Below are 460310 nucleotides of genomic sequence, written 5' to 3'. Positions count from 1 at the left end.
ACATGATCGGCGACAACCACGTGCGCATTGAAGCCAAAGCGCGCAAGGAAGTGTTGCTGTGCAGCGGCGCCATCGGTTCACCGACCGTGCTGCAACGCTCCGGTGTTGGCCCGGCAGAGCTACTGAACAGCCTCGATATTCCTGTGGTGCATGACCTGCCGGGCGTGGGCCAGAACTTGCAGGATCACCTTGAGCTGTACCTGCAATACGCCTGCACTCAGCCGGTGTCGCTGTACCCTTCGCTGCTCTGGTACAACCAGCCTGCAATTGGTGCTGAGTGGTTGTTCCTGGGCAAGGGCATTGGCGCGAGCAACCAGTTCGAAGCCGGTGGTTTTATCCGTACTCGCGAAGAGTTCGAGTGGCCGAACATTCAGTACCACTTCCTGCCCGTTGCGATTAACTACAACGGCAGCAATGGTGTGAAAGAGCACGGTTTTCAGGCGCACATGGGTTCCATGCGCTCGCCAAGCCGTGGCCGGGTCAATGTTGTATCCAGAGACCCGCGTGAGTACCCAAGCATTCTGTTCAACTACATGGCTGCCGAGCAGGACTGGCAGGAGTTTCGTGACGGCATCCGCCTGACCCGCGAAATCATGCAGCAGCCGGCGCTGGACGCTTACCGTGGCCGTGAAATCAGCCCCGGCATCGACAAGCAAACCGATGAAGAGCTCGACACCTTCATTCGCGAGCATGCCGAGACCGCGTTCCACCCATCTTGCTCGTGCAAAATGGGCACCGATGAGATGGCTGTCGTGGATGGCGAAGGCCGTGTTCACGGGATGCAGGGGTTGCGTGTGGTGGATGCCTCGATCATGCCATTGATCACCACCGGCAACCTGAACGCGCCGACAATCATGATCGCCGAGAAAATCGCCGACAAGATCCGTGGTCGCCAACCGCTGCCGCGCAGCACTGCCGACTACTACGTGGCAGGCGATGCACCGGTACGTGGCAAACCGCTGCGTGCTGTGCAATAAGGAACCTGCGTAGCAGTTGACGAGCGGAGCGAGGCTACGTTCGGCGGTGCAGCCGTCGTAAATTCAGCTGACGCGATTCCTCTGATGAATCGCGCTCTCTGGTCTACGGTCGCTTCGCAACCGAACGCAGCCTCGTTCCTTCGGCAGCTGCTACGAATTTTGTGTAATTTTTACTTTCATCTTCCCCTGCTTGCCCCCGCTTGAGCGCAGGCCTAATCTAGTGCCTCGTTTCGCGTAACACCCCCCCGCCCCACCCGACATGCCAGCCTTGCCTGGCCAAGAGGTTTTCTATGTTTGATGTTGTCTCATCCAGCAAATGGCCGACCGGCTTTCTGATTAATCCAAACGCAGAACCTCTCGATCCAAAATGGCTCACCGAATTCAGCAAGATCCCTGCCGCCGCCGTCAGTGACTGTCTGGGCCGCAACGTAGGTGGGCTGGGTCTCAAGCCGTTCCACGGCACGCGCCCGATGTTGGGCAGCGCGCTGACCGTACGGGTTCGCCCCGGCGACAACCTGATGATCCTTAAAGCCATGCAAATGGCTCGCCCCGGCGATGTGCTGGTGATTGACGGCAGTGCCGACCTGACCCGTGCCGTGTTCGGTGGCATCATGCGCGCTATGGCGCTCAAGGCCGGCATTGTCGGTGTGGTGATCAACGGTGCCCTGCGCGACCTCGACGAGTGGCAAACCGGTGAACTGCCGGCCTACGCCATCGGCGGCGTACACCGTGGCCCGAGTACGGATGGTGGCGGTGAAATCAACGTGCCTATTTCGTGTGCAGGCATGTTGGTGATGCCGGGTGACTTGATGATTGGCGACGGTGACGGCGTGGTCGCAGCGTCGCGCAGTGAACTGCCGGAATTGCTCAAGCGCTGCCATGATTTGTTGGCCCGTGAACAGGCGACGCTTAAAGCCATTGAAGCGGGCACGCTGGACCCTGACCGTTTTGACGCGATTTTGCGCGCCAAGGGTTGCCCGGTTTAACTGCAAGCCCCTCACCCCAACCCTCTCCCGGAGGGAGAGGGAGCTGATCAGTGGCGTTGCGCGTTTCTGCTTCCGCATTTAGTCCCTCTCCCTACGGGAGAAGGCTAGGCTGAGGGGGCTTTGATCTGCTTCCGCTTGTAGTCCCCTCTCCCTCTGGGAGAGGGCTAGGGTGAGGGGCTTTTGATCTGCTTCCGCTTGTAGTCCCCTCTCCCTCTGGGAGAGGGCTAGGGTGAGGGGCTTCTGGTTCTAACAAGGAGGTCTGTGCATGTTCGACTTTTACCCTCAGCTCAAACAGCGCTTTGACGCACTGCGCACCCGGGCCGAGTTTTTCTCCCTTCGCTACGTCAGCGAAGCCGGGCAATACCTGTCAGTGCGCAAGAACGTCGCAGAACCTCCCGCCTTCAAGCACGACCAAGGCGCCATGCTGACCGTTCGCCTGCGCGGCATTGAAGCTTATGCCGCCACCAACGACCTGTCCCAAACCGGCCTGCAAGCCGCACTGGATCGCGCCGAAGCGCAGGCGCAACTGATTGCCGCACATGCCCTGCTCAACCTGAGCCAGGAGCCGGTGTCCCATGAGCGCGCCGACTATTTTTCACCCAACCTCGATCAAGCCTTCCCGTCGCTGAACCACTGCTTTGATTTGCTGGCCAGCGAGTCCGCTGCGGTGCCCAAGGATGAGCGTCTGGTGAGCTGGGTCGTATCGCTGGGCCTCAACACCGTCGAGCAGATCTACCTCAACAGCGCGGGCGCCGAGTTGCGTCAGGCGCAGCGTTTCGTTTACCCCGGCATGACAGTCACCGGCTATGACGGACAAGACAGTCAGACACGCAGCTTGGGCCGCGACAACTTTGGCCAGCAAGGCGGCGTAGATGTGATCAGCCGCTGCGGCTTGATCGGCGCTGCCCCGAACGTCGCCGATCAGGCCCTGCAATTGCTATTGGCGCCCAATACGCCAGCGGGCAAACGCGACCTGCTGCTGATGCCCGACCAGATGATTCTGCAAATCCACGAATCCATCGGCCACCCGCTGGAACTGGACCGCATCCTGGGCGACGAGCGCAATTACGCGGGCACCAGTTTTGTCAAAACCAGCGACTTTGGCAGCCTGCAATACGGCTCCAGCCTGCTGAACGTGACCTTCGACCCTGACATCCCGGAGCAACTCGCCAGTTACAGCCATGACGATGACGGCACCCCGGCGCACAAAGAATTCCTGATTCGCCAAGGGGTATTGCTGCGACCATTGGGCAGCGCCCTGTCGCAGTTCCGCTCGGGCCTCGAAGGCGTGGCCAACAGCCGCGCCAGCAGCTGGAACCGACCGCCGATTGACCGCATGGCCAACCTCAACATCGAGCCGGGCGATCAATCGATGGATCAGATGATTGGCGGTATCGAAAACGGCATTTTGATGGCCACCAACCGTTCATGGTCAATTGACGACGCGCGCAACAAATTCCAGTTCGGTTGTGAGTGGGGCCAACTCATCGAAAACGGTGAGCTCAAAGGCGTGGTGAAAAACCCCAACTACCGGGGCATTTCCGAGCAGTTCTGGCGAAACCTCAGCGCCGTGGGCGACGCCAGCACCTTCAAGGTGCTCGGTACGCCGAACTGCGGCAAGGGCGAGCCTAACCAGGTGATCCGTGTGGGGCATGCGTCCCCGGCGTGTGTGTTCAGTCAAATCGACGTATTTGGAGGCGATGCCTGATGAATCCATTAAAGAGTCAGGCCGAGCAGTTCGAGGCGCTGGTGCAGTGGCTACGCGCTGCGATCAAGGCACCAGAGCAGTTCACCTTGAGCTACGACGCCGAGTCGTCGGAATTTATCCGCTTCAACAAGGCCAAGGTGCGGCAAGCCGGTCAGGTGCAGCAGGCCAGTTTGAGCCTCAAGCTGATCAACGAGGGCCGTCATGCTGACGTGACCATCACCCTGGGCGGTAACCCTGCGGTCGATCAACTGCGATTGGCCCAAGCGCTCAAACAACTGCGCGAGACCTTGCCGCTGCTGCCGACCGACCCGTACCTGCTGCTCAACCCTGAACCTTGGCACAGCCACAAGGTTCAGGATCAGCCGCTGCCCGATACCGCTGCCGTGCTGGACGATATTCGTCGCGCCGCTGACGGCGTCGATTTGGTCGGTTTCTATGCCAGCGGACCCATCTGCTATGGCTACGCCAGTTCCGAAGGCGCATTCGGCTGGCATCAGGCCAACAGTTTCAACTTCGACTGGAGCCTGTTCCATAGCAATGGCCAAGCCGTCAAAGCCAGCTACGCCGGCGCCGACTGGGACAGCCAGCGCTTCGCCCAACGCATGCAACTGGCGCGCGAACAGTTGGCGTTTCTGGATCGCCCGGTGAAAGCCTTGGCGCCCGGTGAGTACCGCGCCTACCTGGCCCCGGCGGCGTTGGAAGAGGTGATGAGCCTGCTGAGCTTGGGCAGCTTCTCGGCACAGGCGCTGGCCAGTAAAGCCAGCTCGCTGCAAAAACTCTATGCAGGGGACGCTCAGTTAAGCCCGCTGGTGTCATTCGATGAACAGGTCAGCCAGTCGCTGAGCCCGGCCTTTTCCGGCGAAGGCTATCCGCGTCAGGATTTGTCCCTGGTTAAACACGGTAAGGCCAACCAGCAACTCGTCGGTTCGCGCAGTGCTGCCGAGTACGGCCTGCAAGTCAACGGTGCTCCGGAGGGTGAAGCACCGAGCGCACTGGCGATGGGTGCAGGCACACTGGAACAGGCCGACATTCTCAAGCAATTGGGCACCGGGCTGTACATCAGCAACCTGTGGTACTTGAACTACTCTGACCAGCCCGCGGCACGCCTGACCGGCATGACTCGCTTTGCAACCTTTTGGGTCGAGGACGGCGAGATCAAGGCGCCGGTCAATACCATGCGCTTTGATGACAGCGTCTATAGTCTGCTGGGGTCGCAACTCGAAGCCCTGACGGCCGAACGCGAGTTACTGCTGTCGGCAAGCACCTACGACCAACGCCAGACTGCCTCCAACCTGCTGCCGGGGGCACTGATCAAGAAGCTGACCTTGACGTTGTAATCCGGTCCCGTAGCCGCTGACGAGCGGAGCGAGGCTGCGTTCGATTGCGAAGCGATCGTAAATCCTGAGCACGCGATTGCACCGATACACCGTGCAATCTGGCCCTACGACGGCTACGCCGCCGAACGCAGCCTCGCTCCGCTCCTCAGCGGCTACGACAATCAGGTATTTCCAATAACAAAGAGGTCCTATGCCCGCACGTCCGGTTCTCAGTCCTGAAACCCTTCGCTGGTTGCCTTGGGTGGTCGCCATCGCGTTTTTCATGCAGTCGCTTGACGGCACTATCCTCAATACGGCCCTGCCCGACATGGCCCGCGGTCTCGATGAAAACCCGCTGCGCATGCAAGGCGTCATCGTTGCTTACATGCTCACCGTGGCCTTGCTGATCCCGGCCTCCGGCTGGATCGCCGATCGTTTTGGCACCAAAAAAATCTTTTTCAGCGCCATTTTGCTGTTCAGCCTTGGCTCTTTATTGTGTGCCGTATCCGGCACCCTCAATGAACTGATCGGCGCTCGGGTGATTCAAGGGCTGGGCGGTGCCCTGATGTTACCGGTCGGGCGGCTGGTGGTGCTCAAGGCGTACCCGCGCTCGGAATTGGTGCGCATCATGGGGTTTATCACCATCCCCGGCCTGCTCGGCCCGCTGATCGGGCCGACGATGGGCGGCTGGATGGTGCAGTACCTGAGCTGGCACTGGATTTTCTTGATCAACCTGCCCGTGGGGGCATTCGGGTGCTGGGCGGTGTGGCACTTTATCCCTGACCTGCGCGGCAACGAGCGTACCCGTTTCGATGCGCTGGGCTTTGTGCTGTTTGGCGCGGCGATGGTGTTTATCACCATTGCCATGGAGGGCTTGGGCGAGCTGCATTTACCGCATTTGCGAGTGATGCTGCTGTTGTTCGCCGGTATGGCCTGCCTGGCCGCTTACTGGTTGCGCGCAGGCAATATCAGTAACCCGCTGTTCTCCCCCGTGCTGTTCAAGACCAAAACCTTTGCCGTGGGTATTCTGGGCAATCTGTTCGCCCGTCTCGGCAGCGGCGCCTTGCCGTTTCTGGTGCCGTTGTTGTTGCAGGTGGCGCTGGGCTATTCACCGTCCCAGGCTGGCATGAGCATGTTGCCGCTGGCTGGCGCGGCAATGCTGGCCAAGTGGGTGGCGCGCCCTCTGATTGAGCGGGCGGGGTATCGCACCGTGCTCACCGTCAATACCTTCGCACTGGGCATCATGCTGGCCAGCATGGGGCTGGTCACTGAGCACACACCGTACCCGTTGCTGCTGGGGATGCTGGCGGTACTGGGCGCGATCAACTCCTTGCAGTTCACGGCGATGAACACCGTGACCCTGATCGACCTCGATGACGCCAGCGCCAGCAGTGGCAACAGTTTGCTGTCCGTGGTGGCGCAGCTATCCCTGAGTCTGGGGGTGGCCTGTGCCGGTGCCTTGTTGGGCGGATTCACCGGCGGCGGTGGCGGGGATGGTGTTGACACTGTGCTCGGGGCCTTTCAGCTGACCTTCCTGACCGTAGGGGTCATGGCCATGCTGGCGGCGGCGATTTTCCTGCAACTGTCACCGCAGGACGGACGCAAACCCAAAGCCAACTCAGAGCATGAACTGGAACATTAAGCGGTTTTTTGAAGCGATCTGGATGACATCTCGTCCAGAATCTTCTGGCGAAGGGCACGGGACTGGTACACTGCGCGACATTTTGTTTTGCAGGCCAGTCTCGTGACCACCATTGCCACCGCTTTTAACACTCTGCCTCTGTCCGCCGCCATGCTGGCTAACCTCGACTCCCTCGGTTATGCCCAGATGACGCCGATTCAGGCGCAGAGCTTGCCGGTGATCCTCAAAGGCATGGATCTGATCGCTCAGGCCAAGACCGGCAGCGGCAAGACTGCCGCCTTCGGCATCGGCCTGCTGAACCCGATCAACCCGCGCTTCTTCGGTTGCCAGGCGCTGGTCATCTGCCCGACGCGCGAACTGGCCGACCAGGTCGCCAAAGAAATTCGCCGTCTGGCCCGTGCCGAAGACAACATCAAAGTACTGACCCTGTGTGGTGGTGTGTCGTTCGGCCCGCAAATCGGCTCGCTGGAACACGGCGCGCACATCATTGTCGGCACACCGGGTCGTATCCAGCAGCACTTGCGCAAAGGCTCGCTGGTGCTGGACGGCTTGAACACGCTGGTGCTCGATGAAGCCGACCGCATGCTCGACATGGGTTTCTACGACGCCATCGAAGACATCATCCGTCAAACCCCGGAGCGTCGTCAGACCCTGCTGTTCTCGGCCACTTACCCGGTCGGCATCAAACAGCTGTCGTCCAAGTTCATGCGCAACCCGCAGCAAGTTAAAGCGGAAGCGATGCACACCGACAGCCAGATCGAACAGCGCTTCTACGAGATTTCCCCAGAAGAACGCATGGATGCCGTGACCAAAGTGCTCGCGCATTTCCGTCCGCAATCGTGCGTGGCCTTCTGCTTCACCAAGCAGCAGGTTCAAGAAACGGTCGACCACCTGACCTCCAAAGGCATTTCGGCAGTCGGCCTGCATGGCGATCTGGAACAGCGCGACCGCGATCAGGTGCTGGCAATGTTTGCCAACCGCTCGACATCCGTCCTGGTCGCCACTGACGTGGCGGCACGTGGTCTGGACATCGACGCACTGGACATGGTGATCAACGTCGAACTGGCGCGTGATTCGGAAATCCACATCCACCGTGTTGGCCGTACCGGCCGTGCCGGTGAAAAAGGCATCGCCATCAGCCTGGTTGCACCGTCGGAAGCGCACCGCGCTCAGGCCATTGAACAGCTGCAAAAAGCGCCTCTGAACTGGGAAACGCTGGACACCCTGAAATCTCAGGGTGGCGCGCCGCTGCTGCCTTCCATGAGCACGCTGGTGATTGGTGCCGGTCGTAAAGACAAAGTGCGTCCGGGCGACATTCTCGGTGCTCTGACTGGCGACGCCGGTATCCCCGGCGCTCAGGTCGGCAAAATTGCGATCTTTGATTTCCAGGCCTATGTTGCCGTTGACCGCACCGTGGCCAAACAGGCCGCCCAGCGCTTGAGCGAAGGCAAAATCAAAGGCCGCGTGTTGCGCGTTCGGGTTTTGTAAGACGCTTTAAACGCCCCCTCACCCCAACCCTCTCCCTGAGGGAGAGGGGGCAGATTTATACAACATTCGAAATCACCTCAATCAAGCTACCTCTCCCTTAGGAAGAGGGGGCTGATTTACACAACATTCGAAATCACCTCAATCAAGCTCCCTCTCCCTTAGGGAGAGGGCTGGGGTGAGGGCAGCTTTACCGAGGACATTGCTTTGCGTACCACCGACGTTGTGATTATTGGCGCAGGCGCCGCAGGTTTAATGTGCGCGCTGACCGCCGCCGCACGTGGGCGCTCGGTGATGCTGATCGACCACGCCAACAAGGCCGGGAAAAAAATCCTGATGTCGGGCGGCGGTCGCTGTAACTTCACCAACATGTACACAGAGCCCAACAATTTCCTGTCCCAGAACCCGCACTTCTGCAAGTCGGCCCTGGCCCGCTATACGCAGTGGGACTTTATCGAGATGGTCACCAAGCATGGTGTGCCGTATCACGAGAAGAAACTGGGCCAGCTGTTCTGCGATAACAAATCCAGTGACATCCTTGAGATGCTTCTCGATGAGTGCAAACAGGCGGGCGTCAGCCTGCACCTGGACACCTCGGTTGAGCAGATCGAAAAAACCGACACGGGCTATCGCCTTAACACCACGCTGGGTCAGTTGAATTGCCAGTCACTGGTAATCGCCACCGGCGGTCTATCGATTCCGACCTTGGGCGCGACCGGTTTTGGCTATCAGGTGGCTCGCCAGTTTGGCCACAGCGTGCTGCCCACGCGTGCCGGACTGGTTCCGTTTACCATCACCGACCAGCTCAAAGAGATCTGCACCGAACTCTCCGGCACCTCGGTGGACTGCTTGGTGAGCTGCAACGATCAGAGCTTTCGCGAAAACATCCTGTTCACCCACCGCGGGTTAAGCGGCCCGGCGATTTTGCAAATTTCGTCGTTCTGGAATCCGGGCGATACGGTTGAAATCAACCTGCTGCCGGACCTGGATGCGCTGGAGTGGCTGCACACTCAGCAGGCGGAGCGCCCGAACAGCGAGCTTAAAACCCTGCTGGGTGAAATTTTCACCAAGAAAATGGCCAACCTGTTGGCTGAGCACTGGTTTGTGTCCAAGCCCATGAAGCAGTACACACCGGCTGAACTGGCTGAGGTTGCCGACAAACTGGCGTGCTGGAACGTTGTGCCCGCCGGAACCGAAGGCTACCGCACGGCCGAAGTCACACTGGGCGGGGTCGATACCCGCGAGGTGTCGTCCAAGACCATGGAGTCGCTCAAAAGCCCCGGTTTGTATTTCGTCGGCGAAGTGCTGGATGTGAGTGGGCATCTGGGCGGGTTTAACTTCCAGTGGGCATGGGCCTCGGGCTACGCCGCCGCACAGTTTGTGTAACATCCTGTAATAGCCAAAAATATTTTGCAGCGGATGTGAACAGTGTCATTGCACTGTCGTCATAACTGGCTCAATTTAGCGAATCGACTCGCAAGGCACAGCCACTTCATGTCATCGAAAAGCGTTAGTCACTCCCTGCGCCGCCTGTGGGCGCGGGACAAGTTCAGTTACAGCGTTCGTGTGTTTATCGCTTTGACCGGCAGCATGGCTTTTTGCTGGTATCAAGACGAGATGTCGCTGTTGATCCCACTGTTTCTGGGGATCATCGCCAGCGCGCTTTCCGAGACTGATGACAGCTGGCAAGGCCGCCTGAATGCATTGCTGGTCACGTTGGTGTGTTTCAGTGCTTCGGCGTTTACGGTCGAATTGCTCTTCCCTTATCCACTGCTGATGGTTTGCGCACTCGCGCTGGCCGCCTTTGCCCTGACCATGCTCGGTGCAGTGGGCGAACGCTATGGTGCGATTGCCTCGGCCACCCTGATTCTGGCTGTCTACACCATGATCGGGGTCGATCAGCGCGGTGGGCAAGTCACCGATTTTTGGCACGAGCCGCTGCTGCTGGTGGCAGGGGCCGCCTGGTACGGGCTGCTGTCAGTGCTGTGGCAAGCGCTGTTCTCCAATCAGCCGGTGCAGCAAAGCCTGGCGCGGTTGTTCTGGGAACTGGGCCTGTACCTGAAAATCAAATCCTCGTTGTTTGAGCCCATCCGCAACATGGATATCGAGGCCGGACGACTGGAGCTGGCGCAACAAAACGGCAAAGTCGTGGCTGCGCTCAATACCGCCAAAGAAATCATTTTGCACCGCGTCGGCAACTCGCGGCCGGGCTCCAAGCTGAGCCGTTACCTCAAGCTTTACTTCCTCGCCCAGGACATCCACGAGCGTGCCAGTTCGTCGCATTACCCGTATAACGCGCTGGCCGATGCGTTTTTCCACAGCGATGTGATGTTCCGTTGCCAGCGCCTGCTGCGCCAGCAAGGCGTCGCCTGCCAGCGACTGTCGGAGTCGATCAAGCTGCGCCAGCCCTTCGTCTATGACGACAGCTTTGCCGAAGCCTTGGGCGACTTGCACGCCTCGCTCGAACACTTGCGCATTCAAAGCAACCCGGCCTGGCGCGGGCTGTTGCGTTCGCTGCGGGCGCTGGCCGCAAACCTCGCAACCCTCGACCGGTTGCTCAGCGATGCAAGCAATCCCGACACGTTGGCTGATGCCACCGACAGCAGCCTGCTGGATCGCTCACCGCGTAACCTGAAGGATGTCTGGTCGCGCTTGCGTCAGCACCTGACACCCACCTCACTGATTTTTCGCCACGCGCTGCGTTTGCCACTGGCCCTGAGCATCGGTTTTGCGATGGTGCACTGGATTCACCCCAGCCAGGGCTACTGGATCATCCTGACCACCCTGTTTGTCTGCTCACCCAGCTACGGCGCGACACGGCGCAAGTTCAGCCAGCGCATCATCGGCACCGCCATCGGCCTGGCCGTGGGGTGGGCGCTGTTCGACCTGTTCCCCAACCCGCTGGTGCAGTCAATGTTTGCGGTGGTGGCCGGGGTGGTGTTCTTCATCAACCGCACCACGCGCTACACCTTGAGCACCGCGGCGATCACGCTGATGATTCTGTTTTGCTTCAATCAGGTGGGCGATGGTTACGGCTTGTTTCTGCCAAGGCTGTTCGACACTCTGGTAGGGAGCGTCATTGCCGCAGCCGCCGTGTTCCTGTTCCTGCCCGACTGGCAAGGGCGCCGCTTGAACAAGGTGCTGGCCAATACCTTAAGTTGTAACAGTCAGTATCTGCGTCAGATCATGCATCAATACGCGCAAGGAAAAAGTGACGATCTGGCCTATCGACTGGCTCGACGCAACGCCCACAACGCCGACGCGGCGCTGTCGACCACACTGGCCAATATGCTGATGGAGCCAGGGCACTTCCGTAAGGATGCCGACATGGGCTTTCGCTTTTTAGTGCTCTCGCACACGCTGCTCAATTACCTGTCCGGCCTGGGCGCGCACCGTGACGCCCAGTTGCCAGCGGAGGTTCGCGAGCACCTGATCGAAGGCGCCGGACGTAAAATTGCCGACAGCATCGACCTGATCGCGCACGGCCTGAACACCAAACACCCTGTTGCCGTACAAAGTGATGACGAAGAGGCGTTGGCCAACGAACTTGAGCAAATGCCCGATGACATCGATGAAAACCAGCGTCTGGTGCAAACCCAACTGGCGCTGATTTGCCGCCAGCTTGGCCCCTTACGCACACTTGCAGCGCACTTGATCAAAGCGCCTTAAACCTTGGCGAGAACAAAGATGACGCCTACTATCGCAGTCATCGTTTCTATAACAAGGATAAGACTGTGAAGACCGACTGGCTGTGCAAACACCACAACGACCTGGGCAAAGAGCAGCTCTATGCCATCCTCGAACTGCGTTCAAAAGTCTTTGTGGTTGAACAAAAGTGCGCGTATCAAGACGTTGACGGGCAAGACCTCACAGGCGACACCCTGCATCTGATGGGCTGGCAAGAAGATGAGCTGGTGGCGTATGCACGCCTGCTCGACCCGGAATCACAGGGCGGTGACGTGGTCATTGGCCGCGTGATCGTTGCCCCCGATGGCCGAGGGCAAAAGCTGGGGCATACACTCATGTCCAAAGCACTGGAAAACATCGAAGAGTACTGGCCGGGGATGCCGATTTTCATGTCCGCTCAAACGTACCTGACGCCGTTCTATGAGCGCTACGAATTCGTCACTGCCGGCGATCCCTACCTTGAAGATGGCATTGAGCACATCGGCATGCGCCGTGCCGAGACGATTCAGGGATAACCCAGGACCTGCTTGATCTGGGCGACATGTTCGCCCACCCAGGCCTTGTCAATCGGGCCCCAGCTGCGAATTTGATAGCGTCCGGCATGATTACGGGCGCCATCCTGCTGCTCGAACTCGCAGACCATATCCAGATCGGCCAATGCGGCAATGGTGTCTTGAGCTGTGCGGCGCGGCATACCGGTGACCTCGGTCAGCGCCGGTACACTGCTGGCGATTTGACTATCAATTAACCAGGCCACATACAAACGCCGGTAGAAACTGCTTTTGGTTTTGCTGACGTCCATCACACGCTCCCTATGAATACTATTTGCCTTGCATATCCCGCCACGTGAGATACACCCGCAGGTCAAACTCCAGCTGGTGATAACCCGGCAGCATGTATTCGCACAGTTTATAAAACGCCTTGTTGTGGTCCGACTCTTTGAGATGCGCCAACTCGTGGACAACGATCATCTTTAAAAACTCGGGCGCGGCGTCTTTGAATAACGATGCCACGCGCAGCTCTTTCTTGGATTTGAGTTTGGCACCCTGTACCCGCGAAATGGTGGTGTGCAGCCCCAGCGCGCGATGAGTCAGGTCAAGGCGATTATCGAACAGCACCTTATCGAAAGAGGGCGCGTTACGCAGGTGTTCCTGTTTAAGTTCCAGCGCATAGGCGTACAAGGCTTTGTCGCTTTGCACGGCGTGACGTTGTGGATAACGCTCACTCAAGTAACTGCCCAATTGATCGCGCTCAATTAATTGGCGTACTTGATCCTGTAAGGTCTGGGGATAAGCCTGAAGGTATTTGAGGGCATTCATGAGACGCAACGCTACAGCGTAAAAGGTCGACAGTGTAGCGAATTTGAGATTTAAGTGGTGCCACTACTGTTACTGGCTCCCGCTACGTTTTATAAAGAAGTCCCTTCCAAGCCTTGGTTTAGACCCTTCGAATGGGTTTTATGCCTGTAAGTGCCCATAATTTGAGGCTCGTAATGATCGATTTGGCTACCTGGAATTTAAGCGTTCCTGTCGGCAATCCTCCCGCGACCATCACTACCCCGCAGTTGCTCAACGGTTACAAAAACAACTATTTCCATTCACACACAGGCACCTTGTTTTTCTGGGCTCCCGTGACCGGCAGCAAAACCGAAAATGCCATCTACCCGCGCAGCGAATTACGTGAAACCCGCTCGGACGGCGCCTTGCGTAACTGGCTCTACACCGCCTCCGACAACTTTTTGAATGCCACGCTGACCGTCAATCAGGTGCCCTCCTCGGGCAAAGTGGTTATCGGGCAAATTCATGCCTTCCAGAGCACACAACCCATGCTCAAGCTTGAATACCAATACAAGGCCAGTAAAGGCAGTGGCAGTCTGGTCGCCAAAGTACGCCTTCGTCCCCATGAAAACTCCCGCGTCGTGACCATCGCCGAAAATGTTCCCTTGGGCAAAAGCTTTACCTACGTGATCAACCTCACCCCCAGTGGCACCTTGAAGATAAAGGCCGCCAATAAACTGTGGGCACGGGATATCAGTGCAACCTGGCGTACCAAACCGCTTTACTTCAAGGCAGGCGCTTACGTGCAGGACAACACAGGAAACAGCAGGGAAGGCGCGCAGGTCACGTTCAGCAAACTGGATATTGACCACAACAAACTCTGAGAAACGCGCAGCAAAGTCAGACGTTTATCCTGAAAAAAGCAGGATGCTTCCGAGAAAGTGCGTTCACCTCAAGCTCGGCTTGCGGCATGGAAAGTCACGGGGCTATCTTCTGGAGTCGCCGTGGCCTCTGGCTCAAATGATGATCCCCGTGGAGAACACATGAAAGCTTCCAAGCCAAAACGCCCTCGGCGCGATGATCATAAACACGATGAAGCCACTCGGCGCATTCTGGATGATCTGAGCGCCAATCCTCCTCGCATTGATACGCTCCTACCGACTCAAGCGCAGCCCGTCGGTGTGCAATCACCTTTTGCCGTATTGGCGGATGTCAGTGCTCTGGCGGCCTTGCAGCACATCTCGATCCTGCTTAAAAGCGCCGAAGAAGTGTCCGATGAAATCACCGAGCGGGGCAGCGGTCTGGAGCGCGGGCTGGTGTGGTCGCTGGTGCATTCGGTAGAGATGTCGCGCTCACTGGTGAATGCCTTGCTCCGGGGCAACGGCATAGACCCGCAACAACAGCCCTCACCCTAACCCTGTCCCAGAGGGAGAGGGGACTGATTGGGGGATATTGACGCTTGTTAGCAATAGCTGAATTGGCCACTGAATCCATGTTTGTCATGGATGAACGTTACAACTCGCTGAGTCCCCTCTCCCTCCGGGAGAGGCGTTGTGAGGGGTTTTCTGAAAGCCACAAAAAAACCCGCATCTCTGCGGGTTTTTTTGAAGCGCCAGGTCTTAGTTGACCTTGGCGTTCAGCTCACCTTTGAGGTAACGCTGGTACATGGCTTCGAGGGAGATCGGCTTGATCTTCGAAGCATTGCCTGCGGTGCCGAACGCTTCATAACGAGCGATACACACGTCACGCATGGCAGTCACGGTTGCGCCGAAGAACTTGCGTGGGTCGAACTCGCTTGGGTTGGTGGCCATCAGGCGGCGCATGGCGCCAGTCGATGCCAGACGCAGGTCAGTGTCGATGTTGACCTTACGCACGCCGTGTTTGATGCCTTCCACGATTTCTTCTACCGGCACACCGTAGGTTTCTTTGATGTCGCCGCCGTATTCGTTGATGATCTTCAGCCACTCTTGTGGCACCGAAGACGAACCGTGCATCACCAGGTGAGTGTTCGGAATACGCTTGTGGATTTCTTTGATACGGTCGATGGCCAACACGTCGCCAGTAGGTGGCTTGGTGAACTTGTAAGCGCCGTGCGACGTACCGATGGCAATCGCCAGAGCATCCACTTGGGTGCGCTTGACGAAGTCAGCGGCTTCTTCCGGGTCGGTCAGCATCTGGCTGTGATCCAGAACGCCTTCGGCACCGATACCGTCTTCTTCGCCAGCCATGCCGGTTTCCAGAGAACCCAGGCAACCCAGTTCGCCTTCAACCGATACACCGCAAGCGTGCGCCAGAGCAACAGTTTGCTGCGTCACACGAACGTTGTAGTCATAGTCGGTTGGGGTCTTGCCGTCTTCGCCCAGCGAGCCGTCCATCATCACCGAGCTGAAGCCCAGTTGGATGGAACGCTGGCACACGTCAGGGCTGGTGCCGTGGTCCTGGTGCATGCACACCGGGATATGCGGGAATTCTTCGATGGCAGCCAGGATCAAGTGGCGCAGGAAAGGAGCACCTGCGTACTTGCGCGCACCGGCCGAGGCCTGAACGATCACCGGAGAGTCAGTCTTGTCAGCGGCTTCCATGATGGCGCGCATCTGCTCAAGGTTGTTGACGTTGAAAGCTGGAACGCCGTAACCGAATTCGGCGGCGTGGTCCAACATCTGGCGCATGCTAATAAGTGCCATGGTACGTATCTCTCCCGGACGAGGGTCGTTAATCGTGCAAGCCTGCCGTAGCGGCGGCTGCTATTCAAGTTATTGCAGATCGGGGGTTAGCCGACTGCGGGCATTCATCATCTGTAGCCGCTGCCGAAGGCTGCGATAGGTTCGCAGAACCTTCGCTTTTCAAAAGCGCGAACCCTGCGGGCTCGATCGCAGCCTACGCCAGCGGCTACCGGTATTAAGGCGTTACGGACACCCGCGCTCTTTGGAAGGTTGGGGTGTCTCGTATTTTTCCAGCGCTTCAGGCCCTGATCGCTTATTGACCAGTGGCACGCTCTGCGCCTGCCAGTCTGCCTGGTAGCAGCCGCTCTCTTCGGGCGTAGCCGCTTCGGGCGACGGTTCTGGTGAACCGGCACAACCGGCCAAAAAGCCCGCAATCATTAACAGCGGTAACGCCTTGACCATGTCCATGCTTCCTTTCAGGGCCTGCATCACATTCAACCTTTAGCGCGGCTTTCCAGCACTTCAACAGCAGGCAGCACTTTGCCTTCGACAAACTCAAGGAACGCCCCGCCGCCAGTCGAGATATAGGAGATTTGATCCGCCACACCGTATTTATCGATGGCGGCCAAGGTGTCGCCACCGCCCGCAATAGAGAACGCCGAGCTGTCAGCAATGGCATGGGCCAATACTTTAGTGCCGTTACCGAATTGATCAAACTCGAAAACACCCACCGGGCCGTTCCACAGGATGGTTTTCGAGGATTTCAGCAGTTCGGCGAAGTTGGCTGCAGTTTGCGGGCCAATATCCAGAATCATGTCGTCTTCGGCCACATCAGCGACCAGCTTGACCGTCGCAGCAGCGCTTTCAGCGAACTCCTTGGCGACCACCACGTCAACAGGCAACGGTACGTTGACCTTGGCTGCGATGGCGCGAGCGGTGTCCAGCAAGTCTGGCTCGTACAGCGATTTGCCCACCGGATGACCGGCAGCGGCTAGGAAAGTGTTGGCGATACCGCCGCCCACAATCAGCAAGTCGCAAATCTGGCTCAGGCTGTTCAACACGTCGAGTTTGGTCGACACCTTGGAGCCGGCAACAATAGCAGCCATCGGTTTGGCCGGAGCCCCCAGTGCCTTGCCCAGCGCGTGCAGTTCAGCCGCCAGCAATGGGCCCGCAGCGGCCACCTTGGCAAACTTGGCAACGCCATGGGTCGAACCTTCAGCGCGGTGAGCCGTGCCGAAAGCGTCCATCACAAATACGTCGCACAGGGCGGCGTATTGCTTGGCCAGTTCGTCGGCGTTTTTCTTTTCGCCTTTGTTGAAGCGCACGTTCTCGAACAGCACGATGTCGCCGGGCTTAACGTCTACGCCATTAAGGTAATCGCTCACCAGCGGCACTTCACGGCCCAATGCTTTGCTCAGGTACTCAGCCACTGGCTTGAGGCTGTTTTCAGCTGAGAACTCACCTTCAGTCGGGCGCCCCAAATGCGAGCAGACCATGACCGCCGCGCCTTTTTCCAACGCCAGCTTGATGGTCGGCAGCGAAGCAAGGATGCGCGCATCGCTGGTGACTTCACCGTCCTTGATCGGAACGTTGAGGTCTTCACGGATCAGTACGCGTTTACCTTGCAGATCGAGGTCGGTCATCTTCAACACGGTCATGGGTCGCAATTCCTGAGTTTCTAATGTTATGGAGCAGATTGAGGTTGAGTAACGTGCAGATAGTGCTCTGCCACATCGATCATTCGATTGGCAAAACCCCATTCGTTGTCGAACCAGGCCAGCAAGTTCACCAGCCGGGGGCCGGAAACACGGGTCTGACTGGCATCAACAATCGCCGAATGCGGGTCATGGTTGAAATCACAACTGGCGTGCGGCAATTCGGTATACGCCAACAAGCCTTTGAGCGGGCCGCACGTGGCGGCTTCGCGCAGTACGCGGTTAACTTCTGCGGCGTCAGTGTCGCGCGCCGTGACCAGGGTGATGTCGAGGCACGACACATTCAAGGTCGGCACCCGTACGGCTTTGGCCTGAATTCTGCCAGCAAGTTCCGGCAACAATCGCTCAATACCTTTAGCCAGGCCCGTGGACACCGGAATCACTGACTGAAACGCCGAACGTGTACGACGAAGATCTTCATCATGGTATGCATCAATCACTGGCTGATCGTTCATCGCCGAGTGAATGGTGGTGATCGACACGTATTCCAGACCGAACGCCTGGTCCAGCAAACGCAACAGCGGTACACCGCAGTTGGTGGTGCAGGACGCGTTTGAGATTAGACGCTCTTGGCCGGTCAGGCTTTGCTGGTTCACGCCGAACACGATGGTGGCGTCTACATCCGCCTCACTGCTCATCGGTTGCGAAAACAATACAGCAGGTGCCCCGGCGTCGAGAAAACGCTGACCATCGGTGCGGGTGTTGTATGCGCCGGAGCATTCCAGCACCAGATCAACGCCCAACGAGGCCCAGTCGATCCCTTCAGGAGTGGCACTGCGGAACACTTTCACGCAGTCGCCATTGATATGCAGGCAGTCGCCTTCGATCCGTATCTCGCCCGGAAACCGGCCGTGAGTGGAGTCGAAACGCGTCAAATATTCGAGACTGGCCATATCGGCCAAATCATTGAGTGCAACAATTTCAAACCCGGCAGCAGCCCCTCGCTCAAACAACGCACGCAAGACGCAACGGCCAATCCGGCCATAGCCGTTGAGTGCAACTTTGTAAGGACGCGGTTGAGGCATGGGGTTCTCTTATCAGGGCGGGCAGTCAATGCAAAACCCTGTAGCCGCGGCCGAAGGCTGCGATGGGTTGCGCAGCGACCTTTTTGAAACGAAGGTCGCGCGGCCCTTATCGCAGCCTGCGGCAGCGGCTACAGAGAGACTTACTTAGTCTTCCAGCAGTTCTTCAGCCTGACCCAGGATGTTTTCCAGAGTGAAACCGAACTCTTCGAACAACGCTGGCGCAGGCGCCGACTCACCGTAGGTGGTCATGCCAATCACGCGGCCTTCCAGACCGACGTACTTGTACCAGTAGTCCGCATGGGAAGCTTCGATGGCAATACGGGCACTGACTTGCAGCGGCAGAACCGACTGCTTGTAGCCCGCGTCCTGAGCTTCATAAACGCTGGTGCAAGGCATCGACACAACACGCACCTTACGACCTTGTTCAGTCAACTTTTCCCAAGCCTGAACAGCCAGGCCCACTTCGGAACCCGCCGAGATCAGGATCAGCTCAGGCTCGCCTGCACAGTCCTTCAGCACATAACCACCGCGGTTGATGTCGGCAATTTGACCGGCATCACGGGTTTGGTGGTTAAGGTTCTGACGCGAGAAGATCAGCGCCGAAGGGCCGTCGTTGCGCTCCAGTGCGAATTTCCAGGCCGCTGCGGATTCCACCGCGTCGGCTGGACGCCAGGTGTCCAGGTTCGGCGTCGTACGCAGGCTGGTCAGTTGCTCAACCGGCTGGTGCGTCGGACCGTCTTCACCCAGACCGATGGAGTCGTGGGTGAACACATAGATCACACGCTGCTTCATCAGGGCCGACATGCGGATAGCGTTACGGGCGTATTCCATGAACATCAGGAAGGTTGCGCCGTAAGGCACCAGACCACCGTGAACCGCGACGCCGTTCATGATGGCGCTCATGCCGAACTCACGTACGCCGTAGTACATGTAGTTACCGCTGGCGTCTTGCGCCGAAACGCCTTTGCAGCCTTTCCACAGGGTCAGGTTGGAACCGGCCAGGTCAGCCGAGCCGCCCAACAGCTCTGGCAACAGCGGGCCAAAGGCGTTCAGGGTGTTCTGGCTGGCTTTACGGCTGGCGATGGTCTCGCCTTTGGCCGCAACTTCATTGATGTAGGCAGTGGCCTTGGCATCGAAGTCAGCCGGCAATTTGCCGCTCAGACGGCGGGACAACTCAGCCGCCAGCTCCGGGAACTCGGCCGCGTAGGCAGCAAAACGTTTGTCCCACTCGGATTCAACCGCAGCACCGGCTTGTTTGGCATCCCATTCGGCGTAGATATCAGCCGGGATTTCAAAAGGACCGTGGTTCCAGTTCAGCGCAGTACGGGTCAGGGCGATTTCGTCGTTGCCCAATGGAGCACCGTGGCAATCTTCCTTGCCCTGCTTGTTCGGCGAACCGAAACCGATTGTGGTTTTGCAGCAGATCAGCGTTGGCTTGTCGCTTTTGCGGGCGGTTTCGATGGCCGTTTTGATTTCTTCCGGATCGTGACCGTCAACGTTGCGGATCACTTGCCAGTTGTAGGCTTCAAAACGCTTTGGCGTGTCGTCGGTGAACCAGCCTTCCACTTCGCCGTCGATGGAGATGCCGTTGTCGTCGTAGAACGCGATCAGCTTGCTCAGACCCAACGTGCCGGCAAGTGAGCCAACTTCGTGGGAAATACCTTCCATCATGCAGCCATCACCCATGAACACATAGGTGTGGTGGTCAACGATGTCGTGGCCTGGGCGGTTGAACTGTGCACCCATGACTTTTTCAGCCAGTGCAAAACCCACTGCGTTGGCAAAACCCTGACCCAATGGGCCAGTGGTGGTTTCAACGCCCGGCGTGTAGCCCAGCTCCGGGTGACCCGGGGTACGGCTGTGCAATTGGCGGAAGCTTTTCAGATCGTCGATCGACAGGTCATAGCCGGTCAGGTGCAACAACGAGTAGATCAACATCGAACCGTGACCGTTGGACAGCACAAAGCGGTCACGGTCAGCGAACGACGGGTTGCTCGGGTTGTGCTTCAGATAATCGCGCCACAGTACTTCGGCGATATCCGCCATACCCATAGGGGCACCTGGATGGCCGCTGTTGGCTTTTTGCACGGCATCCATGCTGAGTGCACGAATGGCGTTGGCACGCTCACGACGGCTGGGCATCGCTGTTCTCCTGGGTATTTAATAAATAAAACGAAACGGAAAAAAGGCGAGCATTTTCCCTCACCCACTGCCGCTGGGCAATGACAGATAGTCGCTTGAGGCGTTTTTCCTGTGCTTAACCGTTCCACCTGTTAAGGATCGGACATTTCATTTCGTCATTTCACTCACGTATCCCGACAAACGCACCCTTCACGCATCAATATCAAAAAGTTTTGATATTGAACTTGCGAGCGACGAACCGGGTAACTAGACTGCGGCCCCATGAACCTACGCGTACCTTCAATCCGTCATGACGATTGCGATGAGCTTTCCGCCCTGTGCAAGGCCGGTGGCGACCCGCTGCGACTGAATGTACTGCGTGCTCTGGCCAACGATTCGTTCGGTGTGCTGGAACTGACGCACATTTTTGCAACCGGCCAGTCCGGCATGAGCCACCACCTCAAGGTGTTGTCCCAGGCCGGGCTGGTTGCGACACGGCGTGAAGGCAATGCGATTTTTTATCGTCGCGCCCTGCCCCACACGGATCAACTGGGCGGCAAACTGCACGCGGCCCTGCTCGAAGAAGTCGACAATCTGACCCTGCCCACCGACGTTCTCGCGCGCATCAGTGCCGTACACGGGCAACGGGCAGCGGCCAGTCAGGACTTTTTCTCACGCATCGCTGAAAAATTTCGCGCTCAACAGGATTTGATCGCAGGTTTGCCACAGTACCGGGATAGCGTTCTGGCCTTGTTGGATAAACTGAGCTTCAACCCAGCGGCTACGGCCCTGGAAGTGGGCCCCGGGGATGGCAGTTTCTTACCCGATCTGGCCCGTCGCTTTCATCAGGTCACGGCACTGGACAACAGCCCTGTGATGCTTGAGCTGGCCCGCCAGCTATGTGAACGCGAGTCACTGAAGAACGTCCGGCTGATCCTGGCCGACGCGTTGCAGGATGCACAGATCCACGCCGATTGCGTCGTTGTGAACATGGTCTTGCACCATTTCGCCGCACCGGCCGAAGCACTCAGGCAACTGGCCAACCTGCTGCAACCTGGCGGTAGCCTGTTGGTAACAGAGTTGTGTAGCCATAATCAGGCGTGGGCCCGCGAAGCCTGCGGCGACCTTTGGCTTGGTTTTGAACAAGATGATCTGGCCCGTTGGGCCACCGCTGCGGGACTCGTTCCCGGGGAAAGCCTCTATGTAGGCTTACGTAATGGTTTCCAGATTCAGGTCCGCCACTTTCAGCGGCCAGCTGGCGACACTCACCATCGGTAAATATTAGGAAACCGTCGAGATGAGCGAATACTCCCTTTTCACCTCCGAGTCCGTGTCTGAAGGGCATCCGGACAAAATCGCCGACCAGATTTCTGATGCGGTGCTGGACGCTATCATTGCCGAAGACAAGTTCGCCCGTGTGGCGTGCGAAACTCTGGTGAAAACCGGCGTAGCAATCATCGCCGGCGAAGTGACCACGTCGGCCTGGGTTGACCTGGAACAAATCGTTCGTGACGTGATCACTGACATCGGCTACACCAGTTCCGACGTGGGCTTCGACGGCGCAACCTGCGGCGTGATGAACATCATCGGCAAGCAATCGCCAGACATCAACCAGGGTGTTGACCGTGCCAAGCCTGAAGATCAGGGCGCCGGCGACCAGGGCCTGATGTTCGGCTACGCCAGCAACGAAACCGACGTGCTGATGCCAGCACCGATCACCTTCTCGCACCAACTGGTTCAGCGCCAGGCTGAAGCCCGTAAATCCGGCCTGCTGCCTTGGCTGCGCCCGGATGCCAAGTCGCAAGTCACTTGCCGTTATGAAGGCGGCAAGGTTGTAGCCATCGACGCCATCGTACTGTCGACCCAGCACAACCCGGAAGTCTCCAACAAAGACTTGCGTGAAGGCGTGATGGAACTGATCGTCAAGCACGTGCTGCCCGCTGAACTGCTGCACAAAGACACCCAGTTCCACATCAACCCGACTGGCCAGTTCATCATTGGCGGCCCGGTAGGCGACTGCGGCCTGACCGGTCGCAAGATCATCGTGGACACCTACGGCGGCATGGCCCGTCACGGCGGCGGCGCGTTCTCGGGCAAAGACCCATCGAAGGTTGACCGTTCGGCCGCCTACGCCGGTCGTTACGTGGCCAAGAACATCGTGGCAGCCGGTTTGGCTGAGCGCTGCGAGATTCAGGTTTCCTACGCTATCGGCGTCGCTCAACCGACTTCGATTTCGTTGAACACTTTCGGCACCGGCAAAATCTCTGACGAGAAAATCATCAAGCTGGTACGCGACGTGTTCGACCTGCGTCCATACGCCATCACCACCATGCTGGACCTGCTGCACCCGATGTATCAGGAAACCGCAGCCTACGGCCACTTCGGTCGCACGCCGCAAACCAAGACAGTGGGCAATGACACCTTCACCACGTTCACGTGGGAGCGCACCGACCGCGCTGAAGAGCTGCGTTCTGCGGCTGGCTTGTAAGTAACCCTGCTGCACCCAAAAGCCCCGGACAGGCAACTGTCCGGGGCTTTTTTCATGCCCCCGAAACACGGTGCAATGCACTCCCCGCCTATGCCAAAAACCCTTCACTAGCCTTAAACGTTTACTCCGGGCAAGGACGCTCACCATGTTGGCCAGACTCTCTTCTCTCTGCGGGCTGTTGCTCGCCCTTGTAACCTTTCATACGCAGGCTCAGCCATGCCCCGACGAGGCCACATACCAAACGCTACAACAACAGCTTAAAAATTGGGACGACAGCTATCATCGCCTCGGCATATCTCAGGTCAGCGATGCGATTTACGACGCCTCACGCACGCGGTTTGAACAGTGGCAAACGTGCTTTAAAGATTTACCTGTGGATAACCCGCTGCTCACCGCAGGCGGACCAATGACCCACCCCGTGGTGCAAACCGGCCTGGCCAAACTGGCGGATGACAAGGCAGTGAAAGCCTGGCTCAAAGGCCGACAGGACCTGTGGATTCAACCCAAGGTGGATGGCGTGGCCGTCACGCTGGTCTATCGCCAAGGGCGTTTGCAGCAGGTCATCAGCCGGGGCGATGGCGTTCGGGGTCAAAACTGGGAGCGCTCGGCGCGTACCATCAACGCCATCCCCCAACAGTTGCCGCAGCCTGTGGACATCGTGCTGCAAGGCGAACTGTACTGGCGCTTGCCCGGTCATATTCAGGCGGTTGCAGGCAGCGTCAATGCCCGCAGCACTGTGGCTGGCCTTATGGCACGCCAACATCTGAGCGCCGAACAAGGTCAAGGCATTGGCCTGTTTGTTTGGGACTGGCCCGACGGCCAGGGTACACACGCCGAACGACTGCATCACCTGAGCACGCTGGGCTTTGCTGACAGCCTGGCGTATAGCCAGCCCATCGAACATATCGAACACGCCAAACTCTGGCGCGAACGCTGGTACACCACCGCTCTGCCGTTTGCCAGCGACGGCGTAGTTTTACGCCAGGGCCAACGCCCCCTTGCGCAACGCTGGCAGGCAAAACCACCGAACTGGGCCGCCGCCTGGAAATACCCCCATGCCAAGGCCCTGGGCGAAGTGCGCAACGTCACCTTCAACATCGGCCGTACCGGGCGCATCACGCCAATGCTTGAGCTAACACCGGTGCGACTCGACGACCGCACCATCAGACGTATCAGTGCCGGTTCGCTACAACGCTGGCAGAGCCTGGACATCCGCCCTGGCGATCAAGTGGCCATCAGCCTTGCTGGCCTGACTATTCCCCGGCTGGACAGTGTTGTCATGCGCGCCAGCGAGCGCATTGAAGTGCTGGCGCCCGACCCCAATAATTATCACGCACTGAGCTGCTGGCAAGCTACGCCAGGGTGTGAAAGCCAGTTTGTGGCGCGGTTGAACTGGCTCAGCAGTAAAAAAGGTTTGGCCCTGCCATTTGTCGGACCGGGCACCTGGAACACCTTGATTCAGACAGGCCGAATCACCCACTTGCTGGATTGGTTGACACTCGATGCCGCACAGCTTGCTAACATTGACGGCTTGGGCGAGCGCCGCATTGCCCGCCTGCTAAACAGTTTGCAGCAAGCACGCCAACAACCGTTCGAGCGCTGGGTCAAAGCAATCGGCCTGCCACCCACTGGCGACGTCCCCTTGGGCCAGTCATGGCGAGCGCTGGTGGCTCGCGATGAACAGGCCTGGCAGGCACACCCGGGCATAGGAGGCCAGCGTGCGGCGCAACTGAGTGCATTTTTGCGTGACCCGAACGTACTGGCTTTAAGTGAACAATTACGGGCTGCGGGAATTGCCGGCTTTGACTAGACGCGCATCAACCCGCAGCATTGCCTTTTAAATCGTGTTTATTGTCATCTTTTGTCATGGAGCTCTTTATGAAACTTCTTTCACCCCTCGCCCTGTTTACTGTCTGCGGCCTGCTGGCTGCACCGTTGATGGCTGCCGAACAGGCGCCTGAACTGACTGGTTGTGCGGCCAAGAAGCACGAAATCTCCCAACAACTTGAGCAGGCGCGCGCTCACGGCAACAGTTCTCAAGTGGCGGGTCTGGAAAAAGCCCTGAGCGAAGTGGATGCCCATTGCACCGACGCGAGCCTGAAGAAAGAACGCGAAAACAAGGTGCTGGACGCCAAGCACGAAGTCAGCAAACGCCAGGCAGATCTGGACAAGGCCATGAAAAAAGGCGATCCGGAGAAAATCGACAAGCGCAAAACCAAGCTGGCTGAATCGCGTAAAGAACTGCAGGAAGCGCTGGATCAACTGGATAAGTAAGGCTGTAAAGCCCCTCACCCCAACCCTCTCCCAAAGGGAGAGGGGGCTGATAGGCAGTGATTTCAAGTCAGCGTGCGGTCAGTCCCCTCTCCCTCCGGGAGAGTGGGTTGATAGGCAGTGATTTCAACTCAGCGTGCGGTCAGTCCCCTCTCCCTCTGGGAGAGAGGGTTGATAGGCAGTGATTCAAGTCAGCGTGCGGTCAGTCCCCTCTCCCTCCGGGAGAGGGGGTTGATAGGCAGTGATTTCAACTCAGCGTGCGGTCAGTCCCCTCTCCCTCTGGGAGAGAGGGTTGATAGGCAATGATTTCAAGTCAGCGTGCGGTCAGTCCCCTCTCCCTCTGGGAGAGAGGGTTGATAGGCAGTGATTTCAACTCAGCGTGCGGTCAGTCCCCTCTCCCTCTGGGAGAGGGCTAGGGTGAGGGGGCTTTGGCTTTCAGCTTCATTCAATGATTACGAAATACCTTGTGGCACCCGCTGCACGTGTCTTCAACTTGTTGTACGGCGGGCGACAGGCGACTGATGTCATAAGGCTGCACCCGACTGGCGACCACCAATTCACCGGTAGCCGCTTCCAACTGTCGGGCCAATGCCTGAAAACGTGCCTGATTTTTCCAGACTTCTTCGGTCGCGCTGGTCTGATCAGATTCTTTAACCTCAGGAAAATGCTTCCACGGCTCATGGGCCAACGCATCAAGCTTGACCGCACCTTCGCTAAAACGAGGGCCATCGAACGCAAGACGGCCACGTAACATGCCACCCAGTTCTTCACTGGTGTTGAGCATGTGTTTGAAAATCGCTTTACGCTGGCCCAGTGGCGAATGGGGATCAACCCCACCACACGCCGATAACATCACGCAGGCAAGCACTAGTAGAGACCGTCGTATAAACATCAGAGTGGTTTCACGTCGCAGAAATCGGCCGCCAGTATCCTCTTGCACCCTGCAAACACCAATACCCCTATTGAATATAGGGTTTGCCTTGAAGGGAATTAAACCTCGGCAACCCTTGAAGGAATTTTGCTGATGAACCTATTTTTCAAGCCGTTCGCCTGGGTCTTGCCCACTGCCCTGTTATTGGCCGGCTGCAACGGCACCGACAAAGACACGGTAAAACCAGAACCTCACACCACCTACAGCAAAGCCGACTGGAACGCGTTGCCGCAAGTGACAGGTAATGATCTGCAAAGTGGCTTTGCTTCTTGGCGCAGCGCGTGTACCCGCCTCAAGGCCGATCCTAATTGGGGCAGCGTGTGCAGCGATGCTGCCAACCTGCCGGCCAGCCCGAGCGTGCCTGAAATCAGCAATTTTTTGCAGGCCCATCTGGATGTGTACACCCTGCGCTCCGCAGAAGGCAGCAGCGACGGGTTGATCACCGGTTATTACGAACCGGTTTACCCCGGCAGCCTGAAGCCGACCCAAACCGCTAATGTACCGATCTACAGCGTACCGTCCGATCTGGTAGTGGTTAATCTGGACAGCATCTACCCCGAACTCAAGGGCAAACGACTGCGTGGCCGCCTTGAAGGCCGGGTACTCAAGCCATATGACACGGCTGAAACGATCAATGGCAAAGGCCTGAACGCCCCCGTACTCGCGTGGCTGACAGACCCGATGGACCTGCAATTTCTGCAAATTCAGGGTTCCGGCCGCGTACAACTGGACGATGGCCGCCAACTGCGAATTGGTTATGCCGACCAAAACGGCCATCCGTATAAACCCATAGGACGCTGGCTGGTTGAGCAGGGCGAGCTGAAAAAAGAAGACGTGACCATGGGCACGATTCACGCTTGGGCAATGGCTCATCCAGAACGGGTTCACGAAATGCTGGCCAGCAATCCGAGCTACGTGTTCTTCACCCAAAACCCTGACAGCAACGAAGGGCCCCGCGGCTCACTGAATGTTCCGCTCACGGCGGGCTACAGCGTGGCGGTGGATCGCAAAGTCATCCCGCTGGGCAGTTTGCTCTGGCTGTCAACAACCCAGGCCGACGGCCAGCCCATTGTTCGCCCAGTAGCGGCCCAGGACACAGGGGGCGCCATTGCCGGCGAAGTTCGGGCTGACTTCTTTGTCGGTACGGGCCCTGAAGCCGGGCAAATTGCAGGCGACATGAAGCAGAAAGGTAATATCTGGTTGCTGTGGCCTAAGGGTGCAGCGTTGCCACAGTAATAACAGGGTGTAAACGATGTAGTCGCTGCCTTCGGCAGCGGCTACATATTCATGCATTTACATAGACACAAAGAAGAAGCTGACGATCAGCCCCATGCCGATAAACCACACAATGGAGCGCATCATCGCCCAATCAGCCAGGTAGCAAATGATGTACAGCAGGCGGCTGGTGATAAACAACACGGCCAGTACATCGATAGTCACTGGCTGGGCGTTGCCCACGATGTCAGCAATGATCACTGCAGCGGCAAACGCGGGTGTCACTTCAAAGCTGTTGAGCTGAGCGCTATGGGCGCGCTTGGCGAAACCGTCCAGAGTTTCAAGAAAAGATCGGGGGTCGTGATTTTGCCGAGGCCCGAACTTGCCCCCACTGAATTTCGCAATGCCGGTACATACGTAGGGCAAGCAAAGGGCAATCAGTACACACCAGAAGGCAACCGTCATTGGAATTTCCTTTTTAACGTTTCATAGCGAGTAGTTTTAGCACAGTCCGTAGGACTAATCGCTATAACAGCTGGAAGCTTCCTAGAAAACGCCACTCGCTTGTACCTGTCACAACCGGGGAATAGTCTCGCCGCTTAAATAAATATCGCAACAACCTTGCAGCCACGAACGAACGAGCGAGCGAAATGAATAGAAAAGCTGTCATCGTCTTTAGCGGCGGACAAGATTCAACAACATGCTTATTGCATGCTCTGCCCCGCTTTGAAGAAATCCATTGCATCACGTTTGACTATGGCCAACGCCACCGGGCAGAGATAGAGACCGCATTAGCGTTATCGCGTCAACTGGGTATCACCGCACATACTGTATTGGATGCATCCATTCTCAATGCGTTAACGGTCAGTAGCCTGACCCGCAATGACATACCTGTGCCGGACACAAATCAGTCAGAAGCAAAGGGTTTACCCAATACCTTTGTGCCTGGCCGCAATATTTTATTTCTGACGTTGGCGTCGATTTATGCCTACCAAGTTCAAGCAGAAACAGTGATCACAGGCGTGTGTGAAACGGATTTCTCTGGCTACCCGGACTGCCGGGACGAATTTGTAAAATCGCTTAACCATGCGATCAAATCAGGCATGGAATACAACGTACAGATTGAAACACCTTTGATGTCGTTAAACAAAGCCGAAATATGGGCCCTGGCCGATCATTACAACCAATTGGACTTGATCCGTGAACACACGCTGACGTGCTATAACGGCATTATTGGAAGCGGGTGTGGTAACTGTGCGGCATGCGACCTGAGGGCCAAAGGCTTGCAGTATTTTCTGGAAAACAAACAGACGGTACGCGACAGCTTGCATAAAAAACTAAACATGGCTTGATAAAGATTGAACAGCTATTAACACTCCGTGTGTTGATAGCTCGCCTTGATTGCCTTATCTCGCCCCCTCAGAAAATACATACCGCTTAAAAAGCGCCCTTGCGCCATAAGCAGGCAGGACATTCACAAACGCAAATATGACTTTGATGAGTATTTGAACAACCAGCATACCCACCAAATCATCGGTTTCCATAACACCGTAAAATGCTAAAAAACAAAACAGCACACTGTCTATTATTACCGCGCAGAACGTACTCAAAAACACACGAACATAGAGGTACTTAGAATTGGTCAACTCTTTAATTTTGCACAGGAGGTACGTATTTACGTATTCAGACACAAGAAAAGAGACCAACGAAGCAATTAATACGGCAGAGAGACTTCCAATAACTTGAGTATACGGTTCATCCAATGCCCAACCGGCTAGCCCAGGTAGGCTGGTTGTTGCACTGAGCATCACAATGATCAACCCATTACTGAAAAACGCGAACCCTATGGCTCTTCTTGCCAGCCTTAGCCCATAGAACTCATTCAATATATCGACCACCAAAAAAGTCAGTGGGTAAAGAAACGTACCCGCTGTGACCACAATGCCGGGCCACTCAAGAAAAATAGGTTTAAGGGCTGCTATATTGGTAAATAAATAGAGCGTGAACAGGAGCATGTTTAAAGCAACGTACATCATCCAAGACCTTTCATGGCGGTCTTTGAAGTCATAAGTCGTTACAGCGCCCTGCTGAGAATAGAATTTCTTATGAATCGCTTTGACTTCCGTCGCATTAAGATCGCTCATGACCTCACTGCGCATCAACTCCGACAATTTGATCTTCATCAACTTGCCCGTCGCGACAATCATCACAATCGCTATATTTTTATCATTTTCGAAGCCCAGCAACTTGTAACTGATATTATCGCCCGCACACTTACAGATCATTGAATCGTTCCTCGATAATACGCCCGATCAAACACCTGCCACTTTCTTCATCGCCCAACTCCCTCAGCACACACAACTTAAGTGTTTGGGAATCGTAAGCCAGATTATCGCCCCCTTTTTCGAATACTCCTTTATGAACGATCAACATGTCGCCAGGCTCATTAATTTCCACAAGCGCATGCTTTAGCAACACAGCCAGCACGTTATGACCTCGACCAAAATAGTAAGTGAGTGGATATAACGTGACCAACTCCCCCACTGTTTTGCCCAGGCAATTGATTAGCTGATCTTCCGGAACAATCGGCACTGCTGCCGGATTCATATTGCCTGCAAAAGAAATACTCTGATCAACAGCTTCTTTTTCTTCAAAATCAACCTGCTCAATTTCTTTATAAGAAACGCCGAAAAAATCCGATATTTTGCGCACCGTTGAATGCTGAACGTTTGTAACTCTGCCCTCTAGAATATTGTAAATAGTCGTGCGAGTTAGACCGCTGGCGTTGCACAGTGACAGCTGGGTCTCGCCACGACTTTTAATCAAATAACGAATATTGCTTTTCAGGTGTTCATTTTTTTCTCTGCGGTGCATTTGCAAACCCTCAGTGCCCACGCCTGTACATCCCCTCCCAAGCCCCCCGCACACGCAACAGTATTAAAAACAAAACATCAACCGGATTACTGCACCCGTTAAACCAAAACATTTTATACATCACGCACTACTCATTGCAGCAAGGCATAATCACAAATTAGTGTAGGAATTTTTCCTCACCACTCACCCACCTTACAAAAACAGAATTAATTTTTATAAACTTTTAATTGCTCAAAACAATTAATCATTCTTTTATGCACATGTTTATTTCTTTGATAAATGACAGCATCACTTCAAGCACTTTTGCCGACAGACACTCATACCCAAGGAAGAGCATGCAAAATTTGAAAACAATATCGCCAACGACCGGTACCGAGACTTCCCACGTTGGCCGCCCCTCTATAACGTCAACTGACATTTCGGCTATGACCCATGACGCCTTGTTGCTCGACCGCGACGCCGCCAATCGCGCACTGGACTTCTACCTGTCTGACACGCCACCGTTAGCTAAAATGACATCGGCCATCATTGCGAGCCACGATGGCGTCAAGCTAAAAGCAACGCTCGCTCATGCGTCGCAGGTGTTGCGTCAAGCCGGGGGTACCCTGCATGGCTTACCCAACGAAGAGTTGATTTCGGTGATGCACCTGATTGAGGTGGCCCAGTCGTGTGTCGACACGTCACTCGACAGGTTGATCAGCCGCTAACATCGCTAATTCCCAACGCTCTGCAACCATCCGCCTTCAAGACGGTCAATGATTGCCAGCCATTGCGCCCGTTTGTCACGCCCCTGCGATGTGCCCCTGACGCAGGGGGGTGCATCCAATAAGTGGCCTGACCTGATCAGCCTACCCCTCTCTGCCACTTCCACAGGATCCCGAATGCTTGAACTTGTTGCTGCGTTTATCTGCCTGACTTCACTGCTGACGTATGTGAACTTCCGTTTCATTGGCCTGCCACCCACGATTGGCGTCATGGTCACCGCCCTTATGTTTTCGCTGCTGTTGCAGGGCCTGAGCTTTCTCGGGTATCCGGGCCTTGAAGAGCGCGTGCAAGAGCTGATCGGCCAGATCGACTTTGGCGATTTGCTGATGAACTGGATGCTGTCGTTCCTGCTGTTTGCAGGTGCCTTGCACGTGAACATCAATGATGTGCGCAGTTACCGGTGGCCCATTGGCCTGCTGGCCACTGTCGGTGTGCTGATCGCCACCACGGTGATCGGCAGTTTGGCGTACTGGATTTTCGCCCTGTTCGGCTGGCATGTGAGCTTCTTGTACTGCTTGCTCTTCGGTGCGTTGATTTCCCCGACCGATCCGATCGCAGTGCTCGGTGTGCTGCGAACCGCGAACGCCTCCAAACCGCTTAAAACCACCATCGTGGGCGAATCGCTGTTCAATGACGGCACCGCCGTTGTGGTATTCACCGTGTTGTTGGGCATTGTGCAATTGGGCGAAACCCCGAGTATCAGTGCGACGGCCATGTTGTTCGCCCATGAAGCGATTGGCGGCGTGGTGTTCGGCGGGCTGATCGGTTATCTGGTCTACCGGATGATCAAAAGCATTGAGCAATACCAAATCGAGGTGATGCTGACACTGGCTCTGGTGATTGGCGGCTCGGCCATGGCCAGTGAACTGCATGTGTCGGCACCGATTGCGATGGTTGTAGCCGGTTTGATTATTGGCAATCTGGGCCGCAACAAGGCCATGAACGAAATGACCCGTCGCTACATGGACGGTTTCTGGGAACTGCTGGATGACATGCTCAATGCGCTGCTGTTTGCGTTGATCGGCATGGAACTGTTGCTGTTGCCGTTCTCGTGGCTGCATTTGCTGGCCGCCAGTGTGCTGGCCGTGGCCATTTTGCTTTCTCGCCTGCTCACCGTGGCTCCCGCCATTGTGCTGTTGCGTCGCTGGCGGACAGTGCCGCGCGGCACGATTCGTATTCTGACGTGGGGCGGTTTGCGCGGCGGTGTTTCTGTGGCGCTGGCGCTGGCACTGCCGTTGGGCCCTGAACGCGACCTGATTTTGAGTATCACCTACATCGTGGTGCTGTCGTCGATCCTGTTCCAGGGCCTGACCATCGGCAAGCTGGTCAAGCATGTAACCAAAGATGCGCCGGTTGAGGCGCACAACGACCACGGGCATTAAGTGTCCAGACGCTAGTTCAGCCCCTCCCGCTCATCGTAGCCGCTGCCGAAGGCTGCGATCGAGCGCGCAGCGGTCGCAAAACGGGACACTTGGATGTGCCAGGTTCTAAGGCGGCTTCGCGGCCGATCGCAGCCTTCGTTCCTGGTCAGCGACTAAGATGACTCGTACTCCCCTCTGACCAGCAACAGCCAAAAATCCCTGCTCAGTTTTCCAGACTCACCCACCACTTTTTAGTGTGTTGACTACACTGAATTTCCTGATGCCTTGAGGCATGACATGGAAAGGGGAAAGGGATGAGTACTTCTGCTGTCTATACACCGCCCAGGCGCCACCTTGGTGCCTACATCATGATCGTCGCAGCCTTGGTCGCTCTGGCCATCACCGCTTGGCGATTTTTCACTCCCTTGTCGGGCGTGACAGACTCCGGAGGCGCGATGGTCGCCATGTTTGCCGAGTTTGTGATGTTTCTTTTAGGCGTACTGCTGGTGCAGACCAAACCTGGAGGGTTGCGCTGTTTCTGGCTGTTTTTAAGCTGGGTCGGGGTGATCGGTACGTTCATTGCCGTGTGCCTGCTGCACGGCTGGTTGACGGCCGTGGTACTGGCCATCTGCGCTGTGGGTGTCGTCATCGAAACGTTTGGCGGCAAGCCAACAAGGAGCGCGTGATATGAACAGGATCAAAAAGCATCTGTTGGCCGCCCCGGCGCTGTGTGCGCTGGCAGGACTGTCCAATGCCTACGCACAAGACACCTACACGGTGCCGCCGCCCTTGTTGGCACCCGCCAACATCTCTGCCGAAGAGGCCAAAATCCCGCTGCCTTCAGGCAAAGAGTGGGACAGTTTTCACGGCCAGTTGAGCGCGCAGAAGTACTCCCCCCTGACCCAAATCAACAAGGACAACGTCGGTAAACTGACCAAGGTCTGGCAGTATTTCACCGGTGACATGTCATCGGGCACGGGTAAAATTCCGCCATCGGTGTGGTCCGCCACCCCTATTTTTGCCAACGACACGCTGTACGTCGGCACGCCTTTTTACCGGATCATTGCCCTTGAACCGGAGACCGGCAAAGAGAAATGGACCTACGACACCAAGTCACAGTTGGTCGCTGAAACACAGCCCGCGCTGAAATCTCGCGGTGTTTCTTATTGGCAGGAAAAAAACCCGCAGCCAGGTGTGGCCTGCCAAAAGATGGTTTATCTGGGCAACATGACCGCGCAACTCTATGCGGTAGACGCCGACACCGGTAAGCCTTGCGAAGGCTTCGGCAAAAACGGTGTGGTGGACGTCAACCAATGGAACAAGGTCAACGCCAAATGGCCACTGTCGCAACTGCAACCACCGACTGTCATCGGCGACAAGCTGATTGTCGGCTGGGCCGGTAAAGACTGGGAATACGAAGTCGAATCGCCGGGTTCACTGTTTGCCCTGAATGCCCGTACGGGCGAGCTGGAATGGGAATTCAAACCGATTCCGGACTCGGAAGCAGGCAAAACCGGAACGGCCAACATCTGGACCGCAATGTCCTATGACCCTGCACTGGGCTTGCTGTACATCCCCGTGTCCTCGCCTTCACCCAACTATTGGGGCGGCAATCGTACTCAGCCAATTCCACTAGGTACTTCCACAACCGCACTGGATATCAATACCGGTAAAGTGGTGTGGTCTCGTCAGTGGGTTCACCACGATTTGTGGGACTACGACATCAACTCCGCCCCGACGCTGATGGACATCACCGTCAATGGCAAACCTGTTCCCGCGCTGATGCAAGCGACCAAAATGGGCTTCCTGTTTACGGTTGACCGCCGTACCGGCGAAGACGTGTGGCCGATTGAAGAGCGCCCGGTACCGCAAGGCGATGCGCAAGGCGAGGTGTATTCACCGACCCAACCGTTCCCGACCAAGCCTGCACCGTTGCTCGACCAGTCCAAAAAACCTGCTATCTGGAAAATTGCTGACATCGTCGGTTTTGGCCAGTGCTCGAAAATGTGGGACGGCCTGGAATACAACGGCATGTACTCGCCACCTTCAACAAAAGGCAATGGCGTACTGGCGTATCCAGACAGCGCCGGTGGCGTGCAATGGGGCGGTGTAGCGTTTGACCCGGTCAGCCAGGTAGCCATCGTCAACACCTCGCACATCGTGCAGATGATCAAGCTGTGGGACCGTGCCGCTTACGATGCGCAACCTAAAGAAGCGGGCAACGAGAACGGCTTCTACCCACAAATCGGCGCGCCTTACGGCATGAGCTTGCTCAACGCGCAGAACTGGGCGGGTATGCCGTGCTGGGCACCGCCATTCGGTGAACTGGTGGCACTCGACATGCACACCGGTGATGTGAAATGGCGTCGTCCGATGGGTGCTGTGCAGCAGTGGGGCTGGTACATGCCTGAAGACATGGGTTCACCTACCATTGGTGGCCCTGCTGTGACGGCGGGTGGTGTGGTATTTATCGGAGCATCGATGGACGCCAAAGTGCGCGCCTACTCACTGGAGGACGGCAAAGAACTGTGGTCTGACATAGTCATGGCTCCCGCTGTCGCCAACCCGGCCGTGTATGAATACAAAGGCCGTCAATACGTGGCGTTTGTGGCAGGCGGCAACTCGATCATGAAAGATCAAGTAGGCGATCAAGTGGTGGTGTACGCCTTGCCGAAGTGAGTTAACCCGTAGCCGCAGCGTTCAGCAGCGGCGACACCTCACGCTAAAGCTGCTGCAACTGTTCGCTGGCCCGCTCAGCAAACAGTTGCAGCAACCCCTCAAGGGTATGCGCCGGGGCTTCATCGGCTCGGGTCAGCGCATACAACGTAATTGGCAGCGCCGGGCTCAAGGGCCGAATCAAGGTGCTCGCCCGTGACGCGCCCAACGCGGTAAACGGATCAATCACCGTCAATCCCGCCCCTGCTTCCACCATCGCCCGCGCTAATGAATACGTCTGCACCGCAATGCTGATACGCGGCGGCGGTTCAATGTTCTTGAGGTAGCTGTCCAGATGCGCAAACAGCGGGTCGGCACTGCTCAGGCCAATCAGTGGCGCATCAGCCAGTTGTTCCAGCGCCAGCGGTACTCCCTCACTTTCATCCGGCCAGAACCCGCGTGGTGCCAGCGCCACCAGCACACCGTGGGCCAGTGCCTGCGCCTTGAGGCCGGGATGGTCAGGCAACTTGAAGGTCAGCGCCACGTCCAGTTCGCGCATCAGCAGGTTCTGAATCAGCTCTCGTGTGTGGGCGCTGGCCAACTCACAGCGGATGTCGGGATAGCGCTGCGTCCACTCGCTGATCACCGGAGGCATCAGCGACAAGGCCAAAGCCGGGGTGCTGCCGATGCGCAGGCGGTGCCCCGGCGCTCGGCGCAAACTTTCTGCCAGCCGCTGAACGCCCTGCAGGCTTTCGGTCACTTTGTTGACTTCGCGTTCCAGCAGTAGTGCTTCGGGTGTTGGCTGCAGCTTGCCACGCACCCTTAAAAACAAGGCAAAACCCAATCGCTGCTCGGCGTGCTGCAGCACTTTACTGACGGCAGGCTGCGACACATGCAGTAGCTGCGCCGCGGCACTGACAGAACCGGTTTGGCGAATCGCTTGAAACACTTCGATATGACGCAAGCGCATGGCGGCAGTCCATAACCTTTGTTTATGGGAGAGCCATCTTTATTCATTGTTCGGCGCCTGTCACCTGCCCCTAACCTGAAGCCCGCTCAACAGGGGTAAGGGACAGACATGACACAGCGGGTTTGCATCATAGGCGGCGGCGTAATCGGACTGGCAACAGCGTACGCCTTGGTGCGCGACGGGTTCGAGGTGAGCGTGATAGAAGCTCAACCCACCTTGGGCAGCCAGACCAGCTTCGCCAACGGCGGCCAGTTGTCTTATCGCTATGTCGCCCCTCTGGCCGATGCTGGGGTGCCTTGGCAAGCGATGGGCTGGATGCTGCGCGGTGATTCACCCCTCAAGCTTCGTCCGCGCATGGACCCGGCTCAATGGCGCTGGCTGGCGTCGTTTATGGCGGCGTGCCGAGGGTCGGTCAATCAACGCAATGGCGCACATCTGCTGCGTTTGGCGCTGCTCAGTCAGGCCACGATGCAACAATGGCGTGAGGACGATCATCTGGACGGCTTTGCTTGGCAACGTAACGGCAAGCTGGTGGCATTCCGGGAGCAGGCGAACTTCGACAAAGCCCGCAAAAAAGTCATCCACAGCTCATTTCAGCAGCCCTTAAGCGCCAGTGAGTGCGCCCGCCTGGAGCCCGGCCTGCAAGGCTCCGCGTTTGTCGGGGGTATCTACACCCCCAGCGAAGAAGTAGGTGATTGCCATGCCTTCTGCCAACAACTGACCACCCGTTTACAGGCCAGTGGCCGTTGCACGTTTTTGCTGGGTAAGACCGTGACCCGTATTCACCACGCAAACGGTGCCGTGCAAGCCGTGGAAATGGGCAATGACGTTCTGGCTGTCGACCAACTGGTGCTGGCGGCGGGGCACAACAGCCCGGCTCTGCGCTTGCCGGGCTTGAATCTGGCGCTGTACCCACTCAAAGGCTATAGCCTCACGCTGGCGCGTAGCGACCCGCAAAAAGCACCGCAGGTGAGCATCACCGACTACGATCGAAAAATTGTTTATGCCCGCATTGGCGAGCAATTGCGCATCGCGGCGATGGTGGACATTGTCGGTTTCGATCCCTCCCCGGACCCTAAACGTCTGGCTCAGATGCGCCAATTGGCCGCCAGCACATTCCCCGATGCGGGAAATTATCACGACGCGATCGAATGGGCTGGCATGCGCCCTGCAACCCCTACCGGAGTGCCCATTCTCGGTGCCAGCGGTTACCGCAACCTGTGGCTCAATCTGGGCCACGGTGCCTTGGGCTTCACCCTTGCCTGTGGCAGCGCACGCTTGCTGAGTGAACTGATTGCCCGGACTAAAACATCCATCGACCTACAAGGCTTGGCGCCCTATGCCGCCTGACGATGCCACGCTGAATAAAAAGGAAGGCTCCATGACGATTCAACGTATCAACAGCAATGAGCGGTTGAGCGCAGCCGCAACGTTCGAGGCGCTGGTATTTCTGTCTGGCCAAGTGCCGACACACAGCGAGGACATCACCGCACAGACGCAAGAGGTGCTGAGCAAGATCGACGCCTTGCTGGCTGAAACGGGCAGCGATAAAGACCATATTCTTAACGCCACTATTTATCTGCAAGACATAGGACGCGACTTTGCCGCCATGAATGCCGTCTGGTCGGCCTGGCTATCGGACGGCAAAGCGCCCACCCGCACCACCGTGCAAGCTGAGCTGGCGCGACCTCAGGTATTGGTAGAAATCAGTGTGATTGCTGTTCGTCGTTAATCTTTTTAGGGGGATACAACAATGAAAAAGCTGACTGTGATCAGTTGCACGCTCGGCCTGTTATTCAGCCAGGCCGCTCAGGCCAACGAAGCCCCTTTAGAGGGCACACTGAAAAAGATCGCCGACTCAGGGTCTATTACCTTGGGTTATCGCGATGCGTCAGTGCCGTTTTCGTACGTAGGCGATAACAGTGGCAAACCAATGGGCTACTCCGTGGAACTGGCGAACAAAATCGTCGAGCGCATTCAGCAACAGGTGGGCGGCCAGCCGCTGAAGGTCAAATACAACCTGGTGACCTCCCAGACGCGCATTCCATTGGTGCAAAACGGCACCGTTGACCTTGAATGCGGCTCAACCGGTGTGACCGCCGAGCGACAGAAGCAGGTGGCGTTTTCCTACGGTTTTATTTACGTCAAAGGTCAGCTACTGACCGCCAAAGACAGCGGCATCAAAGGCTTTGATGATTTGCGCGGCAAAAACGTCGTGACCACCGCAGGCACCACCAATGAGCGCTTTATCAAGAGTTACAGCGCAGACAACAAAATGGACATGAACGTCATCAGCGCCAAGGATCACGGCGAAGCGTTCAAGATGCTTGAAACCGGCCGTGCCGCAGCGTTCTACATGGACGACGCGCTGCTCTACGGTGAACGCGCCAAAGCCCGCGACCCACACAACTGGAACGTGGTCGGGGCTGAGCAATCACGTGAAATCTACAGCTGCATGGTGCGCAAAGACGACCCGCAGTTACTGGCCGTGGTCAACAAAACGCTGGCCGATTTGTATCAGTCCGGTGAAATCAACAGTATCTACCAGCGCTGGTTCGAACAGCCCATCCCGCCCAACGGCCTGAACCTGGAGTTTCCGATGACCGCCGAGCTGAAGCAGATCATTGCCAAGCCGGTGAGTGATCCGGTGCAGTAAGGTTCAGACCCAATCGTCGATGCGTAAACCGGGGACGCGCTCAAATTCGCGGGAGTTATTAGTGACCAAGATGAGGCCCTGCGATCTTGCATGTCCGGCAATCATCTGGTCATAGGGACCTATCGGTTTGCCTGAAAGGGCCAACTCGGCGCGAAGTTGGCCCGTATGAACAGCAGCGTCCTGATCGTAATTCAAGACCTCCAGCCGCGCAGCAAAAGATTCAATGACAGTCAGGTTTCGCTGAGGACTGGATGACTTTTCTGCACCGTAGATCAATTCCATCAACGTTACCGTGCTGATGCACAACTGACCGTGATGTGCAGTGAAAGCCCTGCGTACAGACTCGGGACGGTTCTTGATGGTGAAAATACAAATATTGGTATCAAGCATGAATTTGAGCATCAAAAATCTTCCCGATTTTGATCATCGGGCTGTTCGCGATGCACCATAAAGTCATCCGTTACCCCTTCACCTTCAAACCAACTGTCCCACGACTCACCCGCAGGAGTAATGATTCGCGCTCGGCCAATGGCGACAATATCCACGCGTTTGACATCATCGGGCAATGCCGCTGCTTTAGGCAAACGAACGGCCTGGCTGCGATTATTGTGAAACACTGAACCTTGCTCCATGACTCACCTCAGGGATATGTTTCGTGTATATCCCATCGTAGTTTCAGTCACTGACAAGTCAATAGACGCCTACCCGGCCGAAACAACTGAACGACAAACGGGCCTTGAATAAGTAGAAGCCCACTCATGACACCCAAGGTGAAGTGCGAATGATGTCGACAAAGTTCAGCGGTTTAAAGGTCGGGTCCTTATCCACCAGAACATCGGCGTTAACGGTGCCAAAAGTGGTATCGGGACGGTCTTTGAAGCCGTCGGCAAACGCACACAAAATGCATTCCTTGAAGCCCTCGCCACGTGGGTGGGCATGCACCACGGCCTCGCGCTGCTCTGCTGCAAACGCCCCATAGTTGATACCCAGCACGTCCATTTCTACCCCAGCCGTCACCAGCGCCACGTTCGGCCGCAAATGATGTGGCACACCGGGCGTCGTGTGCAAAGCGATAGCCAACCACACCTGCTCGACATCATCGTCACTCAAACCAAATGGCCGCATAAAGGCTTTAGCGCTGTTGGCACTGTCGACTTCGAAGCGTTCGTTCTGCGTGCGATGCCCCTCAACCAGCCCCAAGTCGTGAAACATGGCCCCCACGTAAAGCAGTTCAGGGTCGTAGGCCAGTTGCTTGCGCTGACCGCTCAGTGCGCCGAATAAAAACACCCGGCGCGAGTGGTGATAGAGCAAGTCTGATTCAACGTCGCGGATGTATTCGGTGGTGGCTTTAGCCAAGGCGCTGTCCGGAATGACGATGCCTGCAATGGTATGACTCATGGCGATCTCCTCGATCAAGCGCTAGGGTGGCGCTGGTATCTTCAGTGTGCGCACAGGCCCGGCTGGCAACAATCATACTGAAAGGGCGATTCGTGCCATTCAGGGTGCAGACACGGCCATCTCGCCAGGCACGCTTGCCGGTTACCACCCTCTGCGGTATTTCATCTTCTATCACCCTGACGGCAAACCCGATGACACAGACTGTAGCGTTGATTGTTTTCCCCGGCGTGCAGGCACTGGATGTGACCGGCCCTATGGATGTATTTGCCGAGGCAAATGCCTTTCTGGCCCCGCAAATGCGCTATGAGGTTGAGGTACTGGGATTGCATACCGGCTTGCTGACGTGCTCCAACGGGTTAGTCATCCAGGCTCACCGGCATTTTTCTCAAGCCAGTCCGTCTTATGATCTGGTGTTATGCGCAGGCGGACCCACTTTGCCCACTAAGGATTTCGGCCCGGCATTCAACACATGGCTGCACTCAATATGCCGTCACTCCCGACGCTTTGGTTCGATCTGCAACGGTGCATTTTTACTGGCGCGGGCCGGACTGCTGGAGGGGCGGCGGGTCACTACGCACTGGAGCGATGCGGCTGCCCTCGCCAGCCTGTGCCCCAGTGCACAACTGGATGCGGATCGACTGTTTGTGCAAGACGACAACCTCTACACCTCGGCGGGTGTGACCGCGGGGATTGATCTGTCTCTGTACCTGCTGAGTCAGGATAACGGCCCACATGTAGCGCTCAATGTGGCAAAGCGGCTAGTGGTGTTTACCCAGCGCTCAGGCGGGCAATCACAGTTCAGCCCGTTTCTGACCAACGCTAACGAGGCGGGTTCGCCAGTGGCGAAAGTGCAGCAGCATGTTTTAGCAAACCTGCGCGCAGACCTGAGCATCAACGAGCTGGCTGAAGCGGCCATGATGAGCCCGCGGAATTTTAGCCGGGTGTTCGCCCGAGAGGCCGGAGTCACCCCGGCGCAATTCGTGGAGGGCGCACGGGTGGATGCCGCACGCGTGCGACTCGAAAGCACCTCGATGGCACTTAAAACTGTGGCCTATGAATGCGGGTTTCGCGATGCCCACCACATGCGCAGTGTATTTATGCGCCGCGTGGGCGTTTCGCCACAGCAATTTCGGATGCACTTTTCGGCGATGCTGCCGGCTTAAAAATCACCCCACAGCTGCTGGGCTACCGCCAGGGCCACAACCGGTGCGGTTTCAGTACGCAAGACCCGTGGGCCAAGTCGTGCAGGCTGGAACCCGGCGCCTTGGGCCTGATCAATTTCTTTATCGGTCAGCCCGCCTTCGGGGCCGATCAAAAACGCCAGACGTGCGGGCTTGGCGTGACTGGCCAAAGGCTCGGAAACGGGATGCAACACCAGCTTGAGTTCAGCGTCCGTGGTTTTGATCCAGTCAGCCAGCAATACGGGCGGATGAATGACCGGCACACGCGAACGGCCGCATTGTTCGCAGGCGCTGATCGCCACTTGGCGCCAATGTGCCAGGCGCTTGTCAGCCCGCTCATCCTTAAGCCTGACCTCGCAACGCTCGCTCATGATTGGGGTGATTTCGTTCACGCCCAGTTCGGTGGCTTTCTGAATTGCCCAGTCCATGCGCTCGCCCCGGGACAACCCCTGCCCCAGATGGATTGCCAAAGGTGACTCGACTTGTCCGGCGAAAGTGGCGTCGAGCAGCACGCGGACGCGTTTTTTGCCGACTTCCAGCAAATGCCCTGAGAACTCATGGCCCGAGCCGTCGAACACTTGCAGGGCATCGCCCTCGGCCATGCGCAGGACGCGGCCAATGTAATGCGCCTGTGCTTCAGGCAATTCATGTTCACCGATGCTCAAAGGCGCATCGATAAAAAAGCGGGACAGTCTCATTTAAATTCTCTGAATAGGGCTATGTGTAGCGGCTGCCGAGGGCTGCAACAAAGACCTTAAAGCAGGTCTGCTGCGCCGCCCATCGCAGCCTGCGGCAGCGGCCACAGGGTTTGTGTCTTTAGCCGGGGTCGCGGAAGTCAGGGTGGAAATTCGCCGGCACGGCCACGCTGATGTCGCTACGGGTCGCAATATCAATGCCTTCGCTGGCCACTTCGGCCAGAAAGTCTATCTGTTCCGGGGTGATCACGTAAGGCGGCAAGAAATACACCACGCTGCCCAGCGGCCGCAGCAAAGCGCCTCGTTTCAACGCGTGCTCGAACACCTTCAGACCCCGTCGTTCCTGCCACGGATAAGCCGTTTTAGTGGCCTTGTCCTGAACCATTTCTATGGCCAGCACCATGCCAGTCTGGCGCACTTCCGAAACATGGGCATGGTCCGCCAGATGCGCGGTGGCGCTGGCCATACGTTGAGCCAGGGCCTTGTTGTTCTCGATGACGTTGTCTTCTTCGAAAATATCCAGGGTGGCCAACGCCGCTGCGCACGCCAGCGGGTTACCCGTATAGCTGTGAGAATGCAGGAAGGCGCGCAAGGTCGGGTAGTCGTCGTAGAACGCGCTGTAGACGTCCTCTGTCGTGACGCAGGCGGCCAAGGGCAAATAGCCGCCTGTCAACGCTTTGGACAAACACAGGAAGTCCGGCGTAATGCCTGCCTGCTCACAGGCGAACATCGTTCCGGTACGGCCGAAGCCGACTGCTATTTCGTCAAGAATCAGGTGCACGCCATAACGGTCACAGGCTTCACGCAGCAACGTGAGGTAAACCGGGTGATACATGCGCATGCCACCGGCGCCCTGAATCAGCGGTTCGACAATCACTGCCGCGACACTGTCGTGATGCTCGGCCAGGGTTTGTTCCATCGCCAGAAACATCGTGCGCGAGTGCTCTTCCCAACTCACACCTTCGGGGCGCAAGTAGCAATCCGGGCTAGGCACTTTGATCGTGTCGAGTAGCAACGCTTTGTAGGTTTCGGTGAACAGCGGCACATCACCCACTGCCATCGCCGCCATGGTTTCACCGTGGTAGCTATTGGTCAGGGTCACGAAGCGCTTTTTATTTGGCTGACCGCGATTGAGCCAGTAGTGAAAGCTCATCTTCAATGAGACTTCGATGCACGACGAACCATTGTCGGCATAGAAGCAGCGCGTGAGCCCTTCGGGCGTCATCTTGACCAGTCGCTCGGACAATTCAATCACAGGTTGATGACTGAAACCGGCAAGGATCACGTGCTCCAGTTGATCGACCTGATCCTTGATGCGCTGATTGATACGCGGGTTGGCGTGGCCAAAAACGTTAACCCACCAGGAGCTCACGGCATCCAGATAACGCTTGCCTTCGAAGTCTTCCAGCCACACGCCTTCGCCGCGCTTGATCGGGATTAACGGCAGCTGCTCGTGATCTTTCATTTGGGTGCAGGGGTGCCATAACACGGCAAGGTCGCGCTGCATCCACTGATTATTGAGGCCCATTTTCACTCTCCTGGCGGTGGCTCCCGGCGTGTGCGGGCAAACAAGCTCGCAAGCCTAAGCAATGCGCAGGCTTGTAACAACCCATTACGCTTAAACCCGACTTGGGGTTGTACTTAGAGACGCTCACGGGCATAAAAGAGCGACATAAAAACACTTAACATTTGCTTAACGTTTGACTCTCAGTCTCCAGATCGTATTTATCGATACCTTGCAGCAAAAAAATGCGCTTTCTTTCGATAGGTAAATCATTAGTCTTAGGCTCAAGTTCCCACAGGATGTTGGCAATGCAGCTACGTAACTCTTCTTCTCGCTATGGTGCCGTCAGTATTGTCCTGCACTGGTCTGTTGCATTGGCGGTGTTCGGGTTGTTCGCATTGGGCTTGTGGATGGTCGGCCTGGACTACTACGACCCGTGGCGCAAGGAAGCACCTGACCTGCATAAAAGCATTGGCCTGACGTTACTGGCCGTGATGCTGATCCGCGTTGTATGGCGTTTCATCAGCCCGGCGCCGCCAGCGCTTGAAAGCTACAGTCGTGCGACCCGTATAGGCGCCAAGTTTGGCCACGCGTTTCTGTACCTCAGCTTGTTTGCCCTAATGATTGCGGGATATTTGATCTCAACAGCCGAAGGCGTTGGTATTCCTGTTTTCGGTTTGTTTGAAGTACCGGCACTGATCTCCAACCTGCCCGATCAGGCTGATGTTGCCGGCGTTGTACACCTGTGGCTGGCCTGGACCGTGGTGATTTTCGCCGGTTTGCATGGTCTGGCTGCGTTGAAACACCACTTTATCGATCGTGATGTGACCCTGACCCGCATGCTGGGTCGCAAAGCCTGATGTTCAACCTCAATTCAAAAGGAATGGAACGCATGTTGAAAAAGACGCTCGCTGCACTGGCACTCGGTACTGCACTGCTGACCGCTGGCCAGGTTATGGCCGCTGACTACACCATCGACAAAGAAGGCCAGCACGCCTTTATCGACTGGAAAATCAGCCACCTGGGTTACAGCTTTATACACGGTACATTCAAGGACTGGACCGGTACGTTCTCGTGGGATGCGGCCAAGCCTGCTGACAGCAAAATTGACGTAACCGTGAAAACAGCCAGCCTGTTCTCCAACCACGCTGAGCGTGACAAGCACATCGCCAGCAAGGATTTCCTGAACGTCGACAAATACGCGGACGCCAAGTTTGTGTCGACCAAGGTTGTGCCAACGGGCGAGAAAACAGCTGATGTAACAGGTGATCTGACGTTGCACGGCGTGACCAAACCGGTCACGTTCAAAGCGACATTCAACGGTGAAGGCAAGGATCCGTGGGGCGGCGAGCGTGCAGGCTTCAACGCAACCACTACCCTCAACCTGAATGACTTTGGCATCAAAGGCCCTGGTCCGACTTCTCAGACCCTGGACCTGGACATCTCGCTGGAAGGCGTGAAAGCCAAGTAATAACCCTTTTAGATGGCCCACAAAAAACGCCCCGGCTTGTGAAAGCCGGGGCGTTTTTGTGTGCGGATCAAAAGCCCCTCACCCTAGCCCTCTCCCAAAGGGAGAGGGTTGGGGTGAGGGTGCTTTTCAAGCACTACTCACTCAGCGATTACGAGTCAGCAACGCTGGCTTTTCACCACGTGGACGGTTCGGCAGTTGATCGAGTTGCTCCGGGGTCAGAAAGCGATCGCTCTTGGACTCTTTGTGCATGATCTTCGGCTGATTCTCACGAGGCCCCTTCACCGCTGGCTCTTGACGTGAATCATCGCGGGCCGGACGATTATCGCGACGGGCCTGACCGTCACGCGGAGCGCCGCTACGCGGGCCGCTGCGCTTGGCAGGCGGTGTACCCGTGCTGGCGCCAGTGCCAGTGCGCGGGCCATTCTGGCGGCCTTGCGAAGCGCCACCCGTACGGGCAGGTGCAGAACCCGTAGCCGCTGCCGGAGCGCCTGGACGGCGACCACGGCTCTGATTGTTCTTGTTCTGGTAAGGGCTGACGTAATCAGCGCGGTTACCAAAGTTATCCACGTCGTCATCACGGAACTCGTCCGGCGCACGATTGGCATCTGAACGAGGCGTCGGCTGGCGCTGCTCACGAGCTGGCTGCGCTTCACGAGGCTTTTGCTCACGCGCCGGGCGCTCACCACGGGCTGCGGCAGGCTTTTCTTTGCCTTTGTCCTTGCCTTTGTCTTTACGACCACCACCGCCGCCGTTACCCGGGCCATCACCACGCGGGCCGCGTGGCGCGTTGCGCGGGTTACGCACATCCGGACGCTCACGCACTTCAGGCTTCTCAGCTTCAACAGCGCTTGAGTCAAAACCCATCAGGTCGCCATCGGCGATTTTCTGCTTGGTCATGCGCTCAATGCTTTTAAGCAGTTTTTCTTCGTCCGGAGCAACCAGCGAGATCGCTTCACCGGAACGACCGGCACGGCCCGTACGACCGATACGGTGAACGTAATCTTCGTCAACATTGGGCAGTTCGAAGTTAACCACGTGCGGCAGTTGGTCGATGTCCAGACCGCGCGCTGCAATATCAGTGGCTACCAGAATGCGTACCGAACCTGCTTTAAAGTCGGCCAGTGCTTTGGTACGAGCGTTCTGGCTCTTGTTACCGTGGATGGCCACAGCGCTCAGGCCGTGTTTGTCCAGGTACTCGGCCAAACGGTTTGCGCCGTGCTTGGTACGGGTGAAAACCAGCACCTGTTCCCAGGCACCTGCGGTGATCAAGTGAGCCAACAGGGCGCGCTTGTGAGTGGCCGGCAGGCGGAAAACACGCTGCTCGATACGCTCAACCGTGGTGTTCGGCGGGGTAACTTCAATACGTTCCGGGTTGCGCAGCAACTTGCCGGCCAGGTCGGTGATGTCCTTGGAGAACGTCGCCGAAAACAGCAGGTTTTGGCGTTTGGCAGGCAGACGCGCAAGTACTTTTTTCACGTCATGGACAAAGCCCATGTCGAGCATCCGGTCGGCTTCATCAAGCACCAGAATTTCAACGTGGGACAGGTCAACACTGCCTTGACCGGCCAGGTCGAGCAATCGACCCGGGCAGGCAACCAGTACGTCAACACCGCGCGACAGCGCTTGAACTTGCGGGTTGGTACCCACACCGCCGAAGACGCACGCACTGACGAACTTCAAGTCGCGGGCATAAAGCTTGAAGCTTTCGTGCACTTGGGCGGCGAGTTCGCGAGTCGGGGTCAGGACCAGCACGCGGGGTTGGCGTGGGCCGTGGCGTTGGGATTTGTCGGGGTGGCCGTTGGGAAACAGCTTTTCCAGGATAGGAAGCGCGAAACCGCCTGTCTTGCCTGTACCTGTCTGAGCCGCAACCATCAAATCGCGACCTTGCAACACGGCGGGAATGGCCCGCTGTTGCACCGGAGTAGGCTCGGTGTAGCCCGCAGCTTCAATGGCACGGACTAAAGCCTCGGAGAGACCGAGGGAAGCAAAGGACATGAGAAATCCTGTTCTAGTTAGGGCTTGGCCCAAAGGGATAGTCTTGCCTGGCGTGAATCGCGTTTAAGGTGACGCAATCCCGTCCGGTCCTGCTCCAGTCCTGAAGGCCCATTCATGCCGCTCGCGCTGGCTGTAAGCTGCGCCGTAACGGGAGGTTGAATGCCTTGTACAAGGACGAGCGGCCGGGCGTAAGCCTGGCGGAAAACCCGGAGTATAACAGAGCAATCACGGCGCGCCGATTTCATGCAGCTGAACGGTTTTAATGCCTCAGCCCACAAGCGGTCGCGCAGCCACTTCAGGGGTTGGCGGTCAGGACGGGCCATCATCGCTGGCATCGAGAGAAGATTTGAAGCGCGACGAGCAGGCGTCTGAGCCAAAGGCAAAAGCCGGTGCGCTTCAAATACATGTTCTTGTTCGGGTTACGGATCTGGTGGAGAACAAATGAGTCTTACCATCCTCCAACACGGCAGCCTAAAATCCTAAGAATTTACAGGCAGACAATCACAGAAATATCATCTATGTCGAACGCGTTCTCTGCTTGAAATCTCACAACCACATTATTGTCTGCGTGGTCTGAAAGAATAGGTATCGCCAGTGTATAGACCCCACTTTTATTGATTGCTTGATGAGCGCTGTCGCCCACAGAAACGGTGACATCACCATAAACATTTGAAAGGGTAAAATTAACTTTAACAATGTCTGCTGTATTAAGTGGTCGATCTAGAGTAACGGTCTGTTTGATATGACCCACGCCCGCGATATTCGCTTTGCCATCGACGAACGTAGTAAATCCGTCATAGGTCCAATACTCATCACGGCTTGAAAAATCACCATTTTTGATTACATCCTTCGGCGTGCATACCTTATTCTCAACCTCAAGCCATACGTCATCTAGCACTAAAGAATTAGGGGCTTCGAATTTGAGTGCCAATCGGTCTGAGACCATATCGGCCGGCAGTACGAATGCGATATCGTAATCACCGCCTGAAAGAAAAACTCGATTCCCAACACCTTCTAGAGTGACGGAAAAGGACGCTATCAAATCAGAAACCTTGAACTTAACCCGCACCGCATCGTTTTTTTTGAGCGGAGCTTCTAAAACAACCTCTTGCTCAATATAACCTGGCTTGGATATATATTTAACAGTGGCCGTACGGCCATCAAACGTAGCGCCCAAGTGGGTCCACTTATCACCAAAATCTGTAAATTCACCATTCACAATCAAATTAGACATATCTTCACTCTGGCGGTAGGTAATTATTGAATTTTTGATATTAAATCAACCTTCAAACATTCCTACTCTCAGCAATGATGGTATTTATAACCTGATTGAGTTCAGTTAACTGACAGGTAAATCCAATGACGAGAAGTCTCATGCTGCCTTGAAAGACGCATGAAAAATCCCGCCAAAGAAAGACGCCGCTATTTTTACCGCGGCAGCTTCAGGTTGTTCCAGATCGCCAGGCTCGGCTCGGCCTGGTTCAGGGTGTAGAAGTGCAGCCCCGGTGCGCCGCCATCCAGCAGGCGCTCGCACATCTCGCTGATCACCTGCTCGCCAAACGTCTGAATGCTCTGCACATCATCGCCGTAAGCTTCCAGCTGCTTACGAATCCAACGCGGAATTTCAGCGCCGCACGCGTCAGAGAAACGCGCCAGTTTGCTGTAGTTGGTGATCGGCATGATGCCCGGCACCACAGGAATCGTGACGCCCGCCGCCTGTACACGCTCGACAAAACGGAAGTAGCTGTCGGCGTTGAAGAAATATTGGGTGATCGCACTGTCGGCGCCAGCCTGAGCCTTGCGCACGAAGTTGGTGATGTCGTCTTCGAAATTATGCGCTTGCGGGTGCATTTCAGGGTACGCAGCTACTTCGATGTGGAAGTGCTCGCCGGTCTCTTCACGAATGAAGCTCACCAGGTCGTTGGCGTAACGCAGTTCGCCGCTGGCCATGCCCATACCTGAAGGCAGGTCGCCACGCAGCGCCACGATGCGCTTGATGCCCGCCGCCTTGTACTGGTCCAGCAGGCCACGCAAATCGGCCTTGCTGTCACCCACGCACGACAAATGCGGGGCCGCAGGTACTTTTACTTCGCTCTCCAGTTGCAGCACGGTATTGATCGTGCGGTCACGGGTCGAGCCACCGGCACCGTAGGTGCAGGAGAAAAAATCCGGGTTATAGGTCGCCAGTTGGCGAGCCGTGTTCATCAGTTTTTCATGCCCAGCATCGGTCTTGGTCGGGAAGAACTCGAAGCTGAAACGACGGTCTTGAGACATGGAGATACCCTTGCGTACGCGAAGAGGCAGTGATGGCCCCTGACGCTGAACTCACACACAAAAAAAAGGCGGTCAGTACAAGCCTGGCCGCCTTTCTTTAATCAGTAACGGTAGGTTTCTGGCTTGAACGGACCGTCGACGGTAACGCCGATGTAGTCAGCCTGTTGCTTGGTCAGTTGCGTGACCACGCCACCGAAGCCGCGAACCATTTCCAGGGCTACTTCTTCGTCGAGTTTCTTCGGCAGCACTTCTACGGTCAGACGCTCAGCTTGCAGTTCAGCTGGCAGGTCAGCGTATTTCTGTGCGAACAGGAAAATCTGAGCCAGTACCTGGTTGGCAAACGAGCCATCCATAATGCGGCTTGGGTGACCGGTAGCGTTGCCCAGGTTAACCAGACGGCCTTCAGCCAGCAGGATCAGGTAGTCGTCGTTCTGTGGGTCGAACTCGCCCAGACCAGTACGGTGAACCTTGTGAACCTGTGGCTTCACTTCTTCCCATGCCCAGTTTTTGCGCATGAAAGCGGTGTCGATTTCATTGTCGAAGTGACCGATGTTGCACACCACAGCGCGTTTTTTCAGCGCAGCCAGCATGTTTTTGTCGCACACGTTGACGTTACCGGTGGTGGTCACGATCAGGTCGATCTTGCCCAGCAGCGCAGCGTCGATGCTGGCAGCAGTGCCGTCGTTCTGGCCGTTGATGAACGGCGAAACCACTTCGAAGCCGTCCATGCACGCTTGCATGGCGCAGATTGGGTCAACTTCGGAAACCTTAACGATCATGCCTTCCTGACGCAGCGATTGAGCCGAGCCCTTGCCCACGTCACCGTAGCCAATCACCAGCGCTTGCTTGCCGGACAGCAGGTGGTCAGTACCACGCTTGATCGCATCGTTCAGGCTGTGACGGCAACCGTACTTGTTGTCGTTTTTGCTTTTGGTGACCGAGTCGTTCACGTTGATCGCCGGGATCATCAGCTCGCCTTTGGCCAGCATGTCCAGCAGACGGTGTACACCGGTGGTGGTTTCTTCGGTCACGCCGTGGATCTTTTTCAGCATGGCCGGGTATTTCTTGTGCAGCAGCTCGGTCAAGTCGCCGCCGTCGTCGAGGATCATGTTGGCATCCCACGGCTCGCCATCCTTAAGGATGGTTTGCTCCAGGCACCACTCGTACTCTTCTTCGGTTTCGCCTTTCCAGGCAAATACCGGGATACCGGCAGCAGCGATAGCGGCAGCGGCCTGGTCTTGAGTCGAGAAGATGTTGCACGACGACCAACGCACTTCGGCACCCAGAGCAACCAGGGTTTCGATCAGTACGGCAGTCTGGATGGTCATGTGGATGCAACCCAGAATCTTCGCGCCCTTGAGCGGTTGTTCTGCGGCATACCGACGACGCAGGCCCATCAGGGCTGGCATTTCGGACTCTGCGATAAAGGTTTCGCGGCGGCCCCATTGGGCAAGGGACATATCAGCGACTTTAAAGTCGGCAAAACCAGCAGGCGTGTTTACAGCGCTCATCAAGAGCCTCCATTCGTTTAATCGCGAATGGGCGCCGTTGTGCGTTTAGTGCCTGCCCAGGGAGACCTGAACAAACAACGCCCCATCCGAGCCTGACAGGTTGAACCTGCTGCAGCGCCCCTCGGACAGGTGGCGGGAACGGTACTGGGTAAAAATGACCGTTTTGAAGCGGGGGTGATTATAGCCATCAAGGCAACGGTTCCCAAGGCTTTTTCTTTTGCCTTATCGAGACCATAGTCCAAGCCTAATAGAGCTATGCGCCATGGTCTGACATCATGGTCGCCATCTAAGGCAAGACGGTCAGGAGCGAATATGAATTTCCACACCCGCAAATGGGTTAAACCCGAAGACCTCAACCCAAACGGCACCTTGTTCGGTGGCAGCCTGCTGCGCTGGATCGACGAAGAGGCCGCGATTTACGCCATCGTGCAATTAAGCAACCAGCGCGTGGTGACCAAATACATCTCTGAAATCAACTTTGTCAGCGCCTCGCGTCAGGGCGACATCATTGAGCTGGGCATCACGGCCACCGAGTTCGGCCGCACGTCCATTACCCTGACCTGCGAAGTGCGCAACAAAATCACCCGCAAAAGCATTCTGACCGTCGACAAAATGGTCTTCGTCAACCTGGGCGAAGATGGCTTGCCAGCGCCTCACGGCCGTACCGAGATCAAGTACGTCAAAGACCAGTTCCAGGATGACAATCAGGCGTGATGCTCCCGGTGTAGCCGCTGACGAGGCAGCCCCGCTTGTCGCAGGGTAACGCGAAGGTCCTTCGGCCCTTATCGCAGCCTGCGACAGCGGCTACAGGGCAACAAATGAACAGCTACAGTCCATACGTGTCGTACATTCACACGCTAATGGTTCTGGAGCCTTATGGACGCGCAAAAGTCAGGCAAAACCCCCAACCTGTCGGCTGAAGAAGAGCACGACGTCACCAAAAACCAACCTCCACGGGCCGCCGTTCTGCACGAAATTATTCGCTTGCAGGGCGATCAGGAACTGGAGCGCAGCATCGCTGCCCTGTTCTGGTCAGCACTGGCCGCCGGGCTGACCATGGGCCTGTCGCTTATGGCCATGGGCCTGCTCAACTCACGCTTACCCAGCGGCGAAGCCTTCAAGGTCATCGCCAGCTTCGGCTATTGCGCGGGCTTTCTGGCGGTCATTCTTTCTCGTCAGCAATTGTTTACCGAAAACACCCTGACAGCCGTGTTGCCGATCATGAGCAAACCCACACTCAAGAATGTCGGCCGATTATTCCGGCTATGGACGGTGGTGCTGGTCGGTAACCTCATGGGCACCTTGCTGGTGGCCTACGTGATGCTTCACCTGCCCATCTTTGATACGCAGACCGACAAGGCCTTTTTAGAAATCGGCCACAAAGTGATGGAAAACGACGTCAGTCAGATGTTCGCCAAGGGCATTATTTCAGGCTGGATGATTGCCACCATGGTGTGGATGATCCCGTCTATGGAGAGCGCCAAGATGTGGATCATCATCCTCATCACTTACCTGATGGCACTGGGCGACTTCACTCACATCGTGGTCGGTACGGCCGAAGTGTCGTACCTGGTCTTTGCCGGCGAACTGCCGTGGAAAGACTTCTGGCTGATCTTTGCCGGCCCGACGCTGGCCGGCAACATCATCGGCGGCAGTTTTATCTTCGCCCTGATCAGCCACGCACAGATTCGCAGCGACACCCAAAAACCTGAACCGGACAGTCAGCAGCCCTGAGTCAGATCACGTAATGCGCGATGGCCACAAAATGCAGCAGGCTGCCGGCAATCACGAACAGATGCCAAATGCCGTGGGCATGGCGCAGACGATGATCAAGGGCAAAAAAGATAATCCCCACGGTGTACATCACCCCGCCCGCCGCCAACCAGACAAAGCCGGCGGTGCCTAGCGCTGCGAGCAACGGTTTGACGGCCACCAGCACAATCCAGCCCATCAGTGCGTAGATGACAATGGACAAGATACGCGCTTCGGAGCGCGGCTTGATCTCTTGCAACATGCCAATCACTGCCATGCCCCAGACGATCCCGAACAGCGTCCAACCCCACGGCCCGTGGAGAGTGACCAGACAGAATGGCGTGTAACTACCGGCAATCAACAAGTAAATAGACAGGTGATCGCACTTTTGCATGATCACCTTCGAGCGCCCGCGCACGCTGTGATACACAGTCGACACGGTGTACAGCAACACCAGCGTGACCCCATAGATCGCAACACTGATGATCTTTTGCGGGCTGCCATCCAACGCCGCCATAACCAACAACCAGATACTGCCCGCTGCTGCCAGCACTGCCCCGACCAAATGCGTCCAGGCGTTCAATTTTTCGCCGTGATACATGTGCAACATCCTCAAGAACTGATAGTGCGTCTGTGTCACTTTGTAACTATATAAGGGTCAGGGTTGCGACATCAAAGGGCAATGCGCCGATGGTCGAGGGCAGCGGGCGGCCTTTTCCGCCGTTATAGAAATCCAGCGATGCCCCTCACCTGGCTAATTGGCTGAACGCTCAAGGTCTATGCGCTCATTCCCGAGCTTGAGCCAGCCCGCCACCCATCACCCACCTTTCCAGCGCCTCCAGGTCCGGAATCTTCGCCACATGATCACCGACTTGCACGGCGGCAAGTTCCAACGCGCTGAGGTGCACATCAACAAAACTCAACTGGCTGTCCACTTTGTAAGAGCGCGGAATGCCCTGCACCACTATGGCGATGAATTTGAAGTCGGGATTGCCGCCCAAGGTGTTGAGGATGACGATGCGCGCCCGCTCACCAATCACCAGCGAGCTACCGCACGCAACTTCGAAGCTGATCAGTGGCACGGTGTGGTCACGCCAGTTGATAGTGCGCAGATGCCAGGGCGGGGTATCCCGACTGGGTTCACCGTGCTGCCAGTCAATCAGCTCGGCAATCGCCACGTTGGGCAGCAGCAGGTAGCGGTCCGAAAGCGGCAGCAATAAGCTCGTCAGGCTGCCCACGCGATGATCAAGCATGAAGTGTGCTCCAGTAGGCGATGCGCTCCAGTAACACGCTCTCCTGGTAAGGTTTGCCCAGATAGTCGTTGACGCCGATGGCCATAGCCCGGTTCTGGTGCTTTTGCCCTGTGCGCGAAGTGATCATGATGATCGGCAGGTCTTTAAGGCGCGGATTATTGCGTACACGGGTGGCCACCTCAAAGCCGTCCATGCGCGGCATTTCGATGTCCAGCAGCATCAGGTCAGGGGTGTGTTCTTCGAGCACGCTCATGGCATCGACGCCGTCTTTGGCGGTGATGACGTTAATGCTGTTGCGCTCCAGCAACCGGCTCGTCACTTTGCGTACGGTGACGGAGTCGTCCACCACCAGCACCAGTAACGGGCGCTCGGCGGGAATGAACTCCAATGCTCCAGTAGCCTCCGGTGGCGCACCGACGATGGGTTGCCGCACCTGATGGGCGCGAAGGAAGGCCAGCAAGTCAAGGATCAGCACCACGCGGCCATCGCCCAGAATGGTGGCGCCCGATACACCTTGCACGGCCGTAAATTGCGGGCCGAGGCTTTTCACCACGATTTCCCGTGAACCGGCCAGCGCATCAACGTGCAGGGCCACACGCTGATCCTGAGAGTGCACCAGCAGCACCGGTTGCGCTTCGTTTTCGCCCCCCGTCCGGGGCTTGCCGACGGTTTGCAGCAGCTCGCCCAGATAACGTAATTGATAGGTCTCTCCGCCGTAGTGATACAGCGGCGGGTTGTGCTGGTAATACCCCTCAAGTTCGTTGGGCATGACCCGCACGATGCGCTCGACGCTGTTTTGCGCGATCGCATATTGCTCATCGGCGCACTGCACCATCAACGCGCGATTGAGCGAGACACTGAACGGCAGGCGGATCTGAAAATGCACACCCTGCCCCGCCACCGAGTCGATGGTCATGCTGCCACCCAGTTGACGCACCTCTTCGTGCACCACGTCCATGCCCACACCGCGGCCGGAAATCTGGGTGATCTTTTCAGCCGTTGAAAACCCCGGCTGCATGATGAACTGCAACACCTCGCGATCAGACATCAGGGTGTCGGGGTCGAGCAAGCCACGCAGGATGGCTTTGCGCCGAACCGATTCGAGGGGTATCCCGGCACCGTCGTCATGCATGTCGAACACCACGTCGCCGCCTTCATAGGACAGCTCCAGGGTGATATGCCCCTGCTCAGGTTTGCCACTGGCATGGCGAATGTGAGCAGGCTCCAGGCCGTGGTCAACCGCATTGCGCAGCATGTGTTCGAGGGGCGCGACCATGCGCTCCAACACCGTGCGGTCGACTTCGGCTTCGGCATTGATGACATTGAACTCAACCTGCTTGCCCAGCTCATTGGCGACTTGCCGCACGATACGCTTGAGGCGTGGCAGCACGCGCTCGAACGGCACCATGCGAGTGCCCATCAAGCTTTCTTGAAGCTGGGTGTTCATGCGCGCCTGTTTTTGCAGCAACCCATGCGCGTCCTGAATCCGGGCCGACAGCGTGGCCTTGAGGTCGAGCAAGTCCGACGCCGACTCGGACAAAGCGCGAGACAGCTGTTGCAGCAACGAATGTCGGTCCATTTCCAGCGGATCGAATTCATCGTAAGCCACGCCGTCCGCTTCGGTATGCAGGCGGCTATGCAGCCGGCCCTGGGTCTCACTGTCGAGCCGGCGCAGTTGATCTTGCATGCGCTCAAGCGTGGTTTGCATTTCGTTGAGGGCAACATTGCCGTCGTTGACTTGCTGTTCAACGCGACCGCGAATGGTTGAACTCTCACCCGCCAAATTCAACAGGTCTTCCAGTAACTCAGCCGGCACCTTGACGGTGTCCAGCCCCGTACGCTCGCCCTCAACCTGCGGGGTCGGCGGTGCGGGTTCCGACTTGTTTGCCGGGGCCACCGGCTGGGCTTCATGACTGCTGCGTTCGATTTGGCGGATACGCTCAATCAACGCTTGTGGTGAAGGCATCGGCTGGCCGCTGCGCAAGGCGTCGAGCATTTGCGCCAGTTGATCATGGCAACGCTGCAACAACACAAACAGGTCTGTGCAGGGCACGAGAAAGCCTGCCGAGATTTCTTCAAAGAGGGTTTCCAGTTCGTGGGCAAAATCACCAATGGCACCCACTTCAACCATCCGAGCACCGCCTTTGAGGGTATGCAAGTCGCGCAGCAAGTTTTCGACTTCAAGGTGGTTCTGCGGGTCGGCTTGCCAGCGTAACAACGCCGCCCCCGAGCTCTCCAGAATGTCCACCGCCTCTTCAAGGAAAACCGCCACCATCTCGGGATCGGTATCGATGCTCTGTTCAGCGCCCAACTGCGCCGTAGCCGCACTCAACTCAGTGATGCTAAGCCCGCCATCGCGGCGAATCAGGCCAGTGGCGTCTGGTGCCAGGCCTTCATGCAACAGGTCATGCAAGGTCTGAATCAAGGTCGGTTGCGGCTCGATTTCCTGGCCTGCCGCCAATTGATCCAGCATGTTGATCAGGGCTTCATGGGCCATATTGGCCTCATGAAAGAAACGCTCGCTGACCGCAAGGCTGCTCTCTTCAACCGCGCCATACACGTCGAGCAGGGCTTCACACAGCGCATCAATGGGCTGCAAGTCCAGCAAGTGCGCAGACTCTGCCAGGCTGGTCAGCTGGTCCAGCAGCATATCCAGACCTTGCCGCTCATGGGGATGATCACGCCAATGCAGCAGCAAGTCTTCGGCATCGAACAGAATGTCCATGCTCTCGCCCAGGAATTCGGCGATGCGCTGGGGATCTCGCCGTGTCACCACGTCGCTCACCGGCTTGTCGAGCAAGGTAGCCAGACGCTCGTTAATCAAGTGCTCGGCACGGTCGGCCAACGCACGCGCGCCATCAATCTCGGCCAACGGGTCTGTGTCCAGTTGCTGCAGGCCGCAATGGAGCAAGCGCGCAGCTTCGCGCAGGCAATCTATTTCACTGCGTTCCAGCGCAAGATGGTGGGCCTTGTGCTCACGTACCAGATAATCCAGCGCCGTCGCCAGCCGGGCGATGGGCAACACGCCCGCCATAGACGCGCTACCTTTGAGGGTGTGCATGGCCAGTTGTAAATCATCGCTTGCGTAAACTGGCACTTGTTGGAGAGCTTGATCCAGAAAACGCTCAATGCGGGCAAGGTGGGTGTGCGCTTCCTGACGGAAAATATCCAGCAGTTGCGGGTCGATCTCGGTATTTTGCTGCTCGATCAGCAGAGGCTGAGGCTCACCCCGGGACAGGCTGTGCGCTCGCGCCGCCAGTTGATCAATATCTTCGCGTTGCCGCTGGCGTTGCTCGGCAAACTCCTGAATGAGTTCAGGCAGTATCACCAAGGTGTCATCCAACAGTTGATAGATCCCCGGCCCTGGTGCGACGTTGTGCTCAATCACCCGGTTAAGCAGGTTTTCCACCGCCCAGGCCAGTTCACCCAACACCAACGCGCGCACCATGCGCCCACTGCCTTTGAGGGTGTGAAACCCGCGCCGCAGCTCAGCCAGCGCGGCGCTGTCCGCAGGGTTGGCGACCCATTGCGGCAGGTAGTCATGTAACGTGACCAGCACGTCATTGGCCTCTTCAAGAAAGACCTCCAGCAACTCTTCTTCGATTGCCTCTTCACCCACTGGCGGTGGCAACAGACTCTCGGGGACGTGTTGCGCCTGCGGGTTGAGCGTTGACACAGGACGGGCCAACACATCGGCCAACGTGTGCACCACGTCTGGATCGTCCAGCGCCTGCAGGTCTTGCATGACCAGTAATTCAATGGGACTCAGGCGATCATTGAGCACGGGGACCTGACGCTCTTTAGGCGCGTAACCCAGTTCGATCAGACTGTTTTCAGCACGGTCGAGCACTTGTTCGCTGGCCGCTCCAGGGTCCTGGGCAATACGTTCCAGATAGTACTCAAGGCTGATCAGCACATCGGCGAGATGATCCGACTGCTTCGTCGCAGGCGCTTCAGTGCCAAGCAACAAGTGCTCGCTTACATAATCGCCACAGGCTTGAAGCAGCCCCGCAGCACGACTCAGCGGGATCATGGCCAACGCACCACGAATTTGCGTCAACAACTGCGGCACGGGCTGCAAGAGTTGGCTGTCGAGGCCCGCCTCCAGGTAATCGGTGATCAAGTCTTTAACTTCTTCAAGGCCCACACGGGCTTCCTTGATCACCAACTGATGGATCTGCAACAGGTCGGTAGTAGGCAAACGACTTTCTTCGCGCTGTGAAGGCTCCACATTGCCAACCATGCCGGTCAGGGTGGCTTCGACATAAAGCAGCGCCGCGGCGACATCCATCAACACTGCATCGGTAGGGTCACGCTGGCCTTGAGCGACACTCTGCAACACCGCCAGTTGGTCAATGATGACTTTACGCGGCTGCCCGAAACCCAGCACGGCCAAAGTATCGGCAATCTGGCGCAAGGGTGCCATCAGGCTGCTCAGGTCTGAGACATGTTGGCGGTCGCTGCGCACGAACAGGTCGAGACGCTCTTTGACCCGCACCAGTTCTTCGCACAACGCCGCGACCACTGAACGCATGGCATCACGGTCCGGGCCTGCCAGACGCGCCCGCTCCTCATCGACCATTGCCGCATCCGGCATGGCGTCATCCAGCTCGTAGCGGTTCTTCAGCGCCAGCATTTTGGCCGTCGGCTTTTCAGCTTTGGCGATGTAAAACAGCAAGCTGGTGAGCAGCTCTTCGGGCGCGGGCTGATTCACGCCATCAATGCCTTGCTCCAGCAAGCGCTTAAGCTCTTTGTCGACGTCTTGAAACAGGCTGCGCAAGGCCGGGCTGTTGGGCACCCGACCACGGAGCATGCCGTCAACCAGAGCCGAGGCTATTTGCCACAAAGCATTAAGCGGCGCGTTATGGCAGACGTGCTGAAGCTGGGCGAAAACACCTGCCATCAGCTCAAGGTTGGCTGGCACGTCGTGTTCGTCCTGCACATTCTGCAGCGCGGTGTGCAAGGTGTGGCGCAATACGCGCAACTGACGCGGCCACTGCGCTGGCAGCAAACGGGCCAGTGCGGCCTGGTCCAGTTCAGGCAGTACATGCAAGGGCGGGCTGAACAGATTGGTCTCAGACAGCAGGGTTTCACCGCGAGCCGTGCGTAAATCATTAATCAATGGCAAAACCACGAGCGGCCAGTCCCGACGGGCACTGTGCACACGCTCCAGGTAAACCGGCAACTGACTGAATGCTTGCTGCAACAGGGGCAAGGCCTGGTCAAGCTGGCTGACACGGCCCGCTTGCATCGCGATCACCAACTGCTCCATCTCTTCGGCCAGCAACGCCGCACCGTAGAACTCGACCATCAGCAAGCTGCCATGCACCTGATGGATGCACTCCAGACACTGCGCCAACAGGTCGTCGCCGGGCTGTTGGGCATAGCGGTCCAGCAATGCACGGGCCTGCTTCAAGGTGTCGCAAATTTCGCCTTTAACCCATTCGAGGGCCACGTAATCGTGCCGGTCAACCATAACGACTCCAGTCAGAACTACTGTGGCTCACGGGGCGGGGTAGGCGGCAAGGTGAAGCCCGACACCGAGCGCCGCAATTGGCGGGCCATTTTGGCTAAATTACCAATGCTGTCAGCGGTGGCGGTAGAGCCAGACGAGGTCTGGTTAGTGATTTGCTGAATCACGTTCATGGTCAGGGAGATCTGCGCCGCCGAGCGGGTTTGCTCTTGTGCTGCGTTGGAAATCCTTTGAATCAGGTCCGCGAGGTTCTGCGAAACGCCTTCAATCTCCTCCAGCGCAACGCCCGCGTCATGGGCCAGACGGGCACCGCGCACCACTTCGGTGGTGGTTTGCTCCATGGAAATAACCGCCTCGTTGGTGTCCGCCTGGATCGCCCTGACCAAGGTTTCAATTTGTCGCGTGGCTGCTGACGAGCGCTCGGCCAAACGTTGCACTTCGTCAGCCACAACGGCAAATCCGCGCCCGGCGTCGCCCGCCATAGACGCCTGAATCGCCGCGTTAAGCGCCAAAATATTGGTCTGGTCGGCAATGTCGTCAATCAAGCTGACAATATCGCCGATTTCCTGAGATGACTCACCCAAGCGCTTGATGCGTTTGGCGGTGTCTTGAATCTGCTCACGAATGTTGTCCATACCGTGAATGGTGTTGTGCACCACTTCATTGCCTTTATTGGCAATGGCCACGGAACGCTCAGCCACCGCAGAGGATTCGGAGGCGTTGGCTGACACCTGATCAATGGAGTGGGCCATCTGTTGAACCGCCCCGGATGCTTCGGCAATTTGCTGGGCTTGATGCTCTGAGGCTTCGGCCAGTTGCATTGCGGTGGCCTGGGTTTCCTGCACCGCACCGGCCACTTGGCCAGCGGTCAGGTTAATAGTCGCCACCAGCTCACGCAGTTGGTCAATGGAATAGTTAATCGAGTCCGCAATAGCGCCGGTGAAATCTTCCGTGACCGAAGCGGTTACGGTCAGATCGCCGTCAGCCAAGTCCTCAATCTCATCCAGCAAGCGCATGATCGCGTTTTGGTTGCGCTCGTTTTTCTCGGCGGTTTCACGCAGTTGCCGATTGGTCTCGCGCACCATTACCAGCCCGATGAGGATGATAGACGCCAGCGCCAGCAGCCCCAGAACGTAGCCCCCAATAATGTCCAGATAACGGCTGTTGGCCAGGTTTTCAAACCCATTGGCCAGTACCGAGGCCTCATCGAGCAGGGTCTGCGACAGGTTGAAAATCTGGTCGGCGGCGGCGCGCACATGGGACAGTTGCGGCGACGTTTCCAGAATCTCGTCCACCGAGCCTGAGACGAACTGGAACAGTTCGGCAATCTCCAGCAGGCGGGCGCGAGCATCCTTCTCTTCAACTTCGGAAATCCGCAGCCCCTCATTGCCTTCCAGCATGCCGTTCAACACCTGGCCAAAACGATTGGCGTCCCGCCCAAAGGTACCGGCGGCCTGCGCAGCATTCGCGTCGCCAGCCAGCACGGTATTCACGGCCCCCAGAATTCGCTCGGCCAACAGGGTTTGACGCTGTGCCAGCGCTACTTGACCGGCAGGCGCACCCCGCTGCAAAAGAATTTCTACGACCTTTTCATACTCGACCTGTAACTGCGGGATGGTCTCAGCCAATGTGGCGGCCACTTGATGCAGGGACAACACGGTTTGTTCGCTGGCAAGAATTGCGTTGGTGCTGTCGAGTAAATTTTCCCAGTCACGCTGAACGGCCTGCATCTCTTTGTGAACGGCAGAGGGGGCAGGGGGCAGGCCGGTGGCAGGGTCACCATGCTTCAAATACCCCCAGCGCTGGCTGAAATCGTTGCGCGCATCGCTCAGTAACTTGAAGGCAGCCGCTTTGCCTGCAGCGGCTTCAGTGGCGTTTTTGGCAATGCGCTGCGACAGCACACGCAACTCACCGGCGTGACTGATGTACTGCTTGTCGTAATTGGTCTGGGTATTGAGGTAAGCAAAGTTGGCAAACAACAGCATGATAAAGACGATCAGGGCAACAAACAGCACCATGATCTGCGCACGACTGCGTGAACCTTCCAAGGGTTTGACGCTACGGGTGGTGGTCATCGATCAAGCCCCGAAGGTTGAAACAAAAGGTAAAGCGGGTGGGCCACTCACACGGCTACCGCCCAAAATTGGGGTGCCTGCGCCAAGGCAAACGGGCTGAATACCCACCACGTGGTCTCGCCGGCAAAATGCCCTTTTACATAGGGAGCAAGCAGTGCAGGAGGTAATACCTGCGCAGTGGTATCCAGATCGGCCTGTGCAAAATGCTGCATGCCCAGCACCTCATCAACCTGCAAGCCGACAAACACATCCTTGTATTCCAGCACCAGCACGCGGCGCTGCTTACGGACCTGTGACGAGTCAATGGCAAAAAAGCCGCACAAGTCCATGATCGGCAGTAATTGCCCGCGCAGATTGGCCACTCCCCGAACCCAGGGCTTGACCCCCGGTAGTGCGGTGAAACGCGGCTCATGAAGGATTTCGGCGATTTCAGCGATCGGCGCCACACACGTGTACTCGCCGATGCGAAAACCGATGCCGCTCCAGATATTATCCTGTGCCTGGGCAGGCACCAGGCCAGCGGCCAGTGAGCGGCAGCGCTGGTCTATCTCAAGTAGCAGCTCGTAAGCGGTCAGTGAACCGGGCATAAAGACGCAATCACTCGGTCAGAGATAAAACGCGGTTGACCTCTTTGACCAAGGCCTCTTCTTCGACCGGCTTGGTCAAATAGCCCTTCGCCCCTTGGCGGGTGCCCCACACTTTGTCCGTTTCCTGATCTTTGGTGGTCACCATGATGACCGGGATGTTTTGGGTAGTGGAGTCTTTGGTTAACTGGCGAGTGGCCTGAAAACCATTAAGGCCCGGCATCACGATATCCATCAACACCGCATCCGGTTTTTCCTGTCGCGCCAACGCGACGCCATCGGCACCGTTTTCTGCCTTGAGCACGACATGACCGTGCTTTTCCAGCATGGCGGTCAATTTATACATTTCAGTCGGCGAATCATCGACGATCAGAATGCGAGCCATGGTGTTCCCCATTTATCAGGTGAGCGGCCAACGGCCGAGGGTCATTGCGTGCCTGGAGCGATGTTAAAACCGGGTACGTGGGCCTTGATGGCACTCAGCAGTTCATCCCGACTGAAAGGCTTGGTTAAAAATTGATCAGAGCCCACTATTCGTCCCTTGGCCTTATCAAACAGTCCGTCTTTGGACGACAGCATAATGACCGGCGTCAACTTGAACGCCCGGTTGTTTTTGATCAACGCGCAGGTCTGATAGCCATCCAGACGCGGCATCATGATGTCGACAAAAATGATATGCGGATGATGGTCGAAAATTTTGGCCAGCGCATCGAAACCGTCTATGGCCGTAATGACCTCACAACCGACATTCTTCAGCAGCGTTTCAGCCGTGCGGCGGATGGTTTTCGAGTCGTCAATCACCATCACCTTCAAGATGCTGGAATGTATTTCCATATGTGCTCTACCATCGCCACAGCGACCCAATTCGTTACAACTGTTCGGCTTAAAACCCCAACTCCTTGATGGACAAGGGCTGTAAGCACTGTGCGAGCCTTTTTAGCACAGTCTCTACCGGCAATCCATGAACGCGGCCCGAGCAGGCTGGAGCAGGCGTTTTTTTCTTGACCGAGCCCGCGCTCAGCGCCACTCTGACGCCACTTTTCAAAGCCTTTGCGCCCACTATTTACTTGAGGAATTTGCCATGAGCGTTCGAGTCGGGATTGTCATGGACCCTATTGCGGGCATCTCCTATAAGAAGGACAGCTCGCTGGCCATGCTACTGGCCGCACAGGACCGCGGCTGGACATTGTTCTATATGGAGCAGCAAGACCTCTACCTGAACGAAGGTAAGGCCCGGGCGCGGATGAAGCCGCTTAACGTGTTCGCCAACCCTGAAAAATGGTTTGAGCTGGGTGACGAGACCGACACCGCCCTGAGCGATCTGGACGTCATCCTGATGCGCAAGGACCCGCCCTTCGACATGGAGTTCGTGTACTCCACCTATCTGCTCGAACAGGCTGAGCGCGACGGCGTGCTGATCGTCAACAAACCGCAGAGCCTGCGCGACTGCAACGAAAAACTGTTCGCCACGCAATTCACTCAGTGCACACCACCCACGGTTGTCAGCCGCCGCGCCGATGTCTTGCGTGAATTCGCCGCCTTGCACGGTGACGTGATCCTCAAGCCGCTGGACGGCATGGGCGGCACCTCGATTTTCCGCCACCGGGTCGGCGACCCGAACCTGTCGGTTATCCTTGAAACCCTGACGGCCAACGGCACACAGCAAATCATGGCTCAAGGCTACTTGCCGGCGATCAAAGACGGCGACAAGCGCATCCTGATGATCGACGGCGAACCGGTGGATTACTGCCTGGCGCGCATTCCGGCCCAGGGCGAAACCCGTGGCAACCTGGCGGCAGGCGGTCGTGGAGAAGCCCGGCCATTGAGCGAAAAAGACCGCTGGATCGCCGCACAAGTTGGCCCGACCCTGCGTGAAAAAGGCCTCTTGTTCGTCGGCCTGGACGTAATCGGTGAGCACCTGACCGAAATCAACGTCACCAGCCCGACCTGCATCCGCGAAATCGACAACGCCTTCGGTACCAACATCGGCGCCCTGCTGATGGATGCGATCGAGCGCAAACTCGCCGCACGCTGATCTGCACACGTAAGAACAGGACCAACATTGCGCTATCATGCGCAACCCGTGAACAACGCGATGTTGGTCTTTCTGTTATGACACTCCCCAGCGACCTGCCCCCTGAACTGAGCCAAAGCGGCGTGCGCGCAGCTGACCGACTGGGTTTTACCCTGTTTGTCGCGGCGCTGATTCACATCGCCGTGCTTCTGGGAGTGGGCTTCAGCATGAGCGAGCCTAAACAGATCAGCAAAACCCTGGAAATCACCCTCTCGACCTTTAAGAGCGACAAAGCCCCGGAAAAAGCTGACTTTCTGGCCCAGGACAATCAGCAAGGCAGCGGCACTCTGGACAAGAAAGCGGTACCTAAAACCACCGAAGTTGCGCCGTTCCAGGACAACACCGTGAAAAAGGTTACGCCGCCCCCGGCAGCCAAGCCGGAGCAACCCCAGGCCGCGCCCAAGCCGTCAGTGACCACCGTGGCCCCCAAGCCGAAAAAAGCCGCCAGCGAACCGCACAAGGTCAAAACCGAAGCGGCGCCCAAAGCCAACATTCCCACGTTTGACAGTTCTCAACTGTCCAGCGAGATTTCCAGCCTCGAAGCCGAACTGGCCAATGACCAGCAGCTCTATGCCAAGCGCCCCAAGATTTACCGCATGAGTGCAGCCTCAACCATGCGCGACAAAGGTGCCTGGTACAAAGAGGACTGGCGCAAGAAAATCGAACGTATAGGCAACCTGAACTACCCGGAACAGGCACGTCGCGAGAAAATCTACGGCACCCTGCGGTTGCTGGTGTCGATCAATCGCGACGGCTCGCTGCACGAAGTGCTGGTGCTTGAGTCCTCCGGGCAACCGCTACTGGATCAAGCCGCACAACGCATCGTCAGGCTGGCAGCACCATTTGCGCCGTTCACCGGCGACCTGGCAGACATAGACCGGCTGGAGATTATCCGCACCTGGAAGTTTACCCAGGGCGACCGGTTATCGAGTAATTAGCAGACAAGGCTTTTATCATCCGCCAACTTGTCAGTTCACGCTGCCAGCGCCACACTAAGGCTCATGAAAAACCACGCCCCGACTTACCTCAAGCACCAATTTCTGATCGCCATGCCGCACTTGGACGATCCGGACTTTGCCCAGACCTTGACCTACATCGTCGAGCACACTGCCAATGGGGCGATGGGGCTGGTGATCAACCGGCCTTCAGACCTCACGCTGGCCGATATTCTGGAGCAACTGCGCCCAGACAAAACACCTTCGCCTTTATGCCAGCATGTACCGATCTACGTCGGCGGGCCGGTGATGGTTGATCGGGGCTTTGTACTGCATCCTGCCGGCCAAGCATTTGATGCAACCGTCGAGCTTGAAGACGGACTGGCCCTCAGCACCTCGGCCGATGTGCTGTCCAGCATTGCTGACGGCCACGGCCCGCAACGCAGCCTTATTTGCCTGGGCTATGCCGGGTGGGACGCCGGCCAGCTTGAAGCCGAACTCGCCGACAACGCGTGGCTAACCTGCCCGTACGCGGCGCATATCCTCTTTGAAACACCCTGCGAACTGCGCCTTGACGCTGCCGCCAAACACCTCGGAGTCGATCTCAATTTGTTAACCCGTCAAGCAGGCCACTCCTGATGGCCAGCCTTCGTTTACTGCTGGGTTTTGACTACGGCACACGCTCCATTGGTGTTGCTGTCGGCCAGATGATCACCGGCCAGGCACGCGAGTTGTGCAACCTGAAAGCCGAAAACGGCATTCCCAAATGGGAAGAGATCGAAAAGCTGATCAAAGAGTGGCAACCCGACGCGTTGGTCGTGGGTATGCCCTTGAACATGGACGGCACACCGAGCGAGTTCTGCGCCCGTGCGCAAAAGTTTGCCAACCGCCTCAATGGCCGTTTCAATCTGCCCGTGTTTACCCATGACGAACGCTTGACCACCTTCGAGGCCAAAGGCGAACGCCGGGCCCAGGGCGGCCAGCGAGGCAGTTACCGCGATAACCCCGTCGATGCCATTGCCGCCAAGCTGGTGTTGCAAGGCTGGCTCGACGAGCACCCGGCTGAATCTTGAGCCTGATACTGCGTTTGTAATTATGACGCGATCCATTGTTTGCGCCCGCCGCGGCCGGTTTTGCCGCGCGCAGCGTTTAAGGAGCCACTATGATCCTGCCTGTCCCGACTGAACTGATCGCTCAGATGGCGCTTGATCTCAAAGCCCATCTGGCCCGTCGCAACATCACCGAACCGCGCTTTATCGGCATTCGCACCGGCGGCATCTGGGTGGCTCAAGCGCTGCTGCGCGCCCTGAACAGCGATGCACCACTGGGCACGTTGGACGTGTCGTTTTACCGCGACGACTTCAGCCAGAACGGCCTGCACCCGCAAGTACGTCCCTCCGATCTGCCTTTCGAAATCGACGGCCAGCACCTGGTGTTGATCGACGACGTGCTGATGAGCGGCCGTACCATTCGCGCCGCACTCAACGAATTATTCGACTATGGTCGTCCGGCCAGCGTAACACTTGTCAGCCTGCTGGACCTGGACGCTGCTGAATTGCCGATTCGCCCGGACGTCGTGGGCGCGACATTGCCACTCAAACCGAACGAGCGGATCAAATTGTCCGGCCCCGCGCCGCTGACTCTGGAACTGCAAGATTCATCCGTAAACCCTGCCCAATAAGAGACCATTGCGATGACGCCTACAGACGCCAAGCGCCCGCTGCAGCTCAATGATCAGGGCCAGTTGCGCCACTTTCTGTCGCTCGACGGCCTGTCCCGCGAACTGCTGACAGAAATCCTCGACACTGCCGACTCGTTTCTTGAAGTCGGCGCAAGAGCGGTGAAAAAAGTACCGTTGTTGCGCGGCAAGACCGTGTGCAATGTGTTCTTCGAAAACTCCACGCGCACCCGCACGACCTTTGAGATGGCGGCCCAGCGGCTGTCCGCTGACGTAATCACACTCAATGTGTCCACGTCGTCGGCGAGCAAGGGTGAAACCCTGCTCGACACCCTGCGCAACCTTGAAGCGATGGCTGCCGACATGTTCGTGGTGCGCCACGGCGACTCCGGCGCCGCGCACTTCATTGCAGAACACGTGTGCCCGCAGGTGGCGATCATCAACGGCGGCGACGGACGTCACGCGCACCCGACCCAGGGCATGCTCGACATGCTGACCATTCGTCGTCACAAGGGTGGCTTTGAAAACCTGTCAGTCGCCATCGTCGGCGATATTCTGCACTCGCGTGTGGCGCGCTCGAACATGATTGCGCTCAAGACCCTGGGCTGTAAGGACATTCGCGTCATCGCACCGAAAACCTTGCTACCCATCGGCATCGAGCAATACGGCGTGAAGGTCTACACCGACATGACCGAAGGCCTGAAAGACGTCGACGTGGTGATCATGCTGCGCCTGCAACGCGAGCGCATGTCCGGTGGCCTGCTGCCGAGCGAAGGTGAGTTCTATCGCCTGTTCGGCCTGACCACCGCACGGCTGGCCGGCGCCAAGCCGGACTGCATCGTGATGCACCCCGGCCCGATCAACCGGGGCGTGGAAATTGAATCGGCGGTGGCCGACGGCCCGCACTCGGTCATCCTCAACCAAGTGACCTACGGTATCGCCGTGCGCATGGCGGTCTTGTCAATGACCATGAGCGGGCAAACGGCCCAGCGTCAATTCGAACAGGAGAAAGCACAGTGAAGCTCAGCATTCTCGGCGCCCGCGTCATTGACCCCAGCAGTCAACTGGATCAAGTGACTGACCTGCATCTGGAAGCGGGCAAAATTGTTGCTGTTGGGGCTGCACCAGCCGGTTTCAGCCCAACCCAGACCATCGACGCCAAAGGCCTTGTGGCTGCACCGGGGCTTGTCGACCTGAACGTCGCTTTGCGCGAGCCGGGTTACAGCCGCAAAGGCACCATCGCCAGCGAAACCCGTGCAGCTGCCGCCGGCGGCGTGACCAGCCTGTGCTGCCCCCCTCACACCAAGCCGGTGCTGGATACCTCCGCCGTGGCCGAGCTGATCCTTGACCGCGCCCGTGAGGCCGGTAACTGCAAAGTGTTCCCCATTGGCGCACTGAGCAAAGGGCTGGAAGGTGAGCAACTGGCCGAGTTGATTGCCCTGCGCGATGCGGGTTGCGTAGCGTTTGGCAACGGCCTAAACAGCTTCACCAATGCACGCACCCTGTGCCGGGCATTGGAATACGCGGCCACCTTTGATCTGACGGTGATTTTTCACTCACAGGATCGCGACCTGGCTGAAGGTGGTTTGGCACATGACGGCCCGATGGCGGCTTTCCGTGGTTTGCCGGGCATTCCGGAAACGGCTGAAACCGTGGCGTTGGCGCGTGATTTGTTGCTGGTAGAGCAAAGCGGCGTGCGTGCGCATTTCAGCCAACTGACCAGTGCGCGCGGTGTAGAACTGATTGCTCAGGCTCAGGCGCGTGGGCTGAAAGTCACGGCTGACGTGGCGCTGTATCAATTAATTCTGACGGATGAAGCGCTGGTGGATTTTTCCAGTGTGTACCACGTGCAACCGCCGCTGCGCACTCGTGCAGACCGCGACGGTTTGCGTGAGGCGGTGAAATCGGGAGTGGTGCAAGCCATCTCCAGCCATCATCAGCCGCACGAGCGTGATGCCAAGCTGGCGCCATTCGGTGCAACCGAGCCAGGCATGAGTGGCGTTGAGTTACTGCTGCCACTGGCAATGACCCTGGTGGAAGACGGCTTGCTCGATTTGCCCACCTTGCTGGCACGACTGAGTGCGGGCCCGGCTGATGCGTTGCGTTTGCCTGCGGGTCGGTTGAGCGTAGGTTCACCCGCGGACCTGGTGTTGTTTGACCCGGCGTCGTCGACCGTGGCGGGCGAGAAATGGCTGTCCAAAGGCGAGAATTGCCCGTTCCTGGGCCATTGCCTGCCGAGTGCCGTGCGTTACACGTTGGTCGACGGCCGGATCAGCTACGAAGGCTAAGAGCACCCTCACCCCAACCCTCTCCCAGGGGGAGAGGGAGCTTGATTTGTGGCGTTGCGAAGACCTGCTGTTGCTTTTAGTCCCCCCTCCCTCCGGGAGAGGGGCTTGATCCATGGCGTTGCGAAGATCTGCTGTTGCTTTTAGTCCCCTCTCCCTCCGGGAAAGGGGGCTTGATCCATGGCGTTACGAAGACCTGCTGTTGCTTTTAGTCCCCTCTCCCTCCGGGAGAGGGGCTTGATCCATGGCATTGCGAAGATCTGCTGTAGCTTTTAGTCCCCTCTCCCTCCGGGAGAGGGTTAGGGTGAGGGGCTTTTGACTTTGATCTACCGCCGCTCTGCATTCTTGATCGAAATCTGTTCGTTCAACGTCCAGAAGTCATAAAGAATACCAATCAAGAACAAACCGCCAGTGAACAGGTAGATCAGCCCCGTGATCCACTTGCCCATGTACATGCGGTGCACGCCAAATACCCCGAGAAACGTCAACAGAATCCAGGCAACGCTGTAGTCCGTATCACCAGAGGTAAACCGCAAGTCAGCTTCACGGTCCATGCTCGGGATCAAGAAAAAGTCGATCACCCAGCCGATACCCAGCAAGCCCAATGTAAAAAACCAGATCGTCCCGGTCACCGGCTTGCCGTAATAGAAACGATGTGCCCCCAGAAAACCAAATATCCACAGCAAATAACCCATTACTTTGCTGTGCGTATCTTCTCGATAGCCGCTCATAAATACCCTCTTTGCCGTCGATAGAAAAAAATACTGAAGTTTTTTGTGACTTTTTTACTGTCGCGCAACAGGTAAAAGTGTCTTACAAGATTTGGCGCAAAGCCTTGTCACACCTGACCTGCACAGCAGTTAGGTGACAGTTTGTCACCTCTGTCGCGTTTTTTGACCCCCAAGTCCAATCGACAAACGGACTGAGAAAGGACAAAAAAGCTGTTATAAAGTTTCGCGCTAACCACCATCGAGCCCTGCCGAATGCGTCCTATATTCAAGACATGGCTAACTATTTGCCTATTAATGCCACTGGCCGCCCACGCCACCAATCGTGAGCAACATCTTCCTTCTGGCTTCACTGGCTACACCGCAAAATCATCTGCGAGTGCTGCTTTTGTTGCCACCAACAGCAAGACAACGGTTAAAACCGTAGCACGTCCTGCGTCCAGTAAAGCCCATCGCAAAGCCCCCGGCAAAATAGCGACGGCTTCACTGGCGGCTGCCAACAAGCAAAGCAGCACGGTCCTGAGCCGCGCTGTAAATGTGTTGGGCACCCCGTATCGTTGGGGCGGCAGCAGCCCAAGTAAAGGGTTCGACTGCAGCGGGCTGGTCAAATACGCCTTTAATGATGTAGCTGCGGTTGATCTGCCTCGCACCTCCAGCGAAATGGCCAGCGGCCACGGGCAAAAGGTCGAGCGCAAGGATCTGAAACCTGGTGACTTGCTGTTCTTCAACATCAAAAGCCGCAGGGTCAACCACGTCGCCATCTACCTGGGCAACGACCGCTTTATTCACGCACCCCGCCGTGGCAAATCGGTGACCATCGACACCCTCAAAAAACCGTATTGGCAGAGCCACTACGTAGTTGCAAAGCGCGTCCTGCCGAAAGAAAAAGCCAATTTGCAGGTTGTTCAACGCTAAACCTGCAGTCGCTGCTGAAGGCTGCGACAAGGGCCTGAAGCCCTTCGGCCTGTAGAGGGGGCCGCTACGCGGCCCATCGCAGCCTGCAGCAGCAACTACATACGTTCTACCCACCCCTTCTCTACCAGCCTGTTCAGGCTCATCTCCAGCGTCTGCATGCCAAACGTTGCACCGGTCTGGATGGCTGACACCATCTGCCCTGTCTTGTTTTCCCGAATCAGATTCCGAATCGCCGGCGTCGCCAGCATGATTTCGTGAACCGCCACCCGTCCACCGCCGACTTTCTTGATCAGCGCCTGTGAAATCACGGCCTGCAAGGACTCGGACAACATCGTGCGAATCAGCGCCTTTTCGCCAGCTGGAAACACCTCGACCACTCGATCAACGGTCTTCGCCGCTGACGTCGTGTGCAGGGTGGCGAACACCCAATGCCCGGTTTCTGCGGCGCTCAAGGCCAGCCGGACGGTCTCCAGATCACGCATTTCACCCAGCACAATCACATCGGGGTCTTCGCGCAACGCCGAACGCAGGGCGGCGCTAAAACTGTGGGTATCGCTGTACACCTCGCGCTGGTTAATCAGGGACTGACACGACTCGTGTATAAACTCGATCGGGTCTTCAATGGTCAGGATGTGCTGCTGACGCGTTCGGTTAAGGCAATCGACCATCGCCGCCAAAGTGGTGGATTTGCCCGACCCCGTCGCGCCCGTGACCAGTACCAGGCCGGGCGGCTGCTGACACAACCGCTCGAAAAATGCGTTCAGGCCCAACGATTCAAGGCTTGGTACCGCAGCAGCAATAGCGCGAAATACGGCCGCCGCACCTCGCAACTGTTCAAATGCATTGACTCGAAACCGCCCCAACCCGACTAGCTCGTAGGCAAAATCTGCTTCATTCGTGGCGTCAAAGGCTGTGCGTTGAGCCTGACTCATAACGCTGTGAATCAATGCACGCACCTGATCCGGCTGCAACACCGGCCATTCACTGCGATGCATATCGCCATCAATCCGAAACATCGGCACCACACCCGCTGACAGGTGTATATCCGAAGCCCCCAGTTTGATACCTGACAGCAACAACTCGGCGATATCCATCCGCCCTCCCAATTCCAGTAGAATGCCGCAGACTTTCACAACGGCGGGCTCAAACGAATGTCCACGATAGCTGACAACATTGCCGAAGTTGAGGCTCGCATCCGTGCCGCGGCACTGGCTGTGCAACGTGATGTAACCAGCATTCACTTGCTCGCAGTCAGCAAGACCAAACCCGCGGCTGCGCTACGTGAAGCCTATGCCGCCGGTCTTCGCGACTTTGGCGAGAACTACCTGCAAGAAGCCCGTGCCAAACAGGTCGAATTAGCCGATCTGCCCTTGTGTTGGCACTTCATCGGCCCCATTCAATCGAACAAGACACGTGAGATCGCCGAGCATTTTGCGTGGGTGCATTCCGTAGACCGCTTGAAAATTGCCCAGCGCCTGAGTGAACAGCGCCCGGCAGAACTGCCACCGCTGAACATTTGCATTCAGGTCAATGTGAGCGGTGAAGCCAGCAAATCCGGCTGCACCCCACACGACTTGCCAGCGCTGGCAGCCGCGATCAGTGCACTGCCCCGCTTGAAGTTACGCGGGTTGATGGCGATTCCTGAGCCCACCGAAGACCGGGCGGCACAGGACGCTGCCTTTGCGACCGTTCGCCAACTGCAAGAAAGCCTGAACATGGGGCTCGATACACTTTCCATGGGCATGAGCCACGACCTGGAGTCAGCCATTGCCCAAGGGGCAACATGGGTGCGCATTGGTACTGCATTATTTGGCGCCCGAGATTACGGTCAGGCCTGAGCAGACCGACCTCAATTTTTATAAGGATCTGTAATGAGCAAAACGCGTATTGCCTTTATCGGGGCCGGTAACATGGCTTCCAGCCTGATCGGCGGCCTGCTGGCCAAAGGGTTTGGCACCTCACAGATCTGCGCCAGCGCACCCAGCCCTGAGACGCGCGCCAAAGTAGCGGCTGAGCACGGTATTGAAGCCTTTGCCGATAACGCGCAAGCGATCAAGGACGCTGACGTCATTGTGCTTTCGGTTAAACCCAAGCTCATGAAAGACGTCTGCCAAACCTTGCGTTCAAACCTCAAGCCCGGCCAATTGATCATCTCCGTGGCGGCAGGCATTACGTGCTCCAGCCTGCGTAATTGGGTCGGTGAACAACCGGTAGTTCGTTGCATGCCAAACACACCTTCCCTAGTGGGAAAAGGCGCTAGCGGTCTATATGCCACTACCGATGTCACCGCTGAACAACGCCAGCAGGCTGAACAACTACTGAGCGCCGTCGGTATTGCGCTCTGGGTAGACGAAGAGGTCCAACTGGATGCTGTAACCGCCGTCTCCGGCAGTGGCCCGGCGTACTTCTTCCTGCTGATTGAAGCCATGACCGCAGCCGGCGTGAAGCTTGGCCTGACCCGCGAAATGGCTGAGACGCTGGCCGAACACACCGCCTTGGGCGCTGCACAGATCGCCATTGACAGCGATGTCGATGCCGCAGAATTGCGCCGCCAGGTCGCCTCACCGGGCGGCACGACTGAAGCGGCGATCAAATCATTCCAGGCCGACGGCTTTGCCGCCACGGTCGAAAAAGCATTGAGTGCCGCTGCGCACCGCTCGGCCGAAATGGCCGAACAACTGGGTCAATAAGGAGCACATGATGTCTGGACTTAATGGCGCTGCCATTTTTGTAATTCAAACCCTGGGTAGTCTCTACCTGCTGATCGTTTTGCTGCGCTTCATCCTGCAACTGGTGCGGGCGAACTTTTACAACCCGATCTGCCAGTTCACCGTCAAAGCCACACAGCCGCTGCTTAAGCCGCTGCGCCGCGTGATCCCCAGCATGTTCGGCCTGGACATGTCGTCGCTGGTATTGGCCATCATCGTACAAATGGTGATTTTCGCCGTCGTACTGATGCTCAGCTACATCCCGTTCACCGTGCTGGGCCTGTTTCTGTGGGCCATTATTGGCGTGTTGAAGCTGTTCCTGAACGTGTTCTTCTACGCCATGATCATCAGCGTGATCCTCTCCTGGGTTGCACCCGGCAGCACCAGCCCGGGCGCAGAACTGGTCAACCAGATCACCGAACCTGCACTGGCACCGTTTCGTCGTTTTCTGCCGAGCATGGGCGGCCTGGACATCTCGCCGATCCTGGCGTTCATGGTGATCCAACTGTTCCAGAGCTTTGTCATCCCGCCATTGGCCATGAGCGTCAACATGCCGCTTGAGCTGTTCGGCCTGATCTGATGAGCTATTTCCGTTGGGACGGTGAGGACCTGATTCTCGACTGCCACCTGCAACCCAAAGCCAGCAGCGACGAGTTTGCTGGCCTGCACGGTGACCGTTTGAAGATTCGCCTCACCGCCCCGCCGGTCGAAGGCAAAGCCAACGCCCACCTGATGGCCTTTCTGGCCAAGGCGTTTGGCATCTCCAAAAGTCAGGTGAGCCTGATCAGCGGCGAACTCAATCGCCAGAAGCGCGTGCGCCTTCAAGCCCCGAAAAAGCTGCCTGATTTACCGGATTTGGTAAAACCCCTGCATTCGTAGGAGCTGCCGCAGGCTGCGTCCGGCGGCAAAGCCGTCGTATGCGAAATCATCCCAGACCATTGCTTGCTGCTCTGCCCCCCGCTCATTAGACTTACGCCTCATTTAAATGAGAGCAGGGTCGATGCCAGCTGCCTTTCCCCCCGATTCCGTTGGTCTGGTTGTGCCGCAAATGGCGCACTTCAGCGAACCCCTGGCGCTAGCCTGCGGTCGTTCACTGCCGGCCTATGACCTGATTTACGAAACCTATGGCCAGCTCAATGCTGACGCCACCAATGCCGTACTGATTTGCCACGCGCTTTCGGGCCATCATCATGCCGCTGGTTTTCACAGCGTCGATGATCGCAAGCCCGGCTGGTGGGACAGCTGCATCGGCCCCGGCAAGCCTATCGACACCGACAAGTTCTTCGTCGTCAGCCTGAATAACCTGGGCGGCTGCAATGGCTCAACCGGCCCGAGCAGCATCAACCCTGAAACGGGTCGCCCATTTGGTGCCGACTTCCCAGTGTTGACCGTAGAAGACTGGGTGCACAGCCAGGCCCGTCTGGCCGATCGTCTGGGCATCCACCAATGGGCCGCCATCATCGGCGGCAGTCTGGGCGGGATGCAGGCCTTGCAGTGGAGCATCAGCTACCCGGAGCGCCTTCGCCATTGCCTGGCCATTGCCTCAGCACCCAAGTTGTCTGCGCAAAACATCGCATTCAACGAAGTCGCTCGCCAAGCCATCCTCACCGACCCCGAATTCCACGGCGGTTCGTTCCAGGAAAAAGGCGTGATCCCCAAGCGCGGTCTGATGCTCGCGCGCATGGTCGGCCACATCACTTACCTGTCCGATGACTCGATGGGTGAGAAATTCGGCCGTGGTCTGAAAAACGAAAACCTCAACTACGACTTCCACAGCGTCGAGTTTCAGGTCGAAAGCTACCTGCGTTATCAGGGTGAAGAGTTCTCCGGGCGTTTCGATGCCAATACCTACTTGCTGATGACCAAAGCACTGGACTACTTCGACCCGGCAGCAAACTTTGACGACGACCTGGCCAAAACCTTCGCCAATGCCAAGGCACGCTTTTGCGTGATGTCGTTCACCACCGACTGGCGTTTCTCGCCCGCTCGCTCGCGGGAGCTCGTGGATGCCTTGATGGCCGCCAAGAAAGACGTCTGCTACCTGGAAATCGATGCTCCGCAAGGCCATGACGCCTTCCTGATTCCGATCCCGCGTTACCTGCAAGCCTTCAGCAACTACATGAACCGCATAGAACTGTGAGAACGCCATGAGAGCCGACCTGGAAATCATCCAAGACTGGATCCCCGCCGGCAGCCGCGTGCTCGACCTGGGTTGTGGTGATGGCGAACTGCTGAGCTGGCTGCGCGATAACAAGCAAGTCACCGGCTATGGCCTGGAAAACGACCCGGACAACATCGCCGAGTGCGTCGCCAAAGGCATCAACGTCATCGAGCAAGACCTCGACAAAGGGCTGGGCAACTTCGCCAGCAACAGTTTCGACATCGTGGTCATGACCCAGGCGCTGCAAGCCGTGCACTACCCCGACCGGATTCTCGACGAAATGCTGCGCGTGGGCCGCCAGTGCATCATCACTTTTCCGAACTTCGGCCACTGGCGCTGCCGCTGGTATCTGGCGAGCAAGGGCCGCATGCCGGTGTCCGAGTTTCTGCCGTACACCTGGTACAACACGCCGAACATCCACTTCTGTACGTTCGAAGACTTCGAAGAGCTGTGTCGCGAGCGTGATGCCCAAGTCATCAACCGCCTTGCCATGGATCAACAACACCGACACGGGTGGGCGAGTAAGTTATGGCCTAACCTGTTGGGCGAGATTGGCATTTACCGAGTCAGCAGTCCGGGCCTTCAGGATCACAACATCGCGGTTTAAACGTTTGGTTCAAGGAGAAAGACATGGGTCGTATCGGATTACTGCTGCTGTCGATGTGCTTCACCGTACAAGCACTCGCTGCTGGCGCTGTCGACGTCAGCGGTACGGCGGTTAATTACAACGCCTTCATGTCGAACTTCTTGAGCCCTGCGATCACCGAAAAATACGGGTTGCAGCGCAGCCCACACCTGGGTGCGCTGAATATCAACCTGTCCAGGGCTGAGCAAAAAATAGCCAGCACGGTCAGCGGTACTTACCGTGAGGTTGGCGATAAAAAAGCCAAACCGCTCACGTTCAAACAAGTAATCAATGACAATGGCGCCATTGATTACTTTGCTCAATTTCCAGTCAAACCGTCCCAGGATTATGTTTTTGACATTCAGCTCAAAATCAATGGCGAGACGAAAGACATCGAATTTTCCCAAGAGATCGCTCCAATCCAATGATCAACTTCACGCAACTGGTACTGGCTAGCCACAACGCCGGCAAACTCAAAGAACTTCAGGCCATGCTCGGCGAGTCGGTGCAGTTGCGCTCGATAGGCGAATTCAGCCAGGTCGAACCGGAAGAAACCGGTTTGTCGTTTGTTGAAAATGCCATTCTTAAAGCCCGTAACGCGGCGCGTATTTCGGGCTTGCCAGCGCTGGCCGACGACTCCGGGCTGGCGGTGGACTTTCTCGGTGGCGCACCAGGTATTTACTCCGCGCGTTACGCTGAGGGGCAAGGCGATGCGGCGAACAATGCCAAGCTGCTTGAGGCCCTCAAAGACGTGCCGGAAGCGGAGCGCGGCGCCCAGTTTGTGTGCGTATTGGCGCTGGTGCGCCATGCTGATGATCCTTTGCCGATTATTTGCGAAGGCTTGTGGCACGGGCGCATTCTGCCTGCGGCCAGTGGCGAGCACGGCTTTGGTTACGATCCGTTGTTTTGGGTGCCTGAGCGCAACTGCTCCAGCGCCGAACTCAGCCCGGCCGAAAAAAACCAACTCAGCCACCGCGCCCGCGCCATGGCCTTGCTGCGTCAGCGTCTGGGCTTGAAATGACCCACGATACCCCGCCACAACCGCTCTATCTGAGTGAGGCCGGCTTTACTCAGCAGGCGCCGCGCGCGCCACTGACGCAACTGCCGCCGCTGTCGCTGTACATCCATATTCCGTGGTGCGTGCGCAAATGCCCGTACTGCGACTTCAACTCCCACACCGCAAGCCCCGTACTGCCTGAAGAGGAGTATGTCGACGCGCTGCTGGCGGACCTCGATCAAGACCTGCATGCCGTCTATGGCCGCGAGTTGAGTTCGATTTTCTTTGGCGGCGGCACGCCAAGCCTGTTCAGCGCAAAAGCGCTGGGCCGACTGCTGGAAGGCGTCGAAGCACGCATCCCGTTTGCCACCAATATTGAAATCACCCTCGAAGCCAACCCCGGTACCTTCGAGCAAGAGAAGTTCGTGGCCTACCGGAAGCTGGGCATCAATCGTCTGTCAATTGGCATCCAGAGCTTTCAGCAAGAGAAGCTCAAGGCGCTGGGTCGCATCCATAACGGTGACGAGGCCGTACGTGCCGCCGGCATGGCGCGTCAGGCGGGCTTTGACAACTTCAACCTGGACTTGATGCACGGGTTGCCCGATCAGTCGCTGGACGACGCCCTGAGCGATCTGCGCCAAGCCATCGCGCTCAAGCCGACCCACCTGTCGTGGTATCAGCTGACACTCGAACCCAACACGGTGTTCTGGAACAAGCCGCCTGAACTGCCTGAAGACGACACCCTGTGGGACATTCAAGAAGCTGGGCAAGCGCTGCTCGCCGAGCATGGTTACAGCCAATACGAAGTGTCTGCCTATGCGCAACCCGGCCGAGCAGCGCAGCACAACCTTAACTACTGGAGCTTTGGCGACTTTATCGGTAACGGCGCTGGCGCCCACGGGAAATTGAGCCATCCTGATGGCCGTATCGTGCGCACTTGGAAAACCCGACTGCCTAAGGACTACTTGAATCCAGCCAAAAACTTTCAAGCAGGTGAGAAAACTCTGACTGCCGAAGAGCTGCCATTTGAGTTTCTAATGAACGCCTTGCGCCTGACTGACGGTGTCGACTCATCACTGTACCCAGAGCGCACCGGTTTATCGCTTGAGAGTTTAAGTGCTGGGCGCACAGCGGCAGAACAAAGTGGCCTATTGCAGGTCGAACCGACACGCCTGGCGGCAACCGCTAGAGGCCAGCTGTTTCTCAACGACCTGTTGCAGCATTTTTTGATCTAAGGAACTCGAATGGACTTGGTACTCGACCTGCTTGCCACCGTATCGCGCTGGAGCCGCAGCCACCTCTCGGAGATCTCTCTGGCCCTGATTGGTTGCTTGTTGGTGTTGTTTGGTGCGGACTTCAAAGGGTGGGTCGAGCAGCGTTTGGGCAGTTTCGCAGGCGCGTTGCGCATCCCGGTCATGGCGGCATTGTGCTTGATCGGCAGTGGCGCAGCGCTCATCTATGCCACACCGTGGGTGGAGCGCGGCCTGAGCCAGTTCAACAACTACAGCCTGGCGCCGGTGTTGTTGGTGGTGCTGGTACTGATCGGGGTAGTGGCGGATCGTCGAGGGTAGTTGCTACTACATGTTGTAACAACCGACCTCCAGGCAGGGGGAGGCCGGTCACTGAAAAACCGTTTACGCCAGTTTTTCGAACTTCAAATCCCACACGCCATGCCCAAGACGTTCGCCACGGCGCTCGAACTTGGTCACTGGGCGCTCAGGTGGACGCGGGACGCAACGACCGTCTTCTGCCAGGTTGCGATAACCCGGCGCGACGTTCATGACTTCCAGCATGTATTCCGCGTAGGGTTCCCAGTCGGTGGCCATGTGCAGCACGCCGCCCACTTTAAGCTTGGAGCGCACCAGCTCGGCAAAGGACGCTTGAACGATGCGACGCTTGTGGTGACGGCTTTTGTGCCACGGGTCCGGGAAGAACAGCAGCAGGCGATCAAGGCTGTTATCCGCAACACAACGCGTCAGGACTTCAATCGCATCGCAATCGTAAACCCGCAGGTTGGTCAGGCCTTGGGTCAGCACGCCATTGAGCAGCGCCCCCACACCCGGACGGTGAACCTCTACGCCGATAAAATCCTGCTCAGGTGAAGCTGCGGCCATTTCCAGCAGGGAGTGACCCATGCCAAAGCCGATTTCCAGCGTACGCGGTGCAGAACGACCAAACACCTGATCGAAATCGACCGGCGCATCGGCCAGTGGCAGTACGTACAGCGGAGCACCTTGATCGAGACCGCGTTGCTGGCCTTCAGTCATGCGACCGGCACGCATCACGAAACTTTTGATGCGACGGTGTTGGCGATCGTCGCCTTCTTCCGTGATTGGGGTGTCGAGTGATTCAGTCATCAGTGGCTCTTACTTGATCAGACCATCCAGCGGCGAAGAGGCGCTGGCATAGAGTTTTTTCGGCATGCGCCCGGCCAGATAGGCCAGACGGCCCGCCTCAATGGCGTATTTCATGGCTTGGGCCATGATGATTGGATGCTGGGCATTGGCGATGGCAGAGTTCATCAGCACCGCTTCGCAGCCCATTTCCATGGCGATAGTGGCGTCGGAGGCTGTGCCTACACCCGCATCCACCAGCACCGGAATTTTTGCTTCTTCAAGAATGATGCGCAGGTTGTAGGGGTTGCAGATCCCCAGCCCTGTACCAATCAAGCCGGCCAATGGCATCACGGCGATGCAACCCATAGCCTCCAGTTCGCGAGCGATGATCGGGTCATCACTGGTGTAGACCATGACGTCGAAGCCTTCCTTGACCAGCACTTCGGCCGCCTTGAGGGTCTCGATCACATTCGGGAACAGGGTTTTCTGGTCGGCCAGCACTTCCAGTTTGACCAGGTTGTGACCATCAAGCAGTTCACGGGCCAGACGGCAGGTGCGCACCGCTTCAACCGCGTCGTAGCAACCCGCGGTGTTCGGGAGGATGGTGTAGCGATCGGGTGGCAAAATATCCAGCAGGTTCGGTTCGCCAGGGTTCTGACCGATGTTGGTACGACGCACAGCGACAGTGACAATTTCAGCGCCTGAGGCTTCGATAGCCAAGCGGGTTTCTTCCATGTCACGGTACTTGCCGGTACCCACCAGCAGACGTGACTGGTAAGTACGGCCAGCCAATACAAATGGCTTGTCGCTGCGAACAGTGTTCATCGGGAATCCTCTTCAAATATGTGCGTTGTGGAACAGGTATGAAGCACAAGCCCGACGACTAACCGCCACCGATGGCATGCACCACTTCAACCTTGCTGCCTTCTTTGAGTACGGTCTCGGCATGCTGACTGCGCGGGACAATATCAAGATCAAGTTCGACTGCCACGCGGCGCCCGGTCAGGTCGAGACACGTCAGCAGACCCGCGACGGTTTCACCGTCCGGCAGTTCAAAGGGTTCACCGTTCAACTGAATGAGCATGCGCGACGCTGCCTTCGTTTTAAGGGGCCAGCATTCTAGCCCAGTCGGTCAGGCCGACCCAAGCCATTCATCTTGCGGGCTTAACCCAAGCGCCAGGCGGCAAGCCCCAGGCACAGCCAGCCGGCCAAAAAGGCGGCTCCACCGATGGGCGTAATAATCCCCAGCTTGCTAATGCCGGTCAGGGTCAGCACGTACAGGCTGCCGGAAAACAGCACGATACCCAATGCGAAAAAGGCTCCTGCCCATACCACCAGGCGACCCGGCAAATGAGTCAGTAACAGGGCAACACCAAACAAAGCCAAGGTGTGAACCAGTTGGTAAGTAACACCTGTATGAAAAATAGCCAAATACTGCTCAGTCAGGCGGTTTTTCAGACCATGAGCCGCGAACGCGCCAAGCGCTACACCGGTAAAGCCGAAGAACGCAGCCAGCATCAAAAAAACACGCAACATGGGTACCTCCTGTCTAGATCATCGAATGACGCAGGGTCTGTATAATGGCCCGCTCAACGGGTTCGGCCAAGCCATCTATGCTGCGTATTATCGTTCACCGCTTTCTTAAAGCCCTGCTCTGGTTCGCAGTGGGCAGCGTTGTGTGGGTGCTGATTCTGCGTTGGGTGCCGCCGCCTGGCACCGCGCTGATGGTCGAACGCAAGATTGAGTCCTGGCTTGATGGGCAGCCGATTGACCTGCAGCGCAGCTGGCGGCCATGGGATGAAATATCCAACGAATTGAAAGTTGCGGTCATTGCCGGGGAAGACCAGCATTTTGCCGAGCACTGGGGGTTTGATTTCAGTGCGATACGGGCGGCCTTTGTGCATAACGAAAAAGGTGGCACGCTGCGCGGGGCCAGCACCTTGAGCCAACAAGTGTCGAAGAACCTGTTTTTATGGTCGGGGCGCAGCTGGTTGCGCAAAGGGCTCGAAGCCTGGTTTACGGCACTGATTGAAATACTGTGGCCCAAGCAGCGGATTCTTGAGGTGTACCTCAACAGTGCTGAATGGGATAACGGGGTGTTTGGTGCAGAAGCGGCGGCGCAGCATCATTTCGGCGTGAGTGCGAAAAACCTGTCGCGCCAGCAGGCCAGTCAGCTGGCGGCTGTATTGCCTAATCCGCGTAACTGGAGCGCCAGCCATCCAAGCCCGTATGTCAGCCGACGAGCCAGCTGGATCCGCCAGCAAATTCGCCAATTGGGCGGGGACAGTTACCTCGATACGATCAATGACTCACGCAAGGCGCCTTGGGCGCAGTGACTGGGCAGGTCAAAAGCCCCTCACCCCAACCCTCTCCCAGGGGGAGAGGGGGCAGACCGAGGTGCCTGTGGCTTTAGCGCACTACCTGGAACCCCCATTATTTCCAGTAGCCCCAATCAGCTCCCCCTCCCTCTTGGAAAGGAGGCAGCCCGAGGTGCCTGTGGCTTTAGTGCACTACCTGGAACCCCCCATTATTTCCAGTAGCCCCAATCAGCTCCCCCTCCCTCTTGGAAAGGGGACAGACCGAGGTGTCTGTGGCTTTAGCGCACTGCCTGGAACCCCCATTATTTCCAGTATCCCCAATCAGTCCCCTCTCCCTCTTGGAAAGGGGACAGACCGAGGTGTCTGTGGCTTTAGCGCACTGCCTGGAACCCCCATTATTTCCAGTATCCCCAATCAGTCCCCTCTCCCTCTGGGAGAGGGCTAGGGTGAGGGGCACTTAATTCACCCAAAAAAAAACGCCCCGATCGGGGCGTTTTTTGGTCGGGCCGGTTTAGGCGGCAATCGACAGTTTAAGCTTGTTCATCGCGCTTTTTTCCAGCTGACGAATCCGTTCTGCGGATACGTTGTACTTCTGCGCCAAGTCATGCAGCGTGGCTTTGTCTTCAGCCAGCCAACGCTGATACAAAATGTCGCGACTGCGATCATCGAGCACTTCCAGCGCTTCATGCAGATTGCTGGTGGAGTTGTCAGTCCAGTCAGCATCTTCGAGCTGACGCGCCGGGTCATACCGGTGATCTTCCAGATAGTTGGCCGGCGACTGGAAAGCACTGTCGTCGTCAGCTTCAGCAGCCGGGTCGAACGCCATGTCATGACCGGTCAGGCGGCTTTCCATCTCTCGCACTTCGCGAGGTTCTACACCCAGGCTTTCAGCCACACGATGCACTTCATCGTTGTTCAGCCAAGCCAGACGTTTTTTCTGGCTGCGCAGATTGAAAAACAGTTTGCGCTGGGCTTTGGTGGTCGCGACTTTCACGATGCGCCAGTTGCGCAGGATGAATTCGTGAATCTCAGCCTTGATCCAGTGAACAGCAAACGAAACCAGACGCACGCCCATTTCAGGGTTAAAGCGTTTGACCGCCTTCATGAGGCCGACGTTGCCTTCCTGGATCAGGTCAGCCTGAGCCAAGCCATAGCCCGAATAACTACGGGCAATGTGTACAACAAAACGCAGGTGGGCGAGCACCATCTGCCGAGCCGCCCCAAGATCCTGCTCATAGTAGAGACTCTCGGCCAGTTCACGCTCCTGCTCAGGTGTCAGCAATGGAATGCTGTTCACCGTATTGACATAGGCCTCGAGGTTCGCACCGGGGACCAACGCATACGCAGGTTGCAAAGAAGTGGTCATACGAATAAACCTCCGTCTCACATAACTCGTGCAGTTCAGCACTGCGAAAGTTGACCGGAAACCTGAAAAAAAGTTCCCAAAAAAAGCTGAAAAAGTCAACAGGTGTAAAAGAAACTACTTGGGCGAAAGCTCACGTAAGTGACGCGCGACTGCAATCCATGCACCGATATACCCTAACAGCACCGCGCCAAGCAAGAGAGATAGACCATCGGCCACCGGCACTCCTGCCAAAGCAAAATTACTGCCATACAGCCCAGCCAAACCGACAACCGCGTCGTTAAGCCAGTTCAAGCCAAATGCTAAAACGCCCCAGGAAAGCACCCCAGCGCCAAGGCCGTACAGCGCACCCATATAAAGAAACGGCCTACGAACATAGCTATCAGTGCCACCGACCAGCTTGATCACTTCAATTTCAATACGACGATTCTCGATATGCAGACGAATCGTATTACCGATCACCAGCAGCAAGGCCGAGACCAGCAGCACCGTCAAACCAAACACAAAGCGATCACCCAATTTCAGAATGGCCGCAAGGCGCTCGACCCAGACTAGATCAAGTTGCGCCTGTTGCACCTTAGGCAACTCAGAAAGTCGTGTACGCAAGGCTTCAAGGGCGGCTTTATCGACCTCATCCGGGGTCACCAGAACCACACCCGGCAACGGGTTGTCGGGGAGCTCTTTCAGCGCTTCGCCCAGGCCGGACTGGGCCTGGAACTCTTCGAGGGCTTTGTCCCGGCTGATAAATTCAGCGTCAGCTACCCCAGCCATACCTTTTATCTGATTACTCAGTTGCTCGCCTTGGTCGTTGCTCGCATCCATCTGCAAATACAACGAAATCTGCGCCGCACGCTGCCAGGAACCTCCCAAGCGTTCCACGTTGTTGAGCAATAGCGACAACCCCATGGGCAAGCTCAGTGCAACAGCCATCACCAAACAGGTAAAAAAGCTGCCAATCGGCTGCTTGCCCAAGCGGCGCAGACTGTCCAGCAAACTGGCACGATGGGATTCAATCCAGGCACTGAACAGCATGCTGAAACCGGGACCATCATCCTCGTCATGCTTTTTCTTGGGTGGCTGCGGATCTGCGGCCTTTGGCGCCACGCGCTCGGAAACCTTGGGGCTGCGAGTCGCACTCATTGCGCAGCCTCCCCATCACCGATCAAACGCCCGCGCTGTAACGTCAGCATGCGATGACGCATGCGGGCGATCAGGGCCAAATCGTGACTGGCAATCAGCACGCTGGTGCCCAAACGGTTAATGTCTTCAAAAACGCCCATAATTTCTGCCGCCAAACGTGGGTCCAGGTTGCCGGTGGGTTCATCGGCCAGCAACAATGCTGGACGATGAACGATGGCCCGGGCAATCCCGACACGTTGTTGTTGGCCTGTGGACAAGTCGCCAGGGTACAGATCGGTTTTATCCGACAGCGCTACGCGCTCCAACGCGGAATCAACGCGTTTGGCGATTTCGGGCTTGGACAAGCCGAGAATCTGTAGCGGCAAGGCGACGTTATTGAATACCGTGCGATCAAACAGCAGTTGGTGGTTCTGAAACACCACGCCTATCTGACGACGCAGAAAAGGAATCTGTGCGTTGCTGATCTGGCCAAGATCCTGACCCGCCAACAGCAACTTACCGCTGGTCGGGCGTTCCATCGCCAACAACAGTCGCAGCAACGTACTTTTACCTGCGCCGGAGTGACCGGTCACAAACAGAAATTCACCGCGACGAACCCGGAAACTCAGTTCGTGCAGGCCCACATGTCCATTTGGATAGCGTTTACCGACCTGCTCGAAACGAATCATGGGCGCTCCCGCTCCGCAAACAGAGCCTGGACAAAGGGCTCGGACTCAAAGTCGCGTAGATCATCAATGCCTTCGCCGACACCGATGTAACGAATTGGAATATTGAACTGCTTGGCCAGCGCGAAGATCACCCCGCCTTTGGCCGTACCATCGAGCTTGGTCAGCGCCAGCCCCGTCAGCGCCACGGTCTGGTTGAATTGCTTGGTCTGGCTGATCGCGTTCTGGCCCGTACCGGCGTCAAGCACCAGCAACACCTCGTGCGGCGCGTCTTCATCCAGCTTACCCATGACCCGGCGAACTTTTTTCAGTTCTTCCATCAAGTTGTCTTTGGTATGCAGACGCCCGGCGGTGTCGGCGATCAACACGTCAATGCCGCGAGCTTTGGCGGCCTGCACTGCGTCAAAAATAACGGAGGCCGAGTCAGCACCTGTGTGCTGGGCAATGACCGGGATGTTGTTGCGCTCACCCCATACCTGCAATTGCTCAACGGCCGCAGCACGGAAGGTATCACCCGCCGCCAGCATGACTTTCTTGCCTTCGAGCTGAAGTTTCTTAGCCAGTTTGCCGATGGTGGTGGTTTTACCTGCACCATTGACGCCCACCACCAAAATGACGAACGGTTTGTTCTGCGATGCGATTTTCAGTGGCTGCTCGACCGGCTTGAGCATGGCGGCCAGTTCGTCCTGCAAGGACTTGTACAACGCATCCGCGTCGGTCAATTGCTTGCGGGCAACCTTTTGCGTCAGATTCTTGATGATGACCGATGTGGCCTCAACGCCTACGTCTGCCGTCAGCAGGCGGGTTTCAATCTCGTCCAGCAAGTCGTCATCAATGGTCTTTTTGCCCAGAAACAGGCTGGCCATACCCTCGCCAATGCTGGCGCTGGTTTTCGACAGGCCTTGTTTGAGGCGGGCAAAGAATCCGACTTTGGTTTCAGCAGCCACCTGAGGCACGGGGGCTGGCGACTCGACAACAGGCGCAACCACAACGGGCTCTGGCACCACCACAGGCTCGACTACAGCAACTGGAACAGGAACAGGAACTGGCTCTGGCTCTGGCTCTGGCTCTGGCTCTGGGGCGACAGGCTCAACGAATATCGGCGCCTCCTCAACCACAGGTTCAGGGATTGGCGGCACGATATGCGGCGCCTGCACGTCCTCAACCAGTGCAACAGGCTCTTCAGGCACTGGCAACGGCGGCCACGGCTGTTGCTCGATGGCAGGCGTTGTCACTTCAACCACTTCAGGCGTCGTCTCGACAACCACCTCAGTGGTTTCGATCAACGGCTCAGGCGTGATCTCGGGGGCAGGTACAGGCTGTTCGACGACGGTTTCCTGCGGCTTTCTGCGCAGCCATCCGAACAGGCCTTTTTTCTCACCAGCCGCAGCTGGGTTCTTCTTGTCGTCATTGGAACCAAACATGGAGGACGGCTATCTCATCGTAGCGACGCGCCACTGTGGCGCCCCGGCAAATAATAATGGGTGTGACAAAGACTATTTATTTGTCAGCTTGTTCGCACAAAACAAGTTCAGAGGGGAAAAAACACCTCTGAAATTTCGTTCTAACGCGGATATTCAGGGGGAAAATCGGCAAAAAACCGCAACTTCCCTGCATACCCCCCACAGTTCTGGACAAGCTCCTATACTGCCCGATCAAACATCGCCTGATCGTCAAAAGCTTGATAGGCGTGGCCGCCAGTAAAACGGATCAGTATCCTAGCACCTCCTCACCCGCCGACGCTAAGGCCAAGCGGACAGCCCAACAGGTTTAAAAACGAATGAATGCTCTAGCCCGCCGCGCTGCTGGCCTGTTGTTCAGCACAGTTTTAGTATCGCTTTCGGCCATCGCGGCCGAACCACAGCCGACCCATGAGTTTCGTCTGGACAACGGCCTTAAAGTCATCGTGCGCGAAGACCACCGCGCCCCTGTGGTGGTCTCTCAGGTCTGGTACAAAGTGGGCTCCAGTTATGAGACCCCGGGCAAGACCGGCCTGTCACACGCACTTGAGCACATGATGTTCAAAGGCAGCAACAAGGTCGGCCCCGGTGAGGCCTCGCTGATCCTGCGCGACCTCGGCGCTCAGGAAAACGCCTTCACCAGTGATGACTACACCGCTTACTACCAAGTACTGGCCCGCGACCGACTGGGCGTCGCCTTTGAACTCGAAGCCGACCGCATGGCCAGCCTTCGCTTGCCGCCAGAAGAGTTCAAACGCGAGATCGAAGTGATCAAAGAGGAGCGCCGCCTGCGCACCGACGATCAACCGATGAGCAAAGCCTTTGAGCTGTTTACCGCCATGGCCTTTCCGTCCAGCGGTTATCACACCCCGACCATCGGCTGGATGGTTGACCTGGAGCGCATGAGCGTCGGTGAACTGCGCGCCTGGTATGAAGAATGGTACGCACCGAACAACGCCACACTGGTAGTGGTAGGTGACGTGACGCCGGACGAAGTCAAATCCTTGGCTCAGCGCTACTTCGGCACTGTCCCCAAGCGTGACATCCCTATTGCTAAAATCCCCCTGGAGCTGGCCACCCCCGGCGAGCGCCTGCTCAAGATCCACGTACAGACTCAGCTGCCAAGCCTGATGCTGGGTTTCAACGTACCGAGCATTGCCACCGCCAAAGACCCGGTGAGCGCCAATGCCTTGCGCCTGATTTCGGCGCTACTGGACGGCGGCTACAGTGCCCGCATGCCGACCCAATTGGAGCGCGGCGAAGAACTGGTGTCCGGTGCATCTTCCAATTACAACGCATTCACCCGTGGCGACAGCCTGTTTATGCTTTCGGCAATGCCCAACAGCCAGAAAAAAGTCACCCTGGCCCAAGCTGAAGCCGGCTTGTGGCGCTTGATCGATGACCTCAAGAAAACCCCGCCTACGGCCGAAGAGCTGGAGCGTGTACGTGCCCAGGTCATTGCCGGGCTGGTCTACGAGCGAGACTCGATTAACAGCCAGGCCACTTCGATTGGCCAACTCGAAAGCGTCGGTCTGTCATGGAAGCTCATGGACACCGAACTGCAAGACCTGCAAAAGGTGACGCCAGCCGATATCCAGCAAGCGGCCCGCACTTACTTCACTCGCGAGCGCCTCAGCGTTGCGCATGTACTGCCTGAGGAGAAAACCCATGAGTGAGCGTAAAGGTCCACGCTACGCCCTGCTCGGCCTGAGCGCCGCCATTCTGGTCGGGGTGCTTGGTTATTACTTCGCCAACCCCGGTGAGTCGGTTGCCAGCCAAGCCCTCGATCAAGCCAAAACCGAGCACAAGCTCGAATCTCTGGCTGAACTGGACGGCAAGGCTCCTAGCCATCGCGCCCTGAATGTTCAAACCTGGAAAACCGCCGAAGGCTCTAAAGTGCTGTTCGTTGAAGCGCGGCAACTACCGATGTTCGACGTGCGCCTGACGTTTGCAGCCGGCAGCAGCCAGGACGACAACACGCCCGGTCTGGCTTTGCTGACCAACGCCATGCTCAATGAAGGCGTAGCAGGTAAAGACGTCGGCGCTATCGCTCAAGGTTTTGAAGGCTTGGGCGCCGACTTCAGTAATGGTGCCTACCGCGACATGGCCGTTGCTTCACTGCGCAGCCTGAGCGATGTGGATAAACGCACCCCCGCACTGAACCTGTTTGCTGAAGTGGTTGGCAAGCCCACCTTCCCGGCCGATTCTCTGGCACGGATTAAAAACCAGTTGCTCGCCAGCTTTGAGTACCAAAAGCAGAACCCCGGAAAACTGGCCAGCAACGAGTTGTTCAAGCGTTTATACGGCAACCACCCGTATGCGCACTCCAGTGATGGCAATGCCGAAAGCATCACCTCAATCACCATCGACCAGCTCAAGGCTTTTCATAACAAGGCCTACACCGCCAGTAATGCCGTGATTGCCATCGTGGGTGATTTGTCTCGCGAAGAGGCCGAGGCCATCGCAGCTCAAGTATCTGCCGCACTGCCCAAAGGCCCTGCTGCTGCCAAAACAGCAGAACCGACAGAGCCCAAAGCGGGCCAGACCCATATTGAATTCCCGTCCAAGCAAACCCACTTGCTGCTCTCGCAGTTGGGCATCGACCGTGATGACCCCGACTATGCGGCCCTGTCATTGGGTAACAGCATCCTGGGTGGCGGTGGTTTCGGCACCCGCTTGATGACTGAGGTGCGTGAAAAACGCGGCCTGACCTATGGCGTGTATTCCAGCTTCAACCCCATGCAAGCGCGCGGCCCGTTCATGATCAATCTGCAAACACGTGCCGAATTGAGTGAAGGCACGCTCAAGCTGGTGCAAGACATTCTGTCTGACTACCTGAAAGAAGGTCCGACGCAAAAAGAACTCGACGATGCCAAGCGTGAACTGGCTGGCAGCTTCCCGCTGTCCACCGCCAGCAACGCAGCCATCGTCGGCCAACTGGGCGCAATGGGCTTCTACGATTTGCCTTTGGACTATCTCGAAACCTTCATGAAGCAGTCTCAGGACCTGACGAAAGAGCAGGTCAAGGACGCCATGAACAAGCACCTGAGCGCCGACAAAATGGTCGTAGTGACCGCCGGCCCGACTGTGCCGCAAAAACCACTGCCACCTCCTACCGATAAACCTTCAGAGCAACCTCTTGGGGTTCCGGAGCATTAATGGCAAAGCCAAAAAACACATCGCACTCAGGTGCAGGCCAGTTACGCATCATCGGCGGGGAATGGCGCAGCCGCAAGCTCGACTTCCCCCATGTAGAAGGCCTGCGCCCAACGCCGGACCGTGTACGTGAAACCCTGTTCAACTGGCTGGCCCCCACTATCATTGGCGCCAAGGTTCTGGACGTGTTTGCGGGCAGCGGCGCACTGTTTTTCGAAGCACTGTCACGCGGTGCTGCCAAAGGCGTTGCGCTCGACAGCAGCCGCGATGCGATTTCCAACATTCGCGAAAACATGGGCCTGCTGCGTTGCACCGTAGGCGAGGTTCAGCAAACTGATGCGCTGCGCTTTCTGGACGCAACTCCGAGCGACACATTTGATGTCGTATTCCTTGACCCTCCATTCAACAAGGAACTGCTGAAGCCGGCGTGCGACTTGCTGGAACAACGCGGATGGTTGACGGACAACGCCTGGATTTACACTGAAAGCGAACGCCGTCCGTCTGAGCTGGGCCTGCCTGCCAACTGGCGCCTGCACCGTGAGCAAAAAGCCGGAGGCGTAAACTACGCCCTGTGGCTGCGCGAAGCGCCGCAGTCGCCGATCGCCGAGTAACACCGAAACAACGTGGGAGCTGACCTGAGCAGCTCCCACGCCCTTGTCCATATCCCCTATATATCTACCGCCCCCCGCCTCAAGCGCTGACGCATCCTGCCTGTTCACTATAAACGGACGTGTTTAAACACTTCCTCGAACAACGGAATGTGAAAAATGACGCTATCTACTCCAAATGTGACCTGCGAGTTCACCCTCGATAACGGCTTGAAAGTCATTGTGCGTGAAGACCACCGCACGCCTGCGATCTGCGCAACGCTCTTCCATAAAGCGGGCACCCGTAACGAACAACCGAATCAGCGCGGTGTGGCGTATATCACCGGGGGCGCCGCTTTCAAGGATAAACAACGCCTGCAAAACATCGGGGCGCTAGCCAATGGCTGGCTCGACTACGATGTCAGCACCTACAGCCTCGAAGCGCCTCGCGTCGCCATTCAGCATGTGCTGGAACTGCTGGCGGCCAGAATGCAACCGCCTGTTCTGTCAGAAGATCGCCTGAAGGTCGGTATTCAGAAAACAAAAGAAATGGAGCTGGCTGATCCTTATTTCAGCTCTGACTTATGGATCACGCCCGAATTTGAATCCCTCATTTTCCCCCACGCAGGCCCGGCGTTTAAATTCGGCGATGTCGACGATCTTGAGCAGCTCACGGTGAGCGATGTGTTGCTCTGGCATGAACAGCACTACGCTCCCAACAACTCTGTATTGGTGATTGTGGGCGATACCTCGCTTGAAGAAATCCAACCGCTGGTCCAGCGAGTCTTTGCCAAATCCCCACGCATCGCCCCTCTCACACCAACGAATCCGATACCTGCCCCAGTTTACGAAGGTGAGCGCAAAATCACTCAGTATCTCGATACTCCGTTTCCACGCTTGCAAATGGCGATCAACACACCGAGCCTGGCAACCGCCTCTGAGCCACTCGATATTCCTGCCCTGCAAATCATCAGCGCATTGCTGACCTCGGGCCCAGAGGCCTGGATTCCTCGCCTGCTTATGGAAGACAGTGAAGCACTGAGCAGCGTGGTTTCACGCTTGCCAGCCTATCGCCTTGAAGACGACCTCCTGTTGATTGCCCTGACCACCAGCGAGCACAACGCGGTGCCCCTGCCGCAAATTCAGGAAAACATACAGGCCCTGCTTGAAACGCTGAAAACAACTCAGCTCGATGATCAGACGCTGGAATATGGTCGCGCCCAAGCGCTAGCTCATCTCGAAAGCCTGGACACTCTCGAAATGCAAGGCTCAATCATTGGCAACCTCGAGGTCATCGGCCAACCCTGGCAACTGATTGACACCCAAGCCCAGGCGTTACACAGCGTGACCTCCAAGGATATTCAACGTGTAGCCAATGCCTGGTTTACACCTGAACGCATGAGTGTGGCGCACATATTTGCGCGTAAGGCTTGATCCTGTGCGGCCGTGGTGTACTCGCAGCGGTGGTACAACGTTGGTGCCCGCGATAAACCCCCGGCCAGGCAGGGCTCTCTAATGCAAGCTAAAACGTACATACCACTGGGCAACGCTTGGCCAACACACTAAATTTGGGCGTCGACCACTCTTGTGGCAACTTATTACACAACACCGAATTCGCCGTCCCGATGAGACCCTAAGTGCCCCTATCAGCAACCCCTACATCGCCGCTTGAACCCTTTGCGCCAGCATTTGGCCTCGGAAATCCCCATGTACAAACACTTTGGGGCCCCCTGTGGCGCACCAAACCGACCGTTGAGCATCAACGTGAACGGCTGTGGCTCGAAGATGGCGACTTTCTCGACCTGGACTGGTTAGGCACGCCCACAGCCTATGCGCCAGTGGTACTGGTGCTGCATGGACTCACCGGCTCTTCGGGGTCGCACTATGTAGTGGGCCTGCAAACAGCTCTTGCCAAGCGTGGCTGGACCAGCGCGGCCCTGAACTGGCGCGGCTGCTCCGGCGAACCTAACTTGCTGACCCGAAGCTATCACTCGGGCGCCAGCGAAGATCTGGCTGAAGTCGTGGGGCAATTACGGGCCCGGTATCCGCTGGCACCGCTGTATGCCGTCGGCTATTCATTGGGCGGTAATGTATTGCTCAAATACCTCGGTGAAAGTGGCAGTGACAGCGGCCTGCACGGCGCTGTCGCGGTTTCCGTACCGTTTCGTCTTGATCAGTGTGCCGACCGCATCGGACTGGGGTTTTCCAAGGTCTACCAGGCGCATTTCATGCGCGAGATGCTGGACTACCTGAGAAAAAAACAACGCCAGTTCCACCACGACGCCAAACATGAAGATCTGGCGACCTTGAGCCGCCTGGGAACGCCGCAATCACTCGGCAAGATGCGCACTTTCTGGGAGTTCGATGACCGTGTGACAGCCCCACTTAACGGCTACATCAATGTGGCTGACTACTATCGGCGAGCTTCGAGTCGTTATTATCTGAAGTCGATTGAAACGCCGACCCTGATCATCCATGCCGAAGACGATCCGTTTGTGTTCAAACACAGCATCCCTGACGCTGATGAGCTGTCAGCCTCCAGCTGCCTGGAGCTGCATGCCCAGGGTGGGCATGTGGGCTTTGTTGAAGGCAGCCCACGTAAACCGGTTTACTACCTTGAAAGACGTATTCCGCAATGGCTGGCCGCGCTACAGGCATAGCGCCGCCACACCACAATCACCCCATAAGCGTTCTTAAGCTCCGGTAGCAATCTCTCGCTGCGGGTCGTTGATCCACTCGCTCCACGAGCCGGCATAGAGCTTACCTACCGGATACCCCGCCAACGCCAATGCAAACAGGTTATGGCACGCGGTGACGCCCGAGCCACAGTAGGCCACCAACTCCTCTGGCGAACGCTCACCCAGTTGCTCGGCAAAACGCTGTTTAAGTTGCTCGGCAGGCAAGAAGCACCCGTTGCTGTCGAGATTTTCGCTGAAGGCTGCGCATTGCGCGCCCGGAATATGCCCGGCAACCGGATCGATAGGCTCAACGTCACCACGAAAACGCGCCTCAGCCCGCGCATCAATCAAGGTCAGCCCAGCACTGCCCAGGCGCTCCAGTAATTGCTCGGCACTGATCAACAAACGGTCATCCGGTTTGCCATTGAAGGAGCCACGTGGCCGTGACACGGCGTCAATACTCAAGGGAAAACCAGCGGCATGCCAAGCCTTGAGCCCGCCATCCAGAATAAATACACCGTCGCGCTTGCCCAGCCACATCAATAACCACCACGCCCGAGCAGCAAAAGCGCCGGGGCCGTCATCATAGAGCACCACATCGCTGTCTTCGTTGATGCCCCACGAGCGCAATTGCTCAAGCAAGGTCTGAGCGTCAGGCAGCGGGTGACGGCCTGTGACACCTTTGCTCACAGGACCACTGAAATCACGTTCCAGGTCCGCGTACTGAGCACCTTCAATATGCCCTTCGGCATAGCTGCAACGCCCATAGTCCGGGTCTTCAAGCGCAAAACGGCAATCAAGGATAATCAGGCCGGGCTGCTCCTGACGATCCTTCAGGGCTTGGGGGCTGATCAATTGCGCAATGGGCATGGTGAACTCCTGTGGTGGGTGAAAGGCTGTTAATGATCGTCCAGCGTGTGATTAAGCGGGACGTAAAATTCCTTGATGAGCTCATCGACTTCAGCACGGGCGTGTTCGGTGGTAAATCCTGAAGTCAGCTCGAGCACTTGATACACCCCGCGCTTGAGCGCCTGCTCACTGAGCGAGTCGCTGTTTTCGCGGGTCGCACACAGAAAACCGATCCAGGAGGTGAGAATGATCCAGGCATTGAGGGTCAAGGACTCGACTTGCTGCGAGCTCATTCGCAGGATGCCGGCCTCAACAAAATTATTGTAAATAGCCTGCGCTTGAGCCAGGCACGCCAATGAAAAGCGGCGGTAACTGGCCGCCAACTCAATGTCACTGCGCAGCAAATGCTCAATGTCCCGGTAAATGAAGCGATAGCGCCACATGGCATCCAGCAGTTGCTGCAAATAATCGCGCTTGTCGGAAACGACGACTCTGCGCCCTTTCGGCGGATGTAGAAAGCCCAGCACCAACGCTTCAAATTCAGCGAACAGCACCGAGATAATCGCCTGTTTATTGGGGAAGTGGTAATACAGGTTGCCCGGAGAGATCTCCATATGGGCCGCAATGTGATTGGTGCTCACACTGCGCTCACCCAACTGGTTAAACAGCTCCAGACTGGTCTCGACAATACGCTGGCTGGTTTTGATTCGGGAGGTCATGAGCCGGATCTCAATGAATTACGAAAGGCATCTTACGGCTTAACGAGGGGCACGATAAACCAAAGGCTCCGTCCCGTTTGACAAGTGTGCCAGCACGACCTAAAAGCAATCGAGCCTACTTAAGTCTGGAGCACGCCATGCCTGTCGTCAGCGCCCTCTATCAAGCGCCTGCTACCCCTATAAGCGAACTCCAGACTCTGCTCGACCGACAACGCCTGGCGTATGGCGCTGATCCGTACCCGCCCCTTGAGCATCGCCAGCAATGGTTAAAAAGCCTACGCCAAATATTAAGTGATGAGCGAGAGGTGTTGATTGACGCCATCAGTCAGGATTTCAGCCACCGCAGCCCGGACGAGACCCTGTTCGCCGAGTTGATGCCAAGCTTGCACGGTATTGATCACACCCTCAAACACCTCAAGCGCTGGATGAAGCCTTCACCCCGGCACGTTGGCGTAATGTTCCAGCCCGCCAGCGCCAAAGTGGTGTATCAACCTTTAGGGGTCATCGGCATTATCGTGCCGTGGAACTACCCGCTGTACTTGGCTATTGGCCCTCTGGTGGGAGCGCTGGCGGCAGGTAACCGAGTCATGCTCAAGCTCAGCGAATACACCCCGGCCACCGGGCACTGGCTCAAAGAGTTGCTGGGGCGCATTTTCCCCGAGGACAGGGTGGCTGTGGTGTTGGGCGAAGCCGATGTGGCCGTCGCTTTCTCAGGGCTTGCGTTTGATCATTTGCTGTTCACCGGTTCTACCCATGTGGGCAAACAGGTGATGCGCGCGGCCGCAGAAAACCTGACCCCGGTAACGCTGGAGCTGGGCGGCAAATCCCCCGCCATCGTATCGGCTGACGTACCGCTCAGAGAGGCCGCGCAACGCATTGCCTGGGGCAAAACCCTGAATGCCGGGCAAACCTGCATTGCGCCTGATTATGTGCTGGTGCCACACAACAGAGTCGAAGGCTTTGTCGAGGCCTATCGCACGGCGGTTCATGGTTTTTATCCGACCCTGACAGATAATCCGGACTACACCGCCATCATCAACGAGCGGCAGGTGGCGCGCCTCGAAAGCCTGCAAACGGACGCCGAACGTAAAGGCGCCCGGTTGCTTACGTTGTATGACCACGGCCAGGGACGGCGCATGCCTCATGCGTTATTGCTGGACGTCAGCGACGACATGCAAGTGATGCAGGAAGAAATCTTTGGTCCGCTGCTGCCCATTGTCACGTATCACCGTCTGGACGAAGCGCTGGCCTACATAAATGCCAGACCACGCCCGTTAGCGCTTTATTACTTTGGGTACAACAAGGCGGAACAGGAACACGTCATTCAGCACACCCACTCCGGTGGCGTGTGCATCAACGAGACGCTGCAACACGTGGCCATCGACGACCTGCCATTTGGTGGCGTCGGGCCTTCAGGCATGGGGCATTATCACGGCCATGAAGGCTTTTTAACGTTCAGCAAAGCCAAAGGTGTGTTGATCAAACAGCGGTTGAACAGTTCGATGGCGGCCTACCCACCTTACGACCGACAACGGGTGCGACTGGTCCAGAAGCTGTTTATTCGTTAGGCACAGAATCTCTCGGCAACGGCTCTGGCGGCCCATAAGCCCCCTAAAATCTGCGAAAAAGGAGGCTTTTTGCCACGTCTATAGTGCTTTCTTCTGCGAATGGCGACTTGGCCCACCGGTAAGGCTGCGATACCATCCGACTCCCCAACGGATTCCCGCCAGGACGACGCGATGAACCGAGTGTTGTACCCAGGTACATTTGACCCTATTACCAAGGGCCACGGCGATCTGGTCGAGCGCGCCTCGCGCCTGTTCGATCACGTGATCATTGCTGTCGCTGCCAGCACCAAGAAAAACCCGCTATTCCCTTTGGAACAGCGCGTTGAGCTGGCACGTGAAGTCACCAAGCACCTGCCCAATGTTGAGGTAGTCGGCTTTTCGACACTGCTTGCCCACTTCGCCAAAGAACAGAACGCCAACGTGTTTTTGCGTGGCTTGCGGGCGGTCTCTGACTTTGAATACGAGTTCCAGCTGGCGAACATGAATCGTCAATTGGCGCCGGACGTCGAGAGTCTGTTTCTCACCCCTTCTGAGCGCTATTCGTTTATTTCGTCGACATTGGTTCGTGAAATTGCGGCATTGGGCGGCGATATCAGCAAGTTTGTGCACCCAGTTGTGGCTGACGCCCTGACCGAACGCTTTCGCAAGAAGTAACCGCTGAAGCGGCGCCCGCGTGCACTACGGGCGCCAATGCGGCACAATTGCGCGCATTCGATTTCAGTTGCCCGGGCTGACTGCCCCGGCCGGAGTACCCATGTCCCTGATCATTACCGACGATTGCATTAACTGCGACGTCTGCGAACCCGAGTGTCCGAACGCCGCGATTTCACAAGGTGAAGAGATCTATGTGATCGACCCTAACCTGTGTACTCAATGCGTAGGCCATTACGATGAACCGCAATGCCAGCAGGTGTGCCCGGTAGACTGCATCCCACTGGATGAAGCCCACCCGGAAACCGAAGAGCAATTGATGGCCAAATACCGGGCAATTACCGGTAAAGCCTGACGCAGCCTGCTTTCGTAGCAGCTGCCGAAGGCTGCGTCCGGCGACGAAGTCGTCGTAAATTCGCAGACTTCGATTTATCAGGCACACCGAGAGCTGGGGTTTTACGATCGCTTCGCAATCGGACGCAGCCTGCGGCAGCTGCTACGGGGTGGAATGCTAACGCGGTTACTTTTGGCAACGCGGGCAGAATACGCTGGCGCGCTGACCCAGTTTGACTTCGCGTAACTCCGTGCCGCAAATCTTGCACGGCTCGTAGCCTCGGCCGTACACAAACAGCTCCTGCTGGAAGTATCCCGGCTGGCCGTCACCACCAATGAAGTCGCGCAAGGTGGTACCACCGCGCTCAATGGCCGCGGCCAGAATTCGCTTAATCTCAATCGCCAGCTTCACATAGCGCGCCCTGGAAATGCTCCCCGCCTCGCGACGCGGGTCGATGCCTGCCGCAAACAGCGCTTCAGTCGCGTAGATATTGCCCACGCCTACCACCACTGCGTTGTCCATGATGAACGGTTTGACTGCCATTGAACGCTTGCGCGACATCTGAAACAGCCGGTCCCCCTCAAACAGATCGGTCAGCGGTTCCGGCCCCAGCTTCGCCAGCAATGCGTGGTTGAGCGGGTCAAGACTCCAGAGCATCGCCCCAAAGCGCCGCGGATCGGTGTAGCGCAAAGCCAGCCCAGACTCCAGTTCAATGTCCACATGCTCGTGCTTGGCCGCCGGTAAACCGGCCTCCACCAGACGCAAATTGCCAGACATGCCCAAATGGCTGATCAACGTGCCCACCTCAGCGTTGATCAGCAGGTACTTGGCACGGCGCTCGACCTTGATGATCTTCTGCCCCGACAAACGCACATCCAGATCTTCCGGAATTGGCCAACGCAGGCGTCTTTCACGCACGACCACCCGACTGACCCGCTGCCCTTCAAGATGCGGAGCAATGCCACGGCGGGTTGTTTCGACTTCTGGCAGTTCAGGCATTTAATGCACCCCCAAGTCGCGAATACTTTCTTTCAGGTTGTCAAAGTCATACTCGGACAACCCCACGTAATCCAGTACCAAGTGGCTGATGCTGTTCCACTCATGATCATCACGCTGATTACCCAGCACCTGGTGCGAGGCACAAATATGCTCGGCCATCTTCAACGTAGCCAGCAGGTTTTTTAGCTGGCTTTGGCGTGACGAATCATCACTGAAAATCGCCAGCGCATTGTGGTGATTGGCAATGGCGTGCGTCAGGTGTTCAGGCAAGCGCCAGGACTTGGCCGTGTAGTAACCCACCACGGCATGATTGGTGTTGAAGTGCCTGTTTTCAATGTCCACCACGCGGCTATCGGGCCCGGCATCGGCATAGCCCTGTTCCAGCACACGCATGTAATCGGGGAAGCGCTTGAGCATCAACGGGATGCCGCAATCGTGGAACAAGCCTAATGCATAGGCTTCATCCACCGCCTGGGTGCCCGTGCGCTTGGCCAGCGTCATGCTGGTCATGGCCACATCCTGCGCGGAGTCCCAAAAACGGTTGAGGGTCACGATGGTGTCATCACTCATCTCGCCCTTGATCGACTGCGCATTGATCAAATTGATCACGGTACGGCTGCCCAGCAACGTCACGGCCCGACGAATGGAGGCAATTTTATTGGTCAGGCCGTAATACGGCGAGTTGACGATTTTCATCAGCGCACCGGACAACCCCGGGTCTTGAGCGATCAAACCGGCGATCACCTCCAGATCAGGGTCGGGCATGTATTGCTCCATCTGCAAGTCCACCATGATTTGCGGCTGAGGCGGTACGCTGATGCCTTGCAGGGCAACGCTGATCTGTTCGGATGAAAGCTCGGGAGGCATGGGGACTCACTCTGGAATAGCGGGCGATTCTAGCGGAATTCTCTGACCCCGAGGGCAGGTAATCCGACGCAATACCGCGAATCAACTGAGCTTGAAGGCCGTGTCTAAGGCTATAATCGCGCCCTTTTCAATACCCGGAGCGACGTCATGTCCCTGCCAAGCCTGCGCCTTAAAGCCAATGCCGATCGACGCCTGCGCGCCGGCCACTTGTGGGTCTACAGCAACGAAATTGATGTAGCCGCCACCCCACTTCACGGTTTCAAGGCCGGTGATCAGGCTGTGCTCGAAGCAGCCGGCGGCAAGCCGCTGGGCATCGTGGCCATGAGCCCGAACAACTTGATCTGTGCGCGCTTGTTGTCGCGTGACGCCAAACTGCCTTTGGACAAGTCGCTGTTGGTGCACCGCCTGAACGTGGCCTTGTCCCTGCGCGAGCGTCTGTTCGACAAGCCTTTCTACCGCCTGGTGTACGGCGATTCCGATTTGCTGCCGGGTCTGGTGGTTGATCGTTTCGGCGACATTCTGGTGGTGCAACTGGCTTCTGCCGCGATGGAGCAGCACAAAGCTGACGTGATCGCAGCGCTGGTTCAAGTGCTCAAGCCAAGCGGCATCCTGTTCAAGAACGACTCAGCCGCCCGTGATGCGGAAGGCCTGGAGCGTTATGTTGAAACCGTCTTCGGTCTGGTGCCGGAGTGGGTGGCGCTGGAAGAGAACGGCGTGAAGTTCGAAGCACCGGTGATCGCCGGCCAGAAAACCGGCTGGTTCTACGACCACCGCATGAACCGCGCGCGTCTGGCCCCGTACGTTAAAGGCAAACGTGTTCTGGACTTGTACAGCTACATCGGCGGCTGGGGTATTCAAGCTGCGGCCTTCGGCGCCAGCGAAGTCTTCTGTGTAGACGCTTCGTCGTTTGCACTGGACGGTGTTGAACGCAATGCTGCACTGAACGGCTTTGCCGAGAAAGTGACCTGCATGGAAGGTGACGTGTTTGAAGCCCTAAAAGAGTTGAAAGCCAACGAAGAGCGTTTCGACGTGATCGTGGCCGATCCGCCTGCCTTCATTAAGCGCAAGAAAGACATCAAAAACGGCGAAGGTGCCTATCGCCGCCTGAACGAGCAAGCCATGCGTCTGCTCAACAAGGACGGGATTCTGGTCAGTGCTTCGTGCTCGATGCATTTGCCTGAGGATGACCTGCAAAACATCCTGCTGACCAGCGCTCGCCATCTGGATCGCAACATGCAGTTGCTGGAGCGCGGCGGCCAAGGCCCGGACCACCCGGTGCACCCGGCCATTGCAGAAACCCGTTACATCAAAAGCATCACCTGCCGTTTGCTGCCTAACAGCTAAAGCAAACTCAAACCCGTAGCAGCTGCCGCAGGGGGCGTGCGATTACGCAGCAATCGTAAAGTCTGAGTTCCCGGTTTTCCTGATAAACCAAAGGCTCCGACTTTTCGACGGCTGCGCCGCCGGACGCAGCCTGCGGCAGCTGCTACGGTTATCTCGGGTCGAGTATCTCGTCTTCCACCTGCAACGATTGATAGCGTGGTTTGACCACCTTCACGTCACCCTGACGAATCTTCTCGATCAACGCCTGCGCGTTCTCGACACTGTCATAGCTCCCGGCTCGCTGCCATGAGCCTTGTGCGTCACGCTTGAAAAACTCAGGCACGGCATAGCCTGTACGTTTGGATACCTGCAACACCTCGTCCCGCCCATCCTGATCCAGATCCACCGCCCACAACACACAACCTTCAACGCGACACGCAGGGTTGCTGAGCTTCGGGCTGTCGAATTGTTCGCTGCCTTCAACCTTCGGGCCGATCCACTCTACGACACGTTCACCCGAGCGGCGGGTGCCGGTTTCAGCTTCTTTGAGGCGCTTCAGCAATACCTGCCGCGCCTCCGGTGTCAGCACCTGCCCCTGCTCGGCCTGAGCCAGCAAAGTCTCATACGCCAGCCTTCCGGGCGCTCCCATACGATTTCGCAAGGTATCTGCATCAAAGCTTTCAACCGGGGTTTTGCCCTCAAGCAGCCTCTGCACCTGATTCTTCGCGCTGAACTGTAATGGGCTGAACCAAGGCGTATGAATCACCAGCAACAGCAACACCGTCATCAACGCAATCGCCGGGTTACTGGCACGTAAAGGTTCCAGCCATGGGCGCCGTGGCGCAACCACCGCCCACACCGCCGCCAGACCATGAGCGAACATCACGCCCACCAGCAGCATCGCCAGCAAGCGGCTCGGAGTGAGGCCATATTGTTCGATGCGCAGCCACGTGGAATACCCGGCCAACCCGACGAGCACTGGCAAGCACAACAGGCACAGGTCGACCAAGCGCAGCAGCCAGACCGGATAACCACTGCTCTGTGCGCCGTCTTGAAAGACTCCGTTCAACAGAAACAGATTGGCGGCTACCAGGCATAGCAAGATCGTCGTCGAGTAACCCGTGGCCCAAATTGGCGCCAGCCCGGTAAAGGGCAAAGTGAAGGTGAACACGATGACGATCAACGCACTCAGTGGCAGTAATACGCGACACAGCGTTAGCAAGATGCCGCGCAGCATGCCAATTACCCGATCATTGTCGCGACCCATGTTCACGCCCAGCGCAAACACCATCGCCGATGCGATGTATATGAAGCCGTCGCTTGAAAACAGATTATTGAGCGCAACAATGCCGAGCATCTTGAACAAACTGCCCCATAACAGCAGCAGCGCCCAAAACACCGCGTTCAGCAGCAAGCCCAGCAACACGATAAAAACGGTGTCCCACGCATGGCGGAACAGATCTTCGTAGCGGGGGGCGAGCCCTTCACGGGTGGGCCAGCTCAATATGAAAGCGGTGCAAATGTAGGCAATCACCACTGCAAAACAGGTCCAGCTACCGGGCAGCCAATTACCGGGGCGGCCGGTATCGTCTCCTTCCCAAAACACCCAGGCACTGATCGCCGTCATCACCACGGTCAGCCCTAGCACCAGCCAGCCCGTGCCACGCCGCCGAATGTGGTCGCCCAACAGCAGCAGGTTAATGCCGCCCACCAGCACGGCCGTGACCAAGGCGAACTTCATACCCGGCTCAGCGATAACACTGGCCATCCATAGCAACAAACCTTGTGCCAGACCTATCGATAGCGAGGTTTTGGCAGAACGGTTGAGTGTCAGCATGGTGAATCCTTTTCGAAGAACAGCACCTGCGCACTCTACCCCCATTCCCTCCAGCTATCAGCCGTGTAGAATCGACGCATTCATCGCCAATCATCCCCGGCGGGTTTATGAGCTCAAGCCCAAGCACGCGGCGATCCCGCAGTGTTTACGGCAACTCGCGGATACGTGGTCATTTTCTGTGTGATCCGCCTGTCATTAGAAGCTCACTTCCCTGTTTGTTACCTGATTAGCCGCCCGGAGTTGTTCCATGCCTGACTATCGTTCGAAAACCTCCACCCACGGCCGCAACATGGCCGGTGCCCGCGCTTTGTGGCGCGCCACGGGGATGAAAGATGCCGACTTCAAGAAGCCGATCATCGCCATTGCCAACTCCTTTACCCAGTTCGTACCCGGCCATGTCCACCTCAAAGACATGGGCCAACTGGTGGCCCGCGAGATCGAACGCGCCGGCGGCGTTGCCAAAGAATTCAACACCATTGCCGTCGACGATGGCATCGCAATGGGCCATGACGGCATGTTGTACTCGCTGCCGAGCCGCGAAATCATCGCCGACTCCGTGGAGTACATGGTCAACGCCCACTGCGCTGACGCCATTGTGTGCATCTCCAACTGCGACAAAATCACCCCTGGCATGCTGATGGCCTCGTTGCGCCTCAACATTCCGGTGATTTTCGTGTCGGGCGGGCCGATGGAAGCGGGCAAAACCAAGCTCGCCAGCCACGGCCTCGATCTGGTCGACGCCATGGTCATCGCCGCCGACTCCAGCGCTTCTGACGAGAAGGTTGCCGAGTACGAGCGCAGCGCATGCCCGACCTGTGGCTCATGTTCCGGCATGTTCACCGCCAACTCGATGAACTGCCTGACCGAAGCCCTTGGCCTGGCCTTGCCCGGCAACGGTTCGGCACTGGCTACCCACAGCGACCGTGAACAATTGTTCCTGCAAGCCGGGCGCACCATCGTCGACCTGTGCCGCCAGTACTACGTCGAGAATGACGAATCGGTATTGCCCCGCAACATCGCCAACTTCAAGGCGTTTGAAAACGCCATGACGCTGGACATCGCCATGGGCGGTTCCACCAACACCATCCTGCACTTGCTGGCCGCCGCCCAAGAAGCCGAAATCGACTTCGACCTCAAAGACATCGACCGCCTGTCACGTCATGTACCGCAGCTGTGCAAAGTGGCGCCAAACATCCAGAAGTACCACATGGAAGACGTGCACCGTGCAGGTGGCATCTTCTCTATTCTGGGCTCGCTGGCCCGTGGCGGCCTGCTGCACACCGAACTGCCGACTGTTCACAGCAAGACCATGGCCGAAGGCATCGCCAAGTGGGACATCACCCAGACTGACGATGAGGCCGTGCACACCTTCTTCAAGGCAGGCCCTGCCGGCATCCCGACGCAGACCGCGTTCAGCCAGTCGACCCGCTGGGAAACCCTGGACGACGACCGTGAAAACGGCTGCATCCGCAGTGTTGAGCACGCCTACTCACAAGAAGGCGGCCTGGCCGTGCTGTACGGCAACATCGCGCTGGATGGCTGCGTCGTTAAAACCGCAGGTGTCGACGAGTCGATCCACGTGTTTGAAGGCAACGCCAAAATTTTCGAAAGCCAGGACAGCGCCGTTCGCGGCATTCTGGCTGACGAAGTGCAGGCCGGTGACATCGTGATCATTCGTTACGAAGGCCCGAAAGGCGGCCCGGGCATGCAAGAAATGCTCTACCCGACCTCGTACCTGAAATCCAAAGGTCTGGGCAAAGCGTGTGCCTTGCTCACCGATGGTCGTTTCTCCGGCGGCACCTCAGGCCTGTCTATAGGCCATGCTTCACCGGAAGCCGCTGCGGGCGGTGCGATCGGACTGGTGCAGGACGGTGACAAAGTGCTGATCGACATTCCTAACCGTTCGATCAACCTGCTGATCAGCGACGAAGAAATGGCGGCGCGCCGTGCAGAGCAAGACAAGAAAGGCTGGAAGCCGGTGGAAGTGCGTCCGCGCAAAGTCACCACGGCACTGAAGGCCTACGCCTTGTTGGCGACCAGCGCTGACAAGGGCGCTGTACGTGACAAAGCCTTGCTGGACAAGCTGGTGCCTTAAGACCTCACGCAGCAACAGAATCCCGGCCCCGTGCCGGGATTTTTTATGGCCGTGGTAATCACTTATTCCCAAAACCTAGCTCCCCATTCCACATCGGTATATTTGCCGATATTTCAACCTGTTAGGCTTTCTGGTTCGCAATTGTTGCATCCAAAGACTGGTACAAGTCGCCCCTCGGAGCTTTCATGAATTTCCCGCTGATCCTCAATCTGCTGGTGTTCCTCGCGTTGCTGTTCGGCTTGTCGCTGACCCGCCACACCGCGTGGAGCCTGGCCAAAAAAGTCCTGCTGGCGCTGGTGCTCGGCGTATTGTTCGGCCTGGGCCTGCACCTGATTTACGGGGGCGATAACCCGACCCTGAAAACCTCCATCGGCTGGTTCGATCTGGTCGGCAGTGGCTACGTGCAACTGCTGCAAATGATCGTAATCCCCTTGGTGTTTGCCTCGATCCTCAGTGCGGTCGCCCGCCTGCACAATGCCTCTTCGCTGGGCAAGATCAGCTTTCTGACCATTGGCACCCTGCTGTTCACCACCATGATTGCAGCGCTGGTCGGTATCGGTCTGACCAACCTGTTCGGCCTGACCGCCGAAGGCCTGGTGGCCGGGGCTGCGGAAATGAGCCGCCTGCACATCATCCAGAATGAGTACGCCGGTAAAGTGGCGGATCTGAATGTGCCGCAATTGTTGCTGTCATTTATCCCGCAAAACCCGTTTGCAGACCTGGCTCGCGCCAAGCCGACCTCGATCATCAGCGTGGTGATATTCGCCGCTTTCCTGGGCGTCGCCGCGTTGCAATTGTTCAAGGACGAGCCTGAAAAAGGCAGCAAAGTGCTGAATGCCATCGACACCCTGCAAGCCTGGGTGATGCGCCTTGTACGTCTGGTCATGAAGCTGACCCCATACGGCGTGCTGGCATTGATGACCAAAGTGGTGGCCATGTCCAACCTGCAAGACATCATCAAACTCGGCAGTTTTGTGGTGGTGTCTTACATCGGCCTGGCCGTGATGTTTGTGATTCACGGCGTGATTCTGTCGTTCGCCGGTGTGAACCCGCTGCGCTTCTTCCGCAAAGTATGGCCGGTGCTGACGTTTGCTTTCACCAGTCGTTCAAGTGCGGCAAGTATTCCGCTGAGTATCGAAGCTCAAACCCGTCGCTTGGGGATCCCGTCCTCGATCGCCAGCTTTGCCGCCTCGTTTGGCGCCACCATTGGCCAAAACGGTTGCGCCGGTCTGTACCCGGCCATGTTGGCGGTGATGGTTGCTCCGACCGTGGGCATCAACCCGCTGGATCCGGTGTGGATCGCCACCTTGGTGGCCATTGTGACCTTGAGCTCGGCCGGTGTGGCGGGCGTGGGTGGCGGTGCAACCTTCGCAGCCTTGATCGTACTGCCGGCGATGGGCTTGCCGGTGTCGTTGGTGGCGCTGTTGATTTCGGTCGAACCGTTGATCGACATGGGCCGCACAGCGCTGAACGTTAGCGGTGCAATGGTAGCCGGCACCGTGACCAGCCAGATCATGCACGAGACTGACAAAGCTGTATTGGCAGAAGACGATCACGGCGATTTGGCCCACGCCTAAACGCCTTGCCCTCTCCCGCAGGGAGAGGGCACTGACCGCACGCGGTCATAAAATCACACCAAATAGCCCCCTCTCCCTCTGGGAGAGGGTTGGCCTCTAAAGCGCCAGCAACCGACGCAATTCAGCCAGCGCAGGCGCCGTATCAGGGCGCACACCGCGCCATAGGGTGAACGCTTCGGCGGCTTGTTCAGCCAGCATCCCCAAACCATCCATGACCTTGCCCGCGCCCTGCTCGCCAGCCCAAACACAAAACGGCGTAGGTGCGCTGCCATACATCATGTCGTAGCACAGGGTTTTACCCGACTCGATCAAGCTGCTGGCAATCGGTGGCACTTCACCGGCCAGGCTGGCGGAGGTGGCATTGATGATCAGGTCAACAGGCTCATGCAGCCAGTCAAAACCACTGGCAGCCACCGAGCCCAGATCACTGAACAGTTCGGCCAGCAATTCGGCTTTTTCTACGGTACGGTTGGCAATGGTGACCGCCGCAGGGCTTTCGGCCAGAATCGGCTCCAACGCCCCGCGCACAGCACCACCCGCCCCCAGAATCAGAATACGTTTGCCCTTGAGGCTGAAACCGGCGTTCACGGTTAAATCACGCACCAGGCCTGCACCGTCGGTGTTATCGCCCAGCAAGCGGCCGTCTGCCAACTTGCTCAACGTATTGACCGCCCCTGCCCGCAGCGCCCGTGCGGTCAGCTCATCCGCCATACGGTAAGCGTCTTCTTTGAAAGGCACGGTGACGTTGGCGCCGCGCCCTGTTTCAAAAAAATCCTTGGCGCAACCGGCAAAATCGTCCAGAGGCGCCAGCTGGGTGTCGTACTGCATGGCTTGTGCCGTTTGTTCGGCAAACAAACGGTGGAGCACGGGAGATTTGCTGTGGGCAATCGGGTTGCCGAAAACGACGTAACGGTCCATCACGCTCGCTCCTCAGCCAACCAGTCGCGGTCTTGCAGAAAGTAATCGGTCAGACGCGCCTCTTCGCTGCCCGGCAAGGCTTTCCAGTCATAACCCCAACGCACTTGCGGCGGCAATGACATCAGGATCGATTCGGTACGGCCGCCCGATTGCAGACCAAACAGGGTGCCACGGTCGTACACCAGGTTGAATTCGACGTAGCGGCCACGGCGGTATTCCTGAAACTCACGCTGCTGCGCTGTAAATTCGGTGGCTTTGCGGCGCTGAACAATCGGCAAGTAGGCGTCGATGTAGGCGTCACCAATGGCGCGAATAAAAGCGAAGCAGGTGTCGAAATCCCATTCGTTCAGGTCATCAAAGAACAGGCCGCCAATACCGCGCGGCTCGTTGCGGTGTTTGATGTGGAAGTAGCTGTCGCACCAAGCCTTGTAGCGCGGGTACACGTCAGCGCCAAACGGCGCACAGGCTTGCTCGGCCACGCGGTGCCAGTGCACACAGTCTTCTTCGACGGCGTAGTAAGGCGTCAGGTCAAAGCCGCCGCCAAACCACCAGACCGGTTCTTCGCCCTCTTTTTCTGCGATGAAAAAACGCACGTTGGCGTGAGAGGTCGGCACGTGCGGATTGTGCGGGTGAATCACCAGTGACACGCCCAAAGCCTCAAACCCGCGGCCTGCCAGTTCAGGGCGGTGGGCGCTGGCAGAGGGCGGCAGGCCGCTGCCAAACACGTGGGAAAAATTCACGCCGCCTTTTTCAATCACGTTGCCGTCTGCGATCACGCGGGTACGGCCACCGCCGCCTGCCGGGCGTTCCCAGGCGTCTTCTATGAAATGGGCGCCGCCGTCTTCAGTCTGCATCGCGTTGCAAATGCGGTCCTGAAGGTCGAGCAGGTAGGCTTTAACGGCCTCGGTGCGAGTAGTCATGACATCACCTTAAATCGGGCAAAGCGACGCGGCACGCCGCTCAGAGCGGGGCCGGCGGCGAAGAAACGGGAACAGACCCTAGCATATCACCGCATAAAGCTTCGCCGCAGTTGACGAAGATCACGCCAGAGCGTTGGATAGGGGCTTCGTCAAATCAACGAGGACAGTGCAGATGGCTAAGCGTATCCAGTTTCGGACCCACGGCGGGCCCGAAGTACTTGAGTATGTCGACTTCACACCCGCAGAGCCGGGTCCGCAGCAAGTCCGCGTGAGCAACAAGGCCATCGGTCTGAATTTTATCGACACCTATTTCCGTGGCGGTTTGTACCCACTGCCAGAGCTGCCGTCCGGGCTGGGCAATGAAGCCGCAGGCATCGTCGATGCGGTGGGCAGTGATGTGCACAACGTCAAAGTCGGCGACCGTGTGGCTTACGGCACCGGGCCGCTGGGTGCGTACAGCGAGTTGCACGTATTGCCGGCCGCGAATGTGGTGAAGCTTCCCGACGATATTTCGTTTGAGCAAGCCGCCGCGGTGATGCTCAAAGGGCTGACGGTGCAGTACTTGTTGCGTCAGACCTATGAACTCAAGGGTGGCGAAACCATCTTGTTCCATGCGGCTGCGGGCGGTGTCGGTTCAATTGCCTGCCAATGGGCCAAAGCGCTGGGCGTGAAGTTGATTGGCACAGTCAGCTCGCCTGAGAAGGCGGCGTTGGCGAAAAAGCTGGGGGCATGGGAAACCATCGACTACAGCCATGAAGACGTGGCCAAGCGGGTGCTGGAATTGACCGACGGTAAAAAATGCCCCGTGGTCTATGACGGGGTCGGCAAAGACACGTGGCTGACCTCCCTGGACTGCACCGCACCGCGTGGTTTGGTCGTCAGTTTCGGGAATGCATCCGGGGCCGTGAGCGGGGTGAACCTGGGTATTTTGTCGCAGAAGGGATCGCTGTACGTGACCCGGCCAACATTGGCCAGCTACGCCAATAACGCCGAGAACCTGCAAGCCATGGCGGACGAACTGTTTGAGATGATTCGCAGCGGCAAAGTGACGGTCGATATCAATCAGCGCTTTGCACTCAAGGATGCGGCCCAGGCCCAGACCGAGCTGTCGGCACGACGGACCACCGGTTCGACCATCTTGTTGCCTTGATTCAGCTCTTCGTAGCAGCTGCCGAAGGCTGCGATCGGCGGCGTAGCCGTCGTGAAATCGGATGTCTCGGTCTTTCTGACCGACCGTGGCTTCAGGTTTTACGACGGCTTCGCCGCCGGACGCAGCCTGCGGCAGCTGCTACGGGGGTTACGATCACCTTTACGCCGGGCGCACAACCTTGCCCGTTGCCAGATCACGAATCAGACTCGGGTTTTTACGTCCCCCCAGATTGCCGCCCAATACGTGGTCGATCTGCCCACGAAAATACTGCTCAACCTTGAGCCGCGTCCGTGCCGCCGGCAAACCGGCCGGGTTCGCGGAGGTCGATACAATCGGTCCCACCAGCGAACACAACTCACGCACCAACGGGTGGTCACTCACACGCAAAGCCACCGTGTCATGCACGCCAGTGATCCACTCTGGCAGTAATCCTTGATGCGGCACCAGCCAAGTATTGGGCCCGGGCCAAGTGCTGGCCATGCGGTCGAGCCACTCTTGAGGAAAGTCTTCGAACAGAAAGTCGAACTGGCGAATGTTGTCGGCTATCAGAATCAGGCCTTTATCCACAGGTCGTGATTTGATCGCCAGCAAACGCTCCACCGCCTCTTCATCCCACGGGTCGCAACCCAGTCCCCACACAGCCTCGGTCGGGTAGGCAATCACCGCGCCCGCACGAATTGCTCTTGCTGCTTGCTGGACGCGCCAGGTGCTGATCATCAAATGTCTCCAAAATAGGTGCTGTGCGCAGTGTACTTAGCTGGCGCAAGCAAACCAACGCCCGCCCTCCAGCACCACGCGCCCCTCCAACTCAAGTTCGGTCAAGGCGGCCAATAACCGGGGCAGCTCCCAACCACTGGCGCTGACCAGACCTTCACTGGTGTAAGGCGCCGCTTGCAACAATTGCACGAGCGGATGATAGCTGGGGGTGAACAGGTCCGCTGTGGCTAACGGTAAAGAGCGCCAGCCACGCAGGCCTTCGAGAATATGCTCGACGGTTTCAACCAGCGTTGCGCCGTCGCGAATCAACTGGTGGCACCCGCGTGCTCCCGGATGATGGATGGAGCCGGGAATGGCGTAGACCTCACGCCCTTGTTCGGCGGCCAGCCGGGCCGTGATCAGCGAACCGCTCGCCACGCTGGCTTCGACCACCAGTACGCCGAGTGACAGGCCACTGATGATTCGATTGCGTCGAGGAAAGTTGCCGGGCAGCGGCCCGGTCTCTAACGGGAACTCGGAAACCACTGCGCTGGCGCCGTTAATCATCGCGTCAGCCAAGGCGCGATGGCGCTGTGGATAAAGTTTTTCGAGCCCTGTGCCGAGCACCCCCACGGTGAGGCCGCCGACATCAAGGGCTGCCCGGTGGGCCGCACCGTCGACGCCCAATGCCAACCCACTGGTGATGACAAATCCGGCGCTGGCCAGGCTGCGTGAAAATGCACCGGCGGTATCCAACCCGGGCCGGGAGGCGCGGCGGCTGCCGACGATTGCCAGCTGGGGTTTCTCCAGTATTGAAGGATCGCCGGCCACGAATAACAGGGGCGGGGCATCGCACAACTCGCTCAATAACGCTGGGTAGTTCGCCTGATCATGTAACAAGAGATGCTGGCTTGAGCGCTCAAGCCAGCGCAGTGCAGCGCTGGCACCGTCGCGTATCTGCGGGCTGCGCCGGGCCTGAGCACACGTGGCGGGCAGACCCAGCGCCGACCACGCGCTGGCAGGCGCGCCCAGCGCCGAACTGGCGCAACCAAAGGCACTGAACAGCGTGTAATAACGCTTTGGCCCCATGTCGGGTAACAGGTGCAAACGCAAACGGGCCTCAAGCTCGCAAGGGGAAATATCGGGCAACGGCATGTGATCATCCTTGATCGTTCAGAGCGCTATCAAGACCGGAACAAGCTGTGGATAAGTCTGTGAACAAGTTGTTTGCCAAGCAATGAAAAACCCCAGCTTGAGCACCCGGCTTGCATTTGAAATCGCGCATGGAAACCCAACTTTAGTTGAGGGTTTCAGGCAACCATCGCGCGTTGGTTTCAAACTGCGACAGACCGCGCTGAGCTCATGCCCGATGCAGTCCGGCAGCTAGTCGTTTCATCCGCCGGGGAATCCCTTTATTATGTGCGTTCGCGTGAAACGCTAGAGCCCGAGCGGGCTGTCTTCTGAAGGGGACGTTTTGCACAGGTTGCCCGAAGTCCTCAGGACCACCTGACAACCGTTTTTGAATCTTTCACACAGTGCATCAATCAAACTTATGGCTATTTTAAACATCCTCGAATTCCCAGACTCGCGACTGCGCACCATCGCCAAGCCCGTGGCGGTTGTGGACGACGAAGTGCGCCAGTTGATCGATGACATGTTTGAAACCATGTACGAGGCGCCGGGTATTGGTCTGGCCGCCACGCAAGTCAACGTGCATAAACGCATCGTGGTCATGGACCTGAGCGAAGACCGCAGCGAACCTCTGGTGTTTATCAACCCTGAGTTCGAGGCCCTGACCGACGAGACGGATCAGTATCAGGAAGGCTGCCTGTCTGTTCCGGGTTTCTATGAAAACGTCGATCGACCGCAACGCGTCAAAATCAACGCGCTGGACCGTGACGGCAAGCCCTTTGAAATGATTGCCGAAGGCCTGTTGGCCGTGTGCATTCAGCACGAATGCGACCACCTCAACGGCAAGCTGTTTGTGGATTATCTGTCTAACCTCAAGCGTGACCGGATCAAGAAGAAGCTGGAAAAACTGCACCGCCAGAACGCTTGATCCCAACACCCAACTATTGACGCGGCTCCTGTAGCCGCTGTCGAGGCACGAAGGCTGCGATCGGGCGCGAAGCGGCCTTCATCCACGCTCTACGGATATGCCTGATGTACTCTATCGCCGGGTTTTGCAACTGCTATGCAGCCGTTCGCAGCCTTCGTACCTCGTCATCGGCTACAGGTATTTCGAAGGATTACTCCAGCGCTCCCCCCCATTCCAAGTGAGTAATTCATGACTGAGCCATTGCGCATCGTCTTTGCTGGCACCCCAGAATTCGCCGCTGAACACCTCAAGGCCCTGCTAGACAGCCCTTACGAGATTGTCGCGGTCTACACCCAACCGGATCGTCCGGCAGGGCGCGGGCAAAAGCTGATGCCAAGCCCGGTCAAGCAGTTGGCCCTTGAGCATCACATCCCTGTCCTGCAACCGCCCACGCTGCGTGCCCCCGAAGCCCAAGCCGAACTCGCGGCCTTGAAGCCCGATTTGCTGGTGGTGGTGGCGTACGGCCTGATCCTGCCCCAAGTTGTGCTCGATATTCCGCGCCTGGGCTGCATCAACAGCCATGCTTCGTTGCTGCCACGCTGGCGCGGTGCGGCGCCGATCCAGCGCGCCATCGAGGCAGGCGACAGCGAGAGCGGTGTGACCGTCATGCGCATGGAGGCGGGTCTGGACACCGGCCCCATGCTGCTCAAGTCCGTGACCCCGATCAGCGCCGACGATACGGGCGGCAGCTTGCACGACCGTTTGGCCAATCTCGGGCCGCCAGCAGTGATCGAAGCGATTGCCGGTCTGGCAGCCGGCACGTTGCAAGGTGAAGCGCAGGACGACAGCCTGGCGACCTACGCCCATAAACTCAACAAAGACGAAGCTCGAATTGACTGGGCCCGCCCGGCAGTGGAGCTGGAGCGAGTGATTCGCGCCTTCAATCCTTGGCCCATCTGCCACAGCACACTCAACGGTGAAGCCCTGAAAGTGTTGGCCGCCACTCTGGCTGACGCTCAAGGCGAACCGGGGCAGATTCTCGCCGCCAGCAAGGACGGCCTGATTGTGGGATGTGGCGAAGGCGCGCTGTGCCTGACACGCCTGCAATTGCCCGGCGGCAAGGCGCTGGCGTTCAGCGATTTTTTCAACAGCCGTCGTGAGAAATTCGCCGTCGGTACAGTACTGGGTGCCGCCCAATGAACCCGCGTCTGGCTGCTGCCAAAGCCCTGACCGCCGTCCTGAATGGCAAGGCATCGCTCAACAGTTCGCTGCCGTTACAACTGGATAAGGTCGAGGTGCGTGACCGCGGCCTGACTCAGGATCTGGCCTTCGGTACAGCCCGCTGGCAGCCACGCCTGTCGGCGCTGGCCAACAAACTGCTGCAAAAGCCGTTCAAAGCCGCCGATGCAGACGTAGAAGCGCTGTTGCTGGTGGGCTTGTACCAACTGCTCTACACGCGCATTCCGGCCCACGCAGCCATCGGCGAAACCGTCGGCTGCGCAGACAAACTGAAAAAACCGTGGGCCAAAGGCCTGCTCAATGCCGTCTTGCGCAATGCACAGCGCGAGAGCGAAGCCTTGCTCGCCGAACTGGAACACGACCCAGTGGTGCGTACCGCGCACCCGCGCTGGCTGCAAAAATCGCTGAAAGCCTTCTGGCCACAGCAGTGGGAAGCCATTTGCGCGGCCAATAACGCGCATCCACCGATGATTTTGCGGGTCAATCGTCGTCATCACAGCCGTGATGCCTATCTGCAACTGCTGATCGATGCGGGTATCGAAGCCCAGCCTTGCACCTTCAGCCAGGACGGCATCGTGCTGGCCGAAGCGTGCGATGTGCGCACCTTGCCGGGCTTTGCCGAAGGCTGGATCAGCGTCCAGGACGAGGCCGCGCAATTGGCGGCTGACCTGCTGGATCTGGCTCCCGGCCAGCGCGTGCTTGACGCCTGCTGTGCACCCGGAGGCAAGACCTGCCACATTCTCGAAGTCGAGCCGCAATTGGCCGGCGTGGTCGCAGTGGATCTGGAAGCCAAGCGTCTGGTGCGGGTTCGCGAAAACCTTGAGCGTCTGGGCCTGAGTGCCGAGTTGATTGCCGCTGATGGCCGCGACACCGCCACATGGTGGGACGGCAAACCGTTCCAGCGCATTTTGCTGGACGCCCCTTGCTCGGCAACCGGCGTGATCCGTCGCCACCCCGACATCAAGCTGACGCGCCAGCCCGACGACATTGCCGCCCTCGCCGCCTTGCAAGGCGAGTTGCTTGACGCAATGTGGCCTACGCTGGAGGTCGGTGGCATCTTGCTGTATGCCACCTGTTCGACGTTGCCGACCGAAAACACCGAAGTGATCGAAGCCTTTTTGGCCCGAACCCCCGGTGCGCGGGAGCTGGATATTGCCGGTTCGTTCGGCATCAAGCAGCCGCATGGCCGTCAATTGCTGGCTCAAGAAGGCGGACACGACGGGTTTTATTACGCCAAGTTGATCAAGATCGCTGCCGTTCGCGGCTAAACAGGGACTGACGGCATGAAAATCATCATTCTCGGCGCAGGTCAGGTCGGCGGCACACTGGCCGAACATTTGGCCAGCGAAGCAAACGACATCACCGTGGTCGATACCGATGGCGAACGCCTGCGCGACCTCGGCGACCGGCTCGATATTCGTACGGTGCAAGGCCGCGCTTCGTTGCCCAATGTGCTGCGTCAGGCGGGCGCCGATGACGCTGACATGCTGGTGGCGGTGACCAACAGCGACGAGACCAACATGGTCGCGTGCCAAGTGGCGTACTCGTTGTTTCACACCCCTACCAAAATCGCGCGCGTACGTGAGTCGGCCTACTTGACCCGCGGTGAAGAGCTGTTCGACAACGACGCCATTCCAGTGGACGTGTTGATCAGCCCCGAACAAGTGGTGACCAACTACATCAAACGCCTGATTGAGCACCCCGGCGCCTTGCAGGTGATCGACTTTGCCGACGGCAAAGCCCAATTGGTGGCGGTCAAGGCCTACTACGGTGGGCCGCTGATTGGTCAGCAGCTACGCCAGTTGCGCGAACACATGCCCAATGTCGACACGCGGGTTGCCGCCATTTTCCGCCGTGATCGTCCGATTACACCCCGTGGCGATACCGTGATCGAGGCGGATGACGAAGTGTTTTTCATCGCTGCCAAAGCCAATATCCGCGCGGTGATGAGTGAAATGCGCCGCCTGGATGAAAGCTACAAGCGGATCGTGATTGCGGGCGGCGGGCAGATTGGCGAACGGCTGGCCGAAGCCATTGAAAGCCGCTATCAGGTCAAGATCATCGAGATGAACCCTGCGCGTTGTCGCTACTTGTCCGACACGCTCGACAGCACCGTGGTGTTGCAAGGCAGCGCCTCGGACCGCGATTTGATGCTCGAAGAAAACATTGCCGATGCCGACCTGTTTCTGGCCCTGACCAACGATGACGAAGCCAACATTATGTCGTCGCTGCTAGCCAAGCGTCTGGGCGCGAAAAAGGTGATGACCATCATCAACAACCCCGCCTACGTGGACTTGATTCAGGGCGGCGAGATCGATATCGCCATCAGCCCGCAGCTGGCCACTATCGGCACGCTGCTGGCCCACGTACGCCGTGGTGATATTGTCAGCGTTCACTCATTGCGTCGGGGCGCAGCCGAGGCCATCGAAGCCATTGCCCACGGCGACTCGAAATCGAGCAAGGTGATTGGCCGTCGTATTGGTGAGATTCACTTGCCCCCGGGCACAATCATTGGCGCGATCATTCGCGACGAAGAAGTGCTGATTGCCCACGACGCTACCGTGGTCAATGCAGGCGATCATGTAATCTTGTTCCTTGTGGATAAAAAGCATATTCGCGACGTCGAAAAGCTGTTCCACGTTGGGTTGAGTTTCTTCTAAGGAGATTGGCGTGCTGGAATCACTGGAAAAGATGCTGGCCAAGGGTGTGGATAACGCGTTACTGCGCTTTGGCCTGGGCAAGGGCTATCTCGACCTTGGGGATAACCTCAAAGCCGTTGAGCATTTGCAGGCTTGCGTCACGTTTGACCCCAAATATTCCGCAGCGTGGAAGTTATTGGGCAAGGCGCAATTGGCGGCGGGAAACAGGGACGCCGCACGCACGGTGTGGCAGCAGGGAATAGCGGCAGCGCAGGCCCACGGCGATAAGCAGGCAGAAAAAGAAATGGCCGTGTTCTTGAAGAAGCTCGATAAGCCAAAAACCTGAATGTGCAGGGTGAGAGTGGGCGCCAAAGCCTGACCACCCTCCACCATTCGATATCACGCCTTGGGCTTTTTGCGCGGCTTAAGGTACTTGGTCAAGCCCTGAAACCAGATGACCAACGCCGGGTTGCCTTTAATCTGAATCGACTTGTCTTGAATGCCGGTCATGAAAGCCAATTGCTTGTTCTTGGCTTGCATCGTGGCAAAGCCATAATCAGCGTCTTTGAAGGCAATGGCGAAAGCAGGCTCCGGGTACAGACCCGAATGGCTGGTGATGCGAAGGTTTTTGACTTTGAAGTGACGGGCCACTTTGCCATCGAGGGTTTGCAGCTGGAAAACCAGGTCTTTATCAACCAGTTGCTGTTGGAAAGCAGGGTTTTTACGGCTGGCTCTGCCCATCAGCAAGCCCAGCATCCAGAGCAAAAAACGAAATTTCATGTGCGCGCCTCGGGAAGTAATAACTAGCCGGCGCAGTGTAGCGATTTGAACAAAGAACACCACTTTTCTGCAGTGTTAGACGCAGAATAAGCAGATTTTGCCACTTATAGCCGCACAATCGGCTCAAACATTGTCAAAAATGGGCGCTGTCATACCAGCTCGCCCATTCCTTAAGCCACCTTCAATCGCGGCAATTGCCAGGCTTATGGGTTAACACTGTCTTTAAGAAACTTGCCCGGCTTGAAAGCCACGGTGTTGCTGGCCTTGATTTTCACCGGCTCGCCGGTTTGCGGGTTTTTACCGGTGCGAGCACCGCGATGACGTTGAATAAACGTACCGAAGCCGACCAGCGTGACGCTGTCTTTGCGGTGCAGGGCATTGGTGATTTCTTCGAGTACTGCATTGAGTACGCGGCTGGCTTGCTCTTTAGTGAGGTCAGCCTTGTCAGCGATAGCGGCGGCGAGATCTGGTTTACGCATGATGAAGCCTCTTTGACGGTTTTTTGTTGTTATGTCCGTGCTGCTCTCTAATGGAGCCGCGCTCAGGGCGCCGCAGGCTCTACTCTGCGGCAGACCGGTGTGAGAATGGCACGCGGCCAAATCCTGCGCCAGCCTCTGGCGAGGCTTTGTTGAGACAAGGCAATGTCATAAGCGACATAAACAGCGGTATTTACGCCAAAAGCGCAGGTAGCTCTTTATTGAGTGCCAGTTTTTCGCGAACCGCCTCACCCGTCAGCGCATAACCGAGCAAGTTGCCCTCCGCGTCGCGGCACAAGGCTTTAATGTCAGCACCCTGGCCTTCCACAGTCCACACCCCTTCGTAGCCGCGAGGCACAGGCGACACCACCAGAGGGCAAACCGGGGTTTTGACCGTAATGGGCATCGCGCCGTAGCTCACCGCTGTCGGGTTGCCTGCCAGTGTTTGCGCCAACGCCCGTGCACCGTTCATCAGGGGCATGACGTAGAGCAGGCTCAAGCCTTCCACTTCGGCGCAATCACCCAGCGCGTAAATATTGGCATGAGAGGTTTTGAGATGACGATCAACCTCGATACCGCGATTGACCTGTAGGCCGGCCGCCGCAGCCATATCAATGCGCGGACGCAAACCAATCGCAGAGACCACCACATCACAGGCAATCACGCTGGCGTCTGACAAATGTGCTTGCAGCCCATCGGCGGTGCGTTGCAGGCGGGTCAATACCGGGCCCAGATGCAAACGCGCCCCAAGGCTTTTCAGACCTGCTTGCACGGCCGCCGCAGCAGCAGGATGCAACAGGGTTGGCATGACTTGCTCACACGGGGCCACCATATCGACTTCGAAGCCACCGGCAATCAGGTCATTGGCAAATTCACAGCCAATCAGTCCAGCGCCCAGGATCAGCACACGGCGCTTGCCCGCTGCAGCAGTGCGAAAACGCGCATAGTCTTCCAGGTCGTTGATCGGGAAGATGGCGTCCTGCGCATCGCCTTCTACCGGCACCTGTACGGTTTGCGCACCCCACGCCAGAACCAGATCGCGGTAAGGCACCGCCTCTTCGCCAATCCACAGTTGTTTGTGGCCCGCATCAATACCGCTGATACGGGTGTGGATGCGCACTTGGGCATTAAGCTGCGCGGCCATGGCCTCCGGCGTCGCCATGCTCAGACCGTCAGCCTCTTTATTTTTGCCAAAGCCGGTGGACAGCATGGGCTTGGAATAGGAGCGCCCATCATCTGCCGTGATCAGCAATAACGGGGTCTCGCTGTCCAGCTTGCGAAACTCCCGGGCCAGGTTATAGCCAGCCAGCCCAGTACCCACGATCACGACAGGTGCGTTCATTCCATACTCCAGGGTTGAATCAGGTTGTTAAGGGATCAATCAGTTGATTTCGATCATCTCGAAATCCATTTTGCCGACACCACAGTCCGGGCACAGCCAGTCTTCAGGAACGTCCTGCCACAACGTACCGGGCGCAATGCCGTCATCCGGCCAGCCGTCGGCTTCGTTGTAAATCAGTCCACATACGATGCATTGCCACTTTTTCATGAAATTATTTCCTAGGGTTCAGGCCGCACGAGGCCACAGACTTGTCGAAACCTGCTGCGTTGCTCGTCATTTTCAGGGCGTTTTGTACTGATGACCACTGTGATATGCAAGCACGATTGCTGCCACTAACCGCTCAAGCGCTCATTCAATAGGCAGCGTGCTAAGCTCGCGGGCCTCAATGGCTGCCAATTATGACCTACCGTGTCGCACATGACGTCTCCACTGATCTCCCCTGTCTGGCTTGAACAAAGCCACCTACACACCACCCCTGATGAACAAACACTCGATTGGTTGTTCGACCAGGGCTCATTGACTCGCCGGCTTACCGCGCTTTCAGACGGCGCCTTTAGCGTGCTGCCGCTGCTTGAGGGCTGGCAGACGTTGCGCCAGGACGAGTGCACTGCGCTCGACCTGCCTGAGGGCAGCCGGGGCTGGGTGCGCGAAGTGTATTTGCGCGGGCACCAGCAACCGTGGGTATTTGCCCGCAGCGTCGCGGCACACAGCGCCCTGGAGCAGGGCGGGCTAAATCTGGAAGACCTGGGAACCCGGTCACTGGGGGAGCTGCTTTTTTGCGACCACGCCTTTGAGCGCGGCCCGTTGCAGGTATGCCACTACCCACGCGACTGGCTACCGGTGGCTGATCGGGCCGACCAACTTTGGGCACGCCGCTCACGCTTTGTACGCGACACATTAAGCGTACTGGTGGCCGAAATCTTCTTACCCCCCTTGTGGGCCATCCTGAGTGCCCGGCCGGAGAACAGCTGATGTACGTACGCCTGCTCAAATCGCTCAACCGCCTGAACCCTCGGGCCTGGGACTTTATTCAACTGACCCGTATGGATAAACCCATCGGTATCTACCTGCTGCTGTGGCCAACGCTGTGGGCGCTGTGGGTGGCCGCCAAGGGCGTACCGTCGCTGAGCAACCTGCTGATCTTTGTGCTGGGTGTGATCCTGACCCGAGCCGGCGGCTGTGTGATCAACGACTTTGCTGATCGCAAGGTGGACGGTCACGTCAAACGCACCGAACAACGACCTTTGGTCAGTGGAAAAATCAGCAGCAAAGAAGCGCTGGTGTTTTTTGCCCTGCTCATGGGTGCCAGCTTCCTGCTGGTGCTGTGCACCAATACCCCGACCATCTTGCTCTCATTTGGCGGGCTGGCATTGGCCGCCACTTACCCGTTCATGAAGCGCTACACCTACTACCCGCAAGTGGTATTGGGCGCAGCATTCTCGTGGGGCATGCCGATGGCGTTTACCGCCGAAACCGGAAGCGTGCCGGCGGCAGCGTGGCTGCTCTACATCGCCAACTTGCTGTGGACGGTGGGGTATGACACTTACTACGCCATGACCGACCGCGAAGACGACCTGAAAGTCGGGGTTAAATCCACTGCCATCCTGTTTGGCGATGCAGACCGCGTCATCATCCTCACACTGCAATGTTTGGCATTGGTTTGCCTGCTGTTGGCGGGCTCGCACTTTGAGTTGGGCGGCTGGTTTCATCTGGGCTTATTGGCCGCAGCGGCCTGCTTTGTGTGGGAATTCTGGTACACGCGAGACCGCGATCCCCAACGGTGCTTTAAAGCCTTCTTGCACAACCATTGGGCGGGATTGGCGATCTTTATCGGCATCGTACTCAATTACGCGCTGGGGTAACCCCTGTGCGCCGTGGGGCAGCGGCTCTGTGGTATTGACCACACGATGCTGCTGCACTCACGTTGTGCACTAGGCGGCCGCGAAAGATGAGTGCAACAACCACCCTCCAGTAAGGTGCCGCCCGGGCGTGTCGGATTCAACCCCAAAGTCTCCACCCACCCCGTGGGGTTGGGCAGGTACTGGTAGTTGTTGAGTCCGCCCGTCAGTTTGATCGAGGCGGGGGTCAGGTAGTGGCCGGTGAAGTTTATAGGCTTCCACATTGTTAGAAAGAAAAATTGGGTATTGGAATTTATTATGATGAGTGTGCTTTACCTCAAAGATGCAATCCATTCTTTAAAAAAAATATTTTGTTTACTCGGACAGTTTGTGAGGTTGTCGTCGTCGAAATCAAAAATATTTACCAAATCTGAACGTCTGGCTTGTTCGCCCATTTTTAATTCATACGCCATGAGCCCGGCAGTCATTTGTCTTGTACTTCTGGATGGATGAACATTTATTTTCGATCCTTTACAAAGGAAGTCAATGTCCGGCATCTGTTCACGCAGCTTTGCCAAGCAGGTGTATAGATCGTCTCCAGTCGAGATGAAATCTGAGTTTTTTATTTTCAAATGAATGCAGGGTGGATCTGTTGTATACGAGAGATCAGCTTTTACCAATGTATTATCTATTTTTAATATGATTTCTCGAAAGTCCACTTTTACTTTCCTGCAGGATTAGGGATTGAGTAACCAACGTAACTACCATCGGCATTGACTGGTGTAACCCCTAATATATCTTCTTTGAGAATTTGATTGGGGGATCGCAATTCCCATTTCTTCTGGCAACGGTACTTTGGTACCAAGCTCATGATTTACGTTACGGCCCTGTATTAATTTAAGAATATAGAATTGCCCTGGTTTTGTTCGGTAGGCAGTTCCGAAATCTATGGCTACATCAGCAGATGTAGAAGTACTTATAAAATTACTAGGGGCCGTCGCCGGGTTGACAACTCACCAGACATCATGAGTCTCGGCTCTGTAATTATTTTCAATACGCTCAACAAGCAATGGCGCACTGATAATTCCTTCTGTCGGATACTCCAATTCATTAGGTCTAAGTTCTCTTTCGAGTCGAAAAGACTCTTTACCATCCCACAGCCAAAGGGAACCACCCGCTCCGCCATTCCTGGAGCGAAATGTAGGAAATATTTTTAGCCTATCGGGCACTGAAATATTTTCCACGACGGATAGCAGGCCTTGATTTACCGCACTTTGAACAACTAGGAACGCAGAAAACTGTGGCTCACCCTCAACTAGCGTTGAAAAATCTTTTGGTTGCTTATTGTGAAATCCGGGAAAAACGCGAATTAAAAAACCGAACTCCTGGTGCTTATGAGTAACTTGCGCATATGCAACGCCTTGCGAGGTTAGTACCTGCAAAATGTCGCCAAGCTTTACTTTCTTAGCCATTTAAAATCCTTCATATCCAGCTTTTTTCAGTAGCTCAATACCGCAAATCAAACCCAGTTCATATTTGGTCAGGTTTTTGATAGACGTTATGGAGTTGATTTTATTGATTAGCGTGCCGCCATCTTTACCAAGGCCATGGTAGTGGTCAGTGCCTGCTCAACTGCCCGAGCGTCAGCACGAGATATATTGTCCAGCCCTCTGATTTTTGAAACCACTATCCCTTTTTGTCTGAGGTGAGATTGACCACGCTTAGCTATATCGTAGGCTATTGCAATATAACGAGCCATGCCATCAACAATGCAGTTATAAACACAGGTTTTTCCGCCTATATAGGCAACTTATCCTGGAGCTTTTATACCCGGACAATCCCCCCCCAAGCACTCATCAACTCCTACGGATCCAGCCACCCCATGAATTTAGCCGAGGGGGAGCGGCTAGGATCAAAGATATGTTTCAGAAAGTATGGGCGTTTTTAGTGCTATTCAAACATATTTTTATGTTATCAATAATGGCGGTACTTGGCAGCTTTGATCTTTGTTGCGATTCATTAATTTGTTGACATGCCACTGTTTTAGTAGGGTGTAATTTGGCTTGAGTATTCCCGCACGGGAAAATTTTTAACTGTGAAATTATTTTGATTCTTCAATATTAAATCTGCTCTTAACTATGTTTTGTGCTGCGCGAAGCTTGCTTAGAAGCTCTGTGATCGTATTCGCGGCGAGCAAAATTAATGGTGACTCCCAATGGTGGTCTTCGATTACGCGAACTTGAAATCGTCCATTTATATCGAAAGAAGGATACCAACCCGCATCTATTAACAAGTCATTACCATATTCAACTTGCAGCATATCTTCTTTTAATACAAAGAGGTCGCTTTTAAAGTTTTCACTGTCAATATTTGAAAGTTCGTCGTAGGTGATTTTTCCATCTAAAAAGTCTAATGCAATCATTTTGTAAGCTTCCTGAATTCTTGCTCAGTTATCGGATGCCCGTGAATGGTTTTGGCACTCAGTTCAATACGTATCCACCTACTAGTTTTGCCACCGCTGGCACCGATATCGCTTTCAAACTCCTTAACTTTCCACGGCTTACCATTGGTGCTTGATTTTCCATCCTTAAAAACCCCTCTTTCTAAGCTTTCTATGTCAGTTCCTGGCTTGTATTTTGCCGGGCCAGTTTTAGTGGATTCAATAATTGCTTTCCAAGACATGTTTTTTGACGGGCTATGCTTGTATCCGTGAGCTGTCCAATGGATCTCGTTATGCGCAGGCGCTTCTGGGTCTTCGCCAATATAATTTAGTTTTTGTTCCGGCGTTTCACCATTTTGCTCGGTGATTTTGCGCCCTAAATCCCCCGGACAAGAACTCAACCCCAACGGATCCACCCACCCCGTGGGGTTGGGCACGTACTGGTAGCTGTTGAGTCCACCCGCCAATTTGATCGGGTCGGGGGTCAGGTAGCGGCCGGTGTTGGGATTGTAGTAGCGATGACGGTTGTAGTGTAGTCCGCTTTCTTCGTCGTAATACTGGCCCTGAAAACGCAACGGGTTGCTGATTTCGTTGATGTCGAATTTGACGATGTTGCCGTACGCCCGGTAGTACGCCGACCAGACGATTTTCCCGCCTGAGTCGGTGAGTTCTTGCGGGGTGCCCAAATGGTCGAGCTGGTAGTAATAAACCTCGTTGGTGGTGCCGTGGCCTTTTAGCAGGGCCATCGGTTTGAAGGTGCCGGGTTCGTACACGTAGCTGCGGTACAACGGCCAGCCCTTAACACCTTTTTGGTAGATGTTTTCGGCGATCAGCCGGTCGCCTTGCCAGATAAATTGGGTGGTTTTGCCGTCCATGTCTTTGGCGATACGTCGGCCGAAGGCGTCGTAGCGGTAGGCGACGTCGCTGCCGTCGGGCAGGGTGATGCCGATCAGGCGGTGTTGGCTGTCGTAGCGGTAGTGGCGCACAAGACGTTGGCCGGCGCCGCGTCGTTCGCGCAGGAGGTTGCCGTAGGCGTCGTAGTCGAAGTGGCAGTCGCCTTGCATGAGCAGGCGGTTGCCTTTGATTTTGCCGTAGCTGCGGCCCTGACCGTTGTAGCTTTGGGCGAGGAGGTTGCCCGCCGGGTCGTGGGCGAAGTGTTCGACGTTGTTGGCGTTGCTGAGGACTTCGGTGAGGCGGTCAAGCGGATCGTAGGCGTAGCTTTTTTGGCCTTTGCGGCTGTCGGTGAGCAACCTCAGGTTGCTGTTTGCGTCGTATTGGTAGCTGCGCCGATAGTGGTAGTGGCCGCTGACTTCGCCGTTGTGGTCGAGGGGGTGGACGCGGTGTTCCTTGAGGCGCTGTTGTTCGTCGTAGTGGTATTCGCTGAGCACCGAGCCTTGTTGGCGCATGATCTCGCGCCCGTGTTCAAAGCGGTGGCCGGTGAGGCGCTGGCCGTTGAGGTGGATGGCTTTGAGCGCGCCACCGGGGTGGTAGAGGTAGTCAAGGCCGTTGCCGTCGGGCAGTGTGCAGTGGCTGAGTTGGCCGAGGGCGTCGTAGCGGTAGCGCAGGGTGGCCCAGCCCTGATGCTCGGTAATGAGACGGTCTTGCAGGTCGTATTCGTAGGCGAGTGGCCACTTGCCGTCGTCGACTTCGGTGAGGCGGCCGAGGCTGTCGTAGGTGTAGGTGATTTCACTGCCGTCGGGCAGGGTTTTGACCAGCAGGCGTCCGGCACTGTCGCGCTGGTAGGCGGTTTTCAGCGGTGGGGTGTCGCCGGAGAGGGTGTCGGGGTATTCGGTTTTTTCCAGCAGGTGGCCGTTGAGGTCGTAGGCGTAGGCGGTTTTGCTGCCGTCAAAGCCGATTTCCTGTCGCAGCAGGCCGTTGGGGTGGTAGTCGAGTTGGTAGTGCTCGTTGTGTTCGTTTTCGATGCCGGTGAGCAGCAGGCGGGCGTTGTCGTAGCGGTAGTTGAGCTGGCTGCCGTCGGGGTTGATGCGGCGGCTGATGAGGTGCAGGTGGTCGGCGTATTCGTAGCGGGTGATGTGCCCGCGTTCGTCGCGTTCGGCGGTGACTTTGCCGTAGGCGTTGTAGCTCCAGGCGCGGGTTTTGCCGCCGGGAAGGGTGATTTGGCTCAGGCGGCCTGCGGCGTCCCATTTGTAGTGGGTAAGGGCGCCGTCGGGTTCCTGCTGGGTGGTTTTGCGGCCTTGGGCGTCGTAGGCGTATTGGCGCTGGTTGCCGTCGGGCAGTCGTTCGCCGGTCAGTTGGCCGAGGGTGTTCCAGACCAGCTTGTGGTAGCTGTCGTCGGGGTGCTGAATGAGGGTGATTTTGCCCTGCGGGTTGTAGGTGTAGCGGGTGATGTGGCCGTCGGGGTCGGTCTGGCGGGTGATGTCGCCCTGGGCGTTGCGCTCGTAGTACCACTGCGCCATGCCGCGTCTGATTTTGCGCACGTGGCCGTCGAGGTAGCTGTAGTAGGTGGGTTCGTCCTGGGGCGGGATCAGGGCGGTGAGGAGTCCGCTTTCGTTGTACTGGTATTCGGTCACCGCGCCGAGGGGGTCTTTTTCAGCGATCAGGCGGCCTTGTTCGTCGTAGATTTTTTGATGGGTGGCGCCGTCCGGGTCGGTCTGGCTGACGAGGCGGGCGTTGCTGTCGTGTTCGTAGATTTGTCGGCTGCCGTCCTGATGGTGGACGGTGACGGTGCCGGCGTCGTCCCATTCATAGCGGGCGTGCATCTGCCCGAAGTTGTTCCAGTGGCGGATGCAGCGCGCTTGTTTGCCGCGGTGTTGCCACTCCCAGTAAAACGTCGCGCCACCGGCCAGTTGCCGCTCCTGGATGACGTGGTCGGTGTCGTAGCGGTAGTGCTCGGTTTCTTGCAGGGCGTTGGTGGCGCCGATCAGTTGGCCTGCGTCGTTGTAGCTGTAGGAGACGGGGGTGTGCAGGGTGGTCCAGCGTTCTAAACGCACGCGGTGTTTGGCGTAGTGCTCGTCGGAGCGTTCGATGAATTCGCGGCTGTGGTCGTAGTACTGGTAGTCGACGGCGCACAGTCGGTTGTTGTGGTAGCGCAGCATCAGGGCGCGTTCAAACTTGTCTTCGATGCGGTGCAGGCGACCGTCGCGATGGGTGATGGTCAGGCGGTTGCCGTAGGCGTCGCTGATGGCGATCAGTTTGAAGTCTTGAAAGTGGTAGAAACGGCGGGTTGTGCCCGCTTGGGCGAGGATCAGTTCGCCGTCTTTTTCACCCAGGTAGATCGCGGCGCGGGCCAGGCTGTTGGTGATGGCCGGGCGTTGTGCTGTGGGGCGCGGGAAGCGGGTCTGGCGGTTTTCGTGGTCGGTCCAGAGCAGTTCGTCGCCGTCTTCTTGCAGGCGATGGTTCAGGCTGTGGCTCCAACCGAAACCCAGGCTGCTTTGGCTTTCGACGGCGCTGGTGCGGTACAGGCGTGTCCACTCGAAGGGCAACACGCCGTCGAGCACGGTGTCGGTGAGGGTCAGCAGTTCTTCGCCGGTGACCATCGAGACCGGGCAGCCTTGGGTGCAGGTTTTGTCAGCCGGTTCGGCGGGCTGGTCGTTGAGGTTTTTCGATTGCGCCGGGACGTCGTCGACGTGCTGAACTTGCACGATTTCGGTGTAGCTTTGAGGTTTTGCGCGAACGGCTAATGAGGCGTCTGCGATGGATTCTGTAACCGCTCCACTCTCTGGATGAGTGACCTCAACCAGGCCTTTTTTCGCCGAATTAAAAACGCCTTCACCCTGTAAGAGTATGGGTTTGCTGAATTCAGTGTGGGTCGTCGAGCGGGCTTTGCTGGTGCGCATCAGCATGTCGATAAATGCATCCAGCAACTGCGTGGATTTGGCTGCTTTGCTCACGCCAACTGCAGCTGTTATCGCAGCTGTTATCGCAGCTTTTGCTACCAATCCCAGGCCGCCAGTCAGGATCAAGCAGACGCCAATGTTGATGAATGCTTCGCCGGCCAAGAGCCCGGCTTCGCCGGCCAAGAGCCCGACTATTTCGCTAAGGATGGGTGGCGGCATTAACCTGAGCCACGCAATAAGCGCTGAGAAATACGCCCATAACAGCGGCTCGTCAGTGGCCACCAAGTACAGGGGGTTGAGTGACTCTTTGGTACCGTTTAATAATTTTCCGAGTTGATCAGCACTGAAAAAAGCGCTCAGTCTTTTGAGGTGTTCCTCCGGGTGAGTCACGATGTGGAGCAGCTTGTTGATGTTTTCCCACAACGTCATCAAAGATTTGATAACGCCCTCGATCAGCGCCTCTGCATTGATCCATAGACGGCCTGCGCTACTGGCTTGCTCATACCTCTGCCACAACGGTAAATACTCGGTGTTCCATTGAGTGGTTAGCCAAGTGCCGAGCTCGTTGAGCAAGCCCTGATAGGAATTGAAAAAACGATCGATCTGCTCCGGGCTCGTCTGGGGGAAAAACGTAACGCGGTATTCCTGATTGGGTTTGCAGCCCTCCAGCAGCTTGCGGCCGCTTTCATCAATGAACGTGTTGATTTCCGGCGCATCGATGGCTTCTTCAAAGCCTTTGTTTCTGCCACTGAGGGGGTGAGGACGCAGCGGAGTCAGGCGTACCGGAGTGTTGCCAATCGGTACAAAATGCGCGGACTCAAAGGCGTGAACGAGCGTCAAGGTTCCGTCTATCGCACACTGGGCGTAGTTATTGGACGGGCCACGGCGCTTAACAGGACGGGTGATGGTGCTATCACCGGCACTGAACTTTTGCTCGACATCAAGCATGCCGCCAAAGAGTTTTTCGGTCTGTTTGCGATAGCCCACCAGGCAATCGTTGAATTGCACAAGGATGGTCTGCACATCCGGCAGAATGCTGTTGTGCCCGGTCGGCGTGTTGGCACTCATCGACCGAGTTCCTGCTGTATGTAGGCTATAAATCGCTGGTTATCGTCGTCCTGGGATGCATCCGAAAACGTTACGAAATGCTCAACCTTCTGGCGCAAGACCGACTCGGGCGTGGAGAAATACAGCTCGGCTCGAGTTTCTTTCAGCCACAGCATCAAATTGTTGATCACGTTAGTGAGGTCCTTGTCGGCGAGGGTGTTGAGCAGGTTTTGGGGAACCTCCCACCAGGGAAATGATTGAGCCGGGCGCGCCGCACCCTGGCCTACTGCCACGGGCTGGCCGTTGATCCAATAGCGGTCAAACACCGGTAGAACGTCAGTCGCCGCAGTGCTCAGGTGCTGAAGAATCGGCAGCCAGTGGCGGCCGTCCCAGAACCGAAAAAACACGGCCTCGCCGGCAGGCATCAAGACTTGAGTCAGGCCGCGTAAATGCTCAGTGATCAGTTCTGGGGCAGCGGTAGACACGGCCAGCCAGCCCCAATCGTCAGCGTCGGTTTCAGCTACCCACTGTAGAAACCCGCTGTCAGGCGTCAGGCTCAGTAAATAAGGCATGACAGGCAGCCAATCGGCGTAGGGCGTGTTGGCCCACAGCGCTATCGCTGGCTCGACCCCGCACCGTTTGCGGTAGGCCGCGAGCGGGTCGGCATCACTGGTTGAGCTGATCACCGCGTACAGGCTTTCACCGGGACGCAGCGGGTTTTTGGTCAGCCATTGCTGTGGGTCGAGGGGGTCAGATGTCACACACACTTCCTTCGCACTCTTCGCACAAAGGTGCGTGGCGTTTGGGGCTGTTGATTGGGTTGGGGGTCAGCAAGGCGGGTTGGGGCAGCAGCGCCACCAGATCCAGATCTAATCGGTCACTGACCCGTAGCCAATAAGAGAGGTAGGGCGTACTGATGAGCTGTTCGCCATCAATGGTCAGGTTGAAACGAAACGGGGGCTGTGAGGGTGACATCCTCGATTCCTTACGCTGCGGTCGCCCTGATGTAACAAAACGTCAGGGCCTAATCAGTGCGCAAGTGTGCAAAGGCTGTGTTGGTGCTGTATGTAGGATGGGTCTTATCGCGCTAGGGTTTTGTTTGATTGTTGAGTAGGAGAAATAATTTTGATGACGGCCTCCAGCGACATATTCAACTATACGAATGTCTGGGATCGCGCCTGATTCGCGGCATGTAATTTAATAGCCGTGTTGCACTCGACGGCTGCAACCGACCTACTTCATAACGAGACTTTAAGGGGGTTGCACAACGTTAATGTGCCGTGAAACTTAACAAACAGGGTTATTTGTAGGCTAATTCACACAATATTAAAGCCAACTTCCTACCCAATAAAACATTGTAGATGTCAGTTAGTGTGGACTATAAATGTAATACGTTATTACAAGTTACTTCAGCACTGATGTTTCTTGGCGCCATCCCGTTTTGCCTATCATCTTTAGTTACTGTGCTGACAAGGAGTAAGGATGTTGCGTTCCCTGACCCCTCCCGCCGCAAGTCGACCCTATAGCGAAGTTTGCCAACCCCATGGAGTGCCACAGCCGGCAGGTTCAACTGCTGACTTGGTGTGTGCTCGCATGGATGCAGGCAGGTTGCGTTTCTCCAGTCAGGAAGACCGACACCAAGCCTTTTCCAACGGTGTATTCCTGCTACACATTCCCGATGATCTGGATGTGGGCGCAGCCGATCAATTCGCCAATGAGTTCTATCGAGGGGACGCCAGCCTGTACGGGGGGTTCAAGGCATTAACCTCTACCTCATTTGACGACGCCTTGCTGGGGTTCCATCGCTGGGTCGATCAGATAGAGCAATTCTTGCTCGAACGCAGGTTCTGGGGCAGTCACTACCCCGTCGAGATTGCGCTTATCGGCGAACAAATGACCGCTTTATCCCAACAAATAGTCTGTGCCGCGCTGGAGTTTGCGGGCATCCCGCCTTCAGTCTGGCTAAGGGGGAGCGGCAGCTGTTCTCACGCAGAAGGCGCCTATCATCTGACGTTCAATCATTACCGCGCACAGCTGGACGCCGTGGGTTTGAGTTCGCACAAAGATGATGGCTTTCTGACGATTTTACGAACCACCCGCCAGGGACTTGAAGTGAATCGGTGTGGTCGCTGGGAACGTGTTGACGCCACACAAGATCTGTTCGTGATTAACTTTGGCTTATCAATGGAAATCCTGACGGCCCGCTGCCCGTCGCCGGTATCGGCTATTTTGCATCGGGTCTCGAAACAAACCGAGGATCGAACCAGCTTTGGTCATTTCAGCTCGAGCAACTTTATAGAGCGTGATCAAGGCTGCTTTACGTATTGTCCTGAACAAGGCCTGCAACGGGCACTCGGTAAACCGGCACTGTTACAGGCTCACAGCCGCGAATATTGCTCGCACATTCTTTATTCGGGCTGTTCTCGAGATGAAACAGCCTGATTGGCACCCGCCCAAGGGCAATAACAGCCTACCGCCAGAGTATGCGTGGCGTTTGCCGGGCGGCCTTGGCTCAGGGCTTGCAAAACAGGTTCGACAAAGCTGTTGCTCGCGTTGCAGGTAGCCCCTTCACTGTAAGGCCCGATGTAAGCCAATTTACCGCTGCGGTCCCAGATCGCGATGGCCGGACTGGCGCTCAAATGTTCTGCGCCGTGGACATTGGCCAAAGGTTTGAGGGCACCCAGGCTGATGGGCAGTTGGCCGTGTGTGCCGGGTCTTTGAACGGCATAAAACTCGACACCTTGTGGCGCGTAGTGGGCGACCAGCTCACTCAAGTGCTGGTAGTTGCCCACATTGCACGGGCAACCTGGGTCCCAGAAGTGCACGACGCGAATGGCGCCCGGCCCTGACAATTCGGCAGGTAAACGCAGCGTGTCCCCGGCGAACAGCACTGCTTGATCACTGAACGTGCGAATGTAACGGCCTTGAAACCAGTCGTAGGCCCACCATAACCCCACAGCGCATAACAGCGTCAGCAGACAGGCCAGAAGGTTTTTTAACGTGAACACAGGCATGCCATCGGGTCCTCGAAGGACGCGTAGCTTGCCATGCTTGAGCCGACAGATGAATATCGTCGGTCTATAAAGCCTGTTTGGAAATTGCTATGTCCTCACCCTTTTCTCCCGATGGCTTGCGCGCCAGCTTGCAACCCTTGAGCGCAGGTCAGCCACTTTCGAGCGATGGTTTGGCGTACCAGCATTTTTACGGGCTGGATTTTGCCCAACGACCTGCACCTGTGCGCCGGCAATTGGGACGCTTCAGTGCGGCAGGTTACGATTTGGTCAGCCAAGTCTGGTGGCCCGAACGTGCGGTAGCAACGCTCTTTGTGATCCACGGGTTTTACGACCACATGGGCTTGTACCGGCATGTCATCGAGTGGGGGTTGAACCACGGTTTCGCGGTGATTGCCTGTGACTTGCCAGGGCATGGGTTGTCGAGTGGCGAGCGCGCCAGGATTGATGATTTCGCGCAGTATCAGGCGGTGTTACAGGGTTTGTTTATCGAAGCACAAACACTGGATTTACCTAAGCCCTGGCATCTATGTGGCCAGAGTACGGGGGGCGCCATTGTGCTGGACCATGTCCTGCGCTATGGCGATTCAAGCCCGGCTCAGGGGCAGGTGGTATTGCTGTCGCCATTGGTCAGGCCCAAGGACTGGAACTGGTCGAAATTCAGTTATTACCTGCTTAGGCCTTTCGTCAAAGGAATCGCCCGGCGCTTCAGCGAGAATTCCAATGACCCCGACTTCTTGCCTTTTCTTCAAGCCGATCCCTTGCAGCCATTAAGGCTGCCAACCGCATGGGTAGGGGCGCTCGCACGCTGGATACCCCGTATCGAAAACGCACCGCCTTGCACCCGGCAGCCCATAGTCATTCAGGGCTCGGCCGACAAAACCGTCGATTGGCAACACAACCTTGAAGTGTTGAACGCCAAGTTCAAGCAGCCGCAGGTGCTGGTGTTGCCGAACGCGCGGCATCATCTGGCGAATGAGACGGCTGAGATACGCGAGGAATACTTTGCGTTTCTGGACCGTTTTTTTTGAGCTGAGCCGAGGGTGTAGAACCCTGCTGAGTACCGTGTTTCATAGGTACTCAGCAGAGTCTGCTCAGTCCTTTTTGAGGACTTTGGCCAAGACGATTTTCGGCCCTTTCATCTTCTTGATGATGATGCGCAAGCCTTCCACTTCAAGGGTTTCTTCTTCCTCCGGCACCCGCTTCAAGGTGTCGTAGATGAGCCCCGCAATGGTTTCGGCCTCTACGTGATCCAAGTCAACGCCCAGCAAGCGCTCGATCTTGAACAACGGCGTGTCACCGCGCACCAGCAGTTTGCCCGGCTGGTACGAAAGAATACCGCGCTCAGCCTTGCGATGTTCGTCTTGAATATCGCCGACCAATACTTCCAGCACGTCTTCCATCGTCAGGTAACCGACCACTTTGCCATCGGCTTCTTCAACCAGAGCGAAGTGCGCGCCGCCCTTGCGGAAGCGTTCGAGCAACTGCGACAGCGGCATATGACGCGACACGCGCTCCAGAGGGCGGGTCAGCTCTTCAAGATTGAAGGTCTCGGGCAAGTGATCGAGGTCGGCCAGTTCCAGCAACAGGTCTTTGATGTGCAGCAACCCGAGGAACGTGTTGGTTTCAGCATCGTAGACCGGGTAACGGCTGAATTTGTGACGACGAAACATCGCCAGAATTTCTTTCAGCGGTGCTTTGGAGTCCAGGGTCACCAGGTCTTCACGGGAGTTGGCCCAGTCGACCACTTCCAGCTCACCCATCTCGACCGCCGAGGCCAGTACGCGCATGCCTTGGTCGCTGGGGTCCTGACCACGGCTGGAGTGCAGAATCAGCTTAAGTTCTTCACGGCTGTAAGCGTGGTCATGATGGGCACCCGGCTCGCCCTGCCCTGCAATCCGCAAAATGGCATTGGCACTGGCGTTGAGCAAATAAATGGCCGGGTACATCGCCCAGTAGAAGAGGTACAGCGGCACGGCGGTCCACAGCGACAACGTCTCAGGTTTGCGGATGGCCCAGGATTTTGGCGCCAGCTCGCCCACCACGATATGCAGGTACGAAATGACAAAGAAGGCGGCAAAGAACGACACGCCTTTAATCACTTCGGGCGATTCGACACCGATAGCGCCCAGCAGCGGCTCCAGAATATGGGCGAACGCCGGCTCACCAACCCAACCCAGGCCCAGCGATGCCAGCGTAATACCCAGCTGGCAGGCTGACAGATAGGCGTCGAGCTGATTGTGAACAATGCGCAGGATCCGGCCGCTCCAGCCGTTAACGTCGGCAATGGACTCGACCCGTGTGGCGCGCAATTTGACCATGGAGAATTCAGCGGCAACGAAAAATCCGTTGAGCAGAACCAGGATCAGAGCAAAAAGAATCATGCCGAAATCGGCGAAGAGTGAGGCGAGGGTCAAACCAGGGGAAGGGTCCATGATGGAGTTTTACGGGTTCCGTTATTTCGAGAAAAGAAGGGGTTCAGGTCTGTTAATCAGACAGATGTAACGCAATGTAGCGGCTGATGCGGCCCTTGCCTAGTGGGCAAAAGCCGCAGGTGCTTAGTCATTGGCTGTCGAAAGCGCAGGTCTGGTCACCTGCGAGGCAGCGAAATGGCAGGTAAAGGTGCTGCCATGCCCCAGCACGCTGCTGATTTCCAGACGCGCGCGGTGGCGCAGCAAGACATGTTTGACGATGGCCAGGCCCAATCCGGTGCCACCCGTGCTGGCATTGCGACTGGAGTCCACGCGGTAGAAACGCTCAGTAAGACGCGGCAGGTGCTTGTTGTCGATGCCGACACCGGAGTCCTGAACACTGAGGTGCGCGCCCGATGCATCGGCCCACCAGCGGATCTGAATGCTGCCACCGTCCGGGGTGTATTTGACCGCGTTGAAGATCAGGTTGGAGAACGCACTGCGCAGCTCGGTTTCACTGCCCTTGAGGGCGGCATGACTTTCAACGTCCAGCGTGATGGTCTGGTTGCGCTGCCCGGACAAGGCTTTGGCATCGCCCTTGATCGACTGCAACAAGGCGTCGATGGCCACCGGCTGGTTATCGGACGGGTAGTCCGTGGCCTCAAGCTTGGCCAGTAACAGCAGGTCGTTGAGCAAGGTTTGCATACGTTCGCCCTGTTGCTGCATTTGCGACAGCGGGCGTTTCCAGCGCGGGTTCACATCATCAACGTTATCGAGCAAGGTTTCGAGGTAGCCGCAAATCACCGTCAGCGGTGTGCGCAACTCATGGGAGACATTGGCGATAAAGTCTTTACGCATTTGTTCAAGCTGGTGCAGGCGGGTGACATCACGCACCAGCATCAGGTGTTCATTATTGCCGTAGCGCGTGATGTAGAGCTGGATGTGCAGGTGGTCGTTGACCGGCGAGGGAATATCCAGCGGCTCAACGTAGTTACCCGCCTCAAAATATTCCTTGAAGCGAGGGTGACGCACCAGGTTGCTGACGGGCTGACCGCTGTCCTGAGGGGTCTTGAGCCCCAGCAAGGTTTCAGCGGCACGGTTCCACCATTCAAGGTTGCCATCGCTGTCGAGCATCACCACAGCGTCCTTGAGCGCAGCCGTGGACTCTTGTACCCGATCGATGACCGCCTGCAGACGCCCCCGTGCACGTTGGTCGCGACGTTGCAGGTGGTAGATGCTGTCAAACACTTCCCCCCACAAGCCGTAGCCGTCTGGAGGTGGTTCATCAGGTTTGTGCTGGCGCAACCAGTGGTGCAAGCGCAGTAACTGCTTGAGGGTCCAGCCCAGATAAAGTGCCAGGCCCACAGCCAGGCTCAATCCGTAATAGCCGCTGACAAGCCCGATCAACAGGCAACCGCCGATCAGAAGCACTAAATGACGAATCAGCGTGCTATGCCATTTTTGATTCAAGATCATACGTCCTGTTATGAGCTACTCGTTGCTAGCCTACAGCGCAACCGCATCAGGCTGGGCACTGGCGAAAGGCGGCTGGCAGCTTATGTCAGGCTTTGGTGGAAAACCGGTAACCGGTGCCGCGCACGGTTTGTACCAGATTTTCATACGCCTCGCCGAGCGCCTTGCGCAGGCGGCGGATGTGCACGTCTACCGTACGCTCTTCCACGTACACGTTGCCGCCCCAGACCTGATCAAGTAATTGACCGCGGGTATAGGCGCGTTCCTGATGGGTCATAAAAAACTGCAACAAGCGGTATTCGGTGGGGCCCATTTCGGCCGGAGTGCCGTCAATGGTCACTCGGTGGCTGATGGGGTCGAGCAGCAAACCACCGATTTCGATAGGTGATTCGGTATCGGCCGGGCCGGCACGGCGCAGCACAGCCTTGAGGCGGGCGACGAGTTCACGGGGTGAGAAGGGTTTGGTGATGTAGTCATCAGCCCCCACTTCCAGGCCCTGGATTTTATTGTCCTCTTCGCCTTTGGCCGTCAGCATGATGATCGGAATATCGTTGGTCAGCTCTTCACGCTTGAGGCGGCGGGCCAGTTCGATGCCCGATGTACCACCGGGGAGCATCCAGTCGAGCAGGATCAGATCGGGTTTGCGATCAACGATGATGGCGTGGGCGTCTTGAGCATTGTCGGCTTCAAGGCAGTCATAGCCTGCCATTTCCAGTGCCACCGCGATCATCTCGCGGATGGGTGCCTCGTCATCAACGATCAAAATGCTCCTGCCAGCCATGCCTTAATCCTCTTGTCATTTAACTGTCTTGTGGCGCATTAGATAACGCAATTATTGCAGTTGTGTGACAGGTTTGCCGGTTACAGGACTAGCGACACCAAACTCCCACACTCGGCATTGCCTAAAACGCTATTCTGTAGGGGATTTTTCCCACGCAGAATGTGAACCGCCCCATGCCTAACTGGAACCATTACGTACAGCGCGTCCTTGAATTGATGAAGCGCTATCCAGGGCTGATCGCGGTGTTCGGCTTTTTCTCGGGCGTGGGCAGTTTTATTCTGGTAGACCGTCAGCAAGGCATGGCCCGCTGGATCGCGGTCATCCTGTTGGTGAGCTGGGTTTGGCTCATGCTGGAAAATACCTTTACGCAGTTGTTCACTCGGGTGTTCAAGCGCGAAATCCCGCCCCCCCTGCTGCGCTATGCCACACAGATGATCCATCAGGAGAGTCTGTTTTTCGTCTTGCCGTTTTTCTTCATCACCACGACCTGGAACAGCGGCCAGTTGGTGTTTACCGGACTGCTCGGTGCCAGCGCACTGGTCACCATTACCGACCCTCTGTATTACCGATGGCTGGCCCCCCGGCGCTGGCTGTTTTTGGCGTTGCATACGCTGGCCCTGTTTGCGGCGCTGCTGACAGCCCTGCCCATCATCCTCAACCTGACCACTTCAGAGAGCTACAAGTTGGCACTGGGGGCCGCCGTACTGCTTTCAATCCCAAGCTTGGCCGTCAGCTTGCCCCTTAAAACCTGGCGCGGCTGGTTGGTACTGCCTTTGATCGTATTGGCGCTGGGCAGCACCGGCTGGCTGCTACGCTCCTGGGTGCCGCCCGCCACGCTGTGGATGACCGAAGTGGCCGTAACCACGCAACTGCAAGACCGCACACCGGGTGACAGCATCAAGCAGATCAGCGTGAGTGAGCTACGCAGTCGCGGGTTGTACGCCTACACATCAATCAACGCCCCTCGGGGCCTGAATGAGCGGATTTACCACGTATGGCAGCTCAATGGTCAGGAAGTAGACCGCATTGCGCTGGACATCCATGGCGGGCGCAAAGAAGGCTATCGCGCCTGGACCCACAAGCAGAACTTCCCGCCCAACCCGGTGGGTCGCTGGCAAGTGAGGGTACTGACAGAAGACGGGCAGATGATTGGGGTCTTGCGCTTCAGGGTTAACCCAGATCAATCGCCAGCGCCTGATACTCAGGCAAACTGAGGCACTTTTTCGAGACTGTGCTATTACATAGAGTCTGCGTTTAAGCGTATTGAGCATGGAGCTGACGACCATTACAGCCACGGCGGGCACTGCCCAACTAGACACCTCAAGCAATCCGGCGCGGCTGCGACTCAGCGGCGACTGGACGCTTGCTCATTACACCAACCTCAAACAGCAAACCGAGCAACTCGCTGGCCAATACGACGCCCAGACGTCGATTGATCTGGACGAAGTCTCGAACATCGACACCGCCGGGGCTTCATTGCTGGTTGAGTTGCTGGGTGCTGAGCGCGTCAGTCAATTGACCGAGACCGCACAGACACTTCCCGCTGCCGATCGGGCCCTGCTGCAAACGGTTTACTCGTCCATGCGCGACTTTTGCGTGCCGGTCAAAACGGTTCAGCAGAATGTCATTACTCAGTTGTTGTGCCGAATTGGCAGCGCCGTCTACAAGCTTTGGCAGGACACGCTGCAACTGCTGGGCTTTATCGGTCTGATCCTGCAAACCCTGGCGCGCAATCTGCTTCGGCCCACGCAGTGGCGCATTACCCCCGTGGTTGCGCATATCGAACAAATTGGCCTCAATGCTGCGCCCATCGTCATGTTGCTGACCTTCATGGTGGGCGCCGTGGTGGCCTTTCTGGGGGCTACGGTGCTGGCCAACTTTGGTGCCGGCATTTTTACCGTCGACCTGGTGGCGTTTTCCTTCTTGCGCGAATTTGGCGTATTGCTCACCGCCATCCTGCTGGCAGGCCGCACAGCCAGCGCCTTTACGGCACAAATCGGCTCGATGAAAGCCAATGAAGAAATTGATGCCATCCGCACCCTGGGCCTTGACCCAATGGACCTGCTGGTTTTGCCAAGGGTGCTGGCCCTGTTGATTGTCCTGCCCTTGCTGACCTTTCTGGCAATGATGGCCGGCATCATCGGCGGCGCCGTGGTCTGCGTGGTCTCGCTGGGCATCTCGCCCGACATGTTTATTTCAATGCTGCACTCCGACATCAGCGTCAAAAACTTTCTGGTCGGCATGGTCAAGGCACCGTTTTTCGCCTTTCTGATCGCGGCAGTGGGGTGCCTTGAAGGCTTTAAAGTCAGCGGCAGCGCTGAGTCGGTGGGCGAACACACGACGTCCAGCGTGGTGCAATCGATCTTTATCGTGATTGTGCTCGACGCGGTAGCGGCGCTGTTCTTTATGGAGATGGGCTGGTGAAAAGTCCAACGCGAACGCCCGGCGAGGCGGTCATCGAGGTACGAGACCTGTGCAATCGCTTTGGCACCCAGAGCGTGCACGAGCATCTGGACCTTGATGTGTATAAAGGGGAAATATTGGGCGTAGTCGGCGGCTCGGGTACCGGCAAATCGGTATTGCTGCGCAGTATTGTCGGCCTGCGGCGGCCCAATGAAGGGCAAGTGCGCGTGTTCGGGCAAGACTTGATGAGCCTGCCCGAAGAACAGCGCTCCAAGCTTGAGCGACGTTTCGGCGTGTTATTCCAGATGGGCGCGTTGTTTTCATCGCTGACCGTGACCGAGAACATCGCCCTGCCCTTGATCGAACACGCTGGTTTGAGCCGCCCTGACGCCGAACACCTGGCACTGGTCAAATTGGCGTTGGCCGGGTTGCCGCTGGTGGCGGCCAATAAATACCCGTCCGAACTGTCTGGCGGGATGATCAAGCGTGCGGCACTGGCCCGAGCGCTGGCGCTGGATCCGGACATCCTGTTTCTCGATGAGCCTACGGCCGGCCTGGACCCGATTGGCGCAGCGGCATTTGATCAACTGATTCTAACCCTGCGCGATGCGCTGGGTTTGAGCGTGTTTCTGGTCACTCACGACCTCGATACGCTGTACACCATCACTGACCGGGTGGCGGTGTTGTCACAGAAAAAAGTGTTGGTGGCAGCACCGATCAGCGAGGTCGAGAACTTCGACGACCCTTGGATTCATGAGTATTTCCATGGCCCCCGTGGCCGCGCCGCGTACGAAGCGGCAACCCAGCGCAAGGAGCATTAACATGGAAACCCGCGCCCATCATGTACTGATTGGCTTGTTCACCGTTCTGGTCGTGGTGGGCGGCATGCTGTTTGGCCTGTGGTTGGCCAAATCGAGCATGGACAACACCTTCAAGGACTACGAAGTGGTGTTCAACGAGGCTGTCAGCGGCTTGTCCAAAGGCAGTTCGGTGCAATACAACGGCATCAAGGTAGGCGATGTCATTGAACTGCGCCTCGATGACAAAGACCCGCGTCGGGTTTTGGCATTGATTCGCCTGGCCGCCAACACGCCCGTCAAGGTCGACACCAAGGCCAAACTGGCACTGACCGGTGTAACGGGAACCTCGATCATCCAGCTCAGCGGGGGTGACCCCAACAGCCCACCTCTCAAAGGCAAAGACGGCAAGTTGCCCGTGATTGTTGCCTCGCCCTCGCCCATTGCGCGCTTGCTCACCGATGGCACCGACGTGATTTCCAACGTCAATATGTTGCTGCACAACGCCAACAAACTGTTCTCGCCTGAAAACGTCGACAGCTTTGGTAAAACGCTGAGTAATCTTGAACAGACGACGTCGGCCATTTCGAGCCAGCGTGGCGATATTGCCCAAACGCTCAAACAGCTTTCGCTTGTTGGCAAGCAGGCCACGGCAGCGCTGGAGCAAACCACCACGCTGATGCGCAACGCCAATGGCATTTTGAATACCAAGGGCCAGCAGATGTTCAGCGACGCGGGTCAGGCGATGAAATCGCTGGAGCAGAGCACTCAGACCATCAATACGCTGATCAACAACAACGAGGATTCGCTCAACAATGGCATGCAAGGGCTTAACCAGCTTGGCCCAGCGGTCAATGAACTGCGCGAAACGCTGAGTACGTTGCGCGCCATTTCGCGGCGACTGGAAGCCAATCCAAGCGGTTTCTTGCTGAACCGCGAACAGACCAAGGAATTCACGCCATGATCCGTCCCAATCGCCTTGCTGGTTCAGTGTTTTTGGCTGTAGGCCTGGGCTTGCTCAGCGCTTGTTCGATCTTGCCCAAGCCGCAACTGGTCGACCAGTACATCCTGCCCAGCGCACAAGCCCCCGTGGCCAGCCGCAGCGGTGCAGTCAACTGGTCGCTGCGGCTCGACAAGCCGATGGCCAGCCTGGCGCTGAACAACCAGAACATCGCCGTCGTACCGCAGAGCAATCTGGTCAGCTATTACAAGGGCGCACGCTGGAGCGACCCCGCACCGGCGCTGGTGCGTAACCGACTGCTCGATGCCTTTTTGCAGGATGGCCGAATTAAAGGCCTGAGCACTGATGACAGTAACTTGCAGGCCGACTATGAGTTAGGCGGTGAGCTGTTGGCGTTCCAGACCCATTACAACGGTAACAACCCTGAAGTACTGATCCAGTACAACGCACGGCTGGTGCGCACCAGTGACCAGCGCGTGATCGGCTCCAAACGATTTGATGTTCGCCAGCCGTTGAATGATCCAAAAGTGCCGAGCGTGGTAGCCGGCTTCGGTCAGGCCGCTGATGTGATGTCTGCACAAGTGGTTCAGTGGGTCATACAGCAGGGGCAAGGGCAAAAATCACTAAAACCTTAGTGGGCAAACCCACGCCCTGCCGCCGGATGATTCTCACGGCTGAGTCGAATCCTGCCCCAGCCACTTTGAGACAAAGCGGCCAGACGACCGTCAGCTTTGATGCGCTGCAGAGCCTTGTTCAAGCTGGCCTGGAAGGCGGGATTACCTTTCTGAAACGGGATGCTCAGGTTCACTTGCGACTGCAAGTAGGTGTAGCTGTAGGGTTCGGTGAAGTCGAAGCGAGCCTCATGTTCAGGGGGCAAAGCGGCAGGGACAATGGCCACGTCGTATTTGCCGCTTTCTACACCTGACAGCAGGTCATCGTTGTCCGTGATCAGAAGCGAGGGTTTAACCTCCAGCTCTTTGGCCAATAATTCCCCCAGCTCCACGTCGAATCCCGTTAACCGGCCCTCTTGCTTGAAGCTGAAAGGGGCCAGGTCGGCGCTCAAGGCAACACGCAGTTCGCCACGGTCGTTCACCTCGTCGATCAACTCTGCTTGAGCAAAAGGGCTCGCCAGCGGCAATAAAAGCATAAGTCCCGACAGAAAACGCATGGTCACTCCTTTGAATGTGATGCAGCGATTGGCACTCAGCGTGCGCTTTGCTTTATGTTGTTCGAATGCGGCGTTTGACAGCGTTTTGCCAAAAAGTTGTCTTACCCCCACGCATTTCGCAAAAAACCGGAGAAATAAATGAAAGCTCTACTGTCTCGTGTTGCGCTGGCTTCAATGCTGATGGGCGCCTCGGTCATGGCCACTGCAGCTGGCCTGGAATCCGAGCCGGCTCCAAAAGGTGCCAAGGTGTTTATCATCGAGCCTAAAGACGGTGCGACCGTTGATCAAACCTTCACCGTCAAGTTCGGCATCGAAGGCATGCCTTTGGCACCCATCACCGAAGCCACCCCGCACGCAGGCCATCACCATCTGCTGATCGACGTTGACCAACTGCCCGCTGAAAACGCGCCCATCCCGGCAGATGCCAACCACATCCATTTCGGCAAAGCCCAAACCGAAACGCAAGTGACCCTGCCACCGGGCAAACACACCTTGCAGCTGGTGCTGGGTAACCAGGTTCACGTGCCCTTCAAGCCAAGCATCGTGTCGGAAAAAATCACGGTTAATGTGAAGTAAGGTTTCGCCCATAAAAAAGGGAGACCCGAGGGTCTCCCTTTTTCAATGAAGCGCAATCAGAACAATACGCGGCAACGAATAGTGCCATTGATCTTTTGCAGCTTCTCTTGCGCCAGGTCCGAGGACTCGGCGTCGACGTCGATCACTACGTAGCCAACTTTCTCATTGGTTTGCAGGAACTGGCCGGAGATGTTGATACCGTTTTCGGCGAAGACCTTGTTGATCTCGCTCATCACACCCGGAATGTTTTCGTGGATGTGCAGCAGGCGGTGCTTGCCAGGGTGAGCAGGCAGGGCAACTTCCGGGAAGTTCACCGACGATACGGACGTACCGTTGTCGCTGTACTTGACCAGCTTTTCTGCCACTTCCAGACCGATGTTAGCTTGCGCTTCAGCGGTGGAACCGCCGATGTGCGGAGTCAGGATCACGTTGTCCAGACCACGCAGCGGGCTTTCGAACACGTCGTCGTTGGAACGCGGCTCTACCGGGAACACATCGATTGCCGCGCCGATCAGGTGTTTGTCCTTGATCGCATCGGCCAGCGCGTCCAGTTCAACCACGGTGCCACGTGCCGCATTGATCAGAATGCCGCCCTTTTTAATGGCACGGATTTCTTTCTCGCCGATCATCCACTGAGTCGCTGCGGTTTCTGGCACGTGCAAGGTCACGATATCGGACATGCCCAACAGTTCGTGCAGATTGCCGACCTGTGTCGCGTTGCCCAACGGCAGCTTGGTCACGGTGTCGTAGAAGAACACCTGCATACCCAAACCTTCAGCCAGAACAGACAACTGAGTGCCGATCGAACCGTAGCCGACGATGCCCAGTTTTTTGCCACGGATTTCAAAGGAGTTGGCAGCGCTTTTGATCCAGCCACCACGATGGCAGGATGCGTTCTTCTCAGGGATGCCACGCAGCAACAGGATCGCTTCAGCCAGCACCAACTCAGCCACCGAACGGGTGTTGGAGTAAGGGGCGTTGAAAACAGCGATACCGCGTTCGCGAGCAGCGTTGAGGTCTACCTGGTTGGTGCCAATGCAGAAACAACCAACAGCAACCAATTTCTTGGCGCAGTCGAACACTTCTTCGGTCAGCTGGGTACGAGAACGGATGCCGATAAAATGGGCATCAGCGATCTTTTCCTTCAGCTGGGCTTCAGGCAAGGAGCTGGTGATGTACTCGATACTGGTATAACCAGCCGCTTTAAGTACTTCAACAGCCGATTGGTGGACGCCTTCCAAAAGAAGGAACTTGATCTTGCTCTTATCGAGAGAAGTCTTGCTCATCTGCGTAAACCTGTGTCCCAGAGAAAAATGGCAGGGAATTGGACAGCCTGAGCTGACCTGACCGGCGAGAATCCTGCACCGAGAATCGTCCTACGGCTCGATTCTGCGCGGGGGCCGTATGCTAGCATAAGCGCCCCGCTAAACACCCATTCCTGCGACGTGAAGCGTTCTCAGGATGACCATGAATTGTTCGAGAGTTCTGTTGATGACCCATCCTGCCGTAATTGAAGAGCTAAAGACCCTGGTTGAACCTGGAAAGGTTTTGACCGACGCCGATTCCCTCAATGCATATGGCAAGGACTGGACCAAGCATTTCGCCCCTGCGCCCGTGGCCATTGTGTTCCCCAAAACCACCGAGCAAGTGCAAGCCATCGTGCTCTGGGCCAACACTCATGACGTGGCACTGGTACCTTCGGGCGGGCGCACGGGTTTGTCCGCAGCGGCGGTGGCGGCCAATGGCGAAGTGGTGGTGTCGTTCGATTACATGAACCAAGTGCTGGACATCAACCTGACCGACCGCACGGTGGTTTGCCAGCCAGGCGTCGTGACCCAACACCTGCAAAATCTGGCCGAAGAAAACGGCCTGTACTACCCGGTAGATTTCGCTTCGGCAGGTTCCAGCCAGATTGGCGGCAACATCGGCACCAATGCCGGTGGTATCAAGGTGATTCGCTACGGCATGACCCGCAACTGGGTGGCGGGCATGAAAGTCGTGACCGGTAAGGGCGACGTGCTTGAGCTCAACAAAGACCTGATCAAAAATGCCACGGGCTATGACATGCGCCAGCTGTTTATCGGCGCCGAAGGTACGCTGGGTTTTGTGGTCGAAGCCACCATGCGCCTGGATCGCGCGCCTAAAAATCTGACCGCGATGGTCTTGGGCACGGCGGATTTCGATTCCATCATGCCGGTGTTGCACGCCTTCCAGAACAAGCTTGACCTGACGGCCTTCGAGTTCTTCTCAGACAAGGCGCTGGCCAAGGTCATGGCACGCGGTGATGTACCTTCGCCCTTTGACACTGACTGCCCGTTCTACGCCCTGCTGGAATTTGAAGCGACCACGGAAGAAGTGGCCAATGCGGCGCTGGAAACGTTCGAACACTGCATGGAAGAAGGTTGGGTACTCGATGGCGTGATGAGCCAGAGCGAGACCCAACTGCAAAACCTGTGGAAATTGCGCGAGTACATCTCCGAGACCATTTCCCACTGGACGCCGTACAAAAACGACATTTCGGTGACCGTCTCCAAAGTCCCGGCGTTCTTGAAAGAAATTGACGCCATCGTCGGCGAACATTACCCGGACTTCGAAATCGTCTGGTTTGGTCATATTGGCGACGGCAACCTGCACCTGAACATCCTCAAGCCTGAAAACTTGAGCAAGGACGAGTTTTTCGCCAAATGCGCCACGGTGAACAAATGGGTATTTGAAACCGTCGAGAAGTACAACGGTTCAATCTCGGCTGAACACGGTGTGGGCATGACCAAACGCGACTACCTGACTTACAGCCGTTCGCCGGTAGAAATCGAATACATGAAGGCGCTCAAAGCGGTATTCGACCCTAAGGGCATCATGAACCCCGGCAAGATTTTTGCGGTTTAACCTACAACACTGATCACGTAGCAGCGGCCGCAGGCCGCGTTCGATTGCGCAGCGATCGTACACCCTGAGAACACGGTTAGGCAGGCCACTGCGGTTTTCCCATTTCGACGGCTACGCCGCCGGACGCAGCCTGCGGCAGCTGCTACGAGATCACGTTCAGTCCTTTGAAGCACCCATCAGCGGAGTCGGTCAATGAGCTATCAGCACCAGTATGTCGACGGTACCCGGATTCACTTTCCTATCGGCAAGGTGGTCTGCATCGGGCGTAACTACGCCGAACACGCCAAAGAGCTGGATAACCCGATCCCGACTGAACCCCTGCTTTTTATCAAGCCGGGCAGTTGTGTGGTCGCGCTGGACGGTGGCTTTGCCATTCCTAAAGATCGCGGCTCGGTGCATTACGAAGCCGAGATTGCAGTGCTGATCGGCAAGCCACTGTCGAATAACCCAAGCGCTGAAGAAGTCCTGGACGCCATCTCCGGTTTCGCCCCCGGCCTGGACCTGACCCTGCGCGAAAAGCAGGCCGAGCTCAAAGGCAAAGGCTTGCCGTGGGAAATCGCCAAATCCTTTGACGGCGCCTGTGTGCTCGCACCTTTCGTGCAAAGCAGCACCTTCGCTGACCTCACTGACATTGGTATTCGCCTGACCATCAACGGTGAAGTCGTTCAGGACGGTAACAGCTCCATGATGCTTAACCCGATCGTACCGATGATTCAGCACATGGCGTCGTGCTTCTCGTTGCAAGCCGGTGACGTGATCATGACCGGCACCCCGGCGGGTGTCGGCCCGCTGAATGTGGGCGATAAGTTGATCCTTGAGTTGCCGGGCGCGAGTCGTTTCGAAGGCACCGTGGGTTAATACGGGATTAAAGGCCTCCCCTTTCCATAACGGGAAAGGGTGAGAGCCCTCCTGCCATAAACCTTCCATTTCGTATGGTCTGCTGCGCAAACGCTGGGTTAGACTCCTTGGTCCCTGCCAACCCGCCCAGTGAAGCTTTCCGATGCTCGAACAGTACGTTAAGAAAATCCTCACCTCGCGCGTTTATGACGTTGCCGTAGAAACGCCCCTGCAAGCTGCCAATCAGTTGACTGAGCGTCTGGGCAATCAGATTTTGCTCAAGCGCGAAGACTTGCAGCCGGTTTACTCGTTCAAGATTCGTGGCGCCTATAACAAGCTGATGCACCTGAGCGACGCCGAGCGCGCCTGTGGTGTGGTCACGGCGTCGGCGGGTAACCACGCGCAAGGCCTGGCACTGGCCGCCAAGGTACTGGGAGTCAAAGCCACCATCGTCATGCCTAAAACCACGCCCGAGATCAAGATTGAAGGCGTGCGCTCACGTGGCGGCATCGTGGTGTTGCACGGCGACTCATTCCCCGAGGCATTGGCCTATTCGCTCCAACTGGTCGAACAGGAGGGCTACGTTTACGTTCACCCCTACGATGACCCGCACACCATTGCCGGGCAGGGCACCGTGGCCATGGAAATTCTGCGCCAGCACCCAGCCCCTCTGGACGCGATCTTCGTGCCTGTGGGTGGCGGCGGGCTAATTGCGGGTATTGCGGCGTATGTGAAATACCTGCGGCCTGACATCAAGATCATCGGCGTCGAGCCCGATGACTCCAACTGCCTGCAAGCGGCGATGGCCGCGGGCGAACGTGTGGTGTTGCCGACAGTAGGGATCTTTGCCGACGGCGTGGCCGTGGCGCAGATTGGCCAGCACACCTTCGACATTTGCAAAAACCATGTGGATGAAGTGATCACGGTGAGCACCGATGAGATCTGCGCCGCCATCAAGGATATCTTCGACGATACCCGCTCGATCACCGAACCTGCCGGCGCTTTGGGCGTAGCAGGGATCAAAAAGTACGTTGAGCAACGTGGGGTGCGCGGCCAGACACTGGTGGCTATCGACTCCGGAGCCAACGTCAACTTCGACCGTTTGCGTCATGTAGCAGAACGCGCCGAACTGGGCGAAGGCCGCGAAGCCATCATTGCCGTGACCATTCCTGAAGAACCGGGCAGCTTCAAAGCCTTCTGCCAGGCCATTGGCAAGCGTCAAATCACCGAGTTCAACTACCGGTATCACACGGGCAGTGAAGCGCACATTTTTGTCGGCGTGCAGACGCACCCGGTCACTGACCCACGCAGTGCATTGCTGGGCAGTCTGGCGGAGCAGGGTTTTCCGGTGGTTGATTTGACGGACAACGAGCTGGCCAAGCTGCACATTCGTCACATGGTGGGCGGGCACGCGGCCAAGGTCAGTGACGAGCTGCTGTTCCGCTTTGAGTTCCCTGAGCGGCCGGGTGCGCTGTTCAACTTCCTCAACAAGCTGGGGGGGCGCTGGAATATCTCAATGTTCCATTACCGCAATCATGGCGCAGCAGATGGCCGTGTGATGGCGGGCCTGCAAGTACCGGCAGACGAGCGTCATCTGGTGCCGGCGGCGCTGGCTGATATCGGCTACCCGTATTGGGATGAAAGCGACAATCCGGCGTATCAGCTGTTTCTTGGCCGATAGCCGCTACGCTGAATGAAAGGCTCAAGGAATAACTCGCATGGAAACCTTCACTGCGTTGAAGCTGCTGCACGGCGTCTCGACACTCCTGTTGTTTGTCAGTGCGCTTGCGTTATTGATAGTGATCATTCGGCGCTGGCGGGCGGGCGATAAACATCTCGCGGGCGGTGCCTTGCGGCGTCCGTGGGGGTTTGTATGGGCGTTGATGGGGCTGTGCCTGCTGGCATTGCCTGTCAGCGGCTGGTTTCTGGTGCACATGGCGGGCTGGCCGCTGAGTCAGCTGTGGTTGCTGGCCGGGAGTGTTTTGTACCTGCTGGGCGGCCTGAGCTGGCTGTGGCTGGTGGTGCGGCTTAATCGCCTGCGACTGGGCCGAGTGGCCAAACACCCGGGGTTTAGCGTGGTGCTGGCGGTGTTTTGTGCCCTGTGCTTTATCGCCATTGCTGGGTTGATGGGCGCCAAGCCGGTTTAAAGCCCCTCCCTCACCCCAACCCTCTCCCAAAGGGAGAGGGGGCTGACTCGGTGGCGTTGCGCAAATCTGCTTTCACTTTTAATCCCCTCTCCCTGCGGGAGAGGTGGCTTAAGTCAGTAGCGGTACGCAAATCTGCTTTCGCTTTTAGTCCCCTCTCCCTCTGGGAGAGGGTTAGGGTGAGGGGCTTTTGCAGTTAATCGCGCAAGGAAATCACTGGCCAACCGCGCTTAAGGGCCTCAGCCCGCAAGTTCGGATCAGGATCAACCGCCACCGGATGCGTCACTTGCTCCAGCAACGGCAAATCGTTCAGCGAGTCGCTGTAAAAATAACTGTCATCCAGAGTGTGGCCGTTTTCAGCCATCCAACGCGTAAGGCGAGTCACCTTGCCCTCGCGAAAACACGGCACATCCGTGACCTTGCCGGTGTAACGCCCCTCAATCATTTCGCATTCAGTGGCGATCAAATGTTCCACGCCCAGCTTCTGCGCAATCGGTGCCGTGACCACTCGATTGGTCGCCGTGATGATGACCAGCGTGTCACCCGCCTGGCGGTGCTTATCCAGCAAGGCAATGGCTTTGGGCAACATCAACCCTTCAACCCGGTCACGCATGAAATCACGGTGCCACTGATCCAGTTCAGCCCGATCAGTACGGCCAAAAATAGCCATGCTGAAATTGAGGTAAGCCTCGTTATCGAGCTTGCCGGCCAGGTAATCCTGATAAAACTCGTCGTTACGCGCCTTGTAGGCCGCACCATCGAGAATGCCGCGTTCGCACAGGTAATCGCCCCATGCGTGGTCGCTGTCGCCGCCTAAAAGGGTGTTGTCCAAGTCGAATAAAGCCAGACGCATTGCAATTACCCGCGCACTTGTCAGTAGAAAGCCCACAAGAATACGGTCTTTTCATAAGAGTGCACATAAGGCAGGAAGGCGCGTTGCTGCTTTAACAACCTTTGTGGAACAATGCGGCGACATGCGTTTGCGAGGTTGTTGCCGTGATCGACCCCGATGGTTTCCGCCCTAATGTCGGGATTATTCTGACAAATGATGCTGGTCAGGTACTTTGGGCTCGCCGAATCAATCAAGACGCGTGGCAGTTTCCACAGGGCGGTATCAACCCTGACGAAACGCCGGAAGACGCCTTGTACCGTGAGCTGAACGAAGAAGTTGGCCTTGAACGCGAAGATGTTGAAATACTCGCCTGTACGCGAGGCTGGTTGCGCTATCGTTTGCCGCAACGTCTGGTCCGTACCCACAGCCAACCGCTGTGCATCGGCCAGAAACAGAAGTGGTTTTTGCTGCGCCTGGTCTCTAACGAGCAACGGGTGCGGATGGATTTGACCGGTAAACCGGAATTCGATGGCTGGCGCTGGGTCAGCTATTGGTATCCGTTGGGCCAGGTGGTGACATTCAAGCGCGAGGTGTACCGTCGCGCTCTCAAAGAGCTTGCCCCGCGCCTTTTAACGCGCGCCTGACACGGAGTTCGACCCCGAGCCATGCTCAATACGCTGCGCAAGATCGTCCAGGAAGTTAACTCCGCCAAGGATCTCAAGGCGGCGTTGGGCATTATTGTGCTGCGCGTCAAAGAGGCGATGGGCAGCCAGGTCTGCTCGGTCTACTTGCTTGACCCGGAGACCAATCGCTTCGTTCTGATGGCCACCGAGGGCTTGAACAAGCGTTCGATCGGCAAAGTCAGCATGGCGCCCAACGAAGGCCTTGTCGGCCTGGTGGGCACCCGCGAAGAACCCCTGAACCTCGAAAACGCCGCCGATCACCCACGCTATCGCTACTTTGCTGAAACCGGCGAAGAGCGCTACGCCTCCTTTCTGGGCGCACCGATCATTCACCACCGCCGTGTAGTCGGGGTGTTGGTCATCCAGCAAAAAGAACGCCGTCAGTTCGATGAGGGCGAAGAAGCCTTCCTCGTCACCATGAGCGCGCAGCTGGCCGGGGTGATCGCCCACGCTGAAGCGACGGGATCGATTCGCGGGCTTGGGCGTCAGGGCAAGGGCATACAAGAGGCCAAGTTTGTCGGTGTACCGGGGTCACCCGGCGCAGCAGTGGGTACGGCGGTGGTCATGCTGCCACCCGCCGATCTGGATGTGGTGCCGGATAAAACCATTACCGACATTCCGGCTGAAATCGCCCTGTTTAAAACGGCCCTCGAAGGCGTTCGCAGCGACATGCGCGCGGTGTCGAAAAAACTCGCCACTCAGTTGCGACCCGAAGAACAGGCGCTGTTCGACGTGTACCTGATGATGCTCGACGATGCCTCGCTGGGCAGCGAAGTCAAAAATGTGATCAAGACCGGCCAGTGGGCACAGGGCGCGTTGCGCCAAGTGGTCACGGATCACGTTAACCGTTTTGAATTGATGGACGACGACTACCTGCGTGAGCGGGCGTCGGACGTACGTGACCTCGGGCGCCGTCTGCTGGCCTATTTGCAACATGATCGCCAGCAATCCATGGTCTACCCCGACAACACCATTCTGGTCAGCGAAGAACTGACCGCAACCATGCTCGGCGAAGTGCCTGAAGGCAAGCTGGTCGGTCTGGTCTCCGTATTGGGTTCGGGCAACTCCCACGTGGCGATTCTGGCCCGGGCCATGGGCATTCCAACGGTCATGGGTCTGGTCGACCTGCCGTATTCCCGGGTCGACGGCATTCAGATGATCGTCGACGGCTATCACGGCGAGGTCTACACCAACCCCAGCGACGTGCTGCGCAAGCAATACGCCGAGGTGGTCGAAGAAGAGCGTCAGTTGTCCCAGGGGCTCGACGCCCTGCGCGAGCTGCCCTGCATCACCCCGGACGGCCATCGCATGCCGCTGTGGGTCAACACCGGCCTGCTGGCCGATGTTGCCCGGGCGCAGCAGCGAGGCGCTGAGGGCGTAGGTCTGTACCGCACCGAAGTGCCGTTCATGATCAATCAGCGCTTTCCGAGCGAAAAGGAGCAGTTGGCGATTTATCGCGAACAACTCGCCGCCTTCCATCCGCAACCGGTGACCATGCGCAGTCTGGACATTGGCGGCGACAAGTCACTGTCGTACTTTCCGATCAAGGAAGACAACCCGTTCCTGGGCTGGCGCGGGATCCGCGTGACCCTCGACCACCCCGAAATTTTCCTGGTCCAGGCCCGCGCCATGCTCAAGGCCAGTGAAGGCCTGAACAACCTGCGCATCTTGCTACCGATGATTTCTGGCACCCACGAGCTCGAAGAAGCCCTGCACTTGCTGCACCGTGCCTGGGGCGAAGTGCGTGACGAAGGCACCGATGTACCGATGCCGCCGATTGGCGTGATGATCGAAATCCCGGCAGCGGTGTACCAGACCAAAGAGCTGGCGCGCCAGGTGGATTTCCTGTCGGTGGGCTCCAACGACCTGACCCAATACCTGCTGGCCGTCGATCGCAACAACCCGCGAGTCGCCGATTTGTACGACTACCTGCACCCTGCGGTGTTGCAAGCCTTGCAATCAGTCGTGCGCGACGCCCATGCCGAAGGCAAGCCGGTGAGCATATGTGGCGAAATGGCCGGTGATCCGGCGGCCGCCATTTTGCTCATGGCAATGGGCTTTGACAGCCTGTCGATGAACGCCACCAACTTGCCAAAAGTGAAATGGATGCTGCGTCAGGTCAGTTTGAGCCGGGCGAAAGAATTGCTGGCCGAAGTCATGACCATCGACAACCCGCAGGTCATTCGCAGCACCGTGCAACTGGCCCTGAAAAACATGGGCCTGACCCGCATGATGAACCCGGCAGCCATCAAGCCTTATTGAAACGCGCCCTCTGTATGACAGAGGGCTGCTCTTTCAAGCTTCAAACAGAATGGGGCAGTTCGCAGCGCCTTCCAGCTTTTTCAGTTCCTCCACCACCTGTGGGCGTGCGCCTCGCAAGGTCAAGCTGCGCCCCGTCTCGCGCAGTCGCCTGGCCTCCTGATGCAGCATTTCAACCCCCGAATAATCGATAAAGTTGATGTGCTGCGCTTCAATCACCACCCGCACGCCCTGGGTACGTTGCAGGCGCACTTGCAAGTAATGGCTGGCACCAAAAAAAATCGAACCGCCGACTCGCAATACCTCTTCATCCCCCTCCCGCCAGCGCTGAATGCGAGGCCGTGACGTACGTTTGAGATAGAAAAACAGCGAGGCCAGCACCCCGGCATAAATCGCCGTTTGCAGCTCCAGCAACAAGGTGGCCACACCCGTCAGCGCCATGACCGCGAACTCGGCCCGGCTTACCCGCCACAAAGCACGTATGCCTCGCGTGTCCACCAGCCCCCAACTGATCAACAAAATACCGCCCGCCATGGCCGGAATCGGGATATGGGCAATCAGTTTTGCCCCGGTGACGGCAAACAAAGCCACCCACAGCGCTGAAAACACCCCGGCCAGCGGCGACCGGGCACCGGCCTCAAAGCTCAACCCTGAACGGGTAAAGGAGCCTGAAGACAGGTACCCGGAGAACAGTGCACCGACAACATTGGATAAACCCTGTGCGCGAATTTCCTGATTGGCATCGAGCATTTGTTGCGAACGCGCGGCTAACGAGCGTGCAATCGACAAGCTGGTCACCAGCCCCAGCATCCCCACCGCCACTGCACTGGGCAGCAGGCGCAGTATGGCCTCCAGATCCAGTGGCAACGGGCTGAAGGGCGGCAGGCTTGCGACAAACGACTGCACCAGCCGTACATGCCCAAACACCTGCGGCCAACACCACACCACCAGGCTGGCACTGACCAGCGCAATCATTAAGCCCGGCCAGCGCGGCAGCCAGCGCTTGAACACCACCCCCACCAGCAGTGTTGCCAGCGCCAATCCCAGCGAAGCCGAATCAAACTCGCGCATATGGGCAAGCAGTGTCATCAAGCTGTCGAGGGCGGTTGCCTTACCCGGTATGTCCAGCCCCAGCGCATTGGGTAACTGGCCCAAGGCGATCACCACGGCGGCACCCAACGTGAACCCAAGTACCACTGAGTGCGAGACAAAATTGGCCAACGCGCCAAACTTGAGCAGGCCCATCAGCCACTGAAAAATACCGGCCAAAAACGTCAGCAGCAGGATCAAGCCAATGTAATCCTGCGAGCCGGGCACGGCCATCGGGCTGACGCTGGCGAACAGCACGATCGAGATCGCCGCCGTGGGGCCGCAAATCAAATGCCACGAAGAGCCCCACAGGCAGGCAATGATCACCGGCACAATCGCCGCATACAGCCCGTATTCCGGAGGTAACCCGGCAATCAGCGCATAGGCGATAGATTGCGGCAACGCCAGAATCGCCCCGCTCAGACCTACGACCGCATCACGGCCAACGCTGGCGCGGGTTTGCTTGGGCAACCACGATAAAAATGGCAGGATGTCAGCGCGGTTGGGCCAGGCCATAAGGGTCTCGTTAAACATATTCAGGCAGAACCCTATCATGCGCCAACGCTTGTATGGGTTCACGATCCAGAGGTGAACATGCACCGAATCAAGGGTTACCACGCGCACATCTATTTCGACGCCTCCACCCTCGAACAGGCACGCGCCATGTGCGAAGAGGCCGCGCTGCTCTTTGGCGTCACCCAGGGCCGGGTCCACCAGCGCCCGGTCGGCCCGCACCCGGACTGGAGCTGCCAACTGGCCTTCGGCCCCGAATTGATCACCGTGATGTTGCCGTGGCTGGCGCTGAATCGGCATGGGCTGGTGGTGTTCCTGCACCCTGAAACCGGTCACGATCTACTCGACCACACCGACCATGCCATCTGGATGGGTGCGATTCGGCCGTTGAACCTGTCTATTTTTTAACCAGCCGCACACCCTTTCAAAATTTTTTTCGTCCGGTAAAACGCCCGTCTTTCCCTACCAACCGCAAATCTCTGATAGCCCCAGCCTATAACGGCTGAACGTTGATCATGGCCATGTGTCATACCCTCCCATGAGCTAACGTATTAGACGCGTAGCCGTGGGCAGCGATTAGTTCTAAAAAGCCATTTATGTTTAACTTGAATGCTTGTTCAAGTTAAACCGGTGGTCCGCTGCCCGCTCATAACAGGAGGCTAACCTTTGCCGAATTTGCTCTTTTTGCCCGCGTTTTACCTTTACAAGGTGCACATCCAATGAGTGCCCCAAGCACGTCTGAGACGTCTGTCATACGCATGAACCCGCCGGTGTTTTACTTTGCTGCCGCGTTCATTCTGATCTTCGGTGTGGTGGTGATCTCCATGCCCGCAGCGGCCGGTGAATGGCTGCTGGCTGCACAAAACTGGGCGGCCAATACGGTCGGCTGGTACTACATGCTAGCGATGACCCTGTATCTGATCTTCGTGGTCGTCACCGCCTTGTCCGGCTACGGCAAGATCAAGCTCGGTGCCGACCACGACGAACCTGAGTTCAGTTACCTGTCCTGGGCGGGGATGTTGTTCGCCGCCGGGATCAGCATCACGCTGTTTTTCTTCTGTGTCTCTGAACCTCTGACCCACATGCTCGCCCCGCCCCAAGGGCCAGCCGGTACGTCAGAAGCTGCACGCCAGGGCATGCAGCTTCTGTTCTTGCACTGGGGTCTGCATGGCTGGGGCGTGTTTGCCTTTGTCGGCATGGCGCTGGCGTACTTTGCCTACCGTCATAACCTGCCGTTGGCCCTGCGTTCGGCGCTGTACCCGCTGATTGGCAAACGTATCAACGGCCCCATCGGTTACGCCGTGGACGGCTTTGGCATCATCGCCACGGTGTTCGGGCTGGGCGCGGACATGGGCTTTGGGGTGTTGCACCTCAATTCTGGCCTCGACTACCTGTTTGGTATTCCGCATACCCAATGGATACAGGTCGGCTTAATCACCCTGATGATGGGCGCGGCCATTCTGGTGGCCATTGCCGGCGTCGATAAAGGCGTACGGGTGATGTCCGACATCAACATGCTGCTGGCCTGTGCGCTGCTGCTGTTTGTGTTGTTCGCAGGGCCGACCCAACATTTGCTCAATACCCTGATCCAGAACATCGGCGATTACTTGGGCGCATTGCCCGTGAAGAGTTTCGATGTGTATGCCTATAACAAACCAAGCGATTGGTTGGGCGGCTGGACGGTGTTCTATTGGGCCTGGTGGATTGCATGGTCGCCGTTTGTGGGCCTGTTTATTGCGCGTATTTCCCGTGGCCGCACCATCCGCGAGTTCGTCTTTGGCGTGCTGCTGATTCCGCTGGGCTTTACGTTGGCGTGGATGTCGATCTTCGGCAACAGTGCCATCGATCAAGTGCTCAACCACGGCATGGTTGCCTTGGGCCAGTCGGCCATTGATGACCCGTCGCGCACCCTGTACTTGCTGCTGGAAACCTATCCGTGGAGCAAAACCGTGATCGCCGTGACGGTGTTCATCAGTTTTGTGTTCTTCGTGACCTCGGCCGACTCTGGCACCGTGGTGCTGTCTACCTTGTCGGCGCGTGGCAATAATGCTGACGAAGACGGCCCTAAATGGCTGCGGGTATTCTGGGGCGCAATGACGGCGCTGGTGACCAGTGCACTGTTGTTCTCGGGCAGCATCGACGCGCTTAAGTCGGCGGTCGTGCTGACGTCGCTGCCGTTCTCGTTGATTCTTTTGCTGATGATGTGGGGGCTGCACAAAGCGTTCTACCTTGAGTCGCAGAAGAAAATCGCTCAGACGCACTCATTGGCGCCCGTGTCTCACTCGCGCCGTGGCGGCTGGCGTCAGCGCTTGAGCCAGGCCGTGCACTTCCCGTCACGTGACGAGGTGTACCGCTTTATGGACTCCACCGTGCGCCCGGCCATTGAAGAGGTGAGCGCGGTGTTCCGCGAAAAAGGCTTGAGCGTTGTCACCCAGCCGGACCCGGCCAACGACAATGTCAGTCTGGAGATTGGTCATGGCGAGGAGCACCCGTTCATCTACCAGGTACAGATGCGCGGTTACTTCACACCGTCGTTCGCACGCGGTGGCTTTGGTAAAAAAGAACAACTGCGCAACCGCCGTTATTACCGGGCGGAAGTGCATTTGGCCGAAGGCAGTCAGGACTATGACCTGACGGGCTATACCAAAGAGCAAATCATCAACGACATCCTCGACCAGTACGAGCGGCATATGCAGTTCTTGCACTTGGTGCGTTGAGGTAACGGCTGACCCTCACCCCAACCCTCTCCCAGAGGGAGAGGGGGCTGATCGATGTGTTTTTGGATTCAGCGCATGGGCTTCAGATTGCGGACGGTTTTCACCATTCGCCCATCGAGCCCCCTTTCCCTCACCCCAACCCTCTCCCAGAGGGAGAGGGGGCTGATCGATGTGTTTTGGGATTCAGCGCATGGGCTTCAGATTGCCGACGGTTTTGGCCATTCGCCCATCGAGTCCCCTCTCCCTCTGGGAGTGGGGGCTGATTAGTGGTGTTCTTGTAGCCGCGTGCGGTCTGTCCCCTCTCCCTCTGGGAGAGGGCTAGGGTGAGGGCTGGCGACAGACCCTTCCCTGACTTGTGTGGGACACGGCTCGGCCTGTGTAGGGCCTATTGTGGCGTCAGAGGCGGCCTGCCTATAGTCCGCCGTCGCTGACAATCAGCGATCAGGCGTGCAAGCCTGCACCTACCAATTTCAACTTTCCGTCACGCTTGATAGGCTCTGCGCCTGCAACTTGCGTTATGGCAGTTGTGCGCGGGAGATCCTCGGGTCTGCCGGGTGGGTAGGTAACCGGTCTTGCACACCCGCGCACAACGGCCACCCACTTTCTGCGTGCAAGCTGATTGAAGTGGCTCCTTTTTATTATTAGGAGTTAGACCATGTCGCATTACCTTCCACAAACCGACAACCCCGCCGATTCAAACGTTTTATTGATCGATACCCGTGCCCCGCTTCACGCCCTGCTGGCGTGCGCAGAACAGCGCATTCAGGCGGCCAAGAATCTGCTGCGCTGCCTCTCACACATAAACGCTTACAGCAGCGACCCCCACGATTTAAGCGCCGTGTGCGAGGCCTCCTCACTGTTGTTGCAAGAAGGCTGCGACGTGCTGGGGGTTCTGGTCATGCGAGAAATGTAACGTCAGGCTCAAGCGGTTGCGACAAAAGCCCGGTGCATGTCTGCCAACGTCTCGAAATGATACGTGGGCGCAAACGAACTCAACTCTTCAAAGCTGCCAAAACCGTAGCCCACGGCGGCCGCGTCCATGCCGTTGTCCCGCGCACCGATCAGATCGTGCTTGCGGTCGCCGATCATCAAGGTGTGTGCCGGATCGAGGCCTTCGAGGGTCATCAGGTGCTTGATCAGCTCCACCTTGTTGGTGCGGGTGCCGTCCAGCTCACTGCCGTAAATGACCTTGAAATGCTTGCCAAAGTCGAAATGACGGGCAATTTCACGCGCGTAAATCTGCGGCTTGGAGGTGGCAATAAACAGGTTACGGCCCTGTTCATTCAGCGCTTCAAGCAACGGCGTAATGCCTTCAAACACCTGATTCTCATACAGCCCGGTCACCGCGAAACGCTCGCGGTAATACCCCACCGCTTCCCACGCCTGCGCTTCAGTGAAGGCATAGAATTCCATGAAGGCTTGCAACAGCGGCGGGCCAATAAAGTGCTCCAGCCGGGTCAGATCAGGCTCTTCGATGCCCATTTTGCTCAAGGCAAACTGGATCGAACGGGTGATCCCCTCACGTGGGTCGGTGAGGGTGCCATCGAGGTCGAACAAAACGTTTTGATAGTGCATGCAGGGCTCCAAAAAATGCGTTTAAACCGGCTGGTCGTAGCCTTCGGCCAGATGCTGATCTTTGAGTTTCACGTAATTGCCCGCACTGTAGGTGAAGAAGGCCTTTTCTTTGTCGCTCAGCGCGCGCACCTGTTTGGCCGGGCTGCCTACATACAGAAACCCGCTGACCAGACGCTTGCCCGGTGGCACCAGGCTGCCCGCGCCCACGATCACGTCATCTTCAATCACCGCACCGTCCATCACAATGCTGCCCATGCCGATCAAAATACGGCTGCCGACGGTGCAGCCGTGCAGCATCACTTTGTGGGCGATGGTCACGTCATCGCCGATCCATAACGGGAAACCCTCAGGATTGAAGGGCCCGGCATGGGTGATATGCAACACACAGCCGTCTTGCACACTGGTGCGCGCCCCGATACGGATGCGGTGCATGTCGCCACGAATAACGGTCAGCGGCCAGACCGAACTGTCGCTGCCAATCTCGACGTCGCCTATCACCACGGCCGAGCGGTCAACGAAGACACGCTCACCCAAGGCCGGTGTGTGCTGCTGAAATGGACGAATGGACACAAATAGCTTCCTTCTTTAGCCGTAATAGGGCGTTGCAATGCTGCGTGCAACGACGATTGTAATTAAGATGGCCCAATGTTTCTTCCAGCCAAGGTGCCAACGTGAGCGAGAACAACCCTCTTTTGCAGCCCTATGACCTGCCGCCGTTCTCGGCGATCCGTCCTGAGCACGTACAGCCGGCCATCGAGCAGATCCTCGCCGACAACCGCGCCGGCATTCAAAACATCCTTGCCGACCAAGGCCAAAACCCTACGTGGGCGGGTCTGGTGCTGGCCATGGACGAGCTGAACGACCGTCTGGGCGCTGCCTGGAGCCCGGTTAGCCACCTCAATGCGGTGTGCAACAGCGCAGAACTTCGTGAAGCCTATGAGGCTTGCCTGCCGGCGTTGAGCGCTTACTCCACCGAGATGGGCCAGAACCGCGCGTTGTTCCAAGCCTTTGAAGCGCTGGCCCACAGCCCGCAGGTGGCTGATTTCGATCAGGCCCAACTGACCATCCTTGAGCACTCGCTGCGTGACTTCCGCCTGTCGGGCATTGACCTGCCTGAGGCCGAGCAAAAGCGTTACGCCCAGGTGCAGAGCAAACTGTCCGAACTGGGCAGCAAGTTTTCCAACCAACTGCTGGACGCCACTCAAGCCTGGACCAAGCACATCACGGATGAAGCCGCGCTGGCGGGCCTGACCGATTCGGCCAAGGCACAAATGGCTGCGGCAGCTCAAGCCAAAGGTCTGGATGGCTGGCTGATCACCCTCGAATTCCCAAGCTACTACCCGGTCATGACCTACGCCGAAGACCGCGCCCTGCGCGAAGAAGTCTACGCTGCGTACTGCACCCGTGCGTCGGACCAAGGCCCGAATGCGGGCACGTTCGACAATGGCCCGGTGATGGAAGAAATTCTCGACCTGCGTCAGGAGCTGGCAAAACTGCTGGGCTTCGGCAGTTTTGCTGAATTGAGTCTGGCCACCAAAATGGCCGAGACGCCGGATCAGGTACTGACCTTCCTGCGCGACCTCGCCAAGAAGAGCAAGCCCTTCGCTGCCCGCGACCTTGAACAGTTACAAGCCTACGCCACCGAGCAGGGTTGCCCGGAGCTGAAAAGCTGGGACGTTGGCTTCTATGGCGAGAAGTTGCGCGAGCAGCGTTACAGCGTGTCGCAAGAAACCTTGCGCGCCTACTTCCCGATCGACAAGGTACTGAGCGGCCTGTTTGACATCGTGCATACGCTGTACGGCATCGACATCGTTGAACTCAAGGGCTTTGACAGCTGGCATCCGGACGTTCGCCTCTTCGAAATAAAGGAAAACGGCCAGCACATCGGGCGTTTCTTCTTTGACCTGTATGCCCGCGCCAACAAACGTGGCGGCGCATGGATGGACGGCGCCCGCGACCGCCGTCGCACCGTGGCGGGTGTGTTGCAGAGCCCGGTGGCCAACCTGGTGTGCAACTTCACCCCGGCTGTTGCAGGCAAGCCTGCGCTGCTGACCCACGATGAAGTGACCACCTTGTTCCACGAGTTTGGTCATGGCCTGCACCACATGCTGACCGAAATCGAACACGCGGGCGTGTCGGGTATCAACGGCGTGGCCTGGGATGCGGTCGAGTTGCCAAGCCAGTTCATGGAAAACTGGTGCTGGGAGCCTGAAGGCCTGGCGTTGATCTCCAGCCATTACGAAACCGGCGAAGCACTGCCTAAAGACTTGCTGGACAAGATGCTGGCCGCCAAAAACTTCCAGTCCGGGCTGATGATGGTTCGCCAGCTGGAGTTTTCGCTGTTCGACTTCGAACTGCACGCCACCCACGGTGACGGTCGCAGCGTGGCTCAGGTGCTCGATGGCATCCGCGACGAAGTGTCGGTGATGCGTCCGCCAGCCTATAACCGCTTCCCGAACAGCTTTGCGCACATTTTCGCGGGTGGCTACGCGGCGGGTTACTACAGCTACAAGTGGGCTGAAGTGCTGTCGGCGGATGCGTTTTCGCGCTTTGAAGAAGAAGGTGTGTTCAACCCGCACACGGGCAAGGCTTTCCGCCAGGCCATTCTGGCCCGTGGTGGCTCGAAAGCACCGATGGAATTGTTCAAGGACTTCCGTGGGCGTGAGCCGTCGATTGACGCACTGTTGCGCCACAGCGGCCTGACCGAAGACGCCGCGGTATGAGTGAGGCCCCTGTGAACGTGACTAAAAAGCGCTTTATCGCCGGGGCTGTTTGCCCGGCGTGCAGCGAGCCTGACAAGTTGATGATGTGGAACGAAGACGACGTACCGCACCGCGAATGCGTGGCCTGCGGTTATTCGGATACGTTGAATGAGCAGGGTTTGTCGGTGCCCAAGGAATTGGGTACGCGGGTGAACGTATCGGCATTGAAAAAAACGCCGGACCCGAAGGTGCAAGCAGTGCAGTTTTTTCCGAATCCGAAGCTGAAAAAGCCTTAAACGTTAAAAGCCCCTCACCCTAGCCCTCTCCCGGAGGGAGAGGGGACTAAAGGCAAAAAGCAGATTTGCGCAGCACCCCCTATCAGCTCCCTCTCCCTTTGGGAGAGGGTGCTTTTACTCTTAAGCCTTCTGCCACACCTTTGGCTTGAAGAACAATGTCTCGCCCCGCGTCAGATCGGTCAGGCTGTCATGGTCTTTGACCACTTCCACCTCGATCAGCTCGCTCTGCCCTTCTACCTTCAATGTCACCCGGGTGGTCGCCCCCAATGGGCGAATGTCACGCACCTGCGCAGCATGGTGGTCTTCGAGCTCGTGACGCGACAACGACACTTCATGCGGACGGAACAGCACATGCTGATCCTCACCAATGTGCAGGCGGTTGGAATCACCCAAAAAGTGATACACAAAGTCGCTGGCCGGGTGTTCGTACACCTCGCCCGGTGAGCCGATCTGTTCGATCACGCCTTTGTTCATGACCACGATACGGTCCGCGACTTCCATCGCCTCTTCCTGATCGTGGGTCACGAAGACGGAGGTCAGGTTGATGTCTTCGTGCAAGCGCGCCAACCAGCGACGCAGTTCTTTACGCACCTTGGCATCCAGGGCGCCAAACGGTTCGTCCAGCAGCAAGACCTTGGGCTCGACGGCCAACGCACGGGCCAGGGCAATACGCTGGCGTTGACCGCCAGAAAGCTGCTCGGGATAGCGATCCGACAACCAGTCCAGTTGCACCATGTTGAGCAACTCGTGGACCTTTTCGGCAATGCGGGTTTCGCTCGGACGCTCTTTTTTCGGCTTCATGCGCAAGCCAAACGCCACGTTGTCAAACACCGTCATATGACGGAACAAGGCGTAATGCTGGAAGACAAAACCGACGTTACGATCACGTACGTCGTGACCCGAGACGTCTTCACCGTGGAACACAATGTTGCCTTCGTCCGGGGTTTCGAGGCCGGCGATGATGCGCAACAAGGTGGTCTTGCCGCAGCCCGAAGGGCCGAGCAGCGCCACCAGTTCACCACTGCGGATATCTAAATTGATGCTGTTCAGGGCCTTGAAGGCGTTGAAGTTCTTGCTGACGTTACGGACTTCGATCGACATGGTTTATTCCTCCGCGGCGCTGGCGCGCAGGCGGTTAATACGGGATTCGCTCCACTGCTTGAGCAGCAGGATGAAGAGCGCCAGGATCAGCAACAGAGTGGCCACGGCGAAGGCGGCAACGTGGTTGTATTCGTTGTAGAGGATTTCGACGTGCAGCGGCAGGGTGTTGGTCACCCCGCGAATGTGCCCGGAAACCACCGATACCGCACCGAATTCACCCATCGCCCGCGCTGTACACAGCACCACGCCGTAGATAAGACCCCATTTGATATTGGGCACCGTGACGTGCCAGAACATCTGCCAGCCATTAGCGCCCAGCAGGCGTGCAGCTTCTTCTTCCTGGGTGCCCTGTTCCTGCATGAGCGGGATCAGTTCACGCGCCACAAAGGGCACGGTGACGAAGATGGTGGCCAGCACAATACCCGGCAGGGCGAAAACGATCTGGATGTCATGGTCTTGCAGCCAAGGTCCCAAGAAGCCCTGCGCGCCGAACATCAGCACGTAGACCAGACCGGCAATCACGGGCGAGACCGAAAACGGCAGGTCGATCAGGGTCACCAGGATGCTTTTGCCGCGAAAGCTGTACTTGCTCACGCACCAGGCAGCGCTGACGCCGAATACCACGTTCAGCGGCACCGAAATCACCACGGCGATGATGGTCAGCTTCAGGGCCGACAAGGCATCCGGCTCCAGAATCGCGTCGAAGAAAGCACCAAGGCCGAGCTTAAGCCCCTGGGACACGACGATCAGCAGCGGTAACAGCAGGAAGACAATGAAGAACAACCAGCCAAAGCCGATCAGCAAGCGTCGCGACAGCGGGCTGCCACGGCGGGCGGCGTTGGCCACGGATGAGGCACTCAGAGTTGAATTGGACATGTCAGGCCTCCTTCACGGCTTTTCGATGCGTCGCTGAATCAAGTTGATGATCAGCAGCAAAATGAAGGAAACCACCAGCATCATCACGCCAATGGCGGTGGCGCCGGTGTAGTCGTATTGGTCCAGCTTGACCATGATCAACAGCGGCAAGATTTCGGTTTTGAACGGCATGTTGCCGGCGATAAATATCACCGAGCCGTATTCACCGACACCCCGGGCAAAGGCCAATGCAAAACCGGTTAACCACGCCGGCAACAAGGCAGGTACCAGAATGTAGCGGAAGACCTGTAAAGGATTGGCGCCCAGGCATGCAGCGGCTTCTTCGATTTCACGCGGAATATCCGCCAGCACCGGCTGCACCGTACGCACCACAAACGGCAAAGTGACGAAGGTCAGTGCCAGCGTAATACCCATAGGGGTGTAGGCTATTTTGAAGCCCAGATCAGCCGCGAACTGGCCGATCCAGCCGTTAGGGGCATACAACGCGGTGAGCGCGATACCGGCAACGGCGGTCGGCAATGCAAACGGCAGGTCGATCATGGCGTCGATGACCTTGCGGCCGGGAAAGGTGTAACGCACCAGCACCCAAGCCAGTACCGTGCCGATGACGCCATTGATCAGGGCGGCGACAAAGGCGGTGCCAAAGCTCAATTGCAACGCCGCTAACACTCTGGGAGCGGTAATGATTGCCCAAAACTGTTCCCAGGTCAGTTGCGCGGCATGCACAAACATCGCGGCCAATGGAATAAGCACAATCAGGCTGAGGTACACCAAGGTGTAGCCCAGCGTCAGCCCGAAGCCGGGTATGACGGGGGAAATACGACGTGACATAGAAATCCTTGGTTAACGCACGAAGCCCGCAACGGAGTCGCGGGCTTTATGTTCTAGCTTTCAGCGAGGCTCAACACCCCCCGCTCCACAGGTTATTGCGGCTTGTAAATCTGGTCGAACACGCCACCGTCATTGAAAAATTTGGGTTGCGCAGTTTTCCAGCCACCGAAGTCTTTGTCGATAGTCACAAGGTCCAGCTTCGGAAATTGCTGTGCATATTGGGCAGCCACTTTTTCGTCACGCGGACGGTAGAAGTTCTTTGCCGCGATCTCCTGACCGGCCGGGCTGTACAGATGTTCGAGGTACGCTTTGGCGATTTCGGCATTGCCTTTTTTGTCGGCATTTTTGTCAACGACGGCCACAGGAGGCTCTGCCAAAATCGACAATGAAGGGACGACGATGTCGAATTTGTCGGCGCCGCCGTCTTCTTTCAATGCCAGGAACGCTTCGTTTTCCCACGCCAGCAATACGTCACCCTGACCGTTGTTGACGAAGGTGATCGTTGAGCCGCGAGCGCCGGTGTCCAGCACAGGAACGTGCTTGAACAGTTGGCTGACGTATTCTTTTGCTTTGGCTTCATCACCGCCGTTGGCTTTCAGACCGTAGGCGTAAGCCGCAAGGAAGTTCCAGCGAGCGCCGCCGCTGGTTTTAGGGTTCGGGGTAATGACCGACACGCCATCTTTGATCAGATCACCCCAATCCTTGATGCCTTTAGGGTTGCCCTTGCGCACCAGAAATACGATGGTCGAGGTGTACGGAGTGCTGGCATCCGGCAGGCGGGTTTGCCAGTTTTCTGGCAGCGAACCTTTGTTCAGCTTGCTGATTTCGTCAATGTCACCGGCCAGCGCCAAGGTCACTACATCGGCACGCAAACCGTCAATCACGCCGCGGGCCTGCTTCCCCGAACCGCCGTGCGATTGCTGAATTTTCACCGTATCGCCGGGATGGTTTTGCTTCCAGAACGTGCTGAACTCAGCGTTGTAATCCTGGTACAACTCCCGAGTCGGGTCGTAAGAAACGTTCAACAACTCGTAATCTTTGGCCACAGCGGAGCCGGCAAAAATGGCACTGGCCAGCGCGGCCAAAGCGTAACGGCGTAGGGACATAGGTGAGGCTCCAAAGCACTTTTTAGTTTTTATCAAGCGCACTCAGGTGAATGCGCTTAGGACATGTCAGGTGTTTTTTTGGCCAGGGTTTTGTAAACGGAATTTTTCTTTGCGTTCGATCTGAACCACTTGTGCGTTGTGCACGGTGATTTCCACAGCGCCAAAACGCAGATCTCGCAGCGCACTCTGGATTTCCCGCAGAATGGTGGCTTCGTCCTGACCGTCAACGCTACGCAGAGATGCGCTCATGGTGCTGCTCCTGAAATAAAATGCCGAGGGAATGCTGGCTTGGGAGCAATAGTAGTGAGACGGGATTATTCTTAAAAATACTATTTAAGAATGTTTATATAACTGAAATGACATTTGACGTTGAACACCCTTGCTGCCGCTGGCGCAGGCTGCGATGTGTCGGCTAAATCAGAGGCTTTGCGCACCTTATTACAAGCTTGTGCAGCGACTTCGCAGGTTCGCAGGCGTTATTCAAGACAGTGACTACACTCCAACTGCCTCGCGTGCGCGGGGCAGGCACGACAGGATGCTTTATCTCGCTGGACAGTCAGCGCAAGTGGGATCACCTTAGAGCCACTGTCGTCTTTTCCTGAAAAGCCTGGAGTCTTTATGTCGTTCACCCCTGAGATGGTTGCCGAAATGAAAGTCCTTGCCCTGTTTGACCTGAACAGCACACAGGAGGGCCTAAAAGTCCATCACACCGCCGATCCTGCACTGATTGAAGCCGCAAAGCGTTTGTATGATAAAGATCTGATTACTCAGACAGATGGCGGCTACCTGACCAGCTTGGGTCGTGATTCGGTTGAAAACGTGAAAACACTGCTCTCAATTCTCACCACAGAGACTTTCGTTAAAGTGCCCCTGAAAGAACTTGCCTAAGGGCACGCCATGCCCACGGGATCCAGACACTCAACGATTCCGCGGGCACGCTTTTGGTGCAAGCAAATTTCTGACGCCAAAAAACACATCCACCTAAGCCTTTTGCATCACGAACTGTAAACTTCTGTTACGTTTCCTTTCTTCCTGACGTGGCAAGCTTGTTTGTGTTTGAGATGACACACCTACTTGAAAAACGCCCAACGTTAAAGAGCGCCCGCGACCGGCAGTCTCTTGCGTACCTACGTGAGCGTTTTTTGAGGGTCAATCAAGGACGAATAGCTCGGGCAATGGAAAGCCTGACGCCCAATCAGCAAACCTTCCTTCGCCTGCTGCCATTGTTCTTCCATGTAAACCACCCATCATTGCCAGGTTATGTGTCGGACTGCACCCCTGCCGGGGTATCCGGTTATGAACCCGATGGGTCAGTCATCGCCACAGCTAAACATGTGGCCCGTGAATTTACTTACGCGTCGAGCCCCGAGCGGCGACAGCCCATCCACAGTGTCTTTTTGATGGGCAGCCTCGGCACTCTGGCTCAGACCGATCAAAGCGATATGGACGTGTGGGTTTGTCATAGCCCGCAGTTAACGCAGGCCGAGCGACAAGCCTTGCGGGATAAATGCCGGCGGCTGGAAGTGTGGGCGGCGAGTCAAGGCTTCGAAGCGCATTGCTTTTTAATTGATACGCAGCGCTTCGCTCAGGGCGAGCATGAGGTTCAACTGTGCACCGAAGATGGCGGTAAGACCCAACACCATTTGCTGCTTGATGAGTTTTATCGCACCGCCATCTGGCTTGCAGGGCGCACACCCTTGTGGTGGTACGTGCCTGTGTGCGAAGAATCTCGATACGCTGAATTCACCCATGCCACAGATGACCAGCATGTGATTGGCAGCGATGACCTCATGGATCTTGGTCATCTGGCGCGCATACCCTCGAGCGAGTTTTTGGGAGCCGGGTTATGGCAATTATTCAAAGGCATTGAATCACCCCACAAATCATTGCTCAAAATGTTGCTGATTGAGGTGTACGCCAGTGAGCATCCGCACGTGAGCTGCTTGAGCCTGGACTTCAAGCAGGCGATATACGCCAATCATCTGAACCTCGATGAGCTGGACCCTTACGTGATGGTGTACCGACGTATTGAGCGGTATCTCAAGGCAATGGGCGAAATACCGCGCCTGGAGCGGGTACGCCGCAGCTTGTACCTCAAGGTCAATTGCACGCTGACAGGGCCAGCAGCCCGACGTGGCAGGCCTTGGCAGCGTCAATTGCTGGCACGACTGACCGCCGAATGGGGCTGGGACGAAAGCCTGCTGACTTCGCTCGACAATTGCTCACAGTGGAAGGCCGAAGAGGCCCGTCAGGAGCGTCTGGCGGTGGCCCGCGAACTCAGCCTCAGTTATCGTTTTTTGAGGCAACTTGCCCGCAATAACTCCCGAAACCCAGGCTTTCGGGTAGCGCCGCGAAACTGAGCGCTACCGTCGATAAAGGGCAGGGTTAGAGGTCGAAGTCGCCAGCGGCTTCAGGCTGATATTCAACTTCGAGCAGCTTCAGCTTAAGGGTTTTGCCACCCGGCGCAGGCCAGTTGATGTGCTGAGCCGTCTGCAAGCCCAGCAACGCGCTACCGACAGGCGCAAGAATGGAGATTTTGCCTTCGTCGGCGTTGGCATCTTTCGGATAAACCAGGGTCAGGTGATAGTCCTTGCCGCTGATTTCTTCGCGACAGTGCACGCGAGAGTTCATGGTTACAACGCCTGCTGGCACTTCTTCATGGCCAACCACGGTTTCTGCCCGGTCCAGTTCAGCTTGAAGGGCAACCACTCCCGGCAACGTGTCGTCCAGGCTGTCGATCAGTTTCTCCAGACGCTGAACGTCCAGGCGAGTGAGGATGATTTGAGGTTCTGTACCCATGACCTGGCAGACTCCTTTTTTCTGCACGAAAAAGCAAAACCCCGCCGGGAAATGGCGGGGTTTTGACCAACCTCGGTAGTGCGAGGCGAACCCGGACACTACCACAGCACAATAAATACACAAGCCGTGCAAGGACTCTGTAAACGCTGCCGAAGGCGGCGATTGGAGACTTAGCCCTTTCGTTGCCGGGCCTGCTCACAAATCACCCGCCGACGCTGGTCGTCTGCCGAGCGCCACTCGCGGATGTCTTCGACATGCCGAAAGCAGCCCAGACAAACTTTGTGCTCATCCAGCCGGCACGTGCTGATGCAGGGTGAAGCCACGGCCGGGCTGACGTTGCTGTAGAGCGGTTTTGCGGGTTTAGCAGGAGCAGTCACTATTAAATCTCTTCAAAGTCCAGCTCAGCGCCGGAATGATCCTTTGTCAGGTGAAATACCATTTCGCTGAGCAGTTCGTCGCTTTTATCGCATTTCCATGCACTGAGTTTTTCATCGTAGTCAAAGTGAAAACCGCCACCTGGTGCAGCGAGCCAGAGCTGGTGCAAAGGCTCCTGGCGGCTGAAAATCAGCGATTTACCATTCTCGAACGTGACCGTCAAAACGCCGGCCGAGTTCTGAAGGTCTACATCCAGATCACTATCGTCAAAAATGTCTTCCAGTACTTGCTGGGTTGCATCGACCAGATCGTGGAAACGGGCTTGAGTCAAACTCATGGTGGAACCTCGTAATATCTAGTCATGCTCGGAACTCGCAAGATACGGGCGCTCCAGAGCGATTGCAAACCCTAAGACGACGCGTCTCGACGCAATACTGATTATCCAGACAGGCCGTTTGGCGCGAGCCGTCTACTGCATAGGCAAGCTGCTGGGTGCTCGGTATACTCGGGCGCAATTAATGCTTTTCAAAGGATTTCGCCATGAAGCGCCTGATCTCTTCTATTGCTGCGCTCGTCGCGGTTGCCTGCCTTGTTTCTGCCTGTGGTCAAAAAGGTCCGCTGTATCTGCCCGATGACAGTAAATCTCCCGATGAGCAAGCGAAGTCGTCGCAATCGCAAGCGCACAAGCACCAATAATAAGGGAGCACCATGGACGCTTTTAACTACCGGGATGGTGAACTGTTCGCCGAAGGTGTCGCGCTGACGGCTATCGCCGAGCGTTTTGGCACGCCGACTTACGTTTACTCCCGTGCGCACATCGAGGCGCAATACAACGCTTACGCTCACGCGCTGAATGGCATGCCGCACCTGGTGTGTTTCGCCGTCAAAGCCAACTCCAACCTGGCAGTCCTCAATGTCCTGGCGCGCTTGGGCGCCGGTTTTGACATTGTCTCCCGTGGCGAGCTGGAACGTGTTCTGGCCGCTGGCGGCTCGGCAGACAAAATCGTGTTTTCCGGTGTCGGCAAGACCCGCGACGATATGCGACGTGCGCTGGAAGTGGGTGTGCATTGCTTCAACGTTGAATCCACCGACGAGCTGGAGCGCCTGCAAGTGGTGGCCGCCGAGCTGGGTGTTCGCGCGCCGATTTCGCTGCGAGTCAACCCGGACGTTGATGCGGGCACTCACCCGTACATTTCCACCGGTCTTAAAGAAAACAAATTCGGTATCGCCATCGCGGATGCCGAGGATGTGTATATCCGTGCGGCCCAGTTGCCGAACCTCGAAGTGGTAGGCGTGGATTGCCATATCGGTTCGCAACTGACCACGCTCGAGCCGTTTATCGACGCACTGGACCGCCTTCTGGCGCTGGTCGACCGACTGGGCGATTGCGGCATCTACCTGCGCCACATCGACCTTGGTGGTGGCCTGGGTGTGCGTTATCGCGATGAAGAGCCGCCACTGGCGGGTGACTACATCAAAGCGGTACGTGAGCGTATCGACGGCCGCGATCTGGCGCTGGTGTTTGAACCGGGTCGGTTTATCGTGGCCAATGCCGGCGTGCTGCTGACGCAGGTCGAGTACCTCAAGCACACCGAGCACAAAGACTTCGCCATTGTCGATGCCGCCATGAACGACTTGATTCGCCCGGCGCTGTATCAGGCCTGGATGGATGTGACTGCAGTACGCCCACGCGACACTGAAGCCCGTGCTTATGACATCGTTGGGCCGATCTGTGAAACCGGCGACTTCCTGGCCAAAGACCGCCAGTTGGCGCTGGCTGAAGGCGATTTGTTGGCCGTGCATTCGGCCGGTGCCTACGGTTTTGTGATGAGTTCGAACTACAACACCCGTGGTCGCGCCGCAGAAGTGCTGGTGGATGGCGATCAAGCGTTTGAAGTTCGCCGTCGCGAGACTGTCGCTGAGTTGTTTGCTGGCGAAAGCCTGCTGCCGGAGTAATCCCATGTTGCTGCGTTTTACTAAAATGCATGGCCTGGGCAATGACTTCATGGTGCTCGACCTGGTCAGCCAGCACGCGCACATCCTGCCCAAACACGCGAAGCAATGGGGTGATCGCCATACGGGTGTCGGCTTTGATCAGCTGTTGCTGGTTGAAGCGCCCAGTAACCCGGAAGTGGATTTCCGTTATCGGATCTTTAACTCCGATGGCTCGGAAGTGGAGCAATGCGGCAATGGGGCGCGCTGCTTTGCGCGCTTTGTGCTCGACAAGCGATTGACCACCAAGCGTCAGATCAAGGTTGAAACCAAAAGCGGCATCATTGAGCTGAACATTCGCAGCGATGGGCAAATCAGTGTCGATATGGGCCCACCTCGCTTGCTCCCGCAAGACATCCCGTTTGTAGCCGACGCTCAAGCGTTGAGCTATGAGCTGGATGTGGACGGGCAGAAGGTTGAGTTGGCAGCCGTTTCAATGGGTAACCCACACGCAGTCCTGCGTGTGGATGACATCAATAACGCGCCAGTGCATGAGTTGGGGCCAAAGATCGAACATCACCCGCGCTTTCCGGCCCGGGTCAATGTCGGTTTTCTGCACGTGGTTGATCGCCAGCGCGGGCAATTGCGGGTATGGGAGCGCGGTGCCGGGGAAACTCAGGCATGCGGTACAGGCGCCTGTGCGGCGGCAGTGGCAGCCATCAGCCAAGGCTGGATGGACTCACCCTTGATCCTCGACTTGCCAGGCGGGCGATTGTCGATTGAATGGGCCGGCCCGGGCCATTCGGTGATCATGACCGGCCCTGCCATGCGCGTTTACGAAGGACAAGTCCGTTTATGAGCGAGCGCACACAATGACCGATCAGCCACCGTCTTCAGACCTCGAACTTACTGAGCAAAGCCCCGAAGCTGTCGCGGTGGTCGCCTACCTGGAGGCCCATCCCGACTTCTTCAGCCAGCACGACGAACTGCTGCTGTCGTTGCGCATACCTCATCAGCGTGGCGATACCATTTCGTTGGTAGAGCGCCAGCTGGAATTGTTGCGGGGCCGTAATATCGAAATGCGTCATCGTTTGTCGCAACTGATGGACGTGGCACGCGATAACGACCGCCTGTTTGAAAAAACCCGTCGCCTGAACCTGGCCTTGATGGACGCCACCAGCCTTGAAGAATTGGTGATCGCCGTCGAAGACAGCTTGCGACAGGACTTTAAGGTGCCGTTCGTTAGCCTGGTGCTGTTTGGCGACAATCCAATGCCTGTTGGCCGTTGGGTCAGCAGTGCAGAAGCTCAGCGCGCCCTGGGCGGTTTGCTGGCAGAAGGCAAAGCCGTGAGTGGCAGCTTGCGCGAGCATGAGCTGGACTTCTTGTTCGGCGAAAGTCAGCGCAAGGAAATCGGCTCCACCGCTGTGGTTGCGCTCAATCATCTGGGCTTGCACGGCGTACTGGCGGTGGCCAGCCGCGACCCGCAGCACTACAAAAGCTCGGTGGGTATGTTGTTTCTGAATCACATCGCCGAAGTCTTGGGCCGTGTGTTGCCGCGCTTTACCCACGCACTGCGTTCGGTACGTTAGTTGTGGAACGGCAACTGGACGCTTACTGCACTCACTTGCGCAGTGAGCGCCAAGTGTCGCCCCACACGCTGCAAGCCTATCGCCGCGACCTGAATAAGGTTCTGGCGTTTTGCGACAAAGCGTCCATCGCCAGTTGGGCCGCCCTGGATATACAACGCCTGCGCCAGCTTGTGTCGCGCTTGCACCAGCAAGGTCAATCATCACGCAGCATTGCGCGGCTGTTATCAGCCGTTCGCGGGCTTTACCACTACCTGAACCGTGAAGGCCTGTGCGACCACGACCCGGCCAATGGTCTTGCGCCGCCAAAGGGTGAACGTCGCCTGCCCAAAACCCTTGATACCGATAGAGCCCTTCAGTTACTGGAAGGAGCCGTTGAAGAGGACTTTCTGGCGCAGCGCGATCAAGCCATTCTGGAGCTGTTTTATTCCTCGGGCTTGCGCCTGTCAGAACTGACCGGGCTCAATCTGGAGCAACTGGACTTGGCCGATGGCCTGATTCAGGTGCTCGGCAAAGGCAGCAAGACCCGCGTGTTGCCCGTGGGCAGAAAAGCGCGTGAGGCCTTACAGGCGTGGTTGCCCCTGCGCGCACTGGCTAACCCGCAAGATGATGCCGTTTTTATCAGCCAGCGGGGCCAACGCCTGGGTCCCAGGGCAATTCAGCTACGGGTCAAAGCAGCAGGCGAGCGCGAGCTGGGCCAGAATCTGCATCCACACATGCTTCGCCACTCGTTTGCCAGCCACTTGCTGGAGTCTTCGCAGGACTTGCGTGCAGTGCAAGAGTTGCTGGGTCATGCCGACATCAAAACCACTCAAATCTATACCCACCTGGATTTCCAGCATCTGGCATCGGTTTATGACAGCGCCCACCCACGGGCCAAACGCAGCAAGGACAGTGAATGACGATTGAGCTGATTACCTTCGACCTCGACGACACACTGTGGGACACCGCCCCTGTGATCGTGCATGCAGAAACTCAATTGCGTGACTGGCTGTTGACTCATGCACCAAAAGCGGGCGCTCTTGATGTTGCCGACTTTCAAGCACTTCGCCTGCGGGTTTTAACGGAGCAACCCCAGCTTAAGCACCGAATCAGTGCACTGCGTCGTCGCGTGTTGTTTCACGCGCTTCAAGACACGGGTTACGCCAATGCTCAGCAGTTGGCTGATGAAGCGTTCGAGGTATTTATCGAAGCTCGGCATGCACTAGAGGTTTTCGAGCAGGCGCAACCGACGCTGGAGGCACTGGCCCGGGATTACGCGCTAGGCGTGGTGACCAATGGCAACGCTGATGTGCGGCGCATCGGGCTGGGGCATCATTTCAAATTCGTGCTGTGCGCCGAAGACATCGGAATCGCCAAGCCAGATGCACGGCTGTTTCACGAGGCATTGTTGCGGGGTGCCGTGATGGCAGGCGCAGCGGTGCATGTGGGCGATCATCCGGGTGATGATATTGCCGGTGCACAGCAAGCCGGTTTGCGGGCGGTGTGGTTCAACCCTGGCGGCAAGCACTGGGACGGCGACAAGGCTCCTGATGCCGAGATCGGGTGTTTGAGTGAGTTGCCGACGGTACTTAAGCAATTCAAATAACCACTTTTCGAACCCCACAAAAAAAACCCGCAGCGACGGCGGGTTTTCTTTTCAAGCCCAGTGGCAATCCTTAGATAGGACGGCTGCCGTACTTGTTGTCTGGCTTTTTGGGTGGGTCTGCCACCACATTCGCCTCGACTTCCTGCACCTTGCCACCACGGGAAAGGAACTCTTCCATCGCGCGAGCCAGAGCATCACGCTCTTTGTTTTTGGCTTCTACGCTGGGCAGGTCATCAACCGACACTGCAGCTTTGGATTTGCCTTTGGCCACAGGGACCGGCGTATCTTCGCCATCGTCGTCGGCCACGTCATCGGCAGCGGCTTCAAGACCCTCTTCGGTCTCGTCCTCGTCACCTACTTCGAGGTCATCATTTTCCAGATCGTCGTCGCTCATGTTCTACCTCATGACTTTCGTAAAGCAGATTATTTATATAGACCAGATGCGACAAATGTCGACCTCGGGTGGCGAAAAAGTAGCCCTGGTCAATCCCCGGCTTACGCCTCTTCACCGCGAAGGGTGATGAGGACTTTACAAGCACCGTCATATTCACGCTGCCCGTCCAAAAACACTGTGCCAGCGAGCCTTCTGCCACCGACCTTGCCCTACAGACACGATCTGCAACAGCCCGACTTGCAAAGCATGGAAACGTCAGGAGATTGTCCACGTCTTCATCTTGCACAGGGAGCAGCTTTGCTGCCCTCGGCGCGCATTCTAGCGTGCTCTAGAAAAAAACAAAGCAGCTAATAGTCGAGTTGTGCGGTAAGTGTTCATCCTACAAATTTTACCCGCCGGGATCCTTCTTAAAACTGTAGGAAAAATCATTGTCTTGAAGGGGATAACGCACATTCGAGACAAAAAAATACCCGGCAAGCCGGGTATTTTTAAAAAGTGCTACTTACAAGTTGTAGCCTCTTTCGTTGTGTTGAGCCAGATCCAGACCAACCGCCTCTTCCTCTTCAGTCACTCGAAGGCCCATGACGGCATCCAGCACCTTGAGAATGATGAAGGTCACCACCGCTGTGTAGACGATGGTAAAGGCGACGCCTTTGAACTGAATCCAGACTTGGGCACCAATGTCGGTTACCGCGCCGAAACCACCCACTGCAGGGGCCGCAAACACGCCGGTCAGAATGGCGCCTACGATACCGCCGATGCCGTGAACACCAAACGCATCCAGCGAATCGTCATATCCCAGCTTGCGCTTGAGTGCGGTGGCGCACAGGAAGCAGATCACGCCTGCTGACAGGCCGATCACAATGGAACCCATAGGGCCTACGGTGCCTGCGGCGGGAGTGATAGCCACAAGGCCGGCTACCACGCCTGAGGCGATGCCCAAGGCACTTGGCTTGCCGTGGGTGATCCACTCGGCAAACATCCAGCCCAGTGCAGCAGCGGCCGTGGCAATCTGCGTCACCAGCATGGCCATGCCCGCAGTGCCGTTAGCGGCGGCGGCGGAGCCTGCGTTGAAGCCGAACCAGCCGATCCACAGCATGGCGGCACCGACCAGGGTGTAACCCAGGTTATGGGGAGCCATCGGGGTGGTTGGGTAGCCTTTGCGCTTGCCCAGTACGATGCACGCCACCAGACCTGCGATACCGGCGTTGATGTGCACCACTGTGCCGCCCGCGAAGTCGAGCACACCCCAGTCCCACATCAGACCGCCAGGACCGCTCCAGACCATGTGCGCGATAGGCGCATAAACCAGCGTGAACCACACGCCCATGAAGATCAGCATGGCCGAGAACTTCATGCGTTCAGCAAAGGCGCCTACGATCAGTGCCGGGGTGATGATGGCAAAGGTCATCTGGAAGGTGATGAACACTGCTTCAGGGAACAGTGCCGTGGCCGAGGTGAGGCTGGCCGGCGTCACGCCCACCAGAAATGCCTTGCCGAAACCGCCGATGAACGAGTTGAAGTTGGTGACGCCTTCTTCCATGCCCGTCGTATCAAACGTAATGCTGTAGCCGTAAATGACCCACAGAATGCTGATCAGCCCGGTAATGGCAAAGCACTGCATCATCACGGATAGAATATTTTTGGAGCGCACCATGCCGCCGTAAAACAGCGCAAGGCCGGGAATGGTCATCAACAGCACCAAAGCGGTTGCAGTCAGCATCCAGGCGGTATCGCCGGAGTTCAGGACTGGAGCGGCCACTTCGTCTGCGGCCATGGCCAGGCCAGGCATTACGACAGACAACAGGGCTCCGAGCCCTGCGAATTTACGCAGAGTCATTGTGTTTTCTCCTGGGGCGTTGGGGTTTGGCGGCTTAGATTGCGTCGGTATCGGTTTCGCCGGTACGGATGCGAATAGCCTGTTCCAGATTGACTACAAAAATCTTGCCGTCACCGATTTTGCCGGTGTTGGCAGCCTTGGTTATCGCCTCGATAACCCGGTCAAGATCTTTGTCGTCAATGGCGACATCAATCTTCACCTTTGGCAGAAAATCGACCACATATTCCGCACCGCGATACAGCTCGGTGTGACCTTTCTGACGGCCGAAGCCTTTAACCTCAGTAACGGTAATGCCCTGCACGCCGATTTCAGACAGCGACTCGCGTACGTCGTCTAACTTGAACGGCTTGATAATGGCGGTGACTAGCTTCATGAAACTTCTCCCGAATTGGTGGACTTGCCCCAGGAAAACAAACCCGGCTCAAGTCTAAGCGCAGTGTCTGGCTTTGTAACGCGTCGTTGCCAGTTGCAAGCAACACAACGTGTATCAATCGCTGGTGACGAAAACACTCCCTGAACCACCTGCCGCACTACCATCGTCACAGCAACTGCATCAGTACATGAGTCACTGGCAACTAAGCAGAAACCTTGCCATGTCTGAAAAAACCAATCATTACAGTCAATTATCATGAACAGATGGCATTTTGCTCTTGCGCTGACGGCATTTATGCACCCAAACAGTGCACAGCTTGCGAGCAGCCTGCGCGAAAGCTGTGCGCCGAGCCGTGTACATGGGGCCCAAAGCCTGCGTGCTACACTCGCCACCATCAGTTTTCAGGACCTTACCCATGCTCGCTCCCAAAGACCTTCTCGACGCCCTGAGTGGCCAAGCCTCCCGTTTGTTCAGTGGCGAAACGCCGTTGCCACGTAACGAAATCGAAAGCCAGTTCAAAGCCTTGCTGCAAAGTGGCTTCAGCAAACTGGACCTGGTCAGCCGCGAAGAATTCGACAGCCAAATGGTGGTACTGGCCCGCACCCGCGCTCGTCTCGAAAGCCTGGAAGCCAAAGTCGCGGAGCTTGAAGCCAAGCTGTTGCCGCCCGGCGAATAACGCTCGACGGCGGTGCGTTAGCTCACGATCTTTAGCTCTAAGAGCGGATAGCCGCATCGTCGTACAAACACATCCCGTATCCATTCACGCCCTGCCCTTGGCCTGTGATTCGCGCACCATGCGTCTTTTGCCCGCTCAAGGAATGAGTCATGTCGCTGGCCATCGTTTACAGCCGCGCCCAAGTCGGTGTGGAGGCGCCCGCCGTCACGGTTGAGGTTCATCTGGCGAATGGTTTGCCAGCGCTGACACTGGTCGGGCTGCCCGAAACAGCGGTCAAGGAAAGCAAGGACAGGGTACGAAGCGCCATTCTGAATTCGGGGTTTGATTTCCCCGCCCGACGCATCACCTTGAATCTGGCGCCCGCCGACTTACCCAAAGATGGCGGACGCTTTGATCTGGCGATAGCGCTGGGCATATTGGCTGCCAGTGGGCAAATGCCCGCAGCGGCGCTGGAACAAGTGGAGTGTCTCGGTGAATTGGCGTTATCCGGCGCTATTCGGCCTGTGCAGGGCGTACTCCCGGCCGCACTGGTGGCTCGTGCGGCGGGTCGTGCTCTGGTTGTGCCGATGGCCAATGCAGAAGAAGCCAGCCTGGCTTCAGGTTTGACGGTCATTGCCGCTGAACATTTGCTGCAAGTCGTGGCGCACTTTTCTGCCCGTTCGGTGATTGAACCCTATGTGGCGAGCGGCTTGTTGCACGCCAGCAAACCTTATCCAGACCTCAGCGATGTACAAGGGCAACTCTCAGCCAAGCGTGCACTGTTGATCGCCGCAGCGGGCGGCCACAACTTGCTGTTCACCGGCCCTCCCGGTACGGGCAAAACCCTGTTAGCCAGCCGCCTGCCCGGCTTGCTGCCGCCGCTGAACGAGCAGGAAGCGCTGGAAGTGGCCGCCATTCAATCCGTTGCCAGCCATGTGCCGTTAAGCTGCTGGCCGCAACGCCCTTTTCGTCAGCCGCACCATTCAGCCTCTGGCCCCGCATTGGTGGGGGGCGGCTCTAAACCGCAACCGGGCGAAATCACCTTGGCACATCACGGCGTATTGTTTTTGGATGAACTGCCCGAGTTTGACCGCAAGGTTCTGGAGGTTTTAAGAGAACCGATGGAATCGGGTTTTATCGTGATTGCCCGCGCTCGCGACCGCATGCGCTTTCCGGCTCGGTTTCAACTGGTCGCTGCCATGAATCCCTGTCCGTGTGGCTATCTGGGTGAACCGACGGGACGCTGCCGCTGCACGCCGGAGCAAATCCAGCGATACCGCAACAAACTGTCCGGCCCCTTGCTCGACCGGATCGACCTGCACCTGACCGTGGCGCGCGAAACCACCTCGCTTAATCCTGCGCAGGCCTCAAACGACACCACGGCCAATGCTGCCGAACAGGTGGCGGCTGCCCGTGAGCGGCAATTGCAGCGTCAGGGGTGCGCCAATGCCTTTCTCGACTTGAAGGGCGTACGGACTCACTGCACGCTCAGTGCTGTGGATAACGTTTGGCTGGAAACCGCGTGTGAGCGCATGAGCTTATCGCTGCGCGCAGCCCATCGCTTATTGAAGGTCGCGCGAACATTGGCGGATCTGGAGCAAGTAAAAGAGATAGAGAGGAAGCATTTGGCGGAAGCGTTACAGTATCGGCCGGACAGTCGGTGAATATTATTTACTGTAGGAAATTTCTGCGAGCACACGGGGATTAATCTTTTATTTTTAAAATAACGCCACAATTAGAAGATCACACCTATGAAAACATGCGGTAGAAGGTATAACAATATTCAGTCACTCGTAAATTGTGATCGCCATTGACGATCTCCCAACACCTATAATATTATTTATTACTCGCATCGACCTTGGATTAAATATATGTACTTGAAATTCAGGCTATTGCCAGTTTAAGTTTAGCCCTATTCGGTTCTGCGGACTCTATACAGCCATCATGATGAGCCTAGTAGACTCTTTTGCGGATATCGATCTTGTTCTTTTTAAATCATTAGGCATTGGGTTTTTCTGACACCACTCATGCTTGGACTTATTTACTACACCCCTAAAATGAGTCATATGCTATAGGAATGGCGCACACAAGCAAACTCATATGATTGGCTACATACCATTCACGCATACAACTGCCTCTTCCAGCAACACGACTGGCTTAATTATGAATCAAAATAAACCCTCATGCATCGTGCTTGTACATTATGCGTAAGTACGATTTTATTACTATTTTTAGTGCTTGCCTAACTGTACTCGGAGGGGCAATTTTTTATACTGCCCTCCTGCTTGGAGTAGTGAAGTTTATTTTTGAACTTCAAGGACGACCACCTCTTTTCCTTGTTATCCCTACTTACTGCTTGTTGGTATTACTTGGCTTTCGCTTCCAATTTAGAGCCCTGCTAAAGCTTCTGAGTGGAGGATAAAGAAAACTGTACAAACTTTTAAATTCCCCCCTCGCTGAAATTAGCATATCAGGACAATATGATTTAATTCGCATCCGTAACGGTCGTGTGCAACTTAGATCAATGGGAGGCAGGCCGTTCGAATTCATGTTTACTGGAGTCAGTATACATAGACTCCACCGTAATACTATTAACGACCGACTCAAAAAACAAAGCCAACACTCCCATTTTTTTTATATGCGCGCTCGTAATTCAAAGGATCAGATCTAAACAATTGAAAAGTTTCTGGCTTTCTAACCAACCCAAGGAGACCTCTTAAAGACAATCCTATATCAGCAGCCCCATACATCATATTACCCTCATACTCGCCCCTTGCTATATATTGATAAAATTTTCTGACTGGCCCTTCTGCAGGCGTAGCACCATGACCATTATAAATATTCATGGATGCTTCATAAATATTGTTAACACCATGAGATCCGTACATTATTCCTGCACTCACCGATGCACCACGCGTAGCGACAGTTACTCCAACACTTAAATATATTTGAGTAACCCCACCAGCAAATGTAAACCCATTTCTTCCATAATAAGCCAACTTATCCCTCAACTCCTGCTGCTCATCCCAAAAAACAGCAACGCCTTCAGCCGCACTAATAACGCCCTCTTTCACATCTTCAACCACCTCATCCACAAACGCCGAGACTTCCCCGAGAAAACCCAACCGGGCAACACCGTCATGGATATGCATCGCACCGGCCGCACAGCCCAGTGCAATAAGCTCCTCGGCGGCTTGGTTGAGGTCGTCGAGTGAGCACTGCGCCTCATCTTTCATGAGGAACCTGCCACGTCATGCCCGCGCTGGTACGGGCGGCGATATGTTCGAGGATGATGTCGCCATAGCGAATGGCGACCGTTTCGATCGGTTGCGATTGACCATTTGCACTCGAGGTAGGGACGTGCAGAACAATTTGGGCAATACGGGCTTCTCGCAATTCGATTCTGAAGTACTTCTCTTCGCCTACGGTGGGTGACGCCCGGTAGAGATGAATAATGCAATTCACCTTTTCGCCGTCATCCAATGCTTTAGCCAGAAGTGGCGAAGACTTGTCGATGTATTTGGTGATCACCACAGGGGAGTGATTGGCGTTGCTACCGAACGCGCTGGTGACCTGCCCGGCGAGCAAACCATGGGTCACCGATAACACCATGATCTCGTCCAGATGTGAGGTTTGACATTTATTACCCATGGACTGCGGGGTCGAACACCCCGCGGAGATCAGGCCGTTATTGACACCCTTAATGGTCATGTAACTGTTATTGGCCATGCGCTGCTCACGATCAGGTTTGAAGCCTGCATTTTGAGCGAGTGGCGATACAAGCTTTGTAGGGGCTTTCTGAAGTTTTCAAAAGAACCGCTCAACAAAACCGGCAATGATCAGACTCAGCCCAGCCGTTCCACCTCTGGCAGTTCCATGGCATCCACCTCTTGCAGCAAAAAGTCGCTCAAGCGGCGCAACCGTTCGCCCCCGGGGCGGGTTTTGGGCCATACCAGGTAGTAATTTTCACCGCTGGCCACCGCCGCGCGAAAGGGCAGGCTCAAGCGGCCCTGAGCAACGTCTTCGGCGACCATCAATAAATCGCCCATGGAGACGCCATAACCCCTAGCCGCAGCAATCATGCCCAACTCCAGCGTGTCGAATACCTGGCCGCCTTTAAGGGAGACCCCTGCGGTCAGTCCCATGCAGTCGAGCCAGCGCCGCCAGTCCCGACGGTCAGGCGTAGGGTGAAACAATTCGGTCGCCGCCAGCCGTTCGGCACTCCAGGGCAATTCGTCTTGCACGTTGGGCGCACCCACCGGGATCAGCATCTCGGGAAACAGCAAGGTCGCTTCCCAGTCAGGCGGGAAGTGACCTTCGCCCTGTGCAGGGCGTTCTTCCAGCCGCACTGGTGGCTCGTGCGGCGGGTCGTGCTCTGGTTGTGCCGATGGCCAATGCAGAAGAAGCCAGCCTGGCTTCAGGTTTGACGGTCATTGCCGCTGAACATTTGCTGCAAGTCGTGGCGCACTTTTCTGCCCGTTCGGTGATTGAACCCTATGTGGCGAGCGGCTTGTTGCACGCCAGCAAACCTTATCCAGACCTCAGCGATGTACAAGGGCAACTCTCAGCCAAGCGTGCACTGTTGATCGCCGCAGCGGGCGGCCACAACTTGCTGTTCACCGGCCCTCCCGGTACGGGCAAAACCCTGTTAGCCAGCCGCCTGCCCGGCTTGCTGCCGCCGCTGAACGAGCAGGAAGCGCTGGAAGTGGCCGCCATTCAATCCGTTGCCGGCCATGTGCCGTTAAGCTGCTGGCCGCAACGCCCTTTTCGTCAGCCGCACCATTCAGCCTCTGGCCCCGCATTGGTGGGGGGCGGCTCTAAACCGCAACCGGGCGAAATCACCTTGGCGCATCACGGCGTATTGTTTTTGGATGAACTCAGCCTTAGGCCTCCATGTCAACATGTGTCACCCAGTCATCCCGTTCTGCGGTCCTCGATCCTAGTCTCAAAACAAGGTAAGCTATCAAAATCTAGGAGATTTTTTGATGATTGATGCAGTTGACCTTTTTTGCGGCGCTGGAGGCTTAACAGCGGGTTTGCGTAAAGCTAACGTTAATGTACGCGCTGGTTATGATAACGATGCTAATTGCAAACACGCATATACGGTAAATAACTGTGCGAGTTTTATAAATAAGGATGTGCAAGAAGTTACGGTCGATGAAGTACAACACTGGTATGGCGAAGGAAACATACGACTACTTGCAGGTTGCGCTCCATGCCAACCTTTCTCGACATATAATCAGGGTAAAGACGCTAGCCTAGATAGAAAGTGGCCTTTGCTCTATGCATTTCAGCGGCTTATCAGAGGTGTCGAGCCAGAGCTTGTAACGATGGAAAATGTTCCAGACGTGACCAAGCACGAAGTTTATCATGACTTTGTTGCCTCTCTGGAAGAACAAAACTATCACGTGTGGGCTGGCCGGGTCGCTTGTGCCGACTATGGTTTACCCCAGAAAAGACAACGTCACGTTTTGCTAGCCTCTAAACTAGGTCCAATTAAGCTTATACCCAAGACGCATGATGTCTATGTGACAGTTGAGGATGCATTAAAAAAGTATGCAAGGCTACAAGCCGGCGAGCATCATCCTTCGGACCCACTTCATCGCGCGGCAAGATTATCGCCTATTAATATGGCCCGAATTATTCTTTCGAAGCAAGGTGGAACCTGGAGGGATTGGCCTGAATCTTTAAGGGCAGATTGTCACAAAAAAGCAAGTGGACAAACTTACGCAAGTGTCTATGGGCGTATGAAGTGGTCTGAACCGAGTCCTACAATGACAACATTATGTTATGGATTTGGTAATGGACGATTTGGACATCCCGATCAAAATAGAGCTATATCATTAAGAGAAGCTGCAACGTTGCAGTCATTCCCAGATAGTTATGAGTTTCTACCTGAAGATAAGATTAATTTTAGAACTGTTGGGCGAATGATCGGAAATGCAGTACCTGTCAGGTTGGGTGAAGTAATAGGGCAAAGTCTTAATGCTCACGTCCAAGAATATATGTAATTAGTTATATCGTATCGTTGATTTTTGAATGTAAGCATCAGTTATGATAAATATTGTATCCAAATGAAGCGATGCACGCTGCCATAGATAGGGCAGCGTTTATATCGTACTCAAATCGGTCAAGCGCGCCATGTCTCAATATTAAAAGCGCTCCACTCCTAAGCCTGTGCAACTGCCTCGAAAGGATAGGGGAGACGAGCGTGCTCACCCACTCTAAGAAGGTGCTTGAGAACCCCGTTCCCTTCCCTATTTTTTATTTGGAATTCTCTTAATATCTCCCACCCCGCTAATGAGTGAATTGAGAAAACTACTAGTTCAAAAGCAGAACTAGCAAACATATAAAAGGTTGGGAAGTGGACTGGCATCCAAGTTATACATCCTGGCAGCTGAGAGGCAGTGCTATCTACAATAATAGGTTGCACATGGAAAAAACCATGCTTATCTCCATGGAATCGTTCTGGATGCTCAAACCTGAACCCAAAACTATTTATTACATCCTTTTCGCCAGAGATAAGCAAGCACACTGTTTCAGCGTTAAGTTCTTCACTCTTGGTACCGACAAATCGCATTAGCTTTAACCAGCCACATTTCGAGTCGATGTCTACTATCATATACGATGTACAACTATTTTTCTTTGGTGCCAAGATAAACGCTTTAAGTTGATTTCTTAATGCTTGTTGAGCACCGTCGAAAAAAGAAATATTCGTGCGAGACGCTGCTGCACGCGTCTCTTTGAAAGGTGAGAATTTTTTTAATTTAGGCTGGCTATTCAATGTTTTCAGGTGAGCTGCATGCCCGTTACTCAAGAGTACCGCTAATGAATCCGCTTGTTTATGGTCCATATTAAAAACTCGAATTACATTAGTAGATATGCTTGAGGTTCGTAGCTAACATCATTACCACTACATTGAAGCTCGCCTTCTACCCAACGCTCATTGTCGTACCCAATTAGGTCGCTAGGATAACTAGATGCTTTATCTCTCTCAATAAATCGTGATGTATCCTCACAAAAAACAAAATCGGGGACTTGAGATATATCAAAATCACTGGGAACTGGATAAGCCTCTTTGACTTCCTCGACCCAGAAAGATGGTCTCGAATACATGAAAGCATTTTTTACGGCATATGTTGAAAGCGTTGGGTTAACAACATCTGCGTACCCTATAGTCGACAGCCTCTCCCACGCGGATCGGTCTGTTGGGTTGCTGAGAATCCAAGGGAATCGACTTACGATATGAGGTAAGTCAGCTATAGCTTGCTGATTAGGCAAAACAACTTTTTCTAACCAGTGCGAAATTATGGCACACGAAACCCTAGCTAATTGCTCGGGAGGCATGCACTCAATAATGGGTTTGTCTTTATCTAATATATTAAAAACGCTTAATCCTAAGCTTTTTAAAGCGATATCACGGAATGTTCGAGCTCCACCAGATTTAACGCCTAGGACACCTGCGATATCATATGTAAGATAGTTTTGAGCATCGGTATTTTCTAATTCAAAGCCAAGAGTTTTCATGACGGGCTCGTCAAGATTTTCTTGGATAAATGCTCTGAATTGTTCGATTCGCTCTACTTCGGTTAGTAAATTAGGCCAGTGCCAAGGTCTAAAACCGGTAAAGTCTGAAGACTTCCATAGTCCTTGATCCATTATTTGTATACTTCCCACATCATAGTCGGCGTACGACGATACTGTTCGTTTCATTGTTAAGTCGAAGTTACATGTTCCATACTGATTAACGACAACGATGGGGCCTATACTAGACATTAGCCTCGCAGTATATGCTATTTCGGCACCAGTAGACCAAGCAGCAGATGCTTTTTCGTCTAGCCCTAATAAGTCATAATCTACTATGAGAAGGTTATACTCTTCATATCCTATAGCCGGGGAGTAGTTTCCTGCTCTTGAAGCCAGCCTTGATCTATGCAGTTCTGTAATGAAATTTGAGACTTCATCCTGTTTAAAGACTGTTATGTTCGCATCAACAAATTGAGAGAGCATAACCTTCCAGCTACATGCTCTTTCATACTCATCATCCAGGATTAATATGTTAATTTTGTTCATCGTGATTCCACTCTAATTTAAAGGCTGTATTGAAACCCACTGGAGGGGGCACAAAAGAAACAGTGCAATCTAAAGAGTCAGCGACCATTTTTACGATCGTAAGACCAATGCCCATTCCTCCCAACCCCAAAGCTTTACGCTCTTCCGGAATTTCTAGCCTTCTTATAAATGGCTTAAATAAGTCGATGCTGTCAGATAAACGAACACCTACACCTGTATCTGCAATAATAATGGAGGATACATTTCGCGTAATCTCACCATAAGCAAAAATCAAACGTTTATTTGATCCAAGCATTGCGTTTACAGCGTTTATTAAAACATTTTGAAAAACTGCATTCCATGCTGCAAGTGTCGCGGCAGGCAACATCATTGATTTTGGAAAATCATACTCGACATGGACTTGTCGCAATAATGCCTCGGAGTTCACCACTACGCGGTTTAATACCTTTCCGACATTATATTTATTGCGCTTTTCTCTATCATACTCATGCATAAGCGGGGAGAATAATTTCCGAGCCTTTGCAGTCCTCTCTGCCCAGTTATCTAGAGATTTAATAAGCTTTGGCATGTCCAATATTGCATCATTGTCAGTCAACTGCTTACGCATATCTGTAAGGACAGTGAGTTCTTTGTGCAGCTCATGCTCCATGGCCAGCGCGGCCATGCCGGAGGTTGCTAAGGCCGCAAGAAGTATACGCTCCTCATTAATAGCAGAGCTTCGTTGTTCCTCAAGGTCTTCAAGCTCTTTGAACTTTGCAGATACCGCTTCAACTTCTGCCCCAAGTTTCTCAGGGAGCTTCATCGATAGTTGAAATAACTGGTTTCTTATTTCAGAAACTTTTTCCTCGGTTTTTGGTATTTCTAATCGAGCTGATGCCTTTTCTATATTTCTGCGCTCAAATGAACGCATTGCGTAGAAGTCAATGGCCCATCTAACGCTGTACTGCAGCTCTGCAAAAGCGTCATTGTCAATTAGACGGTCACGTGTAACTTGAACGTTTAGGTATGCTCCTTTATTTAGCTCAGGTGCAGTTGCAGTAGTACGCTCATGCGAAGTGGATATCTTTACGGCACCAAAAATACGTCCATTTGTAGGCAAGTCATTCAAGCCGCTTCGAACTTGTAGATTTGCAGGAAGCAGTTTTGACTTGTTTAGACGATGGGAGTGGTCTATTTCTAGGCCCAACCAGTCCTGCTCATCGCCACCATAGAAAGGGAGTCTAAACTTATTATCATAGATGTGTATGCCACCAAATTTCCTGAAGTAATCCCTGGCTTCATGAACGTTTATGCCTCCTGCTTGTTTTCCAGAAAGCTTAAAAACGTAAATTCTGAAATTTACTTCATCCAACAATCTACTAGTTGGTGGGAAATTAGCTTTGTACTCATCACCATTTTTAAAAGTAACAACCACTTCATTTTGGCCATTCGATTTTCCGGATATTAACTTGCCTTCGATAATGGCAATCCAGTTCTCTAAAGCTCTGTCCATTTGATTGTTGAATGCATCTTTTGCTGCAGCCGTTAGCCCCTTAACTTGGATGTCAAAAACATCATCGGTTTCATTGTCCATTAACTCAAAAGGTGGTTTTAAAAACCAAAGTTCACCGGCCAAGTCGGTAAGATCTTCAACGAGCCATTCATGCTTCAATCCTATAATTTTAACAGACGTACCGTATTCATAGCGGCCGTCAATTTTATTTGTCCCAGGGCTTGGGTAAATATTTGCTCCAGCTTTAACTAGATCATTCGCTTCTCGAGCTTCACCCCAATTTACACTTGCTCGAAATGCCTCTGAACCATCAACATCTTTAGAATGTATTTCTAATTCGTCGCCGAGAAACTGCACCGACAGACGCCCAACTCCTTTTGACCCTGTAACTTGACGAGATCGCCCAGTGAGCTTCTGATTTTGCTTATGAGTTGTACCAACTCTCAACCAGTACGCGATAAATGCGGCACGGCTCATGCCCGTTCCATTATCACTTACAGTGATACTATTTCGCTCAAATGTAACGGTTACTTCGCTCGCATCAGCGTCGTAACTGTTTTTAATAAGTTCTGCTAACGCTACATAGGGTTTGCCAACCAGTCGCTCACCTAGCTCTCGTAAAAGAGCGGCATCAACAGTGAAGGTATGAAATTTCGGCTTAATATCATCATCGACTCGATTTTTTCCTGGCATGGCACCTTGACCTAAATCGTCCTTGAGCAGAGAAATATCAATGCTCGGTAGAAAAACCAACAGCCTCACTAATTCTCAATTATACGGTGATCGCTACGCGTCACTGCTTTCATCATATCGTAGAATCAAGATGAAATCTTAGCATGATCCTACCATTAGTAGCGCAAGGCCATCAATAGCGCTATTCTTAAAAAAATGGAGGGATAAGACATGCCTAAATATGAATATTTAAATGTTTATCGAGATCTTGGTATATCCTCGCCTGAGATAAGGGCGTACGGACACACTGCACGCTCAGTGCTGTGGATAACGTTTGGCTGGAAACCGCGTGTGAGCGCATGAGCTTATCGCTGCGCGCAGCCCATCGTTTATTGAAGGTCGCGAGAACATTGGCGGATCTGGAGCAAGTAAAAGAGATAAAGAGGAAGCATTTGGCGGAAGCGTTGCAGTATCGGCCGGACAGTTGGTGAAGGTTATAAACTGTAGGAGATTTCATTAAACAAATAAGGCTTATTCTATACACTCACCCAGAAACCATCCTCCCAACAAAAAAATCTTTGCCCTCACCTAATTTACTGATTATTATTTGGCCATCCCTACATAAATATATTATTAACTGATGAACTTCATAACAATCAGATATAATTGCGCCGTTGCCTTACCGGTGTTTAGCTGCTTAATTTTCTACACAATGCTTTTCGTTTGGCCATTACAAAAAGCAGGGCTCATCAATGGCAACTTGTTGAAAATCATCTATTATAGAATTGTGCATTTATCTACTTGTTATCTAGGCTTGCGCCTTTATATTCCTAGACTGCGCGAAAAACATGACAAACCACTGCCTCCTAGCCAGCAATACAACCGGGCAATTTATGAATTTAAATAAATTTCTCCATTCATTAAGCTTGTACATACTGGTCATCACATGTGATGTTTTTTATACATCCCTATTGATGTGGGGAATAGAAATGATAATTACGCTTGACCACATGAGTTATTGGGCATTAACGCTAATTGTATTTCTAATAATTTTATTCTTAAGCATCCGATACTCAGTTCCGGAGCTGAGGAAAGTGTGGTAGAGCGTTATCGCAAGTATTGATTTATACTAGTTATTGTAGATAGCGCGAATACTGGCGAGTCTTGAGCATGTCGAGCATAAACATAAAATATTGATGGAATCGTCACACTGCCGGCCGAATAGTCGATAAAGGTATTAGCTGTAAGATATTTCCTCAAGCATTCATCAACCTAAACATGCGAATTAAGCACACCAAGAAATACTAGTCGCCAGAAGTTTTAGCCTGCATCATTTGTTCAACACTAGATTTATAATTATAGCTAAAAGACACTTCATTGAATTAACCACCGCCATCTATTACTTGTACCATTTCAGTAGATGCGCTTGCGTGCCCTACCCCCTATAAAAAAGGAATATAAAGTGCATTTTAAACTACGACTATCAGCATGCGGCTTGTACCTAATAATCATTGCATCATGTGCTTTTTATACTGAGCTCATGGTTTGGGGGGCAGAAAATTTGTTTAGTCTTAGCACAAAATCTATATTCATTTTAAGAGGCTTAGTATTTTCTACGCTGTTCTTTCTAAGCTTTAGATATTGCGTTCCAAAACTACGTAAAATCTGGTAATTCCAAAGACTACAAGCTCACCGGTTATCGGTCTCGCGATTCATTGAATATATCGTTAAGGCGTCCGCTACGCCCTCGAACGACAAGGCTATCTTGCAGGCTTGCTTGTAAGCCATTTCGTAATTAATTGAATCTTGTACAAACAACTGGAGAGATTATTTTTTGCGGATTGCTCGAACAAGACCACCTCCTTAAAGCATAAGATCCACTGCACCATATGCCATATTGCCTTCGTATACACTGTTGCTTCTTTGCTGATACAGATATTTAACTGGGCCTACAACAGAACTCTGATTGTTTGGACCTATAATAATATTCCCCACACCTTCATAAATATTATTGGTTCCATGAGCCACAAGCATGGCCCCAAAAGGAGTCCCGATCCCATATGAGGCACCTGTAATAGCCACTCCTAAGATCAGACTCAGCCCAGCCGTTCCACCTGTGGCAGTTCCATGGCATCCACCTCTTGCAGCAAAAAGTCGCTCAAACGGCGCAACCGTTCGCCCCCGGGCCGGGTTTTGGGCCATACCAGGTAGTAGTTTTCACCGCTGGCCACTGCCGTGCGAAAGGGAAGGCTCAAGCGGCCCTGAGCAACGTCTTCGGCGACCATCAATAAATCGCCCATGGAGACGCCATAACCCCGAGCCGCAGCAATCATGCCCAACTCCAGCGTGTCGAATACCTGGCCGCCTTTAAGGGAGACCTGTGCGGTCAGCCCCATGCAGTCGAGCCAGCGCCGCCAGTCTCGACGGTCAGGCGTGGGGTGCAACAATTCGGTGGCCGCCAGCCGTTCGGCATTCCAGGGCAAATCGTCTTGCACGTTGGGCGCTCCCACCGGGATCAGCATCTCGGGAAACAGCAATGTCGCTTCCCAGTCGGGCGGGAAGTGACCGTTGCTCAACAGCACGGCGCAGTCGAAAGGCTCTTGATTGAAATCCACATGATCAATGTCCATCCACGCGCTGGTCAGTTGCACTTCATTGCCTGCCTGCAAATGGCGAAAGCGGCTCAAGCGCGCCAACAGCCAGCGCATGGTCAGCGTTGAAGGCGCCTTCATTCGAAGAATGTCATCTTCAGCGCGCAAGGTGGTGCACGCGCGCTCCAGCGCGCTAAACCCTTCGCGTACGCCGGGGAGCAACAGCCGGGCGGCCTCGGTCAGTTGCAATGTGCGCCCATTACGCTGGAACAAACGGCAGGCGAAATGAGCTTCAAGGGTTTTGATATGCCGGCTCACTGCGCTTTGGGTGATCGACAACTCTTCGCCCGCACGGGTAAACGAGCTATGGCGGGCAGCGGCTTCAAAAGCGCGTAGGGCATAGAGCGGCGGTAGATTACGAATCATCAGGGTTGTTCCGATAGCGCAAGGCGATGAGTAGCAAAGAGTCGCATGAGTTTAAATCATGTCACTAATCATTTTTATCCCTTTGCTTAAATCAGTCAGGGCACCGAAAATTCAGCCTTTAAACGCACTTGAAGACAATTGACCGATGATCAAAAAGCATCCTGCACGTATCGAACTCGGGGCCATTCTGCGGCTGGCAGGGCCGCTGATTGCCTCGCAGTTGGCTCACATGTTGATGGTGCTCACCGACACGCTGATGATGGCGCGCCTCAGCCCCGAGGCATTGGCCGGTGGCAGCCTTGGGGCCGCCAGTTACTCATTCGTGTCTATTTTCTGCATCGGCGTCATTGCCGCCGTCGGCACGCTGGTGTCTATTCGCCAAGGAGCGGGGGACATAGAAGGGGCAACCCGCCTGACCCAGGCCGGATTGTGGCTCGCCTGGGCGCTGGCGCTGGTGGGTGCCGTGGCACTGTGGAATATCAAACCTCTGTTGCTGCTGTTCGGCCAGACGCCCACCAACGTCGAAGCGGCGGGTCAGTTTCTGCTACTGCTGCCGCTGGCCCTGCCCGGCTACATGACCTTCATGGCACTGCGCGGGTTCACCAGTGCGATGGGGCGTGCAACGCCAGTGATGGTCATTAGTCTGATCGGCACCGTTGCCAACTTTTTGCTCAATTACGCACTGATCACAGGCATGTTCGGGCTTCCGAAGTTGGGCCTCATGGGTATCGGTCTGGTGACAGCGATTGTGGCCACGGCTATGGCGCTGGGGCTTGCGTGGCATATCCATCGTCACCCGGCCTACGATGCGTATCCGATCGGCAAAGGATTATCCCGGCTTAATGTCACGTACCTGCGTGAACTGTGGCGACTTGGCCTGCCCATCGGCGGCACCTATGCCGTGGAAGTCGGCTTGTTTGCGTTTGCCGCACTGTGCATGGGCACCATGGGCAGCACGCAACTGGCCGCCCATCAAATCGCCCTTCAGATTGTGTCTGCAGCTTTTATGGTGCCAGCCGGTCTGTCCTACGCGATCACCATGCGTATCGGCCAACATTATGGCGGTGGCGATTTACTGCGAGCACGATTGGCAGGCCGCGTCGGCATCGGTTGTGGCGCGTTGATCATGCTGGGTTTTTCAGTGGTGTTCTGGTTCTGGCCCACTCAACTTATCGGGCTGTTCCTGGACTACAACGACCCGGCGTTCCGTCCGGTCTTCGAGCTGGCCGTGAGCTTATTGGCGGTAGCCGCCTGGTTCGAGCTGTTTGATGGTGCACAAACCATCGCCATGGGCGCCATTCGCGGGCTCAAAGATGCCAGAACCACGTTCCTGGTCGGGCTGTTTTGCTACTGGGTCATTGGCGCCCCGATGGCATGGCTATTAGCGTTCACTCTGGGCTGGGGCCCTACGGGTGTTTGGTGGGGGCTCGCATTGGGGCTGGCCTGCGCGTCAATCAGCCTGACATTGGCCTTTGAATGGAAGATGCGGCGCATGCTCAAGCGCGCGCGTAAGGCCGAGAACGCTGCGAACGTGAGTGCCTTGACGTGATCAAGGTCTGCCCTGTTGCGCTTCAGGCCGGCGGCACAGTCTGCTGCGCAGCCCCCAACGTCAAAAACTCCACCAGATCCGTCAGCGGCAGCGGTTTGCTGATGAAGTAGCCCTGTACCTGGTCGCAGCCAAACTCGCGCAGCAACGATAATTGCTCGGGGGTTTCGACGCCCTCGGCGACCACTTCCAGTTCCAGGTTGTGAGCCAGGTTGATCATGGCTAAAACCAGCTTGCGGTTTTCTTCACGGTCTTCCATGCCGCCCACGAAGCTTTTATCAATTTTAAGCAGTGCAATTGGCAGGCTGTTGAGGTGAACAAACGATGAGAAACCCGTACCAAAGTCATCCAGAGAGAAACGTACGCCCAGTCGCCCCAGCGCATCCATCGTCTGCTTGACCAAATCACTGCGGCGCATCACGGCGGTTTCCGTCAGTTCGAACTCAAGCCAGTTGGCTTCAACGCCACGCTCGGTGATCAGGCGGCTAAGGGTCGACAGTAACTGACTGTCTTGAAACTGGCGGAACGAGAGGTTGACGGCCATATGCAAGGGCGCCAGCCCTCGCTCGCGCAGCGCCTGCATATCACGCAGGGCACGCGAAATGACCCAGTAACCCAGCGGCACGATCAGCCCGCTTTGCTCGGCCAGTGGCACGAACTCATTGGGCGCGAGCAATCCGCGCTCGCCATGTCGCCAGCGCACCAGCGCTTCCAGCCCCACGATATTTCCCGTGATCAAATCCAGACGCGGCTGGTAATGCAACTCCAGTTCGTCGCAGCGCAAAGCACGGCGCAGTTCACTTTCGAGGTCGGCCAGGCTTCGGGCATTGCGATTGATGCGCTCGTCGAACAGATGATAAGTACAGCCCTGGGTGCTTTTGGCCTGTTGCATGGCGATGTGCGCATGCCACATCAAGGGGTCGGCCCCGGCATTGACGCGGGCATGGGCAATCCCGAGGCTGCAACCGAGCAGCAGGCTTTCGCCGTCGATCCAGTAAGGCTCGGACAACACCTCGATGATACGTTCGGCCATCCATTCGGCACGCTCCGGCGCTCGCCGGGTATCGATCAAGAGTGCGAACTCATCGCTGCCTAACCGCGCCAACTGATCACCGGCTTCAAGTCTGCTTTTAAGGCGTGCAACCACCTGCAGAATCAATCGGTCACCGGCCTGATGCCCCAGCGCATCGTTGGCGTGACGGAAGTTGTCCAGATCCAGATGCCCAAGCGCCAGGCCCCGCCCTTCGTTTTCAGCAAGGCGTACGGCCAGCAGGGTCTGGAAGCCCTGGCGGTTGGCGATACCGGTGAGCGGGTCCTCTTCGGCCAGACGCTGCAAGGTGTATTCAAGAATGCCGCGCTCACGCACATGGCGTAGACAACGTCGCAGCACATCAGTGGTCAGACTCGGCCTGACCAGCCAGTCGCTGACGTCCTGAGGTGAGGTTTTGGGCTCCGCGTCCAGTAATAATACGGTGGGCAAGCGGCAACGACCCGGGGCAGGTTGCAAGGTGCGCGTAGTCAGGAGCAGTGCGTTTCGATCATTCTCAAACAGGTAGCTGACAGACTCCCAGTTTGGCGCGCACAACAAAATGACTGAGCCTCCCATCGGTAGCAGGCACTTTCGTACCAACGCTTCCCAAGAAGGATCTTCAGCCAGTAAAAGCAAACGCAAGGGTTCGACATGCTCAGACAAGCTAACTCCCTGGACTCTACTTAATGGAGTGATGGGCATTATGGTGCTCCCGCGGGTCATGGCACAGAGACCATTTGTCTGGAGCACGCGACCTGAACCTACCGTAAGGTAGACGCAAAATAAGGGGGTAGCCTGCGACAAACGCATAAAAGCGGCAAATTTAGATCAAGAGCCGTGTCACACCGTCGCACAGAGGCAGCATTATCTGCTCAGCCTGTTAAAATGCTCGCCCTTTTTACACACGACCCCCTAACTCGTCATGTCCCGACTCAATCCCCGGCAGCAAGAAGCCGTGAGCTACGTCGGCGGCCCTCTTTTGGTGCTCGCCGGCGCAGGCTCCGGCAAAACCAGCGTGATTACCCGAAAAATCGCGCATCTGATTCAGAACTGCGGCATCCGTGCCCAATACATCGTCGCCATGACCTTTACCAACAAAGCCGCCCGGGAGATGAAGGAACGGGTCGGAACGCTGCTTAAAAAGGGCGAAGGCAGAGGCTTGACGGTGTGTACGTTCCACAATCTGGGGCTGAACATCATCCGCAAGGAACATGCGCGATTGGGTTATAAGCCGGGCTTTTCGATCTTTGACGAAGCCGACGTCAAAGCGCTGATGGCCGACATCATGCAAAAGGAATACTCGGGCGACGACGGGGTCGATGAAATCAAGAACATGATCGGCTCGTGGAAAAACGACCTGATCCTGCCGCCCGAGGCGTTGGAAAATGCGCGTAACCCCAAGGAACAGACGGCCGCCATTGTTTACACCCATTACCAACGCACGCTCAAAGCCTATAACGCCGTGGACTTTGATGACCTGATCCTGCTGCCGGTCAAGCTCTTCGAAGAGCACGCCGACATTCTGGAAAAGTGGCAAAACAAGGTGCGCTACCTGTTGGTGGACGAGTATCAGGACACCAACGCCAGCCAGTACTTGCTGGTGAAATACCTGATTGGCACGCGCAACCAGTTCACTGTGGTTGGCGATGATGACCAGTCGATCTACGCATGGCGCGGTGCCCGCCCAGAAAACCTGATGCTGCTCAAGGACGATTATCCGTCCCTGAAAGTGGTCATGCTGGAGCAAAACTATCGCTCCACCAGCCGCATCTTGCGTTGCGCCAACGTGCTGATTGCCAACAACCCGCATGCCTTCGAGAAACAACTGTGGAGTGAGATGGGCCACGGTGATGAAGTGCGGGTGATTCGTTGCCGTAACGAAGACGCCGAAGCAGAGCGCGTGGCGGTTGAAATTCTCACGCTGCACCTGCGCACCGACCGGCCTTACAGTGACTTTGCGATTCTCTACCGCGGGAACTATCAGGCCAAACTGATTGAATTGAAGCTTCAGCATCATCAAATTCCGTACCGCTTGTCGGGTGGCAACAGCTTTTTTGGACGTCAGGAGGTTAAAGACCTGATGGCCTACTTCCGCCTGATCGTAAACCCGGATGATGACAACGCCTTCTTGCGGGTTATCAATGTCCCGCGCCGAGAAATCGGTTCGACTACGCTGGAAAAGCTCGGAAACTACGCCACCGAACGCAAGATTTCGATGTATGCGGCCACCGATGAAATCGGCCTGGGCGAGCACCTGGACGCTCGCTTCACCGATCGTCTGGTGCGTTTCAAACGTTTTATGGACCGTGTGCGAGAACACTGCTCGGGTGAAGATCCGATTGCGGCACTGCGCAGCATGATCATGGACATCGACTACGAGAACTGGCTGCGCACCAACAGTTCCAGCGACAAGGCGGCTGACTACCGTATGTCCAACGTCTGGTTTCTGGTCGAGGCGTTGAAAAACACCCTCGAAAAAGACGAAGACGGCGCCATGACCATTGAAGAAGCCATCGGCAAGCTGGTGCTGCGCGACATGCTTGAACGCCAGCAAGAAGAGGAAGACGGTGCCGAGGGCGTGCAAATGATGACGTTGCATGCCTCCAAAGGCCTGGAGTTCCCTTACGTGTTCATCATGGGCATGGAAGAAGAGATCCTGCCGCACCGCTCCAGCATTGAAGCAGACACCATCGAAGAAGAGCGCCGCCTTGCCTACGTGGGCATTACCCGCGCACGTGAGACGCTGGCGTTTACCTTCGCCGCCAAGCGCAAGCAGTACGGTGAGATCATCGACTGCGCGCCGAGCCGCTTCCTTGATGAGTTGCCCCCGGACGATTTGGCCTGGGAAGGCAACGATGACACCCCTACCGAAGTTAAAGCGGTTCGCGGAAATACGGCATTGGCCGATATACGCGCCATGCTAAAACGTTAAAATCGACTATTTTTCACTCTACCTTCAGCGCATATGCGCTATTTGAGGACGTTACGTTGGAAGCACTGCACAAGAAAATTCGCGAAGAAGGCATCGTGCTTTCCGATCAAGTTTTGAAGGTCGACGCCTTTTTGAACCATCAGATCGATCCGTACCTGATGAAGCAGATTGGCGATGAGTTCGCGCGCTTGTTCAAGGATGCGGGCGTCACCAAGATCGTCACCATCGAAGCCTCGGGCATTGCCCCGGCCGTGATGACTGGCTTGAACTTGGGCGTGCCGGTGATTTTTGCACGCAAGCACCAGTCCCTGACCCTGACTGAAAACCTGCTGACAGCGTCGGTGTACTCCTTCACCAAGCAAACTGAAAGCACCGTGGCTATCTCGCCGCGCCACTTGCAGGCCACTGACCGCGTGCTGGTAATCGACGATTTCCTGGCGAACGGCAAAGCGTCGCAGGCACTGATTTCGATCATCAAACAAGCCGGCGCAGAAGTTGCCGGCCTGGGTATCGTGATCGAGAAGTCGTTCCAGGGCGGCCGCGCTGAACTGGACGCCCAGGGCTACCGCGTTGAATCGCTGGCCCGGGTTAAATCCCTGGCGGGTGGCAAAGTCACGTTTATTGACTAAACCCGATCTGTAGTCGCTGCCGCTGTCAGCGATTGACAGCGCAGCGCACCCTGATTGCAGCCTGCGGCAGCGACTACTGGGTTACGGGGTGATGTTGCGCGTTGCCTCCAATCCCGCCAGCAGCAAACGCTGGTACAGCTCTTCACGCAGACCGTCTGGGTTTTCCAGCCCCATGCGTTCGAGGTGCTCAGGGAATGCCTGCGGTGAGGGCGCTTCCAGCGTGGCTTTGCCCAGTTCATAGATCTGCGTGAGCTTGAATTTGCTTTTAAGCCAGTTCAACGCCCGCAGCAGGTCTTGTTCTTGCGCGCTGAAATCGCTCCCCAGCGGATACTCCGGGAATAAATGCGGGTGCCGTTCGGCAATCCCCTGAAGGCGCTCCGGGCTGTTGTCCGTAAACCGTGGGTCAAGGCAAAAATCTTCCGGCAACTTACGGAAGAACTGGGCCTGGGCAATCAGTTCGGCCTGAAAGCGTGAATCGGTGATATTGAGCAACGCTTCGATCACTTGACGATCCGTTTTGCCACGCAAGTCCGCGATGCCGTATTCGGTGATCACAATGTCGCGTAAATGGCGCGGGATGGTGCAATGACCGTATTCCCAGACAATATTGGAATTTACTTCCCCGCCTGACTCACGCCAGCTGCGCAGAAGGATAATGGAGCGCGCGTCGTGTAATGCATGGCCTTGGGCAACAAAATTATATTGGCCGCCCACCCCGCTCAGCACTCGACCGTCCTCCAGTTGATCAGACACGGTGGCCCCGAGCAGCGTCATGGTGAATGCGCTGTTCACAAAACGGGCATCTCGCCGTTGCAAACGCTTCAGGTCTTCCTGGCCGTACAGCTCATTGATGTAGCTGATTGCGGTCATGTTGAATTCAGCACGCTGGCTGAGTGGTAACGCCCTTAAGCGCTGGTAAAAACTGTCTGGCCCCAATATGAAACCACCATGAACACTGACCCCATCGGTGTGCAGGGATTCGTCCAGAGTGCCAGCATTGGCTTGGCTCTGGCGCTCGACATCGGGGTAGACCTTGCGTCGAACAATGCCCGCATCCACCAGCACCATCAGCCCACTTACAAACATTTCACTGCATCCGTACAGGCCTTGGGCAAAGGGCCGGGTGCCACCTTCGCGTTCAATCAGGGCCTGCCAAGGGGTTACATCGATCGTGTCCAACAGGGCGCGATAGCCTTCACCGTCGGATTGTCGCGCGAGCAAGGCCGCGGTCAATGCATCCCCCATCGAGCCGATACCAATTTGTAACGTACCGCCATCGCGAATCAAGGTGCTGGTATGCACGCCGATGAAATGATCTTGCAGGGTGAGCGGCATGTTGGGGGTTGAGAACAAACGTGTGCGCTCAACGTCGTCGATCAGGTAATCGAAGTCAGCGGCATTGACCTCTGAATCGCCCGGCATATACGGCAAGTCGCCATGAACCTGACCCACCATCAGAATGGTTTCGCCTGCGGCTCGGCGTTTAGCGATCATGGGCAGCAAATCAAGGGTGATGTCAGGGTTACAACTGAGGCTCAAACGGCTGGAGTCCTGCGGGTCGCAAGCAATCAACTGCGCAATCACGTTCAAACCACTCGCATTGATGTCACGGGCAGCGTGGCTGTAATTGCTGCTGACGTAGTCCTGCTGCGCTGGCGGGCTATCCAGCAAGCTGCCCGCCTGCATATAGAATTGCTGAATGTGAATATTGGCCGGCATACGGTTGTGGCGCAGGTCAGCCAAATAATCGAGCTCGATATAATCGCCGAACACCCTTTCAACAAAGGGCTCAAGAAAGCGTTGCTGCAACCCATCACCCAGCGGCGGGCGACCAAGACTCAAGGCGGTATAAATCGTTAACTGGCGCTCAGGCAGACCTTTGATCCGCTGATACAGCGCATTGATCAACCGATTGGGCTTGCCCAACCCCAGCGGAGTACCCAGGCGAATATGGGCTGGCAAACATGCGAGCAGCTCATCAACTGTGCGCTCGATCGAACAGGACTGCACCATCTGACCCTCCTTTACCATCCGTGTATAGAGATGTGACAGAGAGTGACTGTAGTAGGTTGCAAAGGGCAGCAATGTGCGCGCCTGTTTGCACGAACGGCGCCCGCTGTTTTTTCAGGAGGGAAACGTGTGCCCGCGCGATGAATCGCACGGGCACAACACGCTTTGACGCGGGGTGTTACAGCTTGATCCAGGTGGATTTCAGCTCGGTGTATTTGTCGAACGCATGCAACGACTTATCGCGGCCATTACCGGATTGCTTGAACCCGCCAAACGGCGCAGTCATGTCACCGCCATCGTATTGGTTAACCCACACGCTACCGGCCCGCAGCGCTTTGGCGGTCAGGTGCGCCTTTGAAATATCGGCCGTCCAGACAGCGGCAGCCAGGCCATAAGGGGTGTCGTTGGCAATCTGGATCGCTTCAGCAGCTGTATCGAAGGAGATGACCGACAGCACGGGGCCAAAGATCTCTTCCTGGGCGATTTTCATGGCATTGCTGACGCCGTCGAAGATGGTCGGCTCAACGTAAGTCCCGCCCGTTTCTTGCAGGATTTGCTTACCGCCCGCGACCAGTTTGGCGCCTTCGCTGTGACCCGATTCGATGTACGACAGCACGGTATTCATTTGCTGTGTGTCGACCAGAGCGCCCACAGTGGTTTCAGGGTCCAGCGGATTGCCTGGCTTCCAGCCTTTGAGGGCTTCGATCACCAATGGCAGGAAGGTGTCTTTGATCGAACGCTCGACCAGCAGGCGAGAACCTGCGGTGCAGACTTCGCCCTGATTGAAGGCGATCGCGCTGGCGGCGGATTCGGCTGCAGCCTTAAGGTCTGGCGCGTCGGCGAAGACGATATTAGGGCTTTTACCACCCGCCTCCAGCCAGATGCGCTTCATGTTCGATTCGCCAGAGTAAATCATCAGCTGCTTGGCGATCTTGGTGGAACCGGTGAACACCAGGGTGTCGACATCCATGTGCAAGGCCAAGGCTTTGCCGACGGTGTGGCCATAACCAGGCAGCACGTTAAGAACGCCTGCCGGAATACCTGCCTCAACAGCCAGTGCAGCAATGCGGATAGCCGTCAGTGGCGATTTTTCTGAAGGTTTGAGGATGACCGAGTTACCCGTAGACAACGCAGGCCCCAGTTTCCAGCACGCCATCATCAGCGGGAAGTTCCACGGCACAATGGCGCCGACCACGCCGACCGCTTCACGGGTAACCAGGCCCAATTGGTCATGTGGGGTGGCGGCCACTTCATCGTAAATTTTATCGATGGCTTCACCGCTCCAGCTCAGTGCACCGGCGGCGCCAGGTACGTCGATGTGCAGCGAATCGCTAATAGGCTTACCCATGTCCAGGGTTTCAAGCAGCGCCAGCTCCTCGGCGTTTTGCTTGAGCAGATCGGCAAAACGAATCATCACCGCTTTACGCTTGGCAGGTGCCAGCCGCGACCAGACGCCTGACTCGAAGGTTTTGCGGGCGTTTTCAACAGCACGCTTGGCGTCGGCGGCGTCGCAACTGGCGACCTTGCCCAGCAAGCGGCCGTCGACCGGGCTGAGGCACTCGAATGTTTCATTGGAGACTGCGTTGGTGTATTCACCGTTGATAAACGCACGACCTTCGATTTTTAGCTGTTGGGCCCGTTGCTCCCAATCAGCACGCGTCAGGGTGGTCATTCGAGTGTCCTCCTCATTGTTCAATGGAAGTGCCACCCTAACGAGTGGCCCTGGAACTTTCAATATATTTGACACATGGGGCGCGAATGGCTTGGCTTGTTCGTTTTAATAAACATAATCTTGTGTCTTTAAAGCCCACACATCACACATTCACGGGGGACAAGCACCATGAGTATCGAAAGTATCGTCGATTTCAGCACGGCCAACACTCAGACGGAGCGCTTCAGCCCGGCTCCAGAAAAAGTGCTCAAGGGCTCTCCTGAGCAAGTCATCCACAATCACTACAACAGTCCTTGTGGGCAGATGAATGCTGGCGTGTGGGAAGGAGCGGTAGGTCAATGGACCGTCAATTACACCGAGCATGAATACTGCGAAATCATGCAGGGCGTTTCAGTTCTGCGTGACCATCAAGGGAATGCCAAGACACTCCGTGCTGGTGATCGTTTCGTAATCCCGGCCGGATTCAGGGGCACATGGGAAGTACTGGAGCCATGTCGGAAGATTTACGTCGTATTTGAGCAGACCCCTCCCACGCTCTGATTTAGACCACTTGAAAGCCTCGCCCTGATGACAGGGCGGGGCTTTTTATTGCCTGCTCTGGCACCCCTCAATGCACAAACGCCGAAACACCTCAGGCAATGCGCGCGGGTCAAATTAAGCCAGTCTTTGGAGGCAGGAGCTGCGGAGCCAAACACTCATGGACGAGAAGGCACTGACAGTCTCACCGCTCATACTCAATGACTGACAAGGATGATTTATGTCGACTTTTACTGTGGTTAAAGGTGCAGCACTGGCTGCATGTGTAGCAATTTCGGCGTTTTCACTGCCATCGATGGCTGCTGAAGACGGGCTGTGCAATAAAAACATGGCAATCAACTATTTTTTGGCACCAGAGGCAACGCCTGAGCTGGTTGAGTGGTTACGCCATGCTTACGGCGCACGCGAGGTTCGCGTAGAACGGCCGGGAGAAGCCTTCACCAAAGAGTTCAACGCCTTTCGCTTGAGAGTGCTGGTGGACGAAGAGAATGTGTTGATCAAACAAATGTGTGGGTAAAGGCGCTTGGGGGTCTTTTTGACGGGGCACGGAAACGCAGTGAACTTCTCTGCTGAAGCCCCCGCAAATACCTGCTTTTAATCAATCAAAAATCTATCTATGCAAGGAAGCTACACGATGACGTTAATAAAACTGAAAACAACAGCGCTGGTCGGCTTGGTAGCGCTTGGCTTGGGTGCTCTGGAGGCATCCGCAGCGGAGACGGTCGCAGGCAAATGCCACCTTGAGTTTGCGTTGACCAAAATGATGCACCCGGCCACGCCGGAGTTTCTGGAAGATATCCGTAACCGTTCGGGCTCAGCCACAGTACGCGTTGAAAAACCGGGTGAGAATTACACGCAAGAATTTCGCGATGATCGCTTGCGTGTCATCGTCGACAAAAACAACATCATGCAGCGCTATCTGTGCGGCTAATGGCATGACGCAGGCTTAGCTGTTGAGTCCCCTTCAAACACAAAAAAGGCCCGTATCTCGCGATACGGGCCTTTTTTGTAAGAAGAAAAACCAATTACTTGATTTTGGCTTCTTTGTAGATCACGTGCTTGCGAACCCGCGGATCGAATTTTTTGATTTCGATTTTGTCCGGAGTGGTGCGCTTGTTCTTATCAGTGGTGTAGAAATGGCCTGTACCAGCGCTCGACACCAAACGGATCAATTCACGCATGATTAGCTCCCTTAGATCTTGCCAGCACGGCGGATTTCGGCCAGCACGACAGTAATGCCGCGCTTGTCGATGATACGCATGCCTTTAGCAGATACGCGCAGACGAACAAAACGTTTCTCTTCTTCAACCCAGAAGCGGTGATGCTGCAGGTTCGGCAGGAAACGACGACGGGTTTTGTTATTTGCGTGGGAAATGTTATTCCCAGTCACCGGACCCTTACCGGTAACTTGACAGACTCTCGACATGCCTCAGCCCTCTAAAACCACATGCCCAACCCGGCATGGGTTGGCCGCTTAATCTCTCAGTCATGGCGCCAGGCGCCGCGTTTCTTTAAGGGTCTTACCGGCTACACCTACAAACGCAGGAACCGGGCCCCTAGAAAAGAGCGCTGCTTTATACCAGAAAGACTAAAGAGCAACAACAAGCGATGTGATTTGCTGTAATTAATTTAGCGCGCATTCTAGCGCCAATCTGCGCTAAAGCCTATGTCCGGCTATCTACTACCGCTCGTCGCGAGATGAAAGTTTTCAGTCCGAATTGGGCAAGGCCAAGGGTGCTGCGTAAATTCTGGCTACGCAGGGATGCCACAGATTACGCGTTAAAACGGTAGTCATTTGTCTACCTGCACACTACGGTAGGACTTTTCCAGACTGCACTCGCAGATGGGCCCCATCGACTTGCAAAGGAAACACACCATGCGCCTCGCTGCCGCCCCCTTTTTGCTGACAATGTGCTTGAGCCCGTGGGTTCACGCGGCCCCATTGACCGTTTGCACCGAGGCAAGCCCAGAAGGGTTCGACGTGGTGCAGTACAACTCGCTTACCACCACCAATGCCTCCGCAGACGTGCTGATGAACCGGCTGGTGGACTTTGACGCGCAAACGGGCAAGTTGGTGCCGGGGCTGGCGCAAAGCTGGTCAGTGTCCTCTGATGGCCTTGTGTACGATTTCAAATTGCGCCCCGGGGTCAAATTTCACACCACTAAATATTTCACCCCAAGCCGGGAACTGAACGCCGAAGATGTGCGTTTCAGCTTTGAGCGCATGCTGGACCCCGCCAACCCCTGGCACAAGGTTGCCCAAAGCGGTTTCCCTCACGCGCAATCCTTGCAGTTGCCAGCACTGGTCAAAAAAATCGAGACACCTGACCCGCTCACCGTGCGCTTTACCCTTAGCCATCCAGACTCCACATTCCTGCCCGCTCTGAGCATGGGTTTCGCCTCGATTTATTCAGCCGAGTATGCCGACAAGCTGCTCAAGGCTGGCACCCCTGAGCTGATGAACAGCCAGCCAATTGGCACAGGCCCATTTGTGTTCTCTCGTTTTCAGAAAGATGCGGTGGTGCGCTACAAGGCCAATCCTGATTATTTCGCGGGCAAACCTTCGGTTGACGGGCTGATTTACGCCATCACCCCAGATGCCAACGTACGACTGCAAAAACTGCGTCAGAACGAATGCCAGATAGCCCTTTCGCCAAAACCGCTGGACGTGGACAGCGCCTCCAAAGACCCGGCATTAAGCGTCGCTCAGACCCCCGCTTTTATGACTGCGTTTGTGGCCATCAACAGCCAGCATCCGCCGCTGGACAAACCTGAAGTGCGTCAAGCGATCAACCTGGCATTCGATAAAGACACCTACCTTAAAGCCGTGTTTGAAAACAGCGCTCAGGCGGCTAACGGCATCTACCCGGCCACCACCTGGAGCTATGCCAAGGACTTGCCGGGGTACGCTTACGATCCGAAAAAAGCCAAGGAACTGCTGGCCAAGGCGGGCCTCAAGGACGGTTTCAAAACAACCATCTGGACACGCCCAACAGGCAGCGTGCTAAACCCCAACCCAAGCCTGGGTGCGCAGTTATTGCAGGCTGACTTGGCCAAAGTTGGGATTCAGGCTGATATTCGGGTGATTGAATGGGGCGAATTGATTCGCCGTGCCAAGGCCGGCGAGCATGACTTGCTGTTTATGGGCTGGGCCGGGGATAACGGCGACCCGGACAACTTCCTCACACCGCAATTTTCCTGCGCAGCCGTGAAGTCCGGGACTAACTTTGCGCGTTATTGCGACAAAACGCTGGACAGTTTGATCAGCGAGGGCAAAACCCTCACCGATCAGGACAAACGCAGCGCGCTGTATCAAAAAGCTCAAGGGCTGATTCAGCAACAAGCGCTTTGGCTCCCCCTGGCACACCCAACGGCTTACGCGCTCACCCGCAAAAACGTACAGGGTTATCAGGTGAACCCGTTTGGCAGACAGGATTTTTCGACCGTCAGCGTCAAACCGTAATCCTTACATCCAGCCGTGCTCAACCATTGAAAGCGGCTGGCCTTCGCCAACAATAAAATGATCAAGCACTCGCACCTCAATCAAATCCAGTGCCTCGGTGAGGCGCTGAGTCAGCGTGCGGTCGGCCTCGCTGGGCAAACTAATACCTGACGGATGGTTATGGCAGAAAATCACTGCCGCGGCGTTGTGCGCAAGGGCTCGCTTGACCACTTGGCGCGGATACACGCTGGCGCTGTCGATAGAGCCCCGGAACAACACCTCAAAGGCTAGCATTCTGTGTTTGGTGTCCATAAACAGACACCCGAACACCTCATGCTGTTCATGGCGCACTTGTGAGGTGAGAAAGTCTCGAACCGCCTGCGGGCTTTCCAGTGCGCAATCACGGCGCAAGCGCTCAGCCAAGTGACGACGGCCCATTTCGAGGACGGCCTGTAATTGGGTGAACTTGGCTGGCCCAAGCCCAAGCGGTCGGCAAAATGAGCTTAAGTCTGCCTCCAGCAAAGCCCGCAGACTCCCGAACTCATTGAGTAGATGGCGGGCCAGATCAACAGCGCTTTTGCCTGAGACTCCAGTGCGCAGGAAGATTGCCAATAGCTCGGCATCAGAAAGACTGGATGATCCATGCTCTAAAAGTTTCTCGCGCGGTCGTTCGGCCGCGGGCCAATCTCTGATACTCATAACACCTCCGTGTGAGTGGTCGCCCGCTGTTCCCTGGCAGGCGCTGTGTTATCTTAGCCCATCATTTTTGCGTGGCATTTGGCCATTTTCCGCGCAGTCATCATCGAACTAAAAGGCAGGCCTATGCAGCGGCTGTATCGAAAACGCATTGTTTTGGGCGTCGGCGGCGGCATCGCGGCTTACAAGAGTGCAGAGCTGGTTCGTCGTCTGCTGGATCAAGGCGCCGAAGTCCGCGTTGTGATGACGCGCGGCGGCAGCGAATTCATCACCCCCCTGACCATGCAGGCCCTTTCCGGTCACCCCGTTCATCTGGACTTGCTCGACCCGGCGGCAGAAGCCGCCATGGGTCATATCGAGCTGGCCAAGTGGGCCGATCTGGTGCTTATCGCGCCAGCGACCGCTGACCTGATCGCACGTCTTGCCCAAGGGTTGGCCAATGATCTGCTGACCACGCTGGTGCTCGCCACTGATGCCACGGTTGCCATTGCGCCCGCGATGAATCAGGCCATGTGGCGTGATCCTGCCACGCAAGCCAACACTCAATTGCTGCAAAGCCGCGGCTTGCGCGTGTTTGGGCCGGCCTCCGGGAGCCAGGCCTGTGGCGACGTGGGCTTTGGACGCATGCTGGAAGCCGATGATCTGGTGCATTGCGCAGCAGAGTGCTTTCAGCGCCAGCTGTTGACCGGCAAACACGTGCTGATTACCGCTGGACCGACGCAGGAAAACATCGATCCGGTGCGTTACATCACTAACCACAGCTCGGGGAAAATGGGCTTTGCCCTCGCCGAAGCGGCGGTTGAGGCCGGTGCCCGCGTGACCCTGATTACAGGCCCGGTGCACTTGCCGACCCCGGATCGGGTGAGCCGCATTGACGTCGTCAGTGCCCGCGACATGCTCGCGGCATGTGAAGCAGCGATCCCGTGTGACGTGTTTATTGCCTCGGCTGCCGTCGCGGATTACCGCCCAGAAGTCGTCGCCCCGCAAAAACTCAAGAAAGACCCTACCAAAGGTGACGGCCTGTTGCTGCAAATGGTGCGCAACCCCGACATCCTGGCCACCATTGCTACACGCCCTGACCGTCCATTCAGTGTCGGCTTCGCCGCAGAAACCGAGCACTTGCTCGATTACGCTGCGCGCAAGCTGAAGGACAAGAACCTTGACCTGATTGTCGCCAATGACGTGGCTAACCCCAGCATTGGCTTCAACAGCGAAGAGAACGCGTGCAGCGTGATTGATCGTCAATTGCACGCCACTGTGTTTGCCCAGACCAGCAAGGGCAAGATTGCCCGCCAGCTGATCACTTTTATCGCCGAACGTCTGAACCAGGTTTAACTCGTATGCACGCTTTACAAGCAAAAATTCTCGACCCACGCATTGGCAACGAATTTCCGTTGCCGCAGTACGCCACACCCGGCTCCGCGGGCCTTGACCTGCGCGCCATGCTCAAACAGGACACGGTGCTGGAGCCAGGGCAAACCCTGCTGATTCCCACTGGCCTGTCGATTTACATTGGTGATCCGGGCCTCGCGGCGCTGATCTTGCCGCGCTCGGGCCTGGGCCATAAGCACGGTATCGTGCTGGGTAACCTGGTCGGTCTGATCGACTCCGATTACCAGGGCGAACTCATGGTGTCGTGCTGGAACCGTGGTCAGACCGCCTTCAACATCACCATCGGTGAGCGCATCGCTCAGTTGGTGCTGGTGCCGGTCGTACAGGCACACTTTGAGATGGTTGAAGCATTTGACGAAAGCCAACGTGGCGCCGGCGGTTTCGGGCACTCCGGCAAGCTTTGATTGTGAAGTATCCGCTCGGGCGCCCTGCCTGAGCGGATGTGTCTGACGGGTTAATTCAGGATGATTCTCGCCCGGATGGGGTTACCTTTTTCAGCCTCGAATTCAATGGCAGCCTTGTGCCATAAGCCCAGTGATGCCAAATGGCCTCTCGAACTCTCGCGCCAAAACACCGTCCAAACCTTCAGTTTGCGTTCAACAGCCTACCTTCACCCCCGTGATTGCAGGCCGTAACGCCCAGTCGTTTTAGCGCGCCTGATCGTTTCAACGCGTCGATTGAATTCTCTGAAAGACAATGGAGTCCCCCTGTAATGAGCAGTCCAGCTACGGTTGCACCGAAGTTCCCTGACAGTATCTTTCGCGCCTACGACATTCGAGGCGTCGTGCCGACCACGTTGACTGCTGAAACTGCCTACTGGGTAGGACGGGCCATCGGCTCCCAGAGCTTGGCTCAGGGCGAACCCAATGTGTCGGTAGGGCGCGACGGCCGCTTATCTGGCCCGGAACTGGTTGAGCGTTTGATTCAAGGTGTAGCGGACAGCGGCTGCCACGTCAGCGATGTGGGCCTGGTGCCAACACCCGCACTGTATTACGCCGCGAACGTGCTGGCAGGCAAGTCGGGGGTGATGCTCACAGGCAGCCATAACCCGTCGAACTACAATGGTTTCAAAATCGTCATCGCGGGCGACACACTGGCCAACGAGCAGATTCAGGCGCTGCATACCCGCCTTAAAACCAATGATTTGACCTCAGGCGAAGGCAGCATCACCCAAGTCGATATTCTGCCGCGCTATTTCGATGAAATTACCCAAGACATCAAGCTGGCCAAACGCCTGAAGGTGGTGGTCGACTGCGGTAACGGCGCGGCCGGGGTCATCGCGCCCCAACTGATCGAAGCGTTGAATTGTGAAGTGATACCGCTGTTCTGCGAGGTAGATGGCAACTTCCCCAACCATCACCCGGACCCGGGCAAACCTGAAAACCTGGTGGATTTGATCGCCAAGGTCAAAGAAACCAACGCTGATCTCGGGCTGGCCTTCGATGGCGACGGCGACCGTGTAGGCGTGGTGACCAATACGGGCACGATGGTGTTCCCTGATCGTTTGTTGATGCTGTTCGCCCAGGATGTGCTGACACGTAATCCGGCCGCCGAAATCATCTTCGATGTGAAGTGCACGCGTCTTCTGACCCCTCTGATCAAAGAATATGGCGGCCGTCCCCTGATGTGGAAGACCGGTCATTCGTTGATCAAAAAGAAAATGAAAGAAACCGGAGCTTTGCTGGCCGGCGAGATGAGCGGGCATATTTTCTTCAAAGAGCGCTGGTTCGGCTTTGATGACGGTATTTACAGCGCGGCCCGCCTGCTGGAAGTGCTCAGCAAGCAGCAAATGAGCGCCGAAGAACTGTTTGAGACCTTCCCGAACGATATTTCTACGCCAGAAATCAATATCGATGTGACGGATGAGAGCAAATTCAGCATCATTGACGCCTTGCACGACGCTCAATGGGGTGACGACGCCAAGCTGACCTCTATTGATGGTGTCCGCGTCGACTACCCGCACGGCTGGGGCCTGGTTCGCGCATCCAACACCACCCCGGTGCTGGTGCTGCGATTTGAGGCTGAGTCCGAGACCGAACTGCAACGTATCAAGGATGTTTTTCACGCTCAATTAAAGCGTGTGGCACCTGACCTCTCCCTACCGTTTTGATCGACTTTGTAATACCGGAGCCCTGAATGACCCTCGAACGTGATGCCGCCTCCAACGTCGCCAAGGTTTTGTCCGAAGCGCTGCCCTACATTCGCCGTTACGTCGGCAAGACGCTGGTGATCAAGTACGGCGGCAACGCGATGGAGAACGATGAGCTGAAAACCGGCTTTGCCCGCGACATCGTGCTGATGAAGGCTGTGGGTATCAACCCGGTGGTCGTTCATGGTGGCGGCCCGCAAATCGGTGATCTGCTCAAGCGTTTGTCCATCGAGAGCCATTTTATCGACGGTATGCGCGTGACCGACTCGCAAACCATGGACGTGGTTGAGATGGTGCTGGGCGGTCACGTCAACAAAGAGATCGTCAACCTGATCAACCGCCATGGCGGTAGCGCCATCGGCCTGACGGGTAAAGATGCCACGCTGATTCGCGCCAAAAAAATGCTGGTGACTCGCCAGACGCCAGAAATGACCACCCCGGAAATCATCGATTTTGGTCATGTCGGTGAAGTGGTCGGTATCAATACTGATCTGCTAAACATGCTGACCAAGGGTGATTTCATCCCGGTGATCGCACCGATTGGCGTGGGCGAGAATGGTGAGTCTTACAACATCAACGCCGATCTGGTGGCGGGTAAAGTTGCCGAAGCGCTGAAGGCCGAAAAGCTGATGCTGCTGACCAACATTGCCGGTTTGATGGACAAAGAAGGCAAAGTGCTGACCGGTCTGACCACCGCGCAGGTCGATGACCTGATTGCCGATGGCACCATCTACGGTGGCATGCTGCCTAAAATCCGTTGCGCACTGGAGGCGGTACAAGGTGGCGTGACCACCGCGCACATCGTCGACGGCCGTGTACCCAATGCGGTACTGCTGGAAATCTTTACCGACACCGGTGTCGGTACGCTGATTACCAACAGCAAACCTGCATAACCCATGTAAAAAAGCCCCCGTCCGGACATTCCGGGCGGGGGCTTTTTTGTGTGCGGTGTTTTGCTGTGCGGGTTAGATCCCGTACTGCGCGCGATAGGCTTCTACCGCTGGGAGGTGCTGTTTGAGTGTTGCGTCTTGGGCCAGAAACTCCAGTACCTGGTTGAGCGAAACAATGCTGACGACCGGAATTTTGAAGTCACGCTCAACTTCTTGAATGGCCGACAGCTCGCCGTTGCCACGCTCCTGACGGTTCAGGGCAATCAGTACGCCTGCTGCGTTTGCGCCTTGGGCCTGAATGATCTGCATGACTTCACGGATGGCGGTGCCCGCCGTAATCACGTCGTCGATGATCAGCACGTCGCCTTCAAGCGCAGAGCCAACCAGACTGCCGCCTTCGCCGTGAGCCTTGGCTTCCTTACGGTTGAAACACCACGGCATATCGCGTTCGTGATGTTCCGCCAATGCCACAGCCGTGGTCGCCGCCAAAGGAATACCTTTGTAAGCCGGGCCAAATAGCACGTCGAAGGAAATACCGCTGTCTACGATCGCGGCGGCATAGAAGCGCCCCAGTTGAGCCAGCGCTGAACCGGTGTTGAACAAACCGGCATTGAAGAAGTAAGGACTGGTACGCCCGGACTTCAAGGTGAACTCACCGAAGCGCAAAACGCCGCGATCAATGGCAAAACGGATGAAGTCGCGCTGATACGTTTGCATGAAAAAGGCCCTGGATACCACGGATTTAGCTAATTAGTATGACGGCGTGTATCATACACGCACGTGATTTTTGGGGCCATTTATGCGGATCATCAGTGTGAACGTTAATGGCATTCAGACGGCAGTCGAGCGCGGTTTGCTCAGTTGGCTGCAAGCTCAGAATGCCGACGTTATTTGCCTGCAGGACACCCGCGCCTCCGCCTTTGAGTTGGACGATCCGGCCTACCAGCTGGATGGCTACTTTCTTTATGCCTGCGAAGCTGAAGTTCCTGCCCAAGGTGGCGTGGCTTTGTATTCGCGGTTGCAGCCGAAAGCCGTCATCACGGGGCTTGGCTTCGAAACGGCGGATCGCTACGGGCGCTACCTGCAAGCTGATTTCGACAAGGTCAGCATCGCGACCTTGCTGCTCCCTTCGGGGCAGAATGGCGATGAAGACTTGAATCAAAAATTCAAGTTAATGGACGACTTTGCACGCTATCTGGATAAACAGCGCCGCAAACGTCGCGAGTACATCTATTGCGGCTCGCTGTATGTGGCGCAACAGAAACTCGACGTCAAGAACTGGCGTGACGGCCAGCAATCTCCTGGTTTCCTGGCGCCTGAGCGGGCCTGGATGGATGAGATTGTCGGCAACATGGGCTATGTCGATGCCCTGCGTGAAGTCAGCCGCGAAGGCGACCAGTACAGCTGGTGGCCGGATAACGAACAGGCCGAGATGCTCAATCTGGGCTGGCGTTTCGATTACCAGTTGTTGACGCCGGGCCTGCGCCGCTTTGTCAGAAGCGCTCGTTTGCCGCGTCAGCCACGCTTCTCGCAACATGCGCCGCTGATCGTTGACTACGACTGGACACTGACTATCTAAGTGTTTTCGCCGTCAAAAAAAGGCCCGTATCGGAAGATACGGGCCTTTTTTGTATGCCGAATTTGTCGGGCCCGAGTGATCCGGCGGTCATGCTGTGGCGTTGAGGGATACAGTGCCTACATACCAGGAAACAGCCTGCCAAATTAAGGGAAATGGCTGATAGCAACTTAATAAAGCTGCCCGATACAGTCCGCGGACTTCATCGGTTAGGCCTGTAGAGGTCGCGGTGTCTCCGGCACTTTATTAAGGACATACGCTATGTACATGAGACTTATTCGTCGAGATGATCGCGAACGGCTGGGATTGGACCCGACGGTCTCCGCCCCCCGCGTCCCGCTGAAATGCTTCAAATTGCGGATTTAACAGCACCAACCGTTTCTGGGTTATGTCTAGGTATCGGTGTGACAACGGTTGGTGTTGGGGCATTGGTTTGTGGTGTGCTGGTTGTTGGGAGTGGGTTTCTTGCCGAAGGTGTCACTCTGGGTATGGTAGGCGAAGACGCGGGCGAACTTATTTATGAGATCGTTGAATGAGCATTGAAAAAATAGTGTTTGGCCTTTTAGGTGGAATACTGGTTATAGGTGCAATTATTTGGATTGTTATTGCACTTCGTATTGCTTATACACATTTGAATTTAATGTTGAAGCACCTTGAAAACTCTTCGACAGTCACGACGTTGACACAATTAAAGCAAGGCAGTCTTTGGGGGAGAGTACTGCTTGTGGGCAGTATTTCGAGTGTTCTTACATTTCCTGACTTTTACATTAAAAGAGGCCGTGCCAGTGCTGAGGATATAAGCTTATTTCCCACTCTGCTCAAGCGGAAGTTAGTGGTTTTGCAATGGGGAGGCATTGTAATTATGAGTTCATCCGTATTGTTATTTCTGACTCGCAAAGTCTTTGATTGGCTGAGGTAATCTCGGATGTTTTCGGGCCGACTGAACAAGTGTTGAAGGTGTCGTAGACGGCAAGGACGTGTGGGTAACAGGTGATGCTGAGGCTTGCCGGAAAGTGAAATTTACCGAGGCGGGGGGGGTTGGGGCATCGCTGGACGTGCAACTGCGGGCGCAGTTCTACAGGAACATCTGTCAGAGGCTCCATTGCCCGTTGTTTAACGGCAGCAATCGTTGTTGCTCTTACTGACTTATAAGCTCACCTCAGCGTGCAACGCTGTTCACTAAAGCAAAAACGGCGCCTACCCAAAAATGAGTAAGCGCCGTTTTTCTTGGACTTCACCGCAGCACTGAACAGCAAAACACTTCGGTCAGTGTCTTAAGTAAACAGCAGTGCGCCCCTGCGTGGGCCTTTTTGTCTGGAACCGCGCAGTAACCTTTACTTGATCGGTCGCCACGTGAAGGGATAGCGATAAGCGATTCCGTCATTAGCCTTGACCCCGGCAATTACCACCAGTACGACGGCGCCAATCAGCACCAGCCCCAGCAAGGCAAAGCCGATCAGCACGAACATCAGCACGTAGCAAATGGCCGAAGCTATCGCCACAGTGATCTGGAAGTTCAGGGCTTCCTTGCCTTGGTCGTCGATGAAGGGGTCGCTGTCGCGCTTGAGCTGCCACACGATCAGCGGCCCGATCAGGCTGCCAAACGGGAACCACATCCCCAGGAACGCCGAGAAGTGACAAAACATGGCCCATTTACGAGCGTCGCGGCTCGGTTCGGGTTTTGAAAGGTCCAGCTCGTTCATGGCGTTCTCCAGATAGGGGTTGAAGGCTTGGGCAATCAGTCCGCCAATGCAGCTTGCTGCAGAGCGAAAATCTCGTTCATGCCTTTTTGTGCCAATGCCAGCATGGCGTTCAGTTCTTCAGGCTGGAACGGCGCGCCTTCGGCAGTGCCTTGAACTTCAATGAAACCACCGCTGCTGGTCATGACCACGTTCAGGTCGGTCTCGGCTGCCGAATCTTCAGGGTAGTCGAGGTCAAGCACAGGCACGCCTTGATACATACCCACCGATACCGCTGCAATCATTTGCTTGATCGGGTCGCCACCTTTGAGGCCGCCACGTTTCTTAATGACTTTGAGGGCGTCAACCAGCGCCACCATGGCACCCGTGATCGAGGCCGTGCGCGTGCCACCATCCGCCTGGATTACGTCGCAGTCGACGTACAGGGTAATGTCGCCCAGCTTGGACATATCGAGTGCGGCGCGCAGGGAACGGCCGATCAGGCGCTGGATTTCGAGTGTGCGCCCGCCTTGTTTGCCGCGGCTGGCTTCACGCTGATTCCGGTCACCGGTGGCGCGTGGCAGCATGCCGTACTCGGCGGTTAACCAGCCTTGGCCTTGGCCTTTCAGAAAGCGCGGCACGCCATTCTCGACGCTGACGGTGCAGATGACTTTGGTGTCACCGAACTCGACCAGTACAGAACCCTCTGCGTGTTTGGTGTAGTTGCGGGTGATGCGGATCGAGCGCAGCTGATCGGCAACGCGACCACTTGGACGTTTCATGTGGGATACCTGTACGGGACGGAAAACTGTCGAGCATTATAAAGGGCATGGCTTCATAGAACACGCCTAAAAGCACCCGCCGCCCCTGGCCGCAGCTATACGCCCCTTTGCGCATCGAAAACGGCCTGAACTGCATCAGATATTTCATCTGCGAAAGCTGGCTGAAAGCATTCCCCTCTAACATCCCGTCATCACCGGCATAAGACCGGCCGGCCTGAACTGCATTGCCTCACGCAGTCAGCGCCAAACCCACAACAATAATAAGGGTGACTTTATGCTGACCTTCCTTGGCTTTGCCATGGTCATTACGTTCATGTACCTGATCATGACCAAGCGCCTTTCGGCGCTGATCGCCTTGATTCTGGTGCCTATCCTGTTCGCCGTGTTCGGCGGTTTTGCCCCGAAAATCGGCCCGATGATGCTTGAAGGCATCACCAAACTCGCCCCTACCGGGGTGATGTTGATGTTCGCCATCCTCTACTTCGCCTTGATGATCGACTCCGGCCTGTTTGATCCGGCCGTGCGCAAAATACTCAAACTGGTCAAGGGCGACCCGCTGAAAATTGCCGTGGGCACCGCCGTGCTGGCGCTGGTGGTGTCTCTGGATGGCGATGGGGCAACCACCTACATGATTTGCGTGGCGGCCATGCTGCCGCTCTACAGCCGTATCGGGATGAGCCCGCGGATCATGGCCGGGTTAATCATTCTGGCCGGGGGCGTGATGAACATGACCCCGTGGGGCGGGCCTACTGCGCGCGCTGCCAGTGCGCTGCACGTTGATCCATCCGACATCTTTGTACCCATGATCCCGGCCATGCTCGCGGGCTGTGCGGCCATTCTGGCCATCGCCTGGTGTTATGGCCTGCGCGAACGTGCCCGCCTGGGCGAGTTGCACCTGCAAGGCGATGACGTCGATCACAGCGAAATCAGCGTCTCGCAGTTCCCGGATGCACGCCGTCCGAAGCTGATCTGGTTTAACGGTGCGCTGACCCTTGCCTTGATGATGGCCTTGATTGCGGGTCTGCTGCCCTTACCTGTGTTGTTTATGGTTGCGTTCAGCATTGCCATGATCGTCAACTATCCGTGCCTGCAACAGCAAAAGGATCGGGTCGCGGCCCATGCGGGCAGTGTGCTGGCCGTGGTCGGGTTGATTTTTGCGGCGGGTATTTTTACCGGAATCCTGTCCGGCACGGGCATGGTAGACGCTATGTCCAAAAGCTTGCTGGCGGTTATCCCGCCCGCGCTCGGGCCTTATCTGGCAGTCATTACCGCGTTGGTGAGCATGCCGTTCACCTTCTTCATGTCCAACGATGCGTTCTACTACGGGGTATTGCCGGTGCTGGCAGAAGCCGCCAGTCATTATGGAATTACCGCCGCCGAAATGGCCCGTGCGTCCATTGTCGGGCAGCCCGTGCATTTGCTGAGCCCGTTGGTGCCTTCGACCTACTTGCTGGTGGCGCTGGCCGGTATCGAATTTGGCGATCACCAGCGATTTACCCTCAAATGGGCGATTCTGGTGTGCCTGTGCATCATGGTCGCGGCATTGCTGCTGGGCACCTTTCCATTGTTCAGTACGCTTTAAACCCACACGAACCCGTAGCAGCTGCCGCAGGCTGCGTTCGGTTGCGAAGCGGCCGTAAATACAGAGCGCTCGGTTCTACCGACACGCTGAGGCTTCTGTTTTTTTACGGCGACGCTGTCGCCGAACGCAGCCTGCGGCAGCTGCTACGGAATGTCGTACTGGCAATATATTTCAGAAATGTTTCAAGAGCACGCCAGCTATGCGAAGCTGGCGCTATGCTCGTTTGCCTACTACATCTTAAGAAACATCTGTAGGAATTCCCCGCAGCTATCTGATCCTTCGACACATCCATCACAGGGAGCCAGCATGCTGACCCTGCTCAATTTACTTTCCGCTGTGGCCCTGCTGATCTGGGGCACGCATATCGTACGAACCGGCATTTTGCGGGTTTACGGCACCAACTTGCGTCATGTCATCGGGCGCAATGTTTCCAAACGCATGTTTGCCTTTGTCGCAGGCATTGTCGTGACGGCCATGGTGCAAAGCAGTAACGCCACGGCCATGCTGGTGACGTCCTTCGTCGGCCAAGGGCTGATGGCGCTCACCCCCGCGCTGGCAACCATGCTGGGCGCTGATGTCGGTACCGCGTTAATGGCGCGGGTGCTGACTTTCGACCTTTCATGGCTGTCGCCGCTGCTGATTTTTCTCGGGGTGATTTTCTTTCTCTCACGCAAGCAGACCCGCGCCGGGCAATTGGGCCGCGTCGGTATCGGTCTTGGGCTGATCATTCTTGCGCTACAACTGATTGTTGAAGCCGCAGGCCCCATCACCCACGCCCAAGGCGTGAAGGTGATTTTCGCCTCACTCACCGGCGACTTGCTGCTCGATGCCTTGGTGGGAGCACTTTTCGCGATGGTCTCCTACTCAAGCCTGGCGGCCGTGCTGCTGACCGCAACCCTGGCGGGCGCGGGGGTGATCAGCTTGCACGTGGCCATCGGCCTGGTGATTGGCGCCAACATCGGCAGCGGCGTGCTGGCCCTGCTCAGTACGAACATGCAAAACGCGGCGGGCCGGCAAGTAGCGCTGGGCAGCCTGTTGTACAAGTTGATCGGTTTACTGCTGATCATGCCGGTGCTTGATCCGCTGGTTGAATGGATGGATAGCCTCAATTACAGCGCCCAAGAGCTGGTGATCGGCTTTCACCTGCTCTACAACACGGCGCGGTGCTTTTTGTTGTTGCCCACCGTTGGCGTTATGGCCCGGCTGTGCGCCTGGATGCTGCCCGAGCGCGAACAAACCAATGGCGTCATCAAGCCCCGCCATCTTGATCCCGCTGCACTCGACACACCCAGCCTGGCACTCACCAACGCCGTGCGTGAAACCCTGCGCATTGGCGACGTGATCGACACCATGCTGGTCAATATGCTCGACGTACTGCGCGGTAAACAAACAGCGATCACCCAGCAAATGCGCACCCTCAGCGATGAGGTCGAAGTGCTCTACAGCGCCGTCAAACTCTATCTGGCGCAAATGCCCCGCGAGGACTTGAGCGAGCAGGACAGTCGACGCTGGGCCGAAATTATCGAACTGGCGATTAACCTCAAACTCGCCAGTGACCTGATCGAACGGATGCTGCGTAAAGTCCAGCAGCAGAAAACGTCACAGCGCCGGGCGTTCTCTGAAACCGGGCTTGAAGAGCTGGTGGGCCTGCAAACACACTTGATCGAAAACCTGCGCTTGGGACTGACGGTATTTCTCAACTCAGACCCGCACAGCGCTCGCCAACTGCTGCGCGAGAAACGTCGCTTTCGTGCACAAGAACGGCGTTTGGCCCACGCTCACGTCAGTCGCCTGCAACGAAAAATCACACAAAGTATCGAGACCAGTTCTGTGCATCTTGAACTGATCGCCGATATGCAGCGCCTTAACTCGCTGTTTTGCGGCAGTGCCTATGTGGTGCTTGAAACCTCTGAAATCGGCGCGCTGGAGCTTAATGAAACGGCGGACACTCAACATTCGCCGTGAACGTTGCAGGCCGGGACGTTGTCAGTCTGTAAGCAGCGACTAACCTGCACAGTCTGTTTGACCACCCCGTAGGGATTCAGGGATTTTTTATGCGTTGCCTGCTGTTAATTTGCCTGTTGCTGGGCACCGCCAAAAGCTATGCACTCGATCGTTACAGCGTGGAGGGCTACCAGCTCCCCAATGGCTTGCAACTGATACTCAAGCCGGGCAGCGAGCGCGGGCACGTGGCCATCCGGTTGGTCGTCGGCGTAGGGCTGGACGACTTCAGCTGCGCAGAGCAACAGTTGCCGCATCTGCTGGAGCACTTGCTGTTCAGCGGCACTGACGACACCGGCGAAGGCGGCCTTGAAGAACGCATGCAAGCCCTGGGCGGTGAATGGAATGCCTTTACCAGTCATGCCGACACCACCTTTGTGATTGAAGCACCGGCCAAAAACCAACGAAAAGTGCTCGACCTGCTGCTGGGTCTGCTCACGCGTACCCCGCTGACAGAGCAGCGCATCATCGAAGCCAAGCACGTGGTTGAGCGTGAGGACGGTGGCCATTATTCGCACCTGCAACGCTGGCTCGATCGACAGGACTTGGGCCACAGCGCCAGTAATCAGCTGGCAGTTGAGTTAGGTCTCAAATGCGCCGAGCGCGCCGAAGTGCACAACCTGACCCGCGAGCAACTTCAAGCGGTGCGTCAAGACTGGTACGCCCCCAACAACATGACGCTGATCATTGTGGGTGATCTGGATCGCCTGCTGCCGGCCTACCTGGAACGCACCTACGGCGCTCTCGAACCGGTGGAACCCAGCGAGCACAAACCGCTTGCGGCGATTGATGCCAAGGCCGATGCCGAGCGGGTGCTGATCCGTGGGGTGGTGGGCAATACCGCCAAACTCCACTGGTTACTGCCCGAACCCGTCATTGAGGGCCAAAGTGACGACACGTGGAACCTGCTCAGGGATTATCTGGAGTGGGCGTTGTACAGCGAGCTAAGGCTCAAACAGGGACTGTCGTATGGGCCTTGGGCTGAGCGCGAAGTGTTCGGAGGGGTCGGCTTTTTGAGCCTGAATGCGGACCTGGAGCGCGACGATGTCCCCCGCGCCCGTGACGTCGTTGCGCAACTCAAGGCGAACCTGCTGAAGAATGGCCTCAACCCTGAAATATTTGCCCGCCTCAAAAACGCGGCCGTTTCTCGCCAGGCGTGGGCGTCGCAAGGTAACAGCGCGCTGGCCGATTATTACTGGGCCTCGCTGGGCGACTACGAAGACGGCCACTTTAGCGATCCGGCCAAGCAGCTACAGGCAATCAGCCTTGATCAGGCCAACGTTGCCATGCGTGAGCTGTTCGCTGAACCGGGGTATGTGCGCATCGAGAAGCCTATGTTCAGTTACAACAGCCTGAGCCTGGCCATTTTGGGGGCTCTGGGGGTCATCCTGGTGCTGACCCTGAGTTGGCGGGTGTGGCGCCATCGTCGGCACTGAGCACTAATTGTCACAACCTGAAACGCTTTGATACCGTAAAATAATTGCCATTCGCGGCTGTTCAAATCAGCCGCCAGTGTGCGGAGTATGCATCGTGAGTGATCGTTCCCATCCTTGGCAATTGCAAACCATCGTCAGCCAACTGCGCTCGGCACGTAACCAGTGGCGCACGCAAAACGGGCGCGTCAGCGGTGAGTTGGGCGGCCGTGAGTTGCCCTCGCGTGCGGCAATGGCAGACATTCTGGAAGCCCTGTGCGGCGCCTTGTTTCCGATGCGTCTGGGGCCGGTTGACCTGCGTGAAGAAAGCGAAGATTTCTACGTTGGCCATACGCTCGACGTCGCGCTTAATGCGTTGCTGATTCAGGCGCGGCTGGAGTTGCGTTACGTAGCGCGTCAGGGCGGTCTGCCCGATGATGGCGTGGACGCAACCGCGACGCTGTTGATTCAGGACTTTGCATTGGCCCTGCCCGAACTGCGCAGCATTCTGGACACAGACGTACTGGCGGCTTACCACGGCGACCCGGCAGCGCGCAGCGTCGATGAAGTGTTGTTGTGCTATCCGGGGATTCTGGCGGTGATTCATCACCGGCTGGCTCATCATCTGTACCGTGCCGGGCTGCCGCTGCTGGCGCGCATCAGTGCGGAGATCGCTCATTCGGCCACCGGTATCGACATTCACCCCGGGGCACAGATTGGCCGCAGTTTCTTTATCGACCACGGAACCGGTGTCGTGATTGGTGAGACCGCGATCATTGGCGAGCGGGTAAGGATTTATCAGGCAGTGACCTTAGGGGCCAAGCGTTTCCCGGCCGATGAATCAGGGCAACTACAGAAGGGGCATCCACGCCATCCGATTGTTGAGGATGATGTGGTGATCTATGCCGGTGCGACCATTTTGGGGCGCATTACCATCGGGCAAGGATCGACGATTGGCGGCAATGTGTGGCTGACCCGTAGCGTGCCCCCAGGCAGCAACCTGACCCAGGCCAACTTGCTGCACGATGACGGCACACAGAAATAAAACAGCGCCGTGGGCGAGGGGCTTTTGCTTAAGCCCTTTCCCACACTTCAAAGCTGAACGCGGGCTTACCATCGGCCGCTGCATGCAATTCTTCTGACACCAGCGTCCAGTGCGCCTGATCAAACTCAGGAAACCACGCATCGCCCACCGGGCTCAGGCCCACCCGCGTCAAATACAACCGGTCGGCATCCGCCAAACCCTGGCTGTACAGTTGCGCCCCACCAATCAGCATCACTTCGCTGACGCCCTGCTCTAGAGCCCATTCCTCTGCGCGCTCAATGGCAGCTTCCAGAGAGCCAAACACCTCGGCACCTTCAAGCTGCAGATCGGTCTGACGACTGACCACCAGATTCAAGCGACCCGGCAATGGGCGGCCCAGCGAATCCCAGGTTTTGCGACCCATAATGATCGGCTTGCCCAGCGTAGTAGCTTTGAAATATTTGAAATCCGCAGGCAAATGCCACGGCATGCTGTTATCGACGCCAATCACGCGGTTTTCAGCAAGGGCCGCGATCAGGCTAAGAGGGAGTGTTTTTTTCATGGCGCGAGAATACCAGAGCCAGCCGCACCCGCAGTACCCCGCCTGACTAACAGCGGTTATGCTCATGGCTCACTTGAATGGACTGGCCTGTGACTCAACTCTCCCCATTACAACGCCTTTGGTTGACCGAAACCGTGCGTCTGCGTGAAGAACACGCCGGCCCGCTGGACGACCTTGAAGCTAATCGCCATGCCCGCGCCAGTGGCGCAGACTTGCCCACACGTATTCAAAACCGTGCCCTGTGGCTGGCCGAACGCGATGGTTTGCTGGACGCCATGCAGCATTGGTTGCAAGGCGCACGGCTGGCCTTGCTGGTGTTGGCCATAGTGGCCGTTGTCAGCGGTGCCGGGCTGGCTTTTGCTGCGCTGGGCGATGGCAAAGCGCCCGTTAACGTCTTCTGGGCGCTGGGTAGCTTGCTGGGCTTGAACCTGATTCTGCTGGTCAGTTGGGCGCTCGGCGTGTTGTTTGCCGGGGAGCACGGTGCCAGCCTGGGCCGACTGTGGTTATGGCTGAGCGAAAAGCTTGCGCGTGACGCCAAGGCGGCGCAATTGGGCCCCGCATTAGTACTGTTGCTGCAACGGCGCAAGCTCAATCGCTGGGCACTCGGCGCACTGGTCAATGGCCTGTGGCTGTTGGCGATGCTCAGCGCCCTGGTGATGATGCTCTTGTTGATGGCGACCCGGCGCTACGGCTTTATCTGGGAAACCACCATTCTCGGTGCGGACGTCTTCGTCGCCGCCACCCGCGCACTGGGGGCGCTGCCGAACTGGCTGGGGTTCAGCGTGCCGACCGTGGAGATGATCCGCGTCAGCAATGACACCGCCCTCTACAACAATGAAGTGGTGCGTCAGGCATGGGCGGTCTGGTTGGTGGGTGTGGTGCTGATATACGGCGTGATGCCCCGTCTGTTGCTGGCAGCCTTCTGTCTGTGGCGCTGGAAAAGCGGGCGCCAGGCGCTGCAACTGGACCTCAACCTGCCCGGTTACAGCCCGTTACGCGAGCGCCTGATGCCCAGCAGTGAACGGCTGGGCGTCAACGATATCGCACCCGACCACCTGCATAACGTGAGCGCCGGTAGCAGTGACCTGCAAACCGATGGCGCCTTGATCGTGGCCATTGAATTGGACGATCAGCACCCGTGGCCGCCCCAACTCCCCGCAACGGTCAAGGACGCAGGCATCCTCGACAGCCGCGAATCGCGACAAAAGCTGCTGGAGCAGATGACCCGCTTTCCCCCAAGCCGACTGGCCATCGCCTGCGACCCGCGCCGCTCACCGGACCGCGGCAGTCTGGCGTTGATGGGTGAGCTGGCCCGCAGCGCTAGCGAAACACGCGTCTGGCTGTTGCAAGCCCCGCCCGGCCAGGCGCTGGACGCTGATCGCCTGAGCGACTGGCACACTGCACTGGAACAGCTAGGGCTGCCGTACGCCGCCAGCGCTCCGTTGAACTGGTTGGAGAAGGGTCATGACTAAACCACTTACGCTGGCCGTGGTGGGCCATACCAACGTTGGTAAAACTTCGTTGCTGCGCACCCTGACCCGTGATGTTGGCTTTGGTGAAGTGTCCCATCGCCCCAGCACCACACGTCATGTTGAGGGTGCACGACTATCAGTGGACGGTGAACCGCTGCTGGAGCTCTACGACACACCGGGGCTGGAAGACGCCATTGCGCTGCTCGACTATCTGGAACGCCTCGACCGCCCCGGCGAGCGGCTTGATGGCCCGGCACGGGTGGCCCGCTTTCTCGACGGCAGCGAGGCGCGTCAGCGCTTTGAGCAAGAAGCCAAAGTGCTGCGCCAACTGTTGGCCTCTGATGCTGGCCTGTATGTGATCGATGCCCGCGAGCCAGTGCTGGCTAAATACCGCGACGAATTGAGCGTGTTGTCCAGCTGCGGCAAGCCGCTACTGCCCGTGCTCAACTTCGTCAGCAGCCCGCAGCACCGCGAGCCGGAGTGGCGTGACGCCTTGGCCCGGCTGGGCCTGCATGCACTGGTGCGGTTTGACAGCGTGGCCCCGCCTGAAGATGGCGAGCGCCGTTTATATGAAAGCCTCGCCCTGTTGCTGGAGCATTCTCGGGACGCCTTGCAGCGCTTGCTGACCGACCAGGAAGCACAGCGCGAAGCCCGCAAGCGCAGCGCCTTGCGCCTGATTGCCGAATTGTTGATCGACTGCGCGGCCTGTCGCCGCAGCGTGGCCAGCGAGAAGGCCATTGAACAACAGGCGATCAATCAACTGCGCGAAGCCGTGCGCCAGCGCGAACAACGCTGTGTTGAAGCCTTGCTCAAACTCTATGGCTTTCGCTCCAATGACGCCTCGGCTAGCGACCTGCCATTGCTGGACGGACGCTGGGGCAACGATTTGTTCAACCCTGAAACCCTCAAGCAATTGGGCGTGCGTGTAGGCAGCGGCGTTGCCGCGGGTGCCGCTGCTGGCGCGGGTGTGGACTTGATGGTCGGTGGTCTGACACTGGGCGCCGCCGCACTGGCGGGTGCAATTGCCGGGGGCGCGCTGCAAACCGCGCGCAGTTATGGCAGCCGCCTGCTTGGCAAACTCAAGGGCCAACGGGAATTGACCGTGGACGACAGCGTGCTGCGCTTGCTGGCCCTGCGCCAACGTCAATTGCTGCATGCGCTGAATGCGCGCGGGCATGCGGCGGTAGACAGCATCAAAGTGGCTACGCCTGAGGACAAAACCTGGCGCGAAGGCAAACTGCCCGAGGCGTTAAAAAAAGCCAGGGCACACCCGCAATGGTCGTCGCTCAACCCGCATCCCAAGCTAAGTCAGGCCGAGCGACAGGAGCAGATTGAGGCATTGGCACAACAGATATAGCATCGCCACTTTTGCGTAGCCGTTGCCGAAGGCTGCGGCTACAGAGTAAGCAGGCGCAGGGCTTTGTCCTTGAGCATGTGCAGATCAATCAACGGCACGTGCACTTGCTTGGCCTGCTCGTCCCACGCCCGCATTCGCAAACTGATAGCACACAACGGGTCACGCTCGAACGCATCCGCCTCGGCTTCAGTCATGATTCCCCCCTGATACGCCAAGGTGCGAACACTCGCTTCACTCAACAGCGCGTAATAGCCGGGTTGCCGCAGGGTTAGATAGCGCTTGGCCTGCACGTGATATTCCACCAGTCTGGCAACCCGTTCACTGAACCCTGCCCGACGCAGATAATCCGCGCCCAAGCGCTCGTGACTGACCACCCCGTATCCGCCCATGTTCTGTGTCTCATCGCCACAGAAGTGCCCAATATCGTGAAAAAAAGCCGCCAACACCACTTCATCATCACAGCCTTCATCGAGCGCCAGCTGCGCGGCCTGTGACATGTGCTCAATCTGTGACACCGGCTCGCCGATGTAATCTTCAGCGCCGTGTTGCTGATACAACCCAAAAACGGCTTCAACCACGTGCTGCGCAGCCGTCATGCGCTTTCTCCCAGCAGGCGAGCGATATGAGCCTCAGCCATCGCAGGCCCGACACTCATGCCAACCCCCGTTTGCATCAGCGCAGCACTCAACCCCGGCTCAACGTCCAGACACGTGAAGGGCTTGGCACCCCGAGCGCCGTATACACCCTGCCAACGCTCAATCACCTGAACTTCGCAACCAAGGGTCTCTTCACACAGTTGCAGCATCCAGTTATCGACCTGTTCGCCGTTGAACGGTGAGGAATCGCGACTGTAATCATGGGAATCGCCGATGATGAGATCACCATAAGGGGTGGGACTGACCAGCAGATGGATGCCGTGCTGATCCAGATGAGGGCTGTCACGCAGGATTTCCGACTGCACGGCCGCTGCTTGCGGCAAGTCGGCAAACGCACCGTAATGCACGCAACTAAGCCCGGTCAGCAACGCATGCTGCAGGTTCAGTTCGACCTTGGGGCGCACCCGCAGCATTTGCAGGCGACAGGTCTGCGGGTTGAGCCTGGCCAGCGGTTCGGCCAAGAGCGTCAGGTAGTCGTGGCCTGCACAGACAATCACCTGTGCACCATGGAAGCGGCCTGCCGTCGTGTGAACCTGTCCCGGCTCAACGTCGCGGACCAGGGTCGAGAAGTGGAATTCCACCCCCAGCTCGCGTTGCAGGTAGTGGACCAGCGCCGGGATGGCTTCGCGTGAATACACCAGTTGGTCGTCAAGGCCGTGCAATGCGGCCCGGTGATGATTGAACCGGCCGTCGTAAAGGGTATTGAGCTCGGCACCGCGCAGCAGCTCGACACGGTAGTCATACTCGCGCGCCCGGCCTTGGCAAAATGCCTCCAGCACGTGTTCTTCAGCTTCAGTGCGGGCGAACAGGTACGAGCCGTTACGCTTGAGATCAAAGCCCGCGTGGCGCGACCACTCGGCCCAGATGCTGCGGCTGGCACGGGCCAGATCGAGCATTTCGCCCGGCGGCTGGCCGGTGACCAATGCCTGGCCAAAGTTACGCACTGAGGCACCCAGTGGCGTACCGGTGCGCTCGAAAACCTGAACCTTGAGTCCCCGTTTGGCGGCAGCGAATGCGTGGGACAACCCCAGAATGCCTGCGCCAACGATAAGGATTGATTGCGAGTGGGGCATGTTGAAGTCCTTGAATAACCACGACCCTCACCCCAGCCCTCTCCCAGAGGGAGAGGGCGCAGATATGGGTCGTACACACGATTGAGTCACTCCCTCGGTCCAGCCCCCTCTCCCTCTGGGAGAGGGTTGGGGTGAGGGTGATTATTGCGCCGCTTTCTCAGACTTGCCGTCATAGCGCTTGCGCCACTCAGCCAGAATGCTGTCGCGGTTCTTCGAAGCCCAGGCGAAATCATTTTTGATCAGCCGCTGCTCATAATCCGCAGGCAATTCAGTTTGCGGCTTGGCAATCCCCGGCTGCGCCAGCACGGCAAAGTTCTCTTTATAAAGGTCCATCGCGGCTGCGCTGGCAGAGAAATCAGCCAGCTTTTTCGCCGCTTCTTCGTGCGGTGTACCTTTGATCACCGCCGTGGCTTCAATCTCCCAGCCCAAACCTTCCTTCGGTAACACGATGTCCAGCGGCGCGCCCTGACGCTTCAGCTGCACGGCCGGGTATTCAAACGAAATCCCGATCGGGAATTCGCCCGCAGCCGCCAATTTGCATGGCTTGGAACCTGAGTGAACGTACTGGCCGATGTTCTGGTGCAACTCGTCCATAAACTGCCAACCCTGCTTCTCGCCGAAGGTCTGCAACCAAGCGCTCACATCCAGAAAACCCGTGCCGGATGAGGCGGGGTTGGGCATTACGATCTTGCCCTTGTACTCGGGCTTGGTCAGGTCCTGCCAGCTCACCGGCTTGGTCAGCCCCTGCTTTTCAGCCTCGATGGTATTAAAGCAAATGGTCGCGGCCCACACGTCCATCCCTACCCAGGCTGGCGGGTTGGCCGTATCGCGGTAGTTAGGGCCGATTTTGCCCAGATCTTTGGGCGCATAGCTTTGCAACATGCCCTGCTGATCAAGAATAGCCAGGCTGGACGCCGCCAACCCCCAGACCGCGTCAGCTTGCGGGCGGTCTTTTTCAGCCAGCAATTTGGCCGTGATGATGCCGGTGGAATCGCGCACCCATTTGATTTCAATGTCCGGGTTGGCTTTCTCGAAAGCCTGCTTGTAGGTTTTCAACTGCTCGGCTTCAAGCGCCGTGTATACGGTCAATCCGGTTTTCGCAGCAAACGCATTAAAGCTAAAGGCAGTGAGGACAGCAGCGGCAAGAGCCAGTGGCTTGAACATGGTGCGGTTCCTTTGGGGTTTTTATGAGTTATTGCTCAGGAGCGCCCTGACGCCAGGCTTGGGAGCGACGCAGTACGCCACGTGAGGCCCAGGCCAACAGCAGGGAAACACCCACTGAAGTGAACAGAATCAGGGTCAACATGGCCGCAGCACCGCCCACGTTGCCGGCGTCGTCCATGTTCAGTACTGCCACCGCCGCGAGGATCGTATCGGGGCTGTAGAGGAAGATCGCTGCCGAGACCGTGGTCATCGCCGAGACAAACAGGTAGCGCACAATATCGAGCAGCGCAGGCAGGCAAATCGGCACGGTGACGCGCCAGTAATGCCGATACAGCGGCGCCTTGAGCGACAACGCAGCGGCTTCGAACTCACTGTCGAGCTGGCGCAGGGCCGTGGTGGCGGTCATCTGAGCGGTGGTCAAATAGTGAGCAATGGTGCACACCACCAGCAGCGCCATGGTCCCGTAGAACACATGAAGCGGGTTGTCCGGCAGGTTGAAAAAGAACACATAGCCCAACCCCAGCACTAAACCCGGCACCGCCATCGGCACAAAGCTGAGCATGCGCAATGCCAGGTTCAGGCTCTTCTGGCCGTTGGTTTTTTCCATCAGGTAAGCGCCGGTGAAAATCACCACGCTGCCAATCAAGGCGACACAAACCGCCATCGTTACGCTGTTACGATAGGCCAGCCAGCCGCCACCGGCCGTGTCATTGAACTGGTAGTGACTCAGCGATAACGACAAGTTATACGGCCAGAATTTGACCAGCGATGAGTAGACCGCCATGCCGAACACCAGCAGCAAGATGGCGCAAATCAGCAGCACAATGGTCAGATAGCAGCGGTCACGAACCTTCGACGGCTGCGGCTTGAACACTTGAGCTCGACCGCTCATAGCGTCGCCGTGCTGGCGGCGCAACCACGCATCAACCCCGAAGCTGAACAGCGCAGGCAGCAGCAGCACCATGCCTATCAAGGCACCTCGGCCAAATTGTTGCTGCCCCACTACCGCTTTGTAGGCTTCCAGCGCCAGCACTTGATAGTCACCGCCCACCACAACGGGTACGCCGAAGTCGGTTATGGTCAGTGTGAACACCAGGCAGAAGGCCGCAAACACGGCTTGCTTGGTGCCCGGCCAGGTAATGCTGCGAAACGCTTTGAAAGGGCCAGCGCCCATGCTTGAGGCTGCGTCGAATAACCGGGCATCGGCCAACGACAGCGCTGACAGCAAAATCATCAACGCATGGGGAAAGGTGTAAATCGCCTCGCCCAGCACGATCCCCCAAAAACCGTAGATGTTGTCCGCAATCAGCCCGCGCAACAGGCCCTGATTACCGAACAGATACACCAGCGCAATACCCGGCAACATCGACGGTGCCATCAGCGGTAACAACGACAGCCCGCGCCAGATGCGCTTGCCGGGAATCATTGTGCGTTGCAGGGCGTAGGCAAACAGGTAGGCCAGCGGCACCACAATCGCCGCCACGCTGAGGGACACTTTCAAACTGTTGCCGACCAACCAGTGGAAGTTGTCGCTGGTGACTAACTCCCGCGCGGCAATCCAGCCACCCCCCTGGCCCTCTTCGGCGCTGAAGCCGCGCCAGAAAATCGCCAGCAACGGCATCAAGACCGCGACGATCAATAACAGCAGTAGCAGCAGCTTGCCGCCCACCACGAATATCCGGTCACCCAGTTCAGCCCTTGAGACCTGTCTGCCGGGCAATGGCAGCGCCCTGTCAGCGGCCATCTTAAGCGAAGACCTGCAAGCTGCTCGGCGGCAAGGCAACCAAGATGTCCTGCGTGCCAAGACGCGGCATGTCTTGGGTGCCCACTTCAACGGTCAGCGCATGACCGGGTAGGTGATTGAGCTCAAAACTCATGCGACAACGATTGCCCAGAAAGGTGATTTCCTGAATCCGCGCCGGGAACAGGTTCTCTTCATGGTGCTGCGGGTTGACACTGATTGCTTCGGGCCGGCAAAACAAGCGACCCGACGCCGCTCGCCCGGCATCGGCGGCCAGACGCATGTTCAGGCCACCGACCTGGGCGTGGGTGTCGTTGCGATGTTGAAAAGGCAACCAATTACCTTGCCCCACGAACTCGGCTACAAATGGTGTGGCAGGTTTGTCGTAAATCTCTTGCGGGGTGGCGTATTGCTCAACCTGACCATTGTTCATGACGGCGATACGATCAGCCATCAACATGGCTTCATCCTGGTTGTGGGTAACCATCAACGTAGTGATGCCCAGGCTGCGCTGCAGTTGGCGCAACTCGGTGCACAAATGCTCCCGCACACGGGCATCGAGCGCCGACATCGGCTCATCGAGCAGCAACAAAGAAGGCGCCGGTGCCAAGGCGCGAGCCAGTGCGACACGCTGCTGCTGGCCGCCTGAAAGCTGGCCGGGAAATTTCTTTTCACTGCCGGTCAGTCCCACCAGTTCCAGCATCTCGGCCACACGTTTACGCAGCACCTCGCGTTGACTGCCGACGAGGCCGTAGGCGATGTTGGCTTCTACAGTCAGATTGGGAAACAGTGCGTAGGACTGGAACAAGATGCCGTAATCGCGCGCCTGCGGAGCCAGGTCAGACACATCGCGATCGCCCAAATAGAGAACACCGCTGTCCTGACGTTCAAGGCCTGCTATGCAGCGCAGCAGAGTGGTTTTACCGCAACCGGATGGCCCAAGCAGGCACACCAGTTCACCTGCGGCCACCTCCAGCGAGACGTTATCCAGTGCGGTGAAAGCGCCAAAGCGCTTGCTCACGTCACGCACCGTCATCGGTACGCCGGGTTGGGTCAAAGCGGTTGCAGTCGAACGGTTCATGGATGCACCTCATCAAGCAGATGAAGGCCATCCTAGAGAAGCAATGCGTACGGGATGTGGCAGCAAGGCAAAAACTGCCGATAGTGGTATTGGTGGATTTGGCTAGCCCCAACCCTCTCCCGGAGGGAGAGGGAGCTCGATCTGTGGCATAGCCAAAATCTGCTTTTGCCTTTAGTCCCCTCGCCCTCTGGGAGAGGGAGCTCGCTGTTGCCTTTAGTCCCCTCGCCCTCTGGGAGAGGGAGCTCGCTGTTGCCTTTAGTCCCCTCTCCCTCTGGGAGAGGGCTAGGGTGAGGGGCTTTTGATGTTGTTAGTCAGCACCCCGCCATTTCCTGCGCCAAACCCAAAAACGCCGCCGGCAAGCGCGCCGATTTACGCTCTTTTAGGCAGTACAGGTACTCGGAGATCACCGGCGCATTTTCCAGCGTCAGCACCTTCAGTTGCGGGTCATGCGGCACTTCCTGACGGGCAATGATGCTGATACCGATATTGCGCAGCACTGCTTCGCGGATCGACTCGCGACTGCCAATTTCCAGCAACGGGCCATAGCCAACACCCGCCTCTTCAAGCAGTTTTTCAGTGAGCTTACGCGTCGTCGAACCCGATTCGCGCATCAATAAACAATGCCCCGCCAGCGCGCTCAGCGGCACATGATCAAGCTTGGCCAACGGATGAGTGCGGTGCACCGCCAGCACCAGCGGATCGGCGCCCAGCAACCGGCGGATCAGCCTTGGATCTTCGAGCAATTGCGATGACGCAGCAATATCGACCCGGTATTCGTCCAGCGCCTCCAGCACTTGCTGCGAGTTGCCAATGTCCACCGACACGTCAATCTGCGGCAAGCGTTGGCGAAAGGTTTTTACCAGGTCAAGAATGTAATACGGCGCTGTGGCGGCAAGGCGCAAGGTGCCGCTGCCCTGACCACTGTTGCGCAGAAAGAACTCAATCTCGGCTTCTTGTTGCATCAAGGCCTTGACCATCGGCAACAAACTTACGCCTTCATCGCTGAGGGTCAGGCGCCGACCGCCGCGGAAAAACAGCTCCACGGCGTATTGGCTCTCAAGCTGTCGAATCTGTGTGGTCACGGTTGGCTGACTAAGCCCAAGCTTTTTAGCGGCCTGAGTAATGCTGCCCAGTTGGGCGACCCGGTAAAACGCTTTCAGCTCGGCACTCAGCACTACGGCCTCTCTTGGTCTATTTACGCAACAGGCGCAAACCGTTAAACACCACCAACAAACTGACGCCCATGTCGGCAAAGACGGCCATCCACATGGTGGCCATGCCGAGGAAGGTTACCGCAAGGAAGATCCCTTTGATGACCAAGGCCAAGGCAATGTTCTGCTTGAGGATGCTGGAGGTCTGACGTGACAAACGAATGAATGCCGGTATCTTGCGCAGATCATCGTCCATCAAGGCGACATCGGCCGTCTCAATGGCGGTGTCTGTGCCGGCAGCGGCCATGGCAAAGCCGATCTCGGCACGTGCCAGGGCAGGCGCATCATTGATCCCGTCACCCACCATGCCAACGTGATGACCTTGGGCGTACAGCGCTTCAATCGCCTTGAGTTTATCCTCCGGCAGCAAGTTGCCTTGCGCCTGGTCGATGCCCACTTGTTCTGCGATTGCCTTGGCTGTATGCGGATTGTCGCCGGTCAGCATCAGGGTCTTGATGCCCAGTTCATGCAACTCGCGTATAGCCTGGCGGCTACTGTCCTTGACGGTATCGGCGACTGCAAACAGCGCCATCGGCCCTGAACGGTCGCACAACAGAATAACGGTCTTGCCCTGTTCTTCCAGCGCAAAGAGTTTTTCTTCAAGCTCGGGCGAACACAACTCCAGTTCTTCCACCAGACGATGATTGCCCAAGTGGTACAGCTTGCCGTCGATTTCGCCACGTACACCACGCCCTGCCAGGGCCATGAAGTTATCCACAGCGAGTAGTGACACGTTGTTATCCACAGCCGCGGTGGCCACGGCCAGTGACACCGGATGGTCCGAACGGCTGGCCAGGCTTGCGGCAAGTAACAAGGCCGTGTCAGCAAACAGCGGATCAAGCACCACGTAATCGGTTTGCACCGGTTTGCCGTGGGTGATCGTGCCGGTTTTGTCGAGGGCCAGAAAGTCGAGTTTGTGGCCACTTTCGAGGTAAACCCCGCCTTTGACCAAAATGCCCTTACGCGCCGCTGCCGCCAACCCGCTGACTATAGTCACCGGGGTCGAAATCACCAGTGCACACGGGCATGCCACCACCAGCAGCACCAACGCGCGATAGACCCAGTCAAACCACACACCGCCCATGAAAAGGGGCGGAATCACAGCCACCGCCAACGCGAAGATAAACACCACAGGGGTATAGATTTTCGCGAAGCTGTCGACAAACCGTTGCGTCGGCGCCCGTGCACCTTGTGCTTGCTCTACGGCGTGAATGATGCGCGCCAGCGTGGAGTTGCTGGCCGCGGCCGTGACCCGGTACTCCAGCGCTCCGGCCTGATTGATGGTGCCGGCAAACACTTTGTCGCCCACCGTTTTCTCGATGGGCAGGCTTTCGCCGGTAATCGGCGCCTGATCAATGGTTGAGCTACCCGCCACCACTTCGCCGTCCAGCCCGATTCGCTCACCGGGCCGCACACGCACGATCTCCCCTAGCGCGACGTCTTTCACCTCGCGCTCTACCCACGTGCCATCCGCTTGCTGCACAGTGGCTTTATCCGGAGCCATTTGCATCAGTCCCCCGATGGCATTGCGTGCCCGGTCGAGGGATTTGGCTTCGATCAGTTCAGCCACGGTAAACAGGAACATCACCATGGCCGCTTCAGGCCATTGACCAATCAATACCGCGCCGGTCACGGCGATACTCATCAAGGCATTGATGTTCAGGTTGAGGTTCTTCAGGGCAATCCAGCCCTTTTTGTACGTGGTCAGGCCGCCGCTCAGAATAGAAACCAACGCCACCAGGGCAATTACCCAAGTCGGTGCAGCATCGGTGAAGTGCAGGACTTCAGCGGCCAACGCACACACACCGGCCACGGCCAGCGGCCACCAGTGTTTCTTGGCAACGGGTGCTGGAGGGGTGTCGGTGTCCGACTCCAGCGGATCGGCCTGCATGCCGAGGGACTTGATGGCCGCAACAATCGGATCAGTGGTCGGCAAATCGTGGGTGACACCCAGCACCCGATTGATCAGGTTGAACTCCAGCTGTTGCACACCGGCCAGCTTGCCCAACTTGTTCTGAATCAGGGTCTGCTCGGTCGGGCAATCCATGGCTTCAATGCGAAAGCTGCTCAGGCGAGCGCCCGCTGTTGGCGCCGCGCTCAGCTTGATCACGCTTGGCGCAGCGGTGCTTGAGCAGCAGCTGTGCCCATGGCTGGCATGATCATGTTTTTCTTCATGGCCGTGATCATGGTCATGGTCATGGTCATGGTCATGACCTGCGTGGGGTTTGTGTGGGGTGTGAATGGAGTCGCTCATCAGGTTGCGTCCAATAAAGGTGCTTATTGCCAAGTAAAGACCCTGTAGCCACTATAGGGTCAAGCACCCTTTCGGAGATTGTCGCGATGAAAATTGGCGAACTGGCGAAACTGACCGACTGTCAGGTCGAAACGATTCGATATTACGAGCGTGAAGGGCTGCTACCGGAGCCGGCGCGCAGTGATGGCAATTACCGCTTGTACACGCAGGCGCACGTTGAGCGCCTGACATTTATCCGCAATTGCCGCAGCCTCGACATGACCCTGGAAGAGATCCGCAGCCTGCTTAACCTGCGCGACAGCCCACAAGACCAGTGCGAAAGCGTCAATGCGCTGATCGACGAACATATCCACCACGTCAAGGCACGGATCGACAGCTTGCAGGCATTACAGGCACAACTGCTCGACCTGCGACAACGCTGTAGCGCGGGCGCAGACAAGGATCATTGCGGGATTTTGCAGCGTCTGGAGGTAAGCGGCTCGGTAACCGCACCCGAAGGCGAGCCCAGCCATGTGGGCAGAAGCCACGGGCATTGAAACCAACAATCTGTAGCCGCTGCCGAAGGCTGCGTCCGAGGGCGCAGCCGTCGCAAAACCGTTGATCGCGGTACAAGCAACAGACCGCGACGCCTGACTTTACGACGGCTTCGCCGCCGGACGCAGCCTTCGGCAGCTGCTACGGATTAAGCCGGGGGGGTTACACCGCCATTGGTGCGGTCATGGGGGCGTGGTGCTGATAGCCTTCAAGGCTGAAGTCACTCGGCTCAATCAGGCCTAGCCATTCAGGCTGGTAGATACCGGTTTTAGCAAATTCCGGGACACGATCCGAAATCACCAGTTTGGGCATCGGGAAGGGTTCGCGAGTCAGTTGCTCGTTGAGCATGTCCAGGTGGTTCTCATACACGTGGGCATCGCCGATAAAGTAGGTGAACCAGCGCGGCGTATAACCGGTCAGGCGCCCGATCAGGCTCAGCAGTGCCGCGCCTTCGGTCAAGTTGAACGGTGTACCCAGGCCCAGGTCATTGGAGCGAATGTACAGCGTCAGAGAGATTTCCCGCGTCTCGACATTCGGGTGAAACTGGTACAGCAAATGGCACGGCGGCAATGCCATCTCATCAAGCTGGGCGCAGTTCCAGCCGTGAAACAGGATGCGGCGGCTGCCGGGGTCATTGATGATGGTGTCCACGCATTGGCGCACTTGATCAATGGCTTTGTACAACACCACGTAGGCCTGACCGTCTTCTTCACCTTCAGCAATCTTGCGATAACCCTGGCTCAGGCACAGCTCGATAGCGGCCACGTTGCTGCGCTCGACTTGCTTGTAGGCAGGCCATTTACGCCATTGCACACCGTAAATTTCGCCCAGATCGTCTTCGCCCTGACGGAACGGGTTGGCCAGCCACTGTGCATTTTCATTGGCGTTTTGGTCCCATACCTTGCACCCCAGCGCGCGAAAGTCCGCCGCGCTGTTCACTGGGCGCAAGAAACCACACATCTCGCCAATGGCCGATTTGAAGGCCATGCGACGGGTGGTGATGGCCGGGAAACCTTCCTTGAGGTCATAGCGCAACATGGCGCCGGGCAGACTGATGGTCTTCACACCGGTACGGTTGGCTTGCAAGGTGCCATTTTTAATAACGTTGGCAACGAGGTCGAGATATTGCTTCATGGTTTTCCTACCGTTTGAATGCAGGGCTGCTATAAACCCTGCCATTCGAATGTATTACGCCGCTTTTTGAGCCACGGAGTCGCGCTGGTAAGCCCACCAGATGAGGAACAGGCCACCCAAAATCATTGGGATGCAGAGAATTTGCCCCATCGTTACCCAACCGAATGCCAGATACCCCAGTTGTGCATCGGGAACACGGACGAATTCGACGATAAAGCGGAAGATGCCGTAAAACAGCGCGAACATCCCGGAAACCGCCATAGTTGGGCGTGGTTTACGCGAATACAGCCAAAGAATGATGAAGAGTGCCACACCTTCCAGGGCGAACTGGTAAAGCTGCGACGGATGACGCGCCAATTGTTGCGGGTCGGTCGGAAAAATCATTGCCCACGGCACATCACTGGCTTTGCCCCACAACTCGGCGTTGATGAAGTTGCCGATACGTCCGGCGCCCAGACCGATTGGCACCACAGGGGCGATAAAGTCCATGATCTGGAAGAACGACTTGTTATTGCGCTTGCCGAACCACCATGTAGCCAGCATCACGCCAATCAGGCCACCGTGGAACGCCATGCCGCCTTTCCACACTTCAAAAATCAGCAGCGGGTTGGCGAGGTAAGCACTCAGGTCATAGAACAGCACATACCCTAAACGACCGCCGACAATCACACCCATCGCCACCCAGAACACCAGATCCGAGAGCTTTTCTTTGGTCCACGTGGGATCAAAGCGATTAAGGCGGCGCGACAGAATCAGCCAAGCGGCGCCGATACCGATCAGGTACATCAAACCGTACCAATGGATTTTCAGCGGGCCGATGGCCAATGCCACCGGATCAATCTGCGGGTAAGGCAGCATTACGACTCCTCGTTAGATCAGGAAACTCAAACCGACACAGAACAACAGTGCGGCAAACAGCCGTTTCAGCAGGCGCGGCGACAATTTATGGGCCAAACGCGCACCAAAACGGGCGAAAAACATACTGGTCAGGGCAATCCCGAGCAGCGCCGGCAAGTAAACAAAACCTAGACTATGCGCGGGCAAGTCAGGATTGTGCCAGCCAATGATCATGAAACTTAATGCACCCACCAGCGCAATGGGTAAACCGCAGGCTGCCGAGGTGCCCACGGCTTGCTGCATCGGCACACTGCGCCAGCTGAGGAACGGCACCGTCAGCGAACCGCCACCCACCCCGAAAATAGCCGAGGCCCAGCCAATCACAGTGCCGGCGACCGTCAGTCCGACTTTACCGGGTACCGTGCCGGTGGCTTTGGGTTGCAGCCCCAACGCCATCTGAAGGGCAATGACAATGGCGAATACGCCGATGATTTTCTGCAAATAAGGGCCGGAAATGGCTTCAGCTGTCAGCGCACCGATACCTGCGCCTATCAAAATGCCGACTGTCAGCCAGATAAACAGCGGCCAGCGCACAGCGCCTTTGCGGTTGTGCTCACGAATCGAATTGATCGACGTAAAAATGATCGTTGCCAATGATGTACCGACGGCCAGGTGGGTTAACACTTCGCTGTTAAAGCCCTGCAAAGTGAAGCTGAACACCAGCACCGGCACAATGATGATCCCGCCACCGACCCCGAACAACCCGGCCAGTACGCCCGCAAAGCCTCCAAGCACCAGATAGAGCAGAAATTCCATAACGCCCCCCCAAATTTGACCCGCATGGTAACGGAGCAAAGGCCAAGGCTCCACTCAATGGCGCGACACGGCAGAGCAATCTATAAGTAGTGGGGTTAAAAAAACATTAAGGAGTGCCTGCCCATGTGCCTGATTGTTTTCGCTTGGCGCCCCGGCCACGCTCAACCGTTGGTCGTTGCGGCCAACCGTGATGAGTTTTACGCACGTCCCAGCAAACCGCTGGCCCATTGGGCCGAGTCGCCGCAGGTGTATGCCGGTCGTGATCTTGAAGCCAGCGGCACGTGGTTGGGGATTGGCCCCAACGGCCGATTTGCTGCGCTGACCAACATTCGTGAACCGCACAAGCCACCGGCCCGACGCTCACGAGGCGAACTGGTGTCTGATTTTTTGAGCGGTGACATTTCGATCGGTGAGTATTTCAAGAATGTGGGGCAACGGTCAGTGGATTACGCAGGGTTCAACTTATTGTTGGGCACCGCTGATCAACTGTGGCATTTCAATTCCAGGGATGTGACTGCACAACCCGTGGAGCCAGGACTTCACGGCATATCAAATGCTGGCCTGGATACACCCTGGCCCAAACTGCTCAAAGCCAGGGCAGCGCTGAATGAAGTGCTTGTCGACCCACAGCCTCAAGCACTGTTGGCGCTGCTCAAAGATTCGCAGACTGCGCCCTTTAGCGAGCTGCCGGATACCGGAGTAGGGTTGGCTACCGAGAGTCTGCTTTCGAGTGTATTTATTGCCAGCCCCACCTATGGCACACGTGCCAGCACCGCGCTGATCGTCAATGCAGACGGCTCGAGGGTTATGGTGGAACGCAGCTTTGGCCCGTCGGGGGCGCGTTTGGGGGAAGTGACGTTGACGGTGTGACCGCTACCCTCACCCCAACCCTCTCCCATAGGGAGAGGGAGCTGATACGGGGCGCTGCTCAAATCTGCTGTTGCCTTTAGTCCCCCTCCCTCAGGGAGAGGGCGCTGATACGGGGTGCTGCGCAAATCTGCTGTTGCTTTTAGTCCCCCCTCCCTCAGGGAGAGGGAGTTGATACGGGGCGCAGCGCAAATCTGCTGTTGCCTTTAGTCCCCCCTCCCTCAGGGAGAGGGAGTTGATACGGGGCGCTGCGCAAATCTGCTGTTGCCTTTAGTCCCCTCTCCCTCCGGGAGAGGGTTAGGGTGAGGGGCTTTTGATTTTCAGCGTGCCTTGCGCACACCTTCCGCCAGTGCCGCACACAAGCTCAGCACACCATCCACCGCTTGCTCGGGCGTTGCAGCATTTTCGATCTTGTCGATCAACGCTGACCCCACCACCACACCGTCAGCCAGTCGGGCAATCGCAGCGGCCTGCTCCGGGGTGCGAATCCCGAAACCAACGCTGATCGGCAAATCGGTATGGCGACGCAGACGCTCGATCGCCGTGCTCACCTGCTCAGTCGTCGCAGAACCCGCACCGGTCACACCCGCTACCGACACGTAATACACAAAGCCCGAGCTGCCGGCCAAGACCGTCGGCAGACGTACATCGTCAGTGGTCGGCGTGGTCAGACGAATAAAGTCCAGACCTGCCACCTGGGCCGGGTCGCACAACTCACCGTTGTGCTCAGGCGGCATGTCGACAACGATCAGGCCATCCACGCCCGAGTCTTTGGCCTCTGCAATAAAACGCGCCACACCATAGTGGTGAATAGGGTTGAAATAGCCCATCAGCACCAGCGGCGTATCAGTGTTGCCTTCACGAAACTCGCGAACCATTTGCAGGGTTTTTGCCAGATTCTGCTTGGCGCCCAAGGCCCGGATATTAGCCAGCTGAATGGCTGGGCCATCCGCCATGGGATCAGTGAAGGGCATGCCCAACTCGATCACATCAGCGCCCGCTGCAGGCAACCCCTTGAGAATGGCCAGGGAGGTGGCGTAATCCGGGTCACCCGCCGTGACGAAGGTCACCAGCGCAGCGCGGTTTTGTTCTTTAAGGTCAGCAAAACGTGTTTGCAGGCGGCTCATAAGTGTTTCTCCTGCTGGGACTGTTCCATGTGGTGCATCACAGTTTGCATGTCTTTGTCGCCTCGGCCCGAAAGGTTGACCACCATCAGGTGATCCGCCGGCAGCGTCGGTGCACGCTTGAACACTTCGGCCAGGGCATGGGCGCTCTCCAGTGCCGGGATGATGCCTTCAAGACGGCAGCATTTATGGAACGCATCCAAGGCTTCGTCGTCGGTCACCGAGGTGTACTCAACGCGACCAATGTCGTGCAACCACGCGTGTTCAGGGCCGATACCCGGATAGTCCAGGCCTGCGGAAATCGAATGTGCGTCGATGATCTGTCCATCGTCGTCCTGGAGCAGAAAAGTGCGATTGCCGTGCAGCACGCCCGGCACGCCACCATTGAGGCTGGCCGCGTGCTTGCCGGTTTCAATGCCGTAACCCGCCGCTTCAACGCCGATAATTTCAACGCTGGTGTCATCCAGAAACGGGTGGAACAGGCCCATGGCATTGGAGCCACCGCCGATACACGCCACCAGACTGTCTGGCAGACGACCTTCCTGTGCTTGCATCTGGTCGCGGGTTTCCTTGCCGATCACGGCTTGGAAATCTCGCACCATCGCAGGGTAAGGATGTGGCCCGGCCACGGTACCGATCAGGTAGAACGTGTCATCAACGTTAGTCACCCAGTCGCGCAGGGCTTCGTTCATCGCATCTTTGAGGGTGCCAGTGCCCGCCACAACCGGGATGACTTCGGCGCCCAGCAACTTCATGCGAAACACGTTGGCCTGTTGACGCTCGATGTCAGTGGTGCCCATGTAGATCACGCATTGCAGGCCAAAACGTGCGGCCACAGTGGCCGTAGCCACGCCGTGCATGCCGGCACCCGTCTCGGCGATGATGCGTTTTTTACCCATGCGCCGGGCCAGCAGTATCTGCCCGATGCAGTTGTTGATCTTGTGCGCACCCGTGTGATTCAACTCTTCGCGTTTGAGGTAAATCTTGGCGCCACCGCAGAACTCAGTCAGACGCTCGGCGAAGTAAAGCGGGCTTGGGCGACCCACGTAATCACGCTGGAAGTAGGCCAGCTCTTTAATGAACTCAGGATCAGTCTTGGCCAGCTCGTACTCACGATCCAGATCAAGGATCAGCGGCATCAGGGTTTCGGCCACGTAGCGGCCGCCGAATGCGCCAAACAGGCCATTGGCATCAGGGCCGGTACGCAAATTTGATTGGGTCATGTGACACTCCAGCTGAAAAGGTAAGAAGGTCGATGGGCCTGACTTTAACCGCGACAGCGCTGGATGAAAACCGATAAGATCGCCACAACCTGTCAGGAAAACTCACAGATACCATGAGCCGCGACCTTCCCCCTCTTAATGCCCTTCGTGCGTTCGAAGCGACTGCCCGCTTGGGCAGTGTCAGCCTTGCAGCGGATCATTTAAATGTCACCCACGGCGCCGTTAGTCGGCAATTAAAAGTGCTCGAAGAGCATTTGGGGGTCAGCCTGTTCGTGAAGGAAGGCCGCGGCCTGAAGCTCACGGAAGCAGGCATCCGTCTACGCGATGCCAGCAGTGAAGCCTTTGAAAGACTGCGCAATGTATGCGCCGAAATCACACAAAGCCACGACGACGCGCCTTTTGTTCTCGGGTGTTCAGGCAGCTTGCTGGCGCGCTGGTTTATCCCCCGGCTGGGCCGCTTGAATGCCGACTTGCCAGATTTGCGCCTGCACCTGTCTGCCGGCGAAGGAGATCTGGACCCGCGTCGACCCGGCCTTGATGCGTTGCTGGTGTTTGCCGAGCCGCCTTGGCCAGCTGACATGCAGGTGTATGAATTAGCCAGTGAGCGCATTGGGCCGGTCATCAGCCCGCGTTTCGCCCGCTATGAGCAACTGCGCAAGGCACCTGCCAGCGCGCTGCTTGAAGAACCGTTGTTGCACACCACGTCGCGGCCACAGGCATGGCCAAGATGGGCGCGACAAAACGCGTTAGAGCCGGGAGATTTGAAATACGGCCAAGGGTTCGAGCATTTGTATTATTTGCTTGAGGCAGCGGTGGCGGGACTGGGTGTCGCGATTGCTCCCGAGCCGTTGGTGGCTGAGGATTTGAAGGAGGGTCGCCTGGCTGCGCCTTGGGGTTTCAAGGAAACCCCGGCACAGCTGGCGTTGTGGCTGCCCAAGCGCGCCGCAGACGGGCGCGCCCGGCAACTGGCGCAATGGCTCAAAGCTGAGCTTGCGCGCAGCGCGGCGAATTAGTTACCGCGCTTGCACATCAGAAATGCGGCCAGCAGACCCAGCGCGCCGATTGCAACACCCGCCGTGGCATAGGGATGCTCCTGCGCGTATTCGCGGGTAGCCACTGCTGTTTCGCGGGTTTTATCTTTCACTTCTTCGTATGCATCGCTGATCAGATGACGCGAGTGCTTCAGTGCGCTTTCTGCATTGCTTTTGAGCACTTTAAGCGTTTTCTGGGACTCTTCGGAAGCGTCGTGCTTGAGGCTTTCCAGAGACTTGAGCAGGCTTTCGATCTCTGCTTCCATACTTTGCAATGATGCTTTACGTAGAGAATTGCTAGCCATTGGGGCTCTCCTGCATTGATGAGTGAGGTGCTTGTTAAGTCCGACTACGGGGGTTTGAGAAAGTGCAGTTGAACTGAACTTTTCCTTTCAAATCGTCCACAAAGTATTTAGCACAATCGCTGCTAGGCTTTGATCTACGACAAAGGAGAACGTTATGTCTGACCACCACACCTACAAAAAAATCGAACTGGTAGGCTCGTCCCCGAGCAGCATAGAAGACGCCATCAGTAATGCACTGGCCGAAGCCAACAAAAGCATCAAACATTTGGAATGGTTCGAGGTGATGGACACTCGCGGGCATATCAAGGACGGCAAGGTGGCGCACTATCAAGTCACGCTTAAAGTCGGTTTCCGGATTGCCAACAACTGATCCGAAGCAAGCCTTTCGACTTGCGGACTGGCCGATTGCCATAAAGTCCGCTACACCATCAGGGTGCAACGCGGCACATACGCGTTGCACCCTTTTGTTTTGACTAGGGAATGTGACCGATGAAAAAGATTTTATTGGCGGCAGCCTTACTTAGCCTCGCCGGAACCGCGTTCGCAGCGGGCAAGCCGTGCGAAGAGCTGAAAAGTGAAATCGCCGCGAAGATTGATGCCAAGGGTGCGGTTGGCTATTCGCTGGAAGTCGTTGATAAAGGCACCAGCCCTGATGGGAAAGTCGTAGGCTCGTGCGAAGCGGGCACCAAAGAAATTGTTTACAAGCGCGGTTGAGTGTCAAAAAAGCCGACATACGTGTCGGCTTTTTTGTGTCTCAAAAACGTAGGATTACGCCTCGTTTAAAACCTGCGCCAGCAACTCATAGGAATGAATGCGGTCGGCGTGCTCATACAAATCACAGGTAAAAATAAGTTCGTCCGCCTGAGTTTGCTCAACCAGCACCTCAAGTTTGGCGCGAATTTTCTCTGGGCTACCGACCATCGCCAGGCCCAAAAAGCTCATCACCGCCTCTTTCTCATGAGGCAGCCATAGACCGTCCATTGTCTGTACAGGCGCACGCTGAACCAGACTTTGACCGCGCATGAGCGCCAGAATCCGCTGGTACACGGAGGTTGCCAAATACTCGGCGCGCTCATCCGTGTCGGCAGCCACCAAGGGCACCCCGAGCATGACATAAGGCTTGTCGAGAACGGCTGAAGGCTTGAAGTGATTGCGGTACACACGAATCGCTTCATGCATTAAACGCGGTGCGAAATGTGACGCGAAGGCGTACGGTAAACCGCGCTCACCGGCCAATTGTGCGCTAAACAGGCTGGAACCCAGCAACCAGATAGGCACATTGGTGCCCGTTCCCGGCATGGCGATCACCCGTTGATCAGGCGTGCGTGGGCCCAGGTAACGGGCCAGCTCAGCCACATCCTCGGGGAAGTCATCTGAACTGCCGGAACGCTCGCGGCGTAAAGCGCGGGCGGTCATCTGGTCAGACCCCGGCGCGCGGCCAAGGCCCAGATCGATACGACCCGGATACAGACTTTCAAGGGTGCCAAACTGCTCGGCAATCACCAGCGGCGCATGATTGGGCAGCATTACACCACCCGAGCCTACGCGAATGGTCGACGTACCGCCCGCCAGGTAACCAATTAAGACTGACGTCGCAGAGCTGGCGATGCCGTCCATATTGTGGTGTTCCGCCACCCAGAAACGGTTGTAGCCAAACTTTTCCACATGCTGTGCCAGGTCCAGCGAATTGCGCAGCGACTCGGCGGCACTGCCATTTTCACGCACAGGCACCAGGTCGAGAGTCGAGTATTTGATATCACACAAACGTGTCATGGCCGGCTTCTCCTTAAGGGACGCAGGCCATGACGCTCGCCAGAACCTGCCAGTGTTAATTCAATATGGGCATATACCCGAGTTTCAATAGCGGCCTAAGAATTGAGCTACAAAAAAAGACGATTGGTCTGACAAGGTGAACTTTGTGATGACGTCTACCCTCACACCTCCAGTCAGGCGTGAAATCTTTGCGCCGCTCTTCAGGAGGCACGTATGAGTATCAAAAAGAAAGCATCGGCTCATTGGGAAGGCGACCTTAAAACCGGCATCGGCTCCATCTCCACAGAAACCGGCGTGCTGCGCGAAGCCCCGTATGGCTTCAAGGCACGTTTTGAGGGCGGTAAAGGCACCAACCCCGAAGAACTGATCGGCGCAGCCCATGCGGGTTGTTTTTCCATGGCGCTGTCGATGATTCTCGGCGATGCCGGGCTTAAAGCGGACAGCATCGATACAACAGCCGAAGTAACGCTGGATCAGGTCGATGGCGGTTTCGCGATCACTGCCATTCACCTTGTGCTCAAGGCCAAGGTTCCAGGAGCAACCCAGGAGAAGTTCACCGAGCTGACCAACAAGGCCAAAGAAGGTTGCCCGGTGTCCAAGGTGCTCAACGCCAAAATCACCCTCGACGCAACACTGCTGAGCTAAACCGGCACTGGCTGCTCCGTTGTGCGAGAGCGCAACGCGGGTAGCCATTCGGCCCTGGGTTGCGGCAAATCAGATGCGCGGGGCGCTAAATGTGATTGGATGATCACTCATCGCGTCAGACCATGACTTAGCGTTGTGCCATAAGGGAGTTTCCACCATGAAACGTTTCGCTTTAGCTGTCATCTGCTGCGCCATGACCACCTCGATACTCGCCGCGCCAAAACCGTGCGATGAACTGAAGGCTGAAATTGAAGCCAAAATTCAGGCCAAGGACGTACCGTCCTACACATTGGAAGTCGTGACCAAAGACGAAGTACACGACCAGAACATGGTGGTGGGCACGTGTGAAAACGGCACCAAAAAGATCATTTATCAAAAGAACGACGCCTGATAGCTACGGCAAGCAGTTAACCAGTCGCTCCTCGCTCACCACCTTACCCTGGGCGTTGTACAGCCGGGCGTAAGCGTTAAATCCCAGAGAGCGAGCTTGCAGCCGGTAACGTTGTCCCGGCTGGAAGTTGTCGTAATCAAGCGTGATGTAGCACAGGCGCTCCTGAGGGTCGCTGAACAGACTCCTGCCACCGACTATCACCTCGAAATCAAAACGCACCATCAACTCATGCCCGCCGGGCGTGACTTGAAAGTAGCGTCCATCTGCCACGCGCTGGCCATCCAGACGTTCGGCCATCACCAACTTGCCCGTAAGCGTCTGAAAATCGACCCACGCCATGTTCGGGTCAACCGGGGGCAGCGGTGTGCTGGCACAGGCACTGAGCACGCAGCCAACGAGCAACAAGAGAAAGGTGCGCATGGCGTTATCCACAAGGTAATGAAAGACAAGCATAGCGTCCAACGCCCGCAGGTGCTGCAAAGCTGTTCTCTTGCGTGTGCTCCCAGTAGTCTTGCGTCACGCCCCCACTGGATCGCGTTATGACGCTGCGAATTCGCTGCCTGCTGGCCATCGCCATGCTGTTACTGCTCAGTGGTTGTTCCAGTGTGCGCTATTACTCACAACTGGCCAGTGGCCAATGGCAGTTGCTGAAGTCACGCGAGCCGGTTGATGCGCTGATTGCCGACCCGCAACAGCCCAGCGCATTGCGCCAGCAACTGACCCGGGCACAGGCGGCGCGCACCTTCGCCACCCGGCAGTTGCACTTGCCCGATAACCAGAGCTATCGCCTGTACGCCAATCTTCAGAGGCCCTTTGTGGTGTGGAATGTCTTCGCCACGCCTGAATTTTCACTCACGCCCATTACCCATTGCTTCCCGATTGCCGGTTGTGTGGCTTACCGGGGCTATTACAGTCAGGGCGGCGCACGAGGCGAAGCGGCCCTTGCGCGCCAGCAAGACAGAGATGTGTTTATCAGTGGCGTTGAGGCATATTCAACTTTGGGTTGGTTCGACGACCCGATCCTCAACACCATGCTCAGCTGGGGCGATGAGCGTTTGGCGACGCTGATTTTTCATGAGTTGGCGCATCAGCGGGTTTACGTCAAAGACGACACAGAGTTCAACGAGTCTTTCGCCAGCTTTGTTGAGCAGGAAGGGACGCGCCAATGGCGAGCTCACCAAGGCTTGCCACCCCTCAGCACGACAGGCACGCAACAACGCGATCAATTTATTGAGCTGGTGTTGGGCACCCGTCAGCGCTTGCAAACACTCTATGAACAACCCTTGCCAGCGCCCGTCATGCGCCAGCGTAAAGAGCAAGAATTTGAGCGTATGCGCCATGAATACCGACAGCTTCGCGACCAGCAATGGGGCGGTAATCGCCGATATGACGCTTGGGCCAATTCGCCGATGAACAACGCAAAGCTTCTACCGTTTGGCCTCTATGACCAATGGGTACCCGCCTTTGCTGCGCTGTTCAAAAAATCGGGAAATGATTGGCAGGTGTTCTATGCCGAAGTTGAACAGGTGGGCCAATTACCGCCTCTTCAACGCACCGCTGCTTTACGCCAGTGGGCCGCACATTAGCTGGGCTTGAACCAGCCCACCAGGGCACAAGACGCAAAGGAGCTCGTGCTGCAAGCGCCACTGCTCAGGGCTGCACGTAGTCGTGGAATATCGGCATTCATCATGTAACTCACCCCATCCTTGAAGTGCGAATTCTCGCCATAACCGCCCTGAATCATCTCCTGCAGGGCATCTTCTTTACGCCAGTCCTGTACGACCACGCGATACATTGCGGCTATCAACCCGGTACGGTCCACGCCGTGCTTGCAGTGCATCAGCACCGGGCCGTGCGCTTGTGCTGTCTGAATGGCACGCAAAGCAGCCAATACATCAGCGTCATCGACATGATTGGTGCGATACGGCAACTGGACTGTTTTGATGGCCGAGGTTTTCAACCAGGTGTCATCGGACTCAGGCAAGAAGTTGATGACGGTGCCGATGTGCAGCTCGTCCAGCAGGGGGTTAGCGGCTTCGTCCGGTAAGGCGCTGCGGTACAAGGTCGGCGACATTTGATACAGGTTGTAGTGCTCATTAATGGGTTGGGCCCATTGATCGGGCCGCGGTGCAGTTGTCTCGTCGGCCCACGTCAGGGGCATCGCACACGCGGTTAAAAGTGTCAGGCACAACGCAATCAAAAACCGGGGCTTAGGCATTTCTATTCGACCACTTCATCTAGAAATTATTGTTGGAAGTGATCAGGTTGAGCGAATCACGATCAAAATCGCGTGAGCAGTTTGTAAAAAAATCATGACGGGGCTGATTTTAGGTGCGGCAAAATTACGCATGAAACGGTTCATCCACACGCCTGGCCTGTTAGTATTTGTAACTAATAGTTGCCTGCGTGTGCTGTTTGCCGACCGATTTCGGTCCGTGCTGCTACCAAAACGACAAACTGCCATTGAGCAGTTGTAACCCGTGATTGCCCGATGAGAGGCCCCTCGAATGTCTGATCAAGACAACCCGCGGCGTGAGTTTTTGCGCAAAACCCTGACCCTGATTCCCGTGGTCACCGTGGCCAGCACCGGTCTGGGTGGCACCATGATGATGGCTACCCCTGTAGTCGCCGCGCCTGAGCCAGAACAACGCCGTGCAACCCCTGCTCAAGCTTACGAGCCAACCTGGTTCACCGCCGAAGAGTGGGCGTTTGTAAACGCGGCCGTAGCACGCTTGATCCCGGCTGACGAGCAAGGGCCTGGCGCACTGGAAGCGGGCGTTCCTGAATATATCGATCGGCAGATGAACACCCCCTACGCCACCGGCGCTCTGTGGTTCATGCAAGGCCCTTTCAATGCGGATGCAGCACCCGAGATGGGCTGGCAGAGCAAACTGGTGCCTCAGCAGATTTATCGCTTGGGCATTGCCGCTACGGAGGCACTGTGCAAAAAGACCTATAACTCAACATTTGCTGGCCTAGACAGCGCTACCCGAGACAAAGTGCTCATGCAGTTGGAGGCTGGCAAGCCTGCCTTCGAGAGCGTCCCGGCCAAAATGTTTTTCAGCTTTTTGCTGCAAAACACCAAAGAAGGCTTCTTTTGTGACCCCATTCATGGCGGCAACAAAGGCATGGTCGGCTGGACCATGATCGGCTTCCCCGGCGCTCGCGCTGACTTTATGGATTGGGTAGAACGCAACGAGCAGTACCCCTTCCCCGCAGTATCCATCCGCGGCGAGAGGGCTTGAGCATGTCGACCGTTATGAAAAAAGTTGATGCAGTGATTGTCGGTTTCGGCTGGACCGGCGCGATCATGGCCAAAGAGCTGACAGAAGCGGGCCTGAATGTTGTGGCCCTTGAGCGTGGTCCGATGCAGGACACTTACCCTGACGGCAATTACCCGCAGGTCATCGACGAACTTACCTACAGCGTGCGCAAGAAGCTGTTTCAGGACGTCTCGAAAGAAACCGTGACCATTCGCCACAGTGTCAACGATGTGGCGCTACCCAACCGTCAATTGGGCGCCTTCCTGCCCGGCAACGGTGTCGGTGGCGCGGGCTTGCACTGGTCGGGTGTGCATTTTCGTGTCGACCCCATAGAGCTGCGCATGCGCAGTCATTACGAAGAGCGCTACGGCAAAAAATTCATTCCTGAAGACATGACCATTCAAGACTTCGGCGTCAGCTACGAAGAGCTGGAACCGTTTTTTGACTATGCCGAAAAAGTCTTCGGCACCTCGGGCCAGGCCTGGACCGTCAACGGCCAATTGGTGGGGCAAGGCAAAGGCGGCAATCCTTACGCGCCGGATCGCTCCCATCATTTCCCGCTTGAATCACAGAAAAATACTGTCTCTGCGCAGTTGTTTCAGAAAGCCGCCAATGAAGTCGGTTACAAGCCTTACAACTTGCCGTCTGCCAACACCTCTGGGCCTTACACCAACCCGTATGGCGCGCAAATGGGGCCGTGCAATTTCTGCGGCTTTTGCAGTGGTTATGTCTGCTACATGTATTCCAAAGCGTCGCCTAACGTGAACATTCTGCCGGCCCTCAAGCCGCTGCCAAACTTTGAGCTGCGCCCCAATGCTCATGTGATCCGGGTCAATCTGGACAGCACTAAAACCAAAGCCACGGGTGTTACGTACATCGACGCATCGGGCCGCGAAATCGAGCAACAAGCCGATCTGGTGATTTTGGGCGCGTTCCAGTTTCACAATGTGCGGTTGATGCTGCTCTCGGGTATCGGCAAACCTTACGACCCGAAAACCGGTGAAGGCGTGGTGGGCCGTAACTTCGCTTACCAGAACATGGGCACCATCAAGGCCTATTTCGATAAAGACGTGCACACCAATAACTTTATCGGCGCAGGTGGCAACGGCGTGGCGATTGACGATTTCAACGCCGACAATTTCGACCACGGGCCGCATGGCTTTGTCGGGGGTTCGCCGATGTGGGTGAACCAGGCAGGCAGCCGCCCGATTGCAGGCACCTCAAACCCGCCGGGTACCCCGGCATGGGGCAGCGCCTGGAAAAAAGCCACTGCCGATTACTACACCCACCAAGTGTCGATGGACGCCCACGGCGCGCATCAATCTTACCGTGGCAACTACCTCGATCTTGATCCGGTGTACCGCGATGCCTACGGCCAGCCGCTGCTGCGCATGACCTTCGACTGGCAAGAAAACGACATCAAGATGAACCGTTTCATGATGGAAAAAATGGGCAAGATTGCTGAAGCAATGAACCCCAAAGCCATCGCCCGTATCGGCAAGCAAGTGGGTGATCACTTCAACACCGCGTCGTACCAGACCACTCACCTCAATGGGGGAGCGATCATGGGCACCGACCCGAAAACCAGCGCGCTCAATCGTTACTTGCAGAGCTGGGATGTGCATAACGTATTTGTGCCGGGCGCATCGGCCTTCCCCCAAGGTTTGGGCTACAACCCGACAGGACTGGTGGCGGCACTGACCTATTGGTCAGCACGGGCGATTCGCGAGCAATACCTGAAAAACCCCGGCCCACTGGTTCAGGCATAAGGAGCGATGACCATGAAAGCAGTTGTTATCGCGACCCTGACCTTGCTGGGCAGTTTCTCGGCGGTTGGCGCTGAGGATGATCAGCAGGCGTTGATCAAACAAGGCGAATACCTGGCCCGTGCCGGCGATTGCGTGGCCTGCCACACGGTCAAGGGCGGCAAGCCATTTGCGGGTGGCCTGGCAATGGAAACCCCGATCGGCACGATTTACTCGACCAACATCACCCCGGATCCGAGTGGCATCGGGGCTTACAGCTTTGAGGACTTCGACAAGGCGGTGCGTCATGGTGTTGCCAAAAATGGCAGCACCTTGTACCCGGCCATGCCCTACCCCTCCTACGCTCGGGTCAATCAGGCCGATATGCAGGCCCTGTATGCTTACTTTATGAAAGGCGTTGCGCCCGTCGCGCAAGCCAATAAAGACTCGGATATTCCCTGGCCGATGAGCATGCGCTGGCCTCTGGCGATGTGGCGTTGGGCCTTTGCGCCTGCGGTAGCGGACTTCACACCGGTAGCAGGGCAAGATCCGGTCGTGAGCCGTGGTGCCTATCTGGTGGAAGGCCTTGGACATTGCGGCGCCTGCCACACGCCCCGTGCACTGACCATGCAGGAAAAGGCGCTGGGTGCCGACGATGGCAGCGCATTCTTGTCGGGTAGCGCCCCGCTGGAAGGCTGGATCGCGAAAAACTTGCGTGGCGACCACAAGGATGGACTCGGCAGCTGGGACGAAGCGCAACTGGTGCAGTTCCTGAAAACGGGACGCAGCGACCGCAGTGCGGTCTTTGGCGGCATGAGCGATGTGATTAAACACAGCATGCAGTACATGTCGCCGGCTGATTTGACGGCCATTGCCCGCTATTTGAAGTCCTTGCCTGCCGTCGACCCGGCCGACAAACCGCATAAATACGACCCTGCGGTGGCTGATGCCTTATGGAACGGGGATGACAGCAAGCGCGGTGCCGCGGTGTATATCGACAACTGCGCCGCGTGTCATCGAACGGACGGTAACGGTTATAAGCGAGTGTTCCCAGCGTTGGCGGGCAACCCGGTGTTGCAGTCAGAGGACCCGACGTCGCTGATTCATATTGTGCTCAAAGGCGGGACGCTACCGGCGACCCATACCGCGCCTTCGACCTTCACCATGCCAGCCTTTGACTGGCGTTTGTCGGATCAGGAAGTGGCCGATGTGGTCAATTTCATCCGTACTAGCTGGGGCAATAAAGGTGGGGATGTAACCGCGAAAGAAGTTAAAGCGCTGCGCGAGTAGTGACGTATGCCCCGGCCCTCTGCTGTTGAGAACAGAAGAGGGTCGGGAGCCACGGTTAACCGAAGAACCAGTAGCAAACGCTAATGGCCGCCACCACCCCAGCAAACTCGGCCAGCAGGGCACACCCCACCGCATGCCTCGCACGCTGGATGCCCACGGCACCAAAATACACGGCCAGTACATAAAACGTGGTTTCCGTACTGCCCTGGACCGTCGCCGCCACCAGTGCCGCAAAACTGTCCACACCCTGGGTCTGCATGGTTTCGATCAGCAAGGCACGGGCTGCACTGCCCGAAAACGGCTTGACCATCGCCGTCGGCAGGGCGTCGACAAAACGAGTGTCCCAGCCCAGCCACTCAACCACATGACGAATGCCGTCCAGGCCAAAATCCAGCGCCCCCGAAGCCCGCAACACCCCTACCGCACACAGCATGGCAACCAGATAGGGCAGCAGGTTTTTTGCCACATCAAAGCCTTCCTTCGCGCCCTCGATGAACGCTTCGTAAACCTTGACCTTGCGCAGGGCGCCAATCACCAGAAACAACATGATCAAACCAAACAGCGTCAGGTTGCCCAGCAGCGAAGACAGGCTCGACAGTGTCGCCACCGACAGACTGGCCAGCAACGCCATAAACCCGCCGAGCAGCAAAGCACCCGGTATCAGGTACGCCAGCACCACAGGGTCCCACAGGCGCAAGCGCTGCATGACGGCCACCGAGAGCAGGCCTACGAGGGTAGAAGCACTGGTCGCCAGCAGGATAGGCAGAAACACCAGTGTCGGATCGGGTGCGCCCTGCTGAGCCCGATACATGAAGATGGTGACCGGCAATAACGTCAGCGATGATGCGTTAAGCACCAGAAACAGGATTTGCGCATTGGTGGCACTGGTTGGGCTGGGGTTCAGCTCCTGCAAGGCGCGCATGGCTTTTAGGCCAATGGGCGTGGCGGCGTTATCCAGACCTAAACCGTTGGCCGCAAAGTTCAAGGTAATGAACCCCAGCGCGGGATGGCCAGAAGGAACTTCCGGCATCAGGCGTTTGAACAAAGGCCCCAGCGCCCTGCCCAGCCAGTCAACGATTCCAGCCTTCTCGGCAATACGCAAAAAACCCAGCCAGAGGGTCAGCGTGCCGAACAACAGCACCATCACTTCAACCGATAGCTTGGCCATGGCGAAGATGCTTTCCACTATCGCCGCGAAAATTCCGGCATTACCACCCACAAGCCATTGGGCAAGTGCCGACACCGTAGCGACGACAAAAAAGCTGAGCCATAGGCCGTTAAGCATCGGAAAACTCCTTGAAAGTGCGACGAATAATAGCGGCCATACCCCAGAAACAACAAACCCCGGACAAGTCCGGGGTTTGGGAGTGAAGCAGCCTTAAGCGATTATTCGCCTTTTGGCAGGGCTTGCTTGCTGCGCCAGTGCGGCAGCGAGTTCCAGTAGCGTTCGCCTTTGGCCTCGTCGTACATGCCTTCCCAGCGGGAAATAACCAGTACGGCCAACGCGTTACCAATCACGTTCAGCGCGGTACGGGCCATGTCCATGATACGGTCGACACCGGCGATAAAGGCAAGGCCTTCCAGCGGGATACCCACACTGCCCAAGGTGGCCAGCAGCACCACAAAGGACACACCCGGTACACCGGCGATGCCTTTGGAGGTCACCATCAAGGTCAGTACCAGCAGCAGTTGCTGGCTGATCGACAGGTCAATGCCATACAACTGGGCGATAAAGATCGCTGCAATGCTTTGGTAGAGCGTCGAACCGTCAAGGTTGAACGAGTAGCCAGTCGGCACCACAAAGCTACAGATCGCTTTCGGGCAGCCGTAGGCTTCCATCTTCTCGATGACACGCGGCAGCACGGTTTCAGAGCTGGCGGTGGAGTAAGCCAGTACCAGCTCATCCTTGAAAATACGCATCAGCTTGAGGACAGAGAAGCCGAACAGCTTTGCAATCAAGCCCAATACTGCAAACGCGAAGAACAGAATTGCGACGTAAACCAGTACCACCAGTTTGGCCAGCGGCACCAGCGAAGCGAAGCCGAAGTTGGCTACGGTGACAGCGATCAGCGCAAACACACCAATGGGTGCGTAGTTCATGATCATGTGTGTCACTTTGAACATTGACTCAGACACGCCCTGGAAGGTTTTCACCAGCGGGTCGCGCAACTCAGCATTCAAGCTGGACAAGCCAAGACCGAACAGCACCGAGAAGAAGATGATCGGCAACATTTCACCGCGAGCCATGGCCGCGAAGATGTTCGAGGGGATCAGGTTAAGGATGGTCTCGATGAACGCATGTTCATGGGTGACCTCGGCAGCGGTGGCTGCGTACTTCGAAATATCGACCGTACCCAGGGTGCTCATGTCGATCCCGGCACCAGGCTGGAACACATTGGCAAGCACCAGACCGACCAGAATCGCGATGGTGGTCACGACCTCGAAGTAAATGATGGTTTTGAAACCGATACGACCAAGCTTCTTCGCATCCCCCACGCCTGCAATCCCGACAACCAGTGAAGAAATCACGATTGGGATCACGATCATCTTGATCAGACGGATAAAGATATCGCCTGCAGGTTGCAGAACGTTACTGATCCACCAGGCCTTTTCAGCACTGAAATGGTTGAGCAGCGCGCCGATTGCAATCCCGAGGACCAGACCTATGAGGATCTGCCAGGCGAGGCTAAGTTTTGCCTTCTTCATGTCATTACCCTTACTTCAAGTGGACTCGGGCAGAAGCACAAGCTAGAGCGCTCAGAAAGCGAAAAAAGCAGATGCTTCCACCCCCGTAGAAGGTCGCCCAAAACGAACCATACTGGCTCTTTGGCAGGCGAAAAAAGGCGCAACTATTCCCATGCAGGAGTAAACCGTCTAATGCCGTAAACGCCTACCCTATGCCGAATCGGCATGGACATTGTCAGACAAGAGCTTATGGACCTAGAGGTCAGATTGGTAATAGTAGACGACATAAGCGCCGTACACCGGCTGTTTCAAGGTCTTTTATGTAGTGCTGGGAGGGTAAATTTCAAGCTCAGTCATCAGAAATATCTGACAACACAAATCGGAAATGCAGAAGAAATGATTTTAAGGATAGTCGATATACGGTCGACGTTTCTCACCCCTGCCCGAGCCACATTCAGAATGAAAAAAAATCAACTGGCAGAAGGGATTAGGAGGGTTACGAGAGGGGCAGAAAGCTGAAAACGGATGACTGCAACGTACGGTTTGAACGCCGGAACAATCGTTGCGATAGCCAACAAACCGCTTATCGCAACGTATTGCCCTGCCCGCTCTGTGTCACCGGTTAATACCAGTTGGGGTCTTTCTTCAGCTGCTCTTTAAGCAACACCTGGATACCTTCATCCGGCTCGCCCAAAAAACGATAATCGGCATGACGCGTCGGCGACTTGTCAGCAGGTAAACCTGCGGGCACCTCTACCAACATCGCGTAGGCATGTTTCTTATCAAAGCTGACAGCCACGATCAAACGCTTGTTGAGACACGTTTGCGCGGTTTCACATAAAGGACCGACCAGGTATCGGTCTCCATCCTCTGTGACCGCTGTCATTTGCTCGGCACTGCCTGAAAGGTTGATCACCCACTCAGGGAGGCGTTCTTCCTTTTTCACGACTTGCTGCCAGGCCTGCCGGTATTCAGGGTCATTAAGTAGCTGGTTAGCATGCGACTGGCCTGCATTATCGGCCAGGGCCATGGTACTGCCGCCCATCAACAGGGCGGCAACCATTGCCTTATAAGAGAGGCTGAACATACTCAGCCTTTACCGCGACGGCCAAAGATGAAGGACACCACGAACATTACCAGGAACACGACAAAGAGAATCTTGGCGATGCCGGTCGCGGTGCCTGCAATACCACCGAAGCCCAGGACAGCAGCGATGATGGCGATAATCAGGAAGGTAATTGCCCAACTCAACATGGTGATTCTCCTTATTGGTGTACGAAAGGGTAAAGCCAGTTTTGCTACTTGAGGCCCCAACCAGGGTCTCAAGGTTGTGAACACTTAAAACACCCAACGTTCCTGCACAGGTTGGGAATTGGCAATTTGCGTGTCTTCAACCGCAGCCAGATTGAATCGACCGGCGTCATATACCCGAGTGACCAAGGCATTGGATTTGATCGCGGTGAAATGCTTCTGCTGCTTATTGATCACGGAGTAAGAGGCGTCAGGCGCCTGCGCTTGCTCCCAGCGTGCATATTGCTGACCACCGATCAGCGTCACCATCAACGTCAGGCTGGCGAACAGGCCCTGTTGAAGATGCCGCGAAGAAATACGCATGCTGGCGAAACCTTGACGATTCATGCTCAAACTCCTGCCAATCGGTGGTTAATAAAGGGGGAGGTCGTCAGCGATAACCCGCTTAACAACCTCATAACTGTGTATTGCAGGGCACATGCCAAGTTTTGTATAAATATAAAATCTATATATATCAATGACTTACGGAGAGATATCGAACGAGATAACGCTCATCCTGCACGATGCCTGAAAGATCGGTCGTGCGTTCTGCACGACTCGTGCGGTGCAATAAAAGAAGATCCGGGATAAACGTGGGACATGCTTCAAACGAAAAATCTGGTATAGGTACTTAATTGTTCAAAATCAGCATGTTATGGAATGCAGGGGCACCTCTTCCCTGCTAGCCTCCAAACAATCCTGAAAAATCATGCAACTTGCCCGATTATTCCGACACTAACGAAGATCACTTATTGAGGAAGGCCGGACATGGAATCAGCCAAAGAGAAACAGGGCCGCATTCTGCTGGTCGACGACGAGTCCGCCATCCTGCGCACATTCCGCTATTGCCTCGAAGACGAGGGCTATACCGTCGCCACTGCCAGCAGTGCGGCTCAAGCCGAAGCGCTGTTGCAACGCCAGGTGTTTGACCTGTGCTTTCTGGACTTGCGCCTGGGTGAAGACAATGGCCTGGATGTTCTGGCTCAGATGCGCATTCAAGCACCGTGGATGCGGGTGGTGATCGTCACTGCTCATTCGGCTGTGGATACCGCTGTCGATGCTATTCAGGCCGGCGCGGCAGATTATCTGGTTAAACCGTGCAGCCCTGACCAGTTGCGCCTGGCCACCGCCAAACAGCTGGAAGTGCGCCAACTGTCAGCACGTCTTGAAGCCCTTGAAGGTGAGATCCGTAAGCCCAAAGAAGGGCTCGATTCGCATAGCCCGGCCATGATGGCGGTGCTGGAGACCGCCCGTCAGGTGGCCGGTACGGATGCGAATATTTTGATCCTGGGTGAGTCCGGTACGGGTAAAGGCGAACTGGCCAAGGCCATTCACAGCTGGAGCAAACGGGCTAAAAAAGCCTGCACCACGATCAATTGCCCATCATTGACCGCAGAACTGATGGAGAGCGAACTGTTCGGGCACACCCGCGGTGCGTTCACCGGCGCCAGCGAAAGCACGTTGGGCCGGGTTAATCAGGCGGACGGTGGCACGTTGTTTCTGGACGAAATTGGCGACTTTCCACTGACATTACAGCCCAAGCTACTGCGCTTTATTCAGGACAAGGTGTATGAGCGCGTGGGTGACCCCGTGACCCGCAATGCCGATGTGCGCATTCTGGCCGCCACCAACCTTAACCTTGAAGACATGGTGCGTGATGGCCGTTTCCGCGAAGATTTGCTCTATCGCCTGAATGTCATCACCTTGCACCTGCCACCGCTGCGCGAGCGCAGTGAAGACATCTTGACCTTGGCCGACCGCTTCCTGGCCCGTTTCGTTAAAGAATATGCCCGCCCCGCTCGAGGCTTCAGCGAAGCAGCGCGTCTGGCGCTGGCCAATTACCGCTGGCCGGGCAATATCCGCGAACTGCGCAACGTGGTGGAGCGCGCGAGCATTATTTGCCCTCAAGAGGTGGTAGAAATCAGCCACTTGGGCATGGCCGAACAGACGGTGCCAAACACCCCGCGCATCGGCGCGGCATTGAGCCTCGACCAGCTTGAAAAAGCTCACATCGGCGCCGTGCTGGCCACCAGTGAGACGCTCGATCAGGCCGCCAAAACCTTGGGCATTGATGCTTCTACGCTCTATCGCAAGCGCAAGCAGTACAACTTGTGAGCTCGCTGCGATGAAACTGGCGATCAAATTACGTACCCGGTTATTTCTCAGCATCTCGGCATTAATCACGGTGGCGCTGCTCGGGCTAGGGCTCGGCGTCGTCAGCGTGATGCAAATGGCCAAGACCCAGGAATTACTGATCCGCAATAACACCGTCACCCTTGATTTGGGCCTCAAGCTGCGTCAAACCCTGGGTGATCACCTCATCTTGCTGTTGCGCAATCACGAGGACCCTCAGGCGTTACAAGCCGCAACGCGCCAATATCTGGCATTGCTGGACGAGGGTATTGAACACGAGCGCAATAACAATCTGCACAGCGGCTTTGCCCAGGCCCGTATCGATTACGAAAACTTTTTAACCGCCCTGGATGAAGCGCAGCGCAATACGCTGGACCTGAGTTCTGACAGCGAACTCACCAATCGCTTCAATCAATTGCGCAACGGCTTGATTGCCGAACATCGCCAGGCACTCAATAACATCTACAACGCGCAGGCAGCGGCCCGTGACCGCGCGCTGATCATTGCCTTATTGCTGGGGCTTATCGGCCTTGCGGTATTGATCATCGGTTTTATTACCGCTCATGGCATCGCCCGGCGCTTTGGCGCACCGATCGAAGCGCTGGCCAAAGCGGCTGACAATATAGGTAAGGGCAATTTTGAAGTGGTACTGCCACTCTCTTCAGCCGCCGAAATGAACCTGCTGACACGGCGTTTCGGAATCATGGCCGAGGCTTTGCGACAACATCAGGCGACCAATGTCGATGAGTTACTGGCTGGCCAGCAACGGCTTCAAGCCGTGCTCGACAGCATTAATGACGGCTTGTTGATGGTTGATCCGCAAGGTCGCCTGGAATTATTGAACCCCGTGGCTCAACGTCAATTAGCCTGGACTGAAGCGCTTCACGGCCAATCACTGGGCGAAGCCTTCAGCCGTCCGGAGCTGGACCAGCAACTCAGCACCGTTTTACGTGGCGGTAGCCTAGAGCGCGCGCCTGACGATTTGAGCGTGGTGATTGAAGGTGAAAATCGACTGCTGACCTACAGCCTCACACCTGTGAGCCAACCTAAAGGCCCCATTCTGGGCGCGGTCATGGTGTTGCATGACGTGACTGAGCAGCGCGCGTTTGAGCGTGTGCGCAGTGAGTTTGTGTTGCGCGCCTCTCATGAGTTACGCACACCGGTGACAGGCATGCATATGGCGTTTGGGCTTTTTATGGAGCGCGCGCGCTTTGACCCGCAGTCCCGCGAGCTGGATCTGTTGAACACGGTCAGCGAAGAAATGCAGCGGCTCATGCAACTCATCAATGATTTGCTGAATTTCTCCCGCTATCAAAACGGCATGCAAAAGTTGTCGGTGGCACCCTGTGACATTGAGCAAATGCTCACTGAGACACGCGAGCGTTTCGCCGAAGATGCTGCAAGCAAGCTGATAGATATCCAGATCGACCTGCAACAACCCTTGCCTGCACTTAACGCCGATCGGGCACAGCTGGATCGAGTGCTGGATAACCTGCTGGAAAACGCCCTGCGCCATACCCCAAGCGGCGGGCACATCCGCCTACAAGCTCGGCGTCATGGCGAGCGGGTCATTATCAGTATCGAAGACAATGGCGAAGGCATTGCCTATGGCCAGCAAGGGCGCATATTCGAGCCCTTCGTTCAGGTGGGCCGTAAAAAAGGCGGCGCAGGGCTTGGCCTGGCGCTGTGCAAAGAGATTGTGCAGCTGCATGGCGGGCGTATTGGTGTGTACTCCCGCCCGGGCCAGGGCACGCAGTTCTACATGGCCCTGGCGCTATAGCCTGTGGGGCAGCTCATCGGCTATTTTGAGTGTTGAGCACGCTCAAAATGGCTGCACTTTCAGCATCCGGAGTGCCATCGAATTTCGAGGGCCGGAAATGCATCTGGAAGGCAGCCAGCACATGACGGGTAGCCACATCCAGCTCACCCGTCTGTGGGGTTTCGTAGCCCAATAGCGCCAACTGTTGCTGAAACCAGGTGATGCCAGGCATCTCGCGGGCAAATCGTGCTTGCTCGCGGGCAACGGCCTGTTCATTCGGCCAAACACCAAAGCCCGCTTGTGCTAATCGCTTCCACGGAAAAAGCGGGCCGGGGTCAAGCTTGCGCAGTGGCGCAATATCACTGTGGCCAATGATGTTTTGCGGATCGATTTTGTAGCGCGTCGAAATGTCTTTGAGCAGCTCGATCAGCGCTTGAATCTGCCCTTCGGTGTAGGGATACCAGACCCGCCCGTTGGGTGTATCTCGATAGCCTTTATTGACGATCTCGATACCAATGGAACTGGAGTTGAGCCAGGTACGGCCTTTCCATTGGCTTTCACCGGCGTGCCAGGCCCGCTGGTTTTCATCCACCAGCTTGTAAATCGTGGGTGGCGTATCGCCAATCAGGTAATGGCTGCTGACAGGGCCTGTCGTCAGTAGTTGCAACGAGTGCTCAAGCGATGTTGAGGTGTAATGAAGCACCACAAACTGCACTCGACTGTCCTGATTGGCCGAAGGATGGCTGGTATCCATACGAGGCCCACTGGCACAGCCAGCCAGCAGGGCAAGAGACATGAGAAGCGCAGGTAATTTCATGGCAGAGGCAACACAGGAAAATGTTAATGGGCCAGCATACCTTACTGATCCTGTCCGTATCTGACACCGAATGCCTTTAAAACGCAGTGCGCTGCTCGTCGGTGGGATGTTCTACCTTGCCGGAAATCGACTCGACACAATTTCGGCCTTTGTATTTGGCCTGATAGAGCGCTTCGTCGGCCCGTTTGAGCACTCGTTCGCTGCGGTCACCCGCTTTGAACGCTGATACACCGATTGAAACGGTAATGGTGACCGGCTCGCCTTTGAAGTGGAACGGGCAGGCTTCGATTGCAGCCCGCAACTTTTCGGCGAGTACAGTGCCCTCATCCAGTGCAGTGCCCGGCATTAACAGCACAAACTCTTCGCCGCCAAACCGGGCCATAAAGTCCCCTGCCCGCAGGTGTTTGCGCAGTTGAGCCGCAATGATTTTGAGCACCTTGTCACCCGCCAAATGGCCGTACCCATCATTGATGCGCTTGAAGTGGTCAAGGTCGAGCATGGCGATCAGCAGAGGAGTGCCGCGGGCTTGCCACTGAGCGACTTCCTGCGCCAGGCGCTCAGCCCAGGCGGCACGATTAGGCAAACCGGTAAGCGGGTCGATCAAAGCCTTCTTACGCTGCTCTTCGAGGTGATCACGATAACTTTGGGCCTGCTGTTCCATTTGCACCACGCGTTCGGCCAGCCCGTGCAGATGTGCCGCGACCTCTTGTTCACGCGCGTCCCGTTGCTGGCGGTGCTGGTCCAGCGTGCCCAGCAGCCCTTCAAGACGATTCTCCAGTAAATGCTTGAGACTCGGCAGGTCGACGGCGTCTTGCACGCTGCTTTGCAACCCGTCGACGTGTTCACGCAACTGGTCATGCAGGTCAGCGGCAGCGCTGCGTCCTTCTGCGTGGCCTTCGCTAGCCGCTTGCAGGTTGTTCTGGAAGACCTCCAGACGCCCATTGAGCTGCTTCAGGTAAGCCTCGAATTCATGCTGACCACTGTCGTTCACGGCCAACATCAAAACGGCAAGATCGTCGAGAACAGGCAGCAATTCGTACCAGTTAAGGCCTTTTTCGAGACGAGATCGCAATGCCTCTGCTTGCGGCCGGTGGTGCTCGGGCAGCGACAGATCGGTGAGCAACCCGAGCAGAGTGGACTCAATATGCAGGGCAACCGAGCTGTAGGATGGCTCGGGGGTTTCGGGCAAGGCATAGACGGTGTCTGGATCGGCCAGTGCAGAGGTCTCGCCGATTTCATGGGCTGCGCTGTCGATCTGCGGTTCAGTCAGGCTACTGAGTGCTTCAGGTTGCTCCACATCAGGCGCTCGTGCGTCCTTTGGGGCTTGCTCAGCACCTATTTCCGGTACACCTGGTTCTGGCGTGGCCAACGGCTGCTCAGGCAGCCGCTGAACGTCCAATGACGTGGGGCTGTCTTCTTCATCAGCAGGTTGCTGCTCGTCAGGAATGGCATCGTTGAGGACCAGCACAGGCTCGCCGGGGTCCCTGACAGCAGAAGACTGGGGGGAGGCGACTTCACGAACTGGAGCAGGCTCGGACGACGGCTTTTCGGCCTCGTTAGCCCCGAACAGCCGTTGCAACAACCCTGGCTTGACGGGCTCGGGCTCGTGCACCTGCCGCCCCAGCACCAAACCTTGCAAGTGGCTGAGCTCGCCAAGCAACAGGGGAATTTCACGCGCTTGGGTCACCCGGCTGTCGAGCTGCTTGGCAAAAGCCTTTAACGGCTTGCTCACTTCTCGGGGCAGCGGCATGGCTTGCAGTTGGGTGACCAAGGTAGTGAGCGCGGTGCTGACTTGCTCGACACGGGTTTCGCGACGCTGCTCGGAGTCGAGCACGGCCTTTTCGAGACGCGGCAGCAAAGCCGCCAGTGCAGCGTCCATGTCATCCGTACGCACGGCTTCGCGCATCTCTTTCATGCACTGGTCGACGGTACGGTCTGTGCCCTCGGCGGCCAGTGTGCTGCGCACCAGACCACGGCGCAGCAAGTCGAGACGGGCATTCCAGCGCCGTTCAAGCTTTTCTTGTTGCTCGATACTTTTAAGGTACTTTTCTTTCCAGCGCTTGGCGTCGTCGGCGGTCATGCAAGTGGCTCATTGCCAGTCGGGCTTACCACGGGCAACGAATCGATGCCCACAGTACCGGGCAGGCGAATCTCAACCGCCACAGGCAAATGGTCAGAAATGGGTTGATCCAATACCTGCACGCGTTCAAGCGTCAGGCTGGGGCTGAGCAAAATATGGTCAAGGCAACGCTGGGGCCGCCAGCTGGGGAAGGTGGCTTCCAATTGCGGCGCCAGCAAACCGAGGTCGCGTAAAGGTGATGTTTGTAACAGGTCTGCGGCATGGGTGTTCATATCGCCCATCAGCACCTGATGCTGATAGCCGCTCACCAGCTCGCGGATATAGGCCAGTTGCAGCGTTCGTGTTTTGGTACCCAGCGCCAAGTGCATGATCACCACGGCCAACGCATCTGGACCTTCACCAAAACGAACCAAAATGGCACCACGACCCGCAGGGCCGGGCAGGGGATGATCTTCAATCGCGGAAGGACGCAGCCGGCTGAGCACGCCGTTGCTATGTTGGGCCAAGCGACCGAGGTTGCGATTGAGTTGTTGATACCAATAGGGGAATTCACCCTGCTGGGCAAGGTACTTCACCTGATTGACGTAGCCAGATCGATGGCTGCCGCCATCCGCTTCTTGCAAGGCCACCAGATCAAAGTCGCTCAGCAAGTCGCCTATTTTATCCAGGTTACTGGTGCGCCCTTTGTGTGGCAGCACGTGCTGCCAGCTGCGGGTCAGATAATGGCGGTAACTTTGCGTGCTGTTACCAACCTGAATATTGAAACTGAGCAGCCGTAAACGTCGATCATCCGGCAACACGCTGGTTGCCAGATGATCCTCATTGACCTGCGCTTCGTGCAGGCCAACGATTCGTTCGCTTCTCCAGCGGCGCATAGAGAAGGGCGCCGCTTAGTTTGTAGCCGCTTTGGCTGCGCGCTCTTTGGCGATCAATTGATCAGCGACGTTCAAAGCCTGCTCAGGACCACCCGCCGTGCCGAGGTCAAAGCGGTATTTGCCGTCAACGACCATGGTTGGCACACCTGAAATTTCATATTTCTTGGCGAGCTCTTTGGCTTTGACAATCTGACCTTTGATCGCAAACGAGTCGAAGGTCTGCAAGAACTTTGCTTTATCGACGCCCTGAGTGGCCAGGAAATCAGCCATTTCTTCCTTGTCGGTCAGACGCTTGCCTTCTTTCTGGATAGCGTTGAAAACTGCCGCATGTACCTTGTGCTCAACGCCCATGGCTTCAAGGGTCAGGAACATTTGACCGTGTGCGTCCCACGGGCCGCCAAACATAGCGGGCAGGCGGACGAAATTCACATCAGAAGGCAGTTTCTCGGCCCAAGGGTTAACGACGGGTTCAAAAGCGTAGCAATGGGGGCAGCCGTACCAGAACAGCTCGACCACTTCGATTTTGCCGGGCACGGCAACGGGTACAGCGCTGTTCAGCTCAATGTATGTTTTACCCGCTTCGAGCGGTACATCTGCAGCTTGAGCGGTCATGCCAAACAGAGTGGCACTGACGAGAGCGGCGCTGAGAATCAGGTTACGCATGCTTTACTCCTGGACATAGTGAAGTCGCTTCAACGTGACCTGTCTGACAGGCCTGTTATAACTTGAGTTCGGTAGTGTAGCGGTAGATGGTACGAAAAAGGGCAGCCTAAGCTGCCCTTTCAGGTTCACAGTCATACATTAAACGATCGTTAACGTCGCCAAAAGCACTGGCCATTGGCGCTGACGCCCGTTCAAGCTTCAGTGCAGACCTTGAATGTAACTGGCCAGCGCCTTGATGTCCTTGTTACTCAGCTTGGCTGAAATACTGCGCATGGTCATAGAGTCGCCGTCATTGGTGCGGTCGCCTTCGCGAAAGCCAATGAGCTGTTTCTCGATGTAGTCGGCGTGCTGGCCTCCCAGATGCGGGAAGCCGGCAGGTGCATTACCTACGCCATCTGGCGAATGGCAGCCCGTGCATGCGGGTAAGCCTTTGCTTAAGTCGCCACCGCGGAACAGCGCCTGGCCGCGCTCAACCAGTTTCGGGTCAGCAGCACCGACCGAGTTTTTCTGTTTGGCGTAATACGCGGCGATGTCCGCAAGATCCTGCTCGCTCAGGTTGGTCAGCTGACCGGTCATTTCCAGCACCTGACGCTTGCCATCCTTGATGTCGGTCAGTTGCTTGAGCAGGTAGCGTTCACCTTGCCCTGCGAGTTTCGGAAAGTTGGGGGCCGCGCTATTGCCGTCCGGGCCATGACAGGCACCACATACGGCGGTTTTTGCCTGGCCGGCTGATGCATCGCCCACAATGGCGGCACTTGCCGCTTGAGCCATACCGGTCACGCCAAAGGTCAACAGCAGACTCACGAATAATTTGTTCATCAGCTAATCCAACTACGGCTAAGGGTTAAAGAGTTGTGGCCGGGCTTACTCTGTCATCCAGAGGATGAATCTTCGGTAATCCTCGGCACAGCGGTCCATGCACACACTTCACGCGGCGGCATCGCCTTGAAACCCTGAGTCACGCGCTGTAACAGCGTCTGCGTACCTTGCTTGAACATGGCGTGCGCCGGTTAAAGGGCTACAAACAGACCTGCATGGCAGACAAATTAACGCGGTTGAGCACGGTCTCCGATTGCGGTGTAGCCTCAATGCTGACAAATGGCATCAAGACACGGGGAGCTGGCTGCGTTCTAATGCGCAACATGATTTTTGCTCCCGCGTACTTCATCCTGCGCTGGGACAAAGCACACACAAAATCTGCGGCATTATATACTGGCGCCACTGAAACGGAAACGACACGCTCGCCGCGTCCCTTCCTGACGCCGCTCACATCGGAAATCCCATGCAACTCAAGAACCCCATTCTCGGTCTGTGCCAACAGGCTACCTTTATGCTCAGCGCTGCCAAAGTGGAGCAATGCCCTGACGACGAAGGTTATGAAGTCGCGTTTGCCGGGCGTTCCAACGCCGGCAAGTCCAGCGCACTCAACACTTTGACGCACGCCAGCCTGGCCCGCACCTCGAAAACACCAGGCCGTACCCAGTTGCTCAACTTCTTCAAACTGGACGAAGAACGTCGCCTGGTTGACTTGCCGGGTTACGGCTACGCCAAGGTGCCTATCCCGTTGAAGCTGCACTGGCAGCGTCACCTTGAAGCCTATTTTGGCAGCCGCGAAAGCCTCAAAGGCGTGATTTTGATGATGGACATCCGTCATCCAATGACAGATTTCGACCTGTTGATGCTCGACTGGACAGTTTCCAGCGGCATGCCGATGCATATTTTGCTGACCAAGGCCGACAAACTGACGTACGGCGCTGCGAAAAATACGCTGCTCAAAATCCAGTCTGATATCCGCAAACAGTGGGGCGACGCCGTCACTATCCAGCTGTTCTCCACGCCAAAGCGCATGGGCCTCGAAGAGGCTTACACCGTGCTGGCTCGCTGGATGGAGCTGCCCAACAAGGGCGAAGAGCTGGTTGAAGAGACGGCAGAGTAAGAAATTGCAGGCAAAAAAAACCCCGGACTTCGTATTGGGGGAGAAGTTCGGGGTTCAAGTGCTGGACCGCTAGGGCGTGGTCCAGCAATCTGCCAACACTTAACACAACATTAGGAGCATTGAAGGGCTTCAGCAGCCATTCAAAAAATCTGAGTCGTGTTGGGCAGATTTAGTTCCTTGGGGCAGAAAATAATTTCGCCGCCAGAGCTCGCTGCCTGTTACTTGCGGAGGGTTTTGACCCCCTCAGGTGTACCCAGCAGCAGCAAATCAGCCGGACGGGCCGCAAACAGGCCGTTGGTAACAACACCCACAATGTTGTTGATTTGACGTTCCAGCTCCACCGGGTTGGTGATCTGCATGTTGAACACGTCAATGATGATATTGCCGTTGTCTGTCACCACGCCTTCACGGTAAACCGGGTCACCGCCCAGCTTGACCAGCTCACGGGCCACGTGGCTGCGGGCCATGGGAATCACTTCTACCGGCAACGGGAATGCGCCCAATACAGGCACCAGCTTGCTGGCATCCGCGATGCAGATAAATGTTTTGGCCACCGCCGCGACGATCTTTTCGCGGGTCAGAGCTGCGCCCCCGCCTTTGATCAAGTTCAGGTGTTCGTCGCTTTCATCGGCCCCATCAACGTAAAACTCCAGGTCAGTGACGGTGTTCAATTCGTATACGGGAATGCCGTGGCCTTTGAGACGTGCAGCGGTCGCTTCAGAGCTGGCCACTGCGCCGTCGAATGCACCTTTGTGCAACGCCAGGGCGTCAATGAAGCAGTTGGCCGTGGAGCCGGTACCGACACCAATGACGCTCTTGTCATCCAGCTTTGGAAGGATGAAGTCGACAGCAGCCTGGGCAACGGCCTGCTTGAGTTGATCTTGAGTCATACGGGCTCCGGAGCGGGACTGAAAACAGAAAGCGCGCATTATACGGTGATGTGCACGGGATCAAATGCCCCAATAGGTGCCGATTAGCAGTTATCCACAGAAGAGGTGAAAACCTTTCGACTGATACCAGCCTCTAAAGACTGAAGGAAGTATCAGCCCCAATTAATGACTTTTTGGTTATTAACAAATAGCTTCTTATTCCTTAGCGAATCTAAAAAGCGTCCCTATACTGACTCGGTAACACACCAACAGCAGGAGGCGCCCCCCATGGGAAACGAGTCGATTCGCTATCTGATAGTGCCGGGCTGGCAAGGTTCGTCTGACGATCATTGGCAAACCCACTGGCAAAACAGCTTGCCGAACAGTGCCCGTGTGGAGCAGGCCGACTGGCTGACCCCGCGCCTCGAAGACTGGGTTGCAGCACTCGCCGAGGCCATCGCCTGCGACAGCACGCCGGTCATTTTGATTGCCCATAGCTTGGGCTGCATCACTGTCGCGCATTGGGCCCAGCGTGCGCCTGCCAGCCAGATCAGTCAGGTACGCGGGGCATTGCTGGTGGCCCCGGCCGATGTCGAACGACCCACCTGTGCCCCGGCCTTGCGTAACTTTGCACCGATCCCTGCTCAACGGTTGCCGTTTCCCAGCCAGATTGTCAGCTCCGACAACGACGCTGCCGTCAGCGCCACCCGGGCAATGGAATTCGCTCAGCAATGGGGTGCCAAGATCGGAATTATCAGCGGCGCCGGTCATATCAACGTCAAATCCGGGCATCAACGCTGGGAGCAAGGGTTCGCATACCTTTACCACCTGCAAACCCGCATCGAGCACGACGCCCTGCGCCGCGCGTAATTTTTAGTAACGCCCGCGCCCACCCTACGGCGGCGGGCGGGAGCCTGCCATGAGCCTGCACGAAACCTTTGGCCAGCCATTGCTGACCTTTCCCGACGCTGAAAAAAGCCCACTGAGCATCCGCGCCAAGGCACTGGTGTTTGTCGATCCGCGCTCGCGTCAGTTGCGCGACGACCTGGAGCGTTTAGCGCCGCGTGCGCTGCCCGTGTTGATACGCGGAGAAACCGGCAGCGGCAAGGAACTGCTCGCCCGGCACATTCACCGGGCCAGCGACCGTACAGGTCTGTTTGTTTCAGTGAATTGCGGGGCAATCAGCCCGACTTACGCTGACGCGGAGCTGTTCGGCTACGCCCCGGGGGCGCACACCAGTTCGGCCAGCAGCCGCGCGGGCTGGTTCGGCTCTGCCAATGGCGGCACTTTGTACCTGGATGAAATCGGCGATTTGCCACAGGCCATTCAGGTCAAACTGCTCGCCGCGCTTGAAACTCATGAAGTGACGCGGGTAGGGGCCCACCATCCCAACCCGGTGGATGTGCGTCTAGTGGCCGCTACCAGCATCGATCTGGCGCAAGCAGTAAAGGCTGGCAAGTTCCACGAACGCTTGTACCACTACCTCAGTGAAGGCCGTCTAGACTTGCCGGCCTTGCGTGAGCGGGTGGGCGATATTATGTCGTTGGCCGAATACTTTTTGGGCATCTACAGCCAGCGCTTGAACCTGCCCGTGCCATTTATCACTGACAGCGCACAACGTGTGCTGGAGCGTCATAGTTGGCCGGGCAATACCCGGGAGCTGGAAAATGTGATTCATTTTGCGTTGCTGGTGAGCACGGGCGATGAGATTTTGCCGGAGCATTTAAACCTGCCTGATTCGCTCAGCCAGATTGAAGCCTTCGTCCAGGGGGCGACTGCGCAGGAATTGGCGGCTCTGAAAAAATTGCTGGCTTGAGTGCCAAAAGGCAAGTGAACAAAATGGAATAACGAGCTGAATAAATATTATTGTTCGGGAATAAAGATTCTCGGTATTGTCCGCTTCGTCTTCCAAAAAAACCGTCAATCAAGCGGTCACTGACTTAAGGGCATTGCATGAAAAAGGTTCTGTTGTTTACCGCATTGGCGGCTGCTTTAACGGCAGGCCTGGCGCAAGCGGGCGAAAAACTGGTAGTGGCTGCGACCCCGGTTCCGCACGCCGAAATCCTTGAGCTGATCAAGCCGACCCTCGCCAAAGAAGGCGTTGACCTGGAAATCAAGGTGTTCACTGATTACGTGCAGCCCAATGTGCAGCTCGCTCAGAAGCACCTGGACGCCAACTATTTTCAGACAAAGCCTTACCTGGACAGCTTCAACAAAGGTAAAGGCACAGATCTTGAGACAGTGATCGGCGTTCACGTAGAACCGTTCGGTGGCTACTCGAAAAAATACAAAAGTCTGGCTGAACTGCCCGATGGCGCAACGATCGCCATCCCTAATGAAGGCAGCAACAGCGGCCGCGCTTTGATTCTTCTGCAAAAAGCCGGTTTGATCGAACTTAAAGATCCGACTAACGCTGTTTCTACGCCAAGGGACATCGCCAAGAACCCGCACAATTTCAAGTTCAAAGAACTTGAATCCGCCATGCTGCCGCGCGTACTCGACCAGGTTGATCTAGACATGATCAACACTAACTACGCACTGGATGCCGGTCTGAAGCCGAGCAAAGATGCATTGATTATCGAGGGCGCGGACTCGCCATACGTAAACTTCCTGGTGGCTCGCCCCGATAACAAGGACAGCGCTGCAATACAAAAGCTGGCCAAGGCGCTGACCAGCCCTGAAGTAAAAGCGTTTATTGCAAAAAAATACGACGGCGCGGTGTTCCCAGCGTTCTAAATTACCCCGCACGTCACTGAAAACGCCGACAGCATTGTTATTGCTGTCGGCGTTTTTTTTGTTGTCTGCAAAACTACCTACCTCTTTCAACAGGTAGTCAATTTTTGGCCGCAGGTCGACTCTACAGCTCTATTACGTGAGGAGTCGCCATCATGGCCCAAAGAAACGGATTGATAAAAACCTACGCCTACGACCCGCTTGACCGGCTCACGGAGGCACACACAGGACACCTAAAAAATGAGCAGTTTTTCTATAATCACGAGCGTCTGATTACCGAGAAGGAAGGGGGCGTAACCCGTTCGTTGATGCACGCAAAAAATCAATTGTTGGCGCAGACGTACGTCGACAATCAGTCGTGTGAGACAACGCTTTTGAGCACCAACCGCCAGTGCAGTGTTTTACATTCGGTTAGCCTTTCAGAAGTGCGCCGGCAAGCGTTCACGCCTTTTGGGCACCATCACATGCAGGAAGGGGTGAACGGTTTGCCAGGCTTTAACGGCGAGCGACCTGACCCGCTCACCGGGCACTATCATCTGGGTAAAGGGCATCGTGCTTATAACCCGCATCTGATGCGTTTCAACAGCCCTGACCAATTGAGCCCTTTCGATGCAGGCGGCCTGAATGCTTACGCTTATTGTGCGGCAGACCCTGTTAATCGGTCCGATCCCAGTGGCCGGGCGTCTCTTAACGATATTCTTATCGCGGGCCTGGGCGTGGTCGGTGTATTGGGGGGCAGCCTGGGTATGTACGCCACTCTAAAAGCCGCGCGCGCAATGAAAACAACCCGGCTCAGTACCGCTGTGGCGGCAAAGGTCGCCGGCTCGGCGCTGACTATCTCTGGCGGTTTGGTCGGGGTTACTCGACTCTCAATGGGGGCCGCAGGAGAAGAAACGGGTAAAAGCGGTATGGTTATTGCGACTACCATTTTGGCTTTGTCGGGGCTTGGACTTTCCGCATATGGGACCCGCCTCGGTGTGATGAATGCTCGGCGTCAGCGGAAGTTGGCCAATATTAAAATCGGTTCGAATTCGAATTCGAATTCAAACATAAGTACCTCTTCGAGCAACCCCCCTACCGTTGACACTCCTCTGTCCGCCACATCATCAGGGTCGGAAACGGCATCCAATTACAGTGGTTCAAATACGCTTGCTTCTGCACCGTCCCAGAGCCAACTCCTGAGTGACGTTATCGTGAAGCAAAACAGAAAGATGTTCGAAATGATACCGAGCAGTAAAAAACAAATCACAACCAAAAGCGGCCTTGTCAGACGCGATTCAATTTGATGTGCCCCTACACCAAACCCGCTACTTCAGTTCAAGGCCAGCGCCAATAAGAGTCACACAGTTACTGAACCCTGTTCTACGCTGTCAGTCGTATCGGAATGTTAATCAGCATCACGCAAAGGAGCTTGCATGGCGGGTCCACTGAAGACGAGCATTTTGGGCTTGAGCCTGTTGGTATTCCTGACAGCGTGCAGCAAGGAAGGCCCCCAAGCACCGCTGGCACCACGGGTGTATGTGCAGCAAGTGAGCACCCGCGAGCTTGCGCCCCCCATTCAGCTCAGCGGTGATATTCAAGCGCGGGTTGAAACCCAACTGTCCTTTCGCGTGGGTGGCAAGATTATCGAACGCAAGGTGGATGTGGGCGACCATGTCCAGGCCCATCAGGTGTTGGCCCGCCTTGACCCCAAAGACCTGAAAATCCAGGTCGAAACCGCGCAAGCTGGGGTCAATGCGCAACAAGCCCAAGTGGTGCAAACCCGCGCTGCGTTTATTCGCCAGCAAAAATTGCTGCCCAAAGGCTACACCAGCCAAAGCGAATACGATGCGGCCAATGCGGCCCAACTGAGTGCAAAAAGCGCGTTGGCTGCGGCGCAGGCGCAACTGGCCAACGCCCGCGAACAACTCAGTTACGCTGATTTGGAAGCGGAGGCGCCGGGGGTGATTACGGCGCGTCAGGCCGAAGTCGGGCAGGTGGTGCAAGCCACCATGCCGATTTACACCCTGGCCCGGGATGGCGCCCGCGACGCGGTGTTCAACGTGTATGAATCGCTGTTTATCGAACCGCCCAAAGACCCCACCGTGCAGGTCACGTTGCTGAGCAACCCGGCCATTACCGTGAAAGGCCAGATTCGCGAAATCACCCCAACGGTGTCGGCACAAAGTGGCACCCTGCAAATCAAGGTGCAGCTGGACGCACTGCCCAAAGGCATGGATTTGGGCTCAATAGTGACCGTTAACCTCACCCCGCACCCAAGCCCCAGCATCGAGTTGCCGTGGTCTGCCTTGACCAAAGACGTCAGCGAACCTGCCGTGTGGATTACCGATGCGCAAAACAATGTGCGGCTCCAGCGCGTCAAAGTCGGTCGCTACCTGACCGGCAGCGTGATTGTCAGCGAGGGCCTCAAGGATGGAGAAAACGTCGTGGTCGCAGGCGGTCAATTGTTACACCCCGGCATGAAGGTTGAAGTTGCCCCCCTTCCGGCACAGGGGACGCAATTATGAGCCGTATTTCCCGCCACCCGTTATGGCTGCTGCCGCTCGCGGCCATACTGCTGGGCTGCTCTGAAAAAGAAGCGCCTGAGCCTGTTCGTCCAGCGTTGTATGTCGTGGCGCACCCCTTGCTCATCGACAACCTGGGACGCTTTGCCGGCACGATCGAAGCGCGCTACGAGAGCACCCTGGGCTTTCGGGTGCCGGGCCGCATCGTGCGGCGTAATTACGATGTCGGGGCGGTGGTCAAAGAGGGCGATATTCTGGCTAACCTCGACCCCACCGATCAGCAGAATCAGTTGCGTGCAGCCCAAGGCGATCTGGCTAAAGTGCAGGCCCAGTTGATCAACGCCCAAGCCAACGCCCGCCGCCAGCAAGAGCTGTTTGACCGAGGTGTGGGCGCTCAGGCGCAACTGGACACGGCGCAAGCAGATCTCAAAACCACGGCAGCCTCGGTGCAGCAAGCCCAGGCGGCCGTCAATCAGGCCAAGGACGAGCTCAGCTACTGCAACCTGCGCGCTGATCATGACTCCGTCATCACTCAATGGCAGGCTGAGGCCGGGCAAGTGGTGAGCGTCGGTGAGTCGGTGGTCACACTGGCCCGCCCTGAAATCAAGGAAGCGGTGATTGATCTACCGGGGCCGTTGGCCGAAGCGCTACCCAAAGGTATCGAGTTCCGCGTCGCCGGTCAGCTCGACCCTGACGTCAACACGCTGGCCCATGTGCGAGAAATCGCTCCGCAAGCCGACAGCGCCACCCGCACCCGGCGTACGCGCCTGACTCTGGATCAAACGCCGCCAGCCTTTCGTTTGGGCAGCTCGGTCAGTGTGACCGTCAGCTCACCGATTGCCCAACACTACTCATTGCCGCTCACTGCCGTGCAAGAAACTGACGGTCACGCCCGCGTGTGGATCATCGACAAAACCACCTATACCGTTACCCCGCAGAACGTCAACATACTGCGCCGCGGTCCAAAAACCGTGCTGCTGGAAGGGGGACTGAAAGACGGCGATTACGTGGTCAGCTACGGCGTACACAGCCTTAAGCCTGGACAGACCGTCAAACTCGATAAGGAAAGCGCGCAATGAATGGGAAGTTCAACCTGTCCGAGTGGGCGCTCAAACATCAGTCTTTTGTCTGGTATCTGATGTTTATGGCCGCCGTTGCCGGGATCTTTTCTTACATCAATCTGGGCCGCGCAGAAGACCCTTCCTTCGCCATCAAAACCATGGTGATCCAGGCAAAATGGCCGGGCGCTACGGTCGATGAGACACGCCTGCAAATCACTGATCGCATCGAGAAAAAGCTCGAAGAACTGGATTCGCTCGATTACGTGCAAAGCTACACACGGCCGGGCGAATCGACAGTGTTTGTGTTCCTCAAAGACACCACTAAAGCGGATGCCATTCCGCATATCTGGTACGAGGTGCGCAAAAAAATCGGCGATATTCGCGGCGACTTCCCCCAAGGCATTCAAGGCCCTGGATTCGACGATGAATTCGGTGATGTGTACGGCACCATCTTCGCCTTTACCGGCGATGGCTTCACCATGCGCCAGTTGCGCGATTACGTCGAAAAGGTACGCACAGGCATTCGCGACGTGCCCAACCGCGGCAAGATCATGACCATCGGTGAGCAGGACGAAACCTTCTACCTGGATTTCTCCACCCGCAAACTGGCCGCACTGGGCCTCGATCAGCAACAGGTACTCGAAAGCCTGCAGGCACAGAATGCCGTGACCCCGGCGGGTGTTATCGAAGCGGGGCCGGAGCGCATGTCAGTGCGCACCTCGGGCCAATTTCACAGCGTGGCCGACCTTGAGGCGGTCAACCTGCGGGTCAACGACCGCTTTTATCGACTGGCCGACATAGCAGACATTAGCCGCGGCTACGTCTACCCGGCCACGCCGATGTTCCACTACAACGGCAAACCTGCCATCGGGCTGGCCATTGCCATGGTCGATGGCGGCAACATCCAGGAGTTCGGCCAACAACTGCAACAACGCATCAACGACCTGACCGCAGAACTGCCGGTAGGCGTAGACGTGCACATGGTGTCCGATCAGGCGCAAGTGGTTGAGGTGGCCGTGAGCGGCTTTACCAGTGCACTGTTTGAAGCCGTGATCATCGTACTGGCCGTGAGCTTTATCAGCCTGGGCCTGCGCGCAGGGCTGGTGGTCGCCATTTCGATTCCCTTGGTGCTGGCCCTGGTGTTCGTGTTCATGGAGTTCACCGGGATTGCCATGCAGCGTGTGTCGCTGGGGGCACTGATCATCGCCCTGGGCCTGCTGGTGGACGACGCGATGATCACGGTAGAAATGATGATCACGCGGCTCGAACTGGGCGAAACCAAGGAACAGGCTGCGACATTCGCCTACCATTCCACGGCGTTTCCGATGCTCACCGGCACCTTGGTCACGGTGGCCGGCTTTGTGCCCATCGGCCTCAACAACAGTTCGGCCGGTGAATACACCTTCACCCTGTTCGCCGTGATTGCCGTCGCGATGTTGGTCTCCTGGGTGGTGGCGGTCTTGTTCGCCCCCGTTCTGGGCGTGCATATCCTCAGCGCCAAGGTCAAACCCAAACCCGAAAAACCGGGGCGTCTGGCCCAGGCCTTCGACACCGGCCTGTTGTGGTGCATGCGCAATCGCTGGTGGACCATTGCCGCGACGGTATTGATGTTTGTGCTGTCGATAGTCGGCATGACGTTTGTACAAAACCAGTTCTTCCCGGCCTCTGACCGACCGGAAATACTGGTCGACCTGAACCTGCCGCAAAATGCCTCGATTGAAGAAACCCTCAAAGTGACCCAGCGCTTTGAAGACACCCTCAAGGGTGACCCGGACATCCTGCGGTGGAGCTCCTATATCGGCGAAGGGGCGATTCGTTTCTATCTGCCACTGGACCAGCAACTGCAAAACCCCTTCTACGCCCAACTGGTCATCGTCAGCACCGGGCTTGAAAGCCGCGATGCCCTGATGGACCGCCTGAACAAACGCCTGCGCGAAGATTTCGTCGGGGTCGGCAGCTTTGTGCACACACTCGAATTGGGCCCGCCCGTTGGGCAGCCCCTGCAATATCGGGTCAGCGGCAGCAATGTCGATCTGGTGCGCAAGTATTCTCTTGATCTGGCCTCGATACTCGACGCCAACCCCAACGTGGGCGAAACCATCTTTAACTGGAACGAACCGGGCAAGGTGCTGCGTGTCGACATTGCCCAGGACAAAGCCCGGCAGTTCGGGCTGTCGTCCGAAGATGTTGCGCACGTAATGAACAGTATTGTCAGCGGCGCGGCCGTGAGCCAGGTCAAAGACGATATCTACCTGATCAACATTGTCGGTCGGGCCATTGGCAATGAACGCGACACCCCGCAAACCCTGCTTAACCTACAGATCACCACCCCGAGCGGCACCTCCATCCCGCTGCTGGCATTTGCCACCGTGCGCTATGAACTGGAGCAGCCGCTGATCTGGAGCCGTGACCGCATCCCCACCTTGACCCTCAAGGCCTCGGTGCGCGGTTCAATCCAACCGACGGATCTGGTCGCACTGCTCAAACCTGAGGTCGATAAGTTCGCCGCTAACCTGCCGCAAGGCTACACCCTGCAAACCGGCGGTACAGTCGAACAAAGCGCCAAAGCCCAAGGCCCTATCGCCAAAGTGGTGCCCTTGATGCTGTTTCTGATGGCCACTTTCCTGATGATCCAGCTACAAAGCGTGCAGAAAATGTTCATCGTGGTGAGTGTCGCGCCGCTGGGCCTGATCGGTGTGGTACTGGCGCTCGTGCCCACCGGTACGCCGATGGGCTTCGTGGCGATATTGGGGATCTTGGCGCTGGTGGGCATCATCGTGCGTAACTCGGTGATTCTGGTCACCCAGATCGACCAATACGAACGGGACGGCTATGACCCGTGGCACGCCGTGCTGCAAGCCACCCAGCACCGTCGCAGGCCTATTCTGCTGACTGCAGCGGCCGCCAGCCTGGGCATGATCCCCATCGCTCGGGACGTGTTCTGGGGGCCGATGGCCTACGCCATGATCGGCGGCATCATCTCAGCCACCTTGCTGACCCTGTTGTTCCTGCCAGCGCTGTATGTGGCCTGGTACAAAATCAAGGAGAACAAAAACCCACCGCCTGCGCATGCATGAGATGACTTTCAGGAGCCGTCGGTTGAGGCTCCACAAAGCTTCACCCAATTTGGTAGACGCTTGTAGTCGCTGACGAAGGCTGCGATCGAGCGAGAAGCGGTCGCGAAATGAGGCACCTTGTTGCGTCAGGTTTTAGGGCGGCTTTGCCGCCCATCGCAGCCTTCGTTCCTCGTCAGCGGCTACAAACCCAGCTTGACCCGCAACAGAGTGCCTACAGGGATTATTGTGAATTTACGAATAGCGCTATCAAATTCACCCTCTTTATCCCTGAAAACTGACATGTAAACCTAGCCCCACGCCTAAGACATTACGGAGTGTTGCCATGAGTACATCCAACCCTAAAGTCGCCCTCATCACGGGTGCTTCACGCGGTATCGGCGCTGTCATTGCCCAACAACTGGCCAAAGAAGGTTTTGCTGTCGTCATCAACTACGCCAACAGCGCCAGTGAAGCCACTGCACTGGTGGCCGAATTGCGCGAGGCCGGGCATCAGGCCATTGCGGTGCAGGCCGATGTGGCCAAAGCCACAGACGTGGCGCGGTTGTTTGATGAAACCGAACAACAACTGGGCAAGGTTGATGTGTTGGTTAATAACGCCGGTGTGCTCAAGGTTCTACCCTTGGCTCACTACAGCGACGAAGATTTTGAACAGACCTTTAACATCAATACACGAGGCACCTTCAACACCTTGCGTGAAGCGGCTACCCGGCTGAACAGCGGCGGGCGAATTGTTAATTTTTCAAGCAGTACGGTGGGCATGAACCTGCCCGGTTATGCGGTGTATATCGCCAGCAAGGCGGCGGTAGAGTCGCTGACCCACGTGTTTGCCAAAGAATTACGGGGTCGCCAAATCACCGTCAACGCCGTAGCACCGGGGCCGGTGGCGACTGAATTGTTCATGCACGGCAAGACCGAAGAACAAATTGAGGCGTTTTCAAAAATGCCGCCTCTGGAGCGTTTAGGTCAGCCGCAAGACATTGCCAATATCGTCTCGTTCCTGGTGAGCCCGGCGGCGGCATGGGTCAACGGGCAGGTATTGAGGGCCAATGGTGGGCTGGTTTAAACGGTATTGGCGTTAATACAAACAAAACCCACTAAAAAGCCGCTTTTCAGCGGCTTTTTTGCGCAAGATCGCTTATTTCAAACCCGACATCTTCTCAATGGCGGACTTCAACTCGGCATCTGAACATTCAGCACAGGTGCCTTTAGGCGGCATGGCGTTCAACCCGGTAATGGCCTTGGCCAAAAGCCCATCTAGCCCGCCTTCCTTGTCTGCACGTTCTTTCCAGGCGGCGGTATCACCCACTTTGGGCGCACCCAATAAGCCAATGCTGTGGCAAGCGGTGCAATGGGTTGCAATGATGTCGTCAGCCGATTTAGCAGCACCTCCGGTAGAAACGGCCACGTCCATCCCTTGGCATTCCTGACCCTGCACGCACACTTTACCCACCGGTTCGAGACGCTTGGCAATGTCGTCGTGGGTGGAGGCTTGAGCGGTGACGGCCCAAAGGGCTAACACGGCTGCTGGTACGGCCAGCATTTTCATAATCAGGTTCACGCGTTCACCCTCAATGGTGGCTATTCACGCCCACAACCACGGTTTTGCAGGCGGCGAAAGTATAACGGTTAGCCCGCCACTGCGAAACAACCCTATATTTAAAGGGGGCATTAGCGGTGGCGAAAATACAACAACGGGTGCCTCTACACGTGTGCAGGGCGCCTCTTTTCTTAGAAGTTCGCCGGAGTGGCTGCGCTGATTAGCCGCGCTGCAACGTCGAACGGGTTACGAAAACGATGTGGCTTGGCGCTTTCAAAATAATAGCTGTCGCCTGCTTCAAGCACGAAAGTCTCAAGACCTACGGTCAACTCCAGTCGGCCTTCAACCAAAATGCCGGTTTCTTCGCCTTCATGGGTCAGCATTTCGTCCCCGGTATCTGCGCCCGGTGGATAAATTTCGTTCAAAAAGGCGATCGCGCGACTCGGATGCGCCTTGCCGACCAACTTCATGGTCACGGCGCCATCAGAGATATCGATCAGTTCATTGGCTTTGTAGACAATCTGTGTCGGTTTTTCCTGAAGGATCTCTTCGGAAAAAAACTCGACCATAGACATGGGAATGCCACTCAGCACTTTTCTCAGGGAGCTTATTGAAGGGCTCACGCTGTTCTTTTCGATCATCGAAATAGTGCTGTTGGTGACGCCCGCGCGCTTGGCGAGTTCACGCTGTGACAAGCCTTTGAGTTTGCGGATGGATTGCAGTCGTTCACCGACGTCCAATGCGGGAGCCTCCTAGGGATCAGATTCAGGTCGAGAAGTCGCCATCATGGCGATAGCGTTCAGTATTTACAACACTTCGACTTCAAACCTGTGCGCCCCGTTGGCCCCACCTGTTGGATACAACCTTTCAGGCCCCGGAATAGACGCGTGGCACTCGTTTCAGGTTGCAAAATATCTGGTAAGGGATGGTGTCTGCCTGGGCGGCCACTTCGCTGGCGAGAATGTTTTTACCCCACAGCTCCACGGTTGAACCAAGACCGGCTTGCGGCACATCGGTCAGGTCGATGCACAGCATGTCCATCGAGACGCGGCCCAACAACTGGCTACGGACACCGTCGACAAGAACCGGCGTCCCCGTGGGTGCCTGACGTGGATAACCGTCGGCATAACCCATCGCCACCACACCAATTCGCATCGGTTTCGGGGTAATGAATTTCGCGCCATAACCTACCGGTTCGCCCGCGGGTAACTCACGCACGCAAATGACTTTGGATTCCAGCGTCATGACCGGCTGCAGGCGCGCGGCGACGGCGTGTGGCTCTTCAAAAGGCGTGGTTCCGTAGAGCATCAGCCCAGGACGTACCCAATCACTCGGCACCTTCGGCCAACCCAGCACAGAAGGCGAGTTGCGCAAACTGATCTCAGCTGTCAGAGCAGCGCGGGCGCCGAGAAATATGGCCACTTGTTCGACGCTGCGCACGCTGTCCAGCTCATCGGCGCGGGCGAAGTGGCTCATTAGCACGATTTTGGAAACATTGGCGCTGGCTTGCAGGCGCTGATACGCGGCCTGGTAATCGCTTGGATGCAAGCCAACCCGGTGCATGCCGCTGTCCAGTTTTAACCACACGTGAATCGGTTTGCTGAGGGCGGCCTGTTCAACAGCGTCGAGCTGCCACAACGAATGGACGACGCACCACAAGTCGTTTTCAACGATCAATGGCAGCTCATCGGCTTCAAAAAAACCTTCAAGCAGCAGCACCGGCGCGCGAATGCCCGCCGCCCGCAACTCCAGCGCTTCTTCGATACAGGCCACAGCAAAACCATCGGCCTCGGCTTCCAGCGCCTGGGCACACTGCACAGCACCATGACCATAGGCATCGGCCTTGATCACAGCGAGCGCCTTGGCTCCTGTCACCTCGCGGGCCAGTTGATAGTTATGACGCAGGGCTTGAAGGTCGATCAGGGCACGGGCTGGGCGCATGGCGGCGGACTTCTAACGGCTAATGAATAAAAAAGCGGCGCTAGCCCGTGGTAAGCCACGCGCTGCACCGCAAGAGGGACTCTTTACTGCATTGATGGATCTAGGGCAGCGCGGCGATAACGGACAATTCAACCAGAATTTCCGGTTCGCACAGTTTGGCTTCAACGGTCGCGCGGGCAGGGGCAACGCCTTTAGGCAGCCATTGATCCCACGCACGGTTCATGGCCACAAAACCAGCATCGATATCTTTCAGATAAATCGTCACTGAAAGAATGCGTGTTTTGTCGGTGCCTGCCAGATCCAGCAAATGCTCAATATTTTTCAAGGTTTCACGGGTTTGCTGTTCAACCTCGGCGGTCATGTCATTGCCGACTTGGCCGGACAGATACACAATCCCGTTATGAGCCACAATCTGGCTCATGCGTTCATTGGTGAGCTGGCGCTGGATTGCCATGTTTTGCAGTCTCCTGGTGGTTTCCGTAACGGGAAATATCTAAGCCTTCAGCGCTGATTTGTGGCGTCTTTTTGGCCATCACGTCAGCGAGGAAGCGACCGGAGCCGCAGGCCATGGTCCAGCCGAGTGTGCCATGACCGGTGTTCAGGAACAGATTTTTAAACGGGGTGGCGCCCACAATCGGCGTGCCGTCCGGTGTCGTTGGTCGCAAGCCCGTCCAGAAGCTGGCTTGAGACAAATCACCGCCCTGAGGATAAAGGTCGTTGACGATCATCTCCAGCGTTTCACGTCGACGCGGATTAAGCGACAGGTCAAAACCGGCTATTTCAGCCATGCCGCCGACGCGGATGCGGTTATCGAAACGGGTAATGGCGACCTTGTAGGTCTCATCCAGAATTGTTGAAGTCGGCGCCATCGCCGGGTTGGTGATCGGGATGGTCATCGAATAACCCTTGAGCGGGTATACCGGCGCCTTGATCCCCAACGGCTTGAGCATCTGCGGCGAGTAGCTGCCCAATGCGAGTACGTAGCGGTCGGCGGTTTCGAGCTTGCCGTCGATCATCACACCGTTGATGCGATCGCCAGCGTAGTCCAGACGTTGAATGTCCTGACTGAAACGGAATTCGACACCCAGATTTTTGGCCATTTCAGCCAGGCGCGTGGTGAACATCTGGCAATCGCCCGTCTGGTCATTGGGCAAGCGCAGGGCACCGGCCAGAATGTCGGTCACACTGGCTAATGCGGGCTCAACCCGGGCAATGCCGGCGCGGTCGAGCAGCTCGAACGGCACGCCTGACTCCTTGAGCACCGCAATGTCCTTGGCGGCACCATCAAGCTGGGCCTGAGTTCGAAACAGCTGCGTCGTGCCGAGGTTGCGCGCCTCGTAGGCAATTCCGGTTTCAGCACGCAGCTCATCAAGGCAGTCGCGGCTGTATTCGGACAGACGAACCATGCGCTCCTTGTTAACGGCATAACGGCTGGCGGTGCAGTTGCGCAGCATCTGCGCCATCCACAGGTATTGATCGATATTGGCAGTGGCCTTGATCGCCAGAGGCGCATGACGTTCCAGTAGCCACTTGATCGCTTTGAGCGGTACGCCCGGCGCAGCCCACGGCGAAGCATAGCCAGGAGACACCTGGCCGGCGTTAGCAAAGCTGGTTTCCATGGCAACGGCTGGCTGACGGTCGACGACCACCACTTCGAAACCGGCTCGGGCCAGATAATAGGCGCTGGCAGTACCAATAACGCCGCCACCCAATACCATAACTCGCATATTTATTTCCCTCATCGCGGCCAGCCGCAGACGTTTATTGTTCAAAGCGAAGATGAGCGAAGTATAAGAAGCATTGGTCAGTGGATTTCACTGTATAAGCAGCTATATTTGGCGACAATTCTCGGCGAAAACGCTTTTCACAAAGGAGAATCTCCTATGCGTACAAATCATCAAACAAAGCGGGAATTGGACAAGATTGATCGCAACATTTTGCGCATCTTGCAGGCGGATGGGCGCATCTCGTTTACCGAGCTTGGAGATAAGGTCGGGCTGTCGACCACACCTTGCACAGAGCGGGTACGCAGGCTGGAACGCGAAGGCATCATCATGGGGTACAACGCCCGGCTTAACCCGCAGCATTTGCAGGGCAGCTTGTTGGTGTTTGTCGAGATCAGCCTGGATTACAAGTCAGGCGATACCTTTGATGAGTTTCGCCGCGCCGTATTGAAGCTGCCCCATGTGCTGGAATGCCATCTGGTGTCGGGGGATTTCGACTATCTGGTAAAAGCGCGCATCAGCGAGATGGCCTCGTACCGCAAATTGCTGGGCGATATTTTGCTCAAGCTGCCCCATGTGCGCGAATCCAAGAGCTATATCGTGATGGAGGAAGTGAAAGAGAGTCTGTGCTTGCCGATTGCGGACTGACTGCCCCCTCACCCCAGCCCTCTCCCGAGGGAGAGGGAGCCCTATTGGGGTGCTGCTCAGCTCTTTTTTTGCCTTTATTCCTCCTATTTTTAAATAAGGAGAAGGCCCCAATTGTGGTGTTGCACTGCTCTGTTTTTGCCTTTAGTCCCCTCTCCCTTTGGGAGAGGGTTAGGGTGAGGGGCCTTTTAAACCAGCACCTGCCGCGTACTGGCGATGTATTCATGCACCAATTTTTCGGCACTCGGGTGAATCATCTCGACCGGACGCCGACCATTGGGGCAGGGCAAGGTCGGGGTGGTGCCGAACAGGCGGCAAATCAGTGGGCGCTCTTCATACACCGTGCAGCCGTTAGGCCCCAAGTGCACACAGTTCAATTCATCCATAGCAGCCTCTTGCTCTGCCGCCGTTTTGCGCGGCAAGCGAGCCATTTCTTCGGATGAGGTGGTCACTGGCCCACAGCAATCATGGCAACCCGGCACGCAGTCGAATGACGGAATTTGCTGCCTGAGAAAGCGGATTTTATGACTGTTGCAGCTCATCTAAGGCTCACCGGATGTGAAAAGGCCGCGAAGTCTGCCCCAAAAGCCACGTAATGAACAACGCCGTCTGGCTGTTCTTGCTCCATGAGAAGGGCGCGGCTTATGCTCCGTAAAATTTTCCAAACACACCTAATCGGGATTACGCACATGAACGCCCCTGTTCAGCGCAGCCAGCACACCGCTTCTTACTACGCCGCCAGCATCCTGCCGCAGCCTGATCATCCGGTGCTGCAAGGCGAGTGGGTGGCCGATGTCTGCGTCGTGGGCGGCGGCTTTTCTGGGCTCAATACGGCTCTGGAGCTGGCTGAACGCGGCATGAGCGTCATCCTGCTAGAAGCTCACAAGATCGGCTGGGGCGCCAGCGGTCGTAACGGTGGTCAACTTATTCGCGGTGTCGGCCACGGCCTTGAACAGTTTGAAGGCGTCATCGGCAAGGAAGGCGTGCGGCAAATGAAGCTGATGGGCCTGGAGGCGGTGGAAATCGTTCGCCAGCGCGTCGAGCGTTTCAATATTGCCTGCGACCTGACTTGGGGTTATTGCGACTTGGCCAATAAACCCAGCGACCTGGAGGGTTTTGCCGAAGAGGCCGAAGAATTGCGCAGCCTGGGTTATCGCCACCCAACGCGCTTGCTCCAAGCCAGTGAGATGCGCAGCGTGGTGGGGTCTGACCGTTATGTCGGTGGCCTGATCGACATGGGCTCAGGCCATTTGCACCCGCTGAATCTGGCGTTGGGCGAAGCAGCGGCGGCGCAACAGTTGGGCGTCCAACTGTTCGAGAACTCCGCCGTTACCCGAATCGACTACGGCCCTGAAGTGAAGGTTCATACCGCTTCAGGAACCGTACGGGCGAAAAGTCTGGTGCTGGGATGTAATGCCTACTTGAAAGACCTCAACCCGCAACTCAGTGGCAAAGTGCTGCCTGCAGGCAGCTACATCATCGCCACCGAGCCATTGAGTGAAGCCCAAGCCCACGCCTTGTTGCCACAAAATATGGCCGTATGCGATCAGCGTGTGGCGCTGGATTACTACCGGCTTTCCGCGGATCGGCGCTTGCTGTTTGGTGGCGCGTGTCATTACTCGGGCCGTGACCCGCAAGATATTGGCGCTTACATGCGTCCGAAAATGCTCGAAGTATTCCCACAGCTGGCGAACGTCAAAATCGATTACCAGTGGGGCGGCATGATTGGCATCGGCGCCAACCGTTTGCCGCAGATTGGCCGCTTGCACGATCAGCCCAACGTGTACTACGCCCAGGCCTATTCGGGTCACGGGGTGAACGCTACTCACCTGGCGGGCAAGTTACTGGCCGAAGCAATCAGCGGCCAGCACAGTGATGGCTTCGATCTGTTTGCAAAAGTCCCGCACATTACCTTCCCCGGCGGCAAATACCTGCGCTCACCCCTGTTGGCTCTGGGCATGCTGTGGCATCGACTCAAAGAGCTGCGTTAAGTGTTCATGAACGCCAAAACGGCTTGCAGCCTTCTTGTCGGGCCTGCTCTTGGTTTAATCCAACGTCGCGTAGTTGATCAGCGTCCAGATTGCGCAAGACACGGCGCGTTTTGAAACGATGTGCAAATAGACCCCAGCGCCCCAAACAGGCAGGGGCGCTGCGGGGTTGAAAAACGTCCTTCACGGCCTCGTGTTCGGCCTCTAACTGGGGGCCGTGCAACGTCAGGCGCACATCACTCAAGCCATTCATCAGGCAGCTCCTTTTGACTCAGCGGGTAGGAGTCAGCATGATGGCCTTGAGCTAAAAACCATGACAGATTCAGCAAGCAGTTATTAAAGCCATACAGAAACCGCTGCCGAGGCGCTGAATCCTCTGTTTTTGCGCCATCTGTACTGCTTATTCCTTATAGAGTCCGGCCATGACACTTTATGTGAACCTTGCTGACCTTCTGGGCATGCGTATCGAGCAAGGCTTTTACCGGCCCGGCGACCGCTTGCCTTCCGTGCGCGCCTTGAGCGCCGAACATGGCGTGAGTTTGAGCACCGTACAACAGGCTTACCGCTTACTGGAGGACAACGGCCTGGCCTCACCTCGCCCTAAATCGGGCTACTTTGTCCCTATGGAGCGTGAGCTGCCGGCACTGCCGGGCATGGGCAAACCTGCCCAGCGACCCGTCGAAATTTCTCAGTGGGAGCAGGTTCTGGAGTTGGTGCGTTCGGTGCCACAAAAGGACGTCATTCAATTAGGTCGCGGCATGCCCGACGTCTCCACGCCAACCTTGAAACCACTGCTACGCAGCCTGGCGCAGATTTGTCGGCGTCAGGACGCTCCAGGGCTGTACTACGACAATGTGTATGGCGTGCTGGGCCTGCGCGAGCAATTGGCGCGCTTGCTGCTCGACTCGGGCTGCCAGTTGGGTGCCGATGATTTTGTGATCACCACGGGGTGTCATGAAGCGCTGTCCTGCAGCATTCGGGCGGTGTGCGAACCGGGCGATATTGTGGCCGTGGACTCGCCCAGTTTTCACGGCGCCATGCAGACCCTCAAAGGGCTGGGCATGAAAGCCCTGGAAATCCCCACCGACCCGCTGACCGGCATCAGCCTTGAGGCTTTGGAGCTAGCGCTGGAGCAATGGCCGATCAAGGCCATACAGCTCACCCCAAGTTGTAATAACCCGCTGGGTTACATCATGCCCGAGGCACGCAAACGGGCGCTTGTAACCCTGGCGCAGCGCTTTGATGTGGCCATTATCGAAGACGATGTGTATGGAGAGCTGGCCTACACCTACCCACGCCCGCGCACCATCAAGTCGTTCGACGACGATGGCCGGGTGCTCTTGTGCAGCTCGTTCTCCAAGACCCTGGCCCCAGGGTTACGCGTGGGCTGGGTCGCACCGGGGCGCTATCTGGAGCGTGTGCTGCACATGAAATACATCAGCACCGGTTCCACGGCGCCACAGCCGCAACTGGCGGTGGCCGACTTTTTGAAAAACGGGCACTTCGAACCCCATCTGCGCAAAATGCGCACTCAATATCAGCGCAATAGAGACCTGATGCTGGGGTGGGTGAGCCGCTACTTCCCAGCCGGTACTCGCGCCAGCCGACCGCAGGGCAGCTTTATGCTGTGGCTTGAACTGCCGGAAGGTTTTGACAGTTTACGCCTCAACCGCGTGTTGCTTGACCAAGGTGTACAGATCGCCGTGGGCAGCATTTTTTCAGCCTCGGGCAAGTACCGTAACTGCTTGCGGATGAACTACGCTGCCAAGCCTACGCCTGAGGTTGAAGAGGCCGTGCGTAAGGTCGGGGCCGCGGCGAGCACGCTGTTGATCGACGTGATTGAACATGCGGACAGTTGAGCGAGGCATCGCATGTTGAAATCACTCTGCATACTGTTCTTCGCACTGCTATTGGGGGGATGCAGCACCTTGGATGAACCCCGACACTCGAGCCAGGCCACGCCTGCAGCGACATCATCCTTTGGGCGGTCCATTCAGAATCAGGCTGCGGCTTACAATGGCCGCTCGGGTTTTCGCTTGCTGCCCAACAGCAGCGAAGCATTCCGAGCGCGTGCCGAGCTGATCCGCAGGGCACAAAGCAGCCTGGATTTGCAGTACTACATTGTTCATGACGGCTTGAGTACCCGCATGCTGGTGGATGAACTGCTCAAGGCGGCAGACCGTGGCGTGCGCGTGCGCATACTGCTCGATGACACAGCAAGCGACGGGCTGGACGAGATTCTGGCAACGCTGGCCGCCCATCCCAATATTCAGGTTCGCGTGTTCAACCCGTTGCAACTGGGCCGCAGCACTGGCGTGACCCGGGCCGTGGGTCGCCTGTTCAACCTTTCACGCCAACACCGGCGCATGCATAACAAGCTGTGGCTGGCCGACAACAGTGCGGCGATTGTCGGCGGGCGCAATTTGGGCGATGAATATTTCGATGCTCAGCCTGACCTGAATTTCACCGACATCGACTTGCTGGGTGTTGGCCCGGTGGCCGAGCAATTGGGGCAAAGCTTCGATCAATACTGGAACAGCGCCCTGAGCCAACCCATTGGCGATTTTGTTTCGACCCGCCTTTCAACCCAGGAACTGGTCCAGGCACGCGCGGTTCTGGAGGCGTCGCTGAAACTGGCGAAACAGAGTAACCCTACGCTCTATCAACAACTGGCGTCATATGAGACCAACCCGCAGTTGGACGTGTGGCGCAAAGACCTTATCTGGGCCTGGAATCAGGCGCTTTGGGACGCTCCAAGCAAGGTCTTGGCCAAGGATGAGCCTGACCCGCATCTATTGCTGACAACGCAGCTGGCGCCGGATCTGGCGGCCGTGAACAAAGAACTGATTCTGGTCTCGGCCTATTTTGTCCCGGGGGAAACAGGCCTGGTGTACCTCACGGGCCGGTCAGACGCGGGCGTCGATGTTCGTTTATTGACCAACTCACTGGAAGCCACGGATGTGCCCGCCGTGCATGGCGGGTATGCCCCGTATCGCAAGGCATTACTGGAACATGGCGTTAAATTGTTCGAGCTGCGCCGCCAGCCGGGCAGCACCAGCGGCAGTGGCCCTCATCTGTTCAAGACCAACATGAGCAGTGACTCCAGCTTGCACAGCAAAGCCATGATCTTCGATCAGCAAAAGTCATTTATCGGCTCATTTAACTTCGACCCGCGTTCCGGATTGTGGAATACCGAAGTCGGTGTATTGGTTGATAGCCCTGAGCTGGCCGCACAAGCCCGCGAGCTGGCGTTGCAGGGCATGGCGCCCGACCTCAGTTATGAGCCGATGCTGGAGCAGGGAAAGATCGTCTGGGTGACTGAAGACAATGGCCAGTTGCACACCTTGCGCCATGAACCGGGCAACTGGTGGCGGCGACTTAATGCGTGGTTCAGTAAACGTGTAGGGCTGGAGAAAATGCTCTGACCGCAGGGAGCGGGGAGCCAGTTCAAGGGCATAAAAAACCCCGCTTCCGGTTAAAGGGAAGCGGGGTCTTCAGAGAGCCGTCTTAAACCGCGCTGGGCGATTTAGGACGGCGCGCATCCGGTTGCTTCCAGGACTCGGCCATCGACTCATCGATGGCTTGCTGGATGGCTTTTTTGCGGTGTTCTTCTGCACGGCGGCTGAAGAACCACACCAGGAAGGTCACCAGCGACACCGCCAGCAGAATCAAGCTGGCCACCGCGTTGATCTCGGGTTTAACCCCCAGACGGACCGCCGAGAACACTTCCATCGGCAAGGTGGTCGACCCCGGCCCGGACACAAAGCTGGCCAGTACCAGATCGTCCAGCGACAAGGCAAAGGACATCATGGCGCCCGCCGCCAGCGAGGGCGCAATCATCGGGATAGTGATCAGGAAGAACACTTTCCAGGGCTTGGCGCCCAAGTCCATGGCGGCTTCCTCGATCGACAGGTCCAGCTCTCGCAGGCGCGCAGACACAACGACCGCCACATAGGCCGCACAGAACGTGGTGTGGGCGATCCAGATGGTGACGATACCGCGTTCCTGCGGCCACCCAATCAACTGCGCCATGGCCACGAACAGCAGCAATAGCGAGAGGCCGGTGATCACTTCAGGCATCACCAGCGGCGCTGTTACCAGCCCACCGAACAACGTACGGCCCTTGAAGTGCGAGATACGCGTCAGCACAAAGGCTGCCAACGTACCCAAGGCCACCGCTGCAATGGCCGTGTAAAAGGCGATTTCCAGCGAGCGCATCACTGAGCCCATCAGTTGCGTATTGTCCAGAAGACCCGTGTACCACTTCAGCGACCAGCCGCCCCATACGGTTACCAGCTTGGAGGCGTTGAACGAGTAGATCACCAGAATCAGCATCGGCAGGTAGATGAACAACAACCCCGCGACCAACATAAAGCTAGAAAAACGGAAGCGATTCATATCTTGCCCTCCAGTTCTTTAGCCTGGCTGCGGTTGAACAGAATGATCGGCACGATCAGGATTGCCAGCATCACCACGGCAAGCGCAGACGCTACGGGCCAGTCACGGTTGTTGAAGAACTCTTGCCACAGCACTTTACCGATCATCAGCGTTTCCGGGCCACCCAGCAGTTCCGGAATCACGAACTCGCCCACGACCGGAATGAACACCAGCATGCAGCCGGCGATGATGCCGTTTTTGGACAGCGGAACGGTGATTTTCCAGAAGCTGTTGAACGTGCTCGAACCCAAGTCAGACGCCGCTTCCAGCAAGCTGTGATCGTGTTTGACCAAGTTGGCGTACAGCGGCAGGATCATGAACGGCAAGTACGAATAAACGATACCGATGTACACCGCGATATTGGTGTTGAGGATCTGCAAGGGTTCGCTGATCCAGCCCATCGACATCAAAAAGCCATTGAGCAGGCCGTTGTTGCTGAGGATGCCCATCCAGGCGTAAACGCGGATCAGAATGGCAGTCCAGGTCGGCATCATGATCAGCAGCACCAGTACGGTCTGCATCTCTTTACGCGCATTGGCAATCGCATAGGCCATGGGAAAGCCGATCAGCAGGCATAGCACCGTGCTGAAGAAGGCCATCTTCAATGAGCCTAGATACGCGGCGATATACAACTCATCGTCGCCCAACAAGGCGTAATTGCCGAGGTTCAGCAGGATCTGAATCTTTTGATCAACGTAGCTGTAGATCTCGGTGTAAGGCGGGATCGCAACGTCCGCTTCTGCAAAGCTGATCTTCAGAACGATGAAGAACGGCAGCATGAAGAACAGAAACAGCCACAGGAATGGAATCCCGATAACCGCATGGCGGCCACCGGGGATTATTCGATGCATTCGGCGTTTGAATTTGCGCATGTTCATGAGCGCAGTACCACGCCGCTGTCGTCTTCCCACCACACGTAGACTTCGTCATCCCACGTCGGGCGCGCGCCACGGCGCTCAGCATTGGCCACGAATGACTGCACCAGCTTGCCGCTTGGCAGCTCGACGTAGAACACCGAGTGGCCACCCAGATAAGCGATGTCATGCACCTTGCCGCGCGACCAGTTGTACTCGTAGGTCGGCTTCTCGGTGGTGACGAGCATTTTTTCCGGGCGAATGGCGTAGGTGATGTGCTTGTCTTCAACCGAGGTGCTGACGCCATGCCCGACGTAGATGTCGTTTTCCAGTTCCGGGCAGTCGATGCGCGCGTAACCTTCGGCGTCATCAACCACTTCACCCTCGAACAGGTTGACGTTGCCGATGAACTCGCACACCAGACGGCTGACCGGTGTTTCGTAGATGTCGATCGGGCTGCCGATCTGGGCGATCCAGCCCTGATGCATGATCGCGATGCGTTGGGCCATGGTCATGGCCTCTTCCTGATCATGGGTCACCATGACGCAGGTCACGCCAACGCGCTCGATAATTTCCACCAGTTCCAGCTGCATTTGCGAGCGCAGCTTTTTATCCAGTGCGCCCATCGGCTCATCAAGCAGCAGCAACTTAGGACGCTTGGCCAGGGAGCGGGCGAGGGCGACACGCTGACGCTGACCGCCAGACAACTGGTGCGGCTTGCGCTTGGCATACTGGGTCATGTGCACCAGTTTGAGCATTTCGCCAACGCGAGCATCAATCTCGGCAGTGGACATTTTGTCCTGCTTGAGACCGAACGCGATGTTCTGGGCCACGGTCATGTGCGGGAACAGGGCGTAGGACTGGAACATCATATTGATCGGCCGTTCATACGGCGGCATATCAGTGATGTCTACGCCATCGAGAAAAATACGGCCTTCTGTTGGGCGCTCGAAACCGGCGAGCATGCGCAGCAAGGTGGATTTGCCCGATCCCGATCCGCCGAGCATGGCGAAAATTTCGCCTTTGTTGATTTCCAGGGACACGTCGTCCACGGCAATCGTCTCGTCGAATTTTTTCGTGACCCGGTCGATTTTGACCAGCACCTGTTTAGGGGTCTGGTCGCCCTCGAGGGCTTTCTTATAGGCGCCGGAGGCAACAGCCATTTACGAAACTCCCAACAAATTTAGCAGCCCGATCAAGAGTGTCGGGCCTTGGATAGATGGTCAGGCGAGCTATTTGCCCGTTTTAACCTTGGTCCACGTGCGCGTCATGAGACGCTGAACTTTCGGCGGCAGCTCGGTTGAAACGTAGGTTTTGTCCAGCACCGCTGGTGTTGGGTAAACCGCCTCGTCGGTGCGGATGGACTTATCCATCTCATTGTCAGCTGCCGGATTAGGGTTGGCATAGCCGACATAATCACTGACCTGAGCGATCACCTTGGGGTTCAGCAAGTAGTTGATGAACGCGTGCGCTTCCTTGACGTTGCTGGAGTCCTTGGGGATCGCCAGCATGTCAAACCACAGTGCGCCGCCTTCCTTGGGAACAATGTAGGCGATGTTGACGCCCTTTTTCGCTTCCTCGGCACGGGACTTGGCTTGAAATACATCACCGGAGAAGCCAATGGCCACACAGATATTGCCGTTGGCAAGGTCCGAAATGTATTTGGACGAATGGAAGTAGGTGACGTAAGGACGCACCGACATCAGGGTTTTTTCTGCTTTTTTGTAGTCTTCCGGGTTGGTGCTGTTGGCATCCAGGCCCAGATAGTTGAGCACAGTCGGCAGCATTTCATCGGCGGAATCCAGGAAAGCCACGCCACACGATTGCAGCTTCTTCATGTTCTCGGGTTTGAACACCACGTCCCAGGAGTCGATCGAATCGACACCCAGCACTTCCTTGACCTTGTCGACGTTGTAACCAATGCCATTGGTGCCCCACAGATAAGGCACGGCATATTGGTTGCCCGGATCGTTAGCCTGAAGACGCTTGAGCAGGGCTGGGTCCAGGTTGGAATAGTTAGGCAACTGAGTCAGGTCGAGTTTTTGGAACGCGCCCGCTTTGATTTGCTTGCCCAGGAAGTGGTTAGACGGAACGACCACGTCATAACCGGTACGTCCGGCCAGCAGTTTGCCTTCCAGCGTTTCGTTGGAATCAAACACGTCATACACCGGTTTGATACCGGTGGTTTTCTCGAAATCAGCCAGCGTGGTCGGCGCGATATAGTCCGACCAGTTATAAATATGCACGGTAGGTGCCGCTTGAACGCTGACGGCAAGCGTCAAACCAGCTCCGACCAGCAGGGTCTTGCGAAACAAAGATTTAGACACGTGGTGGTCCTCAAAATAGTTGGGCTTGGGTTGCCCGCGTCACACGGCAGCAGAACCGCCAAAGACAAAACCGGCGCGCAACTTACCCTCGATAAACCGACACAGCAAAGTTTTCTGCAATTAATTGCATATGCGTCCGATTCTGTAGCCGCTACCGCAAGCTGCGGCAGCGTCTACAGGGCCTGTTTACTTACCGGATTTGATCTTGGTCCAGCTACGTGTCAGCAGCCGTTGCGTAGCAGCCGGCAGGTCGCTTATGGCGTACAGCTTGGCTTTCACTGCATCCGACGGATAAATGGCCGGATCACCCGAGATGTCTTTATCTACCAGTGGCGTTGCCGCCTGGTTACCGTTCGGGAAACGCACGCTGTTGGTGATTTCAGCCATCACTTCTGGCTGCAACAGGAAGTTCATGAACTTGTAAGCAGCGTCGACGTTCTCGGCATCCTTGGGAATGGCGACCATGTCGTAGAAGCTGCCAGCACCTTCTTTAGGAATGCTGTAGGCCAGTTTAACTTTGCCACCTGCCTCGGCCGCACGAGTTTTGGATTGCTCAAGGTCACCCGAGTAACCCACGGCCACGCAGATGTTGCCATTGGCCAGGTCGGAGATGTACTTGGAGGAGTGGAAGTAACCCACTGAAGGGCGAATCTTCAGGAACAGATCTTCGGCTTCCTTCAATTGCTTCTTGTCTTGGGAATCGGTTGGGTAGCCCAAGTAGTGCAAGGCCACCGGAATCATTTCGGTCGGCGAGTCGAGGAAGCTTATGCCGCAGCTTTTAAGTTTGGCTGCGTTTTCTGGCTTGAACAGCACGTCCCAGGAGTCGATGGTATCGACGCCCAGTGCGGCTTTGACTTTCTCAGGGTTGTAACCAATGCCGATGGTGCCCCACATATACGGGAACGCATGTTTATTGCCCGGGTCACTGGCATCGCCCACGGCTTTAAGCAATGCAGGGTCAAGGTTTTTCCAGTTAGGCAGCTTGGACTTGTCCAGCTCCTGGTAAACCCCGGCCTTGATCTGCTTGGCCAGAAAATTGTTGGACGGCACGACGATGTCGTAGCCGGACTTGCCTGCCAACAGCTTGGCCTCAAGGGTTTCATTGCTGTCGAAGACGTCATAGACAACCTTCACACCGCTTTCTTTTTCAAACTTGGCCACGGTGTCTGGTGCGATGTAATCGGACCAGTTGTAAATGTGCAGAACGTTATCTGCTGCCTGTGCCGCCCCAGCCATCACACCCATCAAGGACAGGGCAAGAAGGGTCTTGCCAGCTTTTTTAAAACCTGATGCCTTCATCTGTAATGCTCCAAATGTTCTTTTTAAACCACCGATTCAACGACCTGATCTAAAGGTGGCTAAAGCCGGCGGCTAGTCTGGCAAGATACGGGGCAGGCTTTCAAGGGAAGAGCCTTGATTCTTAAGGCTCAGAACGCATTTACCTACACTAAATCTGCAGATTTCTGCGCTCTGAGCCAAACCATCAACCTTGCAATGTTTCCAAGGTCAGATCCAGGCACTTACGAGCCTTGGTCACTAGCTCATCGATCTCGTCTTTGCTGATGACCAATGGAGGGGCGATGATCATGGTGTCGCCAACGGCACGCATGATCAGTCCGCTGTCGAAGCAGAATTGGCGGCAGATCATGCCGGCACCACGGCCTTCGTAACGTTTGCGAGTGGCTTTGTCCTGCACCAGTTCAATGGCACCCAATAAACCGACACCGCGTACTTCGCCCACCAAAGGGTGATCGTTCAGTTCACGTAACCGCTTTTGCAAATACGGTGCCGTTTCGTTGTGAGCGTTCTCAATAATTTTTTCGTCGCGCAGGATGCGAATGTTTTCCAGCGCAACGGCGGCGGCTACCGGATGACCGGAATAGGTAAAACCGTGGTTGAAGTCGCCACCTTCGTTCAGCACGGCCACAACTTCGTCGCGCACAATCAAGCCACCCATCGGGATATAGCCCGAGGTCAGCCCCTTGGCGATGGTCATCATGTCCGGTTTAAGGTCATAGAAATCGCTACCGAACCACTCACCGGTGCGACCAAAGCCACAAATCACTTCGTCGGCAACGAAGAGAATGTCGTACTTGGCCAGGATCTCTTTGATGCGAGGCCAGTAAGTCTCAGGCGGCACGATCACGCCCCCTGCGCCCTGGATCGGCTCGGCAATAAATGCACCGACATTGTCCACGCCGATCTCGAGAATTTTTTCTTCGAGTTGATTGGCAGCCCAGACCCCGAACTCTTCCGGCGACATGTCGCCACCTTCACCGAACCAGTACGGCTGCGCGATATGGGTGATGCCCGGAATCGGCAAGTCGCCTTGCTCGTGCATGTAAGTCATGCCGCCCAGGCTGGCGCCAGCAACGGTTGAGCCGTGATAGCCGTTCTTGCGGCTGATGATGACTTTTTTGTTTGGCTGGCCCTTGATCGCCCAATAGTGGCGAACCATACGCAGCATGGTGTCGTTGCCTTCGGAACCGGAACCCGTGAAGAACACATGGTTCATGCCTTCGGGGGCAATTTCGGCAATCACTTTGGCCAACTCAAGCACCGGCGGGTGAGCGGTCATGAAAAACAAGTTGTAGTACGGCAATTCGCGCATTTGCTTGCTGGCGGCATCGGCCAGCTCGTCACGTCCGTAACCGATGGCGACACACCATAGGCCGGCCATGCCGTCGAGAATTTTGTGGCCTTCACTGTCCCACAGGTACACGCCCTTGGCGTGCGTAATAATGCGTGGGCCGACTTCCTTGAGCTGTTTGAAGTCGCTGAACGGTGCCAGATGGTGATCGTTACTCAGATTTTGCCAAGCGAGGGTTTGCGGGTTTTTATTTGTCATACAGCGCTCCTTTATTCAGTTGGGGGGCTGACACTCCTGAAGTCAGCCCCCTGCGTGTCAGACGGCGAACAGCAGGAATTCCCGCTCCCACGAACTGATGACGCGTTTGAAGTTTTCATGCTCGGCACGTTTGACCGCGACGTAACCGGTGATGAATTTGGTGCCCAAATACTTCTCGACGGTCTTGCTGTTTTCCATCCGCTCCAGAGCGTCTTCGATGGTCAACGGCAGGCGCAAGTTGCGGCGTTCATACCCGCGACCGACCACGGGTGCACTCGGGTTGATGCCTTCAACCATGCCGATGAAACCACACAGCAAGCTGGCAGCAATGGCCAGGTACGGGTTGGCGTCGGCACCCGGCAAGCGGTTTTCAACTCGGCGGTTTTGCGGCCCGGCATCGGGTACACGCAAGCCAACGGTACGGTTCTCTTCGCCCCACTCCACGTTCACCGGCGCAGACGTATCCGGCAGGAAGCGGCGGAAGGAGTTCACATTGGGGGCAAATAAAGGCAGCAGTTCAGGGATGAACTTTTGCAAGCCGCCAATGTGATTGAGAAACAGCTGGCTCATGGTTCCGTCTTCGTTGGAAAAGACGTTTTTGCCGGTCTCGATGTCAATAATGCTCTGGTGCAAGTGCATGGCACTGCCAGGCTCGCCGGTCATGGGTTTAGCCATGAACGTAGCGGCTACATCGTGCTTGAGCGCGGCTTCACGCATGGTGCGCTTGAACACCAGAATCTGGTCGGCAAGCGACAGTGCGTCACCGTGACGGAAGTTGATTTCCATCTGCGCCGTACCGTCTTCATGGATCAGGGTGTCCAGATCCAGCTCTTGCAATTCACACCAGTCGTAAACGTCTTCAAACAGCGGATCGAATTCGTTGGCGGCTTCTATAGAGAAGGATTGGCGACCGGTTTCTGGCCGCCCGGAGCGCCCTACTGGCGGCTGCAACGGGTAGTCCGGGTCATCGCTGCGCTTGGTCAGGTAAAACTCCATCTCTGGCGCCACAATCGGCTGCCAGCCATGGTCGGCGTAGAGTTTCAGTACCTTTTTGAGCACGTTGCGCGGCGACAACTCAATCGGGTTGCCCTGCTTGTCATAGGTATCGTGAATCACCTGAGCCGTCGGCTCTATCGCCCAAGGCACGACAAATACGGCGTTCTGATCGGGACGGCAGACCATGTCAATGTCAGCTGGATCGAGAAGCTCGTAATAAATGTCGTCTTCGACGTAGTCGCCCGTCACGGTTTGCAGCAGGACGCTTTCGGGCAGGCGCATGCCTTTTTCGGCAATGAACTTATTGGTCGGCGAGATCTTGCCGCGAGTAATCCCGGTAAGGTCGGCGATCATGCATTCGACTTCTGTGATCTTGTGGTCTTTCAACCAATCGGTGAGCTGGTCGAGGTTGTTACTCATAAATGCCTCTGGGCTGAGTGTCCTGACTTGAATAAGTCAGGGGTTTACTGACGCATCGGCGTCGCGTTGTGTTGCGCGCCGCCTGCAGGCATCTCCAAATGCCTGGAAGATGGCGAGATAAAACGGGTTAGAGCTTACCTGCCATTCGGGGTGCCACTGAACCGCTAAAGCAAAAGCCTTGCCGCCTTCGACCGAAACAGCCTCTACCAGACCGTCCGGGGCGGTGGCTTCAACCCGCAAACCGGGGGCCAATTGATCAATACCCTGAGTGTGGATCGAGTTGACCTCCAAAGCCGTCGGCAAGCCTAGACCAGCCAATACGCCGCCGGGTTGAACATGCACCGCATGACTGGGACCGTACTGCACATCAAGGGGTGCGTCGGCATCTTCTCGGTGCTCGATAAATCCTGCGACTTCATGCAGTTTCTGGTGAAGTGAGCCACCCAGCGCTACATTCAACTCTTGAAAGCCGCGGCAAATGCCGAGCACAGGAACACCGGCGGCCAAGGCGGCGCGGATCAAGGGCAGAGTGGTGCGGTCACGGTCAGGGTCATGCAAGGTGCCAGGCGCGCTGGCGGGGCCGTGATACAAATGGGGCTCGATATTGGACGGTGAACCGGTAAAAAGCAGGCCGTCCAGACCGTTAAGAATATCGGCCGGATCTATGAGTTCCGCTAACGAGGGAACAATCAGAGGCAAGCCTTTGGCTGCCACTGCAACAGCTCGCACGTACTTGTCACCCGTGACGTGATAAGGATGCAAACCGATCTGCTTGGTGCAGGCGGTGACGCCGATCAACGGCAGGCGTGGCATGTAGCACCCCGGTATTATTGCTGTTATGGGTTTGAATCGAGCTTAGCCTTGTTCATTTTTTTCCACAACACCCCCGTAAAAAATACTACACGGCCCGCTCAAGCCTGCGGCAGGCAAGCTTTATTTAAGTGCAAAGCCGCCCTGAAAAGCGTCAAAAATGGCCCTTAGGCGCTTTTTTAGGGCAGAAAATCAGCTGCTTGACTTCGGTAGGGCGTTCGGGTTGACTGAAACCCGTAGCGCTCAATGATTGATATTTTTAACAACAAAGGTGTTGCATCATGTCGGTACCCCCGCGTGCCGTTCAGCTTAATGAAGCGAACGCGTTCCTTAAGGATCATCCTGAGGTTCTGTACGTAGACCTTCTAATTGCGGATATGAATGGTGTGGTGCGCGGTAAGCGCATCGAACGCACCAGCCTCCACAAGGTTTACGAGAAAGGCATCAACCTGCCTGCCTCTTTATTTGCGCTGGATATCAATGGCTCGACCGTAGAAAGCACCGGTCTGGGTCTGGATATCGGTGACGCTGACCGAATCTGTTATCCAATTCCTGACACCCTGTGCAACGAACCTTGGCAAAAACGCCCTACCGCGCAATTGCTGATGACGATGCACGAACTAGAAGGTGAACCGTTCTTCGCCGATCCGCGCGAAGTGCTCCGTCAGGTTGTTACTAAATTTGACGAGATGGGCCTGACCATCTGCGCTGCTTTTGAGCTGGAGTTCTACCTGATCGACCAGGAGAACGTTAACGGCCGTCCGCAGCCACCTCGTTCGCCGATCTCCGGCAAGCGCCCACATTCGACTCAGGTTTACTTGATCGACGACCTCGACGAATACGTCGACTGCCTCCAGGACATTCTGGAAGGTGCGAAAGAGCAAGGCATCCCGGCAGACGCCATCGTCAAGGAAAGTGCCCCGGCGCAGTTCGAAGTGAACCTGCACCACGTGGCCGATCCGATCAAGGCGTGCGACTACGCGGTACTGCTTAAACGTCTGATCAAAAACATCGCCTACGACCATGAGATGGACACCACCTTCATGGCCAAGCCTTATCCGGGCCAGGCGGGGAACGGGCTACACGTTCATATTTCGATTCTGGATAAAGAAGGCAAAAATATTTTTGCCAGCGAGGATCCCGAGCAGAACGCCGCATTGCGTCATGCGATCGGCGGTGTGCTCGAGACCCTACCGGCGCAAATGGCGTTCCTGTGCCCTAACGTCAACTCTTACCGTCGTTTCGGCGCACAGTTTTACGTGCCGAACTCGCCGTGCTGGGGGCTGGATAACCGCACTGTCGCTATTCGCGTACCGACCGGCTCGGCCGACTCGGTGCGTATCGAACACCGGGTTGCCGGTGCCGATGCCAACCCGTATCTGTTGATGGCCTCTGTGCTTGCGGGCATTCACCACGGCCTGACCAACAAAATCGAGCCGGGTGCGCCCGTCGAAGGCAACAGCTACGAGCAGAACGAGCAAAGCCTGCCAAACAATTTGCGCGATGCACTGCGCGAACTGGATGACAGTGAAGTCATGGCCAAATATATCGATCCGAAATACATCGATATCTTTGTGGCCTGCAAAGAGAGTGAGCTGGAAGAGTTTGAACACTCCATCTCCGACCTCGAATACAACTGGTACTTGCATACCGTTTAAGCGATTGCAGTCTGGAAAAAACGCCACCGGTTCACGCCCGTGGCGTTTTTTCTGTCTGATCGATAGTCAATTTCTCAACTTCTTAAGGAAATGGCCTACATAAATAAATACTAAAAGCTTCCAAGATTCGCGGCGTATTTAACTTGCCACGACGGCCCCCCTTATGAAGTTTCACTTAATGCCTGTGATGGTTTTTCTACTGGGGGTGAGTTTCGGTACAAAAGCTTATTCAAATGACCGAACATGGAGCAATGCTGCAGCCACCGGGGCTGAGCGCTGGGCTGAGTTGGACCCTGCTTTCGCATTATGCCGCTCAGGCAAGCTTCAATCACCGATCAATATCGATACAACCGCCCCCACAGAGCAGTCAAAACTAAACCTCAATTACTTGTCGAGCCCTTCAACCCTCCTGCACAACGGGCATAACCTGAACATCTCACCCTATTCAAAGGGCTGGATCAGCGTTGGGCCAGATATTTTCGACTTCAAAAGCGTGTACTTTCATACGCCCAGTGAAGTGCAGATAAACAGTCAACGGTTTCCTCTAGCCGTGTACCTGGAGCACCGCAGCCAGGCGGGCAAACCAATGATGGTGGCCATCCTGTTTGAGATTGGCGCCAAAAATAGTGTGCTGGAAAAATTTTTGTCCTCAATCCCTGCTCAAAGGGGCGACGTCCTGACCCTGGGCAGTTTTGATGCGACGCAGTTGTACCCTGCACTGCGCGATTACCATGACTTCATTGGGTCAATGACCACCCAACCTTGCAGCGAGGGCATGCGCCTGCTGGTCATGACGACACCTGTGCAACTCTCCGAGGCTCAACTTAGTACCTTGCAGCTGGCGTTCCCCAAGAGCACCCGGCCTGACCAGCCCTCCATTAACCGCACCCTACAGGTCGGTGGCTAACATCAAACCCGGCTCGTACAATGCCTGCTGCCCCGCAGGAGACAGCCATGACGCGCCCCGCCCTTCCACGCCCTCGCAAGCCTCGCGCAGGTAGCCAGAGTCGAATCGACACAATTCTTGATGCTGCCCGTGCACTGCTCGCCGCAGAAGGTGTGAGCAGCCTGTCGATTTACAGCGTGGCCGAACGTGCAGCAATGGCGCCCTCATCGGTCTATCACTTCTTTGCCGGCGTACCGGCCTTGCTCCAGGCATTGACGGGGGACGTGCACGCGGCGTTCCGCGCGTGCCTGCAAGCGCCGATTGCGCATGAGTCACTTAAGAGTTGGCGCGATCTGTCACAGATCGTTGAGCAACGCATGTTAAAGATTTACAGCGACGATGCAGCGGCCCGGCAGTTGATTTTGGCCCAGCACGGGTTGACCGAAGTGACACGGGCGGATCGTCAGCACGACCTTGAATTGGGCCAGTTAATGCAGGGGTTGTTTACGCGCCACTTTGAATTGCCAGTGTTGCCACACGACGTTGATGTGTTTGCGCTGGCCATGGAGTTGGGCGACCGGGTGTATGCGCGGTCTATACAGATTCACGGCGTTATCACCGAGCGCATGGCTGAAGAAGGCTCGCGGGTAGTGGATGCGTATTTAGGGTTGTACTTGCCGCCGTTTTTGCCAAAACGCCAAAGCCCCTCACCCTAACCCTCTCCCAGAGGGAGAGGAGACTAAAAGCAGAAGCAGATCAAGCCCCCTCTCCCTCTGGGAGAGGGTTGGGGGGAGGGAAAAGGGTTTACACGGACGCCAAATCAAAACGGCGCATCACCCAAAATAGTGGCGCGGTGCATCACACGGCGGTTCGGCCGGTAATCATCTACCGCGTAATGCTGGGTCACACGGTTGTCCCAAAATGCGACGTCGTTTTCCTGCCAGCGCCAACGAATGGTGTACTCGGGACGGGTGGCGTGGGCGAACAATAACTTCAGAATGGCTTCGCTTTCCGCCTCTGACAGTTCATTGATTTTGGTGGTGAAACCTTCGTTGACGAACAACGACTTTCGCCCACTCACCGGATGCGTACGAATCACCGGATGCGACAGCGGCGGGTTGTTTTTGCGGGTTTGCTCCCAACGCGCCAAATCTTCTGGCGTTGAACCAAAACGTTCCAGCGGGAAGGACTTGGTGAAGTCGTGGGTCGCCGTCAAGCCATCCAGCAATACTTGCAAGGGCTTGGACAACCCCTCAAACGCCGCGATACCGCTGGCCCATAACGTATCGCCACCAAAGGCTGGCAATTGCTTGGCACTCAGCACCGCGCCCATCGCTGGCGTCGGCAAGAAGGTCACATCGGTGTGCCACACCGCATTGTCACGCACGTCAGTGACCGCCGTATCCAGCACCAGAACCTCGGGCTGCTCAGGCACATTGGGGTAAATCGGGTGAATATGCAGATCTCCAAAGTTAGCGGCAAAACGCGCCTGCTGCTGTGGAGTGATCGATTGGTTCTTGAAGAAAATAACCTGATGCTCAAGCAACGCCTGCTCAATGGCAGTGCGCTGTTGATCATTCAAGGGCTGAGTCAGGTCAACGCCGTCAATTTGGGCGCCAAGGGCAGAGCTAAGCGGGGTGATGGTCAGGCTCATGGTGATCTCTTCATCAGCGCGCTGATTGATCAGCGTCGAATGTTACTAAAAAGGGTTAGTGAGCCTGGCCGTGCCACGGCACCAGCTTGCGTTGCAGGGCGCGCAGACCCATTTCCATGGCGAAGGCGATGACAGCAATAACCAGGATGCCCAACACCACCACGTCGGTGACCAGAAATTGCGCCGCCGATTGCACCATAAAGCCCAGGCCGCTAGTGGCGGCGATCAGTTCTGCGGCCACCAACGTCGACCAGCCCACTCCGAGACCAATGCGCACACCGGTCAAAATGTCCGGCAGGGCGCTAGGCAAGATCACGTAGCGAATCAACTGCCAGCGGCTTGCACCTAACGACTGGGCAGCGCGGACTTTGGCCGGGTCTACCGTGCGTACGCCGGTGGCGGTGGCAATGGCGATCGGGGCGAAAATGGCCAGATAGATCAGCAACACTTTCGACAGCTCGCCAATGCCGCACCAAATCACGATCAGCGGCAGGTAAGCCAACGGCGGAATAGGGCGGTAAAACTCGATCAGCGGATCGAAAATGCCTCGCGCAATACGGTTGTGACCAATGGCTATACCGACCGGCACGGCCGTTAAAATCGCAAACCCCAGACCCAGACCGATACGGGTCAAGCTCGCGCCCAAGTGCTGCCACAAAGTGGCGTCCATGTAACCGGTGGTGGCCAGTAACCAGCCTTTTTCCAGCACGGCTGAGGGAGGTGGCAAAAACAGTGGTTCAATTAAACCCGCGGCCGTGACGGCCCACCACGTGGCGATCAATGTCAGAAGGGTCAACACGCTGATCCAGCGCGTGCTCAGGCTTCGTTTGGCCGGGCGCGGCGCATGGGCAGCGACAATCGGGGCGGACGGGGCCGCTTCATAGGTACTCATGCGCGCTCCTGCCGCTGAGCGGCACCGCGTTGTGAAAACACCCGCTCCAGCACGTGCTCACGGGTTTCGATAAAACGAGGGTCGGACTTGATAGAGCGCGCCGACTCGCCTGCGTTGTAACGCTGACCGAAGTCCAGCGTCAGCCGCTCAACGATACGACCCGGATTCGGTGCCAACAGAATCAGGTCAGTCGCCAGAAACACGGCTTCTTCGATGTCGTGAGTAATCAAAAAGACCGGTTTGGCGGTGCGCTTGCACACTTGCAGCAACAGCTCTTGCATCTGTTCGCGGGTGAATGCATCGAGTGCGCCGAAGGGTTCGTCCATCAGCAACACGCGTGGATCAGCAGCCAAAGCGCGAGCCAGGCCGACACGTTGTTTTTGACCGCCGGACAACTCCCACACACGGCGCTGCTCGAAGCCCGACAAGTCCACCAGTGCCAACATTTCACGGGCGCGGATTTCGCGTTTGTTGCGCGGTACACCCGCCAGTTCAAGGCCGAAGGCTACGTTGGCCAGCACGTCCTGCCAAGGCAGCAGCACATCATCCTGAAACACCACGCCACGTTCAGCGCTCGGGCCTTTGACCGGGACGCCATCGAGCGTGATACGCCCGGCGCTTGGCTCTACAAAGCCGGCAATCAAGTTAAGCAATGACGTTTTGCCGCTGCCCGAAGGGCCAAGTGCGACCAGCAGTTGCTGAGGGCCAAGGTTGACGGAAATATCCGCAAGCACTGGCTCCGCGGCGCCCGGGTACTGTGCGCTGATGCGCTCCAGCGATAACAAGGCCATGACGGTCGACTCCTGTGCGGCAACAATAATTAATTAACAAACGTGGCGTTAACCGCTGGCGCATAGTCCGGCAGTACAGCATCAACCTTTTTTTGCTCTTTCAGGAACGCGGCCGTGTCGGCCAGGGCTTTACTGGTTGGAGCGCCCAGCAATACCGCCTGATCGGCAGCCAGTGGGTACACGTTGCCCTGCAGCAGCAATGGAATGTCAGCCGCTTTAGCGCCCGAGAGTTTCACCACTTTGTCGATGTTGCTCTGATTGGCCAGCCAGCCTTTCGGATCTTTGTTGTAGTCGGCGTAAGCATCCAGGGTCACTTTGGCAAAAGCCTTGACCACCTCAGGGTGCTGCTTGGCGAAGTCCTTGCGCACAATCCAGGCGTCAAAGGTCGGTGCGCCCAGCTTGCCCAGTTCGCCTGACGTGATCAGCACTTTGCCGTTTTCCTTGGCGGTGCCCAGCGCGGGGTCCCACACATAGGTCGCATCGATATCGCCGCGCTTCCAGGCCGCCACAATGGCTGGCGGGGCGAGGTTTAAAATGGTGACTTTGGAAGGGTCGATGTTCCAGTGCTTCAGCGCCGCCAGCAGGCTGTAGTGCCCGGTAGAAACAAACGGCACGGCGACCTTCTTGCCGACCAGATCCTGCGGACTGTTGATGCCCGAACCGTCACGCGCAACCAGTGCTTCAGAGCCGCCAAGCTGGGTGGCAATCAAAAAAGTTTCAACCGGTACGTTGCGAGTGATCGCGGCGGTCAACGGGCTAGAACCCAGGTAAGCGATTTGCACATCACCGGAGGCAATGGCCGCAATGATGTCGGCGCCGTTATCAAACTTGCGCCACTTGATGTTGGCACCCGTGGCCTTTTCGTAAGCGCCGTCCGCTTGAGCCACTTTGGCCGGGTCGGCTGAAGTCTGGTAAGCCACGGTGACCTCTGGAGCGGCCTGTACGAAGAAGCTGGCACCTGCCAGGGATAAAGCAGCCAAAAGGCGTAGGGGAGAACGCAATTTCATAATGTAGCTCCTCGGCAGGCGACCGGAAATCGGCAGAACGCGAGGTTAAATGATCTAAGAATGAGTAAATAAATAACTTTTAAGCATTAGCTTATGAGGTTCTGAATCCTTCTCTAACGCGCGCGCACGCGAACAGTTAAGTGTCGACCTGAGCCGGGGATTCTCTAAGCAGTCAACAATCTTAAAAATTTAATAAAAAAATGTTTAAGCCTTAGACCAAAGGCCTATAGCATCCGCGCGAGGCCAAGTAGGAAATATCCTGCATATTCCTAATTATTATGAACAATCCATAAATAATTCTTTTTGGCTTTATAAAATTGGCTTTACCCTGCGTGAACACGGGCACCGACTAGACCATAGTCGTAGACATGATTGGTTACGATTGACTTGCCAGTCACCGTCTGGCGCTAATCGCGCATCTGAAGCACTCGGACGTCAGATCTGGGGCTAAAGAACTACAAAAATTAGAAAGACAAAGGAGCAACACCATGAACAAGTCCACCTTGGCCATCGCTGTGGCCGTAGGTTTGTTGGCACAACAAGCGAGTGCTGCTGGCTTCATCGAAGACAGCAAAGCAACGCTTAAACTGCGTAACTTCTATATCAACAACGATAACCGCGATTCGGGCACTGCCAAGAACGCCAACTACCAGGAAGAATGGGGCCAAGGCTTCCAGCTGGACTTCACCTCCGGCTTTACTCAAGGCACCGTGGGTTTTGGTGTTGATGCCATTGGCTTGCTGGGCGTGCGTCTGGATTCGGGCAAAGGCCGTCACGGCAACCCGACCAGCAGCAACTACGGCGGTACGGTCTTCCCGACTGACAGCGATGGCCGTGCGGTGAGTGACTACTCTAGCTTGGGCCTGACCGCCAAAGCCAAAATCTCTCAAACTGAATTGCGCTACGGCACCCTGATGCCGAAACTGCCGGTTGTCTCGTACAACGACGGCCGTTTGCTGCCGCAGACATTCGAGGGTGGGCAGATCACCTCCAATGAGTTCAAGGACCTGACCTTGATCGGCGGTCAGATCGAACACGCCAAGGGCCGTAACTCCAGCAACAACGAAGAGCTGTCGATTGCCGGCGCAAACAATGCCCGTACCGGTGAGTTCAGCAACAAGTTCCTGTATGGCGGTGCCGACTACAAGCTGAATAAAGACCTGCTGTTGCAGTACTACTACGGCAACCTGAAAGACTTCTACAAACAGCACTTCCTGGGGCTGACTCACAACTGGGCAATCGGCCCGGGCGTGCTGAAATCTGACCTGCGTTACTTCCACAGCACTGACGACGGCAAGAATGGCAGCGATCCTGCTTACTATTCGTCGGGTGATTACCGTGGCCAGGCAAGCGGCAAGGGCAAGGTCGACAACAACCTGCTCAGCGGCCTGTTCTTGTACTCGGTAGAAGGCCATACCTTCGGTGCCGGTTATCAAGTCAGCAACGGCAGCAGCGACTTCCCTTGGCTGAACCAGGGCGACGGCTCGTCGGCTTACATCATCACCGACATGCAAATCTCGAAGTTCGCCCGCGCTGGCGAGCGTACCTGGCAGGCACGTTACTCCTATGACTTTGCCAAACTGGGCGCACCAGGCCTGACCGCAGGTCTTGTTTACCTGCGTGGCGATAATATCGACACTGTAGGTGGCGCGGGTCAGCTCACAGGCTCTGGCCGCTCCGAATGGGAACGCGACATTACCTTGGCCTACGTGGTGCAGGACGGTCCGTTGAAAAATCTCGGCGTGATGTGGAAAAACGCCATGTGGCGCAACGATATTCCGTCGACTCGCGATCAGGACGAGAACCGTCTGATCGTCAGCTACTCGATCCCGTTGCTGTAAGCCGGTTGTAGTTCAAGGCTAGAAAAATCCTGCCCGGCGCAATGCCGGGCAGGGTGTTTACCGAAGACCGAATCGATCAATTCGCAACACATTTTAAATGTCGCAGCTCCCTGCCGCTCCCCTTGCCTAAACCTGACTCAAGAGTGAACTGCGGACATTGGTGCGTCCAATGAAACACTTTTTAATATGCTATTTAGGTATAAATAAATCGATATATATTCTTTTTAAATAGCTTTGGATGCAGGCAGAGTAAGCCTGTCACGCCCTGCCAATGCCTATAAAAAGGAGTTGCACCATGAGCCTCAGACTCGGCGACATCGCCCCCGATTTCCAACAGGATTCCAGCGCGGGTCCGATTCAGTTCCATGAGTGGCTGGGCGACAGCTGGGGCGTTCTGTTTTCGCACCCTGCAGACTTCACGCCGGTGTGCACCACTGAACTGGGCTTTACTGCAAAGCTTAAAGATGAATTTGCAAAACGCGGTGTAAAAGCCATCGCACTGTCGGTTGACCCCGTGGACTCACACCACGCATGGATCGATGACATCAACGAAACCCAGAATACCGTGGTCAACTTTCCGATCCTAGCCGATGCTGATCGCAAGGTTAGTGACCTCTACGACCTGATCCATCCCAATGCCAGCGACACCCTGACCGTGCGCTCGCTGTTCGTGATTGACCCGAACAAAAAAATCCGTCTGACCATCACCTACCCGGCGAGCACTGGCCGCAACTTCAATGAAATTTTGCGGGTGATTGATTCATTGCAACTCACCGACAACTTCAAAGTTGCCACTCCGGCCAACTGGCAGGACGGTGACGACGTGGTGATCGTGCCGTCGCTCAAGGATGAAGACGAGATCATTAAGCGCTTCCCCAAGGGCTACCGCGCCGTGAAGCCGTACCTGCGTCTGACGCCGCAGCCGAACAAATAACCGATACCTGTGTAGCCGCTGCCGCAGGCTGCGTCGCCGCCTGAAGTCGCAAACCAGACCTGGCAGAAAAACACGAGGCTCAGGTTTTACGATCGCTGCGCAATCGGACGCAGCCTTCGGCAGCTGCTACGGGGCGGGACAACTTTCAAGTGCAACAGGGTTTAGGCCGTTTCGACGGCCTTTTTTTATGAACATTAAATGTTACAAAAAACCCGCCAAGCGCTATACGTAATAATCATTCTCAAATAGTATTCGGGCGCATCCGCATTCAGAGACTCGCCGCCTTGAAAACTTTCTTGCCCGTTTCAGCCCTGCTGACCGTTGTATGGGCCGTTGCACCTGCCGCTTTTGCCGACCCTCTGACGCTGCCCAAGACCGACGTGCAAGCCAGTTCCGAGAGTGACCTTTCTGCGTCCGGCTACCAGCAGCCGCTCGACAGCACCACCACGCGACTGGGCCTTACGCCCAAGGAAACGCCCCAAGGCGTCACCAGCCTGTCCCGCGAACAGTTGAATGATTTCAACCTCAACAGCGTCAAGGACGCGCTGCGCAGCGCGCCTTCGGTGACGGTCGAACAATATGAAACCGACCGCACCAACTTCACTTCGCGCGGGTTCGACATCAACAACTTCGAATACGATGGCATAGGCGCGCCCTTCAGCGCCGGGTTGCTGAGTGGCGACCTGGACATGGCCGAATATCAACAGGTCGACATTCTCCACGGCGCCAACGGCTTGATGAGCGGCACGGGCAACCCCTCCGCCACGGTCAACTTTATCCGCAAGCGACCCACCTACACCCCGCAAGCCCAGGTAAAAGTCTCTGCCGGATCGTGGGATACACGCCGTATTGACCTCGACGTGTCCGGGCCTTTGACCGACAGCGGCAATGTACGCGGGCGTTTTATCTACGCCAACGAAACGGGCAACTCTTACCTCGACCGCTACTCACGCGAGAAAAACGTGCTGAGCGGTATGTTGGCGTTTGATCTGTCCGACGCGGACACCCTCACCGTCGGTCTATCAGACAGCAAGAGCAACTCCAATGGCAGCAGTTGGGGCGGGCTACCCTTGACCGATTACCAGGGCAACCTGATCCACTACAGCCGACGCGGCTCCAACGTGGGGCAGAACTGGAGCTACTGGGACGTACATACCCTGCGCGCGTTCGCTGAACTGACCCACGACTTCGGCAATGGCTGGAAGAGCAAGCTGAACGTCACCGCAGTCGATCAGCGCCAGTCGGCCAATATGTATTATCTGATGGCGAACGATGAGAGCCAGCCCTGGCTGGCTGACCCAAGCCACACCAACGCCGATGAAAAACAACTGCTGGGTGAAGCTCAACTCAGCGGCCCCTTCAGTCTGGGCGGTCGCGAGCATGAGTTGACGCTAGGCGTGGATTACGGACGTTCGCGTCATAAAGAGCGTGGCTACTACAACAGTGTTGACGAGTTTATGCCGGCTGATCTGGGCCAGACCCTTAGCGGTAACGTGCCCAAGCCCGATTTGTCGTACACCGACGACGACACAAAAATGGCCAACTTCACCGACCGCCAAAAAAGTGTCTATGCCGGGGCGCGCTTCAACCTGACGGACCAACTGCACTGGATAGCCGGGGCGCGCATGCTCAGTGTCGACAGCGATGGCACCGATTACGGCCCACCCCGTGATGTGCGCATTCACGGCAAAGTCACGCCCTACACCGGGCTGGTCTACGACCTCAACGATCAGTACTCCGTCTACGCCAGCTACACCAAAATCTTCAACCCACAGTACGTGATAGATGCGCAGAGCAAGGTGCTCGCGCCGCTGGAAGGCAAAAGCTACGAAGTCGGGGTTAAAGGCAGCTTGCTGGATGAGCAACTGGACGTCTCGGCGGCGGTATTCAAAACCGACCAACGCAATGTCGCCGAAGCCACAGGTGAAATGATCGGTACCCAGTCGGTCTACCAAAGCGAGAACTTCAAAAGCCGCGGCATTGAATTGGAAGCCAGCGGCCAGTTGGCGCCGGGATTACAGGTACAAGGCGGTTACAGCTATGTCCACATTGAAGACCCGGATGGCGAAAAAGCCCGTCAATACGTACCGACGCACACCGTGCGAACCAGTTTGACCTATCAATTACCGGACATGCCCAAAGCCAAAATTGGCACCCGTGTGGCCTGGCAGAGCGCGATTCAAGTGGACAGTGACAGCCGCATTCGCCAGAACGCTTACGCGCTGGTTGATGTGATGGCCAGCTACGACATCGACTCGCATTGGAGCACGGCGCTGAACCTGAACAACGTCAGCAACCGCAAATACCTGATGAGCCTGTACAGCGGCGGTTCGGGTTTCTATGGCCCGTCGCGCAACGTCACAGCGTCGCTGAGTTACAACTTCTGACCTCAGCCTTGTGGTCATGGGGGAACGCATTACTCGTAGCAGCTGACGAGTAATGCGAGGCTGCGTTCTGCGGCGCAGCCGTCGTGAAACCTTTCAATTTGGAATGTCAGATACATCACGTTCATAGACCTTGCGACGATTGCATCATCGTACGCAGCCTCGCGTTGCATCGTCAGATGCTTCGAGACTCAGGGCTCTTATGCAATCGCGGAATAAACAAATGAATAAATATGATTTATAGATATATAAATCACCTGCTATGTTCTCCTCACAGAAGCGAAAACGCTGACAGCAATTTGCACTAATTCACTCAAGGAATTGCCTAGATGCTGGTTGTGACACTCGGAGGAAGCCCCAGCCAACGATCCCGCTCCGGGGTGTTGCTGGATCGCGCTAAAAGCTGGCTCAACCAGCAAGGCGTCGAAGTAGTGAGTTATCAAGTTCGTGACTTCCCGGCTGAAGATTTACTGCATGCCCGCTTTGACAGCCCCCACATCATCGACCTGTTGCAGCAGATCGAAAATGCAGATGGTTTGGTGATCGCCACACCGGTCTACAAAGCCTCATTTAGCGGCGCCCTCAAAACGGTTCTCGACTTGCTGCCCGAGCGCGCACTGAGTCACAAGGTCGTCTTACCCATCGCCACCGGCGGTAGCATTGCCCACATGCTGGCCGTGGATTACGCACTCAAACCCGTGCTGTCTGCGCTCAAAGCCCAGGAAATGCTGCACGGCATCTTTGCCGAAGACAGTCAGATTGCCTACGGCGAGGGCAGCGCCCAAGCCCAGTTGGTGCCGGTGCTGGAACAACGGCTGAACGAGTCCCTGGAGCACTTTTACAGCGCGCTGGCCCGCCGTCCAAAACCGCTGGACCCGAACATTCTCAACGAACGTCTGATCACGTCTCGCTGGAGCATCTGAAAGCAACACCCTCACCTTACTGAACCGCTAACGGCTCGGCAGGTGCTACCCGAATCTCGAATAACAAAAGGAGAGCGCCATGCGCCCTGTCATTTTGCGTCGTGGTCTGGTCGCCCTGTTAGTGGCGGCAGTGTCCCTCGGCGTTACCCTGCAAGCTCAAGCTGACACCGTACGCATCGGTTATCAAAAATACGGCACGCTGTTGTTGCTCAAGACTAAAGGCACGCTGGAAAAGCGTCTGGCCGAGCAAGGCGTGGACGTGCAATGGACCGAGTTTCCCGGCGGCCCGCAACTGCTTGAAGGCTTGAACGTAGGGTCTATCGACTTCGGCGTAACCGGCGAAACGCCGCCTGTATTTGCTCAGGCAGCCGGAGCTGATTTGCTTTACGTCGCTTATGAACCACCGGCTCCGACCAGCGAAGCGATTCTGGTGCCCAAGGATTCACCGATCACCTCGGTGAAAGACCTTAAAGGCAAAAAAGTAGTGCTCAATAAAGGCTCCAACGTGCACTACCTGTTGGTACGCGCCCTTGAGGACGCCGGCCTTAAATACACCGATATCCAGACAGTATTCCTGCCGCCTGCCGATGCCCGCGCAGCGTTTGAGCGGGGCAGTGTCGATGCCTGGGTGATCTGGGACCCGTACCAGGCCGCCGCAGAGCAACAACTGCAAGCACGCACCCTGCGTGATGCCAGCGGCATAGCCGACAACCATCAGTTTTACCTGGCCACCAAACCCTTCGCCGAGCAGCACCCCAAGGTTATCGAAACCCTGGTCGACGAAGTGCGCAATGTCGGTGATTGGGCCAAAGCCCACCCTGAAGACGTGACGAAGCAAGTGGCGCCGATTCTCGGTCTGTCGCCTGAAATCACCCTGACAGCGGTAAAACGCCAAGGCTACGGCGCGCAATTTCTGACCCCCGAAGTGATCAACGCGCAGCAGAAAATCGCAGACACCTTTCACCAGCTCAAATTGATTCCAAAGCCGCTGGTGATTAAAGACGTGATCTGGACCCCTCCGGCCGCTGTGGCCACCGCTAACTAACGCTTGCAGAACCCCATTTAGGAGACCACTCCATGAGCCTCAATATTTTTTGGTTCCTGCCAACCCACGGTGACGGCCATTACCTTGGCACCAGCGAGGGTGCCCGCGCCGTAGACCACGGCTATCTGCAACAAGTAGCGCAAGCCGCAGATCGCCTGGGTTTTGGCGGGGTGCTGATTCCCACCGGTCGTTCGTGTGAAGATTCGTGGCTGGTAGCCGCCTCGCTGATCCCTGTGACTCAGCGCCTGAAATTTCTGGTGGCTCTGCGCCCAGGCATCGTTTCACCGACCGTTGCGGCCCGTCAGGCGGCGACACTGGATCGTCTGTCAGGCGGCCGCGCGCTGTTCAATCTGGTGACCGGCGGAGATCCGGAAGAACTGGCCGGCGATGGCTTGTTCCTCAGCCACGAAGAACGCTATCAAGCTTCTGTTGAGTTCACCCGTATCTGGCGCCGCGTGCTTGAAGGCGAAACCGTGGATTACGACGGTCAGCACATCAAGGTCAAAGGCGCCAAGTTGCTCTACCCACCGGTTCAGCAACCGCGCCCACCTCTGTACTTCGGCGGCTCGTCCGAAGCTGCGCAAGACCTGGCCGCCGAGCAAGTAGAAATGGTTCTGACCTGGGGCGAGCCACCTGCTGCCGTAGCCGAGAAGATCGAGCAAGTACGAGCCAAGGCCGCCAAACTGGGCCGCACTGTACGCTTCGGTATTCGCCTGCACGTGATCGTGCGTGAAACCAACGATGAAGCCTGGAAAGCCGCCGACAAGCTTATTTCGCATGTGGACGACGAGACTATCGCGCGCGCGCAGGCTTCACTGTCTCGCTTTGATTCCGTCGGTCAGCAGCGCATGGCCGCTCTGCACGGTGGCAGCCGCGACAACCTCGAAGTCAGCCCAAACCTGTGGGCAGGCGTGGGTCTGGTACGTGGCGGTGCCGGTACGGCGCTGGTTGGCGACGGCCCTACCGTGGCCGCGCGGGTCAAGGAATACGCGGACCTGGGCATCGACACGTTTATTTTCTCGGGCTACCCACACTTGGAGGAATCCTACCGCGTGGCTGAACTGCTGTTCCCGCACCTTGATATCGAGCGCCCGGAGCTGCCGAAAAGTGCGGGTTACGTGAGCCCGTTCGGCGAAATGGTCGCCAACGATATTCTCCCCAAAGCTGCGTCGCAGAGCTGAGGCGGTCATGAGTACGGCGAAGGCGATCAGCCTTAATTCTATTGCTCACAAAGCAGCTCCCTGGGTATTGCCCGTGTTGCTGCTGGCGGTGTGGCAGTTGTCTGTGTCTGCGGGCTGGTTATCGACGCGCATCTTGCCGGCGCCCAGCGCCGTGTTTGCGGCAGGCGTCGAGCTGGTGCGCAGTGGCGAAATCTGGAAACACCTGGCCATCAGCGGCTGGCGAGCGGGTTTGGGCTTCGTGATCGGTGGCAGTATCGGTCTGGCCCTGGGGTTTATCACCGGCTTGTCGAAATGGGGCGAGCGCCTGCTCGACAGCTCGGTGCAAATGATCCGAAACGTTCCCCATTTGGCGCTGATTCCGCTGGTAATTCTGTGGTTTGGCATTGACGAGTCGGCGAAGATTTTTCTGGTGGCGCTGGGGACGCTGTTCCCTATCTACCTAAACACCTATCACGGCATTCGCAACGTCGACCCGGCACTGGTGGAAATGGCTCGCAGCTACGGGTTGTCGGGTTTCAGTCTGTTCTGGCAAGTGATTCTGCCCGGAGCGCTGCCTTCGATTCTGGTTGGCGTGCGCTTTGCGTTGGGCTTCATGTGGTTAACGCTGATCGTGGCCGAAACTATTTCTGCCAGCTCAGGTATTGGCTATCTGGCGATGAACGCCCGGGAATTTTTGCAAACCGACGTCGTCGTGCTGGCAATTGTTTTGTATGCGGTGCTCGGCAAGTTGGCCGACAGCGCGGCCCGTGGTCTGGAACGCGTGTGGTTGCGCTGGCACCCGGCGTATCAAGTGGTTAAAGGCGGTGCAGCATGACAGCTCAACAACCTCCACACCTGCGCCAAGGTATCCCGCTGGTGGTGCAAGACCTGAAGAAATCCTTTGGCGATCGTCAGGTCTTGAAAGGCATCGACCTGCACATCCCGGCGGGCCAGTTTGTCGCCATCGTCGGGCGCAGCGGTTGCGGTAAAAGCACCCTGATGCGTCTGCTGGCTGGCCTCGATCAACCTTCAGGCGGTGAGCTGCTGGCCGGCAAGGCGCCGTTGCAAGACGCTCGCGAAGACACGCGACTGATGTTTCAGGAAGCACGCTTGCTGCCCTGGAAGAAAGTCATCGACAACGTGGGCCTCGGACTCAAGGGCGACTGGCGGCCAAAAGCCCTCAAAGCGCTGGAAGAAGTAGGCCTGGCCGAGCGGGCGAATGAGTGGCCGGCAGCGTTATCGGGCGGGCAAAAACAGCGGGTGGCGTTGGCACGTGCCCTGATTCACCAACCCCGATTATTGCTGCTGGATGAACCGCTGGGTGCACTTGATGCGCTGACCCGAATTGAAATGCAGCACCTGATCGAACGCCTGTGGCGCCAGCATGGTTTCACCGTATTACTGGTGACCCACGACGTCAGTGAAGCGGTGGCCATTGCCGACCGCGTCATTTTGATCGAAGACGGCGAAGTGGGGCTGGACCTCACGGTTGAACTACCGCGCCCCAGGGTGCGGGGCTCACATCGATTGGCCGCACTGGAAACCGAAGTGCTGAACCGAGTACTCGCTTTGCCTGGCTCGCCCCCTGAGCCAGAACCCGTTGCGCCGTTGCCCACGCAATTGCGCTGGGCGCAATAACCTCACTTTTCTATCCCAAGACAGGAATCGACACCATGACCATCAAAGCCATTAACGTTCGTAACCAGTTCAAAGGCCACATCAAGGAAATCGTGCTGGGCGACGTGTTATCAGAAATCGACGTACAAACAGCGTCCGGCATCGTCACCTCGGTGATTACCACCCGCTCGGTCAAAGAGCTGGAACTGGTGGTCGGCAGCGAAGTGATTGCTTTCGTAAAATCCACTGAAGTATCGATCGCCAAGCTCTAAACCGTGGCTTATCCCCAACCCCGAAAGGCGCGAGCCCTTCGGGGTTTTGAGGGCTCAGGGCCAGCGTTCAGTTCATGCCCGACTAAATAGCGCGGCCATTTCACGGAGCAGCACCTCGGCCTCAAGGACTTTATTGACCACCGCTTCACCCTCAGCGCGCGAAACGCCCAACCGGTCGAACAGGGCATCAGGCAAGGGCGCGCACGAGCCATGACCCATCCCCCGACTGCGCAGCAGCCCCAATGCGACACACACCAGATTAGGGTAGGGCGCATCATGACCCAGATAACCCGGGTCGTGCTGAAAGCGCACGGCAACGACCAATTCCTCGGGCATTCCCCAAAAGCGCATTAACCAAGCCCCCATCTGCTCGCGGCTGATGCCCAGCAAGTGCTGCTCTATTTCGCTATGACTGGCGTGCGGATTGACCTCAAGGTGCCGGCAAATCAGAGAGAAGTGCGGCGGGAATACATGGGCCAGCAGCAAATAGCCAAAATTGTGCAGTAACCCCGCCAGGTAGGTCATGCCGACTTCCGGGCGTTGCTCCCGAGGCATGGCACGGGTCAGCCCTTCAATGACTGCGGCCGTGTAAATGGATTGCTGCCAGTAAGGCATGCTGGATTGCGGGTGATCTTTGGGTAAGCCCAAGCTCTTGTCCAACGACAAGCTCAACGCGAGGTTGACGACGACATCGACTCCCAACACACGAGAAATAGCGTCTTCCACCGAACGAATCTTGCTCTTCGGGGCGTAGTACGAAGATGACGCCCAGCTTAGAAGTTGCGCAGCTAAAGCCGGATCGGTTTCGACAACGCTCGTCACTTCGTCAATGGAGATGTCTGGATTGGCACGAAGCTGTATAAGCTTGCGGACGCTTTCCGCCAAAGGCGGTAACTCAATGGTGGCTTCAAGCCGCTGCTGAATGCGCCGCGTGGTGAACGCTTTAACCGCTCGGGTGATGGCTTCGCCGTCGTCTACCGCCTGCTGAAGGCTGAGCCGGATAGCACTCAGCGGCTCTCCAAAACGGCCGACACTGGCTTTACTGAGCAAGCGCTTGAGGTCTTCAGCTGTGATCTCCAGCAACAAGCCGGTTTCGCCGCTGCTGATAAACAGCTGCGGTTGATGCAGGAGATGCTCTTCGTACAAGCAGGTGGAACCGGTCACTGTCGGCAGGCCCGGCAAGATGCGCAGTTGGTGCTTGGCGAGCAGCTCTGCAAGCCGGTCAGCTGCCACGGCCGTCATGTCTCGTCCAATCAAATCGGCGAGTCGATTGAGGTCGAGCAATTGGCTTTGGGCGAACATCACCATAAGCTCGCCGACCGAATCATGGAGCAATACCGTTTGCACCTTGCGCGCCGGGTCAAGCCCAGGGTGGTCAATGACTTCCCGGTACGGGATGGACAACTCTGCTAACACCCGCTGTAGAGCGGGCGGCGTGCTCAAAGGGGTTGGCACGTCAGCGACGTCAGCTGTGGTTTGCATGGGGTCTTCTTAACTCAAAATGGTACAGCCATCACTGAATCGGCAGCGGGCTCATTTACTGAATGCTCATTTAAACTTGCCCGTATTGCTGACCATGGCGCAGCCAGCGGTCGAGCAGGGGACTGACATGGCTTGGCCAGCGTTCGAGCAAGGCCAGCGCCGCTTCGCGCACGGCCGGCAACAGGTCGGCGTCACGCATCAAATCGGCCACTTTGAACTGCAACAGCCCGGTTTGCCGAGTGCCGAGCATCTCTCCGGGGCCGCGCAACTCCAGGTCTTTTTCTGCGATGACAAAACCATCATTGGTCTCGCGCATGATGCCCAAGCGTTGGCGCCCCACTTGCGACAGCGGCGGATGGTAGAGCAGCACACAGTGACTGGCTGCGCTGCCCCGGCCTACGCGCCCGCGTAATTGGTGCAATTGGGACAAGCCCAGGCGCTCGGGGTTTTCAATGATCATCAAACTGGCATTGGGAACGTCCACACCCACTTCAATCACCGTCGTGGCGACCAGCAATTGCAGTTCACCGGCCTTGAAGCGGGCCATGACCTCGGCTTTCTCGGCGGCCTTCATGCGTCCGTGGATCAAGCCCACACGCAGTTCGCCCAGCGCGCTGGTAAGGTCTTCAAACGTGGTTTCGGCGGCCTGGCAGGTCATCTCTTCGGATTCTTCGATCAGCGTGCATACCCAATAGGCCTGCCGCCCTTCAGCACAGGCAGCACGCACCCGCTCAATCACTTCGACGCGCCGTGTGTCGACCACCAGCACGGTATTGACCGGCGTTCGTCCGGGCGGCAATTCATCGAGAATCGAAGTGTCCAGATCGGCGTAAGCACTCATGGCCAGCGTGCGAGGAATCGGCGTTGCAGTCATGATCAACTGGTGCGGGCACATCACCCCGCCCACACCTTTATTGCGCAGGGCCAGACGCTGCTGGACACCAAAGCGGTGCTGCTCATCGATGATGACCAGTGCAAGGTTTTTGAACTGAACCTGATCTTGAAACAGCGCGTGGGTACCCACCACCATCGGTGCGCCGTTGGCGATTTGCTCCATGGCCGCCGTGCGCGCTTTGCCTTTGAGCTTGCCAGCCAGCCAGGCGACTTCGATGCCCAGCGGTTCCAGCCAGCGTTTAAAGCTGATGAAATGCTGCTCGGCGAGAATCTCGGTAGGGGCCATCAAGGCCACCTGATAACCCGCCTCCAAGGCTTGCAACGCTGCAAGCGCCGCCACCACCGTTTTACCGGCGCCGACGTCGCCCTGGATCAGGCGCAACATGGGTTCAGGCTGACAGAGATCGTAGGCGATTTCGTTGCCCACGCGAACTTGAGCCCCCGTGGGCGCAAAGCCTAGATTGGCGAGGAACTGAGCGGGCAGTTTTTTTGCCTTGGGCAGTACCGGCGCCTGCTGGGAACGCAGGCTCTCACGCAGTCGTTGCTGAGAGAGTTGATGGGTCAGCAGTTCTTCAAACGCCAAACGGTGTTGCGCCCAGTGATGACCCAGTGCCAGCTCTTCTACATCGGCATCTGCCGGGGGCTGATGCAAAAAACGAATGGCTTCGTCCAGCGGGGCCAGTTGGTAGTCTTTAGCCAATTCGGGCGGCAGCCAATCGGGCAGGCTGCGAGGGCCCAGCATGGCCAGACTTTGCTGGCTGAGCTGACGCAGACGCTGCTGAGTCAGACCTTCGGTGGTCGGGTAAATGGGCGTCAGTGTGGTATCGACTGGCGGTGGCTCGTCACCGGTGATCGCGCGGTATTCAGGGTGATAGATTTCCAGACCTGAAGCACCCGGCCGTGCTTCGCCATAACAACGCACCTCAGTGCCACGTTTTAAACTTTCTTTTTGCGCGTTACTGAAGTGATAGAAGCGCAGGCTCAAGCCGCCCGTGCCGTCATTAATGCGCACCAGCAAGCTGCGACGCTTGCCCATGACCACATCAGTGCCGATGACACGCCCCTCGACCACTGCATCCTGCCCCGGGCGCAAAGCGCCAATCGGCACGACGCGGGTGCGATCCTGATAGCGCAGGGGTAAATGAAACAATACGTCCTGGACGGTTTCGAGACCGACCTTGGCCAGCTTCTCGGCCATAGCCTCGCCCACGCCCTTGAGCGCGGTGACTGACACGTTCGACAACTCGGACATCGCCGCCGCTCTTAGGTCGCGGCAGGTGGCTTGGCCACCGAGCACAGACGGATGGAGTCAGCGAGGATTTCAATCGCCTTGGGCCGCGGAAAGCTGGCGCGCCAGGCAATCGCCACCGTGCGAAACGGCACCGGCGGGGTCAGCGGACGCACGGCCAGCACGCCGGGAGCATAGTGGTGACTGTCGACAGCCGACAACGGCAGGATGGAAATACCCAGCCCTGAAGCCACCATATGGCGGATGGTTTCCAGCGAGCTGGATTCGACGGTGGTATGGCTGGCGCCGTCCTTGCCTTTGGGCAGGGTCGGGCAGGCTTCAAGTACCTGATCGCGGAAACAGTGCCCTTCACCCAGCAACAGCAAGCTCTTGTCATTCAACAGGCTGGCGTCAATGGTGTCGCGCTTGGTCCAAGGGTGTTCACTGGGCATCAGCACGTAGAACGGCTCATCGTATAGCGGCAGGGTCAGCACATCGGCTTCCTGGAATGGCAGGGCGATGATGATCGCGTCCAGTTCACCATTGCGCAGTTTGTCGCGCAGCACATGGGTGAAGTTTTCTTCGATATACAACGGCATCTGCGGGGCTACCCGGTGCAGTTGCGGAATCAGGTGCGGGAACAGATACGGGCCAACGGTGTAGATGGCGCCAACCTTGAGCGGAGCCGTCAGCTGGTTTTTGCCCGCTTGGGCAATCTCGCGAATGCCTTGGGCCTGTTCCAGTACTTTTTGCGCCTGGGCGACGATACCTTCGCCGACCGGCGTGAGGCGCACGGCACTTTTGCTGCGCTCAAAAATCAGCACACCGAGTTCGTCTTCCAGTTTTTTCACGCCCACCGACAGGGTCGGTTGGCTGACATGGCAGCGTTCGGCAGCGTGGCCGAAGTGTTGCTCTTGGGCGAGCGTCACGATGTAACGTAATTCTGTAAGCGTCATAGCGGGCGTCCCTGTGGTTGCGGGCCAAGAATAGCGGCTGCAATCGATAGACGCACGTTATCAGACATTGTCCTTACAGCTAAAGCGGCTAATGGCTGTAAGGCGTTTTATCTGTAGGCCAAAAGCATAAAGGGCACCCTAAGGTGCCCTTTATTCGGTTAACGCCGACGTTTATCGATGGAATAAACGAACGGAGCCACGATTTCGATAGTGCCGTTGGTCAGCATCTCAGGCGGCGGCTTGGGCAATGGCTGTGCCCGGCGGATCATTTCCAGGGTGGCCCGGTCCAGATCCGCGTTACCAGAACGTCCTACCAACTCGTAAGACAGCACCTTGCCTTCGGCGTCTACCACGAAGCGCAGACGGTTCAGACCTTCCTTGCCTCGCGACTGCGCAGCAGCCGGGTACTTCTTGTACTTGCCCAAATGCGCCAGCAACGTACCTTCCCAACTGGCTTTGGCGGCCAATTGTTGAGCCGACGGGCCAGGGGCCGGTGCGGCAGACTTCTCAGTCGGTGCTTTGGTCGGTGTCGCGTCGCTCGGTTTCTCTTCTGAAGGCTTTTCTTTAACCGGTTCGGTTTTTTCCACAGGTTTTGGCGGCTGAGGCTTCTGCTTGGGTTTAACCGGTTTGGGAACAGCAATCTTCGGCTTGGGCGCTTCCGCCAGCTTGGGGATCGGCAACTCTTCCACGGGGGCCGGCGGTTGTGGTGGGGTCACCACTTTCGGCGGCGCAGGCGGCGGCGGTGCTGGCAACGGTGCCAGATCAACCATCATCGCTTGCGGTGGGAGTTCGACAGTCCGCGGGGTGGACCATTGCAGGGCAAGAATCACTGCCACTGCATGGATCGCCAACACCGCGGCCAAGCTGATTGCGTAACGCGTCATCTTTTGGCGCGCTATGGTCATTTCTTGGCTGCCGTCTCAAGTCCGACCAGACCTACCTTCAAATAACCCGCTGCGCGCAATGCATCCATCACGCTCATCAAGTCACCGTAGTCCACACCCTTATCGGCCTGGAAGAAGATGGTCGTGTCTTTGTTGTTGTGCGTCCTGGCATCGAGGGTGGGGCCCAGCGCTTCAACCGTCACCGGGTCTTCACCCAGATACAGACGCTGGTCAGCCTTGACGCTCAGGAACACGGGCTTCTCGGGACGCGGCGCCGGCTTGGCCGTCGACGCAGGCAGATCAACCTTGATATCCACGGTGGCCAGCGGTGCGGCCACCATGAAGATGATCAGCAGTACCAGCATCACGTCAATAAAAGGGGTGACGTTGATTTCATGGTTCTCGGCGAGATCGTCATCGCCTTCTTTTAAATGCAGGCCCATGGTCTATTACCCCACTTTGACCATGTGCGGTTGCGAGCTGCGCTCGGGCGGCAAGTGATCGAGATCACGGCTTACCAACAGCAACACTTCTGCAGACGCATCAGCCACTTGAGCTTTGTAGCCCGTGATGGAGCGAGCGAACACGTTGTAAATCACTACCGCAGGAATCGCCGCAACCAGACCCAATGCAGTGGCCAGCAGGGCCTCGGCAATACCGGGCGCTACGACGGCCAGGTTGGTGGTTTGGGTTTTGGCGATACCGATAAAGCTATTCATGATGCCCCACACCGTACCGAACAGACCGACAAACGGGGCCGTGGAGCCGATGGTAGCGAGGATGCCAGTGCCGCTGCTCATGTTGCGGCCACACGCGGCCACCAAGCGCTCAAGGCGGAAGCTGACCCGCTCTTTGATGCCTTCTTTTTCGCGGCTATTGGCCGACAGGCGCATCTCTTCGAGGGCATCCTGCACCAGCAAGTGGGCAAGCGTGCCTTCTTTACCGGCCGTCTCGCTGGCTTCTTTCAGGGTGCGGGCTTTTTTCAGATTGGCGATTTCGATGCGAAGACGGCGTTTGGCGCCCAGCACTTCGAAGCCTTTTGCAATCCAGATGGTCCAGGTAATGATCGAGGCGATGGCCAGGCCGATCATGACAATTTTGACGATGATGTCAGCGTTCTTGTACATGCCCCAAGGTGACAGGTCGTGGGCCATGCCCAGGCTATTGTCTTCTTCGGCGACGATCTGCGGCGCGTCATTGGCAGGCGCTACGGCGCCCTCAGCCAAAGCAGGATCAGTTGCACCCGGGGTTGCAACAGGCGCCGGAGCGACAGATTCAGTTGCGGGCTGAACGGCTGGAGTGGCAGGCTCGTCTGCAAAGGCCGCAGCAGGTGCCAGCAACAGGCTGAACATCACCGCAGCTAGCCCACGCCAAAGGCGTGTCGGGCTTAACAGCGGGGTTGGCGAAGCGTTGGGATGATTGCGTGTCATGCTAGCCGGACCTGAGAAAAGTATGAAGGTTTTGCCCTACAACGCGTCTTAAGACCCAGGGCAATTGATGCGTTATTATTGCAAGTAATTCTTGTTAACAAAAGCAATAGCCACTGTTTTTTTCGTCTGTCACTACCTTGGTAGTGCCTATCCACGTAGTTTTGTAACAATTTGTTAGGAGTTTTGAGATGTCCAAAGCCTCAGTTCTGATTGCCGGATGCGGCGATATCGGCAGCCGTTTGGCCACTCAACTGCTGGACAAAGGGTGGCAGGTCTATGGGCTTCGACGCTCGATTGAACGGTTGCCGGCAGGTGTCACAGGGATCGCCGGCGACCTGTTCAGCGCACAGTGCCCCGCTCAATGGCCTAAAGGTCAGATCGACTACGTGGTCTATAGCGCTGCCGCAACCGACCATGATGAGGCGGGTTACCAGGCCGCGTATGTCGACGGGTTGACGCACACATTGAGTTGGCTCAAACAAAACGGTCAGCAGCCAAAGCGCCTGTTGTTTGTCTCAAGCAGCGGCGTTTATGGTCAGAAAAATGGCGAATGGGTCGATGAAATGTCTCCCGCCCAAGCGACCAGCTATTCGGGCCGGATCATGTTAGAGGCCGAGCAAGTAGCGTTGAAGAGTGGCATTCCTGCCAGCACCGTACGTTTGACCGGTATCTACGGGCCCGGCCGTGAATGGATGCTGGGGCAGGTGCGCAAGGGCTATCGCGTGGCTGTCGATCCGCCGCTGTATGGCAACCGGATCCATGCCGATGATGCGGCCGGCTTACTGGCCTTCTTGCTTGATGCAGATTTGCAAGGCAAAACCCTGGACGACTGCTACATCGGCGTCGACAACGACCCGGCTCCGCTGGCAGAGGTGGTGGGATGGCTACGCGAGCGTCTGGGCGTGACGGCATGGGCAGAAGAAGCCAGCGTACGCAGGGCGGGCAGCAAGCGTTGCAGCAATGCCCGCGCCAAGGCATTGGGATGGGAGCCGCGGTACCCGAGCTATCGCGAAGGGTATGGGGAGATTTTGTCTAAATAAAGAAGCTGCAAGCTGCACGTTTGCAGCTTGACGCTTACAGCTGCTTTTCCAACAACCATTCCCGTTTGCCGGGATACAACTGGGGCATTTCGTCAGGCTTTGCGGAGTCCAGCGCCTGGAATATTTCCAGCTGGCGACCTTTGCGTACAAAGATGTGGGCCGCACCCACTTCGTCCTGTTGCAACCAGAGGCTGTCGAACTCGCCACTCATCGACGCGCAGTCGCCTGACAAACACAAGGCGTAAGCATTGGCATCGGGCAGACCTTTCACTTGGCCATCGGCCAAAAATGTCACTTGATTACCTTTGCCCTTACCGCTGATTACACGCCACTGGCCGCCCAGATAGGCCGTCTTGAGCGCATGCTCGAAATGCGTGCCCAAGGGCGCATCGCTTGCCAGATTAACGTTCGAACGCATGAATGATTGTCGAGGGTCGTCATCGCTGGCCGCTTGAATCAATTGGTTGCCGTTGATGCTCAAGTCGGTAGACGTACCGCCATAGAAGCCGACCTGCCAGACACCGTCTTTCTCAGGCATCAGCTTGCCTTCAACCCACTCGAATCCATTGGTGTAATTGGCTTTGGCTTTTTGGGCGTCGATCGCCCATTCAAGGTTTGGCCCGTTAGCCAGCAAGGCTTCACGCAAGTTGCCACCTTTGGCTGCTTCATCAATTGCGGCCTGGTTGATCCATACACCACTGATATCGCGAGAGGCGGGGTCGCTGGCACAGCCACCCAGAAAAATGGCAAGCAGTGACATAGCGAGCGCATTGCGCATGGTGGAATCCTTTTAAAGCGGGGGAAGCAGGGGGGTTGGCGCAGCAGGAAGGCGCTGCGCCGAGGGGGTGTTACTCAATAACCAGAATGGCGTCCATCTCAACCTGCGAACCTTTGGGCAGGGCAGCAACGCCAATGGCAGCACGAGCCGGGTAAGGCTGTTCAAAGTACTGACCCATGATTTCGTTGACCTTGGCGAAGTGGCTCAAGTCGGTCAGGAAGATGTTCAGTTTGACGATGTCTTTGAACGAACCACCTGCAGCCTCTGCCACGGACTTCAGGTTTTCGAACACCTGAATGGTCTGGGCTTCGAAACCTTCAACCAGTTCCATGGTTTTTGGGTCCAACGGGATCTGACCGGACATGTAGACAGTATTGCCAGCTTTGATCGCCTGAGAGTAAGTACCGATAGCAGCAGGTGCCTTGTCGCTGGTGATAACAGTCTTGGACATGGGTGACTCCTTGTAATGGGATGGCTACGCACGCATACGTGTGATGCGGATAACCCCGGTTAGGGCGCGCAGTTTTTTGATCACGCGGGCCAGGTGCACGCGATCGTGCACGCTGACCACCAGTTGGACCACGCTGATACGACCATCGCGTTCGTCCATGCTGATTTTTTCGATGTTACCGTCTGCCGCATTGACGCTGCTGGCCAGCAGCGCAATCAGGCCGCGCTGGTGTTCCAGCTCGACGCGCAACTCGACGTTAAATTCGCCAGTAACGTCCTTGGCCCACGAGAGCTGGATGCACTTCTCGGGGTTATGCCGGATTTCACTGATATTGCGACAGTTGTCCAGGTGCACCACCATGCCCTTGCCCGCAGACAGGTGTCCCACAATCGGGTCGCCGGGGATTGGCGTGCAACATTTCGCGTAACTGAGCACCAAGCCTTCTGTACCGCGAATCGCCAGCGGACCTTCAGGGCTTGGCAACTGGTCGCCTTCGCCCAGCAGGCGACGAGCGACGACATAGGCCATGCGGTTGCCCAGCCCGATGTCTTCGAGCAAGTCTTCGATCTGCTCCAGGCGGTATTCCTGAAGCATGGCCTGAATGCGCTCGGCCGGAATCTTGTCCAGTGCGCTGTTAAAGCCATTGAGCACTTTATTCAGCAGGCGTTCGCCCAAACTGACGGACTCGGAACGACGCTGCAATTTAAGCGCGTGGCGAATGTGCGTACGGGCCTTGCCGGTGACGACAAAGTTGAGCCAGGCCGGGTTGGGGCGGGCGCCGGGAGCGCTGACAATCTCGACCGTGGAGCCACTTTGCAGCGGCTCGGACAGCGGTGCGAGCCGACGATTGATACGGCAGGCAATGCAGCTATTACCGACGTCGGTGTGTACCGCGTAGGCAAAGTCGACCGCGGTGGAGCCTTTGGGCAGCTCCATGATTCGACCTTTGGGCGTGAACACATAGACCTCGTCCGGGAACAGGTCGATCTTCACGCTTTCGATAAATTCGAGGGAGTTGCCTGCGCGTTGCTGCATCTCCAGCACGCCTTTGACCCATTGCCGCGCCCGGGCGTGGGTGCCGGTGTGTTGCTCGTCGCCACTGGACTTGTACAGCCAGTGGGCGGCAATACCGTTGTTGGCCATTTCTTCCATTTCGCGGGTACGGATCTGAATTTCAATCGGTACGCCATGCATGCCAAACAGCGTGGTATGCAGCGATTGGTAGCCATTGGCTTTGGGGATGGCGATGTAGTCTTTGAAGCGCCCCGGCAAGGGTTTGTACAAATTGTGTACAGCACCCAGCACGCGATAGCAGGTGTCTACCTTGTCGACGATGATCCGGAACGCGTACACGTCCATGATTTCGTTGAAGGCCCGACGCTTGCCACGCATTTTTTTGTAAATGCCGTAGATGTGCTTCTGACGACCGCTGACTTCGCCCTGAATGCCATCAACGGCCAAACAGTGGCTGAGCGACTCTTCAATTTTGTTGACGATTTCTTTGCGGTTGCCCCGAGCGCGTTTCACGGCTTGGGAGATGCGCGCGGAGCGCATCGGATACATCGCTTTAAAACCGAGGTCTTCGAATTCGATACGAATGCTGTGCATACCCAGCCGATTGGCAATGGGTGCGTAGATTTCCAGGGTTTCCTTGGCAATCCGCCGACGCTTTTCGCCGGACAACACTTCGAGGGTGCGCATGTTATGCAGGCGATCAGCCAGCTTCACCAAAATAACGCGGATATCCCGCGCCATGGCCATGGCCATTTTCTGGAAGTTTTCAGCTTGGGCTTCGGCCTTGGTTTCGAAGTTCATCTGAGTCAGCTTGCTGACTCCATCGACCAGTTCCGCGACAGTTTCGCCAAACTGCGAAACCAGTGCTTCCTTGGCAATGCCGGTGTCTTCGATCACATCGTGCAGCATGGCCGCCATCAAACTTTGATGGTCCATATGCATGTCGGCCAGAATATTGGCGACTGCCAGCGGATGTGTGACATAGGGTTCGCCGCTACGTCGGCGTTGGCCATCGTGGGCTTGCTCGGCGTAGAAGTACGCTCGTCGGACCAGATTGACCTGATCCGCACTGAGGTAAGTCGACAAGCGATCGGCGAGGGCGTCTATGCTCGGCAAGAGGGAGCCTCCTGCCAAAACTGTGAACCCTTCGCCGTGCTACGTCGACCGGGCATAGGCTTAGTTCGCCTCGTTGGACTCGTCCTCGAACGCTGCGAACAGCGGTTCGTCTTCGACGATTTCAGCGTTGGCGATAAACTCGTAGCTCATCAGGCCTGCAGCGATTTCACGCAGGGCAACGACGGTAGGCTTGTCGTTTTCCCACTCAACCAAAGGCTCTTTACCGCCTGTGGCCAGTTGACGGGCACGCTTGGTAGAGAGCATGACCAGCTCAAAGCGGTTATCCACGTGTTCTAGACAGTCTTCAACGGTTACGCGGGCCATGGTCTTCCTCGTAGCAAATGCAATATGCGCGCTGCCCGGATGGGCGAGCGGACTGAACAGTTTAAAAAATCACCAGCCATTAGGGAAGCGCTGATTTTTCAAGCCACTCTTCAAAACCTCTGTAAGCGCCAATGTAAAGCCCTTGCAGGGGTTTTGGGAAGTGCTGATTAACCCAGCAGTTCAGCCAGTAATTTGCCGAAACGCTGCTGCTGACGTTTTTGCTGGAGCCGATTGGCGTGAAAAATGGCCTTCAGATCTTCAAGCGCCAGCGCAAAATCGTCATTAATGATCAGGTAGTCGTAGTCGACATAGTGGCTCATTTCACTCACGGCTTCACGCATGCGCCCGTCAATGATTTCGTCGCTGTCCTGCCCGCGGTTGTTCAGACGCTCGCGCAGCGCTTGCTGGCTCGGCGGCAGGATGAAGATCGAGCGTGCTTGCGGCATCAACTTGCGAACCTGCTCGGCGCCCTGCCAGTCGATTTCCAAAATGAGGTCGTGGCCTTCATCCAGCGTCTGTTGCAAGTAGCTCTGCGATGTACCGTAAAGGTTGCCGAAGACTTCAGCGCGCTCCAGGAAATCACCGTGCTCAATCATTTTCACGAACGCTTCGCGTGAGACGAAGTGATAGTTTTCGCCGTCGACTTCGCCCGGACGCATGGCCCGGGTGGTGTGTGATACCGAAACGCGAATCTGCGGCTCCAGGTCGATCAATGCTTTGACGAGGCTGGTCTTGCCTGCACCCGAGGGCGCAGAAACGATATAAAGGGTGCCAGTGCTGTGGGTCATGTCAGGGGGAGCCTTACTCAATATTCTGTACTTGTTCACGCATTTGCTCGATCAACACTTTGAGGTTGACCGCCGCTTGGGTGCTGCGCGGGTCGAATGCCTTTGAGCCCAGTGTATTGGCCTCACGGTTAAGCTCTTGCATCAGGAAGTCGAGACGTCGACCGGCAGCGCCCGCAGACTTGAGCACACGGCGCACCTCCAGGATATGGGTGCTCAACCGGTCAAGCTCTTCAGCGACATCGCTTTTTTGCGCGAGCAAAACCATTTCTTGCTCAAGGCGCTGGGGATCAAGCTCGGCTTTCATGTCAGCAAAGCGATCAAGCACCTTTTGACGCTGGGTAGCGAGCATCTGCGGCACTAATTCACGCAGGGTTTCGACATCGCTTTCAATCGCGGTCAAGCGGTCGCTGATCAAGCGCGCCAGTTCCGCGCCTTCGCGCTCACGGCCGTTTTTCAACTCTTGCAAACCTTGCTTGAACAACGCCAGCGCTAGAGTGTTGAGCGCTTGCGGGTCACTGGCATCCGCGACCAGTACACCGGGCCACGCCAGCACTTCGAGCGGGTTCAGTGCCGCAGGCTGTTTGATCAGGCCGGCGATGGTTTCAGCGGCGGCCACCAATTGCGCAGCACGCTCACGGTCGATCTGCAGCGGCTTGCCTGTCGTTTCCTCAGTGAAACGCAAGGTGCATTCCAGTTTTCCCCGAGAAATACCTTGGCGCAGCGCTTCACGCACTGCCCCTTCCAGGTCTCGAAACGATTCAGGCAAGCGCAGGTGCGGCTCCAGGTAGCGGCTGTTGACCGAGCGCAACTCCCAGCTCAAGGTGCCTTGAGTGCCGGCACTTTCGACGCGGGCAAAGGCGGTCATGCTATGCACCATGGACGGTACCTCGCGATTCAATGAATTAAGCCTGATGGCTATTAAGGCGGCGGATTGTAACGCAGTGCGACGGGCTGCCCCAAATGACGTCCGTCGCAAAGGTGCATCCATGATGAGTGCGCCCCACCGGGCGCCGCGACAGGGTGGCTTTTAAGGGGCCAAGCTAGAGGTGCTTTGCCCAACCGCCAAGCCGGCGCGAATCGCTGCCAGTGCCGCCTGATAATAAGCCTTACCCTCGGGCGACTCAGCAAAGGTGACGAATTCTTCCAGCTCAGGGTCAGACAGATCGCGATACACATAGAGCAACGTGTTATCCAGTTCGCCGCCAATTTGCTCCATCAAGCGCTGACGCTGACCATTGAGCATGCCGGGTGCCAAACCACCCCCCAACAAACCCGGAATCATTGCACTCAAGCTGTCTGCTGCAACGCCTGCAATGGCCAAGGTAATTTCTGCACCCGCTTCGCGGGCCGGCAATGCCCGGGACAAATGATTAATCAGCAACTGACGAGTGGCACTGGCCTCAATGCGTGGCAAGCCTCTTGCGTGCTTGGCCAATTGGTCGGGACGCGTGGCGAGCAGCTCCGCCGCCACAATTTTGCGCCCCACGGGCGACTGAAAAAAGGTCAGCGCAGGGGCTGGATTGGGCAGGTTTTTGCGCATCTGCTCTTTGGCCCGCTTATCCATAGCGTCAGGGTCAAAGCGCTGGTTGCTGTTATTCATCAACGCCTGATAGACCGCAGGCGGCAACGTATTGCGGTAACGCTCCTGAGTGGCACTGAGCGCGTCATTGAAATGCGCGCGCTGTTCTGGCCAGCCAGCGACCTGAAACAGGTCATCGAGGCTGTCTGCCCATGCGGGTAACGTACACAACATCATTAAAACGAATAACAAACGGCGCATGGGGGACTCCTGTCAGCAAGGCGCTATTGTCCGGGTGTGGCGTAGGACTTGTCGAGAATCCTCTTTGCCAAGAAGTTTTAAACAATCGGTCGAATTATTTACACATTGCCAGCTAGACGGAGCTGTCAGATTTTAAGGGGTGTGGATATTATGCGCCGCATGCAAATACCCTCTGATCATCCGCTGTTGCTACGCATTGTCGACGACCTGTACGCGCAGGGATGGTCACAGCAAAACATTTTTCTGCCCGAGGCTTTGACCCTCGAACTGGCGGCTGAGTGCCACAAACGTTCTGCCGAAGGTGAGTTGACCCCGGCGGCGGTCGGGCGCGGTCTTACCCAAGAGGTCCGAGAGGGTATACGCGGCGACCATATTCAATGGCTGGAGCCGGGAGAGGCTCTAGCCTGCGACAGTTATTTAGGCTTGATGGAAAGCCTGCGAATCGCCATGAATCGCAGGCTTTTTTTGGGCCTTGAAGACTTCGAAAGTCACTTCGCGCTTTATCCGCCCGGTGCGTTTTACCTTAAACACCTTGACCGTTTTCGCGATGATGACCGGCGCATGGTGTCGGCCGTGGTGTACCTCAATCAAGCGTGGTTGCCCGAGCACGGCGGCCAGTTGCGCATGTACCTTGAAGATAACGTCGATTACGACGTACTGCCGACCGGCGGCTGTCTGGTGGTGTTTCTGTCAGGTGAAGTACCTCACGAAGTCATGCCCGCAACCCGTGATCGCCTGTCATTGACCGGCTGGTTTCGCCGCCGCGCCACGGAGATAGTCATATGAGGGAAAAACTGTTGGTCAGCCGCTGCCTGCTGGGTCATCGCGTGCGCTACGACGGCGGCGCCAGCGGCCCATATGCACAGTTGGCGCTGTGGCAAGACCAAGGCCGGGTGATTGCAGTCTGTCCGGAAGTCGCAGGGGGGTTACCCACACCACGCGCGGCTGCAGAAATCCCCGGTGGTCAAGGCGCCCAAGTGCTAAAGGGCTTGGCACCCGTGATCACCACCGACGCAGAAGATGTCACCGCCGCCTTTGTGTCTGGCGCTCGGCAAGCCTTGGCGCTGGTAAAGCAACACGGCATTCGCATCGCGATCCTCAAGGCCAACAGTCCGTCTTGCGGCAATATTCTGACCTATGACGGCAGTTTTAGCGGGGTCAAAGTCCAAGGCCAGGGCGTAACGGCAGCGCTGCTGAGCCAAGCCGGTGTGCAGGTATTCAACGAATTGCAATTGGCAGAAGCCGCCCAAGCGTTAGCAACCCTTGAGTCGCTGGCGAAGGCTGCTACGAAGATTGAGTTCAGGTAACATTCGCTACCACTTTGCCCAGGGATATTACGATGACTGACAAGCCTAAAACGCAGCCTTCGGACACGGCTGAAAGTGCCGATTCAGCACTGCACCATATCGTTGATGGCTTTTTGCATTTTCATCACGAGATTTTTCCCGAGCAAGAAGCCTTCTTCAAGAAACTTGCCACGGCGCAAAATCCACGGGCGATGTTTATTGCCTGTGCCGATTCGCGCATCGTCCCCGAGCTGATCACTCAAAGTGCGCCGGGTGACCTGTTTGTCACCCGCAACGTCGGTAACGTCGTACCGCCCTACGGGCAGATGAACGGTGGTGTTTCCACCGCCATTGAATACGCAGTACTGGCGCTTGGCGTGCAGCACATCATCATCTGCGGGCATTCGGATTGCGGCGCAATGCGTGCGGTCTTGAACCCCGCCAGCCTGAAGAAGATGCCGACGGTTAAAGCCTGGTTACATCACGTAGAAGTGGCTAAAACCATGGTGCAGGAGAACTGCAACTGTGCCAATGAAGCCGAAAGCATGCACGTACTGACCGAAGAGAACGTGATTGCCCAGTTGCAGCACTTGCGCACACACCCGTCGGTGGCATCACGCATGGCCAACGGGCAGCTGTTCATTCACGGCTGGGTATACGACATCGAAACCAGCGAAATCAAAGCGTACGATGCCGACAAAGGGGCATTCCTGCCGCTGGATGGCACCAGTCCGATTCCGAGTGCAACGCCTAAAGCGCGGTTCTGACCCAACCGGTCAAAGCGTCAGCCCAATGCCTAATTGCTTGGACATGCACGGCCATTGGCTCCATGCGGTGCCAGTGGCCGGGCTGACGAGTTTTTTACGGTAGGCTTCGACCGTTTCCAGTGCAAAGTTTTCGTCGTCGAGCATTTCATCGACCGCGTGGTGCACGGCTTCGTCCAGCTGATTGGCAAACGCTTCACCGATCAATTGATGGGCGATGATATTGGCCACGGTCGTGTCCAGCGGTATCAAAGGCTGGCCGAAATGCTTGATATAGACGTCATTGACCTCTTCGACAAGCCGATGTGCCAGATACGCTTCGTCCAGTAAAGCCTCTAGCCCTTCGTGCCCCTTAAGCAACTCTTGAGCATCGGTAAAATAGTGCTCGGCGATGCGCAATACCGGGGTGATTTGCGACTCGATACCCGCCTTCTGCGCCACATCATTGGCAGCATCCAGCAAATCGGGCACTTGTTCGATGTACGCGCTGACAAAACGCGTCATCACTTCATTTTTGTCGAATTCAGGCAGTTCAATCGCGGCATGAAGCTGCGGCAATTGCGTGGCCAAATGCTTGGCGAGCAGGCCCGTTGTTGCCTCATGTGTTTGGGCACACAAGATCTGCGCACGGATGGCGGCGGTGTTCATGGGAACTCCAGGGGAGAAACGCTAGACAGGGAATAACTTTAAAAGTAGCCCTTAAAACGCAAAGGATATTTTTCAGGGGCAGTATTGTTATTCATTTTGTGACGCGGGAGTGAGTGCCATTTGTCGATGGGACTGTAATTGATTCATTTAACCCTCCTCAGTGCAGGGTTTATGTCGCTGTCTATACTCGATTCTAGAAAACGTTTTTCGATGATGCCCGACTGCCCGAGCAGACGAGGCCAGGCGCTCAAACCGCCCCCTTGTATAAAGAGCTGGCACCCAGGCATAGACCGGCGCACTAACAAGAAAAACCAAGGGGAACACCGCGATGCGACATCCAAAACTATGGATGGGGCTGTTGTTGTGGTCAGTTTTCAACCCGGCACACGCTGCCTGGACGGTGAACATGTCACCGGGCGCGACCGAGGTCAGCCACGCCGTATTTGATTTGCACATGACCATCTTCTGGATCTGTGTGGTCATCGGCATCATTGTGTTTGGTGCCATGCTGTGGTCAATAATCGTTCACAGACGCTCCACCGGTCAGCAAGCGGCTACGTTTCATGAGAGCACCAAGGTCGAAATTCTCTGGACGGTCGTGCCTCTGATCATCCTTATCGTGATGGCCATCCCGGCAACCAGAACCCTGATCAACATTTACGACAACAGTGATTCGGATATCGACATCCAGATCACCGGTTATCAGTGGAAGTGGCATTACAAATACTTGGGCCAAGACGTTGAGTTCTTCAGCAATCTGGCCACCCCTGCTGATCAAATCCACAATCAGTCCCCCAAAAGCGAACATTACCTGCTTGAAGTCGATGAGCCGCTCGTGCTGCCCACAGGTGCCAAAATCCGGTTTCTGGTGACCTCTGCCGACGTGATCCACTCATGGTGGGTACCGGCGTTTGCAGTCAAACGCGATGCCATTCCGGGATTTATCAATGAGGCCTGGACTCGCGTCGAAAAGCCCGGCCTCTATCGCGGTCAGTGCGCCGAGTTGTGCGGCAAGGATCACGGCTTTATGCCCATCGTGGTGGACGTCAAAACCCGCCCGGACTACGACGCCTGGCTCGCCGAGCGTAAAGCCCAGGCGGCGCAGCTCAAGGAGTTGACCAGCAAAGAGTGGACCCTCGATGAACTGGTGGCCCGGGGTGACAAGGTTTATCACACCACCTGCACGGCCTGTCATCAGGCTGAAGGGCAGGGTCTGCCGCCGATGTTCCCCGCGCTCAAAGGCTCGCCCATTGCCACGGGCTCTAAAGAAGACCACCTGCACCGCGTGTACTTTGGCAAGCCGGGCACGGCGATGGCCGCTTTTGGCAAGCAACTCTCAGAAGTCGATATTGCCGCGGTGGTGACGTACGAACGCAACGCCTGGGGCAACAATAAAGGCGACATGGTGACCCCTAAAGACGTGCTGGCGCTCAAACAGGCGCAAGCCAAATGAGCCTGCGGGCGCGCAACAACCAATGGCCCTTTGCAGGAGTCAGGACATGAGTGCGGTTATCGACGATCACACAGCAGCTGACCACGCCCACGGCCCTGCCAAAGGCCTTATGCGCTGGGTGCTTACCACCAATCACAAAGACATCGGCACGCTGTACCTGTGGTTTAGCTTCTGCATGTTTTTGCTGGGTGGCTCGTTTGCCATGGTGATTCGTGCCGAGCTGTTCCAGCCAGGCTTACAAATTGTCGAGCCCGCGTTCTTCAATCAGATGACCACCATGCACGGCTTGATCATGGTGTTTGGCGCGGTGATGCCGGCGTTTGTCGGGCTGGCCAACTGGATGATCCCCTTGATGATCGGCGCACCCGACATGGCCCTGCCGAGGATGAACAACTTCAGCTTCTGGCTACTGCCTGCCGCCTTTTTCATGCTGATCTCGACGCTCTTTATGGCTGGAGGCGGGCCGAATTTTGGCTGGACCTTCTACGCGCCCTTATCCACCACCTACGCACCCGAAAGCGTGACTTATTTTATTTTTGCCATCCATTTGATGGGTATTAGCTCAATCATGGGTGCGATCAACGTCATAGCGACCATCCTCAACCTGCGCGCCCCTGGCATGACACTGATGAAAATGCCGCTGTTCGTCTGGACGTGGCTGATCACAGCTTTTTTGTTAATTGCCGTGATGCCGGTGCTGGCAGGCGTGGTGACCATGATGTTGATGGACATCCACTTCGGCACCAGTTTCTTTAGTGCTGCGGGTGGCGGTGACCCGGTGTTGTTCCAACATGTGTTCTGGTTTTTTGGTCATCCCGAGGTGTACATCATGATTCTGCCGGCGTTCGGGGCCATTAGCGCGATCATTCCAACCTTCTCGCGCAAACCGCTGTTCGGTTACACCTCAATGGTTTATGCCACGGCGAGCATTGCCTTTCTGTCGTTTATTGTTTGGGCGCACCATATGTTTGTGGTGGGCATTCCACTCGTCGGCGAGCTGTTTTTTATGTATGCCACGTTGCTGATCGCGGTGCCGACCGGGGTCAAGGTGTTCAACTGGGTCAGCACCATGTGGCAAGGCTCGCTGACGTTCGAAACACCTATGCTGTTTGCCGTGGCCTTTGTGATTTTATTCACCATTGGCGGTTTTTCCGGATTGATGCTGGCCATCGCCCCTGCTGACTTTCAGTACCACGATACCTACTTCGTGGTGGCGCATTTCCACTACGTTCTGGTGCCCGGCGCCATCTTCGGGATCTTCGCCTCGACCTACTACTGGCTGCCGAAATGGACTGGTCACATGTATGACGAAACGCTGGGTAAGCTGCATTTCTGGCTGTCGTTTGTGGGCATGAACCTGACCTTCTTCCCCATGCACTTTGTGGGTCTGGCGGGCATGCCGCGCCGGGTGCCGGACTACAACCTGCAATTTGCCGATTTCAATATGGTGTCGTCGATTGGCGGGTTTATGTTTGGGACGACGCAGCTGTTATTCCTGTTTATCGTCATCAAATGCATTCGCGGAGGCCCGAAAGCGCCCGCCAAACCGTGGGATGGTGCTGAAGGCCTGGAGTGGAGCGTGCCTTCGCCCGCGCCCTATCACACCTTTACGACACCGCCCCGGATTGATTGAACGCTAGGCTTAAAGGCCCCCTCACCCTAACCCTCTCCCGGAGGGAGAGGGGACTAAAAGCAAAGCAGATATGCGCAATGCCACAGATCAAGCTCCCTCGCCCTCCGGGAGAGGGGACTGAAAGCAAAGCAGATGTGCGCAATGCCACAGATCAAGCTCCCTCGCCCTCCGGGAGGGGGGACTGAAAGCAAAGCAGATGTGCGCAATGCCACAGATCAAGCTCCCTCGCCCTCCGGGAGAGGGGACTGAAAGCAAAGCAGATGTGCGCAATGCCACAGATCAAGCTCCCTCTCCCTCCGGGAGAGGGGACTGAAAGCAAAGCAGATATGCGCAATGCCACAGATCAAGCTCCCTCGCCCTCCGGGAGAGGGGACTAAAAGCAAAGCAGATATGCGCAATGCCACAGATCAAGCTCCCTCTCCCTCCGGGAGAGGGGACTGAAAGCAAAGCAGATGTGCGCAATGCCACAGATCAAGCTCCCTCTCCCTCCGGGAGAGGGGACTGAAAGCAAAGCAGATGTGCGCAATGCCACAGATCAAGCTCCCTCTCCCTCCGGGAGAGGGTTGGGGTGAGGGGCTTTTGGGAGTAGACCATGAACACGTCAGCACCGATCAAACGCCTGGTTCTACGCCTGTCACTCATGGTGGTGGTGATGTTTGCTTTTGGCTTTGCACTGGTGCCGATCTACGACGTGATGTGCAAGGCCTTCGGCATTAATGGCAAAACCGCGGGCCAATATGAAGGTGAGCAAGTCGTTGATTCAAGTCGTCAGGTACGGGTGCAGTTTTTAGCCACCAACAACATCAACATGGTGTGGGAGTTCTACCCCAAGAACGATCAATTAGTGACCAACCCCGGCGCGGTCAACGAGATGATCTTTGTCGCCTTCAACCCCTCTGACCACCCAATGAAAGCTCAAGCGGTACCCAGTATCTCGCCCGCCGAAGCGGCCCAATATTTTCACAAGACCGAATGTTTCTGCTTTACCCAGCAAACCCTGCAACCGGGCGAGCGGATCGAAATGCCCGTGCGTTTTATTGTCGACCGCGACATGCCCAAGGAAGTGAAGCATCTGACGCTGGCTTACACGCTGTTTGATATCACCGCTGCCCGATAGGAGAACGCGCCATGGCAAGTCACGATCACTACTACGTGCCAGCCCAAAGCAAGTGGCCCATCATCGCCACGCTGGGGTTGTTGGTCACGGTGTATGGCCTGGCGACGTGGTTTAACGACCTGAAAGCGGCGCGGCCCGAGTCCCACGGCCCATTGCTGTTTTTTATCGGCGGCCTGATGGTTGCCTTCATGCTATTTGGCTGGTTCGGCGCGGTGGTTAAAGAGAGCCGAGCCGGACTTTACAGCGCGCAATTGGATCGCTCGTTTCGATGGGGCATGACCTGGTTTATCTTTTCTGAAGTGATGTTCTTTGTGGCGTTCTTCGGCGCACTGTTTTATGTACGGCATTTTTCCGGCCCTTGGCTGGGAGGCGAAGGCAGCAAAGGGGTGGCCCACATCCTCTGGCCAAATTTTCAATTCACCTGGCCGCTGCTGCATACCCCCGACCCGGCACTTTACCCCCCGCCCAAAGGCACCATCAGCCCGTGGGGCTTGCCGTTGCTCAATACCGTGTTGCTGGTCACTTCCAGTATCACCCTCACGCTGGCCCATCACGCCCTGAATAAAGGTCAGCGCGAAAAGCTGAAATTCTGGCTCGGTGTGACGGTGTTGCTGGGCATCGGTTTTTTGGGCTTTCAGGCTGAGGAATATCTTCACGCTTACAAAGAACTGGGGCTGACGCTGGGCTCCGGTGTTTATGGCGCCACCTTCTTTATGCTCACCGGCTTTCACGGCGCACACGTCACCATCGGTGCCCTGATTTTGCTGGTGATGCTGATCCGCATCGCTCGCGGGCATTTCAATGCCGAGCACCAATTCGGTTTTCAGGCGGCGACGTGGTACTGGCATTTTGTAGACGTGGTGTGGCTCGGGTTGTTTCTCTTTGTTTACGTGCTGTGAGCCGGGGTGCCCATGTCGCGGTTTCGCCCCGGTGTCATCCCCACGCTGGTCGTCATGGCGCTACTGCCCATATTGGTGTCTCTGGGCTTTTGGCAGCTAAGCCGTGCTGAGCAAAAACGTGTGCTGTTAACCCGCTATGCCGAACGCCAGCACGCCGCACCGCTGACAGTGGATCAAGTCGTGGCCAACGCTGAGCCGGTGTTTCGACGGGTGCAGTTACGCGGGCATCTCGACGCCGAGCACAGCCTGTTGCTGGACAACCGGATACGCGACGGACAGCCCGGCGTAGAACTGCTGCAGCCGTTTCAAGACCAAGCCAGTGGTCAATGGGTACTGCTCAATCGCGGCTGGCTACCGTGGCCCAGTCGCCGTACGCCTCCCGTGTTCAGCACGCCGCAAGACACTCTGGAGGTTCTGGGCTGGGTGTATGAATCCCCAGGCGCGGTGTTCCAGTTACAGGCTGATCCGCTGGCCGCGCCGTGGCCACGTCTGATCACGGCGGTAACGCCCGCCGCACTCTGGGCCGAATTGGGCCGCGAAGGCTTTGCCGATGAAGTGCGTATAGCGCCTGGCATTGGCGCGTATCAAGCCGACTGGCCTCTGATATCCACAGGCATGGGCCCGGAAAAACACACCGCCTATGCCGTGCAATGGTTCGCGATGGCGCTGGCTTTGCTGGCGCTATATGGGTACTTCGGTTGGCATCACGCGCAGGAGAAAACTCATGGCAAGCGCCATCAATCACTCTGATACCACTCGCTCGCCCGACCCGATCAAACGGCGACGGGGGCGTTTGCAACTGCTCCTGATTTTGCTGCTGACTCTGGGTCCAATGGTGCTGGCCACAAGTATGTACATGCTCAAATTCTGGGTACCCGAAAGTCGCAGCTATCACGGCGAAATGATTGGCAACGGGCAAGGACGCGCAGCGTTGGGCGTCACCAGCGATGAGCAGCGCTGGCAGTTATTGGTGACCGCCCCGCAAGGATGTGACGCGGATTGTCAGCAGTTGGTCTACCTGGCCCGCCAGCTTCAAATCGGCCTGGGCCGCGATGCCTCACGGGCGACCCATGCGCTGGCGGTGGGGCGGGCGCTAGACGCTGATTATGCCGCCCGGTTGCAACGTGAATACCCGCAACTACAGCGCTATACCCTGCACATGCCGACTTATACACAGGGCGCAGAAGGAAATGGCGCAGCGCAACTGTGGATCGTTGATCCGCATGGCAATCTGGTGTTGCGCTACGACCCTCAGGTCAAGGGCAAAGACGTGCTCACCGATCTGCGCCACCTGCTCAAGCTGTCCAATATCGGATAGGGAGGCCATGTCATGGCCAAAGCTGGATTTCGCCTTGCCCTGCTGGCCACTGTAGTGGCCCTGATGGTCGTATTGCTCGGTGCCTACACGCGACTGACCCATTCAGGCTTGGGTTGTCCGGACTGGCCAGGCTGTTACGGATTTATCAGCGTGCCCAGCACGGACGCGCAATTAGCCCATGCCGAACTGCACTTTCCTGAAGCGCCGGTTGAGGCGGCAAAAGGGTGGAGCGAGATGATTCATCGTTATTGCGCCGGCACCCTGGGATGCTTGATCCTGCTATTGGCAGTACGCGCCTGGAAGCAGCGAAAACGGCATGATCAGCCGCTCAAACTCCCGCTGTTTATTCTGCTTGTGGTGATCATCCAGGCAGCATTTGGCATGTGGACCGTGACACTGAAATTATGGCCGCAAGTAGTCACAGCACATCTCATGGGAGGTTTTGCGACCTTGAGTCTGCTGTTTTTGCTGACGTTACGCTTGTCCGGGTGGTTGCCTGCTCTGGCCATACCAAGACGTTTGCAGCGCTGGGCGACGGCGGGCCTGGTGCTGGTCATCATCCAAATTGCGCTGGGTGGCTGGGTCAGTTCCAACTATGCCGCCGTGGCTTGCGTCGACCTTCCTACATGCCATGGCCAGTGGTGGCCAGCCGCCGATTTCACCAATGGCTTCCACCTGACCCAACACATCGGCCCCAACTATCTGGGCGGTCAACTGGACAGCGAAGCACGCACTGCCATTCACCTCGCTCACCGACTCGGGGCGGTGCTGCTGACGCTGGTATTGCTAGGGTTGGCCTGGCAACTGCGCAAAGTCGGCATGCCACGATTGGCAGGGCTTGTGCTACTGGTGCTGGCTGTACAAATAAGCTTGGGCTTGAGCAATGTACTGTTCGGCCTGCCTTTGGGGTTGGCGGTGGCACACAACGCGGGTGGGGCTGCCTTGATGCTCACATTGGTGCTGGTCAACTACCACGCACGTACGGCGTTTGTCCGAGTCAGGGGCGGACACTTTCTGCAATGGGCATAGGTGCTGTACCGTTGCGCTTAATCGATGACTACCCAGTGTTGAACCTTATGACTAAAACGCAAAAAACTGTCTATATCCTCGTCGCGTTGGTGGCATTGGTCATGGGCCTGACGTTTAACAAAATGATGTCGAGTAAACAGCAAGGCGATAACACGTCATTGATTGATGCTGGAATCATTTTGCTGCCGCAAAGCCGTCATTTGCCGGCGATCGAACTGACTAACCAGGACGGCCAGCCGGTGGCGATAAACGAGCTGAAAGACAAATGGAGCCTGCTGTTTTTTGGCTACACCTTCTGCCCTGATATCTGCCCGACCACCCTTGCACAGCTGCGCCAGATCAAAAGCGAACTGCCTGAGGCCGTGCGGGACAAAGTGCAGATTGTGCTGGTCAGCGTCGACCCTAACCGCGATACACCCAAGCAGCTCAAGCAATACCTGGGCTATTTCGATCCGCAGTTTGTGGGCCTGACACCAAGATCTATTGAGGAACTGCAAACCGTGGCGAATGCGCTGAGCATTCCGTTTATCCCGGCGGACACCAGCAAACCGGGTTACACCGTTGATCACAGCGGCAATTTGGCGCTGATCGGGCCGGACGGCACACAGCGAGGGTTTATCCGCGCACCGCTCAACACACAGAAAATGGTCGACCAATTGCCGGAGTTGGTGAAGCGAAAATAAAGGAGAGAACTGTAGTCGCTGCCGCAGGCAGCGACTACAAGGCAATGCTTAGAACGCGGGAACGATAGCGCCTTTGTATTTCTCGTTAATGAACGCTTTCACTTCCGGGCTGTGCAGTGCGGCAACCAGCTTTTTCATGGCATCCGAATCTTTGTCATCCGGGCGCGCCACCAGAATATTCACGTAAGGCGAATCGCTGCCTTCGATGACCAGCGCATCTTTCTTCGGATCAAGCTTGGCTTCCAGCGCGTAGTTGGTGTTGATCAGCGCCAGATCGACCTGGGTCAGCACGCGTGGGATGGTGGCCGCTTCCAGCTCGCGAAACTTCAGGTTTTTAGTGTTTGCATTGATGTCTTTGACGGTGGACAGGATATTGGTCGAGTCCTTGAGCTTGATCAGACCGGCTTTGTCCAGCAACAGCAAGGCACGACCGCCGTTGGTGGCGTCGTTCGGGATCACAACCGTGGCGCCGTCAGGCAGATCGTCCAGTTTCTTGTATTTGCTGGAGTAAGCACCCAGCGGCTCAAGGTGAACAGCTGCAACGCTGATCAGGTTTGTACCCTTGGCTTTGTTGAACTCGGTCAGGTACGGCTGGTGCTGGAAGAAGTTAGCGTCCAGACGCTTTTCGGCCACTTGTACGTTGGGCTGAATATAGTCGGTGAATACCTTAACTTTCAGGTCCACGCCTTCTTTGGCCAGCGCAGGTTTCACGAACTCCAGGATCTCAGCGTGAGGTACCGGGGAAGCGGCGACCGTCAGCGTGTCAGCGGCATGAACTGAAAACGCCGCAACAGCGGCCACAGCAGCAATTAACTTCTTCATTCAGCAACTCCTTATGAACACCTGATTTCAGGCGCCTGCCAGCACGGGGCTGGCGGTTACGTTTATTAACGATAGGTCGCGCTTATTTGCGCGAAAAGTGCACTACCAGTCGATCGCCAACGGTTTGCAGAATCTGCACCAGAATCAGCAGCAGCACTACCGTGACTATCATTACGTCAGTCTGGAAGCGTTGATAGCCGAAGCGAATGGCCAGATCACCCAGCCCCCCTGCGCCGACCACGCCCGCCATGGCGGTGTAACCCACCAAGGTAATGGCCGTGACGGTAATCGCCGCATAAATGCCGGGGCGCGCTTCAGGCAACAAAGCACTGGTAATAATCTGACGCGTGCTCGCGCCCATAGCCTGCGTGGCTTCAATGATGCCGCGGTCCACTTCACGCAGTGCCGTCTCTACCAGACGGGCGAAGAAGGGTGTCGCGCCCACTACCAACGGTGGAATGGCACCGGCAACGCCCAGCGAGGTGCCGGTAATCAATACCGTCAGCGGGATCATCACAATCAGCAGGATGATGAACGGCAACGATCGCAGAATATTGACCACCAGCGACAGCACCGAATACACGGCCTTTTGCTCGAACAATTGGCGCGGGCTACACAGAAACAGCAGCACGCCCAACGGCAGACCGAGCAGGATGGTGAACAGCAGCGAGCCGCCGAGCATCATCAAGGTGTCACCCGTGGCCAGCCAGATTTCAAGCCAGTCAATATTGGCGAAGAAGCTCAATAGGGATTCCATTAGCGCAGCACCTCCATATGAACGTCAGCCGCTGTGAAGCGCGCAAAAGCGGCCTCCATGTCGCCACCGGTGATGGCGAGGGTCAGTTGCCCATAAGGGGTGTCTTTGATGCGGTCGATGCGGCCAGCCAAAATGCTGTAGTCCACGCCTGTTTCGCGAGCAATCGTACCCAGCAACGGTGCGTAGGTGGCTTCGCCCTGGAAAGTAAGGCGCACGATGCGACCCGGTACATGGGCAAAATCGTCGCGCTGCTCACTTTCGTCGATTTGTTCATCTTCCTGCACGAAACGCTTGGTCGTCGGGTGGGTAGGGTGCAAGAACACTTGCGACACCGGGCCTTGCTCGACGATCACGCCCGCGTCCATCACCGCCACTTCATCGCACACACGACGGATCACATCCATTTCATGGGTGATCAGCACAATGGTCAACTTCAGCTCGCGATTGATCTCAGCCAGCAGTTGCAACACAGAGGCCGTAGTTTGCGGGTCGAGGGCACTGGTGGCCTCGTCGCACAGCAACACTTTGGGCTTGGTGGCCAACGCACGGGCAATGCCCACGCGCTGTTTTTGACCGCCTGACAGCTGCGCCGGGTATTTCTTGGCATGGTCGGACAAACCCACTCGCGCCAGCAACTCAGCCACGCGCGCATCAATGGCGCTGCGGGACAACTCACCGGCCAGCATCAAAGGCATCGCGACGTTATCAGCCACGGTCTTGGACGCCAGCAGGTTGAAGTGCTGGAAGATCATGCCCACTTGCTGGCGAAAGCGTCGCAGGCCGTTGGCATCCATCGCTGTCACGTCTTCGTTGTCGACAATGATTTGCCCGCCGCTCGGCGTTTCGAGGCGGTTGATCAGGCGCAGCAGGGTACTTTTACCCGCGCCGGAGTGGCCAATCAGGCCAAATACCTGGCCGCTCTCAACACGCAATGTCGTGGAGTGCAGCGCGGGAATGTCCTTACCGGCGACCCGGTAAGTTTTATGAACGTTATGGAACTCAATCACGTAGCGAACCTTGTGGGGCGCGAAAATAGAAGTCAGCGGTTAGCCGGGCGCGCATTTTAGCCTGTCCGTATAGAGGTTCTTAGCATTTATTTGCGCTCGAACCTTTGATTTAGCAATAAGACGACTAAAGGTCAGAAAAAAGGAACGACGTCAGACGCCATCAGTCACTAGTTCAGCCACTCGCATCCCGCCTCGGGATATTTGTCTACAAAGCCCAAACCGTGGGGCTTTCGCCAACAAGGAGTTATGTCTGATGAGCAGCAAAAAACCGTCTTCCGGGAAGAGCCAAATGGCCGGAACCGACACCCTGGATCGTAGTAACACCAACGTCAAACTCGACAGCCTCGAAACCTTTCGTGACGACGCAACCGATCAAGCGCTGCGAACCAATCAGGGGGTGAAAATTGCTGATAACCAAAACACCCTGAAAGTCGGTGCTCGCGGCCCGTCGTTGCTGGAAGATTTCATCATGCGTGAAAAAATCACGCATTTTGACCACGAACGTATTCCAGAGCGCATCGTGCATGCCCGGGGTACGGGGGCGCACGGCTACTTTGAGACCTATAAATCCCACAGCGCGCTGACCAAAGCCGGTTTCCTGCAAGATCCGGGCAAGAAAACGCCCGTGTTCGTACGCTTTTCGACAGTACAAGGCCCTCGGGGCTCCGGCGATACGGTGCGGGATGTTCGCGGGTTTGCCGTCAAGTTTTTCACCGACGAAGGCAACTTCGATCTGGTGGGCAACAATATGCCGGTATTTTTCATTCAGGATGCGATTAAGTTTCCCGACTTCGTACACGCGGTCAAACCAGAGCCCCATAACGAAATCCCCACCGGTGGCTCTGCCCACGACACTTTCTGGGATTTTGTATCGCTGGTACCCGAGTCGGCGCACATGGTGATTTGGGCCATGTCTGACCGCGCCATTCCTAAAAGCCTACGCAGCATGCAAGGTTTCGGCGTACACACCTTTCGGCTGATCAATGCTGAGGGCAAGTCGAACTTCGTCAAATTCCATTGGCGTCCAAGTGCGGGCACCTGCTCGCTAGTGTGGGACGAAGCGCAAAAACTGGCAGGCAAAGACACCGATTACCATCGCCGAGATCTGTGGGAGTCGATTGAAACTGGCGATTATCCTGAATGGGAGTTCGGCGTTCAGATCATTTCGGAGGAAGACGAGCACAAATTCGACTTCGACATTCTTGATCCGACCAAGTTGATCCCCGAGGAACTGGTACCGATCACTCCGCTGGGCAAGATGGTGCTCAACCGCAATCCCGATAACTTCTTCGCAGAGACTGAACAGGTCGCTTTTTGTCCGGGGCATATCGTGCCGGGTATCGACTTCTCCAATGATCCGCTGCTGCAAGGTCGTCTGTTCTCGTATACCGATACGCAGATCAGCCGTTTGGGTGGGCCGAACTTCCACGAAATCCCGATCAACCGGCCTGTTGCGCCTTTTCACAACAACCAGCGTGATGCCCAGCATCGCAGCACGATTCATAAGGGCCGTGCGTCCTACGAGCCTAACTCCATTGATGGCGGCTGGCCGAAAGAAACACCACCTGCCGCTAAGGACGGGGGGTTTGAAAGCTACCCGGAACGCATCGACGCCAACAAGATTCGTCAACGCAGCGACTCGTTCAGCGATCACTTCTCTCAGGCCCGGCTGTTTTTCCACAGCATGAGCAAGCACGAGCAAGAACACATCATCGCGGCCTACAGCTTTGAACTGGGCAAAGTCGAGCGTGAACACATTCGCGCACGGCAGGTGAACGAGATTTTGGCCAATATCGACCTTGAGCTGGCCAAGCGTGTTGCCGAAAACCTGGGCTTGCCCGCACCGAAAGCCGGCACAGTCACTGCGCGCAAGGTCTCCGTGACCGAATCGCCGGCGCTGAGCCAAGCCAACCTGCTGCCGGGAAACATCAAGACGCGCAAGGTGGCGATTCTGGCCGCTAACGGTGTTGATGGTCAGGCTATCGAAGCGCTCAAACAGGCCCTGGCCGCTGAAGGTGCGCACGCCAAATTGCTGGGGCCGACTTCAGCACCGGTAAAAACGGCTGATGGCAAATTGTTGCCGGTGGATGCCTCGATGGAGGGCATGCCGTCAGTGGTTTTTGACGCGGTGTACGTGCCAGGTGGCGCGGCGTCGATCAAGGCATTGAGTGGCGACGGGGTAGCGCTGCATTACGTGCTTGAAGCCTATAAGCACCTAAAAGCCATTGCGTTGCACGGGGACGCTAAACAGCTGCTGGATGTACTGCATCTGCAGGCAGATGAGGGGTTGTTGGCGATCAAGGATGCCAAGGATCTGAAAGCTTTCTTTGCCGCAATTGCACAGCATCGCGTATGGGCGCGGGAGCCTAAGGCCAAGGCCATTCCAGCCTAAGTAACAAAAAAACCCGTAGCCGATGAAGACGGCTACGGGTTTTTGAGATGAGCAATATTACGGTTTGCTGGGAATCAGCACCATTTGCGCAGGCACATGGCGAATGATCTGGCGGTCCAGCTTGAGATCAAACTGCGGGTCCAACTTTTTAACTCGCTTGCTGATCAACGTTGCAAGCCACGGGTAGTCGGCAGTACGGGGTACTTGCAAGGTTACAGCGCACTGATAGTTGACGATGTCTTGCGCGATCAAGTCCAGTTGATGGCGAAGTTTCTTAATATCGGCGATGTTCAATGCCACGGTGGTGCTTTCAGCGGCAGGGTCAAGCACCTTGGCCGGTGGCCGCGCTTCGGCGGCTTTAAGTGCTGCCTCGGCTTCATCCAGCTCAGCTTTACGGGCATGGGCAATGGCGCTATTAACACCACTGGTCAGCGCCGGTGCTTTGGGCATTAACGTACGGGCACGGCTAAGGGCCGTGGCTGCGGCGTTGACGTCACCTTTTTGCAGGAAGATCTGGCTGCGTTGCAGGTAGGCCTCAGCCAGCTGACGCTGATACTGCACCCACTGAGGATCGTCCGGCGACTGCGCTTGCAAGGCAGCCAGCTCATCTTCGGCAGTCGCCAGTTCACTGCTGGCCAGGTTTTGCTCCAGCTGTGCGATGGCCGCAGCACGCTGTTGCTGCGCGAGCTGGTCGGCAGTCGGTGTGCTTTGGCAGGCCCCCAGCAGCAAGGAAAATGCGGCAAGGAGCAAATAACGGGAGTTAAACAGCTTCATTCCTGCGGCTCTCTAAGTGCGCAAAAAACGAGCAAGTCTACACCCCTCGACGGGGCAGAACAAAACTCAGCAAAAACAGTGCAGCGGCACACACCACAATCGATGGCCCCGCAGGTGTGTCTTTGAACCATGACAGCGCAAGGCCACCACCCACGGCCATCATGCCCAGTACGCTCGCCCCCAAGGCCATCTGCTCAGGGGAGCGGGCGTGCCGTTGGGCCGCAGCCGCCGGAATGATCAGCAGCGAAGTGATCAGCAACACACCGACAATCTTCATGGCCACGGCAATCACAATGGCGATCAACAGCATCAGCGCCAAACGAAGTGCCGCTACCGGCAGACCTTCAACAGTCGCCAGCTCTTCATGCACGGTAATGGCCAGCAAGGGACGCCAGAGCGCCACCAAGACTGCCAGAACCACCACACTGCCACCGATGATCCACATCAAATCATTAGGGCTGATGGCCAAAAGATCGCCAAACAAGTATGCCATCAGGTCGATCCGTACTTCATGCATGAAGCTTAGTACGACCAGTCCGAGGGACAAGGTGCTGGGTGCGAGAATTCCGAGCAAGGTGTCAGAAGCCAAAGGCTGGCGCTGTTGCAGGGTGACTAATATCACGGCCAGCAAAAGACAGCCAACGGTAACGGCAATGGTCGGGCTTACATCCAGCAAAAAGCCCATCGCCACGCCGAGCAAAGCAGCGTGGGACAGTGTGTCGCCGAAATAAGCCATTCGTCGCCACACCACAAATGAGCCCAAGGGGCCCGCAACAATCGCCAAAGCCAAGCCTGCCAGCAGGGCGTACAACAGAAAATCAGCCATGCTTGCAGCCTTCTCCATGAACGTGGGCGGACGCCGTCGGGGCGTCTTCGCTGACCACCGAGCCATGCAAATCATGGGCGTGGTCGTGATGGTGATGATAAATCGCCAGGCTTTGCGCGTTTTTACCGAACAGTTCCACGAATGCAGGGTCATTGCTGACTTGCTCGGGATGACCCGAGCAGCACACGTGGCGATTAAGGCATACCACCTGATCGGTGGTGCTCATCACCAAATGCAAGTCATGAGACACCATCAGCACACCGCAGCCATGGCGGTCGCGAAGGCGGGTAATCAAGCTGTACAGCTCGGCCTGACCCGCCACATCCACCCCCTGAACGGGCTCGTCCAGCACCAACAGTTCAGGCTTGCGCAGCAATGCTCGCGCCAGCAAAACGCGCTGCATTTCGCCACCAGAAACACTTTGCACCGGGCTGTCGATGACCTTTTCGGCGCCGACTTCTTTCAGCGCAGCCAATGCTTGAGCCCGATCAACCCCCGGCACCAAACGCAAAAAACGCAGCACCGACAAAGGCAGCGTCGGATCGACATGCAGTTTTTGCGGCATATACCCCACGCGGAGCTTGGGCTTGCGCCATACGCTACCGCTGGTCGGTTTTAGCAGCCCCAGAACGGCTTTGACCAATGTGGTTTTGCCTGCCCCATTCGGGCCGATCAACGTCACGATCTGCCCCGGTTCAACGCTTAACTCAATATCATCAAGTACGTTTTGCCCGGCGAAGGTCACGCAAACCTGTTGCAGATGAATCAATGCAGCGCTCATCAGGCCTCCCGGCAACCCGAACACAACCCCACCACTTCCACAGTTTGGGTTTCGACAGTAAAGCCGACATCTCGTGCACTGTGGATGATTGCGTCGCTGATGGACTTTTGCTCAAGCTCAATGGCGGCATGACAGTTACGACAAATCAGGAACTGGCCCTGATGCGCGTGCTCTGGATGACTGCACCCCATAAAGGCATTAAGCGAAGCAATGCGATGAACCAGGCCGTTTTCCAGCAGGAAATCCAGCGCCCGATAAACAGTCGGAGGCGCTGCACGACGACCATCCTGCTCGCTAAGCACGGCCAAAATGTCGTAGGCACCCAACGGCTTGTGGCTTTGCCAGACCAGTTCCAGCACGCGACGACGCAAAGCGGTCAGGCGCAGCCCTTTCTGTGCACATAGAGCATCCGCTTCAGACAAGGCGCTGTGCACACAGTGGGAATGATCATGGGGACGACTGGCAAGGGGGGTAGTAGGCATGGGCGGCGACGATTTCCGAGAGAGACGTTATTATGTTACCTGTTTAAACCACTCTGAGTGATCATCGTGCCCCGTCTTTTTGCGATATTTATTGCTTTGTCCGCCAGTTTACTGGTGGTTAGCCCGGCTCAGGCCCAGGTGACCGTGCTCACCAGCATCAAGCCTTTGCAGCTGATAGCCGCAGCAGTACAAGAGGGTGTGGGTCAGCCAGAAGTGCTGCTGCCGCCTAATGCGTCGCCGCATAACTACGCGCTGCGTCCATCCGACGTACGGCGCGTGCAAGATGCCGACTTGCTCTACTGGATCGGCCCGGACATGGAAGGATTCCTGCCGCGCGTTATCAAAACGCGTACAAAACCCTCGGTCTCCGTGCAAACCCTGCCAGAGCTCAAGCTTCGTCACTTTGCCGAAGATAGCCATTCGCACGCAGAAGATGCAGCCGAACATGACCACGATCATCGTCCGGGCACTCTGGATGCGCACTTGTGGTTGGCACCCGACAATGCCCGTGTGATCGCAGCAAAGATGGCTGCCGATCTGAGCCAGCAAGACCCGGCCAACGCCGCCAAATACCAAAGCAATCTGAAGGCTTTCAATCAGCGCCTGGATGCTCTGGATGCGCGCCTCAGAACCCGTTTGGCCGGGATTGCCGGCAAACCGTTCTTTGTCTTCCATGAGGGCTACGACTACTTCGAAAGCGCCTACGGCCTTCAACATGCAGGCACGTTTAGCGTGGCGTCAGAAGTACAGCCGGGGGCCCAGCACGTAGCGGCCATGCGTAAGCGATTGCAAGAAGCGGGCAAGACCTGCGTGTTCAGTGACCCGCCATTGCGCCCGCGTCTGGCTGAAACCCTGACCGCCGGCCTGCCGGTGAAGTTGGCGGAGCTTGATGCATTGGGGGGCTACACCGAGGCCACCGCACAAGGTTACGAACACTTGCTGGAAAAACTGGGCAACGACTTGGCGGGCTGCCTGGAAAGCTTGTAATACCCCGTAGCCGCTTCCATACGGACAGCAAAGGTCCTGCAGCCCTTATCGCAGCCTGCGGCAGCGGCTACACCGCCTGGGTTTACAGCGCAAACGGCAGTTGAATCTTGACTGCCTGATGCGCCGCCAAACGTGTTTCAAACTCTCGCGGATCATGTATCAGCACATCCTGACCGGCAAACGTATGCGCGGCGATCAGGCGTGACAGCCAGAAGCGAACGCAGGCCACGCGCAGCATTGTTGGCCACAGTTCGGCTTCACTGGCGGTGAACGGACGCAGCGCTGCATAAGCGCCCAGCAGGGCGCGGGCTCGCGGCGCATCGATCTGGCCGTGTTCATCGGCGCACCAGTCATTCAGCGCAATCGCGACGTCGTACAGCATCGGCCCGGAACAGGCGTTGTAAAAGTCGATCAGGCCGGTGAGATGCGTCCCTTCGAACATCGCATTATCGCGAAACAGGTCGCCGTGCAGGTTGGCTCGGGGCAGGGCCATGATCTGTGCTTGGCGAGCGGTAATTTCGTCCAGCGCCTTTTGCAGCAGCTCAGCGGCCGCAGGCTCCAGATCGGCTTTGAGCGCCGGGCCTTCGGCCAGCATCCAGTCCAGTCCTCGATCCGTTTTGCGCTCCAGCACATTGTCACGCGTAGCCAGATGCAAATGCCCCAGCAGCTCGCCCACCTGTGCGCAATGCTGCGCATTGGCGTCGCGAATGTGCTTGCCCGCCAGGCGCGGCTGCAGCAATGCCGGTTTGCCTTTGAGTTCGCGCAAAGCCTGACCGTCCACGGTGCGCAACGCGAAAGGTACTGGCAGGTCAGCGTCATGCAGCACGTCCAGCAGCTCAATAAAGAACGGCATCTCTTTGACTGGCCCGCGCTCAACCAGTGTCAGAACATACTCACCCTGCTCAAGGCTGATGAAATAGTTGGTGTTTTCGCTACCCGCGGCAATCCCCTGAAAATCGAGCAGGCGGCCGAGATTGTAAGGCGCAAGGAAGGTTTCCAACTCAGGACGAGTCAGTGGCGTGAATACAGACATGATTTAGATTGCCAGTACGGGCGCCGCGTTAAGGCGGCGCCAATTAAAGTTAAGACGCTACTTCCATTCGAAGATTTTCCACGAAGGAATCAGCATATCCGGCTGGTCGGAACGGATGAAATTGGCATCAGTACCATCAGCACGCACTAAAAAGTACGGCGGCGCTCCTTTTGGGGTGACCTTGATGGCATATAGGAAACCGTTTTGACGGTATTCCTGAATGGTTTTATCGCCTTCCGTGCGAATCGTGACTTCTGGATCATCGGCTGCAAAGGTTAACAGCGGAGTGAGTGCAAACAAACCGGTCAGCATCAGTCGATTAAGTGTACGCATGATAACCTTGTCCCTTTGTCGTCATTGGTCCGGACATTCTAGCGCCGGACTCGCCGAAAAGGTTGATCCTGCTCATGAGCCAAGCACCCCTCGTCCTGGTGGACGGTTCTTCATATCTCTACCGCGCTTTCCACGCGCTGCCGCCGCTGACTACCTCCAAGGGTATGCCGACGGGTGCCGTGAAGGGCGTGTTGAACATGCTCAAAAGCCTGCGCAAACAGTACCCGGACAGCCCGTTCGCCGTGGTTTTCGATGCCAAGGGCGGGACATTTCGTGATGACATGTACGCCGAATATAAAGCCAATCGCCCAAGCATGCCTGATGACATGCGGGTTCAGATCGAGCCTTTGCACGCCAGCGTGATCGCGCTGGGCTTCCCGTTGTTGTGCGTTGAAGGCGTTGAGGCTGATGACGTCATCGGCACACTCGCCCGCAGCAGCGCTGCCGCAGACCGCCCGGTAGTGATCTCGACCGGCGACAAGGACATGGCGCAACTGGTCGATGGCCACATCACGCTGGTCAACACCATGACCGGCAGCACGATGGACGTTGAAGGCGTCAAAGAGAAATTTGGCGTCTCACCTGAGCAAATCATCGATTACCTCGCCTTGATGGGCGACTCGTCGGATAACATTCCGGGCGTCCCGGGCATTGGCCCAAAGACCGCGTCTGGCTTGCTGGTGGGCGTCGGTGGTGGCCTGGTGGACCTGTACGAAAAACTCGATATCGTGCCGACCTTGCCAATCCGCGGCGCTAAAAACCTGCCAGCCAAACTCGAAGAGCACCGCGAAATGGCCTTTCTGTCGTATCAACTGGCGACGATCAAAATTGATGTGCCACTGGATATCGGCCTGGAAGACTTGCACCTCAAAGAGCCCGACTGCGAAAAACTGATCGAGTTGTACACCGAGCTGGAATTCAAAAGCTGGATTGCTGAAGTCGAGCGTGAGGCCAAGCGTGCCGGTCAGGTGATCGTTCAAGAAGCGCCTGCGGCCCCGACTGAGGCGCAAACCCAGTACGAAACCATCCTTGATCAAGCGCGCTTTGAGGTCTGGCTCAAGAAGCTCAGTGACGCCACGCTGATTGCTTTCGATACCGAAACGACCGGACTGGATGCCCAGCAAGCGCAATTGGTCGGCTTGTCTTTTGCCGTGAAGCCGGGTGAAGCGGCCTATATTCCGTTGACCCACTCTTATATGGGTGTGCCGGAACAACTCGACCGCGACACCGTGCTGCGCGCACTCAAACCGATCCTGGAAGATCCGCGCAAAGCCAAGGTCGGTCAGCACGCCAAGTTCGACATTAATATTCTGGCCAACTGCGCCATTGGCGGTGATCAGGCATGCGGCATTATGGTGCAGGGCGTTGCCTACGACACCATGCTCGAATCCTACGTGCTCGACTCGACAGCCACGCGACACGACATGGACAGCCTGGCGCTCAAATACCTGGGCCATGGCACCACCAGCTTTCAGGACATTGCCGGCAAAGGTGCCAAGCAGCTGACCTTTGACCAGATTTCACTGGAGCAGGCAGGCCCGTACGCGGCTGAAGATGCTGATGTCACCCTGCGTCTGCACCACGTATTGCATGAAAAGCTGACCGCAATTCCAAGCCTGAACACTGTTCTGACCGAAATCGAGATGCCGCTGGTGCCCGTGCTGGCGCGTATCGAGCGTCAGGGAGCGCTGGTGGATGCCAACCTGCTGGGCATTCAGAGCGTTGAACTGGGCGATAAGATGGTCGCTCTGGAACGTGAGGCTTTTGCCATTGCCGGCGAAGAATTCAACCTCAGCTCACCCAAGCAATTGGGTGTGATCCTGTACGAGAAGTTGGGGCTGCCAATCCTCAGCAAGACCGCCAAGGGTCAACCGTCTACCGCTGAAGCGGTGCTGGCTGAACTGGCCGAGCAAGACTACCCGCTGCCCAAGGTGCTGATGCAGTACCGCTCTATGAGCAAGCTGAAAAGCACTTACACCGACCGATTGCCAGAGCAGATTAATCCGCGCACAGGCCGGATTCACACGTCTTACCATCAGGCCGTCACAGCGACCGGTCGCTTGTCCTCCAGCGATCCAAACTTGCAGAACATTCCGATTCGTACGGCGGAAGGACGCCGGATTCGCCAGGCGTTCATAGCCCCTAAAGGCTACAAATTGCTGGCGGCGGACTACTCGCAAATCGAACTGCGGATTATGGCGCATTTAGCCAAGGATGCCGGCTTACTGAACGCCTTCCGTAATAACCTGGACGTGCACAGTGCGACGGCCGCTGAGGTTTTTGGTGTTGAACTCAGTGATGTCACCACTGATCAGCGCCGCAGCGCCAAGGCCATTAACTTTGGCTTGATCTATGGCATGAGCGCGTTTGGCCTGGCCAAGCAGATTGGCGTCGACCGTAAACAGTCACAAGCCTATATCGACCGTTATTTCGCTCGGTATCCGGGTGTACTGGACTACATGGAGCGCACGCGCACCCAAGCCGCCGAGCAGGGTTATGTCGAGACTATCTTTGGCCGCCGCTTATACCTGCCAGAGATCAACGCAAAAAACCCGGCGCTGCGCAAAGGTGCGGAACGTACCGCAATCAACGCTCCGATGCAGGGCACTGCGGCCGACATCATCAAGAAAGCCATGGTGTCTGTGGATAACTGGCTGACGGCCTCGGGCATTGATGCCCGCGTTATCTTGCAAGTACACGATGAATTGGTACTGGAAGTGCGTGAAGACTTGGTCGACCAAGTACGCGAAGAAGTACGTAGCCACATGAGCAAAGCGGCGACACTGGATGTACCGCTGGTGGTTGAAGTGGGCGTGGGCAACAACTGGGATGAGGCGCACTAAGCCGAATTCGTTTTTGCGCGAGCCTTGTTGACACTCTGTTGCCGCTCAATCGGCAGCAGAGTATCAACCCACTATTCTTTTGGCTTTTTGAACACGTAAAAAAGATTCGGCTCACTCACTACATAAACCGTTCCTTCTTCGTCCATCGCAACGCCCTCAGCCTGGGGCACTGATTTCTCCAGGCCATGCCTGCCTTTTTTAAGCGACAGCGTGCTGACTGGTCGCCCGTCCAGATTTAGCTCCAGTAACAGCTTGGACTCATCTGATAACGCCAATAAATGCCCACTGCGCTCATCGAACTGCAGACTCGACAAGTCCCGCACAAACAATCGTGCATCTCGTCGTGGATTGCTCACCACATGGGTCGCATAAGGCTGTTGGGGGTTGTCATGAGGGAAGCCCCGCACTTCGTATATCAGCATCGGGTCGCGTTCTTTGGCCACGAATAAACGCTTGCCCGCCGAGTCATATGCCAACCCTTCAAACCCTTTATTGCCAGAGGGGTTAATCCCCAACGTCAATTGTTCGGCTTGGGCCGCATCAAGGGTGTGGGTGTTGTCGTCAATGGTCACTTTGATTAGCCGCTGTTGACGCTCGTCGGTAATGACATAGGTGTTGGAACCAATGAACTCCACAGCCTCAGCATCACCAAAACCGACCAATCCGATACGGCGTAACACCCGACCATCAAGGGACAGCTCCACCAGTTCACTTTTCTGGTTGGTGACGGTAAATAGGCTTTTTCGCAGCGGGTCATAAGTCAAAGCGGACACATCGTCCTCAAGGCCATCAATTTTCTTGCCTTGTATGACGGCACGGTAGTCACCCAAATTGATCGCCGAAGCATCTGTGGACTGCCACAGCAGGCTGATTTGAAACCACGTACGTTCGAATAGACGAAAATGTTGCGCGACGAAGCCGGCAACCAACATGGCCACCAGCATGAGACAAAGAACCAGAGGACGTGGACGGCGCATGGGGGTCGAACTCTTAAATCAGATCAGAGGCGATAAATATCACGATAGCCTGAATTCAACCTTAAACCTTCAAAGCCAACCTGTAACACCAACTACTTGGCCTTCTTTTCGAAGCGATAAAACAGATTGGGCTCGCTCACCATATACAAGGTGCCATGCTCATCAATCGCCACGCCTTCAGCGCGGGGGATAGTGTCTTTCAAACCATTGAAACCGCGCAGCAACGTCATGAAACTCACCTGCTCGCCCAGCTCATCAAGCTCCAGCAACATATGAGAGTCGGCCGACAGCACCAGCATGTGGCCGGTTCGCGGGTCAACGCTCAACGCTGAAAGATTGCGCAGGTCCAGTTCATCGCTGGGTACTTTCTGCTTTTCTCCGGTAAGTACCTGGCTGCCATTGCTTTTCCAGACAAACAATTGCGGCGGTCGCTCTTCACCGAGGACTAACTGCTGGCGTCGCGGATCCCAGGCAACGGCCTCAAAGGCTTTGTTCTGGTTTTTCGAAGGGCCTAAATCGTACTTGGGGAAATCATCAATATTCAACGCCGTGGTGTTCGCATCGACCTTAACGATGCTCAGCATGTGCTCACGCTCATCGACAATGGCCAGCAGACCGTTTTCCATGACCGTTAAACCTTCAGGGTTACTCCAACCCACCAAAGGCATTTTACGGAGCACCTCACCGTCTAGGGTCAACTCCACCAGAAACGGGTTTTTACCCATGACTGAAAACAGGGTTTTAGTCAGCGGGTTATATGCCAGATCAGACGCCTCGTCTTTTTCCATGCCCGGCAACGGTTTGGCATCAATCACCGCGACATAGTCAGGCAACCACACGCTTTCATTTTGCTCTGAAGTGCTTTCAAAGCGCTCAAGTACCCACAACGCTCCACGGTCATCCCAATGCATGAAGAACGCTACCCCGTAGAGCAGTGCACCCAACAAAAAAAGCCAGTGATACCAACGCAGGCTAGAGCGCATGGATCGGCGCACGGGAGGGGTTTGCTGTGGGTTTGCGGCCATTTGAATGATCATCCGGAAAATGAGACAACTACTGAGTACTCATAGCGGGCAGCGCTGCTCGCGTACGTATTATGCCGATCAAAATGTGAAATAAATCGTAAAAGCTCAATGCCCAAAGCCGGAGCGGCTTTTGAGGGCGATCTAAAGCAACACAGGCAAAACGCATCGACTGCTCAGTTTAAGGCCGCACTGTACTTCTATCAGTTACAGATTTTGCATCTAGATATATATCGTTTATTTATTTACGTTTTCTCCACACCAAAAACCAAAAGCACTAAGCCAGTAGGAATCGTCTGAATCAAACGACGACATTTATATTCATTCCTTCCCGGCTTGACACTCATGCAAAGAGCCTCTTATCTAATAAGCACAACTGGCCAAACTGTATCAAGAACATTTAATCAGCACTTAATAGCTGCTCGCCCGGCACAAGATCTAAATGATCGCACCGGGCGACACTCACCTTCTTCACACCTTGTGAACCCTGTACAGGCGTGGCCCGTTACCCATCAGCACGACAGGAACTCAAAACAATGCCCTTCACGTCCCATGCCAATAAATTAGCCGCACCGACTCTTTCCACTCCTGGAAAAAACACTATTTGTGCCCGCGCAGCAGAACAATTATTTATTCACATAACACCGTATATAAATATGGAGGAAGGGGATTTAATCGAACTCTTCTGGGACGGTTGTTATGTAACCTCGCAACAAATTTCCAAGAGTGATATAGGTCAGCCTCTGGCTCTTAGAGTGCCCGAAAGTTTCATTCAAAACGGTACAGCGCGTCTTTATTATCGCGTCATGCATATAGGCAGTAGCCCGGCTTTATCTGCTCAACTTAAAGTGCTGATTAAGCTCGATTGCCCCGGCGGGCATGCCATCGGCGAAGAAAATCAGGGGTTGGCGCCTTTGATGATCCCGGAACCCATTCAGCGCTATGGGGTAAATCCCAGCCAGATGAAGCGCGGGGTACCCGTTAGCATTGAACCCTACCGCAACATGGCCGTTGACGATGAAATCACCTTGCTATGGGGTGATGTGCGCATGGACCTGCCCAAACTACGCAAGGCCGATGTTGACCAGCCCATCAGCGTATTCGTGCCGCCGAATATCATTCAAGAGGCCGGGGAAGACCCAAAACTTGAAGTCACCTACTGTGTGATTGACCGCGTGGGCAATAACTCACGCTGGGCCCCCGCACGAACGCTCAAAATCGGTGCCAATAAATACTATGTGAACCCCGCACCGCGCGAAGTCTTGTATGCAGCAGAGCCGCGACCTAATTGGCGTAGTTAAGCCCATAACTATTCATCTATGCATATTCCTAAAAGTTAGTTCTTTTAATTTTTATAATCACTTAGGGTATATACACCGGGCCACCGGACTCTCTTGCTTTGTATCCGCGCCGCGAAAGCGGCGCTCCAGTAAACGTGAGGTAGGTATGGCCCGTAAAACAATCACCCTTGTGCATAACGCCAGGGCATTGAGTGCAGCCAAGGAGCGGTACTAATGTCCAACTTGGCCGATGCACATCTGCAAAGCGACCTGGATGTCGCACCCTTGTTGCTCGAAGCGCATCACCTGCGCACAGACAACGATGCCCTTCAAGCGGCTCATGAACTGGCAAGCGCCGCACGTGAGCAAGCAGGCAAGCGGGATCAGCAGCGAAAGCTACCGTGGTCTCTGATCGAACAATTCACCCGCAGCGGCCTGGGCAGTATTTCCATTCCCCGCGAATTTGGCGGACTACAGGTTTCGTTCGTCACCTTGGCCGAAGTGTTTGCCATCATCTCGGCAGCCGACCCGGCGCTGGGGCAAATTCCTCAAAATCAGGTGGGTATTCTCAATCTGATTGCCAGCACCGCCACCCAAACGCAAAAAGAACAGCTTTTCAGCCACGTTCTCAAAGGTTGGCGAATTGCCAATGCTGGACCGGAGCGGGGCAGCAAAAATACCCTCGATTTAAAAGCACGCATCACCGCCGACGGCGAGGATTTCGTGATCAATGGCCAGAAGTTTTACTCCACGGGTTCGCTGTTCGCTCACTGGATTGCCGTCAAGGCACTCAATGACGACGGCAAGCAAGTGATGGCCTTCGTCCGTCGTGGCACACCGGGCCTGCGCGTGGTGGATGACTGGTCCGGTTTTGGCCAGCGCACCACCGCCAGCGGCACCGTGCTGCTGAACAACGTACGGGTCGATGCTGAGCTGATCATTGATAACTGGCGCCTGAACGAAACCCCAAATATTCAAGGGGCCGTCTCGCAATTGGTTCAGGCAGCCATAGACCTTGGCATCGCTCGTGGCGCCATCGACGACACGTTGAGCTTTGTGCGCGAGCGATCCCGCCCCTGGATTGACGCCAATGTCGAACGCAACAGCGATGACCCTTATGTCATTGCCGACATCGGCAGGTTGAAGATTGAGCTGCATGCCGCCCAAGCGCTGCTGCACAAAGCGGGGCGCGTGCTCGATCAGGTCAGTGCTGCCCCGATTGATGCGCAGGCCGCCGCTCGCGCCTCGATTGCCGTCGCCGAAGCCAAAGTGCTGAGCACCGAATTGTCCCTGCTGGCCAGTGAAAAGCTTTTCGAACTGTCCGGAAGCCGCGCCAGCCTTGCCGAATTCAATCTGGACCGGCACTGGCGTAACGCTCGGGTTCACACCCTCCACGATCCGGTGCGCTGGAAGTATCACGCCATCGGCGCCTATCGCCTCAACGGTACGTTGCCTGCCCGGCATTCCTGGATCTGACCTCGGAGTCCATCCTCATGACACTGATATCCAAACAGGTTCCGGTCATCCGTAGCGATGCCGAGGCCCTGAATGTCGCCCGTGAGCTAGCGGCCTATTTCAAACGCGAAAGCGTTGTTCGTGATCGCGAGAGGCGCTTGCCCCATGACGAGCTCGAACTGTTTTCCCACACAGGCCTGTGGGGCATTACGGTGCCCAAGGCCTACGGCGGCGCTGGCGTCTCCAATGTCACGCTGGCGCAGATCGTGGCGCTGATCGCCGCCGCTGATGCCTCTTTGGGGCAAATCCCGCAAAACCATTTTTATGCACTCGAAGTTCTTCGGGTCAACGGCTCTGAAACGCAAAAAAGCCGGCTTTACGCTGAGGTATTGGCTGGCCAACGCTTCGGCAATGCTCTGGCTGAGTTGGGGACTAAAACTGCACACGAGCGCACCACTCATCTGGTGGCCGCTGAAACCGGTTACCGCATCAATGGACGAAAGTTTTACGCCACCGGGGCGCTCTATGCGCACCGCATCCCGACCTCGGTCGTGGATGACCAAGGCGTGCACCTGTTGGCCTTTGTCAGGCGCGACAACGAAGGGCTAAACGTCATCGACGACTGGAGCGGGTTTGGTCAACGCACCACTGGCAGCGGATCGGTGGTGTTCGACAATGTGTTTGTAGCTCGCGAAGACGTGATCCCTTTTCAGAGTGCTTTCGAACGTCCGACGCCCGTCGGCCCGTTAGCCCAGATTCTGCATGCGGCCATCGATACCGGTATTGCTCGCGCGGCCTTTGAAGATTCACTGCATTTTGTCCGCACTAAAACCCGGCCATGGATCGACGCCACCACCGACATCGCCAGCGAAGACCCCTTGACCCTCAAAAGTTTCGGCCACTTGAGCGTGCGTCTACATGCCGCCGAAGCGCTGCTGGAGCGTGCAGGCGAATACCTCGACACGGCGCAGGCCAACCCCACCGCCAAGACCGTCGCCGAAGCGTCCATCGCCGTCGCTGAAGTGCGTGCTCTGAGCACTGAAATATCTCTGGCCGCCGGTAGCACGCTATTTGAACTGGCCGGTAGCCAGGCGACGCTCGCCGAACACGGCCTGGATCGTCACTGGCGAAACGCCCGTGTGCACACTCTGCATGATCCTGTGCGCTGGAAGTATCACGCCGTGGGCAATTACTACCTCAATGGCGAAAATCCACCGTTGCGGGGGACGATCTGATGAGCAAAAAGAAAATCTTGATCAACGCCTTCAACATGAACTGCATTGGTCATATCAACCACGGCATGTGGACTCACCCACAAGACACGTCCACGCAGTTCAACACGCTGGAGTACTGGACAGAGCTGGCGCAGCTCCTGGAGCGCGGACTATTTGACGGACTTTTTATTGCCGACATCGTGGGCGTGTATGACGTTTATCAACAATCGGTTGATGTTCCGCTCAAAGAGTCCATTCAGTTACCGGTCAACGATCCGCTGTTGCTGGTTTCAGCCATGGCTGCCGTCACCAAAAACCTCGGCTTTGGCCTGACCGCTAACTTGACCTACGAACCTCCCTATTTATTCGCACGCCGCATGTCGACCCTTGACCACCTAAGCCGGGGCCGGGTGGGCTGGAACATTGTTACCGGCTATCTGGACAGCGCCGCCAAGGCCATGGGCCTGACGGAGCAAGTCGAACACGACAGGCGCTACGACCAGGCAGATGAATACCTCGAGGTGCTCTACAAACTGTGGGAAGGAAGCTGGGAAAACGACGCGGTGCTGAATGATCCGGTACAACGCATCTACGCCCAACCCGACAAAGTGCACAAGGTCAAACACGCGGGTGAGTTCTATCAGGTCGAGGGTTATCACTTGTGCGAGCCATCACCTCAACGCACACCCGTGTTGTTTCAAGCAGGCAGCTCAGAACGCGGCCTGACGTTTGCCGGACGCCATGCAGAATGTGTGTTTATCAGCGGTCAAACTAAAGCGGCGACCAAAACTCAGGTCGATAACGTACGCGCCAGCGCTGTCGCGGCGGGCCGTAATCCTGATGACATCAAACTGTTTATGGGCCTTAACGTCATCGTTGCCCCCACCGAAGCAGAAGCCCTGGCCAAGCGCGATGAATACCTGGGTTACGCCAGCGCCGAAGCCGGTGTGGCGCATTTTTCCAGCTCCACCGGCATCGACTTTGCCGACTATGAGCTGGATGAGCCGATCCAGTACGTGAAGAACAACGCCATTCAATCGGCGACCAAAATGTTGCAAAACAACGACTGGACGCGCCGCAAGCTGTTGGAGCAACACGCGCTCGGCGGGCGTTACATGACCCTGGTGGGTTCACCGGAGCAGGTCGCTGACGAACTGGAATCGTGGATTTCGGAAACCGGCCTCGATGGCTTCAATTTGACCCGCATCGTCACGCCACAAAGTTACATCGACTTTATCGACCTGGTGGTGCCTGAGTTACAACGCCGGGGATCCTACAAAACGGCGTACGACACCGGCAGCCTGCGGCAAAAGCTGTTTGTAGAGGGCGACGCACACTTGCCCCAGCGGCATACCGGCGCCGCATTCAGACACCACGCGTAACCCGTTTTAGCACTGACTGGAAACCAACCATGAACAAAAAGCACATCACTTACCCAGTCAAGGCACTGGTTCTGGCACTCGGCTTGTTTAACGGTCTGGCGTTCGCCGATACGGCGCCGCTCAAAGTGGGCACCACGGCGGCCTTTGCCATCCCGCTGGAAACGGCAGTGGCCGAAGCCGATAAACAAGGCCTGAAAGTTGAGTTAGTGGAATTCACCGACTGGATCGCCCCCAACGTCAGTCTCGCCAGCGGCGATATCGACGTGAACTATTTCCAGCACATTCCGTTTCTGGAAAACGCCAACGCTGCCGCTGGCTTTGATCTGGTGCCTTACGCAAAAGGCGTGATCAATAACGTGGGTTTGTATTCAAAAAAATACAAAAGCATTGATGCTTTACCACAAGGCGCCACTGTCGCCATTGCCAACGATCCGATCAACAGTGGCCGCGGATTGCAGCTGCTGGCCAAGGCCGGGCTGATTACCCTCAAACCCGGTGTCGGCTACAAAGCCACTGAAGAAGACATCATCGCCAACCCGAAGAAGCTCAATATCCTCCAGGTGGAAGCCGTACAGCTGGTTCGTGCGTATGACGATGCCGATCTGGTGCAGGGCTATCCGGCCTATATTCGCCTGTCCAAGACCTTTGATGCCGAGTCCGCCTTATTGTTCGATGGCATTGACCACCCCGAATATGTCATTCAGTTCGTCATCCAGCCAAAAAACAAAGACGACCCGCGTTTGGCCAAGTTCATCGATATTTATCAGCACTCGCCCGTAGTCAAAGCCTCGCTGGATAAAACCTACGGCACCCTGTATCAACCAGGCTGGGGAGGTTAACCATGAGTGTGGCTATTGCTCGCGAGCGGCTCGAGCCGCAGCCCGGCGCGAACCTCACCGAGTTGCACCCGCAACTGAGCAGCGCACACGTGCGCTTTATTAACGTGGGCAAAACGTATGAAGGTCGGCAAGGGCCGGTCAACGCCCTCAAAGGCATTGAACTGGCCATTGCGCGCGGTGAAATCTTCGGGATCATTGGCCGGAGCGGGGCGGGTAAATCTTCTTTGATTCGCACCATAAATCGTCTTGAACAGCCCAGCAGCGGCCGGGTGCTGATTGATCAGATCGACATCAGCGACTTCGATGAGAACAAGCTGGTCGCGTTGCGCCGTCAGACCGGCATGATCTTTCAGCACTTCAATCTGATGTCAGCCAAGACGGTATGGCAGAACGTTGAATTACCGCTCAAGGTGGCGGGCGTGCCCAAACTTCAGCGCGAACAGAAAGTGCGCGAGCTGCTCGAACTGGTGGGCTTGCAGGGCAAACACACGGCCTATCCGGCGCAGTTGTCGGGAGGTCAAAAGCAGCGCGTCGGTATTGCAAGGGCTCTGGTGCACGACCCGTCGATTTTGCTCTGTGATGAGGCCACCTCGGCCCTCGACCCGGAAACGACCCAGTCGATTCTCGGCCTGCTGCGTGAAATCAATCAGCGGCTGGGCCTGACCATCATTTTGATTACCCATGAGATGGCGGTTATTCGCGATATTTGCCACCGCGTGGTGGTACTCGAACAAGGACAGATCGTAGAGCAAGGCCCTGTGTGGCAGGTGTTTGGAGACCCACAGCACGCCGTCAGCAAAACCCTGCTCGCACCTTTGCAAGACAGCTTGCCCGAAGCGCTGCACGGGCGCATTACGGCGCAACCGGCTTCGGAAAAGTCGAGTGTGATATTGCGTCTTCGCTTTACTGGCAACCAGACCCAAGAGCCGGATCTAGGGGCGTTATTCAGCGCACTCGGCGGGCAAGTTCGTCTGCTGCACGGTGGCGTTGAACACATTCAAGGGCATGCGCTTGGCCAGCTGTTGCTCAGTGTGAGCAGCACAGCGTTGAGCTCTGAACAATTGCGCCAGCGCGCCGAGCATTGGGCTCAACACGTCGAGGTAGTCGGTTATGGGGTTTGATCGTTTATGGCAAGGGGTGATCGACACCTTTCTGATGGTCGGGGTGTCGTCGCTGATTGCATTGGTTCTAGGCATTCCACTGGCGGTGATCCTGGTCACCAGTGATAAAGGCGGCATTTACCAGGCACCCGCGCTGAATAAAGCACTGGGCGCATTTGTGAATTTATTTCGCTCAATTCCCTTTCTGATTCTGATGGTGGCGTTGATCCCTTTCACCCGCATGATTGTCGGTACTACCTATGGCGTATGGGCGGCCGTTGTTCCACTGACCATCGCCGCAACACCGTTCTTCGCACGCATTGCCGAAGTCAGTCTGCGCGAAGTGGATCACGGTTTGATCGAAGCCGCACAGGCAATGGGCTGCAAACGCCATCACATCATCTGGCATGTGCTGTTGCCTGAAGCGTTGCCGGGCATCGTCGGTGGTTTCACCATTACTCTGGTGACGATGATCAACTCATCAGCCATGGCTGGCGCAATTGGTGCCGGCGGCTTGGGCGACATTGCCTATCGCTACGGTTATCAGCGGTTTGACACGCAAGTCATGCTCACCGTGATCGTTTTGCTGGTGGTGCTGGTCGCCGTGATTCAACTCGGCGGCGACCGTTTAGCCCGGGTACTCAACAAACGTTGACGTATCAGTACCAGCGCGCCTCGCCTGGCGGACGCTTTTTGAAGCGCTTCATGCTCCACATGTACTGGCTCGGATAGGCCCGCACATATTTCTCGACCACTTTGCTCATCGCTGCGCAGGCGGTTGCCGTGTCAGTGCTGTACATCTCTTCTGGTGCGGCCTCCAGAATCACTTTGAAACCTGAGCCGTCGGGCAGGCGCAGGGCGTGCAGGAAAACACCGACTGCTTTACCGCCTGCCAGCATGTTCGGCACAAATTTGCTGGTGAGCGCCATGGTGCCCAGAAAGGGCACAAAAATACCGGCCGATTCGGCGGGTTCCGGGTCAGCCGGAATGCCCACCTGGCCGCCTTTACGCACCTCTTTGATGACACTCAAGATGCCTTCTTTGGTTGACGCCGCGACACGGTTACCTAACTGAACGCGCTGCTTTTGTAGCAGTTCGTCTACCGCCTTGAGCTTGGGCGGGCGGTAAAAAATGATCGGCTTGCACTGGCTGCAATAAAAGTGATTAAGCACTTCCCAGTTGCCCAAGTGACTGGTGATTCCCACCACGCCCTTGCCTGAGGCCAGCGCCTCTTTGAGAACGTCCAGGCCTTCGACTTCGCGCACCAGATCAATTGAACGCTGCGCCGGCCAGATCCATGCGCACGCGCTCTCGGTCAGGCTTTTACCGATGTCTTTAAGGCTTTGCCCGACCAGTTGCTCGCGGGCGACCGGGTCCATTTCCGGAAAGCATTTAGCCAGATTGATGCGCACCACCTCGCGTGAGCGATTGGGCAGCTTCCACATCAGCCAGCCGATGGCTGAGCCGACACGTTGCACGGCGCCCCAAGGCAGCATGGCAAACAATCGTAAAGCCCCGACCAGCAGGGCACCTTTAAACTTTTCCACAGAATAATCTCTCGAAAATACGCGTAGCAGCTGCCGAAGGCTGCGTTCGGTTGCGAAGCAATGGTAAATGCCGAGTCAATGTCACACTGCCGCACGCAGCTTTCGGCAGCTGCTACGGGTTGAGTGTGTGCCCAAAACAAACATTCTAACCGCCGTTCGCCAGTTCGGCGTAACGGTCACAATACGTGGCGTGGTCCATCACCATGCCGCTGGCCTGCATGAAGGCATAACAAATAGTCGGCCCGACGAACGTGAACCCGGCTTTTTTCAAGGCTTTGCTCATCGCTTCAGCCTCAGGCGTTACCGCCGGAAATTCATCCCGTTCGGTGAAATGATTGATCTTCGGTTTGCCCCCCACGAAAGACCATAAAAACTCGACCGGGTCTTTCAACGCTAGCCAGGCTTGGGCATTGCGGCGGGCGCCGGTCACTTTGAGACGGTTACGAATGATCCCCGGATCTTGCAGCAACACCTCAATTTCGGCATCGCTCATGATCGCCAAGCGCTGCACATCGAAGCCGAACATGACCTTGCGATAATGTTCACGTTTCTTTAAAACCGTGATCCATGACAACCCCGCCTGGAACCCTTCGAGTAATAACAACTCGAACAAACCATGCGCATCGCGCAACGGCACGCCCCACTCTTGATCGTGATAGGCCACATACAGGGGGTCATCCGAACACCAGAAACAACGTGCCATAAAGGCTCCAAGAGGTGGAGGCGCGACCGAATCGGGTATACTCCCGCTCTTTAAATCGCAGCCCAAGAAACAGGTGAATTTGTGAGCCAGCCTACGCCAGCAGTGCGTACCTTCCAAGACTTGATCCTCGCCCTCCAGCAATACTGGGCCGAGCAAGGTTGTGTGGTGCTTCAGCCCTACGATATGGAAGTGGGCGCCGGCACATTCCATACCGCCACGTTTTTGCGCTCCCTGGGCCCAGAAACCTGGAACGCCGCTTATGTGCAGCCCAGTCGTCGCCCGACTGACGGCCGCTACGGCGAAAACCCGAACCGTTTGCAGCATTACTACCAGTTTCAGGTAGTTCTCAAGCCGAATCCGCCTAATTTTCAGGAGCTGTATCTGGGCTCGCTGAAACATATCGGCCTCGATCCGCTGGTGCACGACATCCGTTTCGTCGAAGACAACTGGGAATCGCCGACACTGGGCGCCTGGGGTCTGGGCTGGGAAATCTGGCTCAACGGTATGGAAGTCACCCAATTCACTTACTTCCAGCAAGTTGGCGGTATTGAGTGCTACCCGGTAACCGGCGAAATCACCTATGGCCTTGAGCGTTTGGCGATGTACCTGCAAGGTGTCGATTCCGTATACGACCTGGTATGGACTGACGGCCCTTTCGGCAAAGTGACCTATGGCGATGTGTTCCATCAAAACGAAGTCGAGCAGTCGACTTACAACTTTGAACACGCCAACGTCGACAAACTGTTCGAGCTGTTCGATTTCTACGAAAGCGAAGCCAAGCGCCTGATCGAACTCGACCAACCGCTGCCGTTGCCTAGCTACGAAATGGTCCTGAAAGCCTCGCACACCTTCAACTTGCTGGATGCCCGTCGTGCCATTTCCGTCACGGCGCGTCAGCAATACATCCTGCGTGTGCGTACCTTGGCGCGTGCGGTCGCACAGGCCTACCTTGAAGCTCGCGCCAAGCTGGGCTTCCCGATGGCTCCACCCGATTTGCGTGATGAAGTGTTGGCTAAGTTGGAGGCTGCACAATGAGTGCTCAAGATTTTCTGGTTGAACTGGGCACTGAAGAACTGCCGCCAAAAGCCCTTAACACCTTGGCTGACGCCTTTCTGGCCGGCATTGAAAAAGGCCTGCAAAGCGCCGGTGTAAAGTTCAGTGCTAAAAAAGTCTACGCTGCACCGCGCCGTTTGGCCGTGCTGCTGACCCAGCTCGAAACCCAGCAACCGGACCGCAGCATCAACATTGATGGCCCGCCACGTCAGGCAGCCTTTGATGCAGACGGTAACCCGACCCAAGCCGCCCTTGGCTTCGCCAAAAAGTGCGGTGTCGACCTGAGCGAAATCGATCAGAGCGGTCCAAAACTGCGCTTCAGCCAGGTGATCGTCGGCAAGCCGACCGCCAGCCTGTTGCCAACCATTGTCGAAGACTCCCTGAACGACCTGCCCATTCCCAAGCGCATGCGTTGGGGTGCACGCAAGGTTGAGTTCGTGCGTCCAACCCAATGGCTGGTCATGCTGTTAGGCGACGAAGTAATCGATTGCACGATCCTCGCGCAAAAGTCCGGTCGCGATTCCCGTGGTCACCGCTTCCACCACCCGGAAAATGTGCGCATCAGTGCGCCGGCCAACTACGCCGAAGACCTGCGCAAAGCTTACGTGCAGGCTGATTTCTTTGAGCGTCGCGAGCTGATTACCAAGCGTGTGGAAGAGCTGGCGACCCTGCAAGAAGGCACCGCAATCGTTCCGCCAGCACTGCTCGACGAAGTAACGGCGCTGGTTGAGTGGCCCGTACCGCTGGTGTGCTCGTTTGAAGAGCGCTTCCTGGAGGTTCCACAAGAAGCCTTGATCACCACCATGCAGGACAACCAGAAGTACTTCTGCCTGCTGGACGCTGAAGGCAAATTGCTGCCGCGCTTCATCACCGTGGCCAACATCGAAAGCAAAGACCCGCAGCAGATCATTTCCGGTAATGAGAAAGTGGTCCGCCCGCGTCTGACTGATGCTGAGTTCTTCTTCAAGCAAGACAAAAAACAGAAGCTCGAAAGCTTCAACGAGCGTCTGCAAAACGTCGTGTTCCAGGCGCAATTAGGCAGCGTCTATGACAAAGCCGAGCGCGTGTCCAAACTGGCTGCGTTCATCGCAGCACGCATTGGCGGCGACGCACAACGCGCAGCCCGCGCAGGGTTGCTGTCCAAGTGCGACCTGGCCACTGAAATGGTTGGCGAGTTCCCGGAAATGCAAGGCGTTGCCGGTTACTACTACGCGCTGAACGACGGCGAGCCAGAAGACGTTGCCTTGGCGTTGAACGAGCAGTACATGCCGCGTGGCGCGGGCGCCGAGTTGCCAAGCACCCTGACAGGCGCTGCGGTAGCCATCGCTGACAAACTCGACACACTGGTTGGTATTTTCGGCATCGGCATGTTGCCCACCGGCAGCAAAGACCCGTATGCACTGCGTCGTGCGGCGCTGGGTATCTTGCGCATTCTGATCGATAAAAAACTCGACCTCGACCTGACCGACGCCGTCAAATTCGCCGTGAGCGCATTCGGGGCCAAGATCAAATCAGCCGGTTTGGCAGATCAAGTGCTGGAATTCATCTTCGATCGCCTGCGGGCGCGTTATGAAGACGAAGGCGTGGATGTGGCCACTTACCTCTCGGTACGTGCACTCAATCCTACTTCGGCATTGGACTTCGACCAGCGCGTGCAAGCCGTTCAAGCCTTCCGTCAATTGCCGGAAGCTGAAGCACTGGCAGCAGTGAACAAACGCGTTTCTAATTTGCTGAGCAAAGTCGAGGGTACGGTTTCAACTCACGTTGAAGCGCGCTACTTCGACAATGCCAGCGAGTTCTCGTTGTTCTCGGCCATTCAGAAAGCCGACGAAGCCGTACAACCAATGGCTGCTGCTCGCCAGTACAACGAAGCGCTGACACGTCTGGCCTCGTTGCGCGAACCTGTGGATGCATTCTTCGAGGCGGTAATGATCAACGCAGAAGACTCGAGCGTGCGGGCAAACCGCTATGCCTTGCTGGCACGTCTGCGCGGTCTGTTCCTCGGCGTTGCCGATATTTCGCTGCTGGGCTAAGGGGCTGCTGTTGAAACTGCTGATTCTCGATCGAGACGGAGTGATCAATTACGACTCCGACGCTTACATCAAGTCAGTTGAGGAGTGGATCCCACTGCCCGGCGCGATCGAGGCCATTGCGCAGTTGAGCAAAGCCGGCTGGACGGTGGCGATTGCCACTAACCAGTCCGGCATTGCCCGCGGCTACTACGATATCGCCACGCTCGACGCCATGCATGCCCGTTTACGGGCGTTAGTGGCGGAGCAGGGTGGCGAAGTCGGCCTCATTGTTTACTGCCCTCACGGCCCTGATCAGGGTTGTGACTGCCGCAAGCCTAAGCCTGGCATGTTGCGCACCATTGCCGCGCATTACGATGTCGATTTGATCGAATGTTGGTTCGTGGGCGACAGTTTAGGTGACTTGCAGGCTGCAGAAGCCGTCGGTTCTCAGCCAGTTTTGGTAAAAACCGGAAAAGGCCTGAAAACTTTAACCAAAGCATTACCGGTTAATACTCTAGTATTTGACGATCTGGCGGCAGTTGCCGCAGAACTTATCAACAAATAAAACCGCTTTGAACCATTGCCTGCCTCCTGAGTGCAGGCCCTGTTCGGGCAGGTTTTAGTCAGCAACGGTAAAAGTCGCTATGTCGATCCTGCAGGCCATCAGAACTTTTTTCTTTTACCTGCTGTTGGGTACCAGTTCTTTGTTGTGGTGCTCGCTGAGCTTTTTTGTCGCCCCCTTCCTGCCCTTTCGTGCGCGTTATCGGTTCATCAACGTGTACTGGTGCCGGTGTGCGCTTTGGCTGACACGGGTGTTTCTAGGCATCAACGTCAAGGTCACCGGTGCTGAAAACATCCCTGAGCGCCCTTGTGTCATTTTGGCCAACCACCAAAGTACCTGGGAGACATTTTTTCTCTCGGCTTACTTTCAGCCGTTGAGCCAGGTGCTTAAACGCGAGTTGCTCTACGTGCCGTTTTTTGGCTGGGCGATGGCGATGCTGCGTCCGATTGCCATTGACCGCGAGAACCCGAAGGCTGCGCTCAAGCACATCGCCAAAAAGGGCGATGAGCTACTCAAGGACAACATTTGGGTGCTGATCTTCCCTGAGGGCACTCGCGTTCCCTATGGTCAGATCGGCAAGTTTTCCCGTGGGGGGACTGCTCTGGCGGTCAATGCTGAGTTGCCGGTACTCCCGATTGCCCACAACGCGGGCAAGTTCTGGCCCAAGACCGGTTGGGCTAAAAAGTCTGGGACCATTGAGTTGGTGATTGGCAAACCTATGTATGCCAACGGCACAGGGCCACGCGCAATCGCTGAGCTAAATGATCGGGTACAAGCCTGGAATGAAAATGCTCAAAGGGCCATGGGCTCGTTGCCGCCTGTAGCCGTGCAGGAAAAAACAGAAGTGATCTGAAAAATTGTGGATAACTTGTGCGCAAGTTTTTTATTTCGCTAAAAAAACATTCATAAGCTGATGATTTATAAGCTAATTTGTGAATATTCTTTTTCAGTGAAAAACGTGCATAAGTTTTTCTGAACCATAAAAAAACCGACTTTAAGTCGGTTTTTTTCTGCTTGTGATTTCCCTCATCAAGTCACCCCTCTCCCGTCGGGAGAGGGGGAAACCGGCGTTGTCTCAAACCTTATCAATATTCACGTTTTTGGTTTCCTTGAGGAACAGTATCCCGACCACCAAACTGACGCCCGTAATCACAACGGGGTACCACAACCCGTAAAAAATATCCCCGGTGTAGACCACCAAGGCAAAGGACACGGTCGGCAGGAACCCGCCAAACCATCCATTACCAATGTGGTAGGGCAGGGACATCGAGGTATAACGGATGCGCGTCGGGAACAGTTCAACCATCACGGCCGCGAGCGGGCCGTAAGTCATGGTCGCGATAAGAGTCAGCAGCACCATGATCAGCACCACCATCGGCTGGTTCACCGAACTTGCATCAGCCTTGGCCGGATAACCCGCGTCTGTGATCGCCGCGCGCAAGGCCGCTTCGTCAAAGCCACTGATTTTCTGCTCACCGATCGACACTTCGACGCCAGCACCAGAAGCTGCAGGTTGTGAGGTGTAAGGCAAACCTTGTTTCACCAGAAAGGTTTTAACCTTGTCACACGGGCTGTCAAAACGCGCCTTACCCACAGGGTCAAACTGAAAGGTGCAGGTGGATGGGTCGGCCATCACCACAATCGGTGATTGGCGACTGGCCGTGTCAATCTGTGGGTTCGCGTAATGACTCAGCGCTTTGAACAACGGAAAGTACAGCACGGTGGCCAGTAACAGACCCAACATCAAAATGGGCTTGCGCCCTACGCGGTCAGACAGCCAGCCGAAGAAGATGAAGAAGGGCGCACCAATCACCACGCTGATAATCAGCAGCATATTGGCTTGAGCGGGGTCCATCTTGAGCATCTGAGTGAGGAAGAACAGCACGTAGAATTGCGCCGTATAGAACGTCACAGCTTGGCCTGCGTTAATGCCGAACAGGGCGATCAGCACAATTTTCAGGTTTTCCCATTTACCGAACGATTCACGAATCGGCGACTTGCTGGTTTTACCTTCGGCCTTCATTTTGGCGAAGGCGGGCGATTCATGCATGCTCATGCGGATCCAGGTCGAGATGCCCAGCAGCACAATGGACAGCAGGAACGGCAAGCGCCAGCCCCAGACCTCAAACTGATCACCCGTAAGGTAGCGGCAGCTCAGCACTACCACCAACGACAGCAACAAGCCCAAGGTGGCGGTCGATTGTATCCAGCTGGTATTGAAACCGCGTTTGCCAGGCGCTGCGTGTTCAGCCACGTATGTCGCGGCCCCGCCATATTCACCGCCCAGCGCCAGCCCTTGAAGCATTCGCAGCAACACCAGCATGATCGGTGCTGCGATACCGATGCTGGTGTACGTCGGCAGCAAGCCAACAGCAAAGGTCGATAAGCCCATCAGAATGATGGTCATGAGGAAGGTGTATTTTCGCCCGATCATGTCGCCCAACCGGCCAAACACCAACGCCCCGAATGGCCGCACCAAAAAACCGGCTGCAAAGGCCATCAAGGCAAAGATAAACGCAGTGGTGTCGTTAACGCCGGCAAAGAACTGCTTGCTGAGAACTGTCGCCAGGGCGCCATACAAGAAAAAGTCATACCACTCGAAAACGGTCCCGAGGGATGACGCAAAAATAATCTTACGTTCTTCACGGCCGGTTGTTCCCTTGGCGGGAGCGGCGGTTTGTGCAAGTGAATCCGACATATTCAATGCCCTCGGCCTTGTTAGGCCACAGTGATTATTGTTGTTGTCCACTGTCGGTTTCGGATGACTGCGCCCGAAACCACGACCGCCTTCAGGCGACCGGTATTACTGTTTCACGTGTGTTGTCTGTTTCTTTCGTGTGGATAGGCGCTGCAAGAATCATCTGCGCAGCTTTTTCCCCAATCATCAGGGTAGGTGAACACGTATTGCCTGACACAATATTTGGCATGATTGACGCATCGGCAACTCTCAGCCCCGTAACACCGTGGACGCGTAACTCGGCATCCACTACCGCCTCAGTGTCCTGGCCCATGCGGCATGTACCCACCGGGTGAAAGATCGTGGTACCTATGCGGGCTGCGGCTTCGTGTAACTGCTGCTCAGTTTGCAACTCGATACCCGGTAAATACTCTTCGGGACAGAATGCCTGGAGAGCAGGGTGGGCGACGATTTTTCGGGTAAGGCGGATGGCATCGACGGCAACCTTTAAATCGTCGGGATGGCTCAGGTAATTAGGGTCGATCAAGGGGGCGTCGTCAGGATTGGCGGAGCGAATATCAATACGGCCACGACTTTTGGGCCGCAAGTTACACACAGAGGCCGTGAACGCCGGGAAGGTGTGTAACGGTTCGCCAAAGCGCTCAAGTGAAAGAGGTTGGACGTGATACTGCAAATTGGCGGAGGGTTGCTCGGGATCAGATTTAACGAAGGCCCCGAGTTGGCTCGGAGCCATCGCTAGTGGACCACTGCGGTCGTAGGCATAACGCAGGCCCATACCGACTTTGCCCCACACGCTATTCGCTACTTGGTTAAGGGTGCGGGCGTTGCTCAGTTTGAAGATCAGCCGCAGTTGCAGGTGATCTTGCAGGTTGCCGCCAACGCCGGGCAGTTCGTGCTTAACCGTTATCCCCAGGCTTTCCAGTAGTGGTCGTGGGCCAATACCGGAGCGCTGCAAGATGCCCGGGGAGCTGACTGCTCCGGCACACAGAATGATTTCCCGGCGCGCCGTGAATATCGTCTCGGCACCTTTCCAGCGGGCGCATACCTGTGTGGCGCGAAGATTTTCAAGCAGCACCTTGTCGACTTGAACATGGGTCAACACAGTCAAGTTCGGGCGCTTGAGCACGGGCCGCAGAAACGCCTTGGAAGCATTCCAGCGCACACCGGCACGTTGATTGACCTGAAAGTATCCACAGCCCTGGTTATCGCCGGTGTTGAAGTCGGCTACCGTGGGTATGCCGCTTTGGGCAGCAGCCTCCCGGAAGGCATCCAGAATCGACCATGAGTAGCGCTGTTGCTCAACCCGCCATTCGCCCCCCGCACCGTGCAAGTCCGAGTCGCCGCCGTAGTGTTTTTCGCTGCGTTTAAACAGCGGTAAAACATCTTTCCAGGCCCAGCCCCGATTGCCTTGCTCGGCCCAACGATCGTAATCGCCTGCCTGACCGCGCATGTAGATCATGCCGTTGATTGACGAGCTGCCGCCCAATACTTTGCCTCGGGGGTAACTCAGACTACGCCCCTGCAAACCGGCCTGCGCCTCAGTTTTGAAGCACCAGTCGGTGCGCGGATTGCCGATGCAGTAGAGGTAACCCACAGGGATATGGATCCACGGGTAGTTGTCTTCTCCGCCCGCTTCAAGCAGCAGCACGTTATTTTTGGGATCAGCCGACAGCCGATTCGCCAGCACAGAACCTGCGGGTCCTGCGCCCACTACGATGTAGTCGTACACCTGATGGCTTGATGTCATACAACACCTTTTTTTTATTCTTGTCCTGCACCATCGTATTGATTAATTTCGAGTTTGAAACGCGTGATTTCGCCCACGGCATGTGCGTTTTTGCACAGCCAATCGTATAGCGCTGGGGAATGACATGTTCGACTGGAACGACCTGCGGTACTTTCTGGAGCTGCACCGAGGAGGCCGCCTGCTCAGCGCGGCTAAACGGCTGAATACCACCCACAGTACGGTAGCGCGCCATATAGAGCAGATTGAGCAACACCTTGGCGCAGCATTGTTTATCCAGCACGCTCAGGGATATGAACTGACACCGGCAGGGCAGGCGCTGCTCAAACATGCCGAAGCGATGGAAAACGTCGCCTTGCTGGCACAATAAGAAATCAGCCAAGCTATCGCGCCCTTGGGCAAAATCCGCCTTGGCGTCACTGAAGGCATTGGGATCATGTTTATTACTCCGCGGCTGGGCGGGTTATTCGAACGCTACCCCGGGCTGGAAGTAGAGTTGGTTGCCGTTCCGCGTTTTGTCAGCATCCTCAACCGTGAAGCTGAAATCAGCATCCACCTTGAACGCCCCAATGCCGATCTGTTGATAACTCGCAAACTCACGGATTACCGCCTGGCGCTTTACGCCAGCCAGCAGTATCTCGATAAAGCACCGCCGCTCGATACCCGTGAAGACTTGGCAAATCATCAATGGATTGGCTACGTCGATGATTTGTTGTTCAGCCAGGAATTACTATTCCTTAACAACTTCTGCCGCACGCCGACCGTGACCTTTCGCAGCACCAGCGTCATCGCGCAACAACACGCCGCCCGCGCAGGGCTGGGGATCGCCGTGCTACCTAATTACATGGCCAGCAACGACCCGCAACTGGTTCGTGTATTGCCTGAAGAAGCGGTACAACGCAGTTACTGGATCAGTACCCGGCGCGAGTTGCACAAGTCCGTGAGGTTAAGGGTGGTGTGGGATTACTTGCTGGAACTGTGTGCCAAGGAACATGAGGTGTTATTGGCCCGGTGAAAGTTCTACCTGACAGCGCGGTCTTATCCACACATAAAAAAACCCCGCCCTGTCAGGTGACGGGGCGGGGTTTTTAAGCTGTGGATAAGTTGCTATCCCAAGCCTCTACGCATCAGAAGTCCAAATTGGACACTGCCAGTGCGTTGCTCTCGATGAACTCACGACGCGGTTCTACGGCGTCACCCATCAAGGTGTTGAAGATCTGGTCGGCGCCAATTGCATCTTCAATGGTGACTTTCAGCATGCGACGCACACTTGGGTCCATGGTGGTTTCCCAAAGTTGATCCGGGTTCATTTCGCCCAGACCTTTATAGCGCTGGATGGTATGGCGCTTGGTGCTTTCTGCCATCAACCACTCAAGTGCTTCCTTGAACTCGGTCACTTGTTTGCGACGTTCGCCACGTTGAATGTAAGCGCCGTCATCGAGCAAGGTGCTTAGCTGCGCGCCCAGAGTCACAACGGTTTTGTAGTCGTTGCTGCCGAAGAAGTCGCGGTTGAACGTGATGAAGGTCGAGTGGCCGTGAGAGATGACTTCAACCTCTGGCAACCAGACATTACGCTCGCGGTCTTCGCGCAGGCTGGCTTTGTAGACCAGACCCGACTTCTCGACCAGACGCAGGCGAGCTTCGTACTTGACCATCCACTCTTGCATGGCAGCATGGTCGCCCAGTTGCTCAAGGGTAACGGCTGGCAGATAGATGAAGTGCTCGGTCAGTTCCTGTGGGTACAGGCGCGACAAACGCTTGAGGGTCTTCATCACCATACGGAAATCGTAGACCAGACGCTCCAGCGCCTCGCCCGAAATACCCGGTGCTTCTTCATTCAAGTGCAGGCTGGCGTCTTCCAGAGCCGACTGGGTCATGTACTCTTCCATGGCCTCATCGTCTTTGATGTATTGCTCTTGCTTGCCCTTTTTCACTTTATACAGCGGCGGCTGAGCGATGTAGATGTAGCCACGCTCAATCAGCTCCGGCAACTGACGGAAGAAGAACGTCAGGAGCAGGGTACGGATGTGCGAACCGTCGACGTCAGCATCGGTCATGATGATGATGTTGTGATAACGCAACTTGTCGATGTTGTACTCTTCGCGGCCAATACCGCAGCCCAGCGCCGTGATCAAAGTGCCCACTTCTTGCGAAGAGATCATCTTGTCGAAGCGAGCTTTCTCAACGTTCAGGATTTTACCTTTCAACGGCAAAATCGCTTGGGTACGACGGTTACGTCCCTGCTTGGCGGAGCCGCCAGCAGAGTCACCTTCCACAAGGTACAGTTCGGACAGCGCCGGGTCTTTTTCCTGGCAGTCGGCCAGCTTGCCGGGCAGGCCCGCGATGTCCAGCGCGCCTTTACGGCGGGTCATCTCACGAGCCTTACGCGCAGCTTCCCGCGCACGAGCAGCATCAATCATCTTGCCGACGATCAACTTGGCTTCGTTCGGATTTTCCAACAGGAAGTCGGAGAAGAACTTGCCCATTTCCTGTTCAACTGCGGTCTTCACTTCGGAAGAAACCAGTTTGTCTTTGGTCTGGGAACTGAACTTGGGATCCGGCACTTTCACCGAAATAATCGCGGTCAAACCTTCACGGGCGTCGTCGCCTGTGGTCGCAACCTTATGCTTCTTGGCCAGACCTTCAGCTTCGATGTAGGTATTGAGGTTACGCGTCAGGGCAGAGCGGAAGCCCACCAAGTGCGTACCACCATCGCGCTGCGGAATGTTGTTGGTGAAGCACAACAAGTTTTCGTTGAAGCTGTCGTTCCACTGCAGGGCGATTTCTACGCCGATGCCGTCTTCACGCTGAACGTTGAAGTGAAACACTTGGTTGACCGGGGTCTTGTTAGTGTTCAGGTAATCAACGAACGCACGCAAGCCGCCTTCGTACTTGAACAGTTCTTCCTTACCGCTGCGCTCATCCTTAAGGACGATACCCACACCGGAGTTGAGGAAGGACAGTTCACGAATGCGCTTGGCAAGGATGTCCCAGCTGAAGTGAATGTTTTTGAACGTGTCAGCCGATGGCTTGAAGTGGATCTGAGTACCCGTCGTTTCGCTCTCGCCAACGATCGCCATCGGTGCTTGCGGCACGCCATGGACATAGGTCTGTTCCCAGATTTTGCCGCTACGGCGAACGGTCAGCACCAGCAATTCGGACAGGGCGTTTACAACGGATACACCTACACCGTGCAGACCGCCAGAAACCTTATAGGAGTTGTCATCGAACTTACCGCCGGCGTGCAGTACGGTCATGATGACCTCTGCTGCGGATACGCCTTCTTCTTTATGCACATCCACCGGAATGCCGCGGCCGTTATCGCGCACGGTAATGGATTCATCCGGGTGAATGGTGATGGTGATGTCGTCGCAATGGCCAGCCAGCGCTTCGTCGATGGAGTTATCGACTACTTCAAACACCATATGGTGCAGACCGCTGCCATCGTCAGTATCACCAATGTACATACCGGGACGTTTGCGTACGGCATCCAGGCCTTTCAGCACTTTAATGCTCGTTGAGTCGTACGTATTTTCTTCGCTCAATGCCTTCACTCCCGATGGTCGTGGGTCTGGGTGATACAGCCCTGTTCCACGTGGAACAGGGCAACTGGCGTTTCCGTCTGCCAGCCTTCCCTCAATAATTCGTGATCTACACAGGTGATAAAGACCTGGCAGCGTAAGTCTTCCAACAAGCGACACAGTGCATGACGATGCTGCTCATCCAGCTCGGACGGCAAATCATCTACCAGATAAATACATTGGCCCCGCCGTGCTTGGCTAACCAAGTGGCCTTGAGCAATACGCAACGCACAGACCACCAGCTTTTGCTGACCCCGCGACAAGATTTCAGCGGCGTTATGTGCACCGATTTTTAGGCGCAAATCAGCTCGTTGTGGCCCAGCCTGGGTATGGCCCATTTGCTGATCGCGGTGGACGGACCCGGCGAGTACGGCGCTCAGCTCACGGTCTTTGTCCCACCCTCGGTAATAACTCAGCGTTAGCCCTTCCAGCTCAAGCAACTCGCTCAAGGTCTGTTCAAAGACTGGTTTCAAGGCTTTGATATAGGCGCGGCGGTATTCATCTATTTCAGCACTGGCCAGGCACAGTTCTCTGTCCCAGGCCGCTTGTGAAACGGCGTCAAGTGTACCATGCCGCAGCCATGAGTTCCGCTGCCGTAGGGCCTTCTGTAGGCGCTGCCAGGTAGACATAAAGCGTGGTTCAACATGGAACACACCCCAGTCAAGAAATTGCCTACGGATCTTTGGAGCGCCTTCCAGCAGGCGAAAGCTGTCCGGGTTGATCAACTGCAGGGGCAGGATCTCAGCAAGTTGCGCAGCACTGCGAGCATTTTGCCCATCAATACGAATTTGGAAATCGCCCTGACGGTCTCGCGAGATACCCAGCGCACTGTGTCCGCCTTCCGCCAGTTCAACCTGACCAAACACGGTACATGTCTGCTGTTCGTGTTGAATCACAGGGTTTAGACGCACACTGCGAAAAGAACGTGCCAACCCCAGCAGGTGGATAGCTTCAAGCACGCTGGTTTTGCCGCTGCCGTTGGCGCCGTACAAAATATTGATGCGGGGGGAGGGTGAGAAGGTCACCGGGTGCAGGTTACGCACCGCGGTGACTGTGACACGACTGAGGGACATCTAGCGTAGGCTGTGCATAAGTTACAGGCGCATCGGCATAACGACGTAAGCCGAGTCGTCGTTATCGGACTCTTGCACCAGGGCGCTGCTGTTGGAGTCAGACAGAATCAGACGCACTTGTTCAGTGGTCATCACTCCCAACACGTCCAGCAGGTAGCTCACGTTAAAACCGATTTCCAGCGAGCCGCCGTTGTAGTCAACGCCTACTTCTTCTTCCGCCTCTTCCTGCTCCGGGTTATTGGCCTGGATTTTCAGTTGACCGTTGGCCAATTGCAGACGAATACCGCGGTATTTTTCGTTGGAAAGGATCGCAGTGCGGCTGAAAGCTTCTCGCAACGCCTGACGGTCGCCGATCACGATCTTGTCGCCGCCTTTAGGCAGGACGCGTTCGTAATCCGGGAACTTACCGTCAACCAGTTTAGAGGTGAAAGTGAACTCACCGGTGGTCGCACGAATGTGATGAGCGCCCAGCACAATGCTTACTTCGCCGTCGGGTTCAGTCAGCAAACGGGCCAGTTCAAGGATACCCTTGCGTGGGACGATCACTTGGTGACGGTCTGGCTGACCAATGTCGGCTTTCATCGAGCACATGGCTAGACGGTGACCGTCGGTCGCCACCGCACGGATGATGCCGGCAGATACTTCCAGCAGCATACCGTTAAGGTAATAGCGCACGTCTTGCTGAGCCATGGCAAAGCTGGTTCGCTCGATAAGGCGACGCAGTTTGCTTTGCTGAAGGCTGCAGGTCAGCGAGCCCGGGCCTTCTTCAACGGTCGGGAAATCATTGGCTGGCAATGTCGACAGCGTAAAACGGCTACGACCTGCTTTAACGACCAGCTTCTGGTCATCAAGCTTGATATCGATCAGCGCATCGTTAGGCAAGCTTTTGCAAATATCCATCAGCTTGCGTGCGGGTACGGTGATTTCGCCAGGTTCAGCCGGCTCTTCAAGCTGTACGCGACCAACCAGTTCGACTTCAAGGTCGGTACCGGTCAGCGACAGTTGCTGGCCTTCGACAACCAACAGCACGTTGGACAATACCGGCAAGGTCTGGCGGCGTTCAACGACGCCTGCGACCAGTTGCAGGGGTTTCAACAGGGCTTCGCGTTGAATGGTGAAATGCATGGTCTAGTCCCTTGCCTTAATTAGCTGCGGTGTTGTCATCAGGTTGTCAGTGTTCGCAGCAGGTTCTTGTAGTCCTCACGGATGTCCGCGTCGGATTCCTTGAGTTCGTTGATCTTACGGCACGCGTGCAAAACAGTGGTGTGATCACGACCGCCAAACACATCGCCGATTTCCGGCAGGCTGTGGTTGGTCAACTCTTTAGAAAGTGCCATGGCGACCTGTCGAGGTCGCGCCACCGAGCGCGAGCGGCGCTTGGAGAGCAAGTCCGAAATTTTGATCTTGTAGTACTCAGCAACTGTGCGCTGGATGTTATCCACAGACACCAGCTTGTCTTGCAGCGCCAGCAGGTCTTTAAGGGATTCGCGAATCAGCTCGATGGTGATATCACGACCCATGAAGTGCGAGTGCGCAATCACGCGCTTGAGCGCGCCTTCCAGCTCACGCACGTTGGAACGGATGCGCTGTGCAATAAAGAAGGCGGCATCGTGAGGCAAGTCGACTTTGGCCTGATCGGCCTTTTTCATCAGGATCGCCACACGTGTTTCAAGCTCAGGCGGTTCGACCGCTACGGTCAAGCCCCAACCAAAGCGTGATTTCAGACGCTCTTCGAGACCTTCGATCTCTTTAGGGTAACGGTCACTGGTCAGAATCACTTGCTGACCGCCTTCAAGCAATGCGTTGAAGGTGTGGAAAAACTCTTCCTGAGACCGTTCTTTACGGGCAAAGAATTGAATGTCATCGATCAGCAGTGCATCCACTGAGCGGTAGAAGCGCTTGAACTCGTTGATCGCGTTGAGCTGCAAGGCCTTGACCATGTCCGCTACAAAACGCTCCGAGTGCAGGTACACCACCTTGGCATTCGGGTTCTTCTTTAAGAGGTGGTTGCCCACCGCATGCATCAAGTGAGTCTTACCCAGACCAACGCCGCCATAGAGAAAAAGCGGGTTGTAACCGTGTTTAGGGTTATCCGCGACTTGCCACGCCGCAGCGCGAGCCAGTTGGTTGGATTTACCCTCAACGAAGTTTTCGAAGGTAAACGTACGGTTCAGATAGCTGGTGTGCTTAAGCGCACCTTCAACTTGAACGGTACGTTGCTCTGCGCGCACAGGTGCCTGTTGCGAACTGGCACCCGCCATCGGATCAAAGCTGGCACGCGAAGGTTCTTCGCTGGCTTGCGTCGTTTGCTTGGAAGCGGGCGCTGGTGTGGCCGTTGAGCTGGCCGGAGCACTCGGTGCCGGTGCTGAAACCGGAGCCTGCTGAGAAGCGGATGCAGCCAAGGGAGCATTAGGTGCTGCACGAGGTGCCGAGCTGCGCTTGCTGCCTATTAATAAGGACAGCGCTGGCGCCATGCCATTGCTGTGCTCGTTCAGCAGCTCAAGCAAACGGCTCAGGTACTTCTCATTGACCCAGTCGAGTACAAATCGATTAGGCGCATACACACGCAACTCGTCGCCTTCGGCTTCGACTTGTAGTGGACGGATCCAGGTGTTGAATTGCTGGGCAGGCAGCTCTTCGCGCAAAAGCTCTACGCACTGCTGCCAAAGTTCCACTGACACGGATATCCCCTAAGTTGAAAGCCGGTGAGGCAAAAACAGGCGCCATTGTAACGATCACTCGCGCACTTATCCACATGTAGGTTGCTTGCTTATAAGGAGATCTTCAGTTTTTCACGGCAAAAAAAGCGACAAATGGTATGTGCATAAGCTCTGTGGATAAGCGAGCCTAAGCCCATTGCACAAGTGGGGTGGAAACGCTGTGCGTAAGTCGCCTGTGGATAAAACGGCTTTCCATGCACAGCTTTTCCGAGGGTGCAGCACAGGCAGAGCACGGCTTGTGGGCAACTTTGTCATCCTCTGTAAGCCTTGATTTTTAAGGCTTGCAAAGAGTTATCCACAGATAACCGCTCCCTTAAGAGTAGTTACATCTTTAAAAGAGCTTTAAATACTTTGTTTTTTTATTTCTATAACTGGCTAAGCATGAGCAAGGCTAAACAGGCCAACATCTATTTAGCAGGAAAGGTTGGTTGGAAATTGACCTATGGGCCTGCATTCTCTAGAATCGCCGGTCTCTTAAAACGGGGGCCATTCCGGCCCGTTGTGGACGAACCAGGTAGCACGACATGAAACGTACTTTCCAACCAAGCACTATCAAACGCGCCCGCACTCACGGTTTCCGTGCTCGCATGGCAACTAAAAACGGCCGTGCAGTCCTGTCGCGTCGCCGCGCCAAAGGCCGTGCACGTCTGGCAGTTTGATAATCAGACAATGGTGGTGAGTCAGGACTTCAGTCGGGAAAAGCGGTTACTCACTCCCCGACACTTCAAGGCAGTCTTTGACTCCCCCACCGGCAAGGTACCGGGGAAAAATCTCCTGCTCCTTGCGCGTAGCAACGAACTGGATCACCCCCGCTTGGGGTTAGTGATCGGTAAAAAGAGCGTAAAGCTCTCCGTTGAGCGCAATCGCCTTAAGCGTTTGATGCGTGAATCGTTTCGTCTCCACCAGGATTTACTGGTTGGTTGGGATATCGTTATCGTCGCGCGCAAAGGTTTGGGTGACGTAGAGAACCCCGAATTGATTCAGCATTTTGGCAAACTCTGGAAGCGTCTGGCCCGTAACACGCCAGTTCCAGCGGTGAAGTCCGAAACTGTAGGGGTAGGCAGTCCTGATGCGTAAACTGGCACTCGTTCCGATCCAGTTTTATCGTTATGCCATTAGTCCTTTGATGGCCAGCCACTGCCGTTTCTACCCCAGTTGTTCCTGCTACGCGTTGGAAGCCATCGAAAATCATGGCGTTCTTCGCGGCGGCTGGCTGACCTTTCGTCGTTTAGGTCGCTGTCACCCGTGGAATCCCGGTGGTTACGACCCGGTTCCACCTATCCCTACCTCCCGTTCTTCTTCGATGGCCGAGTAATCATGGATATTAAACGCACGATCCTGATCGTCGCTCTCGCAGTCGTGTCCTACGTTATGGTTCTCAAATGGAACCAGGACTACGGTCAAGCTGCCCTGCCGACTCAGAATGTTGCCGCCAGCAGCACCACCGCGCCGGCTTTGCCCGACACGGCTACAGGTAACAATGCTGCTAACAGTGCCGATGTCCCGAGCGCCAATGCCGATAACAGCACGCCAACCGAAACACCGGTTGCAGCTGCAAGCAAAGACCTCATCCATGTAAAAACGGATGTTCTGGATATCGCGATTGATCCACAGGGTGGTGACATTGCCCAGTTGCGACTGCCGCTTTACCCACGTCGCCAGGATCGCCCGGATGTTCCATTCCAACTGTTCGACAACGGTAACGAACGTACTTATCTGGCACAAAGTGGCCTGACTGGTACTGATGGCCCGGATGCACGCGCAGGTGGTCGACCGGTTTTCAGCACTGAGAAAAAGACCTATGAACTGGCTCCAGGCCAGGATCAGATGGTTGTTGATCTCAAATTCAGCGAAAACGGCGTTAATTACATCAAGCGCTTCACACTCAAGCGCGGTCTTTACGATGTACAAGTCACTTATTTGATTGATAACGAGAGCGGTAAGCCGTGGAACGGCAATCTGTTCGCGCAATTGAAACGTGACGCCAGCTCCGATCCTTCTTCCAGCACCGCTACCGGCACAGCGACTTACCTGGGCGCCGCCCTGTGGACAAGTTCTGAGCCGTACAAAAAAGTGTCGATGAAAGATATCGACAAGGGCCAGCTGAAAGAAACCGTTCAAGGTGGCTGGGTTGCCTGGTTGCAACACTACTTTGTGACTGCGTGGATTCCTCAGAAAGGCGATAACAACGTCGTTCAGACCCGCAAAGACAGCCAAGGCAATTACATCATCGGTTTCACTGGCCCAACGTTGACCGTTGAACCAGGCAAAACCGGCGAAACCAGCACAGTTCTGTACGCAGGTCCAAAAAGCCAGGCGGTACTCAAAGAGTTATCCCCAGGCCTTGAACTGACTGTCGACTACGGCTTTCTCTGGTTCATTGCTCAGCCTATTTTCTGGCTGCTGCAACATATCCACAGCATTGTGGGTAACTGGGGCTGGTCAATCATCTTCCTGACCATGCTGATCAAAGGGATTTTCTTCCCTCTGTCGGCGGCCAGCTACAAGTCGATGGCTCGCATGCGCGCCGTGGCACCAAAACTGGCTGCTCTGAAAGAGCAGTTTGGTGATGACCGCCAAAAAATGTCGCAAGCGATGATGGAGCTGTACAAGAAAGAGAAGATCAATCCACTGGGCGGCTGTTTGCCGATTCTGGTGCAGATGCCGGTCTTCCTGTCCTTGTACTGGGTACTTCTGGAAAGCGTTGAAATGCGTCAAGCGCCGTTCATGCTCTGGATTACCGACTTGTCGATCAAAGACCCGTTCTTCATTCTGCCGATCATCATGGGCGCAACCATGTTCATCCAGCAGCGTCTGAACCCGACTCCTCCGGATCCGATGCAGGCCAAGGTCATGAAGCTGATGCCAATCATCTTCACGTTCTTCTTCCTGTGGTTCCCGGCTGGTTTGGTGCTGTACTGGGTTGTGAACAACTGCCTGTCCATCACTCAACAGTGGTACATCACGCGTAAAGTTGAAGCGGCTACCAAAAAAGTCGCTGAGTAACTTACTCTGATAAGCACCACTCAAAACGCCCCCTAGTGGGGCGTTTTGCTATCTGTCACTTTCTATTTTGAGGCCTGTTTATGAGTGTTCCGGCTGAAACCATTGCCGCTGTGGCGACCGCTCAAGGGCGAGGTGGTGTGGGGATCGTGCGTATTTCCGGGCCACTCGCCAGTGTTGCGGCGCAAGCGTTCAGTGAACGTGAACTGAAACCTCGCTACGCCCATTACGGCCCGTTTTACGGCGAAAACCGTGAAGTGCTGGATGAGGGCATTGCGCTGTATTTCCCCGGCCCCAATTCCTTTACCGGCGAAGACGTGCTGGAGCTGCAAGGTCACGGCGGCCCGATCGTTCTCGATATGCTGCTGCAGCGCTGCATTCAACTGGGTTGCCGCTTGGCTCGCCCCGGCGAATTCAGTGAACGTGCGTTTTTGAACGACAAGCTCGACCTTGCCCAAGCCGAAGCGATTGCCGACTTGATCGAGGCCAGTTCTGCACAGGCAGCACGTAACGCATTGCGTTCCTTGCAGGGCGCTTTCTCACAGCGTGTGCATAACTTGACCGAGCAATTGATCGGTTTGCGTATCTATGTCGAAGCGGCGATTGATTTCCCGGAAGAAGAAATCGACTTTTTAGCGGATGGCCATGTACTTGGCATGCTGGACAAGGTGCGCGAAGAGTTATCCACCGTTCAGCGCGAAGCCGGCCAAGGTGCCTTGCTGCGTGATGGCATGACCGTAGTGATTGCCGGGCGTCCGAATGCCGGTAAATCGAGCTTGCTCAATGCCCTGGCCGGACGCGAAGCGGCGATCGTGACAGAGATTGCCGGCACCACCCGCGACGTGTTGCGTGAACATATCCACATTGATGGCATGCCGCTGCATGTGGTGGACACTGCGGGTCTGCGCGACACCGATGATCAGGTGGAAAAAATTGGCGTGCAGCGAGCACTCAAAGCCATTGGTGAGGCCGACCGTGTATTGCTGGTGGTTGATGCCACGGCACCGGAAGCCGATGACCCATTTGCCCTGTGGCCAGAGTTTCTTGAACAGCGCCCGGATCCGGCAAAAGTGACGTTGATCCGTAATAAGGCCGATCTGAGCGCAGAAGCCATTGCCCTCGAGGTCAGTGACGATGGCCATGTAACGATCAGCCTGAGCGCAAGATCAACGCAGGGGCTGGACTTGCTGCGTGAACACCTCAAGGCGTGCATGGGCTACGAGCAGACCTCTGAGAGCAGCTTCAGCGCCCGTCGCCGCCACCTGGAGGCATTGCAACACGCCAGCAACGCTTTGGAGCATGGTCGAGCACAGTTGACTCTGGCGGGGGCTGGAGAGTTGCTGGCTGAGGATTTACGCCAGGCGCAGCATTCACTGGGTGAGATTACCGGGGCATTCAGCTCGGATGATCTGCTGGGACGAATCTTCTCCAGTTTTTGTATTGGTAAATAGCGCGTTGATTCACAGGGCTGCCTAGCAGCCCGTCGCTGCCATCGGCGGCGACTACACCGGTTTAGTCCTACCGCTTCCCCCCTCTGAACATAACCGTTCATCTGTTCGATCCCTGTCGACCTTCCATGCGCTTGGTGGATTTAGCCACCGAGCTGCATTCGGCTGCCTATTTTTCAAGAAAATGAGCGAAAAGACCGGGATAAGCTCTGTGTATAACTGCCCTTCAGGTCAGTGGGTAAGTAGGCCTGAAAACTGAAGATAACCGCCCCTGTGGATAAGCACCTGTTTTACCCACAGGCTTAAACCACTTATTCACGCCCCTCATTGGCACATGACCACAGACTTTTGAATCTCTGTACAGTCCGTAAAATATGGCCTGTAGCAATCTATCCACAGAAAGGTGCCTCAGTAGAAATAAACATAAAAACAAAGCTTTATAAATTTCTTCTCTATTTATTTATCTATCTTGCCCTTATCCACAGCTGGTTAAATTTTGTGCAAAGGGTTCTTTAAGAAGGGCGAAGTCCCTATACTTCGCGGTCTATCCAAAAACCCCTAGTAACAGGCACGAGGTGCGTGGTGAATTTCCCTTCCCGTTTTGCAGTGATCGTCATCGGCGGCGGTCACGCCGGAACCGAGGCTGCACTTGCTTCAGCACGCATGGGCGTAAAAACCCTGCTGTTGACCCACAACGTGGAAACCCTCGGGCAAATGAGCTGCAATCCTGCGATTGGCGGGATTGGTAAAAGCCATCTAGTAAAAGAGATCGATGCCCTCGGCGGGGCAATGGCGATTGCCACCGATAAAGGCGGCATTCAGTTCCGTGTACTCAATGGCCGAAAAGGCCCGGCCGTGCGCGCAACCCGTGCACAGGCTGACCGCATTCTCTACAAGGCGGCAGTACGGGAAATTCTGGAAAACCAACCGAACCTGTGGATATTTCAACAGGCGGCTGATGACCTGATCGTTGAACAGGATCAAGTGCGTGGCGTAGTGACCCAAATGGGTCTGCGGTTCATGGCGGATGCTGTTGTGTTAACCACCGGTACGTTCCTCGGTGGACTTATCCACATTGGCATGCAGAATTATTCCGGTGGCCGAGCCGGTGATCCTCCTTCGATCGCTTTGGCTCAGCGCCTGCGTGAGTTGCCATTGCGGGTCGGTCGCCTGAAAACCGGGACGCCGCCGCGAATTGATGGACGTTCGGTAGATTTCTCGGTCATGACCGAGCAACCAGGCGATACACCGATTCCAGTGATGTCGTTCATGGGGAATAAGGAACAGCACCCGGCTCAAGTCAGTTGCTGGATCACCCATACCAATGCCCGCACCCATGAAATCATTGCCTCCAACCTTGATCGCTCGCCGATGTATTCGGGTGTAATCGAAGGTATTGGCCCACGATACTGCCCTTCGATCGAAGACAAGATCCATCGCTTTGCTGACAAGGAAAGCCATCAGGTCTTTATCGAGCCGGAAGGTTTGACTACTCACGAGCTGTACCCGAACGGTATTTCGACGTCCTTGCCATTCGATGTACAAATCCAGATTGTTCAATCGATTCGCGGCATGGAAAACGCTCACATCGTGCGGCCGGGTTACGCCATCGAATACGACTATTTCGATCCGCGCGACTTGAAGTACAGCCTCGAAACCAAAGTGATTGGAGGTTTGTTCTTTGCAGGGCAGATCAACGGCACGACGGGTTACGAAGAAGCGGGTGCCCAAGGTTTGCTCGCTGGCGCTAACGCCGCACTGCTTTCGCAGGGCAAGGAAAGCTGGTGCCCGCGTCGCGATGAGGCGTATATCGGGGTATTGGTCGACGACCTGATTACATTGGGTACTCAAGAACCGTATCGGATGTTTACCTCACGTGCTGAATACCGCCTGATTCTGCGTGAAGACAACGCTGATATGCGCTTGACTGAAAAAGGCCGCGAGTTGGGTCTGGTTGACGACGCCCGTTGGGCCGCTTTCTGCACTAAGCGTGAAAGTATCGCGCTCGAAGAACAGCGTTTGAAATCTACATGGGTGCGCCCGGGCACTGAGCAGGGTGATGCCATTGCAGCCAAATTTGGCACGCCGTTGACCCATGAATACAATTTGCTGAATCTGTTGACCCGTCCAGAAATCGACTATGCAGGTTTGGTCGAAGTAACAGGCCAGGGCGCTGAAGATCCGCTGGTCGCCGAGCAGGTCGAGATTAAAACCAAGTACGCCGGTTACATTGATCGTCAACAAGACGAAATTGCCCGTTTACGCGCCAGTGAAAACACCAAACTGCCTGTGGATATCGATTACACGAACATTTCCGGGCTGTCGAAAGAGATCCAGAGCAAGCTGGGGGCCACGCGTCCCGAGACCCTGGGTCAGGCTTCGCGTATTCCGGGTGTGACACCGGCAGCAATTTCCCTGTTGATGATTCATCTGAAAAAACGCGGCGCTGGCCGCACGTTGGAGCAAAACGCTTGAGTTCGCTGGTCACTGCACAAAACGCCGAAGAGTTATCCACAGGTGCACGCCAACTGGGCGTCGCGCTGACTGAAAACCAGCATGAGCAATTGCTGGCGTATTTGGCCCTGTTGATCAAATGGAATAAGGCTTACAACCTCACGGCTGTGCGTAACCCGGACGAAATGGTTTCTCGCCATTTGCTCGACAGCCTGAGTGTGATGCCGTTTATCGAAAACGGCCGTTGGTTGGATGTTGGCAGTGGTGGGGGGATGCCTGGCATTCCCCTGGCGATCCTGTTTCCCGAATCGCAGGTCACTTGCCTGGACAGCAACGGTAAGAAAACCCGCTTCCTGACCCAAGTCAAACTTGAGCTTAAGCTGGAAAACCTGCAAGTTATCCACAGCCGCGTTGAGGAGTACCAGCCTGAGCAGCCGTTCACAGGAATTGTGTCCAGAGCTTTCAGCAGCATGGAGAACTTCACTAACTGGACGCGCCACTTGGGCGACGGTGAAACACGCTGGTTGGCAATGAAGGGCGTTCATCCGGCCGATGAGCTGGTAGCATTGCCGTCTGATTTTCGTCTCGATGGCGAACACGCCTTGACCGTTCCGGGTTGCCAAGGCCAACGCCATCTGCTGATACTGCGCCGCACGGCATGATTGGGAACGCAAGCAAGAATGGCTAAGGTATTCGCAATAGCGAACCAAAAGGGTGGTGTGGGTAAAACCACCACCTGTATCAACCTCGCAGCATCGCTGGTCGCGACCAAGCGACGCGTGCTGCTCATCGACCTCGATCCACAAGGCAACGCCACCATGGGTAGCGGTGTGGATAAACATGGTCTTGAAAACTCAGTTTATGACCTGTTGATCGGGGAATGTGATCTGGCTCAGGCCATGCATGTCTCCGAGCACGGTGGCTATCAGCTTTTGCCCGCGAACCGCGACCTGACCGCGGCTGAAGTCGTTCTGCTTGAAATGCAGATGAAAGAAAGCCGTCTGCGTACAGCATTGGCGCCTGTTCGCGAGAGCTATGATTTCATCTTGATCGACTGCCCGCCGTCACTCTCGATGCTGACGTTGAACGCTCTGGTCGCTGCCGACGGGGTAATTATCCCCATGCAGTGCGAATATTTTGCACTGGAAGGTTTGAGCGACCTTGTGGATAACATCAAGCGAATCGCCGAGTTGCTGAACCCGAATCTAAAGATCGAAGGTTTGCTTCGCACCATGTTTGATCCGCGTCTGAGCCTGATGAACGATGTGTCGGCTCAGCTCAAGGAACACTTCGGTGAGCAGCTCTACGAGACTGTGATACCGCGCAATATCCGCCTGGCCGAAGCACCGAGCTACGGCATGCCAGCGCTGGCGTATGACAAAAATTCCCGTGGCGCGATTGCCTACCTTGCCCTGGCCGGCGAGCTGGTTCGCCGCCAACGTCGAACCTCCCGCACTGCTCAGCCTACTTAAGGAAATCCCATGGCCGTCAAGAAACGAGGTCTCGGACGCGGACTGGATGCACTGCTAAGCGGTCCTACAGTCAGCTCGTTGGAAGAGCAAGCGGTCAAGGTTGATCAAAGTGAGTTGCAGCACCTGCCACTGGATCTGATTCAGCGTGGCAAATATCAGCCACGTCGTGACATGGATCCGCAAGCGCTTGAAGAGCTAGCCAATTCAATCAAGACCCAAGGCGTGATGCAGCCAATCGTGGTTCGCCCGATTGCTGATAATCGTTTTGAGATCATTGCCGGTGAACGCCGCTGGCGTGCCAGCCAGCAGGCGGGCAAAGAGACTATCCCTGCGATGGTGCGCGATGTGCCGGATGAAACCGCGATTGCGATGGCGTTGATCGAAAACATCCAGCGTGAAGACCTCAATCCGATTGAAGAGGCCGTGGCCTTGCAGCGTTTGCAGCAAGAGTTCCAGCTGACTCAGCAACAAGTGGCTGACGCTGTGGGTAAGTCCCGAGTGTCTGTGGCTAACTTGTTGCGATTGATTTCATTGCCGGAAGTGATCAAAACCATGCTCTCCCATGGTGACCTGGAAATGGGTCATGCGCGGGCATTGCTTGGTTTGCCAGAACCTCAACAGGTTGAAGGGGCGCGACATGTTGTCGCACGTGGCCTGACAGTGCGTCAGACCGAAGCCCTTGTTCGCCAGTGGTTGAGCGGCAAACAAGAAGCTGCTGAACCCGTTAAGGCCGATCCTGATATCACCCGGCTCGAACAGCGACTGGCTGAGCGCCTAGGCTCTGCGGTGCAGATTCGCCACGGAAAGAAGGGAAAAGGCCAATTAGTGATTGGTTACAATTCTCTTGATGAGCTTCAAGGAGTGCTTGCTCACATCCGCTGAAACATTTCCCTATGTAGCGCGCAGTCGGAAATCACTACCTGACAGTTGAATAGGGGCCTCGTCGCCCCTATACTCTGCGCGCATTTTGTCGGCACAAATTATGCCAAGTTAATACTTTTTGGTAGCCGACCTTTGAGGAGCATTGTGATGGAAACCCGCACGCCAAACCGCTTGCCGTTCCATCGCTTAGCGGTTTTCCCGGTTTTACTGGCTCAATTTGTCGTTTTATTGCTGGCAGCTCTGGGGCTGTGGCAGTGGCATGGAGTCGTCGCCGGATATTCAGGACTCTGCGGAGGCCTGATAGCTTTGCTACCCAATGTGTATTTTGCTCACAGGGCATTCCGGTTTTCCGGCGCTCGAGCAGCGCAAGCCATCGTCCGGTCGTTTTACGCTGGTGAGGCAGGCAAGTTAATTTTGACGGCAGTGCTGTTCGCGCTGACGTTTGCAGGTGTGAAGCCATTGGCGCCGCTCGCTGTATTCGGCGTATTCGTGCTGACCCAATTGGTCAGTTGGTTTGCTCCCCTGCTAATGAGAACAACACTTTCGAGACCTTAGGGCGTTTGAGGCAACCATGGCAGAAACAACCGCTTCGGGCTATATCCAGCACCACTTACAGAACCTGACCTTCGGGCAGCTACCTGACGGCGGCTGGGGCTTTGCTCACACCGTTGCAGAAGCTAAACAGATGGGCTTTTGGGCATTCCACGTCGATACACTTGGCTGGTCTGTCTTTGTCGGCCTATTGTTTGTCCTCGTATTCCGCATGGCGGCCAAGAAGGCAACTTCCGGTCAACCAGGCGCACTTCAGAACTTCGTAGAAGTACTGGTGGAATTCGTTGATGGCAGTGTCAAAGACAGTTTCCACGGACGCAGTGCAGTTATTGCACCGTTGGCGCTGACTATTTTCGTTTGGGTGTTCCTGATGAACGCCATCGACTTGATCCCGGTTGACTGGATTCCTCAGTTGGCCATCCTGATCACAGGCGATGAGCACTTCCCGTTCCGTGCCGTACCGACGACTGATCCTAACGCTACCTTGGGCATGGCCCTTTCGGTATTCGCTCTGATCATCTTCTACAGCATCAAGATCAAGGGCATCGGCGGCTTCATTGGCGAACTGACCCTGCATCCTTTCGGTAGCAAGAACATTTTTGTTCAAGCGCTGCTGATTCCGGTGAACTTCCTGCTCGAATTCGTGACGCTGATTGCCAAGCCAATCTCGCTGGCACTGCGTCTGTTCGGCAACATGTACGCTGGCGAACTGGTATTTATCCTGATCGCCGTAATGTTCGGCAGCGGCCTGCTTTGGCTTAGCGGTCTGGGCGTGGTGCTGCAATGGGCGTGGGCTGTATTCCACATCCTGATCATCACCTTGCAAGCGTTCATCTTCATGATGTTGACCATCGTTTACTTGTCGATGGCACACGAAGAGAACCACTAAGGCCCGTCTCGGCGAGTCTGGCGCCTTCCCGCTCCCCGGCGGAAAGGCGTCGCAAAATGATTTTGTTTTACCGCTTTAATCTAAAAACCTAAACCATACGACGTAAAAGTCGGGAGGAAAGATGGAAACTGTAGTTGGTCTAACCGCTATCGCTGTTGCACTGTTGATCGGCCTGGGCGCACTGGGCACCGCAATTGGTTTCGGCCTGTTGGGTGGCAAGTTCCTGGAAGGCGCAGCGCGTCAACCAGAAATGGTTCCAATGCTGCAAGTTAAAATGTTCATCGTTGCCGGTCTGCTCGACGCCGTAACCATGATCGGTGTTGGTATCGCACTGTTCTTCACCTTCGCTAATCCCTTCGTTGGTCAACTCGCTGGCTAATCACTCGATAATTCGAGTTGATTGAAGTGATAGACAACGAACGAGCGAGGTGTTGGCGTGAACATTAATGCAACCCTGATTGGCCAGTCCGTTGCGTTCTTCATCTTTGTACTGTTTTGCATGAAGTTCGTGTGGCCTCCGGTCATCGCGGCATTGCAAGAACGTCAGAAGAAGATTGCGGCTGGATTGGACGCTGCTAACCGAGCAGCTCGCGACCTGGAGTTGGCCCAAGATAAAGCGGGTCAGCAACTGCGCGAAGCTAAGGCTCAAGCAGCTGAAATCATTGAGCAAGCCAAGAAACGCGGTACTCAGATCGTAGACGAAGCCCGTGAACAGGCTCGCGTTGAAGCTGACCGTGTGAAGGCTCAGGCTCAGGCCGAGATCGAACAGGAACTGAACAGCGTTAAAGACGCCCTGCGCGCCCAATTGGGTGGCCTGGCTGTTGAAGGTGCTGAGAAGATCCTGGGTGCCACAATCGATCAAAACGCGCACGCGGAGCTGGTTAATAAACTGGCTGCTGAAATTTAAGCGAGGGCGATCATGGCAGAATTGACCACGTTGGCCCGACCTTACGCTAAGGCAGCCTTCGAGCACGCCCAGGCCCACCAGCAACTGGCCTCTTGGTCAGCCATGCTCGGCCTGGCTGCAGCAGTGTCGCAAGACGACACTATGCAGCGCGTGCTCAAGGCCCCGCGACTGACGAGCGCAGAAAAGGCCGCCACGTTTATTGACGTGTGCGGCGACAAGTTCAATGTAGAAGTACAGAACTTCATTAACGTCGTTGCCGAAAACGACCGTCTCCCGCTTTTGCCGGAGATTGCCGCTCTGTTTGACCTGTACAAGGCTGAACAAGAGAAGTCGGTAGACGTAGAAGTGACCAGTGCTTTTGCATTGAACCAAGAACAGCAAGACAAACTCGCCAAGGTTCTCAGTGCACGACTCAACCGGGAAGTGCGCCTGCAAGTTGCGGAGGATGCCAGCCTTATAGGTGGTGTCATCATCCGCGCCGGCGACCTGGTTATCGATGGCTCGGTTCGCGGAAAACTCGCAAACCTTGCCGAAGCATTGAAATCTTGAGTTTGAAGGGGCAGCAGAGCAATGCAGCAACTCAATCCTTCCGAAATAAGTGAAATTATCAAGGGCCGCATCGAAAAACTCGATGTGACCTCCCAAGCCCGTAACGAAGGCACTGTCGTCAGCGTATCTGACGGCATTGTGCGGATTCACGGTCTGGCCGACGTAATGTACGGCGAGATGATCGAGTTTCCAGGCAGCGTCTTCGGTATGGCTCTCAACCTGGAGCAAGACTCTGTAGGTGCCGTTGTATTGGGCGCGTACACGACTCTGGCTGAAGGCATGAGCGCCAAGTGCACTGGCCGCATCCTGGAAGTTCCGGTTGGTAAGGAACTGCTGGGTCGCGTTGTCGACGCACTGGGTAACCCAGTTGACGGCAAAGGTCCGCTGAACAACACCGAGACTGATGCAGTCGAGAAAGTTGCTCCAGGCGTGATCTGGCGTAAGTCGGTAGACCAGCCTGTACAGACTGGCTACAAGGCTGTCGATGCCATGATTCCTGTCGGCCGTGGCCAGCGTGAGCTGATCATCGGTGACCGTCAGATCGGTAAAACCGCTCTGGCGATCGACGCGATCATCAACCAGAAGAACAGCGGCATTTTCTGTGTATACGTAGCGATCGGTCAGAAGCAATCGACTATCGCCAACGTGGTTCGCAAGCTGGAAGAAAACGGCGCGTTGGCTAACACCATCGTCGTTGCTGCCAGTGCTTCCGAATCCGCAGCGCTGCAGTTCCTGGCACCGTACTCCGGTTGCACCATGGGCGAATACTTCCGCGACCGCGGTGAAGACGCGCTGATCGTTTATGACGATCTGTCCAAGCAAGCAGTGGCTTACCGCCAGATTTCCCTGCTGCTGCGCCGTCCACCAGGCCGTGAAGCTTACCCAGGCGACGTGTTCTATCTCCACTCCCGTCTGCTGGAGCGCGCATCCCGCGTTTCCGAAGAGTACGTAGAGAAGTTCACCAACGGCGCAGTGACCGGCAAAACCGGTTCCCTGACCGCACTGCCGATCATCGAAACTCAAGCTGGCGACGTTTCCGCGTTCGTTCCGACCAACGTGATTTCCATCACTGACGGTCAGATCTTCCTGGAATCGGCCATGTTCAACTCCGGGATCCGTCCTGCAGTGAACGCCGGTGTTTCGGTATCCCGTGTGGGTGGTGCCGCTCAGACCAAGATCATCAAGAAGCTGTCTGGTGGTATCCGTACCGCTCTGGCTCAGTACCGTGAACTGGCGGCATTCGCCCAGTTCGCTTCTGACCTGGACGAAGCGACCCGTAAGCAACTTGAGCATGGTCAGCGCGTTACCGAGCTGATGAAGCAGAAGCAATACGCACCAATGTCGATCGCTGACATGGCGCTGTCGCTGTATGCCGCTGAGCGTGGGTTCCTGACTGACGTCGAAATCACCAAGGTCGGTAGCTTTGAACAAGCGCTGATTGCTTACTTCAACCGCGATCACGCCGAGCTTATGGCGAAGATCAACGTTAAAGGTGACTTCAATGACGACATCGATTCTGGCATCAAAGCCGGTATCGAGAAGTTCAAGGCCACCCAAACCTGGTAAGCCGCAGCGGGAGTCGCAAGGCTCCCGCTTGCTAACCTGATAGGTGTTACATGGCAGGCGCAAAAGAGATTCGCAGTAAGATTGCGAGCATCAAAAGCACGCAAAAAATTACCAGCGCCATGGAAAAAGTGGCGGTGAGCAAAATGCGCAAGGCACAAATGCGCATGGCTGCTAGCCGTCCTTATGCGGAGCGCATCCGCCAGGTTATTGGGCATTTGGCCAACGCCAACCCGGAATACCGCCACCCCTTCATGATTGATCGCGCTGTAAAGCGTGCCGGTTATGTGGTTGTGAGCAGTGACCGTGGTTTGTGCGGTGGTTTGAATACCAACCTGTTCAAGGCTTTGGTCAAGGACATGGCGGTAAACCGCGAAAACGGCGTCGAGATTGATCTGTGCGTGGTCGGCAGCAAAGGTGCGGCTTTTTTCCGTAACTTCGGCGGTAACGTCGTCGCTGCAATCAGCCATCTGGGTGAAGAACCGTCGATCAATGATTTGATCGGCAGCGTTAAGGTGATGCTGGATGCATACTTGGAAGGCCGTATTGATCGCCTGTCCGTGGTATCCAACAAGTTCATCAACACCATGACGCAACAGCCGACTGTGGAGCAGTTGATTCCACTGGTGGCGACCCCGGATCAAGAACTCAAGCACCACTGGGACTACCTCTACGAACCAGATGCCAAAGAGCTGCTAGACGGCTTGATGGTGCGTTACGTGGAGTCGCAGGTGTACCAGGCGGTGGTCGAGAACAGTGCAGCTGAACAAGCTGCGCGGATGATCGCAATGAAGAACGCCACTGATAACGCCGGTGATTTGATCAGCGATTTGCAGCTGATCTACAACAAGGCGCGTCAGGCTGCGATCACCCAAGAGATCTCGGAAATCGTCGGCGGCGCTGCCGCGGTTTAACGGTTCAAATATTCAGAGGATCCAGCTATGAGTAGCGGACGTATCGTTCAAATCATCGGCGCCGTGATCGACGTGGAATTTCCACGCGAAAACGTACCGAGCATCTACAACGCGCTGAAAGTACAAAGCGCGGCCGGAACCACTCTGGAAGTTCAGCAGCAGCTGGGCGACGGCGTGGTTCGTACCATTGCGATGGGTTCCACCGAGGGCTTGAAGCGCGGTCTGGAAGTCACCGACACTGGCGCAGCCATCTCCGTACCAGTAGGTAAAGCTACCCTGGGCCGGATCATGGACGTTCTGGGCAACCCGATCGACGAAGCTGGCCCGATTGAAACCGAAGAGCGTTGGGGCATTCACCGCCCTGCACCGTCCTTCGCTGAACAAGCGGGCGGCAACGACCTTCTGGAAACTGGTATCAAGGTTATCGACCTGATCTGCCCGTTTGCAAAAGGCGGTAAGGTTGGTCTGTTCGGTGGTGCCGGTGTAGGCAAAACCGTAAACATGATGGAACTGATCCGTAACATCGCCATGGAACACAGCGGTTACTCTGTGTTTGCTGGTGTGGGCGAGCGTACCCGTGAGGGTAACGACTTCTACCACGAGATGAAGGATTCCAGCGTACTGGATAAAGTGGCACTGGTTTACGGTCAGATGAACGAGCCGCCGGGTAACCGTCTGCGCGTAGCACTGACTGGCCTGACCATGGCCGAGAAGTTCCGTGACGAAGGTAACGACGTACTGTTGTTCGTTGACAACATCTACCGTTACACCTTGGCCGGTACTGAAGTATCCGCACTGCTGGGCCGTATGCCTTCTGCAGTAGGTTACCAGCCGACTCTGGCTGAAGAGATGGGTACTCTGCAAGAGCGCATCACTTCGACCAAAAACGGTTCGATCACTTCGATCCAAGCGGTATACGTACCTGCGGATGACTTGACTGACCCGTCGCCTGCGACCACGTTTGCCCACTTGGACGCTACTGTCGTTCTGTCCCGTGACATCGCTTCCCTGGGTATCTACCCAGCAGTAGATCCACTGGATTCGACTTCGCGCCAGCTGGATCCGAACGTTATCGGCCAGGAACACTACGACACCGCTCGCGGCGTTCAGTACGTGTTGCAGCGTTACAAAGAACTGAAGGACATCATTGCGATCCTGGGTATGGACGAGCTGTCGGAAACCGACAAGCAGTTGGTATCCCGCGCTCGTAAGATCCAGCGTTTCTTGTCTCAGCCGTTCTTCGTGGCTGAAGTCTTCACTGGCGCTTCGGGTAAATACGTTTCCCTGAAAGACACCATTGCTGGCTTCAAAGGCATCCTCAACGGTGACTACGACCACCTGCCAGAACAAGCGTTCTACATGGTCGGCGGCATCGAAGAAGCGATCGAGAAAGCCAAGAAACTGTAATTCGAGCGCCCGGCAACGGGCGCTAATCAGGTTGAGGCAATCAGATGGCTAATATGATGACAGTCCATTGCGATATCGTCAGCGCGGAAGGAGAAATCTTCTCCGGTCTGGTTGAGATGGTGATTGCACACGGCAGCCTGGGCGATCTTGGTATCGCTCTGGGTCACGCTCCGCTGATCACTGAACTCAAGCCAGGTCCGATTCGCCTGATCAAACAGGGTGGGGAAGACGAGGTGTTTTACATCTCGGGTGGTTACCTCGAGGTTCAGCCGAACATGGTCAAGGTTCTTGCCGACACCGTGCAACGCGCCGCCGACCTGGATGAAGCCTCCGCTCAAGAAGCCGTTAAGGCTGCTGAGAAGGCGCTGAATGAAAAAGGCGCAGACTTCGATTACGGAGCTGCTGCTGCACGACTGGCCGAGGCCGCAGCTCAGCTGCGCACCGTCCAGCAGATCCGCAAGAAGTTTGGCGGCTAAGCCTCCTGCTTATTGCGTGATTGATTAAAAAGGGTAGCCTCGGCTACCCTTTTTCTTTTTCCGCGAATTACTTTTGGTCGCAGCCGCTGACCACCCAGGATTGGTAGCCAGTTATGTCTCTCGATATCGTTATTCTCGCAGCAGGCCAAGGCACTCGCATGCGCTCGGCTTTGCCCAAGGTTTTGCATCCCGTAGCCGGTAATTCAATGCTAGGGCATGTTATCCACAGCGCCCGGCAGCTCAATCCAACCGGTATCCACGTGGTGATCGGTCATGGCGCAGAGTTGGTTCGTGAGCGTTTGGCGGCTGATGACCTTAATTTTGTGCTGCAAGACAAGCAGTTGGGTACCGGCCATGCCGTGGCTCAGGCGCTGCCATTTTTGACAGCAGAGAATGTGCTGATCCTTTACGGTGATGTTCCGCTGATTGAAGTGGAAACCTTGCAACGCCTGCTCAAGCAAGTGGGGCCTGAACAGTTGGGGTTATTGACCGTCAATCTGGCCGACCCTACCGGTTATGGCCGAATCGTTCGGGATGAGCAAAACACGGTATGCGCCATCGTTGAGCATAAAGATGCCACGGATGCGCAGCGTGCCATCAAGGAAGGCAACACAGGCATTCTTGCTTTGCCGACTCAGCGTCTGGCTGACTGGATGAGCCGCCTGTCGAACAACAATGCTCAAGGCGAGTACTACCTGACTGACGTGATTGCAATGGCGGTTAACGATGGTTTGGTCGTGGCGACTGAGCTTGCTCTTGATCCGATGGAAGTGCAGGGCGCCAATGACCGCAAACAATTGAGTGAATTGGAGCGGCATTACCAACTGCGCGAAGGCCGTCGGCTAATGGCCTTGGGTGTCACCCTGCGTGACCCGGCCCGGTTTGACGTGCGCGGCGAGGTGACGGTAGGCCGTGATGTGCTTATCGACATCAATGTGATCCTCGAAGGTCGCGTGGTCATTGAAGACAACGTTGTGATTGGCCCGAACTGCGTGATCAAAGACAGCACGCTGCGTAAAGGGGTTGTGGTCAAAGCCAACAGCCACCTGGATGGCGCCGTGATGGGCGAGGGCAGTGATGCAGGTCCATTTGCCCGGCTGCGTCCAGGCAGCGTGCTTGATGCTCGCGCCCATGTGGGTAACTTCGTCGAATTGAAAAATGCCCATCTGGGTGAAGATGCCAAGTGTGGCCATCTCACCTATCTGGGGGATGCCGAAGTCGGACCACGCACCAATATTGGAGCGGGCACTATCACCTGTAACTACGATGGCGCCAATAAGTGGAAAACCGTGTTGGGGGCTGATGTATTTATTGGCTCCAATAACTCTTTGGTTGCACCTGTGGATATCTCAAGCGGTGCAACCACCGCTGCCGGTTCGACGATTAGCCAGAATGTTGAGCCAGCGCAATTGGCGGTTGGTCGTGCACGCCAACGTAATATCGACGGATGGAAGCGACCGGTTAAACAGCCAAAGCCTTGATTTCTAGGTGCTAGGCGGCTTGCAAAAGAGTTATCCACAAGCGAATTAGCCCGGCCCTGCTCAAATCAAGTCATCGTATAACTGTTTAAAATCAATAAGTTATCTTAAGCCTTATCCACCACCTGTGGATAAGGCTTATTTTTTTGCTTACCTTTTAGCGATCAAACCCCTGTGTATGCAGAGTAAAGCAGAGTTATTCACAGAAAATATCGGCAACAATTTGTTGACGAGCATTTCGAGATAGGGTTTCATTGCTTTCGTTATCTTTCGAACCGAAACTTAATTTCGCTATGTCCAAACGTAATACGCCACAGCGCAGACACAACATATTGTCCTTACTCGCTGAGCAAGGTGAAGTGAGTGTGGATGAACTGGCCAAGCGTTTCGAAACCTCTGAGGTTACGATTCGCAAGGACTTGGCTGCGCTCGAAAGTAACGGCCTTCTTCTTCGTCGCTATGGTGGCGCCATCACCATGCCCCAAGAGTTAGTCAGTGAATCGCCGCAGCCCATCTCTCTTTATAAGCAGGCCATTGCCCGAGCTGCGGTTGGCCTGATTAAAGAGCATGCGCGCATCATCATTGACAGCGGCAGCACCACCGCATCGATGATTCCACAACTGGGCCTACAACCGGGCTTGGTGGTGATGACTAATTCTTTGCACGTCGCTAACGCCCTGAGCGAACTGGAACATGAGCCTGTGTTGCTAATGACCGGCGGTACCTGGGATCCCCACTCTGAGTCTTTTCAGGGGCAGGTCGCTGAACAGGTGTTGCGCTCTTACGATTTCGATCAACTGTTTATCGGTGCGGACGGCATTGACCTGCAACGTGGCACGACAACCTTTAATGAGTTGTTGGGCCTGAGCCGGGTCATGGCTGACGTCGCGCGCGAAGTGATCGTGATGGTCGAGTCAGACAAAATTGGTCGAAAAATACCCAATCTGGAACTGCCCTGGAGCAGCGTCCACACCCTTATTACCGATGATCGCTTGCCCCTTGAGGCTCGCGAACAAATTCAGGCCCGGGGCATAACGCTGTTATGCGCCGAGCTTAACTAGGAGAACCTTATGTGTGGAATCGTTGGCGCAGTCGCTGAACGTAATATCACGGCCATTCTGCTGGAAGGCCTGAAACGTCTTGAATACCGCGGTTATGACAGCGCCGGTGTTGCTGTATTTACCAACAACGGCACGCTTGAGCGTTTACGCCGTAACGGCAAAGTGGCCGAACTAGAACAAGCGTTGGCTGGCGAACCGTTGGTTGGCCGTTTGGGAATTGCCCACACCCGCTGGGCTACCCACGGTGCTCCGTGCGAGCGAAATGCCCACCCACACTTTTCGGGTTCCGATCTGGCTGTAGTCCACAACGGCATTATCGAAAACCACGAGGCCTTGCGCGAGCGGCTAAAAGGTTTGGGTTATGTGTTTACTTCAGACACTGATACCGAAGTCATTGCGCACTTGCTGGACCACAAGCTCAAAGAGCAAAGCGATCTGGCCGCTGCGTTGAAATCGACGGTTAAAGAATTGCACGGAGCTTACGGTCTGGCCGTGATCAGTGCCAAGCAACCTGACCGTCTGGTTGCTGCACGCAGTGGTAGCCCGCTGGTGATAGGACTGGGATTGGGCGAGAACTTCCTGGCCTCCGATCAATTAGCCCTGCGACAGGTTACTGACCGCTTCATGTATCTGGAAGAGGGCGATATTGCCGAAATCCGCCGTGACAGTGTCCACATCTGGGATGTGAACGGGCAGACCGTCGAGCGCGAAACCGTGCAATACCGTGATGGTGCCGAAGCTGCCGATAAAGGTGAATACCGTCACTACATGCTCAAAGAAATTCATGAGCAGCCTGCGGTGGTTCAACGCACGTTGGAAAACCGTCTGGGTCACGACCATGTACTGGTACAGGCTTTCGGTCCACAAGCCGCTGAATTATTCGCCAAAGTTCGCAACGTACAAATCGTAGCCTGCGGTACCAGCTACCACGCAGGCATGGTTGCGCGGTATTGGCTCGAAAGTCTGGCAGGCATTCCGTGCCAGGTTGAAGTGGCCAGTGAGTTCCGCTACCGAAAAGTGGTGGTACAGCCAGACACGCTGTTCGTAACAATCTCTCAATCGGGTGAAACCGCAGACACCCTGGCTGCACTGCGTAATGCCAAAGAACTGGGCTTCCTCGGCAGCCTGGCGATTTGCAACGTGGGCATCAGCTCATTGGTTCGTGAGTCTGATCTGACGCTGTTGACACAAGCCGGCCGTGAAATTGGCGTTGCATCGACCAAAGCGTTCACCACTCAGCTGGTTGGCTTGTTACTGCTGACACTGTCTCTTGGCCAAGTTCGCGGCACGCTGGAAGCGGGTGTTGAAGCGCAACTCGTTGAAGAATTGCGCCGCTTGCCCACGCGTCTGGGTGAAGCGTTAGCGATGGATACCACCATCGAGAAAGTCGCTGAATTGTTTGCTGATAAACATCACACACTCTTCTTGGGTCGCGGGGCTCAGTTCCCGGTGGCGATGGAAGGCGCGCTCAAGCTCAAAGAAATTTCGTACATCCACGCCGAAGCATATCCGGCAGGCGAGTTGAAGCACGGCCCTCTGGCGCTTGTGGATAACGACATGCCAGTGGTGACGGTGGCGCCGAACAATGAATTGTTGGAAAAATTAAAATCCAACCTCCAAGAAGTTCGTGCTCGTGGTGGTGAGTTGGTGGTGTTCGCTGATGAACAAGCGAATATGAGCGATGGCGAAGGCACTCATGTCATCAATATGCCGCACATCCACGATGTGCTGGCGCCAATCCTCTACACCATCCCGTTGCAACTGCTGTCTTACTACGTTGCTGTGCTTAAAGGTACAGACGTCGACCAGCCTCGCAACTTGGCTAAGTCGGTGACGGTGGAATAAACCATCGGCAACAATAAGCTGCATCAAAAAGACCCGCTCTGCGGGTTTTTTTGTTTGTGGGATTCGGGCAGTGGGCGCATTAATAAAAATAAAAATTTATAAGGTCTACGCTAATCCGATGAGGCCGCTGTCTTGTTTCTTTACTGAGGCGTTTGTATGTTCAAAAAAAATTTTAAGCCGGCACGTACCCGGGCCGTTTTTTTAACCACTTGTCTTGCCGCTTCAGTGGTAAACGCCGCCACTGACACGACGTATCCAGATGCTGCTGCCAGCAACCCTGCAACAATGGGCTGGATGGTCGGTTCGCCTCCGCCGCCGGACCGGATCATTCGCTTTGCCGATGGCAGTTATTTCAAGTTCCCGGCCATGCGTTGGAGCGTCTCAAATTTCCGTCAATTAATGCCCACCACCAATGTTTCACGAGGTTTGAATGCTCCGGTTCCGTTAGACCAGGCGTTACGTACCGATATCGATAAATTGACGTTTACGCCCTTAGGTAGCAAGCAACCCATGACATGGGAGCAATCGCTTGCGGCCAACTACACCGACGGCATCGTGGTGTTGCATCGCGGGAAAATTGTTTACGAACGTTATTTCGGTGTACTCAACCCGCAAGGTCAACACGCGGCAATGTCGATGACGAAATCAGTTGTGGGGACAATGGGGGCCATGCTGGTAGCCGATGGCACCCTGGATGCTAATAAGCATATTGCTGACTACGTGCCTGAGTTGGCCAAGTCGGCGTTTGGTAATGCGACTCTGCGCCAAGTGTTGGACATGACCACGGGACTTGATTACAGCGAAGATTATGCCGACCCGGATGCTGAAGTCTGGAAGCACTCGATGGCAGGCAACCCGCTGCCAAAACCCAAGGGTTACACCGGCCCACAAACCTACATGGAGTATTTGCAAACCGTCCAACCTCTGGGTGAGCACGGGAAAGCATTTGCTTATAAAACGGTTAACACCGATGTACTGGGTTGGGTGATTGCCCGAGTGACTGGACGGAATGTCGCTCAGTTGTTATCAGAAAAAATCTGGCAGCGCCTGGGGGCTGAGCAGTCCGCCTATTTCACCGTCGACTCGATTGGCACGCCTTTCGCGGGAGGGGGTTTGAATACCGGGCTGCGCGATATGGCACGGTTTGGTGAAATGATCCGCAATGAGGGTCAGTATTTGGGGCAGCAAATTGTGCCCAAGTCGGTCATTGATGATATTCGTGCCGGCGGGGATAAAGCAGCTTTCGCCAAAGCTGGCTATGACTTGCTCAAGGGTGGCAGCTATAAAGATATGTGGTGGGTCACTCATAATCCAGACGGTGCTTTTATGGCTCGCGGCGTTTACGGGCAACGCACGTACATCGACCCCAAGGCCGAGATGGTCATCGTGCGTTATGCCTCCAATCCTGTTGCCAGTAACGCGGCAAACGACCCGGTCACCATTCCGGCCTTTGAGGCGGTGGCACAGCTGCTGATGAAGCATCCAGACTAAACGCGAGCTCTAACTTACGGCTTTAGGCTTACATGACACTGACAGTTACAGTTCTTCGTCTACCCTATAGTTTCAACGCCTGAATGAAGGAGGACTTACTGATGCTCGCGCAACTGCCACCAGCCTTACAGAAACTTCAGCTTCCATTACGCCTAAAGCTTTGGGACGGACTCGAGTTTAATCTCGGTCCTTCACCCAGTGTCACCATTGTGGTCAAGGATCCACAAATCGTGTCTGAGTTTACGCACCCCAGTCTTGACCTTTTGGGCACTGCGTTTGTTGAAGGGCGACTCGAACTCGAGGGCTCCATTAGCGAAGTGATTCGAGTCTGCGATGAACTGAGCCAAGCGTTAGTGGAAGACGAAGGCCAGGCGCCGGTACGCACCGTCCATGACAAGGCCATGGATGCGGCGTCCATTTCTTATCATTACGACCTGTCCAACGAGTTTTACCAGTTATGGCTCGATCGAGACATGGCCTATTCCTGCGGTTATTTTGAAACGGCCGAAGAAAGCCTTGATGAGGCACAGCAGGCAAAATTCCGTATTTTGTGCCGCAAGCTTCGCCTAAAACCCGGTGAGTACTTATTGGATGTGGGCTGCGGCTGGGGTGGTCTGGCACGGTTTGCAGCGCGTGAATTTGGGGTCAAGGTGTTTGGCATTACCTTGAGCAAAGAACAATTGGCTTTGGGGCGCGAGCGCGTTAAAGCCGATGGTCTGCAGGACAAGGTTGATCTGCAACTGCTTGATTACCGTGATCTGCCCCAGGATGGCCGATTCGACAAAATTGTTAGCGTCGGTATGTTTGAGCATGTGGGGCACGCTAACCTGCGCGAGTACTGTGAAATTCTGTCCAAGGCAGTACGTGAAGGTGGTTTGGTGATGAACCATGGTATTACCGCCAAGCACACGGACGGTCGTCCTGTGGGCCGTGGGGCAGGGGATTTCATCGATCGCTATGTATTCCCCAACGGCGAGTTGCCGCATCTGTCCATGATGACGGCCGAGATCAGTGAGGCCGGGCTGGAAGTGGTCGATGTCGAAAGTTTGCGCCGGCATTATGCGCGCACGCTGGAGCACTGGAGTCAGCGCCTGGAAAACAATCTTGAGGCCGCGGCCAAGTTAGTCCCCGAGAAAACCTTGCGGATTTGGCGGTTGTACTTGGCCGGCTGTGCGTACGCTTTTGCCCACGGCTGGATTAACATCGATCAAATTTTGGCGACTAAACCCTACGCAGATGGGTCACTTGAGTTGCCACTGACACGAGATGATATTTATCGCTGAGGCTGAAATTGCCACGTGATAGGGACCGGATTCTCGACCGGGTTGGTTTCCTGGATGAAGGTTCCGTATTGCAACGGGATGTTCTGATCCACTTGAGCAAGGGCTTTCTGTTTGAATGTCAGAGAGCCTTTTGTAAAGGTCAGATCGTGTCGGGCAACATTCCCGCCCAATCGGGTGAGGGCAGTGAGATGTAGCTGACGCTGTATTGAGCATCGGTAAAATCCCCCTCGACCACATAGACGCCGTAGTGGTTTTCACCTGGAGAAATGATTTTGTATAGGCCGTTGTCGTAGTAATACAACACGGCCTCTTCAAATGGTTTCTCGCTGTACATCTTTTTATAGTGAAGTCGATGGATGTAGGTGGGCTTTCCAACGTCTACGGCCATCGTGGGTTGGGTCGCTGCCACCGCGGGTTGGGCGTGGGCGAGTGAGGTCACGCTGAATAACAATCCCATCAAAGATAATTTCATCTTTTGTCCCTATGCACATAATGAGCGGCCGGTTTGGCCGGGCCGCTCAGCTTAGGTAATGAAGATGAAAACGTCTGAGCTGTACTCAGCTTTCAGCCATGACCTACTCAAAACACTGATTTTGCCTACGCAGTCTATAAGACTGGCGAGACCAAACGTGCCACGCGCATCGCCAATTGTTGTAAGCGGTGGGTCGCTTTTATATCCGCTTCGGTTATCTCTTTAGCCAGCGCAAAATCATCGAGCAGCATGTGCTCAACTTCTGTGGCGAACGCATCGTCTACGGTGAGTAGCATCACTTCAAAGTTAAGGCGGAACGAGCGGTTGTCCATATTGGCACTGCCAATGGCGCTGATTTCGTTATCGATTAACACCACCTTCTGATGCACAAACCCGGGCTGGTATCGAAAGATTTTCACACCCGCGCGCACGGCTTCAAAGGCATACAAGCTTGACGCTGCGTAGACAATTTTGTGATCCGGTCGAGACGGTATCAAAATGCGCACATCTACCCCGCGTAACACGGCCAGCCTCAAGGCAGAGAACACCGCCTCATCAGGTACGAAGTAAGGGGTTGTAATCCACACCCGTTCGTTAGCCGCGTGAATGGCTTCAACAAAAAATAGGGAGCACGTTTCATAAGGATCGGCAGGACCGCTGGCTAGAAATTGGCACAGTACGCCGCCTTCCGGATAGCTTTGTGGAAGGATCAGTGGTGGTAATTTCCGAGCTGCCCAAAACCAGTCCTCAGCAAATGATTCCTGCAAACAGGCCACCACCGGCCCACTGACTTCAACATGGGTATCTCGCCAAGGGGACAGCGGCGGCTTGGCCCCCAAGTACTCATCCCCTACGTTATGGCCACCTACAAACCCTTTGGTGCCATCGACCACAACGACTTTACGGTGATTGCGAAAGTTGACCTGGAATCGGCTGATCCATCCGCCGCGGGTGGCAAATGCCTGAGCCTGTACACCGCCTGCGCGAAGTGTCTCGGCATAAGCATTGGGTAAGGAGTGGCTTCCAATGCTGTCATAGAGCAGGTGGACAGCGACGCCTTGTGCGGCTTTTTCCAGTAGCAGGGCATGTAACTTCATGCCTAGTTCGTCATCGTGGATGATAAAAAACTGAACCAGCACCACTTCTTTAGCTTCGCGAATGGCGCCGAAAATAGCGTCAAACGTTGCCGTGCCATTAATCAGCAAGCGCACTGAGTTGTTTGCCAGGCAGGGCATACGTCCCAATCTTGGCATCGCCCTGAGAGATGTATAGGCAGCAGACTTTCGGGCGGCCAGGGCTTCTTCAACCCAGGGCCTCCAGTTCAGATCAATGATCGCTTCACGCATTTCCTGATTGGCATCGCGACGAGCGCGAATGTAATCGTCGAATGTGCTGCGGCCAAAAATCAGATAGGGGATCAAGGTGAAGTAGGGAATGAAGAAAAGAGACATTGCCCAAGCTATTGAGCCCTGCGCCGTTCTGACGGTGAGTATTGCATGCACAGCAGCAATTAAGCCTAAGCTGTGGACCAATAAAATTAGGTATCCGAAAAAGTGCGGGCCTAGATAATCCATGCGTATCCTTGCTCCTCAAAGTTCAATGCTTAGTACAACAGACCATGTTCTGCTATGAATGTCCTAATACTTTACGGCTGCAACCTCGGCCAATTTTCAACGTCTAATACGGATAATCCCGTAGGAGTGACTCGATGAATGTTCGTCTGCTTGGACTAATTTTGGCCGGTGGTATTTCTCTCCCAATGGCTGCTCAGGCCCAGATGCTACAACCCGGTCTCTGGGAAGTGACCTCCAGTAACATGCAAGTAGATGGCCAGCAGTTGCCTGATTTGCAGCTAATGCTTGGCCAGTTACAGGGCATGATGACGCCTGAGCAAAAAGCGCAGTTGGAGAACCAGGGTCTGACTATGGGGGGCAAAGGCGTTCGAGTATGTCTAACGCCTGAGCAGGTTCAGACCAACGATATTCCGTTGACTGACCCCAAGTCCGGTTGTACTCAGCAGATTACTGAGCGTAGTGGAAATCAGTGGAAGTTTCGCTTTAGTTGCCCAAAAGCTCAGGGGGCAGGCGTTGCAACTTTTGCTGGCGATCGAGAGTTCACCACGCAGGTGAGTGGTACGTTCAATGCGACAGGTATTCAGCAAAAAGGCAGTATGGATACGCGCGCAGTTTGGCTAGGACAAAACTGTGGAACTGTTAAACCACGTGCCTGATGCAATGTAGTTCGGCAGCTTAACGCTGCTGAACTCCTGCTATCAAACATCCCCATCCCAGCGACTCTCCGCCACGGCATCATGGCTGTGCAAGCTTTCAGCATGTACCACTTTCAGATGAAAACTCTTCACACCCTGGAGAGTTTTGAGTGCCCCGTTCAAACGCCGCGCGGCATCCTCGCAGAACATTAGATTCTGGCCATTGGCCAAGGCGAAGGCCTGCTCGTCTGCGCGCTTAACCGCAGTTTGTACGGCCGTCCCCAAGGCGCTTTCAGCCGTATCAATCATCAAGTTGATCGGTAACTCCTCCGTATCGACATTGAGTGCAACCTTTAGGTGAGCAGTGCTTCTCTGACTATGTGGTGTCGCTACGATCCCTTCAGAACTGCCTAACCACGAGAGCACATCGGCATGCAGTAATGCTCGATTTGCAAAGTCCTCTATAAATTGCTGCTGAATCAATTGGCGAGCCAAAGCTGCTGAGCAGGGGCATGTTGATGAATAGTTCACTTCGACATTTAGTTCCACGTGGAACATTCCATTTTTCAAGGATGCGTCGATACACACCGGATAGCTTTTCCAGCCACTCAGTGGGCTGACCAGTGCGGGCCGTTTCAGCATTACTTGAGTGTGGAGCCGTAGATAAGCGCAGATGGATAAGTCGTCGTGACTATCCAGAAATTGCTGAAGAATTTCTTTTAAAAGTGGCGGGTTCAAGGGCTGCGAGTCGAGTACTTCTAGCGCTAAATATAGGCGCGACATATGAATCCCGCGTGCCTCTCCGTCATCCAGGCTGACTCCTGCATCGGCAGTGGCTGTATTTTTCTGTCCATTAATAAACACGGGTAGTGCAATGCCGCACATACCCACCCAGTTGAGTGGCAGCGCTTGAAGGGTGTTTTGTGAGGCAACATCGGGAAGGGTTAAGGCATTCATAAGGAGCACCAGTCAGAAAATGGGTTTGTTACAAGATAACAATAACGGCGAAATGTATTGTTATAATGTATCATTATTCGCAGCCAATGATGGCTGTGACTCGAAGCGGGCGTTTTGACCTGCTAACCCTGATGAGGAACTCCCATGCCCAAACGCCTTCCGGTGACAGTGTTGTCAGGTTTTCTCGGTGCAGGAAAAAGCACTCTGCTGAATTATATTTTGCGCAACCGCGACGACTTGCGCGTGGCAGTTATCGTCAATGACATGAGTGAAATCAATCTGGATGGCGGCGAGGTTCAGCGTGATGTAACGCTGAACCGAGCAGAAGAAAAACTGGTTGAAATGAGCAACGGCTGCATCTGTTGCACCTTACGTGAAGACTTGTTGGAAGAAGTCAGCAAGCTGGCAAAAGAGGGTCGGTTTGATTATTTATTGATCGAATCAACGGGGATCTCAGAACCCTTGCCCGTGGCGGAAACTTTTACCTTTCGCGACGATGCGGACCAAAGCCTGAACGATATAGCGCGACTGGATACCATGGTCACTGTCGTTGATGGTCTTAACTTTTTGCTGGATTTTCAGGCGGCTGAAAGCTTGGCATCCAGGGGTGAAACGCTGGGTGAAGACGATGAGCGCTCAATTACCGATTTATTGATTGAGCAAATTGAATTCGCTGACGTTATTTTGATCAGCAAAATTGATCTCATCAGCCGTTGTGATCGCGAAGAGTTGATTGCCATTCTTGAGCGGTTGAACGCTCAGGCAGAAATTATTCCAATGATGATGGGCGAGGTACCCCTCACCAAAATCCTTAACACGGGGCGCTTTGACTTTGAACGCGCGGCTGAGGCTCCGGGTTGGCTAAAAGAGTTATGTGGTGAGCATGTGCCCGAAACCGAGGAGTATGGAATTGCTTCAACGGGCTATCGTGCGCGGCGTCCATTTCATCCAGAACGTTTTTTTAATTTTATCGACCGCCCTTGGAGTAACGGAAAATTACTGCGCTCCAAAGGTTTCTTCTGGCTTGCCAGTAAGTATCAGGAAGCGGGGAACTGGTCGCAGGCAGGCGGTTTGATGCGCTATGGATTTGCTGGCCGGTGGTGGCGTTTTGTAGCACGTGATCAATGGCCCCAAGACTTGGATGCCAAGGCTGAAATCCTTCAAAAGTGGCTGCCTGAGACGGGCGATTGTCGTCAGGAGCTGGTGTTTATCGGTCAGCATATCGATTTTAACCGTCTGAAAATTGAACTCGATGCCTGTTTGCTCACGGATGCAGAAATGACATTGGGTGTTGAGGGGTGGGCACTCCTGAACGATCCTTTTGGCGAGTGGCATGATGAGGTGGCGGCATGATCAATGCGCCCGTGCTTAACGCTGTGCCGCGACCTCAGCAGGTGAGCGGTCACAGCCCAGAAATTCTTGCGGGTGTTCTCGACAACTCAACCAACCTGAGTATTTGGCAGCGCCAACTACCCGTCCATATTGTCAATTTTGCAACGCTGTTGTTGTCTTTAGAGGAGCCCTTGAGTGACGCAATTAGCCTGAATATATCAGACGAACGGTCATGCCCGAGCCTCATACACTTGGCTTCTCGTTTTAAAGACCTGGAAGGCTTTGAAGGGTTTATAGCCGACATTGAGTGGCTGGTCAGTGCATATGCGTGCCTGCTGGGCGCGAAACGCATAGGGCTGCGTCTCAGGGCCTTGGATAAGGCTATGTGCCCACGGTTTCATGTCGATCATGTGCCAGTACGACTTATTACCACCTATGCGGGGCCGGGGAGTCAGTGGTTGAAGGAAGGCGTGTTGGAGCGTCGGCTTTTAGGTCAATTACCTGCCGAATCTATAGAAATTGCACAGATTGAAGTCATCAAGACAGGCGAAGTGGCCTTGCTCAAGGGAGAGAAGTGGCAAGGCAACGAAGGTTTTGGGCTTATTCATCGTTCGCCGACTGTAGCAGTGGGTGAGCGCCGCCTGATTTTGACCCTCGATTGGCTTGCTTAAATACGCGCTCTCGTCAGCTGAAGTCGCTGCCTTCATTCCCGGCAGCGACAAGTTGTGTATTGAGGCATATTGATTGCTTCGATCAACACAGAAGCTGGCAATAATGCTGCAGAACATTCCTACCCATGTGATTGCCGGGCCATTGGGTGCTGGTAAAACCAGTCTGATTAAGCATCTGATGGCCCACAAACCTGCTCACGAACGCTGGGCAGTTCTGGTCAATGAGTTTGGTCAAATTGGCCTGGACGCGGCGCTGATGAGCCAGGGGGACGACACCATTGGTATTGCTGAAGTGGCTGGCGGATGCATCTGTTGTGTCAATGGCGCACCCTTTCAAATTGGCCTGAGCCGCTTGTTGCGCAAGTCTCGTCCCGACCGGCTCTTTATTGAACCGTCGGGTTTAGGCCATCCCATACAAATTCTAAAGCAACTCAGTATGGCTCCCTGGCGAGGCGTTCTGGCTTTGCAACCCTGCGTCATGGTGCTCGATGCGCAAGCGATGGCGCAGGGCAAGCGCTTGCCTGAAACCCAGCAAAAAGCCCTCGAAATCGCCGGTTTAGTGGTCATGAATAAATCTAATAGTGTCCAAATCGAGCAACGTGAACAGATTGCATGCAGCCTGCCAAAGTGCCCTGTTTTATGGGTTGAACATGGCTGCATCCCTTTAAATACGCTGCCTGCAGCCGATATGAATTGTATTCATCCTGTGGATAAGTCGTTGATTTATAAGGATTTAGTTCAGGTGAATGGTCTATTTATGAAGCCTGAATTCCCTATTGTGACGACTCAGGCTGAGGCTGAAGGCTGGAGTATTGGATGGCGCTGGCATCGGGCCGCGCAGTTTGATTCAAGTCAGTTGCGCTTGTGGCTCGAAAACCTCGATTGGCGTCGTGCGAAGCTGATTGTCCGCACCTCTACGGGCTGGTTTTCAACTAATTCTGTGGATAACGTCATTGAGCATTGGAAATCCACTGAGTGGCGCACGGATTCGCGCATTGAGCTCATCTTTAGCCACCCCCAAGACGCGGAATGGCTAAAAAATGGCCTGGAAAATTGCCTGGTGCGGCCCGAGAAATGAGGTGTATAGGGGGGAGGGCTGTAGGGTGTCGGTCTTTAAATGCTGATTATTAGTGGGTTCTGTGCTGGTAAAATTGTCCTACAATAAAAACTGTATGGCACCTATTCTTGTGATAGAACCATTAGAAATGGCTCTATCTCAATGCTTTCAGGCTTTATTAAGTGACGTTCACAGGTGCTGGTGCAGAGTTATCCACAGGCATTGTGCCTGTTCGATATCAGTGAGGGGTTTTACGGTGTTCCTGACGCCATTGGCTTAACTCAATGACGTTGGCGCTGGGAGGGATTTCACTCACATCCGGCTCAGACCCGTTTGGGATCGGGTAGGGTGGCAGGTCAATTTTTGCACTATGAGCCCCGAATTGGGTGATGGTCCCGGTATGGCGATGTTCACCTGTGACGGTGAACTCAAAGTTATACACACGGGCCAGGCGTTTGCGGCCATGAGCATCGGCAATAAAGCCGATTTTCTTAAGCGCAACGTTTTCATCCAGCAATTCGATATCAAGATTCTTGCAGTGCTGTTTGACCCGCGCCAGTGCACGTTCACGCAGGCCGTGGTTGTGCCATAGCCAGGCGGCACCTGCGGCTAACAGCATCAGCACAAACATATTTCCAAGGGTCAGCATTAACGTGCGCTCCAACAGATTGGGTTCAGCTTAACTGCGTCTTCAGTCTGTCGTATAGGTTGTGTTTAGTCGCATACTGCGCGGCTTGAATCCATCCGCAGTCTGGAATCCGGCATGAAACGTACACCTCATCTACTCGCCATCCAATCTCACGTGGTTTTCGGCCATGCCGGAAATAGCGCTGCCGTGTTTCCTATGCAGCGCGTCGGGGTAAATGTCTGGCCCTTGAACACCGTACAGTTTTCCAACCACACGCAGTATGGCCAGTGGGCAGGTGAAGTGCTTGCCCCTGAGCAGATTCCGGCGTTGGTTGAGGGTATTGCGGCTATTGGCGAGTTGGGCAACTGTGATGCCGTTCTGTCCGGCTATTTGGGCAGTGCCGCTCAAGGTCGGGCAATTCTTAGTGGCGTAGCACGTATCAAATCAGTAAACCCGCATGCGTTATACCTCTGTGATCCGGTAATGGGGCACCCTGAAAAAGGTTGCATCGTAGCGCAGGAGGTCAGTGATTTTCTGCTTGAAGAGGCCGCTGCTATGGCCGACTTTCTGTGCCCTAATCAGTTGGAACTGGACAGCTTTTGCGGTCGTCACCCGCAATCTTTACTGGATTGCCTGGCGATGGCCCGCAGTTTGCTGTCACGCGGTCCCAAGGCGGTATTGGTGAAGCATTTGTCCTATCCCGGTAAGCCGACAGATAATTTCGAGATGCTGCTGGTGACCGCAGAGGGCAATTGGCACTTGACCCGTCCATTGCTGGCGTTTCCGCGTCAGCCTGTGGGTGTAGGCGATCTGACCTCTGGGTTGTTTTTAGCGCGTGTGTTGCTAGGCGACAGCCTTGTGGCTGCATTTGAATTTACCGCCGCTGCGGTGCATGAGGTCTTGCTGGAGACTCAGGCCTGCACCAGCTATGAGTTGCAACTGGTGCGTGCTCAGGACCGTATCGCTCATCCGCGAGTGCGGTTTGAGGCAGTACCTATCAACCTGTAGAGAGGCGAATCGGACTGTAGGGAGCGACTGTGTTCGCACCCTACAAAGAGTTTTTACATCGTGTCGTCTTTCAATTCCTGATAGCGTTTTTCCAGCTCTTGACGGATCTGGCGACGCTGTTTGCCCTGAATAAAGCGGCGTTTGTCTTCGCTGTTTACGGGTTGCAAGGGCGGCACGGCAGCGGGTTTACGATCGTCGTCCACGGACACCATAGTGAAAAAGCAGCTATTGGTGTGGCGTACAGAGCGTTCACGAATATTTTCAGTAACGACTTTAATGCCGACTTCCATCGAGGTGTTGCCGGTGTAATTGACCGACGCCAGGAAGGTCACTAGCTCGCCGACGTGAATAGGCTCGCGAAATATCACTTGGTCTACTGACAAAGTGACCACATAACGGCCGGCATAGCGGCTGGCGCAGGCGTAAGCGACTTCGTCGAGGTACTTGAGCAGGGTTCCGCCGTGAACATTGCCTGAAAAGTTGGCCATGTCCGGGGTCATCAAGACCGTCATCGAGAGTTGGGCGTTTCCGGGTTCCATAGCAGCAGGCTCGCGGTAGTGTTGCAGCATTGAAATGGGTACCTCTGCGGATACTTGTCGAGTTTTGAAACAGTCATTAACGGGACGTTGTTGCTTTAGCAGCCGTCACGCTCATCTGTATCTGTTTCCATATATTGCACTGCCTTTCTAGAAGAAGTCGCGGTGTTAACCTGCAAAAGCCCGATAAGCGGGTAATTCCTACAACACAAACGGTCTATACACACAGTCATAAAGACTGCGTCCGACGTTCTGTGGCAGCGAAACACTCAAAAGGAGCACCACGCCATGCATGCCATCAGTTTTATTCAGGATCTGGCAGTGATCATGCTGGTCGCAGGTGTGGTGACAATTCTTTTTCACCGCTTCAAGCAACCCGTGGTGCTTGGCTACATTGTGGCCGGATTTATTATTGGCCCACATACCCCGCCTTTTGGCTTGATTCATGATGAGCAAACGATCAAGACCCTTGCCGAACTGGGGGTGATTTTCCTGATGTTTTGCCTGGGCCTGGAGTTCAGCCTTCGCAAGCTATTCAAGGTGGGGGCCACGGCTTTCATCGCAGCGTTCATGGAAATTACGCTGATGATCTGGATTGGCTACGAAATTGGCCGCTGGTTCGATTGGAACACCATGGACTCGCTGTTTTTGGGCGCGATCTTGGCCATCTCTTCGACCACGATCATCGTTAAGGCCCTTAATGACCTCAAGATGAAAAACGAGCGCTTTGCGCAGCTGATTTTTGGCGTGTTGATCGTTGAGGATATTTTGGGCATCGGAATAATTGCGTTGCTGTCGAGTATTGCGGTGAGCGGAAGCGTGAGCCCTGAAGAGGTTTTTTCGACCGTCGGTAAACTTTCTTTATTCATGATTGTGGCATTGGTCATAGGCATTTTGCTGGTGCCAAGGGTGCTGGCATATGTGGCCCGCTTCGAAAGCAATGAGATGCTGTTGATCACCGTGCTAGGCCTGTGTTTTGGCTTTTGCCTGTTGGTGGTCAAGCTGGAATACAGCATGGTGCTCGGCGCGTTTTTGATCGGCGCTATCATGGCTGAATCACGACAACTGCTGAAAATCGAGCGCCTGATCGAGCCTGTGCGGGATCTATTCAGTGCGATTTTCTTTGTCGCGATAGGCCTCATGCTCGACCCGGTCATTCTGTGGGAGTACGCCCTGCCAATACTGGTCATCACCTGTGCGGTGGTCCTGGGCAAGATGCTTTCTTGCGGGTTGGGAGCCTTTATCGCCGGTAATGACGGGCGCACCTCGTTGCGAGTCGGGATGGGGCTGTCGCAGATTGGCGAATTTTCTTTCATCATCGCAGCGCTGGGTATGACATTGCAGGTCACCAGCAGCTTTCTGTACCCCGTAGCGGTCGCTGTGTCCGTGTTGACGACCCTGATGACCCCTTACTTGATTCGTGCCGCAGACCCGCTCTCGCTCAAGCTGGCGCAGGTCATGCCCAAGCGTGTGTCTCGGGTTTTGGGGATGTACGGCGAATGGCTTCGCAGTATTCAGCCGCAGGGGCAGGGCGCGCTTCTGGCTGCCATGATCCGCAAAATTCTGCTGCAGGTTGGGGTTAACCTGGCGTTGGTGATCGCTATTTTCTTTGCCGGTGGGTATTTCGCGCCAAGAATCGCCGAGTATTTACAGGGTTGGATGATTAAATCGAGCTGGCAACACGGGCTGATCTGGGGAGCTGCCTTGTTGTTGTCATTGCCGTTCCTGATAGCGGCTTATCGCAAGCTCAAGGCGCTTTCGATGTTGCTGGCAGAGATGGGGGTCAAGCCGGAAATGGCAGGGCGCCATACACAACGAGTACGTCGGATCATTGCTGAAGTCATCCCGATCCTCTCGTTGCTGGTGATTTTTCTACTGTTGTCAGCGTTGTCGGCCAGTATTTTGCCCACCAATGAGTTGCTGATCGGGATTGCGGTTGTGGCGGCGGGGGTTGCTGCGGTGTTGTGGCGCTGGTTTATTCGGGTTCATACGCGCATGCAGGTGGCGTTGCTGGAGACGCTTGATAACCATAAAGAGGGCGGCCATTGATGGTGCCCTGCGCTCTGTAGAAGCGAGCAAGCTCACGGTCGTGTTGCGGGAGCCTTGCGCTCGTTTCTACAGAGTTTCACTGCATGCAGGTATCAGCTTTCCAGCCAGACATCCCGGGCCCAGTGCCAGACCGATTCCCAAGTTTCTTCGGTCACCAGTTCTTCTTCGCCAGACCACAGCACCACAGTGCCGTCTTCTTCAACACAGTAGTAGTCGTCGCCGTCCTGACAAATCGGGATCAGTTCGCGGGGCACGCCCAGATCCCATGCAGTGGCTGCCACTTCAGGCAGGTAGGTATGGGACTGTGGATCCGTCACGGTAACGGGCTCCAGGCTGCCATACACCACGTCGCTGACGGTCAGCAAAAACTCTTTGAAGACAAACGGAATATCGATGAACAGTTGTTCTTCGATTTCTACCAGTTGGTCTTCATCTGGCAGTTCCAGGGGAACCGGCACAGGCTCATTCTTTTCACGTAGTTCTTCGATGATCTCTTCCACGACCTCTATCCTCATACTCTATGGCGCGGTTTTATAAGACGCGCTTTATACAGTAGCTTGTTATAAGTGCAATCGTGAAATGCAAAGCCCCGGACAAGTCCGGGGCTTTGATTACAACATGTGATATGCGCAGATCAGCCGTTTTGGCGGATACCGGCCACCAGCCAAGGCTGGTTCTCACCTTGCTGGCGCTCCATGTTCCAGCTCTCGCTGAAAGCTTCGCCCTGATCAAAACGCGATGTTTTCGAAATACCGCTGAATGTCAGTGTGGCGATGGTCTTGTCGGCGCGATCATCCAGGCCGTCCAGTTGCACGGTCAGGTTGTCGATGTAGGTGGACTGGAAGCCATCACCCAGATCAGCGCGCTCACGCTTGAGGAAATCAAGCATTTGCGGTGTAACAAACTCGGCGATTTTATCCATTTCGTTGGCATCCCAATGCTGCTGCAGGGACTGGAAATGGTTACGTGCAGCGTCCAGGAAGTTCTGCTCATTGAACCAGGCCGGAGCATTGATCACCGGGCGTGCTGCCGGGGCGGCTGAACCACCGCCGAAGATCGACGAAGTGGCTGGCTTGGCATCGAACACTTCCCGTTGCATCGAGGCTGGGCCCGCTGGAGCCATCATGTCAGCCGCCTGGTGCTTGCGGCGACGGGCGGCAATGAAGCGGAAGATCAGGAAGGCAATGACCGCCATGATCAAGATGTCGAAGAACTGCATGCCCTGGAAGCCACCGCCCATGAACATGGATGCAAGCAGGCCACCGGCAGCGAGGCCAGCCAGAGGGCCTAACCAGCGCGAAGCACCACCGGCTTTAGCGGCAGCGCCTGCAGCAGCAGGGGCTGCAGCGGGTGCGGCTTGACGAGTTTGGTGGCTAGGGGCCGAGCCAAAGCTTTTGCCACCGCCAAAGCGTTTGGCGTTAGCGTCGAGGCTCATCGTTAAACCGATGCACAACGCCATGGCGATGCTAAGAAAACGTTTCATAAAGGGAATTCCCATTTGTGGATGACACGCGCGCCATGTTGCACAGGTGAAGGTTGGCTGGCTAGCGGTGAAGTGTTTCGGGCTTTTGCCTAATAGCGTGTAGGAGACTTCTGTTTAATCTGTAGTCGATGTCTCTGGCATCCCAGCCAAAGCCAGTGAAGCTACAAAAGGTTTAGCGTTTTAACGCCAGTAGCACGACACCCCCTGTAATCAGTCCGATGCCGGCCCATTGTCGCAGGTCGAGTTTTTCACCCAAAAGCAGTACGCCAATGATAGCCACCAGCACCACGCTAAGCTTGTCCACAGGCGCAACCAGTGACGCTGGGCCCAGTTTCAAGGCGCGGAAATAGCACAGCCATGACGCTCCTGTCGCCAATCCTGATAGCAGCAGGAACAGATAGCTGCGCCCGGAAATTGAACTCAACGACTGGTATTGGCCCGTGGCATAAACAATCAACGCCAAACTGGCCAGTACCACGACGGTGCGTAGTAACGTGGCGAAATCAGAATTGACATGCTCGATACCCACCTTGGCAAAAATCGCAGTCAGCGCCGCAAAGGTGGCCGACAGGAGGGCCCAGAATGTCCAGGAAGAAAAGAAACCTGAGCCCATATTACCCACCTTATCGTCAGCTAGCTGTCCCGCGGCTGTCAGACCGCTTCAAGTTTGGCGTAGCCCATCATTAGCCACTTGCTGCCTTCCGGGAAGTTCACTTGAACCCGTGCCTGGGCGCCAGCGCCTTCGAAATTCAGGATCACGCCTTCGCCGAACACCGCGTGACGGACCAGTTGACCCAGCTTGAACTCGGTTTCGGGAATATCCGAACCGCCAAACAAGGTGCTGGCGCTTTGCTTCTGACCGCCGCCGAAAGGACGGCTGACACTGTTGGACAAGCGAACTTCCTGTATCAACCCTTTTGGTATCTCGCGCACGAAGCGTGAAACCTTGTTGTAGGTTTCACTGCCGTAGAGGCGACGGGTTTCAGCATAGGTCATCACCAGGTTTTGCATCGCGCGGGTGATGCCGACATAGGCCAGACGGCGTTCCTCTTCAAGGCGGCCGGGTTCTTCAAGGCTCATCTTGTGCGGGAACAGGCCCTCTTCCATGCCCACAAGAAACACATACGGGAACTCCAGGCCTTTTGCGCTGTGCAGCGTCATCAACTGGATACCGTCTTCGTGTTCTTCTGCCTGAGTGTCGCCAGCCTCCAGTGATGCGTGGCCAAGGAATGCGGCTAATGGCGAGAGCTCTTCGTCTTCTTCGTTGTTCTCGAAGTTACGTGCAGCGCTGACCAGCTCCTCAAGGTTTTCTACCCGGGCTTGGCCTTTTTCGCCCTTTTCGGCTTGATGGTAGGCAATGAGACCGCTTTGCTCGATCACTGTTTGAGTCATCAGGTGCAGCGGCATCTCCATGACTTTTGCAGCGAGGCCTTCGATCAGCTCAATAAAGCCTGCGATGGCGCCCGAAGCGCGACCAGGCAACGCTTTATTAGCGATGAGCTGGCGCATGGCTTCCCACATGGACACATCACTGTGACGGGCGTGCTCACGAATGGCTTCAACTGTTTTTTCGCCGATCCCGCGAGCCGGAACGTTAATGACTCGTTCCAGTGCCGCGTCGTTGCCACGGCCCTCAAGCAGTCGCATGTAGGCCATGGCATTTTTGATTTCAGCACGTTCAAAGAAGCGCTGACCGCCATAAATACGGTACGGAATACGTTCGCGAAGTAACGCTTCTTCCAGCACCCGTGATTGGGCGTTGGAACGGTACAAAATGGCGATGTCTTTATGAGCCAGGCCCGTTTTCAGGGCGCTTTCAATGGTTTCGACGACGTAGCGCGCTTCATCGTGTTCGTTGAAAGCCGCGTACAAATTAATCGCTTCGCCTTCGCCGCCATCCGTCCACAGTTCTTTACCCATGCGCCCACTGTTGTTGGCAATCAGGGCGTTGGCCGCTTTAAGAATGCCAGCAGTTGAACGGTAGTTCTGTTCCAGACGAATGGTTTCCGCATCCGGGAAGTCAGTGGAGTATTGGTAGATATTTTCAATCTTCGCGCCACGCCATCCGTAGATCGACTGATCGTCATCGCCCACGACCATCAAGCTGTCGCCGCCTTGTGCCAACAGACGCAGCCACGCGTATTGCACGGCGTTGGTGTCCTGGAACTCGTCCACCAGAATGTGCCGGAAGCGTTTCTGGTAGTGCGCCAGTAAGCCTGGGTTATCACGCCACAGATCCAGGGCGCGCAGGAGCAGTTCAGAGAAATCAATCACGCCTGCCCGCTGGCACGCAACCTCATAGGCCTCGTAAATGCTGCGCATGGTGGCCAGGAATAAATCACCACTGGCTTGAATGTGTTGTGGGCGCAGGCCTTCATCTTTTTGGCCGTTGATGAACCATTGCGCCTGCCGCACAGGCCAGCGCTGTTCGTCCAGCCCCAGTTCACGGATCACCCGTTTGACCAAGCGTTGTTGGTCATCGCTGTCGAGAATCTGGAACGTCTGGCTCAGACCGGCTTCCTGCCAATGAGCACGCAGCAGGCGGTGTGCCAGGCCGTGGAAAGTACCCACCCACATACCGGCCGGGTTGATACCCATAAGCTGTTCGATGCGGTGGCGCATCTCGGCAGCGGCCTTGTTGGTGAAGGTCACCGACAGCACTGAGTGCGGGGACGCGTTTTCGACCTGGATTAACCAAGCGATACGGTGCACCAGCACACGGGTTTTGCCGGAACCTGCGCCGGCCAGAACCAACTGACGCCCGACACTGGCCGTGACGGCCTGACGTTGGGCATCGTTGAGAGAATTTAACAAGAGAGAGAGATCATCGCGCATCTGAGCATTCTAGGGCGCGCGGCCAACCCCGGCAAACCCCAATGCCGATCGGCCCCGCCTTATTTTGTCGTCCGTAAGGCTGTTTATATGAACAGTCATACAGAGGGGTATGCCTTTATTTGAATAGTTTGGGGGAATTGGATCCATTCATAAGCGTTTTATCCCGTTTGGACATATGCATTGCTTGTGTATGCTCGGGGGTACTTTTAGTCACCCTCTTATAAGAATTATGCTGATGATTCAGGGTTTTAGCTCGCTGGGTACTTCTTTCGGCATAGGCGCTGGGTGTTTGCTGTCCTTAGGCGCTGTTCTTGTCTGGCAAGTCAAAAAACGCTATGTCGCAGGGAATGCGCAGCAACAAAAACTCTTGGATGATCTGCAACTCGCCAATGCTCGCAGCGAGCAATTAAACGCTGTGCTTGCACGAGAAATAGAGCAACGGCGTTTAGCGGCCACTGTGTTTGAAGCGGCCAGTGAAGGCATCGTTATTCTTGATCCGGCTTACACCATACTGGCCGTCAACCAGGCATTTAGCCGTATCAGTGGTTATTCGGTTGAGGAGTTGGTTGGGCATCGAGTGATTGAACTGGCGTGTGGTCGCGACGCCTTTCGGCATTCTCTGACAATTCAAGGCTCGCTAGATCTGCAGGACAGTTGGCAGGGTGAGTTAGTTGAAGCCCGTAAAAACGGCGAGCTTTACCCGCAATGGTTACAACTCAAAGTGGTACGCGATGGCGCCGATACAATCAGCCATATCGTGGCATTCATAAGTGATCTTTCGGCGCGACGAATTTCTGAAGAGCGAGTGCGGCATCTCACTCATTTTGATGAACTGACGGGGCTGGCCAACCGCCTTTTGTTTAAAGAGCGCCTTGAAGAAGCCAATCAACGTTCGCGACCAGGTTCAAGCAGCCTCGCATTGCTGCACATCGACCTAGACCGTTTCAAACGACTCAATGACAGCCTTGGGCATGAGCTGGCCGACCAAGTGCTGCAACACGTCGCTGAGCGCATGAAAAAGGCCATGCCCGAGGCCGACACCATTGCGCGATTATCCGGCGACGAATTTGCGGTGTTGTTTGACACCTATGGCAGCTTGACCAGCTTGGCGCGTGTCACTACCCGACTGTTAAGCAAGCTTGGCAGACCACTGATGATCGACGGCCATGAATTGGTGATCAGTGCATCAATTGGCATCAGCTTAATGAATGACAGCGCTCGTGACAGTGCGATGTTGGTCAATCAGGCCAGCCAAGCCATGCAGCAAGCCAAGCACATAGGCGGCGGTACTTTTCAATTTTTCAGTCATAGCTTGCAACACGGCACACTTGAGCGATTTCAGCTGGAAAATCAGTTGCGCAAGGCGATTGTCGAAGACCAGCTCAACGTGTTCTACCAGCCAAAGTTATGCTTGAAAACCGGTCGTCTGCATGCCGCTGAAGCGTTGGTGCGTTGGGACCATCCACAGTTGGGCAGCGTGCCTCCCAGCGACTTTATCGCACTGGCTGAAGAAACCGGGCTGATAGCTGCCATTGGCGAGTTCGTACTTCGTGAAGCCTGTCGACAGGCGTGTGAATGGCAGCGCGCAGGGCTGGCGCCGATACGGGTATCGGTGAACTTGTCGGGGCATCAGTTACGTCAAGGCAAGCTGGTCAGTCAGGTGCGACAAGTCCTTGAAGAAACCGGGCTGGCGCCGCACTGTCTTGAGCTTGAATTAACCGAAAGTCAGTTGCTGGATAATGTCGAAAGCGTAATTGTGGCCTTTCAACAGTTGCATGAGCTGGGGGTAAAGCTGGCGATTGATGATTTTGGCACCGGGTATTCGTCGCTCAGCTATCTCAAACGATTTGCTGTCGACTATGTGAAGATCGATAAGACCTTCATTCGCGGTGTAGGGCGTTGCAGTGAAGACGATGCAATTACCATTGCAATTATTGCGATGGCCCACAGCCTCGACCTGCAAGTGGTTGCCGAAGGGGTTGAAGACGAGACCCAGCTCGCGTTTCTTAAGCATCAGCAGTGTGACGAAGTTCAGGGGTACTTGATCAGCCGACCGGTTAACGCAACGGCTTTGGGCGATTTATTGCGCTGCGGTGTCGTTATTTTGTAGTGCTCAAAAGTGCGGCTTCACAGGGGGTACGGGTTTTTAGGTGACGTATTGGTTGGGCAAAAAGCGAATTCTTGTAGTATAACTACAAGATTGCTACATCCCCGGCGCCTGCCGCTTACAGACCGAGTCCAGTCATTTGAACCTGCTGCAACATATCGCCCAGTCACGCCACCTGTTACGTAAATCGGAACTCAAGGTTGCCGATCACGTGCTGCTTGATCCTGCGGCTGTAATGCACAGTTCCATGGCAGACCTTGCGCATAGCGTCGGAATCAGCGAACCCACTATCGTGCGTTTTTGCCGTGCGATAGGTTGTTCAGGGTTTCAGGATCTAAAACTCAAGCTTGCGCAAAGCTTGGCTGCGGGTGCCAGTTTTGGCCAATTTGCGATCCATGAAGACGATTCGGTTGCTGATTACAGCCTGAAAATCTTTGACACGACGTTGCACACGTTAATGGACGTGCGCGAGAAGCTTGACCCGGTTGCATTGCAAAGAGCCGTGACGGCCATGTCGCAAGCTCAACGTGTTGAGTTTTATGGTTTTGGAGCCTCGGGTGCTGTCGCAGCAGATGCTCAACACAAGTTCTTTCGCCTGTTACTGACGGCGGCTGCGTATTCTGACCCCCACATGCAAGCTATGTCGGCTGTGACGTTAAAGCCTACCGACGTGGCGATCTGTATTTCTCAGTCAGGCCGCTCCAAGGATTTGCTGATTTCCGCCAACCTGGTTCGCGAGAGTGGCGCTACGTTGATTACGTTATGTCCTAGCCAAACACCCTTGGCTGAACTGGCGACCATCAACCTTGCTATTGATGTGCATGAAGACACCGAAATCTATACTCCGTTGACCTCTCGTATTGCCCACCTGGTGGTGATTGATGTGCTGGCGATGGGCGTTGCCATGGCTCGCGGGCCGAGCTTGGTCAACCACCTCAAAAGCGTTAAACGTAGCCTTCGCAGTTTGCGCTTGTCGCCTAAATCGCTAAAAAGCCACGAAGATTAATCGCACGTAGCCGTCTCCCAAAGGGAGAGGGCTAGGGTGAGGGGATTTGGATTCAGCGTTCATTCCCCTGTCATCTCTTCTTCGCAATGCCGTCACAAACAAAGCGCATCGTAAAGCTCCCGTACACGCCTTGGGAGACTCGAAATGGCCCAGCCTTACGAAGAACGCAACAGCGCCGTCAAAACCCGCCGTCAGCAAGAAGACCAGCGCCGCATGGCTTTTCGTCGCGCGATCGAAGACCGTACGGACCAGCGTCAGCTGCGTCTGGAAACAGCCGATTACCCCGATCTCAACGGTCTCAATTACTGGCATACCGCCCCGGCAACTGACCGTCGAAGCGCTCAACCAACGCGCTGATTTGCTGGCGCTCCGTGCGTATAAATCCCAGAAATGCATGCGCCACGGGAGACAGACGTTTCGCCTTGGCCTGCACCACACACCAACTGCGATACAGCGGTAACTCCTCAACCGGCAACTCACGCAACAGGCCGGTCGCCAGTTCCAGGCTGACGGCGTGGCGGGTTAACAGCGCCACGCCCAATCCTGCAACCGCGCATTCGCGCTGCGATTCGTTGGATGACACTTCAAGGGTTTGACCGAAGTGCACACGCTTTTCTTTGAAATACTCTTCACACGCCAAGCGCGTGCCCGAACCTTGCTCACGCATCAGCAAGGTATACGGCTCCAGGTCTTGCAAATGCAGCGACCCGCGCTCACACAGCGGATGATCAGCAGGCGCTACCGCGACAATCGGATTATTCAAAAACGGCAAAAACTCCAGGCCCATGTCTTGCGGCACCATCGACATGATCACCAAATCATCACGGTTATCCGAAAGCCGACGAACCGCCTGTGCCCGGTTGACCACTGTGAGCTGCAAATTAACCTCGGGATGCTGGCGCTTAAACGCTGCAAATAAATGCGGCACAAAATATTTTGCACTCGATTCGATGGCTAATTTCAACTGGCCCTGCAACGAACCCAGCATGTCCGATAACTGCATATCGAGATTTTCAAGCCGCCCAAAAATGTCACGACTGGCTAACTGAAGCGCTTCAGCGGCTTCGGTCATGTACAGCTTTTTGCCTACGTAATCGAATAATGGCTGACCAATCAGCTCTTCCAACTGACGAATTTGTAGACTTACGGCGGGTTGCGTCAGCGACATTTCCTCTGCTGCTCGGCTGTAAGAGCGCAAATCACAGACTTCATTGAAGATCTGTAATTGTCGAAAAGTTATACGCATCAATGACTTACGCATTTTATTGAAGTTATCCGAAGCAATAAGTTTTCTGACTATAAGTCTTTACTTATGCACGACCCAAGAATTATTGATTTTTGTTTATTGTTGCGTGGGTCTAGTGTGGCGACACAACGGTTCAGACACATTTGGACACGTGCCGACCTGGTCTAGCAGGTCGTTTGTTCCATGGGCTTTAGGGAAAATCCAAGTGATAAAAAAGATCCTGATCGCCAACCGCGGAGAAATTGCTGTCCGTATCGTGCGTGCTTGCGCCGAGATGGGCATTCGTTCCGTAGCGGTCTACTCCGAAGCGGACCGCCATGCTCTGCATGTAAAACGGGCCGACGAAGCGCATAGCATTGGCGAAGACCCGCTAGCCGGTTATCTGAATCCGCGCAAGCTAGTGAATCTGGCGGTTGAAACAGGCTGTGATGCGCTGCATCCGGGCTATGGTTTCCTGTCGGAAAACGCTGAACTGGCAGATATTTGCGCCGAGCGCGGAATCAAGTTCATCGGCCCAGCCGCAGAAGTTATCCGCCGCATGGGCGACAAAACTGAAGCGCGTCGCAGCATGATCAAGGCGGGTGTACCGGTTACGCCGGGCACTGAAGGCAACGTTGCCGACATTCATGAGGCCCTGCTTGAAGGCGAGCGCATTGGCTATCCGGTCATGCTCAAGGCCACGTCAGGTGGTGGCGGTCGTGGGATTCGTCGTTGCAACAGCCGTGAAGAGCTGGAGCAAGCCTTTCCACGCGTGATCTCTGAAGCGACCAAAGCGTTCGGTTCGGCTGAAGTATTTCTCGAAAAATGCATCGTCAACCCTAAGCACATCGAAGCGCAGATTCTCGGTGACAGCTTTGGCAACGTGGTGCACCTGTTCGAGCGCGACTGCTCGATCCAGCGGCGTAACCAAAAGCTCATCGAAATTGCTCCAAGCCCTCAACTGACCCCGGAACAGCGCGCCTATATCGGTGACCTGTCAGTGCGTGCAGCCAAGGCAGTGGGTTACGAGAATGCCGGTACTGTGGAGTTCCTGCTCGCCGAGGGCGAGGTGTACTTCATGGAGATGAACACACGGGTGCAGGTGGAACACACCATCACCGAAGAAATCACCGGCATCGACATTGTTCGTGAGCAGATTCGCATCGCCTCTGGCCTGCCTCTCTCGATCAAGCAAGAAGATATTCAGCACCGTGGGTTTGCCCTGCAATTCAGGATTAACGCTGAAGACCCGAAAAACAACTTCCTGCCCAGCTTCGGCAAGATCACCCGTTACTACGCCCCCGGCGGGCCTGGCGTGCGTACCGACACGGCGATCTATACCGGCTACACCATCCCGCCGTACTACGACTCTATGTGTCTCAAACTGGTGGTATGGGCGCTGACGTGGGAAGAAGCGATGGACCGTGGTTTGCGCGCCCTCGACGACATGCGTCTGCAAGGGGTCAAAACCACTGCCGCGTACTACCAGGAAATCCTGCGTAACCCGGAATTTCGTAGTGGCCAGTTCAACACCAGCTTCGTAGAAAGCCACCCGGAACTGACCAATTACTCGATCAAGCGCAAACCCGAAGAGCTGGCTCTGGCCATCGCTGCTGCCATTGCCGCCCACGCAGGCCTGTGAGGAATACAACAATGTCTAAAAAGATTTTCGTTACCGACACCATCCTGCGTGACGCCCATCAGTCGCTGCTGGCCACTCGCATGCGTACCGAAGACATGCTGCCGATTTGCGACAAGCTCGACAAAGTCGGCTACTGGTCGCTTGAAGTGTGGGGCGGCGCGACCTTTGACGCCTGTGTACGTTTTCTGAAAGAAGACCCGTGGGAGCGTCTGCGCCAACTGCGTGCGGCATTGCCTAACACTCGTCTGCAAATGCTGCTGCGCGGTCAGAACCTGCTGGGCTATCGCCATTACAGCGACGACGTCGTTAAAGCATTCGTCGCTAAAGCGGCTGTCAACGGCATCGACGTCTTCCGCATCTTCGATGCCATGAACGACGTGCGTAACCTGCGTGTAGCCATTGAAGCTGTCAAAGCCGCTGGCAAGCACGCTCAGGGCACCATCGCCTACACCACCAGCCCGGTGCACACCGTTGAAGCGTTTGTGGCTCAGGCCAAGCAAATGGAAGCCATGGGTTGCGACTCGATCGCGATCAAAGACATGGCTGGCCTGCTCACACCGTTCGCCACGGGCGATCTGGTTAAAGCACTGAAAGCTGAAGTCAGCCTGCCGATCTTCATCCACTCCCACGACACGGCCGGTCTGGCGAGCATGTGCCAGCTCAAGGCCATCGAGAACGGCGCTGATCACATCGATACCGCGATCTCCAGCTTTGCGTGGGGCACCAGCCACCCGGGCACTGAGTCCATGGTTGCGGCCCTTAAGGGCAGCGAATACGACACCGGCATCGACTTGGCGCTGTTGCAGGAAATTGGCCTGTATTTCTATGCCGTGCGTAAGAAATACCATCAGTTCGAAAGCGAATTCACCGCTGTCGACACTCGCGTACAAGTGAACCAGGTGCCGGGCGGGATGATCTCCAACCTCGCCAACCAGCTCAAAGAGCAGGGCGCTCTGAACCGCATGAGCGAAGTGCTGGCCGAGATCCCGCGTGTGCGTGAAGACCTGGGCTTCCCACCGCTGGTAACACCGACCTCACAAATCGTGGGCACTCAAGCGTTCTTCAACGTTTTGGCAGGTGAGCGCTACAAAACCATCACCAACGAAGTGAAGCTTTACCTGCAAGGCGGCTACGGCAAGGCGCCGGGCGTTGTGAACGAACAACTGCGTCGTCAGGCCATTGGTAACGAAGAGCTGATCGACGTACGTCCGGCTGATCTGCTCAAGCCAGAAATGGTCAAACTGCGTGCCGAAATTGGAGCGCTGGCCAAGTCCGAAGAAGACGTCCTGACCTTCGCCATGTTCCCGGACATCGGTCGCAAGTTTTTGGAAGAACGAGCGGCGGGCATCCTGACTCCCGAAGTGCTGCTGCCTATTCCTGAGGCGGGTGGCGTGAGCAAGGCGGGCGGCGAAGGCGTACCGACCGAATTCGTGATCGACGTGCACGGCGAAAGCTACCGCGTCGACATCACCGGAGTAGGCGTCAAGGCAGAGGGCAAGCGTCACTTCTATCTGTCGATCGATGGCATGCCAGAAGAGGTGGTGTTTGAGCCGCTCAACGAATTCGTGGGGGGCAGCTCGAGCAAGCGCAAGCAGGCCAGCGAGCCAGGCCACGTCAGCACGGCCATGCCAGGCAATATCGTCGATGTGCTGGTCAGTGTGGGCGATACGGTCAAGGCTGGCCAATCGGTACTGATCACCGAAGCCATGAAGATGGAGACCGAAGTACAGGCCGCCATTGCCGGCAAAATCATCACCATCCATGTCATCAAAGGCGACCGCGTTAACCCGGGCGAAATTCTGATCGAAATCGAAGCCTGATACTGCCTTTGATACAAACGCTTTAAACCTCGGGGGAGCATGTGCTCCCCTTTTTTTTGCCTGTGTGACATCTTCATTTGCTCTTTAAGCGTCAACACAAGTAGCAATAGATCACTGATAAGAACCAACGATTGAATACAGTGAATATCCATTGCGATGCTGAAGTATGTCTGTGTTGGTCACGCCTCTCTTATCGTTCGCTTGCTTTGCGGCTGACTCAATCAAACCAAGGTATAAGCCCTGAGAGGTTAATAGCTGCACGGGGATATTAATCCAGGTGCTGAGCCCTTCTGCATCTGCTACGACCCCCAATGCAGAGTCTGTAGAGCTCTTGAGGTTTGAGTAGGCTGGGAAGTCTACTCGGTCAATGTCATGTTGATCCATGATCAATTGTGCGTGTGCATACAACACATTTGCAGGCTTATAGTCACGCCACACGCGTTCGCCTTCACTCATGCCAGAGGCCAGTTGAGCGTCTCGCAAGTAAGCGCTCAGCCCGATCCATGGAACTTTGGTGTCACGGTGACTGAGTGGTTGCAGAAGTCCTGATGTCTGCTTGTGAAACTCAATATCGCGCTCTGTCAGATCCAGAAATGCGACCTGGCGTTCAATGGGCGTAAACGCTCCGCAAGCATCAAATGCGATGTGTGAAAGCGAAAGCCTGTCCAGCCCTTCAAATGGATTATTAGAAGAAACATTGGCATGCAGTTTTTCTTGGCCGTAAAAGGACTTCAAAAGATAGTTGCTCGCCTGCATGGACAGGGCGATACGTTGTCGCGTTTGTGGTTCAGGTAGCTCACGCAAGGCTAGCGCGTCTAGACCCTGCGTAGAGAGTTGTTGATGAAGGTTTTGTATAAAACGCTCAAATCCATCTGCCGCAGATGAGTTGTTGGCTTCAGTGCGTTGCAATAGGGCGGTTATTTGCAAAGCGGCAGAAGACAGGGACACTTGGATCGCGGTACTGGGAGTTATTGCTTCGGCGGCAGCCGCCTTGGGCGTATCGGTAACCAGATTGTCGACCATCTTCAGCGTTGTACCGGCTGCAATGGACCGATAGCTCATCAAAAAATTAGCTCGAATTTCGGCCATAGGAATTCCTCGGATTCTGCATGCCACATTCTTATGGCGCAGATCTGTTTTTGTTTGGGAACTATTTAATGCCTGTGTCGAAAACTACATCGACACTTTATCGAGATAACTTTAATGAGCTGACGACAGTTAGACGGTAAATGTAAAAATTTCAGAAGCTGCTAATAGTAGAATGCGAAAGTTGCTGTGTAGCTGTAGGGGATTTTCCACTTTGGAGATTGGAATGTAAGACATGTGGCGGAATTTTCTCCAATGGACGTAGCGTTTTTAAAGAAACGTGGCCCTGAAATATGTACTACATGTGAAGCAGAAAACCTGCATGTTGTACCTGCACCTACACGCCTGTATGTAGCGCTGACCTCTGAAGAGGTTCCTCCAAACGTAAAAGAAATAGGGAGGATTTGACCGGGGCCAAGGGTGGTTGGGAATTGACTGTTGTGAGAGCTGGATAAAAGTCTAAGAACATCAGGTGTTGAATTTTGTAGCGTGAGATTGACTGAGTTTGCATGCGCGACATGAGCTAAAAGCCAAGGGCAGCTAAAAGCAATGGAAAGTGCAATCGTTTTTAAAGTCGAGAGGTTCATTTATATAGTCCATTATATTCAAGGTGGTCGTTAATTCTGGGTAAGAATTTAACGCTCACAGGTCTGAATAAAGGATATTTAAATGTTTTTTAATAATGGAGCTCTGGTGTCTCAAGGGGTGCCGAGTCCATTGGCTTGTGCGAGGTATGTCATGCATATCTGGCGTCTATAAAAGGTTTTATATATCTCGTGCGCGGTAGGAAATACGCCCTTGTGAGCCACTTGGGTCACCTCGGGTGGAGCTCTTATCCTGCCAGCTCAGGTATTCATGAAGCGGGTCGGAAATCCCTTTGGCCTCGTTTTCTCTTTCGCGCGCAGTGTGCGAGGTTGCATGCCAGCAGCAGACTTGGAGCTGTACGGGATTTGTTGTCTGCAATTTTTGTCTCGTCCCCAAACAAAAACGCCCAACATTCCTTGTTGGGCGTATTGATCAAAATTTATACAGCGACACGCCTGCATTCTTCCAGCGTCTTGATTTGACCGTTTTCAGATTGGTTATCCAGTGCCAGCCATTTTTCAAAGCCTGTCGCTATAGGGGGCCATTCCGTACCAATAATGCTGTACCACGTGGTATCTCTATTTTTACCTTTAACCACCATATGCTGACGAAATACGCCTTCATATGTGTACCCCAATCGTACTGCAGTACGTTTGGAGCGGGCGTTGTCATTGTTGCACTTCCACTCCAAACGGCGATTGCCCAAGGCGAATGCTTGCTTGGCCAGCAAGTAAACCGCTTCGGTACTTTTAGGCGAACGCTGCATCGGGGCACCGAAGGTGACGTGGCCGATTTCTATTCGCCCGTGATCCGGCACGATGCACATCAAACTGATGGTGCCTTGAGCCTGGCCGGTCTTTAAGTCGATTACGGTATAAAAGTGCGGGTCGCGACTGGCCGCGTTGTTTTGCAGCCACGCGTCAAATGCCTCACGTTCAGTGAACGGCCCGTAGGGCAAGTAATCCCATAGCGCGGGATCACTGTCTGGCCCTTGGAAGGCTAGCCATAATTCATCGCCATGACGGGCCGGGTCGAGCTTTTCCAGACGAATGTATCGCCCTTCCAGTGTTCGGTTGTCCGGGGTTTTGGCCGGTTGCCAGTGTTGTAGATCTTCAGGCATTGCGCGTTCCTTTTTTATGACAAGGCTTTGCGAAACTGAATAAACCCAGGCCGTTCGGCAAGGCGTTCATAGAGGGCAATCGCGGTGGCGTTGGTTTCGTGGGTCAACCAATGAACTTTGGCACACTCTGCAGCGCGGGCCGTGGCGTACACATGTTCGATCAACTGGCGGCCCACACCGGTGCCCCGCACGTCCGGGCTAACGAAAAGATCTTGCAGATAGCATGAATTACCAATGCTCCAGTTGGAGCGGTGATAAATGAACTGAACCATGCCGACTGCCTTTTCACCCTGCCAAGCCAGCGCAAGGTGGGTCGGTTCCACTGGATCCAGAAAGCGCTGCCACGTTGAGTCGGTGACGTTGACGGGCAGTTCAGTCTCGTAGAAATGCAGATAGGCCTGCCAGAGCGGTCTCCATGCATCGTAATCCGCAGCGGTGGCGGGTTTAATCTGGATGGGCTGCGTCATGAGGGCTATTCCTTAGCGATTAATCTAGCGAGTGCATGGTCGTGTGGGTTGCTGTTGGCCAGCAGCCCATCGCGTACCCCTGCCTGATCGGCAGCGCTGCGATTTTGGCTGAGTTTGCGTTTGCCAATGAGGCGCGCGATGGGCAAGCGGAAACCGACGATGGCCTTGAGCATGCTGTCGATGTAGTCCGCAGGCGCGTCACTCACCGCCCAGGGGTGTGGTCGGTTGGCTTCATGGCGGTTGCTGAGTTGGCTGACCAGTTCAAGCAAGCGAGGTGCATCTTCAAACACTTCAGGCTGCGCATAGGCGTGTACCGCTACATAGTTCCAGGTAGGCACCGCTTTGCCATGTTCGGCTTTGCTGGGGTAGAACGACGGGCTGATATAGGCTTGTTCGCCCGCAAAGATAACCAGCGCTTGCGCCCCTTCAGCCAGCTCCTGGCATTGCGGGTTGGCGCGGGCCAGGTGTCCGTAAAGCGTGCCGTATTGACCTTCCTCAGGGGTGAGCAGCAAGGGCACATGACTGGCTATCAAACCTTGGCGGCCCTGTGTGATGAGCACTGGGAGGGCGGTGGCCTGCATCTGTTCCTGCAGCGTCCGGGTGTCGTTTTCTGCGAAAGCGCGAGGTACGTACATGGATATTTCCCTTGGCGAATGGCTGCATCCTAGGCAGGCTAATGGTTCGTTGTAAGAGCCACTAATGACCATTTTCGTAGGTCCAATGTATGCCTGACTCTGCGTTGTCCATCGCCTTCAATCCTGCCGGTATTGAGCTTGATCCGAAAAAGGGGTTAAGCCGCCAGCTTTATCAGGCATTGCGCCTGCGTGTGCTGGATGGTCGCTTAAGCAGCGGCTCACGATTGCCTGCCAGTCGTGACTTGGCTGTGGCGTTGGGTATTTCGCGTAATAGCGTAGTGCGAGCATACGATCAGCTCTATGCCGAAGGCTTTATTGAAGGGCGTATTGGAAATGGCACATATGTGGCGCACCTTCCAGAAAAAACAGCGCCGACAAAAAAGTTGTCCACCAAGTTGTCCACAGGCTTTTCAACAAGGTTATCCCCAGCCTTATCCACAAAATCGGCGGATTTACCTGTAATTACATCCAGTAAAGTTATCCACAGCTCGGCTTTGTGCAGGGTCTCCAAACACGCTTTGGACCTGCCTCCGAGCGGCCCGCCGCGTGCTTTTCGAGTGGGTGTGCCTGCCTTCGACTTATTTCCTTTCCCGGTCTGGAGCAAGCTGCAAGCGGCATTTTGGCGCAAGCCCGATCTTGAACAGCTGTGTTATGGCAACCCGGCAGGTGATAAGCGTCTGCGTGAGCTTATTGCTGCTTATTTGCGAACTTCGCGGGGGCTTGCCTGCTCCGCTGAGCAAATTTTGATCACAAGCGGTGCGCAGCAGGGAATTAGCCTTTGTGCACAGCTGCTGGTTGAGCCTGGTGAGGGGGTTGCGGTGGAGAATCCAGGCTATCGCGCAGCGGCTCATGCGTTTTCGATTGCGGGTGCTGCTGTGCAGGGTGTCGCGGTGGATGAACAGGGCATGAGGTGCGATGCCTTGGCGCATTTGAACAATTGCCGGCTGGCATATGTCACCCCGTCACATCAATACCCCACCGGCGTCACCATGAGTTTGGCTCGGCGCCTTGAGCTGCTGGAGTGGGCAGAGCGAAATCAAAGCTGGATTGTCGAGGACGACTACGACGGTGAATACCGGTATAGCGGTGCGCCACTGGCCCCTTTGGCGGCGCTGGATCGTCAGGGCCGGGTCATTTATGTGGGCACGTTCGGCAAGATCGCATTTCCCGCATTACGCCTTGGGTATTTGGTATTGCCTGAAGGTCTGGTCGAGTCTTTTGCCCGGCGACGCTCTCTGGATATGCGCCATTCGGAGGTCAGCACCCAAGTGGTCATGGCCGAATTTATGGCCGCAGGACACTTTCAGCGGCATATCCGGCGCATGCGCCGGGCGGCGCTGAGTCGGCGTAACACGTTACTGACGCATTGGCCTCAGGGCATTGAGGGCGTCGGGCCGATGCCGAGCATTGTCGCGGGGCTGCATGTGGCGGTGCCTGTTGTCAGCCGCGAGCGTGAGCAGGTATTGCTGGCGCGGGCCAAAGAGGCCGAAGTGGAAATAGTCGGGCTTAGTCGTTATTGGCTGGAAGATACAGTTGAGCCTGTGGATAACCGCGCAGGCCTGGTATTGGGATTTGCGGCGGTACCGGAGGTTGAGATCAAAGCAGCTTTGGAACGGTTGGCTAAGGTGTGGCGCTAAAAACTCTCGCCCTTGATCGCCGGGCGAGGGTCAGTTCAGGGCGCTGTTTCAAACATCACTACGGCTTTCAAATCCTTCCAGCACATTGACCGCATTGATGCCGATTTCTTCAACGGCATAACCGCCTTCCATCACAAATAGCGTGGGCTTGCCTAAACCCGCAATGCGCTCACCCATACGCAGATAATCCGGGCTATCGAGTTTGAACTGGGAAATGGGGTCGTTTTTGAACGTGTCCACACCGAGCGAAACCACAATCACATCCGCGTCGTAGCGTTCTATTTCGACGCAGGCCAATTCCAGCGCCTCACTCCAGCGGTCCCAGGCAGAACCTGCGGCCAAGGGATAGTTAATATTGAACCCTTCTCCAGCCCCTTCTCCGCGCTCATCCTCATAGCCTAGAAAGAACGGAAACTCCGCCTCGGGGTGGCCATGAATCGAAGTGAACAATACGTCGTTGCGTGTATAGAAAATTGACTGTGTGCCATTGCCGTGGTGGTAGTCCACGTCGAGGATTGCGACCTTGCGACGGCCCTGATCGATGAATGCCTGAGCTGCAATTGCCGCATTGTTGAGGTAGCAGTAACCGCCCATCAAATCGCTGGCAGCGTGATGACCCGGCGGGCGGCACAGTGCAAAAGCGCTGTGTGCGCCATTTTGAATGGCCGCCTGAGCCGTAAGGGCAACTTGTGCAGCGCTGTAGGCTGCTTGCCACGTGCCGGCTGTAATCGGTGCGCCGCCGTCAAAGCTGTAATAACCCAGTTGGCCGTGCAGGCTGGTGGGTATTACGGCGCGAAGTGTGCGGGCCGGCCAAGTGTAAGGCAGCAAGTCGCCGTCACGGCCATGCTCGGTCCAGCGATCCCACGCGCCTTCGAAAAAGGCCAGATACGCCGCGTCGTGTACGCGCAGAATCGGCTCTCGACCAAAGTCTTTTGGGGGCTGCACAGCGCCCAGTTTGCGTGTGTGCACTCGCTGCAATATATGATCGGCGCGCGAAGGCATTTCGAAGCAAGGCAACAGCTGTCCGTCCATCAACTCGCAGCGGCCATGATGCAGGTGGTGATCATCGGAATAGATTGTCAGCATTTTTGTTGTTCTCCGCGGGCGTAATCAATGACTTCCAGTGTTGCGGCATCGGGTATTTCAGAGAACGACTGGAATGGCCAAAAAGAGATTTATGTGGCCGAAATGTATGACCGTAATTCGCCCCATTTTGGACGCGAGTGCCCTGTTCAAGCGCGAAACTGGCTGGGGGCTACGCCGCTCCAGCGGATAAAGGCATGGCGAAAACTGGCGGTCTCGCTAAAGCCCAGCGTCTCCGCAATTCGATAAATCGGCCATTCGGTTTCATGCAGTAACAGTTTGGCGCGCTCAAAGCGCAACTCATCGAGCAGGTTCTGATAGCTGCACCCGGCCTCATGCAAATGCCGGCGCAAGGTGCGCGGTGAGCTGTTCATTTGTTCCGCCAGCCCTTCGAGTCCCGGCGCAGCATGGAGCTGGACGGCGAGCAGTTTGCGAATCTTCGCCAACCAGGTTTGTCGCCCTGTGAACTCCAGATTTTGCTTTCGGCAACGTTCAGCCATGGCTTGATGGGTGATCGGATCAGCCAGCGGCAGAGGTTGGTCGAGCCAGTGGCGGGAAAAAGCGAAGGCGTTGTCTGGGGCGTTAAATGTACTCGGGCAGTCGAACGTGCTGGCATAGCGCGCGTGATAGTCAGGTCGACTGTGAGTAAAACGCGCAGCCATCAAGGCAAACGGCTGCCCGATCAAGTCCTCGCAGATCACCTTCAAAGAGGCCAGACACAGTTCGGCATTGAATATGGCCAGTAACGGGCTTGCCGAGTAGTGATCAGCGCAGAACCAAACCTGATTGCTTTCAACCTTCAGGCTTAACTGGAAAAGTGTTCCCAGCAGCGCCGGGTAGCGAAGGGCCAGGTGTAAAGCGTCACCTAACGTTGCACTGGTGAGCAGGGCGTAGCCCAGCATGCCGTAGGACGATACGTGCATGCGCTGGCCTAATTCCAGGCCGATTTCGCGGCGCAGAGCGACGGCGTTGGCGCATACCTGCATCTCTTGTGTGGTGGTAATTCGCGTGTCTGAGCGGCTCAAGTCAGCAGGTCGTATGCCACTGCCTGTCAACAACGTGTCGCAGGGCAAGCCTTGAGCCTTGAAAGTGCTGAGCACCAGCGAGACCGCATTGAGGGTGGTGAGGTGGGAGTGCAGCATGTTCGCTTCCTGCCTGGGGGTGCAGGAAGCGAGCAAGTTGTGTGCCGTTGCTGAGCCTTGCCTTACGCCAGCTCTCCACACACATCCAGTTCTACCAGCTGACGTACCTCAGCCAGTGGCAGATCAGCCCCCAGCAACGCATGCAGCTTGCCGAATGCTGCTTCGCGGGTCATGCCGCCACCCGACAGAACGCCAGCCGCGCGCAACCGGCTGCCAGCTTCGTACACGTCGAGCTCCACACCGCCTTCGTGGCATTGAGTAATTGCGACCACCACGATGCCGTTTTCTTGCGCCCGTTGCAGGCTGGCCAGAAAATCCGGGTTATCACTGGGCCCGGTGCCGCTGCCGAAGCATTCCAGCACCAGCGCCTCTATCCCGCTGTTGAGCAACGCATCGAGCTGAGCGGCGCCAATGCCAGGTACCAGCGGTAAGACGCCCACACTGGCTTCGTGCTTGGGTTGGCGGTACATCAGCTCGCCCGGTAATGCATCCGCTTTCGCCGCGCCGCCCCTGCGCTTGAGCGCCATAAAAGGGTTGCGCCCGAAGCTGCGTACTTTGGCACAGCGCGTCGGCGCCAGCAGTGCGCCGTGGAAGTAAAGCTGAACGCCACTGGGTTGCCCTTGGGCAAGCGCGCTCAAGGCGCCGCTAACGTTTTCCCAGGCATCGCTGTCGGGTACGCCTGCCGGTAGCATCGAGCCTGTGAACAAGACCGGCGCAGGCAGGCCTACAAGTTGAAAGCACATCGCCGCAGCGCTGTAGGCCAGCGTGTCGGTACCATGCAGGACCAATACCGAGTCGCAGCCATCCTGTTCAATTGCGTCGATGATTGCCTGGCGCAGACGTAGCCAATAGGCGGGCGTCATGTTGGCGCTGTCGATCAGCGGGTCCATCTCGCGAAAGCGCCATTGCGGTACTTGCAGGTGGGGTTGGCTGGCGAGGTATTCAGCCATGCGCGCTTCGAAGCCGGAAGCGGGAGCCAGACCGTTAGCGCTGGCTTGCATGCCAATTGTTCCGCCGGTGTAGAGCACCATCACGCGTTGGGCGCTGGGATGAGGGGCTGGCGTCATTAACAGGGTCTCCATAAGCAAAAACGCGGCGATTCTGTGAAGAATCGCCGCGTGAGTGTCAGCGTTTTATTTCTTCGGCCTTGGCGGCCGGGAGGGGCGGCCAGGCCTTCAGATCGAGATTCAGATCCGGGAATTTACTGGAATCGAACACCGGTGTCTTGATACCCGCACGTCGTTGGTCGTCGTAGTCCTTGAGCACGCGCATGCAGATCTTGAACAGCATGGCCAAGGCGACCAGGTTGACGAAGGCCAGCATGGTCATGGCGATGTCTGCGAAGGCGAAGACGGTTTGCAGGTTTTCAATCGACCCCCAAAAAATCAGCACCAGCACCAGCGCGCGGTAACCCATCAGCGCCTTGCGGCTTTCACCGACCAGGAAGCGCAGGTTGTTTTCGCCCAGGTAGTAGTTGTAGAGCATCGAGGTGAACACGAACAATGCCAATGCCACGCTGATGAACACGCGGCCCCACTCGCCTACAACGGCGGCCAGCGAGTTTTGGGTCAGGGCAATACCATCACCTTCAAAGCCCGGCGTGTAAAAGCCGGAAAGAAGAATCAGAAGCGCGGTACAGGTGCAAATCACGAAGGTGTCGAGGAACACGCTGAACGCTTGAACCACACCTTGTGCGATTGGATGTTCTACGTCCGCAACGGCGGCCACGTTTGGCGCGCTGCCCAGACCGGCTTCGTTGGCGAACACGCCGCGTTTTACACCCATCACAATGGCGCTGCCGATCAAGCCGCCAAACACTGGGTCGAGGCCGAAGGCGCTTTTGACGATATGGCCCAGCATGGCCGGTACGTGATCGAACTGCAGCACGATGACGTAGAGGGTCACGGCGATGTAAGCCAAGGTTTTGACCGGCACCAGCAGGTCAGCAACCGAAGCGATACGTTTGATCCCGCCGATAAACACCAGACCCAGCAGGATGGCGATGGCAAAACCCGAGTAGCTCACTTTAAAGCCGAAGGCATCTTGCAGCGAGTGGGTAACGGCGTGAGCTTGCAGGCCCATAAACGCGAAACCGAATGTGATAAGCAGCAGGACGGCCATCAGTTTGCCCATCCAGATTTTGCCCAAGCCATACTTCATATAGAAGGACGGACCGCCGCGCAGTTGGCCTTCGGCGTCGCGACGCTTGTACAGCTGGCCCAGCGAGCACTCGATCAAGCTGCTGGACATGCCGACAAGTGCGGTCACCCACATCCAGAACACGGCACCGGGGCCACCGAGGGTGACGGCAATGCCGACGCCGGCAATGTTGCCTGCACCTACACGGCCCGCCAGGCTCAGCATCAAGGCCTGAAACGAACTGAGTTCGCCAGCGCTGCTGCGCAGGCTGTCTTTGAAAACCGAAAACATGTGCAGGAAGTAACGGAACTGTACGAAACGCGAGCGGATCGTGAAGTAACCACCGAGCCCGACCATGAGCACGATCAGCACTTTCCCTGAGAGGAAGTCATTGATGACTTCAAGCATGGATTATTCCTCGCTGTTTTTATCTGATGGCAAAACGGCCGGATCACGATCACGCATTACGCCCGTCGAGACAGGGCATAAAACGAGGCGATCAAGTGGATACTGGCCATCTTGCTGCTTGGTTTACGATGCTGTTTCCGTGCTGTTGTTGGCCGCTGGTGCTGGGGCCGGGCACAGGAAGAGGGGCGGCACTATACCTAGGAGTGTAGGAATCGTCTCCATAAGTGACGGTTTTTTCATCTACTCGCTGTCAGAAATGCCCTTAAAGCTACCCGTTACTTCGTTGAGGGGGTGGGGTTAAAGGTCAAATCGCGGGCAAAAAAAAGGGCCTGCAGACGTGTCTGCAAGCCCTCAAAAGGTGAGAGGTGTCTAGTCCCTCGACCTGGTGAGCGTAAAGCGTGTTACAGCATCAGGCCTTTAGAGGCACCAGACGCGGAGCAATCATGTTTTCCGGGCGCAGGATGTCGTCGAGCATGGCGTCGTCGAGCAAACCTTCTTCGCGCACCAGTTCCAGCACGCCACGACCGCTTTCAAGGGCGATACGGGCGATGCGGGTGGCGTTTTCGTAGCCGATGTACGGGTTCAGTGCTGTCACCAGACCAATCGAGTGTTCAACCAGTTCACGGCAACGTGCTTCGTTGGCGGTGATGCCGACGATGCAGTGCTCGCGAAGCATGTCCATTGCGCGTTGCAGCAGGCGGATCGAGTCGAAGATTTTGAAAGCGATCAGCGGCTCCATCACGTTCAGTTGCAGTTGACCGCCCTCGGCTGCGATGGTCAGGGCCAAGTCGTTACCGATGATTTGGAAAGCCACTTGGTTAACGGCTTCCGGGATTACCGGATTGACCTTGCCAGGCATGATCGAGCTGCCTGGCTGACGCGCTGGCAGGTTGATTTCGTTGATGCCAGTGCGTGGTCCGCTGGACAGCAGGCGCAGGTCGTTGCAGATCTTCGACAGTTTGACCGCAGTACGCTTGAGCATGCCGGAGAACAGGACGAAAGCGCCCATGTCGGAGGTGGCTTCGATCAAGTCAGCTGCTGGAACCAGCGGGTGGCCGCTGATGGTCGCCAGACGAGTCACGGCCAGGTGCTGGTAACGCGGGTCGGCGTTGATGCCAGTACCGATTGCGGTACCGCCCAGGTTCACCTCGGTCAACAGTTCGGGGGCCAGTGTTTTCAGGCGAGCCAAGTCTTCGCCCAGCGTAGTGGCGAAAGCACGGAACTCTTGACCCAGCGTCATGGGTACAGCGTCTTGCAACTGGGTGCGACCCATTTTCAGCACGTGGCTGAACTCAACACCTTTAGCAGCGAAGGCTTGAATCAGGCTGTCAAGGCTGGCCAACAGAGCGTCATGACCCAACAACAGGCCCAGACGGATGGCCGTCGGGTAGGCGTCGTTGGTGGACTGCGCCATGTTGACGTCGTTGTTGGGGTGCAGGTACTGGTATTCGCCCTTCTGATGGCCCATGGCCTCCAGCGCGATGTTGGCGATGACTTCGTTGGCATTCATGTTGGTTGAAGTGCCAGCGCCGCCTTGAATCATGTCCACCACGAACTCTTCGTGGAAATCGCCTCGAATCAGGCGGGCACAGGCTTCACTGATAGCAGCGTGCTTGGCGTCGCTTAGATGACCCAACTCACGGTTGGCGTCAGCAGCGGCCTGTTTAACCATGGCCAGGCCCACAACCAGCTTAGGGTAATGCGAAATCGGAACACCGGAGAGACGGAAGTTATTCACCGCTCGCAGGGTCTGGATGCCGTAATACGCTTGAGCGGGTACTTCGAGTACGCCAAGCAGGTCTTTTTCAGTACGGAAAGATGCAGCGGAGGACATGATAGAAATCATCTCGATAAGGACCCGGTCAAGGCCGGAACGCTGCGAATCCTAGGCTTGCGGACTATTAAGGGCCAATGCCTTTAAACACTATCCTATGCAGAAACGGCATAATGCAGACGTGACGCGAACGCAGCGTCGAGCGTGTGACCCATTTTGGTGCGCGTCCGGGAGGACTCAATGAATCTAGAAAGTAAATGGTTAGAGGACTTCAGTGCCCTGGCCGCGACTCGCAGCTTTTCGCAGGCGGCAGAACGTCGTTTCGTCACGCAGCCCGCCTTCAGCCGACGTATTCGCAGCCTGGAAGCCGCGCTGGGACTGACCTTGGTGAACCGTTCCCGCACTCCGGTCGAGTTGACTGCAGCCGGTCAGTTGTTTTTGGTCACGGCACGCACGGTGGTCGAACAGCTGGGCGAAGTGTTGCGTCACCTTCATCACCTCGAAGGAGGGCAGGGCGAAGTGATCCAGGTGGCCGCTGCGCATTCCCTGGCTTTAGGGTTTTTCCCACGGTGGATTGCCCAGTTGCGCAATGACGGGTTGAACATCGCGACGCGTCTAGTTGCGACTAACGTCGGGGACGCCGTTCATGCTCTGCGCGAAGGCGGCTGCGATTTGATGCTGGCTTTCTACGATCCGGATGCGGCGCTACAGATGGACCCGGAAATATTTCCGTCTTTGCATTTGGGCAATACCGAAATGCTGCCGATCTGTGCAGCCGATGCGGACGGCAAGCCTTTGTTTGATTTGGAAGGCGATGTGAGTGTGCCGTTGCTGGCCTACAGCGCGGGCGCTTTTTTAGGCCGGTCGGTGAATTTGTTGCTGCGCCAGCGCAGCCTGCGCTTCACCACTATTTACGAGACGGCCATGGCCGACAGCCTCAAAAGCATGGCGCTTGAAGGGCTGGGCATTGCCTGGGTACCCCATTTGAGCGTGCGCGCCGAGCTGGCGCGAGGCGAGCTGGTGGTCTGCGGTGGCCCGCAGTGGCATGTGCCGCTGGAGATTCGCTTGTACCGTTGTGCCTTGGTGCGCAAGGCCAATGTACGGTTGCTGTGGCGCAAGCTGGAGAACCCGACCGGCCTGGCACCGACCTGATGCGTTTTTTCGTCTGACCTAAGAGTCAATAAAACCGGGTGTCCGGACGGTTTTTGCCGGGCAAGACAGATGGTCGCCAAAGGTGCTTTTAACGCACTTCTTTGGGGTATACTGCGCGGCCTTCGGCCGGCACGACCGGCCTTAATTCCTATAACAAGCCACGTCGGTTCCCCCGCGTGGCTTGTTGTTTTTTGACGCGCCTGCGGGCGCCCAAGAGAAGAGGCGCGACGATGAGTGCATTAGTAGGCGTGATCATGGGCTCCAAGTCCGATTGGTCCACCCTCAGCCACACCGCCGATATGCTGGAAAAACTCGGCATCCCTTACGAAGTCAAAGTGGTCTCTGCCCACCGCACTCCGGATCTGCTGTTTCAGTATGCTGCCGAGGCCGAAGGCCGCGGAATTGAGGTCATCATTGCCGGTGCCGGTGGCGCGGCACATTTGCCGGGCATGTGCGCCGCTAAAACGCATTTGCCGGTGCTCGGCGTTCCGGTGCAATCGGCCATGTTGTCAGGTGTCGATTCGTTGCTGTCGATCGTGCAAATGCCAGCGGGTATTCCAGTTGCAACCCTGGCCATCGGCAAAGCGGGCGCGATCAATGCCGCGCTGCTGTCAGCCAGTATCCTGGGCGCCAAGCACCCACAGTTTCATGCCGTGTTGAAAACATTCCGGGCTGAACAGACAGACACCGTGCTGGACAATCCAGACCCACGCGTAGCCTGAGGTTTTTGACGATGAAAATCGGTGTAATCGGTGGCGGTCAGTTGGGCCGCATGCTGGCTTTGGCGGGCACTCCGCTGGGCATGAACTTCGCCTTCCTTGACCCTGCGCCAGACGCCTGTGCGGCTGCGTTGGGTGAGCATATCCGTGCGGACTATGGCGATCAGGATCACTTGCGCCAATTGGCGGATGAAGTGGATCTGGTGACGTTTGAGTTTGAAAGTGTGCCGGCTGAGACCGTGGCATTCCTGTCGCAATTTGTGCCGGTTTATCCGAGTGCCGATGCGCTGCGTATTGCCCGTGACCGCTGGTTCGAAAAAAGCATGTTCAAAGACCTGGGCATTCCGACCCCGGCGTTTGCCGACATTCAGTCCCAGGCTGATCTCGATGCCGCGGTGGCCAGCATCGGTCTGCCTGCCGTGCTCAAAACCCGCACCTTGGGTTATGACGGCAAGGGTCAAAAAGTGCTTCGTTCCCCTGAAGATGTCGTTGGTACGTTTGCCGAATTGGGCAGCGTGGCGTGTTTGCTGGAAGGCTTTGTACCTTTTACCGGTGAAGTGTCGCTGATTGCTGTGCGCGGTCGTGATGGCGAAACACAGTTTTACCCGCTGGTGCACAACACTCACGACAGCGGCATTCTCAAGTTGTCCGTGGCCAGCACCGACCACCCGTTGCAGGCACTGGCTGAAGATTACTCCAGCCGTGTGCTCGAACAGCTGGATTACGTCGGGGTGATGGCGTTCGAGTTCTTTGAAGTCGACGGCGGGCTCAAAGCCAACGAAATTGCACCGCGTGTGCATAACTCCGGCCACTGGACGACTGAAGGCGCTGAATGCAGTCAGTTCGAGAACCACTTGCGCGCCATTGCCGGCTTACCACTGGGGTCGACGGCCAAAGTGGGCGAAAGCGCCATGCTCAACTTTATCGGCACAGTACCGCCGGTGGAGAAAGTCATTGCCATCGCTGACTGCCATTTGCATCACTACGGCAAGGCTTTCAAAGTAGGTCGCAAGGTCGGTCATGCCAACCTGCGTTGTGCCGACATGGCCACGTTGCGAACGCAGATCCAACAGGTTGAAGCGTTGATCGACGAAGCTTGAATCATTAATCGGCGGGAACCATTCGGTTGTCGCCGCTCTCAGATGGCGTGATGCCAAAGTGCTGACTAGGCTTTGGCTTACGCCATCAAATGAGAGGACGCGTCTATGGGCATCATCGGAACCATTTTTATCGGCCTGATCGTTGGCCTGCTGGCTCGCTTCCTGAAACCGGGTGACGACAGCATGGGCTGGATCATGACCATCCTGTTGGGTATCGGCGGCTCGTTGGCGGCAACCTATGGTGGTCAAGCGTTGGGTATTTACCACGCAGGCGAAGGTGCCGGCTTCATCGGTGCGGTGATTGGTGCGGTGATCTTGCTGGTGATCTACGGCCTGGTTACGAAAAAGAGCTGATCGCGTGTTTAGCCCTCTCTGCGCCACGCCCGGAGAGGGCTAAACTGCACGCCGTCTTCAGCCCTTCTTGATCGAGCCAGTCATGCGCCGTTTTGTATTAATCTTCCTTTTGCTGGGCGCAGGCCTGGTCCACGCGGCAGAACTGCCCGAAACCGACTGGCTGGAGCTGATGCCCAAGTCGGATCAAAAAGCCCTCGAAGAAATGCCCGAAATCGACCATGACTCGCCTGAGGCCATGGGTACGTTTACCGATAAGGGCGGAATGAAACAAAGCAAAGGCCTGCCTGCCGTCATGTATTCCACTAAAACGGTGCCTGCCATGAACGGCAAGACGATCCGTTTAGGCGGCTATCCTGTGCCGCTGGAAACCGACTCGAAGGGACGCAGTACGTTGTTTTTCCTGGTGCCTTACCCTGGGGCATGCATTCACGTGCCACCTCCGCCGCCTAATCAATTGGTGTTGGTGCGTTATCCAAAAGGCTTGAAGCTGGACGATATTTACACGCCCTTGTGGGTGATGGGCACGCTGAAAGTTGAGAGTGTGAGCAATGACCTGGCTGATGCAGCCTATGCGCTGGACGCCAGCAAGGTGCGGGTTGTGGTTGAGGAGGATTTGTAAGCGATCCGTCACACCCTCACCCTAGCCCTCTCCCAGAGGGAGAGGGAATCGATTGAGCGATGCTTAAAGTTGATAGCAATCGGACAGAACGGCTTTGAATCCAAAATGGACTCGGTCAGACCCCTCTCCCGCCGGGAGAGGGTGAGGGCAGGCCTTACCTACCCCCGCAAGCGACCACTGCCAATGCTCACACCCAGCGTATGTATGGCCCCCGGCGCCAGCGTTATCACATCGTCCATCACATTGGCCGTTTCGATGCACAGCATGCGCTGCCAGCCATCTGCGGCCATATCGCTGAACGTGGCGGTTTTGTCGATCCACGGGTTCCAGATCACGGCAGAGTTCGAGCCACAACTGGTCAGTTCAATGCGGCGCGACCAATCGGGATCGATGATGCTCAGATGCTTAGGGGTGTTGAGATAAATGCGATCGGTCTCGCCAGTAAAGGTTAAGTCCCCCGCTTGCTGAACACGTTTCCAGTCGTCCAGTGTTTCGATATAGGTCAGCCCGTCGACGCCTTCGACCTTAACCTTGCGCACATCGCTGACCGCAAAGTAGCTGTGCAGCGCTTGGCTGATACTGACCGGGGTGCTGCTGCGGTTGTGGCTGGTGAGGCTGATGTGCAGTTGCGAGTCCAGACTTACAGTCATCGTCAGCTCAACATCATGTGGCCAGCCGGGCAGGCCGCCTTCAACATGCGGCAGCCTCAATTCGACACGCAGTGCTTCCCCGGCATTATTAATCTCAACCAGTTCCCACTCACGGGTGCGCACCAGGCCGTGGGCCGATGCGGGTTCATCCGACTTGCGCATGGCTTGAACGCTGGCCGGGTTGAGTGCCAGATTGCCAAACCATGGCCAGCACACCGGCACGCCGGTGCGAATACCTTTGCCGTGCTTGTACTGAGCTTTCTCATTGAGCCAGATAATCGGCGGCTCATCGCCCACTTGATAGCTGAGCACTTGAGCGCCTTGTTTGGCGATCAAGAGTTGTGCCTGCCCATGCTGGAAGTGCCAGCACTCCAGTTCGTCCAGGGTGACTGACTCAATATGATGCATGACAGGCTCTCTGTTTCAGTAGTAAGGACGGCAGTAGACCAGCAATTAGCGACGAGGTTTAACCGCGAGATGGAACTGCGCGCGTACGACCGCTGCCATCAATCGCCACGAATACAAATACTGCCTCGGTAACTTTGCGCCATTCGCTGGACAGCGGGTCGTCGCTCCATACTTCAACCATCATCTGGATTGAGCTGCGGCCAATTTCCAGTGCTTCGGTATAAAACGATAACTGAGCACCGACGGCCACAGGAACCAGAAACGCCATACGATCAATCGCGACTGTGGCTACACGGCCGCCGGCAACTTTACTGGCCATTGCGGTGCCCGCCAGGTCCATTTGAGACACCAGCCAACCACCGAAAATATCGCCAAAGCCGTTGGTCTCACGGGGTAGGGCAGTGATTTGCAAGGCCAGATCGCCCTGCGGAATTGGATCTTCTTGTTCGAGCTCTAACATGCCGAAGGGCCTCTGACCCGTGATTCATTAAGGTAGTGCGGGTGAATAAGCGTCTTTAGAAAAACGATTCAGCCCGAACATACTACGTTCGTCACGTTCTTCATAAGCCGCGCTAAAGAAAACTCTGCGAAATCGGCTGGAGATGCCCAGCAGGCGCTTTCGCACAGCAATCTTAATGTTTCAGGATGTTTGTGCGGTCAACGAGTATATCGGGGGATAGCCGGGCCGACGACCTTCTGATTCTGCTTTTTGAGTGCGTCATGCGTCTAGCTCTACGCATTTGCAAACAATTTGTTATCTTTCAACGCCTGTCTAGCCCCTGCCGGTGCAGTTGCAGCTTGCGCCGAGCCTAATAAGAGATACCTGACCTCATGATCACCGAAGCTTCCAGTGCTGCGCCGCCATCGCGGCCGTTAACCCGTAATGATTACAAAACCTTGTCGCTGTCTGCTTTGGGTGGTGCGCTGGAGTTTTACGATTTCATTATTTTTGTGTTCTTCGCCACCGTGGTCGGGAAATTATTTTTCCCGGCGGATATGCCCGAGTGGCTGCGACTGATGCAAACCTTCGGCATTTTCGCCGCTGGCTACCTTGCCAGGCCGTTGGGTGGCATTGTCATGGCGCACTTCGGCGATTTGCTGGGGCGTAAGAAGATGTTCACCTTGAGCATCTTTATGATGGCGGTGCCGACGTTGATCATGGGCTTGCTGCCGACCTATGAACAAATTGGCATGTGGGCGCCGATTCTGTTGCTGTTGATGCGCGTTATTCAAGGTGCAGCCATTGGTGGCGAAGTGCCGGGGGCTTGGGTGTTTGTTGCAGAGCACGTCCCCCCACGTCACGTGGGCTATGCCTGCGGCACGCTGACCTGCGGGCTGACAGCGGGCATTTTGCTGGGCTCGCTCATGGCTACCGCGATCAATTCGATTTATACCCCGGCTGAAGTGTCTGATTACGCGTGGCGGATCCCTTTCTTGATGGGGGGTGTATTCGGCCTGTTTTCGGTATACCTGCGCCGTTGGTTGCACGAAACGCCGGTGTTCGCCGAACTGCAACTGCGTAAGGCGCTGGCCGAAGAAGTACCGCTCAAAGCTGTACTGCGTGAGCATCGCGGGGCCATTGTTATTTCAATGCTTCTGACCTGGTTGCTGTCTGCCGGAATCATCGTGGTCATTTTGATGACCCCGACCGTTCTGCAAACGGTGTACGGGTTTTCCGCCACTACCTCGCTGCAAGCGAACAGTTTGGCGATTGTGTTCTTGAGCGTGGGCTGCATCGCTTCGGGTGCTCTGGCTGATCGCTTCGGGGCGGGCAAGGTGTTTGTCATCGGCTGTGCCGCATTGCTGATCACCTCGTGGACGTTCTATCACAGCCTGCTGCAACACCCGGACTGGCTGTTCCCGTTGTACGCGCTGAGTGGTTTGTTTGTTGGCACCATCGGAGCAGTACCCTATGTGATGGTTAAAGCCTTTCCGGCGGTGGTGCGTTTTAGCGGCTTGTCGTTTTCCTATAACTTGGCCTACGCCATCTTTGGGGGCCTGACGCCAATGGCAGTGACGCTATTGTTGAAAGAAAGCCCGATGGGCCCGGCGTACTACGTAGCAATCATTTGCACGATGGGGCTGCTGGTGGGCGCGTATTTGTGGAAGAAAGGTCGCTGACCTGTCGTCACACTGTCTTGCCCTCTCCCTCGAAAGGCCATCATTTTTCAACGAATGATGGCCTTTCATCTAATTGTCACAATCGGTTCATAGAGTGGTCACACGGCCTGCTGATACTGGCCACCGATTCTTCTAACCCCGTTTGCTAGGAGTAAGGCATGAAACTGAAGCGTGTGATGGCGGCCCTGACTTTTGTCGCCGCAGGCGTTGCAACTGCGAATGCGGTTGCCGCGGGTGTTGATCCGGCGATCCAGCCGTACGTTAAGACCACTGGTGTGTCGGGCAACCTTTCCAGCGTTGGTTCCGATACCTTGGCGAACTTGATGACGCTGTGGGCTGAGGCGTACAAAAAAGAATATCCAAACGTAAACATCCAGATTCAGGCTGCCGGTTCCTCGACCGCGCCTCCGGCCATCACTGAAGGCACCGCTAACCTGGGCCCGATGAGCCGCAAGATGAAAGATAACGAGCTGGCTGCCTTCGAACAGAAGTACGGCTACAAGCCAACCGCTATCCCGGTGGCGGTCGATGCATTGGCCGTGTTCGTGCACAAGGACAACCCGATCAAGCACCTGACCATGGAACAGGTGGATGCGATCTTCTCTTCAACCCGTCTGTGTGGCGCCAAAGCTGACGTTAAAACCTGGGGTGATCTGGGTGTGACCGGCGACCTGGCCAACAAGCCGGTGCAGCTGTTTGGTCGTAACTCGGTCTCCGGCACTTACGGTTACTTCAAGGAAGAAGCGCTGTGCAAAGGCGACTACAAGCCTAACGTGAACGAACAACCAGGCTCGGCTTCGGTTGTACAGTCGATCAGCAGCTCGCTAAACGGTGTGGGTTACTCGGGCATTGGTTATAAAACCGCCAGTGTAAAAACCGTGCCTTTGGCTAAAAAGGGCAGCACAGAGTTCGTCGAAGACACCGAAGAAAACGCACTGAACGGCAAATACCCGCTGTCGCGTTTCCTCTATGTGTATGTGAACAAAGCGCCGAACAAGCCGTTGAACCCGCTGGAAGCCGAGTTCATCAAGCTGGTGCTGTCCAAGCAAGGTCAGGAAGTGGTCGTGAAAGACGGTTACATCCCGCTGCCAGCCAAAGTCGCCGCAAAAGCCTTGGCTGACCTGGGTCTGAAAGAAGGTAACTAAACCCGTAGCAGTTGCCGAAGGCGACGTCCGATCGCGCAGCGATCGCAAGAATAAAGCATGCGGTTTAACTGAAAGCCCGCGTGACTGAATTTACGACGGCTACGCCGCCGGACGCCGCCTGCAGCAGCTGCTACGAGTTTGAGCATTATTGGTTTCACCACAGTTTTTCACTCCGCTGCCAGCACCGTTGGGCGGCGGATTTTTTGCGTCACCGCTTTGTCATCTTTCTGTCATACAGGACCGCTAGGGTGTGCGCATGAATGATCTGGCCAATTCCCCAATGACTACGACTTCCGCTCCCAAGCGCATTGATTTCAATACGCCTGAACTGCAACGCAAGCGGCGCATTCGCGCGCTTAAAGATCACCTGACCCGCTGGTACGTGTTTGTTGGCGGTCTAGCTGTGCTCGGTGCAATCACCCTGATTTTCTTCTTCCTCGGCTATGTGGTTTTCCCGTTGTTTCAGGGCGCAGACCTCACAGCCAAACAGGCGATTACCCCGGTGTGGATGCAAGATGCCGGCAAGCCGCTGATGCTCTCCGTCGAGGAGCAGAATCAGGTGGGTATGCGGGTCTCCGATCAGGGCTTGGTGTTGTTCTTCAATGTGAAGAACGGCGATGAGCTGTCGCGGGTCAATTTGCCGCTGCCGGCAGACACGCACGTCACATCGATTGGTGAAGACCAACCGGGTAACCCGGTGGTGGCGCTCGGCTTGTCCAATGGTCAGGCGCTGGTGTTCCGCCACACTTACCGGGTCAGCTATCCGGACGGTAAAAAGACCATCACCCCGGCCGTTGAGTACCCCTATGGCGAAACGCCCATTGCGCTCGACCCGCAAGGGCGCCCACTGGACCACGTTAACCTGAGTGTCAATGATTCGACGCTGGTGGTGGCAGCTTCCACGGGCGCGCAATTGAATGTGGTGTCGCTGGCCAGCGAAGAAAACATGATGACCGGCGAGGTGACGAACTCCGAAACCCGCATTGACCTGCCGCAGATGACTGAGCAGGTGAAAGCTCTCTATGTCGACCCGCGTCAGCAATGGTTGTATGTGATCAATGGTCGCGCGCAAGCCGATGTGTTCAGCCTGCGCGACAAGAGCCTCAACGGGCGGTACAAGCTGGTTGATGATGCCACGACCGAAATTACCGCCAGCACTCAGTTAGTAGGCGGTATCTCGCTGATCTTCGGCGATTCTACGGGTGGTCTGAGCCAGTGGTTTATGGCTCGCGACCCGGATGGCGAGCAACGCTTCAAGCATATCCGCAGTTTCCAGATGGGCACTTCACCGATCGTCGAGATCACGGCCGAACAGCGTCGCAAAGGCTTCCTGGCCCTGGATGCGGCCGGTGAAATCGGTGTGTTCCACAGCACCGCGCACCGTACCCTTCTGGTAGAAAAGGTTGCCGAAGGCCCGGGTATCATGGCGCTGTCGCCCCGTGCCAACCGCATCATCGTGGAGGAGGGCGGCAAGCTTGTCCCTCTGACGCTGAAGAACCCGCACCCGGAAGTCTCCTGGAGCGCGTTATGGAGCAAGGTCTGGTACGAAAACTACGACGAACCTAAATACGTGTGGCAATCGACGGCGGCCAACACCGACTTCGAACCGAAGATGAGCTTGGCACCGTTGACCTTCGGCACATTGAAGGCGGCGTTCTACGCCATGCTGCTGGCGGCGCCGCTGGCCGTTGCGGCTGCCATCTATACCGCTTACTTCATGGCTCCGAGCCTGCGCCGCAAGGTCAAGCCGGTCATTGAATTGATGGAAGCGATGCCGACCGTGATCTTGGGCTTCTTTGCCGGCCTGTTTTTGGCGCCGTACGTTGAAGGCCACTTGCCGGGGATTTTCAGCCTGCTGATGCTGCTGCCCATCGGTATCCTGGTCGCGGGCTTCGCCTGGAGCCGCCTGCCTGAGTCGATCCGCCTGCGCGTGCCGGATGGCTGGGAAAGCATGATTCTGATCCCGGTTATCCTCTTTATTGGCTGGTTGTCGCTGTACATGAGCCCGTTTATGGAAGCGTGGTTCTTCGGTGGCGACATGCGCCTGTGGATCTCTCACGACCTGGGCATCACTTACGATCAGCGCAACGCGTTGGTGGTGGGTTTGGCGATGGGCTTTGCGGTCATCCCCAACATTTACTCGATCGCTGAAGATGCCGTGTTCAGCGTGCCGCGCGGCCTGACCCTGGGCTCGTTGGCACTGGGCGCCACACCGTGGCAGACCATGACCCGCGTGGTCATCCTGACCGCCAGCCCGGGGATTTTCTCGGCACTGATGATCGGCATGGGCCGCGCCGTGGGCGAGACCATGATCGTGTTGATGGCCACGGGCAACACGCCAGTCATGGAAATGAACCTGTTCGAAGGTCTGCGCACCTTGGCGGCGAACGTGGCGGTGGAGATGCCTGAGTCGGAAGTGGGCGGCAGTCACTACCGCGTGCTCTTCCTCTCGGCGCTGGTGCTGCTGTTATTCACCTTCATCATGAACACACTTGCCGAGCTGATTCGTCAGCGTCTGCGCAAGAAATATTCGTCGCTTTAAGGAAGGTAGAAGTCTGTGAAACAGAATTCCCTCAAAGGTTGGTTCAAGAGCGGCGCTCCCGGTGTGTGGATCAGCGGTGGTGCGGTGTCGCTGGCGGTGATCATGACCATTGGCTTGCTGGCAGTGATCGCTGTGCGCGGGCTGGGGCATTTCTGGCCTGCTGATCTGGTGCTGGCGCAATACAACGTGCCGGGCTCTGCCAATCACGTGGTGCTGGGCGAGGTGGTGCAAAAAGAAGAAGTGCCGCGCGAGCGCCTCAAAAGTGCCGGTCTACCTGTCCCTGATCAAGGCCCGGAGTTTATGACCCGCGAGCTGATCAAGGTGGGCAACCGTGACCTCAACGGCAACGACTTTACCTGGGTAGTGGGCGAATGGTTGACCAATCAGACCACGCCGCCAGAACTGTTAGCCATTGAGCGCCGCGAGTGGGGCAACTTCTACGGTTACCTGGTCAATGTGAAAGAAGACGGCAAGGTGGTCGCTGAAGGCGCTGCTGCCTGGCCAGAGCTGCAAGCCAGGGTCAAACGCGTCAATGACCTGGCCAAACAACTGAGCCAGTTGGAAAAGAAAGACATTGGCGCCATCAACTATGGGCTAGAGCGTATCCGTCTGCATGGCCGCAAGCTGGAGCTGGAAGGCAAGCTGACCCCACAGGCTCAAGCGGACATGGAAACCGAACGTGCCGAACTCAATGCGCGTTACAAAGCCATTGAGGATCGCTTGGGCGACTTGCACGCACAATTTAACCGCGACAGCCTGACAGCCCGCGATGCCAACGGCAAAGAGCTGGAAATCAGCATTGGCAAAGTGGTTAAGGCTTATCAACCGAACGCCATGAACAGCTGGCAGAAGCTGGCCATGTATTTCAGCAACATCTGGGAATTCCTTAGCGAAGACCCGCGTGAAGCCAACACCGAAGGCGGCATTTTCCCGGCGATTTTCGGCACCGTGATGATGACGTTGATCATGGCGGTGATCGTGACTCCGTTCGGCGTGCTCGCAGCGGTGTACCTGCGCGAATATGCCAAACAGAACACCCTGACCCGTGTGATCAGGATCGCGGTTAACAACTTGGCGGGTGTGCCGGCGATTGTGTACGGGGTGTTCGGTCTGGGCTTCTTTGTTTACGTGCTGGGCGGCTCTGTTGACCGCCTGTTCTTCGCCGAAGCCTTGCCAGCACCGACCTTTGGTACGCCTGGCCTGATGTGGGCGTCATTGACATTGGCGCTACTGGCTGTGCCTGTTGTAATCGTGGCCACTGAAGAAGGGCTGGCGCGTATCCCGCGTACGGTGCGCGAAGGTTCGCTGGCGCTGGGTGCAACCAAGTCCGAGACCTTATGGAAGATCGTGCTGCCTATGGCCAGCCCGGCCATGATGACCGGCATGATCCTCGCCGTGGCCCGTGCTGCGGGTGAAGTTGCGCCGTTGATGCTGGTGGGCGTGGTCAAACTGGCACCGTCGCTGCCCTTGGATGGCAACTACCCCTATTTGCACCTTGATCAGAAAATCATGCACTTAGGCTTCCATATTTATGACGTCGGGTTCCAGAGCCCGAACGTCGAAGCGGCACGGCCGTTGGTCTACGCCACGGCGTTGTTGCTGGTCATGGTGATTGCAACGCTCAACTTGTCGGCCGTGTGGATACGTAACCACTTGCGCGAGAAGTACAAGGCGCTGGAAAGCTAATAGATACGCCTCAAGCGGCAAGCTACCAACGGCAAGTCAATGCCGCCGCCGCTTTTGCTCAAAACTTGCAGCTTGCAGCTAGAAGCTTGCAGCTACGAACGGAGTGAGACCATGCAGCATGAAACCTCAACCCACGGCATTAATATGTCTGCCCTGGGTCGCACCAAACAGAGCCTGAACCTGGAAAATGAAGAAGTAGCCATTGAAGTGCCAGGCCTGAATCTTTACTACGGCGATAAGCAGGCGCTGTTCGACGTTAACCTGAACATCCCGAAGCAACGGGTGACGGCGTTTATCGGCCCGTCGGGCTGTGGCAAGTCCACCTTGCTGCGTACCTTTAACCGCATGAACGACCTGGTTGATGGCTGCCGCGTTGAAGGTGAAATCAACCTGTACGGTAATAACATTTACCGTAAGGGCGAAGACGTGGCCGAGCTGCGCCGTCGTGTCGGGATGGTGTTTCAAAAGCCCAACCCATTCCCCAAGACGATCTACGAAAACGTGGTGTACGGTCTGCGCATTCAGGGCATCAACAAAAAGCGCATTCTTGATGAAGCGGTTGAGTGGGCGCTTAAAGGTGCAGCCTTGTGGGACGAAGTCAAAGACCGCTTGCATGACTCGGCGCTGGGCTTGTCCGGCGGCCAACAACAGCGTCTGGTGATTGCCCGTACCATCGCGGTCGAGCCTGAGGTGCTGTTGCTTGATGAACCGTGTTCGGCATTGGACCCGATTTCGACACTCAAAGTCGAAGAGTTGATTTATGAACTCAAGTCCAAGTTCACCATCGTCATCGTGACCCACAACATGCAGCAGGCGGCGCGGGTGTCGGATTACACCGCGTTCATGTACATGGGCAAAATGGTGGAGTACGGCGACACCGATACCCTGTTCACCAATCCGGCCAAAAAACAGACCGAAGACTACATCACCGGGCGCTATGGCTAGACGCAGCTGCAAGCCGTCAGCTTCACGCGGCTAGAACATGCAGATCGGCGTTACGACACAATCAACTTGTAGCTTGAAGCTTGTCGCTTGAGGCTTTTGCGGAGCAAACCCATGATTTCAAAGGATGGCCTCACCCATCACATTTCCGCGCAGTTCAATGCGGAGCTCGAAGATGTACGCAGCCACTTGCTGGCAATGGGTGGTCTGGTCGAGAAGCAGGTTAACGATGCGGTCACGGCGTTGATCGAGGCCGATTCGGGTTTGGCGCAACAGGTACGTGAGGTCGATGACCAAATCAATCAGATGGAGCGCAACATCGACGAAGAGTGCCTGCGCATTCTGGCCCGTCGACAGCCTGCAGCCTCTGACTTGCGCTTGATCATCAGCATTTCCAAATCGGTGATCGATCTGGAGCGCATTGGTGATGAGGCGACCAAAATTGCCCGCCGTGCAATCCAGCTGTGTGAAGAAGGTGAAGCACCGCGCGGTTACGTTGAAGTGCGGCACATCGGCGATCAGGTGCGCAACATGGTGCGTGATGCACTGGATGCATTTGCCCGCTTCGACGCCGATTTGGCCCTGTCGGTGGCGCAATACGACAAGATCATCGACCGCGAATACAAGACAGCACTGCGTGAGTTGGCCACCTACATGATGGAAGACCCGCGTTCTATTTCGCGTGTTCTGAGCATTATCTGGGTACTGCGTTCGCTGGAGCGCATCGGCGACCACGCACGTAATATCTCCGAGTTGGTGATTTATCTGGTACGCGGCACCGACGTACGGCACATGGGCCTAAAGCGCATGAAGCAAGAAGTTGAAGGCACGGGCGGTGATAACGCTCATGTTGTGCCCCCGGCTGACGATAAATAAGACTGCCCGAGTCAAAAAACGCCCGGCTTAATGCCGGGCGTTTTGCTTTTCGGCGTTTATATTCAAGGCACATGGCTATCATTTGGCGCATGGTGGGCGGAATTTTAAGGAGCGGTCGATGAGCAAGGTCAGTGTGCTGGTGGTGGATGACGCGTCGTTTATTCGCGATCTGATTAAGAATTGCCTGCGTAATTATTTTCCGGGCATCAGGATCGAAGACGCCGTCAACGGCCGCAAAGCTCAAGCGCTGCTGGCTCGCGAGTCGTTCGACCTGGTGCTTTGTGATTGGGAAATGCCGGAGATGTCGGGTCTTGAGTTACTGACCTGGTGCCGTGAGCAGGATCACCTCAAAACCCTACCCTTCATCATGGTCACCAGCCGTGGCGATAAAGAAAACGTGATTCAGGCCATTCAGGCCGGAGTTTCGGACTTCGTTAGCAAGCCTTTTACCAATGAGCAATTGCTGACCAAAGTGAAGAAGGCGTTTACCAAAGCGGGTTTGCTGGACGCGGTGATGAGTAGCGCGCCTGCACGTACCAGTACCGGGTTCGGGAATGACTCATTGAACGCCCTTACGGGTGGCAAGGCTCAAGTGGTCGCGCCTGCTGCACGTCCGGCTTCGGCCCCGGCAGCACCCACCTCGCCACCCGCTGCCGCACAATCGCTGTCAGGCCGCGGGCAGGGACAACTCCGGCTGCCTAGCGGAACGCTGCCATGCGTCATCAAAGCGTTGAGCTTGAAGGAGGCGTTGCTGGTGGTACGTCGTGGCGATGTGCTGCCACAGGTGCTGGCGAGTGCAGTGTTGGACCTTGAGCAAGGCGAGAGCGCCGAGGTGGCGCGCTTAAATGGCTACCTGCACGCCATCGTGGCTTTCGAGCCCAAGCCCGACAGCGACTGGCTGCAATTAACGTTTCGGTTTGTGGACCAGGATGCCGAGAAAATGAACTACCTGTCGCGGCTGATTGCCTTCGGTACGGCGCAAAAGCACTTCGTACCGGGTGCGTAACACCGTTACCCAAATGGTGGAGCCGCTGCCGCAGGCTGCGATAAGGTCCGCAAGACCTTCGCTTTGGATTTAATAAAGCGGGTTGCTACGCAACCCATCGCAGCCTGCGGCAGCGACCGCAGGTGTTCAATTCAAGGCAACTGCAACCCGCCAGAGGCTTTATGCAACGCTCGCAGATGTTCACCAATCTGTTTGACGTTGGCTTCGGTGGCGGCAATTTCGGCGGCGCGAGAAGGCTCCAACAAGCTGCGTACCTCTTTGTCCAAATCACCGGTCAGACGCAGTAATTGTTGCTGGCGCTGGCTGCTCTCGGACTCAAGCATTTCCCACTCTTTGGCTTGTGGCAGGCCATAGCCACTGCTGCCCAACAATTCGGCCGGACGACTAAGAAAACCGCTACTGGCGAGAATTTCTTGCAAGGTCTTGTTGGCTTTATCCATGCCGCCATCTTTGAGTCCGCGGGCCCCCAGGTACTTCTGTTTCACCTCGTCCTGAGCCAGCAGGAGCTGGCGCCTGAAGCCGGCTTGCTCCAGCAGCAGTAGCGCTGCGCTGGCGCGTATATCCGCCTGTTCGATCCAGGGCCTGCGCTCATCTGCGTTCAAGGCCAGCCAGTCATCAACGTTGCTCTGCTTGATCGGCAACCGGGTCTTGAGCACGTCAAACATGGCCTGATAACGGTCTCGGTAGGAGTCGAATCGATAGCCTAAGCGCAGCGCTTCTTTCGGATCATCCAGCACGCTGGTGTCTGCCAGCCCGCGGGCCTTGAGCACGTCAAGCAGACCATTGGGCATGATGCTGTCCAGGCCCTGGAGCTGAGTGTTGCCGCTACCACTGCGCAACAGCTTGAGGGTCTCAACCGCACAGTTATTGGAAATAAAGTAATAGTCGCCGTCGTAACTCCAATGCATCTCGGCGGCGTGCTCGACCACCTCTTCAATTTCAGAGCGATTTAGATTGAGCGGCACAGAAGCCAGGCTGCGTAATTCTGTCTTGGTGTATTCATCGATGACTTGCGCCAAGGGCAGCACGAACAGCCGTGACGGGTAGGCCCCCGTCAGACCATCCCAGCTTGAAAGCTGTACGTCGTTCACGAATGCGCGGTAGGACAACACCAAGTGTTCCTGCAAATCCAGGCGGCAGTCGGGGCCACGTGGGCGGCCAGGAGCACAGATCACCAGGCGCAACATGCTGTGGCCCCAGCGGCTGGCCCACTCTTGGTTGGCTTCTGCCAGCAAGTAGTCAACGGCATACACACGCTCGGGATCGACGGTGCCCAATGGCTGTTTGCCAAAGTCGTTGCCGGCATTAAGAAAAGCGAATGCCTGGGGGCATTCGTCTTTGGCGGCAGGTGCCCAGCCAAAGTGCTCTTTGTAGTAGCGATACAGGGCCGGACGACGGCACGCGTAAGCCGGGTCGAGGAGAAAGTACTCCATATTGACCGCAACAAATTCTTTGGGGTTGGTGACTTCGTACAAATCGGGACTGCGAACAATCTGGTGGTTATCTTGCTCGCGTTCGCCACGGCGGCCTACATATTGCTGCCATCCGGCAAGGTCCAGCAGTCGAGGGTCATCACTGAGGGTAAAGCGTCGTTCGGTTTGACCCCGGCACTCATCGGGCAAGCCGATCAAGCCAGCACTGCTGCTTTGTCGAGTGCAACGCTGGATCAGAGTCCGTTGTGTGGCAGGCCAGAGGCGGGCGCGGTCATATAAGTGGGTCAATTCATGCAGCACGGTGGCGAGTAATTCGCGACGAACAGTGCCATGCGGGCGCTGGGTCTGCTGGGTTGCAGCTGATCCGTCTGTCAGCCCGGCCAGTAACTTGCGATTGAGGTCAAGTTCAGACACCAGAGACGCCTGTCCATAGGCGTTACTCGGCATGTCATCGGTCCAGCCCACTAGAATCTGACGATCCAGTTGCTCGACAAAGCGCGGTGGCAGGCTCTGCATGGCTTCATCCAGCAGGGCTTGACTAGCCTGCTGTTCGGCTGGGCTAAGGCCCCCGCTCTTGAGTTTCAGATGCAGAGCGGCCTGAGCGCTGCCAAGGGTAAGCAGCAGGCCACAGGCGGCTAGCCACCGCATTATCGACCTCACAGTGCGAGGATGGCTTCGGCGAGTTCTTGATCGCTGGCGTTGCGAGCCTCAGGTACACGGACGCGCAATGTATTAAAGGCTGATTCCAACTGAACCCCGCGAATCTCGCCTTTGCTGGCTACGAAAGTGGCGGCGTCGTCGTGGGCTTCGCGCACGACCTTAGAGTCGCGAATGGAGGTGGTAGTGTCAGAGGTGAAGTCGATGGTACGACCAAAAGCCCGAACAATGATGTTACTGGTCTGCACAACGGTCTGCGCGTGCGCGACTTCCGCGAGCAGCAACAGGCCAAGGGTGGCGACAATTAAAGGGCTACGCATGAAACTTCTCCAGAAAACACGGGTATTTATTGGACGAGGATTGCTTGTGCCAGTTCAAGGTCACTGGCATTCAATTTTGGCTGAGTATTGTGCAAATAGTGCAAGGCGGATTCCAGCGTTGAGCCGCGACATGTGCCATCAGTGGCAACAAAGACGGCGGCATCGTCCTGGGCGGCACGTATTAGTTTTTGATCGAAAGGCGCAGATGTCACTTTGCTGGTGACGTAACCACTGAGCACCACATTCTGGGTGGTCAGATCGAAGGCGAAGGCTGATGGAATACAGCAGAGTATGAATAGGGGCAGTAAGAAAAAACGCATGGCTCTCAAGGCTGTTTAAATGAGGCTCAAGGCTACTGGAGTAGAACCAGAAAGGCGTAAGGTTTTGTAGCCGCAGTGTTTAGCCGCGGCTACAACTTTACAGAATCAGATCGTCAGAATCGCCTGAGCCAGTTGTGCGTCAGTGGCTTGCAACTGGGGTGCTTGCTGACGAATGAATTCGAACGCGCTCTCAAGTCTCACGCCGCGAACGCTCCCTTCGCTGGCCACGAAGCTGGCGGCATCGTCACGGGCAGCACGGACAATCTTGTTGTCACGAAACGAGCCTGTAGCGTCAGAGGTCAGGTCTGTCGTTTGCTTGAGTGTGCCCACGATAGCGTCTGTGGTGACGATAAAGCTGGAGGCATTGGCGCCTGCGGCCAAGGTCAATAATGCAGCGGCGCTGAGAAGGCGAAGAGTGGGCATGGTGAAACTCCAGAACATGAGCTTATTAAAATAGGCAACTTCAAGTCGAATAGTAGGCGTACACCTGCGCATAGCAAAGATTGTTTTACTTTTTGCTGTAGGCAATGTGCTCTAGATCAGCCATTACCTAAACTGTACCTATCTAATTTCAATAACTATAAAACTGTACCTGTCGTGGGTTATCTCACCTTATAGGCCCCTGAAAACGACAAAACCCGTCAGCGGTTACCCGCGACGGGTTTTGTTTTTTCAATTCAGGGTGCTGGCAGTGGACCGGTGGTCAGGGCCAGCGAGCGCTGTTTAGCGCCAGAACGGCTTGCTCAACTCTTCGTAGCGTTGTGCTTCGCTAATCCCGGCGTCAGCCAGAAGACGCGAGTCCAGACGGGCCAGTTGATGGCGGCTGGAGATACGGCGCTGCCACAACATCAGGTTGGCAAGTACGCGCAGAGGCATTGAAGCCTGGGTGTTTACAGCATTGCTTTCGTTGAACAGATCGGAACTGAGTGTACGTTCCATGTCGGCATCCTTCCGCTTGTGGCGGCATTGGCTAGTGGTTTAACTGATGCCAATGATCCTCTTCTATGTCCAGACTCAGTAGATACAGTTCATCTGTATTGCGATGGGCCAGTTAACTGTTTACAGGTGCTGTATGGCTCAAAACGGGCAAAACTGTACCTGTCCGCACTTTTTTGGTGCGAAATTGGGGTTTTTTGAAGGCTTTGGGGGTGTTCTTCTGAGGAATGGACCAGTACAGCAGTACAGTTTTAGACAGTAGACATAAAAAAGCCGCTGCAAAAACCGAGTTTTTGTCAGCGGCTGTCTAGAACAAGTGTTACGGCAGCATTTTACCGGTTTCTTCCAGGTTGATATGCCAGCTCAGCGCTTCACGCAGGATATGCGGTGTATGACCGCCGATGGCGCAGGCCTTGGTGAAGTAATCGTTCAACGCATCGCGGAAGTCCGGGTGCACACAGTTGTCGATGATGACGCGTGCGCGCTCACGCGGTGCCAGGCCACGCAAGTCGGCCAAGCCTTGTTCAGTAACCAGGATATCCACGTCATGCTCGGTATGGTCGACATGGCTGACCATTGGCACAACGCTGGAAATGGCACCTGCCTTGGCAATCGACTTGGTGACGAAGATCGCCAGGTGTGCGTTACGGGCAAAGTCACCCGAGCCGCCGATGCCGTTCATCATCCGCGTACCGCAAACGTGAGTAGAGTTGACGTTGCCGTAGATGTCGAATTCCAGCGCGGTATTGATACCAATGATGCCCAAGCGACGAACCACTTCAGGGTGATTGGAGATCTCTTGTGGGCGCAGGACCAGTTTGTCTTTGTAACGCTCCAGATTGCCGAACACGTCCGAGTTACGACGTTCCGACAGGGTGATGGAACTGCCCGATGCGAAGCTCATCTTGCCGGCGTCAATCAAGTCGAAGGTCGAATCCTGCAGCACTTCGGAGTACATGGTCAGGTCTTCGAACGGCGAGTCGATCAGGCCGCACATCACCGCGTTGGCGATGTTGCCGATACCGGCTTGCAGTGGCCCCAGTTTGTTGGTCATTCGCCCGGCTTCAACTTCTTGCTTGAAGAAGTTGATCAGGTGGAAGGCGATACCGTCTGTTTCGCTATCAGGCACGGATACAGTAGACGGAGAGTCCGGCTTGTTAGTGATAACGATGGCTACGATCTTTTCCGCCGGGATCGCAATGGCAGTGCTGCCAATACGGTCATCAACCTTCACCAGCGGGATGGGTGTACGGGTCGGGCGGTAGGTCGGAATGTAGATGTCGTGCAGACCTTCCAGATTCGGATTGTGCGCCATGTTGATTTCGACGATTACCTGTTTGGCGAAAATCGCGAAGCTAGCGGAGTTACCTACAGATGTAGTCGGGACAATATGACCTTGTTCTGTAATGGCAACGGCTTCGATAACCGCGATGTCCGGCAACTTGAGCTGATTGTTACGCAGTTGCTCAACGGTTTCGGACAAATGCTGGTCGATAAACATCACTTCGCCAGCATTGATGGCTTTGCGCAGAGTGCTATCTACCTGGAACGGCATGCGACGTGCCAGTACACCGGCTTCGGTCAGCTGTTTGTCGAGATCGTTACCAAGGCTGGCACCCGTCATCAACGTGATTTTCAGTGGCGACTTTTTGGCGCGCTCGGCCAGTGCTTGCGGGACGGCTTTGGCTTCGCCGGCACGGGTGAAACCGCTCATGCCGACGGTCATGCCATCTTGGATAAGGGCGGCGGCTTCTTCGGCGCTCATGACCTTATCGTGTAGGGAGTTCAGACGAATACGTTCACGGTACATGGATTGTTATCTCAAGGAACGGAAGCAAGATGCGCAGTCTATTCATTTTCAAAGCCCCACGTCCCGCTACCATGGTCGAATGCATGGGGGCGGGGTAGAGCCTTTGGTCGGCTTCCTGCTGGAAATAAAAAACCCCGGTAATTTTAGCGCCGGGGTTTTCAGTGTTGAAGAGGCGGGGATGTTACTCGACCGCTTTGACCATATCTTCAATAACTTTTTTGGCGTCGCCAAACACCATCATGGTTTTATCCAGATAAAACAGCTCGTTATCCAGACCTGCATAGCCGCTGGCCATGGAGCGTTTGTTGACGATGACGGTCTTGGCTTTGTAAGCCTCGAGAATTGGCATGCCGGCAATCGGTGATTTCGGGTCATTCTTGGCCGCCGGGTTGACCACGTCATTCGCGCCCAGCACCAGTACCACATCGGCCTGACCAAATTCGGAGTTGATATCTTCCATTTCGAACACTTGATCGTAAGGCACTTCTGCCTCGGCCAGCAGCACGTTCATATGGCCAGGCATCCGGCCCGCGACCGGGTGAATCGCGTACTTCACGGTCACGCCGCGATGGGTCAGTTTTTCGGTCAGCTCTTTCAGTGCATGTTGGGCGCGCGCCACAGCCAGACCGTAACCCGGAACGATGATGACCGTATCGGCGTTAGTCAGCAGGAAGGTTGCGTCATCTGCGGAACCGGATTTAACCGGGCGTGCTTCTTGTGCACCTGCCGGGCCACCCACGTCGGTTGCACCACCAAAGCCACCAAGGATCACGTTGAAGAACGAGCGGTTCATCGCCTTACACATGATGTATGACAGGATTGCGCCCGAAGAGCCGACCAACGATCCGGCAATAATCAGCATCGAGTTGTTCAGCGAAAAACCGATACCGGCCGCTGCCCAGCCCGAGTAGCTGTTCAGCATCGACACCACGACCGGCATATCAGCGCCGCCAATCGGGATGATGATCAACACGCCCAGTACGAACGCCAGAGCCAGCATCAGGGCGAACGCCGAGAGGTTGCCGGTCAGCATAAAGGTGATGCCCAGGCCGAGAGTGACCAGCCCCAAGACCAGGTTCAGTTTGTGTTGCCCGCTGAACTGCACCGGAGCGCCTTGAAACAGGCGGAACTTGTATTTACCCGAGAGCTTGCCGAACGCAATAACAGAACCTGAGAACGTAATCGCACCAATGGCCGCGCCCAGGAACAGTTCCAGACGGTTGCCCGCCGGAATAGCGTCGCCCAAATGTTTAACAATGCCCAGTGATTGCGGCTCGACGACAGCAGCGATCGCAATGAAGACCGCTGCGAGGCCGATCATGCTGTGCATGAAGGCAACCAGTTCCGGCATTTTGGTCATTTCGACACGTTTGGCCATGATCGAGCCGGCTGTGCCGCCTACTAACAGGCCCACAATCACGTAACCAATTCCCGCCGTGGCAATTTCTGCGCCGAGCTTGTAGATCAAGCCTACGGTGGTAATAACAGCCAGGCCCATCCCAAGCATGCCGAACAGGTTGCCGCGGCGTGAGGTGGTGGGGTGTGACAGGCCTTTGAGAGCCTGAATGAAGCAAATTGAGGCGACCAGGTACAGAACAGTAACCAGATTCATGCTCATGGCTTACGCACCTCTTCTTTGGCTTTAGGTGCTTTTTTCTTGAACATTTCCAGCATGCGCCGGGTGACCAAAAATCCACCGAATACGTTAACGGCGGCCAACGCCACCGCCAGAGTGCCCATGGTTTTACCCAGTGGCGTGACGGTCAGCGCGGCGGCCAGCATGGCGCCCACAATAACGATGGCGGAGATGGCGTTGGTAACGGCCATGAGCGGCGTGTGCAGCGCAGGGGTTACGTTCCAGACCACGTGATAACCCACATAAATGGCCAGCACAAAGATGATCAGGTTATAGATACCGGGGGAGATGAGCTCTTCCATTGTTGTTGTCCTCAGCCGTTTTTGCGCACGACTTGACCGTCGCGGCACATCAGGCACGCAGCGACGATGTCGTCTTCAAGGTTGATCTGGAACTGCCCTTCAGGTGTGAAGACCAGCTTGAGGAAATCCAGCAGGTTGCGGGCATAGAGCGCAGAAGCGTCTGCGGCAACCATTGCTGGCAGGTTGGTGTAGCCGACGATGGTCACGCCATGCTCAACCACTACCTCATCGGCCACTGTTAGCGGGCAGTTGCCACCTTGAGCGGCGGCTAGATCGATCACGACGGAGCCGGGCTTCATTTGCGCTACGGTTTCTGCACTCAACAACACGGGCGCCTTGCGACCTGGGATCAATGCCGTGGTGATGACAATATCGGCCAGCTTGGCACGCTCATGCACGGCCTGGGCCTGGCGCTGCATCCAGCTAGCGGGCATTGGACGTGCATAACCGCCTACGCCGACAGCGCATTCACGCTCTTCATCGGTTTCGTATGGCACGTCGACAAATTTGGCGCCCAGGGATTCAATTTGCTCTTTTACAGCAGGTCGTACATCTGATGCCTCAATAACTGCGCCCAATCGCTTGGCCGTGGCGATTGCCTGCAAGCCGGCAACCCCTGCGCCCAGGATCAGGACTCGGGCCGCCTTCACCGTACCGGCCGCTGTCATCAGCATTGGCATGAAGCGCGGATAGTGGTGAGCGGCAACCAGTACGGCCTTATATCCCGCAATGTTGGCTTGGGATGACAGAACATCCAGGCTTTGTGCGCGGGAAGTCCGGGGTGCAGCTTCAAGGGAGAATGCTGTGATGCCATGCTCGGCCAGTTTGGCAATGGTTTCATTGCTGAACGGGTTGAGCATGCCGATGAGCACGGTTCCACTGTTAATGAGGGCAAGTTCGCTGTCGTTAGGGGCGACGACTTTCAGAATCAGTTCGGCGCCATACGCCTCTGCTGCACTGCCAATAGTCGCACCAGCGGCTTCATAGGCGCTGTCAATAACGCTGGCGTTAATGCCGGCGCCACGTTGAACAGTCACCTTATGGCCTTGGCCGATCAGCTTCTTGATGGTTTCCGGGGTTGCGGCAACCCGCGTTTCACCCTTCTGGGTTTCGAGAGGAACACCGATGTGCACGTCATATCTCCTGCGTGATCTTTTATAAGAAAGCCAGCGCACTGCGGATGGTGCGTCTGGGGCGGCCGATCAGCACGGTCCCTCTTTAATTTAGGAGGGGCGCCGCATAATGCAGGCGATTTTTTGGCCCTTCAAGAACTTATGGAGGATGACGACATCTTTACTACAAGTCATGCAGTGACCGAATGTCGCAACTAATCGCTGCAGACCTTTAACTACGTGGCTCTTGGCTTGAATAGATGTTTTGGTACGTTTTTTCACATTTCTTTTGGTTATCGCTGCATAACTTTAAGAAATACCCTGTAAGCCACGTGGTTACTGGTCTTCAGCAATGTCGAGCTAGACATTGGTATCGAATGCTGATATGCGACATTTACTTATATATGTAGTGCGTTTTTTGTATGCACTACATAATTTATCTGGACGATGCATCTTTTAAAGCGGGCTGTATCCAGCTGCTTGCTTGATCAGCCAGTCTCGGAAGGCGTGCAGTGAGGCGGACTCTATTTTTCTTTCAGGGATTATCAAGTAATACCCCTTGTTACTGAGCAAGCTGCGCTCATGCGCAATCACCAGGCGTTTCTCAGTCAGTTCACGCTGGATCAGAAAGGGTGGGATCAGGGCGACTCCCATTTGATGCATGGCCGCCTGTGCAAGCATCGAGAATAGTTCATAGCGCGGCCCTGTCATGTCGCGAGGCACATTCATGCCTTGAGCGTTAAACCACTGGCGCCATGCATAAGGGCGGGTGGTTTGTTGCAATAAGGGGAGGTCGGCCAGCGCTTGGGGGCTGAGGCTTTGCTGGTCGCCCAGCAATGATGGATGGCAAACAGGGACGGGGTTCTCGCCCATCAGGCGGTAGGAAGATGTGCCGGACCACTCGGCATCGCCGAAGTAGATGGCTGCGTCAAAGTCGGTGTCGGCGAAGAGGAAGGGGCGGGTTCGATTGGTAAGGTTGACCGTGACATCCGGGTGCTTGAGTTGGAAGTCCTTAAGGCGTGGGAGCAACCATTGCGTTCCGAAGGTCGGTACAACGGCCAGCTCAATGGCGTTGGCTCCTTGCTGGCCCATGACCGAGAGTGTGTCGCGTTCGACTGCATCAAGCTGAGTGGCTATCCGTCGACTGTAGGACAAGCCTGCTTCGGTCAGTTTTACACCACGCTTGGAGCGTCTGAACAACTCCACGCTCAAGAACTCTTCGAGGCTGGCAATTTGTCTGCATATGGCACCTTGAGTAAGAGAAAGCTCGTTGGCGGCCTTGGTAAAGCTCTCATGGCGAGCCGCTGCTTCAAAGCTGATCAACGCAGTTGTGCTGGGGATTTTTCGGCGCATGTACGGCTTCCTCACAAAAGGTCGTCAGATATGGCTTTATTGTTTGTTATGGAGTGAGAAATTATCACAAGCCCGTGCTGAATCCTCGTTTGTTCTTCTATATAGAGGGATCTAGGATCGGGTCACGGTATTCGATCAACTTCGCGAGGGTTCACTCATGGCGGGTAAGGCTAGCTTCAACTGGATTGATCCACTTTTGCTGGATCAGCAGCTCACTGAAGAAGAGCGCATGGTGCGCGACAGCGCCGAGCAATTCGCTCAGCACAAGCTGGCTCCGCGCGTACTTGAGGCTTTCCGTCATGAGAAGACCGACCCTGCGATCTTTCGCGAGATGGGTGAGACTGGCTTGCTGGGTGCAATGATTCCCGAGCAGTACGGTGGCAGCGGCCTTAATTACGTAAGTTACGGATTGATTGCGCGTGAGGTAGAGCGTGTTGATTCGGGTTATCGCTCGATGATGAGCGTGCAGTCCTCTTTGGTCATGGTGCCAATCAATGAGTTCGGTACTGAAGCGCAGAAGCAGAAGTATCTGCCTAAGTTGGCATCTGGCGAATGGATTGGGTGTTTTGGTCTGACAGAGCCTGATCACGGTTCCGACCCTGGGGCGATGGTGACTCGTGCGCGCAAAGTGGACGGAGGCTACAGCCTGACCGGCGCCAAGATGTGGATCACTAACAGTCCTATCGCTGATGTGTTTGTGGTGTGGGCCAAGGATGACGAGGGTGATATTCGTGGCTTTGTGCTGGAAAAGGGCTGGAAAGGTCTGAGCACGCCGGCGATTCACGGCAAGGTGGGTTTGCGTGCATCAATCACCGGCGAGATAGTGATGGACAATGTGTTTGTCCCTGAAGAGAACATCTTTCCGGATGTGCGAGGTCTGAAAGGGCCTTTTACCTGTCTGAACTCCGCACGCTATGGCATTGCGTGGGGGGCGCTGGGGGCTGCTGAATTTTGCTGGCACACCGCGCGTCAATACACGCTGGACCGCAAGCAATTTGGGCGGCCTTTGGCAGCTACGCAGTTGGTGCAGAAGAAGCTGGCAGATATGCAGACCGAGATCACGATGGCATTGCAAGGCTGTCTGCGCTTGGGGCGTATGAAAGATGAAGGTACGGCGGCAGTTGAAATCACCTCGATCATGAAGCGAAATTCCTGTGGGAAGTCACTGGACATCGCTCGTATGGCGCGGGACATGTTGGGGGGGAATGGGATTTCAGATGAGTTCGGTGTGGCGCGACATCTCGTCAACCTTGAGGTGGTCAATACCTATGAGGGCACGCATGACGTGCATGCTTTGATTTTGGGGCGTGCGCAAACCGGTCTTCAGGCGTTCTATTGATAGGAGCGCAGCGCATGGGTGCTCTATCGCATTTGCGGGTGTTGGATTTGTCGCGGGTATTGGCCGGGCCATGGGCGGGACAAATCCTGGCGGATTTGGGTGCTGAGGTGATCAAGGTCGAGCGCCCGGATAATGGCGATGATACGCGTGCCTGGGGGCCTCCGTTTCTTCGGGACGCTAATGGCGAGAGTACGGGCGAGGCTGCGTATTACTTGTCGGCCAATCGTAATAAGCAGTCGGTCACTATCGACTTCACCAAGCCTGAAGGTCAGCGGTTGGTGCGAGAACTGGCAGCGAAGTCGGATATCGTCATCGAGAACTTCAAGGTTGGAGGGCTTGAGGCTTATGGATTGGACTATGCGTCGCTTAGTGCGCTGAATCCTGAGCTGATTTACTGCTCTATCACTGGCTTTGGTCAGACAGGTCCTTACGCTAAGCGGGCGGGTTATGACTTCATGATTCAAGGCTTGGGCGGGCTTATGAGTCTGACTGGGCGGCCTGAGGGTGAGGAGGGGGCCGGTCCGGTGAAAGTAGGGGTCGCACTTACGGATATTCTGACCGGGTTATATTCAGCGGTCGCAATATTGGCGGCGCTGGCTCATCGCCAACATGATGGTGGTGGGCAGCATATCGATATGGCGCTGCTGGATGTTCAGGTGGCGTGTCTGGCGAATCAGGCGATGAATTACCTGACAACAGGCGTTGCGCCGCAGCGCCTTGGGAATGCGCATCCGAACATCGTGCCTTATCAGGATTTTCCTACCGCGGATGGCGATTTCATTCTCACGGTGGGTAATGACAGTCAATTTCGTAAGTTCGCGGCGGTTGCTGGGCGCGCTGAGTGGGCTGATGATCCGCGTTTCTCCACTAATAAGTTGCGCGTAGCGAATCGCAGGGAGTTAGTGCCTCTGATACGCCAGGCTACGGTGTTTAAGACCACGGCTGAATGGGTTGCGCAATTAGAGGCTGTTGGCGTGCCTTGTGGGCCGATCAATGACTTGGCGCAGGTGTTTGCAGATCCTCAAGTGCGGGCTCGGGGTCTGGCTTTGGAGTTGCCACATGTGTTGGCAGGCCTGGCTCCGCAGGTGGCAAGTCCGATTCGTTTGTCTAGGACGCCGGTTGAGTATCGCAATGCGCCCCCTTTATTGGGTGAGCATACCGGGGAAGTGCTGGAGCGGGTCCTGGGGCTGGATGCCAAGGCTGTTGGGGCTTTGCGTGAGTTGGGTGTGTTGTAGCTATATAAGAAGGAGGGCGTTAGCCCTCCTTCTTATATAGGAGAAGAGCGTGAATTTTGAGTTATTTGATAGAGAGCCTCAATTACCGCTTGACCTAGAATTCTAACGGCCTATAATTCGCCCCACTTCCGGCGCAGTCGAAACGGAAAACTCCTTGAGATTCAATGAGTTGTACAGTTTTCGGCAGTGTCAGCTTCAAGTCATCGAAGCAGGAAATGAGGTGTTGACAGCAGCGTGTAACGCTGTAGAATTCGCCTCCCGCTAACGAGAGATCGAAAGCGCAAGTGGTTGATGTTACAAAGGAAACTTTGAAAACATCTTAAAATAACCGCTTGACAGCAACAGAGGCTGCTGTAGAATGCGCGCCTCGGTTGAGCGAAAGCTTAACCAACCGCTCTTTAACAACTGAATCAAGCAATTCGTGTGG

At 56.1% G+C, this 460310-nt stretch carries 431 protein-coding genes, 8 pseudogenes and 1 riboswitch (1 of these 440 running past the window's edge); of the genes and pseudogenes, 232 read left to right on the top strand and 207 right to left on the bottom strand.

What is annotated here, in order from left to right; translation table 11 throughout:
* The 9 genes from betA to EQV93_RS05845 all read left to right on the top strand — a co-directional run.
* A protein-coding gene (betA, locus tag EQV93_RS05885) for a choline dehydrogenase (protein ID WP_122785429.1) crosses the window boundary here: on the top strand, positions 1-977 show its 3' portion. It extends 715 nt beyond the left edge of the window; 977 of the gene's 1692 nt are visible here — the last part of the coding sequence; its start codon lies off the left edge, out of view; the stop codon is at positions 975-977.
* A 290-nt stretch (positions 978-1267) separates the two neighbouring features.
* On the top strand, positions 1268-1963 hold the full coding sequence (locus EQV93_RS05880) for an RraA family protein (protein WP_122785430.1): 696 nt from the start codon (positions 1268-1270) through the stop codon (positions 1961-1963).
* A gap of 265 nt (positions 1964-2228) precedes the next feature.
* Entirely contained in the window at positions 2229-3671 is a 1443-nt protein-coding gene (locus EQV93_RS05875; protein ID WP_122785431.1) for a TldD/PmbA family protein, read from the top strand.
* Positions 3671-5008 (top strand): TldD/PmbA family protein, encoded by a 1338-nt coding sequence (locus EQV93_RS05870; RefSeq protein ID WP_122785432.1) that lies wholly within the window; start codon positions 3671-3673, stop codon positions 5006-5008. Before EQV93_RS05875 ends, EQV93_RS05870 begins: the two co-directional genes overlap by 1 nt.
* A 190-nt stretch (positions 5009-5198) precedes the next feature.
* The gene (mdtD, locus tag EQV93_RS05865) at positions 5199-6629 is read left to right on the top strand and encodes a multidrug transporter subunit MdtD (RefSeq protein ID WP_122785433.1); all 1431 of its coding nucleotides are present in this window, start codon (positions 5199-5201) and stop codon (positions 6627-6629) included.
* 150 nt (positions 6630-6779) lie between these two features.
* Positions 6780-8117: an ATP-dependent RNA helicase DbpA gene (gene dbpA, locus EQV93_RS05860; protein ID WP_233609082.1), complete on the top strand. Its 1338-nt coding sequence runs from the start codon at positions 6780-6782 to the stop codon at positions 8115-8117.
* A 204-nt stretch (positions 8118-8321) separates the two neighbouring features.
* A complete protein-coding gene (locus EQV93_RS05855; protein WP_240891073.1) occupies positions 8322-9500 on the top strand; it encodes an NAD(P)/FAD-dependent oxidoreductase in 1179 nt (392 codons plus the stop codon).
* Between the two features lie 108 nt (positions 9501-9608).
* Positions 9609-11783 (top strand): YccS family putative transporter, encoded by a 2175-nt coding sequence (gene yccS, locus EQV93_RS05850; RefSeq protein ID WP_122785436.1) that lies wholly within the window; start codon positions 9609-9611, stop codon positions 11781-11783.
* Positions 11784-11848: 65 nt separating this feature from the next.
* Positions 11849-12316, top strand: a complete 468-nt coding sequence (locus EQV93_RS05845) for a GNAT family N-acetyltransferase (protein WP_122785437.1) — start codon at positions 11849-11851, stop codon at positions 12314-12316.
* Here the strand turns inward: EQV93_RS05845 and EQV93_RS05840 are convergent.
* On the bottom strand, positions 12307-12603 hold the full coding sequence (locus EQV93_RS05840) for a winged helix-turn-helix domain-containing protein (protein ID WP_122785438.1): 297 nt from the start codon (positions 12601-12603) through the stop codon (positions 12307-12309). The genes EQV93_RS05845 and EQV93_RS05840 overlap by 10 nt on opposite strands.
* Positions 12604-12622: 19 nt before the next feature.
* Positions 12623-13120, bottom strand: coding sequence for a M48 family metallopeptidase (locus EQV93_RS05835; RefSeq protein ID WP_146385897.1), 498 nt, complete (start codon positions 13118-13120; stop codon positions 12623-12625).
* A 173-nt stretch (positions 13121-13293) separates the two neighbouring features.
* Between EQV93_RS05835 and EQV93_RS05830 the strand changes: the two genes are divergently transcribed.
* Both EQV93_RS05830 and EQV93_RS05825 read left to right on the top strand, forming a co-directional pair.
* A complete protein-coding gene (locus tag EQV93_RS05830; protein WP_122785440.1) occupies positions 13294-13962 on the top strand; it encodes a polysaccharide lyase family 7 protein in 669 nt (222 codons plus the stop codon).
* 159 nt (positions 13963-14121) lie between these two features.
* A complete protein-coding gene (locus EQV93_RS05825; RefSeq protein WP_240891072.1) occupies positions 14122-14493 on the top strand; it encodes a hypothetical protein in 372 nt (123 codons plus the stop codon).
* A gap of 204 nt (positions 14494-14697) precedes the next feature.
* On the opposite strand, the gene fba is transcribed toward EQV93_RS05825, so the two are convergent.
* The 5 genes from fba to tkt form a co-directional block, all read right to left on the bottom strand.
* Positions 14698-15762, bottom strand: a complete 1065-nt coding sequence (gene fba / locus EQV93_RS05820) for a class II fructose-bisphosphate aldolase (protein WP_047278209.1) — start codon at positions 15760-15762, stop codon at positions 14698-14700.
* A 222-nt stretch (positions 15763-15984) separates the two neighbouring features.
* Positions 15985-16203 carry a hypothetical protein gene (locus tag EQV93_RS05815; protein WP_122785544.1) on the bottom strand — a complete coding sequence of 73 codons (219 nt, stop codon included), beginning with the start codon at positions 16201-16203 and terminating at the stop codon, positions 15985-15987.
* A 32-nt stretch (positions 16204-16235) separates the two neighbouring features.
* Positions 16236-17399, bottom strand: a complete 1164-nt coding sequence (locus EQV93_RS05810) for a phosphoglycerate kinase (RefSeq protein WP_122785442.1) — start codon at positions 17397-17399, stop codon at positions 16236-16238.
* Between the two features lie 26 nt (positions 17400-17425).
* Positions 17426-18481 (bottom strand): erythrose-4-phosphate dehydrogenase, encoded by a 1056-nt coding sequence (epd, locus tag EQV93_RS05805; protein ID WP_146385895.1) that lies wholly within the window; start codon positions 18479-18481, stop codon positions 17426-17428.
* A gap of 144 nt (positions 18482-18625) precedes the next feature.
* Positions 18626-20623: a transketolase gene (tkt, locus tag EQV93_RS05800; RefSeq protein WP_122785444.1), complete on the bottom strand. Its 1998-nt coding sequence runs from the start codon at positions 20621-20623 to the stop codon at positions 18626-18628.
* Between the two features lie 261 nt (positions 20624-20884).
* Here tkt and EQV93_RS05795 point away from each other — a divergent pair, with 261 nt between their 5' ends.
* The 4 genes from EQV93_RS05795 to EQV93_RS05780 all read left to right on the top strand — a co-directional run bounded on the left by EQV93_RS05795 (position 20885) and on the right by EQV93_RS05780 (position 25364).
* The gene (locus tag EQV93_RS05795; protein ID WP_240891071.1) at positions 20885-21880 is read left to right on the top strand and encodes an ArsR/SmtB family transcription factor; all 996 of its coding nucleotides are present in this window, start codon (positions 20885-20887) and stop codon (positions 21878-21880) included.
* A 19-nt stretch (positions 21881-21899) separates the two neighbouring features.
* Positions 21900-23090 carry a methionine adenosyltransferase gene (metK, locus tag EQV93_RS05790; protein ID WP_122785446.1) on the top strand — a complete coding sequence of 397 codons (1191 nt, stop codon included), beginning with the start codon at positions 21900-21902 and terminating at the stop codon, positions 23088-23090.
* A 145-nt stretch (positions 23091-23235) separates the two neighbouring features.
* A complete protein-coding gene (ligB, locus tag EQV93_RS05785; RefSeq protein WP_240891070.1) occupies positions 23236-24900 on the top strand; it encodes an NAD-dependent DNA ligase LigB in 1665 nt (554 codons plus the stop codon).
* A 68-nt stretch (positions 24901-24968) separates the two neighbouring features.
* Positions 24969-25364, top strand: coding sequence for a DUF1090 domain-containing protein (locus tag EQV93_RS05780; RefSeq protein ID WP_122785448.1), 396 nt, complete (start codon positions 24969-24971; stop codon positions 25362-25364).
* Between the two features lie 442 nt (positions 25365-25806).
* On the opposite strand, the gene EQV93_RS05775 is transcribed toward EQV93_RS05780, so the two are convergent.
* The gene (locus EQV93_RS05775; protein ID WP_240891069.1) at positions 25807-26253 is read right to left on the bottom strand and encodes a c-type cytochrome; all 447 of its coding nucleotides are present in this window, start codon (positions 26251-26253) and stop codon (positions 25807-25809) included.
* 132 nt (positions 26254-26385) lie between these two features.
* On the opposite strand from EQV93_RS05775, the gene mltA reads away from it, so the two are divergent.
* A complete protein-coding gene (gene mltA, locus EQV93_RS05770) occupies positions 26386-27528 on the top strand; it encodes a murein transglycosylase A (RefSeq protein ID WP_122785449.1) in 1143 nt (380 codons plus the stop codon).
* Positions 27529-27585: 57 nt separating this feature from the next.
* On the opposite strand, the gene EQV93_RS05765 is transcribed toward mltA, so the two are convergent.
* Positions 27586-27972: an MAPEG family protein gene (locus tag EQV93_RS05765; RefSeq protein ID WP_122785450.1), complete on the bottom strand. Its 387-nt coding sequence runs from the start codon at positions 27970-27972 to the stop codon at positions 27586-27588.
* A 185-nt stretch (positions 27973-28157) separates the two neighbouring features.
* Between EQV93_RS05765 and queC the strand changes: the two genes are divergently transcribed.
* Positions 28158-28859 (top strand): 7-cyano-7-deazaguanine synthase QueC, encoded by a 702-nt coding sequence (gene queC, locus EQV93_RS05760; protein WP_240891067.1) that lies wholly within the window; start codon positions 28158-28160, stop codon positions 28857-28859.
* A gap of 54 nt (positions 28860-28913) precedes the next feature.
* On the opposite strand, the gene EQV93_RS05755 is transcribed toward queC, so the two are convergent.
* Entirely contained in the window at positions 28914-29792 is an 879-nt protein-coding gene (locus EQV93_RS05755) for a queuosine precursor transporter (protein ID WP_122785452.1), read from the bottom strand.
* Positions 29782-30381, bottom strand: coding sequence for a helix-turn-helix transcriptional regulator (locus tag EQV93_RS05750; RefSeq protein WP_122785453.1), 600 nt, complete (start codon positions 30379-30381; stop codon positions 29782-29784). Before EQV93_RS05750 ends, EQV93_RS05755 begins: the two co-directional genes overlap by 11 nt.
* 335 nt (positions 30382-30716) lie before the next feature.
* Between EQV93_RS05750 and EQV93_RS05745 the strand changes: the two genes are divergently transcribed.
* From EQV93_RS05745 to EQV93_RS05730, 4 genes are all read left to right on the top strand, one after another.
* Positions 30717-31088 carry a DUF3077 domain-containing protein gene (locus tag EQV93_RS05745; RefSeq protein WP_146385879.1) on the top strand — a complete coding sequence of 124 codons (372 nt, stop codon included), beginning with the start codon at positions 30717-30719 and terminating at the stop codon, positions 31086-31088.
* Between the two features lie 174 nt (positions 31089-31262).
* A complete protein-coding gene (locus EQV93_RS05740; protein ID WP_146385878.1) occupies positions 31263-32528 on the top strand; it encodes a cation:proton antiporter in 1266 nt (421 codons plus the stop codon).
* A 293-nt stretch (positions 32529-32821) separates the two neighbouring features.
* A complete protein-coding gene (locus tag EQV93_RS05735; protein WP_122785456.1) occupies positions 32822-33193 on the top strand; it encodes a hypothetical protein in 372 nt (123 codons plus the stop codon).
* Between the two features lies 1 nt (position 33194).
* Positions 33195-35186 (top strand): pyrroloquinoline quinone-dependent dehydrogenase, encoded by a 1992-nt coding sequence (locus tag EQV93_RS05730; RefSeq protein ID WP_122785457.1) that lies wholly within the window; start codon positions 33195-33197, stop codon positions 35184-35186.
* Between the two features lie 43 nt (positions 35187-35229).
* Here EQV93_RS05730 and EQV93_RS05725 read toward each other — a convergent pair whose 3' ends face one another.
* On the bottom strand, positions 35230-36132 hold the full coding sequence (locus EQV93_RS05725) for a LysR family transcriptional regulator (protein ID WP_122785458.1): 903 nt from the start codon (positions 36130-36132) through the stop codon (positions 35230-35232).
* Positions 36133-36240: 108 nt separating this feature from the next.
* On the opposite strand from EQV93_RS05725, the gene EQV93_RS05720 reads away from it, so the two are divergent.
* The 3 genes from EQV93_RS05720 to EQV93_RS05710 are packed head-to-tail and all read left to right on the top strand — an operon-like array spanning position 36241 to position 38788.
* Entirely contained in the window at positions 36241-37482 is a 1242-nt protein-coding gene (locus EQV93_RS05720) for a D-amino acid dehydrogenase (protein WP_240891066.1), read from the top strand.
* A 31-nt stretch (positions 37483-37513) separates the two neighbouring features.
* Positions 37514-37864, top strand: a complete 351-nt coding sequence (locus EQV93_RS05715; protein WP_122785546.1) for a RidA family protein — start codon at positions 37514-37516, stop codon at positions 37862-37864.
* A 21-nt stretch (positions 37865-37885) separates the two neighbouring features.
* Positions 37886-38788 carry a transporter substrate-binding domain-containing protein gene (locus tag EQV93_RS05710; RefSeq protein WP_240891065.1) on the top strand — a complete coding sequence of 301 codons (903 nt, stop codon included), beginning with the start codon at positions 37886-37888 and terminating at the stop codon, positions 38786-38788.
* 3 nt (positions 38789-38791) lie between these two features.
* Here EQV93_RS05710 and vapC read toward each other — a convergent pair whose 3' ends face one another.
* The 3 genes from vapC to EQV93_RS05695 form a co-directional block, all read right to left on the bottom strand.
* Complete coding sequence (vapC, locus tag EQV93_RS05705) at positions 38792-39190, bottom strand: type II toxin-antitoxin system tRNA(fMet)-specific endonuclease VapC (RefSeq protein ID WP_240891064.1); 399 nt, start codon at positions 39188-39190, stop codon at positions 38792-38794.
* Positions 39190-39420, bottom strand: a complete 231-nt coding sequence (gene vapB, locus EQV93_RS05700; RefSeq protein WP_240891063.1) for a type II toxin-antitoxin system VapB family antitoxin — start codon at positions 39418-39420, stop codon at positions 39190-39192. Before vapB ends, vapC begins: the two co-directional genes overlap by 1 nt.
* A gap of 124 nt (positions 39421-39544) precedes the next feature.
* Positions 39545-40186: an HD domain-containing protein gene (locus tag EQV93_RS05695; RefSeq protein ID WP_122785463.1), complete on the bottom strand. Its 642-nt coding sequence runs from the start codon at positions 40184-40186 to the stop codon at positions 39545-39547.
* A gap of 191 nt (positions 40187-40377) precedes the next feature.
* Here EQV93_RS05695 and EQV93_RS05690 point away from each other — a divergent pair, with 191 nt between their 5' ends.
* A complete protein-coding gene (locus tag EQV93_RS05690) occupies positions 40378-41349 on the top strand; it encodes a GlxA family transcriptional regulator (protein WP_122785464.1) in 972 nt (323 codons plus the stop codon).
* Here the strand turns inward: EQV93_RS05690 and EQV93_RS05685 are convergent.
* Positions 41346-42065 carry a 16S rRNA (uracil(1498)-N(3))-methyltransferase gene (locus EQV93_RS05685; protein WP_240891062.1) on the bottom strand — a complete coding sequence of 240 codons (720 nt, stop codon included), beginning with the start codon at positions 42063-42065 and terminating at the stop codon, positions 41346-41348. The two genes, EQV93_RS05690 and EQV93_RS05685, sit on opposite strands and share 4 nt — an antisense overlap.
* Positions 42066-42183: 118 nt before the next feature.
* Positions 42184-43590 (bottom strand): adenosylmethionine--8-amino-7-oxononanoate transaminase, encoded by a 1407-nt coding sequence (locus EQV93_RS05680; RefSeq protein ID WP_122785466.1) that lies wholly within the window; start codon positions 43588-43590, stop codon positions 42184-42186.
* Positions 43591-43874: 284 nt separating this feature from the next.
* On the opposite strand from EQV93_RS05680, the gene EQV93_RS05675 reads away from it, so the two are divergent.
* Positions 43875-44426 carry a cytochrome b gene (locus tag EQV93_RS05675; RefSeq protein WP_146385866.1) on the top strand — a complete coding sequence of 184 codons (552 nt, stop codon included), beginning with the start codon at positions 43875-43877 and terminating at the stop codon, positions 44424-44426.
* Positions 44427-44458: 32 nt separating this feature from the next.
* On the top strand, positions 44459-45037 hold the full coding sequence (locus EQV93_RS05670; RefSeq protein WP_122785468.1) for a YceI family protein: 579 nt from the start codon (positions 44459-44461) through the stop codon (positions 45035-45037).
* 141 nt (positions 45038-45178) lie between these two features.
* Here EQV93_RS05670 and EQV93_RS05665 read toward each other — a convergent pair whose 3' ends face one another.
* The 4 genes from EQV93_RS05665 to ahcY all read right to left on the bottom strand — a co-directional run bounded on the left by EQV93_RS05665 (position 45179) and on the right by ahcY (position 50817).
* Positions 45179-47032 (bottom strand): DEAD/DEAH box helicase, encoded by a 1854-nt coding sequence (locus tag EQV93_RS05665; protein WP_122785469.1) that lies wholly within the window; start codon positions 47030-47032, stop codon positions 45179-45181.
* 487 nt (positions 47033-47519) lie between these two features.
* Positions 47520-48266 (bottom strand): hypothetical protein, encoded by a 747-nt coding sequence (locus EQV93_RS05660; RefSeq protein ID WP_240891060.1) that lies wholly within the window; start codon positions 48264-48266, stop codon positions 47520-47522.
* Between the two features lie 194 nt (positions 48267-48460).
* Positions 48461-49306, bottom strand: coding sequence for a methylenetetrahydrofolate reductase [NAD(P)H] (gene metF / locus EQV93_RS05655; protein ID WP_122785471.1), 846 nt, complete (start codon positions 49304-49306; stop codon positions 48461-48463).
* A gap of 101 nt (positions 49307-49407) precedes the next feature.
* Entirely contained in the window at positions 49408-50817 is a 1410-nt protein-coding gene (gene ahcY / locus EQV93_RS05650; protein ID WP_122785472.1) for an adenosylhomocysteinase, read from the bottom strand.
* 22 nt (positions 50818-50839) lie between these two features.
* Positions 50840-50946: riboswitch (S-adenosyl-L-homocysteine riboswitch) on the bottom strand.
* A 183-nt stretch (positions 50947-51129) separates the two neighbouring features.
* Between ahcY and EQV93_RS05645 the strand changes: the two genes are divergently transcribed.
* Positions 51130-51531 (top strand): acyl-CoA thioesterase, encoded by a 402-nt coding sequence (locus tag EQV93_RS05645; protein ID WP_122785473.1) that lies wholly within the window; start codon positions 51130-51132, stop codon positions 51529-51531.
* Between the two features lie 162 nt (positions 51532-51693).
* The gene (locus EQV93_RS05640; RefSeq protein WP_122785474.1) at positions 51694-52551 is read left to right on the top strand and encodes a formate/nitrite transporter family protein; all 858 of its coding nucleotides are present in this window, start codon (positions 51694-51696) and stop codon (positions 52549-52551) included.
* A gap of 1 nt (position 52552) precedes the next feature.
* Here the strand turns inward: EQV93_RS05640 and trhA are convergent, their stop codons facing one another.
* The 7 genes from trhA to pilG form a co-directional block, all read right to left on the bottom strand.
* Complete coding sequence (gene trhA / locus EQV93_RS05635; RefSeq protein ID WP_122785475.1) at positions 52553-53170, bottom strand: PAQR family membrane homeostasis protein TrhA; 618 nt, start codon at positions 53168-53170, stop codon at positions 52553-52555.
* Between the two features lie 184 nt (positions 53171-53354).
* Positions 53355-53822: a chemotaxis protein CheW gene (locus EQV93_RS05630; protein WP_122785476.1), complete on the bottom strand. Its 468-nt coding sequence runs from the start codon at positions 53820-53822 to the stop codon at positions 53355-53357.
* Complete coding sequence (locus EQV93_RS05625) at positions 53815-59298, bottom strand: Hpt domain-containing protein (protein ID WP_240891059.1); 5484 nt, start codon at positions 59296-59298, stop codon at positions 53815-53817. Before EQV93_RS05625 ends, EQV93_RS05630 begins: the two co-directional genes overlap by 8 nt.
* Positions 59299-59315: 17 nt before the next feature.
* Complete coding sequence (locus tag EQV93_RS05620; RefSeq protein WP_122785478.1) at positions 59316-61370, bottom strand: methyl-accepting chemotaxis protein; 2055 nt, start codon at positions 61368-61370, stop codon at positions 59316-59318.
* A gap of 47 nt (positions 61371-61417) precedes the next feature.
* Positions 61418-61957: a chemotaxis protein CheW gene (locus tag EQV93_RS05615; RefSeq protein WP_122785479.1), complete on the bottom strand. Its 540-nt coding sequence runs from the start codon at positions 61955-61957 to the stop codon at positions 61418-61420.
* Between the two features lie 10 nt (positions 61958-61967).
* Positions 61968-62339: a twitching motility response regulator PilH gene (gene pilH / locus EQV93_RS05610; protein WP_122785480.1), complete on the bottom strand. Its 372-nt coding sequence runs from the start codon at positions 62337-62339 to the stop codon at positions 61968-61970.
* 41 nt (positions 62340-62380) lie between these two features.
* A complete protein-coding gene (pilG, locus tag EQV93_RS05605) occupies positions 62381-62788 on the bottom strand; it encodes a twitching motility response regulator PilG (protein WP_122785481.1) in 408 nt (135 codons plus the stop codon).
* A 247-nt stretch (positions 62789-63035) separates the two neighbouring features.
* On the opposite strand from pilG, the gene gshB reads away from it, so the two are divergent.
* The 7 genes from gshB to EQV93_RS05570 all read left to right on the top strand — a co-directional run bounded on the left by gshB (position 63036) and on the right by EQV93_RS05570 (position 68929).
* Positions 63036-63989 (top strand): glutathione synthase, encoded by a 954-nt coding sequence (gene gshB / locus EQV93_RS05600; RefSeq protein WP_122785482.1) that lies wholly within the window; start codon positions 63036-63038, stop codon positions 63987-63989.
* Between the two features lie 77 nt (positions 63990-64066).
* A complete protein-coding gene (locus EQV93_RS05595; protein ID WP_122785483.1) occupies positions 64067-64966 on the top strand; it encodes an energy transducer TonB in 900 nt (299 codons plus the stop codon).
* Positions 64967-65029: 63 nt separating this feature from the next.
* Positions 65030-65602, top strand: coding sequence for a YqgE/AlgH family protein (locus tag EQV93_RS05590; protein ID WP_122785484.1), 573 nt, complete (start codon positions 65030-65032; stop codon positions 65600-65602).
* Positions 65602-66036: a Holliday junction resolvase RuvX gene (gene ruvX / locus EQV93_RS05585; protein WP_122785485.1), complete on the top strand. Its 435-nt coding sequence runs from the start codon at positions 65602-65604 to the stop codon at positions 66034-66036. Before EQV93_RS05590 ends, ruvX begins: the two co-directional genes overlap by 1 nt.
* An 89-nt stretch (positions 66037-66125) precedes the next feature.
* A complete protein-coding gene (gene pyrR, locus EQV93_RS05580) occupies positions 66126-66644 on the top strand; it encodes a bifunctional pyr operon transcriptional regulator/uracil phosphoribosyltransferase PyrR (RefSeq protein WP_122785486.1) in 519 nt (172 codons plus the stop codon).
* Between the two features lie 12 nt (positions 66645-66656).
* A complete protein-coding gene (locus EQV93_RS05575) occupies positions 66657-67661 on the top strand; it encodes an aspartate carbamoyltransferase catalytic subunit (protein WP_122785487.1) in 1005 nt (334 codons plus the stop codon).
* On the top strand, positions 67658-68929 hold the full coding sequence (locus tag EQV93_RS05570; protein ID WP_122785488.1) for a dihydroorotase: 1272 nt from the start codon (positions 67658-67660) through the stop codon (positions 68927-68929). The genes EQV93_RS05575 and EQV93_RS05570 overlap by 4 nt, the downstream gene beginning before the upstream one ends.
* Positions 68930-69252: 323 nt before the next feature.
* Here EQV93_RS05570 and EQV93_RS05565 read toward each other — a convergent pair whose 3' ends face one another.
* Entirely contained in the window at positions 69253-69657 is a 405-nt protein-coding gene (locus EQV93_RS05565; protein ID WP_122785489.1) for an NINE protein, read from the bottom strand.
* A 252-nt stretch (positions 69658-69909) separates the two neighbouring features.
* On the opposite strand from EQV93_RS05565, the gene EQV93_RS05560 reads away from it, so the two are divergent.
* A complete protein-coding gene (locus tag EQV93_RS05560; RefSeq protein WP_122785490.1) occupies positions 69910-70569 on the top strand; it encodes a C40 family peptidase in 660 nt (219 codons plus the stop codon).
* A gap of 95 nt (positions 70570-70664) precedes the next feature.
* On the opposite strand, the gene EQV93_RS05555 is transcribed toward EQV93_RS05560, so the two are convergent.
* Positions 70665-71663, bottom strand: a complete 999-nt coding sequence (locus EQV93_RS05555) for a type IV pilus twitching motility protein PilT (RefSeq protein WP_240891058.1) — start codon at positions 71661-71663, stop codon at positions 70665-70667.
* Positions 71664-71720: 57 nt separating this feature from the next.
* On the opposite strand from EQV93_RS05555, the gene EQV93_RS05550 reads away from it, so the two are divergent.
* The 10 genes from EQV93_RS05550 to EQV93_RS05505 all read left to right on the top strand — a co-directional run bounded on the left by EQV93_RS05550 (position 71721) and on the right by EQV93_RS05505 (position 78631).
* Positions 71721-72407 (top strand): YggS family pyridoxal phosphate-dependent enzyme, encoded by a 687-nt coding sequence (locus EQV93_RS05550; RefSeq protein ID WP_122785492.1) that lies wholly within the window; start codon positions 71721-71723, stop codon positions 72405-72407.
* 33 nt (positions 72408-72440) lie between these two features.
* On the top strand, positions 72441-73259 hold the full coding sequence (proC, locus tag EQV93_RS05545) for a pyrroline-5-carboxylate reductase (protein ID WP_240891057.1): 819 nt from the start codon (positions 72441-72443) through the stop codon (positions 73257-73259).
* Between the two features lie 10 nt (positions 73260-73269).
* Positions 73270-73857: a YggT family protein gene (locus EQV93_RS05540; protein WP_122785494.1), complete on the top strand. Its 588-nt coding sequence runs from the start codon at positions 73270-73272 to the stop codon at positions 73855-73857.
* Positions 73857-74156 carry a DUF167 domain-containing protein gene (locus tag EQV93_RS05535; protein WP_122785495.1) on the top strand — a complete coding sequence of 100 codons (300 nt, stop codon included), beginning with the start codon at positions 73857-73859 and terminating at the stop codon, positions 74154-74156. The genes EQV93_RS05540 and EQV93_RS05535 overlap by 1 nt, the downstream gene beginning before the upstream one ends.
* A gap of 121 nt (positions 74157-74277) precedes the next feature.
* A complete protein-coding gene (gene metX, locus EQV93_RS05530; protein ID WP_122785496.1) occupies positions 74278-75417 on the top strand; it encodes a homoserine O-succinyltransferase MetX in 1140 nt (379 codons plus the stop codon).
* A gap of 7 nt (positions 75418-75424) precedes the next feature.
* Entirely contained in the window at positions 75425-76045 is a 621-nt protein-coding gene (metW, locus tag EQV93_RS05525) for a methionine biosynthesis protein MetW (RefSeq protein ID WP_240891056.1), read from the top strand.
* Positions 76046-76068: 23 nt separating this feature from the next.
* Positions 76069-76491, top strand: a complete 423-nt coding sequence (locus tag EQV93_RS05520) for a DUF4426 domain-containing protein (protein WP_240891050.1) — start codon at positions 76069-76071, stop codon at positions 76489-76491.
* The gene (gene rdgB / locus EQV93_RS05515; protein WP_240891048.1) at positions 76488-77084 is read left to right on the top strand and encodes an RdgB/HAM1 family non-canonical purine NTP pyrophosphatase; all 597 of its coding nucleotides are present in this window, start codon (positions 76488-76490) and stop codon (positions 77082-77084) included. The genes EQV93_RS05520 and rdgB overlap by 4 nt, the downstream gene beginning before the upstream one ends.
* On the top strand, positions 77081-78295 hold the full coding sequence (hemW, locus tag EQV93_RS05510; RefSeq protein ID WP_240891046.1) for a radical SAM family heme chaperone HemW: 1215 nt from the start codon (positions 77081-77083) through the stop codon (positions 78293-78295). The genes rdgB and hemW overlap by 4 nt, the downstream gene beginning before the upstream one ends.
* A gap of 9 nt (positions 78296-78304) precedes the next feature.
* Entirely contained in the window at positions 78305-78631 is a 327-nt protein-coding gene (locus tag EQV93_RS05505; protein ID WP_122785501.1) for a DUF3392 domain-containing protein, read from the top strand.
* Positions 78632-78694: 63 nt separating this feature from the next.
* Here EQV93_RS05505 and trmB read toward each other — a convergent pair whose 3' ends face one another.
* The 4 genes from trmB to EQV93_RS05485 form a co-directional block, all read right to left on the bottom strand.
* The gene (trmB, locus tag EQV93_RS05500) at positions 78695-79417 is read right to left on the bottom strand and encodes a tRNA (guanosine(46)-N7)-methyltransferase TrmB (protein WP_146385846.1); all 723 of its coding nucleotides are present in this window, start codon (positions 79415-79417) and stop codon (positions 78695-78697) included.
* Positions 79418-79426: 9 nt separating this feature from the next.
* The gene (locus EQV93_RS05495) at positions 79427-80221 is read right to left on the bottom strand and encodes a thiazole synthase (protein WP_122785503.1); all 795 of its coding nucleotides are present in this window, start codon (positions 80219-80221) and stop codon (positions 79427-79429) included.
* A gap of 58 nt (positions 80222-80279) precedes the next feature.
* Positions 80280-80480: a sulfur carrier protein ThiS gene (gene thiS / locus EQV93_RS05490; RefSeq protein ID WP_122785504.1), complete on the bottom strand. Its 201-nt coding sequence runs from the start codon at positions 80478-80480 to the stop codon at positions 80280-80282.
* A gap of 80 nt (positions 80481-80560) precedes the next feature.
* The gene (locus EQV93_RS05485) at positions 80561-80932 is read right to left on the bottom strand and encodes a DUF423 domain-containing protein (protein ID WP_122785505.1); all 372 of its coding nucleotides are present in this window, start codon (positions 80930-80932) and stop codon (positions 80561-80563) included.
* Between the two features lie 77 nt (positions 80933-81009).
* Here EQV93_RS05485 and mtgA point away from each other — a divergent pair, with 77 nt between their 5' ends.
* On the top strand, positions 81010-81732 hold the full coding sequence (gene mtgA / locus EQV93_RS05480) for a monofunctional biosynthetic peptidoglycan transglycosylase (protein ID WP_208727519.1): 723 nt from the start codon (positions 81010-81012) through the stop codon (positions 81730-81732).
* Positions 81733-82225: 493 nt separating this feature from the next.
* Here mtgA and rpoH read toward each other — a convergent pair whose 3' ends face one another.
* From rpoH to ftsY, 4 genes are all read right to left on the bottom strand, one after another.
* The gene (gene rpoH / locus EQV93_RS05475; RefSeq protein ID WP_016782598.1) at positions 82226-83080 is read right to left on the bottom strand and encodes an RNA polymerase sigma factor RpoH; all 855 of its coding nucleotides are present in this window, start codon (positions 83078-83080) and stop codon (positions 82226-82228) included.
* 114 nt (positions 83081-83194) lie between these two features.
* Positions 83195-84217, bottom strand: a complete 1023-nt coding sequence (ftsX, locus tag EQV93_RS05470) for a permease-like cell division protein FtsX (protein ID WP_122785507.1) — start codon at positions 84215-84217, stop codon at positions 83195-83197.
* Entirely contained in the window at positions 84214-84885 is a 672-nt protein-coding gene (ftsE, locus tag EQV93_RS05465) for a cell division ATP-binding protein FtsE (RefSeq protein WP_122785508.1), read from the bottom strand. The genes ftsX and ftsE overlap by 4 nt, the downstream gene beginning before the upstream one ends.
* Complete coding sequence (gene ftsY / locus EQV93_RS05460) at positions 84882-86306, bottom strand: signal recognition particle-docking protein FtsY (RefSeq protein WP_240891044.1); 1425 nt, start codon at positions 86304-86306, stop codon at positions 84882-84884. Before ftsY ends, ftsE begins: the two co-directional genes overlap by 4 nt.
* Positions 86307-86662: 356 nt before the next feature.
* Here ftsY and EQV93_RS05455 point away from each other — a divergent pair, with 356 nt between their 5' ends.
* The 5 genes from EQV93_RS05455 to EQV93_RS05435 all read left to right on the top strand — a co-directional run bounded on the left by EQV93_RS05455 (position 86663) and on the right by EQV93_RS05435 (position 92745).
* Positions 86663-88018 (top strand): M16 family metallopeptidase, encoded by a 1356-nt coding sequence (locus EQV93_RS05455; RefSeq protein WP_122785510.1) that lies wholly within the window; start codon positions 86663-86665, stop codon positions 88016-88018.
* Positions 88011-89501 carry a M16 family metallopeptidase gene (locus tag EQV93_RS05450; RefSeq protein ID WP_122785511.1) on the top strand — a complete coding sequence of 497 codons (1491 nt, stop codon included), beginning with the start codon at positions 88011-88013 and terminating at the stop codon, positions 89499-89501. The genes EQV93_RS05455 and EQV93_RS05450 overlap by 8 nt, the downstream gene beginning before the upstream one ends.
* Positions 89501-90109, top strand: a complete 609-nt coding sequence (gene rsmD, locus EQV93_RS05445; RefSeq protein WP_122785512.1) for a 16S rRNA (guanine(966)-N(2))-methyltransferase RsmD — start codon at positions 89501-89503, stop codon at positions 90107-90109. Before EQV93_RS05450 ends, rsmD begins: the two co-directional genes overlap by 1 nt.
* Before the next feature lie 156 nt (positions 90110-90265).
* A complete protein-coding gene (locus EQV93_RS05440; RefSeq protein WP_240891042.1) occupies positions 90266-91519 on the top strand; it encodes a M16 family metallopeptidase in 1254 nt (417 codons plus the stop codon).
* Between the two features lie 203 nt (positions 91520-91722).
* Positions 91723-92745, top strand: coding sequence for a hydrolase (locus EQV93_RS05435; protein ID WP_240891041.1), 1023 nt, complete (start codon positions 91723-91725; stop codon positions 92743-92745).
* A gap of 33 nt (positions 92746-92778) precedes the next feature.
* Here the strand turns inward: EQV93_RS05435 and EQV93_RS05430 are convergent, their stop codons facing one another.
* Complete coding sequence (locus EQV93_RS05430; protein WP_122785515.1) at positions 92779-93633, bottom strand: sulfurtransferase; 855 nt, start codon at positions 93631-93633, stop codon at positions 92779-92781.
* A gap of 29 nt (positions 93634-93662) precedes the next feature.
* A complete protein-coding gene (locus tag EQV93_RS05425; protein WP_122785516.1) occupies positions 93663-94331 on the bottom strand; it encodes a TetR/AcrR family transcriptional regulator in 669 nt (222 codons plus the stop codon).
* Between the two features lie 137 nt (positions 94332-94468).
* Here EQV93_RS05425 and EQV93_RS05420 point away from each other — a divergent pair, with 137 nt between their 5' ends.
* The 3 genes from EQV93_RS05420 to EQV93_RS05410 all read left to right on the top strand — a co-directional run bounded on the left by EQV93_RS05420 (position 94469) and on the right by EQV93_RS05410 (position 96905).
* Positions 94469-95899, top strand: coding sequence for a coniferyl aldehyde dehydrogenase (locus tag EQV93_RS05420; RefSeq protein ID WP_122785517.1), 1431 nt, complete (start codon positions 94469-94471; stop codon positions 95897-95899).
* A gap of 171 nt (positions 95900-96070) precedes the next feature.
* Positions 96071-96553 (top strand): pantetheine-phosphate adenylyltransferase, encoded by a 483-nt coding sequence (coaD, locus tag EQV93_RS05415; RefSeq protein ID WP_019409197.1) that lies wholly within the window; start codon positions 96071-96073, stop codon positions 96551-96553.
* A gap of 100 nt (positions 96554-96653) precedes the next feature.
* Complete coding sequence (locus tag EQV93_RS05410; protein WP_122785518.1) at positions 96654-96905, top strand: YfhL family 4Fe-4S dicluster ferredoxin; 252 nt, start codon at positions 96654-96656, stop codon at positions 96903-96905.
* Positions 96906-97070: 165 nt separating this feature from the next.
* Here EQV93_RS05410 and mutM read toward each other — a convergent pair whose 3' ends face one another.
* Positions 97071-97883 (bottom strand): bifunctional DNA-formamidopyrimidine glycosylase/DNA-(apurinic or apyrimidinic site) lyase, encoded by an 813-nt coding sequence (gene mutM / locus EQV93_RS05405; RefSeq protein ID WP_240891039.1) that lies wholly within the window; start codon positions 97881-97883, stop codon positions 97071-97073.
* Positions 97884-98750 carry an HDOD domain-containing protein gene (locus EQV93_RS05400; RefSeq protein ID WP_122785520.1) on the bottom strand — a complete coding sequence of 289 codons (867 nt, stop codon included), beginning with the start codon at positions 98748-98750 and terminating at the stop codon, positions 97884-97886. It lies immediately after the preceding gene.
* A gap of 147 nt (positions 98751-98897) precedes the next feature.
* Here EQV93_RS05400 and EQV93_RS05395 point away from each other — a divergent pair, with 147 nt between their 5' ends.
* On the top strand, positions 98898-100094 hold the full coding sequence (locus EQV93_RS05395; RefSeq protein ID WP_122785521.1) for a class I SAM-dependent rRNA methyltransferase: 1197 nt from the start codon (positions 98898-98900) through the stop codon (positions 100092-100094).
* Between the two features lie 148 nt (positions 100095-100242).
* Here EQV93_RS05395 and EQV93_RS05390 read toward each other — a convergent pair whose 3' ends face one another.
* A complete protein-coding gene (locus EQV93_RS05390; protein WP_240891033.1) occupies positions 100243-101910 on the bottom strand; it encodes a DUF4153 domain-containing protein in 1668 nt (555 codons plus the stop codon).
* 247 nt (positions 101911-102157) lie between these two features.
* On the opposite strand from EQV93_RS05390, the gene ilvD reads away from it, so the two are divergent.
* Both ilvD and EQV93_RS05380 read left to right on the top strand, forming a co-directional pair.
* Positions 102158-104005 (top strand): dihydroxy-acid dehydratase, encoded by a 1848-nt coding sequence (gene ilvD, locus EQV93_RS05385; protein WP_122785523.1) that lies wholly within the window; start codon positions 102158-102160, stop codon positions 104003-104005.
* 185 nt (positions 104006-104190) lie between these two features.
* Positions 104191-105582: an L-cystine transporter gene (locus EQV93_RS05380; protein ID WP_122785524.1), complete on the top strand. Its 1392-nt coding sequence runs from the start codon at positions 104191-104193 to the stop codon at positions 105580-105582.
* A 96-nt stretch (positions 105583-105678) separates the two neighbouring features.
* On the opposite strand, the gene aroE is transcribed toward EQV93_RS05380, so the two are convergent.
* Positions 105679-106500 carry a shikimate dehydrogenase gene (aroE, locus tag EQV93_RS05375; protein ID WP_240891032.1) on the bottom strand — a complete coding sequence of 274 codons (822 nt, stop codon included), beginning with the start codon at positions 106498-106500 and terminating at the stop codon, positions 105679-105681.
* Complete coding sequence (hemF, locus tag EQV93_RS05370) at positions 106500-107420, bottom strand: oxygen-dependent coproporphyrinogen oxidase (protein ID WP_122785526.1); 921 nt, start codon at positions 107418-107420, stop codon at positions 106500-106502. Before hemF ends, aroE begins: the two co-directional genes overlap by 1 nt.
* Before the next feature lie 172 nt (positions 107421-107592).
* On the opposite strand from hemF, the gene EQV93_RS05365 reads away from it, so the two are divergent.
* Positions 107593-108570: an NADPH:quinone reductase gene (locus EQV93_RS05365; protein WP_122785527.1), complete on the top strand. Its 978-nt coding sequence runs from the start codon at positions 107593-107595 to the stop codon at positions 108568-108570.
* Between the two features lie 159 nt (positions 108571-108729).
* On the opposite strand, the gene EQV93_RS05360 is transcribed toward EQV93_RS05365, so the two are convergent.
* Both EQV93_RS05360 and dprA read right to left on the bottom strand, forming a co-directional pair.
* Complete coding sequence (locus tag EQV93_RS05360) at positions 108730-109287, bottom strand: L-threonylcarbamoyladenylate synthase (RefSeq protein ID WP_122785528.1); 558 nt, start codon at positions 109285-109287, stop codon at positions 108730-108732.
* Between the two features lie 36 nt (positions 109288-109323).
* A complete protein-coding gene (gene dprA, locus EQV93_RS05355; protein WP_122785529.1) occupies positions 109324-110421 on the bottom strand; it encodes a DNA-processing protein DprA in 1098 nt (365 codons plus the stop codon).
* A gap of 397 nt (positions 110422-110818) precedes the next feature.
* Between dprA and def the strand changes: the two genes are divergently transcribed.
* From def to EQV93_RS05330, 5 genes are all read left to right on the top strand, one after another.
* Positions 110819-111325 (top strand): peptide deformylase, encoded by a 507-nt coding sequence (gene def / locus EQV93_RS05350; protein ID WP_122785530.1) that lies wholly within the window; start codon positions 110819-110821, stop codon positions 111323-111325.
* A 228-nt stretch (positions 111326-111553) separates the two neighbouring features.
* Entirely contained in the window at positions 111554-112504 is a 951-nt protein-coding gene (gene fmt / locus EQV93_RS05345; RefSeq protein ID WP_240891030.1) for a methionyl-tRNA formyltransferase, read from the top strand.
* Positions 112501-113811 carry a 16S rRNA (cytosine(967)-C(5))-methyltransferase RsmB gene (gene rsmB / locus EQV93_RS05340; protein ID WP_240891029.1) on the top strand — a complete coding sequence of 437 codons (1311 nt, stop codon included), beginning with the start codon at positions 112501-112503 and terminating at the stop codon, positions 113809-113811. The genes fmt and rsmB overlap by 4 nt, the downstream gene beginning before the upstream one ends.
* Positions 113812-113826: 15 nt before the next feature.
* Complete coding sequence (gene trkA, locus EQV93_RS05335; RefSeq protein ID WP_122785533.1) at positions 113827-115203, top strand: Trk system potassium transporter TrkA; 1377 nt, start codon at positions 113827-113829, stop codon at positions 115201-115203.
* 10 nt (positions 115204-115213) lie between these two features.
* A complete protein-coding gene (locus tag EQV93_RS05330; protein ID WP_240891027.1) occupies positions 115214-115528 on the top strand; it encodes a tetratricopeptide repeat protein in 315 nt (104 codons plus the stop codon).
* 53 nt (positions 115529-115581) lie between these two features.
* Here EQV93_RS05330 and EQV93_RS05325 read toward each other — a convergent pair whose 3' ends face one another.
* The 4 genes from EQV93_RS05325 to EQV93_RS05310 all read right to left on the bottom strand — a co-directional run bounded on the left by EQV93_RS05325 (position 115582) and on the right by EQV93_RS05310 (position 117987).
* On the bottom strand, positions 115582-115962 hold the full coding sequence (locus tag EQV93_RS05325; RefSeq protein WP_122785535.1) for a helicase: 381 nt from the start codon (positions 115960-115962) through the stop codon (positions 115582-115584).
* Between the two features lie 203 nt (positions 115963-116165).
* Positions 116166-116441 (bottom strand): HU family DNA-binding protein, encoded by a 276-nt coding sequence (locus tag EQV93_RS05320; RefSeq protein WP_122785536.1) that lies wholly within the window; start codon positions 116439-116441, stop codon positions 116166-116168.
* A 190-nt stretch (positions 116442-116631) separates the two neighbouring features.
* On the bottom strand, positions 116632-117780 hold the full coding sequence (locus tag EQV93_RS05315; RefSeq protein ID WP_240891025.1) for an FAD-dependent oxidoreductase: 1149 nt from the start codon (positions 117778-117780) through the stop codon (positions 116632-116634).
* 39 nt (positions 117781-117819) lie between these two features.
* On the bottom strand, positions 117820-117987 hold the full coding sequence (locus EQV93_RS05310; protein WP_003437744.1) for a rubredoxin: 168 nt from the start codon (positions 117985-117987) through the stop codon (positions 117820-117822).
* A 210-nt stretch (positions 117988-118197) separates the two neighbouring features.
* Here EQV93_RS05310 and EQV93_RS05305 point away from each other — a divergent pair, with 210 nt between their 5' ends.
* Both EQV93_RS05305 and ubiA read left to right on the top strand, forming a co-directional pair.
* Positions 118198-118752, top strand: coding sequence for a chorismate--pyruvate lyase family protein (locus tag EQV93_RS05305; protein ID WP_240891024.1), 555 nt, complete (start codon positions 118198-118200; stop codon positions 118750-118752).
* A complete protein-coding gene (gene ubiA / locus EQV93_RS05300) occupies positions 118752-119642 on the top strand; it encodes a 4-hydroxybenzoate octaprenyltransferase (RefSeq protein WP_146424937.1) in 891 nt (296 codons plus the stop codon). Before EQV93_RS05305 ends, ubiA begins: the two co-directional genes overlap by 1 nt.
* A gap of 308 nt (positions 119643-119950) precedes the next feature.
* Here ubiA and EQV93_RS05295 read toward each other — a convergent pair whose 3' ends face one another.
* The 6 genes from EQV93_RS05295 to EQV93_RS05270 form a co-directional block, all read right to left on the bottom strand.
* The gene (locus tag EQV93_RS05295) at positions 119951-120337 is read right to left on the bottom strand and encodes a hypothetical protein (RefSeq protein ID WP_240891023.1); all 387 of its coding nucleotides are present in this window, start codon (positions 120335-120337) and stop codon (positions 119951-119953) included.
* A 294-nt stretch (positions 120338-120631) separates the two neighbouring features.
* Positions 120632-121090, bottom strand: a complete 459-nt coding sequence (locus EQV93_RS05290; protein WP_240891022.1) for a hypothetical protein — start codon at positions 121088-121090, stop codon at positions 120632-120634.
* Between the two features lie 629 nt (positions 121091-121719).
* Positions 121720-122040 (bottom strand): hypothetical protein, encoded by a 321-nt coding sequence (locus EQV93_RS05285; RefSeq protein WP_240891021.1) that lies wholly within the window; start codon positions 122038-122040, stop codon positions 121720-121722.
* Entirely contained in the window at positions 122037-126923 is a 4887-nt protein-coding gene (locus EQV93_RS05280; protein WP_240891019.1) for an RHS repeat-associated core domain-containing protein, read from the bottom strand. Before EQV93_RS05280 ends, EQV93_RS05285 begins: the two co-directional genes overlap by 4 nt.
* Complete coding sequence (locus tag EQV93_RS05275) at positions 126920-127663, bottom strand: DUF4123 domain-containing protein (RefSeq protein ID WP_240891018.1); 744 nt, start codon at positions 127661-127663, stop codon at positions 126920-126922. The genes EQV93_RS05280 and EQV93_RS05275 overlap by 4 nt, the downstream gene beginning before the upstream one ends.
* The gene (locus EQV93_RS05270; RefSeq protein WP_146427549.1) at positions 127653-127877 is read right to left on the bottom strand and encodes a hypothetical protein; all 225 of its coding nucleotides are present in this window, start codon (positions 127875-127877) and stop codon (positions 127653-127655) included. Before EQV93_RS05270 ends, EQV93_RS05275 begins: the two co-directional genes overlap by 11 nt.
* Positions 127878-128384: 507 nt before the next feature.
* Here EQV93_RS05270 and EQV93_RS05265 point away from each other — a divergent pair.
* Entirely contained in the window at positions 128385-129344 is a 960-nt protein-coding gene (locus EQV93_RS05265) for a 2OG-Fe(II) oxygenase family protein (RefSeq protein ID WP_240891016.1), read from the top strand.
* Here EQV93_RS05265 and EQV93_RS05260 read toward each other — a convergent pair.
* Positions 129311-129916, bottom strand: coding sequence for a DUF6436 domain-containing protein (locus EQV93_RS05260; protein ID WP_240891014.1), 606 nt, complete (start codon positions 129914-129916; stop codon positions 129311-129313). The two genes, EQV93_RS05265 and EQV93_RS05260, sit on opposite strands and share 34 nt — an antisense overlap.
* A gap of 89 nt (positions 129917-130005) precedes the next feature.
* Here EQV93_RS05260 and EQV93_RS05255 point away from each other — a divergent pair, with 89 nt between their 5' ends.
* Entirely contained in the window at positions 130006-130944 is a 939-nt protein-coding gene (locus EQV93_RS05255; RefSeq protein ID WP_240891012.1) for an alpha/beta hydrolase, read from the top strand.
* A gap of 63 nt (positions 130945-131007) precedes the next feature.
* On the opposite strand, the gene EQV93_RS05250 is transcribed toward EQV93_RS05255, so the two are convergent.
* From EQV93_RS05250 to phoB, 3 genes are all read right to left on the bottom strand, one after another.
* Positions 131008-132348 carry a hemolysin family protein gene (locus tag EQV93_RS05250; RefSeq protein WP_122781942.1) on the bottom strand — a complete coding sequence of 447 codons (1341 nt, stop codon included), beginning with the start codon at positions 132346-132348 and terminating at the stop codon, positions 131008-131010.
* 123 nt (positions 132349-132471) lie between these two features.
* Positions 132472-133800: a phosphate regulon sensor histidine kinase PhoR gene (gene phoR / locus EQV93_RS05245; protein ID WP_199751016.1), complete on the bottom strand. Its 1329-nt coding sequence runs from the start codon at positions 133798-133800 to the stop codon at positions 132472-132474.
* Positions 133801-133885: 85 nt separating this feature from the next.
* Positions 133886-134578, bottom strand: coding sequence for a phosphate regulon transcriptional regulator PhoB (gene phoB / locus EQV93_RS05240; RefSeq protein WP_122781943.1), 693 nt, complete (start codon positions 134576-134578; stop codon positions 133886-133888).
* 173 nt (positions 134579-134751) lie between these two features.
* Here phoB and EQV93_RS05235 point away from each other — a divergent pair, with 173 nt between their 5' ends.
* Genes EQV93_RS05235 through EQV93_RS05215 form a run of 5 tightly spaced genes read left to right on the top strand, consistent with a single transcriptional unit; the run spans position 134752 to position 139374 of the window.
* Positions 134752-135792 (top strand): DUF5924 family protein, encoded by a 1041-nt coding sequence (locus tag EQV93_RS05235; protein ID WP_122781944.1) that lies wholly within the window; start codon positions 134752-134754, stop codon positions 135790-135792.
* Positions 135793-135847: 55 nt separating this feature from the next.
* On the top strand, positions 135848-137002 hold the full coding sequence (locus EQV93_RS05230) for an ABC transporter permease (protein ID WP_240891010.1): 1155 nt from the start codon (positions 135848-135850) through the stop codon (positions 137000-137002).
* A complete protein-coding gene (locus EQV93_RS05225) occupies positions 136996-137802 on the top strand; it encodes an ABC transporter ATP-binding protein (RefSeq protein WP_272492548.1) in 807 nt (268 codons plus the stop codon). The genes EQV93_RS05230 and EQV93_RS05225 overlap by 7 nt, the downstream gene beginning before the upstream one ends.
* 1 nt (position 137803) lies before the next feature.
* Entirely contained in the window at positions 137804-138742 is a 939-nt protein-coding gene (locus EQV93_RS05220; protein WP_122781947.1) for an MlaD family protein, read from the top strand.
* A complete protein-coding gene (locus tag EQV93_RS05215) occupies positions 138739-139374 on the top strand; it encodes an ABC-type transport auxiliary lipoprotein family protein (RefSeq protein WP_240891009.1) in 636 nt (211 codons plus the stop codon). The genes EQV93_RS05220 and EQV93_RS05215 overlap by 4 nt, the downstream gene beginning before the upstream one ends.
* On the opposite strand, the gene EQV93_RS05210 is transcribed toward EQV93_RS05215, so the two are convergent.
* Positions 139371-139907 (bottom strand): transporter substrate-binding domain-containing protein, encoded by a 537-nt coding sequence (locus EQV93_RS05210; RefSeq protein ID WP_240891008.1) that lies wholly within the window; start codon positions 139905-139907, stop codon positions 139371-139373. The genes EQV93_RS05215 and EQV93_RS05210 overlap by 4 nt on opposite strands.
* A 138-nt stretch (positions 139908-140045) precedes the next feature.
* Here EQV93_RS05210 and EQV93_RS05205 point away from each other — a divergent pair, with 138 nt between their 5' ends.
* Entirely contained in the window at positions 140046-140483 is a 438-nt protein-coding gene (locus EQV93_RS05205) for a DUF4399 domain-containing protein (RefSeq protein ID WP_240891007.1), read from the top strand.
* Between the two features lie 56 nt (positions 140484-140539).
* Here EQV93_RS05205 and serA read toward each other — a convergent pair whose 3' ends face one another.
* Positions 140540-141769: a phosphoglycerate dehydrogenase gene (serA, locus tag EQV93_RS05200; protein ID WP_048381242.1), complete on the bottom strand. Its 1230-nt coding sequence runs from the start codon at positions 141767-141769 to the stop codon at positions 140540-140542.
* Positions 141770-141974: 205 nt separating this feature from the next.
* Between serA and EQV93_RS05195 the strand changes: the two genes are divergently transcribed.
* The 4 genes from EQV93_RS05195 to EQV93_RS05180 all read left to right on the top strand — a co-directional run bounded on the left by EQV93_RS05195 (position 141975) and on the right by EQV93_RS05180 (position 146353).
* Positions 141975-143369, top strand: coding sequence for an FAD-binding oxidoreductase (locus tag EQV93_RS05195; protein WP_122781951.1), 1395 nt, complete (start codon positions 141975-141977; stop codon positions 143367-143369).
* Positions 143370-143561: 192 nt separating this feature from the next.
* Positions 143562-144227, top strand: coding sequence for a fumarylacetoacetate hydrolase family protein (locus EQV93_RS05190; RefSeq protein WP_240891004.1), 666 nt, complete (start codon positions 143562-143564; stop codon positions 144225-144227).
* A gap of 142 nt (positions 144228-144369) precedes the next feature.
* Entirely contained in the window at positions 144370-145887 is a 1518-nt protein-coding gene (gene ilvA, locus EQV93_RS05185) for a threonine ammonia-lyase, biosynthetic (protein WP_240891003.1), read from the top strand.
* Between the two features lie 37 nt (positions 145888-145924).
* Positions 145925-146353, top strand: a complete 429-nt coding sequence (locus EQV93_RS05180) for a DUF2269 family protein (protein WP_122781954.1) — start codon at positions 145925-145927, stop codon at positions 146351-146353.
* Positions 146354-146546: 193 nt separating this feature from the next.
* On the opposite strand, the gene EQV93_RS05175 is transcribed toward EQV93_RS05180, so the two are convergent.
* Entirely contained in the window at positions 146547-147203 is a 657-nt protein-coding gene (locus EQV93_RS05175; RefSeq protein ID WP_122781955.1) for an HAD family hydrolase, read from the bottom strand.
* A gap of 143 nt (positions 147204-147346) precedes the next feature.
* On the opposite strand from EQV93_RS05175, the gene EQV93_RS05170 reads away from it, so the two are divergent.
* On the top strand, positions 147347-147826 hold the full coding sequence (locus EQV93_RS05170; RefSeq protein ID WP_019828104.1) for an RNA pyrophosphohydrolase: 480 nt from the start codon (positions 147347-147349) through the stop codon (positions 147824-147826).
* Between the two features lie 21 nt (positions 147827-147847).
* The gene (ptsP, locus tag EQV93_RS05165; RefSeq protein ID WP_122781956.1) at positions 147848-150127 is read left to right on the top strand and encodes a phosphoenolpyruvate--protein phosphotransferase; all 2280 of its coding nucleotides are present in this window, start codon (positions 147848-147850) and stop codon (positions 150125-150127) included.
* A gap of 33 nt (positions 150128-150160) precedes the next feature.
* Here ptsP and EQV93_RS05160 read toward each other — a convergent pair whose 3' ends face one another.
* Entirely contained in the window at positions 150161-151729 is a 1569-nt protein-coding gene (locus EQV93_RS05160; RefSeq protein ID WP_240891001.1) for a SulP family inorganic anion transporter, read from the bottom strand.
* 78 nt (positions 151730-151807) lie between these two features.
* Between EQV93_RS05160 and EQV93_RS05155 the strand changes: the two genes are divergently transcribed.
* The 3 genes from EQV93_RS05155 to EQV93_RS05145 all read left to right on the top strand — a co-directional run bounded on the left by EQV93_RS05155 (position 151808) and on the right by EQV93_RS05145 (position 155356).
* The gene (locus EQV93_RS05155; RefSeq protein WP_122781958.1) at positions 151808-152134 is read left to right on the top strand and encodes a DOPA 4,5-dioxygenase family protein; all 327 of its coding nucleotides are present in this window, start codon (positions 151808-151810) and stop codon (positions 152132-152134) included.
* Positions 152135-152445: 311 nt separating this feature from the next.
* Complete coding sequence (gene betT, locus EQV93_RS05150; protein ID WP_122781961.1) at positions 152446-154443, top strand: choline transporter BetT; 1998 nt, start codon at positions 152446-152448, stop codon at positions 154441-154443.
* Positions 154444-155098: 655 nt separating this feature from the next.
* Complete coding sequence (locus EQV93_RS05145; RefSeq protein ID WP_122786301.1) at positions 155099-155356, top strand: hypothetical protein; 258 nt, start codon at positions 155099-155101, stop codon at positions 155354-155356.
* Between the two features lie 8 nt (positions 155357-155364).
* Here EQV93_RS05145 and EQV93_RS05140 read toward each other — a convergent pair whose 3' ends face one another.
* Positions 155365-156018, bottom strand: coding sequence for an HAD family hydrolase (locus tag EQV93_RS05140; RefSeq protein ID WP_122786300.1), 654 nt, complete (start codon positions 156016-156018; stop codon positions 155365-155367).
* Positions 156019-156039: 21 nt separating this feature from the next.
* Positions 156040-156588, bottom strand: a complete 549-nt coding sequence (locus EQV93_RS05135; protein ID WP_240890999.1) for a gamma carbonic anhydrase family protein — start codon at positions 156586-156588, stop codon at positions 156040-156042.
* A gap of 101 nt (positions 156589-156689) precedes the next feature.
* Between EQV93_RS05135 and prlC the strand changes: the two genes are divergently transcribed.
* Positions 156690-158741: an oligopeptidase A gene (gene prlC, locus EQV93_RS05130; RefSeq protein WP_122786298.1), complete on the top strand. Its 2052-nt coding sequence runs from the start codon at positions 156690-156692 to the stop codon at positions 158739-158741.
* Positions 158738-159016 carry a YheV family putative zinc ribbon protein gene (locus EQV93_RS05125; protein ID WP_122786297.1) on the top strand — a complete coding sequence of 93 codons (279 nt, stop codon included), beginning with the start codon at positions 158738-158740 and terminating at the stop codon, positions 159014-159016. The genes prlC and EQV93_RS05125 overlap by 4 nt, the downstream gene beginning before the upstream one ends.
* Before the next feature lie 120 nt (positions 159017-159136).
* On the opposite strand, the gene EQV93_RS05120 is transcribed toward EQV93_RS05125, so the two are convergent.
* From EQV93_RS05120 to oscA, 5 genes are all read right to left on the bottom strand, one after another.
* Complete coding sequence (locus EQV93_RS05120; protein ID WP_122786296.1) at positions 159137-160117, bottom strand: sulfate/molybdate ABC transporter ATP-binding protein; 981 nt, start codon at positions 160115-160117, stop codon at positions 159137-159139.
* 3 nt (positions 160118-160120) lie between these two features.
* Positions 160121-160993, bottom strand: coding sequence for a sulfate ABC transporter permease subunit CysW (gene cysW, locus EQV93_RS05115; protein WP_122786295.1), 873 nt, complete (start codon positions 160991-160993; stop codon positions 160121-160123).
* Positions 160994-161005: 12 nt separating this feature from the next.
* Entirely contained in the window at positions 161006-161824 is an 819-nt protein-coding gene (cysT, locus tag EQV93_RS05110) for a sulfate ABC transporter permease subunit CysT (RefSeq protein WP_122786294.1), read from the bottom strand.
* Between the two features lie 92 nt (positions 161825-161916).
* The gene (locus EQV93_RS05105) at positions 161917-162930 is read right to left on the bottom strand and encodes a sulfate ABC transporter substrate-binding protein (protein ID WP_122786293.1); all 1014 of its coding nucleotides are present in this window, start codon (positions 162928-162930) and stop codon (positions 161917-161919) included.
* A gap of 66 nt (positions 162931-162996) precedes the next feature.
* Complete coding sequence (oscA, locus tag EQV93_RS05100; protein WP_048381447.1) at positions 162997-163179, bottom strand: sulfur starvation response protein OscA; 183 nt, start codon at positions 163177-163179, stop codon at positions 162997-162999.
* 369 nt (positions 163180-163548) lie between these two features.
* Between oscA and EQV93_RS05095 the strand changes: the two genes are divergently transcribed.
* Together EQV93_RS05095 and EQV93_RS05090 are read left to right on the top strand one after the other, a co-directional pair.
* Positions 163549-163818: a TIGR02647 family protein gene (locus EQV93_RS05095; RefSeq protein WP_122786292.1), complete on the top strand. Its 270-nt coding sequence runs from the start codon at positions 163549-163551 to the stop codon at positions 163816-163818.
* Between the two features lie 173 nt (positions 163819-163991).
* Positions 163992-165248 (top strand): annotated as a pseudogene (locus tag EQV93_RS05090) (class I adenylate cyclase); the annotation flags it as partial.
* A gap of 67 nt (positions 165249-165315) precedes the next feature.
* Here EQV93_RS05090 and rnk read toward each other — a convergent pair.
* The 3 genes from rnk to cyaY all read right to left on the bottom strand — a co-directional run bounded on the left by rnk (position 165316) and on the right by cyaY (position 166441).
* On the bottom strand, positions 165316-165729 hold the full coding sequence (gene rnk / locus EQV93_RS05085) for a nucleoside diphosphate kinase regulator (protein WP_122786290.1): 414 nt from the start codon (positions 165727-165729) through the stop codon (positions 165316-165318).
* A 170-nt stretch (positions 165730-165899) separates the two neighbouring features.
* Positions 165900-166106: a DUF1289 domain-containing protein gene (locus EQV93_RS05080; protein ID WP_122786289.1), complete on the bottom strand. Its 207-nt coding sequence runs from the start codon at positions 166104-166106 to the stop codon at positions 165900-165902.
* Between the two features lie 2 nt (positions 166107-166108).
* Positions 166109-166441, bottom strand: a complete 333-nt coding sequence (gene cyaY, locus EQV93_RS05075) for an iron donor protein CyaY (protein ID WP_240890997.1) — start codon at positions 166439-166441, stop codon at positions 166109-166111.
* Positions 166442-166644: 203 nt separating this feature from the next.
* Between cyaY and lptM the strand changes: the two genes are divergently transcribed.
* The 6 genes from lptM to EQV93_RS05045 are packed head-to-tail and all read left to right on the top strand — an operon-like array spanning position 166645 to position 171210.
* Positions 166645-166800 (top strand): LPS translocon maturation chaperone LptM, encoded by a 156-nt coding sequence (gene lptM, locus EQV93_RS05070; protein ID WP_122786287.1) that lies wholly within the window; start codon positions 166645-166647, stop codon positions 166798-166800.
* A 12-nt stretch (positions 166801-166812) separates the two neighbouring features.
* Entirely contained in the window at positions 166813-168060 is a 1248-nt protein-coding gene (gene lysA, locus EQV93_RS05065; protein ID WP_122786286.1) for a diaminopimelate decarboxylase, read from the top strand.
* A 4-nt stretch (positions 168061-168064) separates the two neighbouring features.
* On the top strand, positions 168065-168895 hold the full coding sequence (gene dapF / locus EQV93_RS05060; RefSeq protein ID WP_122786285.1) for a diaminopimelate epimerase: 831 nt from the start codon (positions 168065-168067) through the stop codon (positions 168893-168895).
* A gap of 13 nt (positions 168896-168908) precedes the next feature.
* Positions 168909-169625 carry a DUF484 family protein gene (locus EQV93_RS05055; RefSeq protein WP_122786284.1) on the top strand — a complete coding sequence of 239 codons (717 nt, stop codon included), beginning with the start codon at positions 168909-168911 and terminating at the stop codon, positions 169623-169625.
* 2 nt (positions 169626-169627) lie between these two features.
* Positions 169628-170524, top strand: coding sequence for a tyrosine recombinase XerC (gene xerC / locus EQV93_RS05050; RefSeq protein ID WP_122786283.1), 897 nt, complete (start codon positions 169628-169630; stop codon positions 170522-170524).
* Positions 170521-171210, top strand: coding sequence for an HAD family hydrolase (locus EQV93_RS05045; RefSeq protein ID WP_240890995.1), 690 nt, complete (start codon positions 170521-170523; stop codon positions 171208-171210). Before xerC ends, EQV93_RS05045 begins: the two co-directional genes overlap by 4 nt.
* Before the next feature lie 70 nt (positions 171211-171280).
* Here EQV93_RS05045 and sutA read toward each other — a convergent pair whose 3' ends face one another.
* From sutA to glnK, 3 genes are all read right to left on the bottom strand, one after another.
* Positions 171281-171604, bottom strand: a complete 324-nt coding sequence (gene sutA / locus EQV93_RS05040) for a transcriptional regulator SutA (RefSeq protein ID WP_146385566.1) — start codon at positions 171602-171604, stop codon at positions 171281-171283.
* A gap of 502 nt (positions 171605-172106) precedes the next feature.
* Positions 172107-173444 carry an ammonium transporter gene (locus EQV93_RS05035; RefSeq protein WP_122786280.1) on the bottom strand — a complete coding sequence of 446 codons (1338 nt, stop codon included), beginning with the start codon at positions 173442-173444 and terminating at the stop codon, positions 172107-172109.
* A 34-nt stretch (positions 173445-173478) separates the two neighbouring features.
* On the bottom strand, positions 173479-173817 hold the full coding sequence (gene glnK / locus EQV93_RS05030; RefSeq protein WP_002555808.1) for a P-II family nitrogen regulator: 339 nt from the start codon (positions 173815-173817) through the stop codon (positions 173479-173481).
* A gap of 415 nt (positions 173818-174232) precedes the next feature.
* On the opposite strand from glnK, the gene EQV93_RS05025 reads away from it, so the two are divergent.
* Positions 174233-174493 carry an accessory factor UbiK family protein gene (locus EQV93_RS05025; protein WP_122786279.1) on the top strand — a complete coding sequence of 87 codons (261 nt, stop codon included), beginning with the start codon at positions 174233-174235 and terminating at the stop codon, positions 174491-174493.
* A gap of 149 nt (positions 174494-174642) precedes the next feature.
* On the top strand, positions 174643-176136 hold the full coding sequence (locus EQV93_RS05020; RefSeq protein WP_240890988.1) for a YifB family Mg chelatase-like AAA ATPase: 1494 nt from the start codon (positions 174643-174645) through the stop codon (positions 176134-176136).
* 939 nt (positions 176137-177075) lie between these two features.
* Here the strand turns inward: EQV93_RS05020 and EQV93_RS05015 are convergent.
* From EQV93_RS05015 to EQV93_RS05005, 3 genes and pseudogenes are all read right to left on the bottom strand, one after another.
* Positions 177076-177708, bottom strand: a complete 633-nt coding sequence (locus EQV93_RS05015) for a DUF4225 domain-containing protein (protein WP_240890986.1) — start codon at positions 177706-177708, stop codon at positions 177076-177078.
* The gene (locus tag EQV93_RS05010; protein ID WP_146426679.1) at positions 177698-178201 is read right to left on the bottom strand and encodes an Hcp family type VI secretion system effector; all 504 of its coding nucleotides are present in this window, start codon (positions 178199-178201) and stop codon (positions 177698-177700) included. The genes EQV93_RS05015 and EQV93_RS05010 overlap by 11 nt, the downstream gene beginning before the upstream one ends.
* A gap of 116 nt (positions 178202-178317) precedes the next feature.
* Positions 178318-178788 (bottom strand): annotated as a pseudogene (locus tag EQV93_RS05005) (LysR substrate-binding domain-containing protein); the annotation flags it as partial.
* On the opposite strand from EQV93_RS05005, the pseudogene EQV93_RS05000 reads away from it, so the two are divergent.
* Both EQV93_RS05000 and EQV93_RS04995 read left to right on the top strand, forming a co-directional pair.
* Positions 178788-179351, top strand: a pseudogene (locus EQV93_RS05000) (ATP-binding protein); the annotation flags it as partial. The pseudogenes EQV93_RS05005 and EQV93_RS05000 sit on opposite strands and share 1 nt — an antisense overlap.
* Positions 179352-179457: 106 nt before the next feature.
* Positions 179458-180483: a DNA cytosine methyltransferase gene (locus EQV93_RS04995; RefSeq protein WP_240890984.1), complete on the top strand. Its 1026-nt coding sequence runs from the start codon at positions 179458-179460 to the stop codon at positions 180481-180483.
* A gap of 158 nt (positions 180484-180641) precedes the next feature.
* Here EQV93_RS04995 and EQV93_RS04990 read toward each other — a convergent pair whose 3' ends face one another.
* From EQV93_RS04990 to EQV93_RS04980, 3 genes are read right to left on the bottom strand one after another with little or no spacing between them, the layout of a single operon-like run.
* A complete protein-coding gene (locus tag EQV93_RS04990; RefSeq protein WP_240890982.1) occupies positions 180642-181325 on the bottom strand; it encodes a hypothetical protein in 684 nt (227 codons plus the stop codon).
* Positions 181326-181339: 14 nt separating this feature from the next.
* Complete coding sequence (locus EQV93_RS04985; RefSeq protein WP_240890980.1) at positions 181340-182545, bottom strand: hypothetical protein; 1206 nt, start codon at positions 182543-182545, stop codon at positions 181340-181342.
* On the bottom strand, positions 182532-184799 hold the full coding sequence (locus tag EQV93_RS04980; protein ID WP_240890979.1) for an ATP-binding protein: 2268 nt from the start codon (positions 184797-184799) through the stop codon (positions 182532-182534). Before EQV93_RS04980 ends, EQV93_RS04985 begins: the two co-directional genes overlap by 14 nt.
* Positions 184800-185002: 203 nt before the next feature.
* Here EQV93_RS04980 and EQV93_RS04975 point away from each other — a divergent pair.
* Positions 185003-185200: pseudogene (locus EQV93_RS04975) on the top strand (YifB family Mg chelatase-like AAA ATPase); the annotation flags it as partial.
* Between the two features lie 1372 nt (positions 185201-186572).
* On the opposite strand, the gene EQV93_RS22500 reads toward EQV93_RS04975, so the two are convergent.
* Both EQV93_RS22500 and EQV93_RS04970 read right to left on the bottom strand, forming a co-directional pair.
* On the bottom strand, positions 186573-186911 hold the full coding sequence (locus tag EQV93_RS22500; RefSeq protein ID WP_442968874.1) for a DUF4225 domain-containing protein: 339 nt from the start codon (positions 186909-186911) through the stop codon (positions 186573-186575).
* Positions 186806-187726, bottom strand: coding sequence for a LysR substrate-binding domain-containing protein (locus tag EQV93_RS04970; RefSeq protein WP_240890978.1), 921 nt, complete (start codon positions 187724-187726; stop codon positions 186806-186808). The genes EQV93_RS22500 and EQV93_RS04970 overlap by 106 nt, the downstream gene beginning before the upstream one ends.
* Before the next feature lie 145 nt (positions 187727-187871).
* Between EQV93_RS04970 and EQV93_RS04965 the strand changes: the two genes are divergently transcribed.
* Positions 187872-189275, top strand: coding sequence for a NorM family multidrug efflux MATE transporter (locus EQV93_RS04965; RefSeq protein WP_146385578.1), 1404 nt, complete (start codon positions 187872-187874; stop codon positions 189273-189275).
* 22 nt (positions 189276-189297) lie between these two features.
* On the opposite strand, the gene EQV93_RS04960 is transcribed toward EQV93_RS04965, so the two are convergent.
* On the bottom strand, positions 189298-190965 hold the full coding sequence (locus EQV93_RS04960; protein WP_240890974.1) for a putative bifunctional diguanylate cyclase/phosphodiesterase: 1668 nt from the start codon (positions 190963-190965) through the stop codon (positions 189298-189300).
* A gap of 259 nt (positions 190966-191224) precedes the next feature.
* Here EQV93_RS04960 and rep point away from each other — a divergent pair, with 259 nt between their 5' ends.
* Together rep and EQV93_RS04950 are read left to right on the top strand one after the other, a co-directional pair.
* Positions 191225-193234: a DNA helicase Rep gene (gene rep / locus EQV93_RS04955; RefSeq protein WP_122786272.1), complete on the top strand. Its 2010-nt coding sequence runs from the start codon at positions 191225-191227 to the stop codon at positions 193232-193234.
* A gap of 56 nt (positions 193235-193290) precedes the next feature.
* Positions 193291-193863: a xanthine phosphoribosyltransferase gene (locus EQV93_RS04950; protein ID WP_122786271.1), complete on the top strand. Its 573-nt coding sequence runs from the start codon at positions 193291-193293 to the stop codon at positions 193861-193863.
* An 81-nt stretch (positions 193864-193944) separates the two neighbouring features.
* Here the strand turns inward: EQV93_RS04950 and EQV93_RS04945 are convergent, their stop codons facing one another.
* A complete protein-coding gene (locus EQV93_RS04945) occupies positions 193945-195876 on the bottom strand; it encodes an acetyl-CoA hydrolase/transferase C-terminal domain-containing protein (protein ID WP_122786270.1) in 1932 nt (643 codons plus the stop codon).
* Positions 195877-196051: 175 nt separating this feature from the next.
* The gene (locus tag EQV93_RS04940) at positions 196052-197545 is read right to left on the bottom strand and encodes an aldehyde dehydrogenase (RefSeq protein ID WP_122786269.1); all 1494 of its coding nucleotides are present in this window, start codon (positions 197543-197545) and stop codon (positions 196052-196054) included.
* A 168-nt stretch (positions 197546-197713) separates the two neighbouring features.
* Between EQV93_RS04940 and EQV93_RS04935 the strand changes: the two genes are divergently transcribed.
* The 3 genes from EQV93_RS04935 to EQV93_RS04925 all read left to right on the top strand — a co-directional run bounded on the left by EQV93_RS04935 (position 197714) and on the right by EQV93_RS04925 (position 199013).
* On the top strand, positions 197714-198085 hold the full coding sequence (locus tag EQV93_RS04935; protein WP_122786268.1) for a cupin domain-containing protein: 372 nt from the start codon (positions 197714-197716) through the stop codon (positions 198083-198085).
* A gap of 217 nt (positions 198086-198302) precedes the next feature.
* A complete protein-coding gene (locus EQV93_RS04930; protein WP_122786267.1) occupies positions 198303-198599 on the top strand; it encodes an I78 family peptidase inhibitor in 297 nt (98 codons plus the stop codon).
* 117 nt (positions 198600-198716) lie between these two features.
* Positions 198717-199013, top strand: coding sequence for an I78 family peptidase inhibitor (locus tag EQV93_RS04925; RefSeq protein WP_158636761.1), 297 nt, complete (start codon positions 198717-198719; stop codon positions 199011-199013).
* Positions 199014-199107: 94 nt separating this feature from the next.
* Here the strand turns inward: EQV93_RS04925 and rpmG are convergent, their stop codons facing one another.
* The gene (gene rpmG, locus EQV93_RS04920) at positions 199108-199263 is read right to left on the bottom strand and encodes a 50S ribosomal protein L33 (protein WP_003437824.1); all 156 of its coding nucleotides are present in this window, start codon (positions 199261-199263) and stop codon (positions 199108-199110) included.
* An 11-nt stretch (positions 199264-199274) separates the two neighbouring features.
* On the bottom strand, positions 199275-199508 hold the full coding sequence (gene rpmB / locus EQV93_RS04915) for a 50S ribosomal protein L28 (RefSeq protein ID WP_019410280.1): 234 nt from the start codon (positions 199506-199508) through the stop codon (positions 199275-199277).
* Between the two features lie 450 nt (positions 199509-199958).
* On the opposite strand from rpmB, the gene EQV93_RS04910 reads away from it, so the two are divergent.
* The gene (locus EQV93_RS04910; RefSeq protein ID WP_240890973.1) at positions 199959-201545 is read left to right on the top strand and encodes an ABC transporter substrate-binding protein; all 1587 of its coding nucleotides are present in this window, start codon (positions 199959-199961) and stop codon (positions 201543-201545) included.
* Between the two features lie 3 nt (positions 201546-201548).
* On the opposite strand, the gene radC is transcribed toward EQV93_RS04910, so the two are convergent.
* On the bottom strand, positions 201549-202223 hold the full coding sequence (radC, locus tag EQV93_RS04905; RefSeq protein ID WP_122786264.1) for a RadC family protein: 675 nt from the start codon (positions 202221-202223) through the stop codon (positions 201549-201551).
* Positions 202224-202346: 123 nt separating this feature from the next.
* On the opposite strand from radC, the gene coaBC reads away from it, so the two are divergent.
* The 4 genes and pseudogenes from coaBC to argB all read left to right on the top strand — a co-directional run bounded on the left by coaBC (position 202347) and on the right by argB (position 206654).
* Positions 202347-203555 carry a bifunctional phosphopantothenoylcysteine decarboxylase/phosphopantothenate--cysteine ligase CoaBC gene (gene coaBC, locus EQV93_RS04900; protein ID WP_122786263.1) on the top strand — a complete coding sequence of 403 codons (1209 nt, stop codon included), beginning with the start codon at positions 202347-202349 and terminating at the stop codon, positions 203553-203555.
* 5 nt (positions 203556-203560) lie between these two features.
* Positions 203561-204016, top strand: a complete 456-nt coding sequence (gene dut / locus EQV93_RS04895) for a dUTP diphosphatase (RefSeq protein ID WP_122786262.1) — start codon at positions 203561-203563, stop codon at positions 204014-204016.
* Positions 204017-204345: 329 nt separating this feature from the next.
* Positions 204346-205722: pseudogene (locus tag EQV93_RS04890) on the top strand (phosphomannomutase/phosphoglucomutase); the annotation flags it as partial.
* Between the two features lie 26 nt (positions 205723-205748).
* The gene (argB, locus tag EQV93_RS04885) at positions 205749-206654 is read left to right on the top strand and encodes an acetylglutamate kinase (RefSeq protein WP_122786260.1); all 906 of its coding nucleotides are present in this window, start codon (positions 205749-205751) and stop codon (positions 206652-206654) included.
* Between the two features lie 72 nt (positions 206655-206726).
* Here the strand turns inward: argB and pyrE are convergent, their stop codons facing one another.
* On the bottom strand, positions 206727-207368 hold the full coding sequence (gene pyrE / locus EQV93_RS04880; protein ID WP_122786259.1) for an orotate phosphoribosyltransferase: 642 nt from the start codon (positions 207366-207368) through the stop codon (positions 206727-206729).
* 82 nt (positions 207369-207450) lie between these two features.
* On the opposite strand from pyrE, the gene EQV93_RS04875 reads away from it, so the two are divergent.
* Both EQV93_RS04875 and EQV93_RS04870 read left to right on the top strand, forming a co-directional pair.
* On the top strand, positions 207451-208230 hold the full coding sequence (locus EQV93_RS04875) for an exodeoxyribonuclease III (RefSeq protein ID WP_122786258.1): 780 nt from the start codon (positions 207451-207453) through the stop codon (positions 208228-208230).
* A gap of 529 nt (positions 208231-208759) precedes the next feature.
* Positions 208760-209146 (top strand): hypothetical protein, encoded by a 387-nt coding sequence (locus tag EQV93_RS04870; protein ID WP_122786257.1) that lies wholly within the window; start codon positions 208760-208762, stop codon positions 209144-209146.
* A gap of 415 nt (positions 209147-209561) precedes the next feature.
* On the opposite strand, the gene EQV93_RS04865 is transcribed toward EQV93_RS04870, so the two are convergent.
* Together EQV93_RS04865 and rph are read right to left on the bottom strand one after the other, a co-directional pair.
* Entirely contained in the window at positions 209562-209930 is a 369-nt protein-coding gene (locus EQV93_RS04865) for a DUF4870 domain-containing protein (protein ID WP_146385592.1), read from the bottom strand.
* A gap of 35 nt (positions 209931-209965) precedes the next feature.
* Positions 209966-210688, bottom strand: coding sequence for a ribonuclease PH (gene rph, locus EQV93_RS04860; protein ID WP_122786255.1), 723 nt, complete (start codon positions 210686-210688; stop codon positions 209966-209968).
* Positions 210689-210962: 274 nt separating this feature from the next.
* On the opposite strand from rph, the gene EQV93_RS04855 reads away from it, so the two are divergent.
* The 4 genes from EQV93_RS04855 to epsC all read left to right on the top strand — a co-directional run bounded on the left by EQV93_RS04855 (position 210963) and on the right by epsC (position 216728).
* A complete protein-coding gene (locus EQV93_RS04855) occupies positions 210963-212270 on the top strand; it encodes a CitMHS family transporter (RefSeq protein WP_240890972.1) in 1308 nt (435 codons plus the stop codon).
* A 306-nt stretch (positions 212271-212576) separates the two neighbouring features.
* Positions 212577-214235 carry a Na/Pi cotransporter family protein gene (locus EQV93_RS04850; RefSeq protein ID WP_122786253.1) on the top strand — a complete coding sequence of 553 codons (1659 nt, stop codon included), beginning with the start codon at positions 212577-212579 and terminating at the stop codon, positions 214233-214235.
* Between the two features lie 89 nt (positions 214236-214324).
* Positions 214325-215707 carry a M16 family metallopeptidase gene (locus EQV93_RS04845; protein ID WP_240890971.1) on the top strand — a complete coding sequence of 461 codons (1383 nt, stop codon included), beginning with the start codon at positions 214325-214327 and terminating at the stop codon, positions 215705-215707.
* A gap of 94 nt (positions 215708-215801) precedes the next feature.
* Entirely contained in the window at positions 215802-216728 is a 927-nt protein-coding gene (epsC, locus tag EQV93_RS04840) for a serine O-acetyltransferase EpsC (protein WP_240890970.1), read from the top strand.
* Positions 216729-216756: 28 nt separating this feature from the next.
* On the opposite strand, the gene EQV93_RS04835 is transcribed toward epsC, so the two are convergent.
* A complete protein-coding gene (locus EQV93_RS04835; RefSeq protein ID WP_240890968.1) occupies positions 216757-217269 on the bottom strand; it encodes a dihydrofolate reductase in 513 nt (170 codons plus the stop codon).
* Between the two features lie 89 nt (positions 217270-217358).
* Here EQV93_RS04835 and EQV93_RS04830 point away from each other — a divergent pair, with 89 nt between their 5' ends.
* Together EQV93_RS04830 and EQV93_RS04825 are read left to right on the top strand one after the other, a co-directional pair.
* Complete coding sequence (locus EQV93_RS04830) at positions 217359-218741, top strand: DUF2868 domain-containing protein (protein ID WP_240890966.1); 1383 nt, start codon at positions 217359-217361, stop codon at positions 218739-218741.
* Entirely contained in the window at positions 218734-220098 is a 1365-nt protein-coding gene (locus EQV93_RS04825; protein WP_146385602.1) for a GTPase/DUF3482 domain-containing protein, read from the top strand. The genes EQV93_RS04830 and EQV93_RS04825 overlap by 8 nt, the downstream gene beginning before the upstream one ends.
* Before the next feature lie 38 nt (positions 220099-220136).
* On the opposite strand, the gene EQV93_RS04820 is transcribed toward EQV93_RS04825, so the two are convergent.
* From EQV93_RS04820 to EQV93_RS04790, 7 genes are all read right to left on the bottom strand, one after another.
* Entirely contained in the window at positions 220137-220694 is a 558-nt protein-coding gene (locus EQV93_RS04820; RefSeq protein WP_240890964.1) for a phosphonate degradation HD-domain oxygenase, read from the bottom strand.
* Positions 220691-221827 (bottom strand): TIGR03364 family FAD-dependent oxidoreductase, encoded by a 1137-nt coding sequence (locus EQV93_RS04815; RefSeq protein WP_240890962.1) that lies wholly within the window; start codon positions 221825-221827, stop codon positions 220691-220693. The genes EQV93_RS04820 and EQV93_RS04815 overlap by 4 nt, the downstream gene beginning before the upstream one ends.
* A 141-nt stretch (positions 221828-221968) precedes the next feature.
* Positions 221969-222991, bottom strand: coding sequence for a putative 2-aminoethylphosphonate ABC transporter substrate-binding protein (locus EQV93_RS04810; protein ID WP_146385608.1), 1023 nt, complete (start codon positions 222989-222991; stop codon positions 221969-221971).
* 28 nt (positions 222992-223019) lie between these two features.
* The gene (locus tag EQV93_RS04805; protein WP_240890960.1) at positions 223020-224735 is read right to left on the bottom strand and encodes a putative 2-aminoethylphosphonate ABC transporter permease subunit; all 1716 of its coding nucleotides are present in this window, start codon (positions 224733-224735) and stop codon (positions 223020-223022) included.
* A gap of 1 nt (position 224736) precedes the next feature.
* Positions 224737-225813: a putative 2-aminoethylphosphonate ABC transporter ATP-binding protein gene (locus tag EQV93_RS04800; protein WP_240890958.1), complete on the bottom strand. Its 1077-nt coding sequence runs from the start codon at positions 225811-225813 to the stop codon at positions 224737-224739.
* A 311-nt stretch (positions 225814-226124) separates the two neighbouring features.
* On the bottom strand, positions 226125-226988 hold the full coding sequence (locus tag EQV93_RS04795; RefSeq protein ID WP_122786243.1) for a LysR family transcriptional regulator: 864 nt from the start codon (positions 226986-226988) through the stop codon (positions 226125-226127).
* Between the two features lie 16 nt (positions 226989-227004).
* Positions 227005-229278 (bottom strand): heavy metal translocating P-type ATPase, encoded by a 2274-nt coding sequence (locus tag EQV93_RS04790; protein ID WP_240890957.1) that lies wholly within the window; start codon positions 229276-229278, stop codon positions 227005-227007.
* Between the two features lie 86 nt (positions 229279-229364).
* Here EQV93_RS04790 and cadR point away from each other — a divergent pair, with 86 nt between their 5' ends.
* Positions 229365-229814, top strand: coding sequence for a Cd(II)/Pb(II)-responsive transcriptional regulator (cadR, locus tag EQV93_RS04785; RefSeq protein ID WP_146385618.1), 450 nt, complete (start codon positions 229365-229367; stop codon positions 229812-229814).
* Between the two features lie 160 nt (positions 229815-229974).
* Here the strand turns inward: cadR and EQV93_RS04780 are convergent, their stop codons facing one another.
* The 3 genes from EQV93_RS04780 to EQV93_RS04770 are packed head-to-tail and all read right to left on the bottom strand — an operon-like array spanning position 229975 to position 232599.
* Positions 229975-230946 carry a thymidylate synthase gene (locus tag EQV93_RS04780; protein ID WP_240890956.1) on the bottom strand — a complete coding sequence of 324 codons (972 nt, stop codon included), beginning with the start codon at positions 230944-230946 and terminating at the stop codon, positions 229975-229977.
* 54 nt (positions 230947-231000) lie between these two features.
* Positions 231001-231804: a prolipoprotein diacylglyceryl transferase gene (lgt, locus tag EQV93_RS04775; protein ID WP_122786238.1), complete on the bottom strand. Its 804-nt coding sequence runs from the start codon at positions 231802-231804 to the stop codon at positions 231001-231003.
* A gap of 12 nt (positions 231805-231816) precedes the next feature.
* Positions 231817-232599, bottom strand: a complete 783-nt coding sequence (locus EQV93_RS04770; protein ID WP_122786237.1) for a sulfite exporter TauE/SafE family protein — start codon at positions 232597-232599, stop codon at positions 231817-231819.
* Between the two features lie 123 nt (positions 232600-232722).
* Between EQV93_RS04770 and EQV93_RS04765 the strand changes: the two genes are divergently transcribed.
* Positions 232723-233469, top strand: coding sequence for an NRDE family protein (locus EQV93_RS04765; RefSeq protein ID WP_122786236.1), 747 nt, complete (start codon positions 232723-232725; stop codon positions 233467-233469).
* A gap of 317 nt (positions 233470-233786) precedes the next feature.
* Here the strand turns inward: EQV93_RS04765 and trpA are convergent, their stop codons facing one another.
* Positions 233787-234593 (bottom strand): tryptophan synthase subunit alpha, encoded by an 807-nt coding sequence (gene trpA / locus EQV93_RS04760; protein WP_122786235.1) that lies wholly within the window; start codon positions 234591-234593, stop codon positions 233787-233789.
* The gene (gene trpB, locus EQV93_RS04755; RefSeq protein WP_240890955.1) at positions 234590-235813 is read right to left on the bottom strand and encodes a tryptophan synthase subunit beta; all 1224 of its coding nucleotides are present in this window, start codon (positions 235811-235813) and stop codon (positions 234590-234592) included. The genes trpA and trpB overlap by 4 nt, the downstream gene beginning before the upstream one ends.
* A 113-nt stretch (positions 235814-235926) precedes the next feature.
* Between trpB and EQV93_RS04750 the strand changes: the two genes are divergently transcribed.
* Positions 235927-236826, top strand: coding sequence for a LysR family transcriptional regulator (locus tag EQV93_RS04750; RefSeq protein ID WP_240890954.1), 900 nt, complete (start codon positions 235927-235929; stop codon positions 236824-236826).
* Here EQV93_RS04750 and EQV93_RS04745 read toward each other — a convergent pair.
* Entirely contained in the window at positions 236823-237149 is a 327-nt protein-coding gene (locus EQV93_RS04745) for a DUF883 family protein (RefSeq protein WP_122786232.1), read from the bottom strand. The genes EQV93_RS04750 and EQV93_RS04745 overlap by 4 nt on opposite strands.
* Positions 237150-237303: 154 nt before the next feature.
* On the opposite strand from EQV93_RS04745, the gene EQV93_RS04740 reads away from it, so the two are divergent.
* Complete coding sequence (locus EQV93_RS04740) at positions 237304-237519, top strand: dodecin (RefSeq protein WP_122786231.1); 216 nt, start codon at positions 237304-237306, stop codon at positions 237517-237519.
* A 119-nt stretch (positions 237520-237638) separates the two neighbouring features.
* Entirely contained in the window at positions 237639-237863 is a 225-nt protein-coding gene (locus EQV93_RS04735) for a DUF1161 domain-containing protein (protein ID WP_122786230.1), read from the top strand.
* Between the two features lie 54 nt (positions 237864-237917).
* On the opposite strand, the gene EQV93_RS04730 is transcribed toward EQV93_RS04735, so the two are convergent.
* Positions 237918-238922: an LLM class flavin-dependent oxidoreductase gene (locus tag EQV93_RS04730; RefSeq protein WP_240890950.1), complete on the bottom strand. Its 1005-nt coding sequence runs from the start codon at positions 238920-238922 to the stop codon at positions 237918-237920.
* A 213-nt stretch (positions 238923-239135) separates the two neighbouring features.
* Here EQV93_RS04730 and EQV93_RS04725 point away from each other — a divergent pair, with 213 nt between their 5' ends.
* Together EQV93_RS04725 and EQV93_RS04720 are read left to right on the top strand one after the other, a co-directional pair.
* Positions 239136-239567: an OsmC family protein gene (locus EQV93_RS04725; protein WP_240890948.1), complete on the top strand. Its 432-nt coding sequence runs from the start codon at positions 239136-239138 to the stop codon at positions 239565-239567.
* Positions 239568-239724: 157 nt separating this feature from the next.
* A complete protein-coding gene (locus tag EQV93_RS04720) occupies positions 239725-239958 on the top strand; it encodes a DUF1161 domain-containing protein (protein ID WP_240890946.1) in 234 nt (77 codons plus the stop codon).
* Positions 239959-239961: 3 nt separating this feature from the next.
* Here the strand turns inward: EQV93_RS04720 and EQV93_RS04715 are convergent, their stop codons facing one another.
* On the bottom strand, positions 239962-240378 hold the full coding sequence (locus tag EQV93_RS04715; protein ID WP_122786305.1) for a PA0061/PA0062 family lipoprotein: 417 nt from the start codon (positions 240376-240378) through the stop codon (positions 239962-239964).
* Between the two features lie 119 nt (positions 240379-240497).
* Here EQV93_RS04715 and EQV93_RS04710 point away from each other — a divergent pair, with 119 nt between their 5' ends.
* Positions 240498-241544 (top strand): aminopeptidase, encoded by a 1047-nt coding sequence (locus tag EQV93_RS04710; protein WP_240890945.1) that lies wholly within the window; start codon positions 240498-240500, stop codon positions 241542-241544.
* Here the strand turns inward: EQV93_RS04710 and EQV93_RS04705 are convergent.
* Complete coding sequence (locus EQV93_RS04705) at positions 241541-242176, bottom strand: dual specificity protein phosphatase family protein (protein WP_240890944.1); 636 nt, start codon at positions 242174-242176, stop codon at positions 241541-241543. The two genes, EQV93_RS04710 and EQV93_RS04705, sit on opposite strands and share 4 nt — an antisense overlap.
* A 289-nt stretch (positions 242177-242465) precedes the next feature.
* Here EQV93_RS04705 and EQV93_RS04700 point away from each other — a divergent pair, with 289 nt between their 5' ends.
* Genes EQV93_RS04700 through EQV93_RS04690 form a run of 3 tightly spaced genes read left to right on the top strand, consistent with a single transcriptional unit; the run spans position 242466 to position 246256 of the window.
* Entirely contained in the window at positions 242466-243203 is a 738-nt protein-coding gene (locus EQV93_RS04700; protein WP_122786224.1) for a gluconate 2-dehydrogenase subunit 3 family protein, read from the top strand.
* A 2-nt stretch (positions 243204-243205) separates the two neighbouring features.
* The gene (locus tag EQV93_RS04695) at positions 243206-244990 is read left to right on the top strand and encodes a GMC family oxidoreductase (RefSeq protein WP_122786223.1); all 1785 of its coding nucleotides are present in this window, start codon (positions 243206-243208) and stop codon (positions 244988-244990) included.
* A 12-nt stretch (positions 244991-245002) separates the two neighbouring features.
* The gene (locus EQV93_RS04690; RefSeq protein ID WP_240890943.1) at positions 245003-246256 is read left to right on the top strand and encodes a cytochrome c; all 1254 of its coding nucleotides are present in this window, start codon (positions 245003-245005) and stop codon (positions 246254-246256) included.
* A gap of 55 nt (positions 246257-246311) precedes the next feature.
* Here EQV93_RS04690 and EQV93_RS04685 read toward each other — a convergent pair whose 3' ends face one another.
* The 5 genes from EQV93_RS04685 to EQV93_RS04665 form a co-directional block, all read right to left on the bottom strand.
* Complete coding sequence (locus tag EQV93_RS04685) at positions 246312-247541, bottom strand: nucleoside recognition domain-containing protein (RefSeq protein ID WP_122786221.1); 1230 nt, start codon at positions 247539-247541, stop codon at positions 246312-246314.
* Positions 247542-247642: 101 nt separating this feature from the next.
* A complete protein-coding gene (gene gltP, locus EQV93_RS04680) occupies positions 247643-248962 on the bottom strand; it encodes a glutamate/aspartate:proton symporter GltP (RefSeq protein ID WP_122786220.1) in 1320 nt (439 codons plus the stop codon).
* Between the two features lie 601 nt (positions 248963-249563).
* Positions 249564-250028 carry an inhibitor of vertebrate lysozyme family protein gene (locus tag EQV93_RS04675; RefSeq protein ID WP_122786218.1) on the bottom strand — a complete coding sequence of 155 codons (465 nt, stop codon included), beginning with the start codon at positions 250026-250028 and terminating at the stop codon, positions 249564-249566.
* 2 nt (positions 250029-250030) lie between these two features.
* Complete coding sequence (locus EQV93_RS04670; protein WP_122786217.1) at positions 250031-250195, bottom strand: DUF1328 domain-containing protein; 165 nt, start codon at positions 250193-250195, stop codon at positions 250031-250033.
* Positions 250196-250279: 84 nt separating this feature from the next.
* On the bottom strand, positions 250280-250579 hold the full coding sequence (locus tag EQV93_RS04665) for a hypothetical protein (protein WP_146385638.1): 300 nt from the start codon (positions 250577-250579) through the stop codon (positions 250280-250282).
* A gap of 420 nt (positions 250580-250999) precedes the next feature.
* Between EQV93_RS04665 and algB the strand changes: the two genes are divergently transcribed.
* Together algB and EQV93_RS04655 are read left to right on the top strand one after the other, a co-directional pair.
* The gene (algB, locus tag EQV93_RS04660; protein WP_122786215.1) at positions 251000-252346 is read left to right on the top strand and encodes a sigma-54-dependent response regulator transcription factor AlgB; all 1347 of its coding nucleotides are present in this window, start codon (positions 251000-251002) and stop codon (positions 252344-252346) included.
* A gap of 10 nt (positions 252347-252356) precedes the next feature.
* Positions 252357-254144, top strand: coding sequence for an ATP-binding protein (locus tag EQV93_RS04655; RefSeq protein ID WP_122786214.1), 1788 nt, complete (start codon positions 252357-252359; stop codon positions 254142-254144).
* Between the two features lie 13 nt (positions 254145-254157).
* Here EQV93_RS04655 and EQV93_RS04650 read toward each other — a convergent pair whose 3' ends face one another.
* The 6 genes and pseudogenes from EQV93_RS04650 to EQV93_RS22495 form a co-directional block, all read right to left on the bottom strand.
* Positions 254158-254940, bottom strand: coding sequence for an N-acetylmuramoyl-L-alanine amidase (locus EQV93_RS04650; protein ID WP_146425073.1), 783 nt, complete (start codon positions 254938-254940; stop codon positions 254158-254160).
* A 76-nt stretch (positions 254941-255016) separates the two neighbouring features.
* The gene (locus tag EQV93_RS04645) at positions 255017-257020 is read right to left on the bottom strand and encodes a diguanylate cyclase (protein ID WP_240890942.1); all 2004 of its coding nucleotides are present in this window, start codon (positions 257018-257020) and stop codon (positions 255017-255019) included.
* Positions 257017-257895: an endonuclease/exonuclease/phosphatase family protein gene (locus EQV93_RS04640; protein WP_122786211.1), complete on the bottom strand. Its 879-nt coding sequence runs from the start codon at positions 257893-257895 to the stop codon at positions 257017-257019. The genes EQV93_RS04645 and EQV93_RS04640 overlap by 4 nt, the downstream gene beginning before the upstream one ends.
* Positions 257896-257910: 15 nt before the next feature.
* Positions 257911-258558 (bottom strand): thiol:disulfide interchange protein DsbA, encoded by a 648-nt coding sequence (gene dsbA / locus EQV93_RS04635; protein WP_146385646.1) that lies wholly within the window; start codon positions 258556-258558, stop codon positions 257911-257913.
* Positions 258559-258756: 198 nt separating this feature from the next.
* Positions 258757-259377 carry a c-type cytochrome gene (locus EQV93_RS04630; RefSeq protein WP_122786209.1) on the bottom strand — a complete coding sequence of 207 codons (621 nt, stop codon included), beginning with the start codon at positions 259375-259377 and terminating at the stop codon, positions 258757-258759.
* Positions 259378-259422: 45 nt separating this feature from the next.
* A pseudogene (locus tag EQV93_RS22495) lies at positions 259423-259547 on the bottom strand (c-type cytochrome); the annotation flags it as partial.
* Between the two features lie 293 nt (positions 259548-259840).
* Between EQV93_RS22495 and yihA the strand changes: the two are divergent.
* Positions 259841-260494 (top strand): ribosome biogenesis GTP-binding protein YihA/YsxC, encoded by a 654-nt coding sequence (gene yihA, locus EQV93_RS04625; protein ID WP_122786208.1) that lies wholly within the window; start codon positions 259841-259843, stop codon positions 260492-260494.
* A 218-nt stretch (positions 260495-260712) separates the two neighbouring features.
* Here yihA and rpiA read toward each other — a convergent pair whose 3' ends face one another.
* Positions 260713-261384 (bottom strand): ribose-5-phosphate isomerase RpiA, encoded by a 672-nt coding sequence (rpiA, locus tag EQV93_RS04620; protein ID WP_122786207.1) that lies wholly within the window; start codon positions 261382-261384, stop codon positions 260713-260715.
* A gap of 267 nt (positions 261385-261651) precedes the next feature.
* Here rpiA and EQV93_RS04615 point away from each other — a divergent pair, with 267 nt between their 5' ends.
* The 8 genes from EQV93_RS04615 (at position 261652) to EQV93_RS04580 (ending at position 271801) form a co-directional block, all read left to right on the top strand.
* The gene (locus EQV93_RS04615; RefSeq protein WP_146425081.1) at positions 261652-262233 is read left to right on the top strand and encodes an alpha/beta hydrolase; all 582 of its coding nucleotides are present in this window, start codon (positions 261652-261654) and stop codon (positions 262231-262233) included.
* A gap of 49 nt (positions 262234-262282) precedes the next feature.
* Positions 262283-263179, top strand: coding sequence for a sigma 54-interacting transcriptional regulator (locus tag EQV93_RS04610; protein WP_122786205.1), 897 nt, complete (start codon positions 262283-262285; stop codon positions 263177-263179).
* Positions 263180-263316: 137 nt separating this feature from the next.
* Complete coding sequence (locus tag EQV93_RS04605; protein ID WP_122786204.1) at positions 263317-264099, top strand: MetQ/NlpA family ABC transporter substrate-binding protein; 783 nt, start codon at positions 263317-263319, stop codon at positions 264097-264099.
* Between the two features lie 152 nt (positions 264100-264251).
* The gene (locus EQV93_RS04600; RefSeq protein ID WP_240890941.1) at positions 264252-265382 is read left to right on the top strand and encodes an RHS repeat-associated core domain-containing protein; all 1131 of its coding nucleotides are present in this window, start codon (positions 264252-264254) and stop codon (positions 265380-265382) included.
* A gap of 129 nt (positions 265383-265511) precedes the next feature.
* Positions 265512-266603, top strand: coding sequence for an efflux RND transporter periplasmic adaptor subunit (locus EQV93_RS04595; protein ID WP_146385652.1), 1092 nt, complete (start codon positions 265512-265514; stop codon positions 266601-266603).
* Positions 266600-267679, top strand: coding sequence for an efflux RND transporter periplasmic adaptor subunit (locus EQV93_RS04590; protein ID WP_122786201.1), 1080 nt, complete (start codon positions 266600-266602; stop codon positions 267677-267679). The genes EQV93_RS04595 and EQV93_RS04590 overlap by 4 nt, the downstream gene beginning before the upstream one ends.
* Positions 267676-270738, top strand: a complete 3063-nt coding sequence (locus tag EQV93_RS04585; RefSeq protein ID WP_122786200.1) for an efflux RND transporter permease subunit — start codon at positions 267676-267678, stop codon at positions 270736-270738. The genes EQV93_RS04590 and EQV93_RS04585 overlap by 4 nt, the downstream gene beginning before the upstream one ends.
* A gap of 322 nt (positions 270739-271060) precedes the next feature.
* Positions 271061-271801 (top strand): SDR family oxidoreductase, encoded by a 741-nt coding sequence (locus tag EQV93_RS04580; protein WP_146385654.1) that lies wholly within the window; start codon positions 271061-271063, stop codon positions 271799-271801.
* A gap of 72 nt (positions 271802-271873) precedes the next feature.
* On the opposite strand, the gene EQV93_RS04575 is transcribed toward EQV93_RS04580, so the two are convergent.
* From EQV93_RS04575 to dadA, 5 genes are all read right to left on the bottom strand, one after another.
* Positions 271874-272296 (bottom strand): c-type cytochrome, encoded by a 423-nt coding sequence (locus EQV93_RS04575; RefSeq protein ID WP_208727516.1) that lies wholly within the window; start codon positions 272294-272296, stop codon positions 271874-271876.
* A gap of 170 nt (positions 272297-272466) precedes the next feature.
* Positions 272467-273015 carry a cupin domain-containing protein gene (locus EQV93_RS04570; protein ID WP_122786198.1) on the bottom strand — a complete coding sequence of 183 codons (549 nt, stop codon included), beginning with the start codon at positions 273013-273015 and terminating at the stop codon, positions 272467-272469.
* 127 nt (positions 273016-273142) lie between these two features.
* Positions 273143-274216, bottom strand: coding sequence for an alanine racemase (alr, locus tag EQV93_RS04565; RefSeq protein WP_146425089.1), 1074 nt, complete (start codon positions 274214-274216; stop codon positions 273143-273145).
* Positions 274217-274316: 100 nt separating this feature from the next.
* Positions 274317-274670 (bottom strand): RidA family protein, encoded by a 354-nt coding sequence (locus EQV93_RS04560; RefSeq protein WP_146425090.1) that lies wholly within the window; start codon positions 274668-274670, stop codon positions 274317-274319.
* Positions 274642-275943 (bottom strand): D-amino acid dehydrogenase, encoded by a 1302-nt coding sequence (gene dadA / locus EQV93_RS04555; protein WP_122786195.1) that lies wholly within the window; start codon positions 275941-275943, stop codon positions 274642-274644. The genes EQV93_RS04560 and dadA overlap by 29 nt, the downstream gene beginning before the upstream one ends.
* A 156-nt stretch (positions 275944-276099) precedes the next feature.
* Between dadA and EQV93_RS04550 the strand changes: the two genes are divergently transcribed.
* The gene (locus tag EQV93_RS04550; RefSeq protein WP_122786194.1) at positions 276100-276588 is read left to right on the top strand and encodes an Lrp/AsnC ligand binding domain-containing protein; all 489 of its coding nucleotides are present in this window, start codon (positions 276100-276102) and stop codon (positions 276586-276588) included.
* Positions 276589-276773: 185 nt separating this feature from the next.
* Here EQV93_RS04550 and EQV93_RS04545 read toward each other — a convergent pair whose 3' ends face one another.
* Positions 276774-277127, bottom strand: coding sequence for a YkgJ family cysteine cluster protein (locus EQV93_RS04545; RefSeq protein ID WP_016782682.1), 354 nt, complete (start codon positions 277125-277127; stop codon positions 276774-276776).
* Between the two features lie 147 nt (positions 277128-277274).
* Between EQV93_RS04545 and EQV93_RS04540 the strand changes: the two genes are divergently transcribed.
* Positions 277275-278576 carry an NAD(P)/FAD-dependent oxidoreductase gene (locus tag EQV93_RS04540; RefSeq protein WP_240890940.1) on the top strand — a complete coding sequence of 434 codons (1302 nt, stop codon included), beginning with the start codon at positions 277275-277277 and terminating at the stop codon, positions 278574-278576.
* A 4-nt stretch (positions 278577-278580) separates the two neighbouring features.
* Here EQV93_RS04540 and EQV93_RS04535 read toward each other — a convergent pair whose 3' ends face one another.
* Positions 278581-278826 (bottom strand): DUF1127 domain-containing protein, encoded by a 246-nt coding sequence (locus EQV93_RS04535; protein ID WP_122786192.1) that lies wholly within the window; start codon positions 278824-278826, stop codon positions 278581-278583.
* A 169-nt stretch (positions 278827-278995) separates the two neighbouring features.
* Here EQV93_RS04535 and EQV93_RS04530 point away from each other — a divergent pair, with 169 nt between their 5' ends.
* Both EQV93_RS04530 and EQV93_RS04525 read left to right on the top strand, forming a co-directional pair.
* A complete protein-coding gene (locus EQV93_RS04530) occupies positions 278996-280432 on the top strand; it encodes an aminotransferase-like domain-containing protein (protein ID WP_122786191.1) in 1437 nt (478 codons plus the stop codon).
* A 12-nt stretch (positions 280433-280444) separates the two neighbouring features.
* Complete coding sequence (locus EQV93_RS04525) at positions 280445-281998, top strand: phospholipase D family protein (protein WP_240890939.1); 1554 nt, start codon at positions 280445-280447, stop codon at positions 281996-281998.
* An 82-nt stretch (positions 281999-282080) separates the two neighbouring features.
* Here the strand turns inward: EQV93_RS04525 and EQV93_RS04520 are convergent, their stop codons facing one another.
* The 8 genes from EQV93_RS04520 to EQV93_RS04485 all read right to left on the bottom strand — a co-directional run bounded on the left by EQV93_RS04520 (position 282081) and on the right by EQV93_RS04485 (position 291268).
* Entirely contained in the window at positions 282081-282971 is an 891-nt protein-coding gene (locus EQV93_RS04520) for an ABC transporter permease subunit (protein ID WP_122786189.1), read from the bottom strand.
* The gene (locus tag EQV93_RS04515; protein WP_199750890.1) at positions 282968-283849 is read right to left on the bottom strand and encodes an ABC transporter permease subunit; all 882 of its coding nucleotides are present in this window, start codon (positions 283847-283849) and stop codon (positions 282968-282970) included. The genes EQV93_RS04520 and EQV93_RS04515 overlap by 4 nt, the downstream gene beginning before the upstream one ends.
* Before the next feature lie 35 nt (positions 283850-283884).
* The gene (potA, locus tag EQV93_RS04510) at positions 283885-285027 is read right to left on the bottom strand and encodes a polyamine ABC transporter ATP-binding protein (RefSeq protein WP_122786187.1); all 1143 of its coding nucleotides are present in this window, start codon (positions 285025-285027) and stop codon (positions 283885-283887) included.
* A 69-nt stretch (positions 285028-285096) separates the two neighbouring features.
* Positions 285097-286191: a polyamine ABC transporter substrate-binding protein gene (locus EQV93_RS04505; protein ID WP_240890938.1), complete on the bottom strand. Its 1095-nt coding sequence runs from the start codon at positions 286189-286191 to the stop codon at positions 285097-285099.
* 186 nt (positions 286192-286377) lie between these two features.
* On the bottom strand, positions 286378-287490 hold the full coding sequence (locus EQV93_RS04500) for a polyamine ABC transporter substrate-binding protein (protein ID WP_122786185.1): 1113 nt from the start codon (positions 287488-287490) through the stop codon (positions 286378-286380).
* Positions 287491-287674: 184 nt separating this feature from the next.
* Positions 287675-289039 (bottom strand): aspartate aminotransferase family protein, encoded by a 1365-nt coding sequence (locus tag EQV93_RS04495; protein WP_146385670.1) that lies wholly within the window; start codon positions 289037-289039, stop codon positions 287675-287677.
* A gap of 57 nt (positions 289040-289096) precedes the next feature.
* On the bottom strand, positions 289097-290455 hold the full coding sequence (locus tag EQV93_RS04490; protein WP_240890937.1) for a glutamine synthetase family protein: 1359 nt from the start codon (positions 290453-290455) through the stop codon (positions 289097-289099).
* A 36-nt stretch (positions 290456-290491) separates the two neighbouring features.
* Positions 290492-291268, bottom strand: coding sequence for a gamma-glutamyl-gamma-aminobutyrate hydrolase family protein (locus EQV93_RS04485; protein WP_122786182.1), 777 nt, complete (start codon positions 291266-291268; stop codon positions 290492-290494).
* Positions 291269-291546: 278 nt separating this feature from the next.
* Between EQV93_RS04485 and EQV93_RS04480 the strand changes: the two genes are divergently transcribed.
* The 3 genes from EQV93_RS04480 (at position 291547) to EQV93_RS04470 (ending at position 294525) form a co-directional block, all read left to right on the top strand.
* On the top strand, positions 291547-292923 hold the full coding sequence (locus tag EQV93_RS04480; RefSeq protein ID WP_122786181.1) for a glutamine synthetase family protein: 1377 nt from the start codon (positions 291547-291549) through the stop codon (positions 292921-292923).
* 163 nt (positions 292924-293086) lie between these two features.
* The gene (locus tag EQV93_RS04475; RefSeq protein WP_240890936.1) at positions 293087-293830 is read left to right on the top strand and encodes a carbonic anhydrase family protein; all 744 of its coding nucleotides are present in this window, start codon (positions 293087-293089) and stop codon (positions 293828-293830) included.
* 47 nt (positions 293831-293877) lie between these two features.
* A complete protein-coding gene (locus tag EQV93_RS04470; RefSeq protein WP_146385676.1) occupies positions 293878-294525 on the top strand; it encodes a TetR/AcrR family transcriptional regulator in 648 nt (215 codons plus the stop codon).
* 104 nt (positions 294526-294629) lie between these two features.
* Here EQV93_RS04470 and tauD read toward each other — a convergent pair whose 3' ends face one another.
* From tauD to tauA, 4 genes are read right to left on the bottom strand one after another with little or no spacing between them, the layout of a single operon-like run.
* Positions 294630-295463, bottom strand: a complete 834-nt coding sequence (tauD, locus tag EQV93_RS04465; protein WP_122786178.1) for a taurine dioxygenase — start codon at positions 295461-295463, stop codon at positions 294630-294632.
* A 55-nt stretch (positions 295464-295518) separates the two neighbouring features.
* Positions 295519-296355 (bottom strand): taurine ABC transporter permease TauC, encoded by an 837-nt coding sequence (gene tauC / locus EQV93_RS04460; protein WP_122786177.1) that lies wholly within the window; start codon positions 296353-296355, stop codon positions 295519-295521.
* Positions 296352-297146 carry a taurine ABC transporter ATP-binding subunit gene (gene tauB, locus EQV93_RS04455; protein ID WP_122786176.1) on the bottom strand — a complete coding sequence of 265 codons (795 nt, stop codon included), beginning with the start codon at positions 297144-297146 and terminating at the stop codon, positions 296352-296354. Before tauB ends, tauC begins: the two co-directional genes overlap by 4 nt.
* Before the next feature lie 29 nt (positions 297147-297175).
* Positions 297176-298153 (bottom strand): taurine ABC transporter substrate-binding protein, encoded by a 978-nt coding sequence (gene tauA, locus EQV93_RS04450; protein WP_122786175.1) that lies wholly within the window; start codon positions 298151-298153, stop codon positions 297176-297178.
* A 488-nt stretch (positions 298154-298641) separates the two neighbouring features.
* Between tauA and EQV93_RS04445 the strand changes: the two genes are divergently transcribed.
* The 9 genes from EQV93_RS04445 (at position 298642) to EQV93_RS04405 (ending at position 308329) form a co-directional block, all read left to right on the top strand.
* On the top strand, positions 298642-299994 hold the full coding sequence (locus EQV93_RS04445) for an OprD family porin (RefSeq protein WP_122786174.1): 1353 nt from the start codon (positions 298642-298644) through the stop codon (positions 299992-299994).
* A 295-nt stretch (positions 299995-300289) separates the two neighbouring features.
* Positions 300290-300928: a peroxiredoxin gene (locus EQV93_RS04440; RefSeq protein ID WP_146385678.1), complete on the top strand. Its 639-nt coding sequence runs from the start codon at positions 300290-300292 to the stop codon at positions 300926-300928.
* Positions 300929-301212: 284 nt separating this feature from the next.
* The gene (locus tag EQV93_RS04435) at positions 301213-303315 is read left to right on the top strand and encodes a TonB-dependent siderophore receptor (RefSeq protein ID WP_240890935.1); all 2103 of its coding nucleotides are present in this window, start codon (positions 301213-301215) and stop codon (positions 303313-303315) included.
* Positions 303316-303641: 326 nt separating this feature from the next.
* Complete coding sequence (ssuE, locus tag EQV93_RS04430) at positions 303642-304235, top strand: NADPH-dependent FMN reductase (protein ID WP_122786171.1); 594 nt, start codon at positions 303642-303644, stop codon at positions 304233-304235.
* 79 nt (positions 304236-304314) lie between these two features.
* Positions 304315-305280, top strand: a complete 966-nt coding sequence (locus EQV93_RS04425) for a sulfonate ABC transporter substrate-binding protein (RefSeq protein WP_146385680.1) — start codon at positions 304315-304317, stop codon at positions 305278-305280.
* 32 nt (positions 305281-305312) lie between these two features.
* A complete protein-coding gene (gene ssuD / locus EQV93_RS04420; RefSeq protein WP_122786169.1) occupies positions 305313-306461 on the top strand; it encodes an FMNH2-dependent alkanesulfonate monooxygenase in 1149 nt (382 codons plus the stop codon).
* Between the two features lie 7 nt (positions 306462-306468).
* Positions 306469-307275, top strand: a complete 807-nt coding sequence (gene ssuC / locus EQV93_RS04415; protein WP_146385682.1) for an aliphatic sulfonate ABC transporter permease SsuC — start codon at positions 306469-306471, stop codon at positions 307273-307275.
* Positions 307272-308078, top strand: a complete 807-nt coding sequence (gene ssuB, locus EQV93_RS04410; RefSeq protein WP_122786167.1) for an aliphatic sulfonates ABC transporter ATP-binding protein — start codon at positions 307272-307274, stop codon at positions 308076-308078. Before ssuC ends, ssuB begins: the two co-directional genes overlap by 4 nt.
* Positions 308079-308113: 35 nt before the next feature.
* Positions 308114-308329 (top strand): TOBE domain-containing protein, encoded by a 216-nt coding sequence (locus tag EQV93_RS04405; RefSeq protein ID WP_003444581.1) that lies wholly within the window; start codon positions 308114-308116, stop codon positions 308327-308329.
* A 72-nt stretch (positions 308330-308401) separates the two neighbouring features.
* Here the strand turns inward: EQV93_RS04405 and EQV93_RS04400 are convergent, their stop codons facing one another.
* The 6 genes from EQV93_RS04400 to exbB all read right to left on the bottom strand — a co-directional run bounded on the left by EQV93_RS04400 (position 308402) and on the right by exbB (position 315203).
* Positions 308402-309811: an aminoacyl-tRNA deacylase and HDOD domain-containing protein gene (locus EQV93_RS04400; protein WP_240890934.1), complete on the bottom strand. Its 1410-nt coding sequence runs from the start codon at positions 309809-309811 to the stop codon at positions 308402-308404.
* A gap of 70 nt (positions 309812-309881) precedes the next feature.
* Entirely contained in the window at positions 309882-311957 is a 2076-nt protein-coding gene (gene recG, locus EQV93_RS04395) for an ATP-dependent DNA helicase RecG (RefSeq protein ID WP_240890933.1), read from the bottom strand.
* 11 nt (positions 311958-311968) lie between these two features.
* Complete coding sequence (locus EQV93_RS04390; RefSeq protein ID WP_122786164.1) at positions 311969-312889, bottom strand: hydrogen peroxide-inducible genes activator; 921 nt, start codon at positions 312887-312889, stop codon at positions 311969-311971.
* Between the two features lie 158 nt (positions 312890-313047).
* Positions 313048-313794 (bottom strand): TonB family protein, encoded by a 747-nt coding sequence (locus EQV93_RS04385; protein ID WP_122786163.1) that lies wholly within the window; start codon positions 313792-313794, stop codon positions 313048-313050.
* Positions 313791-314216, bottom strand: a complete 426-nt coding sequence (gene exbD, locus EQV93_RS04380) for a TonB system transport protein ExbD (protein WP_122786162.1) — start codon at positions 314214-314216, stop codon at positions 313791-313793. Before exbD ends, EQV93_RS04385 begins: the two co-directional genes overlap by 4 nt.
* Before the next feature lie 6 nt (positions 314217-314222).
* A complete protein-coding gene (gene exbB / locus EQV93_RS04375) occupies positions 314223-315203 on the bottom strand; it encodes a tonB-system energizer ExbB (RefSeq protein ID WP_240890932.1) in 981 nt (326 codons plus the stop codon).
* Between the two features lie 188 nt (positions 315204-315391).
* Here exbB and EQV93_RS04370 point away from each other — a divergent pair, with 188 nt between their 5' ends.
* A complete protein-coding gene (locus tag EQV93_RS04370) occupies positions 315392-316243 on the top strand; it encodes an SDR family oxidoreductase (RefSeq protein WP_122786160.1) in 852 nt (283 codons plus the stop codon).
* Between the two features lie 34 nt (positions 316244-316277).
* On the opposite strand, the gene EQV93_RS04365 is transcribed toward EQV93_RS04370, so the two are convergent.
* From EQV93_RS04365 to EQV93_RS04335, 7 genes are all read right to left on the bottom strand, one after another.
* A complete protein-coding gene (locus tag EQV93_RS04365) occupies positions 316278-317021 on the bottom strand; it encodes a hypothetical protein (RefSeq protein WP_240890931.1) in 744 nt (247 codons plus the stop codon).
* 70 nt (positions 317022-317091) lie between these two features.
* A complete protein-coding gene (locus EQV93_RS04360) occupies positions 317092-317472 on the bottom strand; it encodes a RidA family protein (protein ID WP_122786158.1) in 381 nt (126 codons plus the stop codon).
* 24 nt (positions 317473-317496) lie between these two features.
* Positions 317497-319602, bottom strand: a complete 2106-nt coding sequence (spoT, locus tag EQV93_RS04355) for a bifunctional GTP diphosphokinase/guanosine-3',5'-bis pyrophosphate 3'-pyrophosphohydrolase (RefSeq protein WP_122786157.1) — start codon at positions 319600-319602, stop codon at positions 317497-317499.
* Between the two features lie 60 nt (positions 319603-319662).
* Positions 319663-319926 (bottom strand): DNA-directed RNA polymerase subunit omega, encoded by a 264-nt coding sequence (rpoZ, locus tag EQV93_RS04350; protein ID WP_003437783.1) that lies wholly within the window; start codon positions 319924-319926, stop codon positions 319663-319665.
* 167 nt (positions 319927-320093) lie between these two features.
* Positions 320094-320714 carry a guanylate kinase gene (gene gmk / locus EQV93_RS04345; protein ID WP_122786156.1) on the bottom strand — a complete coding sequence of 207 codons (621 nt, stop codon included), beginning with the start codon at positions 320712-320714 and terminating at the stop codon, positions 320094-320096.
* 13 nt (positions 320715-320727) lie between these two features.
* On the bottom strand, positions 320728-321591 hold the full coding sequence (locus EQV93_RS04340; RefSeq protein WP_122786155.1) for a YicC/YloC family endoribonuclease: 864 nt from the start codon (positions 321589-321591) through the stop codon (positions 320728-320730).
* Between the two features lie 150 nt (positions 321592-321741).
* Positions 321742-322494, bottom strand: a complete 753-nt coding sequence (locus EQV93_RS04335; protein WP_122786154.1) for a DUF2059 domain-containing protein — start codon at positions 322492-322494, stop codon at positions 321742-321744.
* A 150-nt stretch (positions 322495-322644) separates the two neighbouring features.
* Here EQV93_RS04335 and EQV93_RS04330 point away from each other — a divergent pair, with 150 nt between their 5' ends.
* Genes EQV93_RS04330 through EQV93_RS04320 form a run of 3 tightly spaced genes read left to right on the top strand, consistent with a single transcriptional unit; the run spans position 322645 to position 324547 of the window.
* Positions 322645-323280 carry a 2OG-Fe(II) oxygenase gene (locus tag EQV93_RS04330; RefSeq protein ID WP_240890930.1) on the top strand — a complete coding sequence of 212 codons (636 nt, stop codon included), beginning with the start codon at positions 322645-322647 and terminating at the stop codon, positions 323278-323280.
* A complete protein-coding gene (locus tag EQV93_RS04325) occupies positions 323277-323801 on the top strand; it encodes a DUF523 domain-containing protein (protein ID WP_240890929.1) in 525 nt (174 codons plus the stop codon). The genes EQV93_RS04330 and EQV93_RS04325 overlap by 4 nt, the downstream gene beginning before the upstream one ends.
* A 32-nt stretch (positions 323802-323833) precedes the next feature.
* Complete coding sequence (locus tag EQV93_RS04320) at positions 323834-324547, top strand: carbonic anhydrase (protein ID WP_122786151.1); 714 nt, start codon at positions 323834-323836, stop codon at positions 324545-324547.
* Positions 324548-324556: 9 nt separating this feature from the next.
* Here EQV93_RS04320 and EQV93_RS04315 read toward each other — a convergent pair whose 3' ends face one another.
* The gene (locus EQV93_RS04315) at positions 324557-325192 is read right to left on the bottom strand and encodes a hypothetical protein (RefSeq protein WP_122786150.1); all 636 of its coding nucleotides are present in this window, start codon (positions 325190-325192) and stop codon (positions 324557-324559) included.
* Positions 325193-325520: 328 nt separating this feature from the next.
* Between EQV93_RS04315 and coxB the strand changes: the two genes are divergently transcribed.
* From coxB to EQV93_RS04275, 8 genes are all read left to right on the top strand, one after another.
* Complete coding sequence (coxB, locus tag EQV93_RS04310) at positions 325521-326645, top strand: cytochrome c oxidase subunit II (RefSeq protein WP_240890928.1); 1125 nt, start codon at positions 325521-325523, stop codon at positions 326643-326645.
* 46 nt (positions 326646-326691) lie between these two features.
* Positions 326692-328278, top strand: coding sequence for a cytochrome c oxidase subunit I (gene ctaD, locus EQV93_RS04305; RefSeq protein ID WP_146385697.1), 1587 nt, complete (start codon positions 326692-326694; stop codon positions 328276-328278).
* 592 nt (positions 328279-328870) lie between these two features.
* Positions 328871-329395 carry a cytochrome c oxidase assembly protein gene (locus tag EQV93_RS04300; RefSeq protein ID WP_122783467.1) on the top strand — a complete coding sequence of 175 codons (525 nt, stop codon included), beginning with the start codon at positions 328871-328873 and terminating at the stop codon, positions 329393-329395.
* A gap of 11 nt (positions 329396-329406) precedes the next feature.
* Positions 329407-330294, top strand: a complete 888-nt coding sequence (locus tag EQV93_RS04295) for a cytochrome c oxidase subunit 3 (RefSeq protein ID WP_146385699.1) — start codon at positions 329407-329409, stop codon at positions 330292-330294.
* A gap of 12 nt (positions 330295-330306) precedes the next feature.
* Positions 330307-331044, top strand: a complete 738-nt coding sequence (locus tag EQV93_RS04290; protein WP_240890927.1) for an SURF1 family protein — start codon at positions 330307-330309, stop codon at positions 331042-331044.
* Entirely contained in the window at positions 331019-331612 is a 594-nt protein-coding gene (locus tag EQV93_RS04285) for a hypothetical protein (RefSeq protein ID WP_240890926.1), read from the top strand. The genes EQV93_RS04290 and EQV93_RS04285 overlap by 26 nt, the downstream gene beginning before the upstream one ends.
* A gap of 12 nt (positions 331613-331624) precedes the next feature.
* Complete coding sequence (locus EQV93_RS04280) at positions 331625-332641, top strand: COX15/CtaA family protein (RefSeq protein ID WP_240890925.1); 1017 nt, start codon at positions 331625-331627, stop codon at positions 332639-332641.
* Between the two features lie 47 nt (positions 332642-332688).
* On the top strand, positions 332689-333324 hold the full coding sequence (locus EQV93_RS04275; RefSeq protein ID WP_122783573.1) for an SCO family protein: 636 nt from the start codon (positions 332689-332691) through the stop codon (positions 333322-333324).
* 48 nt (positions 333325-333372) lie between these two features.
* On the opposite strand, the gene EQV93_RS04270 is transcribed toward EQV93_RS04275, so the two are convergent.
* The 3 genes from EQV93_RS04270 to EQV93_RS04260 form a co-directional block, all read right to left on the bottom strand.
* A complete protein-coding gene (locus tag EQV93_RS04270) occupies positions 333373-334146 on the bottom strand; it encodes a MetQ/NlpA family ABC transporter substrate-binding protein (protein ID WP_122783472.1) in 774 nt (257 codons plus the stop codon).
* An 82-nt stretch (positions 334147-334228) separates the two neighbouring features.
* Positions 334229-334903 carry a methionine ABC transporter permease gene (locus EQV93_RS04265; RefSeq protein WP_122783473.1) on the bottom strand — a complete coding sequence of 225 codons (675 nt, stop codon included), beginning with the start codon at positions 334901-334903 and terminating at the stop codon, positions 334229-334231.
* Complete coding sequence (locus EQV93_RS04260; protein ID WP_122783474.1) at positions 334903-335910, bottom strand: methionine ABC transporter ATP-binding protein; 1008 nt, start codon at positions 335908-335910, stop codon at positions 334903-334905. The genes EQV93_RS04265 and EQV93_RS04260 overlap by 1 nt, the downstream gene beginning before the upstream one ends.
* 199 nt (positions 335911-336109) lie before the next feature.
* On the opposite strand from EQV93_RS04260, the gene katE reads away from it, so the two are divergent.
* The gene (katE, locus tag EQV93_RS04255) at positions 336110-338302 is read left to right on the top strand and encodes a catalase HPII (RefSeq protein ID WP_122783475.1); all 2193 of its coding nucleotides are present in this window, start codon (positions 336110-336112) and stop codon (positions 338300-338302) included.
* 57 nt (positions 338303-338359) lie between these two features.
* On the opposite strand, the gene EQV93_RS04250 is transcribed toward katE, so the two are convergent.
* Genes EQV93_RS04250 through EQV93_RS04235 form a run of 4 tightly spaced genes read right to left on the bottom strand, consistent with a single transcriptional unit; the run spans position 338360 to position 341165 of the window.
* Positions 338360-339076 (bottom strand): PA5502 family lipoprotein, encoded by a 717-nt coding sequence (locus EQV93_RS04250; RefSeq protein ID WP_122783476.1) that lies wholly within the window; start codon positions 339074-339076, stop codon positions 338360-338362.
* A gap of 37 nt (positions 339077-339113) precedes the next feature.
* Entirely contained in the window at positions 339114-339902 is a 789-nt protein-coding gene (znuB, locus tag EQV93_RS04245; RefSeq protein ID WP_122783477.1) for a zinc ABC transporter permease subunit ZnuB, read from the bottom strand.
* Positions 339895-340683: a zinc ABC transporter ATP-binding protein ZnuC gene (gene znuC, locus EQV93_RS04240; RefSeq protein ID WP_240890923.1), complete on the bottom strand. Its 789-nt coding sequence runs from the start codon at positions 340681-340683 to the stop codon at positions 339895-339897. The genes znuB and znuC overlap by 8 nt, the downstream gene beginning before the upstream one ends.
* Positions 340683-341165 carry a Fur family transcriptional regulator gene (locus tag EQV93_RS04235; RefSeq protein ID WP_122783479.1) on the bottom strand — a complete coding sequence of 161 codons (483 nt, stop codon included), beginning with the start codon at positions 341163-341165 and terminating at the stop codon, positions 340683-340685. The genes znuC and EQV93_RS04235 overlap by 1 nt, the downstream gene beginning before the upstream one ends.
* Before the next feature lie 66 nt (positions 341166-341231).
* On the opposite strand from EQV93_RS04235, the gene znuA reads away from it, so the two are divergent.
* Positions 341232-342152, top strand: a complete 921-nt coding sequence (gene znuA / locus EQV93_RS04230) for a zinc ABC transporter substrate-binding protein ZnuA (protein ID WP_146385713.1) — start codon at positions 341232-341234, stop codon at positions 342150-342152.
* An 82-nt stretch (positions 342153-342234) separates the two neighbouring features.
* Here znuA and EQV93_RS04225 read toward each other — a convergent pair whose 3' ends face one another.
* Together EQV93_RS04225 and EQV93_RS04220 are read right to left on the bottom strand one after the other, a co-directional pair.
* Entirely contained in the window at positions 342235-343185 is a 951-nt protein-coding gene (locus tag EQV93_RS04225; protein ID WP_122783480.1) for a homoserine kinase, read from the bottom strand.
* A 57-nt stretch (positions 343186-343242) separates the two neighbouring features.
* On the bottom strand, positions 343243-343518 hold the full coding sequence (locus EQV93_RS04220) for a DUF2782 domain-containing protein (protein WP_240890922.1): 276 nt from the start codon (positions 343516-343518) through the stop codon (positions 343243-343245).
* 74 nt (positions 343519-343592) lie between these two features.
* On the opposite strand from EQV93_RS04220, the gene polA reads away from it, so the two are divergent.
* Positions 343593-346361 carry a DNA polymerase I gene (gene polA / locus EQV93_RS04215; protein ID WP_240890921.1) on the top strand — a complete coding sequence of 923 codons (2769 nt, stop codon included), beginning with the start codon at positions 343593-343595 and terminating at the stop codon, positions 346359-346361.
* Between the two features lie 71 nt (positions 346362-346432).
* Here the strand turns inward: polA and EQV93_RS04210 are convergent, their stop codons facing one another.
* Both EQV93_RS04210 and EQV93_RS04205 read right to left on the bottom strand, forming a co-directional pair.
* Entirely contained in the window at positions 346433-347338 is a 906-nt protein-coding gene (locus EQV93_RS04210; RefSeq protein WP_240890920.1) for an SdiA-regulated domain-containing protein, read from the bottom strand.
* 92 nt (positions 347339-347430) lie between these two features.
* Positions 347431-348363, bottom strand: coding sequence for an SdiA-regulated domain-containing protein (locus EQV93_RS04205; RefSeq protein WP_122783575.1), 933 nt, complete (start codon positions 348361-348363; stop codon positions 347431-347433).
* 533 nt (positions 348364-348896) lie between these two features.
* On the opposite strand from EQV93_RS04205, the gene EQV93_RS04200 reads away from it, so the two are divergent.
* The 7 genes from EQV93_RS04200 to EQV93_RS04170 all read left to right on the top strand — a co-directional run bounded on the left by EQV93_RS04200 (position 348897) and on the right by EQV93_RS04170 (position 356285).
* Positions 348897-349661 (top strand): hypothetical protein, encoded by a 765-nt coding sequence (locus EQV93_RS04200; protein ID WP_146425134.1) that lies wholly within the window; start codon positions 348897-348899, stop codon positions 349659-349661.
* Positions 349662-349874: 213 nt separating this feature from the next.
* Positions 349875-351116, top strand: a complete 1242-nt coding sequence (locus EQV93_RS04195; protein WP_146425136.1) for an SfnB family sulfur acquisition oxidoreductase — start codon at positions 349875-349877, stop codon at positions 351114-351116.
* Positions 351117-351133: 17 nt separating this feature from the next.
* Positions 351134-352330, top strand: a complete 1197-nt coding sequence (locus EQV93_RS04190) for an SfnB family sulfur acquisition oxidoreductase (protein WP_240890919.1) — start codon at positions 351134-351136, stop codon at positions 352328-352330.
* Positions 352330-353691 carry an LLM class flavin-dependent oxidoreductase gene (locus tag EQV93_RS04185; protein WP_122783487.1) on the top strand — a complete coding sequence of 454 codons (1362 nt, stop codon included), beginning with the start codon at positions 352330-352332 and terminating at the stop codon, positions 353689-353691. The genes EQV93_RS04190 and EQV93_RS04185 overlap by 1 nt, the downstream gene beginning before the upstream one ends.
* A gap of 29 nt (positions 353692-353720) precedes the next feature.
* The gene (locus EQV93_RS04180; RefSeq protein WP_240890918.1) at positions 353721-354530 is read left to right on the top strand and encodes a MetQ/NlpA family ABC transporter substrate-binding protein; all 810 of its coding nucleotides are present in this window, start codon (positions 353721-353723) and stop codon (positions 354528-354530) included.
* A gap of 2 nt (positions 354531-354532) precedes the next feature.
* Positions 354533-355651 carry a methionine ABC transporter ATP-binding protein gene (locus EQV93_RS04175; RefSeq protein WP_122783489.1) on the top strand — a complete coding sequence of 373 codons (1119 nt, stop codon included), beginning with the start codon at positions 354533-354535 and terminating at the stop codon, positions 355649-355651.
* Positions 355641-356285: a methionine ABC transporter permease gene (locus tag EQV93_RS04170; protein WP_122783490.1), complete on the top strand. Its 645-nt coding sequence runs from the start codon at positions 355641-355643 to the stop codon at positions 356283-356285. The genes EQV93_RS04175 and EQV93_RS04170 overlap by 11 nt, the downstream gene beginning before the upstream one ends.
* A gap of 4 nt (positions 356286-356289) precedes the next feature.
* Here EQV93_RS04170 and EQV93_RS04165 read toward each other — a convergent pair whose 3' ends face one another.
* Both EQV93_RS04165 and EQV93_RS04160 read right to left on the bottom strand, forming a co-directional pair.
* Positions 356290-357177 carry a lysophospholipid acyltransferase gene (locus EQV93_RS04165; RefSeq protein WP_122783491.1) on the bottom strand — a complete coding sequence of 296 codons (888 nt, stop codon included), beginning with the start codon at positions 357175-357177 and terminating at the stop codon, positions 356290-356292.
* 145 nt (positions 357178-357322) lie between these two features.
* Positions 357323-357880, bottom strand: coding sequence for a DNA-3-methyladenine glycosylase I (locus EQV93_RS04160; RefSeq protein WP_146385723.1), 558 nt, complete (start codon positions 357878-357880; stop codon positions 357323-357325).
* Positions 357881-357961: 81 nt separating this feature from the next.
* On the opposite strand from EQV93_RS04160, the gene glyQ reads away from it, so the two are divergent.
* The 4 genes from glyQ to EQV93_RS04140 all read left to right on the top strand — a co-directional run bounded on the left by glyQ (position 357962) and on the right by EQV93_RS04140 (position 362360).
* Complete coding sequence (glyQ, locus tag EQV93_RS04155) at positions 357962-358915, top strand: glycine--tRNA ligase subunit alpha (protein ID WP_019828634.1); 954 nt, start codon at positions 357962-357964, stop codon at positions 358913-358915.
* Positions 358912-360966, top strand: a complete 2055-nt coding sequence (gene glyS / locus EQV93_RS04150) for a glycine--tRNA ligase subunit beta (protein ID WP_122783493.1) — start codon at positions 358912-358914, stop codon at positions 360964-360966. The genes glyQ and glyS overlap by 4 nt, the downstream gene beginning before the upstream one ends.
* A 4-nt stretch (positions 360967-360970) precedes the next feature.
* Positions 360971-361510: a D-glycero-beta-D-manno-heptose 1,7-bisphosphate 7-phosphatase gene (gene gmhB / locus EQV93_RS04145; RefSeq protein WP_199750892.1), complete on the top strand. Its 540-nt coding sequence runs from the start codon at positions 360971-360973 to the stop codon at positions 361508-361510.
* 79 nt (positions 361511-361589) lie between these two features.
* The gene (locus tag EQV93_RS04140; protein ID WP_122783495.1) at positions 361590-362360 is read left to right on the top strand and encodes a lysophospholipid acyltransferase family protein; all 771 of its coding nucleotides are present in this window, start codon (positions 361590-361592) and stop codon (positions 362358-362360) included.
* Between the two features lie 222 nt (positions 362361-362582).
* Here EQV93_RS04140 and EQV93_RS04135 read toward each other — a convergent pair whose 3' ends face one another.
* Complete coding sequence (locus tag EQV93_RS04135) at positions 362583-364205, bottom strand: MFS transporter (RefSeq protein WP_122783496.1); 1623 nt, start codon at positions 364203-364205, stop codon at positions 362583-362585.
* Between the two features lie 91 nt (positions 364206-364296).
* Positions 364297-365952: a GMC family oxidoreductase gene (locus tag EQV93_RS04130; RefSeq protein WP_122783497.1), complete on the bottom strand. Its 1656-nt coding sequence runs from the start codon at positions 365950-365952 to the stop codon at positions 364297-364299.
* A gap of 124 nt (positions 365953-366076) precedes the next feature.
* On the opposite strand from EQV93_RS04130, the pseudogene EQV93_RS04125 reads away from it, so the two are divergent.
* A pseudogene (locus EQV93_RS04125) lies at positions 366077-366964 on the top strand (LysR family transcriptional regulator).
* Between the two features lie 112 nt (positions 366965-367076).
* On the opposite strand, the gene gyrB reads toward EQV93_RS04125, so the two are convergent.
* Genes gyrB through dnaA form a run of 4 tightly spaced genes read right to left on the bottom strand, consistent with a single transcriptional unit; the run spans position 367077 to position 373284 of the window.
* Positions 367077-369494 carry a DNA topoisomerase (ATP-hydrolyzing) subunit B gene (gene gyrB / locus EQV93_RS04120; RefSeq protein ID WP_122783499.1) on the bottom strand — a complete coding sequence of 806 codons (2418 nt, stop codon included), beginning with the start codon at positions 369492-369494 and terminating at the stop codon, positions 367077-367079.
* A gap of 5 nt (positions 369495-369499) precedes the next feature.
* On the bottom strand, positions 369500-370603 hold the full coding sequence (recF, locus tag EQV93_RS04115; RefSeq protein WP_122783500.1) for a DNA replication/repair protein RecF: 1104 nt from the start codon (positions 370601-370603) through the stop codon (positions 369500-369502).
* Positions 370604-370624: 21 nt separating this feature from the next.
* Positions 370625-371728, bottom strand: a complete 1104-nt coding sequence (dnaN, locus tag EQV93_RS04110; RefSeq protein WP_122783501.1) for a DNA polymerase III subunit beta — start codon at positions 371726-371728, stop codon at positions 370625-370627.
* 38 nt (positions 371729-371766) lie between these two features.
* The gene (gene dnaA / locus EQV93_RS04105; RefSeq protein ID WP_122783502.1) at positions 371767-373284 is read right to left on the bottom strand and encodes a chromosomal replication initiator protein DnaA; all 1518 of its coding nucleotides are present in this window, start codon (positions 373282-373284) and stop codon (positions 371767-371769) included.
* A 563-nt stretch (positions 373285-373847) separates the two neighbouring features.
* On the opposite strand from dnaA, the gene rpmH reads away from it, so the two are divergent.
* From rpmH to cfaB, 23 genes are all read left to right on the top strand, one after another.
* Entirely contained in the window at positions 373848-373982 is a 135-nt protein-coding gene (rpmH, locus tag EQV93_RS04100) for a 50S ribosomal protein L34 (protein WP_003213577.1), read from the top strand.
* Positions 373983-373998: 16 nt separating this feature from the next.
* The gene (gene rnpA, locus EQV93_RS04095; protein ID WP_199750893.1) at positions 373999-374400 is read left to right on the top strand and encodes a ribonuclease P protein component; all 402 of its coding nucleotides are present in this window, start codon (positions 373999-374001) and stop codon (positions 374398-374400) included.
* Positions 374393-374638, top strand: a complete 246-nt coding sequence (gene yidD / locus EQV93_RS04090) for a membrane protein insertion efficiency factor YidD (RefSeq protein WP_048402126.1) — start codon at positions 374393-374395, stop codon at positions 374636-374638. The genes rnpA and yidD overlap by 8 nt, the downstream gene beginning before the upstream one ends.
* A 2-nt stretch (positions 374639-374640) precedes the next feature.
* On the top strand, positions 374641-376329 hold the full coding sequence (gene yidC / locus EQV93_RS04085) for a membrane protein insertase YidC (RefSeq protein WP_122783504.1): 1689 nt from the start codon (positions 374641-374643) through the stop codon (positions 376327-376329).
* Between the two features lie 80 nt (positions 376330-376409).
* Positions 376410-377777, top strand: a complete 1368-nt coding sequence (gene mnmE / locus EQV93_RS04080) for a tRNA uridine-5-carboxymethylaminomethyl(34) synthesis GTPase MnmE (protein WP_122783505.1) — start codon at positions 376410-376412, stop codon at positions 377775-377777.
* Between the two features lie 579 nt (positions 377778-378356).
* Positions 378357-380249 carry a tRNA uridine-5-carboxymethylaminomethyl(34) synthesis enzyme MnmG gene (gene mnmG, locus EQV93_RS04075; protein WP_122783576.1) on the top strand — a complete coding sequence of 631 codons (1893 nt, stop codon included), beginning with the start codon at positions 378357-378359 and terminating at the stop codon, positions 380247-380249.
* Complete coding sequence (gene rsmG, locus EQV93_RS04070) at positions 380246-380890, top strand: 16S rRNA (guanine(527)-N(7))-methyltransferase RsmG (protein ID WP_122783506.1); 645 nt, start codon at positions 380246-380248, stop codon at positions 380888-380890. The genes mnmG and rsmG overlap by 4 nt, the downstream gene beginning before the upstream one ends.
* A gap of 18 nt (positions 380891-380908) precedes the next feature.
* The gene (locus EQV93_RS04065; protein ID WP_122783507.1) at positions 380909-381700 is read left to right on the top strand and encodes a ParA family protein; all 792 of its coding nucleotides are present in this window, start codon (positions 380909-380911) and stop codon (positions 381698-381700) included.
* Between the two features lie 9 nt (positions 381701-381709).
* Positions 381710-382582: a ParB/RepB/Spo0J family partition protein gene (locus EQV93_RS04060; RefSeq protein WP_122783508.1), complete on the top strand. Its 873-nt coding sequence runs from the start codon at positions 381710-381712 to the stop codon at positions 382580-382582.
* 147 nt (positions 382583-382729) lie between these two features.
* On the top strand, positions 382730-383137 hold the full coding sequence (locus EQV93_RS04055) for a F0F1 ATP synthase subunit I (RefSeq protein ID WP_003437994.1): 408 nt from the start codon (positions 382730-382732) through the stop codon (positions 383135-383137).
* A gap of 16 nt (positions 383138-383153) precedes the next feature.
* Positions 383154-384023: a F0F1 ATP synthase subunit A gene (atpB, locus tag EQV93_RS04050; RefSeq protein WP_122783509.1), complete on the top strand. Its 870-nt coding sequence runs from the start codon at positions 383154-383156 to the stop codon at positions 384021-384023.
* Positions 384024-384144: 121 nt separating this feature from the next.
* Positions 384145-384402: a F0F1 ATP synthase subunit C gene (gene atpE / locus EQV93_RS04045; protein ID WP_002555987.1), complete on the top strand. Its 258-nt coding sequence runs from the start codon at positions 384145-384147 to the stop codon at positions 384400-384402.
* Positions 384403-384459: 57 nt separating this feature from the next.
* A complete protein-coding gene (locus tag EQV93_RS04040; protein ID WP_048373561.1) occupies positions 384460-384930 on the top strand; it encodes a F0F1 ATP synthase subunit B in 471 nt (156 codons plus the stop codon).
* Positions 384931-384942: 12 nt separating this feature from the next.
* Positions 384943-385479 carry a F0F1 ATP synthase subunit delta gene (locus tag EQV93_RS04035; protein WP_122783510.1) on the top strand — a complete coding sequence of 179 codons (537 nt, stop codon included), beginning with the start codon at positions 384943-384945 and terminating at the stop codon, positions 385477-385479.
* A gap of 21 nt (positions 385480-385500) precedes the next feature.
* Positions 385501-387045: a F0F1 ATP synthase subunit alpha gene (gene atpA, locus EQV93_RS04030; protein WP_122783511.1), complete on the top strand. Its 1545-nt coding sequence runs from the start codon at positions 385501-385503 to the stop codon at positions 387043-387045.
* Positions 387046-387095: 50 nt separating this feature from the next.
* Positions 387096-387956, top strand: a complete 861-nt coding sequence (atpG, locus tag EQV93_RS04025) for a F0F1 ATP synthase subunit gamma (protein ID WP_122783512.1) — start codon at positions 387096-387098, stop codon at positions 387954-387956.
* Between the two features lie 27 nt (positions 387957-387983).
* Entirely contained in the window at positions 387984-389363 is a 1380-nt protein-coding gene (gene atpD, locus EQV93_RS04020) for a F0F1 ATP synthase subunit beta (protein ID WP_122783513.1), read from the top strand.
* A 56-nt stretch (positions 389364-389419) separates the two neighbouring features.
* A complete protein-coding gene (locus EQV93_RS04015; protein WP_122783577.1) occupies positions 389420-389839 on the top strand; it encodes a F0F1 ATP synthase subunit epsilon in 420 nt (139 codons plus the stop codon).
* Positions 389840-389952: 113 nt separating this feature from the next.
* Complete coding sequence (glmU, locus tag EQV93_RS04010) at positions 389953-391320, top strand: bifunctional UDP-N-acetylglucosamine diphosphorylase/glucosamine-1-phosphate N-acetyltransferase GlmU (RefSeq protein ID WP_240890917.1); 1368 nt, start codon at positions 389953-389955, stop codon at positions 391318-391320.
* 290 nt (positions 391321-391610) lie between these two features.
* Positions 391611-392378, top strand: coding sequence for a DeoR/GlpR family DNA-binding transcription regulator (locus tag EQV93_RS04005; protein ID WP_122783515.1), 768 nt, complete (start codon positions 391611-391613; stop codon positions 392376-392378).
* Positions 392379-392387: 9 nt separating this feature from the next.
* Positions 392388-394223, top strand: a complete 1836-nt coding sequence (gene glmS / locus EQV93_RS04000) for a glutamine--fructose-6-phosphate transaminase (isomerizing) (protein ID WP_122783516.1) — start codon at positions 392388-392390, stop codon at positions 394221-394223.
* A 156-nt stretch (positions 394224-394379) separates the two neighbouring features.
* A complete protein-coding gene (locus EQV93_RS03995; RefSeq protein ID WP_240890916.1) occupies positions 394380-395714 on the top strand; it encodes a serine hydrolase domain-containing protein in 1335 nt (444 codons plus the stop codon).
* Between the two features lie 101 nt (positions 395715-395815).
* Entirely contained in the window at positions 395816-396997 is a 1182-nt protein-coding gene (cfaB, locus tag EQV93_RS03990; protein ID WP_122783518.1) for a C17 cyclopropane fatty acid synthase CfaB, read from the top strand.
* A 139-nt stretch (positions 396998-397136) separates the two neighbouring features.
* On the opposite strand, the gene EQV93_RS03985 is transcribed toward cfaB, so the two are convergent.
* Both EQV93_RS03985 and cls read right to left on the bottom strand, forming a co-directional pair.
* Positions 397137-397454: a hypothetical protein gene (locus EQV93_RS03985; protein ID WP_240890915.1), complete on the bottom strand. Its 318-nt coding sequence runs from the start codon at positions 397452-397454 to the stop codon at positions 397137-397139.
* Positions 397455-397603: 149 nt separating this feature from the next.
* Positions 397604-399043 (bottom strand): cardiolipin synthase, encoded by a 1440-nt coding sequence (gene cls / locus EQV93_RS03980; RefSeq protein WP_146385745.1) that lies wholly within the window; start codon positions 399041-399043, stop codon positions 397604-397606.
* A 134-nt stretch (positions 399044-399177) separates the two neighbouring features.
* On the opposite strand from cls, the gene EQV93_RS03975 reads away from it, so the two are divergent.
* Entirely contained in the window at positions 399178-399699 is a 522-nt protein-coding gene (locus EQV93_RS03975; protein ID WP_122783520.1) for a DUF3617 domain-containing protein, read from the top strand.
* Positions 399700-399741: 42 nt separating this feature from the next.
* On the opposite strand, the gene folE2 is transcribed toward EQV93_RS03975, so the two are convergent.
* On the bottom strand, positions 399742-400635 hold the full coding sequence (gene folE2 / locus EQV93_RS03970) for a GTP cyclohydrolase FolE2 (RefSeq protein ID WP_240890914.1): 894 nt from the start codon (positions 400633-400635) through the stop codon (positions 399742-399744).
* A gap of 144 nt (positions 400636-400779) precedes the next feature.
* Between folE2 and zigA the strand changes: the two genes are divergently transcribed.
* From zigA to EQV93_RS03955, 3 genes are all read left to right on the top strand, one after another.
* A complete protein-coding gene (gene zigA / locus EQV93_RS03965) occupies positions 400780-401988 on the top strand; it encodes a zinc metallochaperone GTPase ZigA (RefSeq protein ID WP_240890913.1) in 1209 nt (402 codons plus the stop codon).
* The gene (locus tag EQV93_RS03960; protein ID WP_146385753.1) at positions 401985-402638 is read left to right on the top strand and encodes a DUF1826 domain-containing protein; all 654 of its coding nucleotides are present in this window, start codon (positions 401985-401987) and stop codon (positions 402636-402638) included. Before zigA ends, EQV93_RS03960 begins: the two co-directional genes overlap by 4 nt.
* A gap of 103 nt (positions 402639-402741) precedes the next feature.
* On the top strand, positions 402742-403716 hold the full coding sequence (locus EQV93_RS03955) for a CobW family GTP-binding protein (RefSeq protein ID WP_240890912.1): 975 nt from the start codon (positions 402742-402744) through the stop codon (positions 403714-403716).
* A gap of 217 nt (positions 403717-403933) precedes the next feature.
* Here EQV93_RS03955 and EQV93_RS03950 read toward each other — a convergent pair whose 3' ends face one another.
* Positions 403934-404344, bottom strand: coding sequence for a DUF3301 domain-containing protein (locus tag EQV93_RS03950; protein ID WP_146385757.1), 411 nt, complete (start codon positions 404342-404344; stop codon positions 403934-403936).
* A 114-nt stretch (positions 404345-404458) separates the two neighbouring features.
* On the opposite strand from EQV93_RS03950, the gene pdxY reads away from it, so the two are divergent.
* A complete protein-coding gene (gene pdxY, locus EQV93_RS03945; protein ID WP_122783526.1) occupies positions 404459-405331 on the top strand; it encodes a pyridoxal kinase PdxY in 873 nt (290 codons plus the stop codon).
* Between the two features lie 53 nt (positions 405332-405384).
* On the opposite strand, the gene EQV93_RS03940 is transcribed toward pdxY, so the two are convergent.
* Positions 405385-405870: an acyl-CoA thioesterase gene (locus EQV93_RS03940; RefSeq protein WP_122783579.1), complete on the bottom strand. Its 486-nt coding sequence runs from the start codon at positions 405868-405870 to the stop codon at positions 405385-405387.
* Between the two features lie 285 nt (positions 405871-406155).
* On the opposite strand from EQV93_RS03940, the gene EQV93_RS03935 reads away from it, so the two are divergent.
* Complete coding sequence (locus EQV93_RS03935) at positions 406156-407916, top strand: cation:proton antiporter (protein WP_122783527.1); 1761 nt, start codon at positions 406156-406158, stop codon at positions 407914-407916.
* Positions 407917-408008: 92 nt separating this feature from the next.
* On the opposite strand, the gene EQV93_RS03930 is transcribed toward EQV93_RS03935, so the two are convergent.
* The 4 genes from EQV93_RS03930 to uvrD form a co-directional block, all read right to left on the bottom strand.
* On the bottom strand, positions 408009-408416 hold the full coding sequence (locus EQV93_RS03930; protein WP_122783528.1) for an SMI1/KNR4 family protein: 408 nt from the start codon (positions 408414-408416) through the stop codon (positions 408009-408011).
* 134 nt (positions 408417-408550) lie between these two features.
* The gene (locus tag EQV93_RS03925) at positions 408551-409399 is read right to left on the bottom strand and encodes a Tim44 domain-containing protein (RefSeq protein ID WP_146385760.1); all 849 of its coding nucleotides are present in this window, start codon (positions 409397-409399) and stop codon (positions 408551-408553) included.
* Between the two features lie 172 nt (positions 409400-409571).
* Positions 409572-410012, bottom strand: coding sequence for an EamA family transporter (locus EQV93_RS03920; protein ID WP_122783530.1), 441 nt, complete (start codon positions 410010-410012; stop codon positions 409572-409574).
* A gap of 38 nt (positions 410013-410050) precedes the next feature.
* A complete protein-coding gene (gene uvrD, locus EQV93_RS03915; protein ID WP_122783531.1) occupies positions 410051-412234 on the bottom strand; it encodes a DNA helicase II in 2184 nt (727 codons plus the stop codon).
* 433 nt (positions 412235-412667) lie between these two features.
* Between uvrD and EQV93_RS03910 the strand changes: the two are divergent.
* The 3 genes and pseudogenes from EQV93_RS03910 to EQV93_RS03900 all read left to right on the top strand — a co-directional run.
* Positions 412668-414344 (top strand): annotated as a pseudogene (locus EQV93_RS03910) (putative bifunctional diguanylate cyclase/phosphodiesterase); the annotation flags it as partial.
* A gap of 136 nt (positions 414345-414480) precedes the next feature.
* Positions 414481-415347, top strand: a complete 867-nt coding sequence (gene hexR, locus EQV93_RS03905) for a transcriptional regulator HexR (protein WP_122783533.1) — start codon at positions 414481-414483, stop codon at positions 415345-415347.
* A 144-nt stretch (positions 415348-415491) separates the two neighbouring features.
* Positions 415492-415704 carry a PA3496 family putative envelope integrity protein gene (locus EQV93_RS03900; protein ID WP_122783534.1) on the top strand — a complete coding sequence of 71 codons (213 nt, stop codon included), beginning with the start codon at positions 415492-415494 and terminating at the stop codon, positions 415702-415704.
* On the opposite strand, the gene EQV93_RS03895 is transcribed toward EQV93_RS03900, so the two are convergent.
* Positions 415646-416608: a LysR family transcriptional regulator gene (locus EQV93_RS03895; protein WP_122783535.1), complete on the bottom strand. Its 963-nt coding sequence runs from the start codon at positions 416606-416608 to the stop codon at positions 415646-415648. The two genes, EQV93_RS03900 and EQV93_RS03895, sit on opposite strands and share 59 nt — an antisense overlap.
* 190 nt (positions 416609-416798) lie before the next feature.
* Here EQV93_RS03895 and EQV93_RS03890 point away from each other — a divergent pair, with 190 nt between their 5' ends.
* Together EQV93_RS03890 and oadA are read left to right on the top strand one after the other, a co-directional pair.
* Positions 416799-418214, top strand: coding sequence for an acetyl-CoA carboxylase biotin carboxylase subunit (locus tag EQV93_RS03890; RefSeq protein ID WP_122783536.1), 1416 nt, complete (start codon positions 416799-416801; stop codon positions 418212-418214).
* Positions 418215-418225: 11 nt separating this feature from the next.
* Positions 418226-420034, top strand: a complete 1809-nt coding sequence (gene oadA / locus EQV93_RS03885; RefSeq protein WP_122783537.1) for a sodium-extruding oxaloacetate decarboxylase subunit alpha — start codon at positions 418226-418228, stop codon at positions 420032-420034.
* Between the two features lie 111 nt (positions 420035-420145).
* Here the strand turns inward: oadA and EQV93_RS03880 are convergent, their stop codons facing one another.
* The 4 genes from EQV93_RS03880 to EQV93_RS03865 form a co-directional block, all read right to left on the bottom strand.
* Positions 420146-421123, bottom strand: a complete 978-nt coding sequence (locus EQV93_RS03880; protein WP_240890911.1) for a hypothetical protein — start codon at positions 421121-421123, stop codon at positions 420146-420148.
* A 1021-nt stretch (positions 421124-422144) separates the two neighbouring features.
* Complete coding sequence (locus EQV93_RS03875) at positions 422145-422825, bottom strand: GNAT family N-acetyltransferase (RefSeq protein ID WP_240890910.1); 681 nt, start codon at positions 422823-422825, stop codon at positions 422145-422147.
* Between the two features lie 14 nt (positions 422826-422839).
* Positions 422840-423292 carry a GNAT family N-acetyltransferase gene (locus tag EQV93_RS03870; protein WP_240890909.1) on the bottom strand — a complete coding sequence of 151 codons (453 nt, stop codon included), beginning with the start codon at positions 423290-423292 and terminating at the stop codon, positions 422840-422842.
* Positions 423293-423297: 5 nt separating this feature from the next.
* Entirely contained in the window at positions 423298-423927 is a 630-nt protein-coding gene (locus EQV93_RS03865; protein ID WP_146385769.1) for an FMN-binding negative transcriptional regulator, read from the bottom strand.
* 89 nt (positions 423928-424016) lie between these two features.
* On the opposite strand from EQV93_RS03865, the gene pdxR reads away from it, so the two are divergent.
* On the top strand, positions 424017-425564 hold the full coding sequence (pdxR, locus tag EQV93_RS03860) for a MocR-like pyridoxine biosynthesis transcription factor PdxR (protein ID WP_240890908.1): 1548 nt from the start codon (positions 424017-424019) through the stop codon (positions 425562-425564).
* Between the two features lie 48 nt (positions 425565-425612).
* On the opposite strand, the gene EQV93_RS03855 is transcribed toward pdxR, so the two are convergent.
* The 5 genes from EQV93_RS03855 to aspA form a co-directional block, all read right to left on the bottom strand.
* On the bottom strand, positions 425613-426650 hold the full coding sequence (locus tag EQV93_RS03855) for a histone deacetylase family protein (RefSeq protein WP_240890907.1): 1038 nt from the start codon (positions 426648-426650) through the stop codon (positions 425613-425615).
* 146 nt (positions 426651-426796) lie between these two features.
* A complete protein-coding gene (locus EQV93_RS03850; RefSeq protein ID WP_240890906.1) occupies positions 426797-427789 on the bottom strand; it encodes an AraC family transcriptional regulator in 993 nt (330 codons plus the stop codon).
* A gap of 62 nt (positions 427790-427851) precedes the next feature.
* On the bottom strand, positions 427852-428856 hold the full coding sequence (locus EQV93_RS03845; RefSeq protein ID WP_240890905.1) for an asparaginase: 1005 nt from the start codon (positions 428854-428856) through the stop codon (positions 427852-427854).
* Between the two features lie 58 nt (positions 428857-428914).
* Complete coding sequence (locus EQV93_RS03840; RefSeq protein ID WP_122783546.1) at positions 428915-430336, bottom strand: alanine/glycine:cation symporter family protein; 1422 nt, start codon at positions 430334-430336, stop codon at positions 428915-428917.
* Between the two features lie 409 nt (positions 430337-430745).
* On the bottom strand, positions 430746-432170 hold the full coding sequence (gene aspA / locus EQV93_RS03835; RefSeq protein WP_122783547.1) for an aspartate ammonia-lyase: 1425 nt from the start codon (positions 432168-432170) through the stop codon (positions 430746-430748).
* 180 nt (positions 432171-432350) lie between these two features.
* Between aspA and EQV93_RS03830 the strand changes: the two genes are divergently transcribed.
* The 5 genes from EQV93_RS03830 to EQV93_RS03810 all read left to right on the top strand — a co-directional run bounded on the left by EQV93_RS03830 (position 432351) and on the right by EQV93_RS03810 (position 436054).
* Positions 432351-433262 (top strand): LysR substrate-binding domain-containing protein, encoded by a 912-nt coding sequence (locus EQV93_RS03830; RefSeq protein WP_122783548.1) that lies wholly within the window; start codon positions 432351-432353, stop codon positions 433260-433262.
* A gap of 230 nt (positions 433263-433492) precedes the next feature.
* Complete coding sequence (gene purE, locus EQV93_RS03825) at positions 433493-433984, top strand: 5-(carboxyamino)imidazole ribonucleotide mutase (RefSeq protein WP_122783549.1); 492 nt, start codon at positions 433493-433495, stop codon at positions 433982-433984.
* Between the two features lie 11 nt (positions 433985-433995).
* Positions 433996-435081, top strand: a complete 1086-nt coding sequence (locus tag EQV93_RS03820) for a 5-(carboxyamino)imidazole ribonucleotide synthase (protein ID WP_122783550.1) — start codon at positions 433996-433998, stop codon at positions 435079-435081.
* A 105-nt stretch (positions 435082-435186) separates the two neighbouring features.
* Positions 435187-435435, top strand: coding sequence for a GlsB/YeaQ/YmgE family stress response membrane protein (locus tag EQV93_RS03815; protein ID WP_122783551.1), 249 nt, complete (start codon positions 435187-435189; stop codon positions 435433-435435).
* 82 nt (positions 435436-435517) lie between these two features.
* Positions 435518-436054 (top strand): DUF3299 domain-containing protein, encoded by a 537-nt coding sequence (locus EQV93_RS03810; protein WP_240890904.1) that lies wholly within the window; start codon positions 435518-435520, stop codon positions 436052-436054.
* Between the two features lie 158 nt (positions 436055-436212).
* Here EQV93_RS03810 and EQV93_RS03805 read toward each other — a convergent pair whose 3' ends face one another.
* Together EQV93_RS03805 and EQV93_RS03800 are read right to left on the bottom strand one after the other, a co-directional pair.
* On the bottom strand, positions 436213-437112 hold the full coding sequence (locus EQV93_RS03805; RefSeq protein ID WP_240890903.1) for a D-hexose-6-phosphate mutarotase: 900 nt from the start codon (positions 437110-437112) through the stop codon (positions 436213-436215).
* Positions 437113-437170: 58 nt separating this feature from the next.
* Positions 437171-437572 (bottom strand): acyl-CoA thioesterase, encoded by a 402-nt coding sequence (locus tag EQV93_RS03800; RefSeq protein WP_122783554.1) that lies wholly within the window; start codon positions 437570-437572, stop codon positions 437171-437173.
* 371 nt (positions 437573-437943) lie between these two features.
* Here EQV93_RS03800 and EQV93_RS03795 point away from each other — a divergent pair, with 371 nt between their 5' ends.
* From EQV93_RS03795 to EQV93_RS03765, 7 genes are all read left to right on the top strand, one after another.
* Positions 437944-439233: an MFS transporter gene (locus tag EQV93_RS03795; protein ID WP_122783555.1), complete on the top strand. Its 1290-nt coding sequence runs from the start codon at positions 437944-437946 to the stop codon at positions 439231-439233.
* Between the two features lie 158 nt (positions 439234-439391).
* Positions 439392-440378 carry a phosphate ABC transporter substrate-binding protein PstS gene (locus EQV93_RS03790; protein WP_122783556.1) on the top strand — a complete coding sequence of 329 codons (987 nt, stop codon included), beginning with the start codon at positions 439392-439394 and terminating at the stop codon, positions 440376-440378.
* A 256-nt stretch (positions 440379-440634) separates the two neighbouring features.
* The gene (locus EQV93_RS03785) at positions 440635-442920 is read left to right on the top strand and encodes an ABC transporter permease subunit (RefSeq protein ID WP_146385787.1); all 2286 of its coding nucleotides are present in this window, start codon (positions 440635-440637) and stop codon (positions 442918-442920) included.
* A gap of 15 nt (positions 442921-442935) precedes the next feature.
* Positions 442936-444606 carry a phosphate ABC transporter permease PstA gene (gene pstA, locus EQV93_RS03780; protein WP_122783558.1) on the top strand — a complete coding sequence of 557 codons (1671 nt, stop codon included), beginning with the start codon at positions 442936-442938 and terminating at the stop codon, positions 444604-444606.
* A gap of 111 nt (positions 444607-444717) precedes the next feature.
* Positions 444718-445551 carry a phosphate ABC transporter ATP-binding protein PstB gene (gene pstB, locus EQV93_RS03775; protein ID WP_122783559.1) on the top strand — a complete coding sequence of 278 codons (834 nt, stop codon included), beginning with the start codon at positions 444718-444720 and terminating at the stop codon, positions 445549-445551.
* Between the two features lie 111 nt (positions 445552-445662).
* Positions 445663-446424, top strand: coding sequence for a phosphate signaling complex protein PhoU (phoU, locus tag EQV93_RS03770; protein ID WP_122783560.1), 762 nt, complete (start codon positions 445663-445665; stop codon positions 446422-446424).
* 118 nt (positions 446425-446542) lie between these two features.
* A complete protein-coding gene (locus EQV93_RS03765) occupies positions 446543-447430 on the top strand; it encodes a response regulator (RefSeq protein ID WP_240890902.1) in 888 nt (295 codons plus the stop codon).
* 131 nt (positions 447431-447561) lie between these two features.
* On the opposite strand, the gene EQV93_RS03760 is transcribed toward EQV93_RS03765, so the two are convergent.
* The 10 genes from EQV93_RS03760 to EQV93_RS03715 all read right to left on the bottom strand — a co-directional run bounded on the left by EQV93_RS03760 (position 447562) and on the right by EQV93_RS03715 (position 457309).
* Positions 447562-449511 carry an Lnb N-terminal periplasmic domain-containing protein gene (locus EQV93_RS03760; RefSeq protein WP_272492537.1) on the bottom strand — a complete coding sequence of 650 codons (1950 nt, stop codon included), beginning with the start codon at positions 449509-449511 and terminating at the stop codon, positions 447562-447564.
* Positions 449512-449519: 8 nt separating this feature from the next.
* On the bottom strand, positions 449520-449840 hold the full coding sequence (locus tag EQV93_RS03755) for a DUF2388 domain-containing protein (RefSeq protein WP_122783563.1): 321 nt from the start codon (positions 449838-449840) through the stop codon (positions 449520-449522).
* A 26-nt stretch (positions 449841-449866) separates the two neighbouring features.
* Positions 449867-450160 (bottom strand): DUF2388 domain-containing protein, encoded by a 294-nt coding sequence (locus EQV93_RS03750; protein ID WP_122783564.1) that lies wholly within the window; start codon positions 450158-450160, stop codon positions 449867-449869.
* Positions 450161-450265: 105 nt separating this feature from the next.
* On the bottom strand, positions 450266-450583 hold the full coding sequence (locus tag EQV93_RS03745) for a DUF2388 domain-containing protein (protein ID WP_122783565.1): 318 nt from the start codon (positions 450581-450583) through the stop codon (positions 450266-450268).
* Between the two features lie 300 nt (positions 450584-450883).
* Positions 450884-451099: a DUF1127 domain-containing protein gene (locus EQV93_RS03740; protein WP_122783566.1), complete on the bottom strand. Its 216-nt coding sequence runs from the start codon at positions 451097-451099 to the stop codon at positions 450884-450886.
* A gap of 316 nt (positions 451100-451415) precedes the next feature.
* Entirely contained in the window at positions 451416-452906 is a 1491-nt protein-coding gene (locus EQV93_RS03735; protein WP_122783567.1) for an acetyl-CoA hydrolase/transferase family protein, read from the bottom strand.
* A 181-nt stretch (positions 452907-453087) separates the two neighbouring features.
* On the bottom strand, positions 453088-454524 hold the full coding sequence (locus EQV93_RS03730) for an NAD(P)(+) transhydrogenase (Re/Si-specific) subunit beta (protein WP_122783568.1): 1437 nt from the start codon (positions 454522-454524) through the stop codon (positions 453088-453090).
* Positions 454521-454844, bottom strand: coding sequence for an NAD(P) transhydrogenase subunit alpha (locus tag EQV93_RS03725; RefSeq protein ID WP_003438157.1), 324 nt, complete (start codon positions 454842-454844; stop codon positions 454521-454523). The genes EQV93_RS03730 and EQV93_RS03725 overlap by 4 nt, the downstream gene beginning before the upstream one ends.
* Positions 454845-454855: 11 nt before the next feature.
* Positions 454856-455977 carry a Re/Si-specific NAD(P)(+) transhydrogenase subunit alpha gene (locus EQV93_RS03720; protein WP_122783569.1) on the bottom strand — a complete coding sequence of 374 codons (1122 nt, stop codon included), beginning with the start codon at positions 455975-455977 and terminating at the stop codon, positions 454856-454858.
* 435 nt (positions 455978-456412) lie between these two features.
* Positions 456413-457309, bottom strand: a complete 897-nt coding sequence (locus EQV93_RS03715) for a LysR family transcriptional regulator (protein WP_146385799.1) — start codon at positions 457307-457309, stop codon at positions 456413-456415.
* A gap of 157 nt (positions 457310-457466) precedes the next feature.
* Here EQV93_RS03715 and EQV93_RS03710 point away from each other — a divergent pair, with 157 nt between their 5' ends.
* Together EQV93_RS03710 and EQV93_RS03705 are read left to right on the top strand one after the other, a co-directional pair.
* Positions 457467-458648, top strand: a complete 1182-nt coding sequence (locus EQV93_RS03710; RefSeq protein WP_122783571.1) for an acyl-CoA dehydrogenase — start codon at positions 457467-457469, stop codon at positions 458646-458648.
* 14 nt (positions 458649-458662) lie between these two features.
* Complete coding sequence (locus EQV93_RS03705) at positions 458663-459883, top strand: CaiB/BaiF CoA transferase family protein (RefSeq protein ID WP_240890900.1); 1221 nt, start codon at positions 458663-458665, stop codon at positions 459881-459883.
* The last annotated feature ends 427 nt before the right edge of the window (positions 459884-460310 follow it).

Source organism: Pseudomonas sp. TMW22091 (assembly GCF_022496705.1).
GTDB lineage: Bacteria > Pseudomonadota > Gammaproteobacteria > Pseudomonadales > Pseudomonadaceae > Aquipseudomonas > Aquipseudomonas saxonica.
This window is presented reverse-complemented; position numbering and strand designations above follow the sequence as displayed.

Bases quoted from the DNA above. Each gene is read 5' to 3' on its own strand.
- EQV93_RS05830 (WP_122785440.1), top strand. From the start codon at position 13,294: ATGATCGATTTGGCTACCTGGAATTTAAGCGTTCCTGTCGGCAATCCT.
- atpB (WP_122783509.1), top strand. From the start codon at position 383,154: ATGGCAGAAACAACCGCTTCGGGCTATATCCAGCACCACTTACAGAAC.
- rnk (WP_122786290.1), bottom strand. From the start codon at position 165,729: ATGGGTACAGAACCTCAAATCATCCTCACTCGCCTGGACGTTCAGCGT.
- pyrR (WP_122785486.1), top strand. From the start codon at position 66,126: ATGATCCTGCCTGTCCCGACTGAACTGATCGCTCAGATGGCGCTTGAT.
- EQV93_RS05320 (WP_122785536.1), bottom strand. From the start codon at position 116,441: ATGCGTAAACCAGATCTCGCCGCCGCTATCGCTGACAAGGCTGACCTC.
- EQV93_RS05620 (WP_122785478.1), bottom strand. From the start codon at position 61,370: ATGACCACCACCCGTAGCGTCAAACCCTTGGAAGGTTCACGCAGTCGT.
- ruvX (WP_122785485.1), top strand. From the start codon at position 65,602: ATGGCCAGCCTTCGTTTACTGCTGGGTTTTGACTACGGCACACGCTCC.
- EQV93_RS05180 (WP_122781954.1), top strand. From the start codon at position 145,925: ATGGAAACCTTCACTGCGTTGAAGCTGCTGCACGGCGTCTCGACACTC.
- EQV93_RS03855 (WP_240890907.1), bottom strand. From the start codon at position 426,650: ATGCTGACAATCTATTCCGATGATCACCACCTGCATCATGGCCGCTGC.
- EQV93_RS05715 (WP_122785546.1), top strand. From the start codon at position 37,514: ATGACGATTCAACGTATCAACAGCAATGAGCGGTTGAGCGCAGCCGCA.
- proC (WP_240891057.1), top strand. From the start codon at position 72,441: ATGAGCAAAACGCGTATTGCCTTTATCGGGGCCGGTAACATGGCTTCC.
- exbD (WP_122786162.1), bottom strand. From the start codon at position 314,216: ATGGGCCTGCATTTAAAAGAAGGCGATGACGATCTCGCCGAGAACCAT.
- yihA (WP_122786208.1), top strand. From the start codon at position 259,841: ATGCAACTCAAGAACCCCATTCTCGGTCTGTGCCAACAGGCTACCTTT.
- EQV93_RS04935 (WP_122786268.1), top strand. From the start codon at position 197,714: ATGAGTATCGAAAGTATCGTCGATTTCAGCACGGCCAACACTCAGACG.
- EQV93_RS03995 (WP_240890916.1), top strand. From the start codon at position 394,380: ATGTTCAAAAAAAATTTTAAGCCGGCACGTACCCGGGCCGTTTTTTTA.
- EQV93_RS03900 (WP_122783534.1), top strand. From the start codon at position 415,492: ATGGCCCAGCCTTACGAAGAACGCAACAGCGCCGTCAAAACCCGCCGT.
- EQV93_RS04715 (WP_122786305.1), bottom strand. From the start codon at position 240,378: ATGCGCACCTTTCTCTTGTTGCTCGTTGGCTGCGTGCTCAGTGCCTGT.
- pdxY (WP_122783526.1), top strand. From the start codon at position 404,459: ATGAAACGTACACCTCATCTACTCGCCATCCAATCTCACGTGGTTTTC.
- EQV93_RS04265 (WP_122783473.1), bottom strand. From the start codon at position 334,903: ATGGAATCCCTATTGAGCTTCTTCGCCAATATTGACTGGCTTGAAATC.
- cfaB (WP_122783518.1), top strand. From the start codon at position 395,816: ATGCTCGCGCAACTGCCACCAGCCTTACAGAAACTTCAGCTTCCATTA.
- EQV93_RS05765 (WP_122785450.1), bottom strand. From the start codon at position 27,972: ATGACGGTTGCCTTCTGGTGTGTACTGATTGCCCTTTGCTTGCCCTAC.
- EQV93_RS04670 (WP_122786217.1), bottom strand. From the start codon at position 250,195: ATGTTGAGTTGGGCAATTACCTTCCTGATTATCGCCATCATCGCTGCT.
- dapF (WP_122786285.1), top strand. From the start codon at position 168,065: ATGTTGCTGCGTTTTACTAAAATGCATGGCCTGGGCAATGACTTCATG.
- EQV93_RS03735 (WP_122783567.1), bottom strand. From the start codon at position 452,906: ATGTACCGTGAACGTATTCGTCTGAACTCCCTACACGATAAGGTCATG.
- EQV93_RS05555 (WP_240891058.1), bottom strand. From the start codon at position 71,663: ATGGATATCGCCGAGTTGTTGCTGTCAGGTATCAAACTGGGGGCTTCG.
- EQV93_RS04300 (WP_122783467.1), top strand. From the start codon at position 328,871: ATGAACACGTCAGCACCGATCAAACGCCTGGTTCTACGCCTGTCACTC.
- betT (WP_122781961.1), top strand. From the start codon at position 152,446: ATGAGTGCCCCAAGCACGTCTGAGACGTCTGTCATACGCATGAACCCG.
- def (WP_122785530.1), top strand. From the start codon at position 110,819: ATGGCTATTTTAAACATCCTCGAATTCCCAGACTCGCGACTGCGCACC.
- tauA (WP_122786175.1), bottom strand. From the start codon at position 298,153: ATGAAATTGCGTTCTCCCCTACGCCTTTTGGCTGCTTTATCCCTGGCA.
- EQV93_RS05780 (WP_122785448.1), top strand. From the start codon at position 24,969: ATGAAACTTCTTTCACCCCTCGCCCTGTTTACTGTCTGCGGCCTGCTG.
- EQV93_RS05575 (WP_122785487.1), top strand. From the start codon at position 66,657: ATGACGCCTACAGACGCCAAGCGCCCGCTGCAGCTCAATGATCAGGGC.
- EQV93_RS05400 (WP_122785520.1), bottom strand. From the start codon at position 98,750: ATGCCTCCCGAGCTTTCATCCGAACAGATCAGCGTTGCCCTGCAAGGC.
- oscA (WP_048381447.1), bottom strand. From the start codon at position 163,179: ATGAGCGCATCTCTGCGTAGCGTTGACGGTCAGGACGAAGCCACCATT.
- EQV93_RS04835 (WP_240890968.1), bottom strand. From the start codon at position 217,269: ATGAAAAAAACACTCCCTCTTAGCCTGATCGCGGCCCTTGCTGAAAAC.
- EQV93_RS04595 (WP_146385652.1), top strand. From the start codon at position 265,512: ATGGCGGGTCCACTGAAGACGAGCATTTTGGGCTTGAGCCTGTTGGTA.
- phoR (WP_199751016.1), bottom strand. From the start codon at position 133,800: ATGATCTTGAATCAAAAATGGCATAGCACGCTGATTCGTCATTTAGTG.
- pilH (WP_122785480.1), bottom strand. From the start codon at position 62,339: ATGGCTCGCATTCTGATCGTCGATGATTCGCCGACTGAAATGTATAAA.
- EQV93_RS05455 (WP_122785510.1), top strand. From the start codon at position 86,663: ATGAATGCTCTAGCCCGCCGCGCTGCTGGCCTGTTGTTCAGCACAGTT.
- EQV93_RS05670 (WP_122785468.1), top strand. From the start codon at position 44,459: ATGTTGAAAAAGACGCTCGCTGCACTGGCACTCGGTACTGCACTGCTG.
- znuB (WP_122783477.1), bottom strand. From the start codon at position 339,902: ATGGCTGATTTTCTGTTGTACGCCCTGCTGGCAGGCTTGGCTTTGGCG.
- EQV93_RS04205 (WP_122783575.1), bottom strand. From the start codon at position 348,363: ATGGCCGCAAACCCACAGCAAACCCCTCCCGTGCGCCGATCCATGCGC.
- thiS (WP_122785504.1), bottom strand. From the start codon at position 80,480: ATGCTCATTCAGTTGAACGGTGAACCCTTTGAACTGCCGGACGGTGAA.
- tkt (WP_122785444.1), bottom strand. From the start codon at position 20,623: ATGCCCAGCCGTCGTGAGCGTGCCAACGCCATTCGTGCACTCAGCATG.
- rsmD (WP_122785512.1), top strand. From the start codon at position 89,501: ATGGCAAAGCCAAAAAACACATCGCACTCAGGTGCAGGCCAGTTACGC.
- EQV93_RS05690 (WP_122785464.1), top strand. From the start codon at position 40,378: ATGACACAGACTGTAGCGTTGATTGTTTTCCCCGGCGTGCAGGCACTG.
- EQV93_RS04315 (WP_122786150.1), bottom strand. From the start codon at position 325,192: ATGAACACCGCCGCCATCCGTGCGCAGATCTTGTGTGCCCAAACACAT.
- rdgB (WP_240891048.1), top strand. From the start codon at position 76,488: ATGATCAACTTCACGCAACTGGTACTGGCTAGCCACAACGCCGGCAAA.
- EQV93_RS05810 (WP_122785442.1), bottom strand. From the start codon at position 17,399: ATGACCGTGTTGAAGATGACCGACCTCGATCTGCAAGGTAAACGCGTA.
- EQV93_RS04475 (WP_240890936.1), top strand. From the start codon at position 293,087: ATGAAGTTTCACTTAATGCCTGTGATGGTTTTTCTACTGGGGGTGAGT.
- EQV93_RS04990 (WP_240890982.1), bottom strand. From the start codon at position 181,325: ATGGACCATAAACAAGCGGATTCATTAGCGGTACTCTTGAGTAACGGG.
- ilvA (WP_240891003.1), top strand. From the start codon at position 144,370: ATGCTCGAACAGTACGTTAAGAAAATCCTCACCTCGCGCGTTTATGAC.
- EQV93_RS04610 (WP_122786205.1), top strand. From the start codon at position 262,283: ATGAGCCTGCACGAAACCTTTGGCCAGCCATTGCTGACCTTTCCCGAC.
- EQV93_RS04750 (WP_240890954.1), top strand. From the start codon at position 235,927: ATGAGCCGCGACCTTCCCCCTCTTAATGCCCTTCGTGCGTTCGAAGCG.
- EQV93_RS04405 (WP_003444581.1), top strand. From the start codon at position 308,114: ATGACCATCAAAGCCATTAACGTTCGTAACCAGTTCAAAGGCCACATC.
- vapB (WP_240891063.1), bottom strand. From the start codon at position 39,420: ATGGAGCAAGGTTCAGTGTTTCACAATAATCGCAGCCAGGCCGTTCGT.
- EQV93_RS04330 (WP_240890930.1), top strand. From the start codon at position 322,645: ATGCGCCGCATGCAAATACCCTCTGATCATCCGCTGTTGCTACGCATT.
- EQV93_RS04540 (WP_240890940.1), top strand. From the start codon at position 277,275: ATGAACGCCCCTGTTCAGCGCAGCCAGCACACCGCTTCTTACTACGCC.
- EQV93_RS05745 (WP_146385879.1), top strand. From the start codon at position 30,717: ATGCAAAATTTGAAAACAATATCGCCAACGACCGGTACCGAGACTTCC.
- EQV93_RS05360 (WP_122785528.1), bottom strand. From the start codon at position 109,287: ATGATCAGCACCTGGCGCGTCCAGCAAGCAGCAAGAGCAATTCGTGCG.
- EQV93_RS04340 (WP_122786155.1), bottom strand. From the start codon at position 321,591: ATGGTGCATAGCATGACCGCCTTTGCCCGCGTCGAAAGTGCCGGCACT.
- phoU (WP_122783560.1), top strand. From the start codon at position 445,663: ATGATTTCAAAGGATGGCCTCACCCATCACATTTCCGCGCAGTTCAAT.
- trkA (WP_122785533.1), top strand. From the start codon at position 113,827: ATGAAAATCATCATTCTCGGCGCAGGTCAGGTCGGCGGCACACTGGCC.
- EQV93_RS04845 (WP_240890971.1), top strand. From the start codon at position 214,325: ATGCGTTGCCTGCTGTTAATTTGCCTGTTGCTGGGCACCGCCAAAAGC.
- fmt (WP_240891030.1), top strand. From the start codon at position 111,554: ATGACTGAGCCATTGCGCATCGTCTTTGCTGGCACCCCAGAATTCGCC.
- EQV93_RS05210 (WP_240891008.1), bottom strand. From the start codon at position 139,907: ATGCGTTTTCTGTCGGGACTTATGCTTTTATTGCCGCTGGCGAGCCCT.
- yidD (WP_048402126.1), top strand. From the start codon at position 374,393: ATGCGTAAACTGGCACTCGTTCCGATCCAGTTTTATCGTTATGCCATT.
- EQV93_RS05535 (WP_122785495.1), top strand. From the start codon at position 73,857: ATGAGCTATTTCCGTTGGGACGGTGAGGACCTGATTCTCGACTGCCAC.
- EQV93_RS04130 (WP_122783497.1), bottom strand. From the start codon at position 365,952: ATGACATCAAGCCATCAGGTGTACGACTACATCGTAGTGGGCGCAGGA.
- EQV93_RS05640 (WP_122785474.1), top strand. From the start codon at position 51,694: ATGGACGCGCAAAAGTCAGGCAAAACCCCCAACCTGTCGGCTGAAGAA.
- EQV93_RS04560 (WP_146425090.1), bottom strand. From the start codon at position 274,670: ATGGCAATCCAGCGCCAGCTCACCAATGAACGCATGAGCCAGATTGTG.
- EQV93_RS04055 (WP_003437994.1), top strand. From the start codon at position 382,730: ATGGAAACCCGCACGCCAAACCGCTTGCCGTTCCATCGCTTAGCGGTT.
- EQV93_RS05055 (WP_122786284.1), top strand. From the start codon at position 168,909: ATGACCGATCAGCCACCGTCTTCAGACCTCGAACTTACTGAGCAAAGC.
- EQV93_RS04135 (WP_122783496.1), bottom strand. From the start codon at position 364,205: ATGTCGGATTCACTTGCACAAACCGCCGCTCCCGCCAAGGGAACAACC.
- EQV93_RS04210 (WP_240890920.1), bottom strand. From the start codon at position 347,338: ATGCGCCGTCCACGTCCTCTGGTTCTTTGTCTCATGCTGGTGGCCATG.
- trhA (WP_122785475.1), bottom strand. From the start codon at position 53,170: ATGTATCACGGCGAAAAATTGAACGCCTGGACGCATTTGGTCGGGGCA.
- coxB (WP_240890928.1), top strand. From the start codon at position 325,521: ATGCGACATCCAAAACTATGGATGGGGCTGTTGTTGTGGTCAGTTTTC.
- EQV93_RS04645 (WP_240890942.1), bottom strand. From the start codon at position 257,020: ATGACCGCCGACGACGCCAAGCGCTGGAAAGAAAAGTACCTTAAAAGT.
- dut (WP_122786262.1), top strand. From the start codon at position 203,561: ATGCACGCTTTACAAGCAAAAATTCTCGACCCACGCATTGGCAACGAA.
- EQV93_RS04630 (WP_122786209.1), bottom strand. From the start codon at position 259,377: ATGAACAAATTATTCGTGAGTCTGCTGTTGACCTTTGGCGTGACCGGT.
- EQV93_RS05425 (WP_122785516.1), bottom strand. From the start codon at position 94,331: ATGACCTCCCGAATCAAAACCAGCCAGCGTATTGTCGAGACCAGTCTG.
- EQV93_RS04710 (WP_240890945.1), top strand. From the start codon at position 240,498: ATGACGCTGCGAATTCGCTGCCTGCTGGCCATCGCCATGCTGTTACTG.
- EQV93_RS05665 (WP_122785469.1), bottom strand. From the start codon at position 47,032: ATGTCCTTTGCTTCCCTCGGTCTCTCCGAGGCTTTAGTCCGTGCCATT.
- dadA (WP_122786195.1), bottom strand. From the start codon at position 275,943: ATGCGAGTTATGGTATTGGGTGGCGGCGTTATTGGTACTGCCAGCGCC.
- metW (WP_240891056.1), top strand. From the start codon at position 75,425: ATGAGAGCCGACCTGGAAATCATCCAAGACTGGATCCCCGCCGGCAGC.
- EQV93_RS04425 (WP_146385680.1), top strand. From the start codon at position 304,315: ATGCGCCCTGTCATTTTGCGTCGTGGTCTGGTCGCCCTGTTAGTGGCG.
- folE2 (WP_240890914.1), bottom strand. From the start codon at position 400,635: ATGAATGCCTTAACCCTTCCCGATGTTGCCTCACAAAACACCCTTCAA.
- EQV93_RS04945 (WP_122786270.1), bottom strand. From the start codon at position 195,876: ATGGTGCAGTCCTGTTCGATCGAGCGCACAGTTGATGAGCTGCTCGCA.
- EQV93_RS05235 (WP_122781944.1), top strand. From the start codon at position 134,752: ATGCCTAACTGGAACCATTACGTACAGCGCGTCCTTGAATTGATGAAG.
- EQV93_RS04520 (WP_122786189.1), bottom strand. From the start codon at position 282,971: ATGAATCGCTTCCGTTTTTCTAGCTTTATGTTGGTCGCGGGGTTGTTG.
- EQV93_RS05290 (WP_240891022.1), bottom strand. From the start codon at position 121,090: ATGGCTAAGAAAGTAAAGCTTGGCGACATTTTGCAGGTACTAACCTCG.
- EQV93_RS05755 (WP_122785452.1), bottom strand. From the start codon at position 29,792: ATGATCTGTAAGTGTGCGGGCGATAATATCAGTTACAAGTTGCTGGGC.
- EQV93_RS04365 (WP_240890931.1), bottom strand. From the start codon at position 317,021: ATGCGCAATGCGCTCGCTATGTCACTGCTTGCCATTTTTCTGGGTGGC.
- EQV93_RS04525 (WP_240890939.1), top strand. From the start codon at position 280,445: ATGTTGAAATCACTCTGCATACTGTTCTTCGCACTGCTATTGGGGGGA.
- EQV93_RS05095 (WP_122786292.1), top strand. From the start codon at position 163,549: ATGTCGTTCACCCCTGAGATGGTTGCCGAAATGAAAGTCCTTGCCCTG.
- EQV93_RS04035 (WP_122783510.1), top strand. From the start codon at position 384,943: ATGGCAGAATTGACCACGTTGGCCCGACCTTACGCTAAGGCAGCCTTC.
- EQV93_RS05215 (WP_240891009.1), top strand. From the start codon at position 138,739: ATGATCCGTCCCAATCGCCTTGCTGGTTCAGTGTTTTTGGCTGTAGGC.
- glmU (WP_240890917.1), top strand. From the start codon at position 389,953: ATGTCTCTCGATATCGTTATTCTCGCAGCAGGCCAAGGCACTCGCATG.
- EQV93_RS05685 (WP_240891062.1), bottom strand. From the start codon at position 42,065: ATGAGACTGTCCCGCTTTTTTATCGATGCGCCTTTGAGCATCGGTGAA.
- EQV93_RS03920 (WP_122783530.1), bottom strand. From the start codon at position 410,012: ATGGGCTCAGGTTTCTTTTCTTCCTGGACATTCTGGGCCCTCCTGTCG.
- mutM (WP_240891039.1), bottom strand. From the start codon at position 97,883: ATGCCTGAACTGCCAGAAGTCGAAACAACCCGCCGTGGCATTGCTCCG.
- EQV93_RS04060 (WP_122783508.1), top strand. From the start codon at position 381,710: ATGGCCGTCAAGAAACGAGGTCTCGGACGCGGACTGGATGCACTGCTA.
- uvrD (WP_122783531.1), bottom strand. From the start codon at position 412,234: ATGCGCGATGATCTCTCTCTCTTGTTAAATTCTCTCAACGATGCCCAA.
- mtgA (WP_208727519.1), top strand. From the start codon at position 81,010: ATGCTGCGTATTATCGTTCACCGCTTTCTTAAAGCCCTGCTCTGGTTC.
- ilvD (WP_122785523.1), top strand. From the start codon at position 102,158: ATGCCTGACTATCGTTCGAAAACCTCCACCCACGGCCGCAACATGGCC.
- EQV93_RS04855 (WP_240890972.1), top strand. From the start codon at position 210,963: ATGCTGACCTTCCTTGGCTTTGCCATGGTCATTACGTTCATGTACCTG.
- EQV93_RS05520 (WP_240891050.1), top strand. From the start codon at position 76,069: ATGGGTCGTATCGGATTACTGCTGCTGTCGATGTGCTTCACCGTACAA.
- EQV93_RS22500 (WP_442968874.1), bottom strand. From the start codon at position 186,911: ATGGCCCAAAACCCGGCCCGGGGGCGAACGGTTGCGCCGTTTGAGCGA.
- EQV93_RS03850 (WP_240890906.1), bottom strand. From the start codon at position 427,789: ATGCTGCACTCCCACCTCACCACCCTCAATGCGGTCTCGCTGGTGCTC.
- EQV93_RS04390 (WP_122786164.1), bottom strand. From the start codon at position 312,889: ATGACGCTTACAGAATTACGTTACATCGTGACGCTCGCCCAAGAGCAA.
- tauB (WP_122786176.1), bottom strand. From the start codon at position 297,146: ATGGCCTTGTTATCGCTGGAGCGCATCAGCGCACAGTACCCGGGCGCC.
- EQV93_RS05485 (WP_122785505.1), bottom strand. From the start codon at position 80,932: ATGTTGCGTGTTTTTTTGATGCTGGCTGCGTTCTTCGGCTTTACCGGT.
- EQV93_RS04770 (WP_122786237.1), bottom strand. From the start codon at position 232,599: ATGGAATTTCTGCTCTATCTGGTGCTTGGAGGCTTTGCGGGCGTACTG.
- EQV93_RS05645 (WP_122785473.1), top strand. From the start codon at position 51,130: ATGAATTTCCACACCCGCAAATGGGTTAAACCCGAAGACCTCAACCCA.
- EQV93_RS05625 (WP_240891059.1), bottom strand. From the start codon at position 59,298: ATGGTTGACCGGCACGATTACGTGGCCCTCGAATGGGTTAAAGGCGAA.
- EQV93_RS05220 (WP_122781947.1), top strand. From the start codon at position 137,804: ATGGAAACCCGCGCCCATCATGTACTGATTGGCTTGTTCACCGTTCTG.
- EQV93_RS05560 (WP_122785490.1), top strand. From the start codon at position 69,910: ATGCGTCCTATATTCAAGACATGGCTAACTATTTGCCTATTAATGCCA.
- EQV93_RS04790 (WP_240890957.1), bottom strand. From the start codon at position 229,278: ATGAGCGACTCCATTCACACCCCACACAAACCCCACGCAGGTCATGAC.
- EQV93_RS04370 (WP_122786160.1), top strand. From the start codon at position 315,392: ATGTCCAAAGCCTCAGTTCTGATTGCCGGATGCGGCGATATCGGCAGC.
- EQV93_RS05795 (WP_240891071.1), top strand. From the start codon at position 20,885: ATGAACCTACGCGTACCTTCAATCCGTCATGACGATTGCGATGAGCTT.
- EQV93_RS04735 (WP_122786230.1), top strand. From the start codon at position 237,639: ATGAAAAAGATTTTATTGGCGGCAGCCTTACTTAGCCTCGCCGGAACC.
- EQV93_RS04235 (WP_122783479.1), bottom strand. From the start codon at position 341,165: ATGCCTACTACCCCCCTTGCCAGTCGTCCCCATGATCATTCCCACTGT.
- EQV93_RS05010 (WP_146426679.1), bottom strand. From the start codon at position 178,201: ATGGCCAATAACAGTTACATGACCATTAAGGGTGTCAATAACGGCCTG.
- EQV93_RS05505 (WP_122785501.1), top strand. From the start codon at position 78,305: ATGGACTTGGTACTCGACCTGCTTGCCACCGTATCGCGCTGGAGCCGC.
- EQV93_RS04250 (WP_122783476.1), bottom strand. From the start codon at position 339,076: ATGAAGCTGTTTAACTCCCGTTATTTGCTCCTTGCCGCATTTTCCTTG.
- EQV93_RS05230 (WP_240891010.1), top strand. From the start codon at position 135,848: ATGGAGCTGACGACCATTACAGCCACGGCGGGCACTGCCCAACTAGAC.
- dbpA (WP_233609082.1), top strand. From the start codon at position 6,780: ATGCTGGCTAACCTCGACTCCCTCGGTTATGCCCAGATGACGCCGATT.
- EQV93_RS04685 (WP_122786221.1), bottom strand. From the start codon at position 247,541: ATGCTTAACGGCCTATGGCTCAGCTTTTTTGTCGTCGCTACGGTGTCG.
- EQV93_RS05595 (WP_122785483.1), top strand. From the start codon at position 64,067: ATGACACTCCCCAGCGACCTGCCCCCTGAACTGAGCCAAAGCGGCGTG.
- hemW (WP_240891046.1), top strand. From the start codon at position 77,081: ATGACCCACGATACCCCGCCACAACCGCTCTATCTGAGTGAGGCCGGC.
- EQV93_RS03745 (WP_122783565.1), bottom strand. From the start codon at position 450,583: ATGCCCACTCTTCGCCTTCTCAGCGCCGCTGCATTATTGACCTTGGCC.
- EQV93_RS05550 (WP_122785492.1), top strand. From the start codon at position 71,721: ATGTCCACGATAGCTGACAACATTGCCGAAGTTGAGGCTCGCATCCGT.
- EQV93_RS04335 (WP_122786154.1), bottom strand. From the start codon at position 322,494: ATGCGCCGTTTGTTATTCGTTTTAATGATGTTGTGTACGTTACCCGCA.
- EQV93_RS05190 (WP_240891004.1), top strand. From the start codon at position 143,562: ATGAGCTATCAGCACCAGTATGTCGACGGTACCCGGATTCACTTTCCT.
- EQV93_RS04730 (WP_240890950.1), bottom strand. From the start codon at position 238,922: ATGACACGTTTGTGTGATATCAAATACTCGACTCTCGACCTGGTGCCT.
- gshB (WP_122785482.1), top strand. From the start codon at position 63,036: ATGAGCGTTCGAGTCGGGATTGTCATGGACCCTATTGCGGGCATCTCC.
- EQV93_RS04940 (WP_122786269.1), bottom strand. From the start codon at position 197,545: ATGACCACCCTGACGCGTGCTGATTGGGAGCAACGGGCCCAACAGCTA.
- EQV93_RS05205 (WP_240891007.1), top strand. From the start codon at position 140,046: ATGAAAGCTCTACTGTCTCGTGTTGCGCTGGCTTCAATGCTGATGGGC.
- polA (WP_240890921.1), top strand. From the start codon at position 343,593: ATGAGCCAAGCACCCCTCGTCCTGGTGGACGGTTCTTCATATCTCTAC.
- rpoH (WP_016782598.1), bottom strand. From the start codon at position 83,080: ATGACCACTTCTTTGCAACCTGCGTATGCGTTGGTCCCCGGTGCGAAC.
- EQV93_RS03755 (WP_122783563.1), bottom strand. From the start codon at position 449,840: ATGCGTAGCCCTTTAATTGTCGCCACCCTTGGCCTGTTGCTGCTCGCG.
- EQV93_RS05630 (WP_122785476.1), bottom strand. From the start codon at position 53,822: ATGCTTGATCATCGCGTGGGCAGCCTGACGAGCTTATTGCTGCCGCTT.
- EQV93_RS04445 (WP_122786174.1), top strand. From the start codon at position 298,642: ATGAACAAGTCCACCTTGGCCATCGCTGTGGCCGTAGGTTTGTTGGCA.
- metX (WP_122785496.1), top strand. From the start codon at position 74,278: ATGCCAGCTGCCTTTCCCCCCGATTCCGTTGGTCTGGTTGTGCCGCAA.
- pyrE (WP_122786259.1), bottom strand. From the start codon at position 207,368: ATGCAAACGTATCAGCGCGACTTCATCCGTTTTGCCATTGATCGCGGC.
- EQV93_RS04875 (WP_122786258.1), top strand. From the start codon at position 207,451: ATGCGGATCATCAGTGTGAACGTTAATGGCATTCAGACGGCAGTCGAG.
- EQV93_RS04440 (WP_146385678.1), top strand. From the start codon at position 300,290: ATGAGCCTCAGACTCGGCGACATCGCCCCCGATTTCCAACAGGATTCC.
- EQV93_RS04910 (WP_240890973.1), top strand. From the start codon at position 199,959: ATGCGCCTCGCTGCCGCCCCCTTTTTGCTGACAATGTGCTTGAGCCCG.
- mnmE (WP_122783505.1), top strand. From the start codon at position 376,410: ATGAGTGTTCCGGCTGAAACCATTGCCGCTGTGGCGACCGCTCAAGGG.
- EQV93_RS04695 (WP_122786223.1), top strand. From the start codon at position 243,206: ATGTCGACCGTTATGAAAAAAGTTGATGCAGTGATTGTCGGTTTCGGC.
- algB (WP_122786215.1), top strand. From the start codon at position 251,000: ATGGAATCAGCCAAAGAGAAACAGGGCCGCATTCTGCTGGTCGACGAC.
- EQV93_RS04815 (WP_240890962.1), bottom strand. From the start codon at position 221,827: ATGCCCCACTCGCAATCAATCCTTATCGTTGGCGCAGGCATTCTGGGG.
- EQV93_RS05280 (WP_240891019.1), bottom strand. From the start codon at position 126,923: ATGAGTGCCAACACGCCGACCGGGCACAACAGCATTCTGCCGGATGTG.
- EQV93_RS04185 (WP_122783487.1), top strand. From the start codon at position 352,330: ATGAGCAAAAAGAAAATCTTGATCAACGCCTTCAACATGAACTGCATT.
- EQV93_RS03760 (WP_272492537.1), bottom strand. From the start codon at position 449,511: ATGCGGTGGCTAGCCGCCTGTGGCCTGCTGCTTACCCTTGGCAGCGCT.
- EQV93_RS04985 (WP_240890980.1), bottom strand. From the start codon at position 182,545: ATGAACAAAATTAACATATTAATCCTGGATGATGAGTATGAAAGAGCA.
- EQV93_RS05175 (WP_122781955.1), bottom strand. From the start codon at position 147,203: ATGCGTCTGGCTTTATTCGACTTGGACAACACCCTTTTAGGCGGCGAC.
- EQV93_RS03830 (WP_122783548.1), top strand. From the start codon at position 432,351: ATGAATCTAGAAAGTAAATGGTTAGAGGACTTCAGTGCCCTGGCCGCG.
- phoB (WP_122781943.1), bottom strand. From the start codon at position 134,578: ATGGCTGGCAGGAGCATTTTGATCGTTGATGACGAGGCACCCATCCGC.
- pstB (WP_122783559.1), top strand. From the start codon at position 444,718: ATGCAGCATGAAACCTCAACCCACGGCATTAATATGTCTGCCCTGGGT.
- EQV93_RS04970 (WP_240890978.1), bottom strand. From the start codon at position 187,726: ATGATTCGTAATCTACCGCCGCTCTATGCCCTACGCGCTTTTGAAGCC.
- EQV93_RS04480 (WP_122786181.1), top strand. From the start codon at position 291,547: ATGTCGGTACCCCCGCGTGCCGTTCAGCTTAATGAAGCGAACGCGTTC.
- EQV93_RS05285 (WP_240891021.1), bottom strand. From the start codon at position 122,040: ATGATTGCATTAGACTTTTTAGATGGAAAAATCACCTACGACGAACTT.
- EQV93_RS05660 (WP_240891060.1), bottom strand. From the start codon at position 48,266: ATGTCTAATTTGATTGTGAATGGTGAATTTACAGATTTTGGTGATAAG.
- EQV93_RS04285 (WP_240890926.1), top strand. From the start codon at position 331,019: ATGGCAAGCGCCATCAATCACTCTGATACCACTCGCTCGCCCGACCCG.
- EQV93_RS03785 (WP_146385787.1), top strand. From the start codon at position 440,635: ATGAATGATCTGGCCAATTCCCCAATGACTACGACTTCCGCTCCCAAG.
- EQV93_RS04825 (WP_146385602.1), top strand. From the start codon at position 218,734: ATGACTAAACCACTTACGCTGGCCGTGGTGGGCCATACCAACGTTGGT.
- EQV93_RS04005 (WP_122783515.1), top strand. From the start codon at position 391,611: ATGTCCAAACGTAATACGCCACAGCGCAGACACAACATATTGTCCTTA.
- EQV93_RS05155 (WP_122781958.1), top strand. From the start codon at position 151,808: ATGCACCGAATCAAGGGTTACCACGCGCACATCTATTTCGACGCCTCC.
- EQV93_RS05420 (WP_122785517.1), top strand. From the start codon at position 94,469: ATGCCTGTCGTCAGCGCCCTCTATCAAGCGCCTGCTACCCCTATAAGC.
- gmk (WP_122786156.1), bottom strand. From the start codon at position 320,714: ATGACCCACAGCACTGGCACCCTTTATATCGTTTCTGCGCCCTCGGGT.
- EQV93_RS05310 (WP_003437744.1), bottom strand. From the start codon at position 117,987: ATGAAAAAGTGGCAATGCATCGTATGTGGACTGATTTACAACGAAGCC.
- EQV93_RS03845 (WP_240890905.1), bottom strand. From the start codon at position 428,856: ATGACGCCAGCCCCTCATCCCAGCGCCCAACGCGTGATGGTGCTCTAC.
- EQV93_RS03950 (WP_146385757.1), bottom strand. From the start codon at position 404,344: ATGCTGACCCTTGGAAATATGTTTGTGCTGATGCTGTTAGCCGCAGGT.
- dsbA (WP_146385646.1), bottom strand. From the start codon at position 258,558: ATGCGTAACCTGATTCTCAGCGCCGCTCTCGTCAGTGCCACTCTGTTT.
- EQV93_RS03815 (WP_122783551.1), top strand. From the start codon at position 435,187: ATGGGCATCATCGGAACCATTTTTATCGGCCTGATCGTTGGCCTGCTG.
- trpB (WP_240890955.1), bottom strand. From the start codon at position 235,813: ATGACCCAATCAAATTTGCGTACCGGCCCTGATGCCAATGGCCTGTTT.
- coaBC (WP_122786263.1), top strand. From the start codon at position 202,347: ATGCAGCGGCTGTATCGAAAACGCATTGTTTTGGGCGTCGGCGGCGGC.
- EQV93_RS05250 (WP_122781942.1), bottom strand. From the start codon at position 132,348: ATGGACCCTTCCCCTGGTTTGACCCTCGCCTCACTCTTCGCCGATTTC.
- EQV93_RS05025 (WP_122786279.1), top strand. From the start codon at position 174,233: ATGCTCGCTCCCAAAGACCTTCTCGACGCCCTGAGTGGCCAAGCCTCC.
- EQV93_RS04220 (WP_240890922.1), bottom strand. From the start codon at position 343,518: ATGCGTACACTTAATCGACTGATGCTGACCGGTTTGTTTGCACTCACT.
- EQV93_RS03875 (WP_240890910.1), bottom strand. From the start codon at position 422,825: ATGCCTGAAGATCTACAACACTGGCAACCGGCCAAAACCCCGGACAAC.
- znuC (WP_240890923.1), bottom strand. From the start codon at position 340,683: ATGAGCGCTGCATTGATTCATCTGCAACAGGTTTGCGTGACCTTCGCC.
- EQV93_RS05145 (WP_122786301.1), top strand. From the start codon at position 155,099: ATGTCGCATTACCTTCCACAAACCGACAACCCCGCCGATTCAAACGTT.
- EQV93_RS04140 (WP_122783495.1), top strand. From the start codon at position 361,590: ATGTCGATCCTGCAGGCCATCAGAACTTTTTTCTTTTACCTGCTGTTG.
- EQV93_RS04535 (WP_122786192.1), bottom strand. From the start codon at position 278,826: ATGAATGGCTTGAGTGATGTGCGCCTGACGTTGCACGGCCCCCAGTTA.
- aspA (WP_122783547.1), bottom strand. From the start codon at position 432,170: ATGTCCTCCGCTGCATCTTTCCGTACTGAAAAAGACCTGCTTGGCGTA.
- EQV93_RS04500 (WP_122786185.1), bottom strand. From the start codon at position 287,490: ATGAAGGCATCAGGTTTTAAAAAAGCTGGCAAGACCCTTCTTGCCCTG.
- EQV93_RS05015 (WP_240890986.1), bottom strand. From the start codon at position 177,708: ATGAAAGATGAGGCGCAGTGCTCACTCGACGACCTCAACCAAGCCGCC.
- EQV93_RS05680 (WP_122785466.1), bottom strand. From the start codon at position 43,590: ATGGGCCTCAATAATCAGTGGATGCAGCGCGACCTTGCCGTGTTATGG.
- fba (WP_047278209.1), bottom strand. From the start codon at position 15,762: ATGGCACTTATTAGCATGCGCCAGATGTTGGACCACGCCGCCGAATTC.
- EQV93_RS05045 (WP_240890995.1), top strand. From the start codon at position 170,521: ATGACGATTGAGCTGATTACCTTCGACCTCGACGACACACTGTGGGAC.
- EQV93_RS04720 (WP_240890946.1), top strand. From the start codon at position 239,725: ATGAAACGTTTCGCTTTAGCTGTCATCTGCTGCGCCATGACCACCTCG.
- EQV93_RS05380 (WP_122785524.1), top strand. From the start codon at position 104,191: ATGAATTTCCCGCTGATCCTCAATCTGCTGGTGTTCCTCGCGTTGCTG.
- rep (WP_122786272.1), top strand. From the start codon at position 191,225: ATGTCCCGACTCAATCCCCGGCAGCAAGAAGCCGTGAGCTACGTCGGC.
- EQV93_RS04195 (WP_146425136.1), top strand. From the start codon at position 349,875: ATGTCCAACTTGGCCGATGCACATCTGCAAAGCGACCTGGATGTCGCA.
- EQV93_RS04850 (WP_122786253.1), top strand. From the start codon at position 212,577: ATGCTGACCCTGCTCAATTTACTTTCCGCTGTGGCCCTGCTGATCTGG.
- gltP (WP_122786220.1), bottom strand. From the start codon at position 248,962: ATGAAGAAGGCAAAACTTAGCCTCGCCTGGCAGATCCTCATAGGTCTG.
- EQV93_RS04800 (WP_240890958.1), bottom strand. From the start codon at position 225,813: ATGAACCGTTCGACTGCAACCGCTTTGACCCAACCCGGCGTACCGATG.
- EQV93_RS05495 (WP_122785503.1), bottom strand. From the start codon at position 80,221: ATGAACACTGTTCGCAGCGACAAGCCATTTGTATTGGCTGGCCGTACT.
- EQV93_RS03985 (WP_240890915.1), bottom strand. From the start codon at position 397,454: ATGGGATTGTTATTCAGCGTGACCTCACTCGCCCACGCCCAACCCGCG.
- EQV93_RS03805 (WP_240890903.1), bottom strand. From the start codon at position 437,112: ATGCATCATATTGAGTCAGTCACCCTGGACGAACTGGAGTGCTGGCAC.
- cysW (WP_122786295.1), bottom strand. From the start codon at position 160,993: ATGTCCAATTCAACTCTGAGTGCCTCATCCGTGGCCAACGCCGCCCGC.
- EQV93_RS04780 (WP_240890956.1), bottom strand. From the start codon at position 230,946: ATGAAGCAATATCTCGACCTCGTTGCCAACGTTATTAAAAATGGCACC.
- EQV93_RS05160 (WP_240891001.1), bottom strand. From the start codon at position 151,729: ATGGCCTGGCCCAACCGCGCTGACATCCTGCCATTTTTATCGTGGTTG.
- EQV93_RS05265 (WP_240891016.1), top strand. From the start codon at position 128,385: ATGTTGCGTTCCCTGACCCCTCCCGCCGCAAGTCGACCCTATAGCGAA.
- mdtD (WP_122785433.1), top strand. From the start codon at position 5,199: ATGCCCGCACGTCCGGTTCTCAGTCCTGAAACCCTTCGCTGGTTGCCT.
- EQV93_RS05675 (WP_146385866.1), top strand. From the start codon at position 43,875: ATGCAGCTACGTAACTCTTCTTCTCGCTATGGTGCCGTCAGTATTGTC.
- trpA (WP_122786235.1), bottom strand. From the start codon at position 234,593: ATGAGCCGCCTGCAAACACGTTTTGCTGACCTTAAAGAACAAAACCGC.
- EQV93_RS04270 (WP_122783472.1), bottom strand. From the start codon at position 334,146: ATGAAGAAGTTAATTGCTGCTGTGGCCGCTGTTGCGGCGTTTTCAGTT.
- EQV93_RS05390 (WP_240891033.1), bottom strand. From the start codon at position 101,910: ATGCTGACACTCAACCGTTCTGCCAAAACCTCGCTATCGATAGGTCTG.
- EQV93_RS03730 (WP_122783568.1), bottom strand. From the start codon at position 454,524: ATGAGCATGAATCTGGTTACTGTTCTGTACCTGGTCGCCTCAATTTGC.
- EQV93_RS04615 (WP_146425081.1), top strand. From the start codon at position 261,652: ATGGGAAACGAGTCGATTCGCTATCTGATAGTGCCGGGCTGGCAAGGT.
- EQV93_RS03940 (WP_122783579.1), bottom strand. From the start codon at position 405,870: ATGGAACCCGGAAACGCCCAACTCTCGATGACGGTCTTGATGACCCCG.
- EQV93_RS04930 (WP_122786267.1), top strand. From the start codon at position 198,303: ATGTCGACTTTTACTGTGGTTAAAGGTGCAGCACTGGCTGCATGTGTA.
- EQV93_RS05020 (WP_240890988.1), top strand. From the start codon at position 174,643: ATGTCGCTGGCCATCGTTTACAGCCGCGCCCAAGTCGGTGTGGAGGCG.
- EQV93_RS03880 (WP_240890911.1), bottom strand. From the start codon at position 421,123: ATGGCCGAAATTCGAGCTAATTTTTTGATGAGCTATCGGTCCATTGCA.
- EQV93_RS03870 (WP_240890909.1), bottom strand. From the start codon at position 423,292: ATGACGCAGCCCATCCAGATTAAACCCGCCACCGCTGCGGATTACGAT.
- EQV93_RS05450 (WP_122785511.1), top strand. From the start codon at position 88,011: ATGAGTGAGCGTAAAGGTCCACGCTACGCCCTGCTCGGCCTGAGCGCC.
- EQV93_RS05725 (WP_122785458.1), bottom strand. From the start codon at position 36,132: ATGCGCTTGCGTCATATCGAAGTGTTTCAAGCGATTCGCCAAACCGGT.
- EQV93_RS03935 (WP_122783527.1), top strand. From the start codon at position 406,156: ATGCATGCCATCAGTTTTATTCAGGATCTGGCAGTGATCATGCTGGTC.
- lptM (WP_122786287.1), top strand. From the start codon at position 166,645: ATGAAGCGCCTGATCTCTTCTATTGCTGCGCTCGTCGCGGTTGCCTGC.
- EQV93_RS04225 (WP_122783480.1), bottom strand. From the start codon at position 343,185: ATGTCTGTATTCACGCCACTGACTCGTCCTGAGTTGGAAACCTTCCTT.
- EQV93_RS03725 (WP_003438157.1), bottom strand. From the start codon at position 454,844: ATGGAAGAGCTCATCTCCCCCGGTATCTATAACCTGATCATCTTTGTG.
- radC (WP_122786264.1), bottom strand. From the start codon at position 202,223: ATGAGTATCAGAGATTGGCCCGCGGCCGAACGACCGCGCGAGAAACTT.
- EQV93_RS04700 (WP_122786224.1), top strand. From the start codon at position 242,466: ATGTCTGATCAAGACAACCCGCGGCGTGAGTTTTTGCGCAAAACCCTG.
- EQV93_RS03810 (WP_240890904.1), top strand. From the start codon at position 435,518: ATGCGCCGTTTTGTATTAATCTTCCTTTTGCTGGGCGCAGGCCTGGTC.
- aroE (WP_240891032.1), bottom strand. From the start codon at position 106,500: ATGGACCGTTACGTCGTTTTCGGCAACCCGATTGCCCACAGCAAATCT.
- glmS (WP_122783516.1), top strand. From the start codon at position 392,388: ATGTGTGGAATCGTTGGCGCAGTCGCTGAACGTAATATCACGGCCATT.
- EQV93_RS05260 (WP_240891014.1), bottom strand. From the start codon at position 129,916: ATGCCTGTGTTCACGTTAAAAAACCTTCTGGCCTGTCTGCTGACGCTG.
- EQV93_RS04485 (WP_122786182.1), bottom strand. From the start codon at position 291,268: ATGCCACGCCTGCCGTTGATCGGCGTCACCGCCTGCACCAAGCAGATC.
- EQV93_RS05540 (WP_122785494.1), top strand. From the start codon at position 73,270: ATGTCTGGACTTAATGGCGCTGCCATTTTTGTAATTCAAACCCTGGGT.
- alr (WP_146425089.1), bottom strand. From the start codon at position 274,216: ATGCGCCCAGCCCGTGCCCTGATCGACCTTCAAGCCCTGCGTCATAAC.
- EQV93_RS05840 (WP_122785438.1), bottom strand. From the start codon at position 12,603: ATGGACGTCAGCAAAACCAAAAGCAGTTTCTACCGGCGTTTGTATGTG.
- mltA (WP_122785449.1), top strand. From the start codon at position 26,386: ATGAACCTATTTTTCAAGCCGTTCGCCTGGGTCTTGCCCACTGCCCTG.
- EQV93_RS05120 (WP_122786296.1), bottom strand. From the start codon at position 160,117: ATGTCGATCGAAGTCCGTAACGTCAGCAAGAACTTCAACGCCTTCAAG.
- EQV93_RS04655 (WP_122786214.1), top strand. From the start codon at position 252,357: ATGAAACTGGCGATCAAATTACGTACCCGGTTATTTCTCAGCATCTCG.
- rph (WP_122786255.1), bottom strand. From the start codon at position 210,688: ATGAAACGTCCAAGTGGTCGCGTTGCCGATCAGCTGCGCTCGATCCGC.
- EQV93_RS04360 (WP_122786158.1), bottom strand. From the start codon at position 317,472: ATGTCCAAGACTGTTATCACCAGCGACAAGGCACCTGCTGCTATCGGT.
- EQV93_RS04675 (WP_122786218.1), bottom strand. From the start codon at position 250,028: ATGTTCAGCCTCTCTTATAAGGCAATGGTTGCCGCCCTGTTGATGGGC.
- glnK (WP_002555808.1), bottom strand. From the start codon at position 173,817: ATGAAGCTAGTCACCGCCATTATCAAGCCGTTCAAGTTAGACGACGTA.
- EQV93_RS04015 (WP_122783577.1), top strand. From the start codon at position 389,420: ATGACAGTCCATTGCGATATCGTCAGCGCGGAAGGAGAAATCTTCTCC.
- EQV93_RS04740 (WP_122786231.1), top strand. From the start codon at position 237,304: ATGTCTGACCACCACACCTACAAAAAAATCGAACTGGTAGGCTCGTCC.
- EQV93_RS03840 (WP_122783546.1), bottom strand. From the start codon at position 430,336: ATGCTTGAAGTCATCAATGACTTCCTCTCAGGGAAAGTGCTGATCGTG.
- EQV93_RS05615 (WP_122785479.1), bottom strand. From the start codon at position 61,957: ATGCCCGGTTCACTGACCGCTTACGAGCTGCTACTTGAGATAGACCAG.
- rpoZ (WP_003437783.1), bottom strand. From the start codon at position 319,926: ATGGCCCGCGTAACCGTTGAAGACTGTCTAGAACACGTGGATAACCGC.
- EQV93_RS05140 (WP_122786300.1), bottom strand. From the start codon at position 156,018: ATGCACTATCAAAACGTTTTGTTCGACCTCGATGGCACCCTCACCGAC.
- EQV93_RS05870 (WP_122785432.1), top strand. From the start codon at position 3,671: ATGAATCCATTAAAGAGTCAGGCCGAGCAGTTCGAGGCGCTGGTGCAG.
- EQV93_RS04600 (WP_240890941.1), top strand. From the start codon at position 264,252: ATGGCCCAAAGAAACGGATTGATAAAAACCTACGCCTACGACCCGCTT.
- EQV93_RS04325 (WP_240890929.1), top strand. From the start codon at position 323,277: ATGAGGGAAAAACTGTTGGTCAGCCGCTGCCTGCTGGGTCATCGCGTG.
- EQV93_RS04690 (WP_240890943.1), top strand. From the start codon at position 245,003: ATGAAAGCAGTTGTTATCGCGACCCTGACCTTGCTGGGCAGTTTCTCG.
- ssuE (WP_122786171.1), top strand. From the start codon at position 303,642: ATGCTGGTTGTGACACTCGGAGGAAGCCCCAGCCAACGATCCCGCTCC.
- EQV93_RS05775 (WP_240891069.1), bottom strand. From the start codon at position 26,253: ATGTTTATACGACGGTCTCTACTAGTGCTTGCCTGCGTGATGTTATCG.
- EQV93_RS04400 (WP_240890934.1), bottom strand. From the start codon at position 309,811: ATGCAAACCACAGCTGACGTCGCTGACGTGCCAACCCCTTTGAGCACG.
- metF (WP_122785471.1), bottom strand. From the start codon at position 49,306: ATGTCTCAAGACCGTCGTTTCAGCTTCGAGTTCTTCCCGACCAAGACC.
- potA (WP_122786187.1), bottom strand. From the start codon at position 285,027: ATGGCTGTTGCCTCCGGCGCCTATAAGAAAGCCCTCGAGGGCGACCAG.
- EQV93_RS04170 (WP_122783490.1), top strand. From the start codon at position 355,641: ATGGGGTTTGATCGTTTATGGCAAGGGGTGATCGACACCTTTCTGATG.
- EQV93_RS04765 (WP_122786236.1), top strand. From the start codon at position 232,723: ATGTGCCTGATTGTTTTCGCTTGGCGCCCCGGCCACGCTCAACCGTTG.
- dprA (WP_122785529.1), bottom strand. From the start codon at position 110,421: ATGCCGTTGCCCGATATTTCCCCTTGCGAGCTTGAGGCCCGTTTGCGT.
- EQV93_RS03975 (WP_122783520.1), top strand. From the start codon at position 399,178: ATGAATGTTCGTCTGCTTGGACTAATTTTGGCCGGTGGTATTTCTCTC.
- ftsE (WP_122785508.1), bottom strand. From the start codon at position 84,885: ATGATTCGTTTCGAGCAGGTCGGTAAACGCTATCCAAATGGACATGTG.
- EQV93_RS04640 (WP_122786211.1), bottom strand. From the start codon at position 257,895: ATGCGCCGCTGGAGAAGCGAACGAATCGTTGGCCTGCACGAAGCGCAG.
- cyaY (WP_240890997.1), bottom strand. From the start codon at position 166,441: ATGAGTTTGACTCAAGCCCGTTTCCACGATCTGGTCGATGCAACCCAG.
- EQV93_RS04550 (WP_122786194.1), top strand. From the start codon at position 276,100: ATGCGTACAAATCATCAAACAAAGCGGGAATTGGACAAGATTGATCGC.
- coaD (WP_019409197.1), top strand. From the start codon at position 96,071: ATGAACCGAGTGTTGTACCCAGGTACATTTGACCCTATTACCAAGGGC.
- ssuC (WP_146385682.1), top strand. From the start codon at position 306,469: ATGAGTACGGCGAAGGCGATCAGCCTTAATTCTATTGCTCACAAAGCA.
- EQV93_RS03795 (WP_122783555.1), top strand. From the start codon at position 437,944: ATGATCACCGAAGCTTCCAGTGCTGCGCCGCCATCGCGGCCGTTAACC.
- sutA (WP_146385566.1), bottom strand. From the start codon at position 171,604: ATGAGCGACGACGATCTGGAAAATGATGACCTCGAAGTAGGTGACGAG.
- EQV93_RS05730 (WP_122785457.1), top strand. From the start codon at position 33,195: ATGAACAGGATCAAAAAGCATCTGTTGGCCGCCCCGGCGCTGTGTGCG.
- EQV93_RS05430 (WP_122785515.1), bottom strand. From the start codon at position 93,633: ATGCCCATTGCGCAATTGATCAGCCCCCAAGCCCTGAAGGATCGTCAG.
- EQV93_RS04065 (WP_122783507.1), top strand. From the start codon at position 380,909: ATGGCTAAGGTATTCGCAATAGCGAACCAAAAGGGTGGTGTGGGTAAA.
- lgt (WP_122786238.1), bottom strand. From the start codon at position 231,804: ATGCTGCCTTACCCGCAGATTGATCCGGTGGCATTGGCCATCGGCCCG.
- EQV93_RS05750 (WP_122785453.1), bottom strand. From the start codon at position 30,381: ATGCACCGCAGAGAAAAAAATGAACACCTGAAAAGCAATATTCGTTAT.
- cadR (WP_146385618.1), top strand. From the start codon at position 229,365: ATGAAAATTGGCGAACTGGCGAAACTGACCGACTGTCAGGTCGAAACG.
- metK (WP_122785446.1), top strand. From the start codon at position 21,900: ATGAGCGAATACTCCCTTTTCACCTCCGAGTCCGTGTCTGAAGGGCAT.
- EQV93_RS05395 (WP_122785521.1), top strand. From the start codon at position 98,898: ATGTCCCTGCCAAGCCTGCGCCTTAAAGCCAATGCCGATCGACGCCTG.
- EQV93_RS05270 (WP_146427549.1), bottom strand. From the start codon at position 127,877: ATGTCACCCTCACAGCCCCCGTTTCGTTTCAACCTGACCATTGATGGC.
- rpmB (WP_019410280.1), bottom strand. From the start codon at position 199,508: ATGTCGAGAGTCTGTCAAGTTACCGGTAAGGGTCCGGTGACTGGGAAT.
- EQV93_RS04190 (WP_240890919.1), top strand. From the start codon at position 351,134: ATGACACTGATATCCAAACAGGTTCCGGTCATCCGTAGCGATGCCGAG.
- EQV93_RS05410 (WP_122785518.1), top strand. From the start codon at position 96,654: ATGTCCCTGATCATTACCGACGATTGCATTAACTGCGACGTCTGCGAA.
- EQV93_RS04745 (WP_122786232.1), bottom strand. From the start codon at position 237,149: ATGGCTAGCAATTCTCTACGTAAAGCATCATTGCAAAGTATGGAAGCA.
- EQV93_RS03710 (WP_122783571.1), top strand. From the start codon at position 457,467: ATGGCGGGTAAGGCTAGCTTCAACTGGATTGATCCACTTTTGCTGGAT.
- EQV93_RS04810 (WP_146385608.1), bottom strand. From the start codon at position 222,991: ATGTTCAAGCCACTGGCTCTTGCCGCTGCTGTCCTCACTGCCTTTAGC.
- EQV93_RS05815 (WP_122785544.1), bottom strand. From the start codon at position 16,203: ATGGTCAAGGCGTTACCGCTGTTAATGATTGCGGGCTTTTTGGCCGGT.
- recF (WP_122783500.1), bottom strand. From the start codon at position 370,603: ATGTCCCTCAGTCGTGTCACAGTCACCGCGGTGCGTAACCTGCACCCG.
- ftsY (WP_240891044.1), bottom strand. From the start codon at position 86,306: ATGTTTGGTTCCAATGACGACAAGAAGAACCCAGCTGCGGCTGGTGAG.
- ctaD (WP_146385697.1), top strand. From the start codon at position 326,692: ATGAGTGCGGTTATCGACGATCACACAGCAGCTGACCACGCCCACGGC.
- EQV93_RS05125 (WP_122786297.1), top strand. From the start codon at position 158,738: ATGAGTGAGGCCCCTGTGAACGTGACTAAAAAGCGCTTTATCGCCGGG.
- EQV93_RS04200 (WP_146425134.1), top strand. From the start codon at position 348,897: ATGCCCTTCACGTCCCATGCCAATAAATTAGCCGCACCGACTCTTTCC.
- EQV93_RS05195 (WP_122781951.1), top strand. From the start codon at position 141,975: ATGACCCATCCTGCCGTAATTGAAGAGCTAAAGACCCTGGTTGAACCT.
- EQV93_RS05440 (WP_240891042.1), top strand. From the start codon at position 90,266: ATGACGCTATCTACTCCAAATGTGACCTGCGAGTTCACCCTCGATAAC.
- serA (WP_048381242.1), bottom strand. From the start codon at position 141,769: ATGAGCAAGACTTCTCTCGATAAGAGCAAGATCAAGTTCCTTCTTTTG.
- EQV93_RS04865 (WP_146385592.1), bottom strand. From the start codon at position 209,930: ATGAACGAGCTGGACCTTTCAAAACCCGAACCGAGCCGCGACGCTCGT.
- ssuD (WP_122786169.1), top strand. From the start codon at position 305,313: ATGAGCCTCAATATTTTTTGGTTCCTGCCAACCCACGGTGACGGCCAT.
- EQV93_RS04995 (WP_240890984.1), top strand. From the start codon at position 179,458: ATGATTGATGCAGTTGACCTTTTTTGCGGCGCTGGAGGCTTAACAGCG.
- EQV93_RS03960 (WP_146385753.1), top strand. From the start codon at position 401,985: ATGATCAATGCGCCCGTGCTTAACGCTGTGCCGCGACCTCAGCAGGTG.
- atpG (WP_122783512.1), top strand. From the start codon at position 387,096: ATGGCAGGCGCAAAAGAGATTCGCAGTAAGATTGCGAGCATCAAAAGC.
- EQV93_RS04580 (WP_146385654.1), top strand. From the start codon at position 271,061: ATGAGTACATCCAACCCTAAAGTCGCCCTCATCACGGGTGCTTCACGC.
- EQV93_RS04870 (WP_122786257.1), top strand. From the start codon at position 208,760: ATGAGCATTGAAAAAATAGTGTTTGGCCTTTTAGGTGGAATACTGGTT.
- purE (WP_122783549.1), top strand. From the start codon at position 433,493: ATGAGTGCATTAGTAGGCGTGATCATGGGCTCCAAGTCCGATTGGTCC.
- rsmB (WP_240891029.1), top strand. From the start codon at position 112,501: ATGAACCCGCGTCTGGCTGCTGCCAAAGCCCTGACCGCCGTCCTGAAT.
- EQV93_RS03895 (WP_122783535.1), bottom strand. From the start codon at position 416,608: ATGCGTAAGTCATTGATGCGTATAACTTTTCGACAATTACAGATCTTC.
- EQV93_RS04705 (WP_240890944.1), bottom strand. From the start codon at position 242,176: ATGCCTAAGCCCCGGTTTTTGATTGCGTTGTGCCTGACACTTTTAACC.
- EQV93_RS04530 (WP_122786191.1), top strand. From the start codon at position 278,996: ATGACACTTTATGTGAACCTTGCTGACCTTCTGGGCATGCGTATCGAG.
- EQV93_RS03705 (WP_240890900.1), top strand. From the start codon at position 458,663: ATGGGTGCTCTATCGCATTTGCGGGTGTTGGATTTGTCGCGGGTATTG.
- glyS (WP_122783493.1), top strand. From the start codon at position 358,912: ATGAGTGCTCAAGATTTTCTGGTTGAACTGGGCACTGAAGAACTGCCG.
- EQV93_RS04180 (WP_240890918.1), top strand. From the start codon at position 353,721: ATGAACAAAAAGCACATCACTTACCCAGTCAAGGCACTGGTTCTGGCA.
- hemF (WP_122785526.1), bottom strand. From the start codon at position 107,420: ATGACTACTCGCACCGAGGCCGTTAAAGCCTACCTGCTCGACCTTCAG.
- queC (WP_240891067.1), top strand. From the start codon at position 28,158: ATGAATAGAAAAGCTGTCATCGTCTTTAGCGGCGGACAAGATTCAACA.
- cls (WP_146385745.1), bottom strand. From the start codon at position 399,043: ATGGATTATCTAGGCCCGCACTTTTTCGGATACCTAATTTTATTGGTC.
- EQV93_RS03740 (WP_122783566.1), bottom strand. From the start codon at position 451,099: ATGGAACGTACACTCAGTTCCGATCTGTTCAACGAAAGCAATGCTGTA.
- cysT (WP_122786294.1), bottom strand. From the start codon at position 161,824: ATGTCACGTCGTATTTCCCCCGTCATACCCGGCTTCGGGCTGACGCTG.
- EQV93_RS05720 (WP_240891066.1), top strand. From the start codon at position 36,241: ATGACACAGCGGGTTTGCATCATAGGCGGCGGCGTAATCGGACTGGCA.
- EQV93_RS03790 (WP_122783556.1), top strand. From the start codon at position 439,392: ATGAAACTGAAGCGTGTGATGGCGGCCCTGACTTTTGTCGCCGCAGGC.
- EQV93_RS04605 (WP_122786204.1), top strand. From the start codon at position 263,317: ATGAAAAAGGTTCTGTTGTTTACCGCATTGGCGGCTGCTTTAACGGCA.
- EQV93_RS04160 (WP_146385723.1), bottom strand. From the start codon at position 357,880: ATGGCACGTTGTTTCTGGTGTTCGGATGACCCCCTGTATGTGGCCTAT.
- yccS (WP_122785436.1), top strand. From the start codon at position 9,609: ATGTCATCGAAAAGCGTTAGTCACTCCCTGCGCCGCCTGTGGGCGCGG.
- ftsX (WP_122785507.1), bottom strand. From the start codon at position 84,217: ATGAGTGCGACTCGCAGCCCCAAGGTTTCCGAGCGCGTGGCGCCAAAG.
- trmB (WP_146385846.1), bottom strand. From the start codon at position 79,417: ATGACTGAATCACTCGACACCCCAATCACGGAAGAAGGCGACGATCGC.
- EQV93_RS05710 (WP_240891065.1), top strand. From the start codon at position 37,886: ATGAAAAAGCTGACTGTGATCAGTTGCACGCTCGGCCTGTTATTCAGC.
- EQV93_RS03865 (WP_146385769.1), bottom strand. From the start codon at position 423,927: ATGTACGTACCTCGCGCTTTCGCAGAAAACGACACCCGGACGCTGCAG.
- EQV93_RS05565 (WP_122785489.1), bottom strand. From the start codon at position 69,657: ATGAGCGGCTATCGAGAAGATACGCACAGCAAAGTAATGGGTTATTTG.
- EQV93_RS04490 (WP_240890937.1), bottom strand. From the start codon at position 290,455: ATGAGTAACAACCTCGACCAGCTCACCGATTGGTTGAAAGACCACAAG.
- EQV93_RS03955 (WP_240890912.1), top strand. From the start codon at position 402,742: ATGCTGCAGAACATTCCTACCCATGTGATTGCCGGGCCATTGGGTGCT.
- ptsP (WP_122781956.1), top strand. From the start codon at position 147,848: ATGCTCAATACGCTGCGCAAGATCGTCCAGGAAGTTAACTCCGCCAAG.
- EQV93_RS04590 (WP_122786201.1), top strand. From the start codon at position 266,600: ATGAGCCGTATTTCCCGCCACCCGTTATGGCTGCTGCCGCTCGCGGCC.
- exbB (WP_240890932.1), bottom strand. From the start codon at position 315,203: ATGACACGCAATCATCCCAACGCTTCGCCAACCCCGCTGTTAAGCCCG.
- EQV93_RS04295 (WP_146385699.1), top strand. From the start codon at position 329,407: ATGGCAAGTCACGATCACTACTACGTGCCAGCCCAAAGCAAGTGGCCC.
- recG (WP_240890933.1), bottom strand. From the start codon at position 311,957: ATGTCCGAGTTGTCGAACGTGTCAGTCACCGCGCTCAAGGGCGTGGGC.
- pdxR (WP_240890908.1), top strand. From the start codon at position 424,017: ATGCCTGACTCTGCGTTGTCCATCGCCTTCAATCCTGCCGGTATTGAG.
- EQV93_RS04545 (WP_016782682.1), bottom strand. From the start codon at position 277,127: ATGAGCTGCAACAGTCATAAAATCCGCTTTCTCAGGCAGCAAATTCCG.
- EQV93_RS05105 (WP_122786293.1), bottom strand. From the start codon at position 162,930: ATGTCCCTACGCCGTTACGCTTTGGCCGCGCTGGCCAGTGCCATTTTT.
- argB (WP_122786260.1), top strand. From the start codon at position 205,749: ATGACCCTCGAACGTGATGCCGCCTCCAACGTCGCCAAGGTTTTGTCC.
- EQV93_RS04805 (WP_240890960.1), bottom strand. From the start codon at position 224,735: ATGGCCGCTGACAGGGCGCTGCCATTGCCCGGCAGACAGGTCTCAAGG.
- EQV93_RS05305 (WP_240891024.1), top strand. From the start codon at position 118,198: ATGACGTCTCCACTGATCTCCCCTGTCTGGCTTGAACAAAGCCACCTA.
- EQV93_RS04320 (WP_122786151.1), top strand. From the start codon at position 323,834: ATGACTGACAAGCCTAAAACGCAGCCTTCGGACACGGCTGAAAGTGCC.
- EQV93_RS03715 (WP_146385799.1), bottom strand. From the start codon at position 457,309: ATGCGCCGAAAAATCCCCAGCACAACTGCGTTGATCAGCTTTGAAGCA.
- dnaN (WP_122783501.1), bottom strand. From the start codon at position 371,728: ATGCATTTCACCATTCAACGCGAAGCCCTGTTGAAACCCCTGCAACTG.
- EQV93_RS04965 (WP_146385578.1), top strand. From the start codon at position 187,872: ATGATCAAAAAGCATCCTGCACGTATCGAACTCGGGGCCATTCTGCGG.
- EQV93_RS04665 (WP_146385638.1), bottom strand. From the start codon at position 250,579: ATGAATCGTCAAGGTTTCGCCAGCATGCGTATTTCTTCGCGGCATCTT.
- EQV93_RS04725 (WP_240890948.1), top strand. From the start codon at position 239,136: ATGAGTATCAAAAAGAAAGCATCGGCTCATTGGGAAGGCGACCTTAAA.
- tauC (WP_122786177.1), bottom strand. From the start codon at position 296,355: ATGAGTACCTATGAAGCGGCCCCGTCCGCCCCGATTGTCGCTGCCCAT.
- EQV93_RS04650 (WP_146425073.1), bottom strand. From the start codon at position 254,940: ATGAAATTACCTGCGCTTCTCATGTCTCTTGCCCTGCTGGCTGGCTGT.
- EQV93_RS04290 (WP_240890927.1), top strand. From the start codon at position 330,307: ATGTCGCGGTTTCGCCCCGGTGTCATCCCCACGCTGGTCGTCATGGCG.
- atpD (WP_122783513.1), top strand. From the start codon at position 387,984: ATGAGTAGCGGACGTATCGTTCAAATCATCGGCGCCGTGATCGACGTG.
- EQV93_RS05740 (WP_146385878.1), top strand. From the start codon at position 31,263: ATGCTTGAACTTGTTGCTGCGTTTATCTGCCTGACTTCACTGCTGACG.
- EQV93_RS04175 (WP_122783489.1), top strand. From the start codon at position 354,533: ATGAGTGTGGCTATTGCTCGCGAGCGGCTCGAGCCGCAGCCCGGCGCG.
- rpmG (WP_003437824.1), bottom strand. From the start codon at position 199,263: ATGCGTGAATTGATCCGTTTGGTGTCGAGCGCTGGTACAGGCCATTTC.
- rpiA (WP_122786207.1), bottom strand. From the start codon at position 261,384: ATGACTCAAGATCAACTCAAGCAGGCCGTTGCCCAGGCTGCTGTCGAC.
- ligB (WP_240891070.1), top strand. From the start codon at position 23,236: ATGTTGGCCAGACTCTCTTCTCTCTGCGGGCTGTTGCTCGCCCTTGTA.
- EQV93_RS03800 (WP_122783554.1), bottom strand. From the start codon at position 437,572: ATGTTAGAGCTCGAACAAGAAGATCCAATTCCGCAGGGCGATCTGGCC.
- EQV93_RS04495 (WP_146385670.1), bottom strand. From the start codon at position 289,039: ATGACAAATAAAAACCCGCAAACCCTCGCTTGGCAAAATCTGAGTAAC.
- atpA (WP_122783511.1), top strand. From the start codon at position 385,501: ATGCAGCAACTCAATCCTTCCGAAATAAGTGAAATTATCAAGGGCCGC.
- EQV93_RS05365 (WP_122785527.1), top strand. From the start codon at position 107,593: ATGGCTAAGCGTATCCAGTTTCGGACCCACGGCGGGCCCGAAGTACTT.
- pilG (WP_122785481.1), bottom strand. From the start codon at position 62,788: ATGGAAATACATTCCAGCATCTTGAAGGTGATGGTGATTGACGACTCG.
- zigA (WP_240890913.1), top strand. From the start codon at position 400,780: ATGCCCAAACGCCTTCCGGTGACAGTGTTGTCAGGTTTTCTCGGTGCA.
- EQV93_RS05825 (WP_240891072.1), top strand. From the start codon at position 14,122: ATGAAAGCTTCCAAGCCAAAACGCCCTCGGCGCGATGATCATAAACAC.
- oadA (WP_122783537.1), top strand. From the start codon at position 418,226: ATGTCTAAAAAGATTTTCGTTACCGACACCATCCTGCGTGACGCCCAT.
- EQV93_RS04470 (WP_146385676.1), top strand. From the start codon at position 293,878: ATGACGCGCCCCGCCCTTCCACGCCCTCGCAAGCCTCGCGCAGGTAGC.
- EQV93_RS05695 (WP_122785463.1), bottom strand. From the start codon at position 40,186: ATGAGTCATACCATTGCAGGCATCGTCATTCCGGACAGCGCCTTGGCT.
- EQV93_RS05880 (WP_122785430.1), top strand. From the start codon at position 1,268: ATGTTTGATGTTGTCTCATCCAGCAAATGGCCGACCGGCTTTCTGATT.
- EQV93_RS05875 (WP_122785431.1), top strand. From the start codon at position 2,229: ATGTTCGACTTTTACCCTCAGCTCAAACAGCGCTTTGACGCACTGCGC.
- EQV93_RS03750 (WP_122783564.1), bottom strand. From the start codon at position 450,160: ATGCGTTTTTTCTTACTGCCCCTATTCATACTCTGCTGTATTCCATCA.
- ahcY (WP_122785472.1), bottom strand. From the start codon at position 50,817: ATGAGCGCTGTAAACACGCCTGCTGGTTTTGCCGACTTTAAAGTCGCT.
- vapC (WP_240891064.1), bottom strand. From the start codon at position 39,190: ATGCTCAAATTCATGCTTGATACCAATATTTGTATTTTCACCATCAAG.
- EQV93_RS05735 (WP_122785456.1), top strand. From the start codon at position 32,822: ATGAGTACTTCTGCTGTCTATACACCGCCCAGGCGCCACCTTGGTGCC.
- EQV93_RS05035 (WP_122786280.1), bottom strand. From the start codon at position 173,444: ATGACTCTGCGTAAATTCGCAGGGCTCGGAGCCCTGTTGTCTGTCGTA.
- epd (WP_146385895.1), bottom strand. From the start codon at position 18,481: ATGCCTCAACCGCGTCCTTACAAAGTTGCACTCAACGGCTATGGCCGG.
- EQV93_RS05315 (WP_240891025.1), bottom strand. From the start codon at position 117,780: ATGAACGCACCTGTCGTGATCGTGGGTACTGGGCTGGCTGGCTATAAC.
- tauD (WP_122786178.1), bottom strand. From the start codon at position 295,463: ATGAGCCTGACCATCACCCCGCTTAGCTCTGCCCTTGGCGCCCAAATT.
- EQV93_RS04280 (WP_240890925.1), top strand. From the start codon at position 331,625: ATGGCCAAAGCTGGATTTCGCCTTGCCCTGCTGGCCACTGTAGTGGCC.
- ssuB (WP_122786167.1), top strand. From the start codon at position 307,272: ATGACAGCTCAACAACCTCCACACCTGCGCCAAGGTATCCCGCTGGTG.
- EQV93_RS04820 (WP_240890964.1), bottom strand. From the start codon at position 220,694: ATGACGGCTGCGCAGCACGTGGTTGAAGCCGTTTTTGGGTTGTATCAG.
- atpE (WP_002555987.1), top strand. From the start codon at position 384,145: ATGGAAACTGTAGTTGGTCTAACCGCTATCGCTGTTGCACTGTTGATC.
- EQV93_RS03765 (WP_240890902.1), top strand. From the start codon at position 446,543: ATGAGCAAGGTCAGTGTGCTGGTGGTGGATGACGCGTCGTTTATTCGC.
- EQV93_RS05255 (WP_240891012.1), top strand. From the start codon at position 130,006: ATGTCCTCACCCTTTTCTCCCGATGGCTTGCGCGCCAGCTTGCAACCC.
- EQV93_RS03820 (WP_122783550.1), top strand. From the start codon at position 433,996: ATGAAAATCGGTGTAATCGGTGGCGGTCAGTTGGGCCGCATGCTGGCT.
- yidC (WP_122783504.1), top strand. From the start codon at position 374,641: ATGGATATTAAACGCACGATCCTGATCGTCGCTCTCGCAGTCGTGTCC.
- EQV93_RS05590 (WP_122785484.1), top strand. From the start codon at position 65,030: ATGAAAAACCACGCCCCGACTTACCTCAAGCACCAATTTCTGATCGCC.
- EQV93_RS04585 (WP_122786200.1), top strand. From the start codon at position 267,676: ATGAATGGGAAGTTCAACCTGTCCGAGTGGGCGCTCAAACATCAGTCT.
- EQV93_RS04385 (WP_122786163.1), bottom strand. From the start codon at position 313,794: ATGACCATAGCGCGCCAAAAGATGACGCGTTACGCAATCAGCTTGGCC.
- EQV93_RS04925 (WP_158636761.1), top strand. From the start codon at position 198,717: ATGACGTTAATAAAACTGAAAACAACAGCGCTGGTCGGCTTGGTAGCG.
- EQV93_RS03925 (WP_146385760.1), bottom strand. From the start codon at position 409,399: ATGAAACGTTTTCTTAGCATCGCCATGGCGTTGTGCATCGGTTTAACG.
- lysA (WP_122786286.1), top strand. From the start codon at position 166,813: ATGGACGCTTTTAACTACCGGGATGGTGAACTGTTCGCCGAAGGTGTC.
- rpmH (WP_003213577.1), top strand. From the start codon at position 373,848: ATGAAACGTACTTTCCAACCAAGCACTATCAAACGCGCCCGCACTCAC.
- ubiA (WP_146424937.1), top strand. From the start codon at position 118,752: ATGTACGTACGCCTGCTCAAATCGCTCAACCGCCTGAACCCTCGGGCC.
- EQV93_RS04275 (WP_122783573.1), top strand. From the start codon at position 332,689: ATGACTAAAACGCAAAAAACTGTCTATATCCTCGTCGCGTTGGTGGCA.
- EQV93_RS05325 (WP_122785535.1), bottom strand. From the start codon at position 115,962: ATGAAATTTCGTTTTTTGCTCTGGATGCTGGGCTTGCTGATGGGCAGA.
- EQV93_RS05835 (WP_146385897.1), bottom strand. From the start codon at position 13,120: ATGAATGCCCTCAAATACCTTCAGGCTTATCCCCAGACCTTACAGGAT.